436 protein-coding genes, 3 tRNA genes, 1 other RNA gene, 2 pseudogenes and 1 other annotated feature (2 of these 443 cut by a window edge) are annotated in these 448,369 nt (G+C 60.3%); of the genes and pseudogenes, 211 read left to right on the top strand and 231 right to left on the bottom strand.

The window, feature by feature from the left end; genetic code table 11:
- The 4 genes in view from pqqC to pqqF are tightly spaced (at most 2 nt apart) and all read left to right on the top strand, a layout consistent with a single transcriptional unit that may run on beyond the window.
- Positions 1 to 532 carry the 3' portion of a pyrroloquinoline-quinone synthase PqqC gene (pqqC, locus tag ACJ8PI_RS07810; protein WP_047567496.1) on the top strand. Its footprint begins 224 nt before the window's first position, so only the last 532 of its 756 coding nucleotides appear in the window; the start codon falls outside the window, past its left edge; it ends in the stop codon at positions 530 to 532.
- Positions 532 to 810, top strand: coding sequence for a pyrroloquinoline quinone biosynthesis peptide chaperone PqqD (pqqD, locus tag ACJ8PI_RS07805; protein WP_039566152.1), 279 nt, complete (start codon positions 532 to 534; stop codon positions 808 to 810). The genes pqqC and pqqD overlap by 1 nt, the downstream gene beginning before the upstream one ends.
- Complete coding sequence (gene pqqE, locus ACJ8PI_RS07800) at positions 803 to 1,939, top strand: pyrroloquinoline quinone biosynthesis protein PqqE (RefSeq protein ID WP_041035091.1); 1,137 nt, start codon at positions 803 to 805, stop codon at positions 1,937 to 1,939. The genes pqqD and pqqE overlap by 8 nt, the downstream gene beginning before the upstream one ends.
- A gap of 2 nt (positions 1,940 to 1,941) precedes the next feature.
- Positions 1,942 to 4,257, top strand: a complete 2,316-nt coding sequence (gene pqqF / locus ACJ8PI_RS07795) for a pyrroloquinoline quinone biosynthesis protein PqqF (RefSeq protein ID WP_094860075.1) — start codon at positions 1,942 to 1,944, stop codon at positions 4,255 to 4,257.
- Between the two features lie 405 nt (positions 4,258 to 4,662).
- On the opposite strand, the gene ACJ8PI_RS07790 is transcribed toward pqqF, so the two are convergent.
- The 6 genes from ACJ8PI_RS07790 to ACJ8PI_RS07765 form a co-directional block, all read right to left on the bottom strand.
- Positions 4,663 to 6,048, bottom strand: a complete 1,386-nt coding sequence (locus tag ACJ8PI_RS07790; RefSeq protein ID WP_041035087.1) for a purine-cytosine permease family protein — start codon at positions 6,046 to 6,048, stop codon at positions 4,663 to 4,665.
- Positions 6,049 to 6,210: 162 nt separating this feature from the next.
- Positions 6,211 to 7,677, bottom strand: a complete 1,467-nt coding sequence (locus ACJ8PI_RS07785; RefSeq protein ID WP_033655043.1) for an aldehyde dehydrogenase — start codon at positions 7,675 to 7,677, stop codon at positions 6,211 to 6,213.
- Between the two features lie 11 nt (positions 7,678 to 7,688).
- Positions 7,689 to 8,726, bottom strand: coding sequence for an LLM class flavin-dependent oxidoreductase (locus ACJ8PI_RS07780; RefSeq protein WP_033648300.1), 1,038 nt, complete (start codon positions 8,724 to 8,726; stop codon positions 7,689 to 7,691).
- 19 nt (positions 8,727 to 8,745) lie between these two features.
- Entirely contained in the window at positions 8,746 to 9,675 is a 930-nt protein-coding gene (locus tag ACJ8PI_RS07775) for a flavin reductase family protein (RefSeq protein WP_049212324.1), read from the bottom strand.
- Positions 9,662 to 10,489 (bottom strand): alpha/beta fold hydrolase, encoded by an 828-nt coding sequence (locus ACJ8PI_RS07770; protein WP_048321561.1) that lies wholly within the window; start codon positions 10,487 to 10,489, stop codon positions 9,662 to 9,664. Before ACJ8PI_RS07770 ends, ACJ8PI_RS07775 begins: the two co-directional genes overlap by 14 nt.
- Positions 10,461 to 11,063, bottom strand: coding sequence for an amino acid synthesis family protein (locus ACJ8PI_RS07765; RefSeq protein ID WP_049235069.1), 603 nt, complete (start codon positions 11,061 to 11,063; stop codon positions 10,461 to 10,463). Before ACJ8PI_RS07765 ends, ACJ8PI_RS07770 begins: the two co-directional genes overlap by 29 nt.
- 338 nt (positions 11,064 to 11,401) lie before the next feature.
- Here ACJ8PI_RS07765 and ACJ8PI_RS07760 point away from each other — a divergent pair, with 338 nt between their 5' ends.
- Together ACJ8PI_RS07760 and ACJ8PI_RS07755 are read left to right on the top strand one after the other, a co-directional pair.
- Positions 11,402 to 12,196: a GntR family transcriptional regulator gene (locus ACJ8PI_RS07760; RefSeq protein WP_233788965.1), complete on the top strand. Its 795-nt coding sequence runs from the start codon at positions 11,402 to 11,404 to the stop codon at positions 12,194 to 12,196.
- A gap of 1 nt (position 12,197) precedes the next feature.
- Positions 12,198 to 12,494 carry a DUF1330 domain-containing protein gene (locus ACJ8PI_RS07755; RefSeq protein ID WP_049212328.1) on the top strand — a complete coding sequence of 99 codons (297 nt, stop codon included), beginning with the start codon at positions 12,198 to 12,200 and terminating at the stop codon, positions 12,492 to 12,494.
- An 85-nt stretch (positions 12,495 to 12,579) separates the two neighbouring features.
- Here the strand turns inward: ACJ8PI_RS07755 and ACJ8PI_RS07750 are convergent, their stop codons facing one another.
- Entirely contained in the window at positions 12,580 to 12,894 is a 315-nt protein-coding gene (locus tag ACJ8PI_RS07750; protein ID WP_033648294.1) for an AprI/Inh family metalloprotease inhibitor, read from the bottom strand.
- 98 nt (positions 12,895 to 12,992) lie between these two features.
- Complete coding sequence (locus ACJ8PI_RS07745; RefSeq protein WP_033648293.1) at positions 12,993 to 14,432, bottom strand: serralysin family metalloprotease; 1,440 nt, start codon at positions 14,430 to 14,432, stop codon at positions 12,993 to 12,995.
- Between the two features lie 933 nt (positions 14,433 to 15,365).
- Here ACJ8PI_RS07745 and ACJ8PI_RS07740 point away from each other — a divergent pair.
- Positions 15,366 to 17,459 (top strand): putative bifunctional diguanylate cyclase/phosphodiesterase, encoded by a 2,094-nt coding sequence (locus tag ACJ8PI_RS07740; protein WP_060452654.1) that lies wholly within the window; start codon positions 15,366 to 15,368, stop codon positions 17,457 to 17,459.
- Here ACJ8PI_RS07740 and ACJ8PI_RS07735 read toward each other — a convergent pair.
- Positions 17,456 to 18,652, bottom strand: a complete 1,197-nt coding sequence (locus ACJ8PI_RS07735; RefSeq protein ID WP_060438665.1) for an MFS transporter — start codon at positions 18,650 to 18,652, stop codon at positions 17,456 to 17,458. The two genes, ACJ8PI_RS07740 and ACJ8PI_RS07735, sit on opposite strands and share 4 nt — an antisense overlap.
- Positions 18,653 to 18,801: 149 nt before the next feature.
- Between ACJ8PI_RS07735 and ACJ8PI_RS07730 the strand changes: the two genes are divergently transcribed.
- Entirely contained in the window at positions 18,802 to 19,719 is a 918-nt protein-coding gene (locus ACJ8PI_RS07730) for an ABC transporter substrate-binding protein (RefSeq protein WP_164134236.1), read from the top strand.
- 53 nt (positions 19,720 to 19,772) lie between these two features.
- On the opposite strand, the gene ACJ8PI_RS07725 is transcribed toward ACJ8PI_RS07730, so the two are convergent.
- On the bottom strand, positions 19,773 to 21,536 hold the full coding sequence (locus ACJ8PI_RS07725) for a sigma-54-dependent Fis family transcriptional regulator (RefSeq protein WP_049212336.1): 1,764 nt from the start codon (positions 21,534 to 21,536) through the stop codon (positions 19,773 to 19,775).
- 275 nt (positions 21,537 to 21,811) lie between these two features.
- Here ACJ8PI_RS07725 and exaC point away from each other — a divergent pair, with 275 nt between their 5' ends.
- Positions 21,812 to 23,332 (top strand): acetaldehyde dehydrogenase ExaC, encoded by a 1,521-nt coding sequence (gene exaC, locus ACJ8PI_RS07720; RefSeq protein ID WP_033648288.1) that lies wholly within the window; start codon positions 21,812 to 21,814, stop codon positions 23,330 to 23,332.
- A gap of 60 nt (positions 23,333 to 23,392) precedes the next feature.
- On the opposite strand, the gene adhP is transcribed toward exaC, so the two are convergent.
- The 3 genes from adhP to ACJ8PI_RS07705 form a co-directional block, all read right to left on the bottom strand.
- Positions 23,393 to 24,409: an alcohol dehydrogenase AdhP gene (gene adhP / locus ACJ8PI_RS07715; RefSeq protein ID WP_033634519.1), complete on the bottom strand. Its 1,017-nt coding sequence runs from the start codon at positions 24,407 to 24,409 to the stop codon at positions 23,393 to 23,395.
- A gap of 203 nt (positions 24,410 to 24,612) precedes the next feature.
- Positions 24,613 to 25,902: a bifunctional sulfur transferase/dioxygenase Blh gene (gene blh, locus ACJ8PI_RS07710; RefSeq protein WP_074025913.1), complete on the bottom strand. Its 1,290-nt coding sequence runs from the start codon at positions 25,900 to 25,902 to the stop codon at positions 24,613 to 24,615.
- A gap of 17 nt (positions 25,903 to 25,919) precedes the next feature.
- Entirely contained in the window at positions 25,920 to 26,705 is a 786-nt protein-coding gene (locus ACJ8PI_RS07705) for a sulfite exporter TauE/SafE family protein (RefSeq protein ID WP_077791463.1), read from the bottom strand.
- Between the two features lie 191 nt (positions 26,706 to 26,896).
- On the opposite strand from ACJ8PI_RS07705, the gene ACJ8PI_RS07700 reads away from it, so the two are divergent.
- On the top strand, positions 26,897 to 28,135 hold the full coding sequence (locus ACJ8PI_RS07700; RefSeq protein ID WP_060421014.1) for an NAD(P)/FAD-dependent oxidoreductase: 1,239 nt from the start codon (positions 26,897 to 26,899) through the stop codon (positions 28,133 to 28,135).
- 126 nt (positions 28,136 to 28,261) lie between these two features.
- Positions 28,262 to 28,555: a SelT/SelW/SelH family protein gene (locus ACJ8PI_RS07695; protein ID WP_164134237.1), complete on the top strand. Its 294-nt coding sequence runs from the start codon at positions 28,262 to 28,264 to the stop codon at positions 28,553 to 28,555.
- A 22-nt stretch (positions 28,556 to 28,577) separates the two neighbouring features.
- On the opposite strand, the gene ACJ8PI_RS07690 is transcribed toward ACJ8PI_RS07695, so the two are convergent.
- Positions 28,578 to 29,240, bottom strand: coding sequence for a CPBP family intramembrane glutamic endopeptidase (locus ACJ8PI_RS07690; RefSeq protein WP_164134238.1), 663 nt, complete (start codon positions 29,238 to 29,240; stop codon positions 28,578 to 28,580).
- Between the two features lie 215 nt (positions 29,241 to 29,455).
- Here ACJ8PI_RS07690 and ACJ8PI_RS07685 point away from each other — a divergent pair, with 215 nt between their 5' ends.
- From ACJ8PI_RS07685 to ACJ8PI_RS07665, 5 genes are all read left to right on the top strand, one after another.
- Entirely contained in the window at positions 29,456 to 29,950 is a 495-nt protein-coding gene (locus ACJ8PI_RS07685; protein WP_033655048.1) for a TIGR00645 family protein, read from the top strand.
- 188 nt (positions 29,951 to 30,138) lie between these two features.
- Positions 30,139 to 30,594, top strand: coding sequence for a 3-hydroxyacyl-ACP dehydratase FabZ (gene fabZ, locus ACJ8PI_RS07680; RefSeq protein WP_033648284.1), 456 nt, complete (start codon positions 30,139 to 30,141; stop codon positions 30,592 to 30,594).
- A 30-nt stretch (positions 30,595 to 30,624) separates the two neighbouring features.
- Complete coding sequence (locus ACJ8PI_RS07675; RefSeq protein ID WP_049212341.1) at positions 30,625 to 31,413, top strand: spermidine synthase; 789 nt, start codon at positions 30,625 to 30,627, stop codon at positions 31,411 to 31,413.
- Positions 31,414 to 31,493: 80 nt separating this feature from the next.
- Complete coding sequence (locus ACJ8PI_RS07670) at positions 31,494 to 31,688, top strand: ribbon-helix-helix protein, CopG family (protein WP_004928567.1); 195 nt, start codon at positions 31,494 to 31,496, stop codon at positions 31,686 to 31,688.
- Between the two features lie 144 nt (positions 31,689 to 31,832).
- Positions 31,833 to 32,234: a VOC family protein gene (locus ACJ8PI_RS07665; protein ID WP_033634513.1), complete on the top strand. Its 402-nt coding sequence runs from the start codon at positions 31,833 to 31,835 to the stop codon at positions 32,232 to 32,234.
- 39 nt (positions 32,235 to 32,273) lie between these two features.
- Here the strand turns inward: ACJ8PI_RS07665 and ACJ8PI_RS07660 are convergent, their stop codons facing one another.
- From ACJ8PI_RS07660 to ACJ8PI_RS07650, 3 genes are all read right to left on the bottom strand, one after another.
- Positions 32,274 to 33,656: an MFS transporter gene (locus tag ACJ8PI_RS07660; protein WP_101426901.1), complete on the bottom strand. Its 1,383-nt coding sequence runs from the start codon at positions 33,654 to 33,656 to the stop codon at positions 32,274 to 32,276.
- A gap of 113 nt (positions 33,657 to 33,769) precedes the next feature.
- Positions 33,770 to 34,837 (bottom strand): oxidoreductase, encoded by a 1,068-nt coding sequence (locus ACJ8PI_RS07655; protein WP_164134239.1) that lies wholly within the window; start codon positions 34,835 to 34,837, stop codon positions 33,770 to 33,772.
- Positions 34,838 to 34,849: 12 nt separating this feature from the next.
- Positions 34,850 to 35,599: a DeoR/GlpR family DNA-binding transcription regulator gene (locus ACJ8PI_RS07650; protein WP_164134240.1), complete on the bottom strand. Its 750-nt coding sequence runs from the start codon at positions 35,597 to 35,599 to the stop codon at positions 34,850 to 34,852.
- Between the two features lie 148 nt (positions 35,600 to 35,747).
- Between ACJ8PI_RS07650 and ACJ8PI_RS07645 the strand changes: the two genes are divergently transcribed.
- Entirely contained in the window at positions 35,748 to 36,623 is an 876-nt protein-coding gene (locus ACJ8PI_RS07645) for an alpha/beta hydrolase (RefSeq protein ID WP_164134241.1), read from the top strand.
- Here ACJ8PI_RS07645 and ACJ8PI_RS07640 read toward each other — a convergent pair.
- Both ACJ8PI_RS07640 and ACJ8PI_RS07635 read right to left on the bottom strand, forming a co-directional pair.
- Positions 36,550 to 37,767 (bottom strand): MFS transporter, encoded by a 1,218-nt coding sequence (locus ACJ8PI_RS07640; protein WP_164134242.1) that lies wholly within the window; start codon positions 37,765 to 37,767, stop codon positions 36,550 to 36,552. The genes ACJ8PI_RS07645 and ACJ8PI_RS07640 overlap by 74 nt on opposite strands.
- Positions 37,767 to 38,924, bottom strand: coding sequence for a serine hydrolase domain-containing protein (locus ACJ8PI_RS07635; RefSeq protein ID WP_033634507.1), 1,158 nt, complete (start codon positions 38,922 to 38,924; stop codon positions 37,767 to 37,769). The genes ACJ8PI_RS07640 and ACJ8PI_RS07635 overlap by 1 nt, the downstream gene beginning before the upstream one ends.
- Before the next feature lie 121 nt (positions 38,925 to 39,045).
- Between ACJ8PI_RS07635 and ACJ8PI_RS07630 the strand changes: the two genes are divergently transcribed.
- Positions 39,046 to 39,933, top strand: a complete 888-nt coding sequence (locus ACJ8PI_RS07630; RefSeq protein ID WP_164134243.1) for a LysR family transcriptional regulator — start codon at positions 39,046 to 39,048, stop codon at positions 39,931 to 39,933.
- A 79-nt stretch (positions 39,934 to 40,012) separates the two neighbouring features.
- On the opposite strand, the gene ACJ8PI_RS07625 is transcribed toward ACJ8PI_RS07630, so the two are convergent.
- The 3 genes from ACJ8PI_RS07625 to ACJ8PI_RS07615 form a co-directional block, all read right to left on the bottom strand.
- Positions 40,013 to 40,147: an AcrZ family multidrug efflux pump-associated protein gene (locus tag ACJ8PI_RS07625; protein ID WP_033634505.1), complete on the bottom strand. Its 135-nt coding sequence runs from the start codon at positions 40,145 to 40,147 to the stop codon at positions 40,013 to 40,015.
- Positions 40,148 to 40,340: 193 nt separating this feature from the next.
- Complete coding sequence (locus tag ACJ8PI_RS07620) at positions 40,341 to 40,811, bottom strand: Rrf2 family transcriptional regulator (RefSeq protein ID WP_033648278.1); 471 nt, start codon at positions 40,809 to 40,811, stop codon at positions 40,341 to 40,343.
- A 130-nt stretch (positions 40,812 to 40,941) separates the two neighbouring features.
- Positions 40,942 to 41,337 (bottom strand): DUF427 domain-containing protein, encoded by a 396-nt coding sequence (locus tag ACJ8PI_RS07615; RefSeq protein ID WP_164134244.1) that lies wholly within the window; start codon positions 41,335 to 41,337, stop codon positions 40,942 to 40,944.
- A 227-nt stretch (positions 41,338 to 41,564) separates the two neighbouring features.
- Between ACJ8PI_RS07615 and osmB the strand changes: the two genes are divergently transcribed.
- Entirely contained in the window at positions 41,565 to 41,777 is a 213-nt protein-coding gene (gene osmB / locus ACJ8PI_RS07610; RefSeq protein WP_033648276.1) for an osmotically-inducible lipoprotein OsmB, read from the top strand.
- Positions 41,778 to 41,929: 152 nt separating this feature from the next.
- On the opposite strand, the gene ACJ8PI_RS07605 is transcribed toward osmB, so the two are convergent.
- A complete protein-coding gene (locus ACJ8PI_RS07605; protein WP_204350478.1) occupies positions 41,930 to 43,474 on the bottom strand; it encodes a methyl-accepting chemotaxis protein in 1,545 nt (514 codons plus the stop codon).
- Positions 43,475 to 43,878: 404 nt separating this feature from the next.
- Here ACJ8PI_RS07605 and ACJ8PI_RS07600 point away from each other — a divergent pair, with 404 nt between their 5' ends.
- The gene (locus ACJ8PI_RS07600; protein WP_164134246.1) at positions 43,879 to 45,117 is read left to right on the top strand and encodes a hypothetical protein; all 1,239 of its coding nucleotides are present in this window, start codon (positions 43,879 to 43,881) and stop codon (positions 45,115 to 45,117) included.
- Positions 45,118 to 45,235: 118 nt separating this feature from the next.
- Here ACJ8PI_RS07600 and ACJ8PI_RS07595 read toward each other — a convergent pair whose 3' ends face one another.
- Positions 45,236 to 46,954 (bottom strand): penicillin-binding transpeptidase domain-containing protein, encoded by a 1,719-nt coding sequence (locus ACJ8PI_RS07595; protein ID WP_033634500.1) that lies wholly within the window; start codon positions 46,952 to 46,954, stop codon positions 45,236 to 45,238.
- 107 nt (positions 46,955 to 47,061) lie between these two features.
- Positions 47,062 to 48,987, bottom strand: coding sequence for a penicillin-binding protein 2 (gene mrdA, locus ACJ8PI_RS07590; protein WP_164134247.1), 1,926 nt, complete (start codon positions 48,985 to 48,987; stop codon positions 47,062 to 47,064).
- A 293-nt stretch (positions 48,988 to 49,280) separates the two neighbouring features.
- On the opposite strand from mrdA, the gene ACJ8PI_RS07585 reads away from it, so the two are divergent.
- Positions 49,281 to 49,562: a YjcB family protein gene (locus ACJ8PI_RS07585; protein WP_033634498.1), complete on the top strand. Its 282-nt coding sequence runs from the start codon at positions 49,281 to 49,283 to the stop codon at positions 49,560 to 49,562.
- 37 nt (positions 49,563 to 49,599) lie between these two features.
- Here the strand turns inward: ACJ8PI_RS07585 and ACJ8PI_RS07580 are convergent, their stop codons facing one another.
- Positions 49,600 to 50,049 carry a MarR family winged helix-turn-helix transcriptional regulator gene (locus tag ACJ8PI_RS07580; protein WP_033634497.1) on the bottom strand — a complete coding sequence of 150 codons (450 nt, stop codon included), beginning with the start codon at positions 50,047 to 50,049 and terminating at the stop codon, positions 49,600 to 49,602.
- A gap of 226 nt (positions 50,050 to 50,275) precedes the next feature.
- Between ACJ8PI_RS07580 and ACJ8PI_RS07575 the strand changes: the two genes are divergently transcribed.
- Positions 50,276 to 51,475: a multidrug efflux MFS transporter gene (locus tag ACJ8PI_RS07575; protein ID WP_039566203.1), complete on the top strand. Its 1,200-nt coding sequence runs from the start codon at positions 50,276 to 50,278 to the stop codon at positions 51,473 to 51,475.
- 171 nt (positions 51,476 to 51,646) lie between these two features.
- On the opposite strand, the gene ACJ8PI_RS07570 is transcribed toward ACJ8PI_RS07575, so the two are convergent.
- From ACJ8PI_RS07570 to ACJ8PI_RS07555, 4 genes are all read right to left on the bottom strand, one after another.
- Positions 51,647 to 52,138 (bottom strand): nuclear transport factor 2 family protein, encoded by a 492-nt coding sequence (locus tag ACJ8PI_RS07570; RefSeq protein ID WP_060452668.1) that lies wholly within the window; start codon positions 52,136 to 52,138, stop codon positions 51,647 to 51,649.
- Between the two features lie 9 nt (positions 52,139 to 52,147).
- Positions 52,148 to 52,600 carry a MoaF-related domain-containing protein gene (locus ACJ8PI_RS07565; protein WP_204275775.1) on the bottom strand — a complete coding sequence of 151 codons (453 nt, stop codon included), beginning with the start codon at positions 52,598 to 52,600 and terminating at the stop codon, positions 52,148 to 52,150.
- A gap of 310 nt (positions 52,601 to 52,910) precedes the next feature.
- On the bottom strand, positions 52,911 to 53,345 hold the full coding sequence (locus tag ACJ8PI_RS07560; protein WP_060430171.1) for a glyoxalase/bleomycin resistance/dioxygenase family protein: 435 nt from the start codon (positions 53,343 to 53,345) through the stop codon (positions 52,911 to 52,913).
- Positions 53,346 to 53,362: 17 nt separating this feature from the next.
- Positions 53,363 to 54,232, bottom strand: coding sequence for a helix-turn-helix domain-containing protein (locus ACJ8PI_RS07555; RefSeq protein WP_033634491.1), 870 nt, complete (start codon positions 54,230 to 54,232; stop codon positions 53,363 to 53,365).
- 181 nt (positions 54,233 to 54,413) lie between these two features.
- On the opposite strand from ACJ8PI_RS07555, the gene ACJ8PI_RS07550 reads away from it, so the two are divergent.
- Positions 54,414 to 55,331, top strand: a complete 918-nt coding sequence (locus ACJ8PI_RS07550) for a DMT family transporter (RefSeq protein WP_060452669.1) — start codon at positions 54,414 to 54,416, stop codon at positions 55,329 to 55,331.
- A gap of 54 nt (positions 55,332 to 55,385) precedes the next feature.
- A complete protein-coding gene (locus ACJ8PI_RS07545; protein ID WP_039566209.1) occupies positions 55,386 to 56,282 on the top strand; it encodes a PhzF family phenazine biosynthesis protein in 897 nt (298 codons plus the stop codon).
- 48 nt (positions 56,283 to 56,330) lie between these two features.
- Here ACJ8PI_RS07545 and ACJ8PI_RS07540 read toward each other — a convergent pair whose 3' ends face one another.
- The 7 genes from ACJ8PI_RS07540 to ACJ8PI_RS07510 all read right to left on the bottom strand — a co-directional run bounded on the left by ACJ8PI_RS07540 (position 56,331) and on the right by ACJ8PI_RS07510 (position 63,952).
- Positions 56,331 to 56,861 carry a hypothetical protein gene (locus tag ACJ8PI_RS07540; RefSeq protein WP_164134248.1) on the bottom strand — a complete coding sequence of 177 codons (531 nt, stop codon included), beginning with the start codon at positions 56,859 to 56,861 and terminating at the stop codon, positions 56,331 to 56,333.
- A gap of 11 nt (positions 56,862 to 56,872) precedes the next feature.
- The gene (locus tag ACJ8PI_RS07535) at positions 56,873 to 57,628 is read right to left on the bottom strand and encodes a macro domain-containing protein (protein WP_164134249.1); all 756 of its coding nucleotides are present in this window, start codon (positions 57,626 to 57,628) and stop codon (positions 56,873 to 56,875) included.
- Positions 57,629 to 57,782: 154 nt separating this feature from the next.
- Positions 57,783 to 58,184 (bottom strand): hypothetical protein, encoded by a 402-nt coding sequence (locus ACJ8PI_RS07530; RefSeq protein ID WP_230202050.1) that lies wholly within the window; start codon positions 58,182 to 58,184, stop codon positions 57,783 to 57,785.
- Between the two features lie 12 nt (positions 58,185 to 58,196).
- Positions 58,197 to 58,655 carry a hypothetical protein gene (locus tag ACJ8PI_RS07525; protein ID WP_164134250.1) on the bottom strand — a complete coding sequence of 153 codons (459 nt, stop codon included), beginning with the start codon at positions 58,653 to 58,655 and terminating at the stop codon, positions 58,197 to 58,199.
- A 164-nt stretch (positions 58,656 to 58,819) separates the two neighbouring features.
- A complete protein-coding gene (locus ACJ8PI_RS07520; protein WP_164134251.1) occupies positions 58,820 to 59,212 on the bottom strand; it encodes a hypothetical protein in 393 nt (130 codons plus the stop codon).
- Positions 59,203 to 63,489 (bottom strand): RHS repeat-associated core domain-containing protein, encoded by a 4,287-nt coding sequence (locus ACJ8PI_RS07515; protein ID WP_164134252.1) that lies wholly within the window; start codon positions 63,487 to 63,489, stop codon positions 59,203 to 59,205. Before ACJ8PI_RS07515 ends, ACJ8PI_RS07520 begins: the two co-directional genes overlap by 10 nt.
- Before the next feature lie 31 nt (positions 63,490 to 63,520).
- Positions 63,521 to 63,952 carry a DcrB-related protein gene (locus tag ACJ8PI_RS07510; protein ID WP_033648264.1) on the bottom strand — a complete coding sequence of 144 codons (432 nt, stop codon included), beginning with the start codon at positions 63,950 to 63,952 and terminating at the stop codon, positions 63,521 to 63,523.
- Positions 63,953 to 64,186: 234 nt separating this feature from the next.
- Between ACJ8PI_RS07510 and ACJ8PI_RS07505 the strand changes: the two genes are divergently transcribed.
- Both ACJ8PI_RS07505 and ACJ8PI_RS07500 read left to right on the top strand, forming a co-directional pair.
- Positions 64,187 to 65,188, top strand: coding sequence for an alpha/beta fold hydrolase (locus tag ACJ8PI_RS07505; protein WP_164134253.1), 1,002 nt, complete (start codon positions 64,187 to 64,189; stop codon positions 65,186 to 65,188).
- Positions 65,189 to 65,257: 69 nt separating this feature from the next.
- Positions 65,258 to 65,908, top strand: a complete 651-nt coding sequence (locus ACJ8PI_RS07500) for a dihydrofolate reductase family protein (protein WP_103774021.1) — start codon at positions 65,258 to 65,260, stop codon at positions 65,906 to 65,908.
- A 43-nt stretch (positions 65,909 to 65,951) separates the two neighbouring features.
- Here the strand turns inward: ACJ8PI_RS07500 and ACJ8PI_RS07495 are convergent, their stop codons facing one another.
- Positions 65,952 to 67,568, bottom strand: a complete 1,617-nt coding sequence (locus ACJ8PI_RS07495) for a serralysin family metalloprotease (protein ID WP_164134254.1) — start codon at positions 67,566 to 67,568, stop codon at positions 65,952 to 65,954.
- A gap of 411 nt (positions 67,569 to 67,979) precedes the next feature.
- On the opposite strand from ACJ8PI_RS07495, the gene ACJ8PI_RS07490 reads away from it, so the two are divergent.
- Positions 67,980 to 68,333, top strand: coding sequence for an AprI/Inh family metalloprotease inhibitor (locus tag ACJ8PI_RS07490; RefSeq protein ID WP_033648487.1), 354 nt, complete (start codon positions 67,980 to 67,982; stop codon positions 68,331 to 68,333).
- A gap of 4 nt (positions 68,334 to 68,337) precedes the next feature.
- Here the strand turns inward: ACJ8PI_RS07490 and ACJ8PI_RS07485 are convergent, their stop codons facing one another.
- Together ACJ8PI_RS07485 and ACJ8PI_RS07480 are read right to left on the bottom strand one after the other, a co-directional pair.
- A complete protein-coding gene (locus ACJ8PI_RS07485) occupies positions 68,338 to 68,859 on the bottom strand; it encodes a chromate transporter (protein WP_033634482.1) in 522 nt (173 codons plus the stop codon).
- The gene (locus ACJ8PI_RS07480) at positions 68,856 to 69,422 is read right to left on the bottom strand and encodes a chromate transporter (RefSeq protein WP_033634481.1); all 567 of its coding nucleotides are present in this window, start codon (positions 69,420 to 69,422) and stop codon (positions 68,856 to 68,858) included. Before ACJ8PI_RS07480 ends, ACJ8PI_RS07485 begins: the two co-directional genes overlap by 4 nt.
- Before the next feature lie 103 nt (positions 69,423 to 69,525).
- Between ACJ8PI_RS07480 and ACJ8PI_RS07475 the strand changes: the two genes are divergently transcribed.
- Complete coding sequence (locus ACJ8PI_RS07475) at positions 69,526 to 70,437, top strand: LysR family transcriptional regulator (protein ID WP_060452975.1); 912 nt, start codon at positions 69,526 to 69,528, stop codon at positions 70,435 to 70,437.
- Between the two features lie 288 nt (positions 70,438 to 70,725).
- Complete coding sequence (locus tag ACJ8PI_RS07470) at positions 70,726 to 71,895, top strand: cupin domain-containing protein (protein ID WP_041035022.1); 1,170 nt, start codon at positions 70,726 to 70,728, stop codon at positions 71,893 to 71,895.
- A gap of 37 nt (positions 71,896 to 71,932) precedes the next feature.
- On the opposite strand, the gene ACJ8PI_RS07465 is transcribed toward ACJ8PI_RS07470, so the two are convergent.
- From ACJ8PI_RS07465 to ACJ8PI_RS07415, 11 genes are all read right to left on the bottom strand, one after another.
- A complete protein-coding gene (locus tag ACJ8PI_RS07465) occupies positions 71,933 to 73,237 on the bottom strand; it encodes a cytochrome c (RefSeq protein WP_164134255.1) in 1,305 nt (434 codons plus the stop codon).
- Between the two features lie 11 nt (positions 73,238 to 73,248).
- A complete protein-coding gene (locus tag ACJ8PI_RS07460; RefSeq protein WP_033648257.1) occupies positions 73,249 to 73,707 on the bottom strand; it encodes a (2Fe-2S)-binding protein in 459 nt (152 codons plus the stop codon).
- Positions 73,707 to 75,929 (bottom strand): xanthine dehydrogenase family protein molybdopterin-binding subunit, encoded by a 2,223-nt coding sequence (locus ACJ8PI_RS07455; RefSeq protein WP_164134256.1) that lies wholly within the window; start codon positions 75,927 to 75,929, stop codon positions 73,707 to 73,709. The genes ACJ8PI_RS07460 and ACJ8PI_RS07455 overlap by 1 nt, the downstream gene beginning before the upstream one ends.
- Before the next feature lie 205 nt (positions 75,930 to 76,134).
- Positions 76,135 to 76,959: a M55 family metallopeptidase gene (locus tag ACJ8PI_RS07450; RefSeq protein WP_033648255.1), complete on the bottom strand. Its 825-nt coding sequence runs from the start codon at positions 76,957 to 76,959 to the stop codon at positions 76,135 to 76,137.
- A gap of 16 nt (positions 76,960 to 76,975) precedes the next feature.
- Entirely contained in the window at positions 76,976 to 78,031 is a 1,056-nt protein-coding gene (locus tag ACJ8PI_RS07445; protein WP_033648254.1) for a P1 family peptidase, read from the bottom strand.
- A gap of 228 nt (positions 78,032 to 78,259) precedes the next feature.
- A complete protein-coding gene (locus tag ACJ8PI_RS07440; protein ID WP_164134258.1) occupies positions 78,260 to 80,359 on the bottom strand; it encodes a peptidase domain-containing ABC transporter in 2,100 nt (699 codons plus the stop codon).
- Entirely contained in the window at positions 80,352 to 81,626 is a 1,275-nt protein-coding gene (locus ACJ8PI_RS07435) for an HlyD family secretion protein (RefSeq protein ID WP_164134259.1), read from the bottom strand. Before ACJ8PI_RS07435 ends, ACJ8PI_RS07440 begins: the two co-directional genes overlap by 8 nt.
- Positions 81,627 to 81,730: 104 nt before the next feature.
- Positions 81,731 to 83,008, bottom strand: a complete 1,278-nt coding sequence (locus ACJ8PI_RS07430) for a TcdA/TcdB catalytic glycosyltransferase domain-containing protein (RefSeq protein ID WP_164134260.1) — start codon at positions 83,006 to 83,008, stop codon at positions 81,731 to 81,733.
- Between the two features lie 60 nt (positions 83,009 to 83,068).
- Positions 83,069 to 83,335: a hypothetical protein gene (locus tag ACJ8PI_RS07425; protein ID WP_033638479.1), complete on the bottom strand. Its 267-nt coding sequence runs from the start codon at positions 83,333 to 83,335 to the stop codon at positions 83,069 to 83,071.
- A gap of 56 nt (positions 83,336 to 83,391) precedes the next feature.
- Positions 83,392 to 83,676 carry a hypothetical protein gene (locus ACJ8PI_RS07420; protein WP_154067230.1) on the bottom strand — a complete coding sequence of 95 codons (285 nt, stop codon included), beginning with the start codon at positions 83,674 to 83,676 and terminating at the stop codon, positions 83,392 to 83,394.
- Positions 83,677 to 83,883: 207 nt separating this feature from the next.
- Positions 83,884 to 84,630 carry a sulfite exporter TauE/SafE family protein gene (locus tag ACJ8PI_RS07415; protein WP_039566272.1) on the bottom strand — a complete coding sequence of 249 codons (747 nt, stop codon included), beginning with the start codon at positions 84,628 to 84,630 and terminating at the stop codon, positions 83,884 to 83,886.
- 107 nt (positions 84,631 to 84,737) lie between these two features.
- Between ACJ8PI_RS07415 and ACJ8PI_RS07410 the strand changes: the two genes are divergently transcribed.
- Entirely contained in the window at positions 84,738 to 85,643 is a 906-nt protein-coding gene (locus ACJ8PI_RS07410) for a LysR family transcriptional regulator (protein ID WP_039566275.1), read from the top strand.
- Here the strand turns inward: ACJ8PI_RS07410 and uilS are convergent.
- The 5 genes from uilS to ACJ8PI_RS07385 all read right to left on the bottom strand — a co-directional run bounded on the left by uilS (position 85,627) and on the right by ACJ8PI_RS07385 (position 92,378).
- Positions 85,627 to 86,487, bottom strand: coding sequence for a UilS family quorum-quenching N-acyl-homoserine lactonase (gene uilS, locus ACJ8PI_RS07405; protein ID WP_164134261.1), 861 nt, complete (start codon positions 86,485 to 86,487; stop codon positions 85,627 to 85,629). The two genes, ACJ8PI_RS07410 and uilS, sit on opposite strands and share 17 nt — an antisense overlap.
- Before the next feature lie 99 nt (positions 86,488 to 86,586).
- Positions 86,587 to 90,159 carry a molybdopterin cofactor-binding domain-containing protein gene (locus ACJ8PI_RS07400; RefSeq protein ID WP_164134262.1) on the bottom strand — a complete coding sequence of 1,191 codons (3,573 nt, stop codon included), beginning with the start codon at positions 90,157 to 90,159 and terminating at the stop codon, positions 86,587 to 86,589.
- Positions 90,152 to 90,694: a (2Fe-2S)-binding protein gene (locus tag ACJ8PI_RS07395; RefSeq protein WP_126192949.1), complete on the bottom strand. Its 543-nt coding sequence runs from the start codon at positions 90,692 to 90,694 to the stop codon at positions 90,152 to 90,154. Before ACJ8PI_RS07395 ends, ACJ8PI_RS07400 begins: the two co-directional genes overlap by 8 nt.
- 85 nt (positions 90,695 to 90,779) lie before the next feature.
- Complete coding sequence (locus ACJ8PI_RS07390) at positions 90,780 to 91,253, bottom strand: MarR family winged helix-turn-helix transcriptional regulator (RefSeq protein WP_033634451.1); 474 nt, start codon at positions 91,251 to 91,253, stop codon at positions 90,780 to 90,782.
- Positions 91,254 to 91,319: 66 nt separating this feature from the next.
- On the bottom strand, positions 91,320 to 92,378 hold the full coding sequence (locus ACJ8PI_RS07385; RefSeq protein ID WP_164134263.1) for a 2,5-dihydroxypyridine 5,6-dioxygenase: 1,059 nt from the start codon (positions 92,376 to 92,378) through the stop codon (positions 91,320 to 91,322).
- A gap of 327 nt (positions 92,379 to 92,705) precedes the next feature.
- Here ACJ8PI_RS07385 and ACJ8PI_RS07380 point away from each other — a divergent pair, with 327 nt between their 5' ends.
- The 5 genes from ACJ8PI_RS07380 (at position 92,706) to ACJ8PI_RS07360 (ending at position 97,508) form a co-directional block, all read left to right on the top strand.
- Positions 92,706 to 93,857, top strand: a complete 1,152-nt coding sequence (locus ACJ8PI_RS07380) for an FAD-dependent monooxygenase (protein WP_033634450.1) — start codon at positions 92,706 to 92,708, stop codon at positions 93,855 to 93,857.
- Entirely contained in the window at positions 93,854 to 94,648 is a 795-nt protein-coding gene (locus ACJ8PI_RS07375) for an alpha/beta hydrolase (RefSeq protein WP_039566278.1), read from the top strand. The genes ACJ8PI_RS07380 and ACJ8PI_RS07375 overlap by 4 nt, the downstream gene beginning before the upstream one ends.
- A gap of 15 nt (positions 94,649 to 94,663) precedes the next feature.
- Positions 94,664 to 95,416 (top strand): maleate cis-trans isomerase family protein, encoded by a 753-nt coding sequence (locus ACJ8PI_RS07370; protein WP_015377793.1) that lies wholly within the window; start codon positions 94,664 to 94,666, stop codon positions 95,414 to 95,416.
- Between the two features lie 9 nt (positions 95,417 to 95,425).
- Positions 95,426 to 96,055 (top strand): N-carbamoylsarcosine amidohydrolase, encoded by a 630-nt coding sequence (locus ACJ8PI_RS07365; protein ID WP_164134264.1) that lies wholly within the window; start codon positions 95,426 to 95,428, stop codon positions 96,053 to 96,055.
- A gap of 142 nt (positions 96,056 to 96,197) precedes the next feature.
- Complete coding sequence (locus tag ACJ8PI_RS07360; protein WP_033655189.1) at positions 96,198 to 97,508, top strand: MFS transporter; 1,311 nt, start codon at positions 96,198 to 96,200, stop codon at positions 97,506 to 97,508.
- A 71-nt stretch (positions 97,509 to 97,579) separates the two neighbouring features.
- Here the strand turns inward: ACJ8PI_RS07360 and dcp are convergent, their stop codons facing one another.
- The 3 genes from dcp to guaD form a co-directional block, all read right to left on the bottom strand.
- Positions 97,580 to 99,781 carry a peptidyl-dipeptidase Dcp gene (dcp, locus tag ACJ8PI_RS07355; RefSeq protein WP_164134265.1) on the bottom strand — a complete coding sequence of 734 codons (2,202 nt, stop codon included), beginning with the start codon at positions 99,779 to 99,781 and terminating at the stop codon, positions 97,580 to 97,582.
- 165 nt (positions 99,782 to 99,946) lie between these two features.
- Positions 99,947 to 100,675 (bottom strand): hypothetical protein, encoded by a 729-nt coding sequence (locus tag ACJ8PI_RS07350; RefSeq protein WP_164134266.1) that lies wholly within the window; start codon positions 100,673 to 100,675, stop codon positions 99,947 to 99,949.
- A gap of 186 nt (positions 100,676 to 100,861) precedes the next feature.
- Positions 100,862 to 102,178, bottom strand: a complete 1,317-nt coding sequence (gene guaD, locus ACJ8PI_RS07345; protein WP_164134267.1) for a guanine deaminase — start codon at positions 102,176 to 102,178, stop codon at positions 100,862 to 100,864.
- A gap of 425 nt (positions 102,179 to 102,603) precedes the next feature.
- Between guaD and fecI the strand changes: the two genes are divergently transcribed.
- The 5 genes from fecI (at position 102,604) to ydfG (ending at position 108,145) form a co-directional block, all read left to right on the top strand.
- Positions 102,604 to 103,128: a ferric citrate uptake sigma factor FecI gene (fecI, locus tag ACJ8PI_RS07340; RefSeq protein WP_033638471.1), complete on the top strand. Its 525-nt coding sequence runs from the start codon at positions 102,604 to 102,606 to the stop codon at positions 103,126 to 103,128.
- Positions 103,125 to 104,081: a ferric citrate uptake sigma factor regulator FecR gene (gene fecR / locus ACJ8PI_RS07335; protein ID WP_041034992.1), complete on the top strand. Its 957-nt coding sequence runs from the start codon at positions 103,125 to 103,127 to the stop codon at positions 104,079 to 104,081. The genes fecI and fecR overlap by 4 nt, the downstream gene beginning before the upstream one ends.
- Positions 104,082 to 104,196: 115 nt before the next feature.
- Positions 104,197 to 106,548, top strand: coding sequence for a TonB-dependent Fe(3+) dicitrate receptor FecA (gene fecA / locus ACJ8PI_RS07330; RefSeq protein ID WP_041034990.1), 2,352 nt, complete (start codon positions 104,197 to 104,199; stop codon positions 106,546 to 106,548).
- A 200-nt stretch (positions 106,549 to 106,748) separates the two neighbouring features.
- Positions 106,749 to 107,270, top strand: coding sequence for a GNAT family N-acetyltransferase (locus ACJ8PI_RS07325; protein ID WP_074027291.1), 522 nt, complete (start codon positions 106,749 to 106,751; stop codon positions 107,268 to 107,270).
- Positions 107,271 to 107,395: 125 nt separating this feature from the next.
- Positions 107,396 to 108,145: a bifunctional NADP-dependent 3-hydroxy acid dehydrogenase/3-hydroxypropionate dehydrogenase YdfG gene (gene ydfG, locus ACJ8PI_RS07320; RefSeq protein ID WP_025302722.1), complete on the top strand. Its 750-nt coding sequence runs from the start codon at positions 107,396 to 107,398 to the stop codon at positions 108,143 to 108,145.
- Between the two features lie 36 nt (positions 108,146 to 108,181).
- Here ydfG and ACJ8PI_RS07315 read toward each other — a convergent pair whose 3' ends face one another.
- Positions 108,182 to 108,508 carry a YnfA family protein gene (locus ACJ8PI_RS07315; RefSeq protein ID WP_033648230.1) on the bottom strand — a complete coding sequence of 109 codons (327 nt, stop codon included), beginning with the start codon at positions 108,506 to 108,508 and terminating at the stop codon, positions 108,182 to 108,184.
- A 148-nt stretch (positions 108,509 to 108,656) separates the two neighbouring features.
- Between ACJ8PI_RS07315 and ACJ8PI_RS07310 the strand changes: the two genes are divergently transcribed.
- On the top strand, positions 108,657 to 109,025 hold the full coding sequence (locus ACJ8PI_RS07310; RefSeq protein WP_004938560.1) for a DUF1283 family protein: 369 nt from the start codon (positions 108,657 to 108,659) through the stop codon (positions 109,023 to 109,025).
- 89 nt (positions 109,026 to 109,114) lie between these two features.
- Entirely contained in the window at positions 109,115 to 109,414 is a 300-nt protein-coding gene (locus tag ACJ8PI_RS07305; protein WP_047567632.1) for a DUF1161 domain-containing protein, read from the top strand.
- A 56-nt stretch (positions 109,415 to 109,470) separates the two neighbouring features.
- On the opposite strand, the gene ACJ8PI_RS07300 is transcribed toward ACJ8PI_RS07305, so the two are convergent.
- Entirely contained in the window at positions 109,471 to 110,958 is a 1,488-nt protein-coding gene (locus ACJ8PI_RS07300; RefSeq protein WP_047567634.1) for an MDR family MFS transporter, read from the bottom strand.
- A gap of 508 nt (positions 110,959 to 111,466) precedes the next feature.
- Here ACJ8PI_RS07300 and ACJ8PI_RS07295 point away from each other — a divergent pair.
- The 5 genes from ACJ8PI_RS07295 to clcB all read left to right on the top strand — a co-directional run bounded on the left by ACJ8PI_RS07295 (position 111,467) and on the right by clcB (position 116,328).
- Positions 111,467 to 112,183 carry an ABC transporter permease gene (locus ACJ8PI_RS07295; protein WP_033638459.1) on the top strand — a complete coding sequence of 239 codons (717 nt, stop codon included), beginning with the start codon at positions 111,467 to 111,469 and terminating at the stop codon, positions 112,181 to 112,183.
- Positions 112,184 to 112,247: 64 nt separating this feature from the next.
- Positions 112,248 to 113,105, top strand: coding sequence for a glycine betaine ABC transporter substrate-binding protein (locus tag ACJ8PI_RS07290; protein WP_230199626.1), 858 nt, complete (start codon positions 112,248 to 112,250; stop codon positions 113,103 to 113,105).
- Between the two features lie 9 nt (positions 113,106 to 113,114).
- A complete protein-coding gene (osmW, locus tag ACJ8PI_RS07285; protein ID WP_033638455.1) occupies positions 113,115 to 113,765 on the top strand; it encodes an osmoprotectant ABC transporter permease OsmW in 651 nt (216 codons plus the stop codon).
- Entirely contained in the window at positions 113,762 to 114,901 is a 1,140-nt protein-coding gene (osmV, locus tag ACJ8PI_RS07280; protein WP_164134268.1) for an osmoprotectant ABC transporter ATP-binding protein OsmV, read from the top strand. Before osmW ends, osmV begins: the two co-directional genes overlap by 4 nt.
- 125 nt (positions 114,902 to 115,026) lie before the next feature.
- Positions 115,027 to 116,328 (top strand): voltage-gated ClC-type chloride channel ClcB, encoded by a 1,302-nt coding sequence (gene clcB / locus ACJ8PI_RS07275; RefSeq protein ID WP_060430135.1) that lies wholly within the window; start codon positions 115,027 to 115,029, stop codon positions 116,326 to 116,328.
- Here clcB and ACJ8PI_RS07270 read toward each other — a convergent pair.
- Positions 116,325 to 116,717, bottom strand: coding sequence for a helix-turn-helix domain-containing protein (locus tag ACJ8PI_RS07270; protein ID WP_033648225.1), 393 nt, complete (start codon positions 116,715 to 116,717; stop codon positions 116,325 to 116,327). The genes clcB and ACJ8PI_RS07270 overlap by 4 nt on opposite strands.
- A 68-nt stretch (positions 116,718 to 116,785) precedes the next feature.
- On the opposite strand from ACJ8PI_RS07270, the gene ACJ8PI_RS07265 reads away from it, so the two are divergent.
- Entirely contained in the window at positions 116,786 to 117,280 is a 495-nt protein-coding gene (locus tag ACJ8PI_RS07265) for a DUF2938 family protein (protein WP_089187171.1), read from the top strand.
- Between the two features lie 6 nt (positions 117,281 to 117,286).
- On the opposite strand, the gene bioD is transcribed toward ACJ8PI_RS07265, so the two are convergent.
- From bioD to ACJ8PI_RS07250, 3 genes are all read right to left on the bottom strand, one after another.
- Positions 117,287 to 117,952: a dethiobiotin synthase gene (gene bioD, locus ACJ8PI_RS07260; protein ID WP_033638445.1), complete on the bottom strand. Its 666-nt coding sequence runs from the start codon at positions 117,950 to 117,952 to the stop codon at positions 117,287 to 117,289.
- A 144-nt stretch (positions 117,953 to 118,096) separates the two neighbouring features.
- The gene (mlc, locus tag ACJ8PI_RS07255; protein ID WP_004938526.1) at positions 118,097 to 119,314 is read right to left on the bottom strand and encodes a sugar metabolism global transcriptional regulator Mlc; all 1,218 of its coding nucleotides are present in this window, start codon (positions 119,312 to 119,314) and stop codon (positions 118,097 to 118,099) included.
- Positions 119,315 to 119,473: 159 nt separating this feature from the next.
- Positions 119,474 to 120,364 (bottom strand): LysR substrate-binding domain-containing protein, encoded by an 891-nt coding sequence (locus ACJ8PI_RS07250; RefSeq protein WP_033638441.1) that lies wholly within the window; start codon positions 120,362 to 120,364, stop codon positions 119,474 to 119,476.
- 147 nt (positions 120,365 to 120,511) lie between these two features.
- Here ACJ8PI_RS07250 and ACJ8PI_RS07245 point away from each other — a divergent pair, with 147 nt between their 5' ends.
- Complete coding sequence (locus tag ACJ8PI_RS07245) at positions 120,512 to 121,780, top strand: MFS transporter (protein WP_031300458.1); 1,269 nt, start codon at positions 120,512 to 120,514, stop codon at positions 121,778 to 121,780.
- A gap of 51 nt (positions 121,781 to 121,831) precedes the next feature.
- Here ACJ8PI_RS07245 and ACJ8PI_RS07240 read toward each other — a convergent pair whose 3' ends face one another.
- Positions 121,832 to 123,118: a glycoside hydrolase family 10 protein gene (locus ACJ8PI_RS07240; RefSeq protein ID WP_442528086.1), complete on the bottom strand. Its 1,287-nt coding sequence runs from the start codon at positions 123,116 to 123,118 to the stop codon at positions 121,832 to 121,834.
- A 118-nt stretch (positions 123,119 to 123,236) separates the two neighbouring features.
- On the bottom strand, positions 123,237 to 125,033 hold the full coding sequence (locus tag ACJ8PI_RS07235) for a glycoside hydrolase family 3 protein (RefSeq protein WP_164134269.1): 1,797 nt from the start codon (positions 125,031 to 125,033) through the stop codon (positions 123,237 to 123,239).
- Between the two features lie 332 nt (positions 125,034 to 125,365).
- Here ACJ8PI_RS07235 and tus point away from each other — a divergent pair, with 332 nt between their 5' ends.
- A complete protein-coding gene (gene tus, locus ACJ8PI_RS07230; protein WP_164134270.1) occupies positions 125,366 to 126,304 on the top strand; it encodes a DNA replication terminus site-binding protein in 939 nt (312 codons plus the stop codon).
- Here tus and ACJ8PI_RS07225 read toward each other — a convergent pair.
- From ACJ8PI_RS07225 to ACJ8PI_RS07210, 4 genes are all read right to left on the bottom strand, one after another.
- Positions 126,294 to 126,662 (bottom strand): VOC family protein, encoded by a 369-nt coding sequence (locus ACJ8PI_RS07225; RefSeq protein ID WP_033638436.1) that lies wholly within the window; start codon positions 126,660 to 126,662, stop codon positions 126,294 to 126,296. The genes tus and ACJ8PI_RS07225 overlap by 11 nt on opposite strands.
- Positions 126,663 to 126,752: 90 nt before the next feature.
- Positions 126,753 to 127,442 carry a helix-turn-helix transcriptional regulator gene (locus ACJ8PI_RS07220; protein WP_049196822.1) on the bottom strand — a complete coding sequence of 230 codons (690 nt, stop codon included), beginning with the start codon at positions 127,440 to 127,442 and terminating at the stop codon, positions 126,753 to 126,755.
- 62 nt (positions 127,443 to 127,504) lie between these two features.
- On the bottom strand, positions 127,505 to 128,902 hold the full coding sequence (fumC, locus tag ACJ8PI_RS07215) for a class II fumarate hydratase (protein ID WP_033638434.1): 1,398 nt from the start codon (positions 128,900 to 128,902) through the stop codon (positions 127,505 to 127,507).
- A 230-nt stretch (positions 128,903 to 129,132) separates the two neighbouring features.
- Positions 129,133 to 129,465, bottom strand: a complete 333-nt coding sequence (locus ACJ8PI_RS07210; protein WP_033654745.1) for a hypothetical protein — start codon at positions 129,463 to 129,465, stop codon at positions 129,133 to 129,135.
- 476 nt (positions 129,466 to 129,941) lie between these two features.
- Here ACJ8PI_RS07210 and manA point away from each other — a divergent pair, with 476 nt between their 5' ends.
- Together manA and ACJ8PI_RS07200 are read left to right on the top strand one after the other, a co-directional pair.
- Positions 129,942 to 131,120 (top strand): mannose-6-phosphate isomerase, encoded by a 1,179-nt coding sequence (manA, locus tag ACJ8PI_RS07205; RefSeq protein WP_060425723.1) that lies wholly within the window; start codon positions 129,942 to 129,944, stop codon positions 131,118 to 131,120.
- Positions 131,121 to 131,260: 140 nt separating this feature from the next.
- Positions 131,261 to 132,793 (top strand): YdgA family protein, encoded by a 1,533-nt coding sequence (locus ACJ8PI_RS07200; protein ID WP_033638429.1) that lies wholly within the window; start codon positions 131,261 to 131,263, stop codon positions 132,791 to 132,793.
- Positions 132,794 to 132,838: 45 nt separating this feature from the next.
- Here ACJ8PI_RS07200 and ACJ8PI_RS07195 read toward each other — a convergent pair whose 3' ends face one another.
- Entirely contained in the window at positions 132,839 to 134,002 is a 1,164-nt protein-coding gene (locus tag ACJ8PI_RS07195; protein ID WP_164134271.1) for a serine hydrolase domain-containing protein, read from the bottom strand.
- A 102-nt stretch (positions 134,003 to 134,104) separates the two neighbouring features.
- Between ACJ8PI_RS07195 and ACJ8PI_RS07190 the strand changes: the two genes are divergently transcribed.
- Positions 134,105 to 135,013 carry a LysR family transcriptional regulator gene (locus ACJ8PI_RS07190; protein ID WP_164134272.1) on the top strand — a complete coding sequence of 303 codons (909 nt, stop codon included), beginning with the start codon at positions 134,105 to 134,107 and terminating at the stop codon, positions 135,011 to 135,013.
- A 26-nt stretch (positions 135,014 to 135,039) separates the two neighbouring features.
- Here the strand turns inward: ACJ8PI_RS07190 and blaSRT are convergent, their stop codons facing one another.
- Complete coding sequence (gene blaSRT, locus ACJ8PI_RS07185; RefSeq protein WP_060452953.1) at positions 135,040 to 136,176, bottom strand: SRT/SST family class C beta-lactamase; 1,137 nt, start codon at positions 136,174 to 136,176, stop codon at positions 135,040 to 135,042.
- Between the two features lie 206 nt (positions 136,177 to 136,382).
- On the opposite strand from blaSRT, the gene ACJ8PI_RS07180 reads away from it, so the two are divergent.
- Complete coding sequence (locus ACJ8PI_RS07180; protein ID WP_039566322.1) at positions 136,383 to 137,264, top strand: LysR family transcriptional regulator; 882 nt, start codon at positions 136,383 to 136,385, stop codon at positions 137,262 to 137,264.
- Here ACJ8PI_RS07180 and ACJ8PI_RS07175 read toward each other — a convergent pair.
- Entirely contained in the window at positions 137,261 to 138,292 is a 1,032-nt protein-coding gene (locus tag ACJ8PI_RS07175; RefSeq protein ID WP_033648213.1) for a Mal regulon transcriptional regulator MalI, read from the bottom strand. The two genes, ACJ8PI_RS07180 and ACJ8PI_RS07175, sit on opposite strands and share 4 nt — an antisense overlap.
- A gap of 223 nt (positions 138,293 to 138,515) precedes the next feature.
- On the opposite strand from ACJ8PI_RS07175, the gene malX reads away from it, so the two are divergent.
- Positions 138,516 to 140,135 (top strand): maltose/glucose-specific PTS transporter subunit IIBC, encoded by a 1,620-nt coding sequence (gene malX / locus ACJ8PI_RS07170; protein WP_049196842.1) that lies wholly within the window; start codon positions 138,516 to 138,518, stop codon positions 140,133 to 140,135.
- Positions 140,128 to 141,309, top strand: coding sequence for a MalY/PatB family protein (locus ACJ8PI_RS07165; RefSeq protein WP_164134273.1), 1,182 nt, complete (start codon positions 140,128 to 140,130; stop codon positions 141,307 to 141,309). The genes malX and ACJ8PI_RS07165 overlap by 8 nt, the downstream gene beginning before the upstream one ends.
- A gap of 32 nt (positions 141,310 to 141,341) precedes the next feature.
- On the opposite strand, the gene ACJ8PI_RS07160 is transcribed toward ACJ8PI_RS07165, so the two are convergent.
- Both ACJ8PI_RS07160 and ACJ8PI_RS07155 read right to left on the bottom strand, forming a co-directional pair.
- Positions 141,342 to 141,710, bottom strand: a complete 369-nt coding sequence (locus tag ACJ8PI_RS07160; protein WP_033638420.1) for a hypothetical protein — start codon at positions 141,708 to 141,710, stop codon at positions 141,342 to 141,344.
- The gene (locus tag ACJ8PI_RS07155) at positions 141,707 to 142,303 is read right to left on the bottom strand and encodes an NUDIX domain-containing protein (RefSeq protein ID WP_164134274.1); all 597 of its coding nucleotides are present in this window, start codon (positions 142,301 to 142,303) and stop codon (positions 141,707 to 141,709) included. The genes ACJ8PI_RS07160 and ACJ8PI_RS07155 overlap by 4 nt, the downstream gene beginning before the upstream one ends.
- 97 nt (positions 142,304 to 142,400) lie before the next feature.
- Here ACJ8PI_RS07155 and ACJ8PI_RS07150 point away from each other — a divergent pair, with 97 nt between their 5' ends.
- From ACJ8PI_RS07150 to ACJ8PI_RS07140, 3 genes are all read left to right on the top strand, one after another.
- Positions 142,401 to 143,156 carry a DeoR/GlpR family DNA-binding transcription regulator gene (locus ACJ8PI_RS07150; RefSeq protein ID WP_041034945.1) on the top strand — a complete coding sequence of 252 codons (756 nt, stop codon included), beginning with the start codon at positions 142,401 to 142,403 and terminating at the stop codon, positions 143,154 to 143,156.
- A gap of 136 nt (positions 143,157 to 143,292) precedes the next feature.
- A complete protein-coding gene (gene add, locus ACJ8PI_RS07145; protein WP_019455941.1) occupies positions 143,293 to 144,291 on the top strand; it encodes an adenosine deaminase in 999 nt (332 codons plus the stop codon).
- Positions 144,292 to 144,401: 110 nt separating this feature from the next.
- Positions 144,402 to 144,947, top strand: coding sequence for an AAA family ATPase (locus tag ACJ8PI_RS07140; protein WP_039566332.1), 546 nt, complete (start codon positions 144,402 to 144,404; stop codon positions 144,945 to 144,947).
- An 11-nt stretch (positions 144,948 to 144,958) separates the two neighbouring features.
- Here the strand turns inward: ACJ8PI_RS07140 and ACJ8PI_RS07135 are convergent, their stop codons facing one another.
- Positions 144,959 to 145,963, bottom strand: coding sequence for a bile acid:sodium symporter family protein (locus ACJ8PI_RS07135; RefSeq protein WP_060429981.1), 1,005 nt, complete (start codon positions 145,961 to 145,963; stop codon positions 144,959 to 144,961).
- A gap of 73 nt (positions 145,964 to 146,036) precedes the next feature.
- Entirely contained in the window at positions 146,037 to 147,077 is a 1,041-nt protein-coding gene (locus ACJ8PI_RS07130) for an oxidoreductase (protein ID WP_164134275.1), read from the bottom strand.
- 231 nt (positions 147,078 to 147,308) lie between these two features.
- Between ACJ8PI_RS07130 and ACJ8PI_RS07125 the strand changes: the two genes are divergently transcribed.
- The 4 genes from ACJ8PI_RS07125 to rsxC all read left to right on the top strand — a co-directional run bounded on the left by ACJ8PI_RS07125 (position 147,309) and on the right by rsxC (position 151,460).
- On the top strand, positions 147,309 to 147,749 hold the full coding sequence (locus tag ACJ8PI_RS07125) for a DUF2569 domain-containing protein (protein ID WP_019455945.1): 441 nt from the start codon (positions 147,309 to 147,311) through the stop codon (positions 147,747 to 147,749).
- A 135-nt stretch (positions 147,750 to 147,884) separates the two neighbouring features.
- A complete protein-coding gene (rsxA, locus tag ACJ8PI_RS07120; RefSeq protein ID WP_004938443.1) occupies positions 147,885 to 148,466 on the top strand; it encodes an electron transport complex subunit RsxA in 582 nt (193 codons plus the stop codon).
- Positions 148,466 to 149,038: an electron transport complex subunit RsxB gene (gene rsxB / locus ACJ8PI_RS07115; RefSeq protein ID WP_004938428.1), complete on the top strand. Its 573-nt coding sequence runs from the start codon at positions 148,466 to 148,468 to the stop codon at positions 149,036 to 149,038. The genes rsxA and rsxB overlap by 1 nt, the downstream gene beginning before the upstream one ends.
- Positions 149,031 to 151,460 carry an electron transport complex subunit RsxC gene (rsxC, locus tag ACJ8PI_RS07110; RefSeq protein WP_319861098.1) on the top strand — a complete coding sequence of 810 codons (2,430 nt, stop codon included), beginning with the start codon at positions 149,031 to 149,033 and terminating at the stop codon, positions 151,458 to 151,460. Before rsxB ends, rsxC begins: the two co-directional genes overlap by 8 nt.
- 32 nt (positions 151,461 to 151,492) lie before the next feature.
- Here rsxC and ACJ8PI_RS07105 read toward each other — a convergent pair whose 3' ends face one another.
- Entirely contained in the window at positions 151,493 to 152,386 is an 894-nt protein-coding gene (locus tag ACJ8PI_RS07105) for a helix-turn-helix domain-containing protein (RefSeq protein ID WP_043147394.1), read from the bottom strand.
- 84 nt (positions 152,387 to 152,470) lie between these two features.
- Between ACJ8PI_RS07105 and ACJ8PI_RS07100 the strand changes: the two genes are divergently transcribed.
- From ACJ8PI_RS07100 to dtpA, 6 genes are all read left to right on the top strand, one after another.
- On the top strand, positions 152,471 to 152,755 hold the full coding sequence (locus ACJ8PI_RS07100) for a hypothetical protein (RefSeq protein WP_125460740.1): 285 nt from the start codon (positions 152,471 to 152,473) through the stop codon (positions 152,753 to 152,755).
- Positions 152,752 to 153,837, top strand: coding sequence for an electron transport complex subunit RsxD (gene rsxD, locus ACJ8PI_RS07095; RefSeq protein ID WP_033638411.1), 1,086 nt, complete (start codon positions 152,752 to 152,754; stop codon positions 153,835 to 153,837). The genes ACJ8PI_RS07100 and rsxD overlap by 4 nt, the downstream gene beginning before the upstream one ends.
- A gap of 9 nt (positions 153,838 to 153,846) precedes the next feature.
- On the top strand, positions 153,847 to 154,476 hold the full coding sequence (gene rsxG / locus ACJ8PI_RS07090; RefSeq protein WP_033654762.1) for an electron transport complex subunit RsxG: 630 nt from the start codon (positions 153,847 to 153,849) through the stop codon (positions 154,474 to 154,476).
- Positions 154,473 to 155,171: an electron transport complex subunit E gene (locus ACJ8PI_RS07085; RefSeq protein WP_033638408.1), complete on the top strand. Its 699-nt coding sequence runs from the start codon at positions 154,473 to 154,475 to the stop codon at positions 155,169 to 155,171. Before rsxG ends, ACJ8PI_RS07085 begins: the two co-directional genes overlap by 4 nt.
- Entirely contained in the window at positions 155,171 to 155,812 is a 642-nt protein-coding gene (gene nth / locus ACJ8PI_RS07080) for an endonuclease III (RefSeq protein WP_019455952.1), read from the top strand. The genes ACJ8PI_RS07085 and nth overlap by 1 nt, the downstream gene beginning before the upstream one ends.
- Positions 155,813 to 156,416: 604 nt before the next feature.
- Positions 156,417 to 157,931: a dipeptide/tripeptide permease DtpA gene (dtpA, locus tag ACJ8PI_RS07075; RefSeq protein WP_033638407.1), complete on the top strand. Its 1,515-nt coding sequence runs from the start codon at positions 156,417 to 156,419 to the stop codon at positions 157,929 to 157,931.
- Positions 157,932 to 158,008: 77 nt separating this feature from the next.
- On the opposite strand, the gene ACJ8PI_RS07070 is transcribed toward dtpA, so the two are convergent.
- Complete coding sequence (locus ACJ8PI_RS07070) at positions 158,009 to 160,102, bottom strand: prolyl oligopeptidase family serine peptidase (RefSeq protein WP_164134277.1); 2,094 nt, start codon at positions 160,100 to 160,102, stop codon at positions 158,009 to 158,011.
- Between the two features lie 194 nt (positions 160,103 to 160,296).
- Positions 160,297 to 160,860, bottom strand: a complete 564-nt coding sequence (locus ACJ8PI_RS07065) for a helix-turn-helix domain-containing protein (protein WP_164134278.1) — start codon at positions 160,858 to 160,860, stop codon at positions 160,297 to 160,299.
- Positions 160,861 to 160,975: 115 nt separating this feature from the next.
- On the opposite strand from ACJ8PI_RS07065, the gene ACJ8PI_RS07060 reads away from it, so the two are divergent.
- Together ACJ8PI_RS07060 and ACJ8PI_RS07055 are read left to right on the top strand one after the other, a co-directional pair.
- A complete protein-coding gene (locus tag ACJ8PI_RS07060; RefSeq protein ID WP_164134279.1) occupies positions 160,976 to 162,163 on the top strand; it encodes a benzoate/H(+) symporter BenE family transporter in 1,188 nt (395 codons plus the stop codon).
- A gap of 100 nt (positions 162,164 to 162,263) precedes the next feature.
- A complete protein-coding gene (locus tag ACJ8PI_RS07055; RefSeq protein WP_033638403.1) occupies positions 162,264 to 162,767 on the top strand; it encodes a cupin domain-containing protein in 504 nt (167 codons plus the stop codon).
- Here the strand turns inward: ACJ8PI_RS07055 and ACJ8PI_RS07050 are convergent.
- On the bottom strand, positions 162,732 to 163,586 hold the full coding sequence (locus tag ACJ8PI_RS07050) for an aminoglycoside phosphotransferase family protein (protein WP_033648197.1): 855 nt from the start codon (positions 163,584 to 163,586) through the stop codon (positions 162,732 to 162,734). The genes ACJ8PI_RS07055 and ACJ8PI_RS07050 overlap by 36 nt on opposite strands.
- A 182-nt stretch (positions 163,587 to 163,768) precedes the next feature.
- On the opposite strand from ACJ8PI_RS07050, the gene ACJ8PI_RS07045 reads away from it, so the two are divergent.
- On the top strand, positions 163,769 to 164,149 hold the full coding sequence (locus ACJ8PI_RS07045) for a RidA family protein (protein ID WP_041037983.1): 381 nt from the start codon (positions 163,769 to 163,771) through the stop codon (positions 164,147 to 164,149).
- A gap of 7 nt (positions 164,150 to 164,156) precedes the next feature.
- Here the strand turns inward: ACJ8PI_RS07045 and ACJ8PI_RS07040 are convergent, their stop codons facing one another.
- Complete coding sequence (locus ACJ8PI_RS07040) at positions 164,157 to 164,537, bottom strand: nuclear transport factor 2 family protein (protein ID WP_033638401.1); 381 nt, start codon at positions 164,535 to 164,537, stop codon at positions 164,157 to 164,159.
- Between the two features lie 275 nt (positions 164,538 to 164,812).
- Here ACJ8PI_RS07040 and ACJ8PI_RS07035 point away from each other — a divergent pair, with 275 nt between their 5' ends.
- The gene (locus ACJ8PI_RS07035) at positions 164,813 to 165,082 is read left to right on the top strand and encodes a hypothetical protein (RefSeq protein WP_004938382.1); all 270 of its coding nucleotides are present in this window, start codon (positions 164,813 to 164,815) and stop codon (positions 165,080 to 165,082) included.
- Here the strand turns inward: ACJ8PI_RS07035 and ACJ8PI_RS07030 are convergent.
- Complete coding sequence (locus ACJ8PI_RS07030) at positions 165,079 to 165,471, bottom strand: nuclear transport factor 2 family protein (protein WP_033638399.1); 393 nt, start codon at positions 165,469 to 165,471, stop codon at positions 165,079 to 165,081. The genes ACJ8PI_RS07035 and ACJ8PI_RS07030 overlap by 4 nt on opposite strands.
- Positions 165,472 to 165,672: 201 nt before the next feature.
- On the opposite strand from ACJ8PI_RS07030, the gene ACJ8PI_RS07025 reads away from it, so the two are divergent.
- The 4 genes from ACJ8PI_RS07025 (at position 165,673) to gstA (ending at position 168,670) form a co-directional block, all read left to right on the top strand.
- Positions 165,673 to 166,368: an HD domain-containing protein gene (locus ACJ8PI_RS07025; protein ID WP_079656471.1), complete on the top strand. Its 696-nt coding sequence runs from the start codon at positions 165,673 to 165,675 to the stop codon at positions 166,366 to 166,368.
- Positions 166,369 to 166,462: 94 nt separating this feature from the next.
- Positions 166,463 to 166,726, top strand: a complete 264-nt coding sequence (locus ACJ8PI_RS07020; RefSeq protein ID WP_004938373.1) for a DUF3811 domain-containing protein — start codon at positions 166,463 to 166,465, stop codon at positions 166,724 to 166,726.
- A 361-nt stretch (positions 166,727 to 167,087) separates the two neighbouring features.
- Positions 167,088 to 167,972, top strand: a complete 885-nt coding sequence (dapA, locus tag ACJ8PI_RS07015) for a 4-hydroxy-tetrahydrodipicolinate synthase (RefSeq protein ID WP_060424320.1) — start codon at positions 167,088 to 167,090, stop codon at positions 167,970 to 167,972.
- Between the two features lie 92 nt (positions 167,973 to 168,064).
- A complete protein-coding gene (gstA, locus tag ACJ8PI_RS07010) occupies positions 168,065 to 168,670 on the top strand; it encodes a glutathione transferase GstA (protein ID WP_041034913.1) in 606 nt (201 codons plus the stop codon).
- Positions 168,671 to 168,709: 39 nt separating this feature from the next.
- Here the strand turns inward: gstA and pdxY are convergent, their stop codons facing one another.
- From pdxY to anmK, 5 genes are all read right to left on the bottom strand, one after another.
- Positions 168,710 to 169,570 carry a pyridoxal kinase PdxY gene (pdxY, locus tag ACJ8PI_RS07005; protein ID WP_033638395.1) on the bottom strand — a complete coding sequence of 287 codons (861 nt, stop codon included), beginning with the start codon at positions 169,568 to 169,570 and terminating at the stop codon, positions 168,710 to 168,712.
- 83 nt (positions 169,571 to 169,653) lie between these two features.
- A complete protein-coding gene (gene tyrS / locus ACJ8PI_RS07000) occupies positions 169,654 to 170,928 on the bottom strand; it encodes a tyrosine--tRNA ligase (protein ID WP_033648189.1) in 1,275 nt (424 codons plus the stop codon).
- 138 nt (positions 170,929 to 171,066) lie between these two features.
- Positions 171,067 to 171,720 (bottom strand): pyridoxamine 5'-phosphate oxidase, encoded by a 654-nt coding sequence (gene pdxH, locus ACJ8PI_RS06995; protein WP_164134280.1) that lies wholly within the window; start codon positions 171,718 to 171,720, stop codon positions 171,067 to 171,069.
- Between the two features lie 89 nt (positions 171,721 to 171,809).
- The gene (locus ACJ8PI_RS06990) at positions 171,810 to 172,112 is read right to left on the bottom strand and encodes an MliC family protein (protein WP_004931294.1); all 303 of its coding nucleotides are present in this window, start codon (positions 172,110 to 172,112) and stop codon (positions 171,810 to 171,812) included.
- A gap of 45 nt (positions 172,113 to 172,157) precedes the next feature.
- Entirely contained in the window at positions 172,158 to 173,279 is a 1,122-nt protein-coding gene (gene anmK / locus ACJ8PI_RS06985; protein ID WP_033638392.1) for an anhydro-N-acetylmuramic acid kinase, read from the bottom strand.
- 359 nt (positions 173,280 to 173,638) lie between these two features.
- Between anmK and ACJ8PI_RS06980 the strand changes: the two genes are divergently transcribed.
- On the top strand, positions 173,639 to 174,103 hold the full coding sequence (locus ACJ8PI_RS06980) for a glycine zipper 2TM domain-containing protein (RefSeq protein WP_033638390.1): 465 nt from the start codon (positions 173,639 to 173,641) through the stop codon (positions 174,101 to 174,103).
- A 92-nt stretch (positions 174,104 to 174,195) separates the two neighbouring features.
- Here ACJ8PI_RS06980 and slyA read toward each other — a convergent pair whose 3' ends face one another.
- Positions 174,196 to 174,627, bottom strand: coding sequence for a transcriptional regulator SlyA (slyA, locus tag ACJ8PI_RS06975; RefSeq protein WP_004931301.1), 432 nt, complete (start codon positions 174,625 to 174,627; stop codon positions 174,196 to 174,198).
- A gap of 180 nt (positions 174,628 to 174,807) precedes the next feature.
- On the opposite strand from slyA, the gene ACJ8PI_RS06970 reads away from it, so the two are divergent.
- The 3 genes from ACJ8PI_RS06970 to ACJ8PI_RS06960 are packed head-to-tail and all read left to right on the top strand — an operon-like array spanning position 174,808 to position 177,945.
- Positions 174,808 to 175,044 carry a DUF1656 domain-containing protein gene (locus tag ACJ8PI_RS06970; protein WP_049234481.1) on the top strand — a complete coding sequence of 79 codons (237 nt, stop codon included), beginning with the start codon at positions 174,808 to 174,810 and terminating at the stop codon, positions 175,042 to 175,044.
- A 3-nt stretch (positions 175,045 to 175,047) separates the two neighbouring features.
- Positions 175,048 to 175,911, top strand: coding sequence for an efflux RND transporter periplasmic adaptor subunit (locus tag ACJ8PI_RS06965; RefSeq protein ID WP_060438733.1), 864 nt, complete (start codon positions 175,048 to 175,050; stop codon positions 175,909 to 175,911).
- 3 nt (positions 175,912 to 175,914) lie between these two features.
- Entirely contained in the window at positions 175,915 to 177,945 is a 2,031-nt protein-coding gene (locus tag ACJ8PI_RS06960; RefSeq protein WP_164134281.1) for an FUSC family protein, read from the top strand.
- Here ACJ8PI_RS06960 and sodC read toward each other — a convergent pair whose 3' ends face one another.
- Entirely contained in the window at positions 177,946 to 178,467 is a 522-nt protein-coding gene (gene sodC / locus ACJ8PI_RS06955; RefSeq protein ID WP_033648185.1) for a superoxide dismutase family protein, read from the bottom strand.
- A gap of 240 nt (positions 178,468 to 178,707) precedes the next feature.
- Between sodC and ACJ8PI_RS06950 the strand changes: the two genes are divergently transcribed.
- Positions 178,708 to 180,552, top strand: coding sequence for a polyurethane esterase (locus tag ACJ8PI_RS06950; RefSeq protein WP_164134282.1), 1,845 nt, complete (start codon positions 178,708 to 178,710; stop codon positions 180,550 to 180,552).
- Positions 180,553 to 180,612: 60 nt separating this feature from the next.
- Here ACJ8PI_RS06950 and ACJ8PI_RS06945 read toward each other — a convergent pair whose 3' ends face one another.
- From ACJ8PI_RS06945 to ACJ8PI_RS06935, 3 genes are all read right to left on the bottom strand, one after another.
- Positions 180,613 to 181,509, bottom strand: coding sequence for an aldo/keto reductase (locus ACJ8PI_RS06945; protein WP_041034902.1), 897 nt, complete (start codon positions 181,507 to 181,509; stop codon positions 180,613 to 180,615).
- Between the two features lie 99 nt (positions 181,510 to 181,608).
- Positions 181,609 to 181,848: a DUF1289 domain-containing protein gene (locus ACJ8PI_RS06940; protein ID WP_015377731.1), complete on the bottom strand. Its 240-nt coding sequence runs from the start codon at positions 181,846 to 181,848 to the stop codon at positions 181,609 to 181,611.
- Positions 181,849 to 181,871: 23 nt separating this feature from the next.
- On the bottom strand, positions 181,872 to 182,801 hold the full coding sequence (locus tag ACJ8PI_RS06935; protein WP_204350476.1) for a LysR substrate-binding domain-containing protein: 930 nt from the start codon (positions 182,799 to 182,801) through the stop codon (positions 181,872 to 181,874).
- 139 nt (positions 182,802 to 182,940) lie between these two features.
- Here ACJ8PI_RS06935 and ACJ8PI_RS06930 point away from each other — a divergent pair, with 139 nt between their 5' ends.
- The 6 genes from ACJ8PI_RS06930 (at position 182,941) to rnt (ending at position 188,781) form a co-directional block, all read left to right on the top strand.
- Complete coding sequence (locus ACJ8PI_RS06930; RefSeq protein ID WP_164134283.1) at positions 182,941 to 183,582, top strand: NAD(P)-dependent oxidoreductase; 642 nt, start codon at positions 182,941 to 182,943, stop codon at positions 183,580 to 183,582.
- A 137-nt stretch (positions 183,583 to 183,719) separates the two neighbouring features.
- Positions 183,720 to 185,357: a phosphoethanolamine transferase EptA gene (gene eptA, locus ACJ8PI_RS06925; protein WP_164134284.1), complete on the top strand. Its 1,638-nt coding sequence runs from the start codon at positions 183,720 to 183,722 to the stop codon at positions 185,355 to 185,357.
- 103 nt (positions 185,358 to 185,460) lie between these two features.
- Positions 185,461 to 186,081, top strand: coding sequence for a TetR/AcrR family transcriptional regulator (locus ACJ8PI_RS06920; protein ID WP_033648177.1), 621 nt, complete (start codon positions 185,461 to 185,463; stop codon positions 186,079 to 186,081).
- 89 nt (positions 186,082 to 186,170) lie between these two features.
- Positions 186,171 to 187,274, top strand: coding sequence for an alkene reductase (locus ACJ8PI_RS06915; protein WP_033638377.1), 1,104 nt, complete (start codon positions 186,171 to 186,173; stop codon positions 187,272 to 187,274).
- A gap of 337 nt (positions 187,275 to 187,611) precedes the next feature.
- The gene (gloA, locus tag ACJ8PI_RS06910; RefSeq protein ID WP_004931325.1) at positions 187,612 to 188,019 is read left to right on the top strand and encodes a lactoylglutathione lyase; all 408 of its coding nucleotides are present in this window, start codon (positions 187,612 to 187,614) and stop codon (positions 188,017 to 188,019) included.
- Positions 188,020 to 188,097: 78 nt separating this feature from the next.
- Complete coding sequence (rnt, locus tag ACJ8PI_RS06905; RefSeq protein ID WP_016927925.1) at positions 188,098 to 188,781, top strand: ribonuclease T; 684 nt, start codon at positions 188,098 to 188,100, stop codon at positions 188,779 to 188,781.
- Positions 188,782 to 188,849: 68 nt separating this feature from the next.
- On the opposite strand, the gene ACJ8PI_RS06900 is transcribed toward rnt, so the two are convergent.
- Complete coding sequence (locus ACJ8PI_RS06900) at positions 188,850 to 189,197, bottom strand: Grx4 family monothiol glutaredoxin (protein ID WP_004931329.1); 348 nt, start codon at positions 189,195 to 189,197, stop codon at positions 188,850 to 188,852.
- Between the two features lie 416 nt (positions 189,198 to 189,613).
- Here ACJ8PI_RS06900 and ACJ8PI_RS06895 point away from each other — a divergent pair, with 416 nt between their 5' ends.
- Positions 189,614 to 190,432 carry a C40 family peptidase gene (locus ACJ8PI_RS06895; protein ID WP_033638376.1) on the top strand — a complete coding sequence of 273 codons (819 nt, stop codon included), beginning with the start codon at positions 189,614 to 189,616 and terminating at the stop codon, positions 190,430 to 190,432.
- Between the two features lie 199 nt (positions 190,433 to 190,631).
- Positions 190,632 to 191,210, top strand: a complete 579-nt coding sequence (gene sodB, locus ACJ8PI_RS06890; protein ID WP_004931333.1) for a superoxide dismutase [Fe] — start codon at positions 190,632 to 190,634, stop codon at positions 191,208 to 191,210.
- 61 nt (positions 191,211 to 191,271) lie between these two features.
- On the opposite strand, the gene cydH is transcribed toward sodB, so the two are convergent.
- On the bottom strand, positions 191,272 to 191,361 hold the full coding sequence (gene cydH / locus ACJ8PI_RS06885) for a cytochrome bd-I oxidase subunit CydH (RefSeq protein WP_019455989.1): 90 nt from the start codon (positions 191,359 to 191,361) through the stop codon (positions 191,272 to 191,274).
- A gap of 324 nt (positions 191,362 to 191,685) precedes the next feature.
- On the opposite strand from cydH, the gene purR reads away from it, so the two are divergent.
- On the top strand, positions 191,686 to 192,711 hold the full coding sequence (gene purR / locus ACJ8PI_RS06880) for an HTH-type transcriptional repressor PurR (protein WP_033638375.1): 1,026 nt from the start codon (positions 191,686 to 191,688) through the stop codon (positions 192,709 to 192,711).
- On the opposite strand, the gene punR is transcribed toward purR, so the two are convergent.
- A complete protein-coding gene (gene punR, locus ACJ8PI_RS06875) occupies positions 192,708 to 193,652 on the bottom strand; it encodes a DNA-binding transcriptional activator PunR (RefSeq protein WP_033648176.1) in 945 nt (314 codons plus the stop codon). The two genes, purR and punR, sit on opposite strands and share 4 nt — an antisense overlap.
- Positions 193,653 to 193,775: 123 nt before the next feature.
- On the opposite strand from punR, the gene punC reads away from it, so the two are divergent.
- Together punC and cfa are read left to right on the top strand one after the other, a co-directional pair.
- Positions 193,776 to 194,987 carry a purine nucleoside transporter PunC gene (punC, locus tag ACJ8PI_RS06870; protein WP_033638373.1) on the top strand — a complete coding sequence of 404 codons (1,212 nt, stop codon included), beginning with the start codon at positions 193,776 to 193,778 and terminating at the stop codon, positions 194,985 to 194,987.
- Positions 194,988 to 195,332: 345 nt separating this feature from the next.
- A complete protein-coding gene (gene cfa, locus ACJ8PI_RS06865) occupies positions 195,333 to 196,484 on the top strand; it encodes a cyclopropane fatty acyl phospholipid synthase (protein ID WP_033638372.1) in 1,152 nt (383 codons plus the stop codon).
- A gap of 72 nt (positions 196,485 to 196,556) precedes the next feature.
- On the opposite strand, the gene ACJ8PI_RS06860 is transcribed toward cfa, so the two are convergent.
- Together ACJ8PI_RS06860 and ACJ8PI_RS06855 are read right to left on the bottom strand one after the other, a co-directional pair.
- A complete protein-coding gene (locus ACJ8PI_RS06860; protein WP_016927929.1) occupies positions 196,557 to 196,850 on the bottom strand; it encodes an I78 family peptidase inhibitor in 294 nt (97 codons plus the stop codon).
- 54 nt (positions 196,851 to 196,904) lie between these two features.
- Positions 196,905 to 197,555 carry a riboflavin synthase gene (locus ACJ8PI_RS06855; protein ID WP_033638371.1) on the bottom strand — a complete coding sequence of 217 codons (651 nt, stop codon included), beginning with the start codon at positions 197,553 to 197,555 and terminating at the stop codon, positions 196,905 to 196,907.
- Positions 197,556 to 197,793: 238 nt separating this feature from the next.
- On the opposite strand from ACJ8PI_RS06855, the gene ACJ8PI_RS06850 reads away from it, so the two are divergent.
- From ACJ8PI_RS06850 to ACJ8PI_RS06820, 7 genes are all read left to right on the top strand, one after another.
- Complete coding sequence (locus tag ACJ8PI_RS06850; protein ID WP_033638369.1) at positions 197,794 to 199,170, top strand: MATE family efflux transporter; 1,377 nt, start codon at positions 197,794 to 197,796, stop codon at positions 199,168 to 199,170.
- Between the two features lie 181 nt (positions 199,171 to 199,351).
- Positions 199,352 to 199,428, top strand: a tRNA-Val gene (locus tag ACJ8PI_RS06845).
- A 20-nt stretch (positions 199,429 to 199,448) separates the two neighbouring features.
- Positions 199,449 to 199,525, top strand: a tRNA-Val gene (locus ACJ8PI_RS06840).
- Positions 199,526 to 199,545: 20 nt separating this feature from the next.
- Positions 199,546 to 199,622: transfer RNA gene (locus tag ACJ8PI_RS06835), tRNA-Val, on the top strand.
- A 111-nt stretch (positions 199,623 to 199,733) separates the two neighbouring features.
- The gene (locus ACJ8PI_RS06830; protein ID WP_041034891.1) at positions 199,734 to 200,039 is read left to right on the top strand and encodes a cupin; all 306 of its coding nucleotides are present in this window, start codon (positions 199,734 to 199,736) and stop codon (positions 200,037 to 200,039) included.
- A 393-nt stretch (positions 200,040 to 200,432) separates the two neighbouring features.
- Positions 200,433 to 201,845 carry a pyruvate kinase PykF gene (pykF, locus tag ACJ8PI_RS06825; RefSeq protein ID WP_033638367.1) on the top strand — a complete coding sequence of 471 codons (1,413 nt, stop codon included), beginning with the start codon at positions 200,433 to 200,435 and terminating at the stop codon, positions 201,843 to 201,845.
- Between the two features lie 308 nt (positions 201,846 to 202,153).
- Positions 202,154 to 202,390: a major outer membrane lipoprotein gene (locus tag ACJ8PI_RS06820; RefSeq protein ID WP_004931354.1), complete on the top strand. Its 237-nt coding sequence runs from the start codon at positions 202,154 to 202,156 to the stop codon at positions 202,388 to 202,390.
- A gap of 140 nt (positions 202,391 to 202,530) precedes the next feature.
- On the opposite strand, the gene ACJ8PI_RS06815 is transcribed toward ACJ8PI_RS06820, so the two are convergent.
- The 7 genes from ACJ8PI_RS06815 to sufA all read right to left on the bottom strand — a co-directional run bounded on the left by ACJ8PI_RS06815 (position 202,531) and on the right by sufA (position 209,451).
- On the bottom strand, positions 202,531 to 203,544 hold the full coding sequence (locus ACJ8PI_RS06815; RefSeq protein WP_033653930.1) for a L,D-transpeptidase family protein: 1,014 nt from the start codon (positions 203,542 to 203,544) through the stop codon (positions 202,531 to 202,533).
- Positions 203,545 to 203,841: 297 nt separating this feature from the next.
- Positions 203,842 to 204,258 (bottom strand): cysteine desulfuration protein SufE, encoded by a 417-nt coding sequence (gene sufE / locus ACJ8PI_RS06810; RefSeq protein WP_033646295.1) that lies wholly within the window; start codon positions 204,256 to 204,258, stop codon positions 203,842 to 203,844.
- Positions 204,259 to 204,294: 36 nt separating this feature from the next.
- A complete protein-coding gene (gene sufS, locus ACJ8PI_RS06805) occupies positions 204,295 to 205,521 on the bottom strand; it encodes a cysteine desulfurase SufS (protein ID WP_164134285.1) in 1,227 nt (408 codons plus the stop codon).
- On the bottom strand, positions 205,518 to 206,804 hold the full coding sequence (sufD, locus tag ACJ8PI_RS06800) for a Fe-S cluster assembly protein SufD (RefSeq protein ID WP_164038294.1): 1,287 nt from the start codon (positions 206,802 to 206,804) through the stop codon (positions 205,518 to 205,520). Before sufD ends, sufS begins: the two co-directional genes overlap by 4 nt.
- A complete protein-coding gene (sufC, locus tag ACJ8PI_RS06795; RefSeq protein ID WP_016927936.1) occupies positions 206,779 to 207,525 on the bottom strand; it encodes a Fe-S cluster assembly ATPase SufC in 747 nt (248 codons plus the stop codon). The genes sufD and sufC overlap by 26 nt, the downstream gene beginning before the upstream one ends.
- Before the next feature lie 43 nt (positions 207,526 to 207,568).
- Positions 207,569 to 209,065 (bottom strand): Fe-S cluster assembly protein SufB, encoded by a 1,497-nt coding sequence (gene sufB, locus ACJ8PI_RS06790; protein ID WP_033638360.1) that lies wholly within the window; start codon positions 209,063 to 209,065, stop codon positions 207,569 to 207,571.
- A 14-nt stretch (positions 209,066 to 209,079) separates the two neighbouring features.
- A complete protein-coding gene (sufA, locus tag ACJ8PI_RS06785) occupies positions 209,080 to 209,451 on the bottom strand; it encodes a Fe-S cluster assembly scaffold SufA (RefSeq protein ID WP_004931368.1) in 372 nt (123 codons plus the stop codon).
- Positions 209,452 to 209,978: 527 nt separating this feature from the next.
- On the opposite strand from sufA, the gene ACJ8PI_RS06780 reads away from it, so the two are divergent.
- Positions 209,979 to 210,383 carry a hypothetical protein gene (locus ACJ8PI_RS06780; protein WP_004931369.1) on the top strand — a complete coding sequence of 135 codons (405 nt, stop codon included), beginning with the start codon at positions 209,979 to 209,981 and terminating at the stop codon, positions 210,381 to 210,383.
- A gap of 45 nt (positions 210,384 to 210,428) precedes the next feature.
- Here the strand turns inward: ACJ8PI_RS06780 and menI are convergent, their stop codons facing one another.
- Positions 210,429 to 210,845: a 1,4-dihydroxy-2-naphthoyl-CoA hydrolase gene (gene menI / locus ACJ8PI_RS06775; protein ID WP_016927938.1), complete on the bottom strand. Its 417-nt coding sequence runs from the start codon at positions 210,843 to 210,845 to the stop codon at positions 210,429 to 210,431.
- Positions 210,842 to 213,898, bottom strand: a complete 3,057-nt coding sequence (ydiJ, locus tag ACJ8PI_RS06770) for a D-2-hydroxyglutarate dehydrogenase YdiJ (RefSeq protein WP_164134286.1) — start codon at positions 213,896 to 213,898, stop codon at positions 210,842 to 210,844. Before ydiJ ends, menI begins: the two co-directional genes overlap by 4 nt.
- Positions 213,899 to 214,142: 244 nt before the next feature.
- Here ydiJ and ydiK point away from each other — a divergent pair, with 244 nt between their 5' ends.
- Complete coding sequence (gene ydiK, locus ACJ8PI_RS06765) at positions 214,143 to 215,243, top strand: AI-2E family transporter YdiK (RefSeq protein WP_033646299.1); 1,101 nt, start codon at positions 214,143 to 214,145, stop codon at positions 215,241 to 215,243.
- Positions 215,244 to 215,501: 258 nt separating this feature from the next.
- An RNA gene (gene rprA / locus ACJ8PI_RS06760) (antisense sRNA RprA) lies at positions 215,502 to 215,611 on the top strand.
- 109 nt (positions 215,612 to 215,720) lie between these two features.
- Here the strand turns inward: rprA and ppsA are convergent.
- Entirely contained in the window at positions 215,721 to 218,099 is a 2,379-nt protein-coding gene (gene ppsA / locus ACJ8PI_RS06755) for a phosphoenolpyruvate synthase (protein ID WP_041034881.1), read from the bottom strand.
- A 467-nt stretch (positions 218,100 to 218,566) separates the two neighbouring features.
- Between ppsA and ppsR the strand changes: the two genes are divergently transcribed.
- The 9 genes from ppsR to ACJ8PI_RS06710 all read left to right on the top strand — a co-directional run bounded on the left by ppsR (position 218,567) and on the right by ACJ8PI_RS06710 (position 227,465).
- Positions 218,567 to 219,427 carry a posphoenolpyruvate synthetase regulatory kinase/phosphorylase PpsR gene (gene ppsR / locus ACJ8PI_RS06750; RefSeq protein ID WP_049234269.1) on the top strand — a complete coding sequence of 287 codons (861 nt, stop codon included), beginning with the start codon at positions 218,567 to 218,569 and terminating at the stop codon, positions 219,425 to 219,427.
- 197 nt (positions 219,428 to 219,624) lie between these two features.
- Entirely contained in the window at positions 219,625 to 220,671 is a 1,047-nt protein-coding gene (locus ACJ8PI_RS06745; RefSeq protein WP_004931381.1) for a 3-deoxy-7-phosphoheptulonate synthase, read from the top strand.
- A gap of 105 nt (positions 220,672 to 220,776) precedes the next feature.
- Positions 220,777 to 221,262 (top strand): glutathione peroxidase, encoded by a 486-nt coding sequence (locus ACJ8PI_RS06740; protein WP_038871031.1) that lies wholly within the window; start codon positions 220,777 to 220,779, stop codon positions 221,260 to 221,262.
- Between the two features lie 170 nt (positions 221,263 to 221,432).
- Positions 221,433 to 221,615, top strand: coding sequence for a hemin uptake protein HemP (hemP, locus tag ACJ8PI_RS06735; RefSeq protein WP_016927944.1), 183 nt, complete (start codon positions 221,433 to 221,435; stop codon positions 221,613 to 221,615).
- Positions 221,616 to 221,709: 94 nt separating this feature from the next.
- Positions 221,710 to 223,752 (top strand): TonB-dependent hemoglobin/transferrin/lactoferrin family receptor, encoded by a 2,043-nt coding sequence (locus tag ACJ8PI_RS06730; protein ID WP_049212652.1) that lies wholly within the window; start codon positions 221,710 to 221,712, stop codon positions 223,750 to 223,752.
- 66 nt (positions 223,753 to 223,818) lie between these two features.
- The gene (locus ACJ8PI_RS06725) at positions 223,819 to 224,856 is read left to right on the top strand and encodes a hemin-degrading factor (protein WP_033638353.1); all 1,038 of its coding nucleotides are present in this window, start codon (positions 223,819 to 223,821) and stop codon (positions 224,854 to 224,856) included.
- Positions 224,853 to 225,683, top strand: coding sequence for a heme/hemin ABC transporter substrate-binding protein (locus tag ACJ8PI_RS06720; RefSeq protein ID WP_164134287.1), 831 nt, complete (start codon positions 224,853 to 224,855; stop codon positions 225,681 to 225,683). The genes ACJ8PI_RS06725 and ACJ8PI_RS06720 overlap by 4 nt, the downstream gene beginning before the upstream one ends.
- Positions 225,683 to 226,687 carry a FecCD family ABC transporter permease gene (locus ACJ8PI_RS06715; RefSeq protein WP_164134288.1) on the top strand — a complete coding sequence of 335 codons (1,005 nt, stop codon included), beginning with the start codon at positions 225,683 to 225,685 and terminating at the stop codon, positions 226,685 to 226,687. The genes ACJ8PI_RS06720 and ACJ8PI_RS06715 overlap by 1 nt, the downstream gene beginning before the upstream one ends.
- Entirely contained in the window at positions 226,680 to 227,465 is a 786-nt protein-coding gene (locus tag ACJ8PI_RS06710; protein WP_164134289.1) for a heme ABC transporter ATP-binding protein, read from the top strand. The genes ACJ8PI_RS06715 and ACJ8PI_RS06710 overlap by 8 nt, the downstream gene beginning before the upstream one ends.
- 37 nt (positions 227,466 to 227,502) lie before the next feature.
- Here ACJ8PI_RS06710 and ACJ8PI_RS06705 read toward each other — a convergent pair whose 3' ends face one another.
- The 15 genes from ACJ8PI_RS06705 to ACJ8PI_RS06635 all read right to left on the bottom strand — a co-directional run bounded on the left by ACJ8PI_RS06705 (position 227,503) and on the right by ACJ8PI_RS06635 (position 242,913).
- Positions 227,503 to 228,945 (bottom strand): protein adenylyltransferase SelO, encoded by a 1,443-nt coding sequence (locus tag ACJ8PI_RS06705; protein WP_033653924.1) that lies wholly within the window; start codon positions 228,943 to 228,945, stop codon positions 227,503 to 227,505.
- A 257-nt stretch (positions 228,946 to 229,202) separates the two neighbouring features.
- The gene (locus ACJ8PI_RS06700; protein WP_399573725.1) at positions 229,203 to 229,934 is read right to left on the bottom strand and encodes an EAL domain-containing protein; all 732 of its coding nucleotides are present in this window, start codon (positions 229,932 to 229,934) and stop codon (positions 229,203 to 229,205) included.
- A 510-nt stretch (positions 229,935 to 230,444) separates the two neighbouring features.
- On the bottom strand, positions 230,445 to 231,458 hold the full coding sequence (locus tag ACJ8PI_RS06695; protein ID WP_164134290.1) for a lipoate--protein ligase A: 1,014 nt from the start codon (positions 231,456 to 231,458) through the stop codon (positions 230,445 to 230,447).
- 59 nt (positions 231,459 to 231,517) lie between these two features.
- Positions 231,518 to 231,982 carry an NlpC/P60 family protein gene (locus tag ACJ8PI_RS06690; protein WP_016927954.1) on the bottom strand — a complete coding sequence of 155 codons (465 nt, stop codon included), beginning with the start codon at positions 231,980 to 231,982 and terminating at the stop codon, positions 231,518 to 231,520.
- A 176-nt stretch (positions 231,983 to 232,158) separates the two neighbouring features.
- Positions 232,159 to 232,551 carry a 4-amino-4-deoxy-L-arabinose-phosphoundecaprenol flippase subunit ArnF gene (gene arnF, locus ACJ8PI_RS06685; protein ID WP_033638346.1) on the bottom strand — a complete coding sequence of 131 codons (393 nt, stop codon included), beginning with the start codon at positions 232,549 to 232,551 and terminating at the stop codon, positions 232,159 to 232,161.
- Positions 232,548 to 232,892, bottom strand: a complete 345-nt coding sequence (gene arnE, locus ACJ8PI_RS06680) for a 4-amino-4-deoxy-L-arabinose-phosphoundecaprenol flippase subunit ArnE (protein WP_033653923.1) — start codon at positions 232,890 to 232,892, stop codon at positions 232,548 to 232,550. Before arnE ends, arnF begins: the two co-directional genes overlap by 4 nt.
- The gene (gene arnT, locus ACJ8PI_RS06675; protein ID WP_103773982.1) at positions 232,889 to 234,553 is read right to left on the bottom strand and encodes a lipid IV(A) 4-amino-4-deoxy-L-arabinosyltransferase; all 1,665 of its coding nucleotides are present in this window, start codon (positions 234,551 to 234,553) and stop codon (positions 232,889 to 232,891) included. The genes arnE and arnT overlap by 4 nt, the downstream gene beginning before the upstream one ends.
- On the bottom strand, positions 234,550 to 235,455 hold the full coding sequence (gene arnD, locus ACJ8PI_RS06670; RefSeq protein ID WP_049234258.1) for a 4-deoxy-4-formamido-L-arabinose-phosphoundecaprenol deformylase: 906 nt from the start codon (positions 235,453 to 235,455) through the stop codon (positions 234,550 to 234,552). Before arnD ends, arnT begins: the two co-directional genes overlap by 4 nt.
- Positions 235,452 to 237,434 carry a bifunctional UDP-4-amino-4-deoxy-L-arabinose formyltransferase/UDP-glucuronic acid oxidase ArnA gene (gene arnA, locus ACJ8PI_RS06665; protein WP_033653939.1) on the bottom strand — a complete coding sequence of 661 codons (1,983 nt, stop codon included), beginning with the start codon at positions 237,432 to 237,434 and terminating at the stop codon, positions 235,452 to 235,454. Before arnA ends, arnD begins: the two co-directional genes overlap by 4 nt.
- The gene (arnC, locus tag ACJ8PI_RS06660; RefSeq protein ID WP_194243198.1) at positions 237,434 to 238,444 is read right to left on the bottom strand and encodes an undecaprenyl-phosphate 4-deoxy-4-formamido-L-arabinose transferase; all 1,011 of its coding nucleotides are present in this window, start codon (positions 238,442 to 238,444) and stop codon (positions 237,434 to 237,436) included. The genes arnA and arnC overlap by 1 nt, the downstream gene beginning before the upstream one ends.
- The gene (arnB, locus tag ACJ8PI_RS06655; protein WP_033638335.1) at positions 238,401 to 239,555 is read right to left on the bottom strand and encodes a UDP-4-amino-4-deoxy-L-arabinose aminotransferase; all 1,155 of its coding nucleotides are present in this window, start codon (positions 239,553 to 239,555) and stop codon (positions 238,401 to 238,403) included. The genes arnC and arnB overlap by 44 nt, the downstream gene beginning before the upstream one ends.
- Positions 239,556 to 239,952: 397 nt before the next feature.
- Positions 239,953 to 240,708 carry a vitamin B12 ABC transporter ATP-binding protein BtuD gene (gene btuD / locus ACJ8PI_RS06650; RefSeq protein WP_033638333.1) on the bottom strand — a complete coding sequence of 252 codons (756 nt, stop codon included), beginning with the start codon at positions 240,706 to 240,708 and terminating at the stop codon, positions 239,953 to 239,955.
- Positions 240,709 to 240,713: 5 nt separating this feature from the next.
- Positions 240,714 to 241,265, bottom strand: coding sequence for a glutathione peroxidase (locus ACJ8PI_RS06645; RefSeq protein WP_060387687.1), 552 nt, complete (start codon positions 241,263 to 241,265; stop codon positions 240,714 to 240,716).
- 45 nt (positions 241,266 to 241,310) lie between these two features.
- Positions 241,311 to 242,318 carry a vitamin B12 ABC transporter permease BtuC gene (btuC, locus tag ACJ8PI_RS06640; RefSeq protein ID WP_033653920.1) on the bottom strand — a complete coding sequence of 336 codons (1,008 nt, stop codon included), beginning with the start codon at positions 242,316 to 242,318 and terminating at the stop codon, positions 241,311 to 241,313.
- 178 nt (positions 242,319 to 242,496) lie between these two features.
- Positions 242,497 to 242,913 (bottom strand): DUF2502 domain-containing protein, encoded by a 417-nt coding sequence (locus tag ACJ8PI_RS06635; RefSeq protein WP_039566415.1) that lies wholly within the window; start codon positions 242,911 to 242,913, stop codon positions 242,497 to 242,499.
- Between the two features lie 232 nt (positions 242,914 to 243,145).
- Here ACJ8PI_RS06635 and ACJ8PI_RS06630 point away from each other — a divergent pair, with 232 nt between their 5' ends.
- Positions 243,146 to 243,277, top strand: a complete 132-nt coding sequence (locus ACJ8PI_RS06630) for a hypothetical protein (RefSeq protein WP_033653919.1) — start codon at positions 243,146 to 243,148, stop codon at positions 243,275 to 243,277.
- Between the two features lie 185 nt (positions 243,278 to 243,462).
- On the opposite strand, the gene ihfA is transcribed toward ACJ8PI_RS06630, so the two are convergent.
- The 10 genes from ihfA to ACJ8PI_RS06580 form a co-directional block, all read right to left on the bottom strand.
- A complete protein-coding gene (gene ihfA, locus ACJ8PI_RS06625) occupies positions 243,463 to 243,759 on the bottom strand; it encodes an integration host factor subunit alpha (RefSeq protein WP_004931414.1) in 297 nt (98 codons plus the stop codon).
- A gap of 4 nt (positions 243,760 to 243,763) precedes the next feature.
- Entirely contained in the window at positions 243,764 to 246,151 is a 2,388-nt protein-coding gene (gene pheT, locus ACJ8PI_RS06620) for a phenylalanine--tRNA ligase subunit beta (RefSeq protein ID WP_039566417.1), read from the bottom strand.
- Positions 246,152 to 246,165: 14 nt separating this feature from the next.
- A complete protein-coding gene (pheS, locus tag ACJ8PI_RS06615; protein WP_004931416.1) occupies positions 246,166 to 247,149 on the bottom strand; it encodes a phenylalanine--tRNA ligase subunit alpha in 984 nt (327 codons plus the stop codon).
- 172 nt (positions 247,150 to 247,321) lie between these two features.
- Positions 247,322 to 247,444: a sequence feature (Phe leader region), on the bottom strand.
- Positions 247,396 to 247,440 (bottom strand): pheST operon leader peptide PheM, encoded by a 45-nt coding sequence (gene pheM, locus ACJ8PI_RS06610; RefSeq protein WP_197772058.1) that lies wholly within the window; start codon positions 247,438 to 247,440, stop codon positions 247,396 to 247,398. (Overlaps the previous feature by 45 nt.)
- Positions 247,445 to 247,557: 113 nt before the next feature.
- On the bottom strand, positions 247,558 to 247,914 hold the full coding sequence (gene rplT / locus ACJ8PI_RS06605; RefSeq protein ID WP_004931417.1) for a 50S ribosomal protein L20: 357 nt from the start codon (positions 247,912 to 247,914) through the stop codon (positions 247,558 to 247,560).
- Positions 247,915 to 247,957: 43 nt separating this feature from the next.
- Positions 247,958 to 248,155: a 50S ribosomal protein L35 gene (rpmI, locus tag ACJ8PI_RS06600; RefSeq protein ID WP_004931418.1), complete on the bottom strand. Its 198-nt coding sequence runs from the start codon at positions 248,153 to 248,155 to the stop codon at positions 247,958 to 247,960.
- A 98-nt stretch (positions 248,156 to 248,253) separates the two neighbouring features.
- A complete protein-coding gene (gene infC / locus ACJ8PI_RS06595) occupies positions 248,254 to 248,805 on the bottom strand; it encodes a translation initiation factor IF-3 (protein ID WP_048233542.1) in 552 nt (183 codons plus the stop codon).
- Positions 248,806 to 248,808: 3 nt separating this feature from the next.
- Positions 248,809 to 250,737 (bottom strand): threonine--tRNA ligase, encoded by a 1,929-nt coding sequence (gene thrS, locus ACJ8PI_RS06590; RefSeq protein WP_025159696.1) that lies wholly within the window; start codon positions 250,735 to 250,737, stop codon positions 248,809 to 248,811.
- 215 nt (positions 250,738 to 250,952) lie between these two features.
- Positions 250,953 to 251,576 (bottom strand): hypothetical protein, encoded by a 624-nt coding sequence (locus ACJ8PI_RS06585; protein WP_041034849.1) that lies wholly within the window; start codon positions 251,574 to 251,576, stop codon positions 250,953 to 250,955.
- Positions 251,577 to 251,815: 239 nt separating this feature from the next.
- Entirely contained in the window at positions 251,816 to 252,865 is a 1,050-nt protein-coding gene (locus ACJ8PI_RS06580) for a CAP-Gly protein (protein ID WP_161726186.1), read from the bottom strand.
- Between the two features lie 384 nt (positions 252,866 to 253,249).
- Here ACJ8PI_RS06580 and ACJ8PI_RS06575 point away from each other — a divergent pair, with 384 nt between their 5' ends.
- Positions 253,250 to 253,939, top strand: a complete 690-nt coding sequence (locus ACJ8PI_RS06575) for a MarC family NAAT transporter (RefSeq protein ID WP_033653915.1) — start codon at positions 253,250 to 253,252, stop codon at positions 253,937 to 253,939.
- 36 nt (positions 253,940 to 253,975) lie between these two features.
- On the opposite strand, the gene ACJ8PI_RS06570 is transcribed toward ACJ8PI_RS06575, so the two are convergent.
- From ACJ8PI_RS06570 to ACJ8PI_RS06545, 6 genes are all read right to left on the bottom strand, one after another.
- Positions 253,976 to 255,109, bottom strand: coding sequence for an ABC transporter substrate-binding protein (locus ACJ8PI_RS06570; RefSeq protein WP_049196140.1), 1,134 nt, complete (start codon positions 255,107 to 255,109; stop codon positions 253,976 to 253,978).
- A gap of 150 nt (positions 255,110 to 255,259) precedes the next feature.
- On the bottom strand, positions 255,260 to 256,543 hold the full coding sequence (locus ACJ8PI_RS06565; protein WP_033638320.1) for a serine/threonine protein kinase: 1,284 nt from the start codon (positions 256,541 to 256,543) through the stop codon (positions 255,260 to 255,262).
- A 257-nt stretch (positions 256,544 to 256,800) separates the two neighbouring features.
- Positions 256,801 to 258,138: a c-type cytochrome gene (locus ACJ8PI_RS06560; RefSeq protein WP_033638319.1), complete on the bottom strand. Its 1,338-nt coding sequence runs from the start codon at positions 258,136 to 258,138 to the stop codon at positions 256,801 to 256,803.
- A 12-nt stretch (positions 258,139 to 258,150) separates the two neighbouring features.
- Positions 258,151 to 259,932, bottom strand: coding sequence for a GMC family oxidoreductase (locus ACJ8PI_RS06555; protein WP_004931432.1), 1,782 nt, complete (start codon positions 259,930 to 259,932; stop codon positions 258,151 to 258,153).
- Between the two features lie 2 nt (positions 259,933 to 259,934).
- Positions 259,935 to 260,660: a gluconate 2-dehydrogenase subunit 3 family protein gene (locus ACJ8PI_RS06550; RefSeq protein WP_033638317.1), complete on the bottom strand. Its 726-nt coding sequence runs from the start codon at positions 260,658 to 260,660 to the stop codon at positions 259,935 to 259,937.
- A gap of 307 nt (positions 260,661 to 260,967) precedes the next feature.
- Complete coding sequence (locus ACJ8PI_RS06545; RefSeq protein WP_004931439.1) at positions 260,968 to 261,633, bottom strand: transglycosylase SLT domain-containing protein; 666 nt, start codon at positions 261,631 to 261,633, stop codon at positions 260,968 to 260,970.
- Between the two features lie 109 nt (positions 261,634 to 261,742).
- Here ACJ8PI_RS06545 and ghoS point away from each other — a divergent pair, with 109 nt between their 5' ends.
- The 6 genes from ghoS (at position 261,743) to ACJ8PI_RS06515 (ending at position 266,828) form a co-directional block, all read left to right on the top strand.
- Entirely contained in the window at positions 261,743 to 262,042 is a 300-nt protein-coding gene (gene ghoS / locus ACJ8PI_RS06540; protein WP_033638315.1) for a type V toxin-antitoxin system endoribonuclease antitoxin GhoS, read from the top strand.
- Positions 262,043 to 262,173: 131 nt separating this feature from the next.
- Positions 262,174 to 263,118 (top strand): metal ABC transporter substrate-binding protein, encoded by a 945-nt coding sequence (locus tag ACJ8PI_RS06535; protein ID WP_164134291.1) that lies wholly within the window; start codon positions 262,174 to 262,176, stop codon positions 263,116 to 263,118.
- Positions 263,115 to 264,005 carry a manganese/iron ABC transporter ATP-binding protein gene (locus tag ACJ8PI_RS06530; protein WP_047727680.1) on the top strand — a complete coding sequence of 297 codons (891 nt, stop codon included), beginning with the start codon at positions 263,115 to 263,117 and terminating at the stop codon, positions 264,003 to 264,005. Before ACJ8PI_RS06535 ends, ACJ8PI_RS06530 begins: the two co-directional genes overlap by 4 nt.
- On the top strand, positions 264,005 to 264,865 hold the full coding sequence (gene yfeC / locus ACJ8PI_RS06525) for an iron/manganese ABC transporter permease subunit YfeC (protein WP_164134292.1): 861 nt from the start codon (positions 264,005 to 264,007) through the stop codon (positions 264,863 to 264,865). Before ACJ8PI_RS06530 ends, yfeC begins: the two co-directional genes overlap by 1 nt.
- On the top strand, positions 264,865 to 265,719 hold the full coding sequence (locus ACJ8PI_RS06520; RefSeq protein WP_033646322.1) for a metal ABC transporter permease: 855 nt from the start codon (positions 264,865 to 264,867) through the stop codon (positions 265,717 to 265,719). Before yfeC ends, ACJ8PI_RS06520 begins: the two co-directional genes overlap by 1 nt.
- Before the next feature lie 239 nt (positions 265,720 to 265,958).
- Positions 265,959 to 266,828, top strand: a complete 870-nt coding sequence (locus ACJ8PI_RS06515; RefSeq protein ID WP_033642864.1) for a fructosamine kinase family protein — start codon at positions 265,959 to 265,961, stop codon at positions 266,826 to 266,828.
- Positions 266,829 to 266,863: 35 nt separating this feature from the next.
- Here ACJ8PI_RS06515 and ACJ8PI_RS06510 read toward each other — a convergent pair whose 3' ends face one another.
- Positions 266,864 to 267,424, bottom strand: coding sequence for a YniB family protein (locus ACJ8PI_RS06510; protein WP_033638308.1), 561 nt, complete (start codon positions 267,422 to 267,424; stop codon positions 266,864 to 266,866).
- A gap of 185 nt (positions 267,425 to 267,609) precedes the next feature.
- On the opposite strand from ACJ8PI_RS06510, the gene ACJ8PI_RS06505 reads away from it, so the two are divergent.
- From ACJ8PI_RS06505 to ACJ8PI_RS06490, 4 genes are all read left to right on the top strand, one after another.
- A complete protein-coding gene (locus ACJ8PI_RS06505) occupies positions 267,610 to 268,890 on the top strand; it encodes an HdeD family acid-resistance protein (RefSeq protein ID WP_033653912.1) in 1,281 nt (426 codons plus the stop codon).
- 64 nt (positions 268,891 to 268,954) lie between these two features.
- Positions 268,955 to 269,620 carry a hexitol phosphatase HxpB gene (hxpB, locus tag ACJ8PI_RS06500; protein ID WP_033638306.1) on the top strand — a complete coding sequence of 222 codons (666 nt, stop codon included), beginning with the start codon at positions 268,955 to 268,957 and terminating at the stop codon, positions 269,618 to 269,620.
- A 424-nt stretch (positions 269,621 to 270,044) separates the two neighbouring features.
- Entirely contained in the window at positions 270,045 to 270,593 is a 549-nt protein-coding gene (locus ACJ8PI_RS06495) for a metal-dependent hydrolase (RefSeq protein WP_033638305.1), read from the top strand.
- A gap of 181 nt (positions 270,594 to 270,774) precedes the next feature.
- Positions 270,775 to 272,166: an L-cystine transporter gene (locus ACJ8PI_RS06490; protein ID WP_164134293.1), complete on the top strand. Its 1,392-nt coding sequence runs from the start codon at positions 270,775 to 270,777 to the stop codon at positions 272,164 to 272,166.
- Positions 272,167 to 272,229: 63 nt separating this feature from the next.
- On the opposite strand, the gene phnX is transcribed toward ACJ8PI_RS06490, so the two are convergent.
- Entirely contained in the window at positions 272,230 to 273,039 is an 810-nt protein-coding gene (phnX, locus tag ACJ8PI_RS06485) for a phosphonoacetaldehyde hydrolase (protein ID WP_033653909.1), read from the bottom strand.
- A gap of 9 nt (positions 273,040 to 273,048) precedes the next feature.
- Positions 273,049 to 274,152, bottom strand: coding sequence for a 2-aminoethylphosphonate--pyruvate transaminase (gene phnW / locus ACJ8PI_RS06480; RefSeq protein WP_164134294.1), 1,104 nt, complete (start codon positions 274,150 to 274,152; stop codon positions 273,049 to 273,051).
- Positions 274,153 to 274,307: 155 nt separating this feature from the next.
- Here phnW and phnR point away from each other — a divergent pair, with 155 nt between their 5' ends.
- The 5 genes from phnR to ACJ8PI_RS06455 all read left to right on the top strand — a co-directional run bounded on the left by phnR (position 274,308) and on the right by ACJ8PI_RS06455 (position 279,017).
- Positions 274,308 to 275,027, top strand: coding sequence for a phosphonate utilization transcriptional regulator PhnR (gene phnR, locus ACJ8PI_RS06475; RefSeq protein ID WP_033638301.1), 720 nt, complete (start codon positions 274,308 to 274,310; stop codon positions 275,025 to 275,027).
- Positions 275,028 to 275,202: 175 nt separating this feature from the next.
- The gene (locus tag ACJ8PI_RS06470; RefSeq protein WP_041034835.1) at positions 275,203 to 276,213 is read left to right on the top strand and encodes a 2-aminoethylphosphonate ABC transporter substrate-binding protein; all 1,011 of its coding nucleotides are present in this window, start codon (positions 275,203 to 275,205) and stop codon (positions 276,211 to 276,213) included.
- 2 nt (positions 276,214 to 276,215) lie between these two features.
- Positions 276,216 to 277,346: a 2-aminoethylphosphonate ABC transport system ATP-binding subunit PhnT gene (gene phnT, locus ACJ8PI_RS06465; RefSeq protein WP_399573838.1), complete on the top strand. Its 1,131-nt coding sequence runs from the start codon at positions 276,216 to 276,218 to the stop codon at positions 277,344 to 277,346.
- A 1-nt stretch (position 277,347) separates the two neighbouring features.
- Positions 277,348 to 278,211, top strand: a complete 864-nt coding sequence (phnU, locus tag ACJ8PI_RS06460; RefSeq protein WP_164134161.1) for a 2-aminoethylphosphonate ABC transporter permease subunit — start codon at positions 277,348 to 277,350, stop codon at positions 278,209 to 278,211.
- A 2-nt stretch (positions 278,212 to 278,213) separates the two neighbouring features.
- Positions 278,214 to 279,017 (top strand): ABC transporter permease, encoded by an 804-nt coding sequence (locus ACJ8PI_RS06455; protein WP_033638295.1) that lies wholly within the window; start codon positions 278,214 to 278,216, stop codon positions 279,015 to 279,017.
- A 46-nt stretch (positions 279,018 to 279,063) separates the two neighbouring features.
- Here the strand turns inward: ACJ8PI_RS06455 and kdgR are convergent, their stop codons facing one another.
- The gene (gene kdgR, locus ACJ8PI_RS06450; protein ID WP_164134160.1) at positions 279,064 to 279,855 is read right to left on the bottom strand and encodes a DNA-binding transcriptional regulator KdgR; all 792 of its coding nucleotides are present in this window, start codon (positions 279,853 to 279,855) and stop codon (positions 279,064 to 279,066) included.
- Between the two features lie 231 nt (positions 279,856 to 280,086).
- Between kdgR and ACJ8PI_RS06445 the strand changes: the two genes are divergently transcribed.
- Positions 280,087 to 281,481, top strand: a complete 1,395-nt coding sequence (locus ACJ8PI_RS06445; protein WP_164134159.1) for an MFS transporter — start codon at positions 280,087 to 280,089, stop codon at positions 281,479 to 281,481.
- Positions 281,482 to 281,581: 100 nt separating this feature from the next.
- Here the strand turns inward: ACJ8PI_RS06445 and ACJ8PI_RS06440 are convergent, their stop codons facing one another.
- The 5 genes from ACJ8PI_RS06440 to ACJ8PI_RS06420 all read right to left on the bottom strand — a co-directional run bounded on the left by ACJ8PI_RS06440 (position 281,582) and on the right by ACJ8PI_RS06420 (position 287,087).
- A complete protein-coding gene (locus ACJ8PI_RS06440; protein WP_033653900.1) occupies positions 281,582 to 282,289 on the bottom strand; it encodes a hypothetical protein in 708 nt (235 codons plus the stop codon).
- 237 nt (positions 282,290 to 282,526) lie between these two features.
- Complete coding sequence (gene htpX, locus ACJ8PI_RS06435) at positions 282,527 to 283,405, bottom strand: protease HtpX (RefSeq protein ID WP_033638291.1); 879 nt, start codon at positions 283,403 to 283,405, stop codon at positions 282,527 to 282,529.
- Positions 283,406 to 283,714: 309 nt separating this feature from the next.
- Entirely contained in the window at positions 283,715 to 285,763 is a 2,049-nt protein-coding gene (prc, locus tag ACJ8PI_RS06430) for a carboxy terminal-processing peptidase (RefSeq protein ID WP_033638289.1), read from the bottom strand.
- Positions 285,764 to 285,782: 19 nt separating this feature from the next.
- Positions 285,783 to 286,493: an RNA chaperone ProQ gene (proQ, locus tag ACJ8PI_RS06425; RefSeq protein ID WP_033638287.1), complete on the bottom strand. Its 711-nt coding sequence runs from the start codon at positions 286,491 to 286,493 to the stop codon at positions 285,783 to 285,785.
- 96 nt (positions 286,494 to 286,589) lie between these two features.
- Positions 286,590 to 287,087, bottom strand: a complete 498-nt coding sequence (locus ACJ8PI_RS06420) for a GAF domain-containing protein (protein ID WP_033638286.1) — start codon at positions 287,085 to 287,087, stop codon at positions 286,590 to 286,592.
- 255 nt (positions 287,088 to 287,342) lie between these two features.
- On the opposite strand from ACJ8PI_RS06420, the gene yebS reads away from it, so the two are divergent.
- The 10 genes from yebS (at position 287,343) to ACJ8PI_RS06370 (ending at position 299,208) form a co-directional block, all read left to right on the top strand.
- The gene (gene yebS / locus ACJ8PI_RS06415) at positions 287,343 to 288,590 is read left to right on the top strand and encodes a membrane integrity lipid transport subunit YebS (RefSeq protein WP_033638760.1); all 1,248 of its coding nucleotides are present in this window, start codon (positions 287,343 to 287,345) and stop codon (positions 288,588 to 288,590) included.
- Positions 288,559 to 291,189, top strand: coding sequence for a PqiB family protein (locus ACJ8PI_RS06410; protein WP_164134158.1), 2,631 nt, complete (start codon positions 288,559 to 288,561; stop codon positions 291,187 to 291,189). Before yebS ends, ACJ8PI_RS06410 begins: the two co-directional genes overlap by 32 nt.
- A gap of 101 nt (positions 291,190 to 291,290) precedes the next feature.
- Positions 291,291 to 292,727, top strand: a complete 1,437-nt coding sequence (gene rsmF, locus ACJ8PI_RS06405; protein WP_060438749.1) for a 16S rRNA (cytosine(1407)-C(5))-methyltransferase RsmF — start codon at positions 291,291 to 291,293, stop codon at positions 292,725 to 292,727.
- Between the two features lie 273 nt (positions 292,728 to 293,000).
- Positions 293,001 to 293,540 (top strand): Csu type fimbrial protein, encoded by a 540-nt coding sequence (locus ACJ8PI_RS06400; protein ID WP_033638282.1) that lies wholly within the window; start codon positions 293,001 to 293,003, stop codon positions 293,538 to 293,540.
- 2 nt (positions 293,541 to 293,542) lie between these two features.
- Positions 293,543 to 294,046: a Csu type fimbrial protein gene (locus ACJ8PI_RS06395; RefSeq protein ID WP_072008406.1), complete on the top strand. Its 504-nt coding sequence runs from the start codon at positions 293,543 to 293,545 to the stop codon at positions 294,044 to 294,046.
- A gap of 5 nt (positions 294,047 to 294,051) precedes the next feature.
- Positions 294,052 to 294,600: a Csu type fimbrial protein gene (locus ACJ8PI_RS06390; protein WP_086557004.1), complete on the top strand. Its 549-nt coding sequence runs from the start codon at positions 294,052 to 294,054 to the stop codon at positions 294,598 to 294,600.
- Positions 294,601 to 294,624: 24 nt separating this feature from the next.
- The gene (locus ACJ8PI_RS06385) at positions 294,625 to 295,389 is read left to right on the top strand and encodes a fimbrial biogenesis chaperone (protein ID WP_033653896.1); all 765 of its coding nucleotides are present in this window, start codon (positions 294,625 to 294,627) and stop codon (positions 295,387 to 295,389) included.
- A gap of 67 nt (positions 295,390 to 295,456) precedes the next feature.
- A complete protein-coding gene (locus ACJ8PI_RS06380) occupies positions 295,457 to 297,877 on the top strand; it encodes a fimbria/pilus outer membrane usher protein (RefSeq protein WP_185744060.1) in 2,421 nt (806 codons plus the stop codon).
- A 20-nt stretch (positions 297,878 to 297,897) separates the two neighbouring features.
- On the top strand, positions 297,898 to 298,833 hold the full coding sequence (locus ACJ8PI_RS06375; protein ID WP_033638278.1) for a Csu type fimbrial protein: 936 nt from the start codon (positions 297,898 to 297,900) through the stop codon (positions 298,831 to 298,833).
- 135 nt (positions 298,834 to 298,968) lie between these two features.
- Positions 298,969 to 299,208, top strand: coding sequence for a DUF1480 family protein (locus ACJ8PI_RS06370; RefSeq protein WP_004931517.1), 240 nt, complete (start codon positions 298,969 to 298,971; stop codon positions 299,206 to 299,208).
- A gap of 55 nt (positions 299,209 to 299,263) precedes the next feature.
- Here ACJ8PI_RS06370 and ACJ8PI_RS06365 read toward each other — a convergent pair whose 3' ends face one another.
- Positions 299,264 to 299,863: a hypothetical protein gene (locus ACJ8PI_RS06365; protein WP_033646337.1), complete on the bottom strand. Its 600-nt coding sequence runs from the start codon at positions 299,861 to 299,863 to the stop codon at positions 299,264 to 299,266.
- 4 nt (positions 299,864 to 299,867) lie between these two features.
- Positions 299,868 to 300,260: an ASCH domain-containing protein gene (locus tag ACJ8PI_RS06360; RefSeq protein WP_033638276.1), complete on the bottom strand. Its 393-nt coding sequence runs from the start codon at positions 300,258 to 300,260 to the stop codon at positions 299,868 to 299,870.
- A gap of 338 nt (positions 300,261 to 300,598) precedes the next feature.
- On the opposite strand from ACJ8PI_RS06360, the gene yniD reads away from it, so the two are divergent.
- Positions 300,599 to 300,691 (top strand): small membrane protein YniD, encoded by a 93-nt coding sequence (gene yniD, locus ACJ8PI_RS06355; protein WP_223307179.1) that lies wholly within the window; start codon positions 300,599 to 300,601, stop codon positions 300,689 to 300,691.
- Positions 300,692 to 300,715: 24 nt separating this feature from the next.
- Here yniD and ACJ8PI_RS06350 read toward each other — a convergent pair whose 3' ends face one another.
- Complete coding sequence (locus ACJ8PI_RS06350) at positions 300,716 to 300,868, bottom strand: hypothetical protein (RefSeq protein WP_165790328.1); 153 nt, start codon at positions 300,866 to 300,868, stop codon at positions 300,716 to 300,718.
- A 157-nt stretch (positions 300,869 to 301,025) separates the two neighbouring features.
- Between ACJ8PI_RS06350 and ACJ8PI_RS06345 the strand changes: the two genes are divergently transcribed.
- Complete coding sequence (locus ACJ8PI_RS06345) at positions 301,026 to 301,235, top strand: hypothetical protein (RefSeq protein WP_004931526.1); 210 nt, start codon at positions 301,026 to 301,028, stop codon at positions 301,233 to 301,235.
- A gap of 273 nt (positions 301,236 to 301,508) precedes the next feature.
- On the opposite strand, the pseudogene ACJ8PI_RS06340 reads toward ACJ8PI_RS06345, so the two are convergent.
- Positions 301,509 to 301,721: pseudogene (locus tag ACJ8PI_RS06340) on the bottom strand (M10 family metallopeptidase C-terminal domain-containing protein); the annotation flags it as partial.
- Between the two features lie 47 nt (positions 301,722 to 301,768).
- Positions 301,769 to 303,112 (bottom strand): 2-hydroxycarboxylate transporter family protein, encoded by a 1,344-nt coding sequence (locus ACJ8PI_RS06335; RefSeq protein WP_074026502.1) that lies wholly within the window; start codon positions 303,110 to 303,112, stop codon positions 301,769 to 301,771.
- Positions 303,113 to 303,544: 432 nt separating this feature from the next.
- Between ACJ8PI_RS06335 and pckA the strand changes: the two genes are divergently transcribed.
- From pckA to ACJ8PI_RS06315, 4 genes are all read left to right on the top strand, one after another.
- Positions 303,545 to 305,164, top strand: coding sequence for a phosphoenolpyruvate carboxykinase (ATP) (pckA, locus tag ACJ8PI_RS06330; RefSeq protein ID WP_033646339.1), 1,620 nt, complete (start codon positions 303,545 to 303,547; stop codon positions 305,162 to 305,164).
- Between the two features lie 207 nt (positions 305,165 to 305,371).
- A complete protein-coding gene (locus ACJ8PI_RS06325; protein WP_033653892.1) occupies positions 305,372 to 306,676 on the top strand; it encodes an MFS transporter in 1,305 nt (434 codons plus the stop codon).
- 168 nt (positions 306,677 to 306,844) lie between these two features.
- Positions 306,845 to 308,104 (top strand): MFS transporter, encoded by a 1,260-nt coding sequence (locus tag ACJ8PI_RS06320; RefSeq protein WP_033653891.1) that lies wholly within the window; start codon positions 306,845 to 306,847, stop codon positions 308,102 to 308,104.
- Positions 308,101 to 309,543: a glycoside hydrolase family 32 protein gene (locus tag ACJ8PI_RS06315; protein ID WP_041034809.1), complete on the top strand. Its 1,443-nt coding sequence runs from the start codon at positions 308,101 to 308,103 to the stop codon at positions 309,541 to 309,543. The genes ACJ8PI_RS06320 and ACJ8PI_RS06315 overlap by 4 nt, the downstream gene beginning before the upstream one ends.
- 41 nt (positions 309,544 to 309,584) lie before the next feature.
- Here ACJ8PI_RS06315 and ACJ8PI_RS06310 read toward each other — a convergent pair whose 3' ends face one another.
- The 3 genes from ACJ8PI_RS06310 to ACJ8PI_RS06300 all read right to left on the bottom strand — a co-directional run bounded on the left by ACJ8PI_RS06310 (position 309,585) and on the right by ACJ8PI_RS06300 (position 312,589).
- Positions 309,585 to 310,586, bottom strand: coding sequence for a LacI family DNA-binding transcriptional regulator (locus tag ACJ8PI_RS06310; RefSeq protein WP_041034807.1), 1,002 nt, complete (start codon positions 310,584 to 310,586; stop codon positions 309,585 to 309,587).
- A 69-nt stretch (positions 310,587 to 310,655) separates the two neighbouring features.
- Positions 310,656 to 311,219 (bottom strand): HutD/Ves family protein, encoded by a 564-nt coding sequence (locus ACJ8PI_RS06305; protein WP_033653888.1) that lies wholly within the window; start codon positions 311,217 to 311,219, stop codon positions 310,656 to 310,658.
- Positions 311,219 to 312,589: a formimidoylglutamate deiminase gene (locus ACJ8PI_RS06300; RefSeq protein WP_164134156.1), complete on the bottom strand. Its 1,371-nt coding sequence runs from the start codon at positions 312,587 to 312,589 to the stop codon at positions 311,219 to 311,221. The genes ACJ8PI_RS06305 and ACJ8PI_RS06300 overlap by 1 nt, the downstream gene beginning before the upstream one ends.
- A 180-nt stretch (positions 312,590 to 312,769) precedes the next feature.
- Between ACJ8PI_RS06300 and hutC the strand changes: the two genes are divergently transcribed.
- The 4 genes from hutC (at position 312,770) to ACJ8PI_RS06280 (ending at position 317,487) form a co-directional block, all read left to right on the top strand.
- Positions 312,770 to 313,525 (top strand): histidine utilization repressor, encoded by a 756-nt coding sequence (gene hutC / locus ACJ8PI_RS06295; protein WP_049196246.1) that lies wholly within the window; start codon positions 312,770 to 312,772, stop codon positions 313,523 to 313,525.
- Between the two features lie 157 nt (positions 313,526 to 313,682).
- Complete coding sequence (hutI, locus tag ACJ8PI_RS06290; RefSeq protein ID WP_033646347.1) at positions 313,683 to 314,906, top strand: imidazolonepropionase; 1,224 nt, start codon at positions 313,683 to 313,685, stop codon at positions 314,904 to 314,906.
- Complete coding sequence (hutG, locus tag ACJ8PI_RS06285) at positions 314,903 to 315,706, top strand: N-formylglutamate deformylase (protein WP_164134155.1); 804 nt, start codon at positions 314,903 to 314,905, stop codon at positions 315,704 to 315,706. Before hutI ends, hutG begins: the two co-directional genes overlap by 4 nt.
- A 245-nt stretch (positions 315,707 to 315,951) precedes the next feature.
- On the top strand, positions 315,952 to 317,487 hold the full coding sequence (locus ACJ8PI_RS06280) for a serine hydrolase domain-containing protein (RefSeq protein WP_164134154.1): 1,536 nt from the start codon (positions 315,952 to 315,954) through the stop codon (positions 317,485 to 317,487).
- A 3-nt stretch (positions 317,488 to 317,490) separates the two neighbouring features.
- Here the strand turns inward: ACJ8PI_RS06280 and ACJ8PI_RS06275 are convergent, their stop codons facing one another.
- Both ACJ8PI_RS06275 and ACJ8PI_RS06270 read right to left on the bottom strand, forming a co-directional pair.
- Entirely contained in the window at positions 317,491 to 318,021 is a 531-nt protein-coding gene (locus ACJ8PI_RS06275; RefSeq protein WP_164134153.1) for a chorismate mutase, read from the bottom strand.
- Positions 318,022 to 318,135: 114 nt separating this feature from the next.
- Positions 318,136 to 318,621 (bottom strand): anti-virulence regulator CigR family protein, encoded by a 486-nt coding sequence (locus ACJ8PI_RS06270; protein ID WP_060427691.1) that lies wholly within the window; start codon positions 318,619 to 318,621, stop codon positions 318,136 to 318,138.
- A gap of 442 nt (positions 318,622 to 319,063) precedes the next feature.
- Here ACJ8PI_RS06270 and ACJ8PI_RS06265 point away from each other — a divergent pair, with 442 nt between their 5' ends.
- On the top strand, positions 319,064 to 319,243 hold the full coding sequence (locus ACJ8PI_RS06265; RefSeq protein ID WP_025160261.1) for a hypothetical protein: 180 nt from the start codon (positions 319,064 to 319,066) through the stop codon (positions 319,241 to 319,243).
- Positions 319,244 to 319,296: 53 nt separating this feature from the next.
- Here ACJ8PI_RS06265 and ACJ8PI_RS06260 read toward each other — a convergent pair whose 3' ends face one another.
- From ACJ8PI_RS06260 to ACJ8PI_RS06240, 5 genes are all read right to left on the bottom strand, one after another.
- Positions 319,297 to 320,178, bottom strand: coding sequence for a nucleoside-specific channel-forming protein Tsx (locus ACJ8PI_RS06260; RefSeq protein WP_164134152.1), 882 nt, complete (start codon positions 320,176 to 320,178; stop codon positions 319,297 to 319,299).
- A gap of 373 nt (positions 320,179 to 320,551) precedes the next feature.
- The gene (locus tag ACJ8PI_RS06255; protein WP_004941292.1) at positions 320,552 to 320,824 is read right to left on the bottom strand and encodes a hypothetical protein; all 273 of its coding nucleotides are present in this window, start codon (positions 320,822 to 320,824) and stop codon (positions 320,552 to 320,554) included.
- Between the two features lie 73 nt (positions 320,825 to 320,897).
- Positions 320,898 to 321,791, bottom strand: a complete 894-nt coding sequence (gene yddG / locus ACJ8PI_RS06250) for an aromatic amino acid DMT transporter YddG (RefSeq protein ID WP_048321490.1) — start codon at positions 321,789 to 321,791, stop codon at positions 320,898 to 320,900.
- A gap of 91 nt (positions 321,792 to 321,882) precedes the next feature.
- The gene (locus tag ACJ8PI_RS06245) at positions 321,883 to 323,253 is read right to left on the bottom strand and encodes an APC family permease (RefSeq protein WP_033646354.1); all 1,371 of its coding nucleotides are present in this window, start codon (positions 323,251 to 323,253) and stop codon (positions 321,883 to 321,885) included.
- A gap of 308 nt (positions 323,254 to 323,561) precedes the next feature.
- Complete coding sequence (locus tag ACJ8PI_RS06240; RefSeq protein WP_033646355.1) at positions 323,562 to 324,980, bottom strand: glutamine synthetase family protein; 1,419 nt, start codon at positions 324,978 to 324,980, stop codon at positions 323,562 to 323,564.
- A 219-nt stretch (positions 324,981 to 325,199) separates the two neighbouring features.
- Here ACJ8PI_RS06240 and puuD point away from each other — a divergent pair, with 219 nt between their 5' ends.
- The 4 genes from puuD to ACJ8PI_RS06220 are packed head-to-tail and all read left to right on the top strand — an operon-like array spanning position 325,200 to position 329,319.
- A complete protein-coding gene (gene puuD / locus ACJ8PI_RS06235; RefSeq protein WP_043147308.1) occupies positions 325,200 to 325,961 on the top strand; it encodes a gamma-glutamyl-gamma-aminobutyrate hydrolase in 762 nt (253 codons plus the stop codon).
- Positions 325,958 to 326,515: an HTH-type transcriptional regulator PuuR gene (puuR, locus tag ACJ8PI_RS06230; RefSeq protein WP_033638246.1), complete on the top strand. Its 558-nt coding sequence runs from the start codon at positions 325,958 to 325,960 to the stop codon at positions 326,513 to 326,515. Before puuD ends, puuR begins: the two co-directional genes overlap by 4 nt.
- 15 nt (positions 326,516 to 326,530) lie before the next feature.
- The gene (puuC, locus tag ACJ8PI_RS06225) at positions 326,531 to 328,027 is read left to right on the top strand and encodes an aldehyde dehydrogenase PuuC (RefSeq protein WP_164134151.1); all 1,497 of its coding nucleotides are present in this window, start codon (positions 326,531 to 326,533) and stop codon (positions 328,025 to 328,027) included.
- Between the two features lie 11 nt (positions 328,028 to 328,038).
- The gene (locus ACJ8PI_RS06220; protein ID WP_033653879.1) at positions 328,039 to 329,319 is read left to right on the top strand and encodes an NAD(P)/FAD-dependent oxidoreductase; all 1,281 of its coding nucleotides are present in this window, start codon (positions 328,039 to 328,041) and stop codon (positions 329,317 to 329,319) included.
- 43 nt (positions 329,320 to 329,362) lie between these two features.
- On the opposite strand, the gene ACJ8PI_RS06215 is transcribed toward ACJ8PI_RS06220, so the two are convergent.
- Entirely contained in the window at positions 329,363 to 330,118 is a 756-nt protein-coding gene (locus ACJ8PI_RS06215) for an SDR family NAD(P)-dependent oxidoreductase (protein WP_025302549.1), read from the bottom strand.
- Between the two features lie 315 nt (positions 330,119 to 330,433).
- Positions 330,434 to 330,862, bottom strand: a complete 429-nt coding sequence (locus ACJ8PI_RS06210; protein WP_033638240.1) for a universal stress protein — start codon at positions 330,860 to 330,862, stop codon at positions 330,434 to 330,436.
- 253 nt (positions 330,863 to 331,115) lie between these two features.
- Between ACJ8PI_RS06210 and ACJ8PI_RS06205 the strand changes: the two genes are divergently transcribed.
- On the top strand, positions 331,116 to 331,793 hold the full coding sequence (locus ACJ8PI_RS06205; protein WP_016928046.1) for an isochorismatase family protein: 678 nt from the start codon (positions 331,116 to 331,118) through the stop codon (positions 331,791 to 331,793).
- 213 nt (positions 331,794 to 332,006) lie between these two features.
- On the opposite strand, the pseudogene ACJ8PI_RS06200 reads toward ACJ8PI_RS06205, so the two are convergent.
- Together ACJ8PI_RS06200 and cspE are read right to left on the bottom strand one after the other, a co-directional pair.
- Positions 332,007 to 332,085: pseudogene (locus tag ACJ8PI_RS06200) on the bottom strand.
- A gap of 114 nt (positions 332,086 to 332,199) precedes the next feature.
- Positions 332,200 to 332,412, bottom strand: a complete 213-nt coding sequence (cspE, locus tag ACJ8PI_RS06195; RefSeq protein ID WP_033638238.1) for a transcription antiterminator/RNA stability regulator CspE — start codon at positions 332,410 to 332,412, stop codon at positions 332,200 to 332,202.
- Between the two features lie 560 nt (positions 332,413 to 332,972).
- Here cspE and ACJ8PI_RS06190 point away from each other — a divergent pair.
- Positions 332,973 to 333,374: a hypothetical protein gene (locus tag ACJ8PI_RS06190; RefSeq protein ID WP_204350471.1), complete on the top strand. Its 402-nt coding sequence runs from the start codon at positions 332,973 to 332,975 to the stop codon at positions 333,372 to 333,374.
- A gap of 6 nt (positions 333,375 to 333,380) precedes the next feature.
- Here the strand turns inward: ACJ8PI_RS06190 and ACJ8PI_RS06185 are convergent, their stop codons facing one another.
- The 3 genes from ACJ8PI_RS06185 to ACJ8PI_RS06175 all read right to left on the bottom strand — a co-directional run bounded on the left by ACJ8PI_RS06185 (position 333,381) and on the right by ACJ8PI_RS06175 (position 335,525).
- Positions 333,381 to 334,025 carry a Qnr family pentapeptide repeat protein gene (locus tag ACJ8PI_RS06185; RefSeq protein WP_047567916.1) on the bottom strand — a complete coding sequence of 215 codons (645 nt, stop codon included), beginning with the start codon at positions 334,023 to 334,025 and terminating at the stop codon, positions 333,381 to 333,383.
- A 68-nt stretch (positions 334,026 to 334,093) separates the two neighbouring features.
- Complete coding sequence (locus ACJ8PI_RS06180; RefSeq protein WP_319861094.1) at positions 334,094 to 335,164, bottom strand: SMP-30/gluconolactonase/LRE family protein; 1,071 nt, start codon at positions 335,162 to 335,164, stop codon at positions 334,094 to 334,096.
- Positions 335,165 to 335,315: 151 nt separating this feature from the next.
- Positions 335,316 to 335,525: a hypothetical protein gene (locus ACJ8PI_RS06175; protein ID WP_025160266.1), complete on the bottom strand. Its 210-nt coding sequence runs from the start codon at positions 335,523 to 335,525 to the stop codon at positions 335,316 to 335,318.
- A 140-nt stretch (positions 335,526 to 335,665) separates the two neighbouring features.
- Here ACJ8PI_RS06175 and ACJ8PI_RS06170 point away from each other — a divergent pair, with 140 nt between their 5' ends.
- Positions 335,666 to 336,016 carry a GFA family protein gene (locus tag ACJ8PI_RS06170; protein ID WP_033653875.1) on the top strand — a complete coding sequence of 117 codons (351 nt, stop codon included), beginning with the start codon at positions 335,666 to 335,668 and terminating at the stop codon, positions 336,014 to 336,016.
- 12 nt (positions 336,017 to 336,028) lie between these two features.
- Here the strand turns inward: ACJ8PI_RS06170 and ACJ8PI_RS06165 are convergent, their stop codons facing one another.
- Together ACJ8PI_RS06165 and ACJ8PI_RS06160 are read right to left on the bottom strand one after the other, a co-directional pair.
- Positions 336,029 to 336,445, bottom strand: a complete 417-nt coding sequence (locus ACJ8PI_RS06165; RefSeq protein WP_060420729.1) for a DUF2000 domain-containing protein — start codon at positions 336,443 to 336,445, stop codon at positions 336,029 to 336,031.
- 99 nt (positions 336,446 to 336,544) lie between these two features.
- On the bottom strand, positions 336,545 to 337,003 hold the full coding sequence (locus ACJ8PI_RS06160) for a hypothetical protein (RefSeq protein ID WP_033638235.1): 459 nt from the start codon (positions 337,001 to 337,003) through the stop codon (positions 336,545 to 336,547).
- 227 nt (positions 337,004 to 337,230) lie between these two features.
- On the opposite strand from ACJ8PI_RS06160, the gene ACJ8PI_RS06155 reads away from it, so the two are divergent.
- On the top strand, positions 337,231 to 338,442 hold the full coding sequence (locus ACJ8PI_RS06155; RefSeq protein WP_049234404.1) for an MFS transporter: 1,212 nt from the start codon (positions 337,231 to 337,233) through the stop codon (positions 338,440 to 338,442).
- A gap of 64 nt (positions 338,443 to 338,506) precedes the next feature.
- Here the strand turns inward: ACJ8PI_RS06155 and ACJ8PI_RS06150 are convergent, their stop codons facing one another.
- The gene (locus ACJ8PI_RS06150) at positions 338,507 to 338,644 is read right to left on the bottom strand and encodes a hypothetical protein (RefSeq protein ID WP_162837928.1); all 138 of its coding nucleotides are present in this window, start codon (positions 338,642 to 338,644) and stop codon (positions 338,507 to 338,509) included.
- Between the two features lie 294 nt (positions 338,645 to 338,938).
- On the opposite strand from ACJ8PI_RS06150, the gene ACJ8PI_RS06145 reads away from it, so the two are divergent.
- Positions 338,939 to 340,054, top strand: coding sequence for an AI-2E family transporter (locus ACJ8PI_RS06145; protein WP_033646364.1), 1,116 nt, complete (start codon positions 338,939 to 338,941; stop codon positions 340,052 to 340,054).
- A 60-nt stretch (positions 340,055 to 340,114) separates the two neighbouring features.
- Here the strand turns inward: ACJ8PI_RS06145 and ACJ8PI_RS06140 are convergent, their stop codons facing one another.
- Positions 340,115 to 340,534 carry a GNAT family N-acetyltransferase gene (locus tag ACJ8PI_RS06140; protein WP_103773965.1) on the bottom strand — a complete coding sequence of 140 codons (420 nt, stop codon included), beginning with the start codon at positions 340,532 to 340,534 and terminating at the stop codon, positions 340,115 to 340,117.
- Positions 340,535 to 340,678: 144 nt separating this feature from the next.
- Here ACJ8PI_RS06140 and ACJ8PI_RS06135 point away from each other — a divergent pair, with 144 nt between their 5' ends.
- Positions 340,679 to 340,969, top strand: a complete 291-nt coding sequence (locus ACJ8PI_RS06135) for a hypothetical protein (protein WP_060706461.1) — start codon at positions 340,679 to 340,681, stop codon at positions 340,967 to 340,969.
- Positions 340,970 to 341,118: 149 nt separating this feature from the next.
- Here ACJ8PI_RS06135 and tolA read toward each other — a convergent pair whose 3' ends face one another.
- Positions 341,119 to 341,562, bottom strand: coding sequence for a cell envelope integrity protein TolA (tolA, locus tag ACJ8PI_RS06130; RefSeq protein ID WP_079656975.1), 444 nt, complete (start codon positions 341,560 to 341,562; stop codon positions 341,119 to 341,121).
- A 346-nt stretch (positions 341,563 to 341,908) separates the two neighbouring features.
- Here tolA and ACJ8PI_RS06125 point away from each other — a divergent pair, with 346 nt between their 5' ends.
- The 3 genes from ACJ8PI_RS06125 to uspF all read left to right on the top strand — a co-directional run bounded on the left by ACJ8PI_RS06125 (position 341,909) and on the right by uspF (position 343,045).
- Positions 341,909 to 342,142, top strand: a complete 234-nt coding sequence (locus tag ACJ8PI_RS06125) for a YgdI/YgdR family lipoprotein (RefSeq protein WP_033638227.1) — start codon at positions 341,909 to 341,911, stop codon at positions 342,140 to 342,142.
- A gap of 12 nt (positions 342,143 to 342,154) precedes the next feature.
- The gene (locus tag ACJ8PI_RS06120; RefSeq protein ID WP_033638226.1) at positions 342,155 to 342,382 is read left to right on the top strand and encodes a YgdI/YgdR family lipoprotein; all 228 of its coding nucleotides are present in this window, start codon (positions 342,155 to 342,157) and stop codon (positions 342,380 to 342,382) included.
- A 213-nt stretch (positions 342,383 to 342,595) separates the two neighbouring features.
- On the top strand, positions 342,596 to 343,045 hold the full coding sequence (gene uspF / locus ACJ8PI_RS06115) for a universal stress protein UspF (RefSeq protein WP_033646368.1): 450 nt from the start codon (positions 342,596 to 342,598) through the stop codon (positions 343,043 to 343,045).
- A 74-nt stretch (positions 343,046 to 343,119) separates the two neighbouring features.
- Here uspF and icd read toward each other — a convergent pair whose 3' ends face one another.
- On the bottom strand, positions 343,120 to 344,373 hold the full coding sequence (gene icd / locus ACJ8PI_RS06110) for an NADP-dependent isocitrate dehydrogenase (RefSeq protein WP_033638224.1): 1,254 nt from the start codon (positions 344,371 to 344,373) through the stop codon (positions 343,120 to 343,122).
- Between the two features lie 131 nt (positions 344,374 to 344,504).
- On the opposite strand from icd, the gene rluE reads away from it, so the two are divergent.
- The 4 genes from rluE to mnmA all read left to right on the top strand — a co-directional run bounded on the left by rluE (position 344,505) and on the right by mnmA (position 347,182).
- Entirely contained in the window at positions 344,505 to 345,143 is a 639-nt protein-coding gene (gene rluE, locus ACJ8PI_RS06105) for a 23S rRNA pseudouridine(2457) synthase RluE (RefSeq protein WP_164134150.1), read from the top strand.
- Between the two features lie 10 nt (positions 345,144 to 345,153).
- Positions 345,154 to 345,519, top strand: a complete 366-nt coding sequence (locus ACJ8PI_RS06100; RefSeq protein ID WP_164134149.1) for a lysozyme inhibitor LprI family protein — start codon at positions 345,154 to 345,156, stop codon at positions 345,517 to 345,519.
- A gap of 9 nt (positions 345,520 to 345,528) precedes the next feature.
- Positions 345,529 to 345,975, top strand: a complete 447-nt coding sequence (locus tag ACJ8PI_RS06095; protein WP_041034763.1) for an NUDIX hydrolase — start codon at positions 345,529 to 345,531, stop codon at positions 345,973 to 345,975.
- 106 nt (positions 345,976 to 346,081) lie between these two features.
- Positions 346,082 to 347,182, top strand: a complete 1,101-nt coding sequence (gene mnmA, locus ACJ8PI_RS06090; RefSeq protein ID WP_033638220.1) for a tRNA 2-thiouridine(34) synthase MnmA — start codon at positions 346,082 to 346,084, stop codon at positions 347,180 to 347,182.
- Between the two features lie 48 nt (positions 347,183 to 347,230).
- Here mnmA and kup read toward each other — a convergent pair whose 3' ends face one another.
- Positions 347,231 to 349,099, bottom strand: coding sequence for a low affinity potassium transporter Kup (kup, locus tag ACJ8PI_RS06085; protein WP_048321481.1), 1,869 nt, complete (start codon positions 349,097 to 349,099; stop codon positions 347,231 to 347,233).
- Positions 349,100 to 349,430: 331 nt separating this feature from the next.
- Here kup and hflD point away from each other — a divergent pair, with 331 nt between their 5' ends.
- Together hflD and purB are read left to right on the top strand one after the other, a co-directional pair.
- The gene (gene hflD, locus ACJ8PI_RS06080; RefSeq protein WP_033638217.1) at positions 349,431 to 350,057 is read left to right on the top strand and encodes a high frequency lysogenization protein HflD; all 627 of its coding nucleotides are present in this window, start codon (positions 349,431 to 349,433) and stop codon (positions 350,055 to 350,057) included.
- Between the two features lie 22 nt (positions 350,058 to 350,079).
- On the top strand, positions 350,080 to 351,450 hold the full coding sequence (gene purB / locus ACJ8PI_RS06075) for an adenylosuccinate lyase (protein WP_033638215.1): 1,371 nt from the start codon (positions 350,080 to 350,082) through the stop codon (positions 351,448 to 351,450).
- A 51-nt stretch (positions 351,451 to 351,501) separates the two neighbouring features.
- Here purB and ACJ8PI_RS06070 read toward each other — a convergent pair whose 3' ends face one another.
- The 3 genes from ACJ8PI_RS06070 to pdxR all read right to left on the bottom strand — a co-directional run bounded on the left by ACJ8PI_RS06070 (position 351,502) and on the right by pdxR (position 354,304).
- Positions 351,502 to 352,206: a GNAT family N-acetyltransferase gene (locus ACJ8PI_RS06070; RefSeq protein ID WP_164134148.1), complete on the bottom strand. Its 705-nt coding sequence runs from the start codon at positions 352,204 to 352,206 to the stop codon at positions 351,502 to 351,504.
- Positions 352,207 to 352,221: 15 nt separating this feature from the next.
- A complete protein-coding gene (locus tag ACJ8PI_RS06065) occupies positions 352,222 to 352,674 on the bottom strand; it encodes a GNAT family N-acetyltransferase (protein ID WP_049235126.1) in 453 nt (150 codons plus the stop codon).
- Positions 352,675 to 352,789: 115 nt separating this feature from the next.
- The gene (pdxR, locus tag ACJ8PI_RS06060) at positions 352,790 to 354,304 is read right to left on the bottom strand and encodes a MocR-like pyridoxine biosynthesis transcription factor PdxR (protein WP_164134147.1); all 1,515 of its coding nucleotides are present in this window, start codon (positions 354,302 to 354,304) and stop codon (positions 352,790 to 352,792) included.
- Positions 354,305 to 354,443: 139 nt separating this feature from the next.
- Between pdxR and ACJ8PI_RS06055 the strand changes: the two genes are divergently transcribed.
- A complete protein-coding gene (locus ACJ8PI_RS06055) occupies positions 354,444 to 355,208 on the top strand; it encodes a GntR family transcriptional regulator (RefSeq protein WP_164097456.1) in 765 nt (254 codons plus the stop codon).
- A gap of 21 nt (positions 355,209 to 355,229) precedes the next feature.
- Here the strand turns inward: ACJ8PI_RS06055 and ACJ8PI_RS06050 are convergent, their stop codons facing one another.
- Positions 355,230 to 356,249: an ADP-ribosylglycohydrolase family protein gene (locus ACJ8PI_RS06050; RefSeq protein ID WP_060417649.1), complete on the bottom strand. Its 1,020-nt coding sequence runs from the start codon at positions 356,247 to 356,249 to the stop codon at positions 355,230 to 355,232.
- Between the two features lie 380 nt (positions 356,250 to 356,629).
- Here ACJ8PI_RS06050 and phoP point away from each other — a divergent pair, with 380 nt between their 5' ends.
- From phoP to ACJ8PI_RS06025, 5 genes are all read left to right on the top strand, one after another.
- Positions 356,630 to 357,301, top strand: coding sequence for a two-component system response regulator PhoP (gene phoP / locus ACJ8PI_RS06045; protein WP_033638204.1), 672 nt, complete (start codon positions 356,630 to 356,632; stop codon positions 357,299 to 357,301).
- A gap of 5 nt (positions 357,302 to 357,306) precedes the next feature.
- Entirely contained in the window at positions 357,307 to 358,764 is a 1,458-nt protein-coding gene (gene phoQ, locus ACJ8PI_RS06040) for a two-component system sensor histidine kinase PhoQ (protein ID WP_033638202.1), read from the top strand.
- An 84-nt stretch (positions 358,765 to 358,848) separates the two neighbouring features.
- On the top strand, positions 358,849 to 359,970 hold the full coding sequence (locus ACJ8PI_RS06035) for a ribosomal protein uL16 3-hydroxylase (RefSeq protein WP_004941161.1): 1,122 nt from the start codon (positions 358,849 to 358,851) through the stop codon (positions 359,968 to 359,970).
- Between the two features lie 186 nt (positions 359,971 to 360,156).
- The gene (locus ACJ8PI_RS06030; RefSeq protein ID WP_164134146.1) at positions 360,157 to 360,948 is read left to right on the top strand and encodes a Fic family protein; all 792 of its coding nucleotides are present in this window, start codon (positions 360,157 to 360,159) and stop codon (positions 360,946 to 360,948) included.
- A 223-nt stretch (positions 360,949 to 361,171) separates the two neighbouring features.
- Positions 361,172 to 362,923 carry an ATP-binding cassette domain-containing protein gene (locus ACJ8PI_RS06025; RefSeq protein WP_164134145.1) on the top strand — a complete coding sequence of 584 codons (1,752 nt, stop codon included), beginning with the start codon at positions 361,172 to 361,174 and terminating at the stop codon, positions 362,921 to 362,923.
- A gap of 77 nt (positions 362,924 to 363,000) precedes the next feature.
- On the opposite strand, the gene ACJ8PI_RS06020 is transcribed toward ACJ8PI_RS06025, so the two are convergent.
- Positions 363,001 to 364,089 carry a malate/lactate/ureidoglycolate dehydrogenase gene (locus ACJ8PI_RS06020; RefSeq protein ID WP_164134171.1) on the bottom strand — a complete coding sequence of 363 codons (1,089 nt, stop codon included), beginning with the start codon at positions 364,087 to 364,089 and terminating at the stop codon, positions 363,001 to 363,003.
- 90 nt (positions 364,090 to 364,179) lie between these two features.
- Positions 364,180 to 365,409 carry a peptidase T gene (gene pepT, locus ACJ8PI_RS06015; protein WP_004941154.1) on the bottom strand — a complete coding sequence of 410 codons (1,230 nt, stop codon included), beginning with the start codon at positions 365,407 to 365,409 and terminating at the stop codon, positions 364,180 to 364,182.
- 57 nt (positions 365,410 to 365,466) lie between these two features.
- Between pepT and ACJ8PI_RS06010 the strand changes: the two genes are divergently transcribed.
- The 6 genes from ACJ8PI_RS06010 (at position 365,467) to ACJ8PI_RS05985 (ending at position 371,691) form a co-directional block, all read left to right on the top strand.
- Positions 365,467 to 365,739 (top strand): hypothetical protein, encoded by a 273-nt coding sequence (locus ACJ8PI_RS06010; RefSeq protein ID WP_101456414.1) that lies wholly within the window; start codon positions 365,467 to 365,469, stop codon positions 365,737 to 365,739.
- 25 nt (positions 365,740 to 365,764) lie between these two features.
- A complete protein-coding gene (gene potA / locus ACJ8PI_RS06005) occupies positions 365,765 to 366,880 on the top strand; it encodes a spermidine/putrescine ABC transporter ATP-binding protein PotA (protein WP_041034747.1) in 1,116 nt (371 codons plus the stop codon).
- Positions 366,864 to 367,724, top strand: a complete 861-nt coding sequence (gene potB / locus ACJ8PI_RS06000) for a spermidine/putrescine ABC transporter permease PotB (RefSeq protein ID WP_033646379.1) — start codon at positions 366,864 to 366,866, stop codon at positions 367,722 to 367,724. Before potA ends, potB begins: the two co-directional genes overlap by 17 nt.
- A complete protein-coding gene (gene potC / locus ACJ8PI_RS05995) occupies positions 367,721 to 368,503 on the top strand; it encodes a spermidine/putrescine ABC transporter permease PotC (protein WP_033638190.1) in 783 nt (260 codons plus the stop codon). The genes potB and potC overlap by 4 nt, the downstream gene beginning before the upstream one ends.
- A 218-nt stretch (positions 368,504 to 368,721) precedes the next feature.
- Complete coding sequence (locus ACJ8PI_RS05990; RefSeq protein WP_049235122.1) at positions 368,722 to 370,281, top strand: PTS transporter subunit EIIC; 1,560 nt, start codon at positions 368,722 to 368,724, stop codon at positions 370,279 to 370,281.
- A gap of 24 nt (positions 370,282 to 370,305) precedes the next feature.
- Complete coding sequence (locus ACJ8PI_RS05985; protein WP_033646380.1) at positions 370,306 to 371,691, top strand: family 4 glycosyl hydrolase; 1,386 nt, start codon at positions 370,306 to 370,308, stop codon at positions 371,689 to 371,691.
- 17 nt (positions 371,692 to 371,708) lie between these two features.
- Here ACJ8PI_RS05985 and ACJ8PI_RS05980 read toward each other — a convergent pair whose 3' ends face one another.
- Complete coding sequence (locus ACJ8PI_RS05980) at positions 371,709 to 372,410, bottom strand: MurR/RpiR family transcriptional regulator (RefSeq protein WP_033638186.1); 702 nt, start codon at positions 372,408 to 372,410, stop codon at positions 371,709 to 371,711.
- Here ACJ8PI_RS05980 and ACJ8PI_RS05975 point away from each other — a divergent pair.
- The gene (locus ACJ8PI_RS05975) at positions 372,400 to 372,717 is read left to right on the top strand and encodes a hypothetical protein (RefSeq protein ID WP_125460748.1); all 318 of its coding nucleotides are present in this window, start codon (positions 372,400 to 372,402) and stop codon (positions 372,715 to 372,717) included. The two genes, ACJ8PI_RS05980 and ACJ8PI_RS05975, sit on opposite strands and share 11 nt — an antisense overlap.
- Entirely contained in the window at positions 372,647 to 373,690 is a 1,044-nt protein-coding gene (potD, locus tag ACJ8PI_RS05970) for a spermidine/putrescine ABC transporter substrate-binding protein PotD (RefSeq protein ID WP_033638184.1), read from the top strand. Before ACJ8PI_RS05975 ends, potD begins: the two co-directional genes overlap by 71 nt.
- A 48-nt stretch (positions 373,691 to 373,738) precedes the next feature.
- Here potD and cobB read toward each other — a convergent pair whose 3' ends face one another.
- Genes cobB through lolC form a run of 5 tightly spaced genes read right to left on the bottom strand, consistent with a single transcriptional unit; the run spans position 373,739 to position 378,707 of the window.
- Positions 373,739 to 374,575: a Sir2 family NAD+-dependent deacetylase gene (gene cobB, locus ACJ8PI_RS05965; protein WP_033638183.1), complete on the bottom strand. Its 837-nt coding sequence runs from the start codon at positions 374,573 to 374,575 to the stop codon at positions 373,739 to 373,741.
- Between the two features lie 11 nt (positions 374,576 to 374,586).
- Positions 374,587 to 375,507 carry an N-acetylglucosamine kinase gene (nagK, locus tag ACJ8PI_RS05960; RefSeq protein WP_041034741.1) on the bottom strand — a complete coding sequence of 307 codons (921 nt, stop codon included), beginning with the start codon at positions 375,505 to 375,507 and terminating at the stop codon, positions 374,587 to 374,589.
- A 53-nt stretch (positions 375,508 to 375,560) separates the two neighbouring features.
- On the bottom strand, positions 375,561 to 376,808 hold the full coding sequence (gene lolE, locus ACJ8PI_RS05955; RefSeq protein ID WP_033646382.1) for a lipoprotein-releasing ABC transporter permease subunit LolE: 1,248 nt from the start codon (positions 376,806 to 376,808) through the stop codon (positions 375,561 to 375,563).
- Entirely contained in the window at positions 376,808 to 377,512 is a 705-nt protein-coding gene (lolD, locus tag ACJ8PI_RS05950; protein WP_164134144.1) for a lipoprotein-releasing ABC transporter ATP-binding protein LolD, read from the bottom strand. The genes lolE and lolD overlap by 1 nt, the downstream gene beginning before the upstream one ends.
- Entirely contained in the window at positions 377,505 to 378,707 is a 1,203-nt protein-coding gene (lolC, locus tag ACJ8PI_RS05945) for a lipoprotein-releasing ABC transporter permease subunit LolC (protein ID WP_039566510.1), read from the bottom strand. The genes lolD and lolC overlap by 8 nt, the downstream gene beginning before the upstream one ends.
- Positions 378,708 to 378,745: 38 nt before the next feature.
- On the opposite strand from lolC, the gene ACJ8PI_RS05940 reads away from it, so the two are divergent.
- From ACJ8PI_RS05940 to dauA, 4 genes are all read left to right on the top strand, one after another.
- Positions 378,746 to 378,994 (top strand): hypothetical protein, encoded by a 249-nt coding sequence (locus ACJ8PI_RS05940; protein ID WP_048321471.1) that lies wholly within the window; start codon positions 378,746 to 378,748, stop codon positions 378,992 to 378,994.
- A 22-nt stretch (positions 378,995 to 379,016) separates the two neighbouring features.
- Complete coding sequence (gene mfd, locus ACJ8PI_RS05935) at positions 379,017 to 382,490, top strand: transcription-repair coupling factor (protein ID WP_164134143.1); 3,474 nt, start codon at positions 379,017 to 379,019, stop codon at positions 382,488 to 382,490.
- 138 nt (positions 382,491 to 382,628) lie between these two features.
- Complete coding sequence (locus ACJ8PI_RS05930; RefSeq protein ID WP_047567963.1) at positions 382,629 to 383,114, top strand: heme-degrading domain-containing protein; 486 nt, start codon at positions 382,629 to 382,631, stop codon at positions 383,112 to 383,114.
- Positions 383,115 to 383,346: 232 nt separating this feature from the next.
- Positions 383,347 to 385,035, top strand: coding sequence for a C4-dicarboxylic acid transporter DauA (gene dauA / locus ACJ8PI_RS05925; protein ID WP_164134142.1), 1,689 nt, complete (start codon positions 383,347 to 383,349; stop codon positions 385,033 to 385,035).
- A gap of 47 nt (positions 385,036 to 385,082) precedes the next feature.
- On the opposite strand, the gene kdsA is transcribed toward dauA, so the two are convergent.
- From kdsA to hemA, 6 genes are read right to left on the bottom strand one after another with little or no spacing between them, the layout of a single operon-like run.
- A complete protein-coding gene (gene kdsA / locus ACJ8PI_RS05920; protein ID WP_004941087.1) occupies positions 385,083 to 385,937 on the bottom strand; it encodes a 3-deoxy-8-phosphooctulonate synthase in 855 nt (284 codons plus the stop codon).
- Between the two features lie 58 nt (positions 385,938 to 385,995).
- Positions 385,996 to 386,805, bottom strand: a complete 810-nt coding sequence (gene sirB1, locus ACJ8PI_RS05915; RefSeq protein ID WP_033646388.1) for an invasion regulator SirB1 — start codon at positions 386,803 to 386,805, stop codon at positions 385,996 to 385,998.
- The gene (locus tag ACJ8PI_RS05910) at positions 386,802 to 387,203 is read right to left on the bottom strand and encodes a SirB2 family protein (protein ID WP_170310367.1); all 402 of its coding nucleotides are present in this window, start codon (positions 387,201 to 387,203) and stop codon (positions 386,802 to 386,804) included. The genes sirB1 and ACJ8PI_RS05910 overlap by 4 nt, the downstream gene beginning before the upstream one ends.
- Positions 387,204 to 387,244: 41 nt before the next feature.
- Positions 387,245 to 388,078 carry a peptide chain release factor N(5)-glutamine methyltransferase gene (gene prmC / locus ACJ8PI_RS05905; RefSeq protein WP_033646390.1) on the bottom strand — a complete coding sequence of 278 codons (834 nt, stop codon included), beginning with the start codon at positions 388,076 to 388,078 and terminating at the stop codon, positions 387,245 to 387,247.
- Complete coding sequence (gene prfA, locus ACJ8PI_RS05900) at positions 388,078 to 389,163, bottom strand: peptide chain release factor 1 (protein ID WP_164134141.1); 1,086 nt, start codon at positions 389,161 to 389,163, stop codon at positions 388,078 to 388,080. Before prfA ends, prmC begins: the two co-directional genes overlap by 1 nt.
- A 31-nt stretch (positions 389,164 to 389,194) precedes the next feature.
- On the bottom strand, positions 389,195 to 390,457 hold the full coding sequence (hemA, locus tag ACJ8PI_RS05895; protein ID WP_033638164.1) for a glutamyl-tRNA reductase: 1,263 nt from the start codon (positions 390,455 to 390,457) through the stop codon (positions 389,195 to 389,197).
- Between the two features lie 468 nt (positions 390,458 to 390,925).
- Between hemA and lolB the strand changes: the two genes are divergently transcribed.
- From lolB to prs, 3 genes are all read left to right on the top strand, one after another.
- Positions 390,926 to 391,549, top strand: a complete 624-nt coding sequence (gene lolB / locus ACJ8PI_RS05890; RefSeq protein ID WP_033638163.1) for a lipoprotein insertase outer membrane protein LolB — start codon at positions 390,926 to 390,928, stop codon at positions 391,547 to 391,549.
- Positions 391,546 to 392,412 carry a 4-(cytidine 5'-diphospho)-2-C-methyl-D-erythritol kinase gene (gene ispE, locus ACJ8PI_RS05885; RefSeq protein ID WP_164134140.1) on the top strand — a complete coding sequence of 289 codons (867 nt, stop codon included), beginning with the start codon at positions 391,546 to 391,548 and terminating at the stop codon, positions 392,410 to 392,412. The genes lolB and ispE overlap by 4 nt, the downstream gene beginning before the upstream one ends.
- A 174-nt stretch (positions 392,413 to 392,586) precedes the next feature.
- Positions 392,587 to 393,534, top strand: a complete 948-nt coding sequence (prs, locus tag ACJ8PI_RS05880; protein ID WP_004941061.1) for a ribose-phosphate diphosphokinase — start codon at positions 392,587 to 392,589, stop codon at positions 393,532 to 393,534.
- A 185-nt stretch (positions 393,535 to 393,719) separates the two neighbouring features.
- On the opposite strand, the gene ychH is transcribed toward prs, so the two are convergent.
- A complete protein-coding gene (ychH, locus tag ACJ8PI_RS05875; RefSeq protein ID WP_025302491.1) occupies positions 393,720 to 393,998 on the bottom strand; it encodes a stress-induced protein YchH in 279 nt (92 codons plus the stop codon).
- 301 nt (positions 393,999 to 394,299) lie between these two features.
- Here ychH and pth point away from each other — a divergent pair, with 301 nt between their 5' ends.
- A complete protein-coding gene (gene pth, locus ACJ8PI_RS05870; protein ID WP_004941053.1) occupies positions 394,300 to 394,890 on the top strand; it encodes an aminoacyl-tRNA hydrolase in 591 nt (196 codons plus the stop codon).
- Between the two features lie 37 nt (positions 394,891 to 394,927).
- On the opposite strand, the gene ACJ8PI_RS05865 is transcribed toward pth, so the two are convergent.
- Entirely contained in the window at positions 394,928 to 396,457 is a 1,530-nt protein-coding gene (locus ACJ8PI_RS05865) for a SulP family inorganic anion transporter (protein ID WP_033653847.1), read from the bottom strand.
- A gap of 334 nt (positions 396,458 to 396,791) precedes the next feature.
- Here ACJ8PI_RS05865 and ychF point away from each other — a divergent pair, with 334 nt between their 5' ends.
- Positions 396,792 to 397,883 (top strand): redox-regulated ATPase YchF, encoded by a 1,092-nt coding sequence (ychF, locus tag ACJ8PI_RS05860; RefSeq protein ID WP_033646394.1) that lies wholly within the window; start codon positions 396,792 to 396,794, stop codon positions 397,881 to 397,883.
- Between the two features lie 179 nt (positions 397,884 to 398,062).
- Here the strand turns inward: ychF and ACJ8PI_RS05855 are convergent, their stop codons facing one another.
- A complete protein-coding gene (locus ACJ8PI_RS05855; protein WP_223182175.1) occupies positions 398,063 to 398,743 on the bottom strand; it encodes a helix-turn-helix domain-containing protein in 681 nt (226 codons plus the stop codon).
- Positions 398,744 to 399,118: 375 nt separating this feature from the next.
- Between ACJ8PI_RS05855 and ACJ8PI_RS05850 the strand changes: the two genes are divergently transcribed.
- The 6 genes from ACJ8PI_RS05850 (at position 399,119) to ACJ8PI_RS05825 (ending at position 406,049) form a co-directional block, all read left to right on the top strand.
- Positions 399,119 to 399,652: a fimbrial protein gene (locus ACJ8PI_RS05850; RefSeq protein ID WP_015377562.1), complete on the top strand. Its 534-nt coding sequence runs from the start codon at positions 399,119 to 399,121 to the stop codon at positions 399,650 to 399,652.
- An 89-nt stretch (positions 399,653 to 399,741) separates the two neighbouring features.
- Positions 399,742 to 400,464: a fimbrial biogenesis chaperone gene (locus ACJ8PI_RS05845; protein ID WP_164134139.1), complete on the top strand. Its 723-nt coding sequence runs from the start codon at positions 399,742 to 399,744 to the stop codon at positions 400,462 to 400,464.
- 20 nt (positions 400,465 to 400,484) lie between these two features.
- On the top strand, positions 400,485 to 403,019 hold the full coding sequence (locus ACJ8PI_RS05840; protein WP_164134138.1) for a fimbria/pilus outer membrane usher protein: 2,535 nt from the start codon (positions 400,485 to 400,487) through the stop codon (positions 403,017 to 403,019).
- Positions 403,020 to 403,048: 29 nt separating this feature from the next.
- Entirely contained in the window at positions 403,049 to 404,389 is a 1,341-nt protein-coding gene (locus ACJ8PI_RS05835; RefSeq protein ID WP_041034708.1) for a fimbrial protein, read from the top strand.
- On the top strand, positions 404,389 to 405,138 hold the full coding sequence (locus ACJ8PI_RS05830; RefSeq protein WP_041034705.1) for a fimbrial biogenesis chaperone: 750 nt from the start codon (positions 404,389 to 404,391) through the stop codon (positions 405,136 to 405,138). Before ACJ8PI_RS05835 ends, ACJ8PI_RS05830 begins: the two co-directional genes overlap by 1 nt.
- A gap of 44 nt (positions 405,139 to 405,182) precedes the next feature.
- A complete protein-coding gene (locus ACJ8PI_RS05825; RefSeq protein ID WP_033638145.1) occupies positions 405,183 to 406,049 on the top strand; it encodes a hypothetical protein in 867 nt (288 codons plus the stop codon).
- A 5-nt stretch (positions 406,050 to 406,054) separates the two neighbouring features.
- Here the strand turns inward: ACJ8PI_RS05825 and ACJ8PI_RS05820 are convergent, their stop codons facing one another.
- From ACJ8PI_RS05820 to ebgR, 7 genes are all read right to left on the bottom strand, one after another.
- Positions 406,055 to 406,648, bottom strand: coding sequence for an ATP-dependent Clp protease proteolytic subunit (locus ACJ8PI_RS05820; protein ID WP_033638144.1), 594 nt, complete (start codon positions 406,646 to 406,648; stop codon positions 406,055 to 406,057).
- 43 nt (positions 406,649 to 406,691) lie between these two features.
- Entirely contained in the window at positions 406,692 to 407,021 is a 330-nt protein-coding gene (locus tag ACJ8PI_RS05815; RefSeq protein WP_033646406.1) for an SRPBCC family protein, read from the bottom strand.
- Positions 407,018 to 407,332: an ArsR/SmtB family transcription factor gene (locus ACJ8PI_RS05810; protein ID WP_033646407.1), complete on the bottom strand. Its 315-nt coding sequence runs from the start codon at positions 407,330 to 407,332 to the stop codon at positions 407,018 to 407,020. The genes ACJ8PI_RS05815 and ACJ8PI_RS05810 overlap by 4 nt, the downstream gene beginning before the upstream one ends.
- A gap of 102 nt (positions 407,333 to 407,434) precedes the next feature.
- Entirely contained in the window at positions 407,435 to 408,937 is a 1,503-nt protein-coding gene (locus ACJ8PI_RS05805) for an amino acid permease (protein ID WP_041034703.1), read from the bottom strand.
- A 58-nt stretch (positions 408,938 to 408,995) separates the two neighbouring features.
- Positions 408,996 to 409,448: a beta-galactosidase subunit beta gene (locus tag ACJ8PI_RS05800; RefSeq protein ID WP_033646409.1), complete on the bottom strand. Its 453-nt coding sequence runs from the start codon at positions 409,446 to 409,448 to the stop codon at positions 408,996 to 408,998.
- The gene (ebgA, locus tag ACJ8PI_RS05795; protein ID WP_164134137.1) at positions 409,445 to 412,534 is read right to left on the bottom strand and encodes a beta-galactosidase subunit alpha; all 3,090 of its coding nucleotides are present in this window, start codon (positions 412,532 to 412,534) and stop codon (positions 409,445 to 409,447) included. The genes ACJ8PI_RS05800 and ebgA overlap by 4 nt, the downstream gene beginning before the upstream one ends.
- A 165-nt stretch (positions 412,535 to 412,699) precedes the next feature.
- Entirely contained in the window at positions 412,700 to 413,680 is a 981-nt protein-coding gene (ebgR, locus tag ACJ8PI_RS05790) for a transcriptional regulator EbgR (RefSeq protein WP_442528085.1), read from the bottom strand.
- A gap of 336 nt (positions 413,681 to 414,016) precedes the next feature.
- On the opposite strand from ebgR, the gene ygjJ reads away from it, so the two are divergent.
- The gene (gene ygjJ / locus ACJ8PI_RS05785; RefSeq protein WP_060425003.1) at positions 414,017 to 415,084 is read left to right on the top strand and encodes a protein YgjJ; all 1,068 of its coding nucleotides are present in this window, start codon (positions 414,017 to 414,019) and stop codon (positions 415,082 to 415,084) included.
- A 17-nt stretch (positions 415,085 to 415,101) separates the two neighbouring features.
- The gene (gene ygjK, locus ACJ8PI_RS05780) at positions 415,102 to 417,477 is read left to right on the top strand and encodes an alpha-glucosidase (RefSeq protein WP_164134136.1); all 2,376 of its coding nucleotides are present in this window, start codon (positions 415,102 to 415,104) and stop codon (positions 417,475 to 417,477) included.
- A 43-nt stretch (positions 417,478 to 417,520) separates the two neighbouring features.
- On the opposite strand, the gene ACJ8PI_RS05775 is transcribed toward ygjK, so the two are convergent.
- Entirely contained in the window at positions 417,521 to 417,946 is a 426-nt protein-coding gene (locus ACJ8PI_RS05775; RefSeq protein ID WP_033638134.1) for a universal stress protein, read from the bottom strand.
- A gap of 147 nt (positions 417,947 to 418,093) precedes the next feature.
- A complete protein-coding gene (locus ACJ8PI_RS05770) occupies positions 418,094 to 418,612 on the bottom strand; it encodes a hypothetical protein (protein ID WP_033638133.1) in 519 nt (172 codons plus the stop codon).
- Between the two features lie 236 nt (positions 418,613 to 418,848).
- Here ACJ8PI_RS05770 and metQ point away from each other — a divergent pair, with 236 nt between their 5' ends.
- From metQ to lhgO, 5 genes are all read left to right on the top strand, one after another.
- A complete protein-coding gene (gene metQ / locus ACJ8PI_RS05765; RefSeq protein ID WP_033638132.1) occupies positions 418,849 to 419,664 on the top strand; it encodes a methionine ABC transporter substrate-binding lipoprotein MetQ in 816 nt (271 codons plus the stop codon).
- A 185-nt stretch (positions 419,665 to 419,849) separates the two neighbouring features.
- A complete protein-coding gene (locus ACJ8PI_RS05760; RefSeq protein ID WP_033638131.1) occupies positions 419,850 to 420,884 on the top strand; it encodes a TAXI family TRAP transporter solute-binding subunit in 1,035 nt (344 codons plus the stop codon).
- 13 nt (positions 420,885 to 420,897) lie between these two features.
- Positions 420,898 to 422,853: a TRAP transporter permease gene (locus ACJ8PI_RS05755; RefSeq protein ID WP_033646414.1), complete on the top strand. Its 1,956-nt coding sequence runs from the start codon at positions 420,898 to 420,900 to the stop codon at positions 422,851 to 422,853.
- A complete protein-coding gene (locus tag ACJ8PI_RS05750) occupies positions 422,850 to 423,569 on the top strand; it encodes a FadR/GntR family transcriptional regulator (protein WP_033638129.1) in 720 nt (239 codons plus the stop codon). Before ACJ8PI_RS05755 ends, ACJ8PI_RS05750 begins: the two co-directional genes overlap by 4 nt.
- Positions 423,569 to 424,759: an L-2-hydroxyglutarate oxidase gene (lhgO, locus tag ACJ8PI_RS05745; RefSeq protein ID WP_162091380.1), complete on the top strand. Its 1,191-nt coding sequence runs from the start codon at positions 423,569 to 423,571 to the stop codon at positions 424,757 to 424,759. The genes ACJ8PI_RS05750 and lhgO overlap by 1 nt, the downstream gene beginning before the upstream one ends.
- Positions 424,760 to 424,788: 29 nt before the next feature.
- On the opposite strand, the gene ACJ8PI_RS05740 is transcribed toward lhgO, so the two are convergent.
- From ACJ8PI_RS05740 to ACJ8PI_RS05720, 5 genes are all read right to left on the bottom strand, one after another.
- Entirely contained in the window at positions 424,789 to 425,553 is a 765-nt protein-coding gene (locus tag ACJ8PI_RS05740; RefSeq protein WP_033638127.1) for an SDR family oxidoreductase, read from the bottom strand.
- Positions 425,554 to 425,692: 139 nt separating this feature from the next.
- Positions 425,693 to 426,613, bottom strand: coding sequence for a sugar ABC transporter substrate-binding protein (locus ACJ8PI_RS05735; RefSeq protein ID WP_033653836.1), 921 nt, complete (start codon positions 426,611 to 426,613; stop codon positions 425,693 to 425,695).
- Between the two features lie 64 nt (positions 426,614 to 426,677).
- Positions 426,678 to 427,718 carry an ABC transporter permease gene (locus tag ACJ8PI_RS05730; protein WP_025160279.1) on the bottom strand — a complete coding sequence of 347 codons (1,041 nt, stop codon included), beginning with the start codon at positions 427,716 to 427,718 and terminating at the stop codon, positions 426,678 to 426,680.
- 15 nt (positions 427,719 to 427,733) lie between these two features.
- Entirely contained in the window at positions 427,734 to 429,218 is a 1,485-nt protein-coding gene (locus tag ACJ8PI_RS05725; RefSeq protein ID WP_033646419.1) for a sugar ABC transporter ATP-binding protein, read from the bottom strand.
- Between the two features lie 75 nt (positions 429,219 to 429,293).
- The gene (locus tag ACJ8PI_RS05720) at positions 429,294 to 430,223 is read right to left on the bottom strand and encodes a sugar ABC transporter substrate-binding protein (RefSeq protein WP_164134135.1); all 930 of its coding nucleotides are present in this window, start codon (positions 430,221 to 430,223) and stop codon (positions 429,294 to 429,296) included.
- A gap of 484 nt (positions 430,224 to 430,707) precedes the next feature.
- Here ACJ8PI_RS05720 and ACJ8PI_RS05715 point away from each other — a divergent pair, with 484 nt between their 5' ends.
- From ACJ8PI_RS05715 to dcuR, 3 genes are all read left to right on the top strand, one after another.
- A complete protein-coding gene (locus ACJ8PI_RS05715; RefSeq protein ID WP_041034690.1) occupies positions 430,708 to 431,550 on the top strand; it encodes a class I fructose-bisphosphate aldolase in 843 nt (280 codons plus the stop codon).
- Between the two features lie 125 nt (positions 431,551 to 431,675).
- Positions 431,676 to 433,289: a sensor histidine kinase gene (locus tag ACJ8PI_RS05710; RefSeq protein ID WP_049235096.1), complete on the top strand. Its 1,614-nt coding sequence runs from the start codon at positions 431,676 to 431,678 to the stop codon at positions 433,287 to 433,289.
- Complete coding sequence (gene dcuR / locus ACJ8PI_RS05705; protein ID WP_060438788.1) at positions 433,282 to 434,001, top strand: two-component system response regulator DcuR; 720 nt, start codon at positions 433,282 to 433,284, stop codon at positions 433,999 to 434,001. The genes ACJ8PI_RS05710 and dcuR overlap by 8 nt, the downstream gene beginning before the upstream one ends.
- A gap of 37 nt (positions 434,002 to 434,038) precedes the next feature.
- On the opposite strand, the gene ACJ8PI_RS05700 is transcribed toward dcuR, so the two are convergent.
- The 5 genes from ACJ8PI_RS05700 to ACJ8PI_RS05680 all read right to left on the bottom strand — a co-directional run bounded on the left by ACJ8PI_RS05700 (position 434,039) and on the right by ACJ8PI_RS05680 (position 437,074).
- Positions 434,039 to 434,374, bottom strand: a complete 336-nt coding sequence (locus tag ACJ8PI_RS05700; protein ID WP_033653833.1) for a hypothetical protein — start codon at positions 434,372 to 434,374, stop codon at positions 434,039 to 434,041.
- 43 nt (positions 434,375 to 434,417) lie between these two features.
- On the bottom strand, positions 434,418 to 434,723 hold the full coding sequence (locus ACJ8PI_RS05695; protein ID WP_049196550.1) for a hypothetical protein: 306 nt from the start codon (positions 434,721 to 434,723) through the stop codon (positions 434,418 to 434,420).
- A 171-nt stretch (positions 434,724 to 434,894) separates the two neighbouring features.
- Entirely contained in the window at positions 434,895 to 435,113 is a 219-nt protein-coding gene (locus ACJ8PI_RS05690; RefSeq protein ID WP_033646423.1) for a hypothetical protein, read from the bottom strand.
- Positions 435,114 to 435,340: 227 nt separating this feature from the next.
- A complete protein-coding gene (gene fabV, locus ACJ8PI_RS05685) occupies positions 435,341 to 436,540 on the bottom strand; it encodes an enoyl-ACP reductase FabV (protein ID WP_033638117.1) in 1,200 nt (399 codons plus the stop codon).
- 183 nt (positions 436,541 to 436,723) lie between these two features.
- On the bottom strand, positions 436,724 to 437,074 hold the full coding sequence (locus tag ACJ8PI_RS05680; RefSeq protein WP_004940949.1) for a DUF4377 domain-containing protein: 351 nt from the start codon (positions 437,072 to 437,074) through the stop codon (positions 436,724 to 436,726).
- Positions 437,075 to 437,365: 291 nt separating this feature from the next.
- On the opposite strand from ACJ8PI_RS05680, the gene ACJ8PI_RS05675 reads away from it, so the two are divergent.
- Both ACJ8PI_RS05675 and ACJ8PI_RS05670 read left to right on the top strand, forming a co-directional pair.
- Positions 437,366 to 437,530 carry a hypothetical protein gene (locus ACJ8PI_RS05675; RefSeq protein ID WP_164096376.1) on the top strand — a complete coding sequence of 55 codons (165 nt, stop codon included), beginning with the start codon at positions 437,366 to 437,368 and terminating at the stop codon, positions 437,528 to 437,530.
- 63 nt (positions 437,531 to 437,593) lie between these two features.
- Complete coding sequence (locus tag ACJ8PI_RS05670; protein WP_004940942.1) at positions 437,594 to 437,812, top strand: hypothetical protein; 219 nt, start codon at positions 437,594 to 437,596, stop codon at positions 437,810 to 437,812.
- Here the strand turns inward: ACJ8PI_RS05670 and ACJ8PI_RS05665 are convergent.
- From ACJ8PI_RS05665 to ACJ8PI_RS05605, 13 genes are all read right to left on the bottom strand, one after another.
- Positions 437,809 to 438,216 (bottom strand): hypothetical protein, encoded by a 408-nt coding sequence (locus tag ACJ8PI_RS05665; protein ID WP_239509768.1) that lies wholly within the window; start codon positions 438,214 to 438,216, stop codon positions 437,809 to 437,811. The two genes, ACJ8PI_RS05670 and ACJ8PI_RS05665, sit on opposite strands and share 4 nt — an antisense overlap.
- 435 nt (positions 438,217 to 438,651) lie before the next feature.
- The gene (locus ACJ8PI_RS05660; RefSeq protein ID WP_084969811.1) at positions 438,652 to 439,050 is read right to left on the bottom strand and encodes a HumD family translesion DNA polymerase; all 399 of its coding nucleotides are present in this window, start codon (positions 439,048 to 439,050) and stop codon (positions 438,652 to 438,654) included.
- A gap of 156 nt (positions 439,051 to 439,206) precedes the next feature.
- The gene (locus tag ACJ8PI_RS05655; RefSeq protein ID WP_399573685.1) at positions 439,207 to 440,013 is read right to left on the bottom strand and encodes a hypothetical protein; all 807 of its coding nucleotides are present in this window, start codon (positions 440,011 to 440,013) and stop codon (positions 439,207 to 439,209) included.
- A 1-nt stretch (position 440,014) separates the two neighbouring features.
- Positions 440,015 to 442,330, bottom strand: coding sequence for a sialate O-acetylesterase (locus ACJ8PI_RS05650; protein WP_399573683.1), 2,316 nt, complete (start codon positions 442,328 to 442,330; stop codon positions 440,015 to 440,017).
- A 16-nt stretch (positions 442,331 to 442,346) separates the two neighbouring features.
- Positions 442,347 to 443,126 carry a phage baseplate protein gene (locus tag ACJ8PI_RS05645; RefSeq protein WP_399573681.1) on the bottom strand — a complete coding sequence of 260 codons (780 nt, stop codon included), beginning with the start codon at positions 443,124 to 443,126 and terminating at the stop codon, positions 442,347 to 442,349.
- Positions 443,127 to 443,705: a DUF2612 domain-containing protein gene (locus tag ACJ8PI_RS05640; RefSeq protein WP_399573679.1), complete on the bottom strand. Its 579-nt coding sequence runs from the start codon at positions 443,703 to 443,705 to the stop codon at positions 443,127 to 443,129.
- Entirely contained in the window at positions 443,702 to 444,892 is a 1,191-nt protein-coding gene (locus ACJ8PI_RS05635) for a baseplate J/gp47 family protein (protein WP_015377531.1), read from the bottom strand. The genes ACJ8PI_RS05640 and ACJ8PI_RS05635 overlap by 4 nt, the downstream gene beginning before the upstream one ends.
- Positions 444,885 to 445,235, bottom strand: coding sequence for a hypothetical protein (locus tag ACJ8PI_RS05630; RefSeq protein ID WP_015377530.1), 351 nt, complete (start codon positions 445,233 to 445,235; stop codon positions 444,885 to 444,887). Before ACJ8PI_RS05630 ends, ACJ8PI_RS05635 begins: the two co-directional genes overlap by 8 nt.
- A complete protein-coding gene (locus tag ACJ8PI_RS05625; RefSeq protein WP_319861088.1) occupies positions 445,232 to 445,990 on the bottom strand; it encodes a Gp138 family membrane-puncturing spike protein in 759 nt (252 codons plus the stop codon). The genes ACJ8PI_RS05630 and ACJ8PI_RS05625 overlap by 4 nt, the downstream gene beginning before the upstream one ends.
- Before the next feature lie 57 nt (positions 445,991 to 446,047).
- The gene (locus ACJ8PI_RS05620; RefSeq protein WP_197849154.1) at positions 446,048 to 446,455 is read right to left on the bottom strand and encodes a hypothetical protein; all 408 of its coding nucleotides are present in this window, start codon (positions 446,453 to 446,455) and stop codon (positions 446,048 to 446,050) included.
- Positions 446,456 to 447,190, bottom strand: a complete 735-nt coding sequence (locus ACJ8PI_RS05615; RefSeq protein WP_399573676.1) for a hypothetical protein — start codon at positions 447,188 to 447,190, stop codon at positions 446,456 to 446,458. It abuts the gene before it with no gap.
- Positions 447,191 to 447,422: 232 nt separating this feature from the next.
- On the bottom strand, positions 447,423 to 447,767 hold the full coding sequence (locus ACJ8PI_RS05610) for a hypothetical protein (protein WP_399573674.1): 345 nt from the start codon (positions 447,765 to 447,767) through the stop codon (positions 447,423 to 447,425).
- A gap of 8 nt (positions 447,768 to 447,775) precedes the next feature.
- A protein-coding gene (locus ACJ8PI_RS05605; protein WP_399573673.1) for a hypothetical protein crosses the window boundary here: on the bottom strand, positions 447,776 to 448,369 show its 3' portion. 468 nt of this gene lie beyond the right edge of the window; only the last 594 of its 1,062 coding nucleotides appear in the window; its start codon lies off the right edge, out of view; its stop codon occupies positions 447,776 to 447,778.

The following is a 448,369-nucleotide window of genomic DNA, read 5'->3' as shown; positions in this document are numbered from 1 at the left end:
CAAATGGGTGCAGCGCATCCTGGATCACGATGGCTACGGCGGCAGCGAAGGCGGCATCGAAGCCTGGCTGCGCCTGGGCGAAGCCGTCGGGCTGCAGCGCGACGCCCTGCTCTCTGAAGAATTGGTGCTGCCGGGCGTGCGCTTCGCGGTGGACGCCTACGTCAATTTCGCGCGCCGCGCCTGCTGGCAGGAAGCGGCCTGCAGCTCGCTGACCGAACTGTTCGCGCCGCAAATCCACCAATCGCGCCTCGACAGCTGGCCGCAGCACTACCCGTGGATCGACGCCGCCGGCTACGACTATTTCCGCAGCCGCCTCGGCCAGGCCAACCGCGATGTGGAACACGGCCTGGCGCTGGCGCTGGACTATTGCGACACCGTAGAAAAACAGCAGCGCATGCTGGAGATCCTGCAGTTCAAGCTGGACATTCTGTGGAGCATGCTGGACGCCATGAGCATGGCCTATACCCTGAACCGCCCGCCTTACCACAGCGTGACCGCCGCGCGGGTATGGCACAACCAGAGGCTGGTGTAATGACGCTGAACCCTGAACATACCCCCGTCTTCCGTCGCGGCTACCGCCTGCAATGGGAGCAAGTGCAAAACAGCCACGTGATCCTCTACCCGGAAGGCATGGCCAAGCTGAACGACAGCGCCGCCGCCATCTTGCAACTGGTCGACGGCCACACCACGCTGAACGGCATCATCGCCCAGTTGAACGCCCGCTTCCCCGGCGCCGAAGGGCTGGCGGAAGACGTGCTGGAGTTTTTCCAGCGCGCCTACGAACAAAAATGGGTGACCTTCCGTGACTGAAGCGCGCGCGCCGGCGGTGAACCCGCCGCTCTGGCTGCTGGCGGAGCTGACCTACCGCTGCCCGCTGCAGTGTCCGTATTGCTCCAACCCGCTCGATTTCGCCGCGCAGGAAAAAGAGCTGACCACCGCGCAGTGGATCGAGGTGTTTCGCCAGGCGCGGGCGATGGGCAGCGTGCAGCTCGGTTTTTCCGGCGGCGAGCCGCTGGTGCGTAAAGACCTGCCCGAGCTGATCGCCGCCGCGCGCGAGCTCGGCTTTTACACCAACCTGATCACCTCCGGCATCGGCCTGACCGAGAAGAAGCTGCAGACCTTCGCCGACGCCGGGCTGGATCATATCCAGATCAGTTTTCAGGCCAGCGATGAAACGCTGAACGCCGCGCTGGCGGGCTCCGCCAAGGCGTTTCAGCAGAAGCTGGCCATGGCCAGGGCGGTCAAGGCGCTCGGCTATCCGATGGTGCTCAACTTCGTGCTGCATCGCCATAATATCGGCCAGATCGACCGCATTATCGAACTGGCGATCCAGCTGGACGCCGACGACGTCGAGCTGGCGACCTGCCAGTTCTACGGCTGGGCGCACCTCAACCGCGAGGGGCTGCTGCCGACCCGCGAGCAGATCGCCGACGCGGAAGCGGTGGTGAAACGCTACCGCGAACGCATGGCCACCGACGGCAAGCTGGCCAACCTGCTGTTCGTCACGCCGGACTACTACGAGGAGCGCCCCAAAGGCTGCATGGGCGGCTGGGGCGCCATCTTCATGAGCGTGACGCCGGAAGGCATGGCGTTACCCTGTCACAGCGCCCGTCAGTTACCGATCGCCTTCCCGTCGGTGCTGGAGCACGATCTGCAGCATATCTGGTACCACTCGTTCGGGTTTAACCGCTATCGCGGCTATGACTGGATGCCGGAGCCGTGCCGTTCCTGCTCGGAGAAAGAGCAAGACTACGGCGGCTGCCGCTGCCAGGCGTTCATGCTGACCGGCAACGCCGACAACGCCGACCCGGTGTGCGGCAAATCGCCCCACCACGGCACCATTCTGGCGGCGCGGGAAGCGGCGAATCGCTCGCAGATCGGTATCGATCAGCTGCGTTTTCGCAATCAGGCCAACTCCCGTCTGATTTTCAAGGGTTGACGATGACACCCGCCGCCGCCTCGTGGCAGCTCGACAACGGTTTGGCCGTCAAGGCGATAAGCGATCCTGCCGCCGCGGGCGCCGCCGCGCTGGTGCGCATTGAAGCGGGCAGTTTTCAGGCGCCCGTCGCCTGGCCGGGCCTGGCGCATCTGCTGGAGCATATGTTGTTTCGCGGCAGCGCGAACTACGGCGTGCAAGATGGTCTGATGGCCTGGGTCGCCTCGGTGGGAGGCCGGCTGAACGCCACCACCCAGGCCACGCAAACCGCCTTCTTCTTCGAGGTGAGCGCAGACCATTTGGCGCCGGGGCTGGCGCGGCTGAGCGATATGCTCGCCGCCCCGCAGCTGGCGGCCGAGGCGATCGCTCAGGAGATTGAGGTCATCGACGCTGAATATCGCCTGCTGCGCGCCGATGTGGAAACCCGCTGCGAAGCCGCGCAGCGACAGATGTTCAGCGGCCTCGACGCAATGCATCGCTTTCATATCGGCAGCCGCGCCGCCTTTGGCAGCGATATTTCCGCGTTGCAGCTGGCGCTGCGGCAGTTTCATCAGCGCTATTTTCGCGCGCCAAACCTGACGCTGTGGCTGCAAGGCCCGCAATCGCTGGCGCAGCTGCATGCGCTGGCCCAGCGCTACGGCAGCCGGCTGCCGGCGGGCAACGGCTCACCGCACGAGAGCTCACCGCCGCTGACCGCTGCGGAAGATTACACCCTGACGCTGCCCGGCACGCCGCAGCTGAGACTGGTGTTTGCCCTGCCGCGCTCTCATTCGCGCGGCTGGCTACGGCGGCTGGAGCGCCTGCTGCTGGACGAAGCCCCCGGCGGGCTGCTGGCCCGGCTGCGCGCTCAGGCGTGGTGCGATGCCGTTCGGCTCGATTATTCGCGCTGCAGCGAGAACAACGCGCTGCTGAGTTTTATCTTTACCGTCAATCACGGTTCAGCCGCTGAGGCTGCCTGCATCGAAAGCGCCCTGCTGGCGTGGCTGCAGGCGCTGCAGGTGCTGACACCGGCCCAGCTTGCGCATTACGAGCGGCTGGCAAATCGCGATTTCCACCGTTTGGCGCCGCTCGACCAGCTGCGTGCCAGAGCGTTTAGGCTGCCGCCGGCGGAGCAGAACGACGATTGGCCACGGCATATTGCGGCGTTGATTAGCGCGCCGCGCCGTCGCCTGGCCGTGCGGCCCGAAGGCGGCGGTGAAACCCGTGAAATTCAAGGGCTGCCGCTGGCGCTTGGCCCCTTCGCCGGCGCCGCGCTGACGGCTACGGCTGAACCCTTCCGCTTTTTCTCCTCCTCGGCGGCGCTGCCGCCCCCGACATTGCCTGCCGGCCTGGCGCCGCTGCGGCATCTGCGCCCCGACGAAGCGCAGCCGGTGCTGCTGCTGCGGCCGACGCCGTCCAGCCCCTTCAGTGATGCACAGGCCTACGGCTTACAGGCGGCGCTGCGCGCCGGGGCGGCAGAGCTGGCGCATAGGGAAGGACATTTAAGCTTCGAACGCCACCAGGGTGCGTGGCTGCTGCAGCTGGCGGGCAGCCCCGCGCTGCTTTGCCACGGGATGAGCGAGGTGAACCGGGCTCTGGCGGCGTTGCCGTCGGCCATTCTCAACGAGGCGGCGAGAAACCTGCGCCATACGCAGTTGCAAGAGCAAAACGACATCGCCATTCGTCGCCTGCTGGCCCAATTGCCCGCGGCGCTCAGCGCGCCGATAGCAACAGCGGTGCAGTGGCATGCCACCTTAGTCGGCGGCGATGGCGAGTTAAAACGGCAGCTGTCGCACCTGCTGTACGACTTCCCCTATCCCGTGGCCGCCGAGCCGCCGCTGCCGATATATCAGCATCATCGCCCCGTCACGCTGACGGAAAGCGGCGCCGAAAGCGCCTTGCTGCAGTTTTACCCGCTGCCGAACGGCGAAGCGGCAGGCCGTTGGGCGCTGCGCGTGCTGGCCCAGCTTTACGCGCCGCGCTATTTTCAGCGGTTGCGCGTGGACCGCAACGTGGGCTACGTGGTGCAATGCGCCTTCCACCGCTGCGCCGATGCCGAAGGCCTGCTGTTCGCGCTGCAATCCCCAACGTTCAACGTTGAACAGCTGCGGCAGTTAACCGACGAATTCTTACTGCAGATGCGTCATGAGCTGGCGCACGTGGACGCAAACGAGCTGGCGCAAACGCAACAGGCGCTGCGGCAAAGCGTGCAGCGCCTCAGCGCCGAGCCATTGCAACGCGCACGCGAAATCGCCTTGGAAAATCACGCAATCATTGCCGCCGAGCCCATGACATTGACGCAACTGGCCTATTGGCAGCAGCGGCTATTCGCCGCAGGCTGATGTTGCGTCGGAGCCAACCCGACGCAATATAAACGTAGCGAAACAACTAATAACCAGGGGGAGATATATCTCAATAATCGTGTTCCCTCCTGTAAGAATTACTGCGAGAAATTACTTGAATAACAGCATGTTGATTAATCGCCTAACCGACGCCCTCCTTTTCCTTTTATGGCAGGCATATATTCTTCGCTTTTTCATTCTTTTAAACTCATAAGCTAGCGATATATAAAACACCATGAGCAGCAACATTAATATAACAATCATAAGTTAGCCCAAATCCATTTAGCCATTTCATATGATTATTATCTAATTTAATAAATTAAAAAATTAGAAACATCCTGTTCTAAAAATTACTTTATCATATCACTCAAACCGGTCTTTTATGCTGGCCGGGATGCAGGAGAATTATAATTGCACCGCCCAGTTAGCCCGTCGCGAACAACACAATGGGTAGGCGATGCCGGTCAGCACCATGCTGATCACCCAGGAAATGTCTGCGCCCGGGATCAGATTGGCGTAAGGGCCGGAGAAGAATGCGTTCTCGACGAAAGGCACCTGCACCGCAATACCGCCGAAATAAACGCCGAGCGCGCGGGTGTTGAGCAGGCCGTAGCGCCCGCCGTCGGCGCTGAAAATGGCCGAAATGTCATAGCGTTGGCGGTTAAGCAGGTAAAAATCAATCAGGTTGATCATGCACCAGGGGATCAGCACCGAAATCAAGGCAAAAATCAGGTTCAGGAACAGATGAACGAAGTTGGCCGAGGCAACCAGCGCCACCCACACAGCCCCCAGCAAAATCAGCGCCGAGAACAGCGTGCGTATACGCGCATTCGGCATCCACTGCGGTAAGAAGGTTTGTACCGCAGTGATGAGTGAAAGCACCGCGCCGTACAAATTCATCGAGTTATGGCAGATGATGTTGATCAGAAACAGCACCATCAGCACCGGCCCCAGCCCTCCCGTCGCCTGGCGCACCGCCTCCATGGCATCGTCGCTGCCGGCGACCAGATTGACCGCCACCACGCCGAACACGAAGGCCAAAATGGTGCCGCTGCAGGCGCCCAGGTAGGTATACAGGAAGGGTTTGGCAATGCCGACTTCCGCCGGCAGGTAACGCGAATAGTCTGACGTGTAGGGCGAGAAGCTGATTTGCCAGACGGCGCCGATGCAGAACGTGGCGAACCAACCGGCAATGCTGAACGATCCCCGCTGCCAAAAATCCGCCGGCAGCGGTTGAGAAAACATCAATACCAATCCGAGAATCAGCGCGCTGCCCATCACCCAGGCGCCGATTTTGTTGATCTTGTGGATGAAACGGTAGCCCACCACCCCGATCAACGTTGCCAACACCGCGCCAATCACCGTCGCCACGCCCATGTTCAATGACGGGATGACGTTATGGATGACCTTGCCGGAAAGCGTGATGTTGGAAATAAAGAACCCCAGATAGATCACCGTGGCGAACACGATCACCAACAGCGAGCCGTAGCGGCCAAACTGCGCCCGGCTCTGCACCATTTGCGGTATTCCGACCTGTGGCCCCTGGGCAGAGGTCAGCGCCAGAAAAATACCGCCGAACAGGTGGCCGGCGATAATCGCGCTCAGCGCCGAGAGAATATCGAGATGAAACGTTTGTGTGGAGATGGCCCCGGTCACGACCGCCAGCGGCGCAATATTGGTGCAAAACCACAGGGTAAACAGGCTGCGGGCATGGCCATGACGCTCCCTGGCGGGAACAAAATCGATCGACTTGTCTTCAATAAACGCGGTCTGCTCTGGCTGAGAGTTCATATATCCCCCGGTTAACGTGGATTATTATTTTTTACAGCGTGTTAGCGTGCGAATAGGTCGAAAAAAGCGTGCGTCTGCCCCGGCGACATTGCGGTCGCCTGTATCAATGCGATGAAAACGGGGCTGCCGGCGCGATCTGAAATCGCGCCTGATTGCGCTGACTCAGCGCATGACAAAGGGATCGTCTATCGGATCGTCGCTGGTGCGCAGCCACACCGTTTTGCTGGTGGTGTATTCCAGCGCGGCGTCAATCCCGCCCTCGCGGCCAAACCCCGACTGGCCGTAGCCGCCAAACGGCGCCAGCGGCGATACCGCTCGATAGGTATTCAGCCACACCACCCCCACCCGCAGGCGACGGGTCACCCGATGCGCGCGCGTCAGGTTCTGCGTGAAAATGCCGGCCGCCAGGCCATAGGCAGAATCATTGGCAAGCTGAATGGCCTCCGCTTCGTCCCTGAAGGTCAACACCGACAGCACCGGGCCGAACAGCTCTTGTTTCACGCACTCGGCGTCGGGTTGCGCGCTGCAATCGACAATCGTCGGCGGGTAGTAAAAGCCCGGTGAGTCGATCGCCGCGTGGCCAATCACCAGTTTTGCCCCCTGCTCCAGCGAACGGCTGACGATGGCGGCGATCCGCTCTTGCTGCTGCCTGGTGCAAAGCGGCCCGAACTGGGTGTCCGGGCGATCCGGCGGCCCGATGCGGATGCTGCGCACCTTCTCCGTCAGCCGGGCCAAAAACGCGTCCTTGATGCTTTCCGCCACCAGCAGGCGCGAGCCGGCTACGCAGCTCTGGCCCGACGCGGCGAAAATGGCCGCCACCTGCGCATTCGCCGCGCTGGTCAGATCCGCATCATCGAAAACGATAAACGGCGATTTTCCGCCCAGCTCCAGCGAGGTGCTGGCGAGGTTTTCCGCACTGCCGCGAACGATGTGCTTCGCGGTTTCCGCGCCGCCGGTAAAGGCGATGTGGTCTACCTGCGGATGCGCCGTCAGCACCGCACCGCATTCGGCGGCAAAACCGGTGATCACATTGCATACGCCGCGTGGAAAACCGGCCTCGTCTATCAGTCTGGCGAACGCCAGCAGCGGCGCCGGCGCGGTTTCCGCCGCTTTGACCACCAGCGTGCAGCCGGCGGCGATCGCCGGGCCGATTTTCACCGCCGCAAGAAACAGCTGGCTGTTCCAGGGCACGATCGCCGCCACCACCCCGATCGGTTCGCGACGTACCCAGGTTTCCATGTCGGCTTTGTCGATCGCCAGCACGCTGCCTTCCATCTTGTCGGCCAGGCCGGCGTAGTACCGGTAGTATTCCGCCACATAAGCGATCTGCGCCTGGGTTTCCCGGATGATCTTGCCGGTATCCAACGTTTCCAGCCGCGCCAGCTCGGGGGCGTGCTGCTCCAGCAAGTCGGCCAGCCGCAACAACAGCTTGCCGCGCGCGCCGGCGGTCATATCGCGCCACTCGGCCCCCTGGAAAGCCCGGTGCGCCGCCGCAACGGCGCGATCCACATCCTGCGCGCGGGCTTCCGCCACCTGCGCCCAGGGTTCGCCGCTCGCCGGGTTGATCGAGTCGAAGGTGGCCGAACCGGCGTCAAACCGGCCGTCGATGTAGAGTTTGAACGATTCCATCAGCGCCTCCGTCAGTGAAATTCCGGCATCACGCAGCGAATGAACCGCTCCAGAGAGGCCTTTTTACGCGCAAAGCTCATGCCGCTGTCGATCCACAACGCAAACTCGTCATACCCCAGCGCCTCATATTTTTTCAGCCGCGTAATGACCTCATTGGCGGTGCCGATAGCCAGGTTGGTGCGCATCATCTCGGCGGAGTAATAGGTATTGGCGGCGATCTCTTCGTCGCTCAGCGGCTGAATCAGCCCTTGCCGCACCGGCCGCTGGTTCTTGAACCAGGCGCCGAAGTAGTGGTAGAAACGGTTGAGCTCTTCCGCCGCCAGGCGGGCGTCCGCCTCATCTTCCGCTACGTAGCCATGCTGCAATAGCATGATCTTCAGCGGCTGCTCGGCGGCGAAGCGTGCACGCGCCTCGTTGAAACAGGTCACCAGCCGCACGATCTCCTCTTCCCCTTGATGCAGTGGCGTAACCTGAACGTTGCAGCCGTTTTGCACCGCAAATTCGTGGCTGTTGGGATCGCGCGCCGCCACCCAAATCGGCGGATGCGGCTGCTGTTTCGGCAGCGGCGACGAGGTGGTCGCCGGGAACGACCAGTATTCCCCCTGATGGGCATAGTCGCCCTGCCACAGTTTTTTCACCGCCGGGATCAGCTCGCGCATGCGCTGCCCGGCATCCCAGGCGGTCAAACCGGGCATCAGCCGTTCGTATTCATAGGAATAGGCGCCGCGCGCGATGCCCAGCTCCAGCCTGCCGCCGGTGATGATGTCGGTCATCGCCGCCTCGCCCGCCAGACGGATCGGGTGATTGAACGGCGCAATGATGGTGCCGGTGCCGAGCCGCACCCGCGAGGTGCGCCGGGCAATGTCCGCCAGATTGATGAACGGATTCGGCGCAATGGTGAAATTCATGCCGTGGTGCTCGCCGGTCCAGATGGCGTGCATGCCGCCGCGATCGGCGATTTCACACAGTTCGATCATCTCCTGGTAGAGCTTTTCCTGCGGTTCGTCGGGTAACGTTCGTTCCATATGCACGAATAAAGACAGTTTCATCACACTCTCCCGTTCAGCCTTAACCGGCGAATTGCTTGATGGCACCGCTGTGCTCATCGCCATAATAGATACCGTAATTGCCCACGGCGTTTTCTTTGACGAACCGGCCCAGCATCGATCGCAGCGCCGGATCCTTGATCGGCAGCCGCGCCAGCGTCGGCATGTCGAACCATTCCGCCGCGCTCAGCTGCGGCGTCAGGCTGCCGGCGTCGGTCGGCAGCGCGCACAGGAAAACGATGTGTTGCTGGTGCTTTTGGCGGTCGTCATAGACGGAATAGACGAAGCCCGGATGGGCATTAATGCCCAGCTGCTGCAGTAAATCTCCCAACGTTTCGCTGACGCTGCGTTTCTCCACCGCGCTGGACGGCAGTTGATAGCCGCCGTCATTTTGCCGCACCATCACGGCGTGCCCTTCAAACTCGATCAACGCGCTTACCACCACCTGCGGCCCGCCAATCAGCGACTGCGCGTTTTGATAAGGCGTGAAATAAGCGCCGCGGTAATACCCCAGACCGGCGGTGGCGTTGGACTCGAACCCTTCGACCTGGCCGATCAGAATGGCATGGTCGCCAGCGTCCACCACCTGATGCAGCGAGCAGTCGAACCACGCCGAACTGTTATCGATCAGCGGCACCCGTGACGCGCTCCAGCGCCAATCGATCAGCGCAAAGCGGTCTTCGTTCTTTTGCGCAAAAATGGTTGAAGCCTCTTTTTGCTGTTCCGCCAGAATATTGATGGCGAAATGGCTGCACTGGGTAAAATGCGCCAGATTCGCCGAACGTTTATCGATGCTCACCAACAGCAGCGCCGGATCCAGCGACACCGACGAAAACGAATTGGCGGTGAAGCCAATCGGCCGCCCCTGCTTGTCTACCGAGGTCACAATGGTGACGCCGGTCATAAAGGCGCCGAAAGCGTCGCGCAACTGCCTGCGTTTATCCGCGTCCATTTGCTGCTCCTAAAGTCAAAGGTTGCTCTGAGGTCAGAAAATCAAGCATCAGCGCGTTGACGCGTTGCGCATCGGTCAGACTGACCATGTGTTTGGCGTTCTCAATGATTACCGCGCGCCCGTTCGGTGCGGCCTGCGCCATTTGCCGCGCCATCTCCGGGCTGGAATTGGCGTCGTGCTCGCCGGTCAGCACCAACACCGGGCAGCGGATAAGGTGCCAACGCGGGGCATACACCCGATCGCCGGTAGCAAACGCCTGATAGGCGCGGGCATAACCCGCTACGTCCACCTGTTGCAACCAGCCGCCCACCTGCCGGCGCAGACCCTGTTCGGCGGGATCGGCGCCAAACCACCGGCTCAGCGGCGAGTCGAGCTGCGTCTGGCCGCTGGCCAACGCGCTGGCGCGTTGCGCGACCGCGGCGCTGGCCTTTGCTGAGCGCTGAAACACGCCGCTCATCACCACCGCACGATTGACCCGCTCCGGATAATCGATCGCCAGACCGGCGGTGATCAACGCCCCCATCGAGTGCCCCGCCACCGCCGCGCTCGGCGCGCCCAGGGTGTTTAAGAAGGCCGCCATCCAACGCACGTAATCCTCCAGCGTCGCGGCGTGGGCGAAGCCTTCGCTTTCTCCGTGGCCCGGCATATCGACGGCGATGACCCGAAAGTGCGCGCTGAGCGCATCGAGCTGGGGATACCAGGCCTCCGCGTTCATGCCTACGCCGTGGATCAATACCAGCGGCTCGCCACGCCCGGCCTCCAAATACCCCACCCGCAGAGCGGGTTCAGACAGCTGCCGGATTGTTCTGATCATGGCCCAGCTCTTTCAGATCCAGATAACGATTGCCGATGCGGTGGTGCGGCCGCCCCCCCAGCGCCGCGCCCAGTGCGATGACGATTTCATCGTCGCAGGGCGCGTCGTTGATGTTGAACTGAAATGTCAGGTAGTGCTCACGGCTGCCTTCGTCGTTTTTCCCCATCATCGGGATCAGGATCGGCGCGTTGGCCGGCCCGCGGGTATTGTTGAACGCCAGATAGCTCTTGCCGTTGACCGCCGAACGGTAGTGGTTGCCGAAATGCAGCGTGTGGATCAGCGCCGAGGCATGTTCCAACTCGCCGCCCAGCCCCACCACCGCGCTTTTGCCGAAGGCTTCCACCCGCTCGCCGGAGCCGGCTTCTTTGAGGATCAAACCGGTCAGCAACTCGCCCAGCACCGGCGCCATTTCTCGAATCTTTGGCGCCAGATCCTCGACAAAGCCTTGCCCGGCCCAGGGGTTTTTGATCACCGCCGCCGCCGCGATCATCACCAGCGGTTTGCCCGCCGATTTGCCGCCGTCGGCGTAGAGGGTTTCTGTGGAAACCAGGGTCTTGCGGATGTCTTGATGCATAAGGGACCTCGAAAAGTAAATCAAATGTTAATCAGATGTCGCGAGTCGAGGGTATAGCATCGGGCAGATTGGTATGTCAAAATTTGGTATACCATAATACGGTATTCTTATTTTCACTTGGGGCGGTAGAGCAAATTTGAAAATAACAGCGGTTAATCAATGCATTAGTAAATTTGCGTGGGCTTTGGCAGGGAGTGAAACACCGGCCACGACCTCGTCCGCTCAGCACCCTGTGCCCGTGCCGCAGCCGTTGAGCCAGCGGCTATCGGCACCGAAAAGCGTTTTTTTTAGGCTATCTTTCGATTTTGTGAGCTGCGGCAACATTCACCGTTTTGGCGATGCGGCGCGAAATCGGCCGCCGTTGCTTTGCAGGTTGGAAAGATGTTAATAGTACCGTGCAAACGGAAATACGCGTCGTTATCCGGATTAATGATGATCCACAAAAAATAGAGACAATTATGGTTCAGGCGTCATTGAAGATTGAGAATGCACCGGTCACCTTGCGCGAATTGGCATTGGCGAAAATTAGGCAGGCGATTATCTCAGGGTATTTTCAGGCCGGCGATCGTTTGGTGGAACGCAGCCTGTGCGAGGAGCTGGGCGTCAGCCGCAGCGTGGTGCGCGAGGTGATCCGTTATCTCGAAGCGGAGGGGCTCATTGAAACGCTCGGCAAGAAAGGGCCGATTGTCGCTATTCTGACCTGGGAAATTGCCGAGCAGATTTATACTATTCGCCTGCTGCTTGAACAGGATGCCGCTCACGACTGCGCCTTGAAAGCCGGGCCGGAAGATAAAAAGAAACTGCATGAAAAATTAATTGCGATTAATCAGGCGTCGGCCGGGCAGGACGATATTCAGCGCGTTGAAGCCTCGCAGGCCTTTTATGAAACCATTTTCCAAGTGGCCCATCACGCCATCGCCTGGGAAATCGTTCAACGCCTGAACAGCCGCATCAGCCGCCTGCGCGCCCTGACCCTGAAAACCCCGGAGCGCCAGCTGGCCGGCTTCGAGCGCATGACGCGCATTTATCACGCCATCGAACAAAACAATCCGACGCAGGCCAGGCAAGAAGTCATCGAGCACCTGACCGAGGCCGCCGCGCTGGCCAAGCGCATTCTGCAACAGGAATCCTGAGATGCCCGCTTACTGGATTGCCCATGTTACCGTGAAAGATCCGCAGCAATATCAGCATTACATGGATTTGGCGCCCCAGGCGTTTCGCCAGTTCAACGCCCGTTTTCTCGCCCGCGGCGAACAGGCGCAAACGCTGGAAGGCCCATCGTTTGTGAAACATGTGCTGATCGAATTCGACGACTACGCCACCGCGTTGGCTTGCTACCATTCGCCGGCCTATCAGTTGGCGAAACAACAGCGGCGCCACGTGGCGGAAGCCATGATTACCATCGTCGACGGCTTGCCGCCCGCCCATTAAAAAGCCCCCGCCGTTACGCGGAGGCTGGGTGATGTGGGGCGTGATAACCGCGTTCAGAAGCGCCGGGTCAGGCCGGCGTTTTCCGCTAGTTATTTCTCTTCAGGATCTTCCCAGTTTCAGCCCAGATCTGGCTGCGATAATGATCGTCTTCCTGAGAGAAGAAAAGTACGGTCAGCCCATCCTTGTCCAACAGCGCAATGCCATCGGGAGCAGGACGCCACGCCACAGGCTCTTGCGGCAAGACGTCGGGCGTGCAATCAGATAAAAATTTCAGGCTATAGCCGCCGGCCGATTCCACACTCTCCGCGTTGAGCTGCACAACACAAGACTTTGATTTATCACTGACCGTCCACTGCCCGGATAGCGTTTCGGCGGAAGGTAACACCAGACTGCTTGCCATAGAGGCTCCTGAAAACAAGAAAATTATTCCGACAAGAATAAATTTGCACATAGCTGGCCCATGCGAAACGGTGGGCATCATCGCCCACCGTTGCCGTTTTACACGATAAAGTCAACAGCGACGTCGGCCTGCCCGACGATGTGCACCAGGAAGTCTGGATTTGCACCGCCATGGATATTGAAGGCCAATTCACTCAGATTGCTCTGGGTATCATAGGATACCAGCGCCTCACCGGCCTGCCCGCTGAAATGATCGACAAACTGAATGAAATCACTGCCTTTAGCGCCCTGGTTGAAGAAGGACAGATCGATCTTGTCCTTGCCTGACTCAAAGTCCCAAATGGTATCAGGAGCCCGAACAGGCGAGTCATTCACATCAGAGAAGACAAAAATGTCGTTGCCTTGCCCTCCCCATAATTGATCCTGGCCCGCTCCACCGTAAATGACATCGTTGCCGGCGCCGCCTTTGAGCGTATTGTCTGCGTGATTCCCAACAATGACGTCATTACCTGAGCCCCCTATCGCGTTTTCGATGGTGACGCCAGCGGCGATGGAAACATTCCCTTTTAATCCCCCGACGTCGGAGAAAGCGCCTTCGTTCAAGTTGATACGTTGATTTTGGCTATACCCCGAGAAATCAAGGGTATCATTACCGCCTGCATCCCAAACAGACATCACCAGTTTGTCGTGGCTGTCGTTGAGCGTATAGAAGTCTCGGCCTGTATTTGAATTAAACCCGTAAACGGTGTCGCCGGTTCGGGTGGTCATATTGGCGCCGTAAAGATGCTGGATGGCCGCGATATCATCAACCAGCGGCGCAGCGGCATAGTAATGGCCATGATCCGCGTTGGTAATGGATTCATTCCAGTAACTCATTACGCTAAACTGCCGGGTATCTTCGGCGTAAACTGCCTTGGTATAATTTGGGCTGCCTTGCCCCGCATTATAAGTGCCCGGGTGATCTAACCCGAGAGTATGGCCAACTTCATGGGTAATGGTTAAGCGGCCGTAATTACCTAGCTCAGGATGCAAATTTTCGGAGTGATTCTTAATGTTGTACCAACTTTGCCCATCAGAATTGAACCCCCTGTAATCATTGCCATTATATGAGAACGGTTTCAAAGCATACGCTTGTCCTGTCCCCTCATAATTGCCAAAGGTAATATTGGAGGGTTGGCCTGCGGCAACTTCGACAAATTTGATGTTGGCAACATCGGCCCAGGATTGCAAAGACAGCTTCGCCTGTTCTTGTTGCTGTTGCGTGAACGCGCTCAGCCCCGTATCACGTTCCGGGGAGCGGTGGCCCAGGTTCAGTTCGTTATAATCCCAATCCGGGAAGGAATAGGTCACCGTCGCCTCTTTTCCCGTGACGTGCACGCCATTCCAGGTTTTATCGCCGCGCGCGATCTGCAACCCCGCCTGATTTATGTCATAAGACGGTTTGTTATTTATCGTCAGACCATTTCCGCGCTCATGGTAGTGAATAAGATCGTTAACGCTGTCCCAACCCGTTTCGTTTCCATTCATGGTATTACCCATAACTTTCTCCACAAAGTAGCTAGTATTGCTATGACATCCGAAATGTCCCTTGGGGATAATCAAGATCCTGAGAATAGCGATCACCCGATACGCCCCACTCTTTTTGCCTATCCCTTTACAATTGACTTTTAACTACCCGATGCCTCCTTACCCATGATTGAGAACTGATGCAACTGCGTGAGATCGCGATATGTCCGTGCAAAATGCACGGAAATAATAGGCGCATTGATCCGGCAAGGGTTTGATTCCAGAGTTTGCGCGTTGAGGCTAAGTTGAGATGCCGCTCAAAGGGGCGGATGACAACGGCCGTTCGATACCTTGTCTCGTTGCCAGAGACCACAGCAGACGTGGTCTCGTGTTGTGACCGTTGCCGGTTATCCGAACCGTTACCCGAAGAAAATTACGTGAATGCATTTGCGCCACCATCCAGTTTTGCTAATGATTATCATTCGCGAGGCTATCTCACACGTAAGCAAAGTGTCAACAGATGAAACAAAACATTTCTTGATTTGCATCATGATTTTTTCGCTAAGCCCCAGTGAACGGGCGATGACGGGCGTTGCAGAGTGCATAAAATGGCGTTTATCACCGTCTGGACTGGGGTTTTTGTCAGTGTTACCGCATAGAGCAGGCAGAATACCGTTCGGAAGTACATCATGGCGACTGAACATTTGGCCACAGAGAAACATCAGGAATGATTAATTTTCACGGCAATAACGCGGCGTGGTCCGATTACTTATTTTTCGCTGCAATATAAGGGATGCTTATAAATAACAGGAGTATTCCTAATGCGTTCACGCGGGATGTATTCCATGCTGGCGGGCCGATTTTTAGCCGCGCCCGCTGGCTATTCCCATTTTAATTGGCAAGACTATATTGAAAGAAGCTCTGCCCTAGAGCGAGAATATGGGTAATTTTCCGAGGAAATATCGCATGACCCTGTTGCCCAAGCAGAGCAATAACAAAAATCCGATTGATCTCTATGGCGAAATCGTAGACGACTTGCCCGGCCTGATTTGCTTCGGCAACCGCCTTGGCGGTTACTTCAATAAACAGTGGCGCGACTATACCGGCGCCATCGCCGGTGAACACGGCGCCGCCGACTGGCTCGATGCCCTGCACCCCGACGATCGCGAGCGGCTGGCCGCGCAATGGCGCCAGGCGATCGTGGCCCTTTCCTCGTTCGCCGGCGAAGCCCGCCTGTGCGATCGCAGCGGCGCCTACCGTTGGTTTATGCTGGCGTTCAACGCCCGGCAGGACGGCATGGCGCTGGAGCTCAGCTGGTACCTCACGGCGACCGACATCCATCCGCAAATGCTGCAGCGCCAGCAAAACGTTCAGGCGCTCTCTATCCAGCAAGACATGCTGGACGCCAGCGTCGACTGCATCAAAGTGATCAATCACGACGGCACGCTGCGCCACATGAACCGCTCCGGCAGCCTGGCCCTTGGCCTTGATCCGGCGCAAAAAGAGTTTGGCATGCCCTGGCTGGGGCTGCTGTCGCCCGAGATCCGGCGCCGCGGCAGTAAGGCGCTGCGCAGCGTCAGAGCCGGAAAGAATGCGCGCTTCACCGGATTGAGCGTGACGCCGCAGGGTAAAAAACAGCACTGGGACAACATTCTCACGCCGGTCAGCGACGAACACGGCGCCGTGGCCGAGATCTTGTGCGTCTCGCGCGACGTGACTTCACAGCGCGTGATGGAACAACGTCTGTTGCTCGCCAGCGAATATGACGAATTGACCGGCCTGCCCAACCGGCGCCTCTTCAAGAAAAAGCTGAAGCAAGAGATGAAGCGCGCTCTGCACGGCAACAAGTCCCTCGGGCTGATGCTGTTGGATCTTGACCACTTCAAGCTGGTGAACGACACGCTGGGCCACGCGGCGGGCGATCATCTGCTGCGGATCTTGGGTAAAAGACTCAGCGCCTGCATGAATGCGCACTCGTTTGTCTCCCGCCTCGGCGGCGACGAGTTCGCAGTGGTGATCAGCGACGTCGAAAACGAGCAGGATATTTTCCGCATCGCCAACAAGTTTCTGCTGCAGCTGGAGACGCCGATCACCCACGGCGGCAAGACGCTGCATTGCGGCATGAGCCTCGGCGGCGCCATCTATCCCAAAGACGCGCGCGACGCTTCAGAGCTGATGAAATGCGCCGATACCGCGCTGTATGAGCTGAAAGACGGCGGCCGCGGCGGCGTCTATATGTTCGACCGCAAAATGATGGACAAGGCGCGCGCCCGCGCCAGCCAGCTCAACTACGCGCGCCAGATCGTGCGCGACAACTGCATCCGTCCCAGCTACCAGCCGAAGGTCTGCCTGACCGACGGCAGCATCGTCGGCTTTGAAGCGCTGCTGCGCTGGCACTGCCCGATCAACGGCGTGCAGCTGCCGGCAACGGTAAGCGAGGCGTTCAACGACTACGAGCTGGCGACCAAGATCAGCGAGGCCATGCAGCTGAAGGTCTTCGCCGATATCGCCCGCTGGCGCGCGGCCGGCGTGGCGGTGCGGCCCATCTCGCTGAACGTGTCGCCGATCGAGTTTTTACGCGACAACTACGCCGAAACCTTCCTGCAGCGCCTGCTGAAGTTCCACATTCCCCACCCTCTGATCGAACTGGAAGTGACCGAACACGCGTTCAACAAGCACGGCTCGAAGTACGTGCTGCGCGCGCTGCAAATGCTCAAGGAGATGGGCATCCGCATCGCGCTGGACGATTTCGGCACCGGCCACTCCTCCTTCAGCCATATCATGGATTACCCGCTGGACTGCATTAAGCTGGACTGCGACTTCGTTCAACGGATGAATACCGAACCGGCGATCCTGGCGATCGTGGAAAGCATCGGCATCCTCGGCCAAAAACTGTCGATCGATATCATCGCCGAGGGCGTGGAAACCGAGCAGCAGCGGCAAACGCTCTGCGAAGCCGGTTTCCATATCGGCCAGGGTTATTTGTTCAGCCGGGCTGTGGAATCCCAGCGGGTGCCCGAGCTGCTGCAGGCGATGCCGCAACTTGTCGACGGCCGTTAAGCGCCCCGCCGTTCGCCGAACGGCGCCAGCTGCATGCCGACCAGCGTCACCACGCAGATGAACGCCCCGGCGTAGAAGGTGGAGGCGGAACCGAACAGCTCCCACAGGATTCCGGCTCCGAGACTCGCCAGCAGCAGCGCCACGCCGCTGATCAGATTGAACATGCCGAACGCGGTGCCGCGCAGGTGCGCCGGCGCGGTATGCGCCACCATCGCCGCCAACAGTCCCTGCGTCATGCCCATGTGCACGCCCCACAGCGCCACGCCAAACAGCACCCCACCCCAATGATCGCTCAGCGCCAACACCACATCGGCGGCGATCAGCACCAGCAGCCCGGCTTTCAGCAATCCTTCATGGCTCATGCGATCGGACAGTTTACCGAACGGATAGGCCGAGCAGGCGTAGACCAGATTCATGGCGACCATCACCAGCGGGATCAACGCCAGCGGCGTGCCGCCCTGCTGCGCCTTCAGCACCAGGAACGCTTCGCTGAAGCGCGCCAGCGTGAAGACGGCGCCGATGCCCACCACCCACCAATAGCCGCGCCCCAGCAGCCGCAGATTGGCGCGGGTGATCGGGTTGGTGCGCTTGTGGGTTATCGCGGCGGCCGGCTCTTTCAGGCCGAAAAACAGCAGCGCAATCGCCAGCGCCGCCGGGATCGCCGCCACCCAAAAGATGGCGCGAAAATCGTTGTGCCACAGCAGCATCAGGCCGACGGCCAGCAGCGGCCCTAAAAAGGCACCGACGGTATCCAGCGACTGGCGCAGCCCGAAGGCCGCACCGCGAATCTCCGGCGGCGTCACGTCGGCCACCAGGGCATCGCGCGGCGCCCCGCGGATGCCTTTGCCCACGCGATCCAGCAGGCGCGCGCTCATCACCATGCCGGACGACGACGCGATGGCGAAAAACGGTTTGCTGATGGCGCCCAACCCGTAGCCCAGCAGCGCCAAACCTTTGCGCTTGCCGAGGTAATCGCTCAGCACGCCGGAGAACACCTTGACGATCAATGCCGTCGCCTCCGCCAGCCCTTCGATCAGCCCGATGACGATGACGCTGGCGCCGAGCGTCGCCGCCATAAACAGCGGCAGCAGGCTGTGGATCATTTCCGAGGAGACGTCCATCAGCAGGCTCACCCCACCCAACACCCACACGCCGCGCGGTATGCGGCCCAACGTAGCGAAACGCGACAGCATGGTTCATCCTCGAGAGATTCAGCGCCACCGGCGGCGCTTCATGACATTTCCAAGATTGGATAGTTGATTTTGTTCGTTCACAGATCTGCCGCCTTTAGAGATAGTGCAACGACCTTGTGACACCCATAATAATGAAGGTAATTAACATAATGATATATAGCAAAAAGATGATTGTGATGGCGGCGCTGCTGAGCTTTTCCGCCGCGGCCGCGCCAGGGGTGGATCTCGTCGCCAACGAAACGCCGATCCACACGGTGAAGAGCGCCGAAGCCGTGGCCAAAATCCCCGCCGATTTCAAGTTCGTGGAGCCCGGCACGCTGACGGTGGCCATTTCCCTGCTGGGCAGCGGCCCGCCGTTCGGCCTGTACGCCCGCGACAATAAAACGGTGATCGGCAGCGAGGCGGACATCGCGCGCCTGGTGGCCGACGGCTTGGGATTGAAACTCAAGCTGGTGCCCACCTCGTGGGAAGACTGGCCGCTGGGGGTGGCCTCCGGCAAATATGACGCCGCAGTTTACAACATCACCGTGACCAACGAACGCAAGACCAAATTCGATTTCGCCACCTATCGCCAGGATACGCTGGGTTTCTACGTCAAATCCGACAGTAAAATCACCCAGATCAACACCGCGCCGGATATCGCCGGCAAGAAGATCATCGTCGATTCCGGTACCAATCAGGAAGCGGTGCTGCTGGCCTGGGACAAGGAGAACCGCGCCAAGGGGCTGGCGCCGCTGCAGCCAGTGTACGTCACCGACAAGGCCGCCTCCACGCTGGCCATTCAGTCCGGCCGCGCCGACGCCACCTTCGGCCCCAACGTCTCCGGCGCTTATCAGGCGCGGCTGACCGGCAAAACCCGGCTGGTAGGCATCGTGCCCGGCGGCTGGCCGAAGACCGCCAACATCGCCGTCACGCTGAAGAAAGGCAATGGCCTGGTGGATTCGGTGCAGGCATCGCTCAACAGCGCCATCGCCAACGGCAGCTATCTGCAGGTGCTGGATCGCTGGGCGGAGAGCGACGAGAAGATCGCCCATTCGGAGATTAACCCGCCGGGGCTGGGGGATTGAGAGAGCAACAGGCTCCGCGCAGCGGAGCCTTATCGCCGCTCAATCGAGAAGTGTCATTCCGCCGCCGCTTTCTGCCTTCCCAGCTTGCGGTACAGCGTGCTGCGCGAAACGCCGAGCGCCTTGGCCGCCAGGCTGAGGTTACCGCCCGCCCTGTCGATTGCCGCCTGCAACGCCTCCAGGCCGGTATCGGCGTTCTCTTGGTGCGGCGCCAGCACCGCGATGGACTGCGGCAGATCGTCCAGAGTGAGCACCGCATGATCGTCCGCCAGCGCCAGCAGCACCTTGAGCGTACTCAACAGCTGCCGCACGTTGCCGGGCCACGGGTAGCGCGCCAGCATCGCCAACGCTTCCGGCAGCAGGCGAATGTCGCGCCGCTCACCGCCCAGCTCTCGCCACAGCTGCATAATAAAGGCCTCCAGCTGCACCCGCTCTCGGAGCGGCGGAATGCGCAGGCTGTATTCCTGTATGCGGTACAGCAAATCCTCGCGAAACGCCCCCGCCTCAACCTGCCGATGCAGATCGTGGTGCGTGGCGCAGACCAGCGCAAAATCGACCGGATAAGCGCTGCGGCTGCCGAGCGGCGTGACCGTTTTTTCCTGTAACACCCGCAGCAGCCGCGTTTGCAGGCCCGCCGGCATGTCGCCGATTTCATCGAGGAACAGCACGCCGCCGTCCGCCTCGCGGATCTTGCCGATATAGCCTTTCGGGTTGGCGCCGGTAAACGCCCCCGGCGCATAGCCGAACAGCTCGGATTCGATCAGCGGCTCGGGCAGCGCCGCGCAGTTGATCGCCACGAAGTTGCCGTTGCGCCAGCGGCTCTCTTGAAACAGGCGTCGGCTGAAGTGCTCTTTACCGCAGCCGGTTTCGCCGGTCACGCACAGCGAAAGGCCGGCGTTGAGGATCCGCAGCGCTTTCTGATGCTGCTCGTCATGCCATTCCGCCGGCGGCGTGGAACGCAGGGCGCTGACGCGGCGCTGCGGCGCCTCGAGCAGAGAATAATAGTGCCGTTGATTGCCGGCCAGCGTCTGACGCGGCGCGCCGGAGGGCTGTCGCAACAGATCGGGGAACAGCTGGGCGAACTCGACGGAGCCGAATGCGGCCGGCGAGAGCTGAAACTCCATCATCGCCAGCCGATTGGCGGCGACCAGCACTTCGTCGTGAAACACCAGCAGCAGCTCCTGCGCGCTGCCCAGACGACCGGCATCGGCGTGCAGGCGCAGCGTCCAGTGACGATCGGCGATCGCGCTTCTGACCCAGCGGTGTTCGATATGCCGCACCGCCTGCATGATCAGGCGCTGCGCATCGCGGTACGGCCGCTGCGCGGGGGCGGAGAGATCCAGTATGCCGGCAATGCGGCCATCCGGCCGATAGATCGGCGCGGCGGTGCAGTTCAACCCGGCGTTTTGGTTGAGGAAATGCTGGCCGCCGCGCACTTCGCAGAACGCGCCCAGCGCCAGCGCGGTGCCGATGGCGTTGGTGCCCCGCTCCGCTTCTCCCCACTGGTTGCCCGGCGCCAGCGCAAAGCGCGACGCCTTGTGCAAAAAGTCGGTATTGCCGCGGGTTTCCAGCACCAGCCCGTCGGCGTCGGCGATCACCACAATGGCGGGCTGGCGCGTAATTTGCGCGCCCAGCTGCTCGATCAGCGGCTGTACCCGTTGCGGTACCCAGTCGTTGCGGCTGCGCAGCTCTTCGAGCAGTCCGGCTTTGATAAACGGGATATGGCGATCGGCGCGCGTCAGGCCGTAACCCCGGCTGCGCTGCCAGGATTCCGCCAGCGGACTGGCGCCCTCGGTGGGCAAGCGGTCGTCAGGCAACATGCGTTTCTCCCCCGTTTGCGAGTGTTGCAAATATGTATCACAGATGTGCATCAAGCGTTGCGACACGGGACACAAAAAAACACCGACGGCGGCGGAATCGCCCGATTCGCCAAGTCATATCATTTTTTAACACGCTAATAAATAATCCCTTTTTATCATCACCCTCGTCTTTCGTTAATCTGGCACGCGCCGTGCTTCTCTGTGCTGCGGCGGCATGCCGCATTCACAGGCGCAGCCCAATAGCGCTGATTTTCATCTGCAGAGAGGTGCTTAACATGAAATATGTCCACCCCGGTTTGCCTGGCTCGCTGGTTTCGTTCCGCAAACGCTATGGCAACTACATTGGCGGCAAATTCGTCGAACCGGTATCCGGCAACTACTTCACCAACACCTCGCCGGTGACCGGCCAGCCGATCGCCGAATTCCCGCGTTCCGACGCCAAGGACATCGAGCTGGCGCTCGACGCGGCGCACGCGGCGGCGGACGCCTGGGGCAAAACCAGCGTGCAAGCGCGTTCCAACGTGCTGTTGGCGATCGCCGATCGCATCGAATCGCGGCTGGAAATGCTGGCGCTGACCGAAACCTGGGACAACGGCAAACCGATCCGCGAAACCCTGAATGCCGATCTGCCGCTGGCGGTCGACCATTTCCGTTACTTCGCCGGCTGCCTGCGCGCGCAGGAAGGCACCGCGGCGGAGATCGACCAGAACACCGTGGCCTACCATATCTATGAACCGCTGGGCGTAGTCGGCCAGATCATCCCGTGGAACTTCCCGCTGCTGATGGCCGCCTGGAAACTGGCGCCGGCGCTGGCGGGCGGTAACTGCGTGGTGCTGAAACCGGCGGAACAGACCCCGCTCGGCATCAGCGTGCTGATGGAAGAGATCGGCGATCTGCTGCCGCCGGGCGTGCTCAACGTGGTGCAAGGCTTCGGCGCCGAGGCCGGCGAAGCGCTGGCTCGCAGCAAACGCATCGAGAAGATCGCGTTCACCGGCTCCACGCCGATCGGCCGCCACATCCTCGCCTGCGCGGCGGAAAACATCATCCCCAGCACCGTCGAGCTGGGCGGTAAATCGCCCAACATCTATTTCGCCGACATCATGCAGGCGGAGCCGGAGTTCATCGACAAGGCGGTTGAGGGGCTGGTGCTCGGTTTCTTCAACCAGGGGGAGGTCTGCACCTGCCCTTCACGCGCGCTGATTGAAGAATCTATCTATCCGCAGTTTATGGAGAAAGTGCTGGCGCGCATCGCCACCATCCGCCAGGGCGATCCCTTCGACACCGACACCATGCTCGGCGCGCAGGCGTCGCAAGAACAGTACGATAAGATCCTGTCCTACATCGACATCGCCAAGAATGAGGGCGGCAACATCCTCGCCGGCGGCAAACGCACGCAGCATGGAGATGAATTGCAAAACGGTTTCTACCTGCAGCCGACGTTGATTACCGGCAACAACAGCATGCGCTTCTTCCGCGAGGAGATCTTCGGGCCGGTGATCGGCGTCACCACCTTTAAAGACGAAGCCGAAGCGCTGGCGCTGGCCAACGACACCGAGTTCGGGCTGGGCGCCGGGCTGTGGACCCGTGACATCAACCGCGCCTATCGCATGGGCCGCGCGATCAAGGCCGGGCGCGTGTGGACCAACTGTTACCACCTGTATCCGGCGCACGCCGCGTTCGGCGGCTACAAGAACTCCGGCATCGGGCGCGAGACCCACAAGGCGGCGCTGTCGCACTATCAACAGGTGAAAAACCTGCTGGTCAGCTACGACGCCAAACCGCTGGGCCTGTTCTGAGCCGGGCGTAACAACCAGAAGGCCACCCGCAGGTGGCCTTCCTTTTTAGTTTAGCAACGGTTACTTCGCCATGCCGAGATCGATTACCATGCGACCGCGAATGGTGCCCGCCTTCATCTCGTCGAAGATGGCGTTGATATCGCCCAGCGGCCGCTTGGTCACTTTCGGCGTCACTTTGCCTTCGGCGGCGAACTGGAACGCCTCTTTCAGATCTTCGCGCGTACCCACCAGCGAACCCACCACCTGAATGCCGTCCAGCACCAGGCGCGGAATGCTCAGATCCATGCTCTCCGGCGGCAACCCCACCGCCACCACTTTACCGCCGGCGCGCACCGCATTGACCGCCGAGTTGAAGGCCGCTTTCGCCACAGCCGTCACCACCGCCGCGTGAGCGCCGCCGGTTTGCTGCTGAATGATCTCCTCGGCGTTTTGCGTTTTGGAATTGATGGCCAGATCGGCGCCGATCTGTTTGGCGAACTCCAACTGGCCGTCGTTGACGTCGATGGCGATCACCTTGGCGTTAAACACGTTCTTGGCGTACTGCAGCGCCAGGTTGCCCAGCCCGCCCAGGCCATAGATGGCGATCCACTGCCCCGGCTTGATATCGGAAATTTTCACCGCCTTGTAGGTGGTGACGCCGGCGCAGGTGATGCTGCTGGCGGCGAAAGAATCGAGCCCGTCCGGCACTTTCACCGCGTAGTCCGCCACCACGATGCACTCTTCCGCCATGCCGCCGTCAACGCTGTAGCCGGCGTTTTTCACCGAACGGCACAGGGTTTCGTTGCCGCTGACGCAGTATTCGCAATGGCCGCAACCCTGGTAAAACCAGGCGACGCTGGCGCGGTCACCCACTTTTAGCGAGGTGACGCCCTCACCGACGGCGGAGACCACGCCGATGCCCTCATGCCCCAACGTAATGCCCGGCACCTCGCCGAAATCGCCGTTTTTCACGTGCAAATCGGTGTGGCACACCCCGCAACACTCCATTTTCAACGCCGCTTCGCCGTGCTTCAGCGGGCGCAACACTTTATCCTGAATGTCTACGGTATGGTTTTTCGTCACTACGGCAGCTTTCATGGTGTTTTCCTTAGCAGAGTGGGAAGTACAGTTGTTAATGTAGTGACTGTATTCGGTGAGGGCAAGCACCGCATGATTTGTGTAAAAACAAATAATTAAATATGAACCAGCATGATTATTTCATAAAAAACAATTAACAGACGGCGCGATCTCATTCGCATTGATCGCAGCGGCGGCGAACGATCGCGCACCTCTGGCTTGATTCAGCGCTTAAATCGATTCACGGGAATTTTCAGGTAGCGTTGCCCATCGTCTTCGCAGTCAGGCAACACGCCACCGCGAATATTGACCTGCAGCGCCATCAGCATGAGTTCCGGGTGCGGCAGCGTGGCGTCCCGCTGCTTTCTTTGCGCAATAAAGCGGGATTTATCCATGTTGACCACCCAGGGATTGTTCTCGCGCTGCTCTCTCACGGTGCTTTCCCAGCGGGCCTCACGCCCCGCCGGGCGGTAATCATGGCCGGTAAACAGGCGGGTATCCGCCGGCAGGCTCAAGATCCGCTGCAATGACTCCCACAAGGCTTCCGCATTGCCGCCAGGAAAATCGGCCCTTGCGGTACCGCTGTCCGGCATGAAGAACGTATCGTGGATAAACGCCGCATCCGCAATGTAATAAGTGACGGACGCCAGCGTGTGCCCGGGAGACAGCAGGACTTCAGCGCGCAGGTTGCCGATAAAAAAGACGTCGCCGTCCGCGAACAGCGCATCCCAGACGGTATTGGCCGCAGGCAGGTCTTTTAAATTATAGATCTCTTCCCACAGCCCCTGAACGGCGGTAATTTTTTCACCGATGCCGGTGAAGGCGCCGGTTTTCTGCGCCAGCCAGGTGGCGGCCGAAAAATGATCGGCGTGCGGGTGCGTATCCAGCACCCAGGCCACTCCCCACCCCCGTTGATGGATAAAATTCAGGATATCGTTGGCCTGTTGATGTGAGACCGTGCCCGATCGGCGGTCAAAATCCAGCACCGGGTCGATAATCGCACAGCGGCGCGCCTCGGGATCGGCAACCACATACTGCAGGCTGCCGCTTTCCGGCTCATAAAACGCGTGAACTTCCGCCGTGGCCCGCACGGACCGATGCTTGCCGTACCAGCTGAGCGCCTTATCGGCGTCCGCGCCGTATTCGTCGCATTGGCGGCGAAACTGCGCTTCATCTATCTGACCTTCGCGCAACGCATACAGCAGGGAAAGGCAGGCAGAGCGAGCCCCGCTTCTGCAGTGCGCCAGGGTTTTCTTGCCTTGCCGCAACAGAAACTGGAAGGTGTAAACGGTCTCCCAGGTCAGCGTATCGAACGTATAAGGGAGATAGACGTAGCGCATCCCCCCTTGTTCAGCCAACGCTTTCTCTTGCTGATGGTCAAGATACTCCCCCGGCTCCTCATCCGGCCGATTGTTGACGATAAGGCGGTAGCCCTGTTGAGACAGCGCCTTGAAATCACTCGCTTCGGGCGCGCCCGAAAAGGAGAGCTGAGGGTGGTAAGTGCGGATGCGCATGTTTTTTTCCTTCCGTTTCATAGGCTTTTAAATAACATATACAGGGCCAGCGCCAGGAGCATGAGGGCATAGAGCACGTTGATAATGCCCTCGCGTTTTTTCAGGCGCTCGGCGAGCGCCACCCCCACCACGCCCCCCAGAACGCCGCCGACGATGAGCCAACACGTAATGGCGAGCGACACCTTTCCGGACATGGCGTAGCTGGCGCTGGTCGATAGCCCCATGGCCGCCACGACCACCAGTGAGGTTGCCACCGCCTCAACCATCGAGAAGCGAAAAAACCAGACCAGCGCCGGCACAACCAAAAATCCGCCGCCAATGCCCAGAAAGCCCGCCAGCCCGCCCAGCGCGAGAACGCTGGGCCATACGATGGCGGGATGAACGGCAGAATGGGAGGACGGCAAGGGGTTGCCGGCAAGGGGATTTCTTTTCAGCGTCAATCCGGCGACCACCAGCATCAACAGGGAGAAAGGCAGGGTTATGTAGTGTCCGTCCGTGATTTTTCCCATCTGAGAGCCGGCCAGAGCCCCCATGACGGCGAGCAGCGAAACGACAAGCCCGGTCTGCCACCTGACGTTGCCTTTGGAGGCGTGCGCGGCGAGGTTGATCAGCGCGTTAATGGCCACAGACATGGCGCTGGTCCCTATAATCAAATGCGTATCCGGCACTTTCACCATATACAGCAATAATGGCACGCAGACGATTGAGCCGCCGCCGCCGGTCAGGGCCAGGAGAAATCCCACAATTCCCCCGGTGACCACTAACAGCATCACGATATAAAAACTGAAATGGAAAAAATCCACTGCGTTAATCCCTTAATGATGCTCATTCCATTTATTAACGATCAGTTCACCGGCAATGTCAAATAACTTATTTCGATTTGTTATTACATATAGCTAAATGGAATATGTGATTTTTTATATAACCACAAGTTCTATGAATTCGCTTTTAATCTGGGCGACAACCCCCTACTTTCTTATGAAAGGAGGCCTGCATGAAACCAGAAAAAATAAACCCCCAGAAAAGCGTCGTTATTATTGGCGGCGGCTCATCCGGAATAGGTATCGCGGCAAGCATAAGGAAGCGAGTTAAAGACATCGATATAACGATAGTGGAGCCTAACGATTGTCATTATTATCAACCGGCATGGACTCTGGTGGGTGGCGGGCTCTTTGATATCACGAAAACACGGCGCTCCATGCATGCCGTTCTGCCCTCAGGCACCGCATGGATACAGGATAGCGTGGTCAGGGTTGAGCCCAGTCAAAAATACATCGAGACCCGCCAGGGGCGGAAAATAAACTATGACTTTCTTATTGTTGCATGCGGACTGATTTTACGCTGGGATAAAATAGAGGGCCTTGAAGAAACCCTGGGATTAAACGGCGTCACCTCTAATTATCGTTTTGATCTTGCCGAATATACCTGGCAACTGGTCCGCGAAATGAAAGGCGGCCAGGCGATATTTTCTCAGCCACCGCTCCCCATCAAGTGCGCCGGCGCACCGCAAAAAGCCTTGTATCTGTCATGCGATTACTGGCGTCGCCAAGGCATCCTGAATAATATTAACGTCAATTTCTGCCTTGCGGGCGCGGCGGTTTTCGGCATTCCGCAATTTGTTCCCCCGCTGACCGAGTATTTGGAAAAATACCGAGCACAGGTCAATTTCAATCATCATTTGATCCGCGTTGATGGCGAGAAGCGGCAAGCGACATTTGCCGTAGAGACAAATGAAGAAGGAAAACGCGAGTTAACTCTGCCCTTCGATATGCTCCACGTGGTGCCGCCCCAATCGGCCCCGGCGTTTATTTCGCAAAGCGGCCTCGCTGATGGTGCCGGCTGGTGCGATGTGGATAAATCGACGCTGCAGCATAAGCATTGGCCGGATATTTTTGCGGTAGGCGACTGTTGCTCGACGCCAAATGCCAAAACCCTGGCGGCAGCCCGCAAGCAGGTGGTGGTGGTGGCTGAAAACGTCGCGGCGCTGATTCAGGGCGCGCCTCTCACTGCCCATTATGATGGTTATGGTTCCTGTCCATTGACGGTTGAGAAAGGTAAAGTTGTGCTGGCGGAGTTTGGCTATGACGGTAAATTGCTGCCCACGTTTCCGCTGCTCGACGCCACCCAGCCCAGCCGTCTGGCCTGGTGGCTGAAAGCCTGGTTTTTACCCCGATTTTATTGGGCGGGCATGCTGCGTGGGGTTGAATGGTTTGCCGGCAGCAAGCGGCCGTGACGCGCGCTCGGTCCCCCTCTCGTTCCTGCCGCTGCAGACGCTTGACTATTTGGCGAGACGAGGCCACCATCGTTTGCAGGTTCCTCAGGCTGATTGCAAGCCGTTACCACTATCGGTCGATCATCGATGAAAAATGCCCCCGCCGTTACGATCCACTACTGTTCACAATGCAACTGGCTGCTGCGCGCCGGCTGGATGGCGCAAGAGCTGCTGAACACCTTCGGCGACGATCTCGCCTCCGTCACCCTGATGCCGGGCACCGGCGGGGTCTATCAAATCAGCGTCGATGGCGTAGTGATTTGGGATCGCAAGATTGACGGCGGTTTCCCCGATGCGGCGCAGTTAAAGCAACGGCTGCGCGATCACAGCTTCCCCGATCGCTCTCTCGGCCACAGCGACGGTAAAAAAGCCCGGCACTGAAAATCGGGCGGTAAGCACGGCTTCAGCTTAACGCATAGCTGGCCGCCATCACGACGCCGTTCATGGTCATATGCAGCCCGATGGGCAAATAGATCCCTTTGGATCTCACTCGGGCGGCCGTCAACACCAGCGAGATGAGCAACAGGGCTGCCAATGTGCGCCAATCGGTGTACTGGGTATGCAAAACGGCAAAGATGACAGACACCGTTAACGCGACCCAAAGCACCTTATCGTTAAACCAATACATCAGCGCGTTAAACAGACAGCCGCGAAATACGATCTCTTCATAGATGGGGACCACGAAAACCAACAAAGCGGCATTGAGCGCCAAAATCTCGCCAGGCAATGCCACCTGCTCCGTCACCCAGGTTTCCGTTTTCTCCACGCCCATCAAACGCGGGAAAATAAACTGAATCACCAACAGCGCGAACAGCAGCAGTGCAAAATCGCTGCGTTTAACCTCGCCTTTGCCCAATCCTTCTCTGCGGCGGAAAAAGAGCAGGTATAACGAAAAGATAGCGATGAACTCCATTCCATACAGCAGCGGCAGCAATAGCCCTTGTCGCATCAAGACGGCTCTGTTCTCAAGGAGCAGCGGAATAAACGTAATCAGGAACATCAGCAAAAACATGGAAAAGCAGCCGTTGACGGCTCGCGTTCTCGCGATAAACGCATTGTCGACCATATAACCATCCTTAGTTTTGAGCAGCCCTTGACGAAACAGTAGCAAGGTAAGATTTCGCGGCAGTTTATCCCCATGCGTTCTCATTGTCATGAACCCGTTTACAGCGAGCGTCCATTCGCAAATTTCTCCAAGCCATTGGCAACCAGTTGATTTCGCCCGGGCCACCTGCGTTATACTGAGCGCTCTTTTGGCCACGCATTTGACACAATTTTATGATGGAACGTTTGCTAGAAAACGCGATGTACGCCTCCCGCTGGTTGCTCGCGCCGGTTTATTTCGGCCTTTCACTGGCTCTGATCGCCCTGTCGATCAAATTTTTTCAGGAAATCCTGCACGTCCTGCCCAACATCTTTTCTGTCGCCGAAGCCGATCTGATCCTGACCCTGCTGTCGCTGGTCGACATGGCGCTGGTGGGCGGGCTGTTGGTGATGGTGATGTTCTCCGGTTATGAAAACTTCGTCTCGCAGTTGGATATCACCGAAGGGAAAGAAAAGCTGAGCTGGCTGGGCAAAATGGATGCCACCTCGCTGAAAAACAAAGTTGCTGCGTCTATCGTCGCCATCTCCTCCATTCACCTGCTGCGGGTGTTTATGGACGCCAAGAACGTGCCGGACAACAAGCTGATGTGGTATGTGATCATCCACCTTACCTTTGTGCTGTCCGCCTTCGTGATGGGCTACCTGGATAAAGTGACCCGCTCCAAGCACTAAACGCGCTGCCACACCCGATCGCCAGGATCGGGTGCCTCCCTCTCGCTCCTCTCTTCGCCTGTTTCTGCGCCGTCGTTTTTTTCATCTGGCACATATGATGATAATTTTATTATAATGTTATTACACTCATCATGGACTGAACGCCGGCCCTCGCACCGGTTTCGCCGCAGACAGGATCACGCTCTCTCATGCCATTGACTGGTCACCCCCTGCAATTCAACGATATTCAGGCGATTTTGCCTCATCGTTATCCCTGCCTGCTGGTCGATCGCGTGCTGCCCGCCGGCACCTGCATTGCCGAAGGGCGGCTGAGCGCCATCAAGAACATCACCGCCAATGAGCCGACGTTCTGGAACGGCCACGCGCACTTCGCCGGATTTCCCGGCGTGCTGTTGGTGGAAGCGCTGGCGCAAAGCACTGGTCTGCTGGCCCACTACTATCTCGGGGCGCTGAATGAGGGGGAGCATTACTATTTCGCCGCCATTCAGCGCGCGCGGTTTTATCGCGCCGCCCGCCCCGGGGACCAGGTGCTGATGGAGGTCGCTTTTGTTCGTCGGCGCGGGGCGATCGCCCGCTTTACCGGCCGCGCCAGCATCGATGGCCGGCGCATTTGCACCGCCGATTTCATGTGCGCCCGTAAATAGGCCGCTTGCCAAAGGAGCCCTGCGAATACCATGTCTCTGGTTGACAGCTTACTCAGAACCCTCGATTTCTCTCCGCGCGGCCAGGTGATCGCTCGCGAAGCCGACGCCTGGGGCGAAATCATCGTTTCCGATCACAAGGACTACCGCACGCTGCGGTTTGACGGCATCTGCGAACAGAGCAAGATGAGCCTCAGCAACCCCACGCAGCCGATCCACAACTACATCAAAGCGATGCTGATGGCGGTAGCCTGGCAACCGCCGGCCTCGGCGTTGATTTTGGGGTTGGGCGGCGGCAGTCTGCTGCGCGCGTTGCACGCGCTCGATCCGGCCATGCGCCTCGACGTCGTCGAGCTGCGCGCTGCGGTGATCGCCGTCGCGCGCCGCTATTTTACGCTGCCGGCCACCGACACCATCAGCCTGCGCACCGCCGACGCCATGGACTTCGTGCGCCCGCCCGTCGAGACGCGCTACGATCTGATCTTCTCCGATCTCTATTCGGCGTTCGCCATGGATCCGCAGCAAGGCACCCAGACCTTCCTGGAAAACTGCGCCGCGCGGCTGAACGACGGGGGCTGGCTGGTGCTCAATTACCACGATCTGCCTGACGAAAACAGCCTGCTGTACCACAGCCTGCAGCGAATATTCGGCACCGTACTGTTTTGCGTCGCCCCCAGCGGCAACGTGATCATTTACGCCACGCCGGCCCAGGTGACGCTGCCGCTGAGCGCGCTGCGCAGCCTGGCCGCCGGCAGCGGCGAGCTGTTCAACTGCGAACTCGGCTACCTGTCACGCAAAATAGAGCGGTTGCATTTCCGCTAAAGACGGGCGGCGACGCGGTCTGGCTGGCCGCTTCGCCCACATGGTATTATCATTCAGTTATCATTCTCTGGAGGATCCTGATGGAAAAGAAAACGGCGCGGCTAACGGTGCTGATTGACCCGGACAAGAAGAAAGCCCTGGAGGAACTGTGCCTGCAACAGGACGTCACCCCTTCCCAGGTGGTGCGCCAGCTGATCCGCGATTATCTGCACAAGCATCAGGTGGACTATCCCAGCCAACCGACTCACGCCAATCCTCGCGTCGAAAGCAATTGAGCGGCGGCCTGCCCCGCACACCGTGAAGCGCGCTTTGCCCCTGCGCGCGTCTCTAATCCGAATCCTCCGTTACGGTCTGTCCATTCGGCAATATCGCTGCTACTGTTTTATGCGTTCATACTCTCTCTTCGGAAAGGAAGCGCCATGTTCAGCCATATTACCGTCGGCGTCAGCGATCTGGACGCCGCCGCCGCCTTCTACGACGCCATCCTATTGCCGCTGGGGTTACAGCGGCGGGAAGTGACGCCGGACGGCGGCCCCGCCGCCCGCTGCTGGGTGATGCCGGGCCAAACGCTGCCGCGTTTCTATGCTTACCAACCCTTCGACGGGCAACCCGCCAGCGCCGGCAACGGCAGCATGCTGGCGTTTCTCGCCGCCGATGAGCTGGAGGTCAAACGCGCTTACGCCGCCGGCCTGCTGGCGGGCGGCAGCGGTGAAGGCGAGCCCGGCGAACGCGCGCATTACGGCAAGGGCTATTTCGGCGCTTACCTGCGCGACCCCGACGGCAACAAGGTCCATGTGGTGTACCGGGGCGATCTCGCCTGATGAAATGTTCGGTTCATATCGCCACCGGCGTAGACGGATTCATCGCCGACGCGGGCGGCGGCCGCCGAAGGCGATGAGCAGCGCCGCCAACGCCAACAGCGCCGCCACGCCGTAGGTCACCTGCATGCCGTAAGCCGCGGCGGCGGCGGCGCCCGCCACCCGCTGCGAAGCCAGATAAAACAGCGCCCCCAGCGCCGAAGCGCCGGTGATCGCCCCAAGATTGCGCGCCAGGTTCACCATGCCGGCGACCAGCCCGCGCCGTTCGGGAAACAGATCCTTCATCAGCATGGTGTTGTTGGCCACCTGAAACAGCGCATAGCCGGCGGTCAGCAGCGCGATGGGGCCAACATAGCCGAGCACGCCCCAGCGGTTAAGCAGCGACAGCAACGCCGCCCCGGCGGCCACCGCCGCCAGCCCAAACTGGCCAATGCGCTGCGATCCAAAACGATCCACCAGATAACCGGCCGGAATGCCGGTCAGGATCGCCACCGCCGGCCCCGCCGACATCACCAGCCCGACCTGCGCGGCGCTTAGCCCCAGCGCGCGCGACAGGTAGAACGGCCCGACCACCAGCGTGGCGGTCATGACCGTCATCACCAGCGCGCTGGCCGCCAGCCCCGCCGTCAGGGCCGGATGGCGAAACATCGCCGGCGCCAACAGCGGCGATGCGGCGCGGCGTTCCACGCCGATAAACAGCGCCCCCGCCAACAGCGCCCCCAGCATCAACGCCAGGTTGAGCGCACCGAAGTTGCCGCGCCCAAGGGTCATCGCCAGCGAATAGCAGAGCAATGCGCCGCCCAGCAGCAGCGTACCGGCGCGATCGAACGGTTCCTGGCGCGCTGCCGGGCGTGCCCCATCCGGCAAGTATCGCCAGGCGAGCCACAGCGCCAGCAGCCCCAGCGGCAGATTGATAAGAAACATCGCCCGCCAGCCGAAACCGGCGATCAGCGCGCCGCCCAACGACGGCCCCAGCGCGGTGCCCACCGCCGACAGGGTGCCGAGCAGCCCCATCGCGCGGCCGATTTTATCCGTGCCCAGCGCCTCGCCCGCCAGCGCCATGGCGATCGACATCATGGCCGCGCCCCCCAGCCCCTGCGCCATGCGCGCCGCCAGCAGCAGCCAAAGCTGCGGGGCCAGCGCACAAGCGAGCGAAGCGGCGGTAAACAGCGCGATGCCCGCCAGCAGCAGGCGGCGGCGATTAAGGCTGTCGCCGAGGCGGCCGATGCCGATGATGCAGGTGGTGACGGCCAGTAAATAACAGAGCAATACCCATTGCACCGCCTGGAACGAAGCATGGAACGCGGCGGCGAGCGCCGGCAGCCCGACGTTGGCGATGCTGATGCCGAGCGATGACAGCAGCATGCTCAGAGACAGTGCGGCCAATATGCCGCGGACGCCCTGCGGCGAAGGATGGGATAACATGATAAACACTCCTGACATAGACTGAGGATTAGCCTATGTCAGGGGTTGGAATGGCGGAAGACGCACGGCATGCACTGTATCCATGCGTCTGACGCCTTATCTGACGCGAGCCGTTACCAGGCAGCGATCTCCGCCTCGGTGAGCGGCAGGGTTTGGGTGACGCCGGTTTCCGCCGCCAGGGTGGCCGCCTCCAGCACCGCCATCACCGCCAGCGCCTGCGCAGCGGTAACCGGATTGCTGCCGGCGCCGCGCAGGGCGTCGCGTACCTGGAAGTAATACTGGCGCTGATCGCCATCCGGCGTCGGCAGCGTGCGCACCGGCTCCGTGCCAATAAACAGGCTCATCGCGTCGTCGTCTTTGCCCCACTCCGCCGAGCCCGGCGTCACGCCGGCCAGCAGTTGGCTCTCCTGCCCGTCGGCGCGCGTTTTGACCACGCTGCCTTTCTCGCCGTGCACGGTAAAGCGCGACACGCCGCCCGCCACCAGCATGCTGCCATGCAGGATCACGCGGTGCGTCGGGTAGTTGAGCACCACGTGGGCCCAGTCGTTAACCTGCGCGTTGGGGCGCAGCGTGGCGATGTTGGCCTGCACGCTGTGCGGCAAACCGAACAGCTGCAGCGCCTGATCGACCATGTGCGGCCCCAGATCAAACCACAGCCCGCTGCCCGGCAGGTTCTGCTCGCGCCAGCGCACCCGCACTTCGGGGCGGTAACGATCGATGTGCGACTCAAAGTGCGTCACCTTGCCGATCAGCCCCTGTTCGATCACCTGCTTCACCCCTAGGTAGTCGGTGTCCCAGCGGCGGTTCTGGAACACCGACAGCAGGCGATCGTGTTTTTCCGCCGCCGCAATCAGCGTACGCGCCTGCGCCAAGTCCAGCGTAAAGGGCTTATCCACCACCACGTGCTTGCCCGCCTCCAGCGCGGCCAGCGCCAGCGGCGCATGGGTGTCATTCGGCGACGCGATCACCACCAAATCCACCTCCGGCCGGCGGATGGCCTCCAGCGGATCGGCGATCACCTGCGCGTGCGGCAGATCGGCATGCACCTTGGCGGCATCGCGCGAAGCCACCACGCTCAGTTCCAGCCCCGGCACCGCGTTAATCAGCGGCGCGTGAAACGCCTTGCCGACAAAGCCGTAGCCAATCAGCGCCACCTGCAACGGTCGAGCGGTATCGTTCATCAGTGTTCTCCTCTAGCGGTCGTCGGCGACGACACAAAGTTCAATCAGTGACTGTTCGTCCAGGTTGTCCCACGGGCGATCGGTAAACAGGCGTTGGATCTGCGCCAGATCCGTAACGTGATGCGGTTCGCAGCGATCCAGCTTCATATGGTCGGCCACCAGCCAGCGCTCGCCGCTGTTGGCCAGCATGGCGCGTTTGACATCTGCATCGGCCTCCTCGCCGGCGCTCAGCCCCAGCTGCGCATGCACCGCGCAGGCGCCCAGCAAGGCGATATCCGCGCGGTAGCGTTCCAGCAATGCCAGGGTGGCGCTGCCGGCGAACAGCCGCTGGCGCGCATCCCACTGGCCGCCGAGCAGAATCAGGTTGATCTCCGGCCTGTCGCTCAGGCACTGCGCGATATCCAGCGAAGCGGTGATCACCGTGGCCGGCCCGCGCAGTGCCTGCGCCACCGCCAGCAGCGTGCTGCCCGCATCCAGCATCAGGGTGCTGCCGGGCGGGATCTGCGCGGCCACCGCGCGGCCGAGCCGCTGCTTGACCTGCGGCAACAGCGCCGCGCGCGCCTGGCGCGGCATGCCGGACGGTTCGAGCGCGATCGCCCCGCCGTGATGTTTCTGCGCCAACCCTTGCCGCTCGAGATCGGCCAGATCGCGGCGCACGGTATCGACCGAAACGCCGATGGCGCCGGCCAATTCCGCCACCGCCGCCTGCCCGCGTTCGCTGAGCAAATCCAATAAATGGCGCTGTCGTGCCGCTTTGTGCATGGGTTTATTCCGCAGTAAAAAGCATAAAGCAGCAATATACAGCAGAAAACAGCATCAGAGAAGCCGCAATGATGCGCACCGAAGATCAAACATCTTTTCGCCTGCGGGACGACGATGAGGGCATAACGCATAACAATCAGGAGAAGTGATGAGCATCGATCTGACGTTTTCAGACCTGAGCGCGCGCGCCGTGCAATACAACGCCCGCGCTTCGGTGGAAGATTTTGACGCCTGCATGGCGGAATACGCCGCGCTGGCCCAGCGTGCCAGGGCGCAGACGCCGGGCATTTACGATCTGCGCTACGGCATGAGCGCCGCCGAGCGCCTCGATCTGTTCCCGGCCAGCGCACAGCCCGCCCCGCTGCTGATCTTTATTCATGGCGGCTACTGGCATTCACAGCGCAAAGAGGAAGCCTGCTCGATGGCCGCCGCGTTTGCCCGCCGCGGCGTGGCGGTCGCCACGCTGGAATATACGCTGGCGCCGGAAGCGACGCTGGCGGAGATCGTGCACGAGGTGCGCAGCGCCGTCGCCTGGCTCTATCATCACGGGGCGCCCTTCGGCATCGATCCGGCGCGCATTTTCGTCAGCGGCAGTTCGGCCGGCGGCCACCTGTGCGGCATGCTGATCGCCGACGGCTGGCAGCAACGCTATCGCCTGCCGCCCGACGCGATCAAAGGCGCGCTGGCGCTGAGCGGCCTCTACGATCTGCGGCCGCTGTGCGATATCTATATCAACGACTGGCTGCACCTGACGCCCGAACAGGCGCAAGCCCTCAGCCCGCTGTTTTTGCTGCCGGCGAAAGAACATGCGCCGCAGATCCTGCTCGACGTCGGCCAGCGGGAAACCCAAGGCTTCAAAAACCAGACGCAGGCCTATTATGACGCCTGCCTGGCGCGCGGCCTCGACGTCCAGTTGCTGGCCGATCGCCACTGCAATCACTTTACGCTGGTCAACGCACTGGCCGATGCGGAAAGCGCGATGTTTCGGCAGGTGATGGCGATGATTGACGCAACGCAACCGTAGCCTGCCGTTGCAGCCACAGCCTGGCGGCGATCGCGATCGCCGCCAGTGCGGCAAACATGGCCCCGCACAGCAGGCTGCCCGGCAGCCCCCAGGCGGCGATAAACCAGCCGCCCACCAGCGACCCCACCGCCACGCCCAGGTTGATAAAGGCGATATACAGCCCGGTGGCGAACGCCGGCGCCTGCGGCGCTTCGGAGGTCAGCCAGATCTGCGTCACGATCAAACCGCTGGTGTGCGCCGCCCCCCAGTACAGACAAAGCGCCGTCATTGAACCGATATTCGCGCTGCCGTAGCGATACAGCAGCGCATAGGCCGCCATCAAGGCTATCGGGTGCAGCAACACCGTCACCGCACGATGACGGCTCAACCCCTTGCCGGCCAACAGGTTGCCTGCGACACCGCCCACACCGAACGCCACCAGAAGCAAGCCGATGGCGCCGCCGCTGAGGCCGATTTCACGGCTGAGGTACTCGGCCGCGTAAGCGTAGACGGCAAACATGGCGGCAAAGATCAGCACGCAGGTGGTGATATTCAGCCACAGCGTGCCGCTGCGCAGGATGGCCAACTGCTTGCCATAGCTGAGGCGCTGCACGGCCGCATCAGGCAAGCGCCACAGCAATCCCAGCGCCGCCAGCAGGTTGACCAGCGCGCAAAATCGGAACGACGCCTCGTAGCTGAACTGCCCGGCGATCCATTGCGTCAACGGTATCCCCAACACCATGCCCATGCTGGTGCCGATAAACGCATAAGCGGTTGCTTTGGTGGCCAGATGCGGCGGATAAAGCGCCGCGGCCGCCACCATCGCCAGTGAAAAGTAGATCGGGTGAAACAACGCCGGCAAAATGCGCAGCAGCATGAGCATGGCAAAGCTGTCCGCCTGAGCGGCCAGCGCGCTGGCTGCCGCAAACACGGCCAACGCGATCAACAGCATGCGTTTGCGATTAAACCGCGACGCCAGCAGCACCAACAGCGGCCCGAACAGCGCAATGGTCAGGGCGAAGACCCCGACCAGCCAGCCGGCCTGCGCCGTGGAGATGCCATAGCGCGCGATGATCTGCGGCAAGATACCCACTACGCCAAACTCGATGCAGTAAACGCCGAACAGCCCCAGCGCGATGAAGAAAATCGGTGGCAACAGGCCCATCACATCGCTCCCGTCGCGGCATAAACCGCCTGACAAATCTCGCCGACAAAGGCGCCGGACATCCCCTCCAGCGCCGTGTTGGTAAACGCCACCACGCTGAGCTGCCGGGCAGGATCGACAAACCACGAGTGGCCATAGGTGCCGCCCATCCGCCAGCTGCCAACGGACTCCGGCGTTTGCGCGGCGACGGGATCTTTCAGCACGGTGATGCCCAGGCCAAACCCGCGCCCTGGCCAAAACGGCATCGGCAGATCGCCGATTTGGTTGGTGGTCAGCGCCGCCACCCAATCAGCCGGCAGCACCTGCCCGCCCCCCTGGCGCAACGTTTCCAGCAGGCGCAGGAAATCCTCCGCCGAACCGACCATGCCGGCGCCGCCGGAGGCGTACGCCTGCGGATCCAGCGCTCGCGCCGGCGACAGATGAAAACCGGCGCTGCCGTCGATGAACGGTAAGCGATCCGGCTGGCGCAGGCGGCGTGGCTCGCCGGGATGGTCGGCGTATGCGGCCGCCAAACGCGCGGCGTCCACCGCCAGGAAATCGGTATCCGTCATCGCCAGCGGCCCGGTCACCCATTTTTTGACCGCCTGCGCCAGCGGCAGGCCGCTCGCCTGTTCAATAACCGCGCCCAACACATCGGTGGCGATGGAATAACGCCACGCCGCGCCGGGCGGAGCCAGCAACGGCGCGGAAGCGATACGCCGCACATTTTCCTGCAGGCTTACCGCCGCCTCATCCATGCCGTCGGAGACCGCCGACTGGGCGTAGAATCCCCCTTCCGGCTGGAAAAAACGGTAGCTTAATCCGGCGGTGTGGGTCATCAAATGCCATAGCGTCATCAACGGTTGGGTGCCGTCCGCCAGCCGCGGGCGAAAATTCGGCAGCCAACGCGTGATCGGATCGTCTAACCGCATGCCGCCTTGCGCCATCAGCGCCAACGCCGCCGTGGACACGATCGGTTTGGACACCGAAGCCAGCCGAAACAGCGTATTGCACGCCATCGGCTTGCCCGCTTCGCGATCCGCCATGCCCGCCGCGCGTCGATAAACGATCTCACCGCCCTGCGCCACCAAAACGACCGCGCCAACCAAGCGTTTTTCGCGCAAAGCTTTCTCTAGCGCGCCGTCGATCGCGTTGGTGGAGGATCCGTATTCACTCATATTTATTGCTCCAGGTAGTCAGCCTATGCTGTCGCCACCGAGCATAGAGCGTGGTGATTAACGGAAAAACAGGCTAGATTTCCTTTCATAGCGGACATTCACGTCCGCAATGGAGTAAGCAATGGATAATCTGTCTGGGGTAAGCGTCTTTGTGCAGGCCGCGGAGACGCTGAGTTTCGTTGAGGCCGGGCGTGTGCTCGGCATTTCCGCTTCCGCGGTGGGGAAAAGCATCGCCCGCCTGGAAAACCGGCTGGGCGCGCGCCTGTTTCACCGCAGCACGCGCAGCATGACGCTGACCGCCGAAGGCCGGCTGTTTCTGCACCGCTGTCAGCGCATTCTCGGGGAATTGGCGGCGGCGGAACGGGAAATCAGCGATACGCACAGCGCGCCGCGCGGCAAGCTGCGTGTCAGTTTGCCGCTGGTGGGCGGCCTGTTGAATCCGGTGCTGGCGGAATTTGTTCGGCGTTACCCGGAAATTGAGCTGGAAACCGATTTTTCCGACCGTCGGGTCGATGTCATCGAAGAAGGTTTTGATGCCGTGGTTCGCGTCGGCGAGACTGAAGACTCACGGCTGATGAGCCGCCAGCTTGGCACGTTTCATCTGCAGCTGGTGGCCTCGCCGGATTATTTGCGCCAGATGGGGATCCCGCATCAACCGGCGGAACTGCAAGGCCATGCCTGCCTGCTGTACAAATTTCCCTCTACCGGCAAAGTGGAGCCCTGGCCGATCGCCGGATGGGAAAAGCTGCTCGCCGAGGGGACCAACGCCCGGCTGGTCTGCAATACCGTCGATACCCTGATTTACCTGGCGGAAAGCGGCCAGGGCATCGCCTGTTTGCCGGATTTTGCCGTAAAGCGCGCACGGGAACAGGGGCGATTGCAACCGATCTTGTCTGAGCATTGCCACCACACCGGCAGCTTTAAAGTCCTCTGGCCTTCCAGCAAACACCTGACGCCAAAACTCAGGGTGTTTATCGATACGCTGAGCGCCCGGCTTTTTCGGGATTAGAGACGGTATACGCGATGGAGTAATGATGGGAAGGAAAATGCGGGGGCCGGAGGACGAGAGCCGCCCCCTGGCGTGCCGATCAGCCTTTTTTGCGGCCGATAGCGGAAAAGACGTTGAACACTTCACCCAGGCCGTAAATCGCGCCGAGCAAAACGGCCACCATTACCGGCACCAGGACCACCACGGTGGCCAAGCTTTCAATCATTTCTAACATCGTTCTCTCCTGGTTTATAAGCACAGCGAATCTGTGCCGGAAGAAAAGGTTTCCGGCCAATCGGTTGAGTATCGTGGGGAAGCAGTCTAAAACGTGAGCTACATCACACTTGATGCGAGCTAATGTAACTTACACAATTACATTAACGCAATGCAAAAAATGCTCTGCGCGAAGAAGGAATTGGCGCGGGTTTTTATTGCGTATCCGCTTGATATTGCGGCGAACAAGGGACAAAAGGATAGCCTGCGCGCCGCTCGACCTGCCCGGCCATTTCGGCGATGCTGGTTTGCGCCAGGCTGGCTTCCAGCGCGAGACCGACGCGCGCAAACTCTTGCTCCAGCACCGGGGTAATGGCGTGGCCGATATAGCACGCATCGTTAGGCCGGGTACGGTGCAGCATGAAATACGGTTGATCTTCCACCGCGCGATACACGTCCAGCAACGAGATCGCTTCCGCCGGCCGCGCCAGCAGCGCCCCGCCGCCTTGCCCCATCTGTGAATAGGTCAGCCCCGCCTCCGCCAGCGCGCCGAGGATGCGCCGCACCACCGTCGGGTTGGTGTTGACGCTGCGCGCGATATCTTCGGAACGCACCGTCTGGCCACGGCACAGCGTGATATTGGTCAGAATATGGATGGCAACGGCAAATCGCGTAGAGGTAGACACCTTGGCACCTGCTCAGAGTTTCGTTTATGTCGGACTAAAACATAAGGAAAACGTATCAATTTCCGGTAATACACATAATGAGTAGGGATAAGAAGAATGTCAACCTGCCCACGCCCGGATGTGGCGGGGCTCAGGCTTCGGCACGGATTTCCGCCACTTTGTCGGGATAAAATGCCAGATGATCCTTGATCGCCACCACGGCGTTGTAGGGCATTTCATAGCTCCAGGCCACATTGGCCTCCTGCTCGCCGTTAAGCGCCAGGGAGAAATAACTGCAGTCGCCCTTATAAGGGCAGTAGCTGACGTGCTCGTTTTTCTGCAACAGCGCCATATTCACGTCCTCACGCGGAAAGTAAAACACCGGCGGATAGGTGGCTTCCTGCAGAATGAGCGCGTTTTGGCTGTCGGCCAGGGTCTGACCGCCGGCACGCACCACGACCCGCGTCGGGTGGCGGGTCAAGGTGATCGGGTGATCAGGGCCGGGGATTTTCACCGGTTTGCCGGATGCGGAAACGAGATCGGACATGGCGGCCTCCAGAGTGTGCGCCCCTCCGCGAGGCGTCTTCCCAGTATAGACCAGCGGTTTTGCCGGCGGCCGCGCATTCGGCGAGCAATTGCTTTTCAGCGCCGCAAAATTAAGAATTTTTACCTGTTCGATTTTCTTACGGAGGAATACATTCATCTCAACTTCTACCGGCAGGTTAATCGGATTATTTTTAATCTATTAATCAGCCAATTTACCAGGAACTCATTATGAATATTAAACGTGCCGCAGGTGTGTTGGTGGTGGTCATGGCAACGCTTTCCGTTACCGCATGCGGGCATATGTCCAAGCGCGATCGCAACACGGCGATCGGCGCGGGCGTGGGCGCCGTCGGCGGCGCTGTGCTGACCGACGGCAGTACGCTGGGCACCCTGGGCGGCGCAGCGCTGGGCGGCATTATCGGCCACCAGACCGGCCGTTAATCATCCGGTTAAAATAATCTCTGCAGGCCGGCGCTTTTTTAACCCATAAGCGCCGGCCTGTTTTTTTTATCGCGATAAATTCCCTCAGTGAGGGAAAATAATAAATAACGTTAAACGCAGCTTTATTATTCATTAATCTGCGGCGTGGTTATTTATTGCGCCGGCAGCCTGAAGCGCGCCATCGCTTTTTCTAACCGTTCCGACTCGCCCTGTAACCGCTGCGAAGCCTCGGTCACCGCGTTCACCACCGTGCCGGTTTGCCGCGCTACCTGATTCAGCGCCGCGATACGCGCCGTCACGTCCTGAATGCTCTCCCCCTGATTGAGCGACGCCAGGGAAATGTCCCCCATCAGCGCACTGCATTTGTTCACCAGATCGATAATCTGGCGCAGGTTGCCCGTCAGTAGATCCACCGCCTGCGAGCCTTGATCGATTTGCTGCAGCGAACGGTTGATCAACTGCTGAATATCGCGCGTCGAATGGCTGCTCTTTTGCGCCAACAGGCCCACCTCTTTGGCCACGATGGCAAAGCCGCGGCCGTGAACGCCGGCGTGCGCGGCCTCGATCGCCGCATTCAGCGCCAGAATATTGGTCTGGAACGCCACGCTGTCGATCAGCGCGACGATGCCGCGCATCTCGGCCGATTGGTTGACGATCCCTTGCATCGAAACATTGACGGTTTGCATCATCCGCTCACCGGCGCCGGCGCACTGCCGGGCCTGTTCGGTTCGTTGGCTGGCCTGCTGCGCATATTGGCCGTTTTCTTCCACCCGCGCCGCCAGTTGCCGCACGTGCTCGGTCGCCAACTGCAATTCGCCGTCCTGCTTCGCCGACTGCGCCGTCAACTGTCGATTGCCGTCCGCCAGCCGCCCGACGCCGTTCAGGATCCCGCCCGCCGCATCGCGCACCTCGCTCACCAGGCGTTGCAGGCCGCCCTGCATATGGCCAATGCTGGTCTGCAGCTGACGCATCTCGCGGTTGAACGCGCGCCCAGGCGGCAGCGGCCGCGAAAGGTCGCCGGCGGCCAGTACGTTGAGGTGCGCGATCGCCTGCCGCAGCGGTGCGATCACCCAGCGAGAGACGCCGAACCAAACGCCCACGGCGATCAGCGCCAGCGCGGCCAACGCGCCGAGCGCAAAGGTTCTGGCCTGCTCCAGCGCCGCCAACTGCCGCACGTTGACGTCATCGCCACGCCGTTCATTCAGCGCCTGGTAAGCGAGATACTTCTCGTTGAAATCAGCCTGAAACGCCTGGATCGGCACGGCGAAAAACGCATCGATGCTGTTGCCCTGCAATCCTTGCGCCTGCTCTTTCAGGCCGTCATAGAACAGGCGATAGCTGTCTTGCAGGGCACCCGGCGCTTCCGGCGCATCCGCGCTCAAGCGCTCGAACCGGGCAAAGGCCTGCTCTGAAGCCTGCAGCGCCGCCAACGACTCATCCAGCAGGCTGTGCCAGCTGCCGTCGGAGCCGGTGGCTTTGTCCTGCAGATAATAGATGCCCGCACGGTTCAGGGTGTCGCTGGCCGTCAGCAGCGACAGTCTGGCGCGATCCATCGTCGCCTGCTGGCGATGCAAGGCGTCGCCCGTCACCAGGTTAACCTTGGCGTCGCGCAGAATATTGGAAATAAATACGGTGGAAAACAATTGCAGCAGAGAAAATAGCGCGATAACGCAAATTACGCCGCTTAATAAGCCCATGCTCTTGCCGAAGCCAAACGCGCGCGGCAGCGCTGCCGCAGATTTTACCCTGCGGCCCAGTGTCAGTTTTATGTTCATGATTTTTAGTCAGTAATACCAGGATGCCGCGAGTCTAACGGGCATTGATGACACTAATATTTCAGCCTGCTTTGCGTCGCCCCCGCAGACCAATAATCGGTATTGCCCGTCAACTCTCATTTTTATTTCTTGACTTGTTTAATACCGGATTTATAGTTTTTCCATTAAACAAGAAACAAAGTTTCATATATTAACTGACGCTGAATTTAATATATGAAACGCACAATAAAATCGTCTCAAATATAAAACCAATGAGCGTAAATGCCCTGTTCACAGGTGAAACTCGCTCGCCTTAATAAACAGTCTACTTTCATCAGGGGCCAGGCATGCGCACGATCACGCTTTGTTTTTTTCTTGTTTCACCAGTGAGTTATGCGGCCACCGCCGCATTGCCCAACGACGCTGCCGCCACCGCGGCACCGGTAAAAAAAAGCCGTCCGGCATTGCCGCATATTCATTGGCAAAGCGAGGATAATAAAAAGAATATTGATATCGGCGGCGCGCTGCGTGCCAATTATCGCTATGAAGACTGGCACAGCAGCAATTATCGGAATCCGCCGCATTTACGCTTTGACGCCTTTCGCATCGATGCCGCCGGCCAGATAAACGACGCGTTTTTCGATAGCGGATTCTGGTTTCAGGATCGGCGCAAATACGCCATCGACCGCGCCTATGTCGGTTACCACCTGTCTGAACGTTCCGCCGTGCAGCTTGGCGCGCCGTTCAAACCGTTCGGCCTGATGCCCTACCCGCAGTTCGGCTGGTCGTACGGCATTCCGTTTTACCTCGGCTTTGGCGTCAACACCGGGCTGGGCGCCAAATACCAATATCAGCATGACGATTGGGCCTTCGACGCCGCCTACTACCCGCGCATGATGCCGACCGGCGTGCGTTACGCCCCCGACGTCGCCAGCTACGACGATCTGAAAAACACCAACTATGCGTCACAGCACCTGCAGCGCAACGAAAAACGCGATCAGGTAAACCTGCGGCTGACGCGCGCTTTCCATCAGGGCGGCTGGGACAATGAGTTTGGCGGTTCGCTGGCGGCCTCGCGGCTCTATAACCAGGCGACCGGCGATAACGGCAGCTTCTGGGCGGCGGGCCTGCATACGCTGGTGAATTACAATCCCTGGCATCTGTCCGGCCAGGTGATCCGCTACGGTTACGACGCCAAAGGCCCGGCCGGGGCCAACAATTCGGTGATCCTGATGGGGGGCAACGGCCTGACACCGGCCTATCTGATCCCGTCGCAGGCCACCACCGCCGCCATCAACCTGGCGCGCGACGTCGACGTGCCCTGGGGGCCGGTGAAAAAGCTGCGGTTCTACAACGACTACAGCGTGCTATGGAAAGACAGGCACGGCGGCTCAGATTCCAAAATGAACACGCTGGGGGTTCAGGTGTTCGCCATGCCGGTGATGCTGTGGGTGGATCTGACCTGGGCGCAGAACGCCAACCCGTGGGGCGGCGTGGAAAACGCCACCGGCTGGACCGGCACCCAATCCTCCGGCAGCAATAAATGGTATTTTCGCACCAACGTGAACATCGGTTACTACTTCTGAACGCGTCGGGATCTACACTGAAGCATCGCCGCCAGCCGGGCATGGTCGACGCGCTGTTCGCCCGCGACGCCGGGCTGGTGAACGCCGATCTGCAGGCGCTGAAGCGCCTGCAGATCGGTTACCCCTTGACCGACGACACCACGTTAAGCGGCTGGGCGTCCGGCAGAATATTCATGTGCTCCAGCACCTGGGCCATGATCTTGCCGAACACCGGCCCGGCCACCGAACCGCCGAAGTGCTTGCCGGCTTTCGGGTTGTTGACCATCACCACCAGCGCCACCTGCGGATCGCTGGCCGGCGCCACGCCGGCGGTGTAGTTGATGTAGCCGCCGTCGTATTTGCCGCTCGGGCCCATTTTCTCGGCGGTACCGGTTTTGATCGCCAGCCGGTAGCCCGGCACCGCGGCGCTCACCCCGCTGCCGCCCGGCAAGGCGTCGCTCTCCATCATATGCACCACGGAGCGTACCGTATCCGCCGGCAAAATGCGTTGCCCCATCACCGGCGGCGTCACCTTGGTGATCGACAGCGGCCGATAAATGCCGAAGGAGCCGATCGCGGCGTACTCGCGCGCCATCTGCAGCGGCGTCACGCGCAGCCCATAGCCGAAGGAGAAGGTAGCGCGTTCAATATCGGCCCAGCGTTCGCGATGCTGCGGCAGATAGCCGCTGCTCTCATTGCCGATGCCGAGCTCGGTCGGCCGCCCCAGGCCAAAGCTGCGGTAGACCGCCGGCAGCACCGTGGCCGGCAGCGCCAGCGCAATGTGCGATACCGCGATGTCGCTCGATTTTTGCAGCACGCCGGTGATGGTCAGCTTCGACCAGTGGCCGACGTCTTTAATCAGGTGACCGTTCACCCGATACGGCGTGGTGTCCAGCACCGTATCCGGCCGGATCAGCTTATGCTCCAGCCCCACCATCACCACCACCGGTTTCACCGTCGAGCCTGGTTCGAAGCTGTCGCTGCTGCACACGTTGCGAATGTCTTTCGCCGGGGTGCCGGCATAGTTGTTGGGGTTGAACGACGGGTAGCTGGCCATGCCGAGGATCTCGCCGGTGTCGATCTTGACCAGCACCGCACAGCCGGAGTCGGCCTGGTTGGCCACCACGCCGTCGCGGATCTGCGCATAGAGCACGTACTGGATAAATTTGTCGATGCTGAGCGTCACGTTCGGCGGCGGCACCGGATCCACGCTTTTAAGCACGCCGATCACCGCGCCGCTGCCGTCCTTCTGATAGACCCGCAGGCCGTTTTTGCCCTGCAACAGCGGGTTGAAGCCCAGCTCGATGCCCTCCAGCCCCTGGTTGTCCTGGCCGACGATGCCGATCAGCCCGGCGGCGTCCTGGCCCATCGGATAAAAGCGGCTGAAATCCTGCTCGGTGCTGACGCCGGTCAGGTGCAGTTTGCTGATGTAGGCAGCGTTGTCGTCCTCCACCTTGCGCGCCAGATAGACGAAACGCTTGTGCGCGTTGCTCTGGATCAGATGCTGCACGTCCGCCAGCGGGATCTTCAGCACGTTGGCCATGCTCTGCCAGCGCTCGTTGCCGGTGTCGGTCTGGGAATCGAGAATGTGTTTCGGGTCCAGCACGATGTCTTTGGACGACACGCTGACCGCCAGCGCCTCATCGTTGCGATCGGTGATCATGGCGCGGTTGGTCGGCACCACCTGGGTGCGGATCGAACGCTGGTCGGCCTGATCCGCCAGCTGCTGGTGCTCCAGCAGCTGCAGGTAACCGACCCTGAACGCCAACAGAAAAAAACAGACCAGCATGCCGGCGCAAATCCAGCCGAAACGAACTGTGGAATAGGTTTTACCGCTTTTTTTGGTCGATGGCGCCACTGTTGTGTTAACCCTGCGTTTTTATTCGGTTTATGGTGTTATTTCAGTCTACCTTGCCGGAAATGGTCAGGAGATTGCAGTTTGTAAGAAAGTAAAAACAAACCGCCTCACCGTTGCACATCGGCACTGTCGTTTAACTGCGGTTTACTTTGCCTCGCATCGCCGGGCCGCGGCGCGTTGGCCGGATCAAAAATATGGTCGAGGATGGCGCGGGCGGTCGGCCCCGCCACCACGCCGTTACCGCCGCCGTTTTCCAGGATCAGCGCCATCGCCACCCGTGGGTTTTTGTAAGGCGCGAACAGCGTATAGAAGATGTGATCGCGCAGCCGCACCGGGATCATTTTGGCGTTGTAGGTCTGGTTTTGCTTCAGGCTGAATACCTGCGAAGTGCCGGATTTGGCGGCGATCTGATACGGCGCGGTGTGGAACAGCTTGTACCCGGTGCCGTTCGGCAGATTGGCCATGCCGTACATGCCATTGCGCACGATGCCCCAGTAAGGCGAATGGGGATCGCCGATCTGCGCCGTTTTCGCCGGCGGCGGGTAGCGCGTCACCCGGTTGCCCTGCTGCAGCGAATACAGCAGGTGCGGCGTTTTCACCTGGCCGTTGTTGATCAGCGTGGTCAGCGCTTTCACCATCTGGATCGGCGTCGCCACCCAATACCCCTGGCCGATGCCCACCGAAACCGTATCCCCCTGATACCAGCCTTTTTTGTGCACCTTCAGCTTCCAGTCGCGGCTCGGCAGCACGCCGCGGTACTCTTCGTTCAGATCGATGCCGGTGGACTGGCCGTAGCCGAACAGGCTCAGCCAGTGGTGGATACGATCGATGCCCATCTCATACGCCACCTGATAAAAGAAGGTGTCGGCGGATTCCTCAATGGCTTTAGTGACGTTGAGCATGCCGTGGCCGGTTTTCAGCCAGTCGCGGTAGCGGCGCTCGGTACCGGGCAGCGTCCAGGTCGGGGCGCCGAAAAAGGTGGTGGTGGGCGTTATCACGCCGGCGAACAGCGCCGAAACGGCCATGTAGGGCTTCACCGTCGACGCCGGCGGGTATAAGCCCTGGGTGACGCGGTTGATCAGCGGCAAATCCGGGTTGGTCAGCAGCGCCTTATAGGCCTGATAGCCGATGCCTTTGACGAAAGGATTGGGATCGTAGCTGGGGCTGGAAACCATCGCCAGGATGCCACCGTCGCGCGGATCTTCCACCACCACCGCGGCGCGCTGCCCCTTCAGCACCGATTCAATGTACTGCTGCAGCGGCAAATCCAGCGTCAGGTAGATGTTCTTGCCGGCCTTCGGCGGCTGCTCTTTCAGCAGGCGGATCACGCGACCGTGATTATCCACCTCCACCTCCTGATAGCCGGTGGTGCCGTGCAGTTCGGCCTCGTAATAGGCCTCGATGCCCTGTTTGCCGATGTTGCGGTCGGCGGCATAGTTCTCGCTCAGCCCGGCCTTGTCCAGGCGTTTGAGATCGCTGTCGTTGATCTTCGACACATAGCCCAGCACGTGCGCCAGCTGGGCGCCGTAAGGATATTCACGCTGTTGATAGGTATCGATCGTCACTCCGTCGAAACGGTATTGATTGACGGCAAAGCGCGCCACCTCGGTGTCGCTCAGCCCGGCTTTGAGCGTCACCGGTTTGTAGCGGCTGTTGTGGTGCATGTCGTCGCGAAACGCGCTGATGTCCTCCGGCGTCAGGTCGACGATCGGCGTCAGCGCCTGCAGCAGCGCCGCCATGTCGCTGATTTTGCTGGGCGTGATCTCGATACGATACAGTGTCACGTTTCGCACCAAAGGCGTGCCGTTGCGATCGAAGATCAGCCCCCGGCTGGGGGCGATCGGCAGCATTTTGATGTCGTTCTGGTTGGAGCGCGTCTGGTAAAAGCCGTGCTGGCGGATTTGCAGCCGGTAGAGGTTGACGATCAGCGCGCCGAAACAGACCACCACCAGCGCCAGCGCCACGCCTGCCCGGCGGATAAACAGCCTCTCTTCCGCAGAGTGGTCGCGAATTGTTTCTTTTAACAGGGCCATGCGGTGCCGATACCTTTTGCGTCACATTTCCCCGCAAAATCAGGGAACTGAAAAGCCGGCAAGCATAGCGTTATCGGGCGCACCGCCCCATGAAAAGGTTGCTAATGAAATGGCATAACTGTTTCAGCATATTGGAATGTTACCGGCGGCGTTTTTTTCACCGCGCTTCCCATTGAGCCGCCGTTCGCCCCAATGCTACAATGTGATCTGAATCACACTATTCCCGATATTCCCCCGCATTTCCCTGTCGGCGCCCTGCCGGATGCGGCTTTTGTTACATAGGATCGAGTTCGATGAGTACCATTGCCACCGGTTTAGTCATGATGCGCTGGGAGTTGCTGAGCGCCGTGATGATGTTCTTCGCCAGCCAGTTAAACGTCGTTTGCCGTAAAACCAGCCGTAACGGCATGGCGTTCATGTTCAGCAGCCTGGGCCTGTTTACCGCCTGCTGGTTCGTGATGGGCCTGATGGGTATCCACCTCACCCTGGAAGCTTTCACCCAATTCTGGTCATCGGCCTGGGATCGCTATGTGGACGTGGTCAGCACCATGCCGGTCGATTGGCCGATGCCGTAACCTCGCCGCGGGGGCGGCGCACCGGCCGCCCCGCCGATTATTCCGTTTCCGCTGACGGCGCCGCCGCCAGCCGCGCCATCAAGGCCCCCGCCTCAATCAACAGCGCCTGCTCCCGCTCCGTTAAACAGTTTTCCATCGCCGCCAGCAACCACGCCTCGCGCCGGGTACGGCTCTCCTGCAGCAGGCCCAGCCCGGCGGGCGTCAGGCGCACCCGCACCCGGCGTTTGTCTTCGGCATCCGGCGTGCGCACCAGCAGCCCATCGGCCTCCAGCTCACGCAACGCGGCCGCCAGGTTTGAGGAACGCATGCGCTCCGATTCCGCCAGCAGCGACGGCGTCGCCTCGCCGCCGTGGCGATCGATAGCCCCCAACAGCATCAGCTGGGCCCAGGATTTTTCGTCGCTGCGCGATTCGCGCCGCATACGGCGCACCAGCGACATTAACTGCGTGCGCAGCAGCGTCACGTCTTCAGGGTGATCTTTTTTCATTGGCATCAATCTAGCGTTCAGTTTATCTCTGCTTTCACACCGCCGGATCGCGCGGCTCTGGCTTAACCCAATTACCTATGATAATATAGCTATTAATATATAGCAAAAAGACACTGCGTCGGCAGGGTTACGTTTGCTCACGCATTGCCTCTCGCCGATTAATTTGCAGTGTTATTATTATTTTGCTCAATAAATCCCTCCTTATTCAACGTGGTACGGTAAGCCGATGGAAGCGTGGAAAGTCAATCTGATCTCGGTCTGGCTCGGGTGTTTCTTCACCGGGCTGGCGATGAGCCAAATCCTCCCTTTTCTGCCGCTGTACGTCGAACAGCTCGGCGTCAGCGATCACCAATCCCTCAGCCTGTGGTCCGGGCTGGTGTTCAGCGGCACCTTTTTGGTCTCGGCGGTGGTATCGCCGCTGTGGGGCAGCCTGGCCGACCGCAAAGGCCGCAAGCTGATGCTGCTGCGCGCCTCGCTGGGCATGGCGATCGTCATCGCGCTGCAGGGGCTGGCCACCAACGTCTGGCAGCTGTTCGCACTGCGCGCCCTGATGGGGCTGACGTCCGGCTATATTCCCAACGCCATGGCGCTGGTCGCCTCGCAGGTGCCGCGCGATAAAAGCGGCTGGGCGCTGGGCACGCTTTCTACCGGGCAGATCTCCGGCGTGATCGCCGGGCCGCTGCTGGGCGGGCTGATGGCCGACCATCTGGGGCTGCGGGTAGTGTTTTTCGTCACCGCCGGGCTGATGTTCGTCAGCTTCCTGGTGACGCTGTTCCTGATTAAAGAGCGGCGCATCACGGTGAAAAAAGCGGATCAGCTGAGCGGCAAGGCGGTGTTCCGTTCGCTGCCCTATCCGACGCTGATCCTCACCCTGTTCGTTTGCACCCTGATGATCCAGCTGGCCAACTCGTCCATCAGCCCGATCCTGACGCTGTTCATTCGCGAGCTGTCCGGCGACGTCAGCAATATCGCCTTTGTCAGCGGCATGATCGCCGCCGTGCCCGGCATTGCAGCGCTGATCTCGGCGCCGCGCCTCGGGCGGCTCGGCGATCGCATCGGCACCGCGCGCATCCTGATCGCCGCGCTGCTGTTCACCACCGGCCTGTTCGCCGTGATGGCCTGGGTCAATACGCCGCTGCAGCTGGGCATTCTGCGTTTCCTGCTCGGCTTCGCCGACGGCGCGCTGATGCCGGCGGTGCAGGCGCTGCTGCTGAAGTATTCCTCCGATCAGGTGACCGGGCGCATCTTCGGCTATAACCAATCCTTTATGTACCTGGGCAACGTGGTTGGCCCGCTGCTGGGGTCGGGCATTTCGGCGATGATGGGGTTCCGCTGGGTGTTCGCCGTGACGGCGGTGTTGGTGCTTTGCAATGCGCTGCAGCTGCGCCATCAGTTCAAAAAAGTGGAGAGTCAACGCGCGGGATAACGGGGAATGTGGGGAAACGCCTCAAGCAGTGGCGGGACAATGACGCCCATCAACCGTGCCACCACTGCCAAAGGCGGCCGTAGCCTACTCGACGCGGCGATCGTTTGGTATTTATGTAAGTAAATAAAGTGTTGCGGGCGTGTTGAGGGCCGCCGCAGCGGCCCTTGCGGATCAGAACATGGTATTGTCGTTGGCCGATTTTTCCGGCACATCCTGATTGACGTCCCAATGCTCGGTGATTTTCCCCTGATCGTTCACCCGGTAAATATCCACGCTGGCAGTGCCGCGATCCTGCGGGTTATTTTGGTATTTGACGTGAACATAGACCAAATCGCCGTTGACCGCGCTGCGGTATATTTTGGCGCTGTACTGCGGATTGTCTTTAAAGGTCTGGCTGAAGAAATCCAGGAACGGCTTGATGCCGTCGCCGACGAACGGGTTATGCTGCTTGTAGTTTTCCACAATCAGCTTCTGCGCCACGCCGATGTCGTGGCGATTGAAAAAGCCCGCGTATAGATCTTCCACCACCTTCAGCTTCTGCTGCGCATGATGATGACCGCCTTTGCCGGCCGATTTGTCAGACGCCGCCTGATCCGTTGACAGCGCCGGGTAACTCGCCAGCAAGCCGCCGACGATCGCACAGGTGATCAATGCCTTTTTCATAACTGCTCCTTATTTTCCTGAGTGACCTACGATTTTCAGCTGCCCTTTCAGATGGGTAAAGCTGCCATCCTTGGCGGCGATGTTGGTGTACACCTCGCCGCGCTCAAAGTCCTCGATATGCGTCACGTTGTCGCCGGACTGCGGCTCATGCCAATAGACCATATAGACCTTTGGCCGGATCTCCACCGCGGTGTACTGCACGGTGTCGGTGATGCCCTGCGACGCCTCGCCGATACCGGTGAAGGTCATGGTCTTGTCATCGGTAAAATCCAGCTTGAAGGCGAAATCGCCGAAGGTCACCTGCACCACTTTACCGACCGCAATGAACTGCCCGTGTTTTTCCGTCATCGTTGCCGCCTTACTGTTAGTCAGGGAGGGTTGCGCCGCCGTAGCGGCGGGTAATGCGAGGGGGAAAGTCAGGGCTATCGCCAGCGCGATGCCCGTTCTCTTCACTGTTTTCATCGTTCCTTCTCCTTTCCGTGGTTGAAAACGAGAATCATTATCATCACTTGGCAGTGGGCAGAAATATAAGAATAATCTCTATTCCTATCAGGCACCTGGCGGCGAAAAAAGACGGCGAAAAATCGCCGCGGAATGGCATGGCAATAGCGCGTTCTGGCCATTGGTTTTTACGCAATGAACGGAATTTCTGCTTTCAGGAAGGGAAACTGCTCGGAGATTTGATGGGTCTATAGCGCAGAACGCTTTAAGCTAATGCGTATTTGTTCTTAAGCCGCCCACCCCCGAAAGGCGGCGGCGAACGGCGTCGCGTTTAACGCAGCCAGGGCGTATAGGTGACGCCGACCAGCAACCCTTCCGGGCTGAGCAAACGGGTAACGCTCTGCCCCCACGGCTCTTCGCGGTTGACGACCAACAGCCGATAACCGCGATCGACCAGCCCCTGGGTGGCGGCCGCCATGTCGGCCACGTCGAACTCGATCCACGCCTGCGGCAGCGCGAGATCCGCCGGCCAGCGATCGTCGCCAAAGCAGGACTGCGCCGCCTGCGCCAGCGGCCACAGGGCGAAATGCTTCACGCCGTCCAGCGCGCCTTGCTCCGACAGCAGATAGGTTTCGTTGCCCGGCATCGGCTTGAGCGGCAGCCCCAGCGCCTCGACATAAAACGCCTTGCTCTCGTCGCTCTCACGCGTGATGGGCCCGAATCCGGCGACAAACAACACGCCCAGCCCGGCAAATGGTTGATCCATGCGGCACTCCCTTCCGGTTAGCGCCCCTGCCGCACCTGCAGCGGAGCAAATCCATAGGCCGCCTTGAAGCGGTTACTAAAGTGGCTGGCGGAACTGAAGCCGCACGCCAGCGCGATCTCGGTGATCGGCTGTTGGCTGTGCCGCAGCAACCGTTCCGCCCGCTGCAGCCGTGCGCGCATCACAAACTGGTGCGGCGCCAGCCCGGTGGCGTGCTTGAACATGCGGGCGAAATGGTATTCGCTCAACCCGGCCTGCGCCGCCAGATCCGCCAACAGCAAAGGCCGATCGAGGTGGTTTTCGATATATTCCCGCACCCGCCTGGCCACCGCAGGCGCCAGGCCGCCGCGCGCCTGCGGCAGCTTCCACTGCAGCTGGCTGTAACGCTGGATCAGATGCGACATCAGCAGGTTCGACGCGCTGCTGAGCGCCAGCAGATTGGCGCTGTCCCGCCAGTCGCAGTTGAGCAAAAACTGGCGATACAGCAGCGTGATCTGCGGATCTTCGCCGAAGCTGCGCGGCTCTACGTTGATCGCCGCCGGGCTGCGATCCCAGGTCTGCTCCGCCAGCTGCCGCAGATGCCCGTCGGTGCAATACAGGTGCACGAACGACAGATCGCTGCGCACGTCCCAGGTGGAGGCGTATTGGCGCGGCATGATGCAGAACCGATCCGGCCCGCCGCCGTTGCGCCAGCCGCCCGGCACCTGCTGGTAGCACTCATAGCCGTCGGCGACGTACAGGCTCAGGGTATGGTGGTCGGCGCTTTCCTGCGTGACGCGATCGTTGCAGTTGGACCAGGCGGCCAGCTCCACGCCGGTGCCCAGCAGCACGCTGCCGTGCAGCCGCGCCTTGTGCTCACGCAGTGTTTCAAACGCCTGATAGTTGGACATCGCCGGCCCCGTTGTTCGACATGCCGACAGTGTAAAGAGTGGCGCCGCCGCATACCAGCCGCCGCCCCGCGCTTTTGGCAAAAAAAGCGCAAGAATATGCAACTGGACGCAAAGCGCTGCAAGCGCCGCCGCGCGCCAAAGCGGATACTGCGCCATCGGTTTTTTCGGAGTAACAAATAGAATGAATGCGCTGTTGTACCTCGCCGTGGTGCTGATTTGGGGCACCACCTGGATTGCGATCACCCTGCAACAGGAAGGCCCGGTGGCCATTCCCGTCTCGATCGCTTACCGCTTCGCCATTTCCGCCGCGGTGATGTTCGCCGTCTTGTTGTTGACGCGCCGCCTGCGCCGCCTCACCCCGCGCGATCATCTGTTCTGCGTGCTGCAGGGCTGCTGCGTGTTCGGCTTCAACTTCTTCTGCTTCTACCACGCGGCGGCCTACATCAGCAGCGGGCTGGAATCGGTGATCTTCTCGATGGCGGTGCTGTTCAACGCCCTCAACAGCCTGCTGTTTTTCCGCCAGCGTCCCAGCCCCAACCTGCTGCCGGCGGCGCTGCTGGGTTTGACCGGCATCGTGGCGCTGTTTTGGCAAGATCTGGCCGCCACCCGCATGGCGCCGGAGCTGCTCAAAGGCATCGGCCTGAGCGCGCTCGGCACCTACGGCTTCTCGCTGGGCAACATGATCAGCACGCGCCATCAGCGCCACGGGCTGGATATCTTTTCCACCAACACCTACGCCATGACCTACGGCGCGCTGCTGATGGCACTGATCGCCCTGGCGCAGGGCGCATCGTTCCAGATCGAATTCAGCAGCCGCTATATCGGCTCCCTGCTGTACCTGGCGATTTTCGGGTCGGTGATCGCCTTCGCCGCCTACTTCAGCCTGCTCGGCCGCATCGGCGCCGGCGCGGCGGCTTACAGCACCCTGCTGTTCCCGCTGGTAGCGCTGACCATCTCAACGATCTACGAAGGCTATCAGTGGCACTTCAACGCCGTGCTGGGCCTGTGCCTGATCCTACTGGGCAACCTGGTGATGTTCGCCAAGCCGGGGCTGAAATGGCGACGGCCAGGTATCGCGAAACAAAACTCAACCCTTTGAAGCCATTGGCGAATATCGTTATCATCAGGTTTTGTTGATAACGGATGATGGCAAATGCTCAGAAGTGATGATGTGACACCCCGCGCCTACAAACAGGTGGACGTGTTTACCCGTACGCCGCTGCAGGGCAACCCCGTGGCGGTGGTGCTGGAGGCCGAGGGGCTGAGCAGCGCGCAAATGCTGGCATTGGCCCGTTGGACCAACCTTTCGGAAACCACCTTTGTGCTTAAACCGACGCACCCGGCGGCGGATTATAAGGTGCGCATTTTCACCACCGAAAAAGAGCTGCCCTTCGCCGGCCACCCAACGCTGGGCACCGCCCACGCCCTGCTGGAAGCCGGTTTGACGCCTAAACGGCCTGGGATGGTGATGCAGGAATGCGGCGTCGGCCTGGTGGCGGTCGATATCCAGCAGGAAGGTACATTGGCGTTCGCCGCGCCCGAAGTTGAGCTCCGCCCAATGGCGGCTGAGGAAACAGAACGGCTGATGGCCGCTTTACGGCCCGCGGTGATGGCAGCAAGCCCTCTGCCGGTGATTGCCGAGATGGGCATTCGCTGGCTGATGGTGCGCCTGCCGGACGCACAATCCTGCCTGGCGGTGACGCCGGATCAGGCCACGATTAAACGCCTGCAAACGTCTTGCAATGTGGATGGCGTGGTGATTTATGGCGCCTGCTCCGCAACCGAACCGGCCGATTACGAAATGCGCGCGTTTATGGTGGAATGCGGCGCCTTGATTGAAGATCCGGTGACCGGCAGCGCCAACGCCTGCCTGGCGCGCTTATTGAAGGCCAACCACTTTCCCGACGGCAGCCAGACCGCACAGGGCTACCAGGTGCGCCAGGGCACCCAACTGAACCGAGATGGCCGCGTGAGCGTGCGCTTTATTGACGGCGAACCCTGGATCGGCGGGCAGTGCCGCACCCTGATTGATGGCACATTGGGTATTTAGTTTGGGGGGAGGAATAAGAGGATGGTGAGCATCTTCTGGGAACGTCAATTAGCAACGCTCAAAGCCTATGTTTAGCTGTTCTTCATTACATAGGTCAACAAACTGCTGAGAGACAATTATTCTTTCACAATAGATGCTATCCCTAGCAATAAAGAACTCCCTGTCACACTTGTAAGCAGGCACATCAATGAGCTTGCTTCCATCTTCAAGTTCTCTGAACATCGAGGCTTCCTCATCAATAATTGGAAAATAATTATTCACTTTACACAGAAAAATCGTTTCAGTTACGTTTTCTACCGCACATTCATAGAATAACATCTCAGACGAAACCTTGCGTTCAAATACAGCCTTAGCTCTTTTTGAAAAAATTGGAATTCCGAGACTGGCAGGAAAATAGTCATGCAAATTAAAAATGTCGCTACTCAAAGCGCTTGGCATTTTCCCTTTTGGCAGTGAGTAGGATTGGAACTTACCATCACCTTCATTCCAAATAAAAAAGCTGGACAATCTTGATTTCGGATCGGGAAAACAAATCAAGTTATCGCCAAATGTAAAGCTATTGAAAGTATAGAAGTTCATGTCACTCTCATTCAACTTAATTTAACGATGTTGCATTTTATTTTCTTTCTTGCTAAGCGCTCTTTGATTAGAGAAAAAATAGCATCCCAATCACCACCTCCCAATCCTGCACCAATCATAGGCAATTGTATACTAAGCCTTTCTTTTAATGCATAATCAGAAACCAGACTTAGACATTCTTTAAGTGCTTCATATGAAACATATTGAGCATTATCATCTTTACTTTTCTTTAGTCCATCCTGAGCCAACATATTTGCAACATATATCCGCTCATTTTCGCTCACACAGATGAATTGTACATTCCCGAGAAAAAAATCCTTTTTTTCAGAGAACCACTTTAAATATTCTTCCTTTACTGCTGGATAGCGTTTTGATAGAGGAACAACAAAACCTTTTCCCCACTTACCCTTGTTATTCACAATATGAATGATCATTTTAGATTTTGACGAAGTAATAGATGCATCACCATAGCTAAAACTGACATAATCATTCAAAACATCAGAGGTGATCGTCTTATTCCATTCACTTTCAAATTCAAGACTAGTTATCAACTCTGACTCAGAAAGATCAAGCTCACTTTTCTTACCATCATAAAGTAAAAAACCTATATCTTCGTGCCAATCTTCCAAAGATGAGGATGAATAATACAAATCATTTATTATAGTTATTTGTCTTGTTGCAACATCGCCATTAAACTCAGTATAGATCCTCCCTTCACCAGAAATGAGTTCACATGTACCTTTATAATAATTCTTATCGGACTCCACAGTTCTTTCCTCCTCCTACGACAGATGGAATAAGTTATTTATAACAGTCAATCACCATGTTACTTACAATAACCCTCTAATTTTCAATACCACTATCAAAAAACTCAAAGCTTCAATTAACTACTAGCATTCAATAATCTCGAAATCCTTTTAACTATGAAATAAGAAAACCGAAAAAATTATTTGATTCTAAAGACAATAGCCGCTCATCGTCACCTGCCTTATATTTTAAGAAAACCCCTGAGAACGGATCGTCACTATAATTTACTCCAACTATGCTAACCTCCTGCTCAGTTTTAAATGACTGGGAATAAATTGACATCATGGAAAATTTATCATCCTCATCCACCTCAAACCATGGAACGATGTTTTCAACTAAACGTGAATTAACAATCCCATCATTACCGATGTAAACCTCAAAAATAGCCTCACCTGATATAAAGTAAATCCTGTCATACATCGGGTGAAAAACCGGCGGCGTATCCGAAGCTATGTAGCCAGTGACAACTATATCACTCACCCCAAATTTAATTACATGCCCACTAAACTTACTCATATACTCCATAAGCTAACGCCAGAATGAAAAATCAGATATGAAAATTTCGTTTATTATCACCCCAGCAGGAATATAGTTTATCGCATCGGCGATCTCATCATATGGAGGTGGGAGGATAAACGAAACACCAAAGTCATCATTAATAATGATTGAACCATTGTATATTTTCTGTGATGTCGTCAGCTTGATTATATCTATTATTTTCATTCCGGGGAATATGATTCCATCGTAGCCTCCTTGATAATGAGCATTACATCCAAGTGACAAAATGACACCGTCTTTATCAGTTATGACGGTTAAGGTATTATCGACTGCATATGACTTTCGCTCACTCCCGTCAGGTAGAAAGTAGTTTTTAATCTTAACGCTAAATCCGGAGTGCATTTCATTAATATATAATGAAATATTTTCATTTATAACGACATTCCCTATAGAAACACCCGATACAATCCTCGCGTTAAAATCAATCATGTTAGACACCGTAATGTTAAATTATTTATCAATGTGTACGGATGGATATTTCAAAATTGTCAAACCTGCTCTTTTAGATAGTTTTCATTCTAGACATTTAGAACCGACTGAGAATTGCCGGCTCTAACGCAGATTTAGAAATGGTTACATTGTTAACGTGAATATTAAGAGTCAGGATAGACGACTCTATAATCCTCATCCCTATGAAGCTTAGTCCAAATTCCATCCTTCCACTTCACACCTCCATCTCTTAGTATTTTTTTTATTTTTCTCTCAAAGTCTGGATTAAAAAAATCATTAGATTTTATTTTCACGTCGATCACGTGGTTATCATCACAAAGAACATCCCCCAACCTATCAACTCTATCTATAACCTCTATATTATAATCTTCTAGTTCTGCTTTTGCCACATACCGCCCCTTATCATCTTCACAAGGAAGTGAAACACCAAACGCCCTTTCCAGTTTAATAAGCAGCTCATCAAATGGAATATCTTCCAATAATAAAATACCTAATTGCCTATTCTCGTTCACAGCCACTCTCCATTTCATGAACATCCGAAACGCCCTAACCTTCTTTGGACGTCGCCTTTTCTAGCCAGATCATCTAACTCATGGGTGTAGAACACTCTAAACCCAAATGGTTCATTTCTTAACCCTGGGAATTTCTGCCTTAACTTCGAATCGATAGACTCCTCTATTGATTTCATCCCCTCAAGCTTAGATGCGTCCCGGCGTCTGTTCCTAAACTCAGGTGAACTCGCTAAGTAATCCGACTTAATAAATCCATCAACATCGAAATCATTCATGTTAATAGGTCGAGCAATAGCAGGATCATGGGACTTACTTATTCCACTTGCAGCGCTACCTCTATATCCAACGGTTGCGTTTGGATCTATCTTCTGTATAGCAGGAAGATGTTCCAATAGAATCTCATCAATTTGTTGCTGAAGGCTATTTAAGCCACTAAGTCCTAGAGGATCTATCCATCCCAAAGGATTTGGAGCATATCTATAAAGGTTCAACCCGCCGCGCAGCCCTATCGGATCCTGCGTGGTGAAACGCCCCACCTCGGGTTCGTAGTAGCGGAACAGGTTGTAGTGCAGGCCGCTTTCGTCGTCCTGATATTGCCCGGCGTAGCGCAGCGGCTGCTGATATTGCGCGCCCTGCCGCTTCGCCGCGCCGGCCACCGTCTGGCCCTGCAGCTTGCCGAAGGTGTCGTATTGCCCGGACCAGCACAGGTTGCCCGCCGCGTCGGTCACCTCCAGCGGTGCGCTGTTCAGATCGGTGTGATACCAGTAAATATCCGCCGAGCGGCTGTCGCCCGCCTGCTCCAGCGCCGCCAGTGGGCTCCACGGGCTGGCCGGATCGTAGCTCCAGCTGCGGCGGCTGCCGTCGTCGCGCTGCTCCTGCAGCAACCGGTAGCCTTGCCACAGGAAACGGGTCGTCTGTTCGGTTTTGCCCTTGTAGCGCACCGCCTTGCGGCTGCGGCGGCCCAGCGCGTCGTAATGGTACTGCGCTTCGAACTCGCCCTGCGGGCCGCGGCCGTGCGCCTGCACCAGCCGGTTGTCGGCGTCGTAGCGGTAGTGCTGTTCGTACAGGCCGTTGCGCCGGCTGATCAGGTTGCCCCAGGCGTCGTAACGGTAAAACAGTTTTTGCCAGTGCGTCAGCCGGTTATCGGCGATCGGCGCCAGCGGCAGTTGCGCGTCGATGTCGCTCTGCGGGCTGCGCTCGCCCAGCAGGTTATCCGCCAAATCGTACACCAGCCGCGCGCCCGGTTTGCCCTGATTGGGTTCGCGGTGTTGCAGCAAGCGGCCTTCGGCATCGTAACCGTAGTGCACTTCGCCGCGCAGCGCGTCGCTCACCCCGGCCAACTCGCCGCGGCCGGTGTAACGATAGGCGCGCCACAGCACGCCGTCTTCCGGCCGGGTCAGTTTGTCGTGGCCGAAGGCGCTGCTCTGCCAGCTGCGGCGGCCCATGGCGTCGTAACGCCGCTGCTGCTGCAGCGCGCCCTGGCTGCGGCCGGTCTCCCGATGCAGGCGATCGCGGGTGAACTCGCTCACCACCTGCTGGTTGAATTTGATGGCGCTGGCGTGGCCGGAGCCGTAATACAGCCACTGCAGGCGATCGCCCTGCGGCAGCGTCAGCGCCTGCAGGTTGGCCAGCGCATCCCACTGGTATTGCAGCTCGCCGTTCACGCCCTGCTCGCCGAGCAGCCGCCCGGCGGCGTCATAGCGCATCTGCACGCTGTCCGGCTCAATGCCCAGCGCCGCGCCGCTCGCCGTCGGCAGGCGGTTCAGCTCGCGCAGCCGCCCCATGGCGTCGAAGCGGTAATGCCATTCCGCGCTGGCGTTGCCGCGCCAGACCAGCTGCCCGGCCTCGTCGAAGCGGAAGCGCTGTTCGCGCTGCGTCAGCTCACCCGCGCTGCCAGGCAGGCCGACCTCGCGGTGCTCCTCCAGCAGCCCGGCCGCGCCGTAGCGATAATAGTGGCGGGTGTCGTCCGGGCGCTCTTCGGCCAGCACGCGGCCCACCGCATCGTAGCTGAAGCGGTATTCGCCGCCGTTGCCGTTCTCCAGCCGCGTCAGCCAACCCTGCGGGCTGTAGTGATAGCGCCGGGTGCGGTTGATGCGGTCGGTGATGCTGACCGGCAGCCCCAGGGCGTTGTACTGCCAGCGGGTCAGGCTGCCCAGCGCGTCCTGATGTTCGGCCAGCTGGCCGTGTGCATTCCAGTTAAAGCGCTCTTCACCGCCGTCCGGGTGGATCAGGGTGTGCAGGCGCCCGCCGTTATCCCACCGGTAGCGCGTCTGGTGGCCTTCGGCATCGGTCTGCGCCGTCAGTTGCCCCAGCGCATCGTAGGTATAAGCCGTCACGCTGCCGGAACAGTCGGTGTAGCGCGTCAGCTGGCCGCGGGCGTCCCACTCCAGCTTCACTTCCCCGCCCAGCGCGTCGATCACGCCGGCCGGCAGGCTCTCTTCGTCATCCGGATAGCGGTACAGCGTGGCGTTGCCCAGCGCATCGACATAGCGCGTCGGGCGCCCCAGCGTGTCCCAGTGCTGCGCTTCGCTGCTGCCGTCCGGGTACGCGACGGCGAACAGCCGGCCGCTGTTGCGCGAATATTGATAGCGAGTGACGCGGCCGAGCGGATCGGTCTCCGACAGCAGGCGGCCGTAAGGATCCCATTCACTCTGGCGCTGCGCGCCGCCGGGCAGCAGCACGCTGCACAGTTCGCCGCGTTGGTAGATAAAACCGTAGCGGCGCTGGTCGAAGTCGGTGTACTGCGCCACATTGTCGTCGTCATCCAGCCGCCACTCCGCGCGCTTGCCGTCGCCGCGCACCGCGCTGCGGCGCCCACCGGCGAAGTCATAACCGAACTCCAGCGATTCTCCGGCGCTGTTGCGGTAGGCCGTCACGCGCGGCACGCCGTCAATCTCTTGCCATTGGTATTCGTTCAGCAGCCCGGCGGCGTCCTGGTGGCTGATCATCAGGCCGTCGCGCCAGCCGAAGCGGCGCGTTACCTCTCCGGCACGGTTGCTCACCGTCGTCAGTTGGCCCTGCTCATCGTAATCGTAGCGCGCCAGCGTCCGTTCGCCTTCGGCGGTTTGCAGCGCCACTTCGCGCAGGCGGCCCTGCGCATAGCGGCACATCAGGCGCTGCCCGGCGCTGTCCACCAGTTCGCTCAGCAGCCCCTCGTCGTCGTAAAACAGCGAGGTGGCGTTGCCGATGGCGTCGGTGATCATGCTGAGCCGGCTCGGCTGGTCGCCCGCCAGCGGCGGGTAATGGAAAATCTGTTCGCCGACGTCAAACAGCTGCCAGCTGCCGTCGTCGTTGTGCATCAGCCAGCATTTTTCGGCTTCGCAGTAGGTTTTATGGCCGCGCGGCACCCTGGGGAAAGCGACGAAGTCGCCGGAAGGCGCGCGCCACACCAGACCGTCCTGATACGGCTGCAGGCTGCTCTCCCAGAACAGGTTCCAGCCGCGGCCCAGTACGCCGTCGCCGGGGTTGCCGCTGCGCCAATAGCGCTGCCAGGCGACCGGCAGGCGCGAAGGCAGCACGAAATCGAGATCGTCTTCGCCGTCGAGGAATTTCTGGCCGCTGACGATATCCACCGGCCGGGCGATAATGCCGACGGCGGCGGTGGCGGTCATCAGGGTGCCGGCGCGGCAGGCGATGCGCGCCAGCTTGTTGATGCCGGGCAGCTTGCCCAGCAGTTTGCCCAGCGCCCCCAGCTTGCCGGCGGCGCCGCCCACGCCGCCCACCAGGCCGGCGAACAGCAGCGTCAGGTCAGAGACCTTGTACAGCCAATCCGGCACTTCGGGCTTGATCGGCAAGGTGGTGACGGTGCCGCCGCCGATAAACACGTTGGGCGAACCTTCCATCACCTGCGCGTCGCAGTTGGTTTTGTCCCCCACGCGCGAGGCGGGCTGGCCGTTGATGCTGACCTTGTCGGAGCCCTGCGCCATCTGCATGCTCGGGCCGTCGTCGCTGCAGGCCACCTGGCTGTTGGTGGCGAGCGCGGCGGGTTTGCCGTTGATGAAGACGTTGGGGGAGCCGGTGACGATATTGCCTTTGGGGGTCAGGCTACCGGCGCCGGCGTCGGCAATGCCGTCGCGCGCCGCGGTGGCCGCCTCCCCGGTGAGATACCCCACCGCCAGGCTGGCGCCGATGAGCAGCACGCCAACGCCGATACAGGAAGCCGCCAGGCCGGCGACGAACAGCGCACCCGCCGCCACCGCGCCTGCGGCGGCGATCAGGCCGCCGACAATCGTGCCGGCAATCATGCCGGCCAGGGCATGGGAATGCCCGATGGTATCGCCGACGCGAGCCGCTTCGGTCATCGTAAGGTCCTTTTACGCAAAGAGTTCATCGTTAGGCCGCCCGGTAGCTGCTCAGCACCTGCTGCAGCAGGGCGTCATCTTGCGGCGTCAGCTTGCGCGCCATCGCCAGGGTGAAGACCAGCACCCGACCCTCCGCCAGCGCGAACACCGCCTGGTTTTGCCAGATGCGCTTGCCGTCGCGCAGGTAGCTGGCGCACACCCATTCACCGGCGGTTAATCCATCGCCCAGCGTCGCCGGCTCGCGGCTTTTGAATGCCCAGCCTTTCAGCCCCTGCGCCAGCGCGTCGAGCTGGCGGGTGACGTAGCCTTCCAGGTTCTCCGCCGGCTGCAGCGCATCGCGGGAAATATTGATTGAGGGGGAAACATCATCGCCGGCCAACAGCACGTTGACGGTGCGATCGGCATAGCCTTCCGGCAAAGCGACGCTGCCTTCGCTGAAAGCGCAGCGGGATAAAGCGGACATGCGAGGATCCTTTTGCATAAATAATGCTTAAGCATCGCATAACTTAGCCTTGAAATAAAACCTTCAGGCTCCGCCAATATTGCGCGGCGTGACCGCGTTCACTGTGTACAAGGCCGTGGCCGGAACCTTGCCTGGGATCGGGCCGTAACATTACAGAATTATCTGAAACTGCTGGCGCGCCGACGCCCTGATTGTGGCTATACTCGGCTATCGTCCGTTTTTCAGGAGATCAGGATGCTGAGATTCACCCGTCGCGCGCTGCTGTGCGCCACGCTGGCCGCGTTCCCCGCCGCCGCCGAAACGCCGAAGTTCGGCCCGGAGCTACAGGGCTTTCACTACCCTTACCCGTTGCAGCAGTTCAGCTTCACCTCGCAGGGGCAGCCGTTAAAAATGGGCTATATGGACGTGCCGCCGGAAGGTGCCGCCAACGGCCGCACCGCGCTGCTGCTGCACGGTAAAAACTTCTGCGCCGCCACCTGGCAGGACACCATCAAGGCGCTGAGCAAGGCCGGTTACCGCGTCATCGCGCCGGATCAAATCGGCTTTTGCTCCTCCACCAAACCGGCACATTACCAGTACAGCTTCCAGCAGCTGGCGCAAAATACCCACGGCCTGCTGCAGAACCTGAAAATCAGTAAGGCCATCATCATCGGCCACTCCACCGGCGGCATGCTGGCCACGCGCTACAGCCTGATGTATCCGCAGGCGGTGGAGCAATTGATCATGGTCAATCCGATCGGCCTCGAGGACTGGAAGGCGAAAGGCGTACCGTGGCGCGGCGTCGATCAATGGTTCGCGCGCGAGCTGAACACCACCGCCGAGGGCATCCGCAACTATGAGCAGCGCACCTACTACGGCGGCCGCTGGAAGCCGGAGTACGATCGCTGGGTGGATATGCTGGCCGGGCTGAACAACGGGCCGGGCCATCGCCTGGTGGCGTGGAACTCGGCGTTGATCTACGACATGATCTTCACCCAGCCGGTGTACTACGAGTTCAAGGATCTGCAAACCCCCACCACCTTGATGATCGGCACCGCCGACACCACCGCCATCGGCAGCGATATCGCCCCGCCGGCGGTCAAGGCCAGGATCGGGCATTATGACGTGTTAGGCAAACAGGCGGCGAAGCTGATCCCGCACGCCACGCTGATCGAGTTCGCCGGGCTGGGCCATGCGCCGCAAATGGAGGAACCAGAGCGTTTCCATCAGGCGTTGCTCAAGGCACTGCAGCCCTGAGCGGCCGGTTGGCGCAGCCGCCGCGCGGCGGCTAAACTTTCAGCTGGCACTCAACGGCAGGAGACAGCCATGCGACAGATTATTGCCAGCGCCTTCGTCAGCCTCGATGGCGTGATGCAGGCGCCCGGCGGGCAGGACGAAGACCGCAGCGGCGGCTTTCGCTTCGGCGGCTGGACAGCCCCCTACTGGGATGAAGCCATTGCGGAAACGATGGGCGATCTTTTCTCTGCGCCGTTCGATCTGCTGCTGGGGCGGCGCACCTACGACATTTTCGCCGGCTACTGGCCGCAGATCACCGACGAGGCCGACCCGTTATCCGCCGATATCGCCCGCGTGTTCAATCAGGCCACCAAGTACGTCGCCACCCACCACGGCGAGACGCTGGCGTGGCAGAACAGCCAGTGGCTGGGGCGGGACATCCTCGCCCGGCTGCGCGAGCTGAAACGCGCGCAGGGGCCGGTACTGCTGGTGCAGGGCAGCAGCACGCTGATGCAACAGCTGCTGGCCAACGATCTGGTGGACGAACTGCGCCTGCTCACCTACCCGGTGCTGCTCGGCGGCGGCAAGCGGCTGTTCGATGACAACGCGGCGCCGGCGGCCTTCACGCTGGCTCAATCGGTGGTCTCGCCCGGCGGCGTGATCGTGGCCCACTACCGCCGCGCCGGCGCGGTGGCAACCGGCTCTTTCGTAGCGGAAAGCGCCGCGGTGGCCCAGCCGTAAAAAAAGGGCCGTTCGGCCCTTTTCTCTTTCCCCTGCATCGCCCTCAGGCAAACAGAATATCGCTCTGCTCCACCTGCCCGACCACATGGATCTTGAAGTCGGCGGCATAGCTGTTGCTTTGGGTGTTCATCAACAGATCGGTGGTGCCGTTGAAGGCGTCGAAGTTGAGCTGGATCTCGCCTTTCTGGCCGCTGAAGGCGCTGCCGCTGTCGATAAAGCGCAGCTCGCTCAGGCTGTTGTTGAAGCGCAGGCCGGAGAGATCGATCTTGTCAATGCCGTGCTCGAAGTCTTCAATCACGTCGAACGCCGCCACCGTGGACTCTTTGGCATTGAGATAGACGAAATAGTCGGTGAAGTTGTTGGCATCTTTGCCGCCCCACAGATGATCCGCCCCCAGGCCGCCGTACAGGATGTCGGAGCCGGCGTTGCCCGCCAGCAGGTTGTCCTGATCGTTGCCGATGATCACATCGCGCCCGCTGCCGCCGATGGCGTTCTCGATGATCGCCCCGCGCGCGATGGCGACGTTCTGCGTGCCGCCGCCGACGCTGGAGAACGCGCCGTCGTTCAGGTTGATCATCTGCTGCTGGCTGTAGCCGGAGAAGTCCAGCGTGTCGTTGCCGCCGGCGTCCCACACCGCGAAGTTGACCGGTTTGCCGTTGTCCGCCGTGGCGGTCAGGAAATCGCGCCCGGTGTTGGAGTTGAAGCCGTACACCGTGTCGCCGGTGCGGGTGCTCATGTTGGCGCCGTACAATTTTTGGATCGCGGCGATGTCATCCACCATCGGGCCATAGCCATACACCCCTTTGGTGTCGGCGCCGGTGTAACCGGCGTTGAAATAGCTCATGATGGAATATTGCAGCGAATCCTGATAGTAAGCCGCGTCGTTCTGGTAACTCGGGTTGCCCAACGAGGCGTCATAAGATCCCGGATGCGCCAGCCCCAGGGCATGCCCCAGCTCGTGGGTGAAGGTCTGGCTGCTGAAGTCGCCGCTAACCGGCGCCTGATGGGTGGCAAAGTTTTTGTTGAACCACACCGTGCCGGCAAAGGCGTTATCGCTGCCCGGTTTGGAGCTCGGCGGGTAATAGGCGTAAGCATTAATGGCATTCGGGCCGCTGCCGGCTGCGGTGCTGCCGTCGGCGCGCTGGGTGAAGTAGGCGAAGGTGATGTCCGCGCGATGGTTGATATCGGTGGACGCCGTTTCGGTAAAGGTCACGTTCGCCACGTCGGCCCAGGCCTGCATCGATTTCAGCGCCTGCGCCTGCGCCGCCTGGGTCAGCGGCTGCAGCCCCTTGTCGCCGTCGCCGGTCTGGCCGATGCGGTTCAGCGCGCTCTGCGTCAGGAAGGAATAGGTCAGCGCCACCGGCTGGTGATACACCTGATCGCCGTTGTGCGTCAGGCCCGGCCGCGTCAGCTGATCGGCGGCGCGATCGAAGCTGAAGTTATCGCGGATTTTACCCAGGTTGTTGATGGCTGCCCCGCCGCGCTGGTTACTGTAGAGGTTGGCGTTGTCCAGCGTAAACAGCGCGCCATAACCCAAGCCGTCATAGGGGCTGCCGGGCTGGTGATAGTAAAATTGATAGTTATGATCGTTGGGGGATGTGGCGGCCAGGCTGGTGAACTCATCATCATCTTGCAAAATGTCATTGTGGCTACGGCGCATTGCATTCTCCTTTTACACAATAGGAACCCACTCGCTTTGTAAGACTATTCATCAGTCGTTCTAATCTAAGCCAAGGCTTAGGAATGACCAGTATAGTGACTCACCCCGGCGGCGCGAGCCCGCCCCGCCTGGCTTCACCGTGCCGGGCATTGAGATGGAGATACTCGTAACAATTTGTATTCTCACTATATTAATGAGAAAAATAAGTGCATTAACGGGTTAATCATTCGTCTTTTTGCGCATTTTATCGCCGGTTAGATCAGAATAATCGAGGATTAAAAAACCTAATCCTTCCCTCATCATCAAGGTGGGTACGTGCTAAAGTGTGAACGGACAGCCGAAAGGAGTGACCCGATGCCAACCTTTTTTCTTATGCGCGCCTTGCGCCGCGCCAGCCTGACGGGAGTCGTTATGAGCGTATTGTGCAGCAGTGCCCTGGGCAGTTCACTGCCATTGCTGGAACCCGCCGCGCTGAAGGGCGACTGGCAGCTCGCCGCCATCGGCGACGGTAAAGCCGTCTGCGAGGTGCAGCTGAGCGACGAAGCGGTGGCCAACACCAACGCCTTCCGCTTCAGCGCCTCCGCCCAGTGCCTGCAGCCGCTGGCGCTGCAAACGTTGCCGGTCGCCTGGCGGCCGACGCCGGACGGCATGACGCTGACCGACGCTGAAGGCGGCATGGTGGCGTTTCTGGCCCTGACCGCGCCGAAGCGCTATGAGCTGATCGATCGCAACGGCCCTTCACGCTTTATGCTGATCCCGCGCTAATCCCTCAGGCGAACAGCAACCCGAGCAGCGCGCCGCCCGCCAGCACCCACAGCGGATGGAGGCGCTTGCTCATGCTCAATCCCGTCGCCAGCGCCACGATCGCCGCCAGCCGCCAGCTGGGCGCAGAAGCCTCGGCGATCAAGATGCCGCTGGCCGCCACCAGCCCCACGGTCAGCGGCACCAGACCGGCCTGCACGATGCGGCGCCACGGGCGATCCTTAAAGCGCCGCCAGGCGCCCATCACCAGCAACGTAACGATGGAAGACGGCCCGAACTTGGCGACCGAAGAAACCAGCAGCCCCGCCCAACCGGCCACGTGCCAGCCGACCAGCGGCACGATCATCATGTTCGGCCCCGGCGCGGCCTGCGCCATGGCGAACAGCGCGCTGAACTCCTGGGCGCTCATCCATTGATGCACCTCCACCACCTGCCGCTGCATCTCCGGCAGAATGGTCATGCCGCCGCCAAACGCCAGCAGCGAGAGCTCGGTAAAGATCAGCGCCAGCGCAATTAAAACCCCGCTCATGACGGCCACCGCCACATCAGCAGAATGCTCAGCGGCGCCAGCACCAGCATGGTCGGCAACAGTGGCAGGCGCAGCCAGGCGATGGCGATCAATGCCAGCGCGACGATCGCCAGCGCCGGCCATTTACCGCGCAGCGGCAGCAGCATCTTGATCCCGGTCGACAACAGCAGCCCGGCGGCAGCGGCGGCCAGCCCGGCGAATACATGCTGCACATGCGGATCGTTTTGGAAGCGGGCGTAGACCACGCCCAACCCCACCACGATCGCCGTCGGCGCGCTGATGAGGCCCAGCAAGGCGCACAGCGCGCCGCGCAACCCGCGAAATTCCATGCCCACCGCCACCGACAGGTTGATGACGTTGCCGCCGGGCAGGAACTGGCACAGCCCGAGCAGCTCGGTGAACTGTTCGCCGCTCAACCAGCGCCGGCGCTCTACCAACATGCTGCGCGCCAGCGGCAGCACGCCGCCGAAGCCGATCAGCCCCAGCCACAGAAAGCCCACAAACAGCTCCGCGTTGCCCGGCGCTGCCGCCGGGTGCGGTTTTAACGTATTGATATCTGACATGACATTGCCATTCCACATCGCTTGTTTTGATGTCTGGTATCATGCGCGCCGCCGTGCCATGATGTCTAATGCATTCCTAAACAACTAAAGATACCTTTGAGGTATGGCAATGATCGAACTGCGTCGCCTGCGGGCGTTCGTCACCGTGGTGGAAGAAGGCAACATCACCCGCGCCGCCGAGCGGCTGTTTATCCAGCAGCCACCGCTGACCCGCCTGCTGCAGGGGCTGGAAGATGAGCTGGGCGTAACCTTGTTGCAGCGCCTGCCGCGCGGCGTGCGCGTCACCGAGGCGGGCGGCGTGCTGTTCGAAGAGGCCCGCGCCCTGCTGGCGCGCGCCGAACGCCTGCGCGAAGCGGTGCAGCGCGCCGCCCGCGGCGAGCAGGGCCACATCGCCATCGGCTTCACCAGTTCCGCCGCGCTGCACCCGTTCGTGCCCAACCTGCTGCGCCGCTACCGCGACATCCTGCCGGGCATCACCACTCAGTTGGAAGAGGCCGGCAGCGGCGAACTGATGGAGGCGTTGCTGGAACAGCGCCTCGACGCTGCCTTCGTGCGCTCGCCGGCCAACGGCATTCCCGGCCTGAGCGTGGAGCCGGTGCTCAGCGAGCCGATGATTGTCGCCCTGCCGCTGGGCCACCGGCTGGCGCATGAAACGCAGCAACCGCTGCCGCTGGCCGAACTGGCCCACGAAGCGTTTATTCTCTATCGCCGCCCGGCCGGCCAGGGGCTGTACGACGCCATCCTGGCCGCCTGCCACCGCGCCGGCTTCAGCCCACGCATCGTGCAGGAAGCGCCGCGCCTGCCGGCCACCCTCAGCCTGGTGGGCGCCGGGCTGGGGCTGTCAGTGGTGCCCGGCTCGATGCGGCGGCTGGGCGGCGACGGCATCGTCTACCGCACCCTCGCCGAAGAGGCGCAGCTCAGCGCCCCGCTTTACCTGGCGCTGCGCCGCAGCCCGGCTTCGCCGATCGTCGAGCGCTTTCGTCAGCTGGTGTTGGAGACCGTGGCGCAGTCTTAAAAAGCCCGAACGGCCAATAATAAATGAAGTTCGTTTATTATTGATTTAAACTATTCGGCGACTAAATTTAATTCCACTTAATGACTATTCAACTTCAGATAAATTAATTAAACCTGCACTCACTTAGTAACAAACGCAAACAAATAAACGCCTACCCAATACATTCCAGCCGCTAGGATTTAAGGGTCACAGCCTATTCCCGCCGATGACAAAACACCTTTCAAGAGCAATTTTGCCTTCCCTGCGCCTGCCTATTCAGACGCGCGGTTTTATATTGGAGAAAATGCTATGCTATCGCGTCGTGATATATTGAAAGTCTCCGCCGTCAGCGCGGCCGCCGCCGGCATGATCGGCGGCATCGTAAAAAATGCCGCTGCCGACGATCATCGCAATATCGTCCCCCCCAGCAGCTATCAGCCGCCTGCCGATGCGCAGCATCTCTATAAATACAAATTCACCGACAGCAAGAAGCGCAGCCTGCCCAGCGGCTGGGCGCGCGAAGCCACCGTCGAGCAATTCCCGATCTCCGAAGGCGTGGCGGGCGTGGACATGACGCTGGAGCCGGGCGGCGTGCGCGAGCTGCACTGGCACGCCATCGCCGCCGAATGGGCGTTTATGCTGGAAGGCCATGCGCGCATCACCATCCTCGATCCCGAGGGCAAATGCGAAGTGGCGGATTTCGGCCCCGGTGACGTGTGGTATTTCCCGAAAGGCTATGGCCATTCCATTCAGGCGCTGGCGGACGGCGCGCATTTTATTCTGGCGTTCGATAACGGCCATTTCTCCGAGTTCGGCACCTTCAGCATTACCGATTGGGTGGCGCATATACCGAAAGAGGTATTGGAAAAAAGCGTCAACATGCCGGTGGCGGTATTTTCCAAGGCCAAACAGGGCGAGGCCTATATTGTCGGCGGCGCCGTTCCGCCCACCTTGCCATTGCCGAAAAACGACGGCGGATTAAATAACGCCCCGCTGACCCACCGCTATGAATTAATGAAGCAAAAACCGTTCTTTGAAAATGACGCCGGCAGCGTGCATTTGGTGTCGTCGAAAGAATTTCCCATCTCCACCACCATGACCGGCATCATCGAGATCGTGAAACCCGGCGCGATCCGGGAATTGCACTGGCACCCCAATGCCAACGAATGGCAATACTATATTGCCGGCAAAGGCCGCATGACGGTGTTCAGCTCACACGGCCACGCGCAGACGGAAGAGTACGCCCCTTCGGACGTCGGTTACGTGCCGCAGGGCTTCGGCCATTACATCGAGAACATCGGCGATGAGGATTTGAAGGTATTGATCGTGATGGACAACGGCATTTATCAGGATATTTCGTTGTCCGACTGGCTGGCGAAAACCCCGGCCTACCTGCTGGCGGACAACTTCAATAATCAGATTGAGGACTGGCAGGATAGACCGAAAGACAAACGGGTGATGTCGCGCCGCAGCCGCTGACGCCACGGCGAGGGAGAAACTCCCTCGCCGCTTTTCTTTACTGCTTGCGCTGCTCCGCCACCTGTTTGGCGGTGACTTTGCCCTGCTTATCGCCGAAGTGGCCGACCACGAAGTTGGCGACCGCCGCCACTTCCTCGTCGGAATAGGCACTGCCGAACGCCGGCATCATTTCATGCCGTTCACCGATGCTGATGCTCGTTCCCTTCAGGATGGCCTGCACCACGCTGCGCCCCTGCGGATCGTTCACCGCCGTGCTGCCCACCAGCGAGGCGTACTCGCTCTGGCGGCCCGGCCCGTTCCACTGGTGGCAGCCGCTGCAGTCGTTGGCGAACACCCGCCGCCCGAGCGACTGCTCTTGCCCGCCCGGCAGGATCGGGGAGGAAGCCCCCGCGCCCTTCGGCTGCAGATTCACCCCCGCGGCGGCGTCGCCGGCGGTCGGTTCGATATCGCGCAGGTATTTCACCAGCGCCAGATTATCTTCCGGCGTCAGGAACTGCAGGCTGTTTTCCACCGCTTCCGCCATCGGGCCGGCGGCACTGCTGCGCCCCGGCGCATGGCCGGTGGCCAGATATTGCGACAGCTGCTGGTCGCTCCAGCCGCCGATGCCGGTCTGTTTGTCCGGCGTGATGTTGGCGGCGAACCAGCCCTGCACCACTTCACCGCTCAGGTGCTTGCTCTGGTTGAGGCCGAACCCCAGATTGCGCGGCGTGTGGCACTCGCCGCAGTGGCCCAGCGCAGTTGCCAGATAGGCACCGCGGTTCCACTGCTCGTCCTTGTTGAGATCCGGCGTAAAGCGTTGCTCATGGAAGAACGCCAGGTTCCAGAATTTCATGCCCCAACGCTGATTGAACGGGAACGACAGATCGTTTTGTGGGTTGGCCTGCTTCACCGGCGGCAGGCTGAACAGATAGGCTTTGATCGCCAGCACGTCGTCGCGGCTCAGCCCAGTGTAGGAGGTGTACGGCATCGCCGGATACAGGTTGCCCTGCGGGCCGATGCCCTCACGCACCGCGCGTACGAACTGATCGTCGCTCCAGTTGCCGATGCCGGTCTCCTTGTCGGCGGTGATATTGGTGCCGTAAATGGTGCCGAACGGCAGTTTGAAGGCGAAGCCGCCCGCATAAGGCGTGCCGCCCGGCGCGGTGTGGCACGCCACGCAGTCGGCGGCACGCGCCAGGTACTCGCCGCGCGCCAGTTTATCGGTGATGCCGGCCGGCGCTCCGGCGATCGGCGCCGCAGGCTCGGCGCCGGTGGGCCGCAGCAGCGTGTACAGCGCATATCCTCCCGCCAACACCACCACGGCGATAATCAGCCATAACAGCCCTTTCAAGGCGTTGCTCATCGCATCTCTCCCTAACCCAACGCCTTGGCGGCCTGGTGGATGGCGGCGCGAATGCGCACATAGGTGGCGCAGCGGCAGACGTTGCCGCCCATCGCCGCGTCGATGTCCGCATCGCTCGGATTTTTACTTTGCGCCAGCAGCGCGCTGGCGCTCATGATCTGGCCGGACTGGCAGTAGCCGCACTGCACCACGTCCAGATCAAGCCAGGCCTCCTGCACCGCCTTGCCTTCCGGCGTGGCGCCCACGGCTTCGATGGTGGTGATTTTTTTGCCGACGGCGGCCGAAATCGGCGTCATGCACGACCGCACCGGCACGCCGTCCAGATGCACGGTGCAGGCGCCGCACATGGCGATGCCGCAGCCGAACTTGGTGCCGGTCAGGCCGGCTTCGTCACGCAAGAACCACAGCAGCGGCATGTGCGGATCGCCCTCGAAGGTCAGCGGCTGCTCGTTTACGGTTAATTGAATCATCAGGTTCTCTCCTTGTCAGACGCCGGGTTCGCGGTGGGATTATGCAGCGGCAGGCTCAGCGAGGTGCGCGGCCGCCCGAGCAGCGCCAGCGCATTGCCGACCGCCGGGGCGATGGTCGGCACCCCCAGCTCGCCCACGCCGGTCGGTTTCTCGCTCGAGGGCACGATGATCACTTCGATCTCCGGCATCTCATCGATGCGCAGCGGGCGGAAGTTATTGAAGTTGGACTGTTCGACCACGCCGTCTTTCAGCGTGATGTTGCCGTACAGCGCCATGCTCAGGCCGTAGCCGATGCCGCCCTCGATCTGCGCGCGGATCACGTCGGGGTTCACCGCCACGCCGCAGTCCACCGCGCACCACACCTTGTGCACTTTCGGGATGCCGCCTTCGCCGATCGACACCTCGGCCACCTGCGCCACATAGGTATCGAACGCCTTGGCGACGCCCACGCCGCGCGCGCGCCCGTCCACCACTTTCGCGCCCTGCCAGTCAGCGGCTTTCGCTACCGCCCGCAGCGCGCCCGCCGCGCGCGGCGCGTCGCCCATCAGCGCCAGCCGCCCTTCTACCGGATCCTGGCCGGTTTCCTGCAGCAGTTGATCGATAAAGCTCTCCACCGCGTGGCCGGTGTGGGTGCTGGCGACCGACCGCAGCGAGGTGGTCGGCACCTTGCCGGGCACGATGTGCGCATCGCAGCGGAAGGCTTCGAAGGTGTATGACACTTCGCTGGCGCCCTCGACCATCATCTGATCGAGTCCGTTGACCACCAGCGCATCCATCGCGCTGTGGCGCGTCCAGGAGTGGCCGACCACGGTATCGGTCCAGCCCACCACCTTGCCGCCGCGAATGGCGCCGCGCAGGCGGTGCAGGATCATCGGGCGATACCAGCCGTTGCGGATGTCGTCCTCGCGCGTCCATACCACCTTCACGCCGTGGCCGGGGCCGATACCCTTGGCCGCCGCCGCCATGTCGGCCGCCAGATCCGGCCCCAGCGTCGGGTTGCCTAAATCGATGCGCCGGCCGAAGCTGCCGCCCGCCAGAATGGTTTCAATCTGCACCTTGTCCGGCGGCAACTCGAACAGATCGCACAGCTGCTTGTGATCGAGCGTTTGAATTTGGCAGCCGTAGCGCGCCTTGACGCTCTCGCCGTCCCAGAACAGATAGCCGTCCAGCGGCTCCATCGGCGCGTGGGCGACGTACGGGAAGGTGTATTCGGCCTCGATCACCTTGTCAGCCTTGTCGAACACCTCGTCCAGCTTGCCGTGGCTCTTCGCCACCACGCCGGTTTTCTGCGCCACCTGGCGGAATTCGGCGTAAATCTCCTCGGTGTTGCGCCGTTCGGCCTGCGCATCGTCCCACGTCACCTTCAGCCGCTCACGCCCCTGGATCGCCGCCCAGGTATTTTTGGCGTAAACCGCCACGCCGGTGGCGATTTGCTTCACCGCTACCACCCCCGGCACCGCCAGCGCCCGTTCGGCGTCGAAGGCCGCCACCTTACCGCCGAAACGCGGCGGTTTCTTGATGGTGACGGTCAGCATGTCCGGCTCATGGATATCCTGCGAGAACTGCGCGCTGCCGTTGGTTTTCGCCAGCGAATCGACGCGATGCAGGCCGCGCGTTTTGCCGATCAGGGTGAAATTAGCCGGTTCCTTCAGCGTCAGGCTGGCGGGATCGGGCGGCGGCAGCGTGGCGGCCAGCGCGGCGAATTCGCCGAAGCCCGCTTCGCGTCCGCTGGCGGCATGGCGAATCTTGCCCGCCTGCACGGTAATTTCCTGCGCCGAGGTTTTCCAGCTCTGCGCGGCGGCCTGCACCAGCAGCGCGCGTGCCATGGCGCCCATGCGGCGCATTTGCTCATAGGCATTGGCCACCGAGCTCGAACCGCCGGTGCCCTGGAATCCGAAGGCCAGGTTTTTGTAGATATGGGTGTCCACCGGCGCGGCGACGACCCGCACCTGCGCCCAGTCGGCATCGAGCTCTTCGGCAACCAGCGTCGCCATGCCGGTATAGACCCCCTGGCCCACTTCGGTGTGTTTACTGATGACGGTGACGACGCCGTCGGCGCCGATCTGAACGAAGGCGTTGGCGTCAAACGCCGCCGCGCCGGAGGCGGCCGGGGCATTCGACCGCGCCAGCGCGCCGGTGGACGGCAGATAGGCGCCGATCACCAACGCCCCGGCACCGACGATAAACCGCCGCCGCGAAAGCGGAACTTGGGATATGCTCATTGCTCATGACTCCAAAAAAGCCGAAGGCGTCACTGCCTTCGGCGAAACAAATCTTGTTATGGGAATGGGTTGTTGCGCCCGTCGGGTGACATAGCGCAACAGAGCAATAATTAGCGTAGCCTATTATCCAGCAGGCCTAATCTTGATAAGGGATTTTTTCGTTGAGGAATCGTGCGCTGCGGGCGGGTAGCCCGCACATCGTGCATCAATTCTGCGTCGTCGCCAGATACGAAAAGACGCTGAGCAGGCGGATTGGCGCCGCCATGTTGTCGCTGTCGAAGGCCACGGTGAGCGCGTCCTGGCGCTCCACGCCGGGCACCAGGCTGAACAGATCCGCCAATACCGGTTTGGCCGCCATCAGCGTCAGCCGGTAAGGCGGCATGAAGCGGCGCTCCACCGGCAGCTTCCCGCCCTGGCGCACCTGCTGCATTGCCCGTTCGCGGATCTCGGCGCGCGCCCGCTGCGGGCTGAGCGATTCGGCGGCGGTTTGCGAGATCGCACGCTTGACGCAGGCATAGCCGACGTGCGGGTAACGTTCCGCTACCCAGCGTTGCAGCTCGTCGTCGCCGCTCACCAGCCACAGCGGCACGTTCAACTCGGCCGCCGCCGCCGCGTACAGATCGCTTTCGCCCACCGCTTCGCCGTTCAGGCTGACGCGGTAAAAGGCCCGGCCGTTGATGGTATGCGCCAGCACGCCATGCTCGCCGGCGGCGCTGTGGTAGCCGATGAACATCAGGCCGTCGTAACGTTGGTGTTGCAGCCCTTCCACCATCGACAGCCCACGCGGTTTACCCTGCACCAGGCGCGCGCGCCCATCGAGGCGATCGGCGCGCAGATTCTGCATCATGGCGTGGCTGTCGGCCACCGTCACCGCGGTGGCCCCGCCGGCGAAAGCGCCGTCGATGGCTGCGTTGACCTCCTGCTCCATCAGCTCGCGCGCCGCCGCATAGTCGGCATGGGCCGGGTTGCATTGCTCCGGCCGCATTACGCCGGCGATACCTTCGATATCCGCAGAGATAAAGACTTTCACGTCACGCTCCCGTTATTTAATTTTCCGCCAACCGATCGAGCAGCGGGCCCAGCGCCATGCGATCGTGCCGCTGGAAACCGCTAACGCCCTCGGCGCTCAGCAACGCATCCAACACCGCGTATTCGGTGGCGTCCGCCGCCGCCGCAAACAGCGGCTCCAGCCGTTCGTCCGGCAGCGTTGCCCCCAGCAACCGGGTGGAAAACGCCAGCGCGATATCGCCGGAGCCGTGCCCCCAATGGCTGCCCACTCGCCCCAGGCCCGCGCCCGCGCGGCGGGCGATGCGGTTAAGCTGGCGGCTGTCCAGCGCCCGATCGCAGGCGATGATGATAATGACCGAACCGGCGTCCACCTGCGGCGGCGGATCCGCCAGCAGCCTGCCCAGCGCCTGGCCAACGCGCACGCCGCTCAGCGTCAACGAGTCGAGGGTGCCGAAGTTGGCCAGCACCAGCACGCCGAGCGTGGTGCCAAGCCCCGGGCAATAGCGCGAGGCGGTGCCGATGCCGCCTTTCAGGCCGAAGCTGCTCATGCCGCGCCCGGCGCCGACGCTGCCGCGCGCAAAGCGGGTGGAATGGTTATCCAGCGCGCTGAAGACGTGCTCCTCGCGCACCGCCATCGCCTGAATATCGTTGAGGTAGCCGTCGTTGCACTCCAGCACCAGCGGGTTGATGGTGGCGCTGCCGCGGCCGATCTGCGGGTAGCGCAGACAGCTGCGCCGCACCATGGCGTTGAACAGCGTGCCGACGGCGAAAGTGTTGCTCAGCAGGATCGGCGTTTGCAGCACCCCCAGCTCGTTCAGCTGCACCAGCCCCAGCGGTTTGGCGAAGCCGTTGAGCACCGCGCTGCCGCACGGCAACGGCTGGTTGAACAGATCGCCCGGCGGCACGATGGCGGTAACGCCGGTCTGGCATTCGCCGTCGGCCAAGGTGTGATGCCCGACGCTAACGCCCGGCACGTCGCACAGGGTATCGGTCGGGCCGGCCGGATAGCGCGCGCCCGGCAGGCGGCGATGGCGCCGCCAATAGCTCAGCAGATTGTCGAGGCTTTGTTGTTCAAACGCCTGGCTGTCCGTCATGGTTCCCTCATCCGCCTTAGCCCATCAGAAAACCAGAATATCGCGCAATGTAAGCGCCCAGTAAATTGAAAACCGGAGCGGGCAGAAAAAATAGCCTTGCTCCGTCGCCGTTCAGACCAACTCGCCGGCATGTGGGGGACCATTTTGGCGGCCCGCAGGCCTGAGCCTTATTGGGTTTTTAGGGGGCAAAACAGGGTTAACGGCCGGTGCCGCCGGTGATATCCCCCCTTATCCAAAATGGATGACCCGATCTGCCGACGCAATGGTCGTTTCACGGTGGGCAATGATCACCTTCGTGATATTGAGTCTCTTGATGGCCTGATTCACCACAGCTTCGCTCTCCTTATCCAGCGCACTGGTGGCCTCATCCAGGAACAAAATCGCCGGCTTCTTGTAAATCGCCCGGGCAATGAACAGGCGTTGCTTCTGCCCGCCGGACAATCCTTCCCCCAGCTCGCCGATCGGGGTTTCATACCCCATCGGCATACGCATGAGCACGTCGTGCAGATAGCTGGCACGGGCACAGGCTTCCATCCAGGCGTCGTCCACCTCGTCCGCGAACCCGCAGATATTTTCCCGGATCGAGCCGGAGAACAGCTTGTCGTCCTGCATCACACAGGCGATCATCTTGTGGTAGTTGTTGATGCCAAGCTGCCGGATATCGACGCCGTTCACCTCAACCCGCCCTGAGTCCGGGGGAAACAACCCGCACAGCACCTTCATCAGCGTGGTCTTGCCGGCGCCCGACGGGCCCACGATGGCCACGCTCTCGCCCGGCGCAACACTGATGTCCAAGGCATCAAAGACCGCCGGTGACTGGCTGTCGTAACGATAGCTCAGGGCATGGGTCGACAATCCCAAAGGTTGCAGGCCCGCCGCGTAAGGAAGGTCCGGTTTACGGTTTTCTCGTGGGTGCAAGGCGATATCGGCGATGCGCTCGTTATGCAGGCCCATCATGCGCAGCTGCAGCAAAAATTCCGTCAGCGACCCGATGCGGTCGGAAAACTGCCCGCGAAAGGCGCCGAACGCCACGAACATGCCGAGGGTCATCTGGTTATCGATCACCAGGCTGGCTCCCAGCCAAAGAATAACGACCTGATCGCAGGCGGCAATGAAGGTGTTGATCCCGCCAAACAGCATGTCCATGCGGGTGACCCGGATACCGGTATTGATAGTGTCGATTTCAAGGTTGAGCCAATGGGCAATGCGACGTTCCGCCATGCCCTGCATCTTGACGGTGGCGATACCGTACAGCGTCTCCATAAAATACGAGCCGGCGCGGGCCTCCCTGACCAGCGCTTCTTCGGACAGTTGGCGATAATAGCCGTAGGTCAGCAGCCGCATCAGCACGTAGATCGCGGTGAACGCAATCACCACCCAGGTCAACCAGCCGCCATACAGCACCATCATCACCAGCACGCCGATCACCATGATGCCGTCCATGATGGCCCCGACAATGCTCGTGGTGAAGGTGCTGCGCAGCGTATCCAGCGAGCCGAAGCGCGACTGAATGTCACCCAGCTTGCGTCGTTCAAAGTAGCCCAGCGGCAGGCGCAACAGGTGGGTAAACAACCCGGATTGCCACTGCACGTTGATGAGCGTCGACATGACCAGCCCGGACCAGGCGCGCACCATGCCGACAGCTGCCCGCAGCAGGATGAACAGCATCAGACCAACGCAGATGAGCGTCAGTAACCCGCGATCGCCGGCGGGAATAGCATGATCCATCACCAGCTGCGTGCCGATGGGCATCACCAGGTTGATGGTTTCGAACACCAGAGACAGGCAAAAGATTTTGCCGAGCGCCCCCTTAAGACCGTGTACGCTGCCAATCAGCGTGCGCAGGTGAATGCGGTGGCGGACGCTGTCGGCGGTGAAGGCGCTGCCGGGCCAGGCCTCAAGCGCCACGCCGGTAAAACTGTGCGACAGTTCCGTCAGGCTGATGGCCCGGCGCCCGCGCGCCGGATCATGCAGCACCGCGCGGTGCCCCTTGATACTGACCAGCACCACGAAATGGTTGAACTCCCAGTGCAAAATACAGGGGAGTTTCAGCGCGCTGAGCTCGTCAATATCAAGTGATAGAGGGCGAGTGGCCAGGCCCAGCTGTTCGGCTATACCGGTTAACCCGGCCAGCGTGGCGCCGCGGGTCGACAGGCTGAACTGCCGACGCAGCGCGATCAGGTCGACGTTTTTGCCGTAGAAACCGCAGATCATCGCCAGGCAGGCCAGCCCGCATTCTGACGACTCGGTCTGGTGCACCATCGGAACCCGGTGGCGCAGCCGCAGATCCAGCTGGCTGATCCGCTGTTTGAACGTGGGCTTACTCATTGATCGGCCCCGTCGCGCTGTGTTTCATGTCGTAGAACGGTGACAACATCCACTGATAAATCTGCCTTTTTTCCAAAAACAGGGTGCTTTGCGCTTTCATGCCGTTTTCCAGGCTCAGACGTTTACCGTCATAGGCAATGACCTGTTTTTCCGGAATGACGATCGTCTTGTAGTACGGCACGGCGGCGGTCAGCGCCGCTTTGGGCGCCCCCTGGTAGGTCAGCATTTCCTGCGGTGAGGCCGGGGCTTTGGAGATGACGGATACCGTAGCGGCAAACTGGCCGAATTTCTCCGCCGGAAAGGCGTCATAACGCACATTGACTTTGTCACCGGCGGCGATGTAGGGGATGGCGTCGTTGGGCACCCATAGCACCAGGGCGTAGTGAGCGATATTGTGGGGGATCACTTGCAGCAGACTGTCACCGACGTTGACCATCTGGCCAACCGTGACGCTCAGCGAATCGATGCGGCCGTCGGCCAGCGCGCGAACGATGATCGCCCCGCCGGCATCAATGTTGAGCCGCTCCTTCTGCAGCTCGTGGCGCTGCAGCTCCATCTGGTAAATCTGGTTGTCGAAGTTGGCGGCATGGATATGGATCTGGCTTTCCAGCGCGGTGATCTGCAGCGCATTCTGTTCGTTCTGGCCGGACAGGCCCAGCAGGTTGTTCTGCTGCTGGTAATACAGCGCCACCTGGTTGGTGAGCTGATCCTTAGTGATCAATCCCTTGGTTTGATAGTGCCGGTAATTCTCCATATTTTCCTTCATGATGCGTATCCCTTCCTGGGCGCGTTTGAGGATGTCGGTTGAACGGGTGAACGCGGCGGTATACTGCGCCTTTTGTTTTTCCAGCATGGTAAGCGTGGCCTGCTTGCTGCTTTCCAGCCGGCTGATGATTTGCGCAATGTGCGCCAGCTGGCCGTCGATATCCCGCTGCTGGTTATCGCTGACTACACCGCTGCGGGTGCTTTTGCTGACGTCAATCTGGTAAATGGGCGCGCCGGCGGCGATCACCTGCCCTTCGGTGACGAATTGTTTGACCACCACCCCCTGGACGGCGGAATAGACGTTGGCGGCCCGGGGATAGGTGCTGATTTCGCCGGTCACGTTGACCCGCCGAGTATAGGTGCCGGCGATTGCGAAGGTGAGAAAAGCAATGAGAAAAAACAGGCAGAGCCCTGCCGTGAGCCAAAAGGGAATGCCGGGTAGCAGGAGGGCCCGACCACGCCATTTCATTTTCTGATTATCGATCGCTTCCTGGCGAAACATGATCAGCGTCCCTTATTGAAAGCTAATATTCAAATTCACAGGCTATTGCATTGGTAATCAAACAAGCGGAACGTCAGTTAATCTGCATTACAAACCATCCCTTTTTATTTGCGCCACGTGGAATAGGCGCCATCAGGGGTATCTATGGTGTGTTGAAACAATGCAATTCCAAAATCAGGATTTTGCATATATTCCGCAATGCTGGAGGGCTCTATCAGACACCCAATATTAAAGGCCTTATAGGCCAACCCCAATAAAACCTCGACAATTAAACCCGGCCCCGTTAAGACCGAGGTAACGCAATAGTTCCTTGTTGTTAACTCGCTCCTCCATGGTAAGATCCTGGTCAGATAACACCTTGACCCATCATCAATATAACAGTCAAATATGCAATTATTTCTTTCTAAAAAGCGGTATCTTTTTTTCATTACTCTAAGAATGATCCTTACCGCCTTGGATTTTTGGTGAGAGGATATGAAGTTATTAAAATAAACACCTTTAAATCTTCTGAGTGATCCTAGCGCCAATAAATTTTTATGAACGTATGTATCCCCCAATGGCAATATCATATCCAGAGAAAAATCAGCGAGATCCAGTTCGATAAGCCTTTTGATTTCTTCAAATCCAACAGCATCTAGCCCTAACTCATTTTCATCGCAGCCGATCACGGCTTCAGGCAGCACCCCTTCTGAATTTATCTTTTTTAAAAAACATACGGTTTTAAACAATAGAAAGGAGTCACTCTCGACAATGCCCTCTTTTCTTATATATTCATTTAATTTATGATATATATTGTCAATGTATGGGAGCGTATCAACATCTATATAAGTGCCGCCATACTGATAGATAATTAAAAGCCTGACAATGTCACTTGCACTGGCAATGTTATGCCTTAGTATAATCTCATAGTAATAATACCTCATAAAATCATCGAAATCATTGCAAAAAAGCTCCGTTATAGACTTTTTTATAAAACCTCTGTTGCCAAACCATGCATCTTCAATCGTTTTTGGCGGTCTCTGATAAGGGATTTTATGCTTGGTTAAGAATTCAATAACGAGCTCATCAAAAGAAAAACCTGCCTTTATTTTTGGATGTATATATTTGAAGGCATGATTTTTTATTTTTAATTCAGCCTTGTCTTTATTTTTAATTTTTTTGACGCTGACAAAATCGCGTATGGCATTGTTTAGCAAATGGCACAGTGAAGAGTCTTGGTCATACCAAAAGAATATCTGCTTATCTTTGTTTGTTTTTTTCCATATGTCGATATAATGCGTATTTACTTCATTTAAGTCACCAATCCATACAAAATGCAGGATATTTGGAACGGATAACCTTTCTACCTTTGATAAATCAATACCCAATGCCTGATGGCTCATTTAAATCACCACGAAAACTATAGTATGGAAAACTTGAATGATTCAATGCTGGATTATGGCTTAGCTAAAAAAATAGACGATCGCCATCACAATAACACAAATAGAACAGAGCAATAAATCACCGGAAAAATTTTTCAATGAATCCAAATAGTCATTGCTGTTCTTATTTAATTTGTTAATGGCATCGCTTTCGTTATCAGCCTCTACTTCGACATGATGCTTTCTGAAGCCTTTCCGCTTCATATCCTTAATAATTTCGCGTGTAACCACGTCCTTTCTTAGCACTTTTGATTCATCACTCTTTATAAAAACAACATATCTATTCATCATATACCCCATAAAAGCACAGAATTTTACTTCTGTGCTGGGATTGCATCGGTTAATTAGCGTTTGGTTCCGAATTCTCTGGCTTCTCTCGGCCCAGTGCCATTGCCGCCGTACCCATTTCTTGCAGAACCGCCATTCCCCCAGAAACCACCGGCACCGGAACCACTGCCATAAGGGCTGTTTTTTGACAGGAATGACTGAAGCCCGCGGTCACCGCCGTTATTTCCGCCGCGACTTGAAGAACCGGAGCCTCCGTTATCAGACGATCTTTTTCCACTCCCATCTCGATCCTGCCATCCACCCGACACCGCATCGAGTTGGCTGCTTAAAATTTCCTTCATCAATATTCTCCTATGGATTCACTGGGGTTACCCCGTTTAAAACGGGTTGTAGTTGCAAAAGTAAAATACACTAATAACAATCCATAACCACTCTGTATTTCATAAACAAACCAATAAGCAAAGTGTATTTTAAATATCGAAAACAATCATATTAGAATAAAAACCAGAATAATATACCGAACCTGATTACACGTAGATGCTATCGATTCAATTAATTGAACGCCAAATAATCTCAACGCCCAAGATGAATAACCCAATAAAGAAAAGGCGACGAAAAATCAGCGGGCTGCTGTGACGACGCGCGATCCCGCCCAGCCACATGCCGGCCAACGCCGGCAGCAGCGCCAACAGCGAAACGCCGAGCAGCGCGCCGGGCAGCGCCTGATGCCAGGCTAATCCGGCGGCCAGCGCCAGCGTCGAGACGGTGAACGACAGCCCCAGCGCCTGCACCAGATCGTCACGCGCCAGACCCAATCCGTTCAGATAGGGCACCGCCGGTATGACGAACACGCCGGTGGCGCCGGTCAGCACGCCGGTCAACAGGCCGCACAGCGGCCCCAGCCAAGGCTCCGCCGCAGCGGAAACCCGCCAGTCGAAACGGGTAAAACCCAACAGCGCATAGCCGGTCAGGCAAATGCCCAGCGCCAGCGGCGCCAGGCGGCCGTCGATGGCGGTGAGCGTGCCGGCGCTCAGCAAGGTGCCCAGCGTGACGCACAGCATCATCGGCCAGAGCCGACGGCACAGCGCCCCCAACCGCGGCCCGCACAGCAGTTGCCACAGGTTGGTGATCAATGAGGGCAACAGCAGCAGCGCGGCGGCCTGCCCCGGCGGCATCATCAGGCTGAGCAGCCCCATCGACACCGTCGGTAATCCCAAACCGATCGCCCCTTTGACCGTGCCGGCCAGCGTAAAAATGCCCGTCAGGGCGACAATTTCGAGTAACGTCAGCGACATGCGTCTATCCTTATGGCGAATCAACGGCCCGATTGTGGCCGGCGCCGCGCCACGGCACAATGCGGCAATGGCAGAGCCTGCCTGCGGCAAAGACAGAGGAAGAACGCATGCATTTTGACTTTATCGATCTGCGGCTGTTGGCGGCGGTGCTCGAGACCGGCAGCATCACCGCCGGCGCCGAGCGCGTCGGGCTGTCGCTGGCCGCCGCCAGCGCACGCATGCGCGGGCTGGAGCAACAGGCCGGCGTGGCGCTGCTGACGCGCAATCCGCGCGGCGTCCAGGCGACGCCCGCCGGTGAACGCCTGTTGCAACACGCGCGCGTGCTGCTGCAGCAGCGCGACCGGCTGCGCGGCGACATGGCCGAGTTCGCGCCGGGCCAGCGCAGCCAGCTGCGCATCGTCGCCAATACCGTCGCCGCCGACGCTTTTCTGCCGGAACTGCTGGCGGATTTTCTGGTGCTGCACCCGTACACCGACATCGCGCTGGAGGAGCTGCCCAGCCCGGCCATCGCGCAGGCGATCGCCGAACGGGCAGCGGATATCGGCATCGTGGCGGATCATGCCGATCTGCGCGGGCTGGCAAGCTACCCCTTCCGGCAGGATCGTCTGGTGCTGGCGCTGCCGCCGGGGCATGCGCTCAGCGGCCGCCGCCAGCTCAGCTTTGCGGACGCCCTGCCTTTCGACTTTATCGGCCTGCCGGAACAGAGCGCGCTGCAACAGCATTTGGAGCAGCTGGCGATACGCAGCGGCGGCCCGATGCGGCTGCGGGCGCGCGCCGCCAATTTCGACGCCATCTGCCGCATGGTGCTGCGCGGCGCCGGTCTGGCGGTGGTGCCGGAAGAGAGCGCTCGGCGGCTGCCCGAGATCCTGCGCAACGCCCTGCCGCTGACGGACGACTGGGCGATCCGGCGTCTGTCGATCGTGGTGCGCGAACGGGCGCAGCTGCCATTGCCGGCGCAGCGGCTGGTGGCATTTCTGCGCCAGGAGGAGGACGGTATTACAGGTGCTCGTTGAACCAGGCGATCTGACGGCCGATGATGCCGGCGAAATGCGGGCCGGCGTACATGTCGTAGTGCTTCGCATTCTGCTCGACGTGCAGCGCCTTTTTCGCGCTGCCTATCGCCTCATACAACGCGATGCCCTGCTCCGGCGGGTTGACGGTATCGTTGCCCGCCACCACCACCAGCACCGGGCATGTGACGCGCGCCGCATTGTCGCGCGGCTGATAGCGCAGCGTTTCGCGCACGGTCAGGAACGGGATCTTGATGTCCATCGCCGGGTAGCGCGCCTTGTTCTCCTCGAAGAACGCTTTCGACTCGTCATCGCTCAACACCCGGGTGACGGCGACAAACATCTCTTTGCCGGTGGCCTGTTTCTTCTCCGCCATTTTGTCCAGCGTGGCGATGAACGCCTGTTTTTCATCGGCGGCCATTTTCCCCGTCACGATGGTTTCCCCGTCGGCGAAGGCCAGCTGGCTAACGATGCACTTGATGGCCGGTTCGGCCGCGGCAGCGCCGAACACGTGGCAACCGCCAAACGATGTGCCCCACAGGCCGATGCGCTCACTGTCGATCTGCGGCTGCGTTTGCACCCAACGGCTCACCGCCAGAATGTCCTCAATCTGCAGCGCCGGCACCAGCCGCCCGCGTTCACCCTCGCTAGCGCCGAAGCCGCGATAGTCAAACGTCACCGCCGCAAAACCGGCGTTGACGAAGGCCTCGGCAAAGGCCGGCAGCAACAGCTCCTGAATGCCGCAGAAGCCGTGACACAGAATAATCGCCGGAACCTTGGCCTGATTCTCAGGTAAACGAACTGTTACGGCCAGGCCGCTTTCCATTTTATGCGTGGTTAATGCCATGTTAACTTCCTGTTTTTTATAGGTAAGGTAAAAATCAGGCTAACATTAATCACCAAATGAGCGCCGCCAGTCAATAACCCAATGTAACAATTTACAATGTTAATGATTCCCCGGCTCCGCGCGCAGCCGCGCCACCTGCGCCTCCACGTCGCGCCAGGCCGGTTTGTCGCCGGCATAGCGTTGGCGCAGATAATTCACCAGCGCCGTCACCTGCCGATCGGAAAAGCTGTCCTTAAAGCCCGGCATAAAGCCCAATTCGGCGGTAGCCGGTTTGGGGATCCCTTGCAGGATCACCTTGATCAGGTTATCGGGGCGATCGCTGAAGATATTGGTGTTATTGGCCAGATCGGGACTGACGCCGAACAGCTGCGGCCCGCCGGCGGCGGCGCTGTGGCAGGCCTGGCAAGCGCCCTGAAATAACCGCTCTCCGGCCAGTTGCCCCACCGCCGGCAAGGCGCGGGCCGCCAACTGCGCCTGCGGTTCCACATTCAGCGTCGCCTTGGTGCTCAGCGACATCACATAGTTGGCCATCGCCCGCAGATCGCTCTGCGGCAACGTCGCCAGTTCGCTGACCACCGGCCCCATCGGCCCGGCCGCCACGCCGTGCTCGGCGGAATGCCCGCTGCGGAAGTACTGAAACAGCTGTTCCTCGGTCCAGGGCTTGTCCGCATTGGCCAATTGATTCAGCGCCGGCGCTTCCCACCCGTCCACCATTCCCCCCGCCAGGAAAGCCGCGCCGCCCTTTTCCGCCCCCAGCAGATTGCGCGGCGAATGGCAGGCGGCGCAGTGGCCAAGCCCGTTGACCAGATAGGCGCCGCGGTTCCACTGCGCGCTTTGTTGCGGATCGGGTTGATATTCCCCCTGGCGCAGGAACAGCGCGTTCCAGCCGGCCATCAGCGGCCGCAGGTTAAACGGGAAGCGCATCTGATTGGCCGGATTGCTCTGGCGCACCGCCGGTTGCGACATCAGATAAGCGTACAGCGCCTGCATGTCGCCGTCGGTCATTTTGCTGAAGGCGGTGTAAGGAAATGCCGGATACAGATGGCGGCCGTCGCGGGCGATGCCCTGGCGCATCGCCCGATCGAACGCGGTAAACGACCAGTTGCCGATGCCGGTTGCCACGTCCGGGGTAATGTTGGTGCTGTAGAGCGTGCCGAACGGCGTCGCCATCGCCAGCCCGCCGGCGTTGGTCGCCCCTTCCGACGCGGTATGGCAAACCGCGCAGTCTCCGGCGGCGGCCAACTGGCGGCCGCGCTCCAGCGTGGCCGCCGACCAGGTGCCGGCGCCGGGCGTCGCCACCGGCGCGATCTCCGCCCGCCACGGCAAGGCGCTGCCGGCGATGCCCAGCACCGCGCCGAACAGCCCCGCCGCGCCGCCGAACCACCATTTGCCGCGCTTCTTTTTCTTGGGCGGGGCGGTCTGCCGCTCGGCGTCCGGCCCGTTCAGCGCCTCGCGCAGTTTGTCCGAGGTGATCGGCAGCTCGCGAAAACGAATGCCGGTAGCGTCGAATACCGCGTTGGCGATGGCCGCCGCGCTGGGCACCGACGCCGATTCCCCGGCGCCCAGCGGCGGATCGTAAGGGCGCGGCATCATCACCACGTCCACTTCCGGCACCTCCGGGAAGGTTAGGATCGGGTAAGCTCCCCATTCTTTGGCGGAGACCGTCGATTCCTCAAAGGTCACGCGCTCTTTCAATACCCGGCTGGTCGATTGCAACACGTTGCCGTGAATTTGGTGGCGCACGCCGTCCGGGTTGACCATCATGCCCGCGTCGTGGCCGACCACGATGCGCGTCACCGCCACTTCGCCGCTGGCTTTGTCGATCGCCACGTCGGCCACCCAGGCGGCCCAGGCCGCGCCAAAGCCGGGAAACTTGCTGTGGATGTAACGGGCGTAGGCAAAGCCGCGCCCGCGCAGCACGCCGTCTTCTGCCGGGGTCTGCATCGGTTTGGTATGCGGCGTCCAGCCGGCGCGTTCTGCCGTGCTGCGCATCAGTTCACTGGCGCGTTCATCATCGATATAGCGCAGCCGATATTCCAGCGGATCGACGCCGGCGGCGTGGGCCAGCTCATCGATATAAGACTCGTGGGCGAAGGTGTTCGGCAAGGCGGAAACGCCGCGCATCCAGGAGGCGCGCACGATCGGCGCCATGTCCTCGATGCTGACGCGCAGCGCCGGATATTCGTAAGGCGGTACCGAGGTACGGTCGCCCATTTCATAGGCCACCGGCAGCGGTTCAACCCGGCCGGTCAGCAGCAGCGCCAGCGTCGGCGCGCCGTTGGAAGGATAATAGGTGCGAAAATCGTAGGCGACCGGATGCCCGGCGGCGTCCAGCCCGCCGTCCACCTCCATCAGCTGCGCGGTGCCCTTTGGTTCCCACACATGCTCTTGCTCGCGGGTCAGCTGCACCCGCACCGGCCTGCCCACCGCGCGCGACAGCAGCGCCGCGTCGGCGCAGACGTCATCGGCGCAATTGCGGCCATAGCAACCGGCCGCCTCCATGCGAACGATCTCGATCTGCGCTTCCGGGTATTCCAGCAGCCAGGCCAGATCGGCGCGCAGCAGGTGCGGGTTCTGGCTGCCCGACCAGACCTGCAGGCGCTCCGGCCGGTAGTCCGCCAGCGCGCAGGAAGGGCCAATTGAGGCATGCAGCTGATACGGCCACAGGTAGCTGCGGGTGAAACGCCTGTCGGCCGCCGCCAGCGCCGCGTCCACATCGCCGGTATCGTGCACCACCCGGGTCGAGTGCGGGTTGTCGCGCAGCGCCTGCGCCACGTCGGTCATCTGCGGCAAATTGCGCCGCCAGTCTTTCCAACTGACCTGCAGCGCCTGCGCCGCCTTGATCGCCTGCTCTTCGCGCTCGGCGACAATGCCGATGAAATCGCCGATCACCACCAGTTTGACGATGCCGGGAATATGCGCGATCGAGGTTTCGTCAACCGCCAGCAGGCTGGTGCCGACAAATTCGCCGCTGTCGTACCCGGCATAGGGCGGCCGCACCACCCGGCCGTGCAGCATATTCGGCAGGCGCATATCGTGTACGTAGGTGGTTTCGCCGGTCGCCTTGGCCGGAATATCGACGCGCGCGGCGCTGGTGCCCACCAGGCGATATTCTGCCTGCGGTTTCAGCGGTGCGTCGCCGGAAATCGACAGCTCGACATGACCGCCGGCCACCAGTTCGGCGTAGCTGAGCGCCTGCCACTGCGGGCTGCGGATCACGCCATCCTCCAGCGTCAGCTGTTCCACCGGCGCATCGAAGCGCTGCGCCGCCTGGCGCAACAGCCAACGGCGCGCTTCGGCGGCGGCGTTGCGCAGCGGCACGGCGGAGATCTGCAGCGTGGCGCTGGCGATGGTGGCGCCCTGATTCGGCGCGCGCTCGGTATCGCCCAACACCATGCGCACCTGATCCATGCGCAGGTACAGCTCTTCGGCGACGATCTGGCCGAGCGCGGTGCGCACGCCGGTGCCGAGATCGACATGGCCGTTAAAGGCATAGATTTCGCCGCCGTCGCACAGGGCGATAAACAGCCCTTGCTCCCTGGGCTTCAGCACCGGCGCTTGCCCTTTGGGCACCGGCCCCGAAGGCGGTTGCACGCTGTCGACGATCAGCAGCACGCCGTCGCGCTGCAGCAATTCGGCCTGGCTCGGCGATGAGGGACGGGAATCAGTCATAAGCGTGGGCGCCCTCATCGCGGCAGAGAATGATGGCGCGCTGAACCGCACGCAGGATTTCGAGATGGGTGCCGCAGCGGCACAGGTTGCCGGACAGCGCCTGACGGATCTCCACCTCGCTCGGGGCGGGATTGCGATCCAACAGGGCTTTGGTGGTCATGATCATGCCGTTGAGGCAGTAGCCGCATTGCGCCGCCTGCTCTTCGATAAAGGCACGCTGCACCGGATGCAGGCGCTGGCGATCGCCAAGGCCTTCCAGGGTCACGATCGCCCGGCCGGACACGCCGAGCGCCGGGATCACGCAGGAGCGCGCCGCCACGCCGTCGATCAACACGGTACAGGCGCCGCATTCGCCCAGGCCGCAGCCGTATTTCGGGCCGTTGAGCGCCAGATCGTTGCGCAGTACCAGCAAGAGCGGCGTATCCGCCATCACCTGCGCATGAAGCTGTTCGCCGTTCACCGACAGCATCAGCGGATGCTCCGTCAGCGTGGTTTTCGCGCCTTCCCTGGGCGATTGCACTTCAGATATCGCCATTGTTCGCGTCTCCGCCTGCACTTGATGGTCTTATGGGCTGGCCTCTCACCACCGACCACCAGGCAACCGACGTTGCGCGGGCGAATCAGCCGGTGGGCGGATCTTCCAGCATTTTATTCAGCAGGAATATCAGCGCTATCCGTTCGGCCGGGTTGAGCGTGCCGAACGTCAGCTCTGTGATTTTCGCCGCCTGCGGCACCGTTTCCGTCAGCAGCACGGCGCCGGCGTCGGTCAGGCCGACCACCACCTTGCGCCGATCCACCGGATCCGGCGTCACCGTGATCAGATCGCGCGCCTTTAGCCGCTCGACGATGCCGCGTATGGTGGCCTGATCCACCGCCGTCACCTGCACCAGCTCGGTCAGCGAGCTCGGCCCCATATCGCGCACCGCGCACAGGGTGATGAACTGCACCGCCGTCAGCTGCGAATCGCCGACATTTTGCTGAAAAATCGCCAGGTGGCGCTGATAAACCTTGCGCAGCAGGTGCCCGACTTGCTCGGTAAAATGATAATTTTCGGGTTGGCCGCTCACGGCTGACGGGTATTCGGGGGGCGTCATTGCGTTACTCTCACCATCTATGGAATTCACGAGAATAGTACAAACCCCCGCCGTTGGCAGCAACGATTAAACCCGACGCACGCGCGAGGCCTCCGGCGCCACCACTTCCCCGTCCGCCACCACCGTTTGCCCGTCGAGGCGGATGTCGCAGCGGCGCAGCGCGATGTCCATATGGCAAGGCGTTTTGCGCGTGCCGCCCACTTCGGTGTTCGGCCCGGTGGAGAACAGGAAGTTGCCGTAGAACGCGCGCGCGTCCATGCACATGCCGTCGTTCTTGTCGTGCAGGCCCATCGCCGTCCACTGGGCGCGCGGCTGCAGGCCCCAGCCGATATGCGAGATGCCGTACACCTCCGGATCGTCGAAGTATTTCATGTATTCGCGCAGGTATTCCGCCTCGAAGCCGCCGTGAATGCGGGTGACGAACCCTTGTTCGATCTCCAGCGTGATGCGTTCGCGCGCGTAGCTTTTAAACGGCAGCAAGATATCGCCGACCTCCAGCACCAGCACCCCTTCCGCCTGCTCCTCATTCGGCCAGGTGAACAGGAAACCGCTCGGCCAGTGATCCCAGCGCCCCGGTTCATCGGCATAGCCGTACTCGGTCACCGTCGGGTATTGCCCGAGCGGCGCGCGGAAATCGCTGCCGGCGGCGGAGGTCACCTGCATCAGCTTCGCCTGCTCCAGCACGGCGGCGGCGGCCAGCACCCGCGCCTTGTCCTCCGCGTTAGGCAACATGCGCGCCAGCACCTCCGGCGGCTCCACCGCCAGCAGGATGCGGGTGCCGGTTTTCAGGATCTGCTCCTGCTCGGGCGAATGCAGCAGCATCATGGTATCGACGATCAGGTCGGCGGCCTCCAGCGCACGCTGCGCCGCCAGGTTGCCGGTCAGCGCGGTATCGCCGCAATAGGCGGTCATGTCGTTGCCCATCGCCCGCGGATGGTTGAACGCCGGCAGCTCGACGGCATACACCCTGGCGCCCAGCCGCAGCGCCGCGTCGGTCGCGGCGCGCACCGTGCGCGCATCGGAATAATGGCTTTTCAAAATCGCCACGCTCTGCGAAGCATCGACCTTCGACAGCGTAAGCACCTGCTCGAACAGCTGTACCAACTGGGTTTCATTGACCGCCATGGCCTGTCTCCTGTCTCGTCAAGGGTGTCCGCCGCCCGCAAGGTGGCGGTGATTTTTCAAACAATTTAAAGTGAACACACTCATTTTTATCTAAGTCAAAAAATCAAAGGAAAGCAAGCTGCGAATATCCACCATAAGAAAGTCCTATTTCATCCCTTGTCAATCCTGTGATTAACATGAGTTTAACAGTAAAGCGCTGTCAATTAGCGTGAGCAAGATCTGATTTAACACTTTTGCAACTTTGCGTTATCTAGCGCATACACTATAAATCGATCGTCCAGCCACGCGTTGGGCCTACGCTGAAAAAAGCCAACAGACAGGGGAAACATGATGAGCAAACAACCACGCATCGCCGTCGTCGGCGCCGGGCTGGGGGGCGCCGCCGCCGCCGGGCTGCTGCAAAAAGCCGGCTTTACCGTCGATCTGTATGAACAGAGCCCGGCGTTCTCGCGCCTCGGCGCCGGCATTCACATGGGGCCGAACGTACTGAAGATTTTCCGCCGGCTCGGTATTGAGCAGCGGCTGGAGCAGATGGCGTCTCATCCCGATTTCTGGTTCAGCCGCGACGCCGAAAGCGGCGACTACCTGTCGCGCATCGAACTGGGCGGCTTTGCCCGCCGGGAGTACGGCGCCGCCTATGTGACGGTGCACCGCGGCGATTTGCAGGCGTTGCAACTTTCCGCGCTGCAGCCCGGCACCCTGCACTTCGGCAAATGCCTGAGCAAGATTGAAGATCGCGGTGACGAGGTGGTGCTGAACTTCGTCGACGGCACCTCGGCCCATGCCGACATCGTGATCGGCGCCGACGGCATCAATTCGCGCATCCGCGAACATCTGCTGGGCGCCGAAGCGCCGACCTACAGCGGCTGGGTGGCCCACCGCGCGCTGATCCGCGGCGAGAAGCTGGCGAAATACAACCTGACGTTCGAAGACTGCGTGAAGTGGTGGTCGGCGGACCGCCATCTGATGGTCTACTACACCACCCAACGGCGCGACGAGTATTACTACGTCAGCGGCGTGCCACACCCGGCCTGGGATTTCCAGGGCAGCTTCATCGACAGCAGCCGCGAAGAGATGTTCGAGACCTTCGCCGGCTACCACCCGATCGTGCAGGCGCTGATCGAATCCAGCGAGCAGGTCACCAAATGGCCATTGCTGAACCGCAAACCGCTGCCGCTGTGGAGCGAAGGCCGCCTGGTGCTGCTCGGCGACGCCTGCCACCCGATGAAGCCGCACATGGCGCAGGGCGCGGCGATGGCGATCGAAGACGCCGCCATGCTGACCCGCTGCCTGCAGGAAACCGGCCTCGGCGACTACCGCACCGCCTTCCAGCTGTATGAAGCCAACCGCAAGGAGCGCGCTTCACGGGTGCAGGCGGTGTCCAACGCCAACACCTTCCTGCGCACCCAGGAAGATCCGGCCTGGGTCTACGGCTATGACCTGTACGCGCAAGCGCTGAAATCGGAGAACGCCGCATGAGCACCTTCCTCTACGGCGCCCACGTTCACGCCAACGGCATTCGCCAACACTACCTGCGCTACGGCGGCCACGGCCCGGCGCTGATCCTGATCCCCGGTATCACCAGCCCGGCGATCACCTGGGGCTTCGTCGCCGAGCGGCTGGGGGAAAAATACGACGTCTACGTGCTCGACGTGCGCGGCCGCGGTCTGTCGTCCAGCGGCCCGGAACTGGCTTATGACGCGGAGACCTGCGCGCAGGACGTCAACGCCTTCGCCGCCGCGCTGAGCCTGGACAGTTACGCCCTGCTCGGCCATTCGATGGGCGCCCGCTTCGCCCTGCGCGCCGCCGTTTTGCAGCCCGCCGGCGTGCGGCGGCTGGTGCTGGTCGATCCGCCGGTTTCCGGCCCCGGCCGCCGCGCCTATCCCGGCCAATGGCCGTGGTACGCCGACTCGATCCGGCAGTCGCTGCCGGGCATGAGCGCCGAGCAGATGCGCGCCTTCTGCCCGACCTGGAGCGAAGAGCAGCGCCGGCTGCGCGCCGAGTGGCTGCACACCTGCTACGAGCCGGCGATCCAACGCGCCTACGACGATTTTCATCAGGTGGACAGCCACCGCGACTACCCGCTGCTGACCATGCCGACGCTGCTGATGGCCGCAGGCAAAGGCGGCGTCATTCAGCCCGAAGACCGGGCGGAGATCCGCGCACTGCAGCCGGAGATCGCCATCGTCGAGGTCGAGAACGCCGGGCACATGATCCCGTGGGACGACTTCGACGGCTTCTTCCGCGCCCTGGGCGATTTTCTGGATTAACTGAGGAACACCGACATGAGCAACCACTACCGCATCGGCCAGATCGTGCCCAGCTCCAACACCACGATGGAAACCGAGATCCCGGCGATGCTGGGCGCGCGCCAGCTGATACGCCCGGAGCGTTTCACCTTTCATTCCAGCCGCATGCGCATGAAACACGTCAATAAAGAAGAGCTGGCGGCGATGGACGCCGAGTCCGATCGCTGCGCGCTGGAGCTGTCCGACGCGCGGGTCGACGTGCTCGGCTACGCCTGCCTGGTGGCCATCATGGCGATGGGGCTGGGCTACCACCGCGAATCGCAGGCTCGGCTGGCGCAGGTGACGAAAGACAATCAGGCCGCCGCGCCGGTTATCAGCAGCGCCGGCGCGCTGGTCAACGGCCTGAAGGTGATCGGCGCCAAACGCATTGCGCTGGTGGCGCCCTATATGAAACCGCTGACCCAGCTGGTGGTGGACTACATCCAGCACGAAGGCATTGAGGTCAAGGTATGGCGCGCGCTGGAGATCCCGGACAACCTCGAAGTCGGCCGGCACGATCCGGCCAGGCTGCCGGGGATCGTCGCCGAGATGGATTTACGCGAGGTCGATGCTATCGTGCTGTCCGCCTGCGTGCAGATGCCTTCGCTGCCGGCGGTTCCGACGGTGGAGGCCCAAACCGGCAAACCGGTGATCACCGCCGCCATCGCCACCACTTACGCGATGCTGACCGCGCTGGAGCTGGAACCGATCGTCCCCGGCGCCGGCGCCCTGCTGTCCGGCGCCTATTGAGGAGGCAGAATGAACGACACCCTCAGCGACAACTACCGCGGCGTCTGGGGCCAGCGCATCGGCTTCGGCCGGCGCCCGGCGCTGCTGGCGATCGACTTTATGCAGGCCTACACCACCGAAGGCGCGCCGCTGTTCGCGCCGGGCGTGGTGAGCGCGGTCGAGGAGAGCCGCGAGCTGCTGGCCTGCGCGCGCCGCACGGGAATTCCTGTCATCCACACCCATATCCGTTATCATGCAGGCCATTTTGCCGATGGCGGTTTGTGGGTCAAAAAAGCGCCGGTGATGAAGGACATGGTGGCGGGCAACCCGCTGGCGGCGTTCTGCCCGGCGATAGCGCCGCTGGCCGATGAGGTGGTGCTGAGCAAGCAATACGCCAGCGCCTTCTTCGGCACCGCGCTGGCGCCGCTGCTGGTGGCGCAAGGGATCGACACGCTGCTGATGATCGGCTGCTCCACCAGCGGCTGCATCCGCGCCAGCGCGGTAGACGCGGTGCAGCACGGCTTTCGCGCCATGGTGGTGCGCGAGTGCGTCGGCGATCGTCACCCCGGCCCGCACGAAGCCAACCTGTTCGATATCGACAGCAAATACGGCGACGTGGTGCACAAACGGGAGGCGCTCGACTACCTGAACCGGTTATGAGTCAAGGATTCACCTGCAACGACAATAACGAAGGCGCAAACAGCGCCTCACGCGACCGCCCGAAACAGGGCGGCGCCCCTGCAACGCAAACACAACAGGCGCCTCCTGCGGAGGCCAACACGCACCACCTGGAGACAACATCATGGCCATTGTCGACACCCCGCTGGCGGGGAAAGCGGACGCAGAATCGCTGCTGCTGTACCGCAAAATCACCTGGAAACTGATCCCGTTTCTTTGCCTGTGTTACCTGGCGGCCTACCTCGATCGCATCAACGTCGGGCTGGCCAAGCTGCAGATGGCCGACGCGCTGCAGCTGAGCGAAGCGGCCTTCGGCCTCGGCGCCGGGCTGTTCTTCGTCGGCTATATTCTGTTCGAAGTGCCGAGCAACCTGATCCTGCAGCGCGTCGGCGCCAAGATGTGGATCGCCCGCATCATGATCACCTGGGGGCTGTTGTCCACCGCCACCATGTTCGTCACCACGCCGACCCAGTTCTACGTCATTCGTTTCCTGCTCGGCGTGGCGGAGGCCGGTTTCCTGCCCGGCGTGCTCTTTTACCTGACGCTGTGGTTCCCGACCTATCGCCGCGGCCGCATCATCGCGCTGTTCATGATCGGCCTGCCGCTGTCCAGCGTGATCGGCGGGCCGCTGTCCGGCTGGATCATGGGCCATTTCGACATGCTTCACGGGCTGCACGGCTGGCAATGGCTGTTTTTGCTGGAGGGCATTCCCAGCGTGCTGTTGGGCGTGCTGACCTTTTGGCTGTTGCCTAACACCTACCAGCAGGCCAAGTGGCTGACGCCCGAGGAGAAACAGCGCATCGCCGACGATCTGGCGCGCGACGACGCCGAGGCCGATCACGGCAAGCACAGCTTCCGCGACGGCTTCTTCAACCTGAAAGTCTGGATGCTCGGCGGCATCGACTTCGCCATTCTGCTCAGCGCCTACGCCATGGGCTTTTGGATGCCGACCTTCATCAAAACCGCCGGCGTCACCGACATCACCACCATCGGTTACCTGACGGCGATCCCCAGCGTCGCCGCCCTGCTCGGCATGCTGCTGATCGGCAGCAGTTCCGACCGGCTGCGCGAACGGCGCTGGCATATCATCGTGCCGTTTATCGTCGGCGCGCTGGCGATGGCCGGCAGCACCTTCTTTACCCACAACGCGCTGGCCACGGTGCTGCTGTTCTCCATCGCCCAGGCGGCGATCATCGGTGCGGTGCCGGTGTTCTTCAGCCTGCCGGCCACCTTCCTGCGCGGCACGGCGGCGGCGACCGGCTTCGCGCTGGCCTGTTCGCTGGCCAACATCGCCGGGCTGGTGAGCAATTCGCTGATGGGGCTGGCGTTGGATCTGACCGGCAAGAGCGGCGGCGCGCTCTGGGCCTTCGCCGGCTGCCTGCTGCTCAGCTCGCTGCTGGTGGTGGCCCTGCCGGCCAAGGTGGTGAACCGCTGAATGTCGACCAAGCCAAAAAGACCAAGGGCGCATAACGCGCCCTTTTGTTTGCTTACCGGGAGTGGCCGAACTTACTCGTCCTTCAGCCCGCGGTTGATCAGCATCGGTTCGATGCTCGGCTCTTTGCCGCGCCAGTCGATGTACAGCTTCTCCAGATCCTGGCTGTTGCCGCGCGACAGGATCATGTCGCGGAAGCGCTGGCCGTTTTCGGCGGTCAGGCCGCCGTGTTCGGTGAACCACTGGAAGGCGTCGTCCGCCAGCATTTCCGTCCACAGATAGGCATAGTAGCCCGCGGCATAGCCGTTACCCCAGATGTGCTGGAAGTAGCTGGAGCGGTAGCGCGGCGGCACGTAGCTGAGATCGACCTTGTCTTTTTGCAGCGACTCGGCCTCGAACTTGTCCACGTCCTGCTGCGGCTGATCGGCGGTCAGCATGTGCCAGTGCATGTCCAGCAGCGCGGCGGACAGCAGCTCGGTCATGCTGTAGCCCTTGTTGAACTTGTCGGCCTTCTTGATCTTGTCGACCAGTTCCTGCGGCATCGCCTCGCCGGTCTGGTAGTGCTTGGCGAAGTGGCTGAACACTTTCGGATCGCTGACCCAGTGCTCGTTGAACTGCGACGGGAACTCGACGAAGTCGCGCGCGGTGTTGGTGCCCGACAGGCTCGGGTATTCCTGATCGGCAAACATGCCGTGCAGCGCATGGCCGAACTCGTGGAACAGGGTGATTACGTCGTCATACGACAGCAGCGCCGGCTGGCCCGGCGCCGGTTTGGTGAAGTTGGCGACGTTGTAAATCACCGGCTTGGTGCCGTTGAGCTTCGACTGATCGACGAAGTTGCTCATCCAGGCGCCGCCGCCCTTGTTGTCGCGCTTGAAGTAGTCGGTGTAGAACAGCGCCAGCGACTTGCCGTCCTTGTCGAACACTTCGTACACCTTGACGTCCGGCTGATAGACCGGAATGTCCTTGCGCTCCTTGAAACTGATGCCGTACAGCAGGTTGGCGGCGTAGAACACACCGTTGTTCAGCACGTTGTTCAGCTCGAAGTAAGGCTTGATCTGCGACTCGTCCAGATCGTACTTGGCCTTGCGCACCTGTTCGGCGTAGAACTGCCAGTCCCAGGCCTGCACCTTGAAGTCGCCTTTCTGCTGGTCGATCACCGCCTGAATGTCTTTGGCTTCACGCTCGGCGCGCGCGGTGGCCGCCGGCACGATGTTGCGCATAAAGCTCAGCGCGGCATCCGGCGTCTTGGCCATCTGGTTTTGCAGTTTCCAGGCGGCGTAGTTCGGGTAGCCCAGCAGCTTGGCCTGTTCGGCGCGCACCTTAGCCAGACGGGAAATGGTCTGGCGGGTATCGTTGCCGTCGCCCTTCTCCGCACGCGTCCAGGAGGCGTCGAACAGCGCCTGGCGGGTGTCGCGATCTTTCAGGCTCTGCAGCAACGGCTGTTGCGTGGTGTTTTGCAGCACCAGCAGCCACTGTTTCTCCAGCTTGCGTTCGGCGGCCGCCTGGGCCGCCGCAGCCAGCTCGCCTTCCGACAGGCCGTCCAGCTTCGCCTGGTCGGTTATCGCCAGCGCGCCGTTTTTGCTCGCCGCCAGCAGCTTGTTGGTGAACTGGGTGCTCAGCGTCGCCGCTTCCTGGTTCAGCGCCTTCAGCTTGGCCTTGTCGGCGTCCGACAGGTTGGCGCCCGCCAGCTCGAAGTTCTTGTAGGTCACTTCCACCAGCCGGCGCGACTCCGGATCCAGCTTCAGCGCGTCGCGATCCTGATAGATGGCCTTGATGCGCGCGAACAGCTTGCCGTTGAGCATAATGTCGTCGTTCAGCGCCGCCAGCTTCGGCGAGGTTTCTTCATCCAGCTTTTGCAGCGCGTCGCTGGTGTTGGCCGAGGTCATGGCGCCGAACACGTTCATCACCCGCGTCAGCAACGAACCAGCCTGCTCCAGCGCCACGAAGGTATTTTTGAAGTTGGGCTTGGCCGGGTTGTTGGCAATCTTCTCCACCTCTTCCCGCTTTTGCTTGATGCCCGCTGCGATCGCCGGCGCGTAGTCGCTCTCCTTGATCAGGTTGAACGGCGGCGCCTGGAACGGCAGACGGCTTTGATAGAAGAACGGATTTTGAGTCTTTTGCTTGTCGTGCTGATTGGCTTCACCGGTCACGTTAGCCTCCTTCGCCTGGCCGCTGGGCAGCGCGCTATGGTCGGCGTGAGGTTGGGTTTCTGCTGCCTGTGCCTGCGAGCCAAGCGCCATGCCGATCGCCAGCACCAATGTGGATAAACGCATCAAATCGAAACTCCTCCATGTTCACGGAATAAGGTCTCGGGGAATCGCTCCCTCTGAGTCACCTCCTAGCTTAGGTGCAGTTGGCAGTTTGAGCAAAAACAAGTGATTAGAATACTCATTCCACGATGATTCGCTCCCTGTAGCTATAGCGGCGCGTTAACTCGATTAGATATAACCTATGAACGCTTGAATGCGCCGACCGGGCACCGGACGATCGTATGACCTGATTCTTGTCCCTACTGCAGCCTCGAAGGTTGCCGAAGTATATAATCCGCTACGGGTTTCAAGCGAAATCTGCCATAGAAATAACTCCCTCATATTACTGATACGTGTCACATCAAGCCGTGCGAAAACAAAGGGGTCTTTTGAGCTATGTTGATATTTTTCCATCCAAGCCGTGAGCCTTGAGTTACTCGGTGAATGCGTAAGCAAATCATGCCGGTGAGAGATATTATTCTCCTTTGGATAATCCTCGGATACGCTGGTATGTATAAGAATCTGTACGATATTGTACGCATAACCATTGAGCCTGTTGCTGGGGTGCTTGCGCCAAACGGAAGGTTGCTCTTCAACTTTCCACTCCTTCTCGATCACGCGAGCAAGATAAATCAGCTTGTCGGCAGCTTGCAGATCCAACTTACGTCTGCCAGAGATGAGCCAAGACCTTAGTTCATAAGTGGCGCGAGGATAAACATGCCCCACCGATTGCAAAAACTCACTTGACGACTCTGGCGATATGGTTGGCAGTGGTGATGTCCAACAACTCCGCCAAAGAACAGCATCAAACGCTAGCGGTTCTAGTTTATCGCGAGCACAGATTCTTTCAGCTACAGCGCGCAGATGCTGAGCGCTGCAGACGGCTAACAAGTGATAACGGGGGTCAGACACGAGCATGAGCAATAAATCCTTTATATAATGTTTAATTAAAAATACGCGCAGAGTCATTCCTGATAATAGTATCCGCTCAACAGTGTTAACCCTGTGCAAATAACTTCACGTCTCTCCCGCCCTTTCCCGCTCAATAACCAGATAAAGACAACGACGTTGGACGCTTCGATACTGGGAGTGAATGCGGCTGCGTCAGCGCGCCGCCTGATAAACCACCTTGCCGTCCACATAGGTGCGATAAATATTGCGATCGTCCCCCAGCGTCATCAGCACGAAGCCTTGTTCCGCCGGCGTGGCGCTGTTGGCGTAGCGTAACTGCTGCAGCGGCGTCACCGCCGGATCGAGCACCACGAAATCCGCCTCTTTGCCGACGTCGAAGTTGCCGATTTTGTCGTCTAGCGACAGCGCGCGGGCGCCGCCCAGGGTGGCGTGATAGAACGCTTCTACGGCGGAGAGCCGGTAATGCTGCAGCTGGCCGACCTTGTACGCCTCGCCCAGCGTGCGCAGCATATTGAAGGAGGTGCCTGCCCCCACGTCGGTGCCGATGCCGAGCTTCACCCGCTTGCGCCAGGCCTGCTGCAGGTCGAACAGCCCGCTACCGAGGAACAGGTTGGAGGTGGGGCAAAAGGCGATCGCCGAGCGGGTCTCGCACAGGCAGTCCCACTCCTGCTCCTCCAGGTGCAGGCAGTGGGCGAACACGCTTTTGCCGCCGGTCATGCCGTAGCGATGGTAAACGTCCAGATAGCTTTGGCTTTGCGGGAACAGCGATTTTACCCAGGCCACTTCCTGCGGATTCTCGCTCAGGTGCGTCTGCAGCCACACGTCGGGGAATTCTTCGCGCAGCCGCTGCACCTGCGCCAGCAGCGCCGGGGTGCTGGTTGGCGCAAAGCGCGGCGTAATGGCGTAACCGAGGCGGCCTTTGCCGTGCCAGCGTTCAATCAACTCGCGCGTGTCGCGGTAACTCTGCTCCGGCGTTTCCAGCAGCGCCTGCGGCGCATGGCGATCCATCATCACCTTACCGGCGATCAGGCGCATGTTCAGCGTTTGCGCCTGGCTGAACAGCGCATCGACCGACTGCGGATGCACGCTGCCGAACACCAGCGCGGTGGTGGTGCCGTTGCTCAGCAACTCCCGCAGAAAGAAGGCCGACATCGCGTCGGCGTGCCGCTCGCAGCCATAGCGGCTTTCGGTCGGGAAGGTGTAATTATTTAACCAGTCCAGCAGTTGGTCGCCATAGGCGCCAATCATTTCGGTTTGCGGATAGTGGATATGGGTGTCGATAAAGCCCGGTACGATCGGTTTGTCGCGATACTCCGTGACCGCGAAACCCGGCGGCAGCAGCGCCTCACACTGTTGCCAGCTGCCGAACCAGACGATGACGCCCCCGTTCAGCAGCAACAAACCGTCGGGAATGTGCCGCAGGCGTTCGTCAAGCTGTTGCGGTTCCTCCACGCAGGCTGCGATATCAAAAAAATTGCCACGAATAGCCGTGGTGAATTGCAGTGCCATTATTTTCTTCCTTGTGACGACCGGCCAATCTCACCCGCATAATAACCTGCGTCGATGAAACAATGCCTTCTGTTGCCCAAACTTAAAGACCGGGTTAAGCATAGCAAGCCGTGTGCCAACAGACCGACATAAAATATATTTTCACGTTAAAACAAAGTGATACTAATTAAACAAAGAAAACCAACCGAAGAAAAAGAATAAAACACGCGGCGATCTTCGACGGCAGACTAATAGCAACCGTTTGCTTACCGAAATAACACCGTTGCTGCACCTTTAATGGGCAAAGGGATATTTTCGCGCCCGTCAGCCTATTTCAACGCGATAAAAAGAGGCCGGAACCATTCAGGAACCCACCCGACAAACTTGAAACGATAACCATTCTCAATTATCATCCGCGCATCTTTTTGACCAGCAATGCGAAAACCATGTCCGCCACCGCTTCCGCCCCGCACGCCGCGCTGTCGCGCCTTTACGCCACCCATCACGCCTGGTTGCAGGGATGGTTGCGCCGTCGGCTGGGCTGCGCTTTCGACGCGGACGATGTGGCGCAGGACACCTTTATGCGCCTGCTGAAAAGCGACGCCGCGGCGACCCTGCGCGAGCCGAAAGACTTTCTGGTCACCGTCGCCAAGCGGGTGATGGTCGATCTGTTCCGCCGCAGAACGCTGGAGCGCGCCTATCTGGAGATGCTGACGCTGATCCCGGAAGGCTACGCCCCGTCGCCGGAACAGCGCCAGAGCCTGTTGGAAAGCCTGCAGCAGATCGATGCCATGCTCGACGGCCTGGGGCCAAAAGCGAAACAGGCCTTTCTGCTGTCGCAGCTCGAAGGCCTGGGCTATGCGGACATCGCCGTGCGCCTCGGCGTGTCGGTCAGTTCGGTTAAAAAATACATGGCCAAGGCCACCGAGCATTGCCTGCTGTTCAGCCTGGAAAACGACGTTTTCTCATGAGCAACGCCATTACCCCCGAGCAGCGCCAGGCGCTGAAGATGGCCGCACACTGGTATGCCCTGTTGTGCGATGAGCACGTCACCGACCGCCAGCGCCTACAGTGGCAAGCCTGGCACCAGCAGCACGCCGATCACCGCTGGGCCTGGCAGCGCGTCGAAGCGCTGCAGAGCCAGCTGCAGGGCGTGCCGGGCAAGTTCAGCTACCGCGCGCTCGATCGCGCCGGCCGCCAGTCGGCAATCGATCGCCGCACCCTGCTGAAGAGCCTGCTGCTGTTGCTTGGCGTAGGCGGCGGCGGTTTCCTTTACCAATCGCCGTTCGGCCGGGAGCTGCGCGCCGACTACCGCACCGCCACCGGCGAAATCAAACCCATTGTGTTAAGCGACGGCACCCAACTGGTGCTGAACACCGCCAGTGCGGTGGACGTGCATTACGACGATCGTCAACGGTTGATCCGCTTGCACGCCGGAGAAATCAGCCTGATTACCGGGCGCGACCCCCGGCCGCTGTGGGTGCAAAGCCCGCAGGGGGCGATGCGCGCGCTCGGCACCCGCTTTTTGGTGCGCGATATCGGCGGCGAGACGCGCCTGACGGTGCTGGAGCATGCAGTCGAAGCGCAGCTGGCGCAGGATCCGCAGCAAACGCGCCGGGTGGACGCCGGGGAACAGATCGGCTTCAGCGCCTCGGCCTTCAGCGACAAGCAACCGGCTGCGGCGGAGGACGGCTGGCTGCGCGGCGTGCTGAGCGTCAGCCAATGGCGGCTGGACCGGGTGATCGCCGAACTGGCGCGCTACCGACGCGGCCACCTGAGCTGCGATCCGGCCGTTGCCGGCCTGCGCGTCAGCGGCAGTTTCCCGCTCAACGATACCGATCGCGCCCTCGCCCTGCTCAGCCAGACGCTGCCGGTGCGCCTGCAGAACTTTACCCGCTATTGGCTGCAAATCGTTCCCGCCTGAATCTTTTTAAATGAAAATGATAAAAAATCGCATTCTTGATTGTCCCTTTTGCTTCGCTCATCCGACTCCCAGGAAAACACTGCAGCAATAAATAAAAAATGATTCAGGAGAAGGTATGAACAACGCTTGGGGAAAGGGAGCGCCGGCTTCGCTTTGGGGAAAACGCGCCACGCCGCTGGCCGTGGCTATTGGCCTGGCCTTCGCCGCACCGCTGACGGCGAGCGCCGCCAGCGCCGCCGCAGCCTATCATATTCCGGCCGGTGAGTTGGACGGCGCGCTGAACGCTTTCGCCGCTCGCGCCGGCATCGCGCTCTCGGTGGACGGCACGCTGACCGCCGGTAAACGTTCGCCAGGCCTGAGCGGCAGCTACGGCGTCGATGACGGCCTGAACGCCCTGCTGGCGGGCAGCGGCCTGCAGGCTAAAGCGCTCGGCAACAACGGTTACACGCTGGCCAAACTGCCTCAGCCGCAGAAGGAAGAAGACATCACCGTGGTCGGTGACTGGCTGGCGGAAGGCCGCCAGGTAGACGTGTTCGAACATCCCGGCGCGCGCGACGTGGTGCGCCGCGAAGAATTCGCCAAAACCGGCACCACCACCGTGCGCGAAGCGTTGAACCGCGTGCCGGGCGTAGTGGCGCCGGAGAACAACGGCACCGGCAGCCATGACATGGCGCTGAACTTCGGCATTCGCGGCCTCAACCCGCGCCTCGCCAGCCGCTCCACCGTGCTGATGGACGGCATCCCGGTGCCCTTCGCGCCTTACGGCCAGCCGCAGCTGTCGCTGGCGCCGGTCTCGCTCGGCAATATGGACGCGATCGACGTGGTGCGCGGTGGCGGCGCGGTGCGTTATGGGCCGCAGAGCGTCGGCGGCGTCGTCAACTTCGTCACCCGCGCCATCCCGAAAACCTTCGGCATGGAGGCCGGCATGCAGGGGCAGCTCAGCCCGACTTCGCGCCAGGATCACCCGAAAGGCACCGGCAACCTGATGATCGGCGGCACCGCCGACAACGGCTTCGGCGCGGCGCTGCTCTACTCCGGCACGCGCGGCAGCGACTGGCGCGAGCACAGCGCGACCAAGATTGACGACGTGATGCTGAAAAGCCGTTACGCCCCGAACGAGGTGCACACCTTCAACAGCCTGCTGCAATACTACGAAGGCGAGGCGGACATGCCGGGCGGCCTGAGCCGGGCGGACTACAACGCCAACCCGTTCCAGTCGACGCGCCCGTACGACAAGTTCTGGGGCCGCCGCCAGCTGGCGAACTTCGGCTATCAGTATCAGCCGGATCAACAGCACAAGTTCGACGTGCAGAGCTTCTACACCTACACCCTGCGCAGCGGCTATCTGGATCAGGGCAAAAATCTGACGTTGTCACCGCGTGAATACTGGGTGCGCGGCGTGGAACCGCGCTACAGCCAGAGCTTCCGCTGGGGAGACTCGGCGCATGAGGTCGGCGTCGGCTACCGCTACGTCAGCGAATCCACCCACGAGCTGCGCTACACCAGCAAGGCCAGCACCGGCCGGCTGCCGTCCAGCGCCAGCCCGTACGATCGCGATACCCAGTCCGGCACCGAGGCGCACGCCTTCTATATCGACGATCGCATCGACATCGGCGACTGGACCATCACGCCAGGCATGCGCTACGAGTACATCAAGTCGTATCAGAACAACTACATCAAGAACAACCGCCTCGACGTCAGCTATAACGCGCCGCTGCCGGCGTTGAACGTGATGTATCACCTTAACGAATACTGGAACCTGTACGCCAACACCGAAGGCTCCTTCGGCACCGTGCAGTACAGCCAGATGGGCAAAGCGGTCGACAGCGGCAAGATTGAACCGGAGAAGGCGCGCACCTGGGAGCTGGGCACCCGCTACGCCGGCGATGCGCTGACCGGCGAAATCGGGCTGTTCCTGATCAACTTCAACAACCAGTACGACTCCAACCAGGTGACCGACAGCGTGACCGCGCGCGGCAAAACTCGCCACGCCGGGCTGGAGGGCAGCCTGCGTTACGATCTGTCGCAGTTGACGCCGAAACTGGACGATCTGACCGCCTACGCCAGCTACGCCTACGTCAACGCCACTATCCGCGAAGACGGCGGCTACAAGGGCAACCAGGTGCCGTTCTCACCGAAGCATAAAGGCACGCTGGGGCTGGACTACACGCCGGGCAACTGGGCGTTTAACCTCAACGGCGAGTTCCAATCCAGCCAGTTCGCCGATAACGCCAACACCGTGGCGGAAAGCGCCGACGGCAGCACCGGCCGCATTCCCGGCTATATGCTGTGGGGCGTGCGCGCCGCCTATGATTTCGGCCCGGAAATGGCCGGCCTGAATCTGGGCGTCGGCGTGAAAAACCTGTTCAACCACGAGTATTTCACCCGTGCCTATGACGACAATAACAAAGGTCTGTACATCGGCCAGCCGCGTACGATCTATCTGCAAGGCTCGGTGAAGTTCTGATCCCCGGCGGCGGGCGCACCTCATCGCGCTCGCCGCTTCATTCATAACGTGACATTGTCACTAATCCCGATCTTTCCATCTTGCCCAAGCGGCGAAAAATAAGTCGCTTCTGCCGCCAATGCGCGTAATATCGACGATCCGCCCTGATTTATGGGCGCGGATTTTTTGCCGTTCTGGCCTGAAAAGCGAGGGAAAATAAGATGAATCATAATGACCTTTCTCAGTGCCGCGTGGACACCGACCGTTTGTTGATTGCCCCCTTTACCGCAGCAGACGCCGACGATGTTTACCAGGCGATCACCCCCACTCTGACACGCTTTATGACCTTTGAGCCGGAGGCGTCGCCGGAAGATTTCGCCAACGTCTGGCAAGGCTGGCTGCCGCTGATGCGCGAAGGCGAAGAAGTGATCTTCGTCGCCCGTCGGCGCGAAGACCGGCAGTTTGTTGGCGTCGGCGGCGCGCACAACCTGCGCAGCCGCACCCCGGAGCTGGGCATCTGGGTGAAAGAGAGCCTGCACGGCCAGGGCTACGGGCGCGAAATCGTGCAGGGCATCGCGCGCTGGGTCAGCGAGCGCTTTCAGCCTCAGCACCTTATCTACCCGGTGGCCGAGCAAAATACCGCCAGCCGCCGCCTCGCCGAGTCGCTGGGCGGCGTGCTGGCCGGCAAGCGTGAAAACATCAAGTATGACGCCGTGGTCTACCACCTGCCGCCTCAGCGCTAATCAGCATCGGGCCGCCGGCCCGGTGCGGCCTTTTTTTCTCTGCGCCGCGATAACCGCTGCCACTGCCAGCGGGTTTGTGCTAATGATAGAGGCATGTAGGGTAAAAACAGTTGAGGAACAGCAACATGATTATTTTTGTTACCGGCGCCACCTCCGGTTTCGGCGAGGCCATTGCGCGCCGTTTTATCCGTGAAGGCCATCAGGTGATCGCCGCCGGGCGCCGCCTTGAGCGTCTCGAAGAGCTGCAGGACGAATTAGGGCAAGCGCTGCACATCGTGCGGCTCGACGTGCGCAACCGCGCCGCCATTCAACAGGCGATCGAAGCACTGCCGGCCGAGCTGCGCCAGATCGACGTGCTGGTGAACAACGCCGGGCTGGCGCTGGGGCTGGAGCCGGCGCACAAGGCCAACGCCGATGACTGGGAAACCATGATCGACACCAACGCCAAAGGGCTGGTGAACATGACGCGTGCGCTGCTACCGGCCATGGTCGAGCGCAACGTCGGCCATGTGATCAACATCGGTTCCACCGCCGCCAACTGGCCTTACGCCGGCGGCAACGTGTACGGCGCCACCAAGGCGTTCGTCAAACAGTTCAGCCTGGGGCTGCGCGCCGATCTGCACGGCACGCGCATCCGCGTGACCGATATCGAGCCGGGCCTGGTGGGCGGCACCGAGTTCTCCAACGTGCGCTTCAAGGGCGATGACGGCAAGGTCAACAAAACCTACGAAGGCGCCGATGCGCTGACGCCGGAAGACATCGCCGAGTCGGTGTTCTGGGTCGCGACGTTGCCGGCGCGCGTCAACATCAACACGCTGGAAATGATGCCGGTCAGCCAGTCCTTCGCCGGGCTGAACATCCACCGCGGCGCCTGATCTCCGGCGGCGGGAGGCGACTCCCGCCGTGTTTGCTCAGGCTGCGCGCCAGCCTGAAACGATGATCAACATGCCCGCCAGCGCCACCCCCGCGCCCACCCAGTCCAGCGCAGACAGCTTCACCCCGTCCACCACCCGCAGCCACAGCAGCGCCGTCGCCACATACACGCCGCCGTAGGCCGCATAGACCCGCCCGCTGGCCGCCGGATGCAGCGTCAACAGCCAGACAAACAGCATCAGGCTCACTGCCGCCGGCAGCAATAGCCAGGCGCTGCCCTGCTTTTTGAGCCAGAGATAAGGCAAGAAACAGCCGATAATTTCAGCCAGGGCGGTGGCGAAAAACAACAGCGTGGTTTTTAACATCGGTCGCAGTTTTCTCTCGATAAAGTAAACGAATCGGCGCTTGGCTGGTGAATTTCAGAAGCGCGGTGGTATATTTGTCACCACGCCTGCGGGCGAAGTAACGCCAGTGCCGCCATCATCAGGCGCACTCACTCATAAGGATGAAACGATGAAAACATTTTCGACCCAACGACTGCTGCGCGGGATGCTGCCGGTCGCCATGCTGGCCGTTATGGGCGCCTGGCAGGCGCCGGCGCTGGCCGCCACCTGCACGCAGGGCAGCACCTGCGTCACCGTCGATGGCAAAGGCAGCGGCGCGATGAGCACCGAAGAAGCGCGCCAGAGCAAAGAGCAGTGGAATGATACCAAATCCCTGCGCCACAAGGTTAACACTCGCGTCGAGAAAGAGTTCGACAAGGCCGATCGCGCGGCGGATGACGAAGATCGCTGCAACGACAGCAACAACGTCAACGCGTACTGGGAGCCTGACACCCGTAAATGTCTGGATCGTCAGACCGGGCGTCGGATTAATCCTTAATCCGCCTGCGGCGGGTGGGCAAGCGTGAAACCCGGCCGCCATTACTGCTATCCTGTTACAGGAAGTCCATTGTCTAAAAGGATGACGTGATGAAGAAAACGCTGATATTAACCGCTGTCTTGCTGGCCGGCGCGCCGTTGGCGGCTCTGGCCTCCTGCGAAAGCGTGAAAGCGGACATTTCGCAGAAAATCATCAATAACGGCGTTCCGGAGTCCGGCTTCAAACTGGAGATCGTGCCTAACGATCAGGCCGATCAAGCGGGCGGCCAAGTGGTCGGCCACTGCGAAAACGACACCCAGAAGATCGTCTATACCCGCCTGAGCAATGGCGACGATCGCGGTGACGCGGCGCAGACCGGCAGCAGCCAGGATACCTCCAACACGCAGTAAGCCGCATCGGCTATCCAGGGCGCAGTTCATTCACAGCCGCGCCCTTTACTTTTCCCTTACGCCTGCTCCGCCTCTTCCCCTTCGCCCTGCGGTCGACAACGCGCCGGGATCAGCATCGCCGCCGCCAGCGCCAGCAACGACACCAACGCCGAAGCCAGGAACACCCAATGCAGCGAAGCCGCCACCTGCTGGATCAGCTGCGCCAGCGCTTCGCTCCCCATGCTCTGCCGCACCGCCGGCTCCATCAGCCGCTGCACCGGATCGTCAACCTCCGGCAAACGCCACTGCAGGTTGAGGTTCAGCGTGGCGCCCAAAATCGCGGTGCCGATGGCCGACCCCACCATGCGGGTAAACACCGTACAGGCGGTGGCGATGCCGCGAATGCTGTAATGCGCCGCATTCTGCACCGACACTAAAAACGTGGTGTTGCACAACCCCATGCCGGCGCCGACCATAAACGCCGCCACCCGGCCCCACAGCAGGCCGCCGGTCGGCTGCAGCATCAGCAAGATCAGGCCGCCCGCCACCAACAGCAGCGCACCCAGCAACGCCGTCGCGCGGTACGAGGTCATCAGCATCAAACGGCCGCTCAGCGTGCTGGCCAGCGGCCAACCGATCGACATCAGCGCCAGCGTGGTGCCCGCCTCCAGCGGTGAGCCGCCCATTACGCCCTGAATGAAAGTAGGCAGGAAGGCGCTGATGCCCATCATCGCCGCGCCGATCACCAGCCCGCCGATGTTGCCGGCGACGATCACCCGGCTTTGCCACAGCGCCAGCGGGAACAGCGGTTCGACCGCGCGCCGCTCCTGGCGGACAAGCAGCGCCAGCGACGCCGCCGCCAGCGCGAGCAACGGCGCCACCCACCATCCCAGGCTTTCCATCTGCAACAGCGCCAGCAGCAGCGCCGAAACAAACAGCGTCAGCCAGGCGGTGCCCGCCAGATCCAGCGCGTGCCGCCGCAGCTGCTGATGCGCCGGCAGATAGCGCCAGAGGAAGAACATCGCCAGCAGGCCGATCGGCAGGTTGACCCAGAACACCAGCGCCCACGGCAGGTGCTGCACGATAAACGCCCCCAGCAGCGGGCCGATGATCGCCGACACGCCCCACACGCTCGACAGGTAGCCCATCACCTTCGGCCGCTCGGTGGCGCTGTAGATGTCGCCGATGATGGTGGAGGCGATCGGCATGATGGCGCCGGCGCCCAGCCCCTGCAGCAGACGGAAGCCGATCAGCCAATACATGTCGGGGGCGAAGCCGCACAGCACCGATCCCAGCAGGAACAGCGTGGCGCCGAAGAAGAACACCCGCTTGCGGCCGTAGAGATCCGCCAGCCGGCCGTAGATGGGAATGGTGATCGCCTGCGCCAGCAAATAGACCGCGAACACCCAGCCCAGCAGCGAAAAGCCGCCGAGATCGCCGATGATGGTCGGCATGGCGGTGGCGACGATGGTGGCTTCGATCGCCGACATGAACATCGCCAGCATGCAGGCGATCAGGATCAGCGGGCGGTGGGCGATGGGTGCGGGTGAAACGTTATTTGTCATGGCGTTATGCAGGCTTCCTGGCGTTTTTATTTTCCCTGAGTATATCAGCAAGCGTCTGCGCCGAGTCTATCCGCCCTCACATCCTGCCTTTGCCGGCGGCGAATCGCACCATTTGGACTGATTGTTACGGCGTAACGTTTTGCTGCGGATTTTTTTTACTTTCCTCGCATCCCAGCGCTGACGCGGTCTGCGGCGCCAATCTGGGCAAACTCAATCAGCTGATTTTGTTCATAAAACTTGGCACGCTCAACGTCAGGGTGCTATACCTTCCCTAGCCGGCGCCTTTGGGCTTCGTGCTTTCTCGGGTTTAAATATCAGTATCTTATGCTGATTAACTCACGTATTGAGCCTACGTTCAGCACGCTGTGCCGAACGCACCCTTCGCTCAATCTCGCTAACCTCATGCGAAACGCCCGTTTTGTACCACCACGCCCGCCGGGCAGTGGGTAACAATCAGAGCGGAATGCGCCGCCTATCGGCCGCTCCGCGCAACGGAGGACGCAACATCATGCACAAGTCAGCGCCATACCGGCGCCTGCTCCTCGGGAGCCTGCTGTTTATCGCCGTCGTCGCGCTGCTGGTTTACGGCATCGGCTGGGAAACCCTCAAGTCGCGCCGGGAAGATTTGATTTACCTCGGCCAGCAGCACATGTTCCTGGTGGCGTGCTCCATGCTGCTGTCGCTGCTGGTCGGCATTCCCAGCGGCATCCTGCTGAGCCGCCCTTTCGCCCGCCGCTGGGCGGAGCACGTGATGCAGATCTTCAACGTCGGCAACACCCTGCCGCCGCTGGCGGTGCTGGCGCTGGCGATGGTGATCATCGGCATCGGCGACCGGCCGGCGGTGGTGGCGCTGTTCCTCGCCTCGCTGCTGCCCATCGTGCGCAATACCTATGCCGGCCTGCGTTCGGTGCCGCCGGCGCTGGTCGAGGCCGCCAACGGTATTGGCATGACCGCCGGGCAGCGGCTGCGCCAGGTCGAACTGCCCAACGCCCTGCCGGTGATCTTCGCCGGGGTGCGCATCGCGATGGCGATCAACGTCGGCACCGCGCCGCTGGCGTTTTTGATCGGCGCCAGCAGCTACGGCGAACTGATCTTCCCCGGCATCTACCTGAACGACTTCCCGACGCTGATCCTCGGCGCCGCCGCCACCGCGCTGATCGCCCTGCTGCTCGATCTGGCGCTGGCCGGTCTCGGCCGCCGGCTCAGCCCGCACACCGCATCCTGATGGGAGAAACGCGATGACTCGATGGTTACAACGACTCCGCCACGCGCTGCTGTTCTCCTTGCTGATGACCGGCGCGGCCGCCTGGGCCGCCCCGCTGACGCTGGCGAGCAAGAACTTCACCGAACAGCGCATTCTGTCGGCGATCACCGTGCAATACCTGCGGGCCAAAGGTTTTCAGGTCGAACCCAAGACCAATCTGGCCACGGTGATCACCCGCAACGCCATGATCAACAAACAGATCGACATGACCTGGGAATACACCGGCACCTCGCTGATCATCTTTAACCACATCAATAAGCGCATGACGCCGCAGGAAACTTACGACACGGTGAAAAAGCTCGACGCCAAACTCGGCCTGGTGTGGCTGCAGCCGGCGGACATGAACAACACCTACGCCTTCGCCATGCAGCGCCAGCGCGCGGAAAAAGAGCAGATTCGCACCATGTCGCAGCTGGTGGCCAAAGTGGAACAGGTGCGTAAAACCGACCCGAAACACAACTGGCTGCTGGGGCTGGATCTGGAGTTTGCCGGCCGCTCGGACGGCCTGAAGCCGATGCAGGCGCTGTACAACATGCCGCTGGATCGCCCGCAAATCCGCCAGATGGATCCCGGCCTGGTCTACAACGCCATCCGCGACGGCTTCGTCGACGCCGGGCTGGTGTACACCACCGACGGCCGGGTGAAAGGCTTCGATCTGCAGGTGCTCGAAGACGACAAGGGTTACTTCCCGAGCTATGCGGTCACGCCGGTGGTGCGCGCCGACGTGTTGCAAAACACGCCGGGGCTGGAAGAGGCGCTGAACACGCTGTCGAAACAGTTCAACAATCAGGTGATCACCGAGCTTAACGCCAGGGTGGATATCGACTACCAGACGCCGCAACAGGTCGCCGATGCGTTCCTCAAGCAGCGCGGCCTGATATAGGGAGGCATGATGAATACCATACTTTACGCCTGGCAAAACTGGGCCTATATCGCCGGATTGACGCTGGAACATCTGCTGCTGGTCGGCGTCGCCGTCGGCCTGGCGATCCTGATCGGCGTGCCGCTCGGCGTGCTGATCGTCCGCCACAAATGGCTGGCGACGCCGGTGCTGAGCCTGGCCACGCTGGTGCTGACCGTGCCCTCCATCGCCCTGTTCGGGCTGATGATCCCGCTGTTTTCCTTAATCGGCCACGGCATCGGCTACGTGCCGGCGATCACCGCGGTGTTCCTTTACTCGCTGCTGCCAATCGTGCGCAACACCCACACCGCGCTCGACAACCTGCCCGGCGGGCTGCGCGAAGCCGGCCGCGGCATCGGCATGACGTTCTGGCAACGCCTGCGCTGGGTGGAGATCCCGGTGGCGCTGCCGGTGATTTTCGGCGGCATCCGCACCGCCGTGGTAATGAATATCGGCGTGATGGCGATCGCTGCGGTGATCGGCGCCGGCGGCCTCGGCCTGCTGCTGCTCAACGGCATCAGCAGCAGCGACATCCGCCAGTTGATTACCGGTGCCGTGATGATCAGCCTGCTGGCGATCGTCCTCGATTGGTTATTGCACCGCTTGCAAATTGCGCTAACGCCCAAGGGGATCCGCTCATGATTAAATTGGAAAATCTGACCAAACAGTTCATGCAAAAGAACGGCACGCCGTTCAACGCCGTAGACAACATCAATCTGGACGTGCCGGAAGGCGAAATCTGCGTGCTGCTCGGCCCTTCCGGCTGCGGCAAAACCACCACGCTGAAGATGATCAACCGCCTGATCGAACCCACCGGCGGCACCATTCTGGTCAACGGCGAAGACACCAGCGCGCTGGATACCGTCAGCCTGCGCCGCAAAATCGGCTACGTCATCCAGCAGATCGGCCTGTTTCCCAACATGACCATCGAGGAGAACATCACCGTGGTGCCGCGCATGCTGGGCTGGGACAAAAAACGCTGCCACGATCGCGCCGAGGAGCTGATGAGCATGGTGGCGCTGGATCCCAAGCGTTTTTTGCACCGCTACCCGAAAGAGATGTCCGGCGGGCAGCAGCAGCGCATCGGCGTGATCCGCGCGCTGGCGGCCGATCCACCGGTGCTGCTGATGGATGAACCCTTCGGCGCAGTGGATCCGATCAACCGCGAAACCATCCAGAACGAGTTTCTCGACATGCAGCGCCAGCTGAAAAAGACCGTGATGCTGGTGAGCCACGACATCGACGAAGCGCTGAAGCTCGGCGATCGCATCGCGGTGTTCCGCCAAGGCAAAATCGTGCAGAACGCCAGCGCCGATGAGCTGCTGGCGCGGCCGGCCAACGACTTCGTCGCTTCCTTTGTCGGCCAGGATCGCACGCTGAAGCGCCTGCTGCTGGTGCAGGCCGGCGACGTGGCCGATCAACAGGAAACGGTGACGGTGCGGCGGGAGACGCCGCTAGTGGAAGCGTTCGGGCTGATGGACGATATCGACGCCCGCTCGGTGACGGTGGTGGACGCCGACGGCAAGCCGCTGGGGTACGTCAAGCGCCGCGCGGCGCGCGGCGCGCCGGGCGTCTGCGCCGACAGCCTGCACCGTTTCCGCGTCACCGCCCGTGCGGAGGAGAACCTGCGCGTGGTGCTGTCGAAGCTGTACGAGCACAACACCTCCTGGATGCCGATCGTCGATGAAGACGGCCGCTACAGCGGCGAAATCTCGCAGGATTACATCGCCGACTACCTCAGCTCCGGCCGCACGCGCCGGGTGCTGACGCCGCAATAACCCACGCCGGGGCGCTCGCCGCCCCGCCCACGCCGCAGTTTGCTAAAGATTCACTGGTCATCGGCCGGAGCGCCAAGCACAATGCGCTGATGACCCTTTGATTTTTCTCACGACGCCGCCCACGCATGAAAAGATTGGTCCACCTGCACCACTATCGCGCCCTGTTGCGCAGCCTGTTTATCGCCGTGTTCATCGGCGTCGCCGCCGCTCTGGCGGTGTGGCTGTTCCACCGTTCGATGATTGGCCTCGAGTGGCTGCTGCTCGGCAATGCCGACGGCAGCCTGGTGGCCGCCGCCGCCGCGCTGCCCGGCTGGCGGCGCGCCCTCACTCCGGCGCTGGGCGGGCTGGCGGCGGGCCTGCTGCTGTATATGCATCAGCGCTACCGCCACCAGCGCCCGGCGGCGCCCACCGACTATATGGAAGCGATCGAGACCGGCAACGGCAAGCTGGACACCGGCGCCAGCCTGGTGAAGTGCCTGGCGTCGCTGCTGGTGGTGTCGAGCGGCAGCGCCATCGGCCGCGAAGGCGCGATGATCCTGCTGGCGGCGCTGGTGGGCTCGCTGTTCGCCCAGCGCTTTACGCACGAGAAAGAGTGGAAACTGTGGGTGGCCTGCGCCGCCGCCGCCGGGATGGCCAGCGCCTATCATGCGCCGCTGGCGGGCAGCCTGTTTATCGCCGAGATCCTGTTCGGCACCCTGATGCTGGCCTCGCTCGGCCCGGTGGTGATCGCCGCGGTCAGCGCACTGCTGATGACCAACCTGCTCAACGGCGGCCAGGCGCCGCTCTATCTGGTGACGCCGCTCGCCGCCCCCTTGCCGACGCAATACCTGCTGATGGCGCTGGTCGGCGTGGTGGCCGGCGCCGGCGGGCCGCTGTTTTTATGGCTGATGACCGCCACCGGCCGCGCGTTCCGTTCGCTGCGGTTGAAGCCGCCGTTGCAGCTGGCGCTGGGCGGCCTGATCGTCGGGCTGCTTTCTCTGCTGTTCCCGCAGGTATGGGGCAATGGTTACAGCGTGGTACAGGCGCTGCTGATCGCGCCGCCGGGGGTATTGCTGCTGGGGGCGATCCTGGTGTGCAAACTGTTGGCGATCCTCGCCAGCAGCGGGTCGGGCGCGCCGGGCGGGGTCTTCACCCCGACGCTGTTCGTCGGCGCCGCGCTCGGTTCGATCATCGGTCAGCTGTTTGGCCTGTGGCCGGGCATGGATGCGGCGGTGCCGCTGCTGCTGGCGCTGACCGGCATGGCCACCCTGCTGGCCGCCACCACCCATGCGCCAATCATGGCGGCGCTGATGGTGTTTGAAATGACCGGCGAATACGCGCTGCTGCCCGGCATTCTGCTCTCGTGTGTGATCGCCACCACCGTGTCGCGCGGTCTGCGGCCGGTGTCGGTGTATCACTCGGCGCCGCCGCCCAAACGCGAGGCTTAGAACTCGCCCTGCTGCAGGATTTTCCTGAACTGCGGGCACTGCAGGTGCTCGGGTTCAGGGCAATCGACCATGTGGCGCAGCCCGTCGCGCACCTGCATCAGGCGTTGGATATGGCGATCCAGTTCATCCGCCCGCGCCGCCAGCAGCCCGCGATCGAGCGCTATCTTGCCCCGTTCGTCAAACAAGGCGCTCATCTCGTCCAGCGTAAAACCGGCCAGGCGCGCCAGCGCGATCAGCCGCAGTTGGTCAAGCACGCCGGCGGCGTATTGGCGGCGCAAACCGTGGCGGCCCGTCGACGCGATCAGCCCTTTCTTCTCGTAATGCCGCAGCGCGGAAGGCGCGACTCCGCTCAGGCGCGCCACCGCGCCGATATCCAGTTCTTTTGCCATTGACTTGAAGCCGACTTTAAGTTGCACACTGTGCGCACATTATCACGTCACTGAGCCAAGGACACCCTATGACCCCCGATCTGTTAGTGCGCATCCTGTTAACCGGCGCCGGCGCCACCCTCTGCATGGATCTGTGGGCGCTGCTGCTGAAGCGGCGCTTCGGCATCCCTTCTCTCGATTATGCGCTGGTGGGCCGTTGGTTTCTCGGCATATTCGACGGCCGCTGGTTTCACGCCACCATCGTTACGGCGCCGCCGCGCCGGGGGGAGAGAGAAATGGGTTGGATATTGCATTACGCCATCGGCATCGCGTTTGCCTTTATCCCGCTCGGGTTGGCGGGCAGCGGGTGGTATGCGACGCCGGAGCCGCTCATCGCGCTGTTGAGCGGCTGGCTGAGCCTGGCGGCGCCGTTTCTGGTGATGCAGCCCGCGCTGGGCTTTGGCGTGGCGGCGGCAAAAACCGCCTACCCACGAAAAGCGCGGCTCCTCAGCCTGCTCACCCACACGGTGTATGGGCTGGGCCTGCTGATCGCCGCCCGGCTGTTGGCGACGCTCTGCGCCTGAACGGGCTTACAGCAGCGTGGAAATATCGAGGTAGTGCGCCAGTTCGCGCTGCTCCGCGCGCGGCAGATACGGAATTTCACCCAGCAGCGGCGCGGGAATGCGCTGCTGCAGCGCCGCGATGGTTTCGGCATAGTGCGCCAACCCCGGGTTGATGCGGTTGGCCACCCAGCCCAGCAGCGGCAGACCGTCGTTGATGATCGACTGCGCGGTCAGCAGCGCGTGGCTGACGCAGCCCAGTTTGATGCCCACCACCAGCACCACCGGCAGCTGTTCCTGCACCACCCACTCGGCGTAAGGCCGCAGATCGTTCATCAGCACCCGCCAACCGCCGCTGCCTTCCACCACCACCGTGTCGGCTTTGGCGGACAGATCGCGCAGACCGCTGCTCATCACGCCATAGTTGATGTCCTCGGTTGCATGCGCGTGAAACACCTCATCCAGGCAGGTGATGGGATTGATCTCCTCGTAGGACAGCGGCAGGGTTGAGGTGGCCTGCAACACCAAAGCGTCTTTATTGCGGATGCCCTCACTGGTTTCCTGGCAGCGCGCGGCGATCGGCTTGTAGCCAGCCACCGAACGGCCATCGGCGGCCAGCGCCTGCATCAACCCGCGGGAAACCACGGTTTTACCGACGTCGGTATCCGTGCCTGTCACAAATAAACGCTTCAACATGAATAAAATGCCCCAGAATGCCCCGTTAACAATGTGTCGCCGCACCGGCGGCGAAGAAGTCTTGCGGAAAAATTCTAGGGGATGCGCCCCCATAGGGGCTTGAGGTAGCTCAATCTTTTGCGGGATTAATAAGAAGTTCTGATGTTAGCCCTGCAGCAGCTGCACCAGCAATGAACCGTTGTACAGCGCCTCTTTCACCAGCGCCGCGCCGGGCATGGTGCCCTGATTGAAGAACTGCGTGGATTCGACCTTGACCTGCTCGCTGTAGGCCGGCAGCGCCTGCTGGCGAATGCAGGAGGCGATGGCCGGATGCAGGATCTCCGCCGCGCGGTTGAGCGGCGAGCCCACCAGGATCTTCTCCGGATTGAACAGGTTGACCATGATAGCCAGAATACGCCCCACGCTGTGGCCGACGCCGAGGATGATGTCCCGCGCCAGCTGATCGCCCGCCAGCGCGGCGTCGCACAGTGATTCGACGGTCAGCGGCGCGCCGTGCAGGCTGGAGCTCATCGAGCCGCTCAGCCGCTGCTGGGCGATCTCCAGCATGTTCTCGATGCTGGCCACGGTCTCGAGACAGCCGTGGTTGCCGCAGTAGCAGCGTTTGCCGTAAGGATCGACCTGGGTGTGGCCGATCTCCACCACGCTGTGGCTGCCGGCGTGCAGCACATGGCCGCCGGTGATCACCCCGGCGCCGACGTTGTGGTCGATCACCACCTGAATGACGTTCTGGCTGCCGCGCGAGGCGCCGTACAGCGCCTCGGCCATGGTCCAGGCGCTGATGTCGTGCTGCAGGTAAACCGGCAGGCCGGTGCGGGTTTCCAGCGCCGGGCCGAGCGGCATCTCCAGCACGTCGTAAAACGGCATGCGATGCACCACGCCGGACTGCACGTCGATCATGCCCGGCAGCGTGATGGCGATCGCCGTCAGCCGCTCCAGCTTGCTTTGGTGGCGGATAAAGAACTGATCGACTTCGGTCAGGATGCGTTTCAACAGCGGTTCGGGGTGTTCGGCCGCCAGCGGCAGCTGTTCCTCCACCACCAGTTTGCTGCTGAGATCGCGCAGCGCCAGCGTGATGCTGCCGCGGCTGATGCGGGCGGACAGGTAATGCCAGGCTTCGGTGTCCAGCACCAGTCCCACCGCCGGGCGGCCCCGGCTGCCGATTTCCTGGTACTCGGTTTCCTTGACCAGGTGGGCTTCCAGCAGTTCGCGCACGATCTTGGTGATGCTGGCGGGCGCCAGCTGCGCGCGTTTTGACAGTTCGATGCGCGAAATCGGGCCCAGTTGATCGATTAGCCGATAAACCGCCCCCGCATTAGTCTGCTTGATTTGATCGATATGCCCAGGCTGCCCAACCGCAATCACAAACCTGCTCCTACTATTTTTCGCGCTTCTAAATAAAGACTAGGGGTTATGGTGGGGCTTTTGTCATACAGCGTCAACTATTTGATTCGTTATGTGATTTGCTGCACAAATTCCTCGCAATTTCAGCGTGAATCGAGTTTTATTTACCCGGTTTCGGCGTCATTTGAGCATCAACGCCATCAGCGCCTGCGCCGCAGCGGTCAGCGGCCGCCGGCGGTGATGCACCAGCCACACTTCGGTGGTGGCGTCCGGTTCCGCCAGCGGCAGATAGCGCACGCCGTCCACCCGCACCCGGGCGAAAGAGGCCGGCAGAATCGACACCCCCAACCCGGCGGAGACCAGCCCGATGATGGTCATCGCTTCGCCCACTTCCTGGGTGATGTACGGAGTTATGCCGGCCTTGCCGAGCAGCAGCAGAATTTCGTCGTACAGCGCGGTGCCCACTTCGCGCGAGAAAAACACGAACGGCTCCTGCGCCAGATGTTGGAAACGCAGCGCGCCGCCGGGCGTTTCCGCCAGCGGATGCCCTTGCGGCACCACCGCCACCAGCGGTTCGCGCAGCAGCAGCTGATAGTGAAGCGCTTCCGGCAGCCGCGTGTTGCGCATCACCCCCAGATCCAGCTCACCGTTCAGCAGCGGTTCGATCTGCTGTTTGGTGTTGATTTCGCGCATTTTGATATGCACCTGCGGCGAGTGCTGACGAAAGGCGCGCAGGCTGCGCGACACCACGCCGATAAAGGGCGCGGAAGAGGTAAAGCCGATGGTCATTTCCCCCAGTTCGCCGCGATCCAGACGCGCCGCCTTTTCCGCCGCGCGCCCGACCTGATCGAGCACCTGATAGGCTTCTTTGAGGAACATCTCCCCGGCCTGGGTCAAACTGACGTTGCGGTTGTTGCGCGCCAGCAGCCGCGCGCCGACCATCTCCTCCAGCGCCTGGATTTGCTGGCTGAGCGGCGGCTGGGAGATGCGCAGCCGCTCGGCGGCGCGGCCAAAATGCAGCTCTTCCGCCACGGCGATAAAGTAACGCAGGTGTCTCAATTCGATATTCATATTTAAAACGTCTTAATTTTAATTATTAATATATTAGACAAAAAAATCGCCGCTCCCTATCATTTTGTTATCTGCAAAGTGTCTGTTTATCTCCCCGAAGTTCGGTAAGGAAACGCTGTGACAACCCCTGTGCGTTCTGCGGCCGCGATGCCGTCGACGCTGGCCGCCAACGATGACGCGGCCGCTGCGCCAAAAGTAAAACGCTCCACCCTCAACAACAAACTCCCTTACATCGAACGCGGCACGCCGCAGTTTATGCGCGTAACGCTGGCGCTGTTTTCCGCCGGGCTGGCGACCTTCGCGTTGCTTTACTGCGTGCAGCCGATCCTGCCGGTGCTGTCGCAAGATTTCGGCGTCTCGCCGGCGGAAAGCAGCCTGTCGCTTTCGGTCTCCACCGGCCTGCTGGCGATCGGCCTGATGTTTACCGGGCCGCTGTCCGACGCCATCGGCCGCAAATCGGTGATGGTGGTGGCGTTGCTGCTGGCGGCGGTCTGCACGCTGATCTGCGCCTTTATGACCAGCTGGCACGGCATTTTGCTGATGCGCGCGCTGATCGGCCTGTCGCTGAGCGGCGTGGCGGCGGTCGGCATGACCTATCTCAGCGAAGAGATCCATCCCAGCTTCGTCGCCTTCTCGATGGGGCTGTATATCAGCGGCAACTCGATCGGCGGCATGAGCGGCCGCCTGGTGACCGGGGTGTTGACCGACTTCTTCTCCTGGCGCGTGTCGCTCGGGGTTATCGGCCTGTTCGCCCTCGCCGCCGCCTGCATGTTCTGGCGCATCCTGCCCGCCTCGCGGCATTTTCGCGCCAGCTCGCTGCGCCCGCGCACCCTGCTGATCAATTTCAAACTGCATTGGCACGATAAGGGCCTGCCGCTGCTGTTCGCGGAAGGTTTCCTGCTGATGGGCAGCTTCGTCACCCTGTTCAACTACATCGGCTATCGCCTGCTGGCGGATCCTTACCACCTGAGCCAGGCGATCGTCGGCCTGCTGTCGGTGGTGTACCTCACCGGCTCCTACAGCTCGCCCAAGGCCGGCGCGCTCACCTCGCGCTTCGGGCGCGGCCCGGTGCTGCTGGCCTCGATCGTAATTATGCTGATCGGGATTCTGATTACCGCGCTGCCGCAGGTGCCGGCGATCTTTATCGGCATGATGCTGTTCACCGCCGGCTTTTTCGCCGCCCACTCGGTGGCCAGCAGCTGGATCGGCCGCCGCGCGCGCCGCGCCAAAGGCCAGGCGTCGTCGCTGTATCTGTTCTGCTATTACGTCGGCTCGAGCGTGGCCGGCACCCTCGGCGGCGTGTTCTGGCACAGTTTCGGCTGGAATGGCGTGGCGGCGTTCATCAGCCTGATGCTGCTGCTGGCGCTGCTGGTAGTGCATTACCTGAAACGCCTGCCGGAAGCGGCGCGCCTTTGAAGAGAAAAAGCCGCGGTGGTTTGCCGCGGCTTGTCATGCCAGTGCCTGTGATTATTGACCGGTTTTCCAGCGGGTGCGCAGGTACTCCACCGCCTTATCCGTTTGCGGCTCAGTCAGATAGCGTTGCCGGAACAGGATGGTTCCCCCCATTCCCGGCAGGCTTTCGTTGAGATCGAGCTGCCTTTTCAGTTCGGGAACGCCGCCCTCGACGGCCCAGGCCGGCTCACCGGCGGCAGGCGTGCCTACTTTATACAGCGCCACCCCGGCATAGAGCCGAACCGACGTGCCTTTCACCACCTCGGCCCACCAGTTGGCCAGCACGTCGTAGCGGACAATTTCGCGATCAAAAGGCCAATACAGCTGCGGTGCGATGTAATCGAGCAGCCCCAGTTTTACCCACTGGCGCGTATCGGCATAGGCCGTATCGTACGATGGCGCGCCTGCCCGCGTCGCCGAACCGTCAGGATCGTCCGCTTTGTTTCGCCATACGCCCGCCGGGCTGACGCCAAACGCAACCTCGGGCTTCAATGCTTTGACGGCGGCTGACACCTGTTTTATCAATTGCAGCGTGTTGTCTCTGCGCCAGGCGGCTTTGTCTGCAAATCCTTTGCCGTATGCGCGATACGTTCGTTCATCATCCAGCGGCGATTGCGGCGTTTCGTAATAGAAATAATCGTCAAACTGAATGCCGTCGACATCGTAGTTTTTGACTATTTCAGCCACCACGCCGGTGATCCAGTTGCGCACGTCGGGCAGGCCGGGGTCGAGCACGAAGCGCTCGTTGGCGGTGCGTATCCAGTCGGGATGCAGCGCATAGACGCTGGCCGGCGGCGACTGCACCGTATGATTGAGTGCCTCAATCGTCTGTGGGCGGGTATTCATGGAAACCCGATAAGGGTTCAGCCAGGCATGCACCTTGATGCCGCGCCGATGCGCTTCTTGCAGCATAAAGGCCAGCGGATCATAGCCGGGATCCTGGCCAACGGTGCCGGTCAACACCTCAGACCAGGGCAAGATGTTTGAGCGCCACAGGGCCGTGCCGTCCGGTTTAACCTGAAAATAGACCGTGTTAATCCCGGTTTTCACCATCTCGTCCAGCGCGTCCGTCAGCCCCTGTTTCTGCTGGCAAACCCGCTCTTGCGCGGTTTCCGCCTTCAGGGAGGCCGCCGGCGGCCAGTCCAGGCCAATGACCGTGGCCAGCCAGATGCCCCGCATCGGTGTTATCGGCGGTGTCGGCCGCGGGGGCTTCTCCGGTTCGGGTGGCTTGGCGCATCCGCTCACGCCCAGCATGGCGGCCATCAACAGCCATCCGCCTAATTTTGTTGCGCCTGTCGGCATCCTGATTCTCCTTCCGTGAGTGACGGTTATCCCATGTCGTTGCGTGCAGAGCAAGAAACTGCCCGTTATCAAGCTGCCGGCGTCGCCTTTTTCAGACGACGCCGGTGTCCTTATCCCATCACCAGCTCAGCCCAGTCCCGCGAGGGAACGCCACCTTGCCCGTATTGGTTTCCGCATCGTAGTCATGCCAGGTGTTGACCGGCAATTTGCCCTGCGGTTTGATTTTACCCGTCAGCACCTGCGCCAAAGAGACCATCGAAGGGCCGCGCCACACGCCGCTGTCATAACCGTAGTAGGCGTAGGTGGCGACGGCCGCCTCCACCTCTGCGGCATAGTTCACGATATCGTAAGGGGCGCGCAGTGAGAGGTGAACGCGTTTTTTCCCTTGCTCGGCAGCGTATTTCAACCAGCCCGGATAAGGACTGCCTTCATTGCCCGCTCCGGTTGCGGAAGTCACCACCCCATCCTGCTCGGCAGGCGTAAAGCGGGTTGACAGCGTTCCGAGCAGGAACACGTCGCAGCCGGCAATATGCTCTCTGACCTGGGCGTCGCTCAGCTCCGTTTCCTTCGCGGCAACGACGTTCTGATACCCCTCCTGCGCCATCACGCGCGCAATGCCGTTGGCCTGCTCGCCCCACGGGGTCAAAATAAAGTAGCGCAGCGTTTTGCCCTTCAACGGCAACAGGCTGTGGCGATTGATCACCACGGTAATGGAGCGATCGGCGATGCGTTTTTCCAGCTTGTGCGCTGAGGACGAAGCGTCGTTGGAACAGGGGTGATCGCGATGCCCCATCAGGTTATGGCGTAATTTGAGGCGCAAAATTCGCTCGACCGAGGCATCGATATCGGCTTCGTTGAGATGGCTCGTTTTCACCCTGTCCGCAAGGTAACGGATCAGATCCGGCAGCAAGCGCGTCTGGGCCGGCGAGGCGATGCTGACAGGCATCAGGGCAATATCCACCCCGGCGGCAAAGACGTTTTCAGCGGCCACTTGCTGGCTGAAATGCTCGGCAATCGCGCCCATATCCAGCGCGTCTGAAATCGTTACGCCGGCATAACCCAGCTCATCGCGCAGGATGCGGGTCTGAATTTCATGCGACATGGTGGCCGGCACCGTGATTTTTTCACCGCTGCGGGTGTCTATCTGGCGGTTATCCAGTGCCGGATACTGAATATGGGCGGTCATGACCATGTCCGGCGCCGCGCAGCGATCGATGGCCTGCTTGTAAGGAGCGATATCGATGGCAAAAGCCTCTTCCCGCGTGCGATCGACGCGCGGCAAACCGGTGTGCGAGTCGGTGGAGGTGCTGCCATGGCCGGGGAAGTGTTTATACGCGGTGATCAGCCCCTGCTGTTTCATGCCCGCCACCATTTTCTCTGCCAGACGGGAAACGGTGTTCTTATCATCGCTGAAGGCGCGAACGTTAATCACCGGATTGAACGGGTTGGTGTTGACGTCCACGACCGGGGCAAAGTTGGTATTGATATGCAACGCGCGCATATCCTGGGCCATCAGTTTGCCTTGTTCAACGGCGAGATGTTTATCCGCACCGCCCTCAATCGCCGCTGCGAGCGCCATATTGCCGGGAAATGAGGCATAGTCGCCGCGCGGCAGCCGGAAAACGTTACCGCCTTCGTTGTCGGTGCCAATAAACAAACGAATGCCCGCGTGGGTTTTCATCGCGGCATACCAGGCCGTCAATGTGTTGATCTGCTGCTTGTCTTTCAGATTATTGGCAAACAGGATCACCCCACCCACGTGGTTATCGGCGATCAGCTTGCCAATGGCTTCATCGGGAACGGTCATATCCTGATTGCTGCTACCGCTCCGATCCCAGTAGCGAAAATCCAGCATGATTTTTTGCCCGATTTTCTCTTCCAGCGTCATGTTTTTGACTTTCTGTTTAATATCCACAGTGAACCTCCGTTTAAAGCGCCCGTTAATGACAGAAGAAAAGATAACCCCAAGGGCTCATCGCGTCCTGCCATTCCGTTTGTTCCAGCGTTTGGACAACGGCGAGCGGAAAATGGATTAAACAAAACACAAACGAACAGGAGAAAATCCATAAATTAATCAAAACACTACGCATACAGAGTGTATTGCGCGCCCTGCCGCCAAAGACCGTTATGGCGTATTTTCCGCTGATAAGCCGGGTGGCCAATGAAGCCGCCTTTTCCCCGGTAGCCTATGTTGCCCCCAGTCTGCTACTCTCCTATAGTATGTTGTAACTAAAACAGGAAGGTGCGATGAGCAGATACGATGTGATTGGCCGGATGAACGCCTGCTTTACCGAACTGGAGCAGGCGCTCGGCGCGCTGCAGCAGCAGATCGTCCCGCTGCGGTTGCTGGCGGCGCGGGTGTTCAGCCTGCCGGAGGTTGAAAAAGGCCAGGAACATCAGGCCATCTCACATATCGCGGTCGAACAGCATGTAGGGCAAGCGGCGCGCGATCTGGCGCTGGAGCACTATCAGCGGCTGTTTATCCACCATAACCGGGAGAATGTCAGCAGCAAGGCCGCCGTTCGCCTGCCCGGCGTCATCTGTCTGGCGGTGGAGCAGCCGGAGTATCAGGTGCTGCAAACGCAGCTGGCGCTGATCAATCGCCTGAAGGGCGAGCTGGAACAGATTATCACCGTCGATTCCGGCCTGGCGCCGGAGCAGCGTTTCGAGTTCGTGCACACCCATCTGCACGGGCTGATTACCCTCAGCGCCTATCGCACCCTCACCGCCCTGACCAATCCCGACTCCGTGCGCTTTGGCTGGGCCAACAAGCACATCATCAAAAACGTCAAGCGGGACGACATCCTGGCGCAGCTGGAGAAAAGCCTGAAAGCCGGCCGCGCGGTGCCGCCGCACAGCCGTGAACAGTGGGCTGCCCTGGTCAGCCGCGAGATAGACGACGTCAGCCGCCTGCCGCAGCACGCGACGCTGAAAATCAAGCGGCCGGTCAAAGTGCAGCCGATCGCCCGGGTGTGGTATCAGCAGCAGCAAAAACAGGTGCAACACCCCTGCCCGCTGCCGCTGATCGCCCTGTGTCAGGTTGAAAACGGCGCCGCGGTGCCGAAGATTGGCGAGCTGCTCAACTACGACGTCGACGCGGTGAAACACCGTTACAAACCCGACGCCCGGCCGCTGCGGCTGCTGGTGCCACGCCTGCACCTGTATACCGACGACGCTACTCGCTGAGGGCATACACCCGCAGGCGATGGCCGTCCGGATCCCGCGCCACGAAGGTGTAACCGAACGCCATCTCGGTCGGCGTTTGCTCAATCGGCAGCCCGAGTTCGCGCCACTGGTTATAGCGCGCCTCGACCTCTTGCGGATCCTGGCACAAAAAGCCCAGTTCACCGCCGCCGCCGGTCAGGGTCGCCGCAGGTTTTACCCCCTGTTTGGCCCACATCCCCAGCTTAAAGCCGTTGTTGAGCACGAACAGGGCGAAGCCGGGAGAAAGTTCCACCGGCGCCTGTCCCAGTAAGCGTTGATAAAAGGCGGCGCTGTTCAGCGGGTTGTCGACGTAAAGCAGGGTCATGCTGGGAAGAGTCATCGGTCTGTCCTCAGGGTGATGGGAACCGGCCGGTTCCCGATAGGCACAGACTAAAGCGCGCTACTGACAGTTTATGGCAGCAGCGTGCCGCTATTGCTCCGCAATGCCCTCGCTGAGGCGCCACTCTTTCAGCAGCCGCCGCCTTCCGCGCGGATAGCGCTGTTCCAACGGCGTAGCGGCCTGAATGCGATCGAGGCGAAAATGGCGAAACGCCTGGCGCAGCTCGCACCAGGCGACCAGCACCTGGAGCTGGTCGAAAAAGCCCAGCGCAAAGGGCCACAGCAGGCGTTCGCTGCGCTGCCCCGCCAGATCGAGATAGCCGATATGCAGCTTGCGCTCGCGGCGGATGGTGTCACGGATCAGCACCCGCATCGCATCCGCCACCGGCGGTGCCTGAACCGGCGCGATCAATAGCGTGTTGGCCTCCAGCTCCTCCCGCAGCGCCGGTGGCAGCACGGCGGCGATCTTGGCCAGCGCCTGGCCCGCCGCGCTCGCCAGCTGGCTGTCGCCGCGGCGGCTGACCCAGCGCATGCCCAGCACCAACGCTTCTGTCTCCGCCTGCGAGAACATCAGCGGCGGCAGCATAAAGCCGGGGCGCAGCACATAGCCGACGCCCGCCTCGCCGGCGATCTCCGCCCCCTGCTGCTGCAGCGTAGCGATATCGCGGTACAGCGTGCGCATGCTGATGCCCAGCGTCTGCGCCAGCGCATGGCCCGCCACCGGATAACGGTGGCTGCGCAGCAGCTGCATCAGATCGAGTAAACGTTGTGCGCGCGACATCTTGATTTCTCCACAAAAAAAAGGGCTTACCTCAGTAAGCCCCCGGTTGCCTCACAGATCAATCATTTCTGCATGCTGCCAACCATCGCTTCCGGCCGCACCCACTCGTCGAACTGCGCTTCGGTCAGGTAGCCCAGCTTCAGCGCCGCGGCTTTCAGCGTCAGCCCTTCCTTGTGCGCTTTCTTGGCGATTTCCGCCGCCTTGTCGTAGCCGATGTGGGTGTTAAGCGCCGTCACCAGCATCAGCGATTCGTTCAGCAACTGGGTGATGCGATCGCGGTTCGGTTCGATGCCCACCGCGCAGTGCTCGTTGAAGCCCTGCATGCCGTCGGCCAGCAGGCGAATCGACTGCAGGTAGTTGTGGATCACCATCGGGCGGAACACGTTCAGCTCGAAGTTGCCAGACGCGCCGCCAATGTTTACCGCCACGTCGTTGCCCAGCACCTGGGCGCACAGCATGGTCATCGCCTCACACTGGGTCGGGTTGACCTTGCCCGGCATGATGGAACTGCCCGGTTCGTTCTCCGGGATCGAAATTTCGCCGATGCCGCAGCGCGGGCCGGAAGCCAGCCAGCGCACGTCGTTGGCGATCTTCATCAGCGAGGCCGCCAACCCTTTCAGCGCGCCATGCCCCTGCACCAGCGCGTCACAGGTCGCCAGCGCTTCGAACTTGTTCGGGGCGGTGACGAACGGCTGATGGGTCAACTCCGCCAGCGCTTTAGCCACGCGCACCGCGTACTCCGGATGGGTGTTCAGCCCGGTGCCGACCGCCGTGCCGCCCAGCGCCAGCTCGGCGATGTGCGGGATACTGTCCTCGATGTGTTTCAGATTGTGCGCCAGCATCGCCGCCCAACCGGAGATCTCCTGCCCCAGGGTCAGCGGCGTGGCGTCCTGCAGGTGGGTACGGCCGATTTTGACGATGTCGCGGTAGGCTTCGGCCTTGTCGCTCAGCGTCTTGTGCAGCACTTTCAGCTCGGGGATCAGATGTTCGCGCAGCGCAATCACCGCCGCCACGTGCATCGCGGTGGGAAACACGTCGTTGGAGCTCTGGCTTTTATTGACGTCGTCGTTCGGGTGCACCTTGCGCTCTTCACCGCGCACGCCGCCCAGCAGCTCGCTGGCGCGGTTGGCCAACACTTCGTTCATGTTCATGTTGGTCTGGGTGCCGGAGCCGGTTTGCCAGATCGACAGCGGGAACTGGTCGGCATGGCTGTCCGCCAGCACTTCGTCGGCGGCGCTGATAATGGCGGCGCCCCGTTCGGCCGGCAGCAGCCCCAGATCCACGTTCACCTGCGCGGCGGCGCGCTTGGTCAACGCCAGCGCGTGGATCAGCGCGGTCGGCATCTTTTCGGAGGAAATGCGGAAATGCGCCAACGAACGCTGGGTTTGCGCGCCCCACAGCTTGTCGGCCGGTACTTCGATGGGGCCCATAGAGTCTTTTTCGATACGAACGCCTGCCATCATTATCTCCTTAGCATAATTCCTAAAATCGTAGGGTTAGGCCGACGCGCTACCCCCCGTCGGCATGCACTCCCAGTATAGTGACATAATAACTATTCGCATTAAGAGAGTTATCTCACAGCACGTTTCATCTTTTTTACCCATTAACGACGCGGTTATTTTCCATCGGTTAACCCGCGGCGAAATAAACGGCCGGGAATGAGCCAGGAGAATAAAAGTGTGGCTACTCATTAACGCGGATGACGCGAATTAAAATTATTGATGCGCTGCGCCTGTAAATGATTGAGCTCATCGATACGTTGTTGCTGCAGATGATTGATCTCGTCGTAGGCGTCCTGCCGTTCATGATGCCGATAGGCCCCGGTCGCCACCGCGCCGGCGGTGAGCGCCAACGGGTGCGCCACGGGCACGATCGCGGCGGGAACCGCGACCGGCGCGGGTGCAACGACGATCGGCGCCGGCGCGATCGCCACGGCGCGCGGCGCCGCGTAGGGATAGGTGACGATCACCGCCGCCTGGGCTGCGCCGGCGCAAAGCCCCAACAGCAACAACAGTTTTTTCATGCAACAGACCTCTGGTTTTGTTAAATCGACTCGTTAGCCGTTACGGTAAAGGGATCTGACGCGCAGGTTTAAGCTCGGCGTGTGATCGCCCGGCGCAGCGCGAAAATAATAATAAGGGAATGGCTCAGACGGTAAAAAATAAATTCAGCAGTCATATTTTGACATGCTGAATAATAAATAATGCGGCAGGATGAGCGGACTATCGGCAATAATCCCGCCGGTTCAAAAAATAATCGAACGGCGGGTTTTCCGGGCCGCCTTGAGGCCTGCGCGCCAATTGAGGCGCCGATCGTTATCACGCTATACTTTGGCCCCGTTGCCGGGCGCGACGTTATTCGGCGTTGTTTTGATCGCGCCCATGATTTTTCCTGCCGACGCGGGCGTATGATGGTTGTCGGCACAGATTTAACTAACCTTATAAAATCAGTAAGTTATTGCCATCCGGTACGGCAATGACGCTAAGGACGTTTATCGACATGCAAAAAATGACCAACGCGGTACAGAATTACGCCTGGGGCAGCCACGATGCGCTGACCCGTCTTTACGGCATCGCCAACCCTGATAATCTGCCGATGGCCGAACTGTGGATGGGCGCCCATCCCAAGAGCCCTTCCCGCGTGCCGGGCGCCGACGGCGAGCTGCGTTCGCTGCGCTTTCTTATCGATGAAGACCAGCCAAAACAGCTGGGCGCCAACGTCGCCAGCCGCTTTGGCGAGTTGCCGTTCCTGTTTAAAGTACTCTGCGCCGATCAGCCACTGTCGATCCAGGTTCACCCGAGCAAAGCGGCGGCCGAAATCGGCTTCGCGAAAGAGAATGCCGCCGGCATCCCCCTGAGCGCAGCCGAACGCAACTATAAAGATCCCAACCACAAGCCCGAGCTGGTGTTCGCCCTCACGCCGTTCCTGGCGATGAACGGCTTTCGCGAACTGGCCGATATCGTTTCCCTGCTGCAACCGATCGCCGGCGCACACCACGACATCGCCGCCTTCCTGCAACAGCCGGACACCGCGCATCTCGCAACCCTGTTCGCCAGCCTGCTGACGATGAGCGGCGAGCAAAAGTCGCTGGCGCTCGGCGTATTGAAAGCCGCGCTCAACAACCAGCAGGGGGAACCCTGGGACACCGTACGCTTTATCGCCGGCTTCTATCCGGACGACAGCGGCCTGTTCTCACCGCTGCTGCTGAACGTGGTGCAGCTCGCGCCGGGCGAAGCAATGTTCCTGTATGCCGAAACGCCGCACGCCTACCTGAAAGGCGTGGCGCTGGAGGTGATGGCCAACTCGGACAACGTGCTGCGCGCGGGCCTGACGCCGAAATTTATCGACGTGCCCGAGCTGCTGGCCAATCTGCAGTTCCGCCCGCAGCCGGCTTCCGGCCTGCTGACCCAGCCGGAGCCGCGCGACAACGAGCTGTTCTTCCCGATTCCGGTGGAGGATTTCGCCTTCTCGCTGCACGATTTGACCACCGCCCCGCAGGCGCTGGCGCAGCAAAGCGCCGCCATCGTGTTCTGCGTCACCGGCGAAGCGACGCTGGAAAAATCCGGGCAACGCCTGACGCTCAAACCGGGCGAATCCTGCTTTATCGGGGCTTTCGAATCCCCGGTCAACGTCAGCGGCAGCGGCCGCATCGCCAGGGTTTATAACCAGCTGGCCTAACCGTTGATAAATTTCAGCAAATTGCTTGCTGAAAGCGAGAGCTACCCCCACAATTAAACGCCTGCGGGCGTTTATTTTCGGCCCCTATTTGCCCCTCCCGCGCAACGGAGGGTGATAAGAAAAAAGGATGAAACAGAGCTATGAAAAAATCGTTAGTCGCTGTCAGCGTCATTGTGGTTCTTGGCGCAGCATGGACCGGGGCATCCTGGTACACCGGGAAACTGATCGAGCAGCACATGGGCGAAGTCGTCGACAACGCCAACGGCCAGCTGAAAGCTTACCTGCCGAAAGCCGGGGTTAAGCTGAGCTATGAAAATTACCAGCGCGGCCTGTTCAGCAGTAAAGTGCGTTATGTGCTGCGCTCCGACGGCACGGATACCAGTGAAGACGCGGCGCTGAAAGCCGGCGAAGAAGTGGCGTTCCTGGAAACCATCGATCACGGCCCGTTCCCCTTCGCCCAGCTGAAAAAATTCAATCTGCTGCCGAGCATGGCGTCGGTGCATACCGAGCTGGAAAATACCCCGGCGGTGAAAGGTCTGTTTGACACCACCAAAGGCAAATCGCTGTTTACCGCCGATTCGCGCATCTCTTACAGCGGGGACACCTCGTCCGCCATCGACATCATCCCGCTGGACTACCAGAAGGATAAGTCTTCGCTGAAATTCAGCGGCGCCACCATTAACGCCGATGTGTCCAGCGATCTGAAAAAATTCGTGCTGGACGCCAATAGCGACAATATCGTGTTCGCCAGCCCGAACGAATTCGGTCAAAACGAGCAGATCACCTTCCAGGGCTTCAACCTGAAGGGCAACAGCAACGAGAGCAAGTTCGGCGTGAAGCTCGGCGATCAGACGATGACGCTGAAGCAGTTCAAACTGACGATCGACGGTAAAGATACCGTGGCGTTGGACGGTTTCAACCTGGTGAGCAAGTTCGGCGAGCAAGGCAGCAGCAACATCGGCGGCCAGATCGACTACACCATGGACGCGCTCAAGGTGCAGGGCAACGATTTCGGCGCCGGCAAGCTGGCGCTGAAAATCGACAACGTCGACGGCAAGGCGCTGAAAGACTTCGCCGACAGCTACAACCGCCAGACCATGGCGCTGCTGCAACAGGGCGAGAACCTGGATCCGGCCGTGTATGAGCAGCAAAACGCCGAGCTGTTGCAAAAGAACCTGCCGCTGCTGCTGAAAGGCAACCCGAGCCTCAGCATCGCGCCGCTGAGCTGGAAAAACAGCAAGGGCGAGAGCACCTTCACGCTGGATCTGGCGCTGACCGATCCGAGCAAGGCCGCCTCCCCGGCGCAATCGCCGGATCAGCTGATCGCGCAGGCGGTTAAAAAGCTGGATATCAACCTGACCATTCCGGAAGCGATGGCCACCGAAGTGACCGCGAAAACCGCGCTGTTGCAGGGTTACAATGCGGAAGACGCGCAGAAACTGGCGCAGCAGCAAGTGCAGGGCCTGGCGGCCATGGGCCAGATGTTCAAGCTGACCACCCAGAAAGACGGCGTGATCGCGAGCAAGTTCCACTATGCCGACAACCAGGTTGACCTCAACGGCAACAAGATGTCGCTGCAAGAGTTCATCGGCCAGTTCGCCATGCTGGGCGCCCCGGCGGAAGACGCTGAACCAGCGCAGGAAGCGGAACCCGCTCCGGCACCGGCGCAGTAATCGCCTGACAGCCTGATCAAGGGCCCCCTGCGGGGCCCTTTTTATTTACCCCATTTCCGCGGCGTAAACCGCATCGCGGATCTGCTGCGGATAGCGGCCGCACATGCCTTCAAACGCGGTGTTGGTCAGTATCACCACGCTCAGCTGCGCCTGTGGATCAAAGAACCAGCTGTGGCCGTAAACGCCGCCCCAGGTCAGCGTGCCGGCATGCTGCGGCGTCTGCGCCGCTTCTGCATCCACCAGCAGCGCCCCGCCGAAACCGAATCCCCAGCCCGGCCCTTGCGTTTGCGCCTGCGCCCCCACGTGCGGGCTGCGCAGCAACGCCACCGTGTCCGGCCGCAACATGCCCTGCCCGCCGCTACGCAGCGCCTCCACCAGCCGCAGCACATCGTCGGCATCGCCGACCATGCCCGCGCCGCCGGAAGGATAGGCCCCGGCGTTAAGCGCCCGCGCGGGTGAAAACAGTACCTCGCCCCCCGCCATCTCCTCCGGCAGCGCCAGCCGCAGGCCTTCATGCATGCGCTGCGGCCCTTGCGGCGTGTTGTAATACGGTGTCGCCAGATTCGCGGCGTCCGTCGCATAAAACGCGGTATTGCCGAGCCCCAGCGGCCGCGCCACCCATTCGACAAACAGCTGCGGCAGCGGCATGCCCGTCACCCGTTCCAGCACCGCGCCAAGCACGTCGATCGCCAGCGAATAATTGAAGCGCTCCCCCGGCGCCGACAGCAACGGCGCCTGTGCCAACAGCCGCAGGTTTTGCTCCAGCGTCAGCGTCGACAGCTCCACGCCGTCCTGGATCCCCAGCTGATGATAAACGCCCGCCGGCGGCTGGTTCAGCCGATAGTCCAGCCCGGCGGTGTGGCTCAGCAAATGACGAATCTTGATCGCCGGGCGCCGGCCGTCCGCCAACGCCGGAGTGAACCACGGCAGCCAGTCGCTGACCGCGTCGTCCAGGCTCAGCTTGCCCTGCTCAATCAGGCGCAGCGCCGCCAGCGTGGTATAGGGTTTGGAGACCGACGACAGTCGAAACTGCGTTTCTCGCCGCATCGGCCGCCGCGCTTCGCGATCGGCATAGCCGGCCGCCCCGGCGTAGCAAATCTCGCCCCGCCGCGCCACCAGCACTACGCTACCCACGATGCGCCCTTCGGCCATCGCCTGTTGATCGATCGCCGCGATCCGTTCTGTTAACGCCCGTTGTTCTGCCGACATGATTTTCATCTCTCTGATGGAAAGTTAAATCAGTCTAAAACCTTCGTCATAAATTAAAATAAGGCATAATTTAATGAATCATTAAGCACAGGTTATTGATAGATGAGTTCACTCCTGCAGCTGTTGCCCTATTTCGAAGCCGTCGCGCGCCTGGGCAACTTTACCCGCGCGGCCAGCCAACTGGGCGTCACGCCGCCGGCGGTGTCGCAAAACATTCAGGCGCTGGAGAATCAGCTGGGAGTGCGGTTATTTCACCGCACCAGCCGCTCGGTGCGCCTCAGTGACGAGGGCCGGTTGTTCTATCAGAAGGTATCGCCGGCGATGAGCCAGATCGACGTGGCGGCGGACGACGTGCGCGCTCTGGGCGCGCAGCCGGCGGGCCTGCTGCGCATTACGCTGCCGCAGCTGGCCGCTTCTCTGCTGGTAATGCCGCATCTGGCGGAATTTCAACGGCGCTATCCCGACGTGCAGCTGGAACTTTTTACCGAAGACCGCTTTTCCGATCTGGTGCTGGGCAGTTTCGATGCCGGCATTCGCATGCATGCCATGCTGCAAAAGGACATGATCGCCGTGCCGATCGACAACGGCCAGCGTCGGGTGCTGGTCGCCTCGCCCGACTATCTGGCGCGCTGCGGCGTACCGGCCACGCCGGACGATCTGCCCGCTCACCACTGCCTGCGCTACCGTTTTCCCGGCAGCGGCAAACTGGAACCCTGGTATTTCAGCCTGGGCGACGATGAACGCGCGCTGGACGTCAGCGGCAGTTTGATTTTTAACGAAGATCGGCTGCTCAAGGATGCGGCGTTGGCGGGCCTGGGTATCGCACAGCGTTTTCAGGGCACGGTGTTGCAGGAGCTGGCGCAGGGGCAACTGGTGGAAGTGCTGCCGGGTTACGCCAGCGAAGCGTCGGGCTTTTTCATCTACTTTCCCGCCGGCAAGCATCTGCCGCTCAAGCTGCGCGCCTTTATCGATTTCATGCGCGAGCGGCGTGAACGGCAGCACCGGTGGTAGGGGCGCCTCGCCGGCGCCCCTGACCGTCAGCGCTTCTCCAGCGCCTGGATGATGTGGTAAGCCGCTTCGACGCGATCGTCGTTCGGGAACCACTTGTTGGCCAGCATCACCACGGCGATATTCTTCGCCGGGATAAATACCGCGTAGGTGGAGAAACCGCCGGTGGAGCCGGTTTTGTTATACCAGCCGGCGCGCAATTCCGGCTGCGGCGGCGTGATGGCGGTGGCCGGCGTGCCGTTCATGATCATCCCGGCGTTGTTGCCTTCAATCAAACGCGACAGTTTCACCGGATACGGGTAGTTCTCCCACATCAGATCCTGCGTGAACGCGCCCGCCTTGTAATAACCGACGTGCGTCGCGGCCAGCGCGTCGCGCCACGGCTGCGCCACCTTCACCTGCTGCAGGTTGGCGTCCAGATAGCGAATCAGATCGCGAGCGTTGGATTTGATGCCGTAAGACTCGGCGTCCAGCGGGCCGGGGTTGACCCGCACCGGCTTATCGTCCTTGCTGTAACCCTGCGCATAGTTAGCCATCTGCGCCGCCGGCACCTGAACGTAGGTGTGGCTCATGCCCAGCGCCGGCAGCATCCCCTGTTCCATCGCCTGGATAAACGGCTGGTCGAGGCTCTTGGCGGCGATCATGCCCAGCATGCCGATGCCGAGGTTGGAATAGACGCGGTAGCTGCCCGCCGGGTGTTTCGGCTGCCAGGCCCGGTAGTAGGCCATCAGCTGGGCGTCGTTAGTGACGTCGTCCGGCACGAACAGCGGCAGGCCGGAGGTATGCGTCGCCAGATTCAGCAGGCTGACGCCGTCGAAGGCGCTGCCGCGCAGCTCGGGCAGATAGCGGCTGGCCGGATCGTTGAACGACAGCTTGCCCTGCTGCTGCGCATAGACCGCCAGCGTCGCGGTAAAGGTTTTGCTCAGCGAGCCCACTTCGAACAGCGTCTCCTCGGTGATCGGTTTGCCGGTCTGCTTCGAGGCGATGCCATACGGGTAAATCTGCTGTTTGCCGTCGACCGACACGGCGATCGCCATGCCCGGTACGCCATATTTTTTCATCAGCGGCTGAATAACGGCGTCGATATCCTGCTGCTGCGCGGCCTGCGCGGTCGGCAAGATCAGTGCGGCGATCAGCGCGGCCGCCAGGCGGTTCATTTTCGTCATGATAGAAGCTCTTAGGTTGCAGGGTATCAGCCGCGGCCAAAAGTTTTTATTGGCGTTATGCACGGCGCTTTCCCTGATTGATGATGTCATTCCTTTACGGCTGCGGCGACGCTCACAGCAGCCGCGCCAAATATCGGATTTTGCCGCCGGGTTGACAAGCGATAATAATTTCAGCCAGCATAAAGAAAAACTTATGGCTATCGACAATGCGCAATCGACTTCCCCTCAACGCCCTGCGGGCGTTCGAATCCTCCGCTCGTCACCTGAACTTCACCCGCGCCGGTCTGGAGCTGCGCGTCACCCAGGCCGCCGTCAGCCAGCAGGTGCGCATGCTGGAAGAACAGCTGGGCATTCAGCTGTTCCGCCGCCTGCCGCGCGGGCTGGATCTGACCGAAGAGGGCCAGGCGCTGCTGCCGGTATTGAGCGACGCCTTCGACCGCATCGAGGCGGTGCTGCAGCAGTTCGAAGGCGGGCATTTCCACGAGGTGCTGACGGTGGCGGTGGTCGGCACCTTCGCCGTCGGCTGGCTGATGCCGCGGCTGGCGGCGTTCCGCACGGCGCACCCGTTTATCGATCTGCGGGTGCTCACCCACAACAACCTGGTCAATCTGTCGGCCGACGGCATGGATTTCGCCATCCGCTTCGGCGAAGGGCTCTGGCCCGCCACCTGCAATATCAAGCTGTTCGACGCGCCGCTGACGGTGCTCTGCCCGCCGGCGGTCGCCGCGCGCCTGCGCACGCCGCAGGATCTGCAGCACGAGCAGCTGATGCGCACCTACCGCAAGGATGAATGGGAGCGCTGGTTCGCGGCGGCACAGGTGACGCCGTGGCGGATCAACGGCCCGGTGTTCGACTCGTCAAGGTTGATGGTGGAAGGCGCGATCCAGTGCGACGGCGTGGCGCTGGCGCCGGTCAGCATGTTCCGCCGCGAACTGGCCGCCGGCGCGCTGCAGCGGCCGTTCGCCGCCGAGGCCGCGCTCGGCGCCTATTGGCTGACCCATTTGAAATCGCGAGATCTGACGCCGGCGATGAAAACCTTTATCGGCTGGATCCGCCGGGAGGCGGAGGAGGAACAGCAGCAGGGCTAGGCGGAGCCGCGCCGGATCAGCGTCGGCGGCAGAATGACGTTCTGCGCCGGCAGGTCGGCGTCACCGATGCGCTGCAGCAGGCGCGCGGCGGCGCTGCGCCCCACTTCCCGCGCCGAACTGGAGACGAAGGTCAGCGGCGGCTCGGTCAGTTCGGCCTCCGGCACGTCGCCGAAGCCGATCAGCGCCACCTGCCGCCCGTAGTAGGCGTCGACCCCGTCCGAACCGATGCTGCGGCCGCTGCGCGCCAGGCCAAAATAGGCGCCGAGCGCCACCGACGCCTTGTGGCAGACGATGGCGGTAATATTCGGGTAATGGCGCAGCAGTTGCTCCGCCGCTTCCGCCGCCTGGCGCTGCCGGCAATCGCACTCGACGATCCATTCACTGCGAAACGGCAGGCCGTACTGCACCAGCGTGGCGCAAAAGCCGCCCAGCCGCTCGGCGCGCGTCAATGAATCGCTCTGGCCGCCGAGGTAGGCGATTTGGCTGTGGCCGCGCTTGATCAAAAATTCGGTGGCCAGCTTGGCGGCCTGCATGTTGTCCGGCCGCACCACGTCCACGCCATCGAGGCCGCTGGAGCGCGCCACGCAGACCAGCGGTACGCCCTGCTCGGCCGCCTTCTCCTTCAGGCCCGCCGCCGCGCGAATGCCGCCCGCCAGCACGATGCCGTCGACGCCCTGCGCCAGCAGCGCGTCAAACGCCCGCTGCAAGCCCTGGCCGTCGCGCCCGCTCTGCGTCAAAAACAGCAGCTTGTCGTGCGCCTCCAGCGCTTCGCTCAGCCCGGCGGTCATTTCGGCATAGAAGGGTTCGCAGATGTCGCGCAGAATAAGGCCGATCACCCCGGACTCCCCGCCGCGCAGCGTCGCCGCCTGGCGATTGCGCACGTAGCCCAGCTGCTCTATCGCCTGATTGACCTTCTCGACGGTGGTCGGCGAAATGCGCCCCTTGCCGCTCAACACCAGGGAAACCGTGGTGACCGACACGCCCGCCTGTTGCGCCACATCGGTGATGGTGATCTTTTTGATGCTCATAGTCTCTGCGAACCCGTTCCTGGGCAACCCGCGCCGTAATGATCAAGGGTATACCGAATCCGTTATCTCAGTAAAACGTTTTACTGCCAGCCGCATTGTCGCTAAAAACCGGGCGGCAGATTTGTGATTGGCGGCGCATTTTTGCTAGGTAAAACGTTTTATCTTCTTTTTACCTAATCTGCAGTCCTCTTTTTGCTCGTCTTTTCGCCAGGAGAAGTCGGTTATGTCAGCAGCCAACAAACCAAAAATCACCCTCTGGGAGTTCTTCCAGAGCCTGGGCAAAACCTTCATGTTGCCCGTCGCCTTGCTCTCTTTCTGCGGCATCATGCTGGGGATCGGCAGCTCGCTGAGCAGCCGCGACGTGATCACCCTGATGCCGTTTATCGGCCACCCGATCTTTCAGCTGATCTTTACCTGGATGAGCAAGGTAGGCTCCTTCGCCTTCAGCTTCCTGCCGGTGATGTTCGCCATCGCCATTCCGCTGGGCATGGCGCGCGAGAACAAGGGCGTCGCCGCCTTCTCCGGCTTCGTCGGCTTCGCCGTGCTGAATCTGGGCACCAATTTCTACCTGACCGCCGCCGGCGTGCTGCCCACCGGCGATCCGCTGGTGCTGAAAGCCAACAATATCCAGAACATCCTCGGCATTCAGTCGATCGATACCGGCATCCTCGGCGCGGTGATCGTCGGCATCATCGTCTATCGCCTGCATGAACGCTTCCACACCATCCGCCTGCCGGACGCGCTGGCGTTCTTCGGCGGCACGCGCTTCGTGCCGATCGTCACCACCGTGGTGCTGGGCCTGTGCGGCCTGGTGATCCCGCTGATCTGGCCGTGGTTCGCCGCCGGCATCACCGGGCTGGGTTGGGTGATCAACAGCGCCGGCGCCTTTGGCCCGATGCTGTTCGGCACCGGCGAACGCCTGCTGCTGCCGTTCGGCCTGCAGCACATTCTGGTGGCGCTGATCCGCTTTACCGAGGCGGGCGGCACCATGGAAGTGTGCGGCCACAGCGTCAGCGGCGCCCTGACCATCTTCCAGGCGCAGCTTTCCTGCCCAACCACCACCGGCTTCGCCGAAAGCGCCACCCGCTTCCTATCGCAGGGTAAAATGCCGGCGTTTCTCGGCGGCCTGCCGGGCGCGGCGCTGGCGATGTACCACTGCGCCAAACCGGAGAACCGTCATAAAATCAAAGGGCTGTTGATTTCCGGCGTGGTAGCCTGCGTGGTCGGCGGCACCACCGAGCCGATCGAGTTCCTGTTCCTGTTCGTCGCGCCGTTCCTCTACCTGATCCACGCGCTGCTCACCGGGCTGGGCTTTACCGTGATGGCGCTGCTGGGCGTGACCATCGGCAATACCGACGGCAATATCATCGACTTCGTGGTGTTCGGCATTCTGCACGGCACCGCCACCAAGTGGTATCTGGTGCCGGTGGTGGCCGCCGTCTGGTTCGTCGGCTATTACGCCATTTTCCGCTTCGCCATCCAGCGCTTTAACATCAAAACGCCGGGTCGCGAAAGCGACGGCGCCGTCAGCCAAAGCGCGCCGAGCGGCGCGGTGGGCAAATCCGGCTACAACGTGCCGGCGATTTTGGCGGCGCTCGGCGGCCCGAATAACATCATCACGCTGGACAACTGCATCACCCGCCTGCGCCTGTCGGTCAACGACATGAGCCGGGTGGACGACGCGGCGCTGAAGGCCAACCGCGCCATCGGCGTGGTGCATCTCAACGACCATAATCTGCAGGTGGTGATCGGCCCGCAGGTGCAATCGGTGAAGGATGAATTAGACTCACTGATAGCCACGGCGCAACCTGCCGCGGCGCTGCAGGGAGCCACCCATGTTTGATTTCTCCACCCCGATCGACCGCCACGGCACCTGGTGCACCCAGTGGGACTATATCGCCGATCGTTTCGGCAGCGACGACCTGCTGCCGTTCACCATCTCCGATATGGATTTCGCCACCGCGCCGTGCATTCTCGACGCATTGCAGCGGCGCCTGCAGCACGGCGTGCTGGGCTACAGCCGCTGGCAGCACGAGGATTTTCTCGGCGCGCTGCGCCACTGGTATCAGCAACGTTTCAACGTCGCCATCGACACCGCGACGGCGGTGTACGGCCCTTCCGTTATCTACATGGCGGCGCAGCTGATCCGCCAGTGGTCGGTGCCCGGCGATTACGTGGTGACCCATACCCCGGCCTACGACGCCTTCTACAAGGTGATCCTCGCCAACCAGCGCCAGCTGTTGGCCTGCCCGCTGCAAAAAGCCGGCGACGACTGGCGCTGCGATATGGCGCACCTCGAAGCGTTGCTGGCGCGGCCGCAGACCAAGATCCTGCTGCTGTGCAGCCCGCATAACCCCACCGGTAAAGTGTGGCGCCGCGACGAGCTGCAGCAGATGGCCGAACTGTGTGAACGCTACGACGTGCGCGTCATCAGCGATGAGATCCACATGGACATGATCTGGGGGGAACACCGCCATACGCCGTGGAGCCAGGTGGCGAGCGGCGCCTGGGCCCTGCTGACCTCCGGTTCCAAGAGTTTCAACATTCCGGCGCTGACCGGCGCCTATGGCTTCATCAGCGACGCCGCCAGCCGCGAAGCCTACTTCCAGCAGCTTAAGGCCCGCGACGGCCTCTCTTCGCCGGCGGTGCTGGCGGTGGCCGCGCACGTGGCCGCCTATCGCCACGGCGAACCCTGGCTGGACGCCCTGCGCGACTACCTGCAGGATAATCTGACCTACGTCGCTGAGCGGCTGGAGCAGGCGTTTCCGGCGCTGGGCTGGCGCCCGCCGCAGGCCACCTACCTGGCCTGGATCGATCTGCGGCCGCTGGCCGTAGACGATCGGGCGCTGCAGCAGGTGCTGATCGAGCGCGAAAAGGTGGCGATCATGCCGGGCTTTACCTACGGCGAGGAAGGCCGCGGTTTCCTGCGCCTCAACGTCGGCTGCCCGCGCAGCAAGCTGGAGGCCGGCATGGACAAGCTGATCGCCGGATTGAGGTTGGTGCTGGACGAGCAATAGCGCGAGGGGGCGAGCCTCTGCCCGCCCCTGCGTTACCCCTGAACAGGCGGGATCTCCTCCAGGCGGCGATAGACCGTCAGGCCCCACTCGTTGGCCAACCGCACGTCGTTATCGGCCCCCGCAGAGGCCCCTTCGATGCGATACACCGCCTGACACTGCGCAATCAGCCGATGGGCCACCGGGTAAAGAAACGCCTCGCTCACCGCATCGCCAACCTGCGTGGAACCCGCCGCCGCCGCCAAAGGCAGCGCCAGCCACTCGCCGATCACCGGCACGTGCCCCCGCTGGTAAACCGCCAGCGCCGCCTGTTCCAGGCGCGCCAGATTGGCAGCGATACGCTGCGGATCGCCATCGGTGCCGCTGCGATAGGGGCCGGCGATCAGGATTTGTTGCGCTTTCATCGTTTTTCCTCCAACGTGCGGTTCAAGGCGACAAACTGCAGCAGCATGATGGTCTTGGCGTCAACGATCGTGCCCTGGCGAACCGCCTGCAGGGCTTGCGCCAGCGGCAGCTCGAGCACCTCCAGATCTTCCCCCTCCGCCACCACCCCGCCGCCCTCGTTGACGCGGTCGCCCGCCTGATATTCCCCGACGAAAAAGTGCAGCTTCTCGGTGACCGAGCCGGGGCTCATGTAGGCTTCGAACACCTTCTCCACGTTCTGCACGAAATAGCCGGTTTCCTCTTCCGCTTCGGCGCGGATGCGCGCCTCCGGCGAGGCGTTATCCAGCAGCCCGGCGGCGGCCTCAATCAACATGCCGTCATGGCCGTTGACGAACACCGGAAAGCGGAACTGGCGCGTCAGGATCACCGTTTGCGCCCGCCGGTTGAACAGCAAAATCACCGCGCCGTCGCCGCGATCGTAGGTCTCGCGACTTTGCCGCTGCCAAACGCCGTCGCGCCGCAGAAAATCAAAGGTGGTTTTTTTCAGCAGGTACCAGTCATCGGACAACACCCGGGTTTCGACAATGCGAACCCTGTCTTTGGTGGCTATCATCGGTTTACTCCGCCAGAGGAAGGAAATTGATACTATCGTGCAATTTCGTGTATGATCAAGATATTTCGTGCAAAGCAAATTTGAGAGGAAAATGGCCATGTTGACCAGCCAGCGCAAGAAAATCATCCTGGAAAAACTGGCCCAGGATGGCCAGGTGTTGGCCAAGCAGCTCAGCGAAATGTTCGGGCTGTCGGAAGACACTGTCCGGCGCGATCTGCGCGAACTGGACGCCGAGGGGTTGCTGCAACGGGTACATGGCGGCGCCCTGCCGGTTTCCTCTGCCATTGCCAGCTTCGCCGAGCGCAATCAGTTGGAATCCGGCGCCAAACGCGCGATCGCCAAAGCGGCGGCGGCGCTGATCGCTCCCGGCCAGGTAGTGATTATCGACGGTGGCACCACCTCTGCAGAACTGGTCCGGCAGCTGCCGCCCAACCTGAACGCCACCATCGTCACCCACAGCCCCAGCGTTGCCGTAGGCCTGGTCGATCACCCCACGGTGGAGGTGATCCTGATCGGCGGCCGGCTGTACAAGCATTCGATCGTCAGCGTCGGCGCCGCCGCGGTGGAGGCGATGTCGCATATTCGCGCCGATATCTATTTTATGGGCGTAACCGGCGTGCACCCCACCGCGGGGCTGAGCACCGGCGATCTGGAAGAGGCCTACATCAAGCGGGCGCTGGCGGCCCGCGCGGCGGAAACCGTGGTGCTGGCCTCCGCCGCCAAGCTTAACGCCGCCTCGCAGTATGCGATCGGCGATATTACGCTGGCGCATACCATCATCGTTGAACGCGCCACCGACGACGCATTGATCGCGCCGTTGCAGCAGGCGGGCGTCAGCGTGTTGAAGGCCTGATTCACGACGATAATGCGATAGATCTCGCATTATTTGTGATTCAAGTCACTTTTTTATGCAACGAGATGGCAAGTTTCATTCATTTGTTTTTATACTGTTCTGCACTTTACCTACGATAAATTAGCGAGTGCCCAGCATGATCGATCCCCGCCTACCGCTTACCGACATTCACCGCCATCTCGACGGCAACATCCGCGCGCAGACCATTCTCGACCTCGGTCGCCAATTCAATCTCGCCCTGCCGGCCAACGATTTGGAGAGCCTGCGCCCGCACGTGCAGATCACCCACGCCGAACCGGATCTGGTCAGCTTCCTGCAGAAACTGGACTGGGGCGTGGCGGTGCTGGGCGATCTGGACGCCTGCCGCCGTGTGGCCTACGAAAACGTCGAAGACGCCGCCAACGCCGGCCTGCACTACGCCGAGCTGCGTTTTTCCCCTTACTACATGGCGATGAAGCACCAGCTGCCGGTCGCCGGCGTGGTGGAAGCGGTGATCGACGGGATCCGTTCGGGCTGCCGCGATCGCGACATCGACATTCGCCTGATCGGCATCATGAGCCGCACCTTTGGTGAGGCCGCCTGTCTGCAGGAATTGGAAGGGTTGCTGGCGCACCGCGACGGCATTACCGCGCTGGATTTGGCGGGCGATGAGCTGGGCTTCCCCGGCAGCCTGTTCCTCAACCACTTCAACCGCGCGCGCGACGCCGGCCTGCGCATCACCGTGCATGCGGGCGAAGCCGCCGGCCCGGAAAGTATCTGGCAGGCGATCCGCGAGCTGGGCGCCGAGCGTATCGGCCACGGGGTGAAAGCGGTCGAAGATCCGGCACTGATGGACTTCCTGGCGGAACACGGCATCGGCATCGAGTCCTGCCTGACCTCCAACATCCAGACCAGCACCGTGCCTTCGCTGGCACAGCATCCGCTGGCCACCTTCCTGCGCCACGGCGTGCTGGCATCGATCAACACCGACGATCCGGCGGTTCAGGGCATCGAGATCGAGCACGAATACCGCGTCGCCGCGCCGCAGGCCGGGCTGACGCCGGAGGAAATCCGCACCGCGCAGGAAAACGGCCTGAAGCTGGCCTTCCTCAGCGAGCAGGAAAAACAGGCGCTGCGCGCCAAAGTGCAAGGTTAAATTCCCCCAAGGCGCCACACGGCGCCTTCTTCTCATCCCCCGTTTTCTTCCGCCTGCTCGTCTTTATCGCTGTTTTCACCCATAACTCTGCCGCACTAGAGGAATTTCTTATGTCTGACAAACTACGCCGCATCGTGCTGACCGGCGGCCCGGGTTCGGGCAAAAGCACGCTCATCGAGGTTCTTCATCGCCGTGGCTACCCGCATTCGCAGGAGGCGGGCCGGGCGATTATTCAGGAGCAGGTGAGTATTGGCGGCAATGCGCTGCCGTGGGGCGATCGCCAGGCTTTCGCCGAGCGGATGCTGGATTGGGAACTGCGCTCATGGCGGGAAGCGACGGGCGCAACATGCTGGTTCTTCGATCGCGGCCTGCCGGATATCGCCGGTTACCTGACGCTGTGCGGGTTGCCGATCCCCGCGCCCTTAACCGCGGCGATCGGCGCTTTTCGCTATGCCGATACGGTGTTCATCGCCCCACCGTGGCGAGCGATCTACGCGCAGGACAGCGAGAGAAAACAATCTTTCGCCGAAGCCGAGCAGACCTATCGAGCGATGCTGGCCGCCTATCGCCAACATGGCTATCAGCTGCAGGAACTGCCGCGCGCCTCGCCCGACGAGCGCGCCGACTTTCTGCTCGACGCGCTGGGCTGCCGTTAGCGGCCTGCGGTCTATTTGGCCGCCAGCGTTTCCGCCTCGGCCCGCTGTTTGGCGGTTTTACGCGCATAGCGCTGCGCCAGCACCGCGCATACCATCAGCTGCACCTGGTGGAAAATCATCAGCGGCAGCACCATGGCGCCCACCGCCGCGGCCGGGAACAGCACGTTGGCCATCGGGATGCCGTTCGCCAGGCTTTTTTTCGAGCCGCAGAAGACGATAGTGATCTCATCGGCGGTATTGAAGCCCAGCCAGCGCGCCGCGTAGGTGTTGATCACCAACACCACCGTCAGCAGCACCAGCGACATCACCAGGATGGTCAGCAGCGACCAGCCGTCGATGCGATGCCAAATCCCTTCCACCACCGCCGCGCTGAACGCGGTATATACCACCAGCAGGATCGACGAACGGTCGGTCAGGTTGATCAGCTTGCGATGGCGATCGACCCACTTGCCGATCAGCGGCCGCGCCAGGTGACCGACCACGAACGGCACCATCAATTGCAAAATGATTGAGCCAATGGCGTGCAGCACGTCGGTATTGCCGCCCTGGGTATGCATCAACGCCCCCACCAGCAGCGGCGACAGGAACACGCCGAGAATGCTCGACGCCGAGGCGCTGCAGATCGCCGCCGCCACGTTGCCGCCCGCCGCCGAGGTAAAGGCGATGGCCGATTGCACCGTGGCCGGCAGCGCGCACAGGTAGAGGAAGCCGAGATAGACCGTCGGCGTCATGATGCCCGGCACCAGCAGGTTCATCGCCAGCCCAAGCAGCGGGAACAGCGCAAAGGTGCTGAGGAACACCAGCAGATGCAGCTTCCAGTGGCTCATGCCGGCGACGATCGCCTCGCGCGACAGCTTGGCGCCGTGCATAAAGAACAACAGCGCGATGGCGGCGGTGGTCAGGTGTTCAAAGAAGGTTTTCCAGATGCCTTCGCAAGGGAACAGCGAGGCGACGATCACCACCAAAATCAGAACCAGCAAAAATTTATCAATGCGCAAACGCTGCAACCAGGACATGAAACGGATTTCCTTGCACGTAAAGTCGTAAAAAGGCCCGACGTTGCGCCGGGCCACAGAGAAATGGACGGGCTCAGACCACCGGCAGCGCCTGCTGCAGCCGGGCCGATTCCAGCCCCAGTTCGATCAATGCCATCACCGCGATGGCGTCGGCGGCCGGCACCGGGTTTTCGCCGATGCCGGCGATCGCGTCGCGCACCGCGGCGTAATAGGCCGGGTAGTTGCCGGGAATGTTGAGCAGCGGCTGCTCCGCCAGCAGATCGCCACGTGACAGCGTCACCACGCCGTCGCGCATATCATAGCCCCAATCGGCCTGCGGCAGGCGCTCGCCGGCCTTCAGCCGGTCTTCCTGCGGGTCCAGGCCGTATTTGATATAGCTGCCGCGGATGCCGTGCACCACGTAACGCGGGCTCTCCGCCGCCGCCAGCATGCTGGCGTGCAGCACCACGCGGCGATTGCCATAGCTCAGCAAGGCGTGGAAATAGTCCACCGCCTGAGCCCCCGGCCGCAATTCCCCCAGATCGACGAACAGCCGCTCGGGCTTGCCGAAGAGTTGCAGCGCCTGATCGAGCAAGTGCGGCGCCAAATCGTACCAGATACCGCTGCCGACGCCGCCCTGTTCACGCCAGCGCTGGCGCACCTGCGGCCGGTAGCGATCGAAATGCGACTCGAAATACACCACCTCGCCCAGCGCGCCCTCATTCAGCAGCGCTTTCAAGGTAAGGAAGTCGCTGTCCCAGCGGCGGTTGTGAAATACCGACAGCAGCAAACCGCTCTGCTGCGCCTGCTGTTGCAGCGCCTGCGCTTGTGACAATGTCACGGTAAACGGTTTATCCACCACCACGTGCTTGCCGGCGGCCAGCGCCTGCTGCGCCAGCGGGAAGTGGGTGTCGTTGGGAGTGGGAATCACGATCAGATCGAGGGTGGGATCGGCGAACAGCGCCTGCGCATCGCCCACCACCGCCATCGACGGCCAGTCGGCGTGCACTTTGCCGGCATCGCTGCTGGAGACGGCAGCCAGCTCCAGCCCCGGCGTACCGGCGACAAGCGGCGCATGAAAGGTTTTGCCGGCGTAGCCGTAACCGACCAGCCCGACACGAATTTTCTCAGCCATGGGATTTCCTCTTGCAGGCTCACGACAGACCTTTCGATTTGACACCATGCGGCCGGATGGAACAAGAAGTAAATGAGATGTTAATTTGAAGCGGGCTTAATACGGCGTCGAGTAGCCAAACGTGCTGCCACCCGTCGCGATGCCGAGCTATCCGGTTGATTGAGATGACGAAGCCGGTATTACCCGCTAAGCTATGCCGCCTGTGATCCCCGTTTCAATCAGGAAGCCTTTATGTCTCAAGCTGAATACTCTCGTATCGGCGGTTGGTTGCTGGCCCCGATGGCCTATCTGATCGTCACCCTGCTCAGCGCCAGCCTGATGCTGCTCCTGTACGCCATGGCGATCTTCATGCCCGAATCGCGCGACTATCTGCTGACCAACGCCCAGGCGTTTACCCTGCAATGGTACTTTTCGGTGCTGACCACGCTCTTAATGTGGTGCTTCACCCTGTGGCTGCTGTGGCTGTTTTGCCAGCGCTCGCAGCGCTTTCCCAAACTGTTCTTGCTGTGGCTGCTGATCACGGTGCTCCTGGCGGTGAAAGCCTTCGCCTTCGCGCCGGTGCCGGATGAAGTGGCGGTGCGCAGCCTCGGCTGGCCGCTGCTGATGGCGGCGCTGCTGGTGCCTTACATCAAGCGCTCGCAGCGGGTCAAAGGCACCTTTACCGAACGTTAAGGGCGGTTGCAGCACGTTTTATCGGGTGTTTTGTGTAAATTTTCGCCAAAAAAGGCAATACCCCTGCGATTCATATGTTGTCGTCCGGCCGCCGATTCCCGATAATAGGCGGCTTTTATTTTTTTAGGCATCGCAATGACCGAATACCTGCTCCTGTTTGTCGGCACCGTACTGGTGAACAACTTCGTTCTGGTGAAGTTTCTTGGCCTGTGCCCGTTCCTCGGCGTTTCCAAGAAGCTGGAAAGCGCCATCGGCATGGGAATGGCCACCACCTTCGTCATGACGCTGGCCTCCGTCAGCGCCTGGGTGATCAACACCTTTATTCTGGTTCCGCTGGATCTGGTGTACCTGCGCACGCTCTCCTTCATTCTGGTGATCGCCGTCGTCGTGCAGTTCACCGAGATGGTGGTGCGCAAGACCAGCCCGGCGCTCTACCGCCTGCTGGGCATCTTCCTGCCGCTGATCACCACCAACTGCGCGGTGCTGGGCGTGGCGTTGCTTAACGTTAACCTCGGCTACAACTTCCTGCAGTCCGCCGTGTACGGCTTCAGCGCCGCCGCCGGTTTCTCGCTGGTCATGGTGCTGTTTGCCGCCATTCGCGAACGTCTGGCGGTCGCCGACGTGCCGGCGCCGTTCCGCGGCTCCTCGATCGCACTGATCACCGCCGGGCTGATGTCGCTGGCCTTTATGGGCTTTACCGGGCTGGTGAAATTCTAATGACTGCGTTGTGGATAGCTATCGCGGCTTTAAGCGCGCTCGGGCTGCTGTTCGGACTGGTGCTGGGCTACGCCGCGCGCCGTTTTGAGGTGGAGGAGGATCCGGTCGCCGAGCAGGTCGACGCGATCCTGCCGCAGAGCCAGTGCGGCCAGTGCGGCTACCCCGGTTGCCGCCCCTACGCCGAGGCGGTGGCCAACGGCGAGATGATCAACAAATGCGCGCCGGGTGGCGAACAGGTGATGTTGAAACTGGCGGAGCTGCTCAACGTCGAGCCGCAGCCGCTGGGCAGCGAAGCCGCCGCCGAGCCGGAGCGTAAAGTGGCCTATATCGACGAGGCCAACTGCATCGGCTGCACCAAGTGCATTCAGGCCTGCCCGGTGGACGCCATCGTCGGCGCCACCCGCGCCATGCACACCGTCATCACCGACCTCTGCACCGGCTGCGACCTGTGCGTCGCCCCTTGCCCTACCGACTGTATTGAAATGAGACCGGTCGCCACCACCACCGCCAACTGGAAGTGGGACATGAAGACGATCCCGGTGCAAGTGATCCACGTGGAGCAACATGCTTAATCTGTTCGCCGCCTTTAAAAAAGACCGGATCTGGGATTTCAACGGCGGGATCCATCCGCCGGAAATGAAAACGCAGTCCAGCGGTGCGCCGCTGCGTGTCGCTCCCCTGCCCAAGACCTTTATCATTCCGCTGCAACAGCATCTGGGGCCTGAAGGCGAGCTGTGCGTCAATGCCGGCGATCGGGTGTTGAAAGGCCAGCCGCTGACCGTCGGCCGCGGCCGCACCGTGCCGGTTCACGCCCCGACCTCGGGCACCGTCAGCGCCATCACGCCGCACATCACCGCGCACCCTTCCGGGCTGACGGAGCTGTGCGTGATTATCGAGGCGGACGGCGAAGACCGCTGGTGCGAGCGCGATCCGGTGGCTGACTACCGCCAAGCGCCCGCCGCGGATCTGATTCAACGTATTCATCAGGCCGGCATCGCCGGTCTGGGCGGCGCCGGTTTCCCGACCGCCAGCAAGCTGCAGGGCGGCATGAGCGGCGTGGAAACGCTGATCCTCAACGCCGCCGAGTGCGAGCCTTACATCACCGCCGACGATCGCCTGATGCAGGAACATGCCGATCAGATCGTTGAAGGCACGCAGATCCTGCAACATATTCTGCAACCCAAGGTCACGCTGATCGGCATCGAAGACAACAAACCGGAGGCGATCGCGGCGCTGAAGCAGGCGTTACGCGGCCAGTCCGGCATTGCGCTGCGCGTTATCCCCACCAAATACCCGTCCGGCGGCGCCAAACAGCTGACCAAGATCCTGACCGGCAAGGAAGTGCCGCACGGCAAGCACTCCTCCGCCATCGGCGTATTGATGCAAAACGTCGGCACCGCCTTCGCCATCAAGCGAGCGATCGTCGACGGTGAACCGCTGATTGAGCGCGTAGTGACCCTGACCGGCGACGCGATCGAGCGCCCGGGCAACCTGTGGGCGCGCATCGGCACGCCGGTGCAGCACCTGCTTGACTTCGCCGGTTTCCGCCCGCAGGCGCAGCAGATGGTGGTCATGGGCGGCCCGCTGATGGGCTTCACCCTGCCTGCGCTGAACGTGCCGATCGTTAAGATCAGCAACTGCATTCTGGCGCCGACGGTCGATGAAATGACACCGCAGGAGCCGGAGCAGTCCTGCATCCGCTGCGGCCTGTGCGTAGACGCTTGCCCTGCCGGGCTGCTGCCGCAGCAGCTGTACTGGTTCAGCCGTGGGCAGGAGCACGACAAGGCGCGCAACCATAACCTGTTCGACTGCATTGAATGCGGCGCCTGCGCGTTCGTCTGCCCCAGCAACATCCCGCTGGTGCAGTACTACCGTCAGGAAAAGGCCGAGATCAAGGCTATCGATCTGGAAGCGGCGCGCGCCGCCGAGGCCAAGGCGCGTTACGAAGCCAAGCTGGCCCGCCTGGAGCGCGAGAAGCTGGCGCGCGAAGAGCGGCACAAAAAAGCCGCCGTCAAACTGACCGACGACGATCAGGGTGCGGTGCAGGCCGCGTTGGCGCGCGTGCGCAGCAAAAATGCCGAAGCGGCGGTCACGCCGGTCGACGGCCAGCAGCCGGATAACAGCGAAATGATCGCCGCCCGCGAAGCGCGTAAAGCGCAGGCGCGTGAACGCCGCGCCCAGTTGGCGGCCGAGGCGGAAAAAGAGGCGCCACCGGCGGCCTCCGGCGACGACGCGCGCAAAGCCGCCGTGGCCGCGGCGCTGGCCCGCGTGAAAGCGCGCAAGGAAGCGCCGGCCGCAGACAACGCCGCCCCGGCGGCAACAGAGGACGATCCGCGTAAAGCGGCCGTTGCTGCCGCCCTGGCGCGCGTCAAAGCCAAAAAGGCAGAGCAGCAGGCAGATACCCCAGCCGCAGCGGAACCGGCTCCGGCAAGCGCCGAAGAAGATCCGCGCAAGGCGGCGGTTGCTGCCGCTCTGGCGCGTGTCAAAGCCAAGAAAGCGGCGCAGCAGGCAGATGCCCCTGCACCGGCGGAAACGGCGCCGGCAGCCGCCGAAGAAGACCCGCGCAAGGCGGCGGTCGCGGCGGCTATCGCCCGAGCCAAAGCCAAGAAAGCGGCGCAGCAGGCGGACGCCCCTGCAGCGGCGGAAACGGCGCCGGCAACCGCCGAAGAAGATCCGCGTAAGGCGGCGGTCGCGGCGGCTATCGCCCGCGCCAAAGCCAAGAAAGCAGCGCAGCAGGCGGACGCCTCTGCACCGGCCGAAACGGCGCCGGTAACCGCCGAGGAAGATCCGCGCAAGGCGGCGGTCGCGGCGGCTATCGCCCGCGCCAAAGCCAAGAAAGCGGCGCAGCAGGCGGACGCCCCTGCAGCGGCGGAAACGGCGCCGGCAGCCGCCGAAGAAGACCCGCGCAAGGCGGCGGTCGCGGCGGCTATCGCCCGCGCCAAAGCCAAAAAAGCCGCCAGGGAATCGCTGGCGGCGGAAACGGAAGACAAATGATGACAGCGGCGCCTGGCTGACGTCGGCGCCGTTTAATCGATAGAGATCAGGTAGGTGTAATCCACATCAATCTGGCGCAGTTTGGATTCCGGATTCCACTCTTTGGTTTGAATGATCTCCATTTCCATACTGCCGCGCACTTCATCCTTCAGCCCCGGCATTACATGCGACATCAGGTAGCCGAAAAACTGCAAACACTCTTTCGCCGAACCCTTATGGTTGATGGAGATAAACTCGCGGCTCGGCAGATGGAAAGTGTCGATTTGATAGTTGGAAAGAATATCTTTTTTGTGTTCAGGATCGACCGCCATCACCAGCGTGGATGAGAGCTCGTCGCCCTCCCCGGCATGAGGGGAGTAGATGCTGTAAATCCGCCGACAGTCGACGTGCAGCCCCTTGAAGAAGTCGTTGAAAATCTCGTCCTTCATCGCCATGCAGGAAGAGTACTCCAGCTCCTGTTCGGAGGCGAAATCCAGCCGACGCGTGAAGCCGACCAGTTGCATGTCGGGCAGCGTCAACCGCTTCACTTCCGGGTAATAACCGGCGCCATAGCTGGCTTCGAAGTTAAAGCGCGGCATCAGGTTTTTCACGTCCCAGTGCGTCATCGATCGGTAGCGATTGGGCGTGGTGCCGAAGCGCTGCTTGAACATGCGGGTAAAGGTCTGCTGAGAGTCGAAGCCCAGCTCATCGGAAATGTCGATGATGGAGCGACGAGTAATGCGCAGCGCCACCGCGGCGCGCGTCAGGATGCGCGAACGGATGTAGGTGGCGAGTTGAATGCCGGTAATACGCTTGAATTTACGCTGCAGATGCCACTTGGAATAGCCCGAAATACGCGCGACTTCATCCAGGTTTGGCCGTTTCTCCAGATGTATCTCCACCCACTCAATTAGCTCTTCAATAAAAAAAATGTCTTCATTTGTCATTATTATGGGTTCACTGACTCAATAATGTTCGCGATAGTAACCTACACGGATTATGTGAAAGTTGTTATTTTGTGCGGAAATCTGGTGAAAAATGATATTTCATTCATACGGTTAACCCATTTATTGCGGTCGATGGCGGCACAAGTTCCACTGACAATTCCTCACGTTAGCCCATTTTCCGGCCAAAAAAAAATCAAATCGCGCCGTCCCGATCGCCAGATGCGCGGAAAGCCGAATACCCCTATCATTAAGGCGTATTACCCTCGCATCGAATCAGGTAGAATGCTCGGCTATTATTTTTGCCGCGCCCGCAATTCGGCGCATCGAAACTGCCGCAGGCGCGGCGCAGAAGGTATCGTTACTCTATGAAGTTCAGGCCGGTATCACCCACAGCCGCCAAAGGCTTACACATCGCCAGCTCGCCGTTCACCCACAACCAGCAAAGCACCAGCCGCATCATGCTGTGGGTGATGTTGGCGTGCATTCCCGGCATCGCGGCGCAGATTTGGTTCTTCGGCTACGGCGTATTGATTCAGGTGGCGCTGGCGGCGATCGTCGCGCTGGCCGCAGAAGGCGCGATCCTCAGGCTGCGCAAGCTGCCGGTGCGCAGCCGGCTGGCGGATAACTCCGCCCTGCTGACCGCCCTGCTGCTCGGCATCAGCCTGCCGCCGCTGGCCCCGTGGTGGATGATCGTCATCGGTACCTTCTTCGCCATCGTCATCGCCAAGCAGCTGTACGGCGGCCTCGGGCAGAACCCGTTCAACCCGGCGATGGTCGGTTACGTGGTGCTGCTGATCTCCTTCCCGGTACAGATGACCAGCTGGCTGCCGCCGGATGAGCTGCGCGCCACCGCGCTGTCGCTCCACGACACGCTGCTGGCCATTTTCAGCGGCCATACCTCGCAAGGCGCGACGCTGCACGAACTGCAGATGGGCGTGGACGGCATCAGCCAGGCTACGCCGCTCGACGGCTTTAAAACCGGCCTGCGCAGCGGCCACAGCGTGGAACAGGTGTTACAGCAGCCGCTGTTCGGCGGCGCGCTGGCCGGCATCGGCTGGCAATGGGTCAACCTCGGCTTCCTGGCCGGCGGCCTGTTTATGCTGGCGCGGCGCCTGATCCATTGGCAAATCCCTTTCAGCATGTTGGCCGCCATCGCCTTCTGCTCCGGCCTTGCCTGGTGGATAGATCCGGCGCATCAGGCTTCGCCGCTGATCCACCTGTTCTCCGGCGCCAGCATGCTGGGCGCGTTCTTTATCGCCACCGATCCGGTCAGCGCCTCCACCACGCCGAAGGGCCGCCTGATCTACGGCGCGCTAATCGGCGTGCTGGTCTGGCTGATCCGCGTCTATGGCGGCTACCCCGACGGCGTGGCTTTCGCCGTGCTGCTCGCCAACATCACCGTCCCGTTAATCGACCACTACACGCAGCCGCGCGTGTACGGCCATCGCTAAGGAGCCGCCATGCTGAATTCCATGAGAAAGCACGGCACCACGCTGGCGGTGTTCGCGGCGGTCACCACCGGCCTGACCGCCGTGGTCTATACCTTGACGAAAGGCACCATCGCCCATCAGGCGGCGCTGCAGCAAAAAGCGTTGCTCGATCAGGTGGTGCCGCCGGAAAACTACGACAACATTATGCAGAACGAATGCCTCCTGGTCAGCGATCCGGCGCTGGGCGACGGCGCGCCGCACCGCTTGTACCTGGCGCGCAAAAACGGGCAACCGACCGCCGCCGCGCTGGAAACCACCGCGCCGGACGGCTACTCCGGCGCCATCAAGCTGCTGGTCGGCGCCGATTTCAACGGCACGGTGCTCGGCACCCGCGTGATTGAACACCACGAAACCCCGGGGCTGGGGGACAAAATCGAACTGCGCATTTCCGACTGGATTTCCTTCTTCAGCGGCAAGAAAATCGAAGGCCCGGACGATAAGCGCTGGGCGGTGAAGAAAGACGGCGGTATGTTCGATCAGTTCACCGGCGCTACCATCACCCCGCGTGCGGTGGTCAATGCAGTGCGCCGCACGGCGTTGTATATGGAAACGCTGCCGCCTAAACTTGAAAGCTTACCTGCGTGTGGAGCCGCCGAATGAGTGAAGCCAAAGAATTGATCGTCCAGGGGTTGTGGAAGAACAACTCCGCCCTGGTGCAGCTGCTGGGCATGTGCCCGCTGCTGGCGGTGACCTCCACCGTCACCAACGCGCTCGGCCTGGGGTTGGCCACCACCCTGGTTTTGGTCTTGACCAACGCCTCGATTTCCGCGGTGCGCCGCTGGGTGCCGAGCGAAGTGCGTATTCCGATCTACGTGATGATCATCGCCGCGGTGGTGAGCATCGTGCAGATGCTGATCAACGCCTATGCCTTCGGTTTGTATCAGTCGCTCGGGATCTTTATTCCGTTGATCGTGACCAACTGCATCGTGGTCGGCCGTGCCGAAGCGGTGGCGGCGCGAAAACCGGTCGGCCTCTCGGCGCTGGACGGTCTGGCCATCGGCCTCGGCGCCACCGGCGTGATGGTGACGCTGGGCTCGATGCGAGAACTGTTGGGCAACGGCACGCTGTTCGATGGCGCCGACCAGCTGCTGGGCGGCTGGGCCAAGTCACTGCGCATCGAAGTGGTGCATTTCGACAGCCCCTTCCTGCTGGCCATGTTGCCGCCGGGCGCCTTTATCGGCCTGGGGCTGCTGCTGGCGGTCAAATATCTGATCGACGAAAAAATGAAGGCGCGCAAAGCCCGCGCCGTGGCGGTGGAACCGCTGCTGGAACAAGGACGTGCTGAGAAGGCCTGATGAACAAGCAGAAGCGACTGGAAATTCTGACCCGGCTGCGCGACAACAACCCGCATCCGACCACCGAACTGGTGTACACCACGCCGTTTGAACTGCTGATCGCGGTATTGCTGTCCGCACAGGCCACCGACGTCAGCGTCAACAAAGCGACCGCCAAGCTTTATCCGGTCGCCAACACCCCCGCCGCCATGCTGGCGCTGGGGGTTGATGGCGTCAAGGAGTACATCAAGACCATTGGTCTGTTCAACAGCAAGGCCGAAAACGTGATCAAAACCTGCCGCATGCTGCTGGAGCTGCACGGCGGCGAAGTGCCGGAAGATCGTGCCGCGCTGGAAGCGCTGCCAGGCGTCGGCCGCAAGACCGCCAACGTGGTGCTCAATACCGCCTTCGGCTGGGCGACCATCGCCGTGGACACCCACATCTTCCGGGTGTGCAACCGCACTCACTTCGCGCCAGGCAAGAACGTCGATCAGGTGGAAGAGAAGCTGTTGAAGGTGGTGCCCGCCGAATTCAAGGTCGATTGCCACCACTGGCTGATCCTGCACGGCCGCTATACCTGCATCGCGCGCAAACCGCGCTGTGGCTCCTGCATTATCGAAGACCTGTGCGAGTATAAAGAAAAGGTTTATCCGGAATCCTGAGTCTGTTGGGTGCGGCAAACCGCACCCGTCGCCACCTCTCCCCCCGCCAGCGCCTCTTTTTTATCGGAAATGTGATATCGCGCAGCAGTAACCCCGGCAATTTCGAGGTTTTCAGTGAAAAGCTCAGTGCCGTGTTATTTTCAAGCGAAAAATTAGTCGAAAATTGCGGTGAACGTCACGCTTTCAGGATCACAAGGCGTTCACAAATGCCAGTCTCGTTTTCCCAAATTTCTATAATTTTACAAAACGCGCCATGTGCACAACATTCCAACGGATTAATAACCTCACCTACACTGATGCGCTAAAAAATAGCAATTCAGCAGAATATATCCCTGTTTAAAATTCGTATAGCTTTTAATCAAAACAAAAAATCGGCAAACCATTAAAACCCGAAAGTTAATACTGCATAACATTTGCAACATCGCGGCATAATCCTGCGGGCGTTAAATGTAACCGAATATGACAAACTGCTTGCCTCGTTGACAAAGATAGTGAACATTAACCGCCGTCCCCATCCTATAACAACGCAAAAGGATGCCGTTCCGCATCAACTTTTGTACTTTCCCGTCCTCCAAAGACGGGCTGCGAAAAAACAGAGGTACCAGTGTCAACAGCAAACAACCAACATCCGGAGAGCGTGAGCCTTAACGCGTTCAAACAACCGAAAGCGTTCTATCTGATCTTCTCGATCGAACTGTGGGAGCGTTTCGGCTACTACGGCCTGCAGGGCATCATGGCGGTTTATCTGGTCAAGATGCTCGGCATGAGCGAAGCCGACTCCATCACCCTGTTCTCTTCCTTCAGCGCCCTGGTATACGGCTTCGTCGCCATCGGCGGCTGGCTGGGCGACAAAGTGCTGGGCGCCAAACGCGTGATCGTGCTCGGCGCGCTGGTGCTGGCCGCCGGTTACGCCATGGTGGCTTACTCCGGCCACGACATCTTCTGGGTCTACATGGGCATGGCGACCATCGCCGTGGGCAGCGGTCTGTTCAAGGCCAACCCGTCCTCCCTGTTGTCCACCTGCTATGAGAAAGACGATCCGCGTCTCGACGGTGCCTTCACCATGTATTACATGTCGGTGAACATCGGTTCCTTCTTCTCTATGCTGGCCACTCCGTGGCTGGCGGCGAAATACGGCTGGAGCGTGGCGTTCTCGCTGAGCGTGGTCGGCATGCTGATCACCCTGGTCAACTTTATGATGTGCCGCAAGTGGGTGAAGGAAAACGGTTCCAAGCCTGACTTCAAGCCGCTGCATCTGCCGAAACTGCTGATGGTGCTGGTCGGCATCGTGGCGTTGATCGCCGTGTCCAGCTGGCTGCTGCACAACCAGGTGATCGCGCGCTGGGCGCTGGCCCTGGTTTCCGCCGGCATCGTTCTGGTGTTCGCCAAGGAAACCTTCGCCCTGCACGGCGCCGCTCGCCGCAAGATGATCGTCGCCTTCCTGCTGATGCTGGAAGCGGTGGTGTTCTTCGTGCTGTACAGCCAGATGCCAACCTCGCTGAACTTCTTCGCCATCCACAACGTGGAACACAGCATCTTCGGCGTCGCCTTCGAGCCGGAGCAGTATCAGGCGTTGAACCCGTTCTGGATCATGCTCGCCAGCCCGATTCTGGCCGCGCTGTATAACAAAATGGGCGATCGCCTGCCGATGCCGCACAAGTTCGCTTTCGGCATGATCCTCTGCTCCTGCGCCTTCCTGGTGCTGCCGTGGGGCGCCAGCTTCGCCAACGAACAGGGCATCGTGTCGGTCAACTGGCTGATCCTGAGCTACGCGCTGCAGAGCATCGGCGAGCTGATGATTTCCGGCCTGGGTCTGGCGATGGTGGCGCAGCTGGTGCCGCAGCGCCTGATGGGCTTCATCATGGGCTCCTGGTTCCTGACTACCGCTGCCGCCGCGCTGATCGCCGGTAAGGTTGCCGGTCTGACCGCCGTCCCAAGCGACATCAACGACGCGCACGCTTCGCTGGCCATCTACAGCCATGTGTTTATGCAGATCGGTATCGTCACCGCCGTCATCGCTATCCTGATGATGCTGACCGCGCCGAAGCTGTATCGCATGACGCTGGACACCACCGAAGACGCCAATCAGAAAGCGCAGGAAGCCACCGCGGCTCGCTGATCGCCGGCAGATTGAGACGTAAATAAAAACACCGGAGTTAACGCCCCGGTGTTTTTTTATGTCTGCAAGAAAAAGGCTTACGCTGACTTGGGTTTGCCGCTCAGGTTGGCCCACATGAACTCGCTCACCAATGCGCTGTGGAACGCCGCCTGTTGCTTGTCGGCGGCGGCGCTGTGCCCGCCTTCGGTATTCTCGTAGAAATAAGCCTGCTGATACCCCATCGCCTGCATGCGCGCGGCCATTTTACGGGCGTGGGCCGGGTTGACCCGATCGTCGCTGGTCGCGGTATAGAACAGCACCGGCGGATAGGCCGTTTTCGCCTGAATGTTGTGGTACGGCGAGAAGGTTTTGATATAAGCCCACTGCTCCGGCTTGCTCGGGTCACCGTATTCGGCGATCCACGACGCGCCGGCGGAAAGCTGGGTATAACGCTGCATGTCCAGCAGCGGCACTTCGCAGACGATGCAGCCGAACAGCTGCGGATACAGCGTCAGCATATTGCCCACCAACAGGCCGCCGTTGCTGCCGCCGCGCGCCCCCAAATGCGGCGCCGAGGTCACCTTGCGTGCGATAAGATCTTCGGCCACGGCGGCGAAATCCTCGTAGGCGCGATGGCGATTCTGCTTGAGCGCTGCCTGGTGCCAGGCCGGGCCGTATTCGCCGCCGCCGCGGATGTTGGCTACCACGTACACCCCGCCGCGCTCCAGCCAGGCCGGCGCCTTGCCGCCGAGATAGCCCGGCAGCAGCGGCACTTCAAACCCGCCGTAGCCATACAGCAGCGTCGGCGTGCTGCCGTCCGGTTTGAGATCTTTGGCGGCAATCTGGAAATACGGCACGCGGGTACCGTCCTTGGAAAGCGCAAAATGCTGGCTCACCTGGTAGCCTGACGCGTCAAAATCCTGCGGCGCCTGTTTCAGCAGCGTCGCCTCACCGCCGTCGAGATTGCCCATGTACAGCGAGGTCGGCTGCAGGAACCCGCTGACGGTCAAGAAATAGGCGTTGCTCTCTTCGTCGATGCCGCCGGCGGAAATGGTGCTGATGGCGCCGGGGTTGCCCAGCGGGCGACGTTGCCAGCTGCCGCCCTTCGGCGTCAGCACTTCCAGCCGGTTGACCACGTTATCCATGATGCTGAGGATCAGGTGATCGCGGGTGCCGCTGTAGCCGCTCAGCGCCTGCTCCGCCGTTGGGGTAAACAGCGACTGCAGCTCGCGCTTGCCCGCCAGATAGTCATCGAAGTTGGCCGCCAGCAGCGCGCCGGACGGATAGCGCTTGCCGCCCACCTCCCAGTCGCTGCTCGGTTTAATCAGCAGCCATTCACGGTGCGTATCCAGCTCGGCGTCGGCCGGGATGTCGATTTTGATCTGCCGGCCGTCCTGAGCCAGCAAGAAGTAGTCGCGGCGATAGAAATCCAGGCTCCGGCCGACGAAATCGCGCTCAAAGCCCGGCGTGCGATCGTGATAGGCGAAGACCGCCATGTCCTCAGGCTGCGCTTCGTACAGCGTTTCGGCGGCGCTCAGCGGCGTGCCGCGCCGCCAGCGTTTGGCGATGCGCGCGTAGCCGGACTGGGTCATCGAGCCGGGGCCGAAATCGGTGGCGATGAACAGCGTGTCCCGATCGACCCAGGAAACCCGGCTTTTCGCCACCGGCACGTTGAAGCCGTCCTTGGCGAAGCGTTTGGCCACCAGATCGAATTCGCGGATTTCGGTGGCGTCGCCGCCGTCCGGCGACAGCTGCATCAGGCAATAGCGGTATTCCGGCGCCAGCGGCTGCGAGCCCTGATAAACCCAATCCTTGCCCTCCGCCTTGCCCAACGCATCGATATCCAGCACCGTTTCCCAGGCCGGTTTGGCCTTGCGGTACTCGTCCAGCGTGGTGCGCCGCAGCAGGCCGCGCGGGTTGGCCTGGTCCTGCCAAAAGTTGTAATAGTACTCGCCGCGCTTGCTCACCCACGGGATTTGGGTGTCTTTATTGAGGATATCCAGCACCTCGCGCTCAATGCGCTGAAAGTCTTCGCCCTGGCCGAAACGCGCCACGGTGCGCTGATTTTCCTGCTGCACCCATTGCAGCGCTTTTTTACCCTGCAGCTCCTCCAGCCACAGGAATTCATCGCCGGCGGCCGCGCCGCCTTCCGCCGCCATCGCCAGGCGGATACTGTTGGGTAATGAAGTCATCGCGAATACGGCTCCTGCGGTTTGCGCACTGAGTTTAATAAACTGACGTCGATTGGTGACCGGCAAAATCAAGCTCCTTTTGAGTCGGCTGCAACGCCGCCCCGTCATGGGCGACAGCCTGTGAAATAAGAGTCATTTTCAACAAGGTAGGCGTTTGGCGGCGCGGAGTCAAAGCCCACGGCCGCCGCGTTGAGTCAGGATTGAGGATAGTGGATCAGATCGTGGATGCGCACCGGCTGCGTACCGGCGTTGCGGTAAGCGTGCGGCCGATCGGCCTGAAAGCGCATCGCCTCGCCAGCGGCCAGGCTGTGCCATTCGCCGTCTATCGCCAACTCCAACCGGCCGCTGATCACGATGACATGCTCGATCACGCCCGGCTCATGGGGCGACGATTCGCTGAGCGCGCCCGGCGCAAGATCGATGACGAACATATCGAAACCCAGCTGGCGATCGTAGGGAAACAGCGGCACCACGCGCATGTCGGCGTTGTCCTGATCGTAGACCGGCAGATCGCCGTAGCGGTGCAGCGTCGCCTGCTGCTGCGCGGGGGAAGCCTCGAGAAAGGCGGAGAACGCCACGTTGAAACCGGTGGCGATCTTCCACAGCGTCGCCACCGTCGGGCTGGACTCGCCGCGTTCGATCTGCCCGAGCATCGCCTTGCTGACGCCGGTGTATTCCGCCGCCTGCGTCAGGCTCCAACCGCGCTGTGCGCGCAGCGTGCGAAGGGTGTGTGCCAAATGGCCGGCAAGTTCCTGCATCCAGTTCTCCTCTGCGTGTCGAGCCCGATTATACCCGCTTGTGCGCTATAGCGCACGGTGCTATGCTGATTTCTCATCGTGCGTTATAACGCACAATCACCGATTGGAGCCACTCATGCGCCCAGCCCTCTCCCTGCGCCATCTGACCCTGCCCGCCGTCATGGCCGGCTTTGTCGCCGTTCTGGTGGGTTACACCAGCTCTGCCGCGATCATTTTCCAGGCCGCCGCCGCTGCAGGCGCCACGCCGGCGCAGATCGGCGGCTGGCTGAGCGCGCTGGGGATCGCGATGGGCGTCACCTCGCTCGGACTGTCGCTTTACTATCGCACGCCTATCCTCACCGCCTGGTCGACGCCCGGTGCGGCGCTGCTGGTCACCAGCCTGCCCGGCACGCCGATCAACGAGGCGATCGGCGTGTTTATCTTCGCTTCCGGCCTGATCCTGCTGTGCGGCGTCACCGGGCTGTTCGCCCGCCTGATGGACTATATTCCGCAGGCGATTTCCGCCGCGATGCTGGCGGGGATCCTGTTGCGTTTCGGGCTGGACGCCTTCGCTTCGCTGCAGCTCAATTTCCCGCTGAGCGCCGGCATGGGGCTGGCCTATCTGCTCAGCCGCCGTTATCTGCCGCGCTACGCCATCGTGCTGACGCTGGCGGCCGGGCTGGCGATCGCCGCGCTGCAGGGCAATATCCAGCCGGCGCAACACGCGCCGGCGTTTGCCATACCGGAATTTATCGCGCCGCACTTCAGCTGGCCGACGCTGCTGGGCATCGGCGTGCCGTTCTTCGTGGTGACCATGGCTTCGCAGAATGCGCCTGGCATCGCCACGCTGCAAGCGGCGGGGTACCGCGTCCCCACCTCACCGCTGATCGCCTGGACGGCGCTTACCACGCTGCTGCTGGCGCCGTTCGGCGGATTCTCGGTGTGCATCGCCGCGATCACCGCCGCCATCTGCATGGGCCCGGACGTGCATCCCGATCCGCAGCGCCGCTATATGGGCGCGGTGGCCGCCGGCGGCTTCTACCTGTTGGCCGGGCTGTTCGGCGGCGCCATCGGCCTGCTGTTCAGCGCGCTGCCCCTCGCCCTGATCCACACCATCGCCGGGCTGGCGCTGCTCGGCACCATCGGCGGCAGCCTGCAGCGCGCGCTGCATGATGAGAAACAGCGCGATGCGGCGCTGATCGCCTTCCTCATCACCGCCTCCGGCGTCACGTTACTGGGCATCGGTTCGGCCTTCTGGGGCATCGTCGGCGGCGCGATCGCCCATCTGCTGCTGTCGCTGCCGCAGCGAACAAGCCAAGCATAACGGGCGGTCTACATTGACAAGTGCCGCCGTGGCGCCTTCACTTTCTCTGTCGTCTTGAGATCAATTCACAAAATAAGTGACGCCGTCACCAAGGAAGCCTATGACTGAGAAAGCTGCGCTGTTGGCTCAGCGCCTGATACGCAATGTCGAACGAGTAGATAAGCGGCACGATCGGCGGCCGCCGCTGTATGACAGCGTCGGCGCTCGCCTCGGCACCGGCACCGCCGCCGACAAGCTGGGCGCCTCTTTCGATTGTGTCGCGCCGGGTATGCGCTCCTGCCCCTACCATTTTCATTACGCTCAGGAGGAAATGTTCATCATTCTGGAAGGCAGCGGTACGCTGCGGGTGGCCGGAGAAATGCTGCCGATCGTCAGCGGGGATGTCATCTTCATTCCGCCGGGCCCGGAATACCCGCACCAGATCATCAACACCTCCGATGCGCCGCTGAAGTACCTGTCCGTCAGCACGCGCGAGCAGCCGGAGCTGGTGATGTACCCGGATTCCGGCAAATACCAGGCGATGGCGCGCGGCGCAGACGGCCAGCAGGTGCGCTACCTGCAGCGCCCTTCAACCTCGCTCGATTACTGGCAGGATGAACCCTGAGTCGCCGCCCGGCAGCGGGAGATCCAGCGCGCGCGCCGCCAGCTCAGCGACGCGAAAGTCGATGTCCGCCGCCTGCCCGTCTTCCATGAACCAGGCGGCGGACAGCCCCGACCAGGCCAGGATCCATTGCAGCAAGCGCCGGCGCTCCAGCCCGGCCAAGCGACAGACCTGTTCCACGCGGCGCTGGAAAATGGCCGGATCGGTGGCGATGCCGTAGTTGGGATTGCAGAAGATATTGGCGTAGTCGAAGCCCCGTTCGCCGTACAAACGCTTGGGATCGATCGCCAGCCACCCGCGTTCGCCGAAGTCCAGCACGTTGTCATGGTGAATATCGCCGTGCAGCACGCTCTCTTCTCGCGGGCTGTTCAGCAATTCCGCCGCCGCCGTGGCACAGAGACGCAGCATGCCGCCGTGCGCCTGCGCCGCCGGCCACAGTGAGCTGAACCACTCCTGCAGCGGGATCAGCTCGGGCAACGGTTCCGCTCGCGGCGCATGCAAGGCGGCGATCGCCCGGCACAGGATTTGCGTGGCCTGCTCATCGTCGCCGTCACGCACCAGCTGCGCCAACGAGCCTTCACCCTGCGCGCGCTCCAGCAGAATGCCGTCGTCATGCCACGCCAGCACCTGCGCGGCGCCTTCCCCACGCCACCAGCACATCAGTTGGCCACCGAAGCGCTCCTCCTGCTCGCGGGCGATCTTCAGCATCGCCGCCTCGCCCCGGTAACGCACCGGCATCAGCAGACTGCTGTGGGTTTCGAAGGCTTTGCCGTCCTGTTCCAGTTGCCAGCGTTGCAGGTAGGGAGTAAAAAGCGGGTTCATCGTCTCATGCGTCCTTGTGGCCGAGCTGCGCCACACTGTCACATTCTGGTGAGAGAGGGCGTATAAAATAAAGAAGGATGATACTCTCAAATATCATCGGTGCGCGGCGTCTGGCCGCCGTTTCCTCAGTATCCTAACCAAGTTTGTCGATTTTATTAACCGGTCTTGCGCGGGGTTTGATCATGACATCATTAAAACGCACGAATTATCCGCAGTTGCCTACGCCGGGCGGCCCCTATGTGCATGCGGTGCGCCACGGCGATCGCTTGTACGTGTCGGGATTGACGGCCTTCGCCACCGACGCGCAAGGCTTGAGCGCGCCGGAGCAAACGCAGGAGATCCTCGAGCAGTTAGCCACTATCGCCGCCAGCGAAGGCGTTAATCTTAAAGCGTTGATTAAAATCAGCGTGTTCCTGACCGACATCGCCGATCTGGCGGGCGTGCGCCCGGTGCTGTTTGACTATTTCGATGGCGCGCTGCCGGCCTGTTCACTGATGGCGGTCAGCGCGTTGTTTTCACCGCAGGTGTGCGTAGAGATAGAAGCGGTGATGGCGTTGCAATAATGCGCGGCTAGAGCGCGCCCTCATCCGGCACGCAGGGGCCGATCTTGAACCAGGCTTTGGCGATCCGCCCCTGTTCCACTTCGTAAATGGCGATGACATCCATTTTGCCCCGCCCCTGCGGGAAGTTGCGCGTCACCACTTCCTGATCGACCACCATGTTCCCCACCGCCATGCGTTTTATCCGTTCACCGTACAGACTTGGCTCCTGGAAACGCACCAGATGCCGTTCGCGGATCGCCGCCTTGCCGCTGGCCAGCAGCGTGTCGGGATGCTCGTAATACTGCGCGTCGTCCGCCCAGCAGGCCATGAAGGCGTCGATGTCGCGGGCGTTATAGGCGTCAAGCTGTTGCTGAACCACATCCTGCGGGCGTGCCGTTTTATCGTTCATCACATCCTCCTGCTGAAGTTAACCGCCGCATGTATCGAACCCATCACGTTAACCGCCCGGTGCTGCAGCTTGATGACACGGCGAATGTTGAATAAAAACCCAAAAATAGCGAATAAATAACCTACCACGCCCAATGGACAATTCAAGCGTCCGTCATAAATTTTCTGCCCCGCGCCAGCGGCGAGGAAAACCGCATGGCACCGCGCGTTAATCTTTGCGGCGGTTAGGGAAATTCTGCTAATTTAGCGTGAACAGCCTGATGATAACGAAACGCTATGCAGCAAAAACCGGTGTTGGACGAAGCCAGACAGTTAAAGCGACTCAACGCCGCCACGCGGCGTCAATCCCATATGTATAAATGGATCGCGCTGATTGCGGCGCTGGATGCGCTGTTGGTGTTTTGGTATGACCGGGATATGCGCAACGTCACCTTCTCGGGAGCGGTTGCGCTGGTGTGCGGCTATCTGTGGATCCGCGATCGCAACAAGGCCCGGGGTTACCGGCGCGAGTTCGACCGCAAATTCGGCAAGCGCAGCGGCGATTAAGGCTGCATCGCTTCCAGCACTTTGGCGCTGTCGACGATCTGCACGAACTTCACGATTTTGCCGCCGCGCAGCGTATAAATATGCGCAAAAGAGGCGCTGAAGGATTTGCCGGTGGCCCGGTAGGTGCCGTGATAAAAACCTTGCGCGATCACGTTGTCGCCGGCGTCGTAAAAGTGGTCGACGTCGGCGCGGTAACCTTGCCATTCGCTGCCCAGGCGCTGATGCACGTTCTTGATGATATTTTCCGGGCCGATATAGGTACCGGCGTAGGGGAAACCGGCGGCTTCGGTCCACTCGGCATCGGGGGCCAGCGCCGCCAACAGATTACGGCCGTTTTCTTCGGAACTGCCTTCATAGGTTGCGCGCACTATTTCAAGAGGGGTTGGCATGTCTCTTCTCCCATGGCTGATGAGGATATTCCGGCCATCTCCACGGACACAGGCTCTCACCAAGCGGAGACGGCGGAATGCGGCTATTCTAGGTTGCTTGTTTCGCTGCAAAAACCGCAGTTATGACAATAGTGGGTTGCACTTTAGTAAACAATAGCCGTTTTTCTGTCATTCTCCCGGCATCCGGCGCGGCTATGCTGATTGACCGATTTCCCCCAACAGGAGCTGAACGTGTCTTTACCCTCGCTGACGCAAGAGCTGTTACAACCTTTTTCCCCCTACCAGGCGCTGGCGCAAACGCTGTTGCCGCTCACCCTCGAGTCGGACGACGGTTCGCATGACGTGGCGCATCTGCACCGGGTCTGGAAGAACTGCCGCCGGATCAGCAAGCTGGAAGGCGGCGACCGGCGCATTCTCTGTGCGGCGGTGCTGCTGCACGACGCCGTCGCGGTGGAAAAGAATTCGCCGCAGCGCCATCTGGCCTCACGCATGGCGGCGGAGCAAGCCACGCTGACGCTGACCCGGCTGGAATGGGCGCCGGCGGATATCGCGGCGGTGGCTCACGCCATCGAAGCGCACAGTTTTTCCGCTGGCATCCCCCCGCAAACGCTGGAGGCGAAGATCCTGCAGGATGCCGATCGCCTCGACGCCATAGGTCTTATCGGCGTGGCGCGCTGCTTCTATATCGGCGGCCGCATGCGCAGCGCGCTGTACGACGCCGCCGACCCGCGGGCCGAACATCGCCAATACGACGACAAGCGTTTCAGCCTGGATCACTTCGAAACCAAGCTGTTCAAACTGCAAGACGGCTTCCAGACCGCCGCCGGGCGGCACATGGCCGAGCAGCGCACCGAACGCATGCGGCGCTTTGTCGACGATCTGCTGGAAGAGGTGTAATGCCGGCTTACCGCGCATTTCGTTATGCCCATAACATTTTCGGTCACATAACGCCGCTAAACTGTAGGTCAACTTCACCGAACGGGCGGCAAAGATGAAAAAGTTGACGTTGAAAGAGATGACGGAAAGCGAACAGCGGGAAGTGAAAACCGAACTGGACAAGGCGCGCAAGAGCCACGGCAGGCCGCTGACCAACGCCGAACAGCACAAGGTCAAGGATGAAGTGGTGGCGCGCATCATGGCCGCCAGAGCGAAGCTCGCCAAGGCGGAGCGTGCAGAACGCAAGGCCAACCGCTATCGGCCGAGCGGCGACACCTTCAGTTGGTCCGCCACCATCGGCTCCCGCCCGCCGCGCTGAACCAGCCAAACTCTCCCCGCCGCTGCGGGGATTTTTATTTATTAGCCAAACTCATCCTCGCTACCGAATCATGAATAACAATGTTATCAATCTGTTGTAAATTGACAGCCTGATGAAGAATATTCATTATCACCCCACTTCCCCTTTTCACGAGACCGCCATGGCCTACCCACGCAACGCCGACTTTCTGATAACACCTGCGTTGCCCGTTGGCGATTTGGCGGCGGTTAAATCGAAGAAACAGACGCTCATTTGACCGGGGCGAGCTGTCCCGTCAGATGAGCTGACTGGATGGCGCGCAACGCCCCGCCTTCAATTTTCTCATCTGGCTTCTCTGTCGGTCACACAGAAGGAATATTTTATGGCCTCATTTTCGGGTATTTGGGTGGCGATGGTTACCCCTTTCAATCACGATGCCGTCGATTTGCCGGCGGTGAAACGCCTGGCGCGGCACCTGCTCGACGCCGGCATCGATGGCCTGGTGGTCTGCGGCTCCACCGGTGAAGCCGCCGCGCTGAGCAAAGAAGAACAGCTGGCGGTGCTCGACGCCGTGCTGGAAGTAGCGCCCGCACACCAGGTGGTGATGGGCCTTTCCGGCAATAACATGGCCGCCACGCTGCAGATGCAGCAGGCCATTCAGCTGCGCGACATCGCCGGCGTGCTGATCCCGGCACCTTACTACATTCGCCCTTCGCAATGCGGCCTGATCGATTATTTCACCCAGTTGGCCGACGCCTCCAGCGTGCCGGTGATCCTGTACAACATTCCGCAGCGCACCGGCATCGCCATGGAGCTGGCCACATTGCGCCGGCTCGCGCGCCATCCGCGCATCACCGCCATCAAGGACTGCGGCGGCAATCCTGACGCCACCATGGCGCTGATCGCCGACGGCGAAATCGATGTGATGACCGGGGAAGACAATCTGATCCTCACCACGCTGTGCCTCGGCGGCACCGGTGCCATCTCCGCCGCCGCGCATGTTCACCCGGAACGTTTCGTGCAGCTGGTGCAGCAGGTCGCCGCCGGCGATTTGGCCGCGGCGCGCAGCAACTTCTATGAGCTGCTGCCGATGATCCACCAGATGTTCAGCTTCCCGAATCCGGCGCCGGTCAAGACGGTGCTGGCTCAGCAGGGGCTGATCGCCAACGAGCTGCGCTCGCCGATGCAGGTAGCGCCGCAGGCGTTGCAACAGCAGATCGCCGCAACGCTGGCGCAGCTGCAGCCCGCCGAGGCGATCATCGGTTAAATTTGTTAGCTAAGCCGCTGTAATTTTGGCGCTATGGGACTACGATGAGAGGTTAAGCATGCCCGTCATTCGTCATCAACAAGGAGCTTCCGATGAAACTGTTCTATAAAGCCGGCGCCTGTTCGCTGTCCCCGCATATCGTGCTGCGTGAGGCAGGGCTGGATTTTACGGCGGAGAAGGTCGATCTGGCGCAGAAGAAGACCGAGAGCGGCGCCGATTACCTCGCCATCAACCCCAAGGGACAGGTACCGGCGCTGCTGCTGGATGACGGAAGCCTGCTGACCGAAGGCGTGGCGATCGTGCAATACTTGGCGGACCGCGTGCCCGATCGCAACCTGATCCCGGCGGCGGGCACCCTGTCGCGCTACCACGCGATCGAATGGCTGAACTACATCGCCACCGAACTGCACAAAGGGTTCAGCCCGCTGTTCAACCCGAAAACGCCCGACGAATACCAAACCATCGCGCGCGCCAAGCTGGAACAGCAGTTCAGCTATCTGGATTCGGTGCTGGCGAAGCAGCACTTCCTGTTGGGAAGCCGTTTCAGCGTAGCCGACGCCTACCTGTTCACCGTGTTGCGTTGGGCGTTCGCCCTGCAGTTCGACGTGCGCAAGCACGCCCATCTGGCGGCCTGGTTCGATCGCGTTGCGGCGCGCCCGGCGGTAGATGCGGCGCTGAACGCCGAAGGATTGAAGTAAAGTTTCAGCCCCGGCGGCTGTCGCCGGGGCTCGATGCACTTACAGCTTTACCGCTTTGAATTCGCTGAGCGGCTGCACGATCCGATCCTGCGCCGCCACCACCTGCAGTTCGTATTCACCCATCTCCTGCGTGGTCAGCATCACCTCATACACAGCGGCGGTCACGTGCTCCAGCGCTTTATCCAGCGCCTCGCCCTTCAGCAGATCCACCAGCAGCAGACCGCTGGTCAAATCACCGACGCCAACCGGTTGACGCGCGCCGAAGTCCACCAGCGGCCGGCTGATGTGCCAGGCCTCGTCCGCCGTCACCAGCAGCATTTCGAAGCAGTCGGCGTGATAGCCGGCGCGGGCCAGGTGCTTGACCAGCACCAGCCGCGGCCCCTTGGCGATCAGCACGCGGGCGGCCTGCACCGCGTCGGCCACGTTGGCGACGGCCATCTGGCTCAGCATCTCCAACTCCAGCAGGTTCGGCGCCATCATGTCGCTGCACGGCAGCGCCTGGCGGCAGTGAAACTCGGCCACGCCCGGCGCCACGATGCAGCCCTTTTCAGGATGCCCCATCACCGGATCGCAGAAATACCAGGCGTTCGGGTTCGCCTGCTTAACCTGACGCACAATCTCCAGAATATGGTCGCCCTGCTCCGGCGAACCGATATAACCGCTCAGCACCGCATCACAGCGTTGCAGCTGCTCGATATTGGCAATACCCTGCGCGATCTCGGTCAGGTGGCTGGCAGGCATGACGCAGCCGGTCCACTGGCCGTATTGCGTATGGTTGGAGAACTGCACCGTGTTCAGCGGCCAGACATTGACGCCCATGCGGCGCATCGGGAATTCAGCCGCACTGTTGCCGGCGTGACCAAACACCACGTGCGACTGGATAGAAAGAATGTTTTTCATCGACAGAACTCGTTCGGAATACCGCAGCCGGGCGGCTGCGCAAAAATAAAGGGGCCACCAGGGCCCCTTACCGTCATTATTCGTTACTGCCAATCCACCAGGCAGTAGTGTTTCTTGCCGCGGCGCAGCAGCGTGTAGCGGCCGAACAGACGGTCCGCATCGCTGAAGCGGTATTCGGCATCCGATTGTTTCTCGCCGTTGATGGTCACCGCGTTGGAGCCGATCATGGTGCGCGCCTGGCCGCGTGACGGCACCAGTTCGGCATTCACCAGCGCCTGCTGCAGGTCGGCGTCGCGCTCCAGTTTAATGGTCGGCATGCCGTCCTGCGCCAGCTGGGCGAAGTCCGCTTCGGTCATGTCGTGCAGCGCGCCGGAGAACAGGCTCTGAGTGATGCGCTTGGCGGCCGCCAGGCCTTCTGCACCGTGCACCATGCCGGTCACTTCTTCCGCCAGCACGTACTGGGCGCGCGGCGCCTTGCCGCTGTTCTTGTCTTCTTCCTCCAGCGCGTTGATGTCTTCCAGGCTCATGAAGGTGAAGAACTTCAGGAAACGGTAAACGTCGGCGTCGGCGGTGTTGATCCAGAACTGGTAGAACTTGTACGGGCTGGTTTTTTCCGGCGCCAGCCAGACCGCGCCGCCTTCGGTTTTACCGAACTTGGTGCCGTCTGCTTTGGTGATCAACGGCACGGTCAGGCCGAACACCTGCTTCTGGTGCTGACGACGCGTCAGATCGATGCCTGAGGTGATGTTGCCCCACTGATCGGAACCGCCGATCTGCAGCTCCACCTGGTGGCGGTTATACAGCTCGGAGAAATCGTAACCCTGCAGCAGGTTATAAGAGAACTCGGTGAAGGAGATGCCGGAGTCGTCGCGATTCAGGCGCTGCTTGACCGCTTCCTTGTTGATCATCTGGTTGACGGAAAAGTGCTTGCCGATGTCACGCAGGAAGGTCAGCACGTTCATGCCGCCGAACCAGTCGTAGTTGTTGGCCGCGATAGCGCTGTTGCTGCCGCAGTCGAAATCGAGGAACGGGGAAACCTGCTTGCGGATCTTCTCGACCCACTCGTTCACCGTATCGGTGGTGTTCAGCTTGCGCTCCGCCGCTTTGAAGCTCGGATCGCCGATGAGGCCAGTGGCGCCGCCCACCAGTGCTACCGGCTTGTGGCCGGCCAGCTGGAAGCGCTTCAGGCACAACAGAGGAACCAGATGGCCCAAATGCAAGCTGTCAGCGGTCGGATCGAAACCGCAATACAGTGCAATTGGCCCTTGCGCCAGTCGCTCCGCTAACGCTTCCTCATCCGTAACCTGGGCAACGAGGCCCCGCTCTTGCAGTTGTTTAATCAAGTTGCTGCTTGCCATCAATGACTCCATGTATAAACGAATGCACCTTTGCCGGTACACGGCCTTTCGCCCAGTGGCGAAATAAAAATTCAGGGTAACGCATAGAATAAAGCGCCGGCGGCGTCAGCACCAGCGCTTAGAGGGGATTTTCCGTCTTCAGGGTGCCAGTCGGTCAATTTTCCAGTCATTCCCGTCCCGCTGATACAGGAAACGGTCATGCAGGCGATGGGCGCCGCCCTGCCAGAACTCGACGGAGTCAAATTTCACGCGGAATCCGCCCCAGAAACACGGCAACGGCACCTCGCCCTGCTGGAACTTCTGCTTCAGCTCAAGGAATTTGCTTTCCAGCACGCCGCGCGCGGAAATGCGCGACGACTGCTGCGACACCCAGGCGCCGATCTGGCTGTCTTTCGGCCGGCTGTTGAAATACTTCAGCACTTCGAGGGTCGACAGGCGCTCCGCCTGGCCGAGGAAAATCACCTGGCGATCGAGCATGTGCCAGGGGAACAGCAGGCTGATATGCGGGTTGTGCGCCAGCTGCTGCGCCTTGCGGCTGCCGAGGTTGGTGTAGAACACCAGCCCCTGCTCATCGAAATGCTTCAGCAGCACGATGCGTTGATAAGGCTGGCCGTGTTCGTCGACGGTCGCGACGCACATGGCGGTGGGATCGGCCAGGCGCGCGTCGCAGGCCTGTTTCAACCAACGCTCGAACAGTTCGAGCGGGTTGGCGGTCAGATCGTTGCGGCGCAGGCCGCCTCGGGTGTATTCACGGCGCAGGTCCGCAACATCAAACTCACTCTTTTCAATCATCTGGGTTATCGACCAACTGAAAAAATCCGTCGTTACATTCTGCGCCTGCGGCGTCAGGAACTCAATCGCTCCGACGCCGCCGTCGACCTTCACTCCGTCAACACGCAGTCGCTCATGACTACCTTGCCGTTGCGCTCAAGATAGGCGTTACGGTCTTTCGACCAAAAAGTGTATTTGCCGTCGCTGTATTTGGCGCCGGTCAACGCCAGCACCTGCTTGAGATGCAGCTGTTCGCCGTCCATCAGCAGGCTGACTTCGCTCGCCTTGCCGTCAAGCGCCACCGTCAGCGGCGTGGTGCCGCACTGGTAGTGCATCGTCTGGCTGCTTTGCGGCAGGATGTAGCTGCAGCCGGACAGCGCCAGCGCGCCGGCGACGAAAATGACTTTTTTCATGCTGTTGCTCCTTAGAAAAATCCTTCACAGGCTATCCTAACAGAGCTAACGGGCCCCCAATGGCAAAACCGGATAAATCCCACCCAACACCGTTTCACGGCTGGCGCCGGTCACCGAAGGCAGATTGCCGGCCTGGCCGGACAGCGTGCGGAAGGCCAGCCAGGCGAAGGCCAGCGCCTCCATGTCGTCGCCGCTGACGCCAAAATCGTCGGTCAGCCCGACCTCCGTGCCCGGCAGCAGCGCCGACAGGCGCGCCATCAGCAGCGTGTTGCGCGCCCCGCCGCCGCAGACCAACAGGCGCTCGCACCCGCCGGCCAGCAATACCTGCTCGCTGATGCTGACAGCGGTCAGCTCCGTGAGCGTGGCCTGCACGTCGACCGGCGCAATCGCCGGCAATCCGGCCAGCTGCCGCTCCAGCCAGGCGATATTGAAATACTCGCGGCCGGTGCTTTTCGGCGCCGGCAGCGCGAAGTACGGATCCGCCAGCATCTGCTGCAACAGCGGCAAGCAGACTCGCCCCTGCATCGCCCAGCCGCCGTCCTGATCGTAAGGCTGCGCGCGGTGGCGCCATACCCAGGCGTCCATCAGCATGTTGCCCGGCCCGGTATCGAAACCGCGCACCGGCGTACCGGGCAACAGCAGAGAAAGGTTGGCGATGCCGCCGACGTTCAGCACCATGCGCCGCTCGACGGGATGCCCCAGCAGCGCCTGATGAAACGCCGGCACCAGCGGCGCGCCCTGCCCGCCGTAGGCCATGTCGCGCCGGCGGAAATCGCCGACGGTAGTGATATCGGTCAGCGCGGCGATGCGGTTGTTATCACCGAGCTGCATCGAGAAACGCGCGTCACCCTCCGGTTCGTGCCACACCGTCTGGCCGTGGCACCCGATGGCGGTGATCTGCTCAGCGCCGATGCCGGTTTGCTTCAGCAGGCCGAGCACCGCCTCGCCGAACAACGTGCCCAGCTGCGCGTCCAGCCGGCCGACGGCGGCCAACGTGGTTTGCTGCCCTTGGCACATGCCCAGGATCTCTTTTTTCAACGCCATCGGCATCGGATGGCTATAGCTGGCCTGCTGCGCCACCATGCGATCGTCGATCGCGGCCAATACCACATCGATTCCGTCCAGACTGGTGCCGGACATGACGCCTATATAGCGGCCTGACTTCATAGCAACATCCTCTAACCCGCGCGGTAAGCAAAATTCATCCTGACAAATAAACCAGAATTGCCGGATTAACGCCATGAATTATGATGCTTTTTTTACGGTTCGTGAGCCAGATGCCCCCCGACGCCGCTGTGGCACGGGTTATGTGTTAAACCGTGCCATAACAGGCGACGGAATGTCGCCAAGGCTGTCATAAAGGTAAACCGCGGTTTATTATTGGTTGAACAGAGAAAAGTTAAGCTGCATGCAGCGATGAAGCATGGCGGTGTGTCAACTTTCAGCCATACTTTGTCTATCGTTTTCACTGAATCTTGCCTGGGGAGCATTACCAGGTTATGGACTACTACCATCAGGAGTTTTGTATGATCAAGCGTCTTCTCGTCGTTGCCGTCGCCGCCGTTACGCTGGCCGGCTGTGCCAATGAATCCATGTCCGGTGATGTCTACTCGTCCTCGCAGGCCAAGCAGGTGCAGAACGTCACCTACGGGACGCTGGTTTCCGTGCGTCCGGTTAAAATTCAGGGCGGCGAAGGCTCCAACGCCATGGGGATGATCGGCGGCGCGGTGATTGGCGGGCTGTTGGGCAACACCGTTGGCGGCGGCACCGGTCGTACGCTGGCTACCGCGGCGGGCGCTATCGCCGGCGGCGCGGCAGGTAACAGCATCGGTGAAGTGGCCGGCCGTACCTCCGGCTACGAGCTGGAGATCAAAACCGATCAGAAAGAGAACATCGTGGTGGTGCAGAAAGCGGGCGACACCAAGTTCAGCCCAGGCCAGCGCGTGCGCATGGCGCGCATGGGCGACACCATCACCGTTTCCCCGCTGTAAGCCAGCCGGCGACAAGCGGCAAACCGGAGGCAATCGCCTCCGGTTTTATTTCTGATGCTGTGAAACTGTAATCGTAGAAAATAAGAATATTATTATTTGTTCTGCAGTTCGGTGATATTTTGTTCTAACTTGCCAATCAGCCCTACCAACAGATGCACTTCGTCGGCGGTAATGCCGCTTAAAATCTCACTGCGCGTAGACGTGATCACACTGTCCACTTCCCTGATGATCGGATCGGCCGCTTCGGTCAGCTTGATGCGCTTCGCGCGGCGATCGTTGGCACAGGTGTGACGCGTGATCAGCCCTTTCTCCTCCAGTTGGTCCAGCGTACGGACCAGTGACGGTTGCTCGATACCGATCGCCTTGGCCAGCTGGATTTGCGACTGCTCCGGCGGCAAGCGATTGATATTGTGCAACGTGACCCAATGCGTTTGGGTCAGCTCCAACGGCTTGAGCCGATGATCGATGAGCGCGCGCCACACACGAACTAATCGTGCTAAATCTGAACCTAATGTTGACTCCACTTCCCCCTCCTTATAATTAGCATGCTAACATTACCTCCCAGAGCTTAGACTATTTTGGGTAACTCACATTAAAAACACAAATGTATATAATGTATATTGTGGAAATAGCCACTATTTTTAGCCGCTATTGTTTAATCGTTATGCAAATATTCAACATATTCACCCTTAGGGATTGTTAATGTGAATACATCATGGTTACACACCTCATCTCCCTTGCCCGATTTGGTCTTGGGAGCATCGCTTTATTTTCCACCTATATTTAAAGCTTTTTTACTAGGACTGCTCTTATGGCTGCTGATTCATCAGCTGCTGAGAGACTGGATGTATTCCGGTGAAATCTGGCATCCCATGTTGATGGATCTGTCCATTTTCGTTCTGACCGTCAGCGGTTCCTTATGGATTTTAGCGAGTTGGTAACCCATGCAGCATAAAACATTAAAATACTTCTCTACGGTGATCGTCTGCGCCATTGCCGTCTGCGCCGGTTGGTGGCTCTGGAATTATTATATGCAATCCCCATGGACCCGTGATGGAAAAGTGCGCGCCGAACTCGTCAATATCACCCCTGAAGTCTCTGGAAGATTAGAGAAAATAAGCGCGAATGACAATCAGTTCGTACCTGCGGGAAGTCTGATTTTTACCCTCGACCCGGTGCCCTACCAGATTGCGCAGGACAATGCCGAGGCCGCGGTGGCAAAAGCGCAATCCGATCTGGCCAAAGCGGACCACGAGGCTGCCCGCCGCCGCGGTTTACCGCGTAACGTTATTTCCGCTGAAGATTTGGACGAGTCAAATTTAGCCGCGCAGGCAATGAAGGCCGCCTATAAAGCCGCCCTGGCCAATCTGGAACAGGCCAAATGGAATTTGAGCAAAACCAAAATTTACGCGCCAACCGACGGTTATATCACCAACCTGCAGGCGCGGGTCGGTAACTACGCCAACGCCGGTACGCCGCTGGTGGCGTTGGTAGATGTGCATTCGTTTTATGTGCTCGGTTATTTCGAAGAAACCAAGCTGAAGCATATAAAAGAAGGCAATAAAGCGGACATCGTTTTATATAACGGCAACACGCCGCTACAGGGGGAAGTAGAGAGCATCGGCCGCGCCATTTACGATCAGAGCGTTGACAGCAGCAACGATCTATTAATGGACGTTAAACCTAATGTTCCTTGGGTGCGTTTGGCTCAGCGCGTGCCGGTACGGATAAAATTGCTCAACGTGCCCGCCGATTTGACGCTGGTCGCCGGCACCACCTGCACCATTTCGATTCATCAGCGGAACTAAAGTGTGAACCTGCCTTTTTTGGAGTGGAGCCGCACCCCCTGGGGTAAGGCGACCGGCGGCCAATGGCGCTATGCGCTGCGCAACTCGCTCGCGATGTGTCTGGCGCTATGGGTAGCCTTCGTGCTCGAACTCGACGACCCCTATTGGGCGCTCACCTCCGCGGCGGTGGTGAGTTTCCCCACCGTCGGCGGCGTGATCAGCAAAAGCATCGGCCGCATCTTCGGCAGCCTGATGGGTGCCGCCGCGTCGGTGGCGATCGCCGGCCACTGTCTGAACGATCCCTGGCTGTTTACGCTGTTCATCGCCGCCTGGATCGGGCTGTGCACCTATATCTCCAACCATTACCAAAACAACGTTTCTTACGCCTTCGCGCTGGCGGGCTATACCGCCGCCATCATCGCCTTCGGCACGGTCAACGTCACCGATACCCAGCAGATCTTCGACATCGCACAGGCGCGGGTTTGCGAAGTGATCACCGGTATTCTGTGCGGCGGGTTGATGATGATGATCCTGCCCAGCACCTCGGACGGCGAAGCCCTGCTGACCTCGCTGCGGCGCATGCAGCTGCGCCTGCTGGAGCATGCCGCCATGCTGTGGCAGCCGGAGATCACCGCGCAGATGCGCACCTCGCACGAAGGGGTCATCGGCCAGATCCTGACCATGAACCTGCTGCGCATTCAGGCATTCTGGAGCCACTACCGGCTGCGGCGGCAAAATAACCTGCTCAACTATCTGCTGCACCAACAGCTGCGCATGACCAGCGTTATCTCCAGCCTGCGTCGCATGCTGCTGAACTGGCCGGATCGCCCCGCCAATCTGATGCCGGTGCTGACGCAACTGCTGGACGAGTTGCGCGATCCCGCCACCGACAAATACCGTTTGGCGCGCCTGCTTCAGCAGATCGCCCCGCAAGAGGCTACGGACTACCGCCATCGCGCCTTCTGGCTGCGGCTGCGCGATTTCTGTTGGCTTTACCTGCGCTGCAACCGCTGGCTGCGGCGGTTGGAAAGCGCCACGGCGGTCAGCGATCTCCAACCGCCGCGCGTCACTTCGCTGGCGCGCCATACCGACAGCTACGAAGCCGCCTACAACGGCCTGCGCACCTTTTTGTGCATTGTGATCGGCTGCGCCTACTGGATCAACACGCAGTGGGACGCCGGCAGCGCGGCGCTGACGCTCACCGCCATCAGCTGCGTGCTCTACTCGTCCACGCCTTCGCCGATCAACAGCGTCAGCACCTTGCTCAAGGCGGTGCTGCTGCTCTCGGTCGCCTGCTTCGTGGTGAAATTCGGTTTGATGATCCAGATTGACGACTTCTGGGTGTTCTGCGCCTTCCTGTTCCCGATCCTGGTGACCATGCAGATGCTCAAGCTGCAGAATCCGCCTTATGCCGCGCTCTGGGGGCAGCTGATCGTCTTTATGGGCTCGTTCCTGACCGTCAGCAATCCGCCGAGCTATGACTACCAGTCCTTTATCAATGACAACATCGCTAAAATCGTCGGCGTGCTGCTGGCCGGGCTGGCGTTTCAGATCCTGCGCCCCAGTTCGGACAAACGCAAAAGCCGCCGCATTATCCGCGCACTGCGGCGCGACTTTATCGATCAGCTGAGCAAACGGCCGCAGCAGAGCGAAAGCCAGTTCGAATCGCTGATCTACCATCGCATCAGCCAGCTTAATCAAAGTCAGGATCAGGACGCTCGCACCTGGCTGCTGCGCTGGGGCGTGGTGCTGCTCAACTGCAGCCACATCGTCTGGCAGCTGCGCGACTGGCAAACCCGTTCCGATCCGCTGTCGGCAGTGCGCAACGTCTGTATCCACTGCCTGCGCGGCATCATGACGGAGAAAGGCGTACAGCACAGTTCGCTGGACGCCACGCTGCAGGAGTTGCTACGCATGAGCAACGCGCTGGCGCACCACCCGGAACAGGCGGCGCGCGATCTGGCCGGCCTGATCTGGCGGCTCTACTGCTCGCTGCAGCAGTTGCAACAGGCGATGGGCCAGCCCACCGCCGTACCGGCCGTTAGCGGCGGATAATCACTTGATCACACCGCAGGCGAAGCGTTCTCCGCCGCCGCCGAGCGGTTGTGGATGATCCGAATGGTTGTCGCCGCCGGCGTGCACCATCAGCGCTTTACCCTCAATGTCGCTGATTTTTTTCAGCCGCGGCGCCAACACCGGATAGTTCGCCATGCCGTCGGCGGTCACATAGATGGCCGGAAGGTCACCCAGGTGCCCGTCGGCATACGGCCCGAGGTGCTTTCCGGTCTTTTGCGGGTCGAAATGTCCGCCGGCCGCCAGCGCCGCCACCGCTTTGCCGTCCTTCATGCCCGGCTCGCAGCTGCCTTTCTCATGCACGTGGAAACCGTGTACCCCGGCCGGCAATGCTTTCAGGCTCGGCGTGAACAGCAGGCCATACGGCGTTTCGCTGATGGCCACCTTGCCGATGTCCTGACCGATCCCCTGCCCGGTCACCAGGTGCATCTCGACGTCGGTTGTCGCCGCCTGAGCCGCACCACACGCCATCAGACCGAGCGCTGCATACCAATAACGTTTCATCAATCAGTCTCCTTAATGACTATATCGAGCTATCAGTATAGGAGAGCCTGCGCCGGCACTGTTAACCAACGCACAATCTCGCTAATTTGATTCGCGGGCCTAATATTTAACACTAATAATAATTCTACCGATGTTGGTCCTCTGACCAGCTGTCGTTCGGCTAACGTTGTTTCCCTGTTTCCACCGCCGACGCATGTGAGTTCACTTACAGGCCCGCGGCATACTTCATAAGGAACTGATATGGGCATCTTTAGCTATAAGGATCTGGACGAAAAGGCGTCGAAAGCGCTATTTTCCGACGCCTTGGCCATCTCTACCTACGCTTACCACAATATCGATAACGGCTTCGATGAAGGCTATCACCAGACCGGTTTCGGGCTGGGCCTGCCGCTGACGCTGGTCACTGCGCTCATCGGCAGCACCCAATCGCAGGGCGGCCTGCCCGGCATTCCCTGGAATCCCGATTCCGAACAGGCCGCGCAGCAGGCGGTGAATAACGCCGGCTGGTCGGTGATCAGCGCCGCACAGCTGGGTTACGCCGGCAAAACCGATGCGCGCGGCACCTACTACGGCGAGACCGCCGGTTACACCACCGCTCAGGCCGAGGTGCTGGGCAAATATGACAGCGAAGGCAATCTCACCGCCATTGGCATCTCATTTCGCGGCACCAGCGGCCCGCGCGAGTCGTTGATCGGCGATACCATCGGCGATGTGATTAACGATCTGCTGGCCGGCTTCGGGCCGAAAGGCTACGCCGACGGCTACACGCTGAAGGCCTTCGGCCAGTTGCTGGGCGACGTGGCGAAGTTCGCGCAGGCGCACGGGCTGAGCGGAGAAGACGTGGTGGTCAGCGGCCACAGCCTCGGCGGGCTGGCGGTCAACAGCATGGCGGCGCAGAGCGACGCCAACTGGGGCGGCTTCTACGCGCAGTCCAACTATGTCGCCTTCGCCTCGCCGACCCAGTACGAAGCCAGCGGCAAGGTGATCAACATCGGCTACGAGAACGATCCGGTGTTCCGCGCGCTCGACGGCACCACGCTGACCGGGGCGTCGTTAGGCGTACACGATGCGCCCCATGCCTCCGCCACCAACAATATCGTCAACTTCAACGACCACTACGCGTCGGACGCCTGGAACCTGCTGCCGTTTTCCATTCTCAACATTCCGACCTGGCTGTCGCACCTGCCGTTCTTCTATCAGGACGGCCTGATGCGGGTGCTGAACTCCGAGTTTTATTCGCTGACCGACAAAGACTCAACCATCATCGTCTCCAACCTGTCGAACGTGACGCGCGGCAATACCTGGGTGGAAGACCTGAACCGCAACGCGGAAACGCACAGCGGGCCGACGTTTATCATCGGCAGCGACGGCAATGATCTGATCAAGGGCGGCAAAGGCAACGACTATCTCGAGGGGCGCGACGGCGACGATATCTTCCGCGATGCAGGCGGCTATAACCTGATCGCCGGCGGCAAAGGCCACAATATCTTCGATACCCAACAGGCGTTGAAAAACACCGAGGTCGCCTACGACGGCAACACGCTTTACCTGCGCGACGCCAAAGGCGGCATTACGCTGGCGGACGACATCAGCACCCTGCGCAGCAAAGAAACCTCGTGGCTTATCTTCAACAAACAGGTGGACCATCAGGTGACCGCCGCCGGATTGAAATCGGACTCTGGCCTCAAAGCCTATGCCGCCGCCACCGCCGGCGGCGACGGCGATGACGTCCTGCAGGCTCGCAGCCACGACGCCTGGCTGTTCGGCAACGCCGGCAACGACACCCTTAACGGCCACGCCGGCGGCAACCTGACCTTCGTCGGCGGCAGCGGCGATGACATCCTGAAGGGCGTCGGCAACGGCAATACCTTCCTGTTCAGCGGTGACTTTGGCCGCGATCAGCTGTATGGCTTCAACGCCACCGATAAGCTGGTGTTTGTCGGCACCGAAGGCGCCAGCGGGAATATCCGCGACTACGCCACGCAGCAAAACGACGATCTGGTGCTGGCCTTCGGCCATAGCCAGGTCACGCTGATCGGCGTCTCGCTCGATCACTTCAACACCGATCAGGTGGTGTTGGCCTAAAGATCGACGTAAAAAAGCCGGGTGCTTTCGCCGCCCGGCTTTGCTCTTTTTTACTCCGCCTTAAGGCACGTCATACCCCAGCGCCGCCTTGCGAATGCTGAACCACTGCTGGCGGTTCAGCACCAGTTTCTGCGCCTTCAGCGCCGAACGCACCCGCTCAATCTTGCCGGAACCGATAATCGGCAGCGGCGACGACGGCAGGCGCATCACCCAGGCGTACACCACCTGCTCGATGGTCTCGGCGCCGATTTCTTGCGCCACCCGCTGCAGCTCGTCGCGCAGCGGCTGGAACTCGGCGTCGTTGAACAGGCGCCCACCGCCCAGGCAGGACCAGGCCATCGGCTTGATGCGCAGTTGCTGGCACTGGTCGAGCGTGCCGTCGAGAATAGCCGGTTGGTGAATCGGCGAGATCTCCACCTGATTGGTCGCCAGCGAGAACGGCAGGCGCGACTGCAGCAGCTGGAACTGCGCGGGCGTAAAGTTGGAGACGCCGAAATGGCGCACCTTGCCGCTTTTGTGCAGCGCAACAAAGGCTTCGGCCACGTCGTCGGCGTCCATCAACGGATCCGGCCGGTGGATCAGCAGCAGATCGAGGTAGTCGGTATGCAGATGGCGGAGCGACTGCTCCGCGCTCTGTACGATATGGTCGCGGTCGGTGATGTAGTGGCCGATCGGGTTACCGGGCTTGGCGGTGGTGGCGATGCCGCATTTGCTCACCAGCTCCAGCGACTGGCGCAGCGCCGGCTTCAGGCGCAGCGCGTCGCCGAACGCCTGTTCGCAGGCATAGCCGCCATAGATATCGGCGTGATCGGCGGTGGTGACGCCCAGTTCGACATGCTGTTCGATGAACGTCAGCAGCTGCTGCGGCGACATGCCCCACTCCATCAACCGCCAGTAACCGCAAATCATGCGGGAAAATTCAGGCCCCTGCGGCGCGAGACGAATACGTTCTACCATTGCGAAAACCTCATGACATTAGTTGTCAGTCAGCATACACAAGCCGGTGAGGCACAGGGAAGCGGTAAGCCACACGAACGTGCGGCAGATCAGGAAAGGTTAAAACAGCGACGGCTGCTCCGGCAGCGGCTCGTCGGGCGCTTTATTGGCGCGCTGCAGGCGCAGGAAGCGCTGACGGCACAGGCGCAGCACCTCGCGCTTTTGCGCGTCGCTCATGTTCATCCAGCCAAAACGCTCCTCGCGGCTGCGCAGGCAGCCACGGCAGAATCCGCGATCGTCGGCCTGGCAAATGCCGCGACACGGGCTGGGAATGTCGAAAAACTCAAGCTGCTGCGCCACGGGGCTCCTCCTGCGTTCTCTTGCTAATTGAAGACGCCATCGCCGCCGCTGGCAAGTCCCTTTTCGCCATTGCGGCGAAAATAGTCGCGCAAATAGCGCAGCGCCTGGCGGCTTTTCTCCGGCACGTTGCGCTCGAGCGTCAGCGCGTGCAGCCGCAGCGGCGCCGGCCGCCACTCAGGCAACAGCAGCAACAGCTCGCCGCGCTGAAGCTCGTCGCCAATTTCATACAGCGGCTGAACGGAAATGCCCAGCCCGGCGCGGGTAAAGGCGCGCATCACGTTCATGCTCTCGCTGACGATCTGCCCTTCCGCCAGCCGCAGCTTAACCTGCTGGCCGGACTGGTGCAGCAAGTCCAGATGGGCCCCGCTGTAGCCGCTGGAGATCCAGCGGTGCTGCACCAAATCCTGCGGCTTTTCCGGCACCCCATGCTGGCTGAGATAACGCGGCGCGGCGCACAGCACCATCGGCCACGCCGTCAGCGGATGCGCGATCATATTGGCGTCCGCCAGTTGACGGTTGGCCCGCAGCGCGATGTCGACCCGCTGCTCTATCATATCGACGATGCGATCGTCCGCCAGCACCCGCAGCGTCAGCTTGGGGTGCGCCTGCAACAGCGACGCCAGCGCCTCCGCAAGCGATCGGCCGCCGATGCCGACCGGGGTGGCGATGCGCAGCTCGCCCACCAGCGTATCCCGCAATTCCGCCAGCCGCTGCTCCGCCTGCTGCGCCTGTTGCAGCATCGCCTCGCAGCCGGGGTAGAACGCCGCCCCGGCCTCGGTCAGCGCCAGACGACGGGTGGAGCGATGCAGCAACGGCACCCCAAGCGCCTTCTCCAGCGAGCGCATGTGCTGGCTGACCGCTGACGGCGTCATGCCCAGCCGCCGCGCCGCGCCGGCCAGCGATCCCTCCGCCACCACGGTGGCGAATACCGCCATTCGATTGAGTTTATCCACGATTATGAAGTTTTACTTAATCAAGAAAGCATGAATATGGCACTAATCACGGCTATTGTTAAGGACTAGAGTAAACACCACGCAGCAGGCACATCGGCCTGCGTCACGATACTGAACCTATCCCCGAAGGAGCATGCAGATGAAAGTAGCCATTATTGGAGCAACCGGTTTTGTTGGCCGCCGCGTGGTGGATGAAGCGCTGGCTCGCGGTATTCAGGTGACGGCAATCGCCCGCCAGAAAAAAGATTTGCCGGAGCACGCCAACCTGACCGTCGCGCTGGGCGACGTTGCCGATGCCGCCTGGCTGGCGGGGCAATTGCGCGGTCAGGATGCGGCGATCAGCGCCTACAACCCCGGCTGGGGCGAAGACAACCTGTATGAGAAAACCCTCCGCGGCGCCCAACAGATCCTCACCGCGGTCGAACAGGCCGGCGTCAAGCGCCTGCTGGTGGTCGGCGGCGCCGGCAGCCTGGAAGTGGCGCCCGGCGTTGAACTGGTGGATACGCCGCAGTTCCCGGAAAATATCCGCCCCGGCGCGCAGGCGGTGCGCGATCTGCGCAACAAACTGCGCAATGAATCGGCGCTCGACTGGACCTATCTCTCGCCGGCCGCCCTGCTGGAGCCTGGCAAACGCACCGGCCAGTTCCGCCTCGGCACCACGCAACTGTTGATGAACGGCGAAGCGCCGGCCAACATTTCGGTAGAAGACCTGGCGGTCGCTATCGTTGATGAAATTGAAAAGCCTCAGTTTATTCGCGCGCAATTCACCGCCGCCTACTAACCGCCCCACCGCCAGGCCGCCCGGCCTGGCGTTTTCCGCGCAGGCTCCGCCGCCAATATTCTGAGTTTCTAAGGTTTCCTTAAGTTTCATCCGGTAGATTTCAAAGCATTATCTACTTTCAGGATCCCGATTCGGCAATGTGGTTACGTCAACGCTTACGGTGCAACAGCCTCGGTTTTACCCTCGCCACCGCCCTGTTCTTCACTCTGTTTCAAAACGCGTTATTCCTGCATCGCGCCTGGTCGTATATCACCTTCGATAGCGTCCACAGCGTGATTTTCGCTGCCAGCATGCCGGTGGTGATCTTCTGTGCGCTGAATATCATCTTCAGCGTGTTGACCGTGCCGTACCTGCGCAAGCCGCTGATCATCTTTTTCTTGCTCGGCAGCGCCGCAGCCAACTATTTCATGTTCAGCTATGGTGTGGTGATCGACGGCAACATGATGCAAAACGCCTTCGAAACCAACCCTCAGGAGGCGACGGCGCTGCTGACGCCGCGCATGGGATTGTGGCTGGCGCTGCTCGGCATTCTGCCGGCGGTAGCGGTCTGCTTCACCCAGATTCGCCAGACTCGCCCCTGGTGGTACATGGTTGGACTGCGCGCCGCCAACGTCATGCTGTCGCTGGCGGTGATCCTGATCGTCGCCGCGCTGTTCTACAAAGATTATGCTTCGCTGATCCGCAACAATAAAAGCGTGGTGAAGATGTTGACCCCTTCCAACTTCGTCGCCGGCACCATCAAGTTTACCGAACAGCGTTACTTCACCCGCAATCTGCCGCTGGTCAAGATCGGCGAGGACGCGCGCAAAGGGCCGCTGATCGCCGGGCAGGCCAAGAAAACGCTGGTGATCCTGGTGGTGGGCGAAACCGCCCGCGCCGAAAACTTCTCTCTCGGCGGCTACGGGCGCGAAACCAACCCGCGCCTGAAGCAGGACAACGTGGTCTACTTCAAGAACGCCAGTTCCTGCGGCACCGAAACGGCGATCTCCGTGCCCTGCATGTTCTCCAACATGCCGCGCAAGGAGTACGACGCGACTCAGGCGGCGCATCAGGAAGGCATGCTCGACGTGCTGGCGCATGCCGGCGTCAGCGTGCTGTGGCGCGATAACGACGGCGGCTGCAAAGGCGCCTGCGACCGGGTGCCGCACATCGACATGACCAAGCTGAAACTGCCGCAGGACTGCAACGGCGAGGTTTGCATGGACAACGCGCTGCTGTATAAACTGAACGACTATATCAATGGCCTGAAAGACGACGGCGTGATCGTGCTGCACCAGATGGGCAGCCACGGCCCGGCTTACTACCGCCGCAGCACGCCAGAATTCCAGACATTTTCGCCGACCTGCAACAGCAATCAGATCCAGGATTGCAGCCATGAACAGCTGGTGAACACCTACGACAACTCCATCCTGTATACCGACGCGATGCTCGATGCCACCATCAAGCTGCTGCGGCAGTATGACGGGCGGTTCAATACCGCGCTGGTCTATTTGTCCGATCACGGCGAATCGCTGGGGGAAAACGGCATGTATCTGCACGGCACGCCCTATGTCTTCGCGCCGAGCCAGCAGACGCACGTGCCTTTCCTGATGTGGATGTCGGCCGACTATCAGCGCAATTTCGGCGTCGATCGCCAGTGCCTGAACGCGCTGGCGGAAAAGGGCGACGTGTCGCAGGATAACCTGTTCCACACCCTATTGGGCATGCTGAACGTACAGACCCGCGAATATCAATCCCGGCTGGATATCCTGCAGCCTTGCCGCAACGCGGCGTAAGCGCTTAACTTCCGCGTGCCGCTGGGGCACAATAGTTTGCAGACAACCGGCGTTTTGTGCGCCGGTTTTTTTATTCCCATTGACCTAGACCAATCGGTCTATTATGCTCGGCACCATGATGACCAAATCAACGCATTGCAACGTGGATACACGTGAACATCTGCTCGCCACCGGCGAAACCCTCAGCCTGCGCCTGGGCTTTACCGGCATGGGGCTGAGCGAACTGCTGGCCACTGCGGGCGTGCCGAAAGGCTCGTTCTACCACTATTTTCGCTCGAAGGAAGCCTTCGGCGAAGCGATGCTGCAACGCTATTTCGCCCATTATGACGCACAAATGCAGGCGCTGTTTGCCGACAGGCGCGGCGATGCCCGCCACCAGCTGCTCGGCTATTACGCTCAGGCCATCAGCTACCACTGCCGCAGCGAATGCCACAACGCCTGCCTGGCGGTGAAGCTTTCCGCCGAGGTGAGCGATCTGTCGGAACCGATGCGTCATGCGCTGGAAACGGGCACCGCTCGCGTGATCGGCCACCTGCAGGAGGCCATCGAGCGCGGTATCGCCGAGGGCTCGCTGTCGGTGGCCATGAGCCCCGCGGCGACCGCAGAAACGCTGTATTCACTGTGGCTCGGTGCCTCGCTGCGCGCCAAGATCCGTCACTCGCTGGCGCCGTTAACCAGCGCGCTGGAAAGCATCGAGTTGCTGCTGCGCCCGCCGCAAGCGTAACGGTAACAATTTCTTTTTATTGAAAATGCAGTTCGTGGTTTTTTATCGCTCATTACTAGACGACCGGTCTATTAAATACAGGATGCACTATGAAGACTGAAAAATTGCTCTCTCCGCTGAAGGTTGGCGCCATCACCCTGCCCAACCGCGTGTTTATGGCTCCGCTGACGCGTTTGCGCAGCATCGAGCCGGGCGACATTCCTACGCCGCTGATGGCGGAATATTATGCACAGCGCGCCAGCGCCGGCCTGATCGTGACCGAAGCGACCCAGGTTTCCTTCCAGGCGAAAGGCTACGCCGGCGCGCCGGGGTTGCATACGCCGGAGCAGATCGCCGCATGGAAAAACATCACGCAGGCAGTGCATGACAACAACGGCCATATTGCCGTGCAGCTGTGGCACGTAGGCCGCATCTCCCACGCCAGCCTGCAGCCGGGCGGGCAAGCACCGGTCGCCCCTTCGGCAATCAACGCCGAAACCCGCACCACCGTGCGTGATGAAACCGGCGCCTGGGTGCGCGTGCCGACCTCCACGCCGCGTGCGCTCGAAACCAGCGAGATCCCGGGCATCGTCAACGATTTCCGCCAGGCGACCGCCAACGCGCGGGAAGCCGGCTTCGACTTCATCGAACTGCATGCTGCGCACGGCTATTTGCTGCATCAATTCATGTCACCGGCCTCCAACCAACGTACCGATCAATACGGCGGCAGCATCGAGAATCGCACTCGCCTGACGCTGGAAGTGGTCGACGCCACCATCGCCGAATGGGGTTCCGAGCACATCGGCATCCGCATCTCGCCGCTGGGGCCGTTCAACGGGCTAGACAACGGTGAAGATCAGGAAGAAGCGGCGCTGTATCTGGTGGAAGAGCTGAATAAGCGCAACATCGCTTACCTGCACATCTCCGAACCGGACTGGGCCGGCGGCAAACCGTATTCCGACGCCTTCCGCGACTCGGTGCGCGCCCACTTTAACGGGGTGATCGTCGGCGCCGGCGCCTACACCGCCGAGAAAGCCGAAGCGTTGATCGAAAAAGGCTTCATCGACGCGGTGGCCTTCGGCCGCAGCTACATCGCCAACCCGGATCTGGTAGAGCGTTTCCGTCAGCACGCTCCGCTGAACGAACCTAAGCCGGAAACCTTCTACGGCGGCGGCGCCGAAGGCTATACCGACTATCCGTTTCTGGCGAAGTAACCCTTCCTGACCCCAACGGCCACGCAATCGCATGGCCGTTTTTTTGTGCGCCGCGCGCAAAAAGGCCCGCACGAGGCGGGCCGGTGTTCCCTGGTGTTGTTCTCTATTGCCGTTCAATTTTTACACGATTGCCGCTGGAATAGATAATTGATTGTGCAGATCAATTACTCTGTATCGATCGGTACGCTCGATCAATATTTAGACAGCGCTGACGGAAAACTAATACGTGACATCGTCACGCACTCGTCACGTTGAATTCCCTTGCGGGACAAGGCTATACTCGCTTGTGCTTCAATCCACCCGCCGTCTGCCACGGCACAGCCAATTCAGAGGAATTATGCGCTTACTCCATACCATGATCCGCGTCGGTGACCTGCAACGCGCCATCGACTTCTACACCAAGGTATTAGGCATGCGCCTGCTGCGCACCAGCGAAAACCCGGAGTACAAATACTCCCTGGCTTTCGTCGGCTATACGGAAGAGAGCGAAGGCGCAGTTATCGAACTGACCTATAACTGGGGCACCGACAGCTACGACATGGGCACCGCCTTCGGCCACCTGGCGCTGGGCGTGGACGACGTTGCCGCCACCTGCGACAGCATCCGCCGCGCAGGCGGCAAGGTCACCCGCGAAGCCGGCCCGGTGAAAGGCGGCACCACGGTCATCGCCTTCGTCGAGGATCCGGACGGCTACAAAATCGAGCTGATCGAAAACAAACACGCCGGCCAGGGCCTCGGCCACTAAGCCTCCCCTTCAGGGCGCGCTGCGCCCTGCTGATTCTCCGCGCGATAGCGCCTGCAACCGGGCGCAAAATTTGCCATAATGCGCGCTGCATTCGATGAAGATAAGAAACTGATGGCCGAAAAAAGTGATCTTAACGCCCTGAGTGGTCGTTTTCGTGGGTTTTATCCCGTAGTAATAGATGTTGAAACCGCCGGCTTTAACGCCAATACCGATGCGTTGCTGGAGATCGCCGCCGTCACGCTGAAAATGGATGAAGATGGCTGGCTGCAGCGGGACGAAACCCTGCACTTCCACGTGGAGCCTTTCGAGGGCGCCAACCTGCAGCCGGAAGCGCTGGCGTTTAACGGCATCGATCCGCACAACCCGCTGCGCGGCGCGGTCAGCGAATATGACGCGCTGCACGCTATTTTCAAAGCGGTGCGCAAAGGGCTCAAGGATCGCGGTTGCAACCGTGCCATTATCGTGGCGCACAACGCTAACTTCGATCACAGCTTCCTGATGGCCGCGGCCGAACGCGCCGGCCTGAAGCGCAACCCGTTCCATCCGTTCGCTACCTTCGACACCGCCGCGCTGAGCGGCCTGGTGCTGGGCCAAACGGTGTTGGCGAAGGCCTGTATCGCGGCCGGAATGCCGTTCGACAGCAGCCAGGCGCACTCTGCGCTGTACGACACCGAGCAAACCGCCCTGCTGTTTTGCGAGCTGGTTAATCGCTGGAAACGTCTCGGCGGTTGGCCGCTGCCCGCCGGCGATCTCGCCGAATAAGCCCAACGAAAAAGGCGGCCCAGTTTGCACTGGCGCCGCCCGTTACGCGATAACCGCAAGCCCGTCGATTAAGACTGCTGGTCTTCCTGCGCTTTATACTTTTCTGCCGTTTCTTTGATCAGCTGCTGCAGTTCGCCGCGCTGATACATTTCGATAATGATATCGCAACCGCCGACCAGCTCACCGTCTACCCACAGCTGCGGGAACGTCGGCCAGTTGGCGTATTTTGGCAGCTCGGCGCGGATGTCCGGGTTCTGCAGAATGTCCACGTAAGCGAAACGCTCGCCGCAGGCGGACAGCGCTTGCACAGCCTGTGCGGAGAAGCCGCAGCTCGGCAGCTTTGGCGAACCTTTCATGTACAGCAGAATCGGGTTTTCAGCGATCTGGTGCTGAATTTTTTCAAGTGTCGTCGTCATTTATTGCTTCCTCAAGCCACATTTCATGGCTACAACATGCATCACGCGGGCTATTGTAGCGGCTGGAACAGTCGCAAGAAAACGCCATCTTTTGCAAGGATATTCACCCGCCGCCGATCGCGTTTCACCGGCCACGTCATTCCGGTCAAAACATACGTTGAGAATAACATTTTTAATCCGACCATTTCACTAATATATTGCGCGGCGCTGACGGCGCGGATTAATTATATCCATAGCCCCCTGCCGGCGCTTTTTCATACACCAACGGGCTGATTTTGAACCAAAAAAAATGTCATTAACGTTTTCTCACAATATGGATTATTATTTATGAGTTCTTCGCTGTTTTATATGGCGAAATTCGGGAATACTGTAACTCTTTCGATATCCGTTTCGGGGCCAAGGTTGGTGACGTCGACATGCGTTTAATTCTTACGCTCTTTGCGCTGCTGTTTACGCAGCTCTTCTTCAATTTGGCGCACGCTGCGCCACAGGCGCGTGTTGCCGCCGAGCAGCGTAAAAGCCATGCTAATGAAGCGCGGCCCGATGACCGCAGAAAAAAGAAAGCGGACAAAACCGCTAAAAAAGCCAAAGTGACGGCCCCCGCGAAAAAAACCAAGACCGCCAAGGCGAAAAGCGAGAAAAGCGCGAAAAAGATCGCCAGCGCCAAACCCAAGGCCAAAGCGCAGAAAACCGCCAAGATTAAAGTCACCCCGCCGAAAAAGGGCTACAAAAAAGGCTACGGCCGCCACCGCGAAGCCGGTATGGCCACCGCCAAGCTGGCGCGTGATGAAAAACCGTTGAAACTCAGCCCGGCGCACAAAAAACGCTATCAGCATGCCAAGCAGACCGCGATGGCCAAGCTGATGGGCCAGATGGGCAAACCTTACCGCTGGGGCGGCAGCTCGCCGCGCACCGGTTTCGACTGCAGCGGCCTTATCTATTACGCCTATAAAGACGTGGTAAAAATCAAGATGCCGCGCACCGCCAACGAGATGTACCACCTGCGCGACGCGGCGCCGATCAAGAAAAGCGAACTGGAAAGTGGCGATCTGGTGTTCTTCCGCATCAACAACCGCGGCGTGGCGGATCATGTCGGCGTTTATCTCGGCAACGGCAAATTCATCCAGTCGCCGCGCACCGGCGAAGAGATCCGCATCAGCCAGCTCGACAACGACTATTGGCAAAACCACTACATCGGCGCGCGCCGCGTAGTAACGCCGAAAACCATTCGTTAATTCCCTGCTCTGCGCGGTTGCGGCCCCGGTCGCAACCGCCTGCTCAAGCTATCACCCATCACACCGCCTCACGCGCATTTCTCGCTTTTCTTCCTGTTTTTTATGATGAAAATTGTTAAGATTGAAAGACCACAATAAAAAACGGCCCATTCGGCTCCCGCTCCGGCGGAAAAAGAGTGGCGCTGTAAAGGAGGAAGCAATGTCGTTTGAATTACCTGCATTACCGTATGAGAAAAACGCGCTCGAGCCGCACATCTCCGCCGAGACCCTGGAATACCACTACGGCAAACACCACAACACCTACGTGGTTAACCTGAACAACCTGGTGAAAGGCAGCGAGTTCGAGGGCAAATCGCTCGAAGAGATCATCAAGACCTCAAACGGCGGCGTCTTCAACAACGCCGCGCAGGTGTGGAACCACACCTTCTACTGGCACTGCCTGTCGCCACAGGGCGGCGGTGAACCGCAGGGCGAACTGGCGGCGGCGATCGTCAAATCCTTCGGTTCTTTCGCTGCGTTCAAAGAGCAGTTTACCGATGCCGCAGTGAAAAACTTCGGTGCCGGTTGGACCTGGCTGGTGAAAAAACCGGACGGCGCGCTGGCGATCGTCAACACCTCCAACGCGGCCACCCCGCTGACCGGTGAAGACAAACCGCTGCTGACCGTTGACGTGTGGGAACACGCGTATTACATCGATTACCGCAATGCGCGTCCAAAATACCTGGAAAACTTCTGGGCGTTGGTCAACTGGACCTTCGCAGCGGAAAACCTGGCGTAAACGCAGGTTCTGAGGTGATGAGGCGCAGCCAGGCTGCGCCTTTTTTATAACCGGGGGTAAATCAGTTCAACGCGGCAACGAAGCTGAAAGCGATAATGACCGCCAAGGCGCAGACGGTGGTGAACAGCGACATCTTCAATTCGGTATCCATGACAACTCCTTTAAAATGGGCTTTCCTAAGGATAAAAGGCGTACAATTAGTACGTCAAATCATTTTCCCACAGTTCGCCGATAAAATCTTGTTATCATTTCCCAGTTTATAATCTCGATTACCTCTTCCACTTTTGTTCAATATGCGACAAAATTCGCAGTTCACAACTGCGTACCGGCATCCATGCCCCTCCTGATTAAGCGCTGAAGACTTCAACACACTAAAAACTCAGTTTTCGCTTCTCTGGAGAAGGATCTACGTAGGCAAACGATTAACATCACACTTACATGCTGTAAACATGTGAGTTCAGGAGTCATTCCTTACATGGCAACGATTAAAGATGTGGCCAAACGCGCGGGCGTTTCCACCACCACCGTTTCGCACGTCATCAATAAGACTCGTTTCGTCGCCGAAGAGACCAAAGCGGCCGTGTGGGCCGCCATCAAAGAGCTGCACTACTCGCCGAGCGCCGTGGCGCGCAGCCTGAAAGTCAATCACACCAAGTCGATCGGCCTGCTGGCCACCTCGAGCGAAGCACCCTACTTTGCCGAAGTGATCGAGGCGGTGGAAAACAGCTGCTACAGCAAAGGCTACACCCTGATCCTGTGCAACTCGCACAACAATCTGGACAAGCAGCGCGCCTACCTGGCGATGCTGGCGCAAAAGCGCGTCGACGGCCTGCTGGTCATGTGCTCCGAGTACCCGGATCAGCTGCTGGGCATGCTGGAAGATTACCGCAACATCCCGATGGTGGTGATGGACTGGGGCGCCGCGCGCGGCGACTTCACCGACACCATCATCGATAACGCGTTCGAAGGCGGCTATCTGGCCGGCCGTTACCTGATCGAGCGCGGCCACCGCGATATCGGCGCCATTCCGGGCCAGCTGTCGCGCAACACCGGCGGCGGCCGTCACCAGGGCTTTATGAAGGCGCTGCAGGAAGCGCATATCGACATTCGCGAAGAGTGGATCGTCCAGGGTGACTTCGAGCCGGAGTCCGGCTACAAGGCGATGCACCAAATCCTGTCGCAAAAACAGCGGCCGACCGCGGTATTCTGCGGCGGCGATATCATGGCGATGGGCGCCATCTGCGCGGCCGACGAGCTGGGGCTGCGGGTGCCGCAGGATATTTCCGTGATCGGCTACGACAACGTGCGCAACGCCCGCTACTTCACCCCGGCGCTGACCACCATTCACCAGCCGAAAGAGCGTCTGGGCGAAATGGCCTTCACCATGCTGCTGGATCGCATTATCAGCAAACGCGAAGAGTCGCAGGTGATCGAAGTGCATCCGAAGCTGATCGAACGCCGCTCGGTCGCCGACGGCCCATTCATCGACTACCGCCGCTAATCCCCCGCGCCGGAAGCCTGCGCGGCTTCCGGTTCCACCTCGCTCAGCCACTCCTGATTCAGCGTCTCCCCATCGCCCAGATACGCCAGCAGCCAGCTCATCGCCGGTGACGGTTTATCCTGCTGCCAGGTCAGGCAGCAAGGGCTGGCGGGAAACGGCTGCTGCAGCTGCAACGCCGTCAGCTCACCGCGCTGCACCCGCGGCAGCGCCCGATGCGCCGGCATCATGCCGACGCACAGCCCGGCGCACAAACAGTCGAGCGCCGAAGTCCAATCCGGCACCACCAGCCGCCGCTGGTTATCCAGCGTCCAGGTGACGCGCTTGGGCAGATTGCGCGAGGTGTCCTCCAGGCAAAGCGAAGGGTACGGCCGCAGCTGATCGTCATTCAGCGGCCCCGTCAACTGCGCGAGAGGATGTTGCGGGCTGGCCACACACAGCCAGTTCATATAACCCATGTCGCGGAAGGCGAAGCCGCCGCCGACCGGCACCGCGCGCGTGGCGCCGATCGCCATGTCCGCCCTGCCGTCCACCAAGGCATCCCACACGCCGTTGAACACCTCGGGTTGCAGCATCAATTCGACGTCGGGGAAATGACGGTAGAAATCCAGCACCAGTTGGCGGCTGCGCTGCGGTTTGACGATGATGTCGACCGCGATATTCAGCTGGCCGCGCCACCCGTTGGCCACCTGCTGACAGTGGCGGCGGGTGTCGAGCATTTTTTTGATAACAACTCGCGCATCTTTGATAAACAGCGCACCGGCGGGCGTCAACTCCACATCGCGATGACGCCGCTCAAACAGCGGCACCGCCAGCCATTGCTCCAGCTGCCGTACGGTATAGCTGACGGCCGACGGCACCCGGTGCAGCTCCTGCGCCGCCGCGCTGAAACTGCCGGTGCGCGCCACCGCATCGACCACTTCAAGAGAATATTCAGACCACATCGCCTTGCCTTCAATTTTTTTAACAGCACTTTGCAAATATTACCGTTTCACAAGCAGAGATCCAGCCGGATACACTGGCCGGCGCTAAAAACCTGCGACATTAAAATATTAACGAGAAATACCATGCGAAATTCCTTTGGCTTTATGTTCTACCTCGCCGGCCTGAGCATGCTGGGTTATCTGGCGACCGATATGTACCTGCCCGCCTTCGGCGCCATGCGGGAGGAACTGCAAATTTCCGCCGGCGCGGTGAGCGCCAGCCTGAGCATCTTCCTGGCCGGCTTCGCCTTCGCGCAGCTGCTGTGGGGGCCGCTCTCCGACCGTCTGGGCCGCAAACCGGTATTATTGATCGGGCTGACGCTGTTCGCCCTCGGTTGCCTGGGCATGCTGTGGGTGGAAAACGCCGTGCAGCTCTGGATCCTGCGCTTTATTCAGGCCGTCGGCGTCTGCGCCGCCGCCGCCATCTGGCAAGCGCTGGTGGTTGACCGTTACCGCGAAGGCCAGGCCAACCGCGTGTTCGCCACCATTATGCCGCTGGTAGCGCTGTCGCCGGCGCTGGCACCGCTGCTCGGCGCCTGGTTGCTGAACCACGCCAGCTGGCGCGCGATCTTCGCCGCACTGTTGGCCATCACCGCGCTGCTGCTGCTGCCAACGCTTCTGCTCAAAGAGCGCGCCAAAACGCAGCCCAGCGCCGATGCGCCAAAAAACGGCGTCAGCTTTTGGCAACTGTTGAGATCCCCGGTGTTCAGCGGCAACGTCGCCATGTACGCCGCCTGCTCGGCCGGCTTCTTCGCCTGGCTGACCGGCTCGCCGTTCATCCTCGGTGACATGGGCTACAGCCCGAGCGATATCGGCCTGAGCTATGTGCCGCAAACGCTGGCCTTCCTGCTGGGTGGCTACGGCTGCCGCGCCGCGCTCAAGCGCATCAACGGCAAAACCCTGCTGCCGTGGCTGCTGGTAGCTTATGGTGTCAGCATGGTGGCGCTGTATCTGGTGGCGACCCTGACCGATCCGACGCTCACTACGCTGCTGATCCCATTCTGCGTGATGGCGCTGGTCAACGGCGCCGGCTACCCGATCATGGTGGCGAATGCGCTGATGCCGTTCCCGGAAAGCAGCGGCAAGGCCGCCGCGCTGCAAAATACGCTGCAGTTGGGGCTGTGCTTTGTGGCGAGCATGCTGGTGTCGGCATTTATTGCCCAGCCGCTGTTGGCGACGGTGACGGTGATGGTGTCTACGGTAATCCTGGCCGCGCTGGGGTATTTCCTGCAGCGGGGAAAAGCGGCCGATGCGCAGCAAAAGCCGCAGCGGGAACATGCTAACTCAGCGTCATAATTGCCAAGTTTAATAATCACTTAAAGAATATGCGTGCCGAGTGCGATTTACAGTTGAGTCAACGCCTCGGCACGCCTATACTCAAAAACAACCTTGTAAAGTAACACCTTATAATCTCTATATCTCAATTAGCGCTTGTGTACGCGCTTTGCGTCACACTCTTTTTTTTAAGGATGCGTTTATCCCGCGCCGTTCGCGCCGGGTCGCTTCTTTAAATTTCCTCTGTTCATAGTCGGATATCAGACGCCGCGGGCCTATTTTCCGCCGGTAAACGTATGCACCCGCAGAAATTGTCTAAGCTGTTTCCTAACGGGTCATCAGTCAGAAGAAGGTGATGGAGAAGCTATGAGTTCATCGTGTATAGAAGATCTGAGCATCCAGGACAATCAGTGGTACCGTATCGCGCACGAAATGCTCGGCCTGGCCGGCATTGAAATCAACGGTTCGCGCCCCTTCGATATTCAGGTTAAAAACCCCGATTTCTTTAAACGCGTTTTGCAGCAAGGTTCGCTGGGCCTGGGCGAAAGCTATATGGACGGCTGGTGGGAATGCGAGCGGCTGGATATGTTCTTCCAGCGCGTGGTCAGCGCCGGGCTGGAGAAGAAACTCCCCCACCACCTGAAAGATACCCTGCGTATCGCCGCCGCGCGCCTGACCAATCTGCAATCGAAAAAGCGCGCCTGGATCGTCGGCAAAGAACATTACGATCTCGGCAACGATCTGTTTACCCTGATGCTCGATCCTTACATGCAATATTCCTGCGGCTACTGGAAAGACGCCACCACGCTGGAGGAGGCACAGGAAGCCAAGCTGCGGATGATCTGCGAGAAACTGCAGCTGCAACCGGGCATGCGCTTGCTGGACATAGGCTGCGGCTGGGGCGGCCTCTCCGCCTATGCGGCAAAAAATTACGGCGTATCGGTGGTCGGCGTGACCATCTCCGCAGAACAGCAGAAGCTGGCTCAGGCGCGCTGCGCCGGGCTGGATGTGCAGATCCTGCTGCAGGATTACCGCGATCTGCATCAGCAGTTCGATCGCATCGTGTCCGTCGGCATGTTCGAGCACGTCGGGCCGAAAAACTACCGCACCTATTTCAATGTGGTAGAACGCAATCTGGCGCCGCACGGTCTGTTCCTGCTGCACACCATCGGCTCCAACAAAACCGACATGAACGTCGATCCGTGGATCAACAAGTACATTTTCCCGAACGGCTGCCTGCCTTCAGTGAGCCATATCGCCGAAGCCAGCGAGGGCCATTTCGTGATGGAAGACTGGCACAACATCGGCGCCGACTACGACCGCACGCTGATGGCCTGGTTCGAGCGCTTCAAACAGGCGTGGCCGCAGCTTGCCCCGCGCTATTCCGAACGCTTCGAGCGGATGTTCAGCTATTACCTGAACGCCTGCGCCGGCGCATTCCGGGCGCGCGATCTGCAGCTGTGGCAGGTGGTGTTCAGCCCCAAAGGCGTTGAAGGCGGCATCCGCGTCGCCCGCTGAATGCTTTCCCGATAAAAAAACCCCGGCAACATCATTGCCGGGGCTTTTTTTTGCTCTTTTGGACCCTGCGGGTTAACCGCAATAAACGCGGATGATTTTATCGTCGCTGTCGCCAAGGAAGTTCAGGCGGCGCAGGTTGAAATCCATGGTGACGGCAGAGTTGTACGGAATGGCGCGCACCTTGGCGTCGATCCGCACGCCTTCCAGCGAGGTCATCGGTTTGCCGACGAAGTTTTGATACTGCGAAGCGCCGCAGGTATCATCCGCATCGGCCATTTGCGCGCCCGCGCCCTGCTCAGGCGAACTGCTGCAGGCGCTCAGCGCCAGCAACGCGGTTAACAACAACGTTTTCCCATAAAACTTCACGCGTTTCTCCTCTCTGCTTATGATTCGATTCCGGCGGCAACGCCCGAATCGCTGTCAGTCTTTGTGCGCCGGCGCCATCGCCGCCGCCAGCGCCGCTTCCCGATTGGCCAGCACGCGCTCGACGGTGTCCACCACCGCCTGCGTTTGCGGATCGATCTCGATGTTCACCTTGTCACCCAGGCGTTTCTTACCCAGCGTGGTGCGATCCAGCGTTTCCGGGATCAGGTGCACGCAGAAACGGTTATTCACCACTTCGCCGATGGTCAGGCTAATGCCGTCGATGCCGATGAAGCCTTTGTGCAGCACATATTTCATCAATTCGGCATTCGGCATGCGCAGCCATACCTGCCGGTTATTTTCCGAGGTATAAATCTTGGCCACTTCCGCCGTGCAGATAATATGGCCGGACATCAAATGGCCGCCAATTTCGTCATTGAACTTCGCCGCGCGCTCGATATTGACGATGTCGCCCAGCGCCAGATCGCCGAGGTTGGTCAGGCGCAGCGTTTCTTTAATCAAATCGAAGCTGACGCGGTTGCCTTCCACCGCGGTGACGGTCAGGCAGCAGCCGTTATGGGCCACCGACGCGCCCAGCTCCAGCCCCGGCAGCAGCTCGGCAGGCATTTCGATCACGTGGGTGCGGAAATTGGGTTTCTCATCAATGGCGACCAGCGGCGCGGTGCCTTGTACGATACCGGTGAACATATGTGCCTCTTTTACTAAATAGGTTAAAACGCTATCGGCAGTTTGCCCCAGTTGGCGCTGAAAACCAAATCCGCGACGGCAAAAAACGAATGGCTGCGCATTTAATAACTATTTATCTGCGGCGTTTGCTTAACGACGCCGAGCAGGTACAATCTTTTTGACAAAATTCCGCTATTTTAATTGTTGTCCTCTCGCGGCAGCCCTCCCTCCCACATATATAAATAGAAAAGGTGTATGCGTGCAGAAGTACTTAATTGAAGCGCGTAGTTTATTGGCTCTCGCTATCCCGGTCATCATCGCGCAAATATCGCAAACCGCCATGGGCGTGGTGGATACCATCATGGCCGGCGCTTACAGCGCCACCGACATGGCGGCGGTTGCGGTCGGCACTTCAATCTGGCTGCCGGCCATCCTGTTCGGCCACGGCCTGCTGCTGGCACTGACCCCGGTTATCGCCCAGCTCAACGGCGCCGGGCGTCGCGATCGCATCGCTCACCAGGTGCGCCAGGGTTTTTGGCTGGCTTCCGGCGTGTCCGTGCTGCTGATCGTCGTGCTGTATAACTGCAAGTTCGTCATCGACATGATGCACAACATCGATCCGCAGCTGGCGGATAAAGCCGTCGGTTATCTGCACGCCATCATGTGGGGGGCGCCGGGTTATCTGTTCTTTCAGGTGATGCGCAACCAGTGCGAGGGGCTGTCCAAAACCAAGCCCGGCATGGTGATCGGCTTCCTCGGCCTGCTGGTGAATATCCCGATCAACTACATCTTCATCTACGGCAAATTCGGCATGCCGGAGCTGGGCGGCGTCGGCTGCGGCGTCGCCACCGGCAGCGTCTACTGGATCATGTTCCTGATGATGCGCGGCTACGTGAAGCGCGCGCCGTCGCAGCGCGACATCAAACGCCAAACCGGCGATCTCGGCGGCCCGGACTGGGCGGCGCTGAAACGCCTGATCGGCATCGGCATGCCGGTGGCGCTGGCGCTGTTCTTCGAAGTCACTCTGTTCGCCGTGGTGGCGCTGCTGGTGTCGCCACTGGGGATCGTCGCGGTCGCCGGCCACCAGATCGCGCTTAACTTCAGCGCGCTGATGTTCGTACTGCCGCTGTCGCTGGGCGTCGGCGCCACCATCCGCGTCGGTTATCGTCTGGGGGAAGGCTCGGTCGAAGGTGCGCGCGTCGCCGCTTACTCCGCCATCGGCGTCGGCATCACCATGGCCGTCTGCACCGCGCTGTTTACCGCCGCCTTCCGCGAACCGATCGCCCTACTGTACAACGACAGCCCGGCGGTGGTGGCGATGGCCTCGCAGCTGATGCTGCTGGCGGCGCTGTACCAGATCTCGGATTCTGTCCAGGTGATCGGCAGCGGCGTGCTGCGTGGTTATAAAGATACCCGCGCGATCTTCTTCATCACCTTCATTGCTTATTGGGTGTTGGGCCTGCCGAGCGGCTATCTGCTGGCGTTAACCGACGCGGTGGTGCCGGCGATGGGGCCGAGCGGTTTCTGGATTGGCTTTATCATCGGCCTGACCTTCGCCGCCATCATGATGGCGCTGCGCATGCGCTGGCTGCAGAAACAGCCGACCACCGTCATCCTGCAGCGATCCACGCGCTGAATCCGCTCCCGGCCGGTTTCATCCCCGGCCGGGCTGCGGTTTGCGGAAAAAAACGCCGGACTGCGCACAACCTCAGCAATCGCGTGAAATACCAAATAAAATTGCGCTTTTCCCCTTGCCAGCACGCGGGTAGCTCGTTAATATTCGTCCCCGCTGTCAGCCATGACAGACAGGAAAAGATGCGTCCGTAGCTCAGTTGGTTAGAGCACCACCTTGACATGGTGGGGGTCGGTGGTTCGAGTCCACTCGGACGCACCAAATTCCTGAAGCAGTACAGTGCGTCCGTAGCTCAGTTGGTTAGAGCACCACCTTGACATGGTGGGGGTCGGTGGTTCGAGTCCACTCGGACGCACCAAATTTCAGAAGCAGCGCAGTGCGTCCGTAGCTCAGTTGGTTAGAGCACCACCTTGACATGGTGGGGGTCGGTGGTTCGAGTCCACTCGGACGCACCATATTGCTGATTCACCTCCCCCTGTCGCGTTATACTTCCCGTTATTTCGTCTCTGCCCGACCGCCTGCTCGTTATGTCGATCGCGCCGTGCTACCGTCATCAGGAACGCCACATGACCATTTTTACCGCCAAAACCGCCTTTTTGCCGCTCGACAATGGCCTTGCCCGCCGTGAAGGCGTGATGAGCGACGGTTCGCCGGCGGCGGAAGTGCGTTTCGAAGCCGGCGCCTTCGGCCAGTTGCAAAAGCCCCCGCACGCGCTGCAAACCCGAGTGATATCCGGTGAATTCGAGTTCACTCTCGGCGGCGATACGCGAGTGGTGCGGGCCGGTGAGAGCCTGATATTGCCGGCCAACGTCGCCAGCGGCTGCTTCTGCCTGAGCGCCGGCGTGCTGCTGGAAATCCCCCTAACGCGGTAAGCCATATTTACAGAAAGGTTATTTGCGCAACAAGCGGCCCACAACGCGTTGCATTTGCGCCACATTTGGCCCCGTTTTGCTATATCCGCCGCACCGCCGCGGTTTTTTATTTTGTTTCCCGCCGCTTAGCCTTTATAATGCGCAACGTCTATCAGTTGAATGGTTTCAGCCCTTGATCTGCGAAAACGCAATAACAACACGATGTGATCTTACCCCGTTGCGCAGCATCCCCGCGCCCCCGCGCGGGCTGAATTTTTCCGCCCCACTTCAACTGTCGTCACCTATCCTTAACTATGTTTTTCACCACCAGGCACGGCCCAAATTCCCTACCGGCGTAAACCGCGCCGGTCAAATTCGTTTTTTTATCCATCACAACTTGTAGAAAACTCCGCCATGAAAAAGACCAAAATTGTTTGTACCATCGGTCCAAAAACCGAATCGGAAGAAATGCTGACCAACCTGCTCAATGCGGGCATGAACGTGATGCGTCTCAACTTCTCTCACGGCGACTATGAAGAGCACGGCAACCGCATCAAGAACATGCGCGCCGTGATGGCGAAAACCGGCATCAACGCCGGCATCCTGCTGGATACCAAAGGCCCGGAAATTCGCACCATGAAACTGGAAGGCGGCAAAGACGCCTCGCTGGTCGCCGGCCAAACCTTCACTTTCACCACCGACCAGAGCGTGATCGGCAACAGCGAACGCGTGGCGGTCACCTACGCCGGCTTCGCTGCCGACCTGAAGATCGGCAATACCGTGCTGGTTGACGACGGCCTGATCGGCATGGAAGTCACCAACGTGACCGAGAACGAAGTCGTTTGTAAAGTGCTGAACAACGGCGACCTGGGCGAGAACAAGGGCGTCAACCTGCCGGGCGTATCCATCCAGCTGCCTGCGCTGGCCGAAAAAGACAAACGCGACCTGATCTTCGGCTGCGAGCAAGGCGTCGACTTCGTGGCGGCGTCCTTCATCCGCAAACGCTCCGACGTGCTGGAGATCCGCGAACACCTGAAAGCCCACGGCGGCGAGCAAATCCAGATCATCTCCAAGATCGAAAACCAGGAAGGCCTGAACAACTTCGACGAGATCCTCGAAGCGTCCGACGGCATCATGGTTGCCCGTGGCGACTTGGGCGTGGAGATCCCGGTCGAAGAAGTGATCTTCGCCCAGAAGATGATGATCGAGAAATGCAACCGCGCGCGTAAAGTGGTGATCACCGCCACTCAGATGCTCGATTCCATGATCAAGAACCCGCGCCCTACCCGCGCGGAAGCCGGCGACGTTGCCAACGCCATCCTGGACGGCACCGATGCCGTCATGCTGTCCGGCGAGAGCGCCAAGGGCAAATACCCGCTGGAAGCGGTCAACATCATGGCGACCATCTGCGAGCGTACCGATCGCGTGATGCCAAGCCGCATCGACGCCCTGAACGATCGCCGCAAGCTGCGCATCACCGAAGCGGTGTGCCGGGGTGCGGTTGAAACCGCCGAGAAACTGGACGCGCCGCTGATCGTGGTCGCCACCAGCGGCGGCAAGTCAGCGAAATCCGTGCGTAAATACTTCCCGAACGCGGTGATCCTGGCGCTGACCACCAATGAAACCACCGCGCACCAGCTGGTGCTGAGCAAGGGCGTCATCCCGCAGATGGTCAAGGAAATCGCCTCTACCGACGACTTCTACCGCATCGGTAAAGAAGCCGCCCTGGCCAGCGGCCTGGCACAGAAAGGCGACGTCGTGGTGATGGTTTCCGGCGCGCTGGTGCCGAGCGGCACCACCAACACTGCCTCGGTACACGTGCTGTAATATAAAACGTGACATAATTGCCTTGATCAAAACGCCGCTTTGCGGCGTTTTTTTTATCGGCAGTAAACTATTTTTCTCAAAACGCAACCGCGATCCGCTCATTATTTAGCTAATAAAGAATCGGAGTAGTCCCATGGAAGCCGGCTGTTTTCCCTCGTTTTTTTAACTAATTTGTAAAACCAGATGCAAGTTTGAGCGAACGATCAAAATAAAGCACCTCAACACTAAAAAATTATTCTCTTTCGAAAAAAGTTTGTGTAATACTTGTAACGCTACATGGAGATTAACTCAATCTAGAGGGTGTTATAATGAATCGTACTAAACTGGTACTGGGCGCGGTAATCCTGGGTTCCACTCTGCTGGCTGGCTGCTCTAGCAACGCTAAAATCGATCAACTGTCTTCTGACGTTCAGACTCTGAACGCTAAAGTTGATCAGCTGAGCAACGACGTGAACGCAATGCGTTCTGACGTTCAAGCTGCTAAAGACGACGCAGCACGCGCTAACCAGCGTCTGGACAACCAAGCTCACGCTTACAAAAAGTAAGATAGCTTTGGTTATTGAAAACGGCGCACATTGTGCGCCGTTTTTTTTTGCCTGTCCCTTGGACTGGTTTTTCCTGCACCGCAGGCAAAAAAAGAGGCTCAGCACGCTGAACCCCTCTTCGACCACACAATCCTGCAAACTTAGTTCACGGAACTGATTGGCGCTGCCTTGAATGGGCTCTTATTCGCCTCAGGCGTCGCTGCAGGCGTCAAACTCACCGCCGACGGGCTCTCCCCTACGTTGACCAGCACCGGCATGCCAGAACGGCGTACAACCGCGCTATCGAACACGGCGCGATCGGTCTGAGCATCCGCAGCGAAGGCTTTCTCCGCTTTAGACAACGCAATCGGCATGGTCTGCGGATCGTCGCTTTCTACCCGCGACAGCGGCTGATGCACTTCCACATAGCGTTTGCCGTCCGGCTCAACCGAAATCTTCACCGGATCGTTGATCACCTGCACCCGCGTACCGCGCGGCACCTGATTGAACAGCGCTTCGATATCCGTCGGACGCAGACGAATGCAGCCGGAGCTGACGCGCATGCCGATACCGAAGTTGGCGTTGGTGCCGTGGATCAGGTATTCACCGCGCCCCATCGCCAGACGCAGGGCGAACAACCCCATCGGGTTCTCAGGGCCGGCCGGCACCACCGCTGGCAGCGTCACGCCCTGGGACTGATAGCGTTTGCGGATATTGGCGGTTGGCGTCCAGGTCGGGTTAGGGATCTTCTGGCTGACGGAGGTCACCTCCAGCGGCGTGTGCATCCCGGTCTGGCCGATACCGATCGGATAGACGATCACTTTGTTCTCGCCTTTCGGGTAGTAGTAAAGACGCAGCTCGGCCAGGTTGACGATGATCCCTTCACGCTTGGTGTCAGGCAGCAGCATTTGGGTCGGAATGGTCAGCACCGTACCCGGCTTGGGCAGGAACGGGTCAGTGCCGGGGTTGGCTTCCAGCATGCCCAGCAGGCCGATCTTGTAGTCGGCGGCGATCGCCTCCAGCGGACGGCCGTCGTTTGGCACGGTATAAGTGGTGTTTTCACCGATCAGACGGCTGTCCGGCGGCGGCAGCGGGTACTCGGTCGCACTGGCGGCCTGAGTGCCGGCCAATACGGTGGCGAAGACCATGCCCATTAAACTCAACGCACGTTTCATTATCATCCCTATATTTTTTTATGACGGTTCGCCCCCAAGGCTAACGAGCGCCTGGCGGTGGGTAAATCAGACAATACCTGATTAATACTAGCAACGCTGGTATCAAAGGCAATAAGTCCTCTAAAAATCAACACGTTATAACGTAATCGCCGCCGCTGATTGTCAACGAAACGTCAATAGGTAAGCTGCTGAAATATCACTGAATTGGGAGCATTGCCCAGGGGAAAACTGCGGATTGTAAAGACTCATTGACAAAGCGAAGGTATCAATGAGCCTTGAGGATACGGGCGTTATGGGTCAGGCCAGCTGCGCCGCTTTGCTGCGAATGGCGCGGATCATCGCCTCCAACCCCTGTGAACGCGAAGGCGTCAGATGTTGGCTGAGCGCCAACTCGCTGAAAAACGGCCGCACATCGAGATCGACGATCTGCTGTGGCGTCAATTGACGATAAAGAATAAACACCACCGCCAGCAGCCCTTTGACGATCGCCGCGTCGCTGTCGCCGTGAAACTCGACCTGCCCCTGCTCATCACGGCGCATCACGATCCATACCTGGCTCTGACAGCCGGAGATCAGGTTGCCGGCCTGCCGCTCGGCCTCGTCCAGCGGCGGCAATTTGGCGCCGAGTTCAATCACGTACAGGTATTTCTCCTCCCAGTTCAAACAGCGGGAGAAATTACGCACCAATTTATCTTTGTCCGGCAAATTCGCCATGGGGATCCTTTTGTACCGCCGGGGACGCGCCCCGGCCTAGCCTAATAGCTGATGAATGCGTTGCAGCCCGGCCACCAGCCGGTCCACCTCTTCGCGGGTATTATATAACGCCAGCGAAGCGCGGCACATGCTCGGCACCTGATAAAACGCCATCAGCGGCATTGCGCAGTGATGGCCGGTGCGAATGGCGATGCCGTACTGGTCGAGGAAGCTGCCGACATCATAGGCATGGTGCTCCCCCAGGTTGAAGGCGATCACCCCGGCGCGATGGGCCGGACCATAAACTTTCAGCGTCGGCACCTGCCTGAGCGCCTCCAGCGCATAGCGCATCAGCGACTGTTCATAATCGTGGATCGCATTCAGGCCCAGGGCTTCGACGTAATCGAACGCCGCCCCCAGCCCCATGATGCCGGCGGTGTTCGGCGAACCGGCCTCGAAGCGCCACGGCGGATCGGCGAAGGTGGTGCCCGCCGTCAGGCTGACCTGGCTGATCATCGAGCCGCCCCCTTCCCACGGCGGCATCTGCTGTAACAACGCCTGGCGGCCGTACAGCATGCCGATGCCGGAAGGGCCGTACAGCTTATGGCCGGAAAATACGTAAAAATCGCAGTCCAGCGCCTGAACATCGACGCGCTGGTGCATTACCGCCTGCGCGCCGTCCACCAGCACCGTCAGCTCCGGCGCCAGGGCTCTGGCGCGGGCGATGATGTCGCGCACCGGGTTGACGGTGCCCAGCACGTTGGAGACCTCGGTCAGCGCCAGCAGTTTGCAGGACGAGTCGACCAGCTCCGGCAGCAGCGCCAGATCCAGCGTACCGTCCGGCTGCAGCGGCCACACCCGCAGCTGCAGCCCGCGCTCCTGCGCCAGCATCTGCCACGGCACGATATTGGCGTGGTGCTCCATCTCGGTGATGAGAATCGCATCGCCCGGCTGCAGCAGGTGGCGGCCAAAGCTGTTGGCCACCAAATTGATGCCTTCGGTGGTGCCCTTGACGAACACCATTTCTTCCGCCGAGGCGGCGTTGATAAAGCGCGCCGCCTGTTCCCGCACCGCTTCCATCTGCTGGGTCGCCTCGGCGCTCAGGGTGTGGATGCCGCGATGCACCGCCGCATAACCGTGGCGGTAGAACTCCAGCTCGCGGTCGATCACCGCCTGCGGTTTCTGCGCGCTGGCGGCGCTGTCGAGATAGGCCAGCGGTTGGCCATTCACCTCACGCGCCAGCAGCGGGAAATCGCCGCGCACGCGTTCAATCGGATAACTCATTCAGCCTCCCCCGGCAGGCGCTGGGCGATACGCGCCAGCACCCGTTCCCGGATGGTGTCATTGGCGATGCCTTCGGTGAGCTCGGCGGCGAAGGCGAAAATGATCATCTGCTGCGCCGCGTGTTTGTCGATGCCGCGCGACTGCAGATAGAACAGCTGCTCTTCATCGATGCGCCCCACGGTGGCGCCATGGCTGCATTTGACGTCGTCGGCGTAGATCTCCAGCTGCGGCTTGGTATCCACCTCCGCCACCTTGCCCAACAGCAGGTTATGGTTAGTCATCTGGCCGTCGGTTTTAATCGCGTGCTTGGCCACTTTGATCATGCCGTTGAACACCGCCTTGCCGCGATCGCTGACCACGGTTTTATGCAGCTGGCGGCTTTCGCAATAGCCCTTGTTGTGCTCCAGATAGGTGCGGGTATCGCAGATCTCTTTGCCCACCGGCAGCACCAGGCTGTTGATCACCAGGTTTGCGCCTTCGCCGTTCAGCTGCGCGCTGGTGTTGTGGCGCGTCAGGCCGGCGCCCAGCAGGAAACTGTCGCTTTTCACCCGCGCGTCGCGGCCGATAACCAGATCGTTGTGGGCAAAGTGGTAGCTCGGCTGGCTCTCAAACGCCAGCTTGCAGTGCAACAGCCCGGCGTTGTCCGCCACGTTGGCGGTCAGACGCGCGCCGGTGAAGTGCGCGGCCTCGCCCAGGCTGACGTAGTGTTCAATCACTTCCGCCTCGGCCCCGCGCCCGATCTCCAGATGGTGACGATGATGCACGGTGTTCACTTCCCCGGTGGCGCCGCGTCCGCTGCTGATGTGCAGCAGGTACAGCGGGCGGGCCGGGGCCTTGCCGGCCGGCAAGCGAATCAGGCTGGTTTCCTGCGCCAGGCTTTCGGTCAGGTGCAGGAAAATTTCCGGCTGGATCGGCTCCGGCAGCGCCTGCGGCGTGCCGTAGGCAGTCAATTCGAACTGGTATTCGCCCAAATCGCCATCGCTCAGCGCGGCGCTGTAGCGGCCGTCGATAAACACCAGCCGACAGGCATCGATGCCGAGCGCCAGCGCCTCCAGCTGCTCAGCGCTCACCGGCGCGGGCTGCGGTTCGAGGAACTGCTGCTCCAGCAGGCTCTCCAGCGGCGTGTATTTCCAGTTTTCATGCTTGCGCGTTGGCCAGCCGAGGCGCAGCGCCTGCTGCCAGTGCGCCAGCGCATGCGGCGAACGCTCGCCGCCGCGGCCTTCGAACAGGCGATACAGCTGCTGCAGCGCGTTTGAATTACTGTTGGTCGGTAAGCCAGCCATAGCCCTGCTCCTCCAACTGTTTCACCAGCGAGAAATCGCCGGATTTGACGATGCGCCCCTGGGACAGCACGTGTACGTAATCCGGCTGGATGTAGTCCAGAATGCGCTGATAGTGGGTGACGATGATAAACGCGCGCTTGCCGTCCCGCAGCGAGTTGACGCCGTTGGCGACGATCTTCAGCGCGTCGATGTCCAGGCCCGAGTCGGTTTCATCGAGAATGCACAGATCCGGCTCCAGCGCCGCCATCTGCAGAATGTCGTTGCGCTTTTTCTCGCCGCCGGAGAAGCCGACGTTGACCGAACGGGTCAGCAGATCGGCCGGCATATCCAGCAGCGCGATTTTCTCTTCGATGAAATCGGCGAAGTCAAAGCGATCCAGCGGCTCCTGCTCGCGGTATTTGCGCACCGCGTTGACCGACGTCTGCAGGAAGAAGTGGTTGCTGACACCGGGGATCTCCACCGGGTACTGGAAGGCCAGGAACACGCCTTCGCCGGCGCGATCTTCCGGATCCAGCTCCAGCAGATCCTTGCCTTTGAAAGTGACTTCCCCTTCGGTCACTTCGTACTCTTCACGCCCGGCCAGCGTGGCGGACAGCGTGCTCTTGCCCGAGCCGTTCGGCCCCATGATGGCGTGCACTTCGCCCGGTTTGATCTCCAGATCCAATCCCTTGAGGATCTCGTTGCCTTCCACGCTGACTTTCAAATTCTTGATGCTTAACATGCTGTGTCCTCAGATAGCGCCGGCGGCGCTAAAAATGCGGCGATTAACCCACGCTGTGTTCCAGGCTGATGGCCAGAAGTTTCTGCGCCTCGACGGCGAACTCCAGCGGCAGCTCGGAGAAAACGTCCTTGCAGAAGCCGTTGACGATCATCGAAATGGCGTCATCCTCGCTGATGCCGCGCTGCAGGCAGTAGAACAGCTGGTCGTCGCCGATCTTCGAGGTGGTGGCTTCGTGCTCCAGCTGAGCGCTGTTGTTGCGCGCTTCAACGTAAGGGAACGTGTGGGCACCGCTGTCCGGCCCGATCAGCATCGAGTCGCACTGGGTAAAGTTACGGGCGTTTTCCGCCCCCGGCAGGATTTTCACCAGGCCGCGATAGGTGTTCTCACTGTGGCCGGCGGAGATGCCCTTGGCGATGATGGTCGACTTGGTGTTTTTGCCGATGTGGATCATCTTGGTGCCGGTATCGGCCTGTTGATGGCCGCTGGTCAGCGCCACCGAGAAGAATTCGCCGATCGAATTGTCGCCCTGCAAAATCACGCTCGGGTATTTCCAGGTGATGGCCGAGCCGGTTTCCGACTGGGTCCAGGACATTTTCGAGCCGGCGCCTTCACACAGCGCGCGCTTGGTGACGAAGTTGAGGATACCGCCCTTGCTCTCGCCGCCGGAGAACCAGTTCTGCACCGTCGAGTATTTCACTTCGGCGTCTTTATGCAGGATCACCTCCACCACCGCCGCGTGCAGCTGATAGCTGTCGCGCACCGGGGCGGAACAGCCCTCGATATAGCTGACGTAGCTGCCTTCGTCGGCGATCAGGATGGTGCGCTCGAACTGGCCGGTTTTGGCGGCGTTGATGCGGAAGTAGGTCGACAGTTCCATCGGGCAGCGTACGCCCTTCGGCACATAAACGAAGGTGCCGTCGGAAGCCACCGCGGCGTTCAGCGCGGCGAAGAAGTTATCGTTGGACGGCACCACGCGCCCCAGGTACTGACGCACCAGATCCGGGTATTCCTGGATCGCTTCGCCGAACGAGCAGAAGATCACCCCGCTCTCCGCCAGTTTTTCACGGTAGGTGGTGGCGACAGAGACCGAGTCGAAGATGGCGTCCACCGCCACCTCGCTGCCCTCGCGCACCGGCACGCCGAGCTGGTTGAACGCCAGCTCCACTTCGCTGGTCAGGTAATCTTTTTCCGTCGCCGCGCCCGGTTGCTGCTCGGCGCCGGGTTGCGAACCGCAGGCGTCGTCGCAGCTGCCGCAGGACGGCGCCGAATAGTAACTGTAGTCCTGGTAGTTCAGGCGATCGTAATTGGCCTTCAACCAGTGCGGCTCTTCCATCTGCAGCCAGGCGCGGTAGGCCTCGAGGCGGAATTCCAGCATCCACTCGGGTTCGTTACGCTTGGCCGAGATGGCGCGCACCACCTCTTCGTTGATGCCTTTGGCCAACTCATCGGTTGCCAGCTGGGTGAAGAAACCTTCTTTGTAGCGACCTTCGCTGACCCAAGCCTGCACTTCATTAGGCATTTCTACATTGCTTCGTGTCATGTTGATTGCATCGCTCAAACGCCAAAGCTCTCGCCGCACCCGCAGGCATGCTGAGCTTTAGGGTTGTTAAATTTGAATATCTGATTCAGCCCTTCGCGGACGTAATCTACCGTGGTGCCATCGATGAACGGCATGGCCTTCAGCGGCACATAGAGTTTGGCGCCGTCGCGCTCAAACAGCAGATCGTCATCGGCGGGTTCGCGGGTCAGATCCAGCACATAGGCAAAGCCGGCGCAGCCGGATTGTTTCACCCCTAGCTGCAGCCCTTTCACCTGCGGATCCTGCTGCATCAGTTTGGTTATTTGTCGTACGGCGCTGTCGCTGAGCGAAATGCCTTGCCAGACATTTTCATCCAGAGAAAAAGTGCCGACATTTTCCGTTTGCATAGGGTCTACCTCACACTCGTGTTTGGCCACAGCCAATCTGGGTTGCTTATATGTTAGTGATAACGATTATCACTTCAACCGTTTGTTTTGCGGGGGTATCCGCCGCGAGCGCGGTTTTTCGCTGCGGCGCGCGGCAAGCCAACGGGACACCCGTGGCGGCTTGCGGCGTCTGGCGGCAAGGCGTGCATGCTATCCCTATGAATTTGTTCTCTATCCTGCATCACCGTACCGCACTCCCCGGTGGCCCGTCAGCGTTACAGCGCCGCGGGGCGTTGCCGATCTAAACATTCATAGAAAATACCTATTTCTGCATTCTGTCTGTCGTAAATGTGCGTTTATCGGCATTTCGTGGCGCGGCGCAAGCGCGCACCCTCAGGTTAAAGTTTAGTCGCTCAGGATTAAATTGGGTCGTCGACGGCCTTTTACACCCCCGCGCGATGAAAAAACGCCGCGCCGGGGATTGATCGCCAACGCGGCAGTTTATATGATAATGATTATCATTCAATTGTAATTTGAGCGCGAAGCCAATGACTCTTTCGATCAACGCATGGTTGCTGGGCAAGATTGATGACTACAAATTCAGCGTGCGCGACGCCACGGTGGACTTTTACATGGCCGAAGCGGCGCTGCGGCGCCCGGAATGCAATATCGACCACCTGAAGCGGTACAACAGCGTCAGCCTCACCATGGCCAATCTGTGTCTGGAGAACGGCGACGACGACAGCTACCTGCATGCGCTCAGCAAGCTGCACAACCGGCTGATCGTCGAGATCAACAACCCACAGCGCTGCCAGCTTTTTCGGGTGCAAAGCTACCACTTCGCTCGCCACACGCTGACGCTGATCTGCCAAAAATATGCAATGGAAGGCACCTGGGAGAAGGCAAACGCGTTTCAGAAGGACTTCGTCAAACGCGTGCCGTTTCAGCTGTAAGGCGCAAGGCTCCGCAGGCCGCTCGCCTGCGGAAACCGGCGGGAATCAGTCGATGACCGCCGTGGTCAGACGCGAGGTGCAGCACAGCCGATCGCGCGCGTCGAAGATTTCGATTTGCCACACCTGATGACGGCGGCCAACGTGCAGTGCGCGGCACACCCCGCGCACCTGGCCATCGAACACCGCGCGCAGGTGGTTGGCGTTGATCTCCAGCCCCACCACTTTCTGCTCGCCCTCGCTGCACAGGTAACCGGCCATCGATCCCATCGATTCCGCCAGCACCACCGACGCCCCGCCGTGCAACAGCCCGAACGGCTGCCGGGTGCGGCCATCGACCGGCATGGTGGCCTCGAGGAAATCCTCGCCCAGCTGGGTAAACTCGATGCCCACATGGCTGACCATGCAGCCGTCGCCGGCGCGGTTCAACTGCTCCAGCGATGTTTCACGTTTCCACAATTTCACTCAATCATCTCCAGAAGTGCCTGTAAGGGGTGGCGCACGCCATTGCCCTCGATGCGTTTCACCTGGCTGCGGCAGGAATAGCCGGTCGCCAAGCAGCGCTGCCGCGGCAAACGCTGCAGTGTCGGGTGCCATGATAGCTCATAAATGCCGAGCGAGTTTTGCAGGTTCTTGGCTTCATGGCCGTAAGTGCCCGCCATGCCGCAGCAGCCGACGCTGACGTTCTCCAGTTTGGCGCCGAAGCGCGCGAAGATCGCCGCCCACTGTTGGCCGCTGGCCGGCAGCGCGGTGGTTTCGGTACAGTGGCCGAACAGATACCAGGGTTCGCCGGTCGCTGGCTGTTCGGCGCGATCCGCGATCCGCTGCTGCAGCCATTCGTGCACCAGCTGCACCTGGAAATCGCCGCGCTCGGCGCCGAGGATCTCGCGGTATTCGTCGCGGTAGCACAGCACCAGCGCCGGATCGACACCCACCAGCGGCATGCCAAGCTGCGCCACACGGTTGAGGAAATCGGCGGTTTTGCGCGCGGTGCGGGCGAACCGCGTCAGGAAACCTTTCACATGCTGCGCCTTGCCGTTCGGCGAGAACGGCAGCAGCACCGGTTTATAGCCGAGCTTCTCCACCAGCCGGACAAAGTCCGCCACCACTTTGGCGTCGTAATAGCTGGTGAACGGATCCTGGACGATCAGCACGTGATCTGCGCGCTGCTCGGCGCTCAGCCCTTCCAACTGCTCCAGCGTCAGCGTGGTCGCGCGGTGGCCGGACAGCTGCTGACGCAGCGTCGGGCTGGACAGCAGCGGCAGATCGACCATGCCGATGGCGTTGCGGCTCATCTCCCGCAGCCACGGCTGGCGGAAGAAGAAGTTGAACACCTTCGGCACGCGGGCCATCAATGGGGTATAGCTCTCCACGCCGGCGACCATGTAGTCGCTTACCGGGCGCAGATAGCGGGTGTGGTAGAGCTGCAGGAAGCGCGAACGGAATCCTGGCACGTCAATCTTGATTGGGCACTGGGTGGAGCAAGCCTTGCAGGCCAGGCAACCGGACATCGCCTCTTTCACTTCGTGCGAAAAGTCGTACTCGCCCTTGCCGGCGTGCCAGCTGTTGCGGGTCTTCTCGATCAGGCCGCGCAGGCTGAGGCGCTGCTGCGGCAGCTGTTTCTCCAGCGCCAACGGATCGACGCCCTGCTCGGCCAGCAGACGCAGCCACTCGCGCACCAGCGTCGCCCGCCCTTTCGGTGAATGAATGCGGTTGCCGCTGATCTTCATCGACGGGCACATCGGGCTGCGCACGTCGAAGTTGAAGCACAGGCCGTTGCCGTTACACTCCAGCGCGCCGCGGAACGAGGTGCGCACCTCGACCGGGATCTGGCGATCGAAGGTGCCGCGTTTGACCGCGTCCACCTGCATCATTGGCGCATCCACCGCCAGCGGCGCACAGATCTTGCCCGGGTTCAGACGGTTATCCGGATCGAACGCCGCTTTGATGCGGCGCAGCTCCTCATACAGCGTTTCCCCGAAGAATTCAGGGCTGTATTCCGCGCGGAAGCCCTTGCCGTGCTCACCCCACAGCAGGCCGCCGTATTTGGCGGTCAGCGCCACCACCCGATCGGAGATCTGCTTCATCAGCACTTCCTGCTGCGGGTCGCACATATCAAGCGCCGGGCGCACGTGCAGCACCCCGGCGTCGACGTGGCCGAACATGCCATAGCTCAGGTGGTGGTCGTCGAGCAGTTGGCGAAATTCAACGATATAGTCCGCCAGGTGTTGCGGCGGCACGCAGGTGTCCTCGGCGAATGGAATCGGCTTGGCGCGCCCTTTGGCGTTGCCCAGCAGCCCGACCGCCTTCTTGCGCATGTTGTAAATGCGCTCGATGCCCGCCAGATCGCCACAGATCTGGTAACCGATCACGCCGCCCTGCCGCTGCGCGATCAATTCGTCCAGCCGTTGACACAGGGTTTCCATCTGGCCGTCGATCAGCGCCCGATCGTCGCCGGCGAACTCGACGATGTTCAGCCCGAGCATCTCTTTATCCGGCACGTCGGCGATCAGTTCGTTCACCGAGTGCCAAACGATGTCTTCACGCGCCAGGTTCAGCACCTTGGAATCGATGGTTTCCACCGACAGCGCCTTGGCTTCGACCATAAAGGGCGCATTGCGCAGCGCCGAGTCGAAGGAGTCGTATTTTACGTTAACCAAACGGCGCACTTTCGGCAGCGGCGTGATGTCCAGCCGCGCCTCGGTGATAAACGCCAGCGTGCCTTCGGCGCCGGTCAGGATGCGCGTCAGATCGAAGGTTTGCAGATCGTCGCTCAGCACGTGGCGCAGATCGTAACCGGTGAGGAAGCGGTTGAGCTTGGGGAATTTCTCCAGGATCAGCGCGCGCTGCTCGCGGCAGCGGTTCAGCACCGTGCGGTAGATACGCCCTTCGGCGGTCTCGTCCAGAGCAATCGTTTCCGCCAGCGCCGTCGGCATGGCGCGGGTATCGATCATCTCGCCGCCCAGCAGCACCGCCCGCAGGCCCAACACGTGATCGGAGGTTTTGCCGTACACCAGCGAACCCTGGCCGGAGGCGTCGGTATTGATCATGCCACCCAGGGTGGCGCGGTTGCTGGTGGACAGTTCCGGCGAGAAGAAGTAGCCGAACGGCCGCAGATATTGATTCAGCTGATCCTTGATCACCCCGGCTTCGACTTTTACCCAGCCTTGTTCAACGTTGATCTCCAGTATGCGGTTCATATGGCGCGACATATCGACCACGATGCCGGTATTGAGCGACTGGCCGTTGGTGCCGGTGCCGCCGCCGCGCGGGCTGAATGTCAGCGCATTGAATCGCTCTTCCCCGGCCAGGCGGGCGATCAGCGCCACGTCGGCGGTGGAACGGGGGAACACCACCGCATCGGGCAACAGCTGATAGATGCTGTTGTCGGTGGCCATCGTCAGCCGGTCGGCATAGCTGGTGGCGGTATCGCCGTTGAATCCGTTTTGCTTCAGTGCTTCCAAAAAGTCGAGCACCCGTTGAACGAGGCCGGGTGCCTGAGAAATCTGTGGGATCATTCGCTTTTTTGACCCTGTCCGTCTATTTTTTATGCGCTGATGTACGCTGAATCGGGCCTTTAATTCAGACCCACCCTATTTTTTAGTGACACTAAAAACTAACATACTCGTTTAGTGAAGGCATTCACATTATTACCGCCCTGCGAACGCTGCCACAGGCGGCCGCCCGGCGGTAATAAACCGACCGACAGGCACCCGATTCGCCGGTGCCAGGGATTTAATTGACCAGGATGAGAAGCCACTGATGCCACTCCCGCAATCGCGTTACGACTTACCGCGAATTATTTTCGGCGTGCTGTTTATCGCCATCATGATCGTCGCCTGTTTTTGGGTGATCCAACCGTTCATTCTCGGCTTCGCTTGGGCGGGAATGGTGGTGATCGCCACCTGGCCGCTGCTGCTCAAACTGCAAAAGCTGCTGTGGGGCCGCCGCTCGCTGGCGGTGCTGGTGATGACCCTGCTGCTGATCCTGCTGTTCATTTTGCCTATCTCTCTGCTGATCAGCAGCGTGGTGGATAACAGTGCGCCGCTGATCGCCTGGGCTAGCTCGCCGGGCAAACTGCATATTCCCGATCTCGCCTGGCTGCAGTCCGTGCCGATGATCGGCGACAGGCTCTATACCAGCTACCATACGCTGGTTAACGCCGGCGGCGCCGCGCTGCTGGCGAAGGTGCAGCCGTACTTCGGCCAAACCGCCACCTGGTTCGTGGCGCAGGCCGCGCATATCGGCCGTCTGCTGCTGCACTGCGCGCTGATGCTGCTGTTCAGCGCCCTGTTGTATGCGCGCGGCGAGCAGGTGGCGCTGGGTATCCGCCACTTTGCGGTGCGCCTCGGCTCTGCGCGCGGCGATGCGGCGGTGCTGCTGGGCGGCCAGGCGATCCGCGCCGTCGCGCTGGGTGTGGTGGTGACGGCGCTGGTGCAGTCGGTGCTGGGCGGCATCGGTCTGGCGGTGAGCGGCATTCCGGCCGCCACTCTGCTGACGATGCTGATCTTCATCTGCTGCGTGGCGCAATTGGGGCCGCTGCTGGTGCTGGTGCCGGCCATCATCTGGCTGTACTGGCACGGCGATACCACCTGGGGCACCGTGCTGCTGGTCTGGAGCTGCGTGGTGGCTACGCTGGATAACGTGCTGCGCCCGGTGCTGATCCGCATGGGCGCCGATCTGCCGCTGCTGCTGATCCTGTCCGGCGTTATCGGCGGCTTGCTGGCCTTCGGCATGATTGGCCTGTTCATCGGCCCGGTGGTGTTGGCGGTATCTTATCGCCTGCTGACCGCCTGGATGGATGAAGCGCCGGAGCCGACCACCGCGCCGGAGCAAGTCATCGAAGATTTGGAAAAACGCTGATTCTCCTCTTCCGCCCGCATCGTCGGGCGGAACTTTTCACTCCTGCCATTATTCCTACCCCATTCGAGTAATATCTCCGCCCAATATAATGCCGCCATATATTGATTACGGCACCGCGAATGAAAGGTGCAATGTAAATCCCTGTTTGTTGCAAACGGCAAAAAGAGATAACTCCCGCAAATAAAATGTGATGCCGCTATCGATTAGGATGATTCTTAATGACTAGTCGCGTTCAAAAATCTAGTATTATGGCCATCTATTGCTTCAAATCACTGATTTTAAAGCAACCTTTCTGAACAATGTAATGCCATACATGTGAATTGCTGTGTGTAGTCTTTGCCCATCTCCTACGGTGGGCTTTTTTTTATTCTTTTTTCGTCGAATTGATTATTTTACGCGCCGTTATTTACATTCAGAAATAAAAAGGCCGCAGCGTTAACTGCGGCCCGGCGTTAATGCCTCAGCGATGCCGAGAAATTATTTCTTTTTCGACAAATTGATCCAGGTCTGCACCACGGTGTCCGGATTAAGCGACAGGCTGTCGATGCCCTGCTCCATCAGCCACTCGGCGAAGTCTTCGTGGTCGGACGGGCCTTGGCCGCAGATGCCGACGTATTTACCGTGGCGCTTGGCCGCCTGAATCGCCATCGACAGCAGCGCTTTCACCGCGTCGTTGCGTTCGTCGAACAGCTCCGACACCACGCCGGAATCGCGATCCAGCCCCAGCGCCAACTGGGTCATGTCGTTGGAGCCGATGGAGAAGCCGTCGAAGTGTTCGAGGAACTGATCCGCCAACAGCGCATTGGACGGGATCTCGCACATCATGATCACTTTCAGCCCGTTTTCGCCGCGTTTCAGCCCCTGACGCGCCAGCTCGGCCACCACCGCTTCCGCCTGCGCCACGGTGCGCACAAACGGCACCATGATTTCGACGTTGGTCAGCCCCATTTCGTTACGCACGCGTTTCACCGCCTCGCACTCCAGCGCGAAGCAATCGCGGAAGCTGTCGGCCACGTAGCGGCCGGCGCCGCGGAAGCCCAGCATCGGGTTCTCTTCGTGCGGTTCATACTTGTCGCCACCCACCAGGTTGGCGTACTCGTTGGATTTGAAGTCGGACAGGCGTACGATCACGCGCTTCGGCCAGAAGGCGGCGCCCAGCGTCGCGATGCCCTCGGTCAGGCGGCCGACGTAGAACTCGACCGGATGATCGTAACCCTGCATCAGCGCGCGAATCTCGTTTTGCAGCGCCGGCGTCTGCTGATCGAACTCCAGCAGCGCACGCGGGTGCACGCCGATCATGCGGTTGATGATAAATTCCAGCCGCGCCAGGCCCACGCCTTCGTTCGGCAAACGCGCAAAGTCGAAGGCGCGATCCGGGTTGCCGACGTTCATCATGATCTTCAGCGGCAGATCCGGCAGCTCGGTCACTTCGGAGCTCTGCACGCTGAAGTCCAGCATATCGCTGTAAACGAAGCCGGTGTCGCCTTCCGCGCAGGAGACGGTGACTTTCTGGCCGTCTTTCAGCACGTCGGTGGCGTGGCCGCAGCCCACCACCGCCGGGATCCCCAGCTCACGGGCGATGATCGCCGCGTGACAGGTACGCCCGCCGCGGTTGGTGACGATCGCGGCGGCCTTCTTCATGATCGGTTCCCAGTCCGGGTCGGTCATGTCGGTGACCAGCACGTCGCCTGGCTGGATGCGATCCATTTCGCTGATGTCGTGGATCACTTTCACCGGACCGGCGCCGATGCGGTGGCCGATGGCGCGGCCTTCCACCAGCACCGGGCTGGAGCCGTTCAGCTGGTAGCGCTCCATGGTCTGTTCGTTGGAGCGCACGGTTTCCGGGCGCGCCTGCACGATCAGCAGCTTGCCGGTATGGCCGTCTTTCGCCCACTCGATATCCATCGGGCGGCCGTAATGTTTTTCGATCAGGATCGCCTGCTGCGCCAGCGCCTGCACTTCGTCATCCGTCAGCGAGAAACGGCTGCGCTGCGCTTCCGGCACGTCTTCGATGCGCACCTGCTTGCCGTGATCCTGCGACGGCGCGTACACCATGCGGATCTTTTTCGAACCCAGGTTGCGGCGCACGATCGCCGGCTTGCCGTTTTGCAGCGTCGGTTTGTGCACATAGAACTCATCCGGGTTCACTGCGCCCTGCACCACCATTTCACCCAGGCCGAAGGCGGAGGTGATAAACACCACCTGATCAAAACCGGACTCGGTATCGATGGTGAACATCACGCCCGAAGAGGCCAAATCCGAGCGCACCATGCGCTGTACGCCCGCCGACAGCGCCACGCCGCGGTGGTCATAGCCCTGATGCACGCGATAAGAGATGGCACGGTCGTTGAACAGCGACGCGAACACGTGCTTGATCGCCACCATTACGGCGTCGATGCCCTGCACGTTGAGGAAGGTTTCCTGCTGGCCGGCGAAGGACGCGTCCGGCATGTCTTCCGCCGTGGCGGAGGAGCGCACCGCGAAGGAAGCTTCCGGTTCGCCGTCGGCGAGCTGTTGGTAAGCCTGATGAATTTCGCGTTCGAACTCGGCGTGGAACGGCGTGTCGATCACCCATTGGCGGATCTGGGCGCCGGCCTTGGCCAGTTGTGCAACGTCGTCAACGTCGGTCTGATCCAGTAGCTGATAGATGCGCTGGTTAACACCGCTTTGTTCGAGGAAATCGTTAAACGCCTGTGCGGTGGTGGCAAAACCGTTCGGCACGGCCACGCCCAAATCGGAAAGATTGGTGATCATTTCACCGAGGGAGGCGTTTTTACCGCCGACACGGTCAACGTCGTGCATGCCAAGCTGGTTGTACCAAAGCACATTACGCAAGTCTGGGCCATTGTTGGACATCGAGACAATCCTTATTGCTATATTGCTATCAGTAGGGTAAAGACGGATTTAATTCGCTTGCTTTACGGCGCCGCTAACACGGAGCCGAATCAGACTAGCACACTGATCCGGGGAAAATGGAAAGGTGAATCGATCAACCCACTGAAGAAAGTGGTTTTTAAGAGAATGTCCTAACCGGCTGATTTGCCTGGGAACCGTTCCCAATCGCACGAAAAGCTTAGTTCTCAACAAATTACGCTCTTTTTAAACTTCTGTTTTAATGACCACGCAAACGCTACCGTTTTTGGTGAAAATAGCGGCAAATTTACGTTTCGGATCGAAAAGCGTCGCCGCGCCGCGATTTTTACCGCCGGCAAAACGCGCTTTTCTTCACGCGCCGCCGCAAGGCGCTTTACCGCCCCGCCGTCACAATTTTTCCCCTCGCCCCTTTACCGGCGGATCGTCTGCGGCTCATGATATTGACAGTGATGACAGCAGTAACACCGTTTTCAGGTAAGGAGCCTCGGGTGGAAAGAAGCGTTTTTTATATTTCGGATGGTACGGCGATCACCGCCGAAGTGCTGGGACACGCGGTGCTGTCGCAGTTCCCGGTCACGGCGACCACCTATACCCTGCCGTTTGTCGAAACCGAGGCGCGCGCTCGCGCAGTTCGCCAACAAATCGATGATATCTATAATGAAACCGGCGTGCGGCCGCTGGTGTTTTACTCCATCATCTCGCCGGAAGTGCGCGATGTGATCGTGCAGAGCCAGGGCTTCTGCCAGGATATCGTGCAGGCGCTGGTCGGCCCGCTGCAGGGCGAGCTGGAAGTGGAGCCGACGCCGGTGCCGAACCGCACCCACGGTCTGACCGCCAGCAACCTCGGCAAGTACGACGCGCGCATTGCCGCCATCGACTATACGCTGGCGCACGACGACGGCATTTCGCTGCGCAACCTCGATCAGGCGCAGGTGATCCTGCTCGGCGTGTCGCGCTGCGGCAAAACCCCCACCAGCCTTTATCTGGCGATGCAGTTCGGCATCCGCGCCGCCAACTACCCGTTTATCGCCGACGATATGGACAATTTGCACCTGCCGGCCTCGCTGAAACCGTTTCAGCATAAATTATTCGGCCTGACCATCGATCCGGAACGCCTGGCGGCGATCCGCGAGGAACGGCGTGAAAACAGCCGTTACGCTTCATTGCGCCAGTGCCGTATGGAGATCGCCGAAGTCGAGGCGCTGTTCCGCAAAAATCAGATCCGCTACCTCAATACCACCAACTATTCGGTCGAAGAGATCTCCACCAAAATCCTCGACATCCTCGGCATGAGCCGCCGCATGTTCTGACCTTTTCCTCGCGGGGCCGCCGCGCCCCGCCACCTGCCGTTTATTTCAGCAGCCGCTGATTTTTTTGTGCTTTTTTTCGCGGCTTTGATCAACAGAACACAATCTCTACGGTTGAATTCAGCGCTTTTTGCGTTATTGTGATCGCCATCACTTCCCGGCACTCCTGCCGCAGAGAAGAACAGTTTCCAGGGAACAACATGCACAAAACAGATGAACTGCGGACCGCGCGCATCGACAGCCTCGTCACGCCGCAAGCGTTGGCGGACAAGCTGCCGATCTCGGCGGCCGTCGCCGACAACGTGACCGCGTCACGAAAACGCATTGAAAAAATCCTCACCGGTGAAGACCGCCGCCTGCTGGTGGTGATCGGCCCCTGCTCCATCCACGATCTCGACGCCGCCGTCGATTACGCCGGCCGGTTGAACGCCCTGCGCGAACGCTACCAGGATCGCCTGGAGATCGTGATGCGCACCTATTTCGAAAAACCGCGCACCGTCGTCGGCTGGAAAGGCCTGATATCCGATCCGGCGCTGGACGGCACCTTCCAGGTCAACCGTGGCATCGAAATGGCGCGCCGCCTGCTGCTGGAAGTGAACCAGCTCGGCCTGCCGACCGCCACCGAATTCCTGGACATGGTGGTCGGCCAATACATCGCCGATCTGATCAGCTGGGGCGCCATCGGCGCGCGCACCACCGAAAGCCAGATCCACCGTGAAATGGCCTCGGCGCTCTCCTGCCCGGTCGGCTTCAAAAACGGCACCGACGGCAACACCCGCATCGCCATCGACGCCATTCGCGCGGCGCGCGCCGGGCACATGTTCCTGTCGCCAGACAAACATGGCCAAATGACCATCTACCAGACCAGCGGCAACCCGTACGGCCACATCATCATGCGCGGCGGCAAAACGCCGAACTATCACGCCAGCGACATCGCCGCCGCCTGCGACAGCCTGCGCGAGTTCGATCTGCCGGAACACCTGGTGATCGACTTCAGCCACGGCAACTGCCAGAAAATGCACCGCCGCCAGCTGGAAGTGGCCGACAACGTCTGCCAACAGATCCGCGCCGGCTCCGCCGCCATCACCGGCGTGATGGCGGAAAGCTTCCTGGTGGAAGGCACGCAGAAGATCGTCGCCGGCCAGCCGCTGACCTATGGCCAGTCAATCACCGATCCTTGCCTGAGCTGGTCCGACAGCGAACAGTTGCTGGCGATGCTGGCGGATGCGGTCGATAGCCGTTTCTGACGCAACCTAGGCCGGGGCTTCGCCCCGGCTTTATCCCTCCCGCACCGCTCATCTATACTGATTGCAACCTATTTGCACCCGCCGAAACGCACCTGGAGCCCCGGCATGATTCACTCTCTGTTATCCATCCCCTGCGTCACGCTGCAGGGCGAGCAAAAAACGCTGGGCGATTTCCCGGCGCGCGCTTATCTGGTGGTCAACACCGCCAGCAAGTGCGGCTTCACCCCGCAATACCGCGGGCTGGAAAATTTGTGGCAATACTATCGCGAACGCGGCCTGGTGGTGCTCGGCTTCCCTTGCAACCAGTTTGGTTCTCAGGAGCCGGGCAGCCCGCTGGAGATCGCCAACTTTTGCAGCCTCAACTACGGCGTCAGTTTCCCGCTGTTCAGCAAGATAGACGTTAACGGCCCCGGCGCGCACCCGCTGTTCAATGAGTTGAAACGCCTGGCGCCCGGCATTCTGGGCAGCCGCCGCATCAAATGGAATTTCACCAAGTTCCTGCTCACCGCCGACGGCCAGCGCGTCACGCGCTTTGCGCCGATCACCAAACCCGAACGCCTGTTTGACCGCATCGAAACCCTGCTGAAATAACGCCCTTTTTTACGGGCCGGGTACGCTCGGCCCGCCGCCGGATGTCCATTCGACAAAAAGGTTCCATCGGTAAGAAAATTTTCCTTGATGTAACCTTTCCTTCACATGATAATGATTCTCAGTTTGATATTAATTACCATTTAATGGTCTGTTTTATAAGCACAATGATAATGGATACTGCCAACACGCCTACCCCCGCCGCCGCGGCCCCGACCGAGCACAGCGCAAACGCGCCGCCCAGCTACGACAGCGCACAGCTGCTCGGCGCCGACGGCATCGCGTTCATTACCCATCAGGGCCAGCGCTATCAGCTGCGGCAGACCAAAGCCGGGAAATTGATCCTGACCAAATAACCACAGAACCCTCAAACGCCAGCCACCCCGATCTTTTGATCCAGGCAGCCAGCAAATCTATTGATATGTTTTATTACATACGGAGAGTTGCACCATGCCTCTGACATTTTCCACCCGGCTGCGTTTTTCCGCTTTGAGTCTGGCGATTGCCTGCGCTCTGCCTACGGTGGCCTTGGCACAAAACACCAGCACAACATCCTCTTCCAACGCGGCGCCGGCCAAAAAAGCCAAAGCCGCCGACGAGACCATGACCGTGGTCGCCACCGGCAACCAGCGCAGCAGCTTTGAAGCGCCGATGATGGTCACGGTCATCGAAGGCAACTCGCCGGAAAGCCAGACCGCCACCTCGGCCGCCGATATGCTGCGCCGCGTGCCGGGCATCACCGTCAACGGCACCGGGCGCAGCAACGGCCAGGACGTGACGATGCGTGGCTACGGCAAAAACGGCGTGCTGACGCTGGTCGACGGCATCCGCCAGGGGACCGATACCGGCCATATCGGCGGCACCTTCCTCGATCCGGCGCTGGTGAAACGCATTGAAATCGTGCGCGGCCCCTCCGCGTTGCTGTACGGCAGCGGCGCGCTGGGCGGCGTTATCGCCTACGAGACCGTTGATGCCGCCGATCTGCTGCTGCCGGGCCACGATAGCGGGTTCCGCGTCTACGGCACCGCCGGCAGCGGCGATCACAGCCTGGGCATGGGCGCCAGCGCCTACGGCAAGACCGATAACCTCGATGGTTTGCTGTCTTTCGGCACCCGCGACGTCGGCGATCTGCGCCAGGGCAACGGCTTCGATGCGCCTAACGACGAAACCATCAGCAACGTGCTGGCCAAAGGCACCTGGAAGATCGACGACAATCAGTCGCTGAGCGGCGATCTGCGCTACTACAACAACAGCGCTCAAGAACCGAAAAATCCGCAGACGCCGGGCAGCTCGAGCGGCAACCCGATGACCAACCGCTCGACCATCCAGCGCGATGCGGCATTGAGCTATAAGCTCAAGCCGGTCGGCCAGGATTGGCTGGACGCCACCGCCAAGTTGTACACCTCGGAAGTCAAAATCAATGCACACAACGCCGGCGCGACCGACGAATTCCGCAAGCAGACCACCAACGGCGGCAAGCTGGAAAACCGCACGCGCCTGTTCGCCGACAGCTTTGCGTCACACCTGCTGACCTACGGCTCCGAGATCTATGAACAGAAACAGCAGCCGGGCGGCGCCACCACCAGCTTCCCGCAGGCCAAGATAAACTTCGCCTCCGGCTGGCTGCAGGATGAAATTACGCTGCGCGACATTCCGGTCACCGTGCTGGCAGGCACGCGCTACGACGATTACAAAGGCAGCAGCCAGGGCCACGAAGACGTCAAGGCCGACAAATGGTCGTCCCGCGGAGCCCTGAGCTACTCGCCGACCGACTGGCTGATGCTGTTCGGTTCCTATTCCCAGGCCTTCCGTGCCCCGACCATGGGCGAGATGTACAACGATTCGCGCCACTTCCCCGGCAACTATTGGGTGCCCAATCCTAATCTGCGGCCGGAAACCACCAGCACCACCGAAGCCGGTTTCGGGCTGCGCTTCGACGATCTGCTGCTGGCGGATGACAGCCTGCAATTCAAGGCCAGTTACTTCGATACCGACGCCAAAGACTACATCTTCATGTATGTCACTCGCACGCAGACCGCCTCAGCGAATATCTCTCGCGCCAAAATTTGGGGTTGGGACACCTCGCTGAACTATCAGACCAAGTGGTTTAACTGGGATCTGGCTTACAACCGTACACGCGGCAAGGACAAGTCTCGCAATGGCGAGCTGAACGCGAAAAGCGGCGATTGGCTGGCCGACATCAGCCCGGATACCGTTACCAGCTCGCTGGACGTGCCGCTGGGCGAAACCGGTCTGTCCGCCGGCTGGGTCGCCACCTTCGCCGAACGCGCCAAGCGAGTGCCCGCCACCTACTCGGAACAAGGCGGCTATGGCGTCAACGACTTCTATCTGAGCTACAAGGGCCGCGATCGGCTGCAGGGCATGACCACCACCGTGGTGCTGGGCAACGCCTTCGACAAGGAATATTACTCGCCGCAGGGCGTCCCGCAGGATGGCCGCAACGCCAAACTGCTGGTCAGCTACCAGTGGTAATCATTTGACTATCTGGCGGACAACCCGGTTGTCCGCCGTTCGCATTACAGCGCAGGAGAATCCCGCATGAGCAACACCCTATACGAACGCTACCAACAGGCTAAAATCGATCACCCCGGCAAATACGCCCGCGATCTGGCGGCGATCCTCGGCGTCAGCGAAGCGGAGCTGACGCACGCCCGCGTCGGCCACGACACCCGCCGCCTGCAGGCCGACGCGCGCACCCTGCTGACCGAGCTTGAGCAGGTCGGCGTCACCAAGTCCATCACCCGCAACAGCTATGCGGTGCATGAGCAGATGGGCCGCTACCGCAATCAGCACCTCAACGGCCACGCCGGGCTGATCCTCAACCCACGCGAGCTGGATCTGCGCCTGTTCCTCAACCACTGGACCAGCGTCTTCGCCATGAGCGAAACCAACAAGCGCGGCGTGCGCCACAGCATTCAGTTCTTCGACCAACAGGGCGATGCGCTGCACAAGGTCTACACCACCGAGGAAACCGATCTGCCGGCCTGGATGGCGCTGGTGGAGCGCCACCTGAGCGAAGAAAACCCGGCGCTGGCGCTGCAGCCCGCCGAGGCGGCAACCACCGATGAAACGACGCAGGATCATGCCAAAATCGACGGTGAGTGGCGCGCGATGACCGACGTTCACCAGTTCTTCCAGCTGCTGAGCCGCAACAAGCTGACGCGCCAACAGGCCTTCCGCGCCGTCGGCGACGATCTGGCCTACCAGGTGGACAACAGCGCGCTGTCGCAGCTGCTCGAAGCGGCGCAGCAACAGCAAAACGAGATCATGATCTTCGTCGGCAACCGCGGCTGCGTGCAGATCTTCACCGGCCAGATCGAACGTTTGATGCCGCAGGAAGGCTGGATCAACGTGTTCAACCGCCGCTTCACGCTGCACCTGATTGAAGACGCCATCGCCGAAAGCTGGATCACCCGTAAACCGACCAAGGACGGCATCGTCACCAGCCTGGAGCTGTTCGCCGCCGACGGCACGCAGATCGCGCAGCTGTATGGCCAGCGCACCGAAGGCCAGCCGGAACAAACCCAGTGGCGCGAGCAGGTTGCCGCGCTCGCCGCCAAGGACATCGCCGCATGAAATCTTCCTTGATCCGCCGCCTGGCGTTGATGATGTCGCTGGCGCTGCCGCTCACCGCCTCGGCGGCGCAGCGCATCGTCTCGATCGGCGGCGACGTGACGGAAATCGCCTTCGCGCTCGGCGCCGGCGACGAGGTGGTCGCCCGCGACAGCACCAGTCTGCATCCGGAAGCGGTGAAAAAGCTGCCGGACGTCGGCTACATGCGCCAGCTGAACGCCGAAGGCATTTTGGCGCTGAAGCCGACGCTGGTGCTGACGACCGAGCTGGCACAGCCGGCGCTGGTGCTCAAACAGCTGGCGGACAGCGGCGTCAACGTGGTCAGCGTGCCGGGTGACACCACCCTGCAGGCGGTGCCGCAAAAAATCGCCGCGATCGCCGCCGCGCTGCAACGCGTTGAGCAAGGCAAACAGCTGAGCGAGCGCTATCGACAACAGCTGGCGGCGGTCGATACCTCCCCGCTGCCGGTCAAGGTGCTGTTCGTAATGAGCCACGGCGGCATTACGCCGATGGCCGCCGGGCAACACACCGCTGCCGACGCGGTGATCGCCGCCGCCGGGCTGAAAAACGCCATGCAGGGCTTTGACCGCTACCGGCCGCTGTCGCAGGAAGGCGTCATCGCCAGCGCGCCGGATCTGTTGCTGGTCACTACCGACGGCGTGCGCACCCTCGGCGGCGAACAGCAGTTGTGGACGCTGCCGGGCCTGGCGTTGACGCCGGCAGGCAAGCAGCGCCGCGTGCTGATCGTCGATGACATGGCGCTGCTGGGCTTCGGTCTGGAAACGCCGGCGGCGCTGGCCAAGCTGCGCCACGCGGCGGAGCAAAAGTAATGCGCTGTCGCACCTCGCCTCAGCTGGCCATCATCGGTCTGCTGGTGCTGCTGACGCTGCTGGCGCTGGTCGCCGCCAACCTGGGCGCGCTGACGCTGTCGTTTCGCACCCTATGGCGCGAGCCCTTCAGCGACGCAGCCTGGCACATCTGGTTGAACATTCGCCTGCCGCGCGTGCTGCTGGCGGTGGTGATCGGCTGCGCGCTGGCGGTGTCCGGCGCCGTGATGCAAGGGCTGTTCCGCAACCCGCTGGCGGATCCGAGCCTGCTGGGCATCAGCAGCGGCGGCGCGCTGTTTGTCGCGCTGTTCATCGTGATGCCGCTGGCGTTGCCGGTGACGATCGCGCTGTACGGTCATATGCTGGCGGCGTTCCTCGGCAGCCTGCTGGTGTCATTATTGATCTACGGCATCAGCCGCAGCGGGCACGGCAATCTGTCGCGGCTGCTGCTGGCGGGCATCGCCATCAACGCCCTGTGCATGGCGGCCATCGGCGTGCTCTCTTACGTCAGCAGCGATCAACAGCTGCGCCAGTTCTCGCTGTGGATGATGGGCAGCCTCAGCCAGTCGCAGTGGCCGACCCTGGCGGTTTCCGCCTCGCTGATCCTGCCTGCGGCGCTGCTGACGCTGCTGCAGGCGCGCCGGCTGAACCTGTTGCAGCTGGGGGACGAAGAGGCCCACTACCTCGGGGTGAACGTCCAGCGCGCCAAGCTGCAGCTGCTGTTGCTGAGCGCCCTGCTGATCGGCGCGGCGGTAGCGATGAGCGGTGTGATCGGCTTCGTCGGCCTGGTGGTGCCGCATCTGGTGCGCATGCGCCTCGGCGGCGATCACCGCTGGCTGCTGCCCTGCTCCGCGCTGGGCGGCGCCAGCCTGTTGCTGGTCAGCGATACGCTGGCGCGCACGCTGGTGGCGCCGGCCGAAATGCCGGTGGGGCTGATGACCAGCCTGATCGGCGGTCCCTATTTCTTGTGGCTGGTGATGCGCCAGCGGGAGCGAGCCGGTGGATAACACCGCCTGCCTGACAGCCCGGGAGCTGCGTTACAGCCTCGGTACGCGCCGGTTGATCAACGACGTTTCGCTCAGCCTTGCCGGCGGTGAAATGGTGGCGATTATCGGCCCTAACGGCGCCGGCAAATCGACGCTGCTGCGCTTGCTGACCGGCTATTTGACGCCGGACTGCGGCGAATGTCGGCTGCTTGACCGCCCGCTGGAACACTGGGCGCCGCAACAGTTGGCCAAAGTCCGGGCCGTGATGCGCCAGTACAGCGATTTGGCGTTTCCGTTCAGCGTGGAAGAAGTGGTCAGCATGGGGCGTTCGCCGCACGGCAAACGCGACGAGCATCAGGCGATCCAACAGGTGATGGCGCAAACCGACTGCCTGGCGCTGGCGCAGCGCGACTACCGCCAGCTGTCCGGCGGCGAACAACAGCGGGTGCAGCTGGCGCGGGTGTTGGCGCAGCTGTGGCAACCGCAGCCGTCCCCCGCCTGGCTGTTCCTCGACGAACCGACCTCGGCGCTGGATCTGTATCACCAGCAGCACACCCTGCGCCTGCTGCGCTCGCTGACACGCCAACAGCCGCTGGGCGTCTGCTGCGTGCTGCACGATCTCAATCTGGCCGCGCTGTACGCCGATCGGATCCTGCTGTTGCATCAGGGGCGGTTGGTGGCGAGCGGCACGCCGCAGGAAGTGTTGCAAACGGAGATCCTCACCCGCTGGTATCAGGCCGATCTCGGCGTGGTGCATCATCCCGAAGTGTCGCTGCCGCAGGTCTACCTGCGCCAATAAAAAATTTAAGGGCGCTATCAAGCGCCCTTTCTTCATCTCAGCTGGAGCAGGAAATCTCCAGGTGCTTGCCCCAGTCCGGCGGCAGCGCGGCGAGATCGTCATACTCCGGCACATCGTCGAACGGCCGCAGCAGGGCCTGATGCAATCGCTGCAAACGGCCCACGTCGTCGTTCTCCGCGTCCTCAATCGCCTGCTGCGCCAGGTAGTTGCGCAGGATCAGCCGCGGATTCACCGCCTTCATCGCCCGTTGCCGCTCCGCATCGCTCACCTGCTCCTGTTGCAAACGCTGACGATACTGCTGATACCAAGCGTCGAACGCCGCGCGATCGATAAACTCGTCGCGCAGCGGCGACTGCGCCTGCTGCTGTTCGGTCTCGCTCAACAGGCGGAACGTGCGGGTATAGTCCCGCCCTTCCTGCGCCATCAGGCTCAACAGACCGGTGAGCACGTCGTTGTCCTGCGCCGTCGGCGTGAAGAAGCCGAGTTTGGCGCGCATCTGTTCGCCATAGGCGCGCATCAGCGCCGGCTCATACGCCGCCAGCGCCTGCTGCAGCTGTTCGGTGGTCATCAGCCCCGATAGGGTCTGCGCCAGACGATGCAGGTTCCACAACGCCACCGCCGGCTGATTGTCGAAGGCGTAACGCCCCTGGTGATCGGAATGGTTGCAGATATAGCCGGGCTGGTAGTCGTCAAGGAAGCCGTAAGGGCCGTAATCGATGGTGATACCGAGAATCGACATGTTGTCGGTGTTCATCACGCCGTGCGCGAAACCGACGGTTTGCCAATGGGCGATCAGGCGCGCCGTGCGTTCGACCACGTCGGTAAACCACAACAGGTAGCGCTCGGCCTGATCCTGCAGCTGCGGCCAGTGACGGGCAATGACGAAATCCGCCAGCTGCCGTACCTGCTCCGGCTGTTTACGGTAGTAAAAGTGTTCGAAGTGGCCGAAGCGCACGTGGCTTTCCGCCACCCGCATCAGCATGGCACCGCGTTCCGGCTGCTCGCGGAATACCGGCTGCCTGCTGGTGACGATGGTCAACGCTCGGGTGGTGGGGATCCCCAAATGGTGCAGCGCCTCAGAGGCCAGAAACTCGCGGATAACCGAACGCAGCACCGCGCGGCCGTCCCCCATGCGCGAATACGGCGTCAGCCCGGCGCCCTTCAGGTGCCAGTCGCGGTGGCTGCCGTCCGCCAGAACCTGTTCGCCAAGCAAAATGCCGCGGCCATCGCCCAACTGCCCGGCCCACACGCCGAACTGGTGGCCACTGTACACCTGCGCCAGCGGCTGCATGCCCGGCAGCAGCGTTTCTCCCGCCCAAATCGGGGTTTTATCCTGAGTAAACCAGCTTTCATCCAGCCCCAGCTCGCGCGCCAGCGGCTCGCTGTGGTACAGCAGGCGCGCATCCTTGAGCGGCGTCGGGTTCAGAGCGGTGTAGAAGCCGGGTAACTGTTGGTAGTAAGCGTTATCGAACTGCGGCATAGGCCCTCCGTTTCAGCGTAGTGTAGAGCCTGAACGAGCGGATTAACACCGAAGGAATGCAGGGAGAACGCATCCGCCTGTCGTCAGGACGGATGCGGGGAGTTTGGCGTTCCGCCTGGCTGAGGAAGCGCGGTTTAATGCCGGCTGATAAACGGTGTTATCAGCCCAACAACGAGGATCAATAACGGTAGCGGAATCACGGTAACCTCACTCCGCGCATGATTTACCTCATTGTGTGTAATTTTTTATATCACTTCTTAATTATTGAACTCGCTGGGCGTCGCCAGCAAAGCTTTCAGATTATCCACACCAACGCTGGGCCATAAAAAACCTTGCAGACCTAAAACACCGGCGTACCTGAGTTTATTAAAATACTCTTTTTTCTCTATTCCTCCGACGATCACGCCTTTACATAACAGGTTGATATTCTTTAACAACGAGTCGATGACCACGTCATATCCCTGATGGGTAAACAGCTGCCAGTAAAAACGCTTGTCTATCTTTACGTAGTCAAACAAACCATCGTACAACGCGGTCAGCGTGGCTTTACCGGAACCGAAATCATCGAGCCACAGCGTAAACATTTCGCTTAATCGCCGCACGCTCGGGTTGTTCTTCCCGGCCGAAAGATTCGGAAAACTCTCACTCACTTCAAATGCAATAAAAGGATATTGCCCGATCCGCTGGCACAACGCCGAATCGGAAAGAATAAGCTCAACGATGGTTTCTTCGATATTGATGGTCAACTGCACGTTGTTACCGGTAAACCAAGCCGCATGCTGCTCCGCAAGTTTCAGTTGCTCATTAAATAACTCAATCCTTTGTTCAGGCGCCAATAAATTAATCCCAATTTCGGCCGGCATGGCTAAATCACCGTCGAGACTGTTGAATCGGCTCAACATTTCCACCGCCAACAGCCCGCCCTCCATTGAGTAAACAGGTTGAAAAACATAGCTACTAATAAAGTCAGCTTCGAGTTGGATGTTCATTTTAATGCCACAGGATGAATGGCTAGCGTATCATCGTATATCAATATATTTTATCGATCAATCCCTCTGGGATTAATCGGAAATATCAATGTAAATACCCATGAAATATCATTTAATTGATAGATTAAAGCTATACGACAATCGTGAAAGGCGCAAAGAAAAGCAGCCGAACTTATGCCATGGCGCCCGCCAAACGCGTTATGTGAAAAGGTATTTGGCTTAAGTAGAATGGATTGACGGCCAAATTTGACTTATCTCCTTTGTTTTATTTAAGAAAAATCTTAAATAAAGTAAAATAATCTTCCCGCCTTAACGCCGATTTTTCCTGCCGTTAACGATGACTGATTAAATTTAATAACGCATCAATTCCGCCCGTTATTCTCGGCATTGAAAACGCAAAAAAATGCCCACCTTGATTTTCAGAAAATCTGCGCTACCGCCGTGCAAAACGTCGATTTCAGCGATAAAAAAAGGGATGAGCACGCTCATCCCTTCATCACCTGGCCTCCGCTAACGGATCGTTTCACTCAGCCATTGCCGCAGTTCGGCTAATTCGGCCGCCTGCTGAGGATAGTCCGCCATCAGTCGATCACAGCAGGCGGCAACGGGCTCGCTTCGATACGGGCAGCCCACCAGCATATCCGCCAGCCGCTGCAGCGGGGCAGGATTAAGGCTGTCGGTGAACGCCTGCGCGCGAACGATAGCCCCCTTCTCCACATCGAAGAACAGGTCTACGCCGCCCCAGACAAAGCGCTCGTTAAGCAAGTGGCTGAACGCTGGCGCCTTGCCGAAATTCCATTCCCAGCTGCTTTGTTTGGCGAACTGCGCGGCAAAATCGGGCAGATCGGGGAACACGTCCGGCGAAATGATCTCCGGCTCGGCCGTTTCGCCATAGTGGGCGAAGAAAGCCTGCACGATGGCGTCGCATACCTGCTCATGGCTGATGCCCGGCAAAAACTCCGCCAGATTGGCGACGCGTGAACGCACCGAGGTGATGCCCTTGGCCTGCAGCTTTTTGGGATCCGGATTGAGGTAGTTCGCCAGCCGTTCCAGATCGGCGTTCAGCAGCAGCGTGCCGTGGTGGAAACCGCGATCCTGGGTTTCTCGATAGGCCGAGCCGGATATTTTACGCGGCCCGTCGGCGGTTTCCATCACCAGATCGTTGCGCCCCGACGCACTAGCCGCGACGCCCAGCTGCCGCAGCGCTTGCAGAATGATGTCGGTCGAGACGCTCTTGTCGTAGCCCGGCTTGCCGGCCATAAAGGTGAAGCAGGTATTGCCCAGATCGTGAAATACCGCCCCGCCGCCGCTGCTGCGCCGCGCCAGCCGAATGCCGTCCTGCTCCATGCGCCGGGTGTTGCACTCTTTCCAGGGGTTCTGCGACTGGCCAATCACCACCGTTTCGGCATTGCGCCACAGGAAGAGAATTTTTTGCGTGGTCATTTCGCGGAAAATGCACTCTTCCACCGCCAGGTTGAACCAGGGATCGTAGGAGTCGGAGATCAGTAAACGCAGGCTGTTCATGGCAGGCACCGTCCAAAACATGAGATGCCGCCATGATACACCAAATCAATGGGTTAAGGCTAAATGCGTCGCGCCTGCCAGTACACCCGCTTCCAGTAGACGTTATCGAGCGAGGAGCGGATCACTCCACGGCTGGTCGACGCGTGGATAAATTGGTCGTTGGTATCGTAAATGCCGACGTGCAGGCCGTTCTCACCGCCGCCGGTTTTGAAAAACACCAGATCGCCCGGCATCAGCTCATCGCGTGAGACCTTGGTGCCCAGCGAGGTCTGTTCTTCGGTCGAACGCGGCAGTTGCATGTCGAAGCGATCGCGGAACGTGCGGTAAACAAAGCCGGAACAATCTACCCCGCCCCGATCCAGGCCGCCGTAACGGTATGGCGTGCCGTACCACTGGCGCAGCTGCTCATTGAGCTGGGCCACCACCACGATAGAGTCCGCCAGGCGGCCGCTGGGCGGCGGCGCATGGCTGCTGCACCCGGCGAGGATCAAACTGGCTAATAAAAACCACACACGCATCCGCATAATATCCCTTCATTGAACACGTTGCCGCATTATGCCATCCGGTACACCACCACACCGCCTGCGAGGCAAAGCCGGCACCACGTAAGGAGAGCGCTATTTGGCGTTAATTTATCTCCCGCACGGGGAAAAAGGCAAGCGCCATAAGGGAGATAATGACAGGATCGCCGGTTTTGGCCCTATTCCGGCGATTTAGTCTCGGACTTGCTGTTAATCAGCCAGACGCCGAACAGAATAAACAGCGTGCCCAGCGTTTTCAGCAGCGTAGCGGACTCGTTGAACCACGGCAGGATCACCGCCGCCAGATAGACCAGCGCATAACTGACGCTCAACAGAGGATAAGCGCGGTTTAACGGCAGGTGGCGCAGCGCAAAGAACCAACACAGCATCGACAGCGCATAACCGCAGATGCCGCCGCCCACCGCCAACAGCGGCAGCCAGTAGCCGCCGATCAGCGCCAACGAGACGTCGGCGAACGACATCAGCGGGATTTGCACCATGCCCCACTTCATCAGCAACTGCGCCAACGTCACCAGCAACACGCTGGCGGCGCCCCAGGCATAGCCCCTCATGAATGCACGCTCATCAGCAGGATCCCCAACATAATCGACGCTACGCCGCACCAGTGGCGGGCGGTCGTCGGCTCATGAAACAGCCAGCGCGCCGCCAGCGTCACCATCACGAAGTTCAGGCTGAGCATCGGGTAAGCCAGGCTGAGCGGCAGGCGTTGCAGCACATTGAGCCACACCGCCATGCCCAGCCCCAGCAGCAGCACCGCCAGCGCCAACCAGCGCAGCGTCAGCTTCAGCCGCGCCTCGTCCGCCCGTTCCCAACAGTGCGCCGCCTGTTTCTGGCACAGCTGCCCACCACAGGTGAGCAGGCTGACCACAATCACCAACAGAAAACCCATCATGGTTGCTGTTTATACCACATCAGCACCAGGCGGTTCATGCGATCCACCTTGTCTGCGGCGGGCAGTTCCTGCGGCAGCGCTTCGCCACGGGACAGCTGCAGCACCAGCGACACGTTCCCCTGCTTGCGCGCCTGCGCCAGCCACTGCGGGAAGTCGGCATCGCTGATCAAGTGCCCCTTGGCGTCCGGGTACTCCAGACCATAGGCCACCTCGCCTTTCTGGCTGTACATCAGCACGTCGCTGCGCTTCAGCTCCCAGGCCAGGCCGGCCGCCAGCCCGACGCTGTCGCTCAACACATAGCGGCTGTCGCTCAGTTCGGCCATCGTGGCGCGGGCAAAGTTTTGCGGCAGTTTGGAATCGGTCACCTGTTGCGGGATGGCGTAACCGATCACCAGGCACAGCAGCACCGGGCAAGCCGCCGCCCAGCGCCATTGGCGGCCGTTGTCGCGTACGGAAACCAGCGCGAACAGCAGCCAGCCGCCGAAGGCGATCAGGCCGAGTACCAGTTTCGGCCACTCCTGCGGAGTAAACAGATGTGCCTTCGGCAGCAGACCGGCGCTCAACACCACCAGCGCCACGATGCCGATCAGGCCGAACAGGCCGTTCAGCCAGGCGTTGGCCTTGAACAGCCTGGCGCGCAGCGTGGCGGCGTAGTCTTCCGCATAGGCGGTCATCAGCAGCGCCAGCGGGGCCATGCACGGCAGAATGTAGGTCGGCAGCTTGCCTTTGGCGATGCTGAAGAAGATCAGCGGCATCAGCGCCCAGCTCAGCAGGAAGAACAGCTCCGGACGCTGTACGCGCTCGCGCCAACCCTTGAGCAGCGCACCGGGCAGCAGCGCCAGCCACGGCAGCACCGCCGCCAGCAGGACCGGCAGGTAATACCAGAACGGCGCCTTGTGCTGGGCGTTATCTTCGGCGAAACGCTGAATATGCTCGACCCAGAAGAAGTAATTCCAGAAATCGGGTTCGCGTTGCGCGATCGCCAGCGCCCACGGCAGGCTGAGCAGCGTAGCGGTCACGATCGCCACCGGGCCATAACACAGCAGATCCTTGATGCGGCGTTGCTGAATGACGATCGGGATCACCGCGATCACCGGCACCGCCAGCGCCAGGAAGCCCTTGGTCATAAAGCCCATGCCGCAGGCCAGGCCCAGCAACGCGTAAGCGCCCAGCTTGCCTTTGACCGAGGTGGCTTTCAGCGTCAGGTAATAACTGACCATCGCCGCCGCCAGCCACAGCGAGATCATCGGATCCAGCACGCTGTAGGTGCCGATGCTGAACACCAGTACCATCGACAGGAACATCAGCGCCGCCAGGCTGGCGCGGCGCGCATTGCGCCACATCAGCATCGCCAGCGCGAACACCAGCAGCGCGGTCATGCCGGTGCTGAACACCGAGCCGAAACGCACCGCAAAGTTGTTTTCGCCAAACAGCCACTGGCTGATGTTATTGAACCAGTAACCCGCCACCGGCTTTTCGAAATAGCGCAACCCCAGCAGGTGCGGCACGACCCAATCGCCGCGCTGCAGCATTTCACGGCTGATCTCGGCATAACGCGTCTCATCCGGCTGCCACAGCAGGCGGCCGTTAAGCGGGATCAGGTAAACCAGAGCAAAAAAAACGGCCAGCACAATGGCCCAGGATCCTTTTAGCGCCTTCATGTAACGTCCTTCACATCGGTTTGACAGCCCAGCCAACCTTCGCGGCCGGGGAAAGGAGCGCGCTTGATGCGGCCCAACGGCAGTGACGCCAAATCTTGCGGTAACAGCGCGCTCAGCGGACAGAATTCGATGCCCTGCCGCTGTGCGCGTTGCAATAACTGTTCGAACATCGCCGCCTGCGACATGCCTTCCACTTCGGTGTGAATGGTGTACACCGGCACGCCGCGATCGTTCTCGATGGCGCGCAGAATATAGTCGTTGAAGTCGGCCATGCTGACTTCGCTGCCAATCACTTCATCGAAGGTCGGCAGCGTCACCGGGATCTGCACCGTACCGTGGCGCCCGTCGCTCAGCACCGGACGGAACGGATGGGTGCCGCGGCAATCGCTGTTGTAATGGAAGCCGAAGCGTTGTTTGACCTCCAGCACGCGCGTATCGGCGCGCCAGCCCGCCACGGCGGAGCATTTCACCGGCTGGCCGGTGCAAGCGCTCAGGGCGTCGACGCCCAGCTGCACCTGTTCGGTCAGCTGCGCCTCGCTCCACTTGCCGACCCTGGCCTGCCACCCCTGGTGATCCCAGGCGTGCAGCCCGACCTCATGGCCGGCTTCGGCGGTGCGCTTCATCAGCGGCCCCAGCGCGCGTGAAATGTTGCGCCCCGGCCAGGCGGTGCCGGCCAGCAGAATGTCCAGACCGTACAGCGAGGCGGCGTTCGAACGCAGCATTTTCCACAAAAATTTCGGACGCAAAAGGCGCCAAAGATGGCGCCCCATGTTGTCCGGTCCCACGCTGAAGAAGAAGCTGGCCTGAATGTCGTACTTTTCGAACAGGTCCAGCAACTGCGGCACCCCTTCACGGGTGCCGCTGAAGGTATCTACATCAACCCGCAGACCGACTTTCTTCATGCACCGTTCCCTTCCTGAACGGTAGTGCGCAGGAAGTAGTCCAGCGTATCGGCGATGGTTTGCTTCATCTCGATGGTCGGCTGCCAGCCCAGCAGGCGGTGAGCGTTTTTGATGCTCGGCGTGCGGTGCTCGACGTCCTGGTAACCTTTACCGTAGTAGCTGCTGCTCTCCACATCCTTGAAGCCGGCAAACGGCGGGAAGCGGTCGCGCAACGGGTGGTTGTTGAAGCTTTCCAGCAGCATTTCCGCCAGCTCGCGAATGCTCGCTTCGTTGGTCGGGTTGCCGATGTTGACGATCTGGCCGTCACACAGGCCGTCGCGGTTCTCGATGATGCGGAACAGCGCTTCGATGCCGTCGTTGATGTCGGTGAAGCAACGTTTCTGCGCGCCGCCGTCCATCAGTTTGATCGGCGAACCTTCCACCAGGTTGAGGATCAGCTGGGTGATGGCGCGGGAAGAACCGATACGCGCCGCGTCCAGGTTATCCAGGCGCGGCCCCATCCAGTTGAACGGACGGAACAGCGTGAACTTCAGGCCTTCTTTGGCGCCGTAAGCCCAGATCACCCGATCCAGCAGCTGCTTGGAGACCGAATAGATCCAGCGCTGCTTGTTGATCGGCCCGACGATCAGGCGTGAATGGTCTTCGTCGAACTCTTTGTCGTCGCACATGCCGTACACTTCAGAGGTGGACGGGAAGATGATGCGCTTGTTGTATTTCACGCAGTCGCGAACAATCTTCAGGTTTTCTTCGAAGTCCAGCTCGAACACGCGCAGCGGGTTACGGGTGTATTCGATCGGCGTCGCGATCGCCACCAGCGGCAGCACCACGTCGCATTTCTTGATGTGATACTCGATCCACTCGGAGTGGATGCTGATGTCGCCTTCCACGAAGTGGAAGCGCGGGTTGTCGAGGAAGCGGCTGATGGCGTCAGAGCCGATATCCAGACCGTAGATGTCGTAGCGATCGTCGCGCAGCAGGCGCTCGGTCAGGTGGTTGCCGATGAAGCCGTTGACCCCGAGGATCAGTACGCGGGTGCGGCGTTTCATCGCGGCGTTCGGCTTGGCGGCCAGACGCACGTCGGTGACGATGCCCATTTCCTGCGCCAGGCGGCTGCCCTGCACGTACAGACCGCTGTCGTTTTGACCGGCGACGATCTCCAGCGCGCCTTCGCCACAGGCGATGACCAGCGGCGAGGTGCTCAGCACGGTGCCCGGCTGCTTATCGTGTTGGGTATCCAGCACGCGAGAGCGCCAGACGATCAGCTGGCGCTGGCCGAGGTAGCTGAACGCCCCCGGGTACGGCTCGGTGACGGCGCGCACCAGGTTGTTGATCTCTTGGGCGGATTTGTGCCACAGGATCTCGCCGTCCGCCGCGCTGCGGCGGCCGAAGTAGCTGGCCTGGGACTCATCCTGCTTGGTGAAGGTGGCGGTGCCGTTCTTCAGCTTCGGCAGTTGCTCTTTCAACACGATCTGCGCGGCTTCCAGCACTTTTTTGTGCAGCGTCAGCGCGGTATCGCTGTCGGCGATGGCCACTTTTTGCTGCCCGACGATGTCGCCGGCGTCCGGGCGTTTCACCATCTTGTGCAGCGTGGCGCCGGTTTCGGTTTCGCCGTTCACCAGCGCCCAGTTCACCGGCGCACGGCCACGGTAACGTGGCAGCAGCGAACCGTGCAGATTGAAACCGCCCTGCGGTGCCAGCGACAGGATCTCGTCGCTCAGCATGTGGCGGTAATAGAACGAGAAGATCACGTCCGGCTGCAGTGCGCGAATGCGGTCAACCCACAGCGGGTGGTTTACGTCCTCTGGCGCATAGACCGGCAGATCCAATTCGGCGCCCAAACGGGCCACGGAGGAGAAGAAGTTGTTCTCGCCAGGGTCGTCGGTGTGCGTGAACACGGCCTGCACGTCATAACCCGCCTCAGTCAGCGCTTTCAGACCGGCGCAGCCAATATCATGGTAAGCAAATACAATAGCTTTCATCATTCTTCTTCCTGAGTATTGTGGCCCTGCTGTGCACCGACCACTTTCTGAACAAAATAGCGAGGACGCGCGCGCACGTCGGTATAGATGCGGCCGATGTATTCACCCAGCAGCCCCATGCCGACAAACTGGGCGCCGATAAAGGTGAACAGGACGGCGAAAAGGGTGAACACGCCGCCGGCGGCCCATTCAGGGCCGAGCAGCAGACGCAGCGCTATCAGCACCAGCGCCAGCACAAACCCGGACAGCGCCACGATGCTGCCGACCACGCTGAGCAAACGCAGCGGCGTGGTGGTCAGGCAGGTGATCAAGTCATACATCAGGTTGATCAGCTTCATCAGGCTGTACTTGGAGTCACCAAACTCGCGTTCGGCGTGACGCACGTCGATCTCGGTCGTGCGGCGGGCGAAGGTATTCGCCAGGATCGGGATAAAGGTGCTGCGCTCATGGCAGTGCAGCATCGCCTCAACGATATGACGACGGTAGGCGCGCAGCATGCAGCCGTAGTCCCCCATCGACTTGCCGGTGGCGCGTTGAATCATCATGTTGATCACGCGCGAGGCGCTTTTGCGGAACCAGGAGTCCTGACGGTTGGCGCGCACGGTGCCCACCACGTCATAGCCCTCTTCCGCCACGCTGACCAGCCGTGGGATCTCCTCCGGCGGGTTCTGCAGATCGGCGTCCAGCGTAATCACCAGATCGCCGGTCACCTGATTGAAACCGGCCATAATGGCCGAGTGCTGGCCATAGTTGCGGTTCAGCAAGACGGCGATCACGTGGCTATCCGGCTTTTCCGCCGCCGCAGTCAGCATGTCAGCGGAGTTGTCGCTGCTGCCATCGTCGACGAGGATGATTTCATAAGGTTGAGATAACTGCTTACAGGCGGCAGTAGTCCGCTCCAGCAACGCCGGCAGGCTTTCCTGCTCGTTGTATACCGGGATGACTACCGAGACTTTTTTAATCGGTTCAACGCGAGGCACGTAAAGACTCCACAACAGAAGACAAGGCATTGACCACGCGATCCACGTCGGCGTCGGTCATATCAGGGAATAGCGGTAAGGTGCACAGCCGCGCCGAGTTCCATTCGGTATTCGGCAAAGAAAGCTGCGGATAACGCTCACGGTAGAATTTCTGAGTATGCGCGGCGCGGAAATGCAGCCCGGTGCCGACGCCAACCTCTTTCAGGCGCTCCATCAGCTGGTCGCGATCGATGCCGCAACGCGCGGGATCGACGCGGACCATAAACAGGTGCCAGGCGTGATCATGCGGATAATCCGGCACGCCCAACGGTTGGAACGGCGAGCCTTCCAGCGCGCTCAGGTAGCGCTGTGCCAGCGCCTTACGGCGCGCGTTCAGCTCAGCAAAGCGCGACAGCTGCACCACGGCGATCGCCGCATGAATGTCGGACAGGTTGTATTTGTAACCCGGCTCCACCACTTCGGCCTGCGGTTTGCGGCCAAGCTGCTGGCGATCGAAGGCATCGACGGCCAGACCGTGGAACTTCAGGCAACGCAGGCGATCCGCCAGCGCATCGTCGTCGGTGGCGATCAGGCCGCCTTCGGCACAGGTCACGTTTTTAATCGCGTGGAAAGAGAAAATCGCCGTGCCGCGTGCGCCGACCCATTCGCCGTTGTAGCGCGTGCCGACCGCGTGGGCGGCGTCTTCGATCAGCGGCAAGCGATGGCGTGCGGCTACGGCGCGCAGCGCATCCATTTGCAGGGGAGCACCGGCGTAATGCACCGGAACAATCGCTTTGGTGTTCGGGGTGATGGCAGCCTCGACATCGGCGGCGCTGACCATCAACGTATCACGGTCAACGTCGATCATCACCGGCGTGGCGCCCAGCAGCTCGATCATGTTGAGGGTGGAGACCCAGGTTTGCGAAGGGGTGATGACTTCGTCGCCGGGGCCGATACCCAGCGCCATCAGCGTGATGTGCATACCCGCCGTGGCGGAACTGACGGCGATGGCGTGCTTACAGCCGAAAGTGGAGCAGAAGTCGCTTTCCAGTTGCTGGTTTTGCGGCCCGGTGGTGATCCAACCGGAACGCAACACTTTCTCTACCGCGGCGATTTCTTCATCGCCGATGGCCGGACGAGAGAAAGGCAAAAATTGATCCATAGTTAACCCCAAACGTATCGAGCTGCTTTTGATGACACTGTAAATCCCTTTCGTTTAACGAATATTAAACGCCAGAGAAGAATCGTTTCCGTGGATTAACTGACAATGTAAGGCCGCAAGCTTAACTAAACCTTAAGACGAGACGTGTCATCAGTGGGAGAACTGATGGATAGGTGCCGTCATCATTAATTTAAATTTACTATGAAAATCAATTTATTATATATATTAATAATTATTTACTTATTTTATTTTTGCCGAATCAAGCCTAGCACGTCATTGACGCTTTTCAATAAAACCCACGATAAAATGAGCGGTGGAACAATAATAGCCGATGATTACCCGGCTATTTATATTCACTACGTTTAGTTTTCGTTTACATTTATGCTGCCGGGACGAATTAAGCCGTGCGCGTCATGATCCAACGCTGGTTCCCCACCCATTGCAGGTGAAAATCCACTTCATAGATCTGCGACAACAGGTCGGGCGCCATCACCTCACGGGTGATGCCCTGCGCGACCAGCTGCCCAGCGTGCAGCAACCAAACCCGATCGGCCTGCTGCAGGGTATGATTCAGATCGTGCGCGCACACCAGCGCGCTGCGCCCACTTTGGCAGAATTCGCGCAGCAGGCGATCCAGAGCGACCTTTTGCGCCACATCCAGGCTATTGGTCGGTTCATCCAGCAACAACAATCGGCTGTGCGGATTGACGCTGGGCCACACCTGCAGCAACACCGCCGCCAGCCGCACCCGCTGCCATTCGCCACCGGAAAGCTGCGTCAACGTGCGTGACAGCTTATCCACCAGCTTCAACCGCTGGCATAGATAGAGAATGGCGTGCTCCACTTCGGTTTGCGCCGCGCCGGCAGGCCGGTGCAACGCCAAATACTGAAACACCGGCATCAGCGACACCGGCGGCTGTTGCTGGCTGAGATAGCCGCGTCGGCGCGCCAGCTCGCTCCCCGGATAATCGGCCAACGCGCGTCCGTCCAGGCAGATTTCGCCCAGCCCCGGCAGCATGCCCGCCACCCGCGCCAACAGGGTGCTCTTCCCTGCGCCATTGGGGCCGATCAGGTGAACCTGCAACCCGCCGTCAATCTGTGCCGAAAAAGGCGCCAGGCGCCCCGCCACCCCAACCTCAACGAGTTGCAGCATCTGTCTTATCCTGCCAGCGCTTGTTTCACCGCCGCCACCAGCGCCGGATCTTCCGGCGTAGTGTCAGGCGAGAAGCGCTGGATCACCGTGCCGTCGCGCGCGATCAGGAATTTCTCGAAGTTCCACAGAATATCGCCGGTGTGCTTCGGCGCACGCCCTTTGCTGGTCATCCGCGCCAGAAACTCGCTGCCCTGCGGTGCGACAGCCTCCGGCTGTGCGGCAATCAGAGCCTGGTACAGCGGATGACGGCGTTCGCCGTTCACCTCAATCTTGGCGAACATCGGGAATTGCACGCCGAAGGTGCCACGGCAAAACGCCAGGATCTCTTCGTTGCTGCCCGGCTCCTGGCCCAGGAATTCATTGGACGGGAACCCGAGGACTTCCAGCCCTTGATCGCGGTAGGCTTCGTACAGCGCTTCCAGCCCTTCGTACTGTTTGGTCAGGCCGCACTCCGAGGCCACGTTGACCACCAGCAACACCTTACCCCGGTAGGCGCCCAGCGTGGTCGGCTGATTTTCAATGGTTTGTAACGGCAGGTTGTCGATTGGCTTGCTCATCGGTTGTCATCCTTTGGTTTTGTAATGGCAGGTGAATGAAGAGAACTACCTTACGCCTTTTGCCCGGGTCAGTAACCAGATAAATAGCGGCGCCCCCAGCGTGGCGGTCACCACGCCGATCGGCAGCTCGGCCGCCAGCAGCGCAATGCGGGCAACCACATCGGCCACCAGCAACACCCCGGCCCCGGCCAGCGCGCAGGCCGGCAACAGATAGCGTTGGTCGGTCAGGCCGATAAGCCGCAAGATATGCGGGATCACCAGCCCAACGAAGCCAATCACCCCGGCGAGCGCCACGCTGACGCCGACCAGCCAGCCGATCGCCAGCACCAGCAGGTTACGCCACAGATGCAGCGACAGCCCTAGTTGCCGCGCCTGTACCTCGCCCAGCGCCATCAGGTTGAGCGCTTTGCCCTGGCCACACAACCACAGCAGCACCGGCAGCAGCGCCAGCACCAGCCACTTTTGGCGCCAGTCGACCCCGCCGAAACCGCCCATCATCCAGTACATCAGCTGCCGCAGATCGAGGCTGGTGCTGAAATAGACCGCCCAGGTCATCAGCGCGCTGCACACGATGCCCAGCGCTACGCCGACCAGCAACAGCCGCGCATTGGTCAGACGTCGGCGGCGAGCGAAGCCCAGCAACAGGAAGGTCATCGCCAGCGCACCGGCTATCGCGGCGGCGCTCATCAGCGCCACCGGCAGCAACCCCTGCCCCAACAACACCGTCAGCACCAGCGCTACGCCGGCGCCGTTAGCGACGCCCAGCAGACCGGGCTCCGCCAGCGGGTTTTCAAACAGCGCCTGCATTACCGCGCCCGCCACCGCCAGGGCGGCACCGACCAGCATCACCGCCAGCGCGCGCGGCAAACGCAGTTGCCAGACGAACAGTTGCGCCCGATCGCTGAACCACTCTGACGGCCATATCCATTGGTCGCCGGCGCAAAGGCTGAACAGCAACGCCACCGCCACGCACAGCGCCAACAGACCGATCTGGCGTTTATCGCGGTAGCGTTGATGTTGCAACAATAAGGTGAAGGTACGGCTGGTTGGCATGGCGCGGCGGTTCCCTGCCGGCCGCTGTCGTGGCCGGATAATTGACGTTTGAGTCGAATATTAGGGGGTTAACGCCGCAAGGGGAAGCCTTGCGTGGATGATGGCGCAGGAAAGCAGCGGCTGGCCTTGCCCGTCATCGCAACGATGATGGCAAAACCAGCCGCCGATAAACTCAGGGTTAACGATGCGGGCCGGCGTTGCCCGGTGGATAAGGCTGGCCGCGGCCGTCATCGCGGCGGTCGGAGGCACCGCGATCGTCATGATTGCGCTCGTGGTCGCGATTATCGCGATCGCCGCGGAACGGATTGCCGCTGCGTGCCGGCTCACGGTGATCGTAGCCACGCGGCGGCGATGGCTGCCAGCGGCCGCCGTCCCAGTACATGCCGCGCGCATTGCGCTCACCCAGACCGCGGCCCTGATGCGCATGCCACCACTGCGGTGGACGCCAGTCGTAACCATCCCAGTAGTAGCCGCGACGGTCCTGATCCCCCAGATGCAGAGAAACGCCCGGCACATTGATATCGACAGAGACATCGGCCTGCGCCGCCAGCGGCAGCAACAGCGGGAAACACATCAGCAACAGGATCTTTTTCATTTTACCTTCTCACTCTATTTTTCTTGCTGCAGTGGTTATATCAGCGCGTTTATTTAACCACTATCTCACCGATGCCTATTTTCAGATTGTTTTCGACGGCCTTACACAATCCCTACACTGTTTGCCCTCGCCTTTAATTATCATAACCGCTGACAAGGCTTAACGAATAACTGACGGCTCTCAAGCGGCGTGGCAATTATAATTAAGCGAATTTCCATCGGAGGAGAATAAGATGATTAAACGTATAGGCAGCCTGCTGGCCGTTGTGGCCCTGACAGCAAGCCTCAGCGCCTGCTGCTGGGGCCCGCACTGGGGCGGTGGCCACCGTGGCGATGGCCCTGGCCATTATCACGGCCGTTATTGAAGCGAAAACAATGCCACTCACCAAATAAGAGTTAAGAATATTCCGAAATCGAGCTTAAATAAACTTTCGCCGTAGCGTTTGAACGCAGGATTTTAATTCTTACATTGCCCATTAGGAATAAACTGAATTTTATGCCAAAAAAGAAAAAGGCCGCGCAAGCGGCCTTTTTTGATATCACACGTCACTCACCCTTTCGGGCTGGCGTTTTCTACCCGGCTTTTCAGCTTCTGCCCCGGACGGAAGGTCACCACGCGGCGCGCCGTAATCGGAATGTCTTCGCCGGTCTTCGGGTTACGCCCCGGACGTTGGTTCTTGTCACGCAGATCAAAGTTGCCAAAACCCGACAGTTTTACCTGTTCGCCATTCTCAAGGGCCCGACGGACCTCTTCAAAGAACAGTTCCACCAGGTCTTTGGCGTCCCGTTTGCTAAGCCCAAGCTTCTCAAACAGGTGTTCTGACATTTCAGCTTTAGTAAGCGCCATAGGTTCAATCCCTCAAGGATGCTTGGAATCGCTGTTTTAGAGCCTCTACGCATTTTGCAACGGTAGCGGCTATCTCCTCTTCTTCCAGTGTACGAGCGGTATCCTGCAATACCAGACTGATAGCCAGGCTCTTGTCACCTTCTGCCACGCCCTTGCCACGGTACACGTCAAACAAGTTTACGCCAACTACCTGATTTGCGCCAACTTTCTTACACTCGGCCAAAATATCTTCTGCGGGGACGTTTTCAGCCACCACAACGGCGATATCACGGCGGTTTGCCGGGAAGCGCGAAATCTCCCGCGCCTGAGGCACGGCGCGGCTCGCAAGCTTGTTCCACTCCAGTTCAAACACCACGGTGCGGCCGTTAAGATCCAGTTTACGTTCAAGTTCCGGGTGAATCACACCGATGAAACCTACGCGTTCGCCGTGCAAATAAATCGCCGCACTCTGCCCTGGATGCAGGGCCGGATTGGCTTCCGCCCGGAACTGAATTTCGGATAATTTACCGGTCAGTTCGAGGACAGACTCCAGATCCCCTTTTAAATCATAGAAGTCGACGGGCTTGCGCGCCAGATCCCAATGCTCATCGTGCGTATGGCCGGCGATCACGCCTGCCAGCATGACGTCCTGACGAATACCCAGATCTGCCGCACTATCAGGCACAAAGCGCAGGCCGCTTTCGAACAGGCGCAGACGCGTCTGCTGACGGTTCTGGTTATACACCACCGCGGACAGCAAACCGGTCCACAGCGACAGGCGCATCGCCGACATTTCGACCGAAATCGGGCTCGGCAGGATCAGCGCTTCTTCATTCGGGTGCAGCAGCGCCTGCACTTTCGGATCGACGAAGCTGTAGGTGATCGCTTCCTGGTAGCCGTGATCGACCAACATGGTCTTCACGCGCTTGAGCGTCAGATCGGCTTCGCGATGCTGGGTCATCACCAGATCGGCGCGCACCGGCACATCCGGGATGTTGTCGTAGCCGTAAACGCGCGCCACTTCTTCCACCAGATCCTCTTCGATTTCCATATCGAAACGCCAGCTCGGCGCGACCGCTTGCCAGCTGTCGCCCTGCTCGGTCACCTGGCACCCCAGGCGGCGCAGAATGTCGCTGACCTGCTCGCTCGGCACCACGTGGCCGATCAGACGATCCAGCTTCTCGCGGCGCAGCGTGATGGTGGCACGCTTCGGCAGTTCGTTTTCGTGGGTTACGTCGATAACCGGGCCGGCCTGGCCGCCGCAGATGTCGAGCAGCAGGCGCGTGGCGCGCTCCATCGCTTTGTACTGCAGCGCCGGATCGACGCCGCGCTCATAGCGGTGAGACGCATCGGTGTGCAGGCCGTGACGGCGTGCGCGGCCGGTGATCGACAGCGGGCTGAAGAAGGCGCACTCCAGCAGCACGTCCTGAGTTTCCCCGTTGACGCCGGAATGCTCGCCGCCGAAGATGCCGCCCATCGCCAACGCTTTTTGATGATCGGCGATCACTAAAGTGTCGGCGCTCAGTTTGGCTTCGTTGCCGTCCAGCAGCGTCAGGGTTTCCCCTTCTTCCGCCATGCGCACCACGATGCCGCCGTCGATGCGGCTCAGATCGAAAGCGTGCATCGGCTGACCAAGCTCCAGCAGCACATAGTTGGTGACGTCTACCACGGCATCGATAGAACGGATGCCGCATCGACGCAGTTTTTCACGCATCCACAGCGGGCTTGGCGCCTTGACGTCGATACCTTTCACCACGCGCCCCAGATAGCGTGGGCACGCCTGCGGCGCGTCAACGCGGATCGGCAGCGTGGCATCGATGGTGGCGGCCACCGGGCTCATGTCCGGCTCGGTCAGCGCAACCTGGTTCAGTACGCCCACGTCGCGCGCGACGCCGATGATGCCCAGGCAGTCGGCGCGGTTCGGCGTGACGCTGATCTCGATGGTGTTGTCGTTCAGTTTCAGATAGTCGCGGATGTCGGTGCCGATCGGCGCATCCAGCGGCAGCTCGATGATGCCGTCATGATCGTCGGAAATGCCCAGCTCGGAGAACGAGCACAGCATGCCTTCCGAAGGTTCGCCGCGCAGCTTGGCGGCCTTGATTTTGAAGTCGCCCGGCAGCACCGCGCCCACGGTGGCGACCGCCACTTTCAGGCCGGTACGGCAGTTTGGCGCGCCGCAGACGATGTCGAGCAGGCGATCGCCGCCTACATTAACCTTGGTGACGCGCAGTTTGTCGGCGTTCGGGTGTTGACCGCACTCGACCACTTCGCCCACGACGACGCCGTTAAACGCGCCGGCAACCGGATCCACGCCGTCCACTTCCAGGCCGGCCATGGTGATTTGATCGGATAATGCTTCGCTGCTGATGGCCGGGTTTACCCACTCGCGCAACCAGAGTTCACTGAATTTCATGTGATATTCCCGCCTTACTTAAACTGTTTGAGGAAACGCAGATCGTTTTCGAAGAATGCGCGCAGGTCGGTGACGCCGTAACGCAGCATCGTCAGGCGCTCCATGCCCATACCGAAGGCGAAGCCGGAGTAAACTTCCGGATCGATGCCCACGTTGCGCAGCACGTTCGGATGCACCATGCCGCAGCCCAGCACTTCCAGCCATTTGCCGTTCTTGCCCATCACGTCCACTTCAGCGGACGGCTCGGTGAACGGGAAGTAGGACGGACGGAAACGAACCTGCAGGTCTTCTTCAAAGAAGTTGTTCAGGAAATCGTGCAGCGTGCCCTTCAGATTGGTGAAACTGATGTCTTTATCGACGATCAGCCCTTCCATCTGATGGAACATCGGGGTGTGCGTCTGATCGTAGTCGTTACGATAAACGCGGCCCGGCGCAATGATGCGGATCGGCGGCTGCTGGTTCTTCATGGTGCGGATCTGCACGCCGGAAGTCTGGGTGCGCAGCAGGCGCGTGGCGTCGAACCAGAAGGTATCGTGGTCGGCGCGCGCCGGGTGATGCCCTGGAATGTTCAGCGCGTCGAAGTTGTGGTAATCGTCTTCAATCTCCGGGCCGGTGGCAACGGAGAAGCCCAGCTCGCCAAAGAAGGTTTCGATACGGTCGATGGTGCGGGTCACCGGATGCAGACCGCCGTTTTCCATGCGACGGCCCGGCAGGGAGACGTCGATGGTTTCAGCCGCCAGGCGCGCGTTCAGCGCAGCGCTTTCCAGCGCGTTCTTACGCGCGTTCAGGGCGTCTTGCACCTCTTGCTTGGCCTGGTTGATCACCGCGCCGGCCGCCGGACGATCTTCCGCCGGGACGTCGCGCAGAGACTGCATCTGCAAGGTGAAATGACCTTTCTTGCCAAAATATTCGACGCGCACCAAATCTAACGCGGCAACATCCTGGGCATCTTCTACGGCTGCCTTGGCATTGGCAACCAGCTCTGCGAGATGTGGCATTGCTTTCCTCTTCCTCTGGCCGGGATGGCCCTAAGTAATTGTTATCTATATTCGAACACGCCTTTGAGCAATCTTCAAAGACTTTTCAATGCGTTGCCGGCCGGGCGGCTCACCTGAGCTGAACGCCAGCCATACTCACCGCAACGCGTTGCAAGGCGGGACGATGGCCAAAAACAAAAAAGCCTCCACGAGGGAGGCTTAGGCGCTACTTTTCGTTTCTTTTCTTACGCGCAAAGCCTCCTGAAATCAGGCGCTAAAGTAAAAAAAGAAACGAAAAATAGCTACGTGCATGATTGCGGTACCTTGTCGATGATTGCCCACCAGTGATATAGCTGCGGACAATGAAAGTCAATATTTGTCGCTGAAAACAAAGATTAAAAGAGGGAGCAAGCTCCCTCTTCTACTGACTTACGCCAGAGCTGCTTTCGCTTTCTCAACCAGTGCGCCGAAGGCCACTTTGTCGAAGACTGCGATGTCAGCCAGGATCTTACGGTCAATTTCGATCGACGCTTTTTTCAAGCCGTTGATGAACTTGCTGTAAGACAGACCGTTCTGACGAGCAGCTGCGTTGATACGTGCAATCCACAGCTGACGGAACTGACGCTTACGTTGACGACGGTCACGGTAAGCATACTGGCCTGCTTTGATTACTGCCTGGAAGGCAACACGATATACGCGCGAACGGGCACCGTAGTAGCCTTTCGCCTGCTTCATAATTTTCTTGTGACGTGCGCGTGCAATTACACCACGTTTTACGCGAGCCATATGCTCTCTCCTAAAGTCTTATTCTAAATTCAAAAAAAATGGCTTATGCGTACGGCAGGCACGCGGTAACCAGGACCAGATCGTTTTTAGACACCATGCCTTTCGGACGCAGGTGACGTTTACGCTTGGTTGCTTTTTTGGTCAGAATATGACGCAGGTTGGCATGTTTACGCTTAAAACCACCGCTGCCGGTTTTTTTGAAGCGCTTGGCTGCACCACGTACAGTTTTAATCTTTGGCATTTTAATTAAATCCACTTCGCATTGTTAAACAACGAATCAGTTGGGCGAATAAAACCCACACAGCGCAAGCGCCGCGCGGGTTCCATTACTTGTAAGCCTTACTGTTTCTTCTTAGGAGCGAGCACCATAATCATCTGGCGGCCTTCGATCTTCGTAGGGAAGGATTCGACCACTGCCAGATCCATATCTTCACACAGGTCTTTACGGACGCGGTTAAGCACTTCCATACCGATCTGCTGGTGCGCCATCTCACGCCCGCGGAAACGCAGGGTGATTTTGGCTTTATCGCCATCTTCCAGAAAGCGAATCAGGTTGCGTAGTTTGACCTGATAGTCGCCATCATCGGTGCCAGGACGGAATTTGATTTCCTTGACCTGGATAACTTTTTGCTTCTTCTTCTGTTCTTTCGTCGACTTGCTCTTCTCGTAGAGGAATTTGCCGTAATCCATGATTCGGCAAACTGGCGGTTCGGCATTTGGGCTGATTTCTACTAAATCAACGCCCGCTTCCTCAGCTTTTTCAAGAGCTTCATTCAGACTGACAATACCAATCTGCTCGCCATCGACGCCGGTTAGGCGAACTTCTTGCGCGCGAATTTCTCTGTTAATGCGATTAGGACGCGCCGGTTGAACTCGTTTTCCGCCTTTAATACTTTATTCCTCCAGTTGATGAAGACTACGGCTGCGAATCTCTTTCAGCAGCTTGTCTACGACTTCGTTTACGTCCAGGCTTCCCAGGTCTTTGCCACGGCGGGTACGAACGGCAACTTTGCCTGCTTCGACCTCTTTGTCGCCGCACACCAACATGTAAGGGACTCGACGTAAAGTATGTTCGCGAATTTTAAAGCCAATCTTCTCATTTCTCAAGTCCGCTTTCACGCGAATGCCTGCATCCTGCAGTTTTTTGGTCAATTGCTGGACGTAATCAGACTGGCTGTCGGTGATATTCATCACCACCACCTGCACCGGAGCGATCCAGGTCGGGTAGAACCCGGCGTATTCTTCGGTCAGGATACCGATGAAACGTTCCATGGAGCCCAAAATGGCGCGGTGAATCATTACCGGCACGACGCGATCGTTGTTTTCGCCAACATACGAAGCGCCCAAACGGCCCGGCAAGAAGAAATCGAGCTGCACGGTACCACATTGCCATGCGCGATCCAAACAATCATGCAGGGTAAATTCAATTTTCGGTCCGTAGAAGGCGCCCTCACCCGGCTGATATTCAAACGGAATGCCGTTCTCGGTCAGCGCGGCGGCCAGGTCTTCTTCCGCACGGGTCCACATGTCGTCGGTGCCGATGCGTTTTTCCGGGCGAGTGGACAGCTTGACGGCGATCTTGTCGAAGCCGAAAGTGCCGTACACGTCATACACCATGCGGATGCATTCGTTCACTTCGGCGCGCACCTGCTCTTCGGTACAGAAGATGTGGGCGTCATCCTGCGTGAAGCCGCGCACACGCATCAGGCCGTGCAGGGAACCCGATGGCTCATTGCGGTGGCAGCTGCCGAACTCGCCCATGCGCAGCGGCAAATCGCGGTACGACTTCAGGCCCTGATTGAAGATCTGCACGTGGCCCGGGCAGTTCATCGGCTTGATGCAATATTCGCGGTTTTCCGACGCGGTGGTGAACATGGCGTCTTTGTAGTTTTCCCAGTGGCCGGTTTTTTCCCACAGCACGCGGTCCATCATGAACGGACCTTTCACTTCCTGGTACTGGTACTCTTTGAGCTTCATGCGCACGAAGGCTTCCAGCTCGCGGAAGATGGTCCAACCGTCGTTGTGCCAGAACACCATGCCCGGCGCTTCTTCCTGCATGTGATACAGGTCGAGCTGTTTGCCGATCTTGCGGTGATCGCGCTTGGCCGCTTCTTCCAGGCGTTGCAGGTAGGCGTTCAACTGCTTCTTGTCTGCCCAGGCGGTGCCGTAGATACGCTGCAGCATTTTGTTTTTGCTGTCGCCGCGCCAGTAAGCGCCGGAGGTTTTCTGCAGCTTGAAATGGTGGCAGAAACGCATGTTCGGCACGTGCGGGCCGCGGCACATGTCGACGTATTCTTCGTGGTGGTACAGGCCAGGACGATCGTCATGGCTGATGTTCTCATCCAGGATCGCCACTTTGTAGATTTCGCCGCGCTCAGCGAAGGTGTCGCGGGCTTCTTGCCAGCTGACCTTCTTCTTGATGACGTCGTAATCCTTATCGGCCAACTCGTGCATCCGCTTTTCCAGCAGATCCAGGTCTTCCTGCGTCAGGGTGCGGTCGATATCCACGTCATAATAGAAACCGTTGTCGATCACCGGACCGATCGCCATTTTGGTATCCGGCCACAGCTGCTTGATCGCATGACCCAGCAGGTGAGCACAGGAGTGGCGCATGATTTCCAGGCCGTCCTCATCTTTGATGGTGATGATGGCCAGCTGCGCATCCGATTCGATCAGATCGCCGGCGTCGACCAGCTCGCCGTTGACGCGGCCGGCGATACAGGCTTTCGCCAGGCCAGGGCCGATATCGCGCGCGACATCCATCGGGGAAACGGGGTGATCGAAATGACGCTGACTACCGTCAGGAAGGGTAATAACAGGCATTAATAATTCCTTATCTACAGTGGTGACCCACACGACAGATCACATGCAGTACGAAAATTGGATTTTGGGTTTGGTCAGCCAGGTTTCAGATCTCGCCCACAATTGCCAGATTGAAACCTCACTGGGTATACAGAATGGAACGCATACCTTCTCAGCCACATTCGGCTAAGCGAATAGTATCACTAAAATTGTTCCGGATAAATAAAGCGCCGCCCTCACGCTTTCGCGTCAGCCGGCGCAAAAACGGTTTTCATGTAGCTGAGGGTGGCCAGCAGGCACAGGCCGTAGCCCAGCAGTTCGCAACCCTCTTCCACCATGTTTTTCACCACCCGGTTGTAGCCGTCCAGCATCAGCGTTTGCCACAGCGCGCTCATGCCGAACAGGCGTGAAAACACCAGAATGCACAGCAGGCCGGCGCACATCATGCCGTAGGCGGGATGCGTCACGAAATAGGCCAGGCCGCGCACCGTCGCCGCGATGTGCCGCGCTGCATGCACCAGGCAGGCCAAAGCGACCGCCAGCGCGAACCACACCCAGGCGCCGTGCCACAGCGCATCGAAGGCGAAATCCATCTCGCGGATCAGCATGCAGAGAAAGAAACCGCCGACCAGCATCCAGGCGGAGCGGCGTTCAGCCTGCCGCCGGGCCGCGGCGAAGAAACCGCCGGAGATGGCGAGCAGCAACAGCTCCTGCGCCGCTTCGGTCAGCGAGGTTTCATGCACGAAATTATGCAGCCAGTGTACGTCGATAAATACCAGGCCGACCAAGGCCGCCAAAAAAGCGCAGTAGAGCAGAAAGGCAACGGCTTTCCCCAGCAAAATATGCAGTTCTTGTTTCATAATCACACTCATTATTATTTACAGCGCATCTATGTTATCCACCTGTCCCCAGGGATCGTGGCAATTGATGCCTAATACCCTACACAGCGATTAAGGTGGTCATTAATCACGCCGCAAACAATAAAAACCCCGGCACATGGCCGGGGTAAGCGCCAGTCTTTCCTGGCTGTCATTTCATCATCGTCGGTATTTCAGGCTCTCATCCCTATATCATCGAGACGCGCAAACGAGCCTGGAGATTACGCCTGCGGAGATGATACGGTTACACGTCGGACATTGGTGTTAACGCCCCACAAGCCTGCTAATGCACTGACCACTGCGCCAATCAACAACGCAAAGAATGACCACAGGGCAGCCCGAGACAATTCGTCCGCAGCCGCGGCAGCCTGTTCGCGCGCCTTCTGTTTCAGCTCAGCATACTCCTGTTTTGCCTGATTGATTTTTGCTTCGGCTTCATCCAAACGCTGATTAACCAGCTGCGCAGTTTTATTTTTGGCGTCGACCAAATTCTTCACCGTCTGGTCCACTTCCTGCGGCGTCATATTGGTATTTTCAACCAGAGCTTTTTTCAGTGTGTCTTGATCCACATCTTGCGAGATGGCCTCACCATGTTTTTTAAGCTTGTCGACCAGTTGCTTAATAATCGCATCGCTATTGTCAGGCTGAAGTGCCAGGGCTTTTACTGCGTCTGCCAAATCAGTCTTGGCCGCATTCAACTGTTGCTGCATGAATTCAGGCTGCAATGACGGAATACCACTTTTTTTGAGCGCCGTAACCACATCACCATGCAGCTGTTCAGGTTCCAACGTGGTGTCGATACCCAACTTGTCAAACACCTTACCGCCCACGTCTGCCAACCCGGTTGCCCCTTTGCCAATCGCGGAACCGGCGCCGGAAAGCAAACTGCCAGAGGTCGAAGCGATAGCACCCAGCGCATTACCGGTGGCCTTCACTGCAGACCCGACCAGCATTCCACCCAACACCGCCGCCACAATCAGTGACGTAGCCCATACCAGGAAGCCATGAATAAGGCCGTCATTAGCAGCCAAACGTCCGGCAATAAAAGCGCCGGCAGCCAAGCTAATGATGATTGAAACAGCGGACCAAATCACTACGGTGGTACCGGCTCCGTTGATCGGATCGTCTGATGTCGGATCCACGATGGAAAATCCCAAACTGGTGCCCAACGTCGACAGCAACAGTGAAACAGCCAATACGGTGATCACACCACCGATGACGCTGCCCCAGGAGATTTTTTTCGCCGCTACCCATTCTTTTGCCACTTCCATAGTAAAACTCCTTTTAAGCTTTTCGATTATGAAGAAATGCCACAAAGCCTTACCAGTATAGAAGTGTTTAATCTCTTAAGCGGTTAAACGGTAAAAACAGTTAAAAATAATTAATAATATGTACCCAGTATTAACGACGCTGTATGGGCGGGTGCATTTTGGCTAGCGTTCGGTGCCGCGGGCGATTGCGGTCAATGAAGCGCCACTGGGGTGCGAGGATGGACCGAAGCTCGCCGGCGAGTGCAACGGCAGTGATGAAACGCCGGCCGACGGTTAATGAACGTTACGAGCTGTCCCCATTGCCGCCAGGCGCACGGCAGGCTAGGCTGTTCAGCTCATGGGCCGCCGCGTGGCGGCTTGAACGTTGCACAGGGAGTCTCTTTTATGACGGGTATTTTGCAGTTATTCCAGGCCATCGGACTGGGTTTGGTGCTGCTGTTGCCGCTGGCCAACCCGCTGACCACGGTGGCGTTGCTGCTCGGGTTGTCCGGCAATATGACGCGCGAAGAGCGTAATCAGCAGTCGCTGATGGCCTCGGTTTATGTGTTCTGCATCATGACGGTGGCGTTTTACGCCGGCCAGGTGGTGATGAACACCTTCGGCATTTCGATCCCCGGCCTGCGCATCGCCGGCGGCCTGATCGTCGCCTTCATCGGTTTCCGCATGTTGTTCCCGCAACAAAGCGCCGATGAGGCGCCGGAGGTGGAGAGCAAGTCGCACGAGCTGCGCCATAAGACCTCGGCTAACATCGCCTTCGTGCCGCTCGCCATGCCGAGCACCGCCGGGCCGGGCACCATCGCGATGATCATCAGCTCAGCGTCGAGCGTCAAAGATAACACGCTGGGTTTTGAACCCTGGGTGCTGGCGGTGGCGCCGGTCGCTATCTTCCTGACGGTCGCGGTGATCCTGTGGGGCTGCCTGCTCAGTTCCGGCGCCATCATGCGCTTGGTGGGGAAAAGCGGCATCGAGGCGATCTCGCGCCTGATGGGCTTCCTGCTGGTGTGCATGGGCGTGCAGTTCATCATCAACGGCGTGCTGGAGATCATCTCCACCTATACGCCGGCCGCCGCTTAAAGATCAAAAACGGGCGCGTCGTCGCGCCCGTTGCCGTTATTTCCCCTTCGGCGCCTGCGCGCCCAAAATGCCTTTGCCTTCCGGCACTTCGGTAAAGCGGCTGAGGATCTCGCTGTAGGTCTTGGCCGGATCCAGATCCGGGAACTGCGCCGGATAGATAAACTTCGCCAGATACTCCAACCCGACAATGTTGTACGGATGGTTGTAGAAGTTATGGTAGATGCCGTAGAACCGCCCTTCTTTCACCGCCGACACCTGCGCGAAGCCCGGGCGCTGTTTCATGCGATTGAAAGCCTCATCCACCTGCTGTTGCGTGACGCCATAGCCGAACGGCACCGCGGCGTTGGTCTTGCTGGCCCACTGCGAGCCGGAAACGATGTAGGCATCCGGTTTCATGGCGATCACCTTTTCCAGCGCCACGTCGCCGGTCGCGCCCGGCAACAGCGCAGAGCCGATGTTGCGCGCGCCGACCGCTTCCACCAACGCGCCCCAGCCGACGTGCGCATGGGTGAAGCAGCAGGACTCCAGCCCATTCAGGCCGGCCTTGGCTTCAAAGAACACCAGCGGCTTGGGTTCCACCGCCTGCGTCTTGGCCAGAATGGCCTGATAATGCTGCTGATAATAATCGGTATATTGCTTGGCTTCACTTTCCCGGTTGAGGGTTTCCCCCAGCAGCGTCACGCTTTTCGGCGTGTTTTCCACCGGCTTGAGCATGGTGTCGATAAACAGCACCGGCACATTCAGCGCCTTAAGCTTATCCAGCACGCCGGTTTGGCTCAGCGAAGGTTTGGAACGCAGCTGGGCGATCATCAGATCGGGCCGCTTGGCGATCACGCTCTCCAGATTCACTTCACCTTTGTCGCTGAATCCCATATCGATGATGTTTTTCGCCGCCGGCCATTTGCTCTGCAAGATATCCCAGGTCGCCGCGTCGCTTTTCTTCAGCAGGTTATTCCAGGCCACCAGCCGGCCGAACGGGTTGGCGCGATCGAGCAGCGCCAGCGTGAGAATGTCGCGCCCGTCCTGCACCACGATACGTTTCGGTTCTTGCTGGAGGGTGAGCGTCTGGCCGGAGGTGTCGGTCAGGGTCAGCGGATAGGTGGTGGCCATCGCCGGAGAGGCGAGTAAGGCGGCGCAAATCAGCGCCGGCAAAGTGATTCGACGGTGCACGAAAGACTCCTTAGTCATGAACGCAATCAGGAAATACTAATGAGAATGGCTTGCATTATCAAAGATAACGCCCGGCAACCCGACGATTAATTGCAAAGGGATGTGTAACGCAGGATTGAGAGGCGCGCCGAAGGCGGCGCGCCCAGGGGATCACACCAGGCCGTAAATCAGCGCCGACAGCGCGATCAGGCCCATCACCAGCACGAAGACGTTGCTCGCCGCGCGGTATTTGCGCATCGCCGGCACCGCGCGCACCGCGTACATCGGCAGGATAAACAGGATAGCCGCAATCAGCGGGCCGCTGATGGTTTCGATGATGTGCAGCGCGCTGGGGTTCCACACCGTCGCCGCCCAGGTGAGCAGGAACAGCGAAACCGCCGAGATGCGGTGCGTCATGCGCGAGCTGAGCGGTTTGCCGACCGCGCGCGTGACGCCGTCGATCAGGCTGGTCGCCCCCTCCGTGACCCCCAGCGAGGTGCCGAGATAGGATTTCGCCATTGCCAGCATCGCCATCACCGGGCCGAGATAGGCGATCAGCGGGTTGGAAAACTTGTTGGCCAGGGTGGTCAGCACCGTGATGTTCTGATCTTTCGCCTGCTGCATGTCTTCATGGGACAAACTCAGCACGCAGCTGAACACGAAGAACAGCACGGTGACGCAGATCAGCACATAGCTGTAGCGCATGATGCGCGCGCAGCGGCGTTCCGCCTTATCGCCATACAGGCTCTTCTGGGTCGAGGCGAAGGAAGAGATGATCGGCGCATGGCTGAAGGAAAACACCATCACCGGCACCGCCAGCCACAGCGAATGCCACAGCCCCGGCGTGTCGAAGCGGGTGGCGGCCAGGCCGTGAACGAAATTGGCGGTATTCCAGCTCGGCATCAGGTACAGCGAAATGCCCATCAGGAACACCAACAGCGGGAACACCAGCATGCCCATCGCCGCCACGATGCTGTCTTTGCCGCGCAGCAGCACCAGATTGAGCACCACCACCACCGCCAGGCTCAGCCAGATGCGCGGCAGCGGCGCCACGTGGAACTGGTGGATCAGGAAGCTGTCCAGCGCATTGGTGATCGAAATGCTGTACACCAGCACGATCGGGAAGAACGCCATCAGATACAGCATCATGATGATTTTGCCGGCCAGTACGCCGAAGTGTTCGACCACCACATCGTGAATATTGCCGTCGCGGCTGGAGCCGGAAAGCACGAAGCGGCTGAGCGCGCGGTGCGGCAAATAGGTCAGCGGGAAAGCGAACAGCGCCATCAACAGCAGCACCAGCGGGCCGTTCAGGCCGGCGTTGATCGGCAAGAACAGCGTGCCGGCGCCCACCGCGGTGGCATAGAGACCGAACATCCAGACGGTGTCGGTTTTGTTCCATTTGGCGGGCTGAGCGGCCGTCAGCGTGCCTGAATCGGGAGAAATCGTACTCATGAGACAGTCTACCTTAATCTGCGGCGCCAACGATTGCGCCTAACGGGATATCCTTCTCCGCGAATTTTTTAATAATAATCAGTGAATTAAAGCGATATTTCATACTTGCGCCTGATGAAAGGACGGCAAAGGATAATGAAAAATCCGTTGCGGGTCTATGTTTTATCGGCCGAACGAACGATTTGCGAACAGGAAATGCTGAAAAAACCGACGCACCCAGTCAAAACTAAGGGCCCCTTGCGGAGCCCTTAAACGGTTTACTTCTTCGCGTCCGGATGGTCCGGCACCTCGGCGCTGCCCATCTCCTTCTCATCGCGGATCATCGAGCGGTCTTTACGCACGTCGGCCACGTCGGAGGCGCTCACCGGTTTGGCGCTGTTGCCCCAGCTGGTGCGGATGAAGTTCACCACGTCCGCCACCTGCTGATCGTTCAGACGCCAGCCGAACGGCGGCATGGTGATGTTGGACACCGCCCCCTGCACCGCCGGCGTGGTGTTGCCGGTCAGCACGATGTGGATCAGCGAGGTCGCGTCCTCGGTCTGCACCACCGGATTGCCCTTCAGAGATGGGAAAGCGCGCTTGTAGCCCACCCCGTCGGTGCGGTGGCAGGCCGCGCAGTTATCGACATACAGCGCCGCGCCGGGCTTGCTGTCGTCGCCGCGCCACAGATCCTTGGCCACGCTGTCTTCGACCGGCGCCGCCTGCTGCTTGCCGTCTTTCGGCGGCAGCGATTTCAGGTAGCGTGCGATAGCGGTCAGATCGTCGTCGCTCAGGTATTGCAGGCTGTGCTCCACCACGTCGCTCATGCCGCCGAATACGATCGCCTTGTCGTTACGGCCGGTTTTCAGGAACTCGGTCAGCTCGGCTTCGCTCCAACTGCCCAGGCCGTCCTTGTTATCACCGCGCAGGCTGGAAGCCACCCAGCCGTCGATCGGCGCGTTGCTGCCGGACAGGTAATCGTCGCTTTCGCTGTTGCTCAGCGCTTTTTCCTGCATGGTGATGCTGCGCGGGGTATGGCAGGCGCCGCAGTGGCCCAGGCCTTCCACCAGGTAGCGGCCGCGCTCGATGATCGGATCGGCCTTGGCGTCGGCGACGAAGTCCGCCGGCGACGGCGCGAACATGCCGCGCCAGATGCTCAGCGGCCAGCGCATCGACAGCGGCCACGGGATGTCGGAATCCTTGTTGGCCTGCTCCACCGGCTGCACGCCGTGCATGAAATAGGCATACATGGCGCGCATGTCGTCTTCTTTCACCAGCGCGAACGACGGGTACGGCATCGCCGGATACAGGGTGCTGCCGTTTTTGGCTACGCCCTTACGCACCGCGTTGTCGAAATCCTCGAAGCTGTAATCGCCGATGCCGGTTTTCTTGTCCGGCGTGATGTTGGTGGAGTAGATGGTGCCGATCGGCGTCTCCATCGCCAGGCCGCCGGCGAAGGTTTTGCCGCTCTTGCCGTCGGTGTGGCAGGCCACGCAGTCGCCGGCGCGCGCCAGGTATTCACCGCGCTTGATCAGCTCGCTGCTGACGGTGGCGTCCTGCGCCCAAACGGAAAAACTCACTGCACTGAGAACCAGTGCCGGTACAAATGCTTTCATCGTTCGCCGTCCTTATGCCTGCACCAATGGGCCTGGGTTTTTCAGATACTGCTCGCGAATGGCGCGGGCAGACCAGTAAGCCAGCGCCGCCACGGTGCCGGTCGGGTTGTAGCCCAGCCCCTGCGGGAAGGCCGATGCGCCGATCGAGAACACGTTGTGCACGTCCCAGCTCTGCAGATAGCGGTTGACCGCGCTGGTCTTCGGATCTTCCCCCATCACCGCGCCACCGTTCATGTGGGTGGTCTGGTAGCTGGTGGTGTCGAAGTGGCTGTTGGCGTTTTTCGGGCTGCCGGCGATCAGTTTCGGGTTCATCGCCTTGGCGATCGGCGCCATCTTGTCGTACATGAACTGCGCCATCTTGATGTCGTTCTCCTGCCAGTCGAACGTCATGCGCAGCAGCGGCTGGCCAAAGACGTTCTTGTAGTTGGGATCGAGATCCAGATAGTTGTTGCGGTACGACTGGTGCGCGCCGTGGGCGTCCATCGAAACGTGGTGAGTGTAAGCATCCGCCACCGCCGCTTTCCATTTGCTGCCCCAGGCCGGGGTGCCCGGAGGCGTCGGCAGACCGGAGATCGGCTTGGTGCCCGCCTGGTTGACCCAGAACGGCGAACCGCCGACGAAGCCTTCTTTGGCATGGTCGAAGTTGTCGGCGTTGAAGTCGTCCACGCCCACGCCGTTGCCGCCGGCGCCGATAAACGGGTTGGTGAACACGTCTTTATCGAAGAACGCCTTGATGGTGGTCATGTTCTGGTAGGCGAAGTTACGCCCGACCACACCCTCGCCGGTCACCGGATCGTAAGGCTTGCCGATGCCGGACAGCAGCATCAGATGCACGTTGTGGAACTGGAACGCGCCCAGGATCACCAGATCGGCCGGCTGTTCAATCTCGCGCCCCTGCGCATCGACGTAGTTCACGCCGGTGGCGCGGGACTTGTCGTCGGTCAGGTTGACCTTCAGCACGTTGGCGTTGGTGCGCAGCTCGAAGCGTTTCTCCATGCGCAGCGCCGGCAAGATGTTGACGTTCGGCGAGGCCTTGGAATACATGTAGCAGGCGTAGCCGCTGCAGAAACCGCAGAAGTTGCACGGGCCCATCTGCGCGCCGTACGGATTGGTGTAAGAGTCCGAGGTGTTGGCGGACGGCAGGTTGTAAGGGTGGTAACCCACCTCCAGCGCCGCCTTCTCGAACAGTTGGGCGGAGTAGGTATTTTTCTGCGCCGGCAGCGGGAAATCGTCGGAGCGATCCGGCGCAAAGCGGTTGCCGCCCTTCTGCGCCACTTTCTGCCCTTTGATGGTCCAGGCGGTGCCGGAGGTGCCGAACACTTTCTCCGCCTTGTCGAAGAACGGTTCCAGCTCGTCGTAGGTCACGCCGAAGTCCTGGATGGTCATGTCCTTCGGAATGAAGTTTTTGCCATAGCGCTCTTCATAGTGGCTGCGCATGCGCAGTTCGATCGGATCGACGCGGAAATGCACGCCCGACCAGTGCAAACCGGCGCCGCCGACGCCAGTGCCCGGCAGGAACGCCGCCAGTTGGCGGTAAGGCACCGCGGTCTGGCTGCTGTTATGGCGAATGGTGACGGTGCTTTTCGACAGATCCTGGAACAGTTTGCGGCGGATGTTATAGGTCAGCTCGTCGATCACCTGCGGATAAGACCCGTCCGGATAGGTGTCGCGCATCGGGCCGCGCTCCAGCGCCACCACGTTGAGGCCGGCCTCGGTCAGCTCTTTGGCCATGATCGCGCCCACCCAGCCGAAGCCGACGATCACCGCGTCTACTTTTTTCATTACCGTTGCCATGCTTAGCCCCTCTCCCCACGAATCGAGACCGGCGGGAAGGGATAACGCTCCCCTCGCTCAACCCAGTCCATAAAATCGGCGCGCGCGCCCGGAAAATTAATCAGTTTCCAGCCCACCATGTCTTTGTTGCCGCCATGGATGGGATCGCTGAAGAAACCTTCGCGGGTGTTTTGCAGCAGATAGGAGAAGAACAGTTTCGACGGCAGCTGCGGGAACTCCGCCTCGCCGGACTCGAACTTTTGCAGCATGGCGTCTTGCTGCGCGCCATCCAGTTCGGCGAAGGGCTTGCCGGCGGTTTTCTTGCTGTAGGCGTCGGCGTCACTGATGCCGAGGTTGTAGATTTGCTTGGGCACCAGCGGCAGCTGATAGCCCATCTCCTTCGGCACATCGGGGTTGAACGGCCCCTGCATGTACCAGATGGCGCCGGTGGCGTACGGGGTATTCATCTGGCGATCGATAAACTCCGGCACGCCGGCTTCCAGTGCGCCGGGGCCGCGCTCGTCGGCCGGGATCAGGCGCGCCACGGCGGCCTTGATGAAGGCCCACTCTTCCGGGGTGAAAAAGGTCGGTTGGTAATCGTTCTGCGTTGAGGTGTTCGAGGCCGCGACCGCCGGTGTCGGTGCCGTCAGCGCGCCAACGCCGCTGCCACCAATTACCGCCGCAGGAATTAAGGTCATCGATTTCAACAAGAAATCGCGCCGCGAATTGTTGGTTTTATGATTCGACATGTCACATTCCATCCAAAGATAGTCACAACTATTTAACCGCAACCTTGCGATCGATACGGGTTTTTAAAATAATTTGTTACTTATTTGTATATTTATTGAAGGTCAGAATACATCCAAGCGCAAAAATGTTACCGGTAACTTATTGAATGAACGTAAAGATTTATCTGCTAACGTAAATTTAACTTTTCGTGCGGTTTTTCCGATAAGCGGTGAGGAAATAACGAAAAATGAGAAGCAGCTCGCGCGCTGGAACGGTGCCGGAAACAAAATCGGCCGCATTCAGCGGCCGATTCGACAAGAGAGAGGGTTACTGCGACATCGCCTGATAGGCGGTGGTCACCTTCCACAAATAGCGCGGTGCCTGTGGCGCCGGATGCTTTTTCTGGATGTGCTGATAAAACTCATCCGGGCTCATCTGATTAATGCGATTGACCGCCACGCGCTTGTCCGATGAGAAGGTGCGCAACATGGCGCCCGCCCCGTTCACGTACGAAACGATAGTGGCATAACGCAAAGTCTGTGGGTTGTTGATCCCGGCTAGCTGCTGGCTTTGAAGAATATTGATATAGGCCGTTCCCAGATCAATATTGACCGCCGGATCCTTCAGCTCACGCGAGCTGGGTTGCCCGCTTCTTCCTTTCATGCGATAGGCGTCGCGGCCGGCGGTAGAAGCCTTAAGCTGCATCAATCCCACTGCGTTCGAGGTGCTGACCACGTTCGGGTTAAACCCGGACTCCACCTGAATAATCGCTTTAATCAGCGTTTCGTCAACGCCGTAGTTGCTGGCGGCCTGACGAATGTAATCGTTATAGGCAACCGGCGTGCCTGTGCGGTTTACCGGTGCCTGCGGAGGGGGTTTTAACCAACCGCCGCGCGTTGTGCCACTGCCTGAAATATTGCTTGCCGTTTGCGGATCTTTGGCGCACCCCGACAAAAGCAAAATTGCCGTAAGGCAACCTATTTTTGTTTTCACAGAATCCCTCACTCCTTTCAATGAGTTGCGTAGCATATACAACTTGTAAGGACACCTGCAGTAATTTTTTGGGCTAATCTCAAGCTATCCATATACCAAGAGGTGATTTATGAGTCAATCTGCAACAAACTGCTTTGTGGTGACTTTTCGCTATCAGGAAGAGGGATTAACCGACCTGGCGAAGCTGACCGGGCAATTGACGCGTGAAGGTTTTGTCACGTCGGTGACAGACGAAAATGGCGTGCACCATGAGCTCGGCAGCAACAGTTTTGCGTTCATAACCGCGCTGGATCAAGAGGATGTACAGCGCCTGGCACAGGGGTTCGGCCAGTTGGCATTGGGAAAACAGCCGGAGGTGGCGATATGCGCCTGTAAGGACTACCTTCAGCGGTTACATACTGATACATAAAATGCTATAACTTCCCGGAGGGTATTATTTTTTCAGTTGGAGATGTACCCCGCCGGCGGTGGGCAAGTGACGCTTGACTTCGCTTCAATTGATATTGATAATCATTTTCATTTGAACCAGGAGACGTCATCATGCCATTGATAAGTTGCGCTTTTCGTCGCAGTCGCCCCTTCCGCGCTGCCGCACTGTTACTCCCTTTCACGCTCGCCTGCCTGCTGCTCGGCGCCGCTATGGCCAGCCCACACGCGCTGGCGGAAAAGAAGCTGCGCGTGGTGACCACCTTTACCATCATTCAGGACATCGCCCAGAACGTGGCGGGTGACGCCGCCGTGGTAGAATCCATCACCAAACCGGGTGCCGAGATCCACGACTATCAACCGACCCCGCGCGACATCGTCAAGGCGCAGCACGCCGATCTGATCCTGTGGAACGGCATGAACCTGGAACGCTGGTTCCAGCGCTTCTTCGAGAACATCAAGCAGGTGCCGGCGGCGGTCGTGACCGAAGGCATCACCCCACTGCCGATCCGCGAAGGGCCGTATAACGGCAACCCGAACCCGCATGCCTGGATGTCGCCGAGCAACGCGCTGGTGTACATCGAGAACATCCGTAAGGCGCTGGTAGAGCACGATCCGGCCAACGCGGCAACCTATAACCGCAACGCCAAGGCCTACGCAGAGAAGATCGGCGCGCTGGACGCCCCGCTGCGCGAACGCCTGGCGCGCATTCCTGCCGCACAGCGTTGGCTGGTGACCAGCGAAGGCGCCTTCAGCTATCTGGCGCAGGACTACCAGCTGAAAGAAGTTTATCTTTGGCCGATCAACGCCGATGAGCAAGGCTCGCCGCAGCAGGTGCGCCGGGTGATCGACGCGGTGCGCGCCCACCATATTCCTGTGGTGTTCAGCGAGAGCACCATTTCCGACAAGCCGGCCAAGCAGGTGGCGAAAGAGACCGGCGCCAAATACGGCGGCGTGCTGTATGTGGATTCGCTGTCCACCCGCGATGGCCCGGTGCCGACCTATATCGACCTGCTCAACACCACCGTGCAAACCATCGCCAAAGGATTCGATCAATGACCCATGAACCGTTTGTCCGCCCTGAATTGAACGTGGACGACGTCACCGTAACCTACAACAACGGGCACACCGCCATTCATAACGCCAGCTTTACCCTGAGCGGCGGTTCGATCTGTGCGCTGGTCGGCGTCAACGGCAGCGGCAAATCGACGCTGTTCAAAAGCATCATGGGCCTGGTCAGGCCCACTGCCGGCCAGGTGTCGCTGAGCGACAAACCGGTGGCGGACGCGCTGAAAAAGAACCTGATCGCCTACGTGCCGCAGACCGAAGACGTCGACTGGAACTTCCCGGTGCTGGTGGAAGACGTGGTGATGATGGGCCGTTACGGCAAGATGAACTTCCTGCGCATCCCGTCGCGCGAAGACCGGCTGCGGGTCGACAAGGCGCTAGAACGCGTCGGCCTGAGCGAGCTGCGCAGCCGGCAGATCGGCGAGCTGTCCGGCGGCCAGAAAAAACGCGTGTTTCTGGCGCGCGCGCTGGCGCAACAGGGCACGGTACTGCTGCTGGACGAGCCGTTCACCGGCGTGGATGTAAAAACCGAGAACGCCATTATCGAGCTGCTGCGCGCGCTGCGCGACGAGGGGCACCTGATCCTGGTCTCCACCCATAACCTCGGCAGCGTGCCGGAGTTTTGCGATCGGGTGATCCTCATCAACCGCACGGTGCTGGCCGCCGGCCCGACCGAGACCACCTTCACCCAGAGCAACCTGGAGCAGGCGTTCGGCGGCGTGCTGCGCCATATCAACCTCTCCGGCCCGGATCTGCACGACGACAACGATCCGCGCACAGTTACGGTGTTGACCGACGATGAACGCCCCGCGGTGTTCTACGGCCACACCAAGAGCGATCCGCCGGCCAACAGCCAGGCCAGGGAGAAACAATCCTGATGCTGGACCTTCTGCTGCAACCTTTCAGTTATAACTACATGGTGAAAGCCATCTGGGTCAGCGCCATCGTCGGCGCCGCCTGCGCGTTCCTCTCCGCCTACCTGATGTTGAAAGGGTGGTCGCTGATGGGCGACGCGCTGTCGCACTCGGTGGTGCCCGGCGTAGCCGGCGCCTACGCCCTCGGCCTGCCCTACGCCGCCGGCGCCTTCTTCACCGGCATGCTGGCGGCGCTGGCGATGACGCTGGTGCGCCACATCACCCGGCTGCGCGAAGACGCCATCATCGGCTTTATCTTCTCCACCTTCTTCGCCGTCGGCCTGCTGATCGTGTCGCTCAACCCCACCTCGGTCAACGTGCAGTCGATCATCTTCGGCAATATCCTCGGCATCGCCGACGAAGACGTGCTGCAGGTGGAAATCATCATCGGCGTTTCGCTGCTGATCCTGTGCCTGGTGTGGAAAGACCTGCTGGCGGTGTTCTTCGACGAAAGCCACGCGGTGTCGATCGGCCTGTCGCCGCTAAAGCTGAAGATCCTGTTCTTCACCCTGCTCAGTGCCTGCACCGTCGCCGCGCTGCAAACCGTCGGCGCCATTTTGGTGATCGCCATGGTGATCACGCCGGGCGCTACCGCCTATCTGTTGACCGATCGCTTCAGCCGTCTGGTGATCATCGCCATCATCATCGGCGCATTGACCAGCGGCGTCGGCGCCTACCTGAGCTTCTTCCTCGACGGCGCCACCGGGGGCGTGATCGTCACCCTGCAAACGCTGGTGTTCCTGGCGGCGTTCTTCTTCGCGCCGAAACACGGCCTGCTGGCGTCCCGGCGCCGCGTGGCGCATTCGCAAACCGGAGGCCGCTGATGGACACCCTGTATCAACTGCTCAGCGAACCCTTCGCCTACCCGTTCATGCAGCGGGCGATCGTCGCCGCCATCGTCACCGGCGTAGTGTGCGCCGTGCTCTCCTGCTACCTGGTGCTCAAAGGCTGGTCGCTGATGGGCGACGCCATCTCGCACGCGGTGCTGCCCGGCATCGTGGTGGCGTTCGTGGTCGGCATTCCGCTGGCGATCGGCGCCTTCCTTTCCGGCATCTTCTGTGCGGTAGCCACCGGTTACCTGAAAGAGAACAGCCGGGTGAAAGAAGACACGGTGATGGGCATCGTCTTCTCCGGCATGTTCGCCTTCGGCCTGGTGCTGTTCTCGCGCATCGATACCGACCAGCACCTGAGCCACATTTTGTTCGGCAACATGCTGGGCATTACCGACGGCGAGCTGAAGCAAACACTGCTCATCGCCGGCATCACCCTGGCGGTGGTGCTGCTCAAGCGCAAAGACTTCATGCTGTACTGCTTCGATCCGCATCATGCGCGGGTGATTGGCCTGCCGGTCAAGCTGCTGCACTACGGGCTGCTGTGCCTGCTGGCGATGACCATCGTCGCCTCGCTGCAGGCCGTGGGGGTGATCCTGGTGATCGCCATGCTGATCGCCCCGGGCATCATCGCCTTTATGCTGTGCCGCCGCTTCGAACGCATGCTGGTGGTGGCGACGGTGGTGTCGGTGTTCTCCTGCGTGCTTGGCACCCTGATCAGCTTCCACATCGACGGCGCCACCGGGCCCTGCATCGTCATCGTACAGGCCGTGCTGTTCGTTATCGCCTTGTTGTACAGCAAGCTGCGTCCGTTACAGCGTAACCAAAACGCCCTCACCGGCGGTTAATCCCCTCCGATGCGGCGATGCCCTCTGCTCGCCGCATCGCCTGCCCCCGCCCATTGCGTTGTTGTCATCGAGTTGCAACCGGTATTGCGCTTAAATTAATCAATAGGGTATATACTTTGAGCTGGCGAGACGCTGAAAAAATCGCCGCCTTTGACGCCGGCTGTGCGCCGCGTCGTGTTTTCACCACGGGAAAGACGCTAACCTAATGAATTATCAGGCAGCACAGAGGGGGAGATACCATGTGGCAAGCCGTTAGCCGTCTGTTAAGTGAACATCTTGGCAGCGCAGAAATACGCGAAAGGATTGAACTGCCCGGGGGCGACATTCACCCGGCGTGGCGCGTGAGTTACGGTGACAACGAGGTGTTCGTGAAATGCGACGCCCGGGAACAACTGCCGATATTCACCGCCGAGGCCGATCAGCTGGCGTTGCTGGCACGCAGCAAAAGCGTGCGGGTGCCGGAAGTGTACGGCGTCGGCAGCGATCGCGACTACAGCTTCCTGCTGCTGGAGTATCAGCAGCTGAAACCCCTCGACGCCCACGGTGCCTACTGCCTGGGCCAGCAGCTGGCGCATCTGCACCAGTGGAGCGAGCAACCGCAGTTCGGTCTCGACTTCGACAGCGATCTGACCACCACCCCGCAACCCAACGCTTGGCAGCGCCGCTGGTCGGAATTCTTCGCCGAGCAGCGCATCGGCTGGCAGCTGCAGCTGGCGGCGGAGAAAGGCATGACCTTCGGCGATATCGACGACATCGTCGATCGGGTGTATCTGCGCTTGCAGCACCACCAGCCGCAGCCTTCCCTGCTGCACGGCAACCTGTGGCCGGGCAACTGCGCGATGACCGCCAACGGGCCGATTCTGTTCGACCCGGCCAGTTACTGGGGCGACCGAGAGTGCGATTTGGCGATGCTGCCGCTGTATCCGGAGCTGCCGCCGCAGATCTACGACGGCTATCAGAGCGTGTGGCCGCTGGGTGCCGGGTTTATCGAGCGCCAGCCGCTGTATCAGCTGTACTACCTGCTCAACCGCAGCAACCTGTTCGGCGGCCAGCATCTGGTGGCTGCGCAACGCGCGGTGGAGGCGCTGTTACAGCCCGAGGCGTCGTAACGTTCCGGGGCGCCGCTCGGCGCCCCGTTCATGCCTCAGGCCGCGCCGGCCAACTGCCCTAACAGTCGGATCACGAACCAGGCGATCACCGCAATCACGATCGGCAGGATGTACAGCGGGAAGTATTGCAGGAAGATGGTGTGGTGCGGCAGCGTAATGCGCTCCTCCAGCTGCTGGCGCGTGTGCCCTTCGCTGCCCTTGGCCTGCTCCAGGATCATCTGGTCTTCCAACCCTTCGCGGATGAACTTGACCTGGCGCGACATGCGCGCGCCGGAAGCCTGCAGCGCCAGCCCGACGAAGATCAGTATGTAGATGATGATGAACATCAGATTGGCGCCGCTGAACAGGCTTTTATCCACGTCAGGCACCGGGGAGTTGTACCAGAAAAGGTTCAGGAACGGCGTATTGAAACGCACCATGTCCACCATCACGTGGACAAAATCCAGCATCACCGCGTTGATGCCCTTAGTTTTTTCACTGTGCTGATAGACAAAGCCCAGCACGGAAATCAGCGTAGACAGCAACGCCGGGATAAAAACCACCCATCCGAGAATGCGTTTCAAAATGGCGATACGCCCGGCCTGTTGATACGTCATGTGTTCCCCTTGTTAGCGACGTAACCGAATCGGCTAAGTCTACCTGCAGTTGGCAAAGCTCGCCCACCGTTTTCTTCATTCCCGCTGTGCTACAAGCTTAGCCGAATTCGCCGAAATCAACTGCTTAACGCCGTCCGGGCACTATCATTGAAGAGATAAAGTTATCCATTCGGGCAGAGGCCGCCATGATTCGACTGATTATCTTATTGCTGGGCGCGCAGGCGCTGCACGGCCAGCGCCGCCTGCTGGTGCTGTTCGGTTGGCTGTGGATAGCCGCAGGGGCGCTGGTGCTGTTCGACATACTGCAGGATGGCCGATCCGTGCTGGCGCTGGATGCGCTGGCGGTCATCCTGGCGCTGGAGGGGCTGGTGGCGATATCCGCCGCGCTGGTGATTGGCTCTTCCGCCAGCAGACCGGTGCTGCTGAAGGGGCTGGGCTTCGTGTTTATGGCCTTTTTAATGTTGGACGTGCCCGCAGACGATAACATCGTCGCCACCGTGGTGTTTGGCAGCGCGCTGCTGCTTGACGGCGCCGTGCGCATCGCCTCCTCCACGGTGATTCAACACAGTCGATGGAAAACCGTGGCGCTAGCGGGCGGCGGCGAGATCCTGCTTTCGTTGATGATTTTTGTCGGCTGGCCGGCGCCGCACCGGATGACGGTGCCCTTTTGCCTCGGCGTGATGATGGTGCTTTCCGGCTGGGCTTTATTGCGTATCGCCCGGAGGCTGGCAAGCTTCTCTCTGAATCAGCACCCCGCGCGGCAGCCACCGCCCCCGGCGGACGAGGCTACGCCGCTCACGGTGTATGTCTGGACACCGATTGGTGCGGCTAAAGATCCACGCCGGCGTTACATCGTCGACCGATACATCGCGGCGGTCGACGGCGGCGGCAATATCTCCACCGGTCATGCCGCCCTGGCGCTCGCGCCGGATGTGTATATCAGTCACTACCCGCTCAACGACATCAGCCATTCCGTTCAGGATTTCCGCCAGTTGCTGCATGCCGGCGAACAGAACAACGTCGACGGGCGTTTCCTGCCCGACCTGCCGGGCGAGATCGCCGCCTGGTGCCCGCCGGACAAGAAAATTCAGTTCTATCGCTATAACCCGGCGGCGCTGCGCGCATTCTGGCGGCGGTATCGGCAGGACGCGACTTACAACCTGACTCGGCGCAACTGCTCCACCACGGTCATCGGCGCACTCGACAGCGCGCTGGAGGGCGTGCTGGGCGATAAACATCTGTGGCGCCGTTTTCTGTTATTGGTGCTGGATCCCAATCTGTGGATGCTGGCGGTGCTGCGCAGCCGTGGCGAAAGCATGACCTGGACGCCGGGACTGGTGCTGGACTATGCCCGCATGTTGCAACAGGTCACCGAGCGCCAACACCAACGCTGGTGGTTAAAATTACGCGAGGTGTGGAATATCCTTCGCTTTGGCAAAAGCCAAACGCGCAGGCAAAGATTTTAGTCTCACCACCGGCGATGATAGAGTATCGGGCACATTCACCCGCGCCGGCAGGAGTTAACCGTTAATGGCTTATTCGCAACGCATTGAAACCGCAATTTTTGATATGGACGGCTTGTTGATCGACTCGGAACCGCTGTGGCTGCAGGCCGAGCTGGATATCTTCGGCGCGCTGGGTCTGGATCTGTCCGATCGCCACAAGCTGCCGGACACCCTGGGGCTGCGCATCGATCTGGTGGTGAAAATGTGGTACCAGGCGATGCCGTGGCAAGGCGTATCGCTCGATGAGGTGTCGGCGCGGATTATCGAACGCGCCATCGAGCTGGTGCACGAGACGCGCCCGCTGCTGCCGGGCGTCCGGCAGGCGCTGGAGCTGTGCCGCGAGCAGGGGCTGAACATCGGCCTCGCCTCCGCCTCGCCGCTGCACATGCAACGGCAGGTGCTGAAAATGTTCGATCTTGAGGGCTACTTCGATCAGCTGGTTTCCGCCGAATACCTGCCGTACAGCAAACCGCATCCGGAGGTCTACCTGATCGCCGCCGAGCGCCTGGGCAGCGATCCGCTGCGCTGCATCACGCTGGAAGACTCCTTTAACGGCATGATCGCCACCAAGGCCGCGCGCATGCGTTCCATCGTCATCCCGGCCGCCGAATACCGCCACGATCCGCGCTGGGCGCTGGCGGACCACCAGCTGGAGACCCTGGAACAGCTCACCCCCGCCCATTTTGCCTGACCTGCGGCGCCGGCCACCGGCGCCCTGGCTTTGCCGCTCTGCGGCATAAAAGGGATCCGCGCCGCAAAACAAACGAAACAGTGTTTCATTATTATTGAATTGGCATGTTGTTATTATTATGCTGGTCGGCAGGGAAAGCGACGGCCCGCGGAGCGTTGTCACTGCCACGCAGCGCTGTTCAAGGCCGCCGCTTCCTCCCGCCGCACGCCAAACAACCGCCCTCGTTTCTTTCCGTTCCGCACCCGCCCATCGCCCGCCGTTAATTCTCACCGGTCAAAATCGATGATTTGTTACGCATTGCCTTAACAACCCGTTGTAAAACAGGGGAAAATAAACAATTGGTTACAGGGTAACTGCTTCCACTACTGGGAATTTTCCCATATACTGGATAAATTAACAGTTTACCAGCCGGAATCGCAACAGCATGACCGCGGAAGGACACCTTATATTCTCTGTCGCTTGCGCGATCTTCGCCAAGAAGGCGGAAGTGACGCCAGAGCTGGCTACCGGCGACTGGTGGCACATCATACCCGCCGCGCTGCTGACCTCGCTGCTGCCGGATATCGATCACCCCAAGTCGGTACTGGGCCAGCGTCTGCGCTGGCTCGCCATTCCCATCGCCCGCGCATTCGGCCACCGCGGTTTCACCCACAGCCTGCTGGCGATCGCCGGCGGCATGGCGCTGTTCCAGTTGGACGTGCCGCGCAGCTGGCCGATCCCGGCCGACGCGCTGCACGCCATGATCATCGGTTACTTCAGCCATCTGCTGGCCGATATGCTCACCCCCGCCGGCGTTCCGCTGCTGTGGCCGTGCCGCTGGCGTTTTCGCCTGCCGCTGCTCAACTCGCAAAAGGGCAACCAGCTGGAGCGTGTGTTGTGTCTATGCCTGGTGGCGTTTGCCATCTGCTGGCAAGGTGATTTCACCCTGCCGGTGCAATCCTATGTCGAGCAAATCAGAAATATTAGACCCTGATCACAAAAATCCGCTCAACCAATCACCTTAATGTATATAAAACGAACAAAAACACACAAAAAGCTATATCAAATTCCATTTGGATATAAGTAGGCCACCCGGCAAACTGTTACGATATTTACATCGCGACATACGTGATGCGTAGTCGTTTTTATAAGAAAGATGATTGGAGACATTGGGGATGAATTTTCCGCTCGTGATTAACGTGCTGGTGTTTGTCGCGCTCCTGTTGCTGCTGGCGCAAACCCGCCACAAGCAATGGAGCCTGGCGAAAAAAGTGCTGGTCGGCCTGGTGGTCGGCGTGGTGTTCGGCCTGGGCCTGCAGCTGGTGTACGGCTCCGACAACCCGGTACTGAAAGAATCCATCAGCTGGTTCAACATCGTCGGCAACGGCTATGTGCAGCTGCTGCAAATGATCGTCATGCCGCTGGTGTTCGCCTCGATCCTGAGCGCGGTGGCCAAGCTGCATAACGCCTCTTCTCTGGGCAAAATCAGCGTCCTGACTATCGGCACGCTGCTGTTCACCACGCTGATCTCGGCGCTGGTGGGCGTACTGGTCACCAACCTGTTCGGCCTGACCGCCGAAGGCCTGGTGCAGGGCGCGCAGGAAAGCGCGCGCCTGACGGCAATCCAGACCAACTACGTGGGTAAACTGGCCGACCTGACCGTGCCGCAGATGGTGCTGTCGTTCATCCCGAAAAACCCGTTCGCCGATCTGACCGGCGCCAGCCCGACGTCGATCATCAGCGTGGTGATTTTCGCCACCTTCCTCGGCGTGGCGTCGCTGCAGCTGCTGAAAGACGACAAGCCGAAAGGCGAGCGCGTGCTGGTGGCTATCGACACCCTGCAAGCCTGGGTGATGAAGCTGGTGCGTCTGGTCATGAAACTGACGCCGTATGGCGTGCTGGCGCTGATGACCAAAGTGGTCGCCGGTTCCAACATTCACGACATCGTCAAGCTCGGCAGCTTCGTGGTGGCCTCCTACATCGGCCTGGCCATCATGTTCGTGGTACATGCCATCCTGCTGGCCTTCACCGGCGTGAACCCGATGAAGTTCTTCCGCAAGGTGTGGCCGGTGATCACCTTCGCCTTCACCAGCCGCTCCAGCGCCGCCAGCATTCCATTGAACGTGGAAGCGCAGACCCGTCGTCTGGGCGTGCCGGAATCCATCGCCAGCTTCTCGGCGTCGTTCGGCGCCACCATTGGCCAGAATGGCTGTGCGGGCCTCTACCCGGCGATGCTGGCGGTGATGGTTGCGCCGACCGTCGGCATCAACCCGCTGGATCCGGTGTGGATCGCCACCCTGGTCGGCATCGTCACCATCAGCTCCGCCGGTGTGGCGGGCGTGGGCGGCGGCGCCACCTTCGCCGCGCTGATCGTGCTGCCGGCGATGGGCCTGCCGGTGACGCTGGTCGCGCTGCTGATCTCGGTCGAACCGCTGATCGACATGGGCCGTACCGCGCTGAACGTCAACGGCTCCATGGCGGCGGGCACCATCACCAGCCAGCTGATGAAGCAAACCGACAAAACCGTGATGGACAGCGAAGACGAAGTCGAATTGGCTCACCGTTAACGCCGTCTCAAAACGAAAAAACCGGGGATTCTCCCCGGTTTTTTTATGCCCCGCGCCCGGTCGTTACGGCCGCTCGCCGTCCGCCAGCCGCCGGTTGATGTCGGCGATAACGCCCGGCAATTGCGCCAGCGTGTCTATCACATAATGTGCGCCCGCCGCATACAGCTTATCGGCCGCCGCCGTACGGCGCAGCTCGATCTCTGCCGCCGCCATTTGGCGGTACTCCTGCCAGGTCGCGCCAAACTCGTTGCCGGACAGCGCCAGCCCGACGCTCCACATCCCGGCGTTCAGCCCTTCATGAATGCCCGGCACCGCGTCGTCCACCTTCACGCAGTGCGCCACCGCATCGATGCCCAGCGCGATGGCGTTCTGCAGCGCCATCCACGGCCCCGGCCGCCCGCCGGCCGCGAGATCGTCAGTGGCGACCCAGTAATCCGGCGCGTAGCCACGCTGCGCGGCGGCAGGCACCAGCACCTCCATCACCGCACGCGGATAACCGGAGCAGGAGCCGATTTTAATGCCCTGTTCGCGCAGCCCGGCAATCACCTGTGGCACACCCTCGATGGGATCGGCGAAGTCGATCACTTTGGCGATTTGCAGCGGCATAAACGCCTGATACAGCGCGTCGATGTCCTGGTGGCTCATCGAGCGGCCCAGCTTCTGCCGCCAGCGCGCGTCGACCGCCGGCAGCTTGCCCAGCGCCTCGATGTGCTGCCATTTGCCCAGCCCCATCGGAATGCGCGCCTCCGCCAGGCTGATGTCGATATCGAAGGTTTGTTTGAACGCCTCGACGAAAATCTGCGTTGGCGCAAAGGAGCCGAAGTCCACCGTGGTGCCGGCCCAGTCGAGGATCACTGCGTTGATCTGTTTCATGGTCAATCCTTATTGATTCCAGTACATCGCCTGCCCGACGGCCGCCAGCAAACGTTCGATATCTTGCGGATAAATTTCCCCGATGTTGCCGATGCGGAAGCAGTCGCTCTGCGACACTTTGCCGGGATAGATCACAAACCCTTGCTGTTTCAGGCGCTGATAAAATTCGGCGAAGCGGTAAGTGTCGGCCTTTGGCGAATAGAATGCGGTGATGATCGGCGAATGCAACGCATCATCGAGCAGAGTCTCAAAGCCCAGCTCGCGCATGCCCGCCACCAGCCGCCGCTGATTGGTTTGATAGCGGCGGTGGCGCGCGGCAATGCCGCCCTCTTGTTCCAGCTCTTTCAGCGCCTGCGCGAAGGCCAGCACGGTGTGGGTCGGCGACGTAAAGCGCCATTTGCCGGCCTGGTCTTCCATACAGCGCCACTGGGCATACAGATCCAGCGACAGCGAGCGCGAGCGGCCGGCGCATTTCTCCAGTTCGCTGCGGCGGGCGATGACGAAAGCGAAGCCCGGCACGCCCTGAATGCATTTGTTGGCGGAGCTGATCAGAAAATCGATGCCCAGCGCGTCTACATCCAGCGGGATGCCGCCGAAGCTGCTCATGGCGTCGACGATAAAGGTCTTGCCGTTGCGCGCCGCCAGGCCGGCGACCTTCTGCAGCGGGTTGAGCATGCCGGTGGTGGTTTCGCAGTGCACCATGGCGATATGGCTGATGCGCGCATCGCTTTTCAGCACCGCCTCCATCGCCGTCACGTCCGGCTCATTGACCTCGCCGCAGTCGAAAGCGTGGTGGTCGATATCCATCAGCCGCGCCATTTCGATCATCCGCGCCCCATAGGCGCCGTTGTTGACGATCAGCAGCTTGTCCTGTGGGCCGATGGCCGTGCCCAGCACGCCCTCCACCGCAAAGCTGCCGCTGCCCTGCAGCAACACCGAGGTGTAACCGGCGGACGGCGTCGCCAGCGCCACCAACTGCTGCCGGATGCGTTGCACCACGCCCAGGTTGTAATCTTCATCCCAGGTGCAGCTGTCGAACAGCATCGCCTCTTTTACCGTTTTCGACGTGGTCAACGGGCCGGGGGTCAACAGCAGGTAGTTTCGATCGGACATGTTACTCACCTATTTGGTCTATACCAGATTGCAGGCATTGTGGCGGAAAATTCCTTCCCTGGTCAAACGACAAAGCGCGGTGAAACAAAAAATTCATCTGGCTATGTATAATAAGCGCGTGCCGGAATGACGGGCCGATGCCATAGCGAGATGAAATGAAAGAACATCAGGGCGATATGCCCCACTACCTGCAGATCAAGGATCAGCTTCAGGCGCGCATCACCCGCGGCGCGCTGCAGGCGGGCGACAAGCTGCCTTCGGAGCGCGAGCTGTGCGCCATCTTCTCCACCACCCGCGTTACCATTCGCGAGAGCCTGGCGCAGCTGGAGGCCACCGGCGCCATCTATCGCGCCGATCGCCGCGGCTGGTTCGTCACCCCGGAACGGCTGTGGCTGGATCCGACGCAGAACACCAACTTCCACCGCCTGTGCCAGGAGCAGGGGCGCGCGCCGCGCACCGCGCTGCTGTCCGGCGAAAAAACCACGGTGCCGCTCGACGTGATGCAGCCGCTGGCGCTCGAACCCTTCGACCAGGTGTATCTGCTGCGCCGCGTGCGCTACGCCGACGGCCGCGCCATCTGTTATTGCGAAAACCACTGCCTGCCGCAGCGGGTGCCGGAACTGCTCAGCCACGATCTCAACGGCAGCCTGACCGAAGTCTATCAACAGCATTACGCGTTGATTTACAGCAACATGCACCTGTCGTTCTACCCGACGGCCCTGCCTTACCGCGCCGCCAACGCGCTCGGCGCCATGGTCGGCCTGCCCGCCTTATTGCTGCGCCGGTTGAATTACGACCAGCACGGCCGCATTCTTGATTTCGATATCGAGTACTGGCGCCACGACAGCCTGCGCATCGAAGTCGATACGCTTTAACCCCGCATGACAGGGGCTGCGCCCGCCGCCCCGCCTTTCTCCCCCACGCCCAATTCCCCGCTGCCGGCAAATATATTTTGCCGCTTTCATTTGTTTGTCATATTCGCCGATTAGCGTGGCCGCATATCTGGTGTATACCAGTTACGCATAAATCCGCAACAGTGAGGCTGAAGCTATGAAACTTTCTCGTCTGGTCGTGATGACCGCCATCGCACTCGGCTCCGCGCCGGCCTGGGCCGCCGACGCGGTGGTGACCGTCTACTCCGCCGATGGTCTGCACGCTGGCGATCACAGCTGGTATCAAACCCAGTTCGACGCCTTCACTCAGGCAACCGGCATCAAGGTGCAATACGTCGAAGGCGGTTCCGGCGCCATCGTAGAGCGGCTGTCGAAAGAGCGCAGCAACCCGCAGGCCGACGTGCTTGTGACGCCGCCGCCGTTCATCCAGCGCGCCGCCGCGGAAAAACTGCTGCAGGATTTCACCCCGCAGGATGCGGCGCAGATCGCCGACGCTCAGCCGCAGTTCGTGCCGCTGGTAAACAACTACCTGAGCTTCATCTATAACGCCAAACTGTTGCCGCAGGCGCCCGCCAGCTATCAACAGCTGCTGGACGCGCAGTTCCGCAACAAGCTGCAGTACTCCACGCCGGGCCAGGCCGGTGACGGCACCGCAGTATTGCTGCAGGCGTTTCACAGCTTCGGTAGCAAAGACGCCGGTTTCGACTACCTCGGCAAGCTGCAAAGCAACAACGTCGGCCCTTCCGCTTCCACCGGCAAGCTGACCGCGCTGGTCAATAAAGGCGAGCTGTTGGTGGCCAACGGCGATCTGCAGATGAACCTGGCGCAGATGCGCAGCAACCCGAACGTGCAGGTGTTCTGGCCGGCCGGGCCGGACGGCAAGCGCAGCACGCTGGCGCTGCCTTACTATGTCGGCCTGGTGCAAGGCGCGCCGCAAAGCGCCAACGGCAAAAAGCTGATCGACTTCCTGCTGAGCAAAGAAGCGCAGAGCAGCGTTAGCGCCATGTCCTACGGCATGCCGGTGCGTAAGGACGTCATCCCGACCGACGATAACTTCAAGCGGTCGCAGGCGGCGCTGGAAGGCGTGGACATCTGGGCGCCGGACTGGAATCAGGTGGTAAGCAGCCTGTCCGCCGATATCTCACGCTGGCACAAGGTGACCGAATGACGCTGACAATGCCTTCTACCCTCTCTTCCCGCGCCGAGGCGCGGGATAACAGCCTCGACATCGCCGGGCCGTCGGGCATCCAACTCGACCGCGTCAGCGTGTCGTATCGCGGCACCGAAGTGCTGAAACCCCTGACGCTCACCATCGCCCCCGGCGAAGTGCTGGCGCTGATTGGCCCCTCCGGCTCGGGCAAAACCACCGTGCTGCGGGCGATCGCCGGTTTCGTGCAGCCTTCCGCCGGGCGTATTACCATCGGTGACGTCGATATCACCGACGTGCCGCCCTATGAGCGCGGTCTGGGCATGGTGGTACAGAACTACGCGCTGTTTCCGCATATGCGCGTCGAGGACAATGTGGCGTTCGGCCTGCGCGCCCAGGACAAGCCGCGCGGCCTCACCGCCGAGCGCGTCGAGGAGGCGCTGGCCATCGTCGGCATGTCCGCCTACGCCAGGCGTTATCCCAGCCAGCTCTCCGGCGGCCAACAGCAGCGCGTGGCGATCGCCCGCGCCATCGCGGTGCGCCCCAAAGTCTTGCTGCTGGATGAACCGCTGTCGGCGCTGGACGCGCAGATTCGCCACAGCATGGTGGAAGAGATCGCCCGCCTGCACCGCGAGCTGCCGGAGCTGACCATCCTGTACGTCACCCACGATCAGGGCGAAGCGCTGACGCTGGCGGACAAGATTGGCATCATGCGCGACGGACACCTGATCGCCCACGGCGAGACCCGCGCGCTGTACCGTCATCCCACAAACCGCTTCGCCGCCGAGTTCCTCGGCCGCGCCAACCTGCTGCCGGCCACCGCGCTGGAAACCACCGCCGGCCAAGGCATGACCACCGTCAGCTGCGCCGGAAAAGTGATCGGCTGTTTCACCTACGGCGCACAACGCGGCTTCGACAAACTGCTGTGCATTCGGCCGCAGCATATTGCGCTCGATGCCGATGCCCAGCGCAGCAACTGTATCGTCGGCACGCTGCGCGATATTCACTGGCAGGGGGAGTTGACGCACCTGCAGTTCGACGCACAAGGCCACCCGCTGCGCGTGGTCACCACCCATCAGAGCCGGATGCCGCAGATCGGCGAGCGCGTGCCGCTCTATTTCGCCCCTGACGACGCGGTACTGATCGAGGACTGACATGACCGACTCTACGCTTATTCGCCCGGCCCGGCGGCCGCGTTCACCGCGCCGTTTATGGATCCTGCTGCCGCTGCTGGTGCTGGCGACGCTGTTTTTCTATCCGCTGGCGCTGATCGTCAAACAGGCGTTTACCGACGATCAGGGGCTGTTCAGCGCCGCCGCGCTGCAGCAGGTGTTCGAATCCCGACGCTTTGTCAGCGCCCTGCTCAATACGCTGCAGATTGCGCTGCTGGCGACGCTGGGCTGCCTGGTGGTCGGCACCCTGCTGTCGCTGCTGCTGGTGTTCACGCCGTTCCCCGGCAGCCGGCTGATCGCCTGGGTGATCGATACCTTTATCGCCATGCCGACCTTCCTGATCACCTTGGCCTTCACCTTTATCTACGGCTCCGCCGGCCTGCTGAACGGTACGCTGATGGCGACCTTCGGTTTCACCCTGCCGCCGGTAGACTTTCTTTACTCCATCTGGGGCGTGATCCTGGCGGAAATCACCGTGTTTACGCCGCTGGTGATGCGTCCGCTGATGGCGGCGCTGTCGCAGATCGATCGCAGCCAGCTCGAAGCCGCCAGCATCCTCGGCGCCCGGCCGGGGCGCGTGGTGCGCCAGGTAATTTTACCCGCCGCGCTGCCGGCCTTGCTGGCCGGCGGCAGCCTGTGCCTGCTGTTGACCACCAATGAGTTCGGCATCGTGCTGTTTATTGGCGCCAAGGGCGTCACCACGCTGCCGATGATGGTCTACTCCAAAGCGATTCTGGAGTCGGATTACGCCGTCGCCTGCGCGATCGCCGTCGTGAATATCGCGCTGTCACTCGGGCTGTTCTCCCTTTACCGCTACGCCGCGGCGCGCGCCGGGCTGAGGAACTGACGATGTTGATTTGGTCTCGCACCGGCCGCACCCTGACCTGCACGCTGGCGGTCACGCTGTTCGCGCTGTTCTTCTGCCTGCCGCTGGCGGTGATCCTGATGTCCAGCCTGAGCGAACAGTGGAACGGCGTGCTGCCGAGCGGTTTCACCCTCAGCCACTTCCGCCAGGCCTTTGGCGGCGCCTCCTGGGACGCGCTGGTCGCCAGCCTGGCTATCGGTTTCAGCGCCAGCCTGTTCGCGCTGCTGTGCGGCACCTGGGCGGCGTTGGCGCTGCGCCACCATCAGGGGCGCGGCCAGCGCCTGCTGAGCACGCTGTTCTTCATTCCCAGCGCGGTGCCTTCGGTGTCGATCGGTCTCGGGATGCTGGTGGCGTTCAGCCAGGGGCCGCTGCAGATGAACGGCACCTTCCTGATCGTGCCCGTCGCGCACTTCGTGCTGATTTCCGCCTTCACCTTCGGCAACGTGATGGCCGGGCTGGCCCGGCTGCCTGGCGACTACGAGAACGTCGCCGCCAGCCTGGGCGCTTCGCCGCTGTTCCGCCTGCGCCACGTCACCCTGCCGATGATCGCCCCCTATATGATCTCCGCCTTCGCCCTCAGCCTGTCGCTGTCGATGGGAGAGCTGGGCGCGACCATGATGATCTACCCGCCGAGCTGGGCGACGCTGCCGGTCACTATCTTCAGCCTGACCGATCGCGGCAGCATCGCCAACGGCGCGACGCTGACCATGATCCTGGTGGCGGCCACGCTGTTGCTGATGTTAGTGCTGGAACGGATTTCGCAGCGGCTGACGCCGGGCGTGAAATAGCCGCAAGGCGCTGCCATGGCAGCGCCTTGTTCATGGAAGCGAAGGGTCAGAACGGATAGTCGTGATAGCCCTGCTGTTCACTGATGCGCCGGGCGGCGACGTGCAACAGCGCCACATACTCCTCCCGCGCCGCATCGGAAAAGCGCAGCGTCGGGAAAGAGATACTCAACCCGGCGATCGCTACCCCAAACCGATCGAATACCGGCACCGCGATACAACGGATCCCCACTTCCTGCTCTTCGGCATCTTCGCCGTATCCCTGCTCACGCACCCGCTCCAGCACCGGCAGCAGTTCGGCGGCGCTGGTCAGGGTATGCTCGGTGCTGCGGGTAAATTCAATCTGCGACAGGATCTGCGCCACCTCATCCCGATCGCGCCAGGCCAGCAGCACTTTACCGATGGCGGTGCTGTGCAACGGGTTGCGGCGACCGATGCGCGAATACATGCGCAGGTTGTACATCGCGTCGATCTTGTGGATATAGACGATACCGTCCTCGTCCAGGGCGCCAAGGTGGATGGTTTCGCGGGTGCGGTTCGACAGTTCGCGCATCTGCACGTCGGCGCTGCGGATCAGATCGACGTTCTGCAACGATTTGGCGCCCAGTTCGAACAGCTTGAGCGTCAGCGCATATTTTTCTGTCTCGCCTTCCTGCGAAACGTAGCCCAGCGCTTTCATGGTCTGCAGAAAACGGTAGACGGTGCTTTTGGACATCATCACCCGCTGGGACAGTTCGGTAATGCCAATCTCGCGCTCATCGCCGAGCGCCTGCAAAATACCGAACACTTTCATTACGGATGAGACGGCATCCGGTTGCTTGTCTGAATCTGCGTTAGCCATGGCAAATACCCTACTTAACGGTTCTGTTTCAGGAAATTTAAACAAGGGTTTCAGTATAATCGGAACAGATCGCGACGCGCAACGCAGTTGAACGCTAAGCGATTGAAGCCAAATGGATTACCGCCGGCCCGCTCACCGCCGTTTACAATTCATCGGACAAGGGGCATGCAATCACGGGCGAATATGATTAGCATGATAATACTCCCCTGAATAAATACTGCTGAGACCAACATGCGTCCTTGTTCCGACGGCCTCCCCGTCCCGCAACGCTATGGGGCGATCCTCGCCATCGCCCTCGGCATTACCGTATCCGTGCTCGACGGCGCGATAGCCAACGTGGCGCTGCCCACCATCGCGCGCGATCTCAACGCCAGCCCGGCCAGCTCCATTTGGGTGGTTAACGCCTATCAGCTGGCGATCACCGTCTCTCTGCTGTCGCTGGCGTCGCTCGGCGATCTGATCGGTTATCGCCGCATCTATCAGGCCGGGCTGCTGGTGTTCAGCATCACCTCGCTGTTCTGCGCCCTGTCCGACTCGCTGCTCACGCTGACCATCGCCCGCGTGCTGCAAGGCTTTGGCGCCGCCGCCATCATGAGCGTCAACACCGCGCTGATCCGCATCATCTATCCGCAGCGTTTTCTCGGCCGCGGCATGGGCATCAACTCGCTGATCGTCGCCTGCTCCTCGGCGGCCGGGCCAACGGTGGCGGCGGCGATCCTGTCGGTCGCTTCCTGGCAGTGGCTGTTCGCCATCAACCTGCCGATCGGCCTCGTCGCGCTGCTGCTGGGCATGAAGTTCCTGCCGGGCAACGGCCAAAAAAGCGATAACCGCCGTTTCGATCCCACCAGCGCCGTGCTGAACGCGTTGACTTTTGGCCTGCTGATCACCGCCATCAGCGGCTTCGCCCAGGGCCAGAGCCTGACGCTGATCTTCAGCGAGATCGCCGCGCTGCTGGCGATTGGCGCGGTGTTCGTGCGCCGCCAGCTGCGCCAGGAATTTCCGCTGCTGCCGGTCGACCTGCTGCGCATCCCGATTTTCGCCCTGTCGATGGGCACCTCAATCTGCTCGTTCGCCGCGCAGATGCTGGCGATGGTATCGCTGCCGTTCTTCCTGCAAAGCGCGTTGGGCCGCGACGAGGTGGCGACCGGGCTGCTGCTGACACCTTGGCCGCTGGCGATCGTCGTCATGGCGCCGATCGCCGGCCGGCTGGTGGAGCGCGTGCACGCCGGCCTGCTGGGCTGCATTGGGCTGGCGGTATTCGCGCTCGGTCTGTTCTCGCTGGCGCTGCTGCCCGCGGCCCCGTCGAATGGGGACATCATCTGGCGCATGGTGCTGTGCGGCGCCGGTTTCGGCCTGTTCCAGTCGCCCAACAATCACACCATCATCTCCGCCGCGCCGCGTAACCGCAGCGGCGGCGCCAGCGGCATGCTGGGCACCGCTCGCCTGCTGGGGCAAACCTCGGGGGCCGCGCTGGTGGCGCTGATGTTCAACCTGTTCCCCACCTCCGGCACCCACGCATCGCTGGTCCTGGCCGGCGTGTTCGCCACTCTGGCGGCGGCGGTCAGCAGCCTGCGCATCACCCAATCGACGGCGCAAACGGCGCAGCCAAGCCGCGAGGTGAAATAGCGGCCATAGAAACAGCCGAAACCCCATCGATTCTAAAGCCGGCGGTTCCAGCAATACGGCCGGCCTGAATCACGCCGCGCCAGGTGTGATACGCTTGGCGTCAGTCGCCGCTCCTCAAAGGGCTGCGGCCTTGTTGCAAACACGCTAAATAGGCATCGTCATCCGGATACCAGCCAACAATGTGTTGGCCGTCGTTATCCTCCCCCTCAAAGGCCTTCAGCAGGTCTGAAGCGAACATGCGCGTGATCGGTTCAGCGGACTGCGCGCTGTCGATTCGACAGCCGCAGCGCGTCTCTCCGTCAACCTGAACGAAGTTCTGCAATGAGGCGAGACATCGCGCGTCGAGATCGCCATATACATGGATAAATTCCCCCGTTTCTACCAGGGTGAGCACGGCCAGATTTCCCCCCACCACAAACGCGCCGTCGTTTCCAGAGCTGCAATAGGCATGGCGTATGCGGGCATCGTCACGCACGAGCAGCTCGCCCAAACAAATCAGCGTATCCGACTGCAGCCGCCCCAGCACAATGATGCCGCCATCCTCCCGCTGGGGTGACACCGCCATGCACCCCTCTACGATCAAATCTCCTTCTACGACCAGATAATCGTAATCGTGCCTGTCGTTCTCGTCTGGGAAAAACGATGGGAGGTGCAGGTCGCCTGAATGCCAGCGTATAGCTGGCTGTTCAGAATCGTAACCATTCCGGTTTAACAACTCCGCAGACGCATCGGCGACGCCGCCCGCCAATATGGTAAGGCGCGCCAGCGCCTCATCACAGCCGAGCAAGGGAAGAGCGTTGATTTTCATAGGGCCTCAGGGACAGACGTTATGGTGCCAAAGCATATAGCATGAGCTTCCCAAACCAAGCAAGCGAAGGCGTCAGGCAAGGTAGCCTGCAGCGGCTAGCGTACCGCGAGAGGCGGAAAGGCCGTATTCAAATCGCGAAATCTGACGCTTGAATCAGCATCCTCCACCTGAAAAAGCGATTTCGTCATGCCATAAAAAAACCCCGGCGAGCCGGGGTTTTTCCTTTCATTCAGCCGATTACTTCAGGTACTGGCCGGAACGCAGCGCTTCGATGCGCTTGTCGAGCGGCGGGTGCGACATGAACAGCTCGCTGAACGACTTGGATTTGCCGTTGATGCAGAACGCCATCATGCTGCCCGCTTCCTGCGGCTCGTAGCTGGTTTTCAGGCGCTGCAAGGCGGCGATCATCTTCTCGCGGCCCACCAGCTTGGCGGAGCCGGCGTCGGCGTAGAACTCGCGGTGACGCGAGAACCACATGGTGATGATGCTTGCCAGGATGCCGAACACCAGTTCCAGCACCATCGACACCGCGAAATAAATCATCGGGTTGCCGTTGCCTTCCCCTTCACCGTCGCGGTTGCCCAGGAAGCCGGCGGCAACCTGCGCGATCAGGCGCGAAATGAAGATGACGAAGGTGTTCACGATGCCCTGAATCAGGGTCATGGTCACCATATCGCCGTTGGCGACGTGGCTGATTTCGTGCGCGATGACCGCTTCCGCTTCGTCGCGGCTCATGCTCTGCAGCAGGCCGGTGCTGACGGCGACCAGCGAGGCGTCGCGGCGCGCGCCGGTGGCGAAGGCGTTGATGTCCGGCGCGTGGTAGATAGCAACCTGCGGCATGGCGATGCCCGCCTGCTGCGACTGACGGCGCACCGTTTCCAGCAGCCAGTTTTCGGTTTCGTTACGCGGTTGTTCAATCACTTCCCCGCCGACGGAGCGCAGCGCCATCCACTTGGACATCAGCAACGACACGAAAGCGCCGCCGAAGCCGAACAGACCGGCCATGATCATCAGGCCCTGAACGCTACTGGATTGGATTCCTGTCAGGCTGAGCACCAGCCCGAAAACCAACATCACCGCCAGGTTGGTGAGCAGGAACAGAGCTATACGCATCATAAAATGTTTACTTCCTCATAAATGTTAACAAAACGCTGTCGAAGATACCCTAGATCGTATGGGCATTCGTCACAGTTTCAAGAGTCGCGCGTCATTAACCTACTAAAAATACGAAACTTTACAAAAACGGCGCGCGACCGGGATTTGGCAAATTGTAAACGATTGTTGCGCAAGGCGGAGGGTTTTTTGCCATAAATTTGTCAGGCGACGCATAAGCCCGCCCCCATTCCCCCTGCAGGGAAGCAGGCCTTCGCGTCACCATAAAAAAACGCACCCGAGGGTGCGTTTTTCATCCTGCCGGACGCGGCCTTATTTGGCCGGCGTTGGCTGCTGAGCGGGCCGATCTTTTTCCAGATGAGCCAGCTCCAGCGCGATATGCACGGTTTCATCCAGGTACGGATCCGGTTCCTGGTAATCCTTCGGCAAATCGTCGAGCGATTTCAGCGGCTTCTTGCCCGCACGTTCCAGGCGCTCGTTGATGCGTTTCAAACGGGTCGCATCGTCGTCGTGGTTCTCTTTCTCGCGCACCGCCAGATTGAGGGACACGATGTTGCGTTTATCCTTCAGCGCCTTGTAATGCGCGATATCCTGCGCGATGTACTGGAACTCCGGATTCTGCGCGATGCGCTGCTGGTGATCTTTCAGCAGCTCCGGCTCGAACGGCGCCATATCGCCGGTCTTGCTGTAGGTCGCCGCATTGATGCTGTCCCACGGCATGGCGTTGTCTTCAAACGCTTCGCCGGTTTCCGCCGGATCGACGCCGGTCGGCATCAGAATGTCCGGGGTCACCCCTTTGCGCTGGGTGCTGCCGCCGTTGACGCGGTAGAACTTCTGAATGGTGTACTGCACCGACCCCAGCGCCGGCCACTCAGGGCGCAGCATCTGATCGTAGATGCGGTTCAGCGAACGGTACTGCTGCACGGTGCCTTTACCGAAGGTCGGCTCGCCGACGATCAGCGCGCGGCCGTAATCCTGCATCGCCGCCGCGAAGATCTCGGAGGCGGAGGCGCTGAAGCGATCGACCAGCACCACCAGCGGGCCTTTGTAGTAGGTCACGCCGTCGGTGTCGGCGTCTTCACGCACTTTGCCGTTGTTGTCGCGCACCTGCACCACCGGGCCGCTCGGAATGAACAGGCCGGACAGCGACACCGCTTCGGTCAGCGCGCCGCCGCCGTTGGTGCGCAGATCGATGATCACGCTCTTGACGTTCTGCTTGGCCATCTTCTGCAGCTGCACTTTCACGTCATCGGTCAGACCGACGTAGAAGCCGGGGATGTCGAACACCGCCACCTTCTCTTTGCCGACGGTCTTGATGGTCATTTTCACCGCGCGGTCTTCCAGGCGGATGCGCTCGCGGGTCAGGGTGACCACGCGGGTTTTGGTGCCCTTGCCGGCCGGCAGGATCTCCAGGCGCACCTTGCTGCCTTTCGGCCCTTTGATCAACGACACCACGTCGTCCAGGCGCCAGCCGATCACGTCCACCATCGGTTTGCCGGCCTGGCCGACGCCGACGATGCGATCGCCCACGGTGATCGCCTTGCTCTTCGCCGCCGGGCCGCCCGGCACCATCGAGTTGATCAGGGTGTAGTCGTCATCCATCTGCAGCACCGCGCCGATGCCTTCCAGCGACAGGCTCATTTCGGTGTTGAACTGCTCGGTGTTGCGCGGAGACAGATAGTTGGTGTGCGGGTCGATTTCATGCGCAAAGGCATTCATCGCCAGCTGGAAGACGTCTTCGCTGTTGCTTTGCGTCAGGCGCTTGATGGCGAACTGATAGCGCTTGGTCAGCGTGTCGCGGATTTCTTTGTCGGTCTTGCCGGTCAGCTTGAGGTTCAGCTCGTCATAGGTGACTTTCGCATCCCACAGGCTATCCAGCTCTGCCTTGTCTTTCGGCCACGGCGCTTTGCTGCGGTCGAGATCGATAGTGCCGTTGCCGGTAAAGTTCATCGGCTTGTCCAGCAACGACAACGCATAGGTGTAACGCTCAAAGCGGCGTTTCTGCGCCAGATTGAACAGCGCGTAGAAGGTGTCCAGCTTGCCGGTTTTCAGCTCTTCGCCAACCTGATTGCGTTTGCCGGCGAACTGCGCCACGTCGGAGGCCAGCAACACGTTATGGCTGTAGTCCAGCATGTTCAGGTAGCGATCGAAGATCTTGCCTGAAAATTCCGCGTCGAGGGCAAACTGGCGGTAATGAGAGCGAGTGAAGCGCGAGGTGACGCGCTCACTCACCGTAGCGTGCTGAGGTTCCTGTTGCAGTTGAGGCAGTTGGCCGATGCGGATGTTGGCTGTTTCCGCGCCGTAACTGACACCCGCCCACAGCAGCCCTGCAATCGCTGTTAATCTGACGAATTTGTTCATGCCTGGGTTGGCCTCCGTATCAGAACTGCAAGTGTTCTGCGCGCACAATCATCGCCAGACCGGAAGAGAGCTGCACACGTACGCCATCTTTAGCGATTTCGAGTACGGTAGCATCCATCGCGCTCTTGCCTGCTCTGACTTTGATTTCCTGGCCAATTTGCAGTTTAGAGATATCCGTGACTGGCGCATAACGCGGCTGGTTTTCCTCTTTTGCTGCACGAGGTTGACGAGCTGGCTGTGGGCGAGTTTGTGGGCGCGGCTTGCGGTTCTCCGGCGCGGCTCCGCCTTCGCGACGTGCAGCGGGCTTTTTACCGGCTGGGCGCGGACGGCGTGGCGCGGCATCGGCGGATTCACCGGCGGCTTCACGTTTTTTGGCGTTTTGTTCGGCACGCTGTGCCTGAACGCGCGCTTTGGCTTCTTCAAGCTGCTGGCGAGCATGATCGACATGCTGCTGCTCCAGTTCACCGCACGGATTGCCGTCCAGATCGACGCGCTGCGCGCCGACTTTGACGCCGTACAGGTAACGCCAGCTTGAGGTGTACAGGCGCAGGGCAGAACGCAATTGCGTTTTGCTGAGATTCTCTTCCCCCTGCACGCGCTCTACCAAATCCTGAAAAATACCGATTTTCAGCGGACGAGCTTCGCCTTCGGCGCTAAAGCAGAGCGGAAAACGCTCGGCAAGAAAAGCAATGACTTCTTTACTAGAGTTCAACTTAGGTTGATTTTCCATGAAATTTCCTGATTACAACGGTATTGCCAACAAGCCACAGGCATGAACAGGCGTCATTATAATGACGCCATCGGTAATTGCCACGTTAACCGTCGATCAACTTGCCGCCACAGTCACATATTTCGCACTGTCGCACTGTTCCAGTTGCTCACAAAGCCCCGCCACCACGGCTTTCAAGCCCGCTTCGTCCTGTTCGTCGAAGCGTTGATAAACCGTGCTGTCGATATCCAAAACGCCGATCGCTCGGCCGCCAACCGCCAGCGGCAGCACGATTTCCGCGTTGCTGGCCGCATCGCAGGCGATATGGCCCGGGAACGCATGCACGTCGCCGACGCGCTGCACGCGATTTTCCGCCACCGCCGTGCCGCACACGCCCTTGCCCACCGGAATACGCACGCAGGCGATCTTGCCCTGGAACGGCCCCAGCACCAGCTGGCCGCCATCCATCAGATAGAAACCGACCCAGTTCACGTCATCCAGACGCTCGTTGAGCAACGCGCTGGCGTTGGACAACGCCGCGATAAAGTTGGTTTCCCCGCCGAGCAACGCGCTCAGGTCACGTTTTAATTCCGCGTAGAATTGTTCTTTTGTCATGTGATAACCATTGAAACAGTGAAGATGGCCAGAAGCCCAAAGCTTAGGCCCTATAAAATAAGCATTAAATGCGTATAGCCACAAGGTTAATCATCTGTTGCTTCACAAAACCCTGTCGCTCGGGGTATGTTTGCCGCTCAGAATCCCGGTTTACCTCGTTTTACCGTCCGGCGCCCGATCGCCAGTGACGCGGCCGGTTTATTTTTCAGCTACGCTGACAGTTCCGGCGGGCTCAAGGGCAGCGACTTGTCAAAGATGAAAATACACGCGATCACCGCCCCCCTTTCCAAAGCGCGCCACCAGCGCTGCTGCGAGTGCGATCTGCTGTTCGTGCTGCCGCCGCTCAGCGGCAACCAGGCCGCCTATTGCCCGCGCTGCAACGCCAAGGTAGTGAACGGCCGCGACTGGTCGATGACGCGCCTGACCGCCATGGCGATCGCCATGCTGCTGCTGATGCCGTTCGCCTTCACCGAACCGCTGATCAGCATCCGCCTGCTCGGCACGCGCATCGACGCCAGTTTGCTGGAAGGCATCTGGCAGATGAGCCGTCAGGGCGACCCGCTTACCGCCAGCATGGTGGCGTTCTGCACCATCGGCGCCCCGCTGACGCTGGCGCTGTCGTTGCTGTACCTGCGCTTCGGCCACGCGCTCGGCATGAACCTGCGGCCGGTGCTGCTGATGCTGGAGCGGCTCAAAGAGTGGGTGATGCTGGACATCTATCTGATCGGCATGGCGGTGGCGGCGATCAAGGTGCAGGATTACGCCGACATCCAGGCGGGCAGCGCGCTGATCGCCTACCTGTCGCTCACCCTGCTCAGCATCCTGACGCTGATCCACGCCAACCTGGAGCAGCTGTGGGAGCGTTACTATCCGCAGGAACAGCCGAAAGGCCCGCCGGCGGCGCTGCACATTTGCCTGTCCTGCCACTATACCGGCTACCCCGACGCGCGCGGCCGCTGCCCGCGCTGCCACGTGCCGATGTGCCACCGCCAGCCTTACAGCCTGCAGAAAACCTGGGCGGCGCTGATCGCGGCGATGATCCTGTTGATACCGGCCAACCTGCTGCCGATTTCCATCATTTACGCCAACGGCGTGCGCCTCGAAGACACCATATTCTCCGGCGTGGTCTCGCTGGCCACCTCCGGCAACGTGCCGATCGCCGCCATTGTGTTCATCGCCAGCGTGCTGGTGCCCTTTACCAAAGTGATCGTGCTGATCACGCTGTTGTTCAGCATTCACTTCAAAACCTCGCACAGCCTGAAGACGCGCATTCGTCTGCTGCGTCTGGTCGCCTGGATCGGCCGCTGGTCGATGCTCGATCTGTTCGTTATCGCCTTGATGATGTCGCTGGTAAACCGCGACCAGCTGTTATCTTTTACTATGGGACCGGCCGCGTTTTACTTTGGCTCGGCGGTCATTTTGACTATTCTTGCCGTTGAGTGGCTGGATAGCCGATTGATTTGGGATGCACATGCAACAGGAAACGCCGACTACACCGACTGAAGCGCGGGTCAAGAACAAGCGCCGCATTTCACCGTTCTGGTTACTGCCGTTCATCGCCCTGCTGATCGCCGGGTGGCTGGTCTATAACAATTTCCAGGAGCGCGGCACCACCGTCACCATCGATTTCCAATCGGCGGCGGGCATCGTCGCCGGCCGCACGCCGGTACGCTATCAGGGCGTAGAGGTCGGCACGGTGCAGAAAATCAGCCTGAGCAAAGATTTGCGCAGCATCGTGGTGGAGGCCAGCATCAAAAGCGATCTGGAAGACTCGCTGCGCGAAGGCACTCAGTTCTGGCTGGTGACGCCCAAAGCCTCGCTGGCCGGGGTCTCCGGGCTCGATGCGCTGGTCGGCGGCAACTATATCGGCATGATGCCCGGCAGCGGCAAGGAGCAAACTCACTTCACCGCGCTCGATACCCAGCCGAAATACCGCCTGAACACCGGCGAGCTGATGATCCACCTGCACGCCGACGATCTCGGCTCGCTCAACAGCGGCTCGCTGGTCTACTACCGTAAAATCCCGGTCGGCAAGGTGTATGACTACACCATCAGCGAAGGCAACAAGGGCGTGACCATCGACGTGCTGATCGACCGCCGTTTCGCCAACCTGGTGAAGAGCAACAGCCGCTTCTGGAATGTCTCCGGTTTCAAGGGCGATTTCAGCCTGTCCGGCGCGACGGTACAGATGGAGAGCCTGGCGGCGCTGGTCAACGGCGCCATCGCCTTCGATTCGCCGGCCGATGGCCAGCAGGCCAAGGGCGATCAGAGCTATACCCTGTATCCGGATCTGGCCCACAGCCAGCGCGGCGTCAATATCCTGCTGGATCTGCCGAACGGCAACAGCCTGAGTGAAAACCGCACGCCGCTGATGTACCAGGGGCTGCAGGTCGGCACCCTGACCAAGCTGACGTTGCAACAGGACAGCAAAGTGGTCGGTGAACTGACCATCGATCCTTCGGTGGTCGATCTGATGCGCAGCGGCACCCGCATCGTGATGCGCAGCCCGCGCATCAGCCTCAACGACGCCAAGCTCAGCCAACTGCTGACCGGCACCACGCTGGAGCTGGTGCCGGGCGAAGGTGAGCCGCAGCAGCGCTTCAACGTGCTGGACAGCAGCGAAACGCTGTTGCAGCAGCCTGGCGTGCTGACCGTCACGCTGAACGCGCCGCGAAGCTACGGCATCGACGTCGGGCAACCGCTGGTGGTGCACGGCGTGAAAGTCGGCCAGATCCTGAGCCGCACCCTGACCGCCGGCGGCGTGGTGTTCACCGCCGCCATCGACGCGCAGTATCGCGGCCTGCTGCACAAAGACAGCAAATTCGTGGTCAACAGCCGGCTCGACGTCAAGCTGGGCATCGACGGCATGGAAGTGCTCGGCGCCAGCGCCCAGGAATGGGTGGACGGCGGCGTGCGCATTATTCCCGGCAGCAAGGGGGAACCGGGCGGCCAATACCCGCTGTACGCCAACAGCGAAAAAGCCGAGGAAGGCATCGTCGGCAACGCCCCTTCCACCACCCTGACCCTCAGCGCCACCAGCCTGCCGGACGTGCAGGCCGGTTCGGTGGTGCTGTACCGCAAATTCCAGGTGGGCGAGATCGTCAACGTTCGGCCGAAGGCCAACGAGTTTGAGGTTGACGTGTACATCAGCCCGGAATACCGCAAGCTGCTGACCCGCGAAAGCATCTTTTGGGCCGAAGGCGGCGCCAAGGTGCAGCTCAACGGCAGCGGGCTGACGGTGCAGGCTTCGCCGCTTAACCGCGCGCTGAAAGGCGCCATCAGCTTCGACAACCTGCAGGGCGTGACGCTCAACAAGGGCGCCAACCGCGTGCTGTACGCCAGCGAAACCGCCGCCCGCGCGGTGGGCAGCCAAATCATGCTGCGAACCTATGACGCCAGCAAGCTGTCGGCGGGCATGCCGCTGCGCTACCTCGGTATCGACGTCGGCCAGGTGGAGTCGCTGCAGCTGGCGCCGGAGCGCAACGAAGTGTTGGCCAAAGCGGTGCTGTATCCGGAATATGTGCACACTTTCGCGCGCCTGGGCAGCCGCTTCTCGATCGTTTCGCCGGAGATCTCCGCCGCCGGCGTCAGCAATCTCGATACCCTGCTCCAGCCTTATATCAACGTGGAGCCGGGGCGCGGCCGCGAGCTGCGCACCTTCGAGCTGCAGCAGGCCAGCATCACCGACTCGCGCTATCTCGACGGCCTGAGCGTAGTGCTCGACGCCGCCGAAACCGGCTCGCTGCAGATCGGCACGCCGGTGCTGTTCCGCGGCGTAGAGGTCGGTACCATCACCGGCTTCTACCTTGGCGCCATGTCCGATCGGGTGCACGTCGCGCTGCGCATCAGCAAGAAATATCAGCATCTGGTGCGCAACAACAGCGTGTTCTGGCTGGCTTCGGGTTACAACCTGCAGTTCGGCCTGACCGGCGGCGTGATCAAGAGCGGCACCTTCCAGCAGTTCATCCGCGGCGGTATCGCCTTCGCCACGCCGCCGACCATTCCGCTGGCGCCGAAAGCCACGCCGAACAAACACTTCCTGCTGAATCCGGAAGAGCCTAAGGACTGGAAAACCTGGGGCACCGCCATTCCGCGCGATTAAATTTCGCATTTTCCTCAGGGCCCGGCATCGCCAGGCCCTGTTTTTTTCCGCTTTGTGATAAACTCTCGCCCTTATCTTTATTGCACCCTGAGAGTTCGCCCGTGGCCAAATCCACCGCCGTTTTTCTGCCCCCCGCTTTCCTTGATGCCACCCGCGCCATCATGCCCGCCGAGCTGGCGATGGACGATTTTATTGCCGCCTGCCAGCGCCCGCTGCGCCGCAGCCTGCGCGTCAATACGCTGAAAATCAGCGTCGCCGACTTCCTGGCGCTGGTGCAGGATTACGACTGGCGACTGGAGCCCATTCCCTGGTGCGCGGAAGGGTTCTGGATCGAGCGCGACGATGAAGAGCTGCGCCTGGGCAGCGCCGCCGAACACCTGAGCGGCCTGTTCTACATTCAGGAAGCCAGTTCGATGCTGCCGGTCAGCGCGCTGTTTGAGGGCGGCGCGGCGCCGACTCGGGTGCTGGACGTGGCGGCGGCGCCGGGATCCAAAACCACCCAGATCGCCGCGCTGATGGGCAATCAGGGCGGCATCGTCGCCAACGAATACTCCGCCAGCCGGGTGAAAGTGCTGCACGCCAATATCAGCCGCTGCGGCGTGAAGAACACCGCGCTGACCCACTTCGACGGCCGGGTGTTCGGCGCCGCGCTGCCGGAGAGCTTCGACGCCATTCTGCTCGACGCCCCCTGCTCCGGCGAAGGCGTGGTGCGCAAGGATCCGGACGCCATGAGCAACTGGTCGCCACAGAGCGTGGCCGAGATCGCCGCCACCCAGCGCGAGCTGATCGACAGCGCGTTTCATGCGCTGGCGCCGGGCGGCGTGATGGTTTACTCCACCTGCACGCTCAATGCGCAGGAAAACCAGCAGGTGGTGCGCTGGCTGCTGGACACCTACAGCGACGCGGTCAGCGTCGAATCGCTGGGCGGGCTGTTCCCCGGCGCCGACAAGGCGCTGACCGCCGAAGGTTTCCTGCACGTCTTCCCGCAGATTTACGACAGCGAAGGCTTTTTCGTCGCCCGCCTGCGCAAACGGCGCGCCGTGGCGCCGTTGCCGAAGCCGACCTACAAAGTCGGTAAATTCCCGTTCAGCCCGCTGTCCGGCAAAGAAGCGGCGCAGGTCGCCCAAGCCGCCGCCGCATCCGGCTTAACCTGGGGCGATGACGGCCGGCTGTGGGAGCGCGACAAAGAGATCTGGCTGTTCCCGGCCGAGCTGGAACCGCTGTTCGGCAAGGTGCGCTTCTCGCGCATCGGCCTCAAACTGGCGGAGCGTTTCCCTAAAGGTTTCCGCTGGCAGCACGAGGCGGCGATCGCGCTGGCCGGCACCGGCGGCAAAGCGCATTTCGAGCTGGACGCCGCGCTGGCGCAGGAGTGGTATCACGGCCGCGATCTCTACCCGGAACTGCCGCCGGCGGGCGATGAATGCATCGTCACCTACCAAGGGCAGCCGCTGGGCATCGCCAAGCGCATCGGCAGCCGTATCAAGAACAACCTGCCGCGCGAGCTGGTGCGCGACGGCGCGCTGGATTTCCACCTGTAAACGATACCGCGCCGGGGAATTAAACGCCCCGGCGATAAAATAACGCTAATAATATTCCCATCACCGTTCGTTATTATTCTAATCATTTCAATTTATCGGTATACCTCACCTGTAAGCCCCGTCAGCCGGGGGATGGGAATAAAAAGTTTCTCGCTTTCATCAAGACAATTCCCGATTCTTATTCTATTAATTAAAGTGCAGCTAAATGAATACGTTCAACCCACCTCTGGGTGGCGTCTTTGCGGGCTTTCTCTCATACGGCAAGGAATTAAGATGAAAAAAACTCTGATGGCATTGACCTCGGTAGCAACCCTGCTGTGCGCCAACGGCGCGGCTAACGCAGCAGGCACCATTCAAGGCACGCTAGGCGTGACGCTGACCATCGGCGCCGGTTGCGTCGTGGGGGGCGGCAACAGCAGCGGTTCCGTCAACGACTTCGGCTCCATCAGCTTCGGCACTTACTCTTCACTGGCCAACATCATCGACGCCAGCGCCACCGGCGCAGGGGGGGCCGGTACGCTGTCATTGACCTGCACCACCGGCACAGACTACACGGTGGCGCTGGACAACGGGCTCCACGTCACGTCAGGCACCCAACGCCGCATGGCCAGCACCGCAGGCGCATTCATCAGCTATAACCTTTACCAGGATGCCGCGCGCACCACCGCCTGGGGCAGCGGCGCCAACGCGCTGACCGGCACCGGCACCGGCGCCGCCGTTCCGCTGATCGTGTATGGCCGCGTGCCGGCGGCCGGTTCTACCCCGGCGGCGGACACCTATAACGACACCGTCACGATGACGGTCACCTGGTAACGGTGCGGCTCGCGCTTTGCTGCGGCGGATTATGGGCGTGCAGCCTGTTGGCGCTGGCCGACAGTAAAACGGCGACCCTCGGCGTCAGCGCGACCTTGCTCAGCGCCTGTGAAGCCGGCAGCAGCTCAGGCGGCAACGTCAGCTTCGGCACGCTGAATTTCGGCACGCTGTATTTTCTCAGCACCGCCACCAGCGTCGCCGGGCAGCAAAACGCCGGCGCCATTCGGGTGAAATGCACCAACGGCACCAGCTACAGCGTTCTGCTTGGCGGCGGGCAAAGCGGCAATACCGCGGCCCGCTACCTGCAAAGCGCGGCCGGCCAACGGGTGAATTACAACCTGTACACCAACGCCGCCCACAGCACCATTTGGGACAATCTGACGGGCGTGTCACAAACCGCCAACGGTTCGGACAACTGGCTGCCGGTCTATGGCATGATTCCGGCGCAGTCCACGCCCCCGACAGGCAGCTACACCGACACGGTACAGGTCACGATCAATTGGTAATGACGATGCGCGCTTCCATTTGCGGTTTGCTGTTCTGCCTGCCGCTTTCCCCGGCCCAAAGCGATACCGGCGTCAACGACTTGACCAAAAGCCAGCCGTTCACCGTCAATGCAACCGTGGTAAAAGGCTGCGTATTGGGCAGCGGCGTCAGCGACGTGACCACCTTCGGCACCCTGAACTTCGGCCAACTGTCCTCGCTGAGCAACGCGGTCAGCGTCGTCTCCAGCAGCGGCGCCGGTTCGGTGCTGTTTCGCTGCAACCCGGGGCTGAGCGTTACGCTGGCCCTCGGCGTCGGCAATCATGTGACCGGATCCATCGCCGGCGGCAGAAAATTACAAAACGCCGCCACGTCGGAAACGCTGCTGTATCAACTTTATCAAGACAGCAACTACGCCACCCTTTGGGGGGATGGCGCCAACGGCGGCGCGGCGCAGACCGTCGCCGCCACCGGCAGCACGCAAGAAATCAAGGTTTACGCCCGTCTGTTTTCGACCAGTACCCTGCCCACCAGTGGCGTTTACAGCGATACGGTCTTGTTGACGGTCACTTATTAAGTTTTTTTGCAATAAGGATGAGTTATGCGCATACCCTTCCGCCTGCCGTTAACGGCAGCCCTGCTCCTGGCAAGCCAGCAGCACGCCCTGGCCGCGGCCTCCATTCTCATTTGGCCGATCGATCCGGTGATTGAAGATCAACAACAGGCCACCGCGCTGTGGCTGGAAAATCGCGACAGCAAACCGGTCTATATGCAAATTCGCGTGTTGGGTTGGCGGCAAACCGCCGGCAAAGACGATTACAGCAACCAAAGCGACGTGATCGCCAGCCCGCCGGTGGCGTCGATCGCGCCAGGCAAACGCCAGCTGATACGCCTGATCAAACAGTCGGCCCCGGCGGCGGGACAGGAACGTGCCTACCGCATTTTGGTCGATGAAGTGCCGGTGAAAGAACAATCGTCGGGCGCCGCCCCCGGCGGTGCGGAGATGGGGCTGAAATTCCAGATGCGCTACTCGGTGCCGCTGTTCGTCAGCGGCAAGGGCATTTGGACCAAACAGGACAGCGAAAAACCGCGCGATTACGCGACCGCCAGCCAACCTCAGCTCAGCTATCGTCTACAGCAGCAAAGCAGCGAACGCTGGCTGGAGGTGCGAAATCAAGGCGCAGTGCATGCCCGCATGTCGAAAGTGACGCTGCAAGGCCGCAGCCTGAATCCCGGCCTGATGGGATACGTGCTGCCCGGTTCGCAAATGCGCTTCGCCTTGCCGCCCGCCGGCGGTTTCAGCAGCGGCAAACTGATGGCCACGGTCAATGACAACAAACAGCCCGTAGCCATTCCGTCTTATTGAGGCCCAGGTGCAGCCGACAGGGAGGCTATCGACGCGGCGTTTCAGCCTTAAGCCGCTGGCGTTTGCCATGCTGAGCATGGCGGCCGGCGGCTGGCTGCCGTTTGCGCTCGGCGACGATCTGCCGCCGCCGCCCAGCGCCGTCAGCATGCCGGACACCACGCTGTATCTGGAGCCGGTCGTCAACGGGCGCCAAACCGGCAACGTCGTGCCGGTCAACTACCGCGGCGGCCATTACTACATGACGCCCCAGCAACTGCTCGACGCCGGGCTGCCGGTAGCGGATAAGCAGGCGAAAGAGATCGCCGTCGATCGGCTGGAGAAGGTGGATGTCAGCTACAGCGGCGAGAGCCAGCAGTTGCTGATCAACGTGCCTAACGACTGGTTGCCGCAGCAAACCATCGGCGCCCATTCACCGTTGCAGCGCTTGCCGGCGCAAAGCAGCCTGGGTTTGCTGTTCAACTACGATATCTATGCCAGCCAAAGCAACGGCAATGGCCGGCCGGGCTACCTGTCGGCGTGGAGCGAACAGCGGCTGTTCGACGGGTTCGGCGTCATCGCCAACACCGGCATCTACCGCAGCGGGTTTAACGGCGGGCCGAACGACGATGGCGGGCGCTATATTCGATACGACAGCTACTGGCGTTTCAACGACGACCAGCGGATGCTGAGTGTGATCGCCGGTGACCTTACCACCGGCTCGCTCCCCTGGAGCAGCGCCGTGCGCATCGGCGGCTTGCAATTGGCGCGCAATTTCGCGGTGCGCCCGGATCTTATCACCTATCCGCTGCCGCAATTTTCCGGCCAGGCGGCATTGCCCAGCAGCGTCGATTTATACATCAACAGCTATAAAAACAGCACCACCAACATCAATCCCGGGCCGTTCACCCTCAACAGCGTGCCCTACATTAACGGCGCGGGTCAGGCCACCGTCGTCACCACTGACGCCCTCGGCCGCCAGGTCAGCACCACGGTGCCGTTCTACGTGGCCAGCAACCTGCTGCAGACCGGCATGAGCGATTTCAGCATTTCCACCGGTTTGCTGCGGCGCAACTACGGGTTGAATTCTGCCGATTACGGGCAATGGGTAGGCAGCGCCAGCTTACGTTACGGCGTCACTGATTGGTTAACCCTGGAAGGACGCGCCGAAGGCGCAGCCGAGTTGGCGGTTGGCGGCGCCGGCGCCGACCTTCGCGTCGGGCAATGGGGGGTTCTCAACGCGTCCTACAGCGTCAGCCAGGCCGGTGATGAAGCGTTTAACGGCGGCCGGGCGATACAATCCCCCACCTATTACGATCCGCTGACCGGCAGGCCGTTGCAACAGCCGGATCCCCAGCCCGTCTATCGCTACACCGGCAACCACGGCGATCAGAGCAGCTTTGGTTACACCTACAGCAACCAACGTTTCAGCCTCAACGCCCAACGCATCCTGCGCAGCGCCGATTTTGGCGACATTTCCGTGTATAAAAGCGACTACCGCCTGAGCCGCCGCACCGATCAGTTGACCGGCAGCGTCAGCCTGGGCCGGCTCGGCAGCCTCGGCGCCGGTTATTTTGACGTCCGCGACGCCATCGCTCAGCGAACCCGCCTGGTGAACCTGTCCTACAGCGTATCGCTTTGGCGCAACAGCAGCCTGTACGCCTCGCTGAACCGGGAAATCGGCAGCAGCGGTTACAGCGCCCAGCTGCAGCTCTCCATTCCGTTCGACAGCTGGGGCACGGCCAGCTTCAGCGCCGCGCGCGACAACAACAACCGCTGGAGCGAACGCGTCAGCTACAGCCGCGCCGCGCCGACCAATGGCGGTTTCGGCTGGAATCTGGCCTACGCCAATAACCCGAGCGGCGGCGATTACCGCCAGGCCGATCTGACCTGGCGCACCCGCAGACTCGAAGCCCGAGCGGGCGTATACGGCACCCGCGATGAAACCAACCACTGGGGAGAAATCAGCGGTTCGCTGGTGGCGATGAACGGCGGCGTGTACGCCACCAACACCATCAACGATGCCTTTGCGCTGGTGTCCACGCAAGGATACGCCGACATTCCGGTGAGCTATGAGAACCAGCCGATCGGCAAGACCGACGCCCAGGGCTATTTACTGGTGCCGACCGTCACCTCTTACTACCATGCGAAATTCCAGATTGATCCGCTCAACCTGCCCGCCGACGTCGCGCTGCCGACGGTGGAGAAAACCGTCGCCATTCGCGATCACAGCGGTTTTCTGGTTGAGTTCCCCATCCAACCCATCTCCGCCGCCGACGTCGAACTTGTTGACGAGCAAGGCAAACCGTTGGCCAACGGCAGCCAGGTGGCGGTGGTTGGCGGCAATCAGCAAAGCTATGTCGGTTGGGATGGCATGACCTATATCGACCCGGTGCAACAACACAATCGGCTGAGCGTGATCCCGGCCGACGGCGGCCCGCCGTGTCAGGCGGAATTCAGCCTGGCGAAGCCTCAGGGCATCCAGCGCGTCGGCCCGGTTGTCTGCCGCTAATTCAACGACGGAGAGTCACTATGTTTCGGGGATTGAAAGCCTTCTTATTGTTAACCCTCTCGCTGCTGTTCTGTCAGCGCGCATTCGCCGACTGCGCCACCACCAACGGCACCGTCACCTTACCGGGAAGCAGCTCTTTCGTGGTCTACAACGGGCAGATCAACGCCCAGGGCACCGCCGGCCTCAACTGCACCGGCCTCGGGCTATCGCTGCTGTCGCAGAACACCGTCACGGTCAAGGTTGCGTCGACCACCAACGGCATGGCGGTCGCCAACACCGACGGTTCCGGCGATAAAATCGCCTACCTGATCTATCCCGACGCCAACTATCAATATCCCTACAGCATCGGGCAGACCATTGACTACAGTTCACTGAATCTATTGTCGCTGATCCTGATCTCCTCCAACGTCAACTTTCCGCTGTATATCAAAACCACCGCCGGCGCCAACGTGCGTTCGGGCACCTATACCGACACCATCAACCTGATCTGGAACTACCATATCTGCGGCCTCGGCGTGCTCGGCCTGTGCATCTGGTGGGACGGCGTCAACAAGGCCAGCACGGTCAGCGTCAGCGTCGCCATCACCAAAGACTGCCTGATCGGCACCGCGCCCAACGTCAACTTCGGCAGCATGGCATTGGTCGGGCAGTTCAATCCTGTCAATCAGAGCATCACCCTGACCTGCACCAAAACCGAGGGATACAACACCTATTTCACCAACGGCAATAACCCGGTCTCCGGTTGGCGGCGTATGAAAAGCGGCACCAGCAATTTCATGCAGTATCAGATTTACTTGCCCAATACGACGACCGTTTGGGATAGCACCAACAAACAGAGCGGCGCCGGCACCGGGCTGGCGCAAAGCATCCCGTATAAGGCGGCGGTCAATGCGGCGCAGACGGAAGTGGCGGTCGGCAGCTATCAAGACAATCTCAGTTTTGTGGTGGAATACTAGGCGCGGTGCTTTGCCGTCGTGGAAATTGTTTCCAAAATGTAATTTTTATGTGGCATTTTTTGCTCACTTGGCTATGCTGTTACCGATGGCCGCACTGGTCTAACCTCCTACCACACCATTGAGCAAGGAGTTCCCATGAGCAAAACCGTCGTAAAAATTGGCAGCTTCGAGGTCGATGACGCGCATCTTCACGCCGGCGCCGACCGCGCCGGCACCCTGAGCATTCCCTGCAAGTCCGATCCGGATCTGTGCATGCAGCTGGACGGCTGGGATGAACACACCAGCATTCCGGCGATCCTCGACGGCAAACAGTCACTGCTGTACAAGCAGCACTACGATCGGCAGGCGGACGCCTGGGTGATGCGGCTGGCATGAAAATGCATCAGAACTGCTGACGACGCGCTGTTTTCATCGGAAACAGCGCGTTTTTTTATGCGATGGCGATGCCGCGGCCGGCAAAGAAAGGGGTGAAGCGGCTGAGCGGCAGGTGCACCCGCTCGCGCGTCGCCGGGCTGTCGCCCGAAGGATTGTGGAAGGTCACGCTTTGCGCATCGGCGGCGGTGATCAGCACCAGATGCCCGCCCCGCTGCGGCGGAATGCTCTCCGGCCGGCGAATGGAGGGATGCACCGAGGCGATAAAGTAGCGGCATTCTTGAAGCAGCGCCGGCACGTCAGCGGCCTCCAGCCCCACCTTCACCTCCGCTTGCAGCGCGAACTGCTCGCGTACGAACTCGACGAACGGCGCGTAAATCAGCCCCTTTATCCGCTCCCCTTCGCGCACATAGGCGCCGTAAGGCAGGCTGCGCCGCGCCAGCTCCAGCAGCGGCGGCGCTTCGCCGTCGCGGTGGCCCAGCACCATTTTCAGACAGGCCATGCCGCACACGTGATTGGCCCACTCGACGTACTCCGCCCGATCGCGGGCGCCGCTGCGCGCCCAATTTTCGTCTTGCGCCAGCGTCGCGCGGCCGGCGATCAGATCGGCGGCCAGTTCCGGGCTGGCCCACTGGCACTCGTAGGGAACGGCGCGCATAAGATTAGAATTTGTCGACGACTTTGAAATTCATCAGCACCAGCGTCATGTCCGGCGAGAACAGATCGTACTCTTCAAAGAAGCGCTGCAGCTCTTTGCGCCAGTGCGCCAGCGAGCGATCGCCCTCGCCTTCGGCAAAGGCGTGCGCTTCATCGACCTGATCGTAAGTTTTCATTTCCACCGCGGTCAGCTCGACCGCGCAGACCGGCTCACCCTTGCCGTCCACCACCAGGAACCGATCGCCGGCCTGCGGGATCCCCTCGCCGTCGAGGTTGGAACAGGTGGCCGTTTTGGTGCCATTGAGGATCAATTGCACCACTTCATCGGCCTGCTGCTCGGTATCGCCGAACGCCCAGCGCTCAAGGTGCTCGTATTTCTGTGGAATTGCCGTCGCCATGATTATACCTTTAGGAAAAATGCATCAATGCAGACAGGATAGTACAACGTATTGCCGGCCGTCTGCATCCGTCGCAAGCGCGACTGCGCGTTCCGCCACCGCCGCCTTTACGCGTTTTTACCGTTCTTCGCTGTGCCTGCCGCGCTGTCGGGCGCATACTGTGAACATTATTCACCCAATGGCGACCGCTAGGCGGCAACATGCGGCAAAATGACATCGATGCTGACGATACCTTCAGCGATTTACTCAACGGCGTCGCGTTAGTGACGCTTTTCCTCATCATCCTCGCCGGTGGATGGTATTTCAGCTAAAGGGGAAACAACGTGGCAACAAAACGCATGGGCGCCAAGCTCAGTAAAATGGTGGTGGTGCTGCTGCTGATCTGCCTGGCGTTGCTGCTGTTGCGTTGGGCGGCGATAGCCTTCGGTTAATCCCGCGAAACGCCGGCGCCCTGCTCACCGCCGCCGCGGCACGGTCGGCTCCAGCAACTCCCGCAAATAGGCCAAGCGCGCCTCTCCCTGCGGCAACCAGCGGCGACACAGCCAATGCTGCGTTTCACCCGTGCGGCTCAGGCGGTAGTACTCCGCTAAGGTTTCGACCCAGTTCATGATGTTTTCTCCTGCTTTTCGACACCGCAAGTATTGAGCGTAAAAACCAGAAGAAATACTGATGGCTTGTTTTTTATGCTTCCTGTTTTAGGCAGCCGGTAGCGAAGCCGCAGTTCAGCTGCTACATTGGGCAAAAATCAACCAACCGAGGTAGGCCATGACGTTCTCGGAACAGGAGATTAAACCCGTATGGGATGAGGTCGCACGCCTGATCGGCGACGGCGTGATGCAGCTGCGCCATCGCGGCGAAGCGCTGTCGGTGGAAACGCTGGAAAAACATCTGGCGCGGCAGCTGGCGGACAGCAACGATATCGAACGGCGCATCCTGCTCGGCGCCGCCATCAACATGCTGAAAGGCGGAAAATGAATCGCCAACCGAAAAGGTTGGCGATCCGACAGAAGCCCGAGGTATGCAAGCCCGGCCTTCTGCGCGCTACTATGTCACGCTAATATGACGGAATTAATAGGAATTGTCGGGTTTTTGCCCAAAATGCCCTATTTTTGTTGCCTGCATTACGCCAACACGAAATCACCCGCATCCAGCGGCTGCCCCACCACTTTCACTAGGAAATCGCTGCCGGTGTTGAACAGCGTCAGATCGATCTTGTCTTCACCGCGCACGAAGTCGCGGATCCAATCCGCCGGTGGCGGTGAGGAAGTCGCGATCGGTATTGGAATTGAAACCGTAGATCGTATCGCCGATGCGGGTGTGCATGTTGGCGCCGTAGAAATGCGGGATCGCCGTGATGTCGTTGAGCAATGGCCCGGATGAGTACGCGCCTTTAAAGTCCTGCCCGATGTTGCTTTCGCTGAAATAGCTCATCACGCTGTGGGTGCGGCTGTCCTCGAAATAAAAAACCGGGGCAATCCAACCCCGGCTATCCATAAGAAACCCTGGACTCAGACTAACCAACCGAGCAGCAGCGTCGCGCCAATGACCGTGGAAGCGCCGCCGATGCGCGTGGCGATTTGGGCGAACGGCATCAGCCCCATGCGGTTCGATGCCGACAGGATCGCCACGTCACCGGTGCCGCCCAGGCCGCTGTGGCAACAGGTGACGATCGCCGCTTCCACCGGGAACATCTTCAGGTAAGGCGCAATCAGGAAACTGACCAGCCCCATCGACAGCACCACCGAACCGCAGACCACCACATAACCGACCGAGAACACCGCCACCACGCTTTCCAGCGGCACGAACAGCATGCCCAGACCGATCATCAGCGGCCACACCAGCGCGGTGGAGACGAACTTGTAGAAACTGTGCGCGCCGGTCTCCATCGAGGCCGGGATCACCCGGCAATATTTGCACAGCACCGCGAACAGGATCATCAGCACCGGGCCGGGAATATGCACGATGTGTTCAAACAGGCCGCCGACGATAAAGAAGGCGCAGATCACCAGCAACCCGCCGCCCATCAGTTGGAAATCGACGTTGCCGCTTTGCTCCTTGATGGCGAACATCGCGTTCTCCTGCGCCGAGCGGATCAGCATGCCGTCGCCGCTCAGCGCCTTGCGCTGCATGCCGATGCGCGCCAGCACCCCGGCGGTCACGATGGCGAAGATGTTGCCCAGCACCGCCGCCGGCGCCAGCTGCGCGACGTAGACGTCCGGCGTCGAGCCCAGGATCGCCGAATAGGCCAGCGACAGCGGTAAAATCCCCTCGCCGATGCCGCCGCCGATGATCGGCACGATGATGAAGAAGAAGGTGTGATAAAAGGTAAAGCCGAACAGCTTGCCCACCAGCAGCCCGGTGATCACCGCCGTCACCGTACCGACCACCAAGGGCACAAACATGCGAATCATCCCCTGAATCAGGATCACCCGGTTCATGCCGAGAATGCTGCCGACCACCAGACTGGCGATGACGAAATAGAGCAGGTTGGCGTCTTTCATCAGCAGATGAACGGTGCCCATGACGTTAGGCTGGAAGACATTGAAATAGACCAACACCGACGGCACCATCAAACACAGAATGGCCGGCCCGCCGATATCGCGCAGCACGGGAATGCTTTTTCCCAACTGCGCCAGCGCAAAGCCCAGCGTCATTATCACAGCCAGGCCGCCGATCATATTCTTCGGCAGGAAGTTGGCGTAGGCGGAAATCGCCACGATCGCGCAAATCGTGATAAACAACGCGATCGGCACCGCACCGATATCTATTTGACGAAGTTGATTAATTAATCCTGAGGATTCGGACGATGCCGCATTTTTATCACAGACCAGTTCTGCATTTATCTGTTTCATTATTCACCCTGCTGACAAGCGTACAGTACGGTTAGATTCACCTGGCGCAACAGCCCTGCCATAGCCAAGAAAAAACAAATGATTACGAAAAATCCTATTGTGGATTTCGCTTTTTCTAATAAGAAATAAAACAGTAGACAGCCCTGACGATATGATAAAAAATAAAAATGCAAAACTAAATTACGCCGGCGAAATTCAATATTGTGACCCTCCGCCAAGGTTGGTTTTAATTAATTATCGTCAGCATTTTGTAATTAAAGTAAGCAGGCTTAAATTCGCTGCTATGCTATAGGAGGGCGAAAAAGCCCCCTGTTTTATTAATAAAGAACCGGAAACGCATTAGCTGAATCCGGTCAGCTTGATCCGAACCTTAATCCTGCGCGCGGCACCGCACGGGAAAGAGGCATAATATGACTCATAAGGAAGTAGAATATGTCTTCACGCGCTGTTACCCCACAAACCCTCGCTCGCTACGGCATCCATCAGGCCGCCGACATCGTCTATAACCCCAGCTATGAATTGCTGTTCGCCGAAGAGACCCGCGCCGACCTGCCGCCGCTGGAACGCGGCACCCTCACCCAACTCGGCGCGGTCAACGTCGCGACCGGTGAGTTCACCGGCCGTTCGCCGAAGGACAAATACATCGTGCGCGACGACACCACGCGCGATACCGTCTGGTGGTCCGACAACGGCACCGGCAAGAACGACAACCAGCCGCTCTCCCCGGAGGTCTGGCAGCATCTGAAAACGCTGGTGGGCAACCAGCTCTCCGGCAAGCGTTTGTTCGTGGTGGACGCGTTCTGCGGCGCCAACGCCGACACGCGCCTGAAAGTGCGCTTCATCACCGAGGTGGCCTGGCAGGCGCACTTCGTGAAAAACATGTTTATTCGCCCGAGCGACGCCGAACTGGCGGACTTCGAGCCGGACTTCGTGGTGCTGAACGGCGCCAAATGCACCAACCCGGACTGGCAGCAGCAAGGGCTGCACTCGGAGAACTTCGTCGCCTTCAACCTGACGGAACGCATGCAACTGATCGGCGGCACCTGGTACGGCGGCGAGATGAAGAAAGGCCTGTTCTCGATCATGAACTATCTGCTGCCGCTGAAGGGCATCGCCTCGATGCACTGCTCGGCCAACGTCGGCGAGCAAGGCGACGTGGCGGTGTTCTTCGGCCTGTCCGGCACCGGCAAAACCACCCTCTCCACCGATCCGAAGCGCCAGCTGATCGGCGATGACGAGCACGGCTGGGACGACGACGGCGTGTTCAACTTCGAAGGCGGCTGCTACGCCAAGACCATCAAGCTGTCGCCGCAGGCGGAGCCGGAAATCTATCAGGCGATCCGCCGCGATGCGCTGCTGGAAAACGTCACCGTGCTGGCCGACGGCAGCATCGACTTCGACGACGCCAGCAAGACCGAGAACACCCGCGTTTCCTATCCGATTTATCACATCGAGAACATCGTCAAACCGGTGTCCAAAGCCGGCCATGCGCGCAAGATCATCTTCCTGACCGCCGACGCCTTCGGCGTACTGCCGCCGGTATCGCGCCTGACGCCGGAGCAGACCCAGTACCATTTCCTGTCCGGCTTCACCGCCAAGCTGGCCGGCACCGAGCGCGGCATCACCGCGCCGACGCCGACCTTCTCCGCCTGCTTCGGCGCCGCGTTCCTGACGCTGCACCCGACGCAGTACGCCGAAGTGCTGGTGAAACGCATGGAGGCCGCCGGCGCCCAGGCTTACCTGGTCAACACCGGCTGGAACGGCAGCGGCAAACGTATTTCGATCAAGGATACGCGCGGCATTATCGACGCCATTCTGAATGGCGACATTGAGCAGGCCGAGACGTTCACGCTGCCGATCTTCGGGCTGGAGGTGCCGACCGCGCTGCCGGGCGTCGATCCGTCGATCCTCGATCCGCGCAAAACCTACGCCGACGAGTCGCTGTGGCAGGAGAAAGCGCAGGATTTGGCGCAGCGCTTTATCGATAACTTCGCCAAATATACCGTCACCCCGGCGGGTGAAAAATTGGTGAACGCCGGGCCTAAACGGTAACGGCATTCCCCCGCTCAAGGGCCGATTCGTCGGCCCTTTTTTGTTTTCACTCTTCCGCCATCCCCTGCGTTCGCCGATGTTTGCCCCGAATGGTGGCGTATCGACGGCATGCGCTGAGCGCCTCACAGTTCCCGCTGAAATCAATTGATTGTTTTGTCGTATAAATTTAGAACTGACAAACAATAATTCAAAAGTATGGGAACGGGGATGAATCAACAGACTCTCGACGCGCGCCGCTCGCGTCAGGCGTTGCTGGCCGGCTCGGTCGGCAACTTTATCGAATGGTATGAGTTCGGGGTGTACGGGTTCCTGGCCACCGTTATCGCCGCCAATTTTTTCACGCTGCAGGGTGAAAACGAAATCACCAGCCTGATCCTCACCTACGCCGCCTTCGCGCTGGCGTTTTTCTGTCGGCCGATCGGCGCGGTGATATTCGGCCGCATCGGCGATCGCATCGGCCGTCGCCCAACGCTGATTGCGGTTCTGCTGTTGATGACGCTGGCCACCGCGCTGATCGGCGTCATGCCGACCTATGCCTCGATCGGCGTCGCCGCCCCGCTGCTGCTGACGCTGCTGCGCATGTTTCAGGGGCTGTTCGCCGGCGGCGAATTCGGCGGCGCCGTGTCGCTGATGACCGAGTTCGCCCCGAAGGGCAAGCGTGGGCTGTTCGGCGCCTGGCAGTCGCTGACCGTCGCGCTCGGCCTGCTGGCCGGGGCCGGGCTGGTGGCGCTGTTGGCCGCGCTGCTCAGCGTGCAGCAGCTGCATGACTGGGGCTGGCGCATTCCGTTCCTGCTGGCGCTGCCGCTGGGTGCCGTGGCGCTGTGGCTGCGGCTAAAGCTCGAGGAAACGCCCACGTTCACCCAGGCGCAGCAACATGCGGAACACGCCGCCGCGCCGCCGGAAGCGAAGCTGGGCGGCGTGGTGAAAACCATTCTGATCGGCATCGGCCGCATGATGGGCTGGTCGGCCGCCGGCTATACCTTCCTGGTGGTGATGCCTTCCTATTTGCAAACCTCATTGCACGCCACCTTCCAGCAGGCGCTGGTGGCGACGGTGCTCGCCAACGTCGGCTTCGCCCTGACCATTCTGCCGGCGGGCATTGTCAGCGACAAACTGGGGCGTAAAACGGTGATGCTGACGGCGGTGGCAGCGGTGATCCTGTTCACCTTCCCGCTGCTGCACCTGTTGCAGGATGCGCAGAGTTCACTGTGGGCCAAAGGGCTGGCGGTCATGATCGCCGGCGCCGTGGTCGGCCTGCTGGCCGGCCCCGGCCCGGCGATGCTGGCGGAGATGTTCCCGACCCGGGTGCGCTATACCGGCTTGGGGCTGGCTTACTCGCTGTCCAATGCGGTGTTTTCCGGCTCGGCCGGGCTGATTATCACCGGCCTGATCAAACAGACCGGCAATATCGACATTCCCGCCTACTACGTGGTCGCCACCTCGGTGGTCAGCCTGTTTGCGCTGATGACGCTGCGCCGCGACGACCATCTGCGCTCGCTGAACGAACGTTAATCCTCCGGGGGCATATCGCCCCCTTGCCAACTCGTGACCTCGATCACAAGGCATAAATGTTAACGTTAACTTTTGTGATTAACATCGCATGTGTGATATCTGCTGGCTTCATCCCTTTGCGAGTTAACGTTAACAATAGAACTAACTTCACTCACCGGGGCCCTACCCATGAACCGCGAAACTAAAAAATATTACGTGCTGCTCAGCGGCCTGCTGTTCTTCTTTTTCTTCACCTGGTCTGCCAGCTTTTCGCTGATATCGCTGTGGCTGAATCAGAAGATCGGCCTGAAAGGCGCCGAGACCGGCCTGATCTTCTCCGCTATCTCGTTGGTGGCGCTGTGCGCCCAGCCGCTGTACGGGTTTATTCAGGACAAACTTGGGCTGCGCAAGCACCTGCTGCAGTTTCTCGGCGTGATGCTGCTGCTGACCGGCCCGTTCTTTATCTACGTTTACGCCCCGCTGCTGGCGAGCAGCCTGCCGCTCGGCGCGCTGGTCGGCGGGGTATTTATCGGCGCCACCTTCTTCGCCGGCATCGGCGCGCTGGAATCTTATACCGAGCGAGTCAGCCGCATCAGCGGTTTCGAATTCGGCCGCGCCCGCATGTGGGGATCGCTCGGCTGGGCCAGCGCCACCTTTTTGGCCGGTTTTATCTTCAATATCGATCCGAACATCAATTTCTGGCTGGCCTCCGCCGCCGCCGTGGTATTCCTGTTGCTGCTCAGCCAGGTGCGCGAGCTGAAGCCGAACGCCATGGCCGGCCTGGCGTTCGGCAAACCGGAAAATCTGCGGCTGCAGGATGCGCTGGCGCTGCTGCGTATGCCGGGCTTCTGGGCGCTGGTGGTGTTTGTGCTCGGTATCAGCGTGTACAACGTTTTCGATCAGCAATTTTCGGTCTACTTCGCTTCGCAGTTCGCTTCACGCGAACAGGGCAACGAGATGTACGGCTTCCTCAACTCGCTGCAGGTCTTCCTCGAAGCCGGCGGCATGTTCCTGGCGCCGCTGCTGGTGAACCGCATCGGCGCCAAACAGGGGTTGTTGCTGGCCGGTGGCGTGATGGCGCTGCGCATGTTCGGCTCCGGCTTGGTCAGCGGCGCATTGATGATCTCCGCCATGAAACTGCTGCACGCCGTAGAGTTGCCGATCCTGCTGATCGCTATCTTCAAATACATCGCCAGCCGCTTCGACAGTCGCCTCTCCTCAACGCTTTACCTGGTGGGCTTTCAGTTCATCACCCAGGTGATGGCCAGCTTCCTGTCGCCGCTGGCGGGCTACGGTTATGACCGCATCGGCTTTGCCGACACCTATCTGCTGATGGGGTGCGCGGTCGCCGCCACGACGCTTGTCTCCTGTTTCCTGCTGCGCGGCGAACGTTCCGCCGGCGCAACCCCCTTTCAATCCGCCATTAAATCAAGCGAGTCTGTCCAATGAACACTGCCTTAGCTCAAGCCGACCATGCGGTCGAGGCCCTGCGCGCAGAGCGCCGAGACGAATACTACCCGCAGTTCCATCTCGCGCCGCCCGCCGGCTGGATCAACGATCCCAACGGCCTGATCTGTATTGACGGCGTCTATCATGCCTTCTTCCAGCATCACCCCTACAGCGAACACTGGGGGCCCATGCACTGGGGGCACGCGACCAGCCGCGATCTGATCCGCTGGCAGCACCAGCCCATCGCCCTGGCGCCCGATGCGCCCTATGACAAAGACGGTTGTTTTTCCGGCTGCGCCGTGGATGACAACGGCGTGCTGACGCTGATTTACACCGGCCACGTGTGGCTGGGCGAGCCCGGCGACGACAGCCAGGTGCGGGAAGTGCAATGTCTGGCCACCAGCGAAGATGGCATACGCTTCGTTAAACATGGGCCGGTGCTGGCCCCGCCGGACGGCATTCAGCATTTCCGCGATCCGAAAGTCTGGCGCGAGAACGGCGAATGGTGGCTGGTGGTCGGCGCCAAAGAAAACGGTCTCGGCCAGGTGCGCCTGTACCGTTCTGCAGACCTGCGCGCCTGGCGCTTCGATCGGGTGCTGGCCGGCGCGCTGGCGGCGCATCAAGGGTATATGTGGGAATGCCCGGATTTCTTCCCGCTGGGGGAACAGCACCTGTTGCTGTTCTCGCCGCAGGGGCTGGCGGCACAGGGCTACCGCTACCGCAATCGCTTCCAGAGCGGCTATCTGCTCGGCCACTGGCGGCCGGACAGCGACTTCAGGGTGACCCAACCCTTCTGCGAGCTGGATGCCGGCCACGATTTCTATGCGCCGCAGACCTTCACCGCCGCCGACGGCCGTCGGCTGCTGTTTGCCTGGATGGATATGTGGGAATCCCCGATGCCCAGCAAAGTGCACCGTTGGGCCGGCGCCCTCACCCTGCCGCGCGAGCTGACGCTGGCTGCCGACGGCAGCGTCCGCATGAACCCGGCGCGTGAACTGGCGGCGCTGCGCCGAGAATCGCACACCTTTTTGGCACAGACGCTGACCAATCAGCATCTGCCGCTGGCGGACGACGTGCAGGAACTCACCCTGACGTTGAGACCGGCCGACAACGACGCCGAGCGTTACGGGCTGGCCATCGGGAATGCGGCGCGCCTGTTCGTCGACAATCAGGCGCACCGGCTGGTGCTGGAACGTTTTCATGACAACCCCGCCCTGTGCACCTGCCGCAGCGTGCCGCTGCCGGAAGGTGACACCCTGTCACTACGGATCTTCATTGACCGCTCATCGCTGGAGATCTTCGTCAATCAGGGCCAGGCCTGCCTGACCAGCCGCATCTACCCGACGGCGGGCGAGCGCCACCTCAGCCTGTTCGCCGAAGGCGGCCGGGCACAGTTCGAGCCCATCACGGGATGGCGGCTGGCAAGCATCTGGGGATAATGGGAATGAGCACCGGGCGCGCAGCGACGCACCCGGTGCGCTTATAGCGAACCACGCGCCAATAGCGGGCAAGGCACTTTCACCGTCTCACGCTGCTCCCGCTGCTCAATCACATGCAGCGCCGCAAGGCGGCCCAGCTCGTAATGCGGCAGCTGCACCGTCGTCAATGCCGGCAGGAACAGCTCGCCGGTGCCGACCATATTGTCGTAACCCAGCACCGCCACCTGTTGCGGTATCCGCCATCCTTGCGCCAGCAATACCTGATACACCAGAAAGGCTATCCGATCGTTTCCGCACACCACGACGTCGCAATCGCGCCGCCCGGGAGAGAAATGCCGCTCCAGCAGCGCGACGCAGTCGCGATAGCTTTGATCGCCGCCGCTCAGATCGAGATGATACTGCCGCAGCTGTTCAACATCGCGCCCCGCTTCGCGCCAGGCGCGTTCCAGACCGCGGCGGCGCAGGCCCGCCGCCAGCGTATCCGCCGGTAAATGAATGCACAGTGGCGCGCGATAGCCTTTGGCGATCAGCGTGCGCGTGGCCTCATACTGCCCTTGCTCGTCATCAGGAATGTAGCTGGCGATCGAATGCGCCGGGCTGACGCAGTTGGCCAGCACCAGCTTTTTGTCCAGCAGTTTGGCCGGCAATGTCACCTCGCGCAGCCCCATCGTGGTGAAGATCACCCCATCCGGACGATGCGCCAGCAGCAGATCGACGGTCTGTTCGGCGTTGTCGTCGGCAAACAGGTTGACGACGAAGCTGTTCCAGCCTCGCTCGCGCGCGGTTTTCTCAATCGACAGGATCATTTCCACCGAGAACGGCGTCGTGGCGGTGTCCAGCGCCAGCACCCCGAGCGTCTGCACGCGATTTCCGTCACCGCGAATACGCCGCGCCGACAGATCCGGCACGTAGTCCAACTGGTCGATAGCCTGTTTGACGCGGCGGTAGGTTTCCGGCCGCAGCTTGCCGGGTTCATTGATGGCGCGGGACACCGTCATCAACGAGACTCCGGCAAGTTTTGCGACGTCTTTCAGCGAAGCCATGCGCCCTTCTTTATGATTAATGGGGAAAAGTGAATAATCCCATAACCGGGCGCAGGACTCTACTCTGCGTTAGCAGGCTGTGATGTTCGCCCACAGGAGAGCGCCGTCGGCCGTCAGCGGCGCCACTTCGCCGCCCGCCGCCTGCGCCGCCCACCAGACGCCCTCGCGCGCCCGCAGTTCGCCGCCCCCCGGCAGCGACCAGACCCCGTTCAGCACATACAGCACGCCCGCCCGGTTGGGTGGCAAGGTGACGGGCGCCGTGCTGCGCCGCACCTCGGCCGCCTGCCGGCCGCGGCGCGTCATGATGTTGAAATCCTGGCTGGCGCCGCCCAGCAGCGTCGCTTCCAGCGCCACGTCGCCGGAGAACGCGAACGGCTCCCCGACGCGCGCCAATTGATGGTCGATATGCCCGGCGCTGAACAGCCGCACGCCGTCGCCTTCCAGCAGCGTGATCGAACGATCGATGCCCGCAAAGGCGGAAAACGGCCCGTCCTGCGCGATGGTGGCGATGCTGGCGCGCCAGTCAAAATCCTGCGCGCCCGGCGGCCAACTGACGATTTCACGGGTTTCCCCACCGCCGTTGCGCCACGGGCTGACCGGCAGCGCGGCGAAGCTAAAACGGGTCAGGCTCATTACGCCTCCTGCTGAAAGGTTTTCAGCACCTGCAGGAACTCGGCGCTGCTCTGCTGCTGTAGCGCGTGCCGCCCCTGCTCGATCACCTGCCGGCCGCCGACGAACACGTCGCGAATTTGCTCTTTACCGCCGGCGAACAGCCAGCGGTTGAGGATCGAGGCGTCCGACGCCGCCGCCAGATACGGATCGTCGCCGTCCAGCACCAGCCAGTCGGCGCGATAGCCGCTCTGCAACCGGCCGATCGGCGCGCCGCACGCCTGCGCGCCGCCCTGCAGCGCCTGCAGGTACAGCACATCGCCCACCGCCGACTGTTCCGGCGTCGTCAGACGGTTGCGGCGCTGATCGCGCAGCCGCTGGCCGTATTCAAACCAGCGCAGCTCTTCCACCACGTTGAGCGAAACGTGGCTGTCGGAACCGATGCCCCAGCGCCCCTGCTGCTGCAGGTAAGCGTCGCCGGGGAAGATGCCGTCGCCGAGGTTGGCTTCGGTGGTCAGGCACAGCCCGGCCACCGCGCGGCTGCGCGCCAGCGCTTCCAGCTCGTCGCGATCCAGATGGGTGGCATGCACCAGGCACCAACGCTGATCGACCGGCAGATGGTCATACAGCCAGGCCACCGGGCGCTGCCCGCTCCACGCCAGGCAGTCGTTCACCTCTTTTTGCTGCTCGGCGATGTGAATATGCACCGGCAAAGTGCGATCCGACGCGGCCAAAATCTGCTGCATCTGGCCCAGCTCCACCGCACGCAGCGAGTGGAAGCACAGCCCCTGATTCTGCAACGGACGATCCACCAGCTGGCGGGCAATCACCTGCTGCTGGTGCAGATAGCTTTCGGTATCCTGGATAAAACGTTTCTGCCCCGGCTGCGCCGGCTGCGCGCCGAAACCGGCGTAGCTGTACAGCACCGGCAGCATCGTCATGCCGATGCCGGCCTGATGCGCGGCCTCGCTGAGGCGGCCGGTCATCTCACCGCGATCGGCGTAAGGCTTGCCGTCGGCGTCGTGATGCAGATAATGGAATTCGGCCACCTGGGTGTATCCGCCCTTGAGCATTTCGATATACAGTTGACGGGCGACTACCTCCACCTGCTCCGGCGTCAGGCGCTGCACCAGGCGGTACATCAGATCGCGCCAGGTCCAGAAGCTGTCCTGCGGGTTGCCCGCCACTTCCGCCAGCCCGGCCATCGCGCGCTGGAAAGCGTGGGAGTGCAGGTTCGGCATGCCCGGCACCGCGTCGCCGTGCAGCCGGGTGCAGCCTTGCGGCTCAGCGTCGGCGGTAACTTGAGTCAGATAACCTTGCGCATCGACGTCCAGCCGGACGTTATGCGCCCAGCCCTCAGGGAGCAAAGCGCGTGGGGCAAAATAAGCAGGCATGGCAGTATTCCACTGTTGGTGTAACGGCGAATGAGGCGCGGCGATGGCGCGCCTTCGGGAATTTTTGGCGGCCGCCGGCAAGTTTCTGGCGCGACGGCCACTAGTTGTATATACATATACATACGCCGACATCAACAGTAAACTGGTGTTATTATTTTTTTATTTGACGAGGTTAACGTCGTGGCTGAACAACAGACCGTGTTACAACTGGCGGCTGCAATGAGCGATGCCCCCGCCCCGATCTACCAACGGGTCAAACAGGCGATCGTGAATCAAATCCGTGCGGGGCATTGGCAACCGCACCAGCGCGTGCCCTCCGAAAGTGAACTGGTGGCGGAACTGGGCGTCAGCCGCATGACCATCAACCGCGCGCTGCGCGAGCTGACCAGCGAAGGCTTTTTGATCCGCATGCAGGGCGTCGGCACCTTCGTCGCCGAAGCCAAGGCGCATACCGCGCTGCTGGAAGTGCACAACATCGCCGATGAGATCGCCGCGCGCGGTCATCGCCACAGCAGCAAGATCCTCGAGCTGAAGGCCCGTGCGGCCAGCGAGGAAGAAGCGACGGCGCTGGGCATTCACCCCGGCCAACGGCTGTTCTACTCGCAGATCGTGCATTACGAAAACGATGTGCCGGTGCAGGTGGAAGACCGCTGCGTCAACCCGCAGGTGGCGCCGGATTACCTGAAGCAGGATTTCGACCGCGTCACGCCTTACACCTACCTGACGCAGGCTGCGCCGCTGACCGCCGGCGAACACATCGTCGAAGCGGTGATCCCCACCCGGCGCGAGCGCGAGCTGCTGCAGCTGGAGGACCACGAACCCGGCCTGCTGATCCATCGCCGCACCTGGTCCGGCAAAACCGTGGTGACCTCGGCCCGGCTGCTGTACCCCGGCAGCCGTTATCAACTGTTCGGCCGCTTCACCAGCGAAGTCTGATCCCCGGCGGGCGCGCCCTGCGCCCGCATCTCCGCTATCGATCACATCCTGATAACAAAATTTCGCCCGCCCCTTGTGACATCCCGATGAATGCGTTAGGTTGTTTTTAATTGTATATACAACCATGTGGGAGCTGCGGCTCCGGCGGAGGAAAGCAATGACGTCTGAGATTCACTGTGACAGCCTGTGGCACGGCGCCGATATCGTCACCATGCGCGACGGCAAGTATCACACCCTGACCGACGGCGCGATCGCCGTGCGCGACGGCAAGATCGTCTGGATTGGCGAACATGCGGCGCTGCCGTCCGGCCTGATCGCGGACGAAACGGTGAAATTCGACGGCGGCATCATCACCCCCGGCTTTGTTGACTGCCACACGCACCTGGTGTTCGGCGGCAATCGCAGCGGCGAGTTCGAACAGCGGCTGAACGGCGTGAGCTACGCCGAGATCGCCGCGCAGGGCGGCGGCATCATTTCCACGGTGAAAGCCACCCGCGCGGCCGACGAAGCGCTGCTGCTGGAGCAGGCGCTGTTCCGCCTGCGGCCGCTGCTGGCGGAAGGCGTCACCTGCGTGGAGATCAAATCCGGTTACGGCCTCAGCCCGGAAAGCGAACTGAAGATGCTGCGGGTGGCGCGCAAGTTGGGCGAGCTGTTGCCGGTCGAGGTAAAAACCACCTGTCTGGCGGCCCATGCGCTGCCGCCGGAATACGCCAACCGCGCCGACGACTACATCAATCTGGTCTGCGACACCATCATCCCGCAGGCGGCGGCAGCCGGCCTGGCGGATGCGGTTGACGCCTTCTGCGAACATCTGGCGTTCTCGCCGGCGCAGGTGGAGCGGGTCTTCGCCGCCGCCGAAGCCGCCGGTTTGCCGGTCAAGCTGCACGCCGAGCAGCTCTCCGCCCTCGGCGGCAGCACGCTGGCGGCACGCCATCACGCGCTATCCGCCGACCATCTCGAATACGCCACCGAACAAGATGCCCGCGCCATGGGCGATGCCGGCACCGTGGCGGTGCTGCTGCCCGGCGCCTATTACCTGCTGCGCGAAACCCAGTGCCCGCCGGTGGAGCTGTTCCGCAAGCACCAGGTGGCGATGGCGATCGCCAGCGACGCCAACCCCGGCACCTCGCCGGCGCTGTCGCTGCGCCTGATGATCAACATGGCCTGCACGCTGTTCCGCCTGACGCCGGAAGAAGCGTTGGCGGGCGTCACCACCCACGCCGCCAAAGCGCTGGGGCTGCAACACAGCCACGGCACGCTGGAAACCGGCAAGGTGGCGGACTTCGTTCACTGGCCGCTGTCGCGGCCGGCGGAACTGGCTTATTGGTTGGGCGGTCAGCTGCCCTGTACGGTGATTTTCCGAGGAGAAGTACGTCAATGACCATTCGCGATCCTTTTAGCTTCCAGACCGGCAGCCTGCCGCTGCTGATCAGCATCCCGCACGCCGGCACGCAACTGACGCCGGCGGTCGAAGCCGGGCTGACCGACGACGCCCGCCCGCTGCCCGATACCGACTGGCACATACCACAGCTGTACGAGTTCGCCCAGGCGATGGGCGCCAGCGTGCTGGTCGGCAACTATTCGCGCTTCGTCATCGATCTGAACCGCCCGGCGGACGACAAGCCGCTGTACACCACCGCCACCACCGGTCTGTATCCCGACGTGCTGTTCGACGGCCGCCCAAGCTTCCTGCCGGGCAAAGCGCCGACGGACGCAGAGCGCGCCGGCTATCTGCAGCAAATTTGGCAACCTTATCATCAGCAGCTGCAAGACGAACTGGCGCGCCTCAAAGCGCGGCACGGCTATGCGCTGCTGTTCGACGCGCACTCCATCGCCTCGGTGATCCCGCGGCTGTTCGAGGGCAAGTTGCCGGATCTCAATCTCGGCACCAACGGCGGCGAAAGCTGCGCCCAGGCGCTGAGCGATCGGCTGGTCGCCTGCTGCGAGCAGCAACAGCAGTACACCCACGTGCTGAACGGCCGCTTCAAGGGCGGTTACATCACCCGCGCCTACGGCCAGCCGCAGCAGCAACAGCATGCGATCCAGCTTGAGCTGGCGCAGGTGAACTACATGTCCGAACAGTATCCTTACGCGTTCGAACCGCAGCGCGCCGCCTCGCTGCAGCGCCTGCTCAAGCAGATGATTGAAGGCCTGTTGGACGGCGCCGCCAGACTCAACTGATCCCCTTTGCAGGCGCCGCCGGGCGCCTGTCTCTCCCCCTGCCTTTAACCGCATCGTCAGCCGCGTTCTGCGCGCCATATCAAAGTTTCGCGTGATTCCCCACCGACTGGTCTAAACAGCGCACAAAACAGCGGCCGACGAAAAACGCACTGCGCCACAATCAGCCGAAAAGCCCGCGCTCCTCGTCAGCGCCGGGCGGCGTGTGGCCGAGCTGGCCCGTTTCGAACCATCACTCTGGAGGCCCTATGTCTGTAACACCGTTAAACTGGCGCGCTGCCGGCGCCCTCGCCGAACAATTGCTGGCCGGCTGGCAACGGCGTGGCGAACCCGGCGGCGCCATCACCCTGTTTGACGCCGAACAACTCCGCGCCACCGCCTGCGCCGGCCTGGCCGATCTGGCGCAGAATACCCCCTTCACCGCCGACAGCGTGGTGCGCTACGCCTCAGTGACCAAGCACATCTTCGCCGCGCTGGCGCTGAACGCCACCGATCGCGCCATTCGGCTGGAGCAACGCCTGGGTGACCTGTTGCCCGCCCTGCAGCCCGCGCTGGCGGACGTCACCGTCGGCCAGGCGCTGGACATGACCGGCGGCCTGCCCGACGTGCGCGAAACGCTCGGCCTGCTCGGCATCTCGCTGCACGCCGTCAGCGAGGCGCAGCCGGTGATGCAGTTTGTCGAGGGGTTGGAAAGATTGAACTACGAAGCCGGCAGCGAGGTCGCCTACAGCAATACCGGCTATCGGCTGCTGGAGGCCGCGCTGCGCAGCAAGGGGTATGATTTCGACCCACTGGTGCAACAGCACATCGCCCGGCCGCTGCAGGTGCAGATGCGGGCGCCGGAAAGCTGGTTCGACGTGGTGCCGGGGTTGGTGCCGGGTTACTGGCGAGCGCCGCAGGGCTGGCAACACGCCAGCGCCGGCCTGCACCTTTCCGCCTCCGGCAGCCTGACCGGCAGCCTCCACGCCCTCACCCGCTGGCTGCAGACGCTGCTGGCCGACGAAGGCCCCGGCCAGGGCGTGCTGGCGCAACTCGGCGCACCGCGCCGCCTCAATCAGGGCCAGCTCAGCGCCTATGGCCTGGGGCTGGCGCAAACCCCGCTGGGCCGCCGGCGCTTGCTCGGCCACGGCGGCTCCCACGCCGGTTACAAAACCTATTTCCTGCTGGCGCCCGATCGCCAGGCCGGCGTCGCGCTGGTGGCCAACCGCGAAGACTGCGACAGTTTCGGTATGGCTTTGCAGGTGATGGCGGCGCTGCTGGGTGAACCACTGCCGCAGCGCAGCATGGCGATCCCCGACGGCCTTTACGCCACGCCGGCGGAACCGCACTGGCTGGAGGTCAAAGACGGCAACCTGGCCTATCTGGGCAGCGATGAACCGCTGTATCAGGGCGAGGACGGGTACGCGGTGTCGCTGTCCGCCCATATGCCAATCAAACTGAAGTGGACCGGCGAAGCGGTCGAGGGCGAAGTCGGGCATGTGGCGCGCCGTTTTCTGCCGGTCACGGCCAACGGCGACTGCCTGAAGCATGTGCAGGGACTGTGGTATCACCCGCACTATCGCACCGCCTTTGAAATTCGCGGCGATCGGGTGCATATCGGCGTCGGCCCGGCGGCGCAGACCGGGACGCTCAGCCCGCTCGGCCAGGGCCGCATGCTGGTGGAGTGCCAGGACGGCCCGTGGTTAAAACGCTTTTGCCTCTATTTCCGCGGTTACAACGTGGATCTCATCGCCAACCGCAGCCGGATGCTGACCTTCCGCCGCAGCACCGTCGGCCGCGACTGACGCTCAGCGTGCGCTGCCGGTTTTGACCGCCAGCAGCGCATCCGCCAGCCGCCGTTTGTCGGCGGCGCTGAGATTCGCCTGATCCACGGACGCCATAAACGCCGCCCGATCCGCCTCGCCGAGCGGGCCGGCGCGCAGCCGCTCCGCCAGCCGTTGCAATATCTGGCTGCTCAGCTGTGCGATCTGCGGGCGCACCTGCGCCAACGGCCGCGGCTGCCAGCCGGGTTCCGGGTTCGCCAGCCAGTCGGCGCGATAGCGGTACTGAATCGCCTTGGCGGCGTCCATCTGCGCGGCGATAAAAGGCCGCACCGACGCCGGCTCCAACCCCAAACGCCCCGCCTCCGCCTGCGCGCTGGCCAACACCTTCGCCTCCTGCGCCAGGTCTTCGATCGGCAAATGCCGCTGCGCCTTGTAACCGGCGACGTCCTTCATCAACGACAGCCGTTGGTTCACCAGCTCGCCGATAGCGGTGGCGCCCTCTGCCAACGCGGGAAAACTGGTCAAACAGCAGGCTATCAATAACGCCCTGAACATGGCGCCTCCCTTATGATGCAGTGAAAACGTAAGGCCTAAAGTTCACCACGTCCGCCCCGCGCTGGCAAATAAAAAGGCCCCGCCACAGCGAGGCCCGATAACGTTCGACAAACCTTAGTCGAACACGCCGTTGATCACAGAGGCGACAATCGCGGTGCTGAGCGCGACCAGCACCAGATCGTCGCCGGCGATACGCCACTCATAACCCGGGTACTGCGGCAGATCGCGCAGCATCGAGTAAGGCACCACTTTCTTGGCGATGCCCGGCGGCAGCGGTTTACCGCGCGCCAGATTCTTGGCGATGCCCGGTGGCAGCGCGCTGTAGCCGGTCAGGCCGTAGTTGCGCGCCAGCGAACGGGCGCGGTCGCGCGAGAGGCTGACGGAAACCAGATTATCGTCGTTTCTATAGCCGCCTTTATCTTTATTACCTTTGTTGCCGTTGTTGCCATGGTTACCGCTATTACCGTGATTGCCGCTGTTGCCATGGCCATTACCGTTGCCGTTACCATTGCCGCCTTTGTCAGCCAGGGCCGGGGCGGATGACAACCCCAGCGACGCGATCAGTGCCAACACCGTAAGGGTCGTACGACGTTTGTTCATGTTGTGTATTCCTGCGTGGGGGACTCTGTTGACTATAGCGGGCCTTTTCCGGACGCAGTACAAGGAAAACTCCGAGATAACGGTGCGGTTTGACGGCAGTCGCGCCAATAGTTTGTTTCAACGCAACACGCCTCGAGAATTCCGAAACTTACCTCAGATTTTTCTTGAAGAAAAATAAGCCTTACGCTAGCGTGGGAGAGTAACAAAAAAGAGTTAGCGTGCTCTTTTTCGTCGCACCTCAAATCTTATTCTTATCATCCATAATGATAATAGCGAACACTTCCCGCCTCTCCGTGCGGGATTCTTTTTCCCGCCGCGGTCGCCCCAATCTGGTGCTTTATGTTGAGATTTGGTTGCCAATAATTTACATTCGCTGTCTGAGAAACCTCAACCTCCCGCGGTGGCCAGGCTGGCAACGGGTGGGCGTTCAGGAGCAAAAGACGTGCAAATGACCCTCATGGAATACATCACTCGCCACTTTAACGGCGATCTTCATCGTTACGCGCAGTCTGAAGGCGTCAGCCGTGAACAAATCATTAGTTGGATAAATAATGAATGTCACGTGATCAAAGGCAGGCTGTTTATGCCGGTGAAGCATCTCCCGGTTGAACAAGCCCAGTGATGACAAAAAAAACCCCGCCAGGCGGGGTTTTCTGTTTCTGATAACACGGAAAATCAGAAGTTATAGCCGACCACGAGGTAATAACCCCAACCGGTAGACTTGATCGGGCCCTGCGGGGTGGCGATATCCGCGCCATCCTGCCACTGGCCGCCGTTATGGAAGTAACGCGCCACGAAAGAATAGTGCCAGTGATCGTAGTTCAGCGCCAAAATATGACTGGAGGCGATCGAGTTGCTGGTGCGCACCTGTTTGCCGGTGCCGTCAACCCAATGGCTGTCCTTGCCCAGATCGGAACCGAAGTCGAAGTTGGTGAAGCCGATGTAGCTCAGGTTGCCGCCCCACACCTGGGTCAGCGGCACGAAGTATTTCACCTTGAAGCGGTAACCGTCCCAGCTGTTCTCGTTGGCGGCCTGGTAGTTTTCCCACTGGTATTTGGCATAGATGTTCATCGACAGGCTCATCGGCAGGCCGGTGTCGATATCGGTGCCCAGACCCATGTACCAGGTGTTCTGACGGCCGTCGGCGTTGTGGCCCAGATCATAGATGTAGTTGTTGGCGAAGTACCACTCTTTGAACGGACCGAAGCTCAGATCGGTGCCGGTCAGCTTGTCGATGGAGAAGCGCGGTTCAATCTCCATAAACAGCGGGGAACCTTTGTCCCAGATGCCGCGATCCGGGGTATTGCCCACGCCGAAGAACTTCGGCACGTCAACGTAACCGTAGAAATCGAACCAGTCTTTCTTGGCGAAGGCTTCGTATTCGAGATACACGTCGTTATTCAGCTGCGGCCCGAAGCGAGTGTGGTAGCTGCCCACCACGTTGACGCTCTGGTGCCACCAGTCGGAGACATATTGACTGTCTTTGCTATCAGCCATTGATGATGCACTGTAAGACGCTGCGAGCAGTACACCTGCTGCGAGAGCTATTTTTTTCATTTTATTACCACATGCTTAAAGGGCCATTTCCTGCCCGTTTAGAAAAAATGACAATGAGTCTGCCGACACCTGGCGTTGTCTTCACACAGAAACTCGGATGACGCGCGCATTATAGAAACCACTGACTGTAAGAATCTGTGATCCAGTTACGCATTTCGCGAATAGGTAATCGATTGCGTTCACATTTGTCAAATTATGTTTCATGCAAATTCACATTAGCTGTGATTTTTGTCATGCACATCGATTTTTAGCGCAGTTTTTGAGCGAACTGTCATCAGGGCGTCACCTGCCCGCCATTGAGCGGTGACAAAGAAAAAGCCGACGTATAAACGTCGGCCTTCATCAAAATCAGCAAAAAATACGCAAAGCGAAATCAGTTCACCGCCGGCACCGCCTTGGCGATGTTTTCCTGGCGGAACGCCACCTCTTCGCCGTTTTTCACCTCCCAGCTGGCGACCGGGATATCGGTCTTGGGCGCCGCCGCGACGACCGAGCCGTAAATCAGCTTGTCGTCGCGGCGCAAAATATAAACGTCGAGCTGATATTCATGCCGCAAATTCGCCGTGGTCAGGCGCACGGTATCGCCGCGCTCGTAGTGATGCACGTCGATTTCGGGTTGTTGAATAAATTGAATGTCGCTTCTCATCGTCGTCGTTCCTTCAGGCAACATGGCTAGTTAAATTCTAGTTCAACATTGCGCCGACGGCGGATAATTTCCGTTAATTTCCACGGGTTGCCCGCCAACAGATCAGCGAGCCGAGAGTGACCATCGCCACACCCTGCCAGAAATTGACGGTCAGCGAGGTGTGCAACACCAGCGCGGCGAACACCGCCGACAGCACCGGGGTAAAATAAGAGACGGTCGCCAGCAGCGTCATGTTGCCGTGCAGAATGCCGACGTTCCAGGCGGCATACCCCGCCCCCATCGCCACCCCGGCGCACAGCAGCGTCACGATCACGCCGGCGCTGAACTGCATGCCGCTTTCCGCGCTGAAGGCATATTTAAGCCACAGCGCCAGCGCGGTCAGCACAATGAACAGCACCACACCGTTGCTGCCCTGGGCGATCTTCTTGGTCAGGTTGCAGTACAGCGCCCAGATCACCGCGCCGCTGAACGCCAGCCCGTAGCTGAGCGGATTGCTGCGCACGTTGGCCAGCATCTGCGCCGGTGACCAGCCGCCCTCGCCGCTCATGATCCAGCCGATGCCGAACAGCGACAGCAGCAGCCCCGGCAGCAGCCACCATTTCGCCTGTTGGCCGTTGAGCGCCAGCGCCATCAGCACGGTGAAACAGGGCCACAGGTAGTTGATCATGCCCACTTCTATCGCCTGCAGGCGGGTATTGGCGTAGCCGAGCGACAGCGACAGGCAGATCTCGTAGCTGACGAACAGCAGGCTGCCGACGATGAGATAAGGCCGCGGAAAGCTGCGCCATTTCGGCACGCCGAGCGCCACCAGCAAAAACGCCGCGCTGACGCTGTAGATCATCGCCGCGCCGCCGATCGGCCCCAGCCCTTCGCTGACGCTGCGAATCAGGCCGACGACGCTGCTCCACAGCACAATGGCCAACAAACCGAACAGCGTGGCGCGGGTACGCGAGGGTAAAGCGGGCATAAGGCGGGTCCAATGGGTTATTTTTTATCAGGTTTTTCACTCTACTGCCGCACGCGCCAAAAAGAAAGGCGGGAAATTCCCGCCTGTGAGTTTATTGCTGCGGCTGCCGCTCGAGCTGCGGCGGCGGCTGGCGAAAACGCCGGGTCAGCCAGGCCAAATAGCCGAAGCCCAGCGTCGCCCAGATCAGCCCCATGGTCAGCGAGCTCTTCTCCAGGTTCAGCCACAGCACCCCCACCGTCAGCGCCCCCACCAGCGGCAGGAACAGGAAGTTGAAGCGATCCTTCCAGCTTTTGTTGCGCCCTTCGCGAATGAAGAAGTGGCTGATCACCGACAGGTTGACGAAGGTAAAGGCCACCAGCGCGCCGAAGTTGATCAGCGCCGTGGCGGTCACCAGATCGAACGACAGCGCCGACAGCGCCACCAGCCCGACCATCAGCACGTTCAGCGCTGGCGTGCGCCATTTAGGGTGAATGTAGCCGAAGAATTTCTCCGGGAACACGTTGTCACGCCCCATCACGTACAGCAGGCGCGACACGCTGGCGTGCGACGCCAGACCGGAGGCCAGCGTGTTGATAAAGGTCACGCACAGGAAGATCGACTGGAACAGCTTGCCGCCGACGTACAGCGCGATCTCCGGCAGCGCGGCATCGGGCTGGTGGAAACGCTGAATGGTCGGGAAAAACAGCTGGATGAAGAACGACACGCTGATAAAGATCACCCCGCCATACAGCGCGGTCAGGAAGATGGCGCGCGGGATCACCTTGGCGGCGTCGGGCGTCTCTTCGCACAGCGTGGTGACCGCGTCAAAGCCGAGGAACGAGAAGCACAGGATAGTGGCGCCGGTAATGATCGGCAGCAGGTGCGCATTCTCACTGAGGAACGGCCGCAGGCTCCACACCGTGCCCATCCCCTCGCCGTTGTGCAGGCCGCGCACCACCAGGTAGATGAACACCAGAATGATCGCCACCTGCGCCAGCACGAACAGGGTATTGAAGTTGGCCACCAGATTGACGCTTTTCAGGTTGATGGCGGTAATCAGGATAACGAAGCCCACCACCCACACCCAGGGCGGCACTTCCGGGAACAGCGCGGTCAGGTAAATCTTCGCCAGCAGCGTGTTGATCATCGGCAGGAACAGATAATCGAGCAGCGATGACCACCCCACCAGAAAACCGACGTGCGGGTTGATCGCCTTCTGCGCATAGGTGTAGGCGGAGCCGGCGGTAGGAAACTGGCGCACCAGTTTGCCGTAGCTGATGGCGGTGAACAGCACGCCGGCCAGCGCCAGCAGATAGGAGGTCGGCACATGGCCGTCGGTGAGGCCGGAGACGATGCCGAAGGTATCGAACACCGTCATCGGCGTCAGATAGGCCAGGCCCATCATCACCACCTGCCACAGCTTGAGGGATTTGCGCAGCTGCGGTTTGCCCGCCGGGCCGCCGTCGGTGGCTTTAATCGTCATGGCATTTCCCCTCTTGGTCCTCTGCTGTCAACCGTGCAACGTCATTCAGAGAGGCCGCGGGGAAACTGCTGCTCAGGCGGCGGGTAAAACGGGTTGAGGTCACTGTCGGGCAGCCGGCGACCGGCCCGTAGGCACTGCGGCACAGGCAAACGTCTGCGCATGGGAATGACTGAGTCATGGTTATTTCCTCGTCGGCGTCCTGTACGCCGTGATAGAAGAAATTCAGTACCGCAGCGCGCAGCCTCACCGGCCACAGGAGAGCCGATGAAATGCGCCGGACGCGCGCGGTAGTCGCAGGGTGAGCGGGATCAGGCGTTTTTCAGCATCCACTCGATTTCGGTTTCGGTGATCAGGCGCTCGAACTGCACCAGCTCATCGGTTTTGCAGGCCAGATAGACGTGGCTGAAACGTTCGCCCAGCAATGCATTGAGCACCGGCTGATGTTCGAACTCGTACAGCGCGTCGCTCTGGCGGATCGGGAACGGCAGCCCGTCCTGCTCCAGCCCGTTGCCGGTCACCGGCTCAGGCAGCGGCAGCGCGGTTTCCAGCCCGTAGACGATGCCGGCCAGAATGGCCGCCATCACCAGATAAGGGTTGGCGTCGGCGCCCGCCACGCGGTACTCCACGCGGTGGTTGTCGCGATCGCCGCAGGGAATGCGCAGCGCCACGGTGCGGTTGTTATGCCCCCAGGAAGCCTGGGTCGGCACATACATGCCGGGCTGGAAGCGACGGTAAGCGTTGACGTTCGGCGCCAGCAGCGCCATCGAAGACGGCATCAGGGCGATCATGCCCGCCAGCGCCTGTTTCAGCAGCGCCGAATCTTCGCCGTCGTCGTCGGCGAACACGTTGTTGCCCTGCGCGTTCAGCATGCTGATGTGCACGTGCATGCCGCTGCCGGCGTGTTCCTCATACGGCTTGGCCATAAAGGTCGCCTGCATGTTGTGGTTCTCGGCCACCATGCGCACCAGCCGCTTCAGCGCCAGCGCGTGATCGCAGGCCTGCAGCACGTCGTCGGTATGGTGCAGGTTGACCTCGAACTGCCCCGGCGACGCCTCCGCCACCGCGCCGTCCGCCGGAATGCCCTGCAAACGCGCCAGTTCATCGATCTCGCTCAGCACGTCGGCGAAATGGTTGAGGTTATCGACGGAATACACCTGGCTTTGGGTGTTGCGCTCTTGCGTGCCCGGCGCGCACGGCGGCTGCAGATAGCCCTCCGCGTCGCGTTGACGATCGATGAGATAGAACTCCAACTCTACCGCTACCACGGGGGAAAGCCCGCGCTGACGCAAACGCTGCCACACTCGGTTCAGCACATTGCGCGGTTCAACGTCAAAGGGAGTGCCATCTTCATCCAGCATGGTGAGCAGCACCTGCGCGATATATTGCGGGTCCGCCGCCGACGGCGTCAGCGTGCCCGGCACCGGCACGCACACGTGATCCGGCTCGCCCAGCTCCTGCCCCAACCCGGCCTCTTCCACCACGTTGCCGAGAATATCCATCGCAAATACCGACGCCGGGAAGTAACAGCCCTTCTCAAGTTTGTTCAGGCCGCCGACCGGGATGCGTTTGCCGCGGAAGCTGCCGTTCAGATCGGTCAACAGTACGTCGACATGTTGGGTTAACGGATAACGTTCCAGATACTTCTTCACTTCGCGCTGGAACGCGCTACTTCGTCTCTCTTCACTGTGCTGAACAAAGTTTTCCACTTCTACGATGTTGGTCTGCATGGTTCACCCGCCGTTTGTGTTTTGCTGTCGTCGATGTTTATTGACCGTCTTGTTCAATATAATGCCCACAAATGAAACGTAGATGAAACAAATTTGTTTTGCAAGTGTTACTTTTGGTTTGAATATTGCCCAATCGACTGCTAGATTTATAGAATATTGAACGAAATCGGCGGTGGAGATGCTTATCGTTCATAATTTCGAACGTACCAAGGGGATAGCATGGACAATATATTTAACAGACCAGTCATCGGCGTCGTCATGTGCAGGTATAGGTTAAACGGGCACCTCACACAGACCTTGCAAGAAAAGTACCTGAATGCCGTTATCGCCGCCGGCGGCCTGCCGATCGCCCTGCCGCACGCGCTGGCGGAGCCGGAAATGCTGGCGGAACTGCTGCCGCGCCTCGACGGCATTTTACTGCCGGGCAGCCCCAGTAATGTGCAGCCGCACCTTTATGGTGAAAACGGCGATGAGCCTGACGCCGATCCTGGCCGAGACGCGTTGAGCCTGGCGCTGATCCGCCAGGCGTTCGACAGGCGCATTCCCCTTTTCGCCATTTGCCGCGGCATGCAGGAGATGGTGGTCGCCACCCAAGGCACCCTGCACCGCCGCCTGTACGAACTGCCCGAGCTGCTGGAGCATCGTGAAGACCACGACCTGCCGCTGGAACAGCAATACGCCCCCGCCCACGAAGTCATCGTTCAGGAAGGGGGGCTGCTTTCGCAACTGATACCGGATTGCAACAGATTCTGGGTGAACTCGCTGCACGGACAGGGCGCCAAAACCCTGGGCGCAAGCGTGCGCATCGAGGCGCACGCTGCCGACGGGCTGGTGGAGGCGATCAGCGTGCGCGATCAGCCCTTCGCGCTCGGCGTGCAGTGGCACCCGGAGTGGAACAGCGACGAGTACGCCCTGTCGCGCCTGTTGTTTGATGGTTTCATCACCGCCTGTCGGAACTATCAAAAGGAAAAACGCCCATGAGCGACGTCAGCTTGGCACCGGGAAAACGTCTGTCGCAGATCCGTCAACAATTAGGGTTGTCGCAGCGCCGGGTCGCCGAACTGTCTGGGTTAACCCACAGCGCCATCAGCACTATCGAACAAGATAAGGTCAGCCCGGCCATCAGTACGCTGCAAAAGCTGCTGACGGTATACGGTCTGTCGCTGTCGGCGTTTTTCGCCGAGCCGGAAAAACCGGCGGAGCCGCAGATCGTGATAGGCAGTGACGATCTGATCGAAATCGGCAGCCAGGGCGTTTCGATGAAGCTGATCCACAACGGCGACCCGAACCGCACGCTGGCGATGATGATCGAGACCTACGAACCGGGCACCACCACCGGCGAGCGCATCAAACATCAGGGGGAAGAGATCGGCACGCTGCTGGAGGGCGAAGTGGTGCTGCAGGTCAACGGCCAGAGCTATCACCTGCTGGCCGGGCAGAGCTACGCCATCAATACCGGCATCCCCCACAGTTTCAGCAACACGTCGGCGCGCATTTGCCGGATTATCAGCGCCCATACGCCGACGACATTCTGATCAACGGAGCCAGGCATGAACTTTCACCATTTGCAGTATTGGCAACAACGGGCGCAGACCCTGAAGATTGAGCACCGGTTGTTTATCGACGGCCGCTACCAGCCGGCCGCCGCGGGGAAATTTTTCGCCGTGGAAGATCCCGCCGGGCGCCGTGAGCTGGCGCAGGTTGCGCGCGGCGAAGCCGCCGACATCGATCGGGCGGTCAGCGCGGCGCGCGCCGTCTTTGAACGCGGCGACTGGGCGCAGGCCGCCCCGGCGCAGCGCAAAGCCACGCTGCTGCGCTTCGCCGATCTGATGGAGCAGCATCACGAAGAGCTGGCGCTGCTGGAAACGCTGGACACCGGCAAACCGATTCGCCACAGCCTGCGCGACGACGTTCCGGGCGCCATTCGCTGCATCCGCTGGTACGCCGAAGCGATCGATAAGGTCTACGGCGAAATCGCCCCCACCGGCCGCGATGCGCTGGCGCTGATCGAGCGCGAGCCGATCGGCGTGGTCGGCGCCATCGTGCCCTGGAACTTCCCGCTGCTGCTGGCCTGCTGGAAGCTCGGCCCGGCGCTGGCCGCCGGCAACAGCGTGGTACTCAAACCCTCCGAAAAATCGCCGCTCAGCGCCATCCTGCTCGGCAAACTGGCGCAGCAGGCCGGGCTGCCGGACGGCGTGCTGAACGTGGTGCCCGGCTATGGCCACGACGCCGGCAAGGCGCTGGCGCTGCACCGCGACGTCAACGCCCTCACCTTTACCGGCTCCACGCCGGTGGCGAAGCAGCTGATGATCTACGCCGGCGAATCGAACATGAAACGCGTCTGGCTGGAGGCCGGCGGCAAGAGCGCCAATATCGTCTTCGCCGACTGCCCGGATCTGGATCAGGCCGCCCGCAGCGCCGCCGCCGGCATCTTCTATAATCAGGGGCAGGTGTGCATCGCCGGCACTCGCCTGCTGGTCGAAGCGAGCATTCAGCAGGAATTCCTGCAGGCGCTGCGCAAACACGCGGCGGCCTTCGCTCCTGGCGATCCGCTCGATCCCGACACGGTGATGGGCACGCTGATCGACAGCGGCCACTGCGAGAAAGTGGCCGGCTATATCGATCGGGGGCTGAGCCAGGGCGCCGCGCTGTTCCTCGACGGGCGCGACCATCCGCAGGGCGACCACGCCGGTTATCTGGGGCCGACCATCCTCACCCAGGTGAACAACGCCATGAGCGTGGCGCGCGATGAAATCTTCGGCCCGGTGCTGGCGGTGACTACCTTCGACGACGAGCAACAGGCGCTGCAGCTGGCCAACGACAGCGACTACGGCCTCGGCGCCGCGGTCTGGACCCGCGATCTGGCCCGTGCGCACCGTATGGCGCGCCAGCTGAAAGCCGGCACGGTGTTCGTCAACAACTACAACGACGGCGACATGACCGTGCCGTTCGGCGGCTACAAGCAGAGCGGCAACGGCCGCGACAAATCGCTGCACGCGCTGGACAAGTTCACCGAATTGAAAACTACCTGGATCTCGCTGGAATAAGGGCTTATCTCATGACTGAACACGTAAAAAGCTACTATGCGGCCACGGCCAACGCACATCAGCCCTATCCGCAACTGAACGAATCGATCGAGTGCGACGTCTGCGTGATCGGCGGCGGCTATACCGGCCTCTCCTCCGCGCTGTTTCTGGTGGAAGCCGGCTATAACGTGGTCGTACTGGAAGCGGCGCGCATCGGTTTCGGCGCCAGCGGCCGCAACGGCGGCCAGTTGGTCAACTCCTACAGCCGCGACATCGATGTGATTGAAGAGCGCTACGGCGCGGAAAGCGCCCGCCTGCTCGGCAGCATGATGTTTGAAGGCGCGGAGATCATCCGCAGCCGCATCAGCCGCTACGCCATCGACTGCGACTATCGCCCCGGCGGCATCTTCGCCGCGCTGAACAACAAGCAGTTCCATGCGCTGATCGAGCAAAAACGCAACTGGGAACGTTACGGCAATACCCAGCTCGAGCTGCTCGATGCGGACCGGGTGCGCCAGGAGGTTGCCAGCGATCGCTACGTCGGCGCGCTGCTCGATCACAGCGGCGGCCACATCCATCCGCTCAACCTGGCGCTGGGCGAGGCCGAGGCGATTCGCCTGCAGGGCGGGCGCATCTTCGAGCAATCGGCGGTGACGAACATCCGCCACGGCGAACCGGCGCTGATCAGCACCGCCAACGGCCAGGTGAAGGCGCGTTTCGTCATCGTCGCCGGCAACGCCTATCTGGGCGACAAGCTGGAGCCGCGGCTGGCCAAGCGCAGCATGCCGTGCGGCACTCAGGTGGTGGCCACCGAGCCGCTGGCGCCGGAGATCGCGCAGGCGCTGATCCCGCAGAACTACTGCGTGGAAGACTGTAACTACCTGCTGGATTACTACCGCATCACCGCCGATCATCGCCTGCTGTACGGCGGCGGCGTGGTGTACGGCGCGCGCGATCCGGACGACATCGACAACCTGATCCGGCCAAAATTGCTGAAGACCTTCCCGCAGTTGAAAGGGGTGCGTATCGACTATCGCTGGACCGGCAACTTCCTGCTGACGCTGTCGCGCATGCCGCAGTTCGGCCGGCTGGAGAATAACGTCTACTACATGCAGGGCTACAGCGGCCACGGCGTGACCTGCACCCATCTGGCGGGCAAGCTGATCGCCGAGCTGATGCGCGGCGACGCCGAACGCTTCGACGCCTTCGCCAAGCTGCCGCACCTGCCGTTCTTCGGTGGGCGCAATCTGCAGATCCCGTTCACCGCCATCGGCGCGGCCTACTACACGCTGCGCGACCGCATCGGCGTCTAAAACAGCAGGCCCGGTCATCCTGGCCGGGCCTGTGCGTTAACGCTTAAACGATCTTCGGTTGGCCGTCCGAGGCGGTCGCCCCGCCATCGACCGGAATGTTGGCGCCATTGATAAAGCTGGCGTCGTCGCTGGCCAGAAACGCCATCACCGCCGCCACTTCTTCCGGCTCCGCCGCGCGCCCCAGCGCGATGCGCTCATTGAACTTGTCGCGGATTTCCTGCGGCCAACCGTTGGTCATGTTGGTTTTCACCAGGCTCGGGCAGACCGAGTTGATACGCACGCCGTCACCGCCGTGATCCAGCGCCATGGCGCGCGTCAGGTTGACCACCGCGCCTTTCGCCGCGCAGTAATAGGCCGCGCCCCAGTCGCCGCCCAGGCCGGACACCGACGCGGTATTGACGATGCAGCCCTTGGTCTTCAGCAGATGCGGCAAGGCGAATTTGGAGCAGAACACCACGCCGTCGATATCGACCCCGGCGATGCGCCGCCAGTCATCGACGCTGGTTTCCAGCACGCTGCCCGCCACGTGTACGCCGGCGTTGTTCAGCAGAACGTCGATGCGGCCCAGTTTTTCCGCCACCTCGTTCATCATTTTTTCAACCGCGACGTGATCGGACACGTCGATATGCACCGCCATCGCCCGGCCCTTCGGCAGCGAAGCGGCAACCTTGTCTACCGCCTCTTTAGCCCAGTCGGCCAGCACCACGATGGCGCCCTCGGCGGAGAACCGCCGCGCCGCCGCTTCCCCCATGCCATTGCCCGCACCGGTGATAACCACGACTTTATTGTCAAAACGCATGAGACCTCCTCCATGTGAACGTATTTATATAAGTCATACAAATCTCATTGCCCCGAGGATAAGACGCCCCTCCCCTGAGCGCCAGTCAAAACGTGCGGTTTATTAACCAAAAGGAGGTATGTCAGCAATTTCAATGCGCTGGGTTAACCTTTATCGGATTTTGGCCAACATATTGATGGATAGAATAAAATTCCGGCCTGTCACTATTTTCAAGGCGGATTGTCAGCCAGCGGGACTATTGCGGATAGGCGGTTATGGCCGCTCAGAGATAAGCGATGTGAATGAAAAACGGCAGCCGCCCGCAGGCGGCCGCGACTATTTTTTCTCGATGGGGATCACCAGCAGATCGACGTTCAGCTCGTTGATCGCCTGACGCGCCGAAGAGACCAGTCGGCTCCAGACATCGTGATGGTGGCCGAAGATCACCAGATCGAACCCTTTCTCCTTCGCCACCCGGTTCAGTTCCTCCGTCAACGCGCCGCGGCTGACGATCACCTCTTCAACCGGATACGACGACTGCCCTTTGATCGCATTGAGCATATTCTTCACCCGCTCTGAAAAGGTGCGATCGGTGTAGTTATAATCGCCCACGCCCAGATCGACGTAATAACCGGCGCGATGAATGTCGATATAGATCAGGGAAAGTTGGGCATTGAGCGCGGCGGCCAGCCTGGCGCCCTTGCCCAGCAGGAACTCGGCGTCTTCGCTGAGATCCGTGGCGACAACGATATGCCGATAAGCCATGATGGCGGCCCTCCTCGTCAACTCCGTAAACAGGATGGCGCTCCTTGCCGCATGTTTCTCATGCACCTTAAGTTTAGCCTAGCGCCGGTTCGCTCGCCTGTCTCGCAATCGTTCCATCTGTGGAACGATGCATCCCGCCTTTGCGGTCTACCGGATTTTTCTCCCCTCCCTACACTGTAGGCAAGCGCTGAGTTTCAGCCTTATTAATCAAAGCAGATACCCATTGACCTCACGACAAGAGAAGGAAAAAACCATGAGCACTCCAGCCAACTTCAACGGCCAGCGTCCTGTTATTGATGCCAATGACGCGGTCATGCTCCTGATCGACCATCAGAGCGGCCTGTTCCAGACCGTCGCCGACATGCCGATGACCGAACTGCGCGCCCGCGCCGCCGCCCTGGCCAGCATCGCCACCCTCAGCAAACTGCCGGTGATCACCACCGCTTCAGTGCCGCAGGGCCCGAACGGCCCGCTGATCCCGGAAATCCATCAGAATGCGCCGCACGCGCAATACGTCGCCCGCAAAGGGGAAATCAACGCCTGGGACAACCCGGACTTCGTGGCAGCGGTCAAAGCCACCGGCCGCAAGACGCTGATCATCGCCGGCACCATCACCAGCGTCTGCATGGCCTTCCCGTCCATCAGCGCGGTGGCCGAAGGCTATAAAGTGTTCGCGGTGATCGACGCCTCCGGCACCTACTCGAAAATGGCGCAGGAAATCACCCTGGCGCGCGTGGTGCAGGCCGGCGTGGTGCCGATCGACACCGCCGGCGTGGCCTCGGAGCTGCAGGGCAGCTGGAACCGCGCCGACGCTCAGCAGTGGGCCGAGGTTTACACCAAAATCTTCCCGGCCTATCAACTGCTGATCGAGAGCTACCTCAAAGCGCAGGACGTGGTGAAAAACAACGAACTGCTGGACTCCCAGCGTTAAGATCGCGGGCATAAAAAACCCCGGCCAAGGCCGGGGCTATTAATCGCGTGCCGGTGACTTTCCCGGCTGTCATGTTATGGCGTAAGCGTCCATCCAACACTCCAACATTACGCAGCCTAAGCGCGACTTTTTCACAACAGAAAAATAGACTGAAACGCGGCGTTATTAATTCTGCGGCAATCTGTTTTTCTGTTGCCAATAATAATTAATTATTGGAACGTCATCGAGGAATCGAACCCCGGTCCGCCAACGGATAATTTCGTTGCCGCTCTTCCTGCTGAGCTAATGACGTATTGGTAAAGACTCCGGGCGAACCCGGAGTTTATTCAGGCTGAGGACGTTATTTCTTAACTGCTCCGGCTTAAACCTTCATCGCTGTCGTAAGAAATCGGACCTCGGCCGAAAATTATAACGCGACCACGTTGCCGGCAGAAGGGCCCTTCATGCCATTTTCGATAGTGAACTCAACCTGTTGGCCTTCGTCCAGCGTTTTGAAATCGTTGCTCTGGATAGCAGAGAAATGTACGAACACGTCTTTGCTGCCGTCTGCCGGGGTGATAAAGCCGAAGCCTTTACCTGCATCAAACCATTTTACCAAACCAGTCATTTTAGTAGACATAGAGATATTTCCTTTATATTTTTGCGACGCCATAGGGCGATAGAGGTCTGTTTTTATTGGAAACTTATGGGGCACTAGAGAAGAAAATTCGCGGAAGAAGATGTATCTGAGGGATATCGCTAATACTGAGAACTGCTTTACTAAAACTGCTTTCATAAGGTCTGTACTACAAACCGATGACGCTATTTACACACGGCTGAGTTATTTAAGCAAGATATATTTTAAATTATATTCATATGGCTCATAAATTTATTATCGCAAAAGGCCGCTGACGCCTGTCGCTACGGGCGGAGTGAAACACAACGAACAGCTAGACTCGCAGCGCTGATCGCCAAAGCTCACAGCACCGGGGCTGACTATGAAAGCGCAAATAGCCGCCGCTTCCGCGTTATGTTCTTCCCTTCACGCGAAAGCGCTCTCTGCTATAAAAACAGGGATAAGCGCTTAATCGTCATGAAAAAGCCATAAAAACTTAATAAATCAATCTGTTCTCGACACTGGTACATTATCGTTGCTACGATAATTATTTATATTCGCAGGAAATCACCTCAAGGATGGCTATGATTGGCAAAAGAACACTGACGCTAGCTGCGCTGACACTCAGTTTGGCAGGCTGCCAGCCGGCACCACCAAGCTATGTGGAAAACGCGAATGCCTTGATCGCCAAACAGATCAGCGCAATTAGCCTGCAAACGGCACAGTGCAAATTTGCCCAAGACGGGCACTATTGGATTTCGGCTTGCTCGTTGGGTACTGCGCACAACGCGCCGGTGTTCGCCCTGCTCGAACAGGAAGGCGTAATGCAGGCCAACGACAATCTGGCCATCGCCGTCGTGCCGCTCAACGAACAAGCTCGCCTCCTCTCACAGGATCCGCGCTTCACTATCCCGGTAATGCAACGCCGCATTCCCGTAGACGCGGATAAAGCCTTCAATCGCTTATTTGCCCAATCATCGCCTTAATCCCCCTCAGCCGACGATCGCGATCCCCAGCCGCTCCAGCAGCTGCGCGGCCTGGTGGCTGTCCATTTTGACCCCCTGCAGATCGGTGGTGCGTAAATCCAATTCGCCCAGTTCCGCATTGCTCAAATCGCACTGGGTGACGTCGGCGGCGCGCCAGTCGAATCCGGAGAACTCGCCGCCGGACAGATCGGAGCCGCTGAAGCTGGCGCCGAGCACCTGTGCGCCGTGCCAGCGGTTTTCCCACAGCTCGCATTTCTCCAGCACCACCTTGGCGAAGTTGGCGTAGCTCAGGTTGCTTTTGGTGATATAGGCGCTGCAAAACCCGATGCGGCTGGTGATCATGTTCATAAAACTGGCGCCGCGAAAATCGGCGCCCTGCGCGCGGCATTCGCGGATCTCCAGCCCCAGGGCGCTAGCGTAGCGGAAGTCGGCCATCGACAAATCGCAGCTTCTGAAGCTGGCGTCTTTGAGTACCGCACGGCTGAAATTGCCGCCCTGTCGGCTGTCACGATCGTAAAACTGGCAGCCGATAAACTCGGTGCCGGTGAGATCGGTGCCCGAAAAATCACACAGCATAAAGCTGCCGTTTTCAATCTTCTCGCCGGTAAAGCGGTTACGGTCAATCTTTTCACCCTTCAACATCAGACTCATCGCAGCGCACCTGTTTATTTATACAGTCGGTGCGGCATTTAATCCTATTCCAGCTGAGTTGGCAACCATCACCGATCGGCGGGCCTCCGCTCTAACGCCACCCTGACGATGCTGAACGTCCTGGTTCTCTCCGCCTGAGCGACGTCGGCAAACAAGCGGGGGTAACGGGAGTTGACCACCCACACCTCGCCATCGCGCAGCGCGGCGCCGGTCGGCCCATCCAATCCCGGCGGCGTGGCGACCGCCGCGAGATGCGCACTGGCCCAGCCGTCGCTCGAGGCGAGCAGCGTTACGTTGCCGGACATGCCCCCTTTTCTCCCCGGATAAGACTGTACGATCACCAATTCATGGGCGTTTTTGAGCCGCAGCCCGTCCGGCCCTTTCAGCCGCTGCGGCAGCCTGATTTCACTTATTGCAGACGCGTTATCCAGCGTCACCTTCCACAACAGCCCGCGGGTGTAGTCCGCCGCAATCAGATAGCCATCCGGGTGATACACGATGCCGTTGAGATAAGGCTGCGTGCCCTGCGCTGCGGCGGGGGCGTCGGCGGGCATCAAACGCGCCGAGCGCACCAGAATAGATACCTGGCGCGTTGCCCGGTCAATCTTGTAAATCTGCGGCTGGAAGCTGTCGGTCACGTAGATATTGCCCTGCGCGTCGAGCGCCAGATCGTTGGCCAGCGTCGGCCCACGGCTTAACGATGAAAGATCGTACGTCTGCTGCAGCGCGCCGGTATCGAGATTGAACTCCAGCACCTGCGCCACGCGATTGCGCGTGCCGGAGGCTGAGTTGAGAGATACGCCCACGTCTTCGTTGCACACCAGCACCCGGTTGCGCTCGGCGTCCACCAGCATGCCGGAGGTGGTGATAAGCCCATTGCCGGTGGAAAAGCGCCGATAGCGGCCATCCGGGTAGACCAGGCCGAGCTGCCCGCCACGCAGGGACGACACCAGGAACGCACCGGCGCGCGCATTCCAGGCAATGCCTTCAGGGTAGGCGCCGGCGGCATCCGGCGAGAATTCGATGCGCTGCGTGGCCTGCGCCTGCATGACGCCGCTGAGAAACAGCGCGGCGCCGGCAAGCTGGGTGAGGCGCCGGCACCGCGGCAACAAGAAAGAAAAGAGGCTGAAGCGGAACATAAGCATGATCCTGATGAGGACTCGGATCGCTAGAGTAGGATCGCGCCGCTCACGGCACCAGCCGGGAAAAAGGCAATGCGCTACTAAAAAAATCGCAGTAATCGGCGCAAAAAAAACCGCCCGGGCGGGCGGTTGAGGCGACGGCGAACCGTTACTTCAGGGCTTCCTGAATGGCGTCGGCCATCGGGCCGATGTGCTTCTCCGCCGCCTTCAGCTGGAAGTCCACGCCGTTGCCGTCGTTGGTATCCGACAGCGTGGCCTTGATCAGCTCCAGCGCCGCCTGCACCGCCACCAGCCGTTTATGCTGTTCGTCCGTGACCGGTTTGGCGCCCATATTGGCCGGATAGTAATGTTCTAACATCGCGATCTCCTTTTGATGACGTTAACCTCTAACCTACCAGAAAACCGCGCATTTACTAAGGAAACCAGGCCCTGCGCGGCCGAGTGACGATAAATTGCACTATACTGGGCAAACACGCCCCCTGCTACAGGACCATCGCCATGCCATTCCAGGGAAGCTGCCACTGCGGCGCCGTCACCTTCTCCGTGGACGCCGAACTGCCCACCGAGGCCCTCAGCTGCAACTGTTCGATCTGCCGCCGCAAAGGGCTGCTGCTGTCGTTCTTCCCCATCAGCGCTTTCACACTCAACAGCGGCCAGGACCAACTCAGCGCCTACACCTTCAATCAGCACAAGATCCGCCATCAGTTCTGCCGAGTCTGCGGCGCTCAGCCCTTCGCCTACGGCACCGCGCCGGACGGCGCCGCGATGTGCGCCGTCAACCTGCGCTGCGTGCCTGACGTCGCGCTGGATGCGTTGCAGATCCACAGCTACGACGGCGCCAGCGTCTGAGATGCCGCGTTTTCAGCGGTAGACGGAGAACTTCTTGGTCAACGGCTTAAGCTGTTCGGCGTCGCCGTAGAGCGCCACCGCCACGAAATCCAGCTGTTCGTAAGGGGTGGTGGCGGTGTCGGCGATCTGCTGTTCGGCGGAGTGCGACAGCATGGTGGTGGTGAAGAAGTTGGACAGCACGCCCTCTTCCTTGCATTTGAGAATCAGGTTGCTGAGCTGGCTGCTGTTTTTAGCCTGCAGGATCACTATCGGATAGTGGCTCATATTGGCGCTGACGCCGTCGAGGCTGCTCGGATAGTGGTGAAACTGGCGCTGTTCGATCAGATCGGTGATGCCCGCCGTCAGATGGCAGGAGGCGTTAAACAGCGTGGCCGGTTCGTGATTGCGGTTGAGGATGATATAAAACTTTTTCTCATTGTCGCTGTACATACTCTTCTCCTTGAATAGGCAGTCAGTTTTATCCAACCTGCGCACGGTTTCAAGGCGCGATAAGGGGCCGCGTCCGGCCCCCGTAATAACGCTGCCGGCTCAGACGGCGCCTTCACCCGGGCCGAGTGGCTGCGCTACCTGATGCAGCACGGTGATGTGCTGCAAAAGCGTGCCGCCGTCGATCGGTTTCATCTGGCCATCGCGATCTTTATAGTGCGTCGGCTTGGCGCCGTGGAAGAACAGCCCGGCGTTGACCTGCACGCCCAGATAGCCCGCGCTGGCCGGCAGGCGCTGCACGTCGGTCCAGGGATTGGAAACCGGCACGTACTGGAAACCCTCGCTCGTTTTGGCGTACAGCGGGCGCAGCAGCGTGACAAAGGCCATCATCGGCGACAGCGCATCTTTAAAGATCTGCACCGGCCGATCGACCGTCATCAAGAAACCCTGCGGCTGCTCCTCAACCGTGTCGAGGCTCAGGCTGCTGCTGATATCATCACCCCGGCCGCCATAGCTCCATTCAATGGCCGGCGCCCCACTCTCGTTCATCATCTCTGACATACACTGCTCCTTATAAAATGAATTCAACACGCCTGCTGCGTGCCGGAACAGTAAACCGCTGCAGGGGGATCAGCGTCCACGCCGGGCGGCACGCTGGCGAACCAAACAACGAAGGCGCTCAATAAAGCTCGAAATGAATAATTTCCCCACGTGATAGCGCAGCATTTGAACGACCTGAGCCGTTGCAAGAGCACATAGTGATGGCGTTACCGCCACTGGAGAGTGTTATGACCGCGATTAAACCGGACGCCATCGACCGCGTTCTCCCCGCCGCCACGCCCTGGCTAGCCGTCATCAACGTGCTGTTCGCCGGCATCGCCGCGGCGCTGCACGTGGGCAAGGCCACCATCGCGCTGCCGGCACTGGAGGCCGAATTCGGCCGTTCGCTCGAAGCGCTGAGCTGGGTTATTTCGGCCTTTCCCTTCGTCGGGGTGTTCGGCGGCATCGCCGCCGGGCTGCTGGTGCGCCGCTGGGGCGACCGGCGGCTGCTGGCGCTCGGGCTGCTGATCATCAGCGCCGCCAGCTTTACCGGTGCCGCGCTGCACGACTTCAGCGGGTTGATCGTCAGCCGCTTTGTCGAAGGCCTCGGCTTCGTGATCGTGGTGGTCGCCTCGCCGGCGGTGCTGAACCGCATCGTCGCCCCGGCGCAGCGCAGCCTGGTGTTCGGCATCTGGAGCACCTTCATGCCGGCGGGCATCGCCATTTCGCTGTTTTTCGGCCCCCATCTCGCCGGCTGGCAGCAGAGTTGGCAGGCCGGTGCGGCGCTGACGCTGCTGGCCGCCCTGCTGCTGCCGCTGACCACGTCCCGCCGCACCGCCGAGGCGCACGCGCCGTCCTTGCCGCTGCGGCAAGCGCTGGGCGCCCTGCTGCGGGCGCGCCGACCGCTGTTGCTGGCGCTGATGTTCGCCACCTACAACCTGCAATTTTTCTCGGTGATGACCTTCCTGCCGATCTTCCTGATGCAGCGCATCGGCCTGACGCTGGCGGCCGCCGGCGGTATCAGCGCGGCGGCGGTGGCGGCGAACATCATCGGCAACCTCGCCGCCGGGCTCTTGCTGTCGCGCGGTCTGCGCGCCGGTAGCCTGCTCGCGGCCACCAGCCTGATCATCGGCGTCTTCGGCATCGGCATTTTCTTGCCGATAACGCCCAACGCCCTGCTGATCCCGCTGTGTTTCCTGTTCTGCGCCATCGCCGGCATGCTGCCCGCCACCATTCTGGCCGCCACGCCGGCGGCGACGCCGGAACCGACGCTGCTGCCGCTGAGCCTGGGGCTGGTGATGCAGGGGAACTATCTCGGCCAGGTGATCGGCCCGGTTGCGCTGAGCGCCATCGTGGCCGCAGCCGGTTGGGCGGCCCCGGCCTGGCTGGTGCTGGCGGCGGCCGTGTCAGGGGCGCTGTTGGCGCTGGCTTTTCTCAGCCAGCGGCATAAGGCGGGGTGATAAGCAGAAAGGTTGTTCTGTTTGTTATAAGCGGTGCTGAATTTTCCCTGGTGCAGGTGCCTGCCTATCGCGAAGGATAAGGCCAATGATGATCGAGACCCGACAATGACAAGGCGCCGGTGGCCGCGAAATACACCAGCAGGCCGGCAAAGGCGATCAGTAGCGTCTTCTCGATGACGCCGAGTCGTTTGTGTTCAGTCATTTGCATACTCCTTCGTGATATCGGGCGAACGGCCGCCCTCATCAACACTAGGAAAGCCTGGCCCAAGCGGCAAGCGCGGCTCACAAAATGAAACACAATCTATAAATTTTGTTAATTATTTAGCCCTCTTTCTTTTCTCACGCCGCCGCCTGTTCACCCTGCGGCGCCCGCCTTGCCCTTAATAACCCTATGGAATACGCCACTAAAAATCCCCTACCGGTTAAGTAAAGGTGATGATAGTGTTGTTTTCATTCAGTTCATCTATGCTGAAAATTCATCTTTTGAGGGACGACTATGATGTCTAAAGGCATTTCCAAGGGATTCTTTATTCTGATCCTGTTCATCGTTACCGCCGCCTTTCTCGACGTGCTGGGGCCTTACTACTCCTCGGTGCTGTGGGCGGTCATTCTGGCGGTGATTTTCCATCCGGTAAAAAAGAAACTGAAGCAGTACGTCGGCGAACGCAACGGCGTGGTGTCGCTGCTGACGGTGGCGCTGATCTGCCTGATCGTGTTCACGCCGTTGGCGATCATCGCCTCGTCGCTGGCGATGGAATTCAACGTGATCTACACCAAGCTGCAGACCAACAACAGCCAGTTGCCGACCATGCTGGCGGACTTTATGCGCCACCTGCCCGGCTGGGCGCAGCGCTTCCTGGCGGAACATAACCTCAACAGCGCCGCCGAGATACAAAAGCAGCTTTCCGAGGTGGCGCTCAAGGGCGGGCAATATCTGGCGGGCAGCGTCTTCCTGATCGGCAAGGGCACCTTCAACTTCGTCGTCGGCTTCGGCGTGATGCTCTACCTGCTGTTCTTCCTGCTGAAAGACGGCCCCTATCTGGTGAACCTGGCGCTCGAAGCGCTGCCGCTCTCCCAGCACGTAAAACACCACCTGTTCGTGAAGTTCGCCGCCGTCTCCCGCGCCACCGTCAAGGGCACAGTGGTGGTCGCCGTGGTGCAAGGCGCGCTCGGCGGGCTGGCGTTTTACTTTACCGGCATCGACGGCAGCCTGCTGTGGGGCGCGCTGATGGCGTTCCTGTCGATTATCCCGGCCGTAGGCTCCGCTATCATCTGGGTGCCGGCGGTGATCTACTTCTTCGCTACCGGCATGCTATGGAAAGCCATTTTCCTGGTAGTGTTCTTCGTGGTGGTGATCGGCCTGGTGGACAACATTCTGCGCCCGCTGCTGGTGGGCAAAGACACCAAAATGCCGGACTACCTGATCCTGATTTCCACCCTGGGCGGCATGGAGATCTACGGCATCAACGGCTTCGTCATCGGCCCCTTGATCGCCGCGCTGTTCATCGCCTGCTGGAACATTCTGTCCGGCCGCGACAGCGAGGAGAACATCGAAGAGATCGACGAAGCGTTTATCGAGGAAGGCAAAAATCATCCCGACGCGGTGGAGTAAACCTCCCGCAGCGAATCACGCAGGGGCCCAATGGGCCCCTTTTTTGTCAGTGGTTTTGTATCAGCGCGCCGGGATAAAAAAGACCTGCTCCGGATCGCCCTCATCGAGATTGTCAATCTGGCCGCTGGCGACAAATCCGGCGTTCAGCAGCAGCCGCTGCATCGGCAGGTTGGAGCGATTGGTGGAGGTGAACAGCTTCGGGTGCCGGCAATGAGACTTCAACACCGCAATCAGCGCCTGCCCGACGCCCCGGCGGCGATAGCGCTCGCCGACCATCAACATCTCGATAAAGCCGCAGCCGAAGAAGTGATAGTGCAGCACGCCATAGCCCATCACCATGCCCTGTTCCTCGGCAAGAAAACAGATGCCCTGCGCGCACCAGGCGCGGATTTGCGCCGCGCGCTGCGGCGCATTCTGAGCAACGCTGTCCAGGGCGATCAGCGCTGCGGCATCGGTTTCAGCAGCAAGGCGCACAAGCATATTTAACCCCTCATTCGTATGGATGACGGCGGCGCCGCTTCAACGAAACGGCAACCGAAGCGGGATAATTTTTACATCCCCGCCAAATTTTGTAATCCTATTATAGAGTTACTAAAAACACGCCAAGGAAGGAAACATTTCCCGATGAAAATACCGCAAATCTCCGCCGCCCTGCTGTTTACCCTGCTGCTGACAGGTTGCCAGTTCCACAAAACCGTGTTCCCGCCGCCGTATATCGGCACTCCGCAAGAGATCAGCACCTACGAAGTGAAAGGGCTGACCTTCGTCACCACCGTCACCTTCAGCGGCCTGTTTGCCGAAGAGCTGGTGCGCGAGTACGCGCAGAAACACCACTACCGCTATTACGTGGTCACGATGCGCAGCAACGGTTTTAAAGATCAAAGCGAGCGCGTGAGCGCAATGATGTATCGGTAAGTCTTGGCAACATATGCCGTGAAGACTGGATTCAACATTAGGAAACGCTATACGAAATATTGCACAACCCAATACTCACAGGCCGCATGAAAGTACGGCCTGCGACTTTTGGTCTAATTATCTGGCATCGCAGATGCCGCCCTTTACTTTCATATCGGCCGAAACTCCAACGTGCCGTTGTTGACCGCTTCGTAAACCGCGGCCGTTGGCGGCTTAGGCAAACGCGCATTGACGATTGCCTTTATCGCGGCCTGGCAAAGTTGCGGCTCCCCTTGTTCAGCCCGAACGCTGATCAGCAGACCATCCGGCGCCAGCTTGATGCGCAATGTACAACTTCTGCCTGAGTAGGCTTCTGCATCTTTCAAATGGCTTTGAATCACGGCCAGCAACTGGGCAAAATACTGTTCTTTCTCTTTTCCCGGCGCAGGCGTCTTTGGGTCACCAAGGTTGGCAAAATGGTCATCGGCCTCTTTATTCGCCGGATCGGTTTGGCTGGGGACAGTGCTCTTGGCACACCCCGTTAATGCCAGTGCGAGCATCGCCGCCAATAAGGTGGCGGCGCCGGTTTTATAGCCTGAATGCGTTATTTTCATATCCCTGTCCTTATGGATGATTATCAGCCGAATCAACGTTGTATTCGAAAAGATCCCCGGTGAATACTTATACAGAATTAACGCCAAACCACCAATGACATCACGCACTGGCGCGCGGAAAATCGTGAGTAGATGATGATATGAAACCCTAACCCCCTCACCGGGCCGCACGCCTGAGCCCCCTGACCTGTCGACATCTCCCGAATGGGTAATCACCCCATCAATAAATTAAGTTATTCTTACTTTTTTATCCCACCATAAGCACTTTCAACCCTGGCAATCTGGAAAATCTGCCTATACTTATTTTCCTGATATTAAATTCGTTTAAGTAACCAGGATGGTAGGTATGAAAAGCAAACGACTCTTTGCCGCGCTTCTTGCTGCAACTACGGTGATGTTCATTGCGGGCTGCGCTTCCAATCAGGCGATCAAAACAACGGATGGCAAGACCATTGTCACCGACGGCAAACCTCAGGTCGATACAGATACCGGGTTAGTCTCCTATCGAAACGCTGAAACGGGCAAAACGGAACAGATCAATCGAGACCAGATTGCAAACATGAGTGAGTTGGATAACTAAAAGGAGCTTCAAATGAAAAAAACGCTTGTTCTTCCCGCGATCGCCCTGGTTGCCATCGCCGCACTGTCAGGCTGCACACGCACCAGCTACGCCATCCATACCCACGACGGTCGAACGCTCATCAGTGACGGCAAGCCGAAAGAAACTTCTGCCGGGTTGCTCGGTTATACCGACGCCAATGGCGTTAAACAGCAAATCAACAAGACGGAAGTCAAAGAGGTTTCAGAGATCCCTCATTAAGGTTCCGATAATCTCAGCCAGCTAACACCAAGGGAGCCAATGGCTCCCTTTCTACTCTAAACCCGGCGTACTTGCCTGCATTTAACGATAACGTCGAACACCTGACATTTCAGCGCCAACGTTCCCGGGTTTGCCATACGGATCTCTCCTTTCCCTGCGTCGAACAGCTATAATCCAAGAAGTGGAGTTATTTGATAATGATAAGGAGGGAGTATGTATAAAACTATCTTGGTTCCAGTCGATATTACCGAGCCGGAATTAACGCAGCAGGTCATCCCACATGTCAACGCGCTCGCCAGGCTCGAAGACTCCCACGTCCATTTCCTGGCGGTGATCCCGTCACGCGCCACCTACGCCGCTTTCGGCTTTGCCGCCACCGCGGCGATAGAAACCAAAGACGAAATCATTGCGGTAGCGACCGAAGGGTTGGCGAAAGCGGCCAAAGAATTCAGCGTGCCTGAAGATAGAGTGACCACGCACGTGGCCGTCGGCGATCCTAAAGATCAGATCCTGGAACTCGCTGATGCGCTTAACGCGGAGATTATTGTGATGGGTTCCAACCGCCCTTCTGCGATCACTTACCTCCTCGGCTCCAATGCCACCGCCGTCGTGCGCCACGCCAATTGCCCGGTGCTGGTGGTGCGTGAATCGGCCAATCCTTGATATCCCATGCCCATTCGAACAATAAAAAAACGGGAGCCCTAAGGCTCCCGCTCTTATTCAAACGCCAAACACACTTACATGTGCTCTACGATAGCGTCGCCAAACTCTGAACATTTCAGCAGTTTAGCGCCTTCCATCAGGCGTTCGAAGTCATAGGTCACGGTCTTGGCGGCAATAGCGCCTTCCATGCCCTTAACGATCAGGTCAGCCGCTTCGAACCAGCCCATGTGACGCAGCATCATCTCTGCGGACAGGATGATGGAGCCTGGGTTCACTTTGTCCTGGCCGGCGTACTTCGGCGCGGTGCCGTGAGTCGCTTCGAACAGCGCGCAGTCGGAGCCGATGTTGGCGCCCGGCGCGATGCCGATGCCGCCGACCTGGGCCGCCAGGGCGTCGGAGATGTAGTCACCGTTCAGGTTCATACAGGCGATCACGTCGTATTCCGCCGGGCGCAGCAGGATCTGCTGCAGGAAGGCGTCGGCGATCACGTCTTTAACTACGATCTCTTTGCCGGTGTTCGGGTTCTTGATCTTCAGCCATGGGCCGCCGTCGATCAGCTCACCGCCGAACTCTTCGCGCGCCAGCTCATAGCCCCAATCCTTGAAGGCACCTTCGGTGAACTTCATGATGTTGCCTTTGTGAACCAGGGTCACGGAGTCGCGGTCGTTGGTGATGGCGTATTCGATCGCCGCACGCACCAGACGCTTGGTCCCTTCTTCGGAGCATGGCTTCACGCCGATACCGCACTGCTCTGGGAAGCGGATTTTCTTCACGCCCATTTCGTCGCGCAGGAATTTGATCACTTTGTCCGCTTCGGCGGAGCCGGCTTTCCACTCGATGCCGGCGTAGATGTCTTCGGCGTTTTCACGGAAGATCACCATGTCGGTCAACTCAGGCTGTTTCACCGGGCTTGGGGTGCCCTGGTAGTAACGCACCGGGCGCAGGCACACGTACAGGTCCAGCTGCTGGCGCAGGGCCACGTTCAGAGAACGGATGCCGCCGCCGACCGGGGTGGTCAGGGGGCCTTTGATGGCGACGCGGTAGTCGCGGATCAGGTCCAGAGTTTCGTCCGGCAGCCACACGTCTTTACCGTAAACGTGGGTAGATTTTTCGCCGGTGTAGATTTCCATCCAGGAGATTTTACGTTCGCCGTGGTAAGCCTTTTTAACGGCCGCATCAACCACGTGGATCATGGCAGGAGTCACGTCAACGCCGATGCCGTCGCCTTCGATGAACGGGATGATCGGGTTATGAGGAACAACCAGTTTACCCTGGGCGTCAACCGTGATTTTTTTACCTTCTGCCGGAACAACTACTTTGCTTTCCATCAACCTCTCCTTCAAGCGCAATTTTGTTAATGCTTTGTAAGATGCGTGTAGATACTACTTGAATATTCGGTCCGCGCCAATCCGAAACGGATTCGGTTATAATGCGCTTATCATCCGTAATCTCAACCGTTATGAAAAAATTCTCTGTTAGAAATCACAAAGTTAAACGATTCAGCAAGCCGAATGCCGCCAAACCCGCCGCGCCGAAAGGGCCGCGCCGAATTGTGTTATTCAACAAGCCCTTCGACGTGCTGCCGCAGTTCACCGACGAAGCCGGCCGCGCCACGCTGAAAGAGTACATCCCCTTCCCCGACGTTTACGCCGCCGGGCGCCTGGATCGCGACAGCGAAGGGCTGCTGGTGCTGACCAACGACGGCCAGCTGCAGGCGCAGCTCACCCAGCCGGGCAAACGCACCGGCAAAATCTATTATGTGCAGGTCGAGGGCGCGCCGCAGGAGAGCGATCTGGCGCCGCTGCGCAGCGGCGTCACGCTGAAAGACGGCCCCACGCTGCCCGCCGGGGTGGAGTTGGTGGCCGAACCGCAGTGGCTGTGGCCACGCAACCCGCCGATCCGCGAACGTAAATCCATCCCCACTTGCTGGCTGAAAATCACCCTGTATGAAGGGCGAAATCGCCAGGTGCGTCGCATGACGGCGCATATCGGGTTCCCTACCCTGCGCCTGATTCGCTACAGTATGGGTAATCTTTCGCTGGGTTCACTGCAACCTGGTGAATGGAAAAGCATCGATTCCCTGTGGACCGATCACTGATGGAGGCGCCATGAGGAACACACTGACCGCGCTGCTGTTCACCGCACTGGCGGCCCCGCTCGCCGCCCAGGCCGCCAGCTTCGACTGCGCCAAGGCGGCAGGCAGCGATGAACGCGCCAAGGCGGCAGGCAGCGATGAACGCGCCATCTGCGCCGACCGCACGCTGAACGATCTGGACGTGCAAATGGCCACAAAATACCAATTCCTGCGCGGCCTGTTCGCCATGGGCGCGCGCGGCGCGATGCAGGACAGCCAGCAGGACTGGCTAGCAAAACGCCAGCGGTGCGGCGGCGATACCGCCTGCCTGCTCAAAAGCTATCGCACCCGCATCGCCGAGCTGGACGACATCTACCGGCGCATCGACAAACCGCTGTAAGGAGAGCGCATGTTCAAACCGCACGTCACCGTGGCCTGCGTGGTGCACGCCGCCGGCAAATTTTTAGTGGTCGAAGAGACCATCAACGGCAAAGCGCTGTGGAACCAGCCGGCCGGCCACCTGGAGGCCGACGAGACGCTGGTGCAGGCCGCCGAGCGCGAGCTGTGGGAAGAGACCGGCATCCGCGCCGCGCCGCAGGCGTTCCTGCGCCTGCACCAGTGGATCGCGCCGGATCGCACGCCGTTCCTGCGTTTTTGCTTCGTTATCGAGCTGGAACAGCCGCTGCCGACCGAGCCGCACGACAGCGACATCGATCGCTGCCTGTGGCTAAGCGCCGACGAGATCTTGCAGGCGCCCAACCTGCGTTCCGCGCTGGTGGCGGAGAGCATTCGCAGCTACCAGCAGCCGGAGCGCTACCCGCTGTCGTTGGTCGGCAGCTTCGCCTGGCCGTTTTAAGGGCGCGGGGCAGCACAAGATGAACAGTGCACCGGAGCGGCCAACGTGGTAAAATCCTGCGCTTGTTTTTATCAGCACGGTTCGTGTTCAAGTTCGTGAGATCCCCATGTCAGACAACAGCCAGAAAAAAGTAATCGTCGGTATGTCCGGCGGCGTCGACTCTTCCGTTACCGCCTATCTGTTACAGCAACAGGGCTATCAGGTCGCTGGGCTGTTCATGAAGAACTGGGAAGAAGACGACGACGAAGAGTACTGCTCCGCCGCGACCGATCTGGCCGACGCGCAAGCGGTCTGCGACAAGCTGGGCATCGAACTGCACACGGTGAACTTTGCGGCGGAATACTGGGACAACGTGTTTGAGCTGTTCCTGGAAGAGTACAAGGCCGGCCGCACGCCGAACCCGGACATCCTGTGCAATAAAGAGATCAAATTCAAGGCCTTCCTGGAGTTCGCCGCCGAAGATCTGGGGGCCGATTTCATCGCCACCGGCCACTACGTGCGCCGCCAGGACGTGGACGGCAAAAGCCGCCTGCTGCGCGGCGTCGACGGCAACAAGGATCAGAGCTACTTCCTCTACACCCTGAGCCACGAGCAGGTGGCGCAAAGCCTGTTCCCGGTCGGCGAGCTGGAGAAGCCGGAGGTGCGCCGCATCGCCGAGCAGTTGGAGCTGGTCACCGCCAAGAAGAAAGATTCTACCGGCATCTGCTTTATCGGCGAGCGCAAGTTCCGCGACTTCCTCGGCCGTTACCTGCCGGCGCAGCCGGGCCCGATCGTCAGCGTTGACGGCCAGACCGTCGGCGAGCACCAGGGCCTGATGTATCACACCCTGGGCCAGCGCAAAGGGCTGGGCATCGGCGGCCTGAAAGACAGCAGCGAAGATCCGTGGTACGTGGTGGATAAAGACGTGGCCAACAACGTGCTGGTGGTCGCCCAGGGGCACGATCACCCGCGCCTGATGTCTACCGGCCTTATCGCGCAGCAGTTGCACTGGGTGGATCGCCTGCCGCTGAGCGGCCCGTTCCGCTGCACGGTGAAGACCCGCTATCGCCAGCAGGATATCCCTTGCACCGTGACCCCGCTCGACAGCGAACGCATCGAAGTGCGTTTCGACGAGCCGGTCTCCGCCGTCACCCCCGGCCAGTCGGCGGTGTTCTACCAGGGCGAAATTTGCCTCGGCGGCGGCATCATCGAACAGCGCCTGGCGTAACTGCCCGGCAAAAGAAAAACGCTGCGTTTACCGCAGCGTTTTTTTTATTCAAAATTCCACCTGCGCCCCCAGTTCGATCACCCGATTCGGCGGGATTTCGAACAGATCCGGCGCGCGCAGCGCATTGCGCTGCAACAGCTGGAACACCTTGCCGCGCACGCGCAAATACCAGGGCCGCTTGCCCAGCACCAGCGTATCGCGCGACATAAAGAACGAGGTTTCGTTCATGGTGAAGCTCATCCCCTCCAGCCCACAGCGGTAAAGGATGTCCGTGACGTTGGGCGTCTCGCGCCAGCCGTAGCTCGCCACCACCCGCCAGAAACTCGCCGACAGCTGTTCGATCGTCACCCGCTGCACGTTATGCACGTACGGCATGTCGGTGGTGACGATGGTCAGCAGCACCACGCGCTCATGCAGCACCTTGTTGTGCTTCAGGTTATGCAACAGCACCAGCGGCACCGCGTGCGGCGTACGCTCCATAAACACCGCGGTGCCCGGCACCCGCTTCGGCGGCGCCTCCTCCAGCGACTCGATCAGCGCGCTCAGCCCCTCCTGGTTGTCGCGCAGCCGGCGGATCAGACGTGAACGCTCGGTCTTCCAGGTCAGCATGATCAGCAGAATCATCAGCCCAAGCACCACCGGCAGCCAGCCGCCGGTCGCCAGCTTGATCAGGTTGGCGCCGAACAGCGGTACGTCGATGCACAGCATGACAACCAGCATCAGCCCGCCCAGCGCGCGCGGCCAGCCCCAGTTTTTCACCGCCACGATGCTCAGTAAAATCGACGACAGCAGCATGGTGCCGGTCACCACGATGCCGTAAGCCGAGGCCAGGTTGCTGGAGTGTTTGAAACTGATAATCACGATCAGCACCGCTGCGAACAGCAGCCAGTTCACCACCGGAATGTAGATCTGCCCGGACTCCTGATCGGAGGTATAGATGATGCGCATCGGCGGCAGGTAGCCTAGCCGCACCGCCTGCCGCGTCAGCGAGAACACGCCGGAGATTACCGCCTGCGAGGCGATCACCGTCGCCAGCGTGGCGATCACCAGCAGCGGGATCAGCGCCCAGGTCGGCGCCAGCAGGAAGAACGGGTTGTTGATCGCCGCCGGATTGGTCAGCAACAGCGCCCCCTGGCCGAAGTAGTTCAGCACCAGCGCCGGCGCCACCAGCGTAAACCACGCCAGACGGATCGGCTTTTTACCGAAGTGGCCCATATCGGCGTACAGCGCTTCGGCGCCGGTGACCGACAGCACCACCATGCCCAGCGCAAAGAACGACACCGTCTTGTATTCGAGGAAGAAATTCACCGCCCAGTAAGGGTTCAGCGCCCGCAGCACGCCAGGGTGCTGCAGAATGCCGCCGATGCCCAGCAGCGCGAGCGTCAGGAACCAGATAACCATCGCCGGGGCGAACAGTTTGCCGACGCTGCCGGTGCCGCGCTTTTGTATCGCGAACAACGCGGTCAGCACCAGCAGCGACAGCGGCACGATAAAGCTGTCCAGTTCGGGGGCGATAATCTGCAGCCCCTCGATGGCCGAAAGCACCGAAATGGCCGGGGTGATCACCCCGTCGCCGTAAAAGAAGCTGCCGCCCACCAGCCCGATCAGCACCGCCGCCGGCACCCAGCGCGCATCCAGCCTGCGGATCGCCAGCGACATCAGCGTCAGGATCCCGCCCTCGCCGTCATTGTCGGCGCGCATCACGAAACAAATGTATTTAATGGACACCACCAGCGTCAGCAGCCAGAAAATCAGCGACAAAAAGCCGTAGATTGAGGCCGGCGTCATGGTGATGCCCTCCTCCGCCGTCAGGCATTCGCGCAGGGTATACAGCGGGCTGGTGCCGATATCGCCGTACACCACGCCGATGGCCGCCAGCGTTACCGCCGGCAGCGGCTGCTTGTTTTTTACGTGCATATGAAGATCTTTATTTGAGGGCTCACGTTGGCAGTATAGATGCAGCCGCCGCACTTTATTTGCCGCCGCAACAATAAGTTCGCGCCGCCGCGCCGGCGATTTTCGCCGCCTGTCTGCGCAGTTCTGCGCCGTACGGCGCCTCCGCCTCGTCTCGGGCGTATTAGACGCTGGGTTTAGCCTCGATTTTGTGGCATGATCCGCGGCATTCGTTGTCATCGTTGTTACAGCCACGCCCGTTCGTTACCGTTCGCGGCCGCCGCCGTTACCCCTGCGATACACACAACCTTATGCAGTAAGCCATGTACCGTTCACAGCGTTTACAGGAGTAATCGTGGCGAAGAATTATTATGACATCACGCTGGCCATGGCGGGTATCAGCCAGTCGGCGCGTTTGGTTCAGCAGTTGGCCCATGAAGGGCAATGCAACCGCGAAGCCTTTCAGACCTCGCTGAAAAGCCTGCTGCAGATGGACCCGCCCTCCACGCTGGCGGTGTTCGGCGGTGAAGAACGCAATTTGATGGTCGGCCTCGAAACCCTGATGGGCGTGCTTAACGCCAACAACAAAGGGCCGGGCGCGGAACTGACCCGCTACACCATCAGCCTGATGGTGCTGGAGCGCAAGCTCAACGCCAACAAACAGGCGATGAACACGCTCGGTGAACGCCTCAGCCAGCTCGAACGCCAGCTGGCGCACTTCGATCTTGAGTCGGACACCATCATCAGCGCGCTGGCCGGCATTTACGTCGACGTGGTCAGCCCGCTCGGGCCGCGCATCCAGGTGACCGGCTCGCCGGCTATCTTGCAGAACCCGCAGGTGCAGGCCAAGGTTCGCGCCACGCTGCTGGCCGGCATTCGCGCCGCCGTGCTGTGGCAACAGGTCGGCGGCAGCCGCCTGCAGTTAATGTTTTCCCGTAATCGTCTGTTCAAACAGGCGCAAAATATCGTTGCTCATTGTTAATCGATCCCAGGAGTTGCTACCGATGGAATTATCCTCACTGACCGCCGTTTCCCCCGTTGATGGACGCTACGGTGATAAAGTCAGCGCACTGCGCCCCATTTTCAGCGAATACGGTCTGCTGAAATTCCGCGTACAGGTTGAAGTACGTTGGCTGCAAAAACTGGCGGCCTGCGCAGAAATCAAGGAAGTTCCCGCTTTTGACGCCGACGCAAACGCTTTCCTCGACAAAATCGTCGCGGAATTCAATGAAGAAGACGCTCAGCGCATCAAAACCATCGAGCGCACCACCAACCACGACGTGAAAGCGGTCGAGTATTTCCTGAAGGAAAAAGTGGCGGCGGTGCCTGCGCTGCACGCGGTGTCCGAGTTCATCCACTTCGCCTGCACCTCCGAAGACATCAACAACCTGTCGCACGCGCTGATGCTGCAAAGCGCCCGTCAGGACGTGGTGCTGCCTTACTGGCGCAAGATCATCGACGCGCTGAAAGGGCTGGCGCTGGAATACCGCGATATTCCGCTACTGTCGCGCACCCACGGCCAGCCGGCGACCCCGTCGACCGTCGGCAAAGAATTCGCCAACGTGGCTTACCGCATGGAGCGCCAGTACCGCCAGCTGGAGCGCGTGGAGATCATGGGTAAAATCAACGGCGCGGTCGGCAACTACAACGCCCACATCGTCGCTTACCCGGAAGTGGACTGGCATCAGTTCAGCGAAGCGTTCGTGACCTCGCTCGGCATCACCTGGAACCCGTACACCACCCAGATCGAGCCGCATGACTACATCGCCGAGCTGTTCGACTGCGTAGCGCGTTTCAACACCATTCTGATCGACTTCGACCGCGACATCTGGGGCTACATCGCCCTGAACCACTTCAAGCAGAAGACCATCGCCGGCGAAATCGGTTCTTCCACCATGCCGCACAAGGTCAACCCGATCGACTTCGAAAACTCCGAAGGCAACCTGGGCCTGGCCAACGCCGTGCTGGGCCACCTGGCGGGCAAACTGCCGGTGTCCCGCTGGCAGCGCGACCTGACCGATTCCACCGTGCTGCGTAATCTGGGCGTTGGCCTGGGCTACGCGCTGATCGCCTATCAGGCCACCCTGAAAGGCATCAGCAAGCTGGAAGTGAACCAGGCGCACCTGCTGGACGAACTGGATCACAACTGGGAAGTGCTGGCCGAGCCGATCCAGACCGTGATGCGCCGCTACGGCATCGAGAAACCTTACGAGAAGCTGAAAGAGCTGACCCGCGGCAAGCGCGTGGATGCCGCCGGCATGCAGGCGTTCATCGATGGCCTGGCGCTGCCGGAAGAAGAGAAAACCCGTCTGAAGGCGATGACCCCGGCCAACTATATCGGCCGCGCCACCACCATGGTCGACGAGCTGAAGTAAGCGCTTTAGCCTGACAACGACAAGGCGGCCCGCGGGCCGCCTTTTTCTTTGCTATTCGCCGCGCAGCACCTGCAACCGGGCTATCTGCCGCCCCTGCGCATCGAAGTTGTCCGCACTCAGCCAGCGCGCCAGCGCCTGCCGCACCGTCGGCCAGCGGTCGGCGGTGATGGCGAACCAGTCGGTATCCCGGCTGCGCCCCTTGACGATCACCGCGAAGCGGAAGTTGCCCTCGTAGCGAAAGCCAAAGCGCAGCGCGGCCTGGCGGGACGGCGCGTTATGACTGTCGCACTTCCACTCGCAGCGGCGGTAGCCCAGCGTGTCGAAGGCATAGCGCAGCAGCAGCGCGATGGCCTCGGTGGCGCTGGAGCGCTGTTTCATCAACGGCGACCAGCTGACGTGGCCGATCTCCAGCACCCCGTTGGCTTCGTCGATGCGCATCAGCGCCACCGTGCCCATCAGCGCATCGCTGGTGGCGTCGAACACCGTCAGATTAACCAGCGCCGGGTTGGCCTGCAGCGTCTCCAGATGCTGCAACATCGCCGCCGGCGTATCGGGCCGTTCGATGGACAGATAGGTCCAGTCGCGGCCGTCCGGCGCCAGTTGAAACGCCTCGAACAGCGCGGCGTAATCCCGCTGCGGCTCGAGCGGCGCCAGCGAGCAGAAACGCCCGCCGAGCGTCGCGCCGCCGGGGCGGCGAGCCGGCTGCCAATCCGGCATCGGTTCTCCGACCGGCTGACCATAACGATTCATTGCCATACACGCCTCCTGCGGTTAACGGGTATAAACGATAAACGAGCTTCTTCTGCCGATTTTGTCGTACAGCGAGCGCGCCGGCGCGTTGTACTCCTGGGTCATCCAGTAGACCCGATCGCTGCCGCGCGCCTCCGCCAGTCGATACGCCTGTTCGAACAGCTTTTCCGACACCTTGTGGCCGCGCGCCTGCGGCGACACATAGAGATCCTCGATATAACAATAGCCGACCGCGCTCCAGGTGGACGGATGGAACACCAGGTTCATCAGCCCCAGCAGTTGGCCGTCGGCATCCTGCGCCACCAGCCCGTACACCTGTTCATCCTGCCCCAGGCGTTCGAAGGTGCGATCGGTCACCTGCGGCGCCACGTCGGCGCGATAAAAATCGAGATAGCCCTGCCACAGCGCCAGCCACTGTGCTTTGTCGTCGCCATTGATTCTGCGGATAGTCACTTCAGGGTTGTATGGGTTCATAGCGCCTCACGGAGTAAGATGTTATTTCCATTGGGGAAATAACCGGATAGCGGCAGAATACACCGCGCGGCGACGGTACAATACGGACCAATACGAAACGCAGAGCAGACCAATTTTAGCCGTCGCTTGCCACCGGCAGCGCGTTGAACACCTGCGCCAGCGTCGCGATAAAGCGCACGATCTCATCCGGCGTATAGGCCGAGAAGCCGAGCACCAGCGCCCCGCGCTGCGGCGTGCCGGTATAGAAGTCCGCCAGGCCGTACAGCCGAATTCCCCGTTCGGCGGCCGCCGCCACCAGCCGCCGCTCCGTCGCCGCATCCGCCAACGGGCACACCAGCTGCAGCCCGCCCTGCGGCAACGCCGGGCGCGTCCAGGCCGCCAGGTGACGATGCACCGCGTCGTACAGCACGTTCAACCGCGCCTTGTACAACGTGCGCATATTGCGCAGATGCTCGGCGTAGCCGCCCTCGTGCAGGAAGTGGAACAGCGTCATCTGCGCCAGCGCCGACGTGTAGCCGTCCTGAAACTGCCTGGCGGCGACCAATGGCCGCACCAGCTGCGGCGGCGCAATCATGAAACCGATGCGCAGCCCCGGAAACAGCGTCTTGCTGAAGGTGCCGATGTACAGCGTGCGCCCGCCGCTGTCCAGCCCCTGCAATGCCGCCTTGGTTTGCCGGTCATAGTTGAACTCGGCGTCGTAGTCGTCTTCGATGATCCAGGCCCGCTGCCGCTGCGCCCACTGCAGCAGCGCCAGCCGCCGCTCGAGGCTCAGCGAATACCCCAGCGGGTAGTGATGGGACGGCGTGATGTAAACGCCCCGTCCGCCGCCCGAGGCCTGCATCAACTGCCCGACGTCCAATCCCTGCTCGTCGATGCCGATCGGCCGCGCCTGCAGCCCCGCCGACTGCACCAGCTTTTTCGCCCCCTGGTAACCCGGCTCTTCGACGAACACCGCATCGCCGGGATCGAACAGCACCTGGGTACACAGCGCCAACGCCTGCTGAGAGCTGGTCACCACGATCACCTGTTCCGCCGTCGCCTTCACGCCCCGCTCCCGCTGCAGATAGCGCGCGATCTCCGCGCGCAGCTCCGGCAACCCTTGCGGATCGGCATACCCCAACAGCCGCTCGCCGTGCCGCCGTAGCGCCTGCTTTTCCTGCTGCAGCCATTGCTCGATGGGAAACGCCCGCAGGTCCGCCAGCGAAGGCGTCAGCGAAGCCTGGCGGCTGGTGTGCGGCGTATGGCTGACCGCCAGCAGCGCCCGGCCGCAATCGCTCAGCTCGCGCTCCGCCAACCGCGCCTCTTGCCCTGCCGCCGTCGCCAGCAGTTCACGGCCGAGCAGCGTGTCGCAGCGATAACGCACAAAGCTGCCGCGCCCCACCGTTCGGCTGATGAACCCCTCCGCTTCCAGCCGCGCGTAGGTCTGTTCCACCGTGTCGCGCGCCACCGTCAGCCGGGCCGCCAACGCGCGGCTCGGCGGCAGCTGCGTCCGCCAGGCCAGTTCTCCGGCGGCGATTAGTTGTATCAGGGCCTGATGCAGCGCCGAACGCCGGGTCAGGCCTTGCCGCCGCTGCTGCGCGAAGGCGGCCAGGATCGCCGCGTCGTCCGCGTGTCGTGGGGTATCGCTCATGGGGTATTTGTTTCTCCTGGCTCAGGGGGCCGACGCACTACTCTACCTCATTTCACCCCGGCGGCGGCGGCAGTTGCGCTGCCCGGCGAAATCCCCTTAAATAAGCCATCGCATTGCGGCTACAGGACTTCCGTCGGCTATGAGCAAGGAGACCAACCAGCGTCTGCTGGACAAACTGCAGCAGGATCTGGCCAGCGCGGGCGCGATGCCGCTGTATTTGCGCTTCAACGCCTCGGTGCGCAAGGCCATCGAGCAGGGGTTGCTGAATGCGGGGGATTTTTTGCCCAGCGAGCGCCTGTTCACCGAACGGCTCGGCATCTCGCGCATCACGGTGCGCAAGGCGCTGGCCTGCCTCGAACAGGACGGCATCATCGGCCGTTCGCGCGGCTACGGCACCTTTATTCAACCGCAGCGGCCCGAGCCGAAGCTGTTCTATTCATTGGCGGACGTCAAAGGATTCTCGCGCGAGGTAATACAGCAGGGGCGCCGGCCGGACACGCAGTGGATCAGCCGCGAACGGATACCCGCCGGCGCTGAGCTGGCTGAAAAGCTCCAGCTGGCGGCCGGAACGCCGATCTACCAACTCAAACGCATTCACCTGATCGATCGGCGGCCAATGTCGGTGGCGGTGTCCTACGTGGTGGCGGCGGCGATTGCCAACGTCGACGAGATCGGCATCTCGCTGTACGATTACTTCCGGCGCAATAAGGTGGAGATGGGATCGCTGCGCAGCCAGGTCAGCGCCGCGATGGCCGACGACGATATCCGTCAGGCGCTGCGGCTCTCGGAGCCGATGCCGCTGCTGATCGTGCGCCAGACGCTGTTCGACCACCAAAAAAAGCCGATCGAATACAGTGAAAGCTTCTGCCGCAGCGACATGTACGAATTTACCAGCGAAAGCTGACCCGTTGCGTCACGCGGCGGCTTACGACTCGCCCTGCCGGCGGCGGCGAAAACGCGCGAACGCCTGAACATAAGCCCCGATATCCAGCGGATTCACCCGTTTTAACTCCGCCAGCAGCCCCGGCTCAATCGCCTCGGCGCCGTGCAGCGCGCCGCAAATCGCGGTGGCCATCGCGCCGATGGTGTCGGTATCGCCGCCCAGGTTGGCGCACAGCACGGCGCACCGGGTAGGGTCGGTTTGCGCCAGCTGCACCATCGCCAGTGCTGCGGGCACCGACTCGATAGTGCTCACCCCGGCCCCGATCAGCTGATACACCCGCTCGGAGGCCTGCTCGGTGCCGATGGCTTCATCCACCACCTGAAACGCCAGTTCGATGCGCGCCGCCAGCGAAGGGCTGAACGTCGTCTCCTGCCGGCGCTGGGCATACTCCGCCACCCCCGGCAACGCCAGGCGAATGGAGGCCCAGTCAGCCCCTTCCACCGCCCGCGCCACGGCCCAGGCGATCGCCACCGCACCGGCGACGGCGATGTCGGATTTGTGCGTCGGGCTGCAGGCCAGCCACACCTGCCGGCAGAAATCCTCCAGCGGCGCGGAAGGCAGCACGCAGCCCAAAGGCGAAATGCGCATCGCCGCACCGTTGGTGATGCCGTTGTTTTCCAACTCGGCGATCGGCGTGCCCGCTTTTTGCTCGCTCAGCGCCAGTTTGGAACTGGGGCCGAGAATGTTCTTGTTGAAAGCGTCAAAACCGTCCACCCAGCGGATCACGTTGCGGGCGATCAGCTCCGGCACCACCTCGCCTTGCGCCTCCACCAGCGCATCGGCCAACGCCAATGCCATCGCGGTATCGTCGGTATATTGCCCGGCCTTGAAATAACAGGCGGCGGTGTTCTCCGCCGGCCCGTCGAGAAAGCCGTCTATCCAGCCGAAGTGGCGCTTAACCCGCTCGCGCGGCCACAGCTCGGAAGGCATGCCGAGCGCGTCGCCCAGCATCTGTCCGTAAAGTGCGCCCGCTATGCGTTCCGCCTGGGTTAACTGCTTCATCCGTCGCTCCTGAGAAAATGTGCCGATGCCTCAATAATACCTTATTAGTACCTTTAAAGCTTATCAAGCGCCCCGGCTCACACGTTCTTTCCGCGGGCAATGCCCGGCGCGTTTAAGTTGCGTTTAACGTCGCCCCGCCGCTGTTTATCCGACGTTTATCAGAACTTGTCGATAATGTCGGCGAACAAATTGATAACGCTTATTTTAATACATTGCTTCGGCTCTCTTGCGAGCCGGGCGGGTTATACCTACCATAGCCTCAGCACTTTTTGTCAACATGGTTCAGGTGGCCGCGTTATCCCCTGACACGCCGCAGAGCGTGTTCCCTTTTTATCGCGTGGGTGACAGGACGTTCACCCGCATAGTCACAGGAGTTCGCCATGCGAGTACTGGTTGTTGAAGATAATGGTCTGCTGCGCCACCACCTTTCCGTTCAGATGCGCGAGATGGGCCATCAGGTCGACGCGGCCGAAGACGCCAAGGAAGCCGATTACTTCCTGCAGGAGCACGCGCCGGATATCGCCATCGTCGATCTCGGCCTGCCGGGTGAAGACGGCCTGAGCCTGATCCGCCGCTGGCGCGCGCACCAGGCCAAGCTGCCGATCCTGGTGCTGACCGCCCGCGAAAGCTGGCAGGACAAAGTGGCGGTGCTGGAAGCCGGCGCCGACGACTATGTCACCAAGCCGTTCCACCTGGAAGAAGTGATCGCCCGCATGCAGGCGCTGATGCGCCGCAACAGCGGCCTGGCTTCGCAGGTGATCGTGCTGCCGCCGTTCCAGATCGATCTGTCGCGCCGCGAACTGAGCGTCAACGATCGGCAAATCAAGCTGACCGCCTTTGAATACACCATCATCGAAACCCTGATCCGCAACGCCGGCAAGGTGGTGAGCAAGGATTCGTTGATGCTGCAGCTCTACCCGGACGCCGAGCTGCGCGAAAGCCACACCATCGACGTGCTGATGGGCCGCTTGCGCAAGAAGGTGCAGGCGGAATACCCGCATGAAGTGATCACCACGGTACGTGGCCAGGGCTATCGTTTTGACGCGAAGTGAACATAATGTTCAACAAGAATAAAAAACCGTTTTCGCTGCGTGCCCGCTTCCTGATGGCGACCGCCGGGGTGATCCTGGCGCTGTCGCTCTCTTACGGTTTGGTGGCGGTCGTCGGCTATATCGTCAGCTTCGACAAAACCGCCTTCCGCCTGCTGCGCGGCGAGAGCAACCTGTTCTTCAGTCTGGCACAGTGGAAAGACAACAAGCTCACCATCGCCATTCCCCCCGATATCGATCTCAACTTCCCGACGCTGGTATTTATCTACGACGATAAAGGCAACCTGCTGTGGAGCCAGCGCAAGGTGCCGGAGCTGGAGAAGCTGATCAACAAGGAATGGCTGGAGGAGTCCGGCTTTTACGAAATCGACACCGACACCCGCGTCAGTAGCGAAGTGCTGGGGGACAACCCCAAAGCGCAGGATCAGCTGAAGAATTACGACGATACCGATCAGAACGCGCTGACCCACTCGGTGGCTGTCAACACCTATGCCGCCACGCCTCGCCTGCCGGCGCTGACCATCGTGGTGGTCGACAGCATTCCGCAGGAGCTGCAGCGATCCGACGTGGTGTGGGAGTGGTTCAGCTACGTGCTGCTGGCCAACCTGCTGCTGGTGGTGCCGCTGCTGTGGCTGGCGGCCTACTGGAGCCTGCGGCCGATCAAGGCGCTGGTCAATCAGGTGGGCGAGCTGGAGAACGGCGAGCGCGATCAGCTGGATGAGAACCCGCCCAGCGAGCTGCGCGGGCTGGTGCGCAATCTGAACATTCTGGTGCGCAACGAACGCCAGCGCTACACCAAGTACCGCACTACCCTGTCGGATCTGACCCACAGCCTGAAAACGCCGCTGGCGGTGCTGCAAAGCACCCTGCGCTCGCTGCGCAGCGGCAAACAGACCACCATCGAAGAAGCCGAGCCGATCATGCTGGATCAGATCGGGCGCATCTCGCAGCAAATCGGTTACTACCTGCACCGAGCCAGCATCAACTCCGGCCAGACGGTGCTGACGCGCGAGATCCATTCGGTGCCGGCGCTGCTCGACAGCCTGGTGGTGGCGCTGAATAAGGTTTATCAGCGCAAAGGGGTGGTGATCACGCTGGACATCTCGCCGGAAGTGACCTTTATGGGCGAGAAAAACGACTTTATGGAAGTGATGGGCAACGTGTTGGAAAACGCCTGCAAATACTGCCTGGAGTTCGTGGAGATCACCTCGCTGCACTCCGAGAAAAACCTTACCATCGTTATCGACGACGACGGCCCGGGGATCCCGGAAAGCAAGCGCCAGCTGATCTTCCAGCGCGGCCAGCGGGTGGATACTCTGCGCCCCGGCCAGGGCCTGGGTTTGTCGGTGGCGGCGGAGATCATCGAGCAGTACGACGGCGAAATCGTCATCAGCGACAGCCCGCTCGGCGGCGCGCGCATGCAGGTCACCTTCGCCCGCCAGCACGACACCCACCACAACGAGTAAATTATGCCGCTGCGGCCCCGATCCACGGGGCCAAACTTCCGTTATAATCGCACACAGGCTCACTCCTCTCTCCTGGAATAGAACATGGATTATCAATTAGACCTGGACTGGAACGATTTTTTGCAACGTTATTGGCAAAAGCGTCCGGTGATTCTGAAGCGCGGCTTCAAAAACTTTATCGATCCGATCTCCCCGGATGAGCTGGCCGGGCTGGCGATGGAAAACGAAGTGGACAGCCGCCTGGTCAGCCACCAGGACGGCCGTTGGCAGGTCGCGCACGGCCCCTTCGAGAGCTTCGATCACCTGAGCGAAAACAACTGGTCGCTGCTGGTGCAGGCGGTGGACCACTGGCATGAGCCTTCCGCGGCGCTGATGCGCCCGTTCCGCCAGCTGCCGGACTGGCGGATGGATGACCTGATGATCTCCTTCTCGGTACCGGGCGGCGGCGTCGGCCCGCATCTCGATCAGTACGACGTGTTCATCATTCAGGGCACCGGCCGCCGCCGCTGGCGCGTCGGGGAAAAAACGCCGCTGAAACAGCACTGCCCGCACCCGGATCTGCTGCAGGTGGAGCCGTTCGACGCCATCATCGACGAAGAGATGGAGCCGGGCGACATTCTCTACATTCCGCCGGGCTTCCCGCATGAAGGCTACGCGCTGGAAAACGCGCTCAACTATTCGGTGGGCTTCCGCGCGCCGAACGGCCGCGAGCTGGTGAGCGGCTTCGCCGACTACGTGCTGGCGCGCGAGCTGGGCAGCAAACGCTACGGCGATCCGGACGTTAAACTGCGCGAACACCCGGCGGAGATCCTGCCGCAGGAAGTGGACGCCTTACGGCAGATGATGCTGGATCTGGTGCAACAGCCGGAACACTTCCAGCACTGGTTCGGCGAGTTTATCTCCCAGTCGCGCCACGAGCTGGATCTGGCGCCGCCGGAGCCGCCGTATCAGGCCGGGGAAATCTACGAGCTGCTGCAGCAGGGTGAAGCGCTGCAGCGTCTGGGCGGGTTGCGCGTGCTGCGCGTCGGCGATCGCTGCTTCGTCAACGGCGAGCTGATCGACACCGACCAGCTGCAGGCAGCAGACGCCCTTTGCCAGCACTTCAGCGTCGACGCCGCCCTGCTCGGCGACGCGGTGGACGACCCGTCGTTCCTGGCGCTGCTGACCGCGCTGGTCAACAGCGGCTATTGGTACTTTAACGACTGAGTTCTCGGGGCGACGGCGCCTACTGAATATGTCTACCGGCCCGCTTATGCGGGCCTTTTCTTTGGGGGTAAAAAGTTGGCAACACTTCGACACATGGAAACAAAATATTAATAGTTGTGAAACCTAAACGAAATAATATTAACCTACCTTTTTAACACATTAACGAAATTTCATGGACGATGAAAAATGGAAAATTACGTAATACAAGGAAAGGTCATTAAATTACTACGTATGGACTACCCCAAAGTTAATCATTTTCATACGGATACACGCTTACTTTTAGACAGAACACAAGTATTGATTCAGAATATATCCTTTGAATACAAGCAGTTACTGGAAAATGCAAATCAGGTAATTGAGGATAAAAGGATCCAACCATTACAGCATCGCTTAAGCGCCTATGTGGATCTCGATATATTTCCCAGCGAAAACTCAACAAGCCAGAACGAAGCCATCTTCTATCATCAGTTTTACCCCACTCTTTCCGACATCGTTAACAATAACCTATCATTTATCCAATTCATTGAAAAAATAGGAAGTGAAATAACGAGACGCTCGTTCCCCTTTAGGAAAGCAAATATAAGAACTGTCCCCGATAAGGATGGCAGCTACACTGAATTCATTGATATTTCACTATTAAGCGAATCACTCTCCAACCTGCGAGAGTACGCAAAGGGAAATAGCGATGATAACAAATTATTTCATGCTATCATTTTCGCAGTCATGTTTATGCATATCCACCCTCTGCAAGATGGGAATGGACGCGCCGCCAGAATCCTTTTTAATCTCATGTTACAAATAAAGCCGCTTAGCTACCTCCCTCTTACTGAGCTTTGTCATTTTGCACGTAGTGGTTATGTACTTAGCTTACGCGAAGCCTTTTTATTTTCCGAATGGGACAATATTATTAAGTTTTATTGTAATTGCATCCACCTGCTTTACGACTCTGCAACGAGTGAGTTAACTAGCATGCAGTAAAAATTGCATGCTACTTAGCTAATTTAATGACAATGGAGTATTTATGTTAACTGAAAAAGACATTCTGTTAATCAAGACAACCACCATGACCGATACTCAGGTCGATAAAATCAGTACGCAGCGATAACTGAGCTTGGCATGAAATAGAATTTGTTTATCAAATAATTTTCAAGAGTATGGTGTGGGCCCGCATCATACTGTAAAGAAGATTAAAGGTAAAAAGATGGAAAAAATACTATTTTTATTGAAATATTTCAACAAGTCATCAAGTTACACAGTAAAACGTCAATTTTACACTTTGATTTTAATCTCGGTGATCGCCACATTTTTATTTTCTGTACAACCGGTAATTATGGCTTACCTAATTAATGCCATTGAGGAAAAGGAATTCAGTTTATCTCTTTCCATCATTACCCTTGCTATCAGTTATATCGCCATTATGAGCATGCGAAAGCTCTCTTCAGCATTAAACTTCATATTAATCACATCGCTACGTAACAACATCGTGATCAACATGACTGATAATTATTTTAAAAGCCTTTTCAATTTGAAAGAAGTAAATAGCCATGAAAATACGGGAGATATCACCCAACGTTTAAATCAGGCTATAGATGAATTGACAATTTTACTGAGGAATATCTCACACAACCTACTCCCCCCTCTATTTCAGCTAGGATTCAGCATTTCAATTATTTTATTATCCGGAGACTACCTCGTATCATCACTATTCTTAATTTATTTTATCCTTTACCTTCACACTAAGAAAAAGTTCAACAAAAAAATCTCTGAACTTTACTCTGATTTTTACTCTACCTCGGTAAAAAAGTACAGCATCATCACTGACAGCGTTAAGAACATGGAGGCTGCCAGAGTTTGCAATACATATGAATTTTTATTTAACAGATACAAAACACTCCTTAACAAGATTGAAGATAAACATGAGGCATTACTCAAAACAGATTTCAAACTCTTACTTATTGAAGCATTACTAAGTATCTTTTTCTTCGGCTCATCGTTTTTACTTTCTCTTTATTTTGTTATAAGCAAGGGGATTACCTTAGGTCACTTTGTCATGATAGCCTCTTACATCATGTTATTGGCGACTCCCTTAGAGAACATCGGTTCCATGTATACGGCGATGCAAAAGTCCACAGCATCCTTATATACATTTATTACATCAATCAAGCCGCCGACAACTCAAAACTCACACACCACCGATTTACAAGACACGGCAGTTTCGATCACGCTAAGAGATGTGCAATATTCATATGATAAAAACGGGACATATGCCATTAAAAATATGAACATTGAATTCTCGCACGCTGGTTTTTTCACTTTAACGGGACCTAGCGGAGCAGGAAAAAGCACGTTAGCAAAATTGATTTCAGGTGAACTGGAACCTGATGCGGGAAGGATATATTTAAACAGCAGTGAAATAAATTCACTCTCAATTAAGCAGCGAGCTGAAATAATTTTCCACGTCGCTCAAAATGACTATATATTTATGGATACACTCCGATTTAACCTGCAAATTTCGTGCCCAGATGCCTCTGATGAAAAACTCCTTATGGCTTTGAAGCACGCACAGCTCAATGACCTTCCACTTAATAACTCAACCTCGTTATTGGATCTCAGAATTGGCGACAATGGCATGACATTATCCGGAGGGCAGCGCCAGCGATTATCTTTGGCTCGACTGTTTTTACGTCAACCTAAAATTATCATTTTGGATGAAGTGACTTCATCTCTTGATATCATTAATGAAAGAGAGGTACTGGAAAACATCAAAGCCGCTTATCCATCTTCTATCGTGATTAATATCAGCCATCGACGTTCCACCTTCGATTACTCAGATGAAATCATCGTGCTGGATCAACAAGGCATTGCAGATAGGGGGGAGCTGTCCTCATTGGCTGATAGAAACATCTATATTCAATCCATTCTGCATAAAAATACATTGGACGCCGCTGTCTGAAAGAATCAATACCAAACGCCCCGACAGCATCAGTAGCGTAACCAGGCTCGTCATCCAATGTACCAATCATAAAGTTTTTATCCCTGGCGCGCCTGCGCGCGGTAATCCGCCAGTTCCCCCGCCGTCATGCCCGCCTGCTCCGCCGCCGCGCAAATCTGCCGCCAGGTATTGGCGTCTATCGGTATGCCCTGCTCCAGCCGCGCCGTGCGGTTGGCCTCTTCCCATTCTCCCGGCACCGCGATCGGCTGTTCGCCGCTCGGCGGCGAAGCCTTCACCCAACCGATAAACGCTTCGGCCTCGGCCTGCATTTGCGGGGCGTCGAAGGCCTGAGGATCGAGGATCAGGGTGGTCATGCAGTTGAAGATGGCGTCGCTGTCGGCTTTCAGCGTGGCGTCGTGGGTGGTGCGGCCGCCGGAGAGCGCGCCGCCGAGGATTTCGCACATCGCCGCCAGCGCGTAGCCTTTGTGCAAGCCGAACGGCAGCAGCGAACCGAACGGCGCTTCGTGCATCACCTTCGGTTCGGTAGTCGGCTGCCCGTGTTCGTCGATCAGATAGCCCGGCGCCACCGACAGCCCTTTGTTATAGGCCACCCGGGTTTTGCCGAAGGCGATACCGCTGGTGGCAAAATCCAACAGCAGCGGCGTGCGGCCCGGCCGCGGGAAAATGGCGCAGAACGGGTTGGTGCCGAAGCGGCGATCGCTGCCGCCGAACGGCGCCACCATCGGATCGCCCACCACGTTGACGAAGTGAATCGAGATAAAACCGGCGCGGGCGCACTGCTCCGCCCAATGGCCGATGCGGCCGATATGGTGCGCGTTGTGCAGCGCCACCGCCGCCAGCCCCAGCTTGCCGGCGCGTTCAATGCCCAGCGCCATTGCTTCGCTGGCCACCACCTGACCGAAACCGCGCGCACCGTCGAGCGTCAGCACCGCGCCGGCGTCGCGCACCACTTCGGCGTGCTGATTGAGCTGCAATTGCCCCTGCGCCAACGACGCCATGTAGCTGGGGATCATGCCGACGCCGTGTGAGTCGTGCCCGGCCAGATTGGCCTGCACCAGATGATCGGCCACCAGCTCTGCTTCGCGCGCCGTGCTGCCGGCCTGGCGCCAAATCGCCTGAACGAACTGCGCCAAATGCGGGCTGGCGATACGGTATTCGGTGCTCATCATGCGGTCCTTATGCGTGGGGAATGTGCTTCCACACTATGAGCAACGCCTTGTTGCAGCAAGCGATTATGATAATCGCAAGCGTCCCGTTTACCGCGCCCGCTCGGCGGCCAGCGCCGCGATGCGCATGATCACCGCCACCGCTTGCTCCATGCCTTCCAGCGTCACGAACTCGTGCTTGCCGTGGTAGTTGTAGCCGCCGGTGAACAGGTTCGGGCACGGCAGGCCGCGGAACGACAGCTGCGCGCCGTCGGTGCCGCCGCGGATCGGCTTCATCACCGGTTCGATGTCGCAGTCGCGCATCGCCTGCTGCGCCAGCGCAATCACGTGCGGGTGCTCCGCCACCTGTTCGCGCATGTTGTAATAGCTGTCTTCGATGCTCACTTCGATATAGCAATCGCGCGGCAAGCCTTTGCCGACCTCGCGGGCGATGTCCACCATCTTGCGCTTGCGCGCCTCAAACCCCTCGCGCTCGAAGTCGCGCAGGATATAGTGCATTTCGGCGCGCTCTACGCTGCCCTTGATGCTGCTGAGGTGATAAAAGCCCTGGTAGCCTTCGGTGGTCTCCGGCGCTTCGTCCGCCGGCAGCGCCTGATGAATGCGGGTGGCCAGCGACAGCGCGTTGACCATCACGCCCTTGGCGCTGCCGGGGTGCACGCTGTTGCCGAGGATTTTGATCGTCACCGAGGCGGCGTTGAAGTTCTCGCACTCCAGCTCGCCGACGCCGCCGCCGTCCACGGTATAAGCCCATTCGGCATTGAAGGCCGCCACGTCGAACAGCTGCGCCCCCTTGCCTACCTCCTCGTCCGGGGTGAAGGCTACGCGGATGTCGCCGTGCGGGATTTTGCGCGCACGCAGGCGCACCATGGCGGTGAGGATCTCGGCGATGCCGGCCTTGTCGTCGGCGCCCAGCAGCGTTTTGCCGTCGGTGGTGATCAGGGTTTGCCCCAGCATCTGGTGCAGGATCGGGAACATCACCGGCGACAGCACTTCATCGCCGATGCCGAGCGCGATGTCGCCGCCGCGATAGTTCTCGACGATCTGCGGATTGACGTGTTTGCCGCTGAAATCCGGCGAGGTATCCAAATGGGCGATAAAACCGACCGCCGGCACCGGCCAGGCGACGTTGCCCGGCCAGGTGCCCATCACGCAGCCGTGTTCGCTGAGCGACACCCGCTCGAAGCCGAGCGCGATCATTTCCTGCTGCAACGCACGCGCCAGCTTCAACTGCCCGTCGGTGCTCGGCACATGCTTTACGTTCGCTTTGGACTGGGTGTCGAAAGAGACGTAGTTGAAAAAGCGGTCAAGTAATTTGTCCATGGTAGCGGCCCCTCAGAATATCGCGTTTCATTATGCGGAACCGATCAGGATCAAATATTGCGTCAGGTCATTTTTAACCAGAATTCGCCAATATCATTAATCTTTGTGATGATTTCTGAGGGAAATAACACTGTCATCACAGGGTCATTTGTCGCTATCATGATGAAAAACGCGGCATCTGGGCCGGATCGGCTTTCAATTCCGGCATTCAGCGTCTATCATGCGCGCTCGAAAAATTTCCATTGGCGCAACTGGTTTGAGCTTCATTTGATCAGCGGGCATCCCGCAAGCTCCGGCAGTCTTTTCCAGTTGCGGTTCTATCTGCATTAGCCCACGGGATAGAGTAATACGATAAATGACTGAGACATCCTCTCGAGCACCCCTTGTTGAACTGCATGCCCTGAGCAAAGCGTTCGATGGCAAAACCATCATTGCCGATCTCGAACTGACGATTAACCACGGCGAATTCCTCACCATTCTCGGCCCCTCCGGCTGTGGCAAAACCACGGTGCTGCGCCTGATCGCCGGTCTGGAAGACGCCGATTTGGGCCGCATCGTGCTCGACGGCCAGGACATCACCGCCATTCCGGCCGAGCATCGCCACGTCAACACCGTGTTTCAGAGCTATGCGCTGTTTCCGCACATGTCGGTGTTCGACAACGTCGCCTTCGGCCTGCGCATGCAAAAGGTGCCGGCGGCGGAACTGACGCCGCGCGTCGAAGAGGCGCTGCGCATGGTGCAGCTGGATGCCTTCGCCCAGCGGCGGCCGGGCCAGCTCTCCGGCGGCCAACAGCAGCGCGTGGCCATCGCCCGCGCGGTGGTCAACAAGCCGAAGGTGCTGCTGCTGGACGAATCGCTGTCGGCGCTGGACTATAAGCTGCGCAAACAGATGCAGAACGAGCTGAAGGCGCTGCAGCGCAAGCTGGGCATCACCTTCGTGTTCGTCACCCACGATCAGGAGGAAGCGCTGACCATGTCGGATCGCATCGTGGTGATGCGCGAAGGCCGCATCGAGCAGGACGGCACGCCGCGCGAGATCTACGAAGAGCCGAAGAACCTGTTCGTCGCCAGCTTTATCGGCGAGATCAACATCTTCGACGCGGTGGTTCTGCAGCGCCTCGATCCGCAGCGGGTGCGCGCCAACGTCGAGGGCCGCGAGTGCGACATCTACGCCGATCTGCCGGTGGAGCAGGGCCAAAAGCTGAAGGTGCTGCTGCGCCCGGAAGACCTGCGGGTGGAAGAAGTGAACGACAGCGCGCAGCACGACGGGCTGATCGGCTACGTGCGCGAGCGCAATTACAAAGGCATGACGCTGGAATCGGTGGTCGAGCTGGAGAGCGGCAAAACGGTGATGGTCAGCGAGTTCTTCAACGAAGACGATCCGGACGTCGATCACTCGCTCAATCAGAAGATGGCGGTGACCTGGGTTGAAAGCTGGGAGGTGGTGCTGGCCGATGAAGAAATCGCGTAAAGTCTTCCAGAATGTGGTGATCGTCGGCGTCGTCGCCTGGCTGCTGCTGTTCGTGTTCATGCCGAACCTGATGATCATCGCCACCAGCTTCCTGACCCGCGACGACGCCAATCTGGTGCAGATGGTGTTCACGCTGGACAACTACCGGCGCTTGTTCGATCCGTTGTATGCCCAGGTGCTGCTGCACTCGCTGAACATGGCGCTGATCGCCACCCTGTGCTGCCTGGCGATCGGCTACCCGTTCGCCTTTATCCTGGCGCGCTTGCCGCAGAAGGTGCGGCCGCTGCTGCTGTTTCTGCTGATCGTGCCCTTCTGGACCAATTCGCTGATCCGCATCTACGGCCTGAAGCTGTTTCTCAGCACCCGCGGCTATCTCAACGACGCGCTGCTGTGGATCGGCGTCATCGACAAGCCGCTGCGCATCATGTACACCTCGGAAGCGGTGATCCTCGGCCTGGTGTATATCCTGCTGCCGTTTATGGTGATGCCGCTCTACTCCAGCATCGAAAAGCTCGATAAGTCCTGCCTGGAGGCGGCGCGCGATCTCGGCGCCGGCAAGCTGCAGACCTTTATCCGCATCATCGTGCCGCTGACCATGCCGGGCATTATCGCCGGCTGCCTGCTGGTGGTGCTGCCGGCGATGGGGCTGTTCTTCGTCGCCGATCTGATGGGCGGCGCCAAGAATCTGCTGATCGGCAACGTGATTAAAAGCCAGTTCCTCAATATCCGCGACTGGCCGTTCGGCGCGGCCACCAGCATCTGCCTGACGCTGGTGATGGGGCTGTTGCTGCTGGTCTATTACCGGGCCGCCCGCCTGCTGAACAAGAAGGAGGATCTGGCATGATCGGACGTCTGCTGCGCGGCGGCTTTATGGCGCTGGTATACGCCTATCTGTATATCCCGATCGTCATCCTGATCGTCAACTCCTTCAACGCCTCGCGCTTCGGCATCAGTTGGCAAGGAGCTACCACCCAGTGGTACAGCACGCTGCTCAACAACGACAGCCTGCTGCAGGCCGCCGGCCATTCGCTGACCATGGCGGTGCTCTCCGCCACCTTCGCCACGCTGATCGGCTCGCTGACCGCGGTGGCGCTGTACCGCTACCGCTTCCGCGGCAAGCCGTTCGTCGGCGGCATGCTGTTCGTGGTGATGATGTCGCCGGACATCGTGATGGCCATCTCGCTGCTGGTGCTATTCATGCTGCTGGGCATTTCGCTCGGCTTCTGGTCGCTGCTGTTCTCGCACATCACCTTCTGCCTGCCGTTCGTGGTGGTGACCGTCTACGCGCGCCTGAAAGGCTTCGACGTGAAGATGCTGGAGGCCGCGCGCGATCTCGGCGCAAGCGAGTTCACCATTCTGCGCAAGATCATCCTGCCGCTGGCGATGCCGGCGGTGGCGGCCGGCTGGCTGCTGAGCTTCACCCTGTCGATGGACGACGTGGTCGTCTCCTCCTTCGTTACCGGGCCGAGCTACGAGATCTTGCCGCTGAAGATCTATTCGATGGTGAAAGTCGGCGTCTCGCCGGAGGTCAACGCGCTGGCCACCATTTTGCTGCTGCTGTCGCTGGTGCTGGTGATCGCCAGCCAGTGGGTGATGCGCGATCGCGCGCCCAAGGCCGAATAATCCTCCCCGCCGGGCGCTGCGGCGCCCGGTTGTGATCCCCTTCACAATCGGCACCGGTTGTCACTCCCTGACCATCGGTGCCTATTTCCGCCCCGCCGATTGCAGCGGCGAAAACTTCCCCCTATAACTGAATCCAGGCAAGGTGCCTTATTTTTTCTCGCTTCCAGGGAGTTTATTCAGCAACGTCGTCATCCATTAAAATATAAAAAGGAACTGCCATGAAAGGTATTATCGATAATATCTTAAGCAAGCTGCAGCTTTTCTCCAAAGCCATGATGGGGCCGATATTTTTCCTGCCGGTGATCGGTCTGATTCTGGCGCTCAGTTCTATTCTCACCAATGCCACACTTATCAATGAACATTCCGCCGTGTTCTCTATCGGTAAAATGATCGGCGATACCTTCTGGCCGTTATTCGGCAATCTCGGGCTGATTTTCTGCATCGGCATTACCTACGGCCTGGCCAAAGACAAAAAAAGCGAAGCGGCGCTGGTTGCGGTGATGTGCTTTATCATGTTCCTCGGCGCCAATTCGTCTTATCTGCAACTCAGCGGCCACGTCGCGGCCAAGATCAACGGCGAATATTACGGCACCGGGCAGACTGAGCTGCTGGGCTTTACCGTGGTGGATATGGGCATTTTTCTCGGTCTTATCCTCGGCGTCACCATCGCCTGGGTGCACAACCGCCTGTGCAACGTCGAGCTCAACGGCGTGTTCTCGGTCTACGGCGGCGCCAAACTGGTGCTGATCGCCATGACGCCGATCATCATGCTGTACGCCGTCGCCTTCAGCTACCTGTGGCCGGCCATCTCACAGGGCCTGATCGCGCTGACCGGCTTTATGAAAAGCTCCGGCTCGCTCGGGGTTTTCGTCTACGGCTTCTTCGAAAAATTCCTCATCCCCACCGGGCTGCACCACTTTATCTGGTCGCCGTTCCAGCTCACCAGCATCGGCGGTTCGATCGTGCAGGACGGCCAGACCGTCTCCGGCTCGCAGGCAATTTTCCTGGCCTATATGCGCGACCCGAGCATCTCGCCGCTGATGAACGAGGCGCTGCGCTTCTCGCAGCAAGGGATGGTGACCATCTTCGGCCTGTCGGGCGCGGCATTGGCTTTCTATCACACCGCCAAACCGGAAAAGAAAATGCTGGCCAAGGCGATTCTGATCCCGGCCATCACCACCTCGATCCTGGTCGGCATCACCGAGCCGATAGAGTTCACCTTCCTGTTTATCTCTCCGCTGCTGTGGGTGATCCACGCCGTGTTGACCGCGCTGTCGCAGGTGGCCTGCAACCTGTTCCAGGTGCGCCCCTGGGGCGCCAGCGGGCTGGTCGAGTTCCTGGCCTACAACCTGCCGCTGCCGGTCTCCCTCACCCGCTGGCCGCTGTATGTGGTCATCGGCCTGGTGCAGTTTGCGGTGTATTACCTGGTGTTCAAAACGCTGGTGCTGAAGCTCAATCTGAAGACGCCGGGCCGCGAAGATGATCAGGACGTCAAACTCTATTCCAAACAGGATTACCGGAACCGCAAAAATAACCCGGACGAACTGAGCGGCATCATTATTCGCGCGCTGGGCGGCAAGGAAAACATTATTTCCGTCGACAACTGCTTCACCCGGCTGCGGGTGGAATTAAAGGATATGGCGCGGGTGGATGAAGCCGCGTTGAAAAGCACCGGCGCCAAAGGCGTGGTGAAGAATCGCCGTGAAGTGCAGGTGATTTACGGCGTCACGGTCAGCAAGGTCAAAAATCAGGTAGAGAAATATTTAGCGGCACTCTAACGCTTTATTAATGGGAGATATCGAATGAAATTAACCGTTCTCGGCGGCGGCGGCGTGCGTTCCCCGTTCCTCGCCAAATCCATCGCCTATAACGCCCATCGCATCGGCATTACCGAAGTGGTGTTTATGGATACCGATGAGCGCCATCTGGCGATCTACGGCGCCCTCGCGCAGGGCGTATTCCAGCGCATTCGCGGCGACATTGCTTTCAGCCTCAGCAGCGATGCGCGCCAGGCGCTGCAAGGCGCCGACTACATCATCACCACCCTGCGCATCGGCGGCGAGGAAGGCCGCATCCATGACGAGCGCATCGCGCTCAATCACCAGTTGCTCGGGCAAGAAACCACCGGCGCCGGCGGCTTCGCCATGGCGATGCGTTCGATTCCGGCGATCCTCGACTATTGCCGCCTGATCGAGCAGCTTTCCTCGCCGGACGCGGTGTTGTTCAACTTCACCAATCCTTCCGGCATGGTGACCGAGGCGATCATCAAATCCGGCTTCCAGCGCCGGGTCTACGGCATCTGCGACGCCCCCAGCGAGTTCATCCGCGAACTGGCCGAGCTGCTGGACTGCCGCGAAGACCAGCTGAGCGTCGACTGCTTCGGCCTCAATCACCTTTCCTGGTTCCGCAATGCACGCGTCAACGGCGAGCCGGTCACGGAACGGTTGCTGGCGGATCCGCGCCTGTATCGCGAAACCTGCATGAAATACTTCTCGCCGGAGCTGGTGGCGCTGTCGGACAACCTGATGCTCAACGAGTATCTCTACTATTACTACTACCGTGAGCAGGCGATCGCCGCCATCGTCGAGGGCGGCGAGACCCGCGGCGAACAAATTGCGGCGATCAACCGCCAAATGCTGTCGGCGTTGGGCGAGCTGGACATCCCCCGTCAGTTGGAGCATGCCTTCTCTGTCTACTTCAGCCATTACCTGCAGCGCGAAAATTCCTATATGCAGCGCGAGTCCAGCCAGGGCAAGGTGAAAACGCGTGAGATGCTGACGCTGCAACAGTTTATCGAACAGCCTGACAGCGGCGGCTATGCCGGGGTGGCGATCGATATTCTGGAGGCGGTCAACAGCGGCCGGCAAAAACGCGTGGTGGTATCGATGCAAAACCGCGACACGCTCGATTTTCTGCACCCGGAAGACGTGATCGAAATCAGCTGCGAATTGAGCAGCGCCGGCATTCAGCCGGTCAAAATGCGCGATATTCCCGACACCCAGAAGAACCTGATTTCGCAGGTGAAAGAGTACGAACGGCTGGCGGTGGCGGCGATCCTGACCGGTAACCGCCAGTTGGCCATCAAGGCGCTGATGGTGCACCCGTTGGTCAACTCCTACTCGCTGGCGAAAACGCTGGTGGAGGAGTACCTGCAGGCCCACCGTCAGTATGCCGGGCACTGGCGCTAAACGGCGCGGCGCGGCCGTCAGCGGCCGCGTCGTTCAAACCAGGCGGTGATCACATTCTCGAATCCCAACAGACAGTGGCCGAAAAACGGATTGGGATAGTAGATATCGTGATCGTATTTTTGCCGGTCCTCAAACAGAAAGGTCATGTCGGCCTGCTGCGCCAGCGGGCTGTCGCCGTCGCCGCAGAAGGCCGCCAACAGGATGCGGTTACGCTTCACCGCCTCGCTCCAGCTCAGCGCCGAGCCGCTGTTGCCCGACTTTGAAATCACGATCACCATATCGAAGCGAAAGCGCGTCTCACGGTCAAGAATGTCGAAATCCGGCCACAGCGACAGGTAACTGTCTACGCCCAGCGTCATAAACTTGTTGTACATATACTGCGCCACCAATTGCGAAAAACCGCTGCCGTGGATCAGGATCTTGCCGCTGTCGAGCAGATCGAGAAACTGCGCCGGCGGTGCCGCCGGCGTAGCGCGCTCCGCCTGATAGGCCGGCGCCATCGTCAGGTTGAATTTGATGAAATAGACCAGTTCGAGATAGCCGCGAAAGCCCAGCTTTTTGGCCAGCCGCACCAGCGTCGAGGGGGAACTGTAGCAGCGTGCGGATACCGCGCGGATGCCGTCGTCGATGCAGGCGTCCGGATTATCGAGAATGCAGTGCAAAATCGTCAGATCCGTCTTGCTGAGCTCCGCCTGGCTGAAGACCTGTTTGAAATTCATCGCCGCCCTCGTTTATTCGCCAAAATTATTGTTTCGCACGCGCTTCACCGCCTGTCCAGCGCGAGACAATCAAATTGTGATGCGCTTTAAGCCGCCAAACCCCTTGATTTGCCTGCGGGATAACCGCCTTTACCCACCCCGCCCCGCCCCCTATAATGGCCCCTTTCTGGGGTATGGCGCGGCCGAAAACGGCGGCTCATACGGGTTCGGCTCACGACTGCTGAAGGATACGCTGCATGAAAAAGTGGTCACATCTGCTCGCAGCCGGGATGATGGCGCTGAGTATCTGCTCTGCAAACGCCTCTGACGGCAAAACACTGTATTTCTATAACTGGACTGAATACGTCCCGCCGGGGCTGCTGGAGCAGTTCACCAAGGAAACCGGCATCAAGGTGATTTATTCCACCTATGAATCCAACGAAAGCATGTACGCCAAGCTCAAGACCTACAAAGACGGCGCGTACGATCTGGTGGTGCCTTCCACTTACTTCATCGCCAAGATGAGCAAGGAAGGCATGCTGCAAAAAATCGACAAGAGCAAGCTCAGCCACTTCAAGGATCTCGATCCTACCCTGCTGAACAAGCCGTTCGATCCCAACAACGACTACTCCATCCCCTACATCTGGGGCGCTACCGCCATCGGCGTCAACAGCGACGAGCAGGATCCCTCTACCGTTACCGCCTGGGCCGATCTGTGGCAGCCGCAGTACAAGGGCCGCCTGCTGCTGACCGACGACGCGCGCGAAGTGTTCCAGATGGCGCTGCTCAAGCTGGGCTATTCCGGCAACACCACCGACCCGAAAGAGATCGAAGCCGCCTATCACGAACTGCAGAAATTGATGCCGAACGTGCTGGCCTTCAACTCCGACAACCCGGGCAACCCGTTTATGGAAGGGGAAGTCAACGTCGGTATGGTGTGGAACGGTTCGGCCTTCGTGGCGCGCCAGGCCGGCACGCCGCTGGAGATCGTCTGGCCGAAGGAAGGCGGGATCTTCTGGATGGACAGCCTGGCCATTCCGGCCAACGCGCGCAACGTCGAGGGGGCGCTGAAGCTGATAGACTTCCTGCTGCGGCCGGAAATCGCGGTGCAGGTGGCGGAAACCATCGGTTACCCGACGCCGAACCTGGCGGCGAAGAAACTGCTGTCGCCGGAGATCGCCAACGACAAGTCACTCTACCCGGACAAGGCGGTGATTGAGCACGGCGAGTGGCAAAACGACGTCGGCGACGCCAGCACGCTGTATGAAAGCTACTTCCAAAAGCTGAAAGCCGGGCGCTAATACGCCCCGCCATCCCATCAGGGCGCGCAGTGCGCCCTGATGCCTTTCTCAGGGCCTGTCGGCCCGCGCCACCTTGCCCACCAGGAACTTGTGCACAAAGCGCGGCACCACTTCGCTGGCAAGACCGTAGTGCTTCTCGTCGAACTGGCTCTCCACCTGGCTTGGCTCCAGGTTCAGCTCCATCGCGTAGGCGCCGCCCAGCCGCGCCTCATGCACGAAGCCGGCCGCCGGGTAGACGTGGCCGGAGGTGCCGATGGCGACGAAGAAATCGGCCTTGCTCAGCGCCTGGTAAATGTCGTCCATGCCCAGCGGCATCTCGCCGAACCACACCACGTGCGGCCGCAGCGGCGCCGGGAACTGGCAGCAATGGCAACGGTCGTCAACGCTGAGATCGCCGGGCCATTCGAACACCTGCCCCGACTGGGTGCAGCGCACCTTCAGCAGTTCGCCGTGCATGTGCAGCACCCGCTTGCTGCCGGCGCGCTCATGCAGGTTATCGATGTTTTGCGTGACCAGCAGGAAGTTTTCCCCCAGCCACTCTTCCAGATCAGCCAGCGCGCGGTGCGCGGCGTTCGGGGCGATCTCCTCCGTCTGCAGCTGGCGGCGGCGTTCGTTGTAAAACGCCTGCACCAGCGCCGGATCGCGCTGAAAACCTTCCGGCGTGGCGACGTCCTCCACCCGGTGCTCTTCCCATAGCCCATCCGCGGCGCGGAAGGTGCGAATGCCCGACTCGGCCGAAATGCCGGCCCCGGTCAACACCACCACAAACGGCTTTTTCAGCTCGGCCGCCGCCATGGTGTCACGGTGAAAAATGCGTGAACGAAAGCGCTGATGCAGCACATGCTTACTCTTGCGAAACTGACACAGCCGATGGCGAGTGTGCATTAACTCTCTCCTTACTTTTCCCTGTTTACCAAATTGAGGAACGCTGCGCCGCGCACGCCGCCGGCGTCGCCATAGCGCGCCTTCTCGATGCGCGGCAGCCGGGCCACCCGCAGCAGGTGCGCCGGCAACCGCTGCGGCAACGCCTGGTAAATGGCGTCGAAGTTCGACAGCCCGCCGCCGATCACCACCAGGTGCGGATCCAGCACCGTCAGCAGGTTGCCCAGGCAGATCGCCAGCACGTCCATAAAGCGGTCGACGTGAGCCACCGCCTGCGCCTCACCCGCCTGATAATGCGCAATGATCTCGGTGGCGGGCAAGTGCCGGCCATAGAAATGGGCGTACATCCATTCGAAACCGCGGCCCGATATGTAATTTTCAATGCAACCCTGGTGGCCGCACCCGCAGGCGACGCGAGGCACATCACGCCCCAGCACTTCGAGCGCGTCCACCGGCAGGCGCAAATGGCCGAACTCGCCGGCGATATAGTTGCGCCCAGGCACCGTCTTGCCATCGACGATCAGGCCGCCGCCAACGCCGGTGCCGAGGATGATGCCCAGCACCGTCGGGTAGCGGCGAAACTCGTCGTCCCAGGCCTCCGACAGCGCAAAGCAGTTGGCGTCGTTGTCGACGCGCACCTCGCGCCCGATCAGCGCCGCCAGATCGCGGGGCAACGGCCGCCCCATCGCCGCCGGCACGTTGGCGGTAAACAGCGTGCCGTCATCGTCATTGGGCAGGCCCGGAATGCCGATGCCGACGCTGCCGCGCCGGCCACAGAACGCATCCGCCTCGAGGGTCAGATCGCCCAGCGTGGCCAGCAGTTGCCGGTAGTCTTCACGCGGCGTCGGCACCCGTTTTTGCCAAATGCGCTGCAGGTTGTCGTCGAATACCCCCAGCTCAATCTTGGTGCCGCCCATATCGAAACCGTAGTACATAACCCATCCCCAGGCTAAAAAAACGGGGCGGCATCGCTGCCTCCCCGTAGGTTTTATTGTCCGCTGAGCACCCGCGCCGGATCGATGCGGCTGGCGCGCCTCGCCGGATACCAACTGGCCAACAGGCTCAGCACGATGGCGGTCGCCAGCACGATCAGCACGTCCAGCCAGTGCAGCTCGGAAGGCAGGAAGTCGATGAAGTAGATATCGCCCGACAGGAAGGAGTGGCCGACCAGTTTCTCGATGCCCCGGATAATGTTGGTCAGCTGCAGCGAGGCGATCACCCCGATCACCACGCCGCTCAGGCTGCCCAGCAGCCCGGCCAGCAGCCCGTACCAGATGAAGATGGCGCGGATAAAGCCGTCTTTGGCGCCCAGGGTGCGCAGCACCGCGATGTCGGCGCTTTTGTCTTTCACCGCCATCACCAGCGTGGACACGATGTTGAAGCAGGCCACGCCGATCACCAGCACCATCGCCAGGTACATGATGGCGCGGATCATCTGGATATCGCGGTACATGTAGCCGTATTTGCCGATCCAGCTCTTGATGTAAATGTAGGCGTTGGTCACTTCGCCGGCGTCGCGCACCAGTTTGTTGGCGGCAAACACGTCGTTCATCTTGAGGGCGATACCCGTGACGCTGTCACCCATGTCGAGATACTGCTGCGCATCGGCCAGCGGCACCAGCGCCAGGCTGTGATCGAGCTGGCCGCTGAGCTGCAAAATGCCGGTCACGTGCAGACGGATGCGCTTCGGCTGCAGCAGCTTCATTTCCGGGTCGCTGTTGGGGATCATCACCGTCACATAGGCGCCTTGCTTCACGCCCAGCGCGTCGGCCACGCCCTTGCCAAGGATCACCTGCTGTTCGCCGGCCTTGAAGTTGGCCCAGGCATCACCCTGCACATACTGCGGCAGCGCGCTCAGCCGGCTCTCCTGCTGCGGATCCACGCCTTTGACTTCCACCGCGCGCAGCTGCGCGCCGTTCTCCATCAGGCCGGTAAAGTTGATGTACGGCGCGGCGGCCACAATGCCCGGCACCTTCTCCACCCGCTGCAGAATCGACGGCCAGCCGCTGAACGGCTGATTGACCGGTTCGAGTTCGCCGTGCGGTACCACCGCCAGAATGCGGTTTTTCAGCTCGCGCTCAAAGCCGTTCATCGCGCTCAGGCCGACGATCAACACCGCTACCCCCAGCGCGATACCGATGGTGGAGATGACCGAAATCAGCGACACCATGCCGCCGCGTTTACGGCCGCGGCTGAAACGCAGGGCCGTCAGGAAGGACAGTGAGGCTCCCGCCATTACTCGGCCCCCATCAGGGTCAGTTGCGCCTGCAGGTGGCCGTCGGCCATTTCCAGCTGGCGGCTCAGGCGCTTGGCCAGCTGCAGATCGTGCGTCACCACCAGAAAAGCGGTGCCCTGACGCACGTTCAGCTCGCCCAGCAGATCGAAGATGCTGTCCGCGGTGCGTTTGTCCAGGTTGCCGGTCGGTTCGTCCGCCAGCACCAGCGCCGGATTATTGACCAGCGCGCGCGCGATCGCCACGCGCTGACGCTCGCCGCCGGAAAGCTCGGACGGGCGGTGTTTGCTGCGTTTTTCCAGCCCGACCGCCCCCAGCATCTCCCGCGCCTTCTCCTGCGCCTGCGCCGGCTTGGCGCCGCCGATCAGCAGCGGCATGGCGGCGTTTTCCAGCGCGGTGAAGTCCGGCAGCAGATGGTGAAACTGATAGATGAAGCCGAGCTGGCGGTTGCGCAGCTCGGCCTTGGCCGCCGAAGACATGGCGTTCAGCGATGCGCCCTTGAAGATCACCTCGCCGGAGGTCGGCGAGTCCAGCCCGCCCAGCAGGTGCAACAGGGTGCTCTTGCCGGAACCCGAGCTGCCGACGATCGCCATCATCTCGCCCTGCGGCATGGCAAAGCTGACGTTGCGCAGCACGTCGGTGTGCAGATTGCCTTCCTGATAGGTCTTGCACAGGTTGTCACACTGCAGCAAAAGATGGTTACTCATAACGTAAAGCCTCAGCGGGTTGTACGGCGGCAGCGCGCCATGAAGGATAAAGCGTGGACAACAGGGAAACCGCCATCGCCACCACGGCGATGATCGTCACCTGCAGCGGATCGACCGCCACCGGCAGCGAAGCGCCGTCGATCAGGGCGCCGAGGATCGGCATCAGGTTATTCAGGTTGGTGGCCAGCAGCACGCCGAGCAGCGTGCCGAGCAGCGAGCCGATGATGCCGGCGCTGGCGCCCTGCACCATAAACACCGACATGATCTGGCGGCGGGTCAGCCCCTGGGTCTGCAGAATGGCGACCTCGCCCTGCTTCTCCATCACCAGCAGGCCGAGCGAGGTAATGATGTTAAACGCCGCCACCGCCACGATCAGGCTGAGCAGCAGCCCCATCATATTCTTCTCCATGCGCACCGCCTGGAACAGCTCGCCCTTGCGATCGCGCCAGTCTTTCCAGACCGTGCCCGCCGGCAACGGCTGTTGGCTGAGGGTATCGACCGCCAGCGGCTGCTGCAGGAACAGGCGCCAGCCGGTGATGTTGCCGGCCGGGTAGCGCATCAGGCGCGAAGCGTCCTGTTGGTTGACCAGCAGCTGATAGCCGTCCACCTCGCTGTTGGCGTGGAAGGTGCCGATGAGGGTGAACAGGCGCTGGCTGGGAATGCGGCCCATCGGCGTGAACTGGCTGGCGCTCGGCACCATCACGCGCAGCGAATCGCCGCGTTTGACGCCGAGTTGCCCCGCCAGCTGTTCGCCGATGATGATGTTGTATTGGCCCGGCTGCAGCTGCTGCTGCTTGACGTTGACCAGATACGGGGTCAGCGGATCGGCCTCGTCGGGATTGACGCCGAGCATCACCCCGACCGCCACGCTGCGGGCGCTTTGCAGCACCACGTCACCGGTGGTCAGCGGCGCAACGCGCGTGACGCCCTGCAGCTTCTGCACCTCGGAGGCCGGCAGCTGCTGCGGGTTGACCGATCCTTGCGGGCTGGTGATCAACGCCTGCGGCATCAGGCCGAGGATGTTGTTCTCCAGATCCTTTTCGAATCCGTTCATCACCGACAGCACGGTGACCAACGCCATCACCCCCAGCGTAATGCCGATGGTGGAAAGCCAGGAAACAAACCGCCCGAAGCGGTCTGAGGCTCGCCCGCGCATGTAGCGCAGGCCAATGAATAACGCGACAGGTTGATACATGAAATCCGTTTGATAGCCGTGGCTTAAGCAAAGTGATCATGGATGATAAAGGCTCTCCCTCGTTTAGGGAACACCCGACGGCCTTTTATTGCGTGGCGCAGAGGAGAACGGCGGCGGCAGATGAGCGCAATATTGACCCGTCGCCGCAAAAAGTCGACGGCGTCAACCGGTTAAATAATCGGCAAAAAAGCGATGAGCAGCGCTTTTTGCTGTGTCAGTTTGCCGGCCGCTGGGCTACTATAAACAGCATAAAGGCGCTGGGTTATCCGTGCCGGAACGCCCTCTAACACATTGATTAAAGATACCTGAATGAGCACTTCCGATAGCCGTAACCGTTCCTCATCCCCTCGTTATTCTCTGCCCGATCGCGCAGGCGATCTGCGCCAGCTGGGGCAACTGACCGGCGCGGCCTGCGCCGTGGAGTGCGCCGAGATCGTCGAACGCCACCCTGGCCCGGTGATGCTGATCGCGCCGGACATGCAAAACGCCCTGCGGCTGCGCGACGAGATCCAGCAGTTCACCGACCAGATGGTGACCACGCTGTCCGACTGGGAAACCCTGCCGTATGACAGCTTCTCGCCGCATCAGGAAATCATCTCGGATCGTTTGTCGAGCCTGTATCATCTGCCGACCATGGCGCGCGGCGTGATCATTTTGCCGGTCAATACCCTGATGCAGCGCGTCTGCCCGCACGAGTTCCTGCACGGCCACGCGCTGGTGATGAAGAAAGGCCAGCGCCTGTCGCGCGACAAGCTGCGCGCGCAGCTGGAACAGGCCGGCTATCGCAGCGTCGATCAGGTGATGGAGCACGGCGAATTCGCCACCCGCGGCGCGCTGCTCGATCTTTACCCGATGGGCAGCGATGAGCCTTACCGCATCGACTTTTTCGATGACGAAATCGACAGCCTGCGCATCTTCGACGTCGATACCCAGCGCACGCTGAGCGAAGTCGAGGCCATCAATCTGTTGCCGGCCCACGAGTTCCCCACCGACAAGAACGCCATCGAGCTGTTCCGCAGCCAGTGGCGCGAGCAGTTTGAGGTACGCCGCGACGCCGAGCACATCTATCAGCAGGTCAGCAAAAGCGCCTGGCCAGCCGGCATCGAATACTGGCAGCCGCTGTTCTTCAGCCAGCCGCTGCCGTCGCTGTTCAGCTACCTGCCGGCCAACACGCTGATCGTCAATACCGGCGATCTGGAGGGCGCCGCCGAGCGCTTCTGGCAAGACGTCAACCAGCGTTACGAAAGCCGCCGCGTCGATCCGATGCGCCCGCTGCTGGCGCCGGATACGCTGTGGCTGCGCGTCGACGCGCTGTTCGGCGAGCTGAAGGCCTGGCCGCGCATCGCGCTGAAAACCGATGAGCTGCCGGCCAAGGCCGGCAATACCAATCTGGACTACCATGCCCTGCCCGATCTGGCGGTGCAGGCGCAGCATAAATCCCCGCTGGATAACCTGCGGCGCTTTATCGAAGGCTTCGACGGCAGCGTGATTTTCTCCGTCGAGAGCGAGGGGCGGCGTGAAACGCTGCAGGATCTGCTCGGCCGCATCAAGCTGGCGCCGGCGCTGATTCAGCGCCTCGATCAGGCGGAAACGGCGGGCCGTTACATGATGGTCGGCGCCGCCGAACACGGCTTCCTCGACGGCCTGCGCCGGCGGGCGCTGATCTGCGAAAGCGATCTGCTCGGCGAGCGCGTCAGCCGCCGCCGGCAGGACAACCGGCGCACCATCAACACCGATACCCTGATCCGCAACCTGGCGGAGCTGCATCCCGGCCAGCCGGTGGTGCACCTGGAGCACGGCGTCGGCCGCTACGTCGGCCTGACCACGCTGGAGGCCGGCGGCATCAAGGCCGAGTACCTGATCCTCTCCTACGCCGGTGAGGACAAGCTGTACGTGCCGGTTTCTTCGCTGCATCTGATCAGCCGCTACGCCGGCGGCGCGGACGAAAACGCGCCGCTGCACAAACTGGGCGGCGACGCCTGGACGCGCGCGCGGCAGAAAGCGGCCGAGCGGGTGCGCGACGTGGCGGCGGAGCTGCTGGATATCTACGCCCAGCGCGCCGCCAAAGCCGGTTTCGCCTTCAAACACAACCGCGAACAGTACCAGCTGTTCTGCCAGAGCTTCCCGTTCGAAACCACGCCGGATCAGGAACAGGCGATCAATGCCGTATTGAGCGACATGTGTCAGCCGTTGGCGATGGATCGCCTGGTGTGCGGCGACGTCGGCTTCGGCAAAACCGAAGTGGCGATGCGCGCCGCCTTCCTGGCGGTGGAAAACGGCAAGCAGGTGGCGGTGCTGGTGCCGACCACCCTGCTGGCGCAGCAGCACTTCGACAACTTCCGCGATCGCTTCGCCACCTGGCCGATCCGCATCGAGATGATGTCGCGCTTCCGCAGCGCCAAAGAGCAGCAGCAGGTGCTGGACGACGCGGCAGAAGGCAAGGTGGACATCATCATCGGCACCCACAAGCTGTTGCAGAGCGATCTGCGCTGGAAAGACCTGGGGCTGCTGATCGTCGATGAGGAGCACCGCTTCGGCGTGCGCCACAAGGAGCGCATCAAGGCGATGCGTGCCGACGTCGATATCCTGACGCTGACCGCCACGCCGATCCCGCGTACCCTGAACATGGCGATGAGCGGCATGCGCGATCTGTCGATCATCGCCACCCCGCCGGCGCGCCGCTTGGCGGTGAAGACCTTCGTGCGCGAATACGACAGCCTGGTGGTGCGCGAGGCGATCCTGCGCGAAGTGCTGCGCGGCGGCCAGGTTTACTACCTCTACAACGACGTCGAAAACATCGAGAAAGCGGCGCAGCGCCTGGCGGAGCTGGTGCCGGAAGCGCGCATCGCCATCGGCCACGGCCAGATGCGCGAGCGTGATCTGGAACGGGTGATGAACGATTTCCACCACCAGCGCTTCAACGTGCTGGTGTGCACCACCATCATCGAAACCGGCATCGATATTCCCAGCGCCAACACCATCATCATCGAGCGCGCCGATCGCTTCGGCCTGGCGCAGCTGCACCAGCTGCGCGGCCGCGTCGGGCGCTCGCACCACCAGGCTTACGCCTATCTGTTGACGCCAAACCCGAAAGCCATGGGCACCGACGCCCATAAACGGCTCGAGGCCATCGCGTCGCTGGAAGATCTCGGCGCCGGTTTCGCGCTGGCGACCCACGATCTGGAGATCCGCGGCGCCGGCGAACTGCTGGGCGAAGACCAGAGTGGCCAGATGACCACCGTCGGCTTCTCGCTCTACATGGAGCTGCTGGAAAGCGCCGTCGATGCGTTGAAAAATGGCCGCGAACCGTCGCTGGAAGATCTCACCAGCAGCCAGACCGAGGTGGAACTGCGCATGCCGACGCTGCTGCCGGAAGATTTCATTCCCGACGTCAATACCCGCCTGTCGCTGTACAAGCGCATCGCCAGCGCGAAGAGCGACGGCGAGCTGGATGAGCTGAAAGTCGAGCTGATCGACCGCTTCGGTCAGTTGCCGGACGCGGCGCGCAACCTGTTGCAGTGCGCGGCGCTGCGCCTGCATGCGCAGAAGCTGGGCATCAAACGCATCGAGAGCAACGAGCGCGGCGGCTTTATCGAGTTCGGCGACAACAACCGCGTCGATCCCGGTTATCTGATCGGCCTGTTGCAGGGCAATCCGCAGGTTTACCGCCTGGACGGCCCGAGCAAGCTGAAGTTCACGCTCGATCTGGCCGATCGCCAAAAACGCCTGGCGTTCACCGAAGAGCTGCTGGACGCCTTCCGCGAACACACGCTGGCGGCCTGAGGCCACGCGCCCCGCTCGCCGGGGCGCACGCTCCCATCCCCGGCTGCGGCCGGGCGGTTCTATCTTATCGCCAAGCCTTCTATCCCTCCCCAGGCGCTTCAGGCTACTCTGTGCCCTGTGTTATCGGGGGAGAACCGCATGAATATCGACGATGAACTGCAGGCGCTCAGCGAACAGGAAGCGACGCTGGCCTTTACCCATTTTGATGCCGCCACCGCCTGGGAACTGGGCGCGGCGCTGAAAACCGCCGCCGAGCGGCGCGGCCTGAGCATCGCCATCGAGATCCAACTGGCCGGGCAAACGCTGTTTTATTACGCCATGCCGGGCGCCACGCCGGACATCGCCGACTGGGTGCGGCGCAAGCGCAATCTGGTGAATCATTTTCACAAAAGCTCTTACGCCATCGGCCTGCGCCTGCAGCAGCGGCAAACGTCGCTGGAGGAACGCTACGGGCTGAGCGTGCGCGACTATTCGGTGCACGGCGGCGCCTTCCCGCTCACCCTGACCGGCCTCGGCTGCGTCGGCAGCATCAGCATTTCCGGCGCGCCGCAGAAGGAAGATCACCAGCTGCTGGTAAGCACTTTAGCCCACTTTCTCGGCTTATCCCTTCCCGCGCTCCACTAGCCGTTAAAACCTCGATTATTCCTTTCCTTTCCAGCCGCAGAATCTGCGGCTGACTTATCTGTTATCGGCATTTAGCCCCAAACAAAAGGGCGACTCTCCGATTTCCTGCGCCAAATTGACACAGGTCTGGTAATCCGCTGAACAAAAGGCGTATGGTATCTGTCACGTGACAAGACGGACCTCATCGGGCCCGCCATTCCTTTCACTTTTGAAGATTTGGTACGCACCGTAGATGAAAACGCATGAAATAAACAAAATTCGCCCCTTCAGCGCGCTGATAGACGCCTGCTGGCGGGAACCTTATAGCCTGGCGCGGTTGCTGAAAGACGCTATCGCCGGGGTGACGGTCGGCATTATCGCCATCCCGCTGGCGATGGCGCTGGCGATCGCCAGCGGCGTGCCACCGCAGTACGGCCTGTATACCGCCGCCATCGCCGGCATCGTCATCGCCGTCAGCGGCGGTTCGCGCTACAGCGTCTCCGGCCCCACCGCCGCCTTCGTGGTGATCCTGTATCCGGTTTCGCAGCAGTTCGGCCTGGCCGGCCTGCTGGTCGCCACGCTGATCTCCGGAGTATTTCTGCTGCTGATGGGGCTGGCGCGCCTGGGCCGGCTGATCGAGTACATTCCGCTGCCGGTGACGCTCGGCTTTACCTCCGGTATCGCCATCACCATCGCCACCATGCAGATCAAGGACTTCTTCGGCCTGCAGCTGGCGCACACGCCGGAAAATTACGTCGGCAAGCTGCACGTCCTGCTGCAGGCGCTGCCGACGCTGGATTTCGGCGATACCCTGATCGGCGCGGTGACGCTCTTGATCCTGATCTTCTGGCCCAAGCTCGGCCTGCGGGTGCCTGGCCACCTGCCGGCGCTGCTAGCGGGCACTGCGCTGATGGGGCTGCTGGCGCTGTTTGATCACCCGGTGGCGACCATCGGCTCGCGCTTCAGCTACCTGCTGGCCGACGGCAGCAGCGGACAGGGCATCCCGCCGATCCTGCCGCAGTTGCTACTGCCCTGGGATCTGCCGGGCGGCGGCGGGCAGCCGTTCACCCTGAGCTGGCAAACCGTTTCCGCCCTATTGCCGGCGGCGTTTTCGATGGCGATGCTCGGCGCGATCGAATCGCTGCTGTGCGCGGTGGTGCTCGACGGCATGACCGGCAAGAAGCACAACTCGAACAGCGAACTGATCGGCCAGGGCGCGGGCAACATCATCGCGCCGTTCTTCGGCGGCATTACCGCCACCGCCGCGATTGCCCGTTCGGCGGCCAACGTGCGCGCCGGCGCCACCTCGCCGGTGTCCGCCATCATCCACGCGCTGCTGGTGCTGCTGGCGCTGCTGGTATTGGCGCCGTGGCTCTCTTACCTGCCGCTGGCGGCGATGGCGGCGCTGCTGCTGATGGTCGCCTGGAACATGAGCGAGGCGCACAAGGTGGTTTACCTGCTGCGCCGGGCGCCGAAGGACGACATTCTGGTGCTGCTGCTGTGCATGTCGCTGACGGTGCTGTTCGACATGGTGATCGCCATTACCGTGGGCATCGTGCTGGCGTCGCTGCTGTTTATGCGCCGTATCGCCCGTATGACAAAGCTGAGTGAGCTGAACGCCGACCACGGCCGCCTGGTGCTGCGGGTGAACGGCCCGCTGTTCTTCGCCGCCGCCGAGCGCATCTTTACCGAACTGCTGGCGCGCAGCGAAGGCTACCGCACGATCGTGCTGCAGTGGGATGCGGTGCCGGTGCTCGACGCCGGCGGCCTGAGCGCCCTGCGGCGCTTTATCGACGAGCTGCCGGCGGACAAAAAGCTGGTGATCACCGACGTGCCGTTCCAGCCGCTGAAAACCCTGGCGCGCGCGCGGGTGCAACCGATCGAGGGCCGCCTGCAGTTCTACCCGACGCTGCCGGAAGCGCTGGCGGCCACCGGCGCCTAAACGTAAAAAAGCCCGACGAGTCGGGCTTTTTTTATGGCGACGAGCGCTTAGTTGCTGGTATCCAGCTCCGGGAAGCTCTTCACCAGGTCGTCGATGGCTTTCATCTGTGCCAGGAACGGCTCCAGCTTGTCCAGCGGCAGCGCGGACGGGCCGTCGCACTTGGCGTTGTTCGGATCCGGGTGCGCTTCGAGGAACAGACCGGCCAGGCCGACCGCCATGCCGGCGCGCGCCAGCTCGGCCACCTGAGCGCGACGGCCGCCGGACGCGGCGCCGAACGGATCGCGGGTCTGCAGCGCGTGGGTCACGTCGAAGATCACCGGATGGCCGCCGGTCACGTTCTTCATCACGTTGATGCCCAGCATGTCGACCACCAGGTTGTCATAGCCAAAGTTGCTGCCGCGATCGCACAGGATCACCTGGTCGTTGCCGCCCTCTTTGAACTTGTCGACGATGTTGCCCATCTGCCCCGGGCTGACGAACTGCGGCTTCTTGACGTTGATCACCGCGCCGGTTTTCGCCATCGCTTCCACCAGATCGGTCTGGCGCGCCAGGAAGGCCGGCAGCTGGATCACGTCAACCACTTCGGAAACCGGCTGCGCCTGCGCCGCTTCATGCACGTCGGTGATGATTTTCACGCCGAAGGTTTTTTTCAGCTCTTCGAAGATCTTCATCCCTTCTTCCAGGCCCGGACCGCGGTACGAGTGGATGGAAGAGCGGTTGGCCTTGTCGAAAGAGGCCTTGAATACGTAAGGAATGCCCAGTTTTTGCGTCACGGTGACGTAGTGTTCGCAGATGCTCATCGCCAGATCGCGCGATTCCAGCACGTTCATACCGCCAAACAGCACAAACGGCAGATCGTTTGCTACGTCGATATCGCCAATGCTAACCACTTTCTGTTTCATGCTTTCGCCTTTGTTAAGGTTGTAACCGTCGCCTTGCACACTGCGCGGAGTCATTGAATTAATGCAGCGTCACCTGTTTCGGCTCAATCGAATGGATCTGCACTTTGATCACTTCGCTGACCGGGTCTTCAGGACACTGCTCGACAAAATAGTTGAGATCGGAAATCGCGATATGGTTGCACTCCAGCTGGGCGTAAATCAGCCCGCGGTCGCGGATCTCGTACGGATCTTCCGGATCGAAGCACAGCACCGTTTCGCTGGTGCGCAGCGCCATTTCCAGCTGTTTTTCTTCCATCAGAGCGGCCTTCAGCGTATCGAGCATCTTGCGCACCACCATGATGTTCTCCGACTCGTCGAGGTCGTCGTCTTCCAGCTCGGCGCCCAGCCCCAGGTTGCCCTTGATCCACACTTCCAGCTGGTGTTCGCTCAGGGTTTCGCCGTTAAGCGGGTTGATCAGCCACAGCTCCTCGTCCAGCCAGTCGGCGCGCAGGATCAGCTGAGTGGGGAAAATCACCGGCAGCAGCGGCAGATCCAGCGCGTTGGCGATGTGCAGGAAAATGGTGCCCAGCGAGACCGGCGTGCCCTGCCGCCCTTCCAGCACCTTGTCCAGCCAGATGGCGTCCGACAGGCGGTACACGCCGCTGGCGCCGCCGAAGCCCCAGGTCTTGTAAAACAGCTCGATGAGCGCATCCAGTTGCTGCTCCTGAGTGATATCGGCCGGCACCGCCGCGCGCGCTTCGTCTACCAGCTGTTGCAGCTTGCGCTCCACGTCGGCAGCCGGGAAATCGCGCCGCACCGACTGCGACACCAGGATCACCCCTTCGCTCAGCGGCGAGGCGTTAAATTCAAAATCAGCAATGCTACTCATAGGTATCCCATCAGAAACGGTATTTTCGTCGTGGCAAGTTTAATTATCAGGTACAGGCAGCCCAACGCCAGCACGAACGCCACGGTTCGCAGCCGCTGACTTTTGGTCTTCTTGCCCAATGCGACGTAGCCAAGCAGGATATAGATAATAACGCCAAACAGCTTCTCGGTCAGCCATGAGTCCATACCCAGCAGCGGATAAAACCCGAACGTCACCACCAGCGCGATGCCGCTGACAAACAGCAGCGTGTCGTTCAGGTGCGGCGCTACCTTGACCCAGCGGCGGCCCATGATCGGCGAGCGGCGCCACTGCCAAAAGAAACGCAGCACAAACAAGGTAATACTGATGGCGACCGTCAGCAAATGGAAATGTTTCAACGCGGTGTATGCAGTCATGATGCTCCCTTAAATGGCCCGGGCGTCGTTATTATCAGTGGCGATTATCCCGGCCATTGGCCGAGCGTCACGCGGTCGTTGTCGCCGTAATCGCGGTGGGTGGCGACAGCGGAAAATCCGGCGGCCTGCAGCAGCGCGCGCACGCTCTCGCCCTGCTGCCAGCCATGTTCCAACAGCAGCCAACCCTGCGGCTGCAAATGGTGCGGCGCCTGGCCCACGATGGCGGCCAGATCCGCCAGCCCATGATCGGCGGCGACCAGCGCGCTGCCCGGCTCGAAGCGCACGTCGCCCTGCGACAAATGCGGATCGGCGGCGTCGATATAGGGCGGATTGCTGGCGATCAGCGCGAAGCGTTGCCCCGCCACCGGCGCAAACCAGCTGCCCTGTAGAAATCGGACGTTGTCGATCTTCAGCTTGCGCGCATTATGCTGCGCCAGCGCGACCGCCTCCGGCTGCACATCGACGCCGATTGCCGAACAATCCGGGCGCTCGCTGGCCAGCGCCAGCGCGATGGCGCCGGTGCCGGTGCCGAGATCGAGGAAATGGCAGGGTTGCGGCGGCAGGCGCGCCAGCGCCAGTTCCACCAGGCATTCGGTATCCGGGCGTGGGATCAGCGTTGCGGGCGAAACCGACAGCGGCAGCGACCAAAACTCGCGCTCGCCCACCAGATAGGCCACCGGCTCACCGCGTTCGCGGCGCGCCAGCAGCGTCTCCAGTTGCTGTTGCTGCGGCGGCGTCAGCAGGGTTTCCCCGAACGCCATCAGGAAAGTTCTGGCCTTGCCGGTCACGAAACCCAACAGGATTTCCGCGTCGCGCCGGGCGCTGTCACTGTGGGTCAAACGTGCGGCGGCGGCTTTCAGCCAGTGTTGATAGTCCATCACTCTTGCTCGGCGGACAGCGCAGCCAGCTGGTCGGCCTGATACTCCTGCACGATCGGCTGGATCAGCATGTCCAGTTTGCCTTCCATCACCTCGTCCAGACGGTAGAGCGTCAGGTTGATGCGGTGGTCGGTCACCCGCCCCTGCGGGAAGTTGTAGGTGCGATTGCGGTCGGAACGATCGCCGCTGCCCAGCAGGTTGCGGCGAGTGGACGCCTCGGCCTGCTGGCGCTTGGCCATCTCGGCGGCGCGAATGCGCGCGCCCAGCACCGACATCGCCTTGGCTTTGTTTTTGTGCTGTGAACGTTCGTCCTGGCACTCCACCACGATGCCGGTCGGCAGGTGGGTGATGCGGATCGCCGAGTCGGTGGTGTTAACGTGCTGGCCGCCGGCGCCGGAGGAGCGGAAGGTGTCGATTTTCAGATCGCCCGGGTTGATGTCCGGCAGATCGGCTTCCGGCACTTCCGGCATCACCGCCACGGTGCAGGCGGAGGTGTGGATGCGCCCCTGGGATTCGGTTTCCGGCACGCGCTGCACGCGGTGGCCGCCGGATTCAAACTTCAGCTGGCCGTACACGCCATCGCCGGAGACTTTGGCGATCACTTCCTTGAAGCCGCCGTGTTCGCCTTCGTTGGCGCTCATCACCTCGACGCGCCAGCGGCGGCCTTCGGCGTAACGACTGTACATGCGGAACAGATCGCCGGCGAAGATCGCCGCCTCATCGCCGCCGGTGCCGGCGCGCACTTCGAGGAAGCAGCTGCGCTCATCGTCCGGATCTTTCGGCAGCAGCAACACCTGCAGCTGCTGCTCCAGCTCTTCGCTGGCCGCCCGCGCCTGTTTCAGCTCTTCCTGCGCCATCTCGCGCATCTCCGGATCGTCCAGCATCATTTCCGCCGTCTCCAGATCCTCCTGCACCTGACGCCATTCCAGGAAGCAGCGGCTGACGTCGGTCAGCTGCGCGTATTCTCGCGACAGCGCGCGGAACCGGTCTTGGTCGGCGATAACGCCGGCATCGCCGAGCAGCGCCTGCACTTCTTCATGGCGCTCTTGTAACGCTTCCAGTTTGGCAACAATAGAAGGCTTCATGCGTGGTAATAAACCCTGTTAATAGAGAAAACTAATGCTGATCCAGCCCGAGGCTGTCGCGTAATAACTGCAACCGCTCCACGTCGCCGTCGCCGGCGGCCTGCTGGAGGGATTTGGTGGGGGCATGAATAAGACGGTTGGTCAGTTTATGGGCCAGCTCGTGTATCACCTGCTCCACGTTGGCGCCCTGCGCGATGGCGGCCAGCGCTTTGGCCTCCATCTCTGCGCGAATTTGGTCGGCCTGCGAACGGTAGTCGCGGATGGTTTCCACCGCGCCCTGCGAGCGCAGCCAGGCCATGAAGTTGGTGCTTTCCTGCTGCACGATCGATTCCGCCTGCACCGCCGCCGCTTTGCGCTGCGCCAGATTGCTTTGAATGATGGCGTGCAGATCGTCCACGCTGTACAGATAGGCGTTGGCCAGTTTGCCGACCTCCGGTTCGATGTCGCGCGGTACGGCGATATCCACCAGCAGCATCGGCTGGTTGCGGCGCGCCTTCAGCGCGCGCTCCACCATGCCCTTGCCGATGATCGGCAGCGGGCTGGCGGTGGAACTGATGATGATGTCGGCGTCCGCCAGACGTTCGTCGATCTCAGGCAGGGTGATCACCTCCGCGCCGACCTCGTCCGCCAGCAGCTGCGCGCGCTCGCGGGTGCGGTTGGCAATGATCATGTGCCGCACTTTATGCTCGCGCAGGTGGCGCGCCACCAGCTCGATGGTTTCGCCGGCGCCCACCAGCAATACGTTGAGATCGGCCAGCGATTCGAAGATCTGGCGCGCCAGCGTACAGGCGGCGAACGCCACGGAAACCGCGCTGGCGCCGATGTCGGTTTCGGTGCGCACGCGCTTGGCGACAGAGAAGGATTTCTGGAACAGACGCTCCAGCTCGCCGGAGAGCGACTGGCCGCGTTGCGACTCGGCGAAGGCCTTTTTCACCTGGCCGAGGATCTGCGGTTCGCCCAGTACCAATGAGTCCAACCCGCTGGCCACCCGCATCAGATGGCTGACCGCGTCGTTGCCCTGATGCCAGTACAGGCTTTTCTTCACCTCTTCCGGACGCAGGTTGTGATAGGCGCACAGCCAGGCGACCAGTTGCTCGTGCATGTGTTCCTGCTGCTCTACGCTGAGGTACAGCTCGGTGCGGTTGCAGGTGGACAACACGACGCCGCCCTGCACCAACGGTTGTTGGAGCAAGCTGGTCAGCGCCTCATCGATGGACTCTGGCGAGAAGGTCACCCTTTCACGCAGAGAAACCGGAGCGGTTTTGTGATTTATACCTAACGCCAGCAGGGTCATTGCTTCGAGTAATACTTATCTTGGTACGGGTTCTCGTTGAACGGCATTCTACTTGATGCGCGGGATCAATAAAAGTAACAACCGCATCTTCCGTTCAATCGCTGTCATAGATGACATCAATTAATGAATAAGCAATAAATACAGCAGGATAAATAGTCATGAGGTAGGTCGATTGCTTAAATTTTAGCGCAGTTTGCGATAACGCGCACGCTATTCGGCGTACACAACGGCGGCGTTTGCGCAACGAAGGCACCGCTTATCGGGCGCGCCTCCCCCGCCTTCAGGCGATTGTGTTACGCTTAATGGCGACCCCGACGCGCGTGCCGGGTTGGCATTGCGCCGGTAAAAGCGGCAAGATTCAACGCGATGCAGCAAAAAATTGACGCGCCGCCGCCGCCCCGTTAGCGTGAGCGCTGAATCCGGGTTTCGTCGCGCATGCCCGCAAGGACAAAAGGACAAGAGAAAGTTATGCCAATACGCAAAGTTAGTTTGCTCCGTCTGATCCCGCTGGCCAGCCTGGTGCTGGCCGCCTGTACCACCACCAAGCCGACCGGCCCGGCCACCAGCCCGACATCACCGCAGTGGCGCGCCCATGAGCAGGCGGTGCAGCAGCTCAGCACCTATCAGACCCGCGGCTCCTTCGCCTACTTGTCTGATCAGAAAAAAGTCTACGCCCGCTTCTTCTGGCAGCAGTTCTCGCCGGAGCGCTACCGCCTGCTGCTGACCAACCCGCTCGGCAGCACGGAAATGGATCTCAACGTGCAGAAAAACGTGGTGCAGCTGACCGACAACCAGGGCAAACGCTACGTCAGCGACAATCCGGAAGAGATGATCCGCAAGCTGACCGGCATGGCGATCCCGCTGAACAACCTGCGCCAGTGGATGCTCGGCCTGCCGGGCGAAGCCGGCGATTTTGCGCTGGATGACCAATATCGCCTGAGCAAGCTGACCTACCAGCAAGGCGGCCAGACTTGGAAAGTGGATTACCAGGGCTACAGCAACGAGGTGCAGCCGACGCTGCCGAACCGTCTGGAGCTGCAGCAGGGCGACCAGCGCATCAAGCTGAAAATGGATAACTGGACGCTCAAATGATCCGCCAGTGGCCCTCCCCCGCGAAACTCAACCTGTTTCTGTACGTCACCGGCCGTCGTGAAGACGGCTATCACCTGCTGCAGACGCTGTTCCAGTTTTTGGACTACGGCGACACCCTGACCATTGACCCGCGCCAGGACGATCGCATTAACCTGCTGACGCCGGTCGACGGCGTGCCGGACGAGCAGAACCTGATCGTGCGCGCCGCCCGCCTGCTGCAGCGCTATTGCGATGAACGCGGCCTGCAGACCGCACCGCGCGGCGCCGACATCAGCATCGACAAGCGCCTGCCGATGGGCGGCGGTTTGGGCGGCGGCTCCTCCAACGCCGCCACCGTGCTGGTGGCGCTGAACGAACTGTGGCGCTGCGGTCTTGGCGACGACCAATTGGCCGAGCTGGGGCTCAGCCTCGGCGCCGACGTGCCGGTGTTCGTGCGCGGCCACGCCGCCTTCGCCGAAGGCATCGGCGAGCGCCTGCAGCCGGCCGAGCCGCAGGAAAAGTGGTATCTGGTGGCGCATCCCGGCGTCGGCATCCCGACGCCGGTTATCTTCGGCGACCCCGAATTGAAAAGAGACACCCCGGTTCGCTCCTTAAGTGAGCTGTTGCAGGCACCGTACGCAAATGATTGCGAACCGATCGCAAGAAAACGTTTTCGCGAGGTTGAACAGCTTCTTTCATGGCTGTTAGAATACGCCCCGTCACGCCTGACTGGCACAGGTGCTTGTGTGTTTGCTGAATTCGACACAGAAATCGCCGCCCGTCAGGTGTTAAATCAAGCCCCGGAGTGGTTGTGTGGTTTTGTAGCGCGCGGCGTTAACGTCTCCCCACTACATCGCATTCGTTCCGGGCGGTTTGAGTCGTAGCTCAACGTTTCGCTGCGCAGGGTCATGCACACCTGGCCCTGTTATCCCTGCGCTGCCTGCGGTCTCAATTTTAGTTTTACATACCCGTATGTATATTGCGCCGGCGTCGCCGACTGCCCCTTGGCGATGTCGTATGACAATATCTTCTCTGGACGCAAGCCTGAGGTTCTTCTCGTGCCTGATATGAAGCTTTTTGCTGGTAACGCCACCCCGGAACTAGCACAACGTATTGCCAACCGTTTGTACACCAGCCTTGGTGACGCCGCTGTAGGTCGTTTTAGCGACGGCGAAGTGAGCGTGCAAATCAACGAAAATGTACGCGGCGGTGATATTTTCATCATCCAGTCCACCTGTGCCCCGACCAACGACAACCTGATGGAACTGGTTGTGATGGTCGACGCCCTGCGTCGCGCCTCCGCAGGCCGTATTACCGCCGTTATCCCTTACTTCGGCTATGCCCGCCAGGATCGCCGCGTGCGTTCCGCGCGTGTGCCAATCACCGCCAAGGTGGTTGCCGATTTTCTCTCCAGCGTAGGGGTTGACCGCGTTCTGACGGTGGATCTGCATGCTGAGCAGATTCAAGGCTTCTTCGACGTTCCGGTAGACAACGTGTTCGGCAGCCCGATCCTGCTGGAAGACATGCTGCAGCAGAACCTGGAAAACCCGATCGTGGTTTCCCCGGACATCGGCGGCGTAGTGCGTGCCCGCGCCATCGCCAAACTGCTGAACGACACCGACATGGCCATCATCGACAAACGCCGCCCGCGCGCGAACGTGTCTCAGGTGATGCACATCATCGGTGACGTGGCAGGCCGCGACTGCGTGCTGGTCGACGACATGATCGACACCGGCGGTACCTTGTGTAAAGCGGCTGAAGCGTTGAAAGAACGCGGTGCCAAGCGCGTATTCGCCTACGCGACGCACCCGATCTTCTCCGGCAACGCCGTGGACAACATCAAGAACTCGGTGATTGATGAAGTGATCGTCTGCGACACCATTCCGCTGTCGCCGGAAATCAAGGCACTGAAAAACGTTCGCACTCTGACCCTGTCCGGCATGCTGGCTGAAGCCATCCGCCGCATCAGCAACGAAGAGTCGATCTCTGCAATGTTCGAGCATTGATTCGTCGTCTTTCCGGTGCGGCGCCCGCCGCGCCGGAAAGATAGCGTGCCCGACAGCAGAAAAAGAAAAACCCGTTGGTGCGTAAGCAACAACGGGTTTTCTACTCGTAGTCCAACATGACCTCAAACCTTAATGCACGGCAGATTTTCCCTTGCCCTGCTCTCTCTTCCCTTCTGATTTTTTAATCAATGCGACGAACGATGTTGGTCGTTGCGGCACCGTTTATCAAAGTGTTTTACCCACCAGTAGCGATCCGCCACCTGCTCGCGGCCGCCGATACGCGCGCCCACCAGCCACAACAGCGCGCCGACGAAGATACTCATGATGGCGCCGTGGGCGAAAAATTGCGGTAAATTGAACTGGGATACTTCAGCAATAATGGAGTATCCGACGCCGCCGATCATCACGACCAGCCCCAGCCCCATAAAAAAGTTGCCCATTCTGTCCGCGCTTCTACGTTTCATATGCCACCTCCATGATTGCCATGTGCCAACCGGGATAACGCTGCAACTTGTTAACCCACTTTGATAAGTTAAGTATAGTCCTTGTTGCGGCAAGGGGATTGCGGAGGCGATCACAAATGGTAAAGAATTATTGACACTTCTTAACGCGCCGCTGAAAATTAGCGGACAAATTGAATTATTCAGCTAATGAATCATTCGTCTTTCTTACCTAAGGCGACGGCGGGGATCGGATTTTGTCATTCGCCGCCCCGGCAGGTAGACTAAGGCCCTTTCCATTACCCTGATCATAGTGAATCTCCCAGTGAGCAGTATTAAATTGATAGTTGGCCTGGCCAACCCGGGCGCGGAATATGCCCAAACGCGCCACAACGCCGGCGCCTGGTACGTCGATCTGCTGGCCCAGCGCCACAATCAGCAGTTGAAAGAAGAGAGCAAGTTCTTCGGCTATACCGCTCGTTTGAACCTGGCGGGCAACGACGTGCGCCTGCTGGTGCCGACCACCTTCATGAACCTGAGCGGCAAAGCGGTGCTGGCGATGGCCAACTTCTACCGCATCGAACCAAACGAGATCCTGGTGGCGCACGACGAGCTGGATCTGCCTCCCGGCGTGGCCAAAATCAAGCTCGGCGGCGGCAACGGCGGCCACAACGGCCTGAAAGACATCCAGAACAAGTTCGGCAACAACCCGAACTTCTACCGCCTGCGCATCGGCATCGGCCATCCGGGCGACAAGAACAAGGTGGTGGGCTTCGTGCTCGGCAAACCGCCGGCCAGCGAGCAGAAGATGATCGACGAAGCGATCGACGAGTCACTGCGCTGCACCGAGATGCTGATGAAGGACGGGCTGGAAAAAACCGTTCAGCGCCTGCACAGCTTCAAGGCGCAGGCCTGAACCTTGCCGCAGCGGGCGCCCTGCCCGCTGCCTGCTTCTAGCCGCGCGGGTTGAAGGTCTCCTCGCTCACGCGGCGGTCATCGGCGGTGAAGCCCTCTTCCGCCACGTAATACTGCGGATCGTCCAGCTCATGGCTGCAGAAAGGGCCTGCGCGCTTAAGTAACCGCACGCAGTCGCCGCTCAGGTGGCGCAGCCGAATGCTTTTCCCCGCCGCCAGGTAACGCGCCGTCAGCTTATCGATCGCCTCTACGCCGCTGGAATCCATCACCCGGGTGCCGGCAAAATCCAGCACCACGTTCTGCGGATCGCTTTGCGGCTCGAACAGCTCGGCGAAAGCGGCGGCAGAGCCGAAGAACAGCGGGCCATCGAGCTGATACACCGCCACGTCGCCCGTTACCTGCCGCTGGCGCACGCGGATGCGCGCCTGCTGCCAGGCGAACACCAGCGCCGAGATAATCACCCCGCTGATCACCGCCACCGCCAGATCGGTAAAGATGGTGATCAGCGTGACGGCGAGCATCACCAGCGCGTCCGCCTTCGGCATACGGCGCAAACGGCGCAGCGAACTCCACTCGAAGGTGTTGTAACACACCACCAGCATCACCCCGGCCAGCGCCGCCACCGGCAGCAGGCCGATATAGCGCGACAGGCTGACCACGAACAGAATCAGCAGGATGGCGCCCACCGTGCCGGAGAGGCGCCCGCGCCCGCCCGAGGTGAAGTTGATGATCGACTGGCCGATCATCGCGCAGCCGGCGAAGCAGCCGAACAGGCCGCACACCGCGTTACCGGCGCCCTGAGCGATGCTTTCGCGATTGCCGTTGCCCTTCTTGCCGCCCATTTCATCCAGCACCGTCATGGTCAGCAGCGATTCAATCAAACCGACCAGGGCAATCACCACCGCATAGGGCAGCACCACCCGCACCATTTCCAGGGTGAACGGCGCCGTCGGCAGGCTGAAGTGCGGCAGCGCGCCGGAAATGTCCGCCAGATCGCCCACCCGCAGCGTGTGCAGATTGAGGCCGATCGCCAACGCCGAAACCACCAGCAGCGCCGCCAGCGAAGACGGAATGGCTTTGGTCAGGCGCGGGAACAGCACCACCACCGCAATCGCCAGCGCCACCAGGCCGTACATCAGCGGCCCCTGCCCGGCGATCATCTTCAGCTGCGCCAGCATGATGACGATCGCCAGACCGTTGACGAAGCCGTGGATCGCCGGCAGCGGCACCAGACGAATGAACTTGCCCAGCCGGAAGGCGCCGATCAGGATTTGAATGCCCCCGGCAAACAGCGTGGCCCACAGCACGTAGCCCATGCCGTACTGCGCCGCCAGGCTCATCAGCACCACCACAATGGAGCCGGCGGCGCCGGAAACCATGCCCGGCTTGCCGCCGAACAGCGCCGTGACCAGGCCGATAATAAACGCGGTATGCAAACCGACGATCGGCGAAAGACCGGCGACCAGCGAAAAGCCGACCGCCTCGGGGATCATCGAAACCGCCACCACAAAGCCCGCCAGGACTTCATTTTTAACGTCCGCGATCCTGACGTTACTCAGGTTAAACATGCATTATTCACTTATGACAGATGACATCCTCTCCCCGCGTAGCGGGTATGGGGTACCGCAAGGTGCGGCAGACTGCAGGCGGGCACAGCTCAGGGTGGCGTAGGCAAGAAATACATCCGGCGCGTTTCCTGTCGGTTAATCGGAACGGCCAGTATGGGTAAATGTGATCCAAATCTCAATCAAAAACCGGCCGCGGGTGCTGCGCTCGCCCCGGCCAAACAAGTCTGATCGAGATAAACGCCCATTACGTGTATAATGGCGGCATTATTTTGCCCTTTATGCAGTCGATTAAACCTAACCGGCTGATAGTTAAGATATTTAAGGTGATTACAACATGGGATTCAAATGCGGTATCGTCGGCCTGCCTAACGTAGGCAAATCCACCCTGTTCAACGCGTTGACCAAAGCGGGCATTGAAGCAGCCAACTTCCCGTTCTGCACCATTGAACCGAACACCGGTGTGGTGCCGATGCCCGATCCGCGTCTGGATAAGCTGGCCGAGATCGTCAAGCCGCAGCGCATTCTGCCGACCACCATGGAATTCGTCGACATCGCCGGCCTGGTGAAAGGCGCGTCCAAGGGTGAAGGCCTGGGCAACCAGTTCCTGACCAACATCCGCGAAACCGAAGCCATCGGCCACGTGGTGCGCTGCTTCGAGAACGACAACATCATTCACGTCAACAACAAGGTCGATCCGGCCGAAGACATCGATGTGATCAACACCGAGCTGGCGCTGTCTGACCTGGACACCTGCGAGCGCGCCATCCACCGCGTGCAGAAGAAAGCCAAAGGCGGCGACAAAGACGCCAAAGCCGAGCTGGCGGCGCTGGAGAAATGCCTGCCGCACCTGGAAAACGCCGGCATGCTGCGCGCGCTGGATCTGAGCGACGAAGACAAAGCGGCGATCAAATACCTGAGCTTCCTGACCCTGAAGCCGACCATGTACATCGCCAACGTCAACGAAGACGGCTTCGAGAACAACCCGTACCTGGACACCGTGCGTAAAATCGCCGACGCCGAAGGCTCCGTGGTGGTTGCCGTGTGCGCCGCCGTGGAATCCGACATCGCCGAGCTGGAAGACGAAGAGCGCGACGAGTTCATGGCCGAGCTGGGTCTGGAAGAGCCGGGCCTGAACCGCGTGATCCGCGCCGGTTATGAACTGCTGAACCTGCAGACCTACTTCACCGCCGGCGTGAAAGAAGTGCGCGCCTGGACCATCCCGGTCGGCGCCACCGCTCCGCAGGCGGCCGGCAAGATCCACACCGACTTCGAAAAAGGCTTTATCCGCGCGCAAACCATCTCTTATGACGACTTCATCACCTACAAGGGTGAGCAAGGCGCCAAAGAAGCCGGCAAAATGCGCTCCGAAGGTAAAGACTACATCGTCAAAGACGGCGACGTGATGAACTTCCTGTTCAACGTCTAAGCCCTTCCCCGCAGCATTGCTCTCGGCTGCCGGAAACGGAAAAATCCACGCTTCGGCGTGGATTTTTGTTTTTATCTACCCAGACTCAGACTCCCCCATTTCCCCCTTCCACGCCGAGGGCCGGTTTGCCGCCGAGTGACCGGCGAATCGCTGCCGCCGCAAAACCCGTTAACGGCGCGCTACAGCAGCGCAATCATCTTCAGCAGTTCCACCCGATTGCGGGTGCCGAACTTTTTGCCGGCGTTATTGAGGTGCGAATAAACGGTTTTCGGGTGCAGGTTCAACCGCCGCGCGGTCAGGCGGATATCTTCGGTGCGGGCGGTTTCACACAGCACCGCCGCCTCGCCAGGCGTGATCGCCGCCGCCCGATGCCGGTTCCCCACGTGCCGTTCGCTCGTCTCCTGGCGGGCCAGCGTTGCGCAGGTCTCTCGCACCACCTGCAGCGTTTCCCGTTTGTGCAAAATCGCATCCGGCTGCGCCGTGGCGATAAACGCCAGGATCAGCGGCGAAGTCTTATCGATAAAGAACAGTAACCGGACATCTTTATATTCACCACGTGAATATTTAATGAAATTTAAATACGTCTCGAACCGGTAAATCTCCTGAGGAAACTCCATAATAATTAAATCAGGCACCCGGCTTATATTTTTAATAATATTCATATTGGGTGAGGATAAGGTTATCACGCCGCCGCCCAGTAATGTTTTCATACCCAGCCGGCACAGCGGTGAACCGTCGATATAAATCACTCTCACTTTAATTCTCCTTATCAGCATGAAAGCATGCTTCCACACCTCAGGCGGCTTGTCGTTGCTCTTTTTTGGGGTAATTCGCCTGCAAAGCACACCGATATAAAACATCTTGATAACATGTTTTTCAAATAATCACGCAACCGTCAGCATGTTGATTAATACGCAAAAAAGGCATGAATGTTTCAAATTATTTCCACAGAAAAAACTGGCGATCCAATAAAAACGCAACGCAATGATATAGATCTATTTTCTATTTTGTATGATATAAGCGGAAATGAAAAAAAATGTAACAACGGGCGCCGCAACCTTATTACCTCATTCAAAACATCTATAGGGAAAATTCTTAGTTTGTTAGGATGAAAATCCATGTTTGCCGACGCGTTTAAAAAACAATTGCGCAACATGATTAATCAACAACCGCACGTCAGTAATTTATTACTGTCAGGAAAGCTTTTATCTAAAGTAAATTAAAGGGCATTTCACATGAATGTTAAATTAGTCGCATTATCCATGCTGGCTCTCTCCGGCGCCTGTGCGGCCGCTTCGTCCAATACGGTGCAATTTAAAGGCGAAGTCAGCACGCAAACCTGCTCGGTGAATATTAACGGTAACCAATCCAACCCGGTCGTTCTGCTGCCGACCGTCGCCGCCAGCAAACTCGCCACCAAAGGCGCCACCGCCGGCGACACCACCTTCACCGTCAACGTGACCGGCTGTGCGGCGGCAACCAGCGATACGGCGATCAAAACCGTGCTGGCTGGCAACAACCCGACCACCAACGGCAACCTGGGCAACGCGGGCGATGCGGCAAAGGTGTCCATTCAACTGCTGGACAGCGACGCCACTACGCCGCTGTCGTTCGCCAGCGGTTCGACCGTCACCACGTCGGCGATGACGCTGGCCAAAGACGCCACCTCCACCTCGCAGAACCTGGTGGCTCGCTACTACGCGGAAGACACCGGCGTGGCGGCCGGATCGGTGATCGCCACCGCACAGTTCGCCATTAGCTACAAATAAGCCGGCGTCAGGCGCCATACCTGTTGATGCCAGCGCCGCCTCTCGCCGGGCGGCGCTGAATGACTCGCTCCCTATATCGGTTCACGTTTATGCCGCAGATAATCCGCTCCGCCCGCCGATGGGCCGCCCTGTCGCTTTGCCTGATGAGTTTTGCCGCTACCCACGCCTCGGCCAGCGTGACGCTGCTCGGCAACCGCGTAATCTACCCCGCCGAGGCGCGGGAAAAAACGCTGCAGTTCACCAACGACGACGGCACCCCGGCGCTGATGCAGATCTGGCTCGACATCAATAACCCCAAATCCACGCCGGAAAACGCCGATGCGCCCTTTGTCGCCTCGCCGCAGATCTTCCGCATGAATCCGCACAGCGGGCAGATGGTGCGGCTGTCGTTCGTCGGCCAGCCGCTGCCGCGCGATCGCGAATCGCTGTTCTATCTCAACTTCCTGCAGTTGCCCGCCGTGCGCCAGACGGACAGCGACAAGAACAAACTGCTGCTGGTGGTCACCAATCGGCTGAAGGTGTTCTATCGCCCCGCCGGGCTGGCCGGCGACGCCAACCACGTCATCGATCGGCTCAGCCTGCGCCAGGCCGGCAACGCGCTGCGCGTCGACAACCCGACCGGCTACTACGCCAACGTCAGCCAGGCCGCGATCCTGAGCGGCGCGAAGCGCATCGCCATCCCGCAGGCGGATCTGATCCCGCCGTTTTCACAGGCCAGTTGGCCGGTGAATGGGGAGGCGCGGCAGGTCGCACTGCGCGTCATCAATGACTATGGGGTGGAAATCTCACGCACCCTGAACGTCGCGCGCTGAAACCAGACAGGGAGGTATTCATGTTCGATGCTCGCAAGGCGGCGCCGCTGCCCGCACGCTGGTGTTGCGCGCTGCTGGCGCTGCCGCTGGGCTGCGCCGCCGCCGACGGCTATACCTTCGATCCCGCGCTGCTGCGCGGCAGCGTGCTGAGCAACAGCGCCCTGAGCCAGTTCAACCAACAGGACGCCGTCGCTCCCGGCAGCTATCAGATCGATCTGTACCTCAATGGCCAGTTTCTCGAACGCGATCAAATTCGCTTCGTACGCGCAGGCAAGCAGGTGCTGCCCTGTTTCGATCGGGCGCAGCTGGCGCGCTTCGGGCTGAAAAATCCGCCGGCGGCCGCCGAAACGGAATGCCTGCTGCCCGGCCGGGATCTGAAGGACATCACGGTGAACGCCGATATCTCGCGGCTGCGGCTGGATCTGAGCATTCCGCAGGCGCTGTTGAACGACCGGCCGCGCGGCAGCGTCAATCCCGCCAGCCTGGACAGCGGCGAATCGATGGCCTTCGTCAATTACAACCTCAACCAGTACCACGTCAGTTACCGACAGGGGCAAACCCGCGATCTCGACTCGACCTACGCCAACCTGAACGGCGGCTTCAACCTCGGGCTATGGCGCTACCGCCAGCAGTCCAGCTACCGCTACGATCGGGAGTTCGGCGGCCACCTGGACACCAGCCGCCGCTACGTGCAGCGCGCGATCTTGCCCTGGCGCAGCGAAATGCTGTTGGGCGAAGGCTTTACCGACGGGCACTTCTTCTCCGGCCTGGGCTTTCGCGGCATTCAGCTCAGTTCGGACGACCGCATGCTGCCGGATTCACAGCGCGGCTATGCGCCGGTGGTGCGCGGCGTGGCAAAAAGCAATGCGCGCGTGACGGTGCTGCAGGGCAAAAGCACGCTGTATGAAACCACCGTCGCACCGGGGCCGTTCGCCATCAACGATCTGTACGCCACCAACTACGCCGGCGATCTCACCGTGGTGGTGACGGAAGCCGACGGCAGCGTCAGCACCTTCACCGTGCCGTTCGCCGCGGTGCCGGAATCCATCCGCCCCGGCCAGTCGCGCTACTCCGCGATCGTCGGCCGTTCCCGCTACGTCGGCGACAACGATCTGTTCAGCGAAGTGACCTGGCAGCACGGCCTGACCAACGCCCTGACCTTCAACCTCGGCAACCAGCTGGCGGACGGCTATCAGGCGATGATGCTGGGCGGCGTGTACAGCAGCTGGCTGGGCGCCTTCGGCATGGATACCACCTATTCCCACGCCAGCCTGCCGGACGGCGGCGCCGCTGGCTGGATGCTGCACCTCTCTTACAGCCGAACCTTCAGCCCGACGGACACCACCTTGTCCATCGCCGGCTACCGCTACTCCACCGAAGGCTTTCGCGATCTCAGCGACGTGCTCGGCGTGCGCCGCGCCGCCGCCATCGGCCAAAACTGGCAGTCCGACTCCTACCGCCAGCGGTCGCGTTTCGAGGTCGCCGTCAATCAGGGAATGGGCGCGTTCGGCAGCCTGACGATGTCCGGCTCGACTCAGGACTACCGCGATCAGCGCGGCCGCGACAATCAGCTCCAGCTGGGCTGGGGAAAAACCTTCGGCAACGGCGTGGCGCTTAACCTCTCCGTCACCCGCACCCGCAGCCTGGGCTACAGCAACGGCGACTACCGCGGCTACGGGCCGCTGGATAACGTCTACAGCGCGCCGCTGGCGCAGAGCGCGCAGACCGTCACCGCCCTGTCGCTGAGCTTCCCGCTCGGGCGTTCATCATCCGCCCCCAGCGTCTCGCTGTTGGCCAACCACAGCCAGGGCCAGGGCGGCAACTATCAGGCCGCGCTGTCGGGCAGCGTCGGCGACGAACAGCCGGTCAGCTACGGCCTGAACTTCACCACCGACGACGATCGCCAACAAAGCATCTGGGGCGGCAACCTGCAAACCCGTCTGCCTTACGCCAACGTCACCGGCTCGTTCTCCACCGCGCGCCAGTATCGACAAGGTTCCCTGTCGCTGCAGGGGGCAGTGGTGGCGCACCGCGGCGGCGTGACATTAGGGCCGTATGTCGGCGACACCTTCGCCCTGATCGAGGCGCCCGGCGCCAGCGGCGCACGGGTGATGGACGGCCAGGGGGCGCGCGTCGATCGCTTTGGCTACGCGCTGGCACCGTCGCTGGTGCCCTATCACTACAACACCGTCGCACTGAACCCCGAGGGCATGAACGACAAAGCGGAGCTGGAAGACGGCCAGCGGCGCGTCGCCCCGTACGCCGGTGCCACGGTGCGCCTGCGCTTCAACACCGTGCGCGGCCAGGCGCTATTGATCACCGCGCAGCGGCCCGACAACGCGCCGATCCCGATGGGCGCCAACGTCCTCGACGCCGCGGGCAACAGCGTGGGCATGGTCGGCCAGGCCAATCAGGTGTATCTGCGCAGCGACCGGAATGCCGGCGCGCTGACGCTGAACTGGGGCGACGCGCCCGGCCAACAGTGCACGCTGCATTACCGCCTGCCCGCCGGGGAAGACGGCCCGATTCAACGGCTCAGCGCCCCGTGCCGCTAGCCCGTTCACACTGATTCTCAGGAGAGACGATGAAACGCATTTTTTACCCGATCGCCGCCCTGGCGCTGCTCGCCCTGTCGCTGTGCGGCGCGCCCGCCGCGCTGGCGCAATGCACCCGGGTCGCCCCCTGGATCGATTCCGGTTGCGATCCCTGCGGGGTGGGCACGGCGCTGGGCCGGGTTAACCTGACCAGCACTTACCTGCAGCCCGTCGGCACGCCGCTCGGCACCAGCGTGTTCGATCTCACCTCCGGCACGCGCTATCCCGATCCCAACAAAGTGTTGTATGAGTGCGACGCTGGCGACGCGGGGCAGATCTATGAAGTCTTCGCCACCAACGGCGACGATCGCGTCGGCGGCTATTACGATCTGGGTGCCCAGGACGGTAACCCCAACTACTACGCCACCTACTTCCCCTACGTCGGCATCCGCCTGACCCATCTGGATTCCGGCAAGGTTTTTACCCGCTACTGGCAGTCGGCGCCGATTACCCGCTACGCCACCGTCGGCAGCAAAATTCAGATCCGGGTGAAAGACTTCAGCGCCATCCGCGCCGATCTGATCCGCATCAGCTCGCTGCCGGGCGCGGGCGCCAGCAACTACTGCGGCTACAGCGCCAGCAACCCGCTGGTGGGCATGGCCTCGACCACCGGCAATTCGAACTATACCTGCACGCAGCCAAACGGCTATGTCACCTTTCAGGGGCCCGGCATCGCCTCGGATCCTATCGGCAGCGACTCCGCCACCAACTACGCCACCTGGGGCACCGGGCGCTGGAACGCGATGGGCATGGGCACCGCACCAATCTCCTCATTGACCTATACCGCCACCTGCGTGGCGCGCAACGTCACGCCGCTGGTGATCCTGCCGACCATATCCGTCAGCCAGTTGACCGCCGGGCAAACCTCACAGGCGCAGTTCACCATCAATATCGAATGCGACAATGCCGCCGTGTCCGGCGTCAGCAGCAACAATACCGCCCTCGGCCTGCAGGTGCCGTATGAAAGCTATGTCGCGGCGCAGCAGCTGGGGCTAGTCAGCGCCAACGGCGGCGTGAGCTACCTGCTCTCCAGCGGCTACGGCACCGACAGCAGCGTCGCCACCGGCGTGGGCATCGCGCTCGCCAACGCCGGCAACGGCGCGCCGATGAACTTCGTCGGCTGGGCGCGCTGCAGCGCCGGGCAATGCCCGCAGGGCAACGACGCCGGCTGGTATCCGGTGCTCAACGGCGCCAGCGGCGGCGGCAGCACCGCGGCGGGGTTCACCCACTACACCACCCAGCTCACCGCCACGCTCGCCCGGCTGCCCGGGCAAACGGTCACCGCCGGCAAAGTGGACGCCAGGGCCTACGTCTGGGTTAAGGTGCAATGATGAGAAAGAAATATCTGACGATGGGATGCGCCCTGCTGCTGGCGCTGGCGGCCATGGGCGCGCAGGCGGGCATCATCGCCTCCGCCACTCGGGTGATTTTCCGCGAGGGCGACACGGAAAAAACCCTGATGTTGCTCAACACCAACGGCTATCCGATCGTGGCGCAAACCTGGGTCGATAACGGCGACGTCAACGCCGCCCCCGAACTGTCGCGCGCGCCGTTTGTCACCCTGCCCAGCGTATTCGCCCTGCCGCCTTCGGCGCTGAAAGGGCTGCGGATCCTGTTTGCCGGCGCGAACCTGCCCACCGACCGGGAGTCGGTGTTCTGGCTTAATCTGTATGAGATCCCGCCCAGCCAGCCGACCAAGCCGCCGCTGACGTCGCGCGTGACGCTGGCGATGAACACGCAGATGAAAATCTTCTACCGCCCCAAAGCGCTAAAGGGAAATGCTGAAAACGCGGCCGAGGCCGTCTCGTTCTCGCTGCAAAAATCGCCGGGCGGCTATCTGCTGCGCTGTCACAACCGGTCGGCGTTTTATCTCTCCTTCGCCCGCATCGCCGTGCAAACCGGCAGGCGCGATTACCCGGTGCGGCAAGAAAGCGACATGATGACCGCACCGTTCAGCATGCGGGATTATCACCTCGACGGCGTTGCGGCGCCGACGCTCCCTTCTCAGATCACCGTTCAGGCCACCTTCATCAACGACCAGGGCCAGCAGATCGTCAAGTCATACACAGCAACCCCATAACGATAAAAAGCAGTACATTTTTTAAGTACAGGAAATAGGGAAAAATGAGTCTAAGCAGATTCCAGCTACAGTTTCACCTGGAGAAACAGGCCAACAACATCAGGCAGTCACCGGCATTTCATACCGCCATCGTCAAACACGGGGAATTATTGAAGGAGACCTACAAGAAGCATCCGCTGTTTTACAAAATCATCTTCAGGAACAGCCGGTTCATCATTTGTTCCACCATCCTGTCCATTTACTACCACCAGCCCGCCGCCGGGCTGAAAGACATCAAAGCCTTTTTTAAAGGGAAGAACATCATCAGCGAGAACTCCCTGGACTCCTTTCTGTTCTTTTTGCGGGTCGGCCGCCGGCTGGAGGTCAAACCCTGCGAACATGACAAGCGCCAGCTGCGCTATAAGCCTACGCCGCACGCGCTGGCGGAAACCCAGGCGCTGATCGCCTCGATGGCGCGGCCCTACCAGGCGCTGGCGCCACAGATGCCTATCGCGGCGCTGCTGGCGGCGCCCGACTTTCTGCCCACCTTTTTCGCCGCCTACGGGCAGCTGATGCTCAAGGAGATTTACCTGATCGATCTGGTGCCGCAATCCGGGCTGTTTATCAGCAAGGACGCCGGCCACATGGTGCTGCTGATGCTGCATATCGAAAGCATCCGGCAGGATTCCCCCTTTCTGCTGCTCTCCTCGGCGAAAATCGCCAAGTCGTGCTCCGTCTCACGCGCGCACGTGAATCGCATTCTGCAGGCGGCGGAAAAATCCGGCCTGCTGACCACCACCAATAACGTGGTGATCGAACTCAACAGTTCGTTCTTTATCATGGCGGAGCGCTATTTCAGCCTCTATTTCGCGATGGTCGAATTCGGGCTTGAACGGGTTTGGCACACGCCGCAGGCCGCCGAGCCCCGCTGAGCCGTTTACCGCTCCCGCAGCACCCGATCGATCAACCCCCAAGCCGCCGCTTCGTCGGCGGTCATAAAGCGATCGCGATCCAACACCCGCTCCACCTCTTCGTAGCTGAGGCCGCAATGTTTGGCGTACAGCCGGATCACCGTGTCTTTGGTGCGTTTCATCTCTTCGGCATGAATCAAGATGTCGGAGGCCTGCCCCTGAAAGCCGCCCAGCGGCTGGTGCACGTGCAGGCTGGCGTTGGGCAGCGCCATGCGGTGGCCCGGCTCGCCGGCCATCAGCAGAAACGACCCCATCGAGCGCGCGGTGCCCATGCACAGCGTATGCACCGGCGCGCGGATATACTGCATGGTGTCGTAAATCGCCAGCCCGCTGGTGATCACCCCGCCCGGCGAGTTGATGTACAGGTGGATCGGTTTCTCCGGGTTTTCCGCTTCCAGAAACAGCAGTTGGGCGCACAGCATTTCGGCCACGTCGTCGTTGACTTCGCCATTGAGGAAAACGATCCGGTCGCGCAGCAGGCGCGAATAAATATCAAAGGAACGTTCTCCCCGGCTGGTCTGTTCCACCACCATCGGGACGAGCATCATCTTCTCACGCATCGGTGAACTCCTGGGTTGGCAAAAGGGAAATGAATTTAACGCGTCAGGCGGCGAGCATCATCGTCACCGAACCGTCATTGGCGGCGTCGAGCTGGTGGATAATCCGCAGCAGGCTGCCGCCAGCGGCGTCCGGCACTATCTGCAGCGTCACCACGCTTTCAAGGAACGGCGGCCGGTCGTCACGCAGACGGTAGCTCACCGCTTCGCCCGGCGTGGCGGCCAGCGGTTCGGCCTGCGCCAAATCCCCCGGAGGCAGCCACTGCTCGCGCAGCTCGGGAATGCTGAGCGCTCGCCACACTTTTTCCGGCGGCGCATCGAGCGAATACTCCAATATCAGCCGATCGCGCGGCGGCTGCTCAGCCTGTTTGTTCATTGATCCATATCCTTCAGCAAGGTTTGCAACGCGTCGATGCGCGCCGGCCACCAGGCGCGGTACTTCGCCAGCCAATCGGCGATCTGCGCCAGCCCTTCCGGGTCGACCTGGTAATTGACGAAGCGCCCCTGCTTCGTCTCGCGCACCAGCCCGGCATTGCGCAGCACCGCCAGGTGTTGCGACATCGCGGACTGGCTGATGGGCAGCCCTTCGCGCAGCGCGCTGGCGTTCATGCTGCCGACGGCGAGCTTGTCGAAGATGGTGCGGCGAGTCGGATCGGCCAGCGCCTTGAAGATGTCATTTTCGTTCATACAAATACATTAGTATTCACTTATGTATTATGCAAGCGCCAGGGCAGGATTTTTGCGCAAAGCGAGACTCCGCGCCGGGGCACGGAGCCGATAGAGGAGAAATTACAGCGGTTTATTGCAAACGGGCGTGGTCAGCGCGGATTGCCCGGCCTGCGCCCCTTCCTGCGCTTCGAGCGCGAGGCGCGCCAACGGCATGTCTTCGTGGTAGCGCGCCTCGGCGCTCAGGCTTTTTGCGTAGCGGTTGTACTTCCACCAGGCGTAGCCGAGGAACACCACCAGCCCGCCGACGTTATAGAACACGATGGTCATGATGCTGGCGCCGGTCGGGAACGTCGAGGCGAAGAAGCCGACGGTGAAGATGGCGATCAGCACGCTGACGATGGCGATGCCCTGCAGGCGCGAGCCCATTTTGAAATCGCGCGCCACCCGGTCGTACTTCAGGCGCAGATTCAGATAGGCCAGCATGATGAACAGCGGCGGCAGCATCGAGGCCGCGGCGGTCATGTTGATCAGCGTGTTCATCAAATCCTGCACGCTGCTGGAACCCAGCGTTGGGATCAGCATCAGCGGGATGACGATGAAGAACTGGATCCAGGCGGCGCGCGTCGGCACGCCGTGCCGATTCAAACGAATGGTTTTCTCGCCGAAAATGCCCTTCGGGATCTCGGTGAAGAAAATCTTCACCGGCGCCGCCGTCCACATCAGCAGCGAGCCGAACATGGCGGTGAAGGAGACGATGCCGACAAAGCGGTTCATCAGCACCGTCGGCAGGCCGAAGTGCGCCGACAGGCCTTCGAACACCTGCACCGTGCCGCCGGTGAAATGCAGGTCAGCGCGGTGGACGAACACGTTGATCAGCAGCGAAGACACCGAATACAGCACGCCGATGAACAGCCCGGAAACGATGATCACCTTCACGAAGGCGCGGCTGCCGCCTTTCACGTCGTTCACGTACACCGCCACGGACTCCGCCCCACCCGCCGCCTGGAAGATCCAGGCGGTAATGCCGAGGAACGCCCAGTTGAAGTTCGGCGTCATCGCCTGCACGTTGATCGGGTCGGCCGGCTCGATGCCGCCCAGCACCGCCGCGCCCGCCAGAACGATGTAGGAAAACGTCAGCAGCAGCATCAGCGACGAGGTCACCGAAGTCATCGGCCCCAGCAGTTTTGCGCCGCTGTTGGAGATGTAGGTCGAGAAGGCGAACAGGAAGATGCTGATGATCGCCGTGGTCAGCGGGGTAAACACGTAGTCATAGCCCAGGAACGCGTAAGAAGCGTAGGCGATGACGCGCGGCAGCAGCGCGGTGAAGAAGAACAGGTTCACGAACCAATAGGTGTAGGCGGTGATAAACGCCCAGCGCCCGCCGAGCGCGCTTTTCACCCAGGCATAAACGCCGGCCTCGGAGTTGCGGTTGAGCGAGACGAACTCGGCGATGATCAGGCAAAAGGGAATGAAGTAAATGATGGTCGCCACCAGGAACACCGGCGACGAGGCGACCCCGAGCTGAATATTGTTGTTAATCACGTTGTTGAAACTGAACACTGCCGCAAACGTCATCGACAGCAGGCCAAACTTGCCGATGGTGTTTCTGTTCGACGCAGCCATAGAGATTCTCCGAATGGTGTAGGGGACTTCGGTTTGTTGTTATCGATCGGCGAGCGCGCTATTTGTTAACGAAATAGCTGTCTTCCACCGTCACTTTTAAAATGACTTTTTTTACCTTGCCGCTTTCTGTGAAGCGGTGAGCCTGGTGATTTTCGAAGATCGCCACGTTGCCTTTGCCGACCCGGCGCCTCTCGCCTTCGCCGCTGAAAAACTCGCGGTCGGTTTCGTCCTGATAGGGCGCCACCGTCGTCAGCGCCCGTTTGTCGGCAACCTCGACGGTCTCTTCCCCCTCGAGGTAATAGTGCACGTCGAAGTAGCGGCGGTTGCCCTCCAGCCAACCGTGCTGGCGGCCGGCGCCGACGCTCAGCCGATACGTCAGCGAGTCGCCGATCGAATGGCACACGTTCGGGCTGATGCGATCGACATTGGCGATCGCCTCCATGCAGCGCAGCCACTTCTTGCCGCTGTGATAGATGCGCTGAAACTCCGCCAGGGATTCGAGAATGATCATGCGTTTTCCTCCGCAGACTGCGGGTGGTGGTGAGCGGGCGCGAAGTCATAACCGGCGAGCGCGGCGCCCTGCGTTTGCCGCCCGTCGAACGGCACCAGCGTGAAGCCGTAGCTGAACGGCGCCAGATAGACCCGGTGGGTATCCAGCACTTCGGAGCCCCAGGAGTTGGAGCCGAGGCCGAGGATCTGGTCGTCCAGGTTCAGCGTCAGGCAGTCGCTAGGCTCCAGCTCGTTGATGTGCTGGGCCTGGTGCAGCATCTCGGCGCTGTAGGGCCACAGGCTGAAGTTGATCGGCCGCCGCGGCTGGATGAAGATCCCCTTGCCCGCCGCGTCCTGCAAACTCAGCCAGCGCACGTCCTGCCGATTGCCGTTGTCCTGCGGGAACGGATAGTGTTCGAACAGCGCGTCGGCGCGCTGCCGGTAGTGGCCGATCAGGTTGGCCCGGCAGCTGTCACGGTAGTTCTCGCCCGGCCCGCGGCCGTAGTATTCAACCTGCTCGAAGCGGCGGCTGATGCCGAAATCGAGGCCGATTTTCGGGATAATCTGGCGGAAATCGCCGTAAGGCTCACCGGCCAGATCCAGGCTGACGTAGCCCTGCGGGGAGATGCGCCAGCGGTAGGTGCAGCGCATGCCAAAGTCGAACACCGGCGGCGCGATCAGGCTATGTACCTCGATCAGCAGATCCTCGCCCTGCCATTGCCGAGTGAGGCGGCGGAAGTGCTGCTGCATGATGGGGAAGTGATGCGGCAGCCAAATCCCCTCATATTCCTGTTTATGGTTATCGATCACCGGTTTGAAGAAGGTGATGCGCGGCGCGCGCCCCACCACTTCTTCATCGTCTACCCGCCACGACAGCAGTTCGCCGCTCAGCAGCGAGAACGCCAGCTGGAACCGGCCGCCGCTGACGATCAGCCGATGATTTTCCTCGCGGCATTGCAGCGCCGGCGCATCGGCCGGTGGTGGAGCCGGTCGCCGCGTCGCCGCCCGGCGCAGATGCTGATAATGTCCCAGCCGCTGGCCGCTCTCGCTGTAGCGGGTGGCGCTGTCCTTATGCACCGCCACGTCGATCAGCGTTTCCCCCTGCCCCAGCGCCAACACCGGCAGGTGCATGTCTTCGCTCTCGCCCGGCTGCAGGTGCGGCAGCTTGAATTCGTAACTCGCCACCTGGCGGCCGTCGGTCTTGACGCTGACCTTCAGCGTGATGTCCGCCAGCGAGCTGAACCAATAGCGGTTTTTCACCCGCAGCACGTCGCCTGCGCCTTCCTCCGCCGTCACCTCCACCGGGCACAGCACCTGCTGGTATTCACGCAGGCCGGGGCCGGGGCGCTGGTCCGGGTAGATCAGGCCGTCCATGCAGAAGTTGTAGTTGTTCGGGTAGTCGCCGTAATCGCCGCCGTACTGGTAGCGCTCGCGCCCCTGTTCGTCGTGGCTCAGCAGACCGTGATCGCACCACTCCCAGATGTAGTGCCCCTGCAAACTGGCGTGGCTGTTAAACACCGACTGGTATTCGAACAGCCCGCCGGGGCCGTTGCCCATCGCGTGGGCGTATTCGCACAGGATGCGCGGTTTGGGGTGCGGGTATTCGCCGAAGGCGTTCATCATCGCCACGCGGGAATACATGGTGCTGATCACGTCGGTCACTTCGGCGTCGCGATCTTCTTCATAGTGGATCAGACGGGTCGGATCGAGCGCCTTGCAGCGCCGGGCCATGGCGCGAATGTTGCAGCCGTAGCCGGACTCGTTGCCCAGCGACCAGATAATGATCGACGGGTGATTTTTCTGCGCCGCCACGTGGCGTTCGATGCGCTCGACGTAGGCCTGCTCCCAGCGCGGATCGTCGGTGATGCGGCTCAGATCGCCGACGTTGGCGAAGCCGTGGCTCTCCAAATCGGTTTCCGCCATCACAAACAGGCCATAGAGATCGCACAGCTCGTAAAAGCGCGGATCGTTGGGGTAATGGGCGGTGCGCACCGAGTTGATGTTGTGCTGCTTCATCAGCACGATATCGCGCTCCACCCGCGCCATATCGACGGCGCGCCCTTTGCGGTGATCGTGATCGTGCCGGTTGACGCCGTGCAGCTTGAGGTAGCGGCCGTTGACGTACATCAGCCCGTCGCGCACCGCAATCTCGCGGAACCCCACCCGCTGCGGCACCACGCCCAGCAGGTTGCCGGCGCCGTCATACAGGCTGAGCAACAGCTGATACAGATAGGGATTTTCCGCATTCCACTGCTGCGGGCAGCTGACCGGCAATTCGAAACGGCAGCTTAGCGCCCGCTCGATGCGCAGATCGTCGTGCCACTGCTCCGCCACGCAGCGATCGCCGTCGAACAGCTGCGCCTGCAGGCGGCAGCCCTCGGCGGCCTGCACACCGAGATGGCGCAGCTCGGCATCGATCGCCAACTGCGCGTCGCAATAGCGCTCATCGAAGGTGGTGACCAGCGTCAGATCGTGAAGGTGGGTAGCGCTCTGGCCGATCAGATAGACGTCGCGGAAAATGCCGGCCATCCACCACATGTCCTGATCTTCGATGTAGGTGGAGTCGGCCCACTGCATCACCCGCACCGACAGCAGATTCTCGCCCTGCCGCACATAGGGGCTGATGTCGAACTCGGCGCACAGCCGGCTGCCCTTGCTGAAGCCGACATAGTCGCCGTTGACGTACACCTCGAAGTAGGTTTCCACGCCGTCGAATTTGATCAGCACTTGCTGATCCTGCCAGCCGGCGTCGAGCGTAAAGTGGCGTTGATAGGCGCCGGTGGGGTTATTGGTCGGCACGTAAGGCACGTCGATCGGGAACGGGAAGCCCTCATCGGTGTACTGCAGGTGGCCGTGCCCTTCCAGCTGCCACATGCCCGGCACCGCCATATCGCCCCAGTCGTTCATCGGCTCCCGGTAAAACGCCGCCGGCACCAGCGCCGGGTGCTCGAAGAAGCGAAAGCGCCAGCGGCCGCTCAGCAGTTGGATACGCCGACTGGCGTTGCGATCGAAGCTCAGCGCCTGCCCGGCGTCCGCGTAGCTGAAGAAGCTCGCGCGCGGCGCCAACCGGTGCTCCGACTGTTTATCAATGTTTTCCCAATTATTCACGTCACGTCTCCCGACACCTGTGCAATGCGGAAACGATAGTAAATATTTAGTAAAAACTACAGTTGATATTTACCAAATGACGACAGGATCACAATAAATCTCAAAGGCCTTTTTTTATCATGACGTTAATTTTGAGCGCCAACGCCCCCGCCGAGGCGGGGCCGGTCAGGCGACGGTGGTGTCGCGCAGCTGCAGCGAGCTGGGAACGAAGATCGACAGCGGGACGGCGCGCTCATCGCGCAGCCGCTCCGTCAGCAGGTTGACGGCCTGTGCGCCCATGGTTTCCGAAGGGATGCGCACCGTGGACAAGGCGGGGAAAATAAAGCGGGCGGTGGGAATATCGTTGACGCTGATCAGCGCGATCTGCCCCGGCACCTGAATGCCGTGTTCGTGCAGCGCGCGCAGCACGCCGATCGCGATCGAATCGGTCGCCACCAGCAGCGCCGGCGGATAGCCATTCTGGCTCTGCAACATCGCTTTCGCACACTGGTAGCCCGACTGGCTGCTGAAATCGCCGTGGTAAATGTCCTGCGCTCGCACCACGTTTTGCTGCCGGCCATACTCGACGAACGCCTGCTCGCGCTGGTCGATGCCGGCCGGATGGTCGCGCCCGCCGATAAAGCCGATGCGCTGATAGCCGCGGCCGATGAAGTAGTCGATCACCTTGCGGCTGATCTTGTACAGGTCGACATTGACGCAGTCAAACCGCTCATCCTCCACCACGCCGTCGATGAACACCACCAGCGTTTCCTGCTGCCTGAGCTGCTCATACAGCGCGGGCTGTGGCCGGCCGATCACCAGCAGGCCGTCGGCCGCCGGCAGCGCCTTATCGCCGTTGAAGTCGTAACCGGCGCTCAGCGCCACGCCCAGCTTTTCGCACTGCGTCTCGATGCCGTAGCGCATCGCCAGGTAATAGGGATCGTTGATCTCCACGCCCTGCGTATAGGTGAACAGCGCGGCGAAATGCAGGCGTTGCCCGCTTTGCCGTTTGGAAGGCGCGATCTTGTATTCGAGGCGTTCCGCCGCTTCCAGGATCTTCTGGCGGGTTTGCGCCTTCACGCTCAGGGTGGGGTCGTCATTCAACACGCGCGAAACGGTGGCGACGGACACATTAGCGGCTTCAGCAATTTCCTTCAGTGTGGCCATAGAGTCCCAATGCACAGACGAAAAACGGTAGCTTAATCGGATAGCGATGCAGCGTACAGCGCCACTCGCGACCTCTCCTTCCCAGACCGGGCCAGAACACGCTCATGCCAGCCGTTGCCGGGCGCCTGCAGCGAAAGATACCCATTTCACCCGCTGTGATCAAGTTAACGATTTACTGATTAAAGCATATTTTTTACTAAAAATTTTACTAATATACCTGCCGTTTACCGCCCGTGAAGGCGGACTTTTTCTCTTCTCCCAGGGAGCCGGGAGCGACCTCGCGTGAGCCGCCGCTCGGCTGACGTTCCGATCCACCCAACACCAGGCCTATGCCCCATGAAATCACTAAGCCATCACGCCCTGTTGCCCTTGTTGCTGCTCGTTAACGCGCCCGCCTGGGCGGCGCAGGAACCGGTGACCCCGGCGGAGCGCAATCAGCTCCCGCCGCCGCTACCCGATAGCGCCGCGACCGCCCTGCGTTTTTACGGCGAGCTCGGCATCGGCGGCAGCGTCTATTTGAACGGCGAACATCAGCATCAATACAGCGACGGCACCTATATCGAAGGTGGCCTGGAGATCAAACGGGGCCACTGGTTCGGCCTGATTTACGGCGAAGGCTGGACCGTGCAGGCGGACAGCCAGGGCCACGCCTGGACGCCGGGCCACGGTTGGGGCGGCTTCGAGGGCGGGTTGAACCGCTTTTACGGCGGTTACCGCACCGACGACGGCACCGAGATGATGCTCAGCGTGCGCAACGACTCGTCGCTCGACGACCTGCAATGGTGGGGCGACTTCACGCCGGAATACGGCTACGTGATCCCCAACACCCGCGATCTCAGCTACGCCGCCAAGCTGCAAAACCTGACCGGGCGTTTTCGCTACAGCGTGACGGCGGCGCCGGAAAGCCGCATCGACGAGAGCAAGGCGCTGCTGCACTTCGGCAAATACGATCGCTATTCCGACAAGTACACCTATCGGGCGATGATCAACGGCTACACCCAGTACGACCTGCAGGACAATCTGACGCTGCTGAACGGCCTGGAAGTGACCGACGGCCTGGGGCAGCTGTTTTTGCTGGGGCTGCGCGGCCAACACCTGGCCGGCCGCGTCTGGCACCACACCGGCAAAGGCGACAGCGGCGGCCATCCCGGCAGCGAATCGGGCCTGATGCTCAGCGCGATGACGGAAACCGCCAAAGGGCTGTATCTCTCCACCGCCTACAGCTACGCCCGCCACCGGTTTGATAATGCGGCGGATACCGCCACCTCATACGCCCAGTTCGGCGTCTGGTATGAATACGCCGGCGGCAAGCTGGCCACCGCGCTGGACAGCAAATTCTTCATGCGCAACGACAGCACCGGCGCCAGCAACTCGGTGTTCCTGATGCAATATTTCTATTGGTAACCGTTGAGGCTCCTACGATGAACATGACTCCCCTGACCCCGCTGGCCACTGCCCTCACCCTCGCGCTGACGCTGACGGGCTGCGCGCCGAAAACGCCCGACGCCGACGCCCCGTTGGCCGAGCGCTATAAAAACGTCATCGACCGCCGCGGCGCGCCGCACTTTATGCTCGATTATGATTTCGACGATCACCAGCGCTTCAATCCGTTCTTCGATCTCGGCGCCTGGCACGGCCACCTGTTGCCGAGCGGGCCGGAAGGCATGGGCGGTTTCCCCGGCCCGGCGCTGCTGACCGAAGAGTACATCAACTTTATGGCCAACAATTTCGATCGGCTCAGCGTCTATCGAAACGGTAAACCGGTGCATTTCACCATGACGGCCTACAGCCTGCCCGGTGCCCTGGTGCAGCGGCTCAGCGCGCCGGGCGTGACCGTCAACCTGACGCTGCGCTTCGCTGGCGCGCGCACCTCGCTGCTGGAAACCCAAATCCTGACCGACACGCCGCTGGAGCTGGTGTGGGACGGCGAGCTGCTGGAACGTTATGCGGCCAAAGAGCAGAAGCCGCAGCCGCCGGCGACCCTCGCGCAGGCATTTCCTGACTACACGCGCCGCATTGTGCCAACGGCTGACGGCCTGCGCGTCAACTTCGGCAAAGTGCGCGCGCCGTCGCAGCTGATGACTTCCGGCCAGTCCGAGTATCAGATCCACAAATCGCTGCCGCAGCGCACCACGGTCGACGGCCATCGCTTCCGCGCCACGGCGCGCATCGCCGGCTCCACCACCCTGTACACCACCTACTCGCACCTGCTTACCGCCGAAGAAGCGCGGCGCGAACAACGCGCCATCGCCGACATCCTCGCTCACCCGCAGCGCTATATGGCCGCGTCGGCCCAGCGTTGGGAACGCTATCTCGCCACAGGGCTCAGCAACCCGCACGCCACGGCGGAACAAACCCGCGTGGCGGTCAAAGCGATGGAAACGCTCAACGGCAACTGGCGCGGCGCCGCCGGGGCGATGAAGTTCGACTCGGTCACCCCCTCGGTGACCGGACGCTGGTTCTCCGGCAACCAGACCTGGCCGTGGGACACCTGGAAACAGGCCTACGCCATGGCGCACTTCAACCCGGACGTGGCCAAGGACAACATCCGCGCGGTGTTCGCCTTCCAGATCCGGCCGGGCGATGCCCTGCGCCCGTGGGACGCCGGTTTCCTGCCCGACCTTATCGCCTACAACCCCAGCCCGGAGCGCGGCGGCGACGGCGGCAACTGGAACGAGCGCAACACCAAGCCGAGCCTGGCGGCCTGGGCGGTGATGGAGGTGTATCGCGTCACCGGCGATAAGGGCTGGCTGGCGGAGATGTACCCGAAGCTGGTGGCCTACCATGACTGGTGGCTGCGCAACCGTGACCACAACGGCAACGGCGTGCCGGAGTACGGCGCCACCCGCGACAAAGCGCACAATACCCCCGACGGACGCATGTTGTTCACCGTCAAGCGCGGGCAGCGCGAGCAAACGCTGGCCGGCCTCGACAATTACGATCGCATCGTGCGCGAGGGGCAGTACGACAGCATCGTGATCCCGGCGCAGACCGCCGCCTCCTGGGAGTCGGGCCGCGACGACGCGGCGGTATTCGGCTTTATCGATCCGGATCAATTGGCGCGCTACCTGGCGCAGGGCGGCAAACGCGAAGACTGGCAGGTAAAATTCGCCGAAAACCGCGCGCCGGACGGCACGCTGCTCGGCTACTCGCTGCTGCAGGAATCGGTGGATCAGGCCAGCTACATGTACAGCGACAACCGCTATCTGGCGGAGATGGCCGATATTCTCGGCCACGGCGCCGAGGCCGCCGCCTTCCGCGCCAAAGCCGACCGGCTGGCGGCCTACATCAACACCTGCATGTTCGACAAGCACAGCGGTTTCTTCTATGACATCCGCATCGAAAAGCGGCCATTGGCCAACGGCTGCGCCGGCAAACCGATCGTCGAACGCGGCAAAGGGCCGGAAGGCTGGTCGCCGCTGTTCAACGGCGCCGCCAGCCAGCCGCACGCCGATGCGGTGGTCAGGGTGATGAAGGATCCGCGCGAGTTCAATACCTACGTGCCGCTCGGTACCGCGGCGCTGACCAATCCGGCGTTCGGCGCGGACATCTACTGGCGCGGCCGCGTGTGGGTCGATCAGTTGTATTTCGGCCTCAAGGGCATGGAACGCTACGGCTACCGCGACGATGCGGTGGCGATGGCGCAGGCTTTCTTCCGCCACGCCGACGGCCTGGTCGCCGACGGGCCGATCCGCGAGAACTACAACCCGCTCACCGGCAAGCAACAAGGCGCGCCGAACTTCTCCTGGAGCGCGGCGCACCTGTACATGCTGTATAACGACTTCTTCACGCAATAAGCCGCAGCGGCCACCGCCATCGTTGCCCGGCGGTGGCCCGCGTTTATGAGCGGATCGGGATCACCAGCACGTCGATATTCAGCTGGTTGATGGCGTTGCGGGTGGAAGAAAACAGGTTGCTCCACAAATCGTGGTGGTGGCCGAACACCAGCAGATCGATATTCTTGTCCACCACTGCCGTGCGCAGTTCGTCAACAAAGCCGCCGCGCCCGATAATCACTTCCGCGATCGGATAATTGACGTTTTGCGTGGTGGGTTCCAGCTCTTTGCGGATCTTCTCTTCGAACGACGCGCCCTCATAGCTGTGCTCCGAAAAGCCGATCGCCGCGTGGTAGGTGTCGTAGTGAACGTCCACATAGATCAGCGAGAGTTTGGCCTTCAGCGCCTCCGCTAACAGCGCCCCCTTTTCGACCAATCGTTTGCCGTCATCGCTCAGATCGGTGGCGATGACAATATGGTGGTAACACATAGCGCCTCCTGTCATGGACTCGGTAGAGCCGAGGCTCCGATATCACGTCAGAGTCATATCGTTATGGTTAATTTTAGTTCAGAAACGGCGCGCGCGGCGGGAGAGATAACGGCGGGGAAGCCCCGTTGCCGGGGCGGAAGGGAGAGATTACTTTTCGCGCTGAGCCTCAAACCAGACGTTGCACAGCGACAGGATCAGCGTGTTGGCGTCTTTCACCAGCACGTTATCGCCGGGCACCCCATCGGTGCCCTGATCGGTGATGCCTTTGATGACGGTATCCGCGTGCTGAATGGCCACGCGCTCGACCGACGGCGTGCTGATGCCCAGCATCGGGAAATCGATGTAGGAACTGCTGCCGGAATTGTCCTCGACGAACTCCTGCGCTTCTACGGTGCTGACGGTGGCACCTTCGCTTTTCAGCGCCGTGCCGTTCCAGCTGAACGCATCCGCCTTATAGCTGATTTTACCGCCGATCAGGCTCTGCGCCTGCTGTTGATCCCAGCAGCCGGTGGTCTGAGTCGGCACAATTTTACTGACGCGCCAGTTGCCCAGCAGCTGTTTGGGGATCGGCCCGGTATCGCTCTCCGCCGCCCGAACCTGAGTCGCCGAGACGCAGGCCAACACCACCAGCGGCAGCAGCGCCTTGCTCCAAGTGTTCAATCGCATTGTTTTTTCCTTCGTTTCAGTACCCAGTCTGCCCTCGCGGGCCAACGGCTATCATAATAAGCCCGCCGATTCGCCGTCAAAACAATCCGCACCGCGCCAGGCGGCGGCCGCTCATAGCTAATCGCTATGAGTCATAGTGAATCAGTATTTTGTTTTATCCCAGCGATTACCTACAGTCACTGCCACTATTCTGCCCGCCCAAATTAGCAGGCAATGTTGACAAGGACCCTGGGAAAATGACATTTACGCTGAAAAACCTCACCCTGGCGCTGGCCGCCGCCGGCACGCTGCTGCTGACCGCCTGCGGCCCAACCGCACAGGACGATCACCACATCAAGGTCGGCATCAGCGCCGGCATCGATCAGTCGCTGTGGGCGGTGGTGCAAAAGGTCGCCAAGCAGAAATACGATCTGGACGTGGAGGTGGTGACCTTTAACGACTACGTGCTGCCGAACGAAGCGCTGAATAACGGCGATCTGGACGTCAACGCCTTCCAGCACAAGCCGTATCTCGACAAGCAGATGCAGGAGCGCGGCTACAAGCTGGCCGCGGTGGGCAACACCTTCGTCTACCCGATCGCCGGCTATTCGAAGAAGATAACCGCACTCAGCCAGCTGCCGGACGGCGCGCAGGTGGCGGTGCCGAACGATCCGACCAACCTGGGCCGCTCGCTGCTGCTGTTGCAAAAACAGGGGCTGATCACCCTGAAAGACGGCGTCGGCCTGCTGCCGACCGCGCTGGACATCGTCGGCAACCCGAAAAAGCTGAAGATCGTCGAGATTGAAGCGCCGCAGCTGCCGCGCGCGCTGGACGATCAGAAAGTGACGCTGGCGATCATCAACACCAACTATTCCAGCCAGATCGGCCTGTCGCCGGCCAAGGACGGGCTGTTTGTCGAAGACAAAAACTCGCCGTACGTCAACATCTTCGCCAGCCGCATCGACAACAAAGACAGCGAGAAAGTGAAGGATCTGGTCAAGGCCTATCAGACCGATGAAGTGGCAGCCAGCGCCGCCGATATCTACAAGGGCGACGCCGTCAAAGGCTGGTAACCCTCCCCCGCATGCCCGTGGCGCCCGCCACGGGTTTTTCATTTCCGCCCTCCGCCGCGCCGTTCAATTTTCGCCCACTCAGATCACAAATCAAGCACGGCGCTTTAGGTGAATAAAGCTGCCATGTTGTATACAAGTTTGCGTAAATGTTTTCTATTTGTTTCAAAAAACCGCTGGGGAAAATAATGAAAAATAGAAAAATCAAAGCGTTGCTTGTTACCTGTGCCGTGGTCGGCGCCGCGTTGCTGGCCATCGCCGGTAAAGCGGAGAACGCCGATAAAACCTTCCTCTCCGTCGCCACCGCCTCCACCGGCGGCACCTACTACCCGATGGGCGTCGGGTTGGCCAACGTCTGGAGCAACCGGCTGAAACGCCAGGGGATACAGGTCACCGGCCAATCCTCCGCCGGTTCGATCGAGAATATCGACCTGCTGCAAAAAGACGAGGCGCAGCTGGCGATTTTGCAGAGCCTGATCGCCGTCGAAGCCTATCAGGGCGTGCGCAACTTCGACGGCCGCGCCTACGGCGATCTGCGCTCCATCTCCATGCTGTGGCCCAACGTCGAACACTTCGTGATGCTGGAAAGCCGGGTGAAAGACGGCACGCTGAACGATATCGCCGGCACGCGCTTTTCCGTCGGGCCGCAGGCCAGCGGCACCGAGCAGTCGACGATGATCATCCTGCAGGGCGTTAACCTGACCAAAAAGTCGCTGTCGGCGGAATACCTCGGCTACGGCGATACGGTTTCCGCAATGCGCGACGGGCGCCTGGACGGCGGCGCCCTGCCCGCCGGGGTGCCGGCCGCCGCCGTCACCGACATGTATGCCAGCGGCGTGCCTGCACGCATCCTGGAAGTCACCGACGAACAGCTGGCCAGCATCAACGCTATCGCCAACTCCTGGTTCCGCTTCGACATCAAGGCGGAGACCTACCCGCGCCAGCCCAAGGCGGTCGCCACCATCGCGCAGCCCAATATTCTGGTGGCCCTCAGCCGGCTCGATGAAAAGCTGGTGTACGACCTGACCAAAACGATGTTCGAGAACCTGCCGGAAGTGCACCAGGTACACAGCTCTGCCAAATACATCTCGCTGGAAAATGCGCTGAAAGGCGTTTCCGTGCCGCTGCACCTCGGCGCCTATCGCTACTACCGCGAAGCCGGCGTCGAGATACCCGATTATCTGATCCCGCCGGAAGCCGCCGCGCTGGCCGCCAACCCCTAACCCAGGAGGACGTATGAGCACTCACCCTTCTTCACCGCAGCCCGCCGTCGATCTGGACAAGGAAGCCGGCGCCGGCAACCGGCCGCTGAGCGGCATCTATTTGCAGCTGGCAACCGTCCTGGCGATCGCCATTTCCGCCTATGCCATCTACGCCAACGCGCTGTCCAACACGCAGGAGTTCTACCGCAACACCACGTTCCTGAGCGGCATTCTGATCCTGGGCTTTATCCTGTTCCCTTTCTCGGCCCGGCACGCCACCCGCAGTTTCAACCGCTGGGACTATCTGTTCATCATCCTGACGCTGGTCAGCTACGGCTATTTCTACGTTAACTACGTCGATCTGCACGTGGTGCGCAAGAGCATCCCCAACGCCACCGATTATGTGATGGCGGCGATCGGTATCGGCGTGCTGTTCGAAGCCGCGCGGCGCACCACCGGCTATTTCATCCCCGGCCTGGCGACTTTCGCCATCCTCTATGCGCTGTTCGGACAGTACTTCATGGGCATTTTCGGCCACGGGGGCTTCTCGGTGGAACGCCTGCTGTATCGGCTGTTCATGACCAGCGAGGGGATTTTCGGCATCACCCTGTCCACCGCCTCCACCGCCATCGTGGTGTTTATTCTGTTCGGCGCCTTTCTCAGCGTCAGCGGCGCAACCGCGCTGTTCAACGATCTGGCGCTGGCCGCCGCCGGACGCCGCCGCGGCGGCCCGGCCCAGGTGGCGGTGATCTCGTCGGCACTGACCGGCTCGTTGAGCGGCAGCGCGGTGGCCAACGTCGCCACCACCGGCACCTTCACCATTCCGCTGATGAAAAGCATCGGTCTGTCGTCCCGCTTCGCCGGCGCCGTGGAAGCCACCGCCTCCACCGGCGGCATGATCATGCCCCCCATCATGGGCGCGGCGGCGTTTATCATGGCCGGCTTCCTCGGCATCTCATACACCACCATCGTCATCGCCGCCATCGTGCCGGCGCTGCTCTATTACGCCGCGCTGATCATGGCTATCGACCTGGAGGCCAAGAAACAGGGCCTGAAGGGCATCAACAAGGAGAACATCCCTCAGGTGCGCGCGGTGCTGAAGGCGCGCGGGCTGTTGCTGCTGCCGCTCGTCATCGTCATCGGCACGCTGCTGCTGGGTAAAACGCCGATCTATGCCGGCTTCCTCGGCATCATTGCCATCATCGTCGCCAGCTGGCTCACCCCCGACAGTTCGGTGCGCATGACGCCGAAAAAAATCGCGCTGGCCTTGAACGACGCGGCGCGCGGCTCGATCCAGGTCACCATCGCCTGCGCCGCCATCGGCGTGATCATCTGCGTGGTGACCATGACCGGCATCGGCTCCACGCTGGCGTTCAACATCGTCGCCATGACCGACAACACCCTGTGGATGATCCTGCTGGTGGTGATGCTGGTGTGCATCGTGCTCAGCATGGGGCTACCCTCCACCGCGCTCTACATCGTGGTGGCGGTGACCGTGTCGCCGATCCTGATCAAAGCCGGCGTGCTGCCGCTGGCGGCGCATTTCTTCGTGTTCTGGTTCGGCGCGTTGTCCAACATCACGCCGCCGGTGGCGCTGGCCAGCTACACCGCCGCCAGCATCGCCCGAGCCGATCCGATGCAAACCTCGTGGGACGCGGTGCGCCTGGCGCTGCCGGGCTTTATCATCCCGTTCATTCTGGTCTACAACCCGATGCTGTTGATGCAGGGCGACGATCTCAACCCGCTGTCGGTGCTGCATATGGTGATCAGCGCGCTGGTGGGGATCTACGCCCTGTCGATCGCCAGCGCCAATTTCTGGCTGATGAAGACCCACTGGCTGGAGCGGGTGCTGTTTACCGCGGCGGCGATTTTACTGATCAAACCGGGCCTGATGACCGATCTGGGCGGCGCGGCCCTGATCGCCGCCGCCGCCGCCATGCACCTGCTGCGCTATAAACAGCGCGCCGCGCTGCCGGGAGGCGCGTCATGATCCGCAAGGTCACGCGCCAGAAAGCCTCTCATCAGGTGCTGGCGCAGTTGAAAGCCGGCATCAACGACGGCACCTTTCCGGTCGGCGAGAAGCTGCCGTCGGAAAACGTGTTGGCGGACGCGTTCGGCGTCAGCCGGGTGCCGGTGCGCGAGGCGCTCGGCGTGCTGGAGGTCAGCGGCATCATCTCCTCACGCCAGGGCGGCGGCCACCGGGTGGAACAGCATTCGCTGCTGAGCAAATACGAACCGCTGGTGATGGAGGTAGCCGATCGCCGCGAGGTGGAAGCGCTGCTGGAAATGCGCGAAGTCATGGAACAGCAGGCGGCGCGCATGGCCGCCGAGCGCCGCACCGAACAGGAGTTGCAGGCGATCGAACAGGCGCACCTCGCCTTTCGTGACTGTACGCTCAACGACGGCCAGATCGGCTATCGGCAGGACTACCTGTTCCACCGCGCCATCATGCAGGCTTCGCATAACCCGTTTTTCGTGCAGATCCTCGATAACATGCACGAGCTGTATCTGGGGGTGCTGGTGTACTCGCTCAGCAAAAACCTAGGGCGGCAGGCCGAGCGCCAGCGGGTGATCGACGAACATGAGCGGGTATTTATCGCCATTCGCGACGGCGATGCGGCGGCGGCCACCGCCGCCATGCAAAGCCATCTGAACAACGTACGCGGCAAATTACGCCGCCTGGAAAACGAGGAGCAAGAGCCGTGATGTACGACGCGATCGTTATCGGTGCCGGCCTGGTGGGGCTCGGCGTGGTGAATGCGCTGCAGGAAGCGGATCCGCAGCGGCGCATTCTGATCCTGGAAAAAGAGCGCGGCCCGGCGGCGCACCAAAGCGGCCACAACAGCAACGTGGTGCATTCCGGCATCTACTACACGCCCGGCAGCCTGAAAGCGCAGTTGGCAAAACAGGGCAACCGCAGCATGTTCGCCTTCTGCCGCGAACACGACCTGTATCACGACCAATGCGGCAAGGTGATTGTCGCCACCCAGCTAAACGAACTGGATCGGCTGGAGAACATCTATCAGCGCGGCCTGCAAAACGGCCTGCAGGTCACCCGGCTGTCGCAGGCGCAGCTGCGGGAGCGCGAACCGCACGTCAATGGCCTTGAAGCGCTGCTGGTGCCCGACGCCGGTATCGTCAACTACGCGGAGGTGGCCGCCAAGCTGGCGGAGATCATCGTGCGGCGCGGCGGCGAGATCGCCTACGGCCATCAGGTTGAGGCCATCCACGAACACGCCGCCGGCGTCACCGTCACCGCCGCCGGCGACTCCTTCGAGGGAAAACTGCTGATCAACTGCGCGGGGCTGTTCAGCGATCGCATCGCCAAACTGGCCGGTTACGAAACCGGCATGAAGATCGTGCCGTTCCGCGGTGAATACTATGTGCTGGACGACGCGAAAAACCACCTGGTCAACCATCTGATCTACCCGGTGCCCAACCCGGATTTCCCTTTCCTCGGCGTGCATTTTACCCGTATGTATAACGGCAAGCGCGACGTCGGCCCCAATGCGGTGCTGGCCTTCAAACGCGAAGGCTACCGCAAATGCGACTTCAGCCTGCGCGATCTGAGCGAGGTGCTCGGCTATCGCGGCTTTTGGAAAATCGCCGGCAACTACCTCGGCGAAGGGCTGGCGGAAATGCGCCGTTCGCTGTCGCGCCGCCGCTTTGCCGAGAACGCCCGTCGGCTGATCCCGGCGCTGCAGGAGCAGGATATTCGCCCCGGCCCGGCCGGCGTGCGCGCCCAGGCGCTGACCGCCGACGGCAAGCTGGTGGACGACTTCCACTTCGTGCAGGGCCAACGCTCGCTGCACGTATGCAATGCCCCCTCTCCGGCAGCGACCGCCTCGCTGGAGATCGGCCGCGAGATCGTGCGCCGCCACCTGTCCGCTTTCTGACGCCCGTTGAGGCCACGGCGCCCGTGGCCTCAGCCGCGCTGGATGGACACGCCGCCGTCCACCAGCATCGCGGTGCCGGTGACGAATGAAGCTGCGTCAGACGCCAGATACAGCGCCGCCTGCGCGATCTCCTCCGGCATCGCCAGCCGCTTCAGCGCGTGCAGATCGGCCACCTGCGCCAACGCCTCCGGAGTATTGCTCATCTGCCGGCCCATCGCCGTATCGGTGCCGCCCGGCAGCAGCGCGTTCACCCGAATGCCGCGCCCGCCGAATTCCACCGCCAGCGCCTGCGTCAGGCCGATCAGCCCCGACTTGCCGGCCGCATAGGCCGCCGTACCGGGAAACGCTGCGGTGTGGCCGACGAAGGTGGAGGTGAAAATCACCGAGCCCGCGCCGCGCGCCAGCATGGCGGGGATTTGATATTTGGCGCCGTAGTAGGCGCTGGACAGGTTGGTTTCCAGCACCTCGCGCCACTCTGAGGCACTCAACGCCAGCGATGGCCCCAGCGGCCCCAAGGTGCCGGCGTTGTTGAAGGCGATATCCAGCCCGCCGAATTCGTCGACCGCCGTCGCCGTCAGCCGTTCGGCGAAGGCTTCGTCACGCACGTCGCCCGCCACCGCAAGCGCCCGGCCACCCTCGCGCCGAATGTCCTCCACCAGCTCCGCCAACAGCGGCTCGCGCCGCGCGCCCAACACCAGCGCAGCCCCCTGGCGGGCGAACAGCAACGCCGCCGCTTTGCCGATCCCCGAACTGGCGCCGCCGATCACCGCCACCTTGCCGTTTAATGCATTCATCGCTCATCCTCACACGGTTTAAAGATCCTCAGTGTGAAGCAAGATCCGGCGCCGCGCTGGCCGCAAGCGGACATGTAACTGACGCCAATAAAAAAGGCGCTGCAAGCAGCGCCCCGGCAACGCGAATCTTACGGTTAACTCACGGCCTGGCCGCATACTTCTGCATCGTGGCCGGCGTCACCAGCTCGAACGGGATCCAGTAATACGGTTCGAGCTTTTCACCGTTGATCATGCGCTGCGCCACATCGACCGAGGCTTTGCCCTGGCCGACCGCGTCCTGGAACACCGTGACCTGCATCTTGCCGGAGGCCAGCGCCTTGAGGCCGTCCGGCGTGGCGTCGATGCCGCCGATCAGCACTTTCCTGTCCGCCTTGCCCGCCTGCTGCAGCGCCATGATTGCGCCGATCGCCATTTCGTCGTTGTTGGCGGCGACGATGTCGATCGCTTCGCCGTTGGTCAGCCAGTTCATCATCAGATCCATGCCTTCACTGCGTGAATAGTTGGCGCTCTGCTTCTGCACCACCTTCATTTTCGGGTACTTGCTCACCACCTGCTCCACGTCTTTGGTGCGCTGCAGCGCGCCGGCGTCGGTCAGGTTGCCGATCATCACCGCCACGTTGCCCTGATAGCCGGCCAGCCGCGCCAGCTCTTCCATCTGCAGCGTGCCGGATTCCCGCTCGTCGGAGCCGACGAACACCACGCCCTGCGGCAGTTTGGCATCGCCCGGCGTGCGGTTCACGTACACCAGCGGCACGCCGGCGGCCTGCACCATTTTGGTCATCACCGGCGTGCTGGCCGAGTTGACCGGATCGACGATAATCGCGTCCACCCCGGCGCTGATAAAGCTCTGCACCTGATCGGTCTGGCGGCCGACGTCGCCGCGCGCGTCCTCGAACTGCACGGTGATGCCGCGCGCCTTGGCCTCCTTGTCGATCGCCTGGCGGATGATGGTGAGGAAGTTCTGGTCGAAATAGGCCATCGACACGCCGATGGTTTGCGCCCATGCCGGGGTAGACGCGCACAGCGCCACCGCCAGCCACAGCCCTTTCAGGTAGTTCATGATGTGCCCCCCAGGTAAAAAAAAGCCGCCGGCCAACCCTGACGCCGGCGGCAATTCACGGCAATCAGTGTTTTTTACGGTTGCGCCGCATGTCGATCGACACGGCGGCGACGATAATCACGCCCTTGATGATGTCCTGAATGTAAGAGTCGACGCCGATAAAGGTGAAGCCGCTTTTGATAAGGCCCAGGATCACCGCGCCGATCAGCGTGCCGGTGATGCGCCCGACGCCGCCCATCAGGCTGCTGCCGCCGATCACCGCCGCGGCGATGGCGTCCAGCTCATACGACATCCCCATGCTCGACTGGCCGCTGCTGACGCGCGCCGCCAGCACCACGCCCGCCAACCCCGCCAGGCCGCCGGCGATGGTGTAAACCGTCACCAGGTACTTGTTGACGTTGATGCCGGAGACCCGCGCCGAGGTCATGTTGCCGCCGATGGCGTAGATGTATTTGCCGTAGCGGGTGTGCTTGAGCGCGATATGGAAGATCACCGCAATCACCAGGAAGATGATCACCGGCATCGCCCCCTGGCCGATTGACGTGAAGCCGTCCGACAGGAAGCTGACCGGGTTACCCTTGGTGTAGTACTGCGCCAGGCCCCGCGCCGACACCATCATCCCCAGCGTGGCGATGAACGGCGGAATGCCGGTGCGGGTGATCAGGAAGCCGTTGATAAAGCCGCAGACGATGCCCACCCCGATCCCCGCGCCGATCGGGATCGCCGCCGGCAGATCGAGCAGCCCCGGGTACATCGGCGAGATGCTGTCCGAGGTCTGCGCCAGGCTGGCCGCCACCACCGCGGTCAGCGCAATCAGCGAGCCGGAGGAGAGATCGATGCCGGTGGTTATGATCACCTGGGTGACGCCCACCGCGATGATGCCGATGATCGCCACCTGCAGCACGATCAGCAGCAGGCGGTTCGGATTCAGCAGGAACGACTGATCGCGCATGTACCAGCCGAGGATTTCGAAGATCAGCGCGATGCCGATCATCACGATGAAGATGCCGGTATCCTTCGGCATTTTGCCGCTCAGCCCGGAGAACAGCGTTCCCTTGCCCGTTGAATCGGCGGAGAGCGGCTTCTCAATCTTTACGTTACTCATGATGTTCACCCTTCGTTATTCTGAGGCCAGCGCCAGGATCTTCTCCTGGTCCGCGTCGTCTTTGTCCAAAATGCCGGTGATGCGGCCGCCGTGCATCACCATTACCCGGTCGCTCATGCCGAGGATCTCCGGCAGCTCGGAGGAGACCAGAATGATGGCGACGCCGCGGTTGGCCAGCTCGCTGATCAGGCGGTAGATTTCCGCTTTCGCCCCCACGTCGATGCCGCGCGTCGGTTCGTCGAGGATCAGGATTTTCGGCTGCGCCAGCAGCCAGCGCGCGATCAGTACCTTCTGCTGGTTGCCGCCGCTGAGGTTATTGATGATCTGATCCATGGTCGGCGTTTTGATGTTGAGCTTTTTAATCTGCTCCATGCAGTCTTTGGCCATCTGCACATGGCTGACGAAACCGTTCTTGCCGATGTATTCCGACAGGTTGACGATGCTCATGTTCTCGACCACCGACAGCACCAGAAACAGGCCGGATTTCTTGCGGTCTTCGGTGAGGAACGCCAACCCGCTCTCGATCGCCTTCGCCGGGGAATCCACCTTCACCGCCTGGCCTTCGATAAAGATCTCGCCGCCGTCCGCCGGGTGCATGCCGAACAGGCTTTCCATCACTTCGCTGCGCCCGGCGCCCACCAGCCCGGCGACGCCGAGGATCTCGCCGCGCTTGACGCTGAACGACACGTCATGGAACCAGCCGCTGCGGCGCAGCCCCGCCACCCGCAGCACTTCCTCGCCGATATTGTTGTTGAATTTGGGGAACATCTGCGTCAGCTCGCGCCCCACCATCATGGTGATCAGCGACTGTTTGGTCAGGTTTTCGGTTTTGTCGCAGGCGATGAAGGTACCGTCGCGGAAAATGCTCACTTCGTCGGTAATGGCGAAGATCTCGTCCATCTTGTGGCTGATATAGATGATGCCTTTGCCCTGCTCGCGCAGCTCGCGGATGATGGCGAACAGGTGCACCACTTCGCCTTCGGTCAGCGCCGAGGTCGGTTCGTCCATGATCAGCACGTCTGCGTTGTAGGACACCGCCTTGGCGATCTCCACCATCTGCTGATTGGCGATGCTCAGCTCGCCCACCAGCGTGTCCGGCTGCAGTTTGATGTTCAGCCGCGCCAGCAGCTCGCGGGTTTGTTCGTTCAGCTGTTCGTGGTTGACGAACCCCAGCCGCGCCGGCTCGCGCCCCAGCCAGATGTTTTCCGCCACCGTCATGTAAGGCACCAGGTTCAGCTCCTGGTGGATCATGGAAATGCCCGAATGCAGCGCCTGCAGCGTGTCGCTGAAGGTGACCGGCCGGCCTTTGATTTTTATCGAGCCTTCGTCCGGGTGGTAGATGCCGATCAGGCATTTCATCAGCGTCGATTTGCCCGCGCCGTTTTCCCCCATCAGCGCGTGCACGCTGCCGGGTTTGATTTTAATCGAGACCTTATCCAGCGCTTTGACGCCGGGGAACTGCTTGCTGATGCCTTCGGCCTCAAGAACATAAGGGTACATACCGCTTACCTCCGCACTGACCCACGTTTTCCGCCGCGCTCGCCCCACACCGGCGCCCGCGGCGGGCTTCAAGGCTTATTTCTTGTTTTTATCGGCGAATTGCTGGTAATTGGCCTGGGTGATCAGTTGGTAAGGGATCAGCACGTTGCTCTCCACTTTCTCGCCTTTCACCAGTTGAACGGCGGTCTGCACCGCGCCTTCGCCCTGGCCTTTGGCGTCCTGGAACACGCTCAGCGCCAGATCGCCCTTCTTGATGAACTCCAGCGCGTCCGGCGTACCGTCAACGCCGGCCACCAGCACGCCGGATTTCTTGGCTTGCTTCAGCGCCAAAATAGCGCCGATGGCCATTTCGTCGTTGTTGGAGGCGATGGCGTCGATCTGCTGGCCGGACAAAATCCAGTCGGTGGTGACGTCTACCGCCTCTTTGCGGAAGAATTTGGCGGTTTGCTTATCGATAATCTTGATGCCAGGGTAGTTGGCCACCACTTCTTCCACCCCGCGGGTGCGGTCGCGCGTGGCTTCGCTCGACAGCTCGCCCATCAGGATCATCACGTTGCCCTTGCCGTTCATCAGCTTGGCCAGTTCCTCCATCTGCAGCTTGCCGGCCAGCTTGGAGTCGGAGCCGACGTAGGCCATGCCGGCCGGCAGCGCCACTTCCGGCTTGCGGTTGACGAACACCAGCGGGATCTTGGCCTTCTCGGCCAGCTTGATCATCGGCTTGACGCCCTGGGTATCCACCGGGTTGAGGATGATGGCGTCGACGCCCTGGCTGACGAAGTTTTCGATTTGTTGAATTTGCTGCGCGATATCGCCCTTGGCGTCTTCGAACTGGCCGCTGACGTTGCCGTCGGCCTTCATTTTGTTTTGCATCGACTGGCGCAGAATGGTGAGGAAGTTGTCATCGAAGTAAGCCATGGAAACGCCGATCTTGATGTCTTTCGCCAGCACGCTGGCCGGCAGCATGCACATCAGTACCGAGGCGGCGATCAGTTTCTTCAGCTTCATGTTCGTTACCCTTTAATCGTTAGAATGAAGAGGTCTGTTGGTTGACAGCTAATGAAAAATATTTTTTACATTCAAACAACAATACGGTCGGTGTTATCCCTTTGATACGGCGAATTTACCGCGTTATCGCCGTATCAAGGCCGTTGTAAAAATGGTGATCGATGTCTCAAAACAGATTAAAAACAACCAATTGAAATAAACCCCTGGCACAACAAACGGCGTCTTTACCGTTTTATTAAATGTTTATTTCATAATCGAGGTTATTGAAACTTTTTAACCCAAACAAGCGAAACATGCATTTTGGAATAGCTTATTAACAAAAACATGACACGGATCTAACAAATGAAGTGCAAGCCGCCGGCGAGCGTGCTCCTTTCGTGCGCCGGCAAAAACTGCGAGCGGCCGCGCAGTTTGCGGTTTCCGCGTTTCCCGACCATCCTTACTCGGCAATAATGGACATATCCCTATCTCAGGAGGACCTGACATGCAGCTCAGCAGCAAGGTGCGGATGAACCGCCTGTTCAACAACGGCAAGTGCCTGGACGTGGCGATCGATCACGGCATCGCCAACGAACCGGATTTCTTGATCGGCCTGGAAGATATCGAACGGGTGATGGGCAACCTGATCGCCGCGCGCCCCGACGCCATTCAGGTCAACTACGGCCAGGCGGATCTGCTGCAGCGCGCGCCGCAGCGCGAAAAACCGGCGCTGGTGATGCGCACCGACGTCGGCAACGCCTATAACGCCGCCCGCCACCGCGAGATGTGGGCGGTGCTGCACAATCCGGAGGCGCCAATCCTGGCGGCGCTGCAAATGGACGCCGCCGCGGTGGTGGTCAATCTGTATATGATCCCGGATGAGCCCGGCATTTTCCGCCAGTGCGTGGAGAACATCGGCCGCCTGCGCCACGCCTGCGATCGCTACGCCATGCCGCTGATGATCGAACCGCTGGTGATGGCGCCGGCCGGCCAGGGCGCCGCCTACGGCTCGCTCGGCGACGTGGAGAAGATCGTGCCGCTGGTGCGGCTGGCGCGCGAACTGGGTGCCGACATCATCAAGGCCGATCCAACCGAGCGGGTGGAAGATTTTCACCGCGTGGTGGAAGCGGCGCGCTGCCCGACGCTGGTGCGCGGCGGCGGCAAGGGGGAGCTGGGGCCGGTGCTGGAGAAATCCGCCGCGCTGATGGCCCAGGGTGCCTCCGGCATGGTTTACGGCCGCAACGTCTATCAACACAGCAATCCGTCGCAGGTGGTGCGCGCGTTGATGGCAATCATCCATCAGGGCGCCAGCGGCCAACAGGCGCTGGAGATCTACCACCAGCAGTGACCCGCTTTTGTAACTAAAATAAGCCCCCCGCTCCCCGGCAGCATGCTATAACCTGCTGCCGGTAACTGCAGCTTGCCTCATTCCTCGCTAGAATACGCCGTGATATCGCCATTCGGAGAACCGCCATGCCAAAACAACGGGTGCCGCTCAAGCTGAGCACCTCCATCACGCTGATGGTGTCCGCCATCATCGCTTCGGTGCTGCTGGTGGTGTTCGCGCTGTTTTTCGTGCAGATGAGCCGCGAGGGGCAAGATCAGCTGCAGCAGAAAGCCATCGCCGTCGCCAATACGCTGGCGCTCTCCAGCACCGTGGTCGACGGCCTGCAGCAGCGTGACCAAAGCGGCGCCATTCAGCGCTTCGCCGAGCAGGTGCGCCATCAAAACGAGCTGCTGTTCGTGGTGGTGGTGGATATGCAGGGCATCCGCTATTCGCACCCCAAACCCTGGCTGATCGGCAAGCATTTTATCGGCGACGATCTGGCACCCGCGCTGCAAGGCCACGTCAACAGCGCCATCAACCGCGGCACGCTGGCCCCGGCGCTGCGGGTGTTCGTGCCGGTGTATGACGCGCAGAAACAGCAAATCGGCGTGGTGGCGCTCGGCATCGCGCTGGACACCGTGCAGCGGGTGGTGGCGGAGAGCCGCTGGATCATCTATTGGACCATCGCCTTCGCCGCCCTGGTCGGCAGCCTGGGCACCTTCTTCCTGGTCTCCGCGCTCAAGCGCATCATGCTGGGTTTCGAGCCTTACGAAATCTCCAACCTGTTCGAACAGCGCAACGCCATGCTGCAGTCGATTAAAGAAGGCGTGATCGCGGTCGATAATGAATCCCGCATCACCATCGTCAACGACGAAGCCAAGCGCCTGCTGCGCCAGAGCGGCCCGGTGGAAAACCTGCTGCTGGAAGCCGCCAGCAAGCACTGGCCGGCGCAGCTGCATCTGGCGGAGGTGCTGGCCAGCGGCCAACCGCTGCGCGATCGGCAGATCGGCTTCAACGGCAGCGAACTGCTGACCAATACCGTGCCGGTGATCGTCAACGGCCAGGTGACCGGCGCCATCGCCACCTTCCGCGACAAGACCGAGGTCAGCCGCCTGCTGCAGCGGCTGAGCGGCATGGCGCACTACGCCGATGCGCTGCGGGTGCAGTCGCACGAATTTATGAACAAGCTGCATGTGATACTCGGCATGCTGCACATGAAGGCCTATCAGCAGTTGGAAAACTACATCATCAACACCGCCAGCAACTATCAGGAAGAGATCGGCGCACTGCTGCGCAAGATCCACTCGCCGGAAGTGGCGGGCTTCTTCATCGGCAAGATCAGCCGCGCCCACGAAGCCGGCATTGAACTGACCATCGAAGAAACCAGCCTGCTGCCGGAAACCGACGATGCGGAAACCACCCACGTGCTGATCAGCGTGCTCGGCAACCTGATCGAAAACGCCATCGACGCCATCGACGGCGTTGAGGGCCACGAGATCGGCCTGAGCTTCCATCATCACGACGATCAATTACACTGTATCGTCAGCGACGATGGCCCCGGCATCGATCCGGCGATCGGCGCGCGCATCTTCGAACACGGATTTTCCACCAAGGGAACGGGACGCGGCATCGGCCTGGCGCTGATCCGCAGCCATCTGGAGAAACTGGGCGGCAGCATCGATTTCGAGTCCGAACCGGGCGAGCTGACCCAATTTTTCGTGCACCTTCCCTATCAGGCCAAGAGCAGAACTCATGATTAACGTACTGATTGTCGACGACGACCCGATGGTGGCGGAGCTGAACAAATACTACCTGAGCCAGGTCGGCGGTTTTCACTGCCAGGCGACGGTCGCCACTCTGAACCAGGCGCGCGCGCTGCTGGCCGATGCCGGCGTCAGCATCGATTTGGTGCTGTTGGATATCTACATGCAGCAGGAGAACGGGCTGGATCTGCTGCCCGGCCTGCGCGAGCTCGGCGAGAAGACCGACGTGATCATCATCTCCTCCGCCAGCGACGTGAACACGGTGCAAAAAGCGCTGCACTACGGGGTGGTGGATTATCTGATCAAACCGTTCCAGTTCAGCCGCTTCAAGGAGGCGCTGAGCCACTACCGGCAGCAGTCGCAGCTGTTGGCGCAGCGCGAGTTTTCGCAGGCCGACGTCGACAGCCTGCTGCGCCGCCAGCCCGGCGGCCAGGAGAGCAAAAAGCTGCCGAAGGGGCTGACCAGCATCACCCTGAGCACGGTGTGCGAGTGGATCGAACAGCAGCACGATAACGAGTTTTCCACCGACAATCTGGCCAACGCCATCGGCATTTCGCGGGTCTCCTGCCGCAAGTACCTCATCTATCTGGCGGAGAGCGGCATTCTCGGCACCCGTATTCTGTACGGCGCCACCGGCCGCCCGGTCTATCTGTATCAGCTGAAACCGGACGCGATCGCCATGCTGAAGGAGCATTGCCGCCCGGCCTAAACGACGCAGGGCGCTGATGGCGCCCGGACGATTAATGTTAGAAGCTGTGCGTGTAACACTTCGCCTCGCGGTGAGGATCTTTCGAGCGTCTCCGCAGGCAGCGCTGCTTTTTCTGCTGCTGCTCCAGGTTCCGCTGCTGCCGCTCGGCGGTCTCTGCCGCCTCGCGCTGCTGTTCGCGCGCAATCGCCTGCTCGTTGGCCAGCGTCAGGTTATCGACATTCCACACCTTGTGGCGCAATGCGTCGCGCTTTTTCTGGTACTCCTCGGTGACCTTACTGTCCTTCGGCGGCGCCGCATGGTATTCCAAATCCACCCGCGCCTGCGCGAAGCAGCAGCTACACAAGGCCACGCCGGCCAACACAATCCTTTTCATCAATGACTCCTTTTACATCGCTTGACTCTGCGCGCACGCCGGCTCAACACCCGTTTGGCGATGCCGGCGGTTTTTCCTCGGAATGCGGCGCTCGCGGCCCGCCGGTGACGGGCGCTTTGCCGGGCTCGATACCGCACTCCGCCAAGCGCGCCAGCTCCTCCGCATCGCGCTCTGTCGGCGTCGCTTCCTCACTCATTTCCTGCCGCAGATCCTGCGCCAACGCTTTCAGGCGCTTTTGAAACAGCACCGGCGACACGCCTTCGCACGGCCTGTCGTAACGCGCCGCGCCGGCGCTTTGGCTTAGCGGCAATAACAGCAAGAGAAAGATCGCGGCCATCTCCTTCGCCATGGGCAACTCCTTTGATTACGCCGAAATAAACCGGCGGTTCCCTATAAGGAAAACGAATTGTCTGTTAACGCAATGAATGGTTGGGCCACGGCAGAATAACGCAGGAAAGGTAAACCCTCCGACAATATCGGCAGAATGCGCGCATTAATTTGGCTGAATATATTTAGCGGATTAACGATCGAATATTTTCGCCCCATCAAAGGTGCCGCCAATGCCGACGTTTCCTTCATGTAATACCGAGGAGGCGGACTCACCCGCCATGATGCGTTGCCGCTGCTCCCGCGTGGCAGGCTGCGGCTGAGACCAGTCTGGGGACGTCGACGTCGGCTGAATCGCGCTGCAGCCGCTCAACAAAAACAACGATACCGTGGCACAATAACGCCATGTCATAATTTCCTCCTTAAAGGAAATAAAATACCCGCAGCCGGCGGCAAGGGTAAATAAAAAAATGACTTTCTTTAGTTTAATAACCGCCGTTATTTCACCATCCGACTGCCGATGTCAATCACCCGGTTCGTCTGTTAACCCAAAATAAACATTTTCGCTTAGCCACCCGATAATTCGCAGGCAATAAAAAAGGCCGGGCTAACCCGACCTTGTTTGACCGCTCGACGCGCTTAGACCAGCTCGATCACGTCGAAGTTGGCTTCGCCGCTCAGATCGGCGTCGTAGTCAACGCCCTGCAGGCCAAAGCCGAACAGGCGCAGGAACTCCGCCTTGTAGCCCTGATAATCGGTCAGTTCGTTGATGTTGTTGTCGTTCAACTGCTGCCAGATGGCACGGCAGGTTTCCTGCACTTCGTCGCGCAGTTCCCAGTCATCCAGACGCAGGCGGTGTTTCTCGTCGGTGTCCGGCGCCGCGCCGCTGTACAGCTTGGTGGCGAACAGACGCTGGATCTGCTCGATGCAGCCTTCGTGAATGCCCTGCTCCTTCATGATTTTGAACACGATGGAGATATACAGCGGCATCACCGGAATGGCAGAGGAAGCCTGAGTCACCACCGACTTGAGCACCGCAACGTAAGCCGCGCCGCCTTTGGCCTGCAGCTTCTGGTTGATGGCGTGCGCCGCGCGATCCAGATCTTCTTTCGCCTTGCCCAGCGTGCCGTGCCAGTAGATTGGCCAGGTCAGATCGGTGCCGATGTAGGAGTAAGCGACAGACTGCGCGTTATCCGCCAGCACGCCCGCTTCGTCCAGCGCGTCCATCCACAGCTGCCAGTCCTGGCCGCCCATCACCTTCACGGTGTCGGCGATTTCTTGCTCGTTGGCCGGCTCGACCACGGCTTCAACCAGCACGTCTTTGTTGGTGTCCAGCGCAACGGATTTGTACGGTTCGCCGATCGGCTTCAGTGCGGAACGCACCACTTCGCCGGTTTCCGGCATCTTACGCACCGGCGAAGCCAGCGAGTAAACCACCAGGTCAACCTGACCCAGGTCTTTTTTGATCAGATCGATCACGGTCTGACGGCACTCGTTGGAGAATGCGTCGCCGTTGATGCTTTTCGCGTACAGGCCTTCTTCTTTAGCTGCCTTGTCGAAACCGGCGGAGTTGTACCAACCGGCGGAACCGGTTTTGCCTTCGCTGCCAGGCTTCTCGAAAAATACGCCGATGGTGGCCGCACCGCTGCCGAAAGCGGCATTGATGCGCGAGGCCAGACCGTACCCGGTGGATGCACCAATGACCAGCACCTTTTTAGGCCCGTTTTTCAGTTCGCCGCGCGACTTAACGTAGGCGATTTGCTCACGGACGTTAGCTTCACAGCCGGCCGGGTGAGCGGTGGTGCAGATAAAACCACGAATTTTAGGTTTGATAATCATAGTAATTTTTTCTTGGTAGCTAAAAACCGAAGGACAATATACCTGATTTTCTCAATATACTTAAGAAAGTGCGAAAACAAGCGCAGTGAACAGACCAGTCGGCAAGCCCGCCGCCGAGGCATGTCATGATGGTAAAGGGATAATCATGGCAGGCCGGATTGCGATTACCCGGCCTGTCGAGGGTCACGCCTTGTTCTTTTCCAACTGCTCAATCAGCGTGTAACGCAGCGATGAGGCATCGGCCGGCACGTTCTCTACCGGAGTAACGCGCACTTTCAGCCGATACTGATAGCCCGGTTCGAAGGTGAAACCTTCGATGCCGGTATAGAACAACTCCCACGGCTGCTGCGCGGAGCGGCGCACCTGCATGCACTTCATCGGCCCAACGCCCACGCAGTCCACCAGCGCGCTGTTCACCAGCAACACTTCCGTTTGGCCGCCTTTCTCGTTTGCGGGCTGATTCATCGAGGTTCCCTCCTGGCTGCAGCCGGCCAGTGCGGCCAACGCAACAAATAACAACGCTTTAATTTTCAATGTACTGCACCAATAGTCATGTAGGTCGGGCGATCCTAACAAATTGGCCGGGTGAATTGAACCTTGCTGCGTGCCGCAGATAGACCATTCGTTGCAAAGGCCCGAGGTGGCTCGCCTACCCCCTCGTCGAGAATATCATTCACCATCACTCTCATAAGCCTGGAAAATACTCTTAAATAAATTCTCTGTTCTTATCCGAACCGGTAATTATCCCCGCTGTTTTTTCTGTTAAAAACAGTTGGCTTGCGCAAGCTTTACGCTATTTAACCGTATCGATAAAGAGGGAGTTTTATGCAAGAGATCGAGGCTAAATACTTCCACCTGATCGCCGGTGCCGGTAACTTTTCCGACAACCGCGGCAGCAACGGCCGCGTCAACAACAACGGTGGCAACAAGAACAACAGCAGCAGCACAGCAATAAAGGCGGCAATACCTGCTCACGCTCAGCTGTTTTAACTAATCAGAGCTCCGGCTGAGTCTCTCCGCTCGGTCGGTACTTTCAGTATTTCGGTGATAACGATGTTTAAACTGTTCCGTACCTTGTGCCTGCTGCTCGGCTTTTGGATCGCCACCCTGCTGCTCAGCGGCGCCGGGGTTTCTTTTACTCACGGCTACGCCGCGCCGAAAAACCTGTCGCATTTCGTCGTCTCGCTGGTGGTGGTCGGCGCCATCCTGCTGTGGACCCATAAATTGCTGCGGTTCTTTTTTGCCGAGAAATTTGAGAAGAAGCCGCGTTAAGCCGTGTTCTCATTTTGGCTGTCGCCCGCAATGGTAAAACCGGCATCGCGAATTGCCGCCTTCACCTGCCTGGCGTCCATCACCGCCGTTTTCACATAGCCAAAGAAGGCTACCCGTGCGCCGGGCAAACGGATTGGCGTCGCCAGTTGGGCTCTGAGCTCACGATTGCGCTGTGCCATCAGCTCGGCGCGCGCCTGCCAAAACGCGGCGGGATCGGTTGGGGTTTCAGTCGCGGTTTCGAACAGCGACGCCAATTCGCTTAGCGCCTCCCACTCCGCCAACAGGGCGGCAACCACTTCGGGGTTGGCCATCTGCCCCCAGTCAGAGGGTAAAGCCCCCTCACGCCACGCCTCAAGATAGGCGGGCAACACCCTCTTCAACTGGCTCAGCCGATCGTTCAACACGGGTATCCTTTTATAACGCCCAATGCCTTGATATTCCCCATAATGTCCCTCTCGTTTAACCGGTGATGGGAGCAATGACCGGAGCTTATCAGCGCCATAAATGACGTAATGACTTTTGGTGCGGCTAAATTAGCGATATGTGCGGATGGGGAGTGAGGAGCTGAGGTGTTACGACTGGAAAGAGAAACCGAAGTTTTATTGGCGCTTTAAGTGGAATTCCCTTATAAATCAATCACACAAAAAAAGACCGAATACGATTCCTTTATGCGCAAAGTAATTAAAATAGCAATAAAAAACAAATAGTTAACACATAAAACCCTTTCGCAGTCCCTTGCTATACCTTGCATTTCCTTTCTTTAATTTCAGTCGTTTACCAAAATTCTCGGATCAGTTCGGGATAAATTCGGCCGTGATTGCTGTGTTAATGACCGGTCATCAAATAACCGGCAGGTCATCCCATTCACAACTCCGCATGTCGTTCACGCAGTACATCACCACGCCGAATACTTCGATCCCTTCTTCCGAATCTTCATTACCGAGTTCAGTTTCCCGGCCCGAGCCGTCCAGAAATTCGAGCGCTCGGTTCGGGTAAAGGCGAAGCCGGCGCAGCACGTGGGCGCCTTCCTCCGCAGCTACGATAATGCTGCCGTGTACCGGCGTCGCCGACGAATCGACAACAAGCAACGCGTCAGCGTGGATACCGACCGCCATAGCCTGGCCGGCGGCGCGGAGCAGATAAGTAGCGCTCGGCTTTGAAATGCAGATCTCGTCAAGGCTCAAGCGGCGCTCAACGTAGTCTGCTGCCGGGCTGGCAAATTTTGGCATCATTCCCATAGTGTTTTACCTCACAACAAATACTGTATACGCATACAGTATAAGCGTAAGAAAAAACCTATGTGAAGAACGATTCACACCTTAAATAGCAGATGCCTGATCGATAAAGAAAGATAGTTTTGAGAATGGCCGGGTTCCCTCCCGGCCCTCTGGTTTTTAGATAGCGTTCCAGCCATTCGCAACCGCTATTTCCTGCATCCGCTTGTACATCAAATCGAACTCAGCGGCAGTTAGCGCGCGGTTGTAGACGGCGTAGGCGCCCATGATCGTGGTGCTGGTTTGAGTTAGGCGGCTTCCCATGTTGCCGACCCGGATCGTATCCTTGCCTCGCAAATCACGAACCATTGTCAAATCAGCGTTGCGCCTGTTTAAAGTCGCTCCGACCGTCTTGTCGATGATGTAACGCCGCTTGTTCGCAGTCTCGCCGGAGCCGAAGTCTCCATTTCCGTCATAGATGGCGGCAAGGAATCGCCACGTTGCTGTATCTTCAGTTGCCGGAGGCGGGCTGGTGCCGTTGGTGACGGAGATATTATCCGAGATAACCGTCGCCCCAGTCGGCGTGCCATCATAGACAGATGCGACAGCTGTGCGGTAGCCATTAGCTTCCATGATCAGACCTGAGCCAGCGACAGTAACACCGGTTGCCGACGTGGTCTGAAATGTACCAATCAGATTGCACGCACTAAGACCTGTTGGAGTCCAAATTTTATTCACACTAATATATGTGAAATTCTCGGTTTCATTAATATTCAGGTCAAGGTAACCGAAATTACCCAACTTAGAAGATTTAGCATCCATGCGTAGAGGACTCCCTACAATAGTTGGCTGCACGCCTCCTTCAACCAGGTTGATGCCAAGCATATCGCCACCAAGGCCAAATGAAACCAACCCATCACTGACCGGAACATCAATGGAGACCCCAGTGGAAAAAATAGAATCGCCCATCACTAAATCAATAGCCATATTAGACCTCGTTACATTCAATTGTTTGGATGGCTGCAAATGTTGCCAGCGAATAGTTTTTATTTACCAGCTCAGGGATGTTCTCTTGCGGATATTGGTTAGGCACTCCATATTCCCACCTGTTGCAAGCAACTTCCCCCCCTCCATCGCATATGTTGTGCGTTCCACCATGAGCACTATCGCCTAAAGTTACAGTTACTTTCCCGGTCAGTTTTCTGGAGCACAGTATCTTTATTACGGTTGGCGAAACGGTGGTAACTGTTAAGTCAGAATAAGCAATCGCCCCAGAGGAATCACTAACAGATATTCCCTTATCTGAATACTCGACATAGTTCCATCCGTTGAATACTTTGTTGAACTTCAGCGGGGCGACATGTGGCGTCATGCCAAGATAAATAGCATTATCATGATATACGCCCTTCTCACATTTAAATGGATATGAGCCATATCCCGACATGTGACGGAATGCATCCCGAGCAAACATAGCGCCAATAATTCGATATGAGTTAGCCGATAAATGCGCGCCTGGATTCGATAATCCCTGATACGATCCGACCAGCACAACATTATCATTTTTTAGCGCCAATTCTATTTGCGCGGAAGGTACACCCATCCCGCGAACATAGTTATTCCCGAGTTGATTAAGCATAAACAGCGGCTTTCGGGCTTGCCCGCTTTTATCCATACATGACGCAATCAGAGTATCATGCATTGACTGCAAGCGAGGATAATAGAATTCAAACGACTGACCATTATCATTCTCACCCTGCATGTAGATAATGCCGCCAATTTCCCAATCGTAGCCAGCAGCAGCGGCGGCTTCTGCAATGCCATCCAGGGCGGTCTCCACACGGTTGTATATCTCTGGTGTCGCGCCCTTCTTCAGTTGTTCGATGGTTCGGCCGGAAACGCCGCAGCAGGCGACGCCGATGATAAAGTCCTCATCATTTTCTATCCCAAGGCTTTCGTTGTGATAGGCCTTCAAGTTATTGGCAAATGATGAAGAAATAGTCTCTCCATATCCGCCAGACGTGTTGGCCACGATGTTTCCTGCGTTATCCTGCATGACCTCAACCAGCGGCCTAAAGACATTTGCACCACCAAGCGGAGCATATTCATAAGTTGTATTGGTGGAGAACTTCATACCGCGCGGCGAATCGCCTAGCATCACATTACCTAACGATTGAGTAAGTGATAAGGCGACGCCGCTTTGCGCACCTACTGAGAACGATTGGCCGTAGACAATCCAAAACTGCACTTTCTTCTTGGTTTTATTTGGATTACCCAGCGCAGGAACGTTATTAAAAATTCTGCGACCAAAATTAGTTTTTGCCGAATCCGCAAATGACTGCACCAGAGATATAATATAATCCTCGGTCATCTTTTTTGCAGGTGAACTTCCATCATATCCTGCAATTTTCGCATGCAGCACGCAGTTTTTATCAACACGAAGCCCCACCACGCCACGGCTATCACGAAGAGCAATAATATCGCCACCGGTTCCAATCGATATTTTTACGTTTCCGTAACTTAACCTTGTTGCAGAGTTCAATATCGCACTTATTTTCGGGAGATAGAGCTTCCCGGCTTTCGCTTTAAGAAGGGTAAGTCCAAGCTTATCTTTTACCTTAAAACTGCCGTCGTCGCTTTTAACTACAGAAAAATCTTTGTTTCTTATGACATTGTCTGATACTTCAGTGTTTTCAGAGACAAAACCATTTCTACTAAACTCAACTAATTTGCTGACAAAACCCACCCCACCTTCATTATCTGCAGACCAATATGCGGCAACCATACCCAGCTTATCACGCCACCGCATGAACGGTTTTCCTGAGGATTTCTTTATCAACCCTGCAACGCTCCTTACCGAGGTTTCACTCGGATAATCAGCGATTGCCACAGCCTGCCCGTTAGTTTTACGGTAATAAATGAATGACGCATCAGATCCCACCCCCTGAGCTACGCGGAATGATTTTCCCTCTGGGGTTCCAGCCAACCCCGCAATAGTCCCATCAGGATCCGCAGGGGTAATGTAATAGGTATTTGCGTCTGCGATGTTTTGGGCGTTTTCTGCTGCCGCCTCGGCTTTGGTGGCTGCATCTGTCGCGATGACTGCATTCTCAGCCACGCCTTCAGCTGCTTCCGCCGCGCCAAGTTCAGCCTGAGTGGCTTTTGCGGCGGAGTTAGCCGCTGAAACTGCACTACCTTGAGCTGCCTGCGCGTATGCATCACCTGCAGATGCGCCAGCAGTGCGGCGCTGACCAAGGGTAACAGAAACCCCTACCACGTCAGTGACTGGCAAACCGTTATTAGACATGATTTATTTCTCTCTATTATGCGGTACGATACCAGCCCATCAACTTGATGTAAGCGTTGGTAATATTAATTGCATTTCCAGAACCAAGGGCTTCCGTTGATCCACTAACATTATGTGAGTGCGGACCAATATTTACCGTATGCGCGTGATCGCCATCGTCACTTGTATAAGTAAGCGGCCTATGTGAGTCATTATCAGACCCAACTATATAATCTTGGTATGTAGCACCTGGGCCTGCCATGCCAGACTTGTGGCTATGTCTACCCTGGGTATCTGTTTGTCGAGAACCGAGATCTACTTCATTAGCAGTGCCGCTAACAGATAGCGATATATTTGGCAGATTTCCTTTACTGATAGATACTTGATCCGCCCCACCCGACTCCAGCAAATCACTCCCATCTGATTTCGATAACCTAATGGTTTTATTCTCACCAAGATATACCCACGTAGTCCCAGGAAACAGTTTGTTAGGATTTTTGTTTTGAGCAAACCAGGAAACTATACCGACAGGGTGACCAACATCAATTATTGGTTTTGATAATGCTTTGATTAGCGACTGTAAAATCCTGTTCGTGTCACCATCATCCAAAACATCATCACCAGAGTTAATGGCAATGAAATCACCTAATACAGATGACATCACAGAAGATTGCCGCCACACCTTGTTGAGCTCTTCGCTTTTTGCAACGCCGGCAGTAAATCCCGCCCCTACAGCGGGGAGTGCTTCATATTCATTCTGTGATAGCACGTTCGCATATTCACCGATGGCAAACGGTTTAAATTCATTCTTCGCCATTTATCCCTCCACAACTTCATAATTGACAGTAATCCCCATCGGCTTGATCGAGAGATAGCCCTGACGAATGACTTCCTTGGTGATTGCGGGTATTACGGCGCCTCTGGCAGTGATCGTCATGCTCATATCTAGGTTGTCCGAAAAAGTGATCGCAATACCGCCATCCGGATAAATGGCCGCCAGAACGGCGGGCAGCGTTTCTACAGTGCCGTCCCAGCTATTGGCGCCGATTTTTGCACGCAGTACCGTTCGATAAGTGTCGTCATCAAGATCGATATACTCATCGCCGGAGTCGTAGCGCCCCTTCCATGTCCCCAGGTCGAAACCCAGCTCCGGATCATCGAACGAAAAATAATGGTTCACTGCCGGCGCGCGTATGCGACGCCCGCGTCCCACCCACAGACCGATAAAATCGAGCTGAGCGCCGATGGCGTTGTCGAGGTCAAAGGCCGGCACGATACCGCGCGTGCTGTCCTGTTGGCGCACGAACGCCTCAGTAACCGCATTGACGGTGGCGAAGTAGTTGGGGAATTGGCAGTGATAAGCGGGTATTAATGCGGTGTATTTGTTGGTCATCATGCCACCGTGATAATTGCGATATTCTCCGGCGAACAGGTCGCAGACTCGTTAAACAGGATCGGAATGTTGGCCTCGCTCATCGTGACTGCATCTTTGCCAATGCTCACCGTCATCAGGTCATAGGTTTTACCGCTGTCAGCGTTGCCCAGCGTGGCGGGAACGTAGAGCCGCGAAAAATAGACCGTATCGCCGATGTAAAGCGTGTTGATGTAGTCAGACACGGCTTTTTTTATGTCTTCGCCGATGTCGCTGGTGTAGCCAGGAAGCACCTTAATTTTGATAGCGGCGTAAATCGGCACCTTGGTCGGCCGGAAAAAATGGATCGGCTTGTCTGTGCCATAGGCATCTTTGACGATCACCGTCGTAGTGCCGAACGTCGGCGCGCCAGGTGATTTTTTTATCGCGATGATCCTGGCGATCTCTTCTGCATCGCCGCCGTCTACCACCATCGAAACCGCATGCGCCGGCACGCCGTTGATGTCGGTTTCCGAAGTGTCGTTGTCGTAGCCCTTATAGCGCGTCACGCCGGTGATATTGGCAATAGCGCCTATCAGGCCTTCCATGACAGTTCGGGACGGTAGCGCGACGCTGAGCGCCTGGCGCTGGCGGAGCTCTGCATCAGTTTCTACCGGCTTGCCGGCGGTGGCCGCTTCAGGGTTCGTGACTGATTGCCAGCCGCGCGTAGGTGTGGCTATTTGCGAAACATCGCCGGGCAGCGCGGTGATGGCGCCTGCCTTCTGCGCCGTCGCGGTTACCACCGCCTGGCCGTGAATATCGAGCTCCACCTCTGCCGGTAAATCCCAGAGGTTCCCGGCGCTGTCGCGTACTGAGGCATTTCTAATGACTATGCCAACCTGGCCGATCAGCTTCACGTCAACCGTGGAATTTGACGGCGCCTTGCGGCTGATGCCGTTGATTTTGACGTTGCTCGCCAACCCCGCGCCGGTGCCGGTCGCCGGGCTAAACGCATTCCAGGTGGCGATCGCCGCATTGTTGCCGCCGTGCATCGCGTAGGCGATCAGCGACAACAGCACGCCGTCTTTGCTGTCTGGCTCGATGTAGATGTCATCGCCATAGATGCCGCGAAAAATCGTCTGCCACCCGGTGAGGATGGTCTGGAATTCAGGCGCGCTCATCCCTGCCGCCGTTATTTTTGGCAGCATCGAATCGATAATGTCTTCATACATAGGTTGTTACCGAGGTTTGGCCGAAGGCGGTGTTTAGCGTGGCGGTGATCAGGAGGTCGCGCGTATCAACATCGCGCTGGCTCTGGTACTCGACGATCTCGGTCACGTTCGGCGTGCCGAGGATGCGCTCGCGGATCACGATGTCATAGAGGCCCGACGTGTATTTGCCGAGTATCTGCGTCCAGTCGGTGCCGGCGGTGGTATCGAGGAACCACTCGCCCTTTCGCAGCTGCAGGCGGCTGATCACCGCCATGCCTACAGCCTCAGGCGTGTTAATGAAGAAATCACCCTCGCCGCGCCCGAAGCTGTAATCGCCATTTTTGTCTTCTTTCCGGTATCTCACTGCGGGCCTCCCGTCTGGCCGCCGCCAGTTTCTACGCCACCGTGCTTATGCGTCTGCAGACTGATGCCGCCGGCGTTGACGTCGTTCGTCACGTTGACCGGCCCCAGAATGGTCGCCGTTCCGCCTTCGGCGCCCATGCCCTGCGACAGGTTGCCGTTGATGGTCACGTTGCCATTGAGCACGATCTCGGGGGAGTTGATCTCCGTGCCGCCCTGCGCGCTGGCCGTCAGCTTGCCCGGCGTGGTAACGGTCACCGCGTGGCTGCTTGGGTCGAGTTCGATAAATGCGGCGCCGTCGTCGGTGCGCAGCTGCGCGGCGCTGGTGCTGATACCGCTGATTTTCTGGGCCTGCGACTGCGGGCCGACAATAGCGAAAGCGTCAGACAAGTGGTGCATACGTTCGGCGGCTGACTCCTGCACGCCGCCGTTTTGCCACCAGAAATCGATGCTACGGTCAGCAAACACAAGAAGGCACTCATCACCCGACTTGATCGGAAACGTGAGCGTAATGCCCCCGCCACGCGGGAAAATGACTGGCACATCTACCAGCAGCGGCAGGCTGGCAGAATTTCCGCCGCCGGCGCTTTCCGGCTCGGAACCTTTCACGGCCGGCAGGACGACGCAGGTCACCGCGTCCGCGTCAAAGGATTGAATGATGCCGGGGATCGATACGCGCATTCCTGCGTTGATGGCGTCGATCAGCGCCTGGTCGGCCTGCTGCTTATCGCCGATTTGAGATGTGAGGGATACGGGCATGAATTTTTCCCATAAAAAAACCCGCCGAAGCGGGTTTTGTATGATTGGTAAATATGTTCAACTTTTTGTGAGTTCCGAAACAAGCTTTTCGACCTCTTCAGCCTCTTTTATCAGAAGCTGAGCGGTCAATTTATTCACTTTCTTATCTAGCTTGTAATCAGCGGTAACTCTTTGAAAATGGCTAGATTTCAACTTTAGCCCCAGTTTCTTCAAGACAACTGGATCCAGTTCAAAATCTTCAGCCGCTGCACCATCGCAAAGATAGTTAAAAAATCTCTCATGGGCACCACCAGATATCCTCTGCCCATGCTTATCATGAGAAGGAACCTTGCCATTGATTACCCGTAGCGCAGAATGAAACATGCAATAGTAAGCACGACTAACAGCGTTTCTCGTCCATTGTTCGCCGTTATTGACTAAAGATGCTTTTGCCAGCTCCATGAAGCATTCGTAGTTGACGGCCATTTAATCACCTTTTGGTTCGAAATAGCCGATGCAACTACTTGTTTCCAAGCCTAAAGCAAGCATTTCATCGATCAACTCGTTATTGAGAACCGATAAGTAGTCAACATCATCAGTATCAACAACAAAATTAAAAGCTAACATGCCATAGCCGTCATCACCCACTTGGCTGCTGATCGCTGGAAGGTTATGCTTCTCTGCTACATTCATGACTGCTTTAGCCACAGCCTCGACTTCCTTAGCTTGCTCCCCAAGATCCAAGAGCTTGTCTAAGTTGCGGATCGCTAAAGCACACGATTCATCAGGTTTTATTTCCATTGCTGTAAACATTGGAACCACCTTTTTTAACAGGTCCATGTCGATCCAGAACGACGCCACTACTATGACATCACGGATAAGTTCTGGGTTTCGAACAACATCGACAGCACGCTTGAGAATCTCTATTTGCTTGCTATGCAAACCTTTGTTAGCAAAGGCGAGCGCATAGTTTGCCCAACTCACCGCATCATGTGGTGCCAGAAGGATGGCTCGTTCACAGAGTGTCTCGCCTTCTTCAGTCTCACCACAGATGATTTTTACTAGGCCCTCAATGCAAATACCTTGGTATCTGTCAGGCAATTGCTTTGCACCAGCAATTACTCGCCTCACTTCAAACTCGCTGAGCAAATTTTTACCTTCGATCAACGATGGGGTGAGCATCTCAATAAACTCAGCAGATTTCGGCTTCGGAGCTCTCATTCGTTCTTCTTTGCTGTTGTTTTACCGACAAAAAATGCAATGAATCATTCATTGCATCTTAAAAATTTCAAGCGTTCTAACGCATCACTATGAAACGAAGTGTATTACTACAAGTCATAAAATGCCATCAGTTAGATGTAAAAATCGTGCTGTCAGACACCACAACGCTATCATTTTCGGATTGAACCTACCCCATATGAGCTGCTTTGTTGAAGCGATACTATCAAACAGATCACTTCACCTTGACGCAGTCATACGTCGCAAACTGACGCGGCGCATCCATGCTGGCCTGGAGCAGCTGAACGTTAAGAAAACGCTTTTTGCCTGCACGCTTCACGTACTCCATGCCTAACCATTTTCCCGGCTGGTTCGTTGCAACGCGCCATTCGTACTTGACGTTGTCATAGTCTTCTTTTTGTCCAAGGAAGGTGAATTTCTGCGTTTCCGGTCTGACACCGTTAATGTGCATGAATCCATCATTGCTGGCCGTTAGAGTGTAATCACCACAGCGTACATCAGCAAAACCGGATGACGCATATAAGGATCCGAAGACTAGCAGCATCAGGTATTTTTTCATCGTTTTTTCTACTGTCCTTTTAGCAATGTAGAGCTCGATTGCAAATCTGCCGAGCCGCGTGCGAAACACATCAGATCCATGTACCACGCCTGGCCCCGTGTGTCGCCAGTATAGTCGATCGCTTTCACGATATACACGCCGTCCGTCGCGATGCTGGCGGGCTGCTGCAGGGAACCGGCGACAACTCGATTTCCGTTCTGTTCGGTTTCACTGATGCGGCCGCCGGATTGGGCAATCTCACTGTCGGATAGCGCTGCGCGGTAAACTGATGCCTGGTCGAGCTGGATCAGGCCATTAATGCGAATATTCGGGTTGATGAGGCAACGCACGTTAACGCCGGCGCCCATCGTTTGCTGAGGCATGCCGATCAGCCCTGTTTCGCTGTTCAACACGATAGCCTCGTGAATGTATTTGTTCTCGTTGACCATCTGCAGCTTGCCGTCGATCAGCTGCCAGGTGGCCTTACACATGCCGGCAACGGAGTCCATGACATCGCGCGCGGATTGGAACAGTGCCAGCCCGCGAGGAAAAACCGTATCGGGAAAAGTTCCAGTGAGCCCCTGGGTGATGCCGTAGGCGTTGAAGCTTTTCAGGACGGCATT

This window comes from Serratia sp. CY82433 (genome assembly GCF_052166535.1).
GTDB classification, from domain to species: Bacteria; Pseudomonadota; Gammaproteobacteria; order Enterobacterales; family Enterobacteriaceae; genus Serratia; species Serratia sarumanii.
The sequence above is the reverse complement of the archived record's forward strand: the minus strand, read 5'-3'. Positions and strand labels throughout refer to the sequence as shown.

Coding starts and splice junctions, on each gene's coding strand:
- ACJ8PI_RS07040 (WP_033638401.1), bottom strand. CDS start 164,537: ATGAACGATAAAACGGCACGCCCGCAGGATGTGGTTCAGCAACAGCTT.
- ACJ8PI_RS06120 (WP_033638226.1), top strand. CDS start 342,155: ATGAAAAAAACGCTTGTTCTTCCCGCGATCGCCCTGGTTGCCATCGCC.
- ACJ8PI_RS07085 (WP_033638408.1), top strand. CDS start 154,473: ATGAGTGAAGCCAAAGAATTGATCGTCCAGGGGTTGTGGAAGAACAAC.
- ACJ8PI_RS07540 (WP_164134248.1), bottom strand. CDS start 56,861: ATGAACTTCTATACTTTCAATAGCTTTACATTTGGCGATAACTTGATT.
- ACJ8PI_RS07725 (WP_049212336.1), bottom strand. CDS start 21,536: ATGTTGCCTGACGACCGCTTGCCCACCGAGGGCGCCAGTCCGCTGGCG.
- punR (WP_033648176.1), bottom strand. CDS start 193,652: ATGTGGTCTGAATATTCTCTTGAAGTGGTCGATGCGGTGGCGCGCACC.
- ACJ8PI_RS06585 (WP_041034849.1), bottom strand. CDS start 251,576: ATGAAACAAGAACTGCATATTTTGCTGGGGAAAGCCGTTGCCTTTCTG.
- ACJ8PI_RS07195 (WP_164134271.1), bottom strand. CDS start 134,002: ATGTCGGCAGAACAACGGGCGTTAACAGAACGGATCGCGGCGATCGAT.
- ACJ8PI_RS07390 (WP_033634451.1), bottom strand. CDS start 91,253: ATGACGCCCCCCGAATACCCGTCAGCCGTGAGCGGCCAACCCGAAAAT.
- ACJ8PI_RS05930 (WP_047567963.1), top strand. CDS start 382,629: ATGAATATCGACGATGAACTGCAGGCGCTCAGCGAACAGGAAGCGACG.
- metQ (WP_033638132.1), top strand. CDS start 418,849: ATGACATTTACGCTGAAAAACCTCACCCTGGCGCTGGCCGCCGCCGGC.
- ACJ8PI_RS06310 (WP_041034807.1), bottom strand. CDS start 310,586: ATGGCTTCGCTGAAAGACGTCGCAAAACTTGCCGGAGTCTCGTTGATG.
- ACJ8PI_RS07160 (WP_033638420.1), bottom strand. CDS start 141,710: ATGAAAGCGCAACAAATCCTGATCGCCGGCCCCTATCGCAGCGGCACC.
- puuD (WP_043147308.1), top strand. CDS start 325,200: ATGGACAATATATTTAACAGACCAGTCATCGGCGTCGTCATGTGCAGG.
- fecR (WP_041034992.1), top strand. CDS start 103,125: ATGAGCAACGCCATTACCCCCGAGCAGCGCCAGGCGCTGAAGATGGCC.
- ACJ8PI_RS07605 (WP_204350478.1), bottom strand. CDS start 43,474: ATGGGCTTATTAAGCGGCGTAATTTGCGTTATCGCGCTATTTTCTCTG.
- ACJ8PI_RS06150 (WP_162837928.1), bottom strand. CDS start 338,644: ATGACTGAACACAAACGACTCGGCGTCATCGAGAAGACGCTACTGATC.
- ACJ8PI_RS05675 (WP_164096376.1), top strand. CDS start 437,366: ATGCAAGAGATCGAGGCTAAATACTTCCACCTGATCGCCGGTGCCGGT.
- ACJ8PI_RS07760 (WP_233788965.1), top strand. CDS start 11,402: ATGCGGCGCGAAATCGGCCGCCGTTGCTTTGCAGGTTGGAAAGATGTT.
- ACJ8PI_RS06555 (WP_004931432.1), bottom strand. CDS start 259,932: ATGGCAACGGTAATGAAAAAAGTAGACGCGGTGATCGTCGGCTTCGGC.
- kup (WP_048321481.1), bottom strand. CDS start 349,099: ATGCACGTAAAAAACAAGCAGCCGCTGCCGGCGGTAACGCTGGCGGCC.
- ACJ8PI_RS06855 (WP_033638371.1), bottom strand. CDS start 197,555: ATGTTCACCGGTATCGTACAAGGCACCGCGCCGCTGGTCGCCATTGAT.
- ACJ8PI_RS06510 (WP_033638308.1), bottom strand. CDS start 267,424: ATGACGTATCAACAGGCCGGGCGTATCGCCATTTTGAAACGCATTCTC.
- purR (WP_033638375.1), top strand. CDS start 191,686: ATGGCAACGATTAAAGATGTGGCCAAACGCGCGGGCGTTTCCACCACC.
- pdxY (WP_033638395.1), bottom strand. CDS start 169,570: ATGAAAAACATTCTTTCTATCCAGTCGCACGTGGTGTTTGGTCACGCC.
- ACJ8PI_RS05715 (WP_041034690.1), top strand. CDS start 430,708: ATGCAGCTCAGCAGCAAGGTGCGGATGAACCGCCTGTTCAACAACGGC.
- ACJ8PI_RS06210 (WP_033638240.1), bottom strand. CDS start 330,862: ATGGCTTATCGGCATATCGTTGTCGCCACGGATCTCAGCGAAGACGCC.
- hxpB (WP_033638306.1), top strand. CDS start 268,955: ATGGCTTATTCGCAACGCATTGAAACCGCAATTTTTGATATGGACGGC.
- ACJ8PI_RS05985 (WP_033646380.1), top strand. CDS start 370,306: ATGAAATTAACCGTTCTCGGCGGCGGCGGCGTGCGTTCCCCGTTCCTC.
- potB (WP_033646379.1), top strand. CDS start 366,864: ATGAAGAAATCGCGTAAAGTCTTCCAGAATGTGGTGATCGTCGGCGTC.
- ACJ8PI_RS07550 (WP_060452669.1), top strand. CDS start 54,414: ATGAATGCGCTGTTGTACCTCGCCGTGGTGCTGATTTGGGGCACCACC.
- htpX (WP_033638291.1), bottom strand. CDS start 283,405: ATGATGCGTATAGCTCTGTTCCTGCTCACCAACCTGGCGGTGATGTTG.
- ACJ8PI_RS06920 (WP_033648177.1), top strand. CDS start 185,461: ATGCTCGGCACCATGATGACCAAATCAACGCATTGCAACGTGGATACA.
- ACJ8PI_RS06190 (WP_204350471.1), top strand. CDS start 332,973: ATGATTGGCAAAAGAACACTGACGCTAGCTGCGCTGACACTCAGTTTG.
- sufA (WP_004931368.1), bottom strand. CDS start 209,451: ATGCAAACGGAAAATGTCGGCACTTTTTCTCTGGATGAAAATGTCTGG.
- ACJ8PI_RS07555 (WP_033634491.1), bottom strand. CDS start 54,232: ATGTCCAACTATCAGGCGTTTGAAACACTGCGTGAGCACAAGGCGCGG.
- ACJ8PI_RS07295 (WP_033638459.1), top strand. CDS start 111,467: ATGCACAAGTCAGCGCCATACCGGCGCCTGCTCCTCGGGAGCCTGCTG.
- ACJ8PI_RS07770 (WP_048321561.1), bottom strand. CDS start 10,489: ATGATCAGAACAATCCGGCAGCTGTCTGAACCCGCTCTGCGGGTGGGG.
- ACJ8PI_RS07135 (WP_060429981.1), bottom strand. CDS start 145,963: ATGTCCTGGTTGCAGCGTTTGCGCATTGATAAATTTTTGCTGGTTCTG.
- sufD (WP_164038294.1), bottom strand. CDS start 206,804: ATGGCTGGCTTACCGACCAACAGTAATTCAAACGCGCTGCAGCAGCTG.
- rsxA (WP_004938443.1), top strand. CDS start 147,885: ATGACCGAATACCTGCTCCTGTTTGTCGGCACCGTACTGGTGAACAAC.
- cfa (WP_033638372.1), top strand. CDS start 195,333: ATGAGTTCATCGTGTATAGAAGATCTGAGCATCCAGGACAATCAGTGG.
- ACJ8PI_RS07395 (WP_126192949.1), bottom strand. CDS start 90,694: ATGGCGATATCTGAAGTGCAATCGCCCAGGGAAGGCGCGAAAACCACG.
- ACJ8PI_RS06705 (WP_033653924.1), bottom strand. CDS start 228,945: ATGCCGCAGTTCGATAACGCTTACTACCAACAGTTACCCGGCTTCTAC.
- ACJ8PI_RS07685 (WP_033655048.1), top strand. CDS start 29,456: ATGGAACGTTTGCTAGAAAACGCGATGTACGCCTCCCGCTGGTTGCTC.
- ACJ8PI_RS07695 (WP_164134237.1), top strand. CDS start 28,262: ATGAAAAATGCCCCCGCCGTTACGATCCACTACTGTTCACAATGCAAC.
- ACJ8PI_RS07445 (WP_033648254.1), bottom strand. CDS start 78,031: ATGACGGACAGCCAGGCGTTTGAACAACAAAGCCTCGACAATCTGCTG.
- ACJ8PI_RS06175 (WP_025160266.1), bottom strand. CDS start 335,525: ATGTTAGAACATTACTATCCGGCCAATATGGGCGCCAAACCGGTCACG.
- purB (WP_033638215.1), top strand. CDS start 350,080: ATGGAATTATCCTCACTGACCGCCGTTTCCCCCGTTGATGGACGCTAC.
- ACJ8PI_RS07035 (WP_004938382.1), top strand. CDS start 164,813: ATGCAGCAAAAACCGGTGTTGGACGAAGCCAGACAGTTAAAGCGACTC.
- ACJ8PI_RS06270 (WP_060427691.1), bottom strand. CDS start 318,621: ATGAACAAACGTCGTACGACCCTTACGGTGTTGGCACTGATCGCGTCG.
- lolD (WP_164134144.1), bottom strand. CDS start 377,512: ATGAGTAACCATCTTTTGCTGCAGTGTGACAACCTGTGCAAGACCTAT.
- ACJ8PI_RS07200 (WP_033638429.1), top strand. CDS start 131,261: ATGAAAAAATCGTTAGTCGCTGTCAGCGTCATTGTGGTTCTTGGCGCA.
- lolE (WP_033646382.1), bottom strand. CDS start 376,808: ATGGCGGGAGCCTCACTGTCCTTCCTGACGGCCCTGCGTTTCAGCCGC.
- ACJ8PI_RS05620 (WP_197849154.1), bottom strand. CDS start 446,455: ATGGCCGTCAACTACGAATGCTTCATGGAGCTGGCAAAAGCATCTTTA.
- ACJ8PI_RS06030 (WP_164134146.1), top strand. CDS start 360,157: ATGGAAAATTACGTAATACAAGGAAAGGTCATTAAATTACTACGTATG.
- ACJ8PI_RS05690 (WP_033646423.1), bottom strand. CDS start 435,113: ATGACATGGCGTTATTGTGCCACGGTATCGTTGTTTTTGTTGAGCGGC.
- ACJ8PI_RS07515 (WP_164134252.1), bottom strand. CDS start 63,489: ATGACCGAAGCGGCTCGCGTCGGCGATACCATCGGGCATTCCCATGCC.
- ACJ8PI_RS07785 (WP_033655043.1), bottom strand. CDS start 7,677: ATGGAATCGTTCAAACTCTACATCGACGGCCGGTTTGACGCCGGTTCG.
- ACJ8PI_RS06445 (WP_164134159.1), top strand. CDS start 280,087: ATGCGTCCTTGTTCCGACGGCCTCCCCGTCCCGCAACGCTATGGGGCG.
- add (WP_019455941.1), top strand. CDS start 143,293: ATGATCGATCCCCGCCTACCGCTTACCGACATTCACCGCCATCTCGAC.
- ACJ8PI_RS06745 (WP_004931381.1), top strand. CDS start 219,625: ATGCACAAAACAGATGAACTGCGGACCGCGCGCATCGACAGCCTCGTC.
- ACJ8PI_RS06350 (WP_165790328.1), bottom strand. CDS start 300,868: ATGAACTGGGTCGAAACCTTAGCGGAGTACTACCGCCTGAGCCGCACG.
- ACJ8PI_RS07375 (WP_039566278.1), top strand. CDS start 93,854: ATGAGCACCTTCCTCTACGGCGCCCACGTTCACGCCAACGGCATTCGC.
- ACJ8PI_RS07600 (WP_164134246.1), top strand. CDS start 43,879: ATGCGCACGATCACGCTTTGTTTTTTTCTTGTTTCACCAGTGAGTTAT.
- ACJ8PI_RS06830 (WP_041034891.1), top strand. CDS start 199,734: ATGACCATTTTTACCGCCAAAACCGCCTTTTTGCCGCTCGACAATGGC.
- ACJ8PI_RS07580 (WP_033634497.1), bottom strand. CDS start 50,049: ATGAAAAAAGATCACCCTGAAGACGTGACGCTGCTGCGCACGCAGTTA.
- osmV (WP_164134268.1), top strand. CDS start 113,762: ATGATTAAATTGGAAAATCTGACCAAACAGTTCATGCAAAAGAACGGC.
- dcp (WP_164134265.1), bottom strand. CDS start 99,781: ATGCGTTTATCCACATTGGTGCTGGCGATCGGCATGGCGCTTGGCTCG.
- ACJ8PI_RS07140 (WP_039566332.1), top strand. CDS start 144,402: ATGTCTGACAAACTACGCCGCATCGTGCTGACCGGCGGCCCGGGTTCG.
- ACJ8PI_RS05835 (WP_041034708.1), top strand. CDS start 403,049: ATGAAACGCATTTTTTACCCGATCGCCGCCCTGGCGCTGCTCGCCCTG.
- rplT (WP_004931417.1), bottom strand. CDS start 247,914: ATGGCTCGCGTAAAACGTGGTGTAATTGCACGCGCACGTCACAAGAAA.
- ACJ8PI_RS07735 (WP_060438665.1), bottom strand. CDS start 18,652: ATGCTGTCGCGTTTCGCTACGTTGGGCCGCATACCGCGCGGCGTGTGG.
- ACJ8PI_RS07460 (WP_033648257.1), bottom strand. CDS start 73,707: ATGATTCAATTAACCGTAAACGAGCAGCCGCTGACCTTCGAGGGCGAT.
- ACJ8PI_RS06140 (WP_103773965.1), bottom strand. CDS start 340,534: ATGCTTGTGCGCCTTGCTGCTGAAACCGATGCCGCAGCGCTGATCGCC.
- ACJ8PI_RS07635 (WP_033634507.1), bottom strand. CDS start 38,924: ATGAGTGAATACGGATCCTCCACCAACGCGATCGACGGCGCGCTAGAG.
- ACJ8PI_RS07625 (WP_033634505.1), bottom strand. CDS start 40,147: ATGTTAGAAATGATTGAAAGCTTGGCCACCGTGGTGGTCCTGGTGCCG.
- ACJ8PI_RS05810 (WP_033646407.1), bottom strand. CDS start 407,332: ATGAACGAAAATGACATCTTCAAGGCGCTGGCCGATCCGACTCGCCGC.
- ACJ8PI_RS05750 (WP_033638129.1), top strand. CDS start 422,850: ATGATCCGCAAGGTCACGCGCCAGAAAGCCTCTCATCAGGTGCTGGCG.
- ACJ8PI_RS05670 (WP_004940942.1), top strand. CDS start 437,594: ATGTTTAAACTGTTCCGTACCTTGTGCCTGCTGCTCGGCTTTTGGATC.
- tolA (WP_079656975.1), bottom strand. CDS start 341,562: ATGAAAATAACGCATTCAGGCTATAAAACCGGCGCCGCCACCTTATTG.
- nagK (WP_041034741.1), bottom strand. CDS start 375,507: ATGTACTACGGTTTCGATATGGGCGGCACCAAGATTGAGCTGGGGGTA.
- ACJ8PI_RS07240 (WP_442528086.1), bottom strand. CDS start 123,118: ATGCCGACAGGCGCAACAAAATTAGGCGGATGGCTGTTGATGGCCGCC.
- ACJ8PI_RS06690 (WP_016927954.1), bottom strand. CDS start 231,982: ATGCGGATGCGTGTGTGGTTTTTATTAGCCAGTTTGATCCTCGCCGGG.
- uilS (WP_164134261.1), bottom strand. CDS start 86,487: ATGGCATTAACCACGCATAAAATGGAAAGCGGCCTGGCCGTAACAGTT.
- ACJ8PI_RS06125 (WP_033638227.1), top strand. CDS start 341,909: ATGAAAAGCAAACGACTCTTTGCCGCGCTTCTTGCTGCAACTACGGTG.
- ACJ8PI_RS07565 (WP_204275775.1), bottom strand. CDS start 52,600: ATGAAAACAGTGAAGAGAACGGGCATCGCGCTGGCGATAGCCCTGACT.
- arnC (WP_194243198.1), bottom strand. CDS start 238,444: ATGCCTTGTCTTCTGTTGTGGAGTCTTTACGTGCCTCGCGTTGAACCG.
- ACJ8PI_RS05740 (WP_033638127.1), bottom strand. CDS start 425,553: ATGAATGCATTAAACGGCAAGGTGGCGGTGATCGGCGGCGCCAGTTCG.
- ACJ8PI_RS06725 (WP_033638353.1), top strand. CDS start 223,819: ATGAGCAACACCCTATACGAACGCTACCAACAGGCTAAAATCGATCAC.
- sodB (WP_004931333.1), top strand. CDS start 190,632: ATGTCGTTTGAATTACCTGCATTACCGTATGAGAAAAACGCGCTCGAG.
- sufB (WP_033638360.1), bottom strand. CDS start 209,065: ATGACACGAAGCAATGTAGAAATGCCTAATGAAGTGCAGGCTTGGGTC.
- sufE (WP_033646295.1), bottom strand. CDS start 204,258: ATGGCGAATTTGCCGGACAAAGATAAATTGGTGCGTAATTTCTCCCGC.
- pdxR (WP_164134147.1), bottom strand. CDS start 354,304: ATGAGCGATACCCCACGACACGCGGACGACGCGGCGATCCTGGCCGCC.
- ACJ8PI_RS07530 (WP_230202050.1), bottom strand. CDS start 58,184: ATGAGTAAGTTTAGTGGGCATGTAATTAAATTTGGGGTGAGTGATATA.
- ACJ8PI_RS05725 (WP_033646419.1), bottom strand. CDS start 429,218: ATGTACCCTTATGTTCTTGAGGCCGAAGGCATCAGCAAGCAGTTCCCC.
- arnA (WP_033653939.1), bottom strand. CDS start 237,434: ATGAAAGCTATTGTATTTGCTTACCATGATATTGGCTGCGCCGGTCTG.
- ACJ8PI_RS06505 (WP_033653912.1), top strand. CDS start 267,610: ATGATTCGACTGATTATCTTATTGCTGGGCGCGCAGGCGCTGCACGGC.
- ACJ8PI_RS06575 (WP_033653915.1), top strand. CDS start 253,250: ATGACGGGTATTTTGCAGTTATTCCAGGCCATCGGACTGGGTTTGGTG.
- sufC (WP_016927936.1), bottom strand. CDS start 207,525: ATGTTAAGCATCAAGAATTTGAAAGTCAGCGTGGAAGGCAACGAGATC.
- yebS (WP_033638760.1), top strand. CDS start 287,343: ATGAAAATACACGCGATCACCGCCCCCCTTTCCAAAGCGCGCCACCAG.
- ACJ8PI_RS05865 (WP_033653847.1), bottom strand. CDS start 396,457: ATGTTTAACCTGAGTAACGTCAGGATCGCGGACGTTAAAAATGAAGTC.
- ychF (WP_033646394.1), top strand. CDS start 396,792: ATGGGATTCAAATGCGGTATCGTCGGCCTGCCTAACGTAGGCAAATCC.
- ACJ8PI_RS07245 (WP_031300458.1), top strand. CDS start 120,512: ATGCCGTCGACGCTGGCCGCCAACGATGACGCGGCCGCTGCGCCAAAA.
- ACJ8PI_RS07270 (WP_033648225.1), bottom strand. CDS start 116,717: ATGGCAAAAGAACTGGATATCGGCGCGGTGGCGCGCCTGAGCGGAGTC.
- ACJ8PI_RS07165 (WP_164134273.1), top strand. CDS start 140,128: ATGTTTGATTTCTCCACCCCGATCGACCGCCACGGCACCTGGTGCACC.
- arnE (WP_033653923.1), bottom strand. CDS start 232,892: ATGATGGGTTTTCTGTTGGTGATTGTGGTCAGCCTGCTCACCTGTGGT.
- ACJ8PI_RS06385 (WP_033653896.1), top strand. CDS start 294,625: ATGCGCATACCCTTCCGCCTGCCGTTAACGGCAGCCCTGCTCCTGGCA.
- ACJ8PI_RS07150 (WP_041034945.1), top strand. CDS start 142,401: ATGTTGACCAGCCAGCGCAAGAAAATCATCCTGGAAAAACTGGCCCAG.
- ACJ8PI_RS07485 (WP_033634482.1), bottom strand. CDS start 68,859: ATGAGCGGGGTTTTAATTGCGCTGGCGCTGATCTTTACCGAGCTCTCG.
- sirB1 (WP_033646388.1), bottom strand. CDS start 386,805: ATGAGTAGCATTGCTGATTTTGAATTTAACGCCTCGCCGCTGAGCGAA.
- ACJ8PI_RS05825 (WP_033638145.1), top strand. CDS start 405,183: ATGAGTCTAAGCAGATTCCAGCTACAGTTTCACCTGGAGAAACAGGCC.
- ACJ8PI_RS06095 (WP_041034763.1), top strand. CDS start 345,529: ATGTTCAAACCGCACGTCACCGTGGCCTGCGTGGTGCACGCCGCCGGC.
- nth (WP_019455952.1), top strand. CDS start 155,171: ATGAACAAGCAGAAGCGACTGGAAATTCTGACCCGGCTGCGCGACAAC.
- osmB (WP_033648276.1), top strand. CDS start 41,565: ATGAATATTAAACGTGCCGCAGGTGTGTTGGTGGTGGTCATGGCAACG.
- ACJ8PI_RS07210 (WP_033654745.1), bottom strand. CDS start 129,465: ATGAAAAAACTGTTGTTGCTGTTGGGGCTTTGCGCCGGCGCAGCCCAG.
- ACJ8PI_RS07790 (WP_041035087.1), bottom strand. CDS start 6,048: ATGAACTCTCAGCCAGAGCAGACCGCGTTTATTGAAGACAAGTCGATC.
- ACJ8PI_RS07310 (WP_004938560.1), top strand. CDS start 108,657: ATGAAAACATTTTCGACCCAACGACTGCTGCGCGGGATGCTGCCGGTC.
- ACJ8PI_RS07730 (WP_164134236.1), top strand. CDS start 18,802: ATGATATATAGCAAAAAGATGATTGTGATGGCGGCGCTGCTGAGCTTT.
- rpmI (WP_004931418.1), bottom strand. CDS start 248,155: ATGCCAAAGATTAAAACTGTACGTGGTGCAGCCAAGCGCTTCAAAAAA.
- ACJ8PI_RS06715 (WP_164134288.1), top strand. CDS start 225,683: ATGCGCTGTCGCACCTCGCCTCAGCTGGCCATCATCGGTCTGCTGGTG.
- pheT (WP_039566417.1), bottom strand. CDS start 246,151: ATGAAATTCAGTGAACTCTGGTTGCGCGAGTGGGTAAACCCGGCCATC.
- ACJ8PI_RS06345 (WP_004931526.1), top strand. CDS start 301,026: ATGACGTTCTCGGAACAGGAGATTAAACCCGTATGGGATGAGGTCGCA.
- ydfG (WP_025302722.1), top strand. CDS start 107,396: ATGATTATTTTTGTTACCGGCGCCACCTCCGGTTTCGGCGAGGCCATT.
- ACJ8PI_RS07665 (WP_033634513.1), top strand. CDS start 31,833: ATGTTCAGCCATATTACCGTCGGCGTCAGCGATCTGGACGCCGCCGCC.
- ACJ8PI_RS07780 (WP_033648300.1), bottom strand. CDS start 8,726: ATGAAACTGTCTTTATTCGTGCATATGGAACGAACGTTACCCGACGAA.
- ACJ8PI_RS06205 (WP_016928046.1), top strand. CDS start 331,116: ATGAGCACTCCAGCCAACTTCAACGGCCAGCGTCCTGTTATTGATGCC.
- ACJ8PI_RS05850 (WP_015377562.1), top strand. CDS start 399,119: ATGAATGTTAAATTAGTCGCATTATCCATGCTGGCTCTCTCCGGCGCC.
- ACJ8PI_RS07575 (WP_039566203.1), top strand. CDS start 50,276: ATGGAAGCGTGGAAAGTCAATCTGATCTCGGTCTGGCTCGGGTGTTTC.
- sufS (WP_164134285.1), bottom strand. CDS start 205,521: ATGAGTTATCCGATTGAACGCGTGCGCGGCGATTTCCCGCTGCTGGCG.
- ACJ8PI_RS06520 (WP_033646322.1), top strand. CDS start 264,865: ATGGACACCCTGTATCAACTGCTCAGCGAACCCTTCGCCTACCCGTTC.
- ACJ8PI_RS06050 (WP_060417649.1), bottom strand. CDS start 356,249: ATGAAGCAGTTAACCCAGGCGGAACGCATAGCGGGCGCACTTTACGGA.
- pqqF (WP_094860075.1), top strand. CDS start 1,942: ATGACACCCGCCGCCGCCTCGTGGCAGCTCGACAACGGTTTGGCCGTC.
- ACJ8PI_RS05610 (WP_399573674.1), bottom strand. CDS start 447,767: ATGAAAAAATACCTGATGCTGCTAGTCTTCGGATCCTTATATGCGTCA.
- ACJ8PI_RS06410 (WP_164134158.1), top strand. CDS start 288,559: ATGCAACAGGAAACGCCGACTACACCGACTGAAGCGCGGGTCAAGAAC.
- ACJ8PI_RS07755 (WP_049212328.1), top strand. CDS start 12,198: ATGCCCGCTTACTGGATTGCCCATGTTACCGTGAAAGATCCGCAGCAA.
- ACJ8PI_RS06815 (WP_033653930.1), bottom strand. CDS start 203,544: ATGAAACGTGCGTTGAGTTTAATGGGCATGGTCTTCGCCACCGTATTG.
- ACJ8PI_RS05940 (WP_048321471.1), top strand. CDS start 378,746: ATGGATGATAAAGGCTCTCCCTCGTTTAGGGAACACCCGACGGCCTTT.
- prfA (WP_164134141.1), bottom strand. CDS start 389,163: ATGAAGCCTTCTATTGTTGCCAAACTGGAAGCGTTACAAGAGCGCCAT.
- exaC (WP_033648288.1), top strand. CDS start 21,812: ATGAAATATGTCCACCCCGGTTTGCCTGGCTCGCTGGTTTCGTTCCGC.
- ACJ8PI_RS07350 (WP_164134266.1), bottom strand. CDS start 100,675: ATGCTCGTGTCTGACCCCCGTTATCACTTGTTAGCCGTCTGCAGCGCT.
- ACJ8PI_RS06155 (WP_049234404.1), top strand. CDS start 337,231: ATGACCGCGATTAAACCGGACGCCATCGACCGCGTTCTCCCCGCCGCC.
- ACJ8PI_RS06370 (WP_004931517.1), top strand. CDS start 298,969: ATGAGCAAAACCGTCGTAAAAATTGGCAGCTTCGAGGTCGATGACGCG.
- ebgR (WP_442528085.1), bottom strand. CDS start 413,680: ATGGCCACACTGAAGGAAATTGCTGAAGCCGCTAATGTGTCCGTCGCC.
- ACJ8PI_RS05800 (WP_033646409.1), bottom strand. CDS start 409,448: ATGATCATTCTCGAATCCCTGGCGGAGTTTCAGCGCATCTATCACAGC.
- ACJ8PI_RS06170 (WP_033653875.1), top strand. CDS start 335,666: ATGCCATTCCAGGGAAGCTGCCACTGCGGCGCCGTCACCTTCTCCGTG.
- ACJ8PI_RS06245 (WP_033646354.1), bottom strand. CDS start 323,253: ATGACGATTAAAGCCACCGACGGCGGCCCGGCGGGCAAACCGCAGCTG.
- tus (WP_164134270.1), top strand. CDS start 125,366: ATGAGCAGATACGATGTGATTGGCCGGATGAACGCCTGCTTTACCGAA.
- ACJ8PI_RS07430 (WP_164134260.1), bottom strand. CDS start 83,008: ATGAGCCATCAGGCATTGGGTATTGATTTATCAAAGGTAGAAAGGTTA.
- prmC (WP_033646390.1), bottom strand. CDS start 388,078: ATGGACTATCAACACTGGCTGAAAGCCGCCGCCGCACGTTTGACCCAC.
- ACJ8PI_RS07265 (WP_089187171.1), top strand. CDS start 116,786: ATGACCCCCGATCTGTTAGTGCGCATCCTGTTAACCGGCGCCGGCGCC.
- eptA (WP_164134284.1), top strand. CDS start 183,720: ATGTGGTTACGTCAACGCTTACGGTGCAACAGCCTCGGTTTTACCCTC.
- ACJ8PI_RS07175 (WP_033648213.1), bottom strand. CDS start 138,292: ATGAGCATCAAAAAGATCACCATCACCGATGTGGCGCAACAGGCGGGC.
- ACJ8PI_RS06100 (WP_164134149.1), top strand. CDS start 345,154: ATGAGGAACACACTGACCGCGCTGCTGTTCACCGCACTGGCGGCCCCG.
- hemP (WP_016927944.1), top strand. CDS start 221,433: ATGGATACTGCCAACACGCCTACCCCCGCCGCCGCGGCCCCGACCGAG.
- sodC (WP_033648185.1), bottom strand. CDS start 178,467: ATGAAACGTTATTGGTATGCAGCGCTCGGTCTGATGGCGTGTGGTGCG.
- ACJ8PI_RS06740 (WP_038871031.1), top strand. CDS start 220,777: ATGATTCACTCTCTGTTATCCATCCCCTGCGTCACGCTGCAGGGCGAG.
- yniD (WP_223307179.1), top strand. CDS start 300,599: ATGGGCGCCAAGCTCAGTAAAATGGTGGTGGTGCTGCTGCTGATCTGC.
- ACJ8PI_RS07220 (WP_049196822.1), bottom strand. CDS start 127,442: ATGTCGCGCGCACAACGTTTACTCGATCTGATGCAGCTGCTGCGCAGC.
- ACJ8PI_RS07290 (WP_230199626.1), top strand. CDS start 112,248: ATGACCGGCGCGGCCGCCTGGGCCGCCCCGCTGACGCTGGCGAGCAAG.
- ACJ8PI_RS05720 (WP_164134135.1), bottom strand. CDS start 430,223: ATGAAGCTGAAGAAACTGATCGCCGCCTCGGTACTGATGTGCATGCTG.
- ACJ8PI_RS05645 (WP_399573681.1), bottom strand. CDS start 443,126: ATGGCGAAGAATGAATTTAAACCGTTTGCCATCGGTGAATATGCGAAC.
- icd (WP_033638224.1), bottom strand. CDS start 344,373: ATGGAAAGCAAAGTAGTTGTTCCGGCAGAAGGTAAAAAAATCACGGTT.
- ACJ8PI_RS07300 (WP_047567634.1), bottom strand. CDS start 110,958: ATGACAAATAACGTTTCACCCGCACCCATCGCCCACCGCCCGCTGATC.
- blaSRT (WP_060452953.1), bottom strand. CDS start 136,176: ATGACGAAAATGAACCGCCTGGCGGCCGCGCTGATCGCCGCACTGATC.
- ACJ8PI_RS07030 (WP_033638399.1), bottom strand. CDS start 165,471: ATGCCAACCCCTCTTGAAATAGTGCGCGCAACCTATGAAGGCAGTTCC.
- ACJ8PI_RS06305 (WP_033653888.1), bottom strand. CDS start 311,219: ATGAGCCTGACCCGTTTTAGCTTCGCCGCGCTGCCGGTCAGCCCGTGG.
- cspE (WP_033638238.1), bottom strand. CDS start 332,412: ATGTCTACTAAAATGACTGGTTTGGTAAAATGGTTTGATGCAGGTAAA.
- fabV (WP_033638117.1), bottom strand. CDS start 436,540: ATGATTATCAAACCTAAAATTCGTGGTTTTATCTGCACCACCGCTCAC.
- ACJ8PI_RS07660 (WP_101426901.1), bottom strand. CDS start 33,656: ATGTTATCCCATCCTTCGCCGCAGGGCGTCCGCGGCATATTGGCCGCA.
- puuR (WP_033638246.1), top strand. CDS start 325,958: ATGAGCGACGTCAGCTTGGCACCGGGAAAACGTCTGTCGCAGATCCGT.
- ACJ8PI_RS07045 (WP_041037983.1), top strand. CDS start 163,769: ATGACATCATTAAAACGCACGAATTATCCGCAGTTGCCTACGCCGGGC.
- ACJ8PI_RS06065 (WP_049235126.1), bottom strand. CDS start 352,674: ATGAACCCATACAACCCTGAAGTGACTATCCGCAGAATCAATGGCGAC.
- pdxH (WP_164134280.1), bottom strand. CDS start 171,720: ATGATTGAAAAGAGTGAGTTTGATGTTGCGGACCTGCGCCGTGAATAC.
- ACJ8PI_RS06495 (WP_033638305.1), top strand. CDS start 270,045: ATGACCGCGGAAGGACACCTTATATTCTCTGTCGCTTGCGCGATCTTC.
- ACJ8PI_RS05845 (WP_164134139.1), top strand. CDS start 399,742: ATGCCGCAGATAATCCGCTCCGCCCGCCGATGGGCCGCCCTGTCGCTT.
- ACJ8PI_RS07370 (WP_015377793.1), top strand. CDS start 94,664: ATGAGCAACCACTACCGCATCGGCCAGATCGTGCCCAGCTCCAACACC.
- ACJ8PI_RS07065 (WP_164134278.1), bottom strand. CDS start 160,860: ATGCAGGAACTTGCCGGCCATTTGGCACACACCCTTCGCACGCTGCGC.
- ACJ8PI_RS06220 (WP_033653879.1), top strand. CDS start 328,039: ATGACTGAACACGTAAAAAGCTACTATGCGGCCACGGCCAACGCACAT.
- gstA (WP_041034913.1), top strand. CDS start 168,065: ATGAAACTGTTCTATAAAGCCGGCGCCTGTTCGCTGTCCCCGCATATC.
- rsxG (WP_033654762.1), top strand. CDS start 153,847: ATGCTGAATTCCATGAGAAAGCACGGCACCACGCTGGCGGTGTTCGCG.
- ACJ8PI_RS06950 (WP_164134282.1), top strand. CDS start 178,708: ATGGGCATCTTTAGCTATAAGGATCTGGACGAAAAGGCGTCGAAAGCG.
- hutG (WP_164134155.1), top strand. CDS start 314,903: ATGACCATTCGCGATCCTTTTAGCTTCCAGACCGGCAGCCTGCCGCTG.
- fecI (WP_033638471.1), top strand. CDS start 102,604: ATGTCCGCCACCGCTTCCGCCCCGCACGCCGCGCTGTCGCGCCTTTAC.
- ACJ8PI_RS07505 (WP_164134253.1), top strand. CDS start 64,187: ATGCTGAGATTCACCCGTCGCGCGCTGCTGTGCGCCACGCTGGCCGCG.
- ACJ8PI_RS06550 (WP_033638317.1), bottom strand. CDS start 260,660: ATGTCGAATCATAAAACCAACAATTCGCGGCGCGATTTCTTGTTGAAA.
- ACJ8PI_RS07250 (WP_033638441.1), bottom strand. CDS start 120,364: ATGAATATCGAATTGAGACACCTGCGTTACTTTATCGCCGTGGCGGAA.
- ACJ8PI_RS06300 (WP_164134156.1), bottom strand. CDS start 312,589: ATGCCTGCTTATTTTGCCCCACGCGCTTTGCTCCCTGAGGGCTGGGCG.
- ACJ8PI_RS07455 (WP_164134256.1), bottom strand. CDS start 75,929: ATGAGCATATCCCAAGTTCCGCTTTCGCGGCGGCGGTTTATCGTCGGT.
- ACJ8PI_RS07520 (WP_164134251.1), bottom strand. CDS start 59,212: ATGTTCATGAAATGGAGAGTGGCTGTGAACGAGAATAGGCAATTAGGT.
- ACJ8PI_RS06580 (WP_161726186.1), bottom strand. CDS start 252,865: ATGGAAGTGGCAAAAGAATGGGTAGCGGCGAAAAAAATCTCCTGGGGC.
- ACJ8PI_RS06695 (WP_164134290.1), bottom strand. CDS start 231,458: ATGAACAGCCTGCGTTTACTGATCTCCGACTCCTACGATCCCTGGTTC.
- ACJ8PI_RS07415 (WP_039566272.1), bottom strand. CDS start 84,630: ATGTCGCTGACGTTACTCGAAATTGTCGCCCTGACGGGCATTTTTACG.
- ACJ8PI_RS06915 (WP_033638377.1), top strand. CDS start 186,171: ATGAAGACTGAAAAATTGCTCTCTCCGCTGAAGGTTGGCGCCATCACC.
- rsxC (WP_319861098.1), top strand. CDS start 149,031: ATGCTTAATCTGTTCGCCGCCTTTAAAAAAGACCGGATCTGGGATTTC.
- arnT (WP_103773982.1), bottom strand. CDS start 234,553: ATGAAGGCGCTAAAAGGATCCTGGGCCATTGTGCTGGCCGTTTTTTTT.
- ACJ8PI_RS06980 (WP_033638390.1), top strand. CDS start 173,639: ATGATCAAGCGTCTTCTCGTCGTTGCCGTCGCCGCCGTTACGCTGGCC.
- ACJ8PI_RS07630 (WP_164134243.1), top strand. CDS start 39,046: ATGGATAATCTGTCTGGGGTAAGCGTCTTTGTGCAGGCCGCGGAGACG.
- ACJ8PI_RS07465 (WP_164134255.1), bottom strand. CDS start 73,237: ATGAGCAACGCCTTGAAAGGGCTGTTATGGCTGATTATCGCCGTGGTG.
- ACJ8PI_RS05635 (WP_015377531.1), bottom strand. CDS start 444,892: ATGTATGAAGACATTATCGATTCGATGCTGCCAAAAATAACGGCGGCA.
- ACJ8PI_RS05660 (WP_084969811.1), bottom strand. CDS start 439,050: ATGGGAATGATGCCAAAATTTGCCAGCCCGGCAGCAGACTACGTTGAG.
- ACJ8PI_RS05735 (WP_033653836.1), bottom strand. CDS start 426,613: ATGAACTACCTGAAAGGGCTGTGGCTGGCGGTGGCGCTGTGCGCGTCT.
- ACJ8PI_RS06055 (WP_164097456.1), top strand. CDS start 354,444: ATGAGCAAGGAGACCAACCAGCGTCTGCTGGACAAACTGCAGCAGGAT.
- ACJ8PI_RS05655 (WP_399573685.1), bottom strand. CDS start 440,013: ATGGCTATTGATTTAGTGATGGGCGATTCTATTTTTTCCACTGGGGTC.
- ydiJ (WP_164134286.1), bottom strand. CDS start 213,898: ATGATCCCACAGATTTCTCAGGCACCCGGCCTCGTTCAACGGGTGCTC.
- ACJ8PI_RS07380 (WP_033634450.1), top strand. CDS start 92,706: ATGATGAGCAAACAACCACGCATCGCCGTCGTCGGCGCCGGGCTGGGG.
- ACJ8PI_RS05730 (WP_025160279.1), bottom strand. CDS start 427,718: ATGAGTAACGTAAAGATTGAGAAGCCGCTCTCCGCCGATTCAACGGGC.
- ACJ8PI_RS06700 (WP_399573725.1), bottom strand. CDS start 229,934: ATGAACATCCAACTCGAAGCTGACTTTATTAGTAGCTATGTTTTTCAA.
- ACJ8PI_RS06315 (WP_041034809.1), top strand. CDS start 308,101: ATGAACACTGCCTTAGCTCAAGCCGACCATGCGGTCGAGGCCCTGCGC.
- ACJ8PI_RS06180 (WP_319861094.1), bottom strand. CDS start 335,164: ATGTTCCGCTTCAGCCTCTTTTCTTTCTTGTTGCCGCGGTGCCGGCGC.
- ygjK (WP_164134136.1), top strand. CDS start 415,102: ATGAACATGACTCCCCTGACCCCGCTGGCCACTGCCCTCACCCTCGCG.
- ACJ8PI_RS06215 (WP_025302549.1), bottom strand. CDS start 330,118: ATGCGTTTTGACAATAAAGTCGTGGTTATCACCGGTGCGGGCAATGGC.
- ACJ8PI_RS07765 (WP_049235069.1), bottom strand. CDS start 11,063: ATGCATCAAGACATCCGCAAGACCCTGGTTTCCACAGAAACCCTCTAC.
- ACJ8PI_RS06945 (WP_041034902.1), bottom strand. CDS start 181,509: ATGGTAGAACGTATTCGTCTCGCGCCGCAGGGGCCTGAATTTTCCCGC.
- blh (WP_074025913.1), bottom strand. CDS start 25,902: ATGCGCATCCGCACTTACCACCCTCAGCTCTCCTTTTCGGGCGCGCCC.
- ACJ8PI_RS07130 (WP_164134275.1), bottom strand. CDS start 147,077: ATGGCTGAGAAAATTCGTGTCGGGCTGGTCGGTTACGGCTACGCCGGC.
- ACJ8PI_RS06530 (WP_047727680.1), top strand. CDS start 263,115: ATGACCCATGAACCGTTTGTCCGCCCTGAATTGAACGTGGACGACGTC.
- ACJ8PI_RS06360 (WP_033638276.1), bottom strand. CDS start 300,260: ATGGCGACGGCAATTCCACAGAAATACGAGCACCTTGAGCGCTGGGCG.
- ACJ8PI_RS07060 (WP_164134279.1), top strand. CDS start 160,976: ATGCGCCCAGCCCTCTCCCTGCGCCATCTGACCCTGCCCGCCGTCATG.
- ACJ8PI_RS05700 (WP_033653833.1), bottom strand. CDS start 434,374: ATGAAAAGGATTGTGTTGGCCGGCGTGGCCTTGTGTAGCTGCTGCTTC.
- ACJ8PI_RS06320 (WP_033653891.1), top strand. CDS start 306,845: ATGAACCGCGAAACTAAAAAATATTACGTGCTGCTCAGCGGCCTGCTG.
- ydiK (WP_033646299.1), top strand. CDS start 214,143: ATGCCACTCCCGCAATCGCGTTACGACTTACCGCGAATTATTTTCGGC.
- ACJ8PI_RS06965 (WP_060438733.1), top strand. CDS start 175,048: ATGCAGCATAAAACATTAAAATACTTCTCTACGGTGATCGTCTGCGCC.
- ACJ8PI_RS06165 (WP_060420729.1), bottom strand. CDS start 336,445: ATGTACAGCGACAATGAGAAAAAGTTTTATATCATCCTCAACCGCAAT.
- ACJ8PI_RS07585 (WP_033634498.1), top strand. CDS start 49,281: ATGAGTACCATTGCCACCGGTTTAGTCATGATGCGCTGGGAGTTGCTG.
- rnt (WP_016927925.1), top strand. CDS start 188,098: ATGCGCGCTGCATTCGATGAAGATAAGAAACTGATGGCCGAAAAAAGT.
- dauA (WP_164134142.1), top strand. CDS start 383,347: ATGAAAACGCATGAAATAAACAAAATTCGCCCCTTCAGCGCGCTGATA.
- ACJ8PI_RS05980 (WP_033638186.1), bottom strand. CDS start 372,410: ATGAATTTCAAACAGGTCTTCAGCCAGGCGGAGCTCAGCAAGACGGAT.
- ACJ8PI_RS07055 (WP_033638403.1), top strand. CDS start 162,264: ATGACTGAGAAAGCTGCGCTGTTGGCTCAGCGCCTGATACGCAATGTC.
- ACJ8PI_RS06390 (WP_086557004.1), top strand. CDS start 294,052: ATGCGCGCTTCCATTTGCGGTTTGCTGTTCTGCCTGCCGCTTTCCCCG.
- mrdA (WP_164134247.1), bottom strand. CDS start 48,987: ATGGCCCTGTTAAAAGAAACAATTCGCGACCACTCTGCGGAAGAGAGG.
- kdsA (WP_004941087.1), bottom strand. CDS start 385,937: ATGAAACAGAAAGTGGTTAGCATTGGCGATATCGACGTAGCAAACGAT.
- ACJ8PI_RS06375 (WP_033638278.1), top strand. CDS start 297,898: ATGTTTCGGGGATTGAAAGCCTTCTTATTGTTAACCCTCTCGCTGCTG.
- fabZ (WP_033648284.1), top strand. CDS start 30,139: ATGCCATTGACTGGTCACCCCCTGCAATTCAACGATATTCAGGCGATT.
- ACJ8PI_RS06470 (WP_041034835.1), top strand. CDS start 275,203: ATGAAACTTTCTCGTCTGGTCGTGATGACCGCCATCGCACTCGGCTCC.
- ACJ8PI_RS07050 (WP_033648197.1), bottom strand. CDS start 163,586: ATGAACCCGCTTTTTACTCCCTACCTGCAACGCTGGCAACTGGAACAG.
- phnW (WP_164134294.1), bottom strand. CDS start 274,152: ATGTCCGATCGAAACTACCTGCTGTTGACCCCCGGCCCGTTGACCACG.
- ACJ8PI_RS07225 (WP_033638436.1), bottom strand. CDS start 126,662: ATGACTCTTCCCAGCATGACCCTGCTTTACGTCGACAACCCGCTGAAC.
- cobB (WP_033638183.1), bottom strand. CDS start 374,575: ATGCACACTCGCCATCGGCTGTGTCAGTTTCGCAAGAGTAAGCATGTG.
- ACJ8PI_RS07750 (WP_033648294.1), bottom strand. CDS start 12,894: ATGGCAAGCAGTCTGGTGTTACCTTCCGCCGAAACGCTATCCGGGCAG.
- ACJ8PI_RS07675 (WP_049212341.1), top strand. CDS start 30,625: ATGTCTCTGGTTGACAGCTTACTCAGAACCCTCGATTTCTCTCCGCGC.
- ACJ8PI_RS06280 (WP_164134154.1), top strand. CDS start 315,952: ATGTCTGTAACACCGTTAAACTGGCGCGCTGCCGGCGCCCTCGCCGAA.
- ACJ8PI_RS06535 (WP_164134291.1), top strand. CDS start 262,174: ATGCCATTGATAAGTTGCGCTTTTCGTCGCAGTCGCCCCTTCCGCGCT.
- ACJ8PI_RS06260 (WP_164134152.1), bottom strand. CDS start 320,178: ATGAAAAAAATAGCTCTCGCAGCAGGTGTACTGCTCGCAGCGTCTTAC.
- guaD (WP_164134267.1), bottom strand. CDS start 102,178: ATGGCACTGCAATTCACCACGGCTATTCGTGGCAATTTTTTTGATATC.
- ACJ8PI_RS06335 (WP_074026502.1), bottom strand. CDS start 303,112: ATGAAACAGATAAATGCAGAACTGGTCTGTGATAAAAATGCGGCATCG.
- ACJ8PI_RS07105 (WP_043147394.1), bottom strand. CDS start 152,386: ATGACAAATGAAGACATTTTTTTTATTGAAGAGCTAATTGAGTGGGTG.
- ACJ8PI_RS06145 (WP_033646364.1), top strand. CDS start 338,939: ATGATGTCTAAAGGCATTTCCAAGGGATTCTTTATTCTGATCCTGTTC.
- lolC (WP_039566510.1), bottom strand. CDS start 378,707: ATGTATCAACCTGTCGCGTTATTCATTGGCCTGCGCTACATGCGCGGG.
- pepT (WP_004941154.1), bottom strand. CDS start 365,409: ATGGACAAATTACTTGACCGCTTTTTCAACTACGTCTCTTTCGACACC.
- ACJ8PI_RS07365 (WP_164134264.1), top strand. CDS start 95,426: ATGAACGACACCCTCAGCGACAACTACCGCGGCGTCTGGGGCCAGCGC.
- ACJ8PI_RS06720 (WP_164134287.1), top strand. CDS start 224,853: ATGAAATCTTCCTTGATCCGCCGCCTGGCGTTGATGATGTCGCTGGCG.
- prc (WP_033638289.1), bottom strand. CDS start 285,763: ATGAACAAATTCGTCAGATTAACAGCGATTGCAGGGCTGCTGTGGGCG.
- ACJ8PI_RS06025 (WP_164134145.1), top strand. CDS start 361,172: ATGGAAAAAATACTATTTTTATTGAAATATTTCAACAAGTCATCAAGT.
- ACJ8PI_RS06645 (WP_060387687.1), bottom strand. CDS start 241,265: ATGAGCAAGCCAATCGACAACCTGCCGTTACAAACCATTGAAAATCAG.
- ACJ8PI_RS05615 (WP_399573676.1), bottom strand. CDS start 447,190: ATGAGAGCTCCGAAGCCGAAATCTGCTGAGTTTATTGAGATGCTCACC.
- rsxD (WP_033638411.1), top strand. CDS start 152,752: ATGAAGTTCAGGCCGGTATCACCCACAGCCGCCAAAGGCTTACACATC.
- ACJ8PI_RS06780 (WP_004931369.1), top strand. CDS start 209,979: ATGACTCTTTCGATCAACGCATGGTTGCTGGGCAAGATTGATGACTAC.
- pykF (WP_033638367.1), top strand. CDS start 200,433: ATGAAAAAGACCAAAATTGTTTGTACCATCGGTCCAAAAACCGAATCG.
- ACJ8PI_RS07440 (WP_164134258.1), bottom strand. CDS start 80,359: ATGAGTAAGCCCACGTTCAAACAGCGGATCAGCCAGCTGGATCTGCGG.
- yfeC (WP_164134292.1), top strand. CDS start 264,005: ATGCTGGACCTTCTGCTGCAACCTTTCAGTTATAACTACATGGTGAAA.
- ACJ8PI_RS06070 (WP_164134148.1), bottom strand. CDS start 352,206: ATGGCAATGAATCGTTATGGTCAGCCGGTCGGAGAACCGATGCCGGAT.
- ACJ8PI_RS07525 (WP_164134250.1), bottom strand. CDS start 58,655: ATGATTGATTTTAACGCGAGGATTGTATCGGGTGTTTCTATAGGGAAT.
- pheS (WP_004931416.1), bottom strand. CDS start 247,149: ATGCCACATCTCGCAGAGCTGGTTGCCAATGCCAAGGCAGCCGTAGAA.
- phoQ (WP_033638202.1), top strand. CDS start 357,307: ATGTTCAACAAGAATAAAAAACCGTTTTCGCTGCGTGCCCGCTTCCTG.
- potD (WP_033638184.1), top strand. CDS start 372,647: ATGAAAAAGTGGTCACATCTGCTCGCAGCCGGGATGATGGCGCTGAGT.
- ACJ8PI_RS05755 (WP_033646414.1), top strand. CDS start 420,898: ATGAGCACTCACCCTTCTTCACCGCAGCCCGCCGTCGATCTGGACAAG.
- ACJ8PI_RS07410 (WP_039566275.1), top strand. CDS start 84,738: ATGCATTTTGACTTTATCGATCTGCGGCTGTTGGCGGCGGTGCTCGAG.
- ACJ8PI_RS06635 (WP_039566415.1), bottom strand. CDS start 242,913: ATGAAAAAGATCCTGTTGCTGATGTGTTTCCCGCTGTTGCTGCCGCTG.
- ACJ8PI_RS06020 (WP_164134171.1), bottom strand. CDS start 364,089: ATGAGCACCGAATACCGTATCGCCAGCCCGCATTTGGCGCAGTTCGTT.
- fecA (WP_041034990.1), top strand. CDS start 104,197: ATGAACAACGCTTGGGGAAAGGGAGCGCCGGCTTCGCTTTGGGGAAAA.
- ACJ8PI_RS07560 (WP_060430171.1), bottom strand. CDS start 53,345: ATGGATCAACCATTTGCCGGGCTGGGCGTGTTGTTTGTCGCCGGATTC.
- ACJ8PI_RS06455 (WP_033638295.1), top strand. CDS start 278,214: ATGTTGATTTGGTCTCGCACCGGCCGCACCCTGACCTGCACGCTGGCG.
- ACJ8PI_RS06895 (WP_033638376.1), top strand. CDS start 189,614: ATGCGTTTAATTCTTACGCTCTTTGCGCTGCTGTTTACGCAGCTCTTC.
- ACJ8PI_RS07655 (WP_164134239.1), bottom strand. CDS start 34,837: ATGAACGATACCGCTCGACCGTTGCAGGTGGCGCTGATTGGCTACGGC.
- ACJ8PI_RS06440 (WP_033653900.1), bottom strand. CDS start 282,289: ATGAAAATCAACGCTCTTCCCTTGCTCGGCTGTGATGAGGCGCTGGCG.
- arnF (WP_033638346.1), bottom strand. CDS start 232,551: ATGAGGGGCTATGCCTGGGGCGCCGCCAGCGTGTTGCTGGTGACGTTG.
- ACJ8PI_RS07020 (WP_004938373.1), top strand. CDS start 166,463: ATGAAAAAGTTGACGTTGAAAGAGATGACGGAAAGCGAACAGCGGGAA.
- ACJ8PI_RS06990 (WP_004931294.1), bottom strand. CDS start 172,112: ATGAAAAAAGTCATTTTCGTCGCCGGCGCGCTGGCGCTGTCCGGCTGC.
- ppsR (WP_049234269.1), top strand. CDS start 218,567: ATGACAGCAGTAACACCGTTTTCAGGTAAGGAGCCTCGGGTGGAAAGA.
- uspF (WP_033646368.1), top strand. CDS start 342,596: ATGTATAAAACTATCTTGGTTCCAGTCGATATTACCGAGCCGGAATTA.
- pqqD (WP_039566152.1), top strand. CDS start 532: ATGACGCTGAACCCTGAACATACCCCCGTCTTCCGTCGCGGCTACCGC.
- potC (WP_033638190.1), top strand. CDS start 367,721: ATGATCGGACGTCTGCTGCGCGGCGGCTTTATGGCGCTGGTATACGCC.
- ACJ8PI_RS07480 (WP_033634481.1), bottom strand. CDS start 69,422: ATGTCAGATATCAATACGTTAAAACCGCACCCGGCGGCAGCGCCGGGC.
- ACJ8PI_RS06565 (WP_033638320.1), bottom strand. CDS start 256,543: ATGAGTACGATTTCTCCCGATTCAGGCACGCTGACGGCCGCTCAGCCC.
- clcB (WP_060430135.1), top strand. CDS start 115,027: ATGAAAAGATTGGTCCACCTGCACCACTATCGCGCCCTGTTGCGCAGC.
- ACJ8PI_RS07745 (WP_033648293.1), bottom strand. CDS start 14,432: ATGGGTAATACCATGAATGGAAACGAAACGGGTTGGGACAGCGTTAAC.
- malX (WP_049196842.1), top strand. CDS start 138,516: ATGTCAGCAGCCAACAAACCAAAAATCACCCTCTGGGAGTTCTTCCAG.
- ACJ8PI_RS06420 (WP_033638286.1), bottom strand. CDS start 287,087: ATGACAAAAGAACAATTCTACGCGGAATTAAAACGTGACCTGAGCGCG.
- manA (WP_060425723.1), top strand. CDS start 129,942: ATGCAAAAAATGACCAACGCGGTACAGAATTACGCCTGGGGCAGCCAC.
- ACJ8PI_RS07385 (WP_164134263.1), bottom strand. CDS start 92,378: ATGGCGGTCAATGAAACCCAGTTGGTACAGCTGTTCGAGCAGGTGCTT.
- ACJ8PI_RS06730 (WP_049212652.1), top strand. CDS start 221,710: ATGCCTCTGACATTTTCCACCCGGCTGCGTTTTTCCGCTTTGAGTCTG.
- mnmA (WP_033638220.1), top strand. CDS start 346,082: ATGTCAGACAACAGCCAGAAAAAAGTAATCGTCGGTATGTCCGGCGGC.
- osmW (WP_033638455.1), top strand. CDS start 113,115: ATGAATACCATACTTTACGCCTGGCAAAACTGGGCCTATATCGCCGGA.
- ACJ8PI_RS05820 (WP_033638144.1), bottom strand. CDS start 406,648: ATGCGTGAGAAGATGATGCTCGTCCCGATGGTGGTGGAACAGACCAGC.
- ACJ8PI_RS07180 (WP_039566322.1), top strand. CDS start 136,383: ATGCGCAATCGACTTCCCCTCAACGCCCTGCGGGCGTTCGAATCCTCC.
- ACJ8PI_RS07325 (WP_074027291.1), top strand. CDS start 106,749: ATGAATCATAATGACCTTTCTCAGTGCCGCGTGGACACCGACCGTTTG.
- ghoS (WP_033638315.1), top strand. CDS start 261,743: ATGAGTCAATCTGCAACAAACTGCTTTGTGGTGACTTTTCGCTATCAG.
- ACJ8PI_RS07425 (WP_033638479.1), bottom strand. CDS start 83,335: ATGAATAGATATGTTGTTTTTATAAAGAGTGATGAATCAAAAGTGCTA.
- ACJ8PI_RS07500 (WP_103774021.1), top strand. CDS start 65,258: ATGCGACAGATTATTGCCAGCGCCTTCGTCAGCCTCGATGGCGTGATG.
- btuC (WP_033653920.1), bottom strand. CDS start 242,318: ATGCCAACCAGCCGTACCTTCACCTTATTGTTGCAACATCAACGCTAC.
- ACJ8PI_RS06160 (WP_033638235.1), bottom strand. CDS start 337,003: ATGTCAGAGATGATGAACGAGAGTGGGGCGCCGGCCATTGAATGGAGC.
- ACJ8PI_RS07305 (WP_047567632.1), top strand. CDS start 109,115: ATGAAGAAAACGCTGATATTAACCGCTGTCTTGCTGGCCGGCGCGCCG.
- ispE (WP_164134140.1), top strand. CDS start 391,546: ATGATCCGCCAGTGGCCCTCCCCCGCGAAACTCAACCTGTTTCTGTAC.
- ACJ8PI_RS07775 (WP_049212324.1), bottom strand. CDS start 9,675: ATGGACGCGGATAAACGCAGGCAGTTGCGCGACGCTTTCGGCGCCTTT.
- thrS (WP_025159696.1), bottom strand. CDS start 250,737: ATGCCTGTTATTACCCTTCCTGACGGTAGTCAGCGTCATTTCGATCAC.
- ACJ8PI_RS06900 (WP_004931329.1), bottom strand. CDS start 189,197: ATGACGACGACACTTGAAAAAATTCAGCACCAGATCGCTGAAAACCCG.
- ACJ8PI_RS05840 (WP_164134138.1), top strand. CDS start 400,485: ATGTTCGATGCTCGCAAGGCGGCGCCGCTGCCCGCACGCTGGTGTTGC.
- rluE (WP_164134150.1), top strand. CDS start 344,505: ATGAAAAAATTCTCTGTTAGAAATCACAAAGTTAAACGATTCAGCAAG.
- ACJ8PI_RS06630 (WP_033653919.1), top strand. CDS start 243,146: ATGATTAAACGTATAGGCAGCCTGCTGGCCGTTGTGGCCCTGACAGCA.
- kdgR (WP_164134160.1), bottom strand. CDS start 279,855: ATGGCTAACGCAGATTCAGACAAGCAACCGGATGCCGTCTCATCCGTA.
- ACJ8PI_RS07640 (WP_164134242.1), bottom strand. CDS start 37,767: ATGGGCCTGTTGCCACCGATTTTCTTCATCGCGCTGGGGCTGTTCGGC.
- gloA (WP_004931325.1), top strand. CDS start 187,612: ATGCGCTTACTCCATACCATGATCCGCGTCGGTGACCTGCAACGCGCC.
- lolB (WP_033638163.1), top strand. CDS start 390,926: ATGCCAATACGCAAAGTTAGTTTGCTCCGTCTGATCCCGCTGGCCAGC.
- dapA (WP_060424320.1), top strand. CDS start 167,088: ATGGCCTCATTTTCGGGTATTTGGGTGGCGATGGTTACCCCTTTCAAT.
- phoP (WP_033638204.1), top strand. CDS start 356,630: ATGCGAGTACTGGTTGTTGAAGATAATGGTCTGCTGCGCCACCACCTT.
- ppsA (WP_041034881.1), bottom strand. CDS start 218,099: ATGTCCAACAATGGCCCAGACTTGCGTAATGTGCTTTGGTACAACCAG.
- mfd (WP_164134143.1), top strand. CDS start 379,017: ATGAGCACTTCCGATAGCCGTAACCGTTCCTCATCCCCTCGTTATTCT.
- ACJ8PI_RS05775 (WP_033638134.1), bottom strand. CDS start 417,946: ATGTGTTACCACCATATTGTCATCGCCACCGATCTGAGCGATGACGGC.
- hemA (WP_033638164.1), bottom strand. CDS start 390,457: ATGACCCTGCTGGCGTTAGGTATAAATCACAAAACCGCTCCGGTTTCT.
- proQ (WP_033638287.1), bottom strand. CDS start 286,493: ATGGAAAATCAACCTAAGTTGAACTCTAGTAAAGAAGTCATTGCTTTT.
- ACJ8PI_RS06135 (WP_060706461.1), top strand. CDS start 340,679: ATGAAAATACCGCAAATCTCCGCCGCCCTGCTGTTTACCCTGCTGCTG.
- ACJ8PI_RS06400 (WP_033638282.1), top strand. CDS start 293,001: ATGAAAAAAACTCTGATGGCATTGACCTCGGTAGCAACCCTGCTGTGC.
- ACJ8PI_RS06275 (WP_164134153.1), bottom strand. CDS start 318,021: ATGTTCAGGGCGTTATTGATAGCCTGCTGTTTGACCAGTTTTCCCGCG.
- puuC (WP_164134151.1), top strand. CDS start 326,531: ATGAACTTTCACCATTTGCAGTATTGGCAACAACGGGCGCAGACCCTG.
- ACJ8PI_RS07420 (WP_154067230.1), bottom strand. CDS start 83,676: ATGAAGGAAATTTTAAGCAGCCAACTCGATGCGGTGTCGGGTGGATGG.
- ACJ8PI_RS07490 (WP_033648487.1), top strand. CDS start 67,980: ATGAGCGTATTGTGCAGCAGTGCCCTGGGCAGTTCACTGCCATTGCTG.
- ACJ8PI_RS07190 (WP_164134272.1), top strand. CDS start 134,105: ATGAGTTCACTCCTGCAGCTGTTGCCCTATTTCGAAGCCGTCGCGCGC.
- ACJ8PI_RS05650 (WP_399573683.1), bottom strand. CDS start 442,330: ATGTCTAATAACGGTTTGCCAGTCACTGACGTGGTAGGGGTTTCTGTT.
- potA (WP_041034747.1), top strand. CDS start 365,765: ATGACTGAGACATCCTCTCGAGCACCCCTTGTTGAACTGCATGCCCTG.
- ACJ8PI_RS07545 (WP_039566209.1), top strand. CDS start 55,386: ATGCTCAGAAGTGATGATGTGACACCCCGCGCCTACAAACAGGTGGAC.
- punC (WP_033638373.1), top strand. CDS start 193,776: ATGCGAAATTCCTTTGGCTTTATGTTCTACCTCGCCGGCCTGAGCATG.
- phnR (WP_033638301.1), top strand. CDS start 274,308: ATGAAAGAACATCAGGGCGATATGCCCCACTACCTGCAGATCAAGGAT.
- tyrS (WP_033648189.1), bottom strand. CDS start 170,928: ATGGCAAGCAGCAACTTGATTAAACAACTGCAAGAGCGGGGCCTCGTT.
- ACJ8PI_RS06515 (WP_033642864.1), top strand. CDS start 265,959: ATGTGGCAAGCCGTTAGCCGTCTGTTAAGTGAACATCTTGGCAGCGCA.
- fumC (WP_033638434.1), bottom strand. CDS start 128,902: ATGGCAGGCGTTCGTATCGAAAAAGACTCTATGGGCCCCATCGAAGTA.
- ACJ8PI_RS05640 (WP_399573679.1), bottom strand. CDS start 443,705: ATGATGACCAACAAATACACCGCATTAATACCCGCTTATCACTGCCAA.
- ACJ8PI_RS05990 (WP_049235122.1), top strand. CDS start 368,722: ATGAAAGGTATTATCGATAATATCTTAAGCAAGCTGCAGCTTTTCTCC.
- ACJ8PI_RS06930 (WP_164134283.1), top strand. CDS start 182,941: ATGAAAGTAGCCATTATTGGAGCAACCGGTTTTGTTGGCCGCCGCGTG.
- hutI (WP_033646347.1), top strand. CDS start 313,683: ATGACGTCTGAGATTCACTGTGACAGCCTGTGGCACGGCGCCGATATC.
- ACJ8PI_RS07740 (WP_060452654.1), top strand. CDS start 15,366: ATGACCCTGTTGCCCAAGCAGAGCAATAACAAAAATCCGATTGATCTC.
- ACJ8PI_RS06255 (WP_004941292.1), bottom strand. CDS start 320,824: ATGAGAAGCGACATTCAATTTATTCAACAACCCGAAATCGACGTGCAT.
- ACJ8PI_RS06185 (WP_047567916.1), bottom strand. CDS start 334,025: ATGAGTCTGATGTTGAAGGGTGAAAAGATTGACCGTAACCGCTTTACC.
- cydH (WP_019455989.1), bottom strand. CDS start 191,361: ATGGATACCGAATTGAAGATGTCGCTGTTCACCACCGTCTGCGCCTTG.
- ACJ8PI_RS06820 (WP_004931354.1), top strand. CDS start 202,154: ATGAATCGTACTAAACTGGTACTGGGCGCGGTAATCCTGGGTTCCACT.
- ACJ8PI_RS05760 (WP_033638131.1), top strand. CDS start 419,850: ATGAAAAATAGAAAAATCAAAGCGTTGCTTGTTACCTGTGCCGTGGTC.
- ygjJ (WP_060425003.1), top strand. CDS start 414,017: ATGAAATCACTAAGCCATCACGCCCTGTTGCCCTTGTTGCTGCTCGTT.
- yddG (WP_048321490.1), bottom strand. CDS start 321,791: ATGCCCGCTTTACCCTCGCGTACCCGCGCCACGCTGTTCGGTTTGTTG.
- ACJ8PI_RS06035 (WP_004941161.1), top strand. CDS start 358,849: ATGGATTATCAATTAGACCTGGACTGGAACGATTTTTTGCAACGTTAT.
- ACJ8PI_RS05815 (WP_033646406.1), bottom strand. CDS start 407,021: ATGAACAAACAGGCTGAGCAGCCGCCGCGCGATCGGCTGATATTGGAG.
- ACJ8PI_RS07510 (WP_033648264.1), bottom strand. CDS start 63,952: ATGTCCGCTTTATCCCGCTGCGCTTTCAGCGAAGGCAGCGTCGCTTTG.
- anmK (WP_033638392.1), bottom strand. CDS start 173,279: ATGAAGTCAGGCCGCTATATAGGCGTCATGTCCGGCACCAGTCTGGAC.
- ACJ8PI_RS07670 (WP_004928567.1), top strand. CDS start 31,494: ATGGAAAAGAAAACGGCGCGGCTAACGGTGCTGATTGACCCGGACAAG.
- ACJ8PI_RS07400 (WP_164134262.1), bottom strand. CDS start 90,159: ATGACTGATTCCCGTCCCTCATCGCCGAGCCAGGCCGAATTGCTGCAG.
- ACJ8PI_RS07650 (WP_164134240.1), bottom strand. CDS start 35,599: ATGCACAAAGCGGCACGACAGCGCCATTTATTGGATTTGCTCAGCGAA.
- bioD (WP_033638445.1), bottom strand. CDS start 117,952: ATGTTGAAGCGTTTATTTGTGACAGGCACGGATACCGACGTCGGTAAA.
- ACJ8PI_RS06240 (WP_033646355.1), bottom strand. CDS start 324,980: ATGCAGACCAACATCGTAGAAGTGGAAAACTTTGTTCAGCACAGTGAA.
- ACJ8PI_RS05830 (WP_041034705.1), top strand. CDS start 404,389: ATGAGAAAGAAATATCTGACGATGGGATGCGCCCTGCTGCTGGCGCTG.
- dcuR (WP_060438788.1), top strand. CDS start 433,282: ATGATTAACGTACTGATTGTCGACGACGACCCGATGGTGGCGGAGCTG.
- ACJ8PI_RS07690 (WP_164134238.1), bottom strand. CDS start 29,240: ATGGTCGACAATGCGTTTATCGCGAGAACGCGAGCCGTCAACGGCTGC.
- ACJ8PI_RS07470 (WP_041035022.1), top strand. CDS start 70,726: ATGCTATCGCGTCGTGATATATTGAAAGTCTCCGCCGTCAGCGCGGCC.
- ACJ8PI_RS07700 (WP_060421014.1), top strand. CDS start 26,897: ATGAAACCAGAAAAAATAAACCCCCAGAAAAGCGTCGTTATTATTGGC.
- phnU (WP_164134161.1), top strand. CDS start 277,348: ATGACCGACTCTACGCTTATTCGCCCGGCCCGGCGGCCGCGTTCACCG.
- ACJ8PI_RS05625 (WP_319861088.1), bottom strand. CDS start 445,990: ATGCCCGTATCCCTCACATCTCAAATCGGCGATAAGCAGCAGGCCGAC.
- ACJ8PI_RS07360 (WP_033655189.1), top strand. CDS start 96,198: ATGGCCATTGTCGACACCCCGCTGGCGGGGAAAGCGGACGCAGAATCG.
- rsxB (WP_004938428.1), top strand. CDS start 148,466: ATGACTGCGTTGTGGATAGCTATCGCGGCTTTAAGCGCGCTCGGGCTG.
- btuD (WP_033638333.1), bottom strand. CDS start 240,708: ATGCTGCAACTCGTTGAGGTTGGGGTGGCGGGGCGCCTGGCGCCTTTT.
- ACJ8PI_RS06365 (WP_033646337.1), bottom strand. CDS start 299,863: ATGCGCGCCGTTCCCTACGAGTGCCAGTGGGCCAGCCCGGAACTGGCC.
- ACJ8PI_RS06490 (WP_164134293.1), top strand. CDS start 270,775: ATGAATTTTCCGCTCGTGATTAACGTGCTGGTGTTTGTCGCGCTCCTG.
- pckA (WP_033646339.1), top strand. CDS start 303,545: ATGTCTTCACGCGCTGTTACCCCACAAACCCTCGCTCGCTACGGCATC.
- ACJ8PI_RS05710 (WP_049235096.1), top strand. CDS start 431,676: ATGCCAAAACAACGGGTGCCGCTCAAGCTGAGCACCTCCATCACGCTG.
- ACJ8PI_RS07615 (WP_164134244.1), bottom strand. CDS start 41,337: ATGTCCGATCTCGTTTCCGCATCCGGCAAACCGGTGAAAATCCCCGGC.
- ihfA (WP_004931414.1), bottom strand. CDS start 243,759: ATGGCGCTTACTAAAGCTGAAATGTCAGAACACCTGTTTGAGAAGCTT.
- ACJ8PI_RS07315 (WP_033648230.1), bottom strand. CDS start 108,508: ATGTTAAAAACCACGCTGTTGTTTTTCGCCACCGCCCTGGCTGAAATT.
- phnX (WP_033653909.1), bottom strand. CDS start 273,039: ATGAAACAGATCAACGCAGTGATCCTCGACTGGGCCGGCACCACGGTG.
- ACJ8PI_RS07070 (WP_164134277.1), bottom strand. CDS start 160,102: ATGACTTCATTACCCAACAGTATCCGCCTGGCGATGGCGGCGGAAGGC.
- ACJ8PI_RS06380 (WP_185744060.1), top strand. CDS start 295,457: ATGCTGAGCATGGCGGCCGGCGGCTGGCTGCCGTTTGCGCTCGGCGAC.
- ACJ8PI_RS05805 (WP_041034703.1), bottom strand. CDS start 408,937: ATGGCTGCGTCGAACAGAAACACCATCGGCAAGTTTGGCCTGCTGTCG.
- arnB (WP_033638335.1), bottom strand. CDS start 239,555: ATGGATCAATTTTTGCCTTTCTCTCGTCCGGCCATCGGCGATGAAGAA.
- ACJ8PI_RS07570 (WP_060452668.1), bottom strand. CDS start 52,138: ATGAAAAAGGCATTGATCACCTGTGCGATCGTCGGCGGCTTGCTGGCG.
- ACJ8PI_RS05695 (WP_049196550.1), bottom strand. CDS start 434,723: ATGGCGAAGGAGATGGCCGCGATCTTTCTCTTGCTGTTATTGCCGCTA.
- ACJ8PI_RS07645 (WP_164134241.1), top strand. CDS start 35,748: ATGAGCATCGATCTGACGTTTTCAGACCTGAGCGCGCGCGCCGTGCAA.
- ACJ8PI_RS06325 (WP_033653892.1), top strand. CDS start 305,372: ATGAATCAACAGACTCTCGACGCGCGCCGCTCGCGTCAGGCGTTGCTG.
- ACJ8PI_RS07155 (WP_164134274.1), bottom strand. CDS start 142,303: ATGATAGCCACCAAAGACAGGGTTCGCATTGTCGAAACCCGGGTGTTG.
- ACJ8PI_RS07435 (WP_164134259.1), bottom strand. CDS start 81,626: ATGTTTCGCCAGGAAGCGATCGATAATCAGAAAATGAAATGGCGTGGT.
- ACJ8PI_RS07495 (WP_164134254.1), bottom strand. CDS start 67,568: ATGCGCCGTAGCCACAATGACATTTTGCAAGATGATGATGAGTTCACC.
- ACJ8PI_RS06560 (WP_033638319.1), bottom strand. CDS start 258,138: ATGAAAGCATTTGTACCGGCACTGGTTCTCAGTGCAGTGAGTTTTTCC.
- ACJ8PI_RS07125 (WP_019455945.1), top strand. CDS start 147,309: ATGTCTCAAGCTGAATACTCTCGTATCGGCGGTTGGTTGCTGGCCCCG.
- ACJ8PI_RS07475 (WP_060452975.1), top strand. CDS start 69,526: ATGGCAATGATCGAACTGCGTCGCCTGCGGGCGTTCGTCACCGTGGTG.
- ychH (WP_025302491.1), bottom strand. CDS start 393,998: ATGAAACGTAGAAGCGCGGACAGAATGGGCAACTTTTTTATGGGGCTG.
- adhP (WP_033634519.1), bottom strand. CDS start 24,409: ATGAAAGCTGCCGTAGTGACGAAAAACCATACCGTAGACATTCAGGAT.
- ACJ8PI_RS05770 (WP_033638133.1), bottom strand. CDS start 418,612: ATGCGATTGAACACTTGGAGCAAGGCGCTGCTGCCGCTGGTGGTGTTG.
- arnD (WP_049234258.1), bottom strand. CDS start 235,455: ATGAAGAAAGTCGGTCTGCGGGTTGATGTAGATACCTTCAGCGGCACC.
- lhgO (WP_162091380.1), top strand. CDS start 423,569: ATGTACGACGCGATCGTTATCGGTGCCGGCCTGGTGGGGCTCGGCGTG.
- ACJ8PI_RS05855 (WP_223182175.1), bottom strand. CDS start 398,743: ATGTTTTATATCGGTGTGCTTTGCAGGCGAATTACCCCAAAAAAGAGC.